The sequence below is a fragment of the Pacificispira sp. genome (genome assembly GCF_965228185.1).
GTDB lineage: Bacteria > Pseudomonadota > Alphaproteobacteria > UBA8366 > Aestuariispiraceae > Pacificispira.
This window is the reverse complement of the sequence record NZ_CBDDHE010000003.1, coordinates 629,735-1,005,539: the sequence shown is the minus strand read 5'-3', so window position 1 is coordinate 1,005,539 and position 375,805 is coordinate 629,735. Positions and strand designations below refer to the sequence as shown.

Sequence of the window (375,805 nt, the reverse complement as noted above, 5' to 3'; positions counted from 1 at the left end):
GTGGCGGTGACGACGACGGATGCCGATAGCGGCGATACGGCGACGGTCACCGAGACGCTGGCAGTCACGGTCGATGCCGTGGCGGACACGCCCTCCCTCACGGTCGATGCGGCTGCCGGGTCCGAGGACAGTGCGATTGCGCTCGACATCACCTCGGCGCTGACCGACCAGGATGGGTCGGAGACCCTCTCGATCACGATTACCGGTATTCCCGAGGGGGCAACCCTCTCGGCCGGTACGGTCAACGAAGACGGCAGCGTCACCCTGACGCCAGATCAGCTCGACGGTCTCACGATCACGCCGGCCGCCAACAGCGCGCACGATTTCACGCTGACGGTGACTGCGACCTCGACCGACGGTACCGACACGGCTACCCAGACTGCGGAACTGCCGGTCACCGTGACCGGTGTGGCGGATGAAGCCGACCTGGCCACCTCCGCCGCGTCCGGCGATGAAGACAGCGCCATCGCGCTCGACATCGATGTGTCGGGCGTCAACGCGGGCGATACGGCTTCCGTGACCATCTCCGGCATCCCCGCCGGTGCGGAACTCTCCGCCGGGACGGTGAACGAGGACGGCAGCGTCACCCTAACGGTGGACCAGCTCGAAGGTCTGACCATCACCCCTGCTTCGAACAGTGCAGATGACTTCACGCTGACGGTGGCGGTGACGACGACGGATGCCGACAGCGGCGACACGGCGACGGTCACCGAGACGCTCTCGGTCACGGTCGATGCCGTGGCGGACACGCCCTCCCTCACGGTCGATTCAGCTTCCGGATCCGAAGACAGTGCCATTGCCCTCGACATCACCTCGGCACTGACCGACCAGGACGGCTCGGAGACCCTCTCGATCACCATTACCGGTATTCCGGACGGGGCGACCCTCTCGGCCGGTACGGTGAATGAGGACGGCTCCGTCACCCTGACGCCGGATCCAGCTCGACGGTCTCACGATCACGCCGGCTGCCAACAGTGCGGATGACTTCACGCTGACGGTCACCGCGACCTCGACCGATGGCACGGATACCGCGACCCAGACCGCGGAGCTGCCGGTCACGGTGACCGGTGTGGCCGACGATGCCACCCTCGAGACCGCTGCTGCATCCGGCGATGAAGACAGCGCCATTGCCCTCGACATCGATGTGTCGGACGTCAACGCGGGCGATACGGCTTCCGTGACCATCTCGGGCATCCCCGCTGGTGCGGAACTCTCTGCCGGGACGGTGAACGAGGACGGCAGCGTCACCCTGACGGTGGATCAGCTCGAAGGGCTGACCATCACCCCGCCTGCGAACAGCGATGCGGACTTCACGCTGACGGTGGCAGTGACGACGACGGATGCGGATAGCGGCGACACGGCGACGGTCACCGAGACGCTCGCGGTCACGGTCGATGCCGTGGCGGACACGCCCTCCCTCACCGTTGATGCGGCCTCGGGCAGCGAGGACAGCGCAATCGCCCTCGACATCACCTCGGCACTGACCGACCAGGACGGGTCCGAGACCCTCTCGATCACCATTACCGGCATTCCGGAGGGTGCGACCCTCTCGGCCGGTACGGTCAACGAAGATGGATCCGTCACGCTGACGCCGGATCAGCTGGACGGGCTGACCATCACCCCGGCCGCCAATAGCGCGGACGACTTTACGCTGACGGTCACGGCGACCACGACCGACGGCACGGATACCGCGACCCAGACCGCGGAACTGCCGGTCACCGTGACTGGCGTCGCCGACGATGCCACCCTCGAGACCACCGCCGCGTCCGGCGATGAAGACAGCGCGATCGCGCTCAGCATTGACGTCTCCAATGTGGCGGACGGCGACACCGCCTCGGTCACGATCTCGGGTATTCCGGCGGGCGCGGAACTCTCCGCCGGGACGGTGAACGAGGATGGCAGTGTCACCCTGACGGTGGATCAGCTCGAAGGTCTGACCATCACGCCGCCTTCGAACAGCGATGCGGATTTCACGCTGACGGTGGCGGTGACGACGACGGATGCCGATAGCGGCGATACGGCGACGGTCACCGAGACGCTCGCGGTCACGGTCGATGCCGTGGCGGATACGCCTTCCCTCACGGTCGACGCGGCTTCCGGATCCGAAGACAGTGCGATTGCGCTCGACATCACCTCGGCACTGACCGACCAGGATGGGTCGGAGACCCTCTCGATCACCATTACCGGCATTCCGGACGGCGCGACCCTCTCTGCCGGTACGGTCAATGAGGACGGGTCCGTCACCCTGACGCCGGATCAGCTCGACGGTCTCACGATCACCCCGGCCACCAACAGCGCGGACGATTTCACGCTGACGGTCACGGCGACTTCAACGGACGGCACCGACACGGCGACGCAGACCGCGGAGCTGCCGGTCACGGTGACCGGTGTGGCCGACGATGCTGACCTGGCCACATCTGCTGCGTCCGGCGACGAAGACAGCGCCATTGCGCTGAGCATTGACGTCACCAATGTGGCGGATGGTGACAGCGCTTCTGTGACCATCTCGGGCATTCCCGCCGGCGCTGAACTCTCCGCCGGGACGGTGCATGAGGATGGATCCGTCACCCTGACGGTGGACCAGCTCGAAGGGCTGACCATCACCCCGCCTGCGAACAGCGATGCGGATTTCACGCTGACGGTGGCGGTCACCACGACGGATGCCGACAGCGGCGATACGGCGACGGTCACCGAGACGCTCGCAGTCACGGTCGATGCCGTGGCGGACACGCCTTCCCTCACGGTCGATGCGGCTTCCGGCAGCGAAGACAGTGCGATTGCGCTCGACATCACCTCGGCACTGACCGACCAGGACGGGTCCGAGACCCTCTCGATCACCATTACCGACATTCCGGACGGCGCGACCCTGTCTGCCGGGACGGTCAATGAAGACGGCTCCGTCACCCTGACGCCGGACCAGCTCGACGGCCTGACCATCACCCCGGCCGCCAACAGCGCGGACGACTTCACCCTAACGGTCACGGCCACATCGACGGACGGCACGGATACCGCGACGCAGACGGCGGAGCTGCCGGTGACGGTCACCGGCGTCGCCGACGATGCCACCCTCGAGACCGCTGCTGCATCCGGCGATGAAGACAGCGCCATTGCCCTCGACATCGATGTGTCGGGCGTCAACGCGGGCGACAGCGCGTCGGTCACGATCTCGGGTATTCCGACGGGTGCGGAACTTTCGGCCGGGACGGTAAACGAGGATGGCAGCGTCACCCTGAGTGTCGATCAGCTCGAAGGGCTGACCATCACGCCTGCTGCGAACAGCGATGCGGACTTCACGCTGACGGTGGCGGTGACGACGACGGATGCCGATAGCGGCGATACGGCGACGGTCACCGAGACGCTCGCGGTCACGGTCGATGCCGTGGCGGACACGCCCTCCCTCACGGTCGATGCGGCCTCGGGCAGCGAAGACAGTGCGATCGCGCTCGATATCACTTCGGCACTCACCGACCAGGACGGGTCCGAGACCCTCTCGATCACCATTACCGACATTCCGGACGGCGCGACCCTGTCTGCCGGGACGGTCAACGAAGACGGATCCGTCACGCTGACGCCGGATCAGCTGGACGGTCTCACGATCACGCCGGCCGCCAATAGCGCGGACGACTTCACGCTGACGGTGACGGCCACATCGACGGACGGCACGGATACCGCGACCCAGACGGCCGAACTGCCGGTCACCGTGACTGGCGTCGCCGACGATGCGACCCTCGAGACCGCTGCCGCGTCCGGCGATGAAGACAGCGCCATCGCACTCAGCATTGACGTCTCCAATGTGGCGGACGGCGACAGTGCCTCGGTCACGATCTCGGGCATCCCCGCCGGTGCGGAACTCTCCGCCGGGACGGTCAATGAAGACGGCAGCGTCACGCTGACGGTGGATCAGCTCGAAGGTCTGACGATCACCCCTGCTTCGAACAGCGATGCGGACTTCACGCTGACGGTGGCGGTGACGACGACGGATGCCGACAGCGGCGACACGGCGACGGTCACCGAGACGCTCGCGGTCACGGTCGATGCCGTGGCGGATACGCCGTCTCTCACGGTCGATGCGGCCTCGGGCAGCGAGGACAGCGCGATTGCGCTCGACATCACCTCGGCACTGACCGATCAGGATGGGTCCGAGACCCTCTCGATCACCATTACCGGTATTCCGGAGGGCGCGACCCTCTCGGCCGGGACTGTGAACGAGGACGGCTCCGTCACGCTGACGCCGGATCAGCTCGACGGTCTCACGATCACGCCGACCGCCAATAGCGCGGACGATTTCACGCTGACGGTCACGGCGACCTCGACCGACGGCACCGACACGGCGACGGAGACCGCCGAACTGCCGGTGACGGTCACGGGCGTCGCCGACGATGCCACCCTCGAGACCGCTGCCGCGTCCGGCGATGAAGACAGCGCCATCGCACTCAGCATTGACGTCACCAATGTGGCGGAAGGCGACAGCGCCTCGGTCACGATCTCCGGCATCCCCGCCGGTGCGGAACTCTCCGCCGGGACGGTGAATGAGGATGGATCCGTCACCCTGACGCCGGATCAGCTCGACGGCCTGACCATCACCCCTGCTTCGAACAGCGATGCGGACTTCACGCTGACGGTGGCGGTGACGACGACGGATGCCGATAGCGGCGACACGGCGACGGTCACCGAGACGCTCGCGGTTACGGTCGATGCCGTGGCGGACACGCCCTCCCTCACGGTCGATGCGGCTTCCGGATCCGAAGACAGTGCGATTGCGCTCGACATCACCTCGGCACTGACCGACCAGGATGGGTCGGAGACCCTCTCGATCACCATTACCGGCATTCCGGAGGGCGCGACCCTCTCTGCCGGTACGGTCAATGAGGACGGGTCCGTCACCCTGACGCCGGATCAGCTCGACGGTCTCACGATCACGCCGGCCGCCAATAGCGCGGATGACTTCACGCTGACGGTCACGGCGACCTCGACCGACGGCACCGATACCGAGACACAGACCGCGGAGCTGCCGGTCACGGTGACCGGTGTGGCCGACGATGCTGACCTGGCCACTTCCGCCGCGTCCGGCGATGAGGACAGCGCCATCGCGCTCAGCATTGACGTCACCAATGTGGCAGATGGCGACACCGCCTCGGTAACGATCTCGGGTATTCCGACGGGTGCCGAACTCTCCGCCGGGACGGTAAACGAGGACGGCAGCGTCACGCTGACGGTCGATCAGCTCGAAGGTCTGACGATCACGCCGCCTGCGAACAGCGATGCGGATTTCACGCTGACGGTGGCGGTGACGACGACGGATGCCGACAGCGGCGATACGGCGACGGTCACCGAGACGCTCTCGGTCACGGTCGATGCGGTGGCGGACACGCCCTCCCTCACGGTCGACGCGGCTACCGGTTCCGAGGACAGCGCCATTGCCCTCGACATCACCTCGGCGCTGACCGACCAGGATGGCTCGGAGACCCTCTCGATCACGATTACCGGTATTCCGGAGGGCGCGACCCTGTCTGCCGGGACGGTCAATGAGGACGGGTCCGTCACGCTGACGCCGGATCAGCTCGACGGGCTGACCGTCACCCCGGCGGCCAATAGCGCGGACGACTTCACGCTGACGGTGACGGCGACCTCGACCGACGGCACCGATACCGCGGCGCAGACGGCGGAACTGCCTGTGACGGTCACGGGCGTGGCCGACGATGCTGACCTGGCCACGTCTGCCGCATCGGGCGATGAGGACAGCGCCATTGCACTGAGCATCGATGTATCGGGCGTCAATGAAGGCGATACGGCTTCCGTGACCATCTCGGGCATTCCGACGGGTGCGGAACTTTCGGCCGGGACGGTGAACGAGGACGGCAGCGTCACGCTGACGGTGGATCAGCTCGAAGGTCTGACCATCACCCCTGCTTCGAACAGCGATGCGGATTTCACGCTGACGGTGGCGGTGACGACGACGGATGCCGATAGCGGCGATACGGCGACGGTCACCGAGACGCTGGCAGTCACGGTCGATGCCGTGGCGGACACGCCCTCCCTCACGGTCGATGCGGCTGCCGGGTCCGAGGACAGTGCGATTGCGCTCGACATCACCTCGGCGCTGACCGACCAGGATGGGTCGGAGACCCTCTCGATCACGATTACCGGTATTCCCGAGGGGGCAACCCTCTCGGCCGGTACGGTCAACGAAGACGGCAGCGTCACCCTGACGCCAGATCAGCTCGACGGTCTCACGATCACGCCGGCCGCCAACAGCGCGCACGATTTCACGCTGACGGTGACTGCGACCTCGACCGACGGTACCGACACGGCTACCCAGACTGCGGAACTGCCGGTCACCGTGACCGGTGTGGCGGATGAAGCCGACCTGGCCACCTCCGCCGCGTCCGGCGATGAAGACAGCGCCATCGCGCTCGACATCGATGTGTCGGGCGTCAACGCGGGCGATACGGCTTCCGTGACCATCTCCGGCATCCCCGCCGGTGCGGAACTCTCCGCCGGGACGGTGAACGAGGACGGCAGCGTCACCCTAACGGTGGACCAGCTCGAAGGTCTGACCATCACCCCTGCTTCGAACAGTGCAGATGACTTCACGCTGACGGTGGCGGTGACGACGACGGATGCCGACAGCGGCGACACGGCGACGGTCACCGAGACGCTCTCGGTCACGGTCGATGCCGTGGCGGACACGCCCTCCCTCACGGTCGATTCAGCTTCCGGATCCGAAGACAGTGCCATTGCCCTCGACATCACCTCGGCACTGACCGACCAGGACGGCTCGGAGACCCTCTCGATCACCATTACCGGTATTCCGGACGGGGCGACCCTCTCGGCCGGTACGGTGAATGAGGACGGCTCCGTCACCCTGACGCCGGATCAGCTCGACGGTCTCACGATCACGCCGGCTGCCAACAGTGCGGATGACTTCACGCTGACGGTCACCGCGACCTCGACCGATGGCACGGATACCGCGACCCAGACCGCGGAGCTGCCGGTCACGGTGACCGGTGTGGCCGACGATGCCACCCTCGAGACCGCTGCTGCATCCGGCGATGAAGACAGCGCCATTGCCCTCGACATCGATGTGTCGGACGTCAACGCGGGCGATACGGCTTCCGTGACCATCTCGGGCATCCCCGCTGGTGCGGAACTCTCTGCCGGGACGGTGAACGAGGACGGCAGCGTCACCCTGACGGTGGATCAGCTCGAAGGGCTGACCATCACCCCGCCTGCGAACAGCGATGCGGACTTCACGCTGACGGTGGCAGTGACGACGACGGATGCGGATAGCGGCGACACGGCGACGGTCACCGAGACGCTCGCGGTCACGGTCGATGCCGTGGCGGACACGCCCTCCCTCACCGTTGATGCGGCCTCGGGCAGCGAGGACAGCGCAATCGCCCTCGACATCACCTCGGCACTGACCGACCAGGACGGGTCCGAGACCCTCTCGATCACCATTACCGGCATTCCGGAGGGTGCGACCCTCTCGGCCGGTACGGTCAACGAAGATGGATCCGTCACGCTGACGCCGGATCAGCTGGACGGGCTGACCATCACCCCGGCCGCCAATAGCGCGGACGACTTTACGCTGACGGTCACGGCGACCACGACCGACGGCACGGATACCGCGACCCAGACCGCGGAACTGCCGGTCACCGTGACTGGCGTCGCCGACGATGCCACCCTCGAGACCACCGCCGCGTCCGGCGATGAAGACAGCGCGATCGCGCTCAGCATTGACGTCTCCAATGTGGCGGACGGCGACACCGCCTCGGTCACGATCTCGGGTATTCCGGCGGGCGCGGAACTCTCCGCCGGGACGGTGAACGAGGATGGCAGTGTCACCCTGACGGTGGATCAGCTCGAAGGTCTGACCATCACGCCGCCTTCGAACAGCGATGCGGATTTCACGCTGACGGTGGCGGTGACGACGACGGATGCCGATAGCGGCGATACGGCGACGGTCACCGAGACGCTCGCGGTCACGGTCGATGCCGTGGCGGATACGCCTTCCCTCACGGTCGACGCGGCTTCCGGATCCGAAGACAGTGCGATTGCGCTCGACATCACCTCGGCACTGACCGACCAGGATGGGTCGGAGACCCTCTCGATCACCATTACCGGCATTCCGGACGGCGCGACCCTCTCTGCCGGTACGGTCAATGAGGACGGGTCCGTCACCCTGACGCCGGATCAGCTCGACGGTCTCACGATCACCCCGGCCACCAACAGCGCGGACGATTTCACGCTGACGGTCACGGCGACTTCAACGGACGGCACCGACACGGCGACGCAGACCGCGGAGCTGCCGGTCACGGTGACCGGTGTGGCCGACGATGCTGACCTGGCCACATCTGCTGCGTCCGGCGACGAAGACAGCGCCATTGCGCTGAGCATTGACGTCACCAATGTGGCGGATGGTGACAGCGCTTCTGTGACCATCTCGGGCATTCCCGCCGGCGCTGAACTCTCCGCCGGGACGGTGCATGAGGATGGATCCGTCACCCTGACGGTGGACCAGCTCGAAGGGCTGACCATCACCCCGCCTGCGAACAGCGATGCGGATTTCACGCTGACGGTGGCGGTCACCACGACGGATGCCGACAGCGGCGATACGGCGACGGTCACCGAGACGCTCGCAGTCACGGTCGATGCCGTGGCGGACACGCCTTCCCTCACGGTCGATGCGGCTTCCGGCAGCGAAGACAGTGCGATTGCGCTCGACATCACCTCGGCACTGACCGACCAGGACGGGTCCGAGACCCTCTCGATCACCATTACCGACATTCCGGACGGCGCGACCCTGTCTGCCGGGACGGTCAATGAAGACGGCTCCGTCACCCTGACGCCGGACCAGCTCGACGGCCTGACCATCACCCCGGCCGCCAACAGCGCGGACGACTTCACCCTAACGGTCACGGCCACATCGACGGACGGCACGGATACCGCGACGCAGACGGCGGAGCTGCCGGTGACGGTCACCGGCGTCGCCGACGATGCCACCCTCGAGACCGCTGCTGCATCCGGCGATGAAGACAGCGCCATTGCCCTCGACATCGATGTGTCGGGCGTCAACGCGGGCGACAGCGCGTCGGTCACGATCTCGGGTATTCCGACGGGTGCGGAACTTTCGGCCGGGACGGTAAACGAGGATGGCAGCGTCACCCTGAGTGTCGATCAGCTCGAAGGGCTGACCATCACGCCTGCTGCGAACAGCGATGCGGACTTCACGCTGACGGTGGCGGTGACGACGACGGATGCCGATAGCGGCGATACGGCGACGGTCACCGAGACGCTCGCGGTCACGGTCGATGCCGTGGCGGACACGCCCTCCCTCACGGTCGATGCGGCCTCGGGCAGCGAAGACAGTGCGATCGCGCTCGATATCACTTCGGCACTCACCGACCAGGACGGGTCCGAGACCCTCTCGATCACCATTACCGACATTCCGGACGGCGCGACCCTGTCTGCCGGGACGGTCAACGAAGACGGATCCGTCACGCTGACGCCGGATCAGCTGGACGGTCTCACGATCACGCCGGCCGCCAATAGCGCGGACGACTTCACGCTGACGGTGACGGCCACATCGACGGACGGCACGGATACCGCGACCCAGACGGCCGAACTGCCGGTCACCGTGACTGGCGTCGCCGACGATGCGACCCTCGAGACCGCTGCCGCGTCCGGCGATGAAGACAGCGCCATCGCACTCAGCATTGACGTCTCCAATGTGGCGGACGGCGACAGTGCCTCGGTCACGATCTCGGGCATCCCCGCCGGTGCGGAACTCTCCGCCGGGACGGTCAATGAAGACGGCAGCGTCACGCTGACGGTGGATCAGCTCGAAGGTCTGACGATCACCCCTGCTTCGAACAGCGATGCGGACTTCACGCTGACGGTGGCGGTGACGACGACGGATGCCGACAGCGGCGACACGGCGACGGTCACCGAGACGCTCGCGGTCACGGTCGATGCCGTGGCGGATACGCCGTCTCTCACGGTCGATGCGGCCTCGGGCAGCGAGGACAGCGCGATTGCGCTCGACATCACCTCGGCACTGACCGATCAGGATGGGTCCGAGACCCTCTCGATCACCATTACCGGTATTCCGGAGGGCGCGACCCTCTCGGCCGGGACTGTGAACGAGGACGGCTCCGTCACGCTGACGCCGGATCAGCTCGACGGTCTCACGATCACGCCGACCGCCAATAGCGCGGACGATTTCACGCTGACGGTCACGGCGACCTCGACCGACGGCACCGACACGGCGACGGAGACCGCCGAACTGCCGGTGACGGTCACGGGCGTCGCCGACGATGCCACCCTCGAGACCGCTGCCGCGTCCGGCGATGAAGACAGCGCCATCGCACTCAGCATTGACGTCACCAATGTGGCGGAAGGCGACAGCGCCTCGGTCACGATCTCCGGCATCCCCGCCGGTGCGGAACTCTCCGCCGGGACGGTGAATGAGGATGGATCCGTCACCCTGACGCCGGATCAGCTCGACGGCCTGACCATCACCCCTGCTTCGAACAGCGATGCGGACTTCACGCTGACGGTGGCGGTGACGACGACGGATGCCGATAGCGGCGACACGGCGACGGTCACCGAGACGCTCGCGGTTACGGTCGATGCCGTGGCGGACACGCCCTCCCTCACGGTCGATGCGGCTTCCGGATCCGAAGACAGTGCGATTGCGCTCGACATCACCTCGGCACTGACCGACCAGGATGGGTCGGAGACCCTCTCGATCACCATTACCGGCATTCCGGAGGGCGCGACCCTCTCTGCCGGTACGGTCAATGAGGACGGGTCCGTCACCCTGACGCCGGATCAGCTCGACGGTCTCACGATCACGCCGGCCGCCAATAGCGCGGATGACTTCACGCTGACGGTCACGGCGACCTCGACCGACGGCACCGATACCGAGACACAGACCGCGGAGCTGCCGGTCACGGTGACCGGTGTGGCCGACGATGCTGACCTGGCCACTTCCGCCGCGTCCGGCGATGAGGACAGCGCCATCGCGCTCAGCATTGACGTCACCAATGTGGCAGATGGCGACACCGCCTCGGTAACGATCTCGGGTATTCCGACGGGTGCCGAACTCTCCGCCGGGACGGTAAACGAGGACGGCAGCGTCACGCTGACGGTCGATCAGCTCGAAGGTCTGACGATCACGCCGCCTGCGAACAGCGATGCGGATTTCACGCTGACGGTGGCGGTGACGACGACGGATGCCGACAGCGGCGATACGGCGACGGTCACCGAGACGCTCTCGGTCACGGTCGATGCGGTGGCGGACACGCCCTCCCTCACGGTCGACGCGGCTACCGGTTCCGAGGACAGCGCCATTGCCCTCGACATCACCTCGGCGCTGACCGACCAGGATGGCTCGGAGACCCTCTCGATCACGATTACCGGTATTCCGGAGGGCGCGACCCTGTCTGCCGGGACGGTCAATGAGGACGGGTCCGTCACGCTGACGCCGGATCAGCTCGACGGGCTGACCGTCACCCCGGCGGCCAATAGCGCGGACGACTTCACGCTGACGGTGACGGCGACCTCGACCGACGGCACCGATACCGCGGCGCAGACGGCGGAACTGCCTGTGACGGTCACGGGCGTGGCCGACGATGCTGACCTGGCCACGTCTGCCGCATCGGGCGATGAGGACAGCGCCATTGCACTGAGCATCGATGTATCGGGCGTCAATGAAGGCGATACGGCTTCCGTGACCATCTCGGGCATTCCGACGGGTGCGGAACTTTCGGCCGGGACGGTGAACGAGGACGGCAGCGTCACGCTGACGGTGGATCAGCTCGAAGGTCTGACCATCACCCCTGCTTCGAACAGCGATGCGGATTTCACGCTGACGGTGGCGGTGACGACGACGGATGCCGATAGCGGCGATACGGCGACGGTCACCGAGACGCTGGCAGTCACGGTCGATGCCGTGGCGGACACGCCCTCCCTCACGGTCGATGCGGCTGCCGGGTCCGAGGACAGTGCGATTGCGCTCGACATCACCTCGGCGCTGACCGACCAGGATGGGTCGGAGACCCTCTCGATCACGATTACCGGTATTCCCGAGGGGGCAACCCTCTCGGCCGGTACGGTCAACGAAGACGGCAGCGTCACCCTGACGCCAGATCAGCTCGACGGTCTCACGATCACGCCGGCCGCCAACAGCGCGCACGATTTCACGCTGACGGTGACTGCGACCTCGACCGACGGTACCGACACGGCTACCCAGACTGCGGAACTGCCGGTCACCGTGACCGGTGTGGCGGATGAAGCCGACCTGGCCACCTCCGCCGCGTCCGGCGATGAAGACAGCGCCATCGCGCTCGACATCGATGTGTCGGGCGTCAACGCGGGCGATACGGCTTCCGTGACCATCTCCGGCATCCCCGCCGGTGCGGAACTCTCCGCCGGGACGGTGAACGAGGACGGCAGCGTCACCCTAACGGTGGACCAGCTCGAAGGTCTGACCATCACCCCTGCTTCGAACAGTGCAGATGACTTCACGCTGACGGTGGCGGTGACGACGACGGATGCCGACAGCGGCGACACGGCGACGGTCACCGAGACGCTCTCGGTCACGGTCGATGCCGTGGCGGACACGCCCTCCCTCACGGTCGATTCAGCTTCCGGATCCGAAGACAGTGCCATTGCCCTCGACATCACCTCGGCACTGACCGACCAGGACGGCTCGGAGACCCTCTCGATCACCATTACCGGTATTCCGGACGGGGCGACCCTCTCGGCCGGTACGGTGAATGAGGACGGCTCCGTCACCCTGACGCCGGATCAGCTCGACGGTCTCACGATCACGCCGGCTGCCAACAGTGCGGATGACTTCACGCTGACGGTCACCGCGACCTCGACCGATGGCACGGATACCGCGACCCAGACCGCGGAGCTGCCGGTCACGGTGACCGGTGTGGCCGACGATGCCACCCTCGAGACCGCTGCTGCATCCGGCGATGAAGACAGCGCCATTGCCCTCGACATCGATGTGTCGGACGTCAACGCGGGCGATACGGCTTCCGTGACCATCTCCGGCATCCCCGCTGGTGCGGAACTCTCTGCCGGGACGGTGAACGAGGACGGCAGCGTCACGCTGTCGGTGGATCAGCTCGAAGGGCTGACCATCACCCCGCCTGCGAACAGCGATGCGGACTTCACACTGACGGTGGCAGTGACGACGACGGATGCCGACAGCGGCGACACGGCGACGGTCACCGAGACGCTCACGGTTACGGTCGATGCCGTGGCGGACACACCGTCCCTCACGGTCGAGGCGGCCTCGGGCAGCGAAGACAGCGCGATTGCCCTCGACATCACCTCGGCACTGACCGATCAGGATGGGTCCGAGATCCTCTCGATCACGATCACCGGTATTCCCGAGGGGGCAACCCTCTCTGCCGGAACGGTGAACGACGACGGCTCCGTCACTCTGACGCCGGATCAGCTCGACGGCCTGACCATCACCCCGGCCACCAATAGCGCGGATGACTTCACGCTGACGGTCACGGCGACCTCGACGGACGGTACCGATACCGCGAAGCAGACCGCCGAACTGCCGGTCACCGTGACCGGTGTGGCGGATGAAGCCGACCTGGCCACCTCCGCCGCGTCGGGTGATGAAGACAGCGCGATCGCGCTCAGCATTGACATCTCCAATGTGGCGGATGGCGACAGCGCCTCGGTCACGATCTCCGGCATCCCCGCCGGTGCGGAACTCTCCGCCGGGACGGTGAATGAAGACGGCAGCGTCACCCTGACGGTGGATCAGCTCGAAGGGCTGACCATCACCCCGCCTGCGAACAGCGATGCGGACTTCACGCTGACGGTGGCGGTGACGACGACGGATGCCGACAGCGGCGACACGGCGACGGTCACCGAGACGCTCGCAGTCACGGTCGATGCCGTGGCGGACACGCCCTCCCTCACCGTCGAGGCGGCCTCGGGCAGTGAGGACAGCGCGATCGCGCTCGACATCACCTCGGCCTTGCTCGACCAGGATGGGTCCGAGACACTCTCGATCACGATTACCGGTATTCCGGAAGGCGCGACCCTCTCTGCCGGAACGGTCAACGAAGACGGATCCGTCACGCTGACGCCGGACCAGCTCGACGGCCTGACGCTCACCCCGGCGGCCAATAGCGCGGACGACTTCACGCTGACGGTCACGGCGACCTCGACCGACGGCACGGATACCGCGACCCGGACGGCGGAACTGCCGGTCACTGTCACGGGCGTCGCCGACGATGCGACCCTCGAGACCGCTGCCGCGTCCGGCGATGAGGACAGCGGCATTACGCTCGACATCGATGTGTCGGGCGTCAACGAGGGCGATACGGCTTCCGTGACCATCTCCGGCATCCCCGCTGGTGCGGAACTCTCTGCCGGGACGGTGAACGAGGACGGCAGCGTCACGCTGACGGTGGACCAGCTCGAAGGGCTGGCCATCACCCCGCCTGCGAACAGCGATGCGGATTTCACGCTGACAGTGGCGGTAACGACGACGGATGCCGAAAGCGGCGATACGGCGACGGTCACCGAGACGCTCGCGGTCACGGTCGATGCCGTGGCGGACACGCCCTCCCTCACGGTCGATGCGGCTTCCGGGTCCGAGGACAGCGCGATTGCGCTCGACATCACCTCGGCGCTTACCGACCAGGATGGGTCGGAGACCCTCTCGATCACCATTACCGGCATCCCGGAGGGCGCGACCCTCTCTGCCGGGACGGTCAATGACGACGGCAGCGTCACGCTGACGCCGGATCAGCTCGACGGTTTGACGATCACCCCTGCTGCGAACAGTGCCGACGACTTCACGCTGACGGTCACAGCCACGTCCACCGACGGCACCGATACCGCGACCCAGACGGCGGAACTGCCCGTCACCGTGACCGGTGTGGCCGACGATGCGACCGTGGAGACGGCGGCTGCGTCCGGCGATGAGGACAGCGCAATCGCGCTGAGCATCGACGTCACCAATGTGGCGGATGGCGATAGCGCGTCGGTCACGATCTCGGGCATTCCGACGGGTGCGGAACTTTCGGCCGGGACGGTAAACGAGGATGGCAGCGTCACGCTGTCGGTGGATCAGCTCGAAGGGCTGACCATCACGCCTGCTTCGAACAGCGATGCGGACTTCACGCTGACGGTGGCAGTGACGACGACGGATGCCGACAGCGGCGACACGGCGACGGTCACCGAGACGCTCGCGGTCACGGTCGATGCCGTGGCGGACACACCGTCCCTCACGGTCGAGGCGGCCTCGGGCAGCGAAGACAGTGCGATAGCGCTCGACATCACCTCCGCGCTGACCGACCAGGACGGCTCGGAGACCCTCTCGATCACGATCACCGGCATTCCGGACGGCGCGACCCTCTCTGCCGGGACGGTCAATGAAGACGGCAGCGTCACCCTGACGCCGGATCAGCTGGACGGCCTGACCATCACCCCGGCCGCCAATAGCGCAGACGACTTCACGCTGACGGTCACGGCGACCTCGACCGACGGCACGGATACCGCGACGCAGACCGCCGAACTGCCGGTCACGGTCACGGGCGTCGCCGACGATGCGACCCTCGAGACCGCTGCCGCGTCCGGCGATGAGGACAGCGGCATTACGCTCGACATCGATGTGTCGGGCGTCAACGAGGGCGATACGGCTTCCGTGACCATCTCCGGCATTCCCGCCGGTGCCGAACTCTCCGCCGGGACGGTGAATGAAGACGGCAGTGTCACGCTGACGGTGGATCAGCTCGAAGGGCTGACGATCACCCCGCCTGCGAACAGCGATGCGGACTTCACGCTGACGGTGGCGGTGACGACGACGGATGCCGACAGCGGCGACACGGCGACGGTCACCGAGACGCTGGCAGTCACGGTCGATGCGGTAGCGGACACGCCCTCCCTCACCGTTGATGCGGCCTCGGGCAGCGAGGACAGCGCCATTGCGCTCGACATCACCTCGGCGCTGACCGACCAGGATGGGTCGGAGACCCTCTCGATCACCATTACCGGTATTCCCGAGGGGGCAACCCTTTCGGCCGGGACGGTCAATGAAGACGGCAGCGTCACCCTGACGCCGGATCAGCTCGACGGTCTCACGATCACGCCGGCCGCCAATAGCGCGGACGACTTCACGCTGACGGTGACTGCGACCTCGACCGACGGCACCGACACGGCGACACAGACCGCGGAACTGCCGGTGACGGTCACGGGCGTCGCCGACGATGCCACCCTCGAGACCGCCGCCGCGTCCGGCGACGAAGACAGCGCGATCGCGCTCAGCATTGACGTCACCAATGTGGCGGATGGCGACAGCGCGTCGGTCACGATCTCGGGCATTCCGACGGGTGCGGAACTCTCCGCCGGGACGGTGAACGAGGACGGCAGCGTCACCCTGACGGTGGACCAGCTCGAAGGCCTGACGATCACGCCTGCTTCGAACAGTGATGCGGATTTCACGCTGACGGTGGCCGTCACCACGACGGATGCGGATAGCGGCGATACGGCGACGGTCACCGAGACGCTCGCGGTCACGGTCGATGCCGTGGCGGACACGCCGTCCCTCACGGTCGATGCGGCTGCCGGCAGCGAGGATAGTGCGATTGCCCTCGACATCACCTCGGCGCTGACCGACCAGGACGGGTCCGAGACGCTCTCGATCACGATCACCGGGATCCCGGAGGGTGCGACCCTCTCGGCCGGGACGGTCAATGACGACGGCAGCGTCACCCTGACGCCGGATCAGCTCGAAGGGCTGACCATCACGCCGGCCGCAAACAGTGCCGACGACTTCACCCTGACGGTGACGGCGACCTCGACGGACGGTACCGATACAGCGACGCAGACCGCGGAACTGCCGGTGACGGTCACCGGCGTCGCCGACGATGCCACCCTCGAGACCGCTGCCGCGTCCGGCGACGAAGACAGCGCGATCGCACTCAGCATTGACGTCTCCAATGTGGCGGATGGCGACAGCGCCTCGGTCACGATCTCGGGCATTCCGGCGGGTGCCGAGCTTTCCGCTGGAACGGTCAATGATGATGGATCTGTCACGCTGACGGTGGACCAGCTCGAAGGCCTGACCATCACCCCGCCTGCGAACAGCGATGCGGACTTCACGCTGACGGTGGCCGTCACCACGACGGATGCCGACAGCGGCGACACGGCGACGGTCACCGAGACGCTCGCGGTCACGGTCGATGCGGTAGCGGACACGCCCTCCCTCACGGTCGATGCGGCTTCCGGCAGCGAAGACAGTGCGATTGCGCTCGACATCACCTCGGCGCTGACCGACCAGGACGGGTCCGAGGCCCTCTCGATCACGATTACCGGTATTCCGGACGGGGCAACCCTTTCGGCTGGTACGGTCAACGAAGACGGGTCCGTCACGCTGACGCCGGATCAGCTCGACGGCCTGACCATCACCCCGGCCGCCAATAGCGCGGATGACTTCACGCTGACGGTGACGGCCACATCGACGGACGGCACGGATACGGCGACCCAGACGGCGGAACTGCCGGTCACCGTAACCGGCGTCGCCGACGATGCGACCCTCGAGACCGCTGCCGCATCCGGCGATGAAGACAGCGCCATCGCGCTCGACATCGATGTGTCGGGCGTCAATGCGGGCGATACGGCTTCGGTGACCATCTCCGGCATCCCCGCTGGTGCGGAACTTTCGGCCGGGACGGTAAACGAGGACGGCAGCGTCACGCTGACGGTGGACCAGCTCGAAGGTCTGACGATCACCCCCGCTTCGAACAGCGATGCGGACTTCACGCTGACGGTGGCGGTGACGACGACGGATGCGGATAGCGGCGATACGGCGACGGTCACCGAGACGCTGGCGGTCACGGTCGATGCCGTGGCGGACACGCCCTCCCTCACGGTCGATGCGGCCTCGGGCAGCGAAGACAGCGCGATCGCGCTCGACATCACCTCGGCACTGACCGACCAGGATGGGTCCGAGACCCTCTCGATCACCATTACCGGTATTCCGGAGGGCGCGACCCTCTCGGCCGGTACCGTCAACGAAGACGGCAGCGTCACGCTGACGCCGGATCAGCTCGACGGTCTGACCATTACCCCGGCGGCCAACAGCGCGGACGACTTCACGCTGACGGTGACGGCGACCTCAACGGACGGGACCGATACCGCGACGCAGACCGCGGAACTGCCGGTCACCGTGACCGGTGTGGCCGACGATGCGACCCTCGAGACCGCTGCTGCGTCCGGTGACGAAGACAGCGCGATTGCGCTCAGCATTGACGTCTCCAATGTGGCGGACGGCGACAGCGCTTCCGTGACCATCTCGGGCATTCCGACGGGTGCGGAACTCTCCGCCGGGACGGTGAACGAGGATGGCAGCGTCACGCTGACGGTGGACCAGCTCGAAGGTCTGACCATTACCCCGGCGGCCAACAGCGCGGACGACTTCACGCTGACGGTGGCGGTGACGACGACGGATGCCGACAGCGGCGACACGGCGACGGTCACCGAGACGCTCGCAGTCACGGTCGATGCCGTGGCGGATACGCCCTCCCTCACGGTCGACGCGGCCTCGGGCAGCGAGGACAGTGCGATTGCGCTCGACATCACCTCGGCACTGACCGATCAGGATGGGTCCGAGACTCTCTCGATCACGATCACCGGTATTCCGGAGGGCGCAACCCTCTCTGCCGGTACGGTCAATGAAGACGGCAGCGTCACCCTGACGCCGGATCAGCTCGACGGCCTGACCATCACGCCGGCCGCCAATAGCGCGGACGACTTCACGCTGACGGTGACGGCGACCTCGACGGACGGGACCGATACCGCGACGCAAACCGCCGAACTGCCGGTCACGGTGACCGGTGTGGCCGACGATGCGACCCTCGAGACCGCTGCTGCGTCGGGCGATGAAGACAGCGCCATTGCGCTCAGCATTGACGTCACCAATGTAGCGGATGGCGACAGCGCGTCGGTCACGATCTCGGGTATTCCGACGGGTGCGGAACTTTCGGCCGGGACGGTAAACGAGGATGGCAGCGTCACCCTGAGTGTCGATCAGCTCGAAGGGCTGACCATCACGCCTGCTGCGAACAGCGATGCGGACTTCACGCTGACGGTGGCGGTGACGACGACGGATGCCGATAGCGGCGATACGGCGACGGTCACCGAGACGCTCGCGGTCACGGTCGATGCCGTGGCGGACACGCCCTCCCTCACGGTCGATGCGGCCTCGGGCAGCGAAGACAGTGCGATCGCGCTCGATATCACTTCGGCACTCACCGACCAGGACGGGTCCGAGACCCTCTCGATCACCATTACCGACATTCCGGACGGCGCGACCCTGTCTGCCGGGACGGTCAACGAAGACGGGTCCGTCACCCTGACGCCGGATCAGCTCGACGGCCTGACCATCACCCCGGCCGCCAACAGTGCAGACGACTTCACGCTGACGGTGACGGCGACTTCAACGGACGGCACGGATACCGCGACCCAGACCGCGGAACTGCCGGTCACCGTGACTGGCATCGCCGACGATGCCGACCTGGCCACCTCCGCCGCGTCGGGCGACGAAGACAGCGCGATCGCGCTCGACATCGATGTGTCGGGCGTCAACGCGGGCGACACGGCCTCCGTGACCATCTCGGGTATTCCCGCCGGTGCGGAACTCTCCGCCGGGACGGTGAACGAGGATGGCAGCGTCACGCTGACGGTGGATCAGCTCGAAGGTCTGACCATCACGCCTGCTTCGAACAGTGATGCGGATTTCACGCTGACGGTGGCAGTGACGACGACGGATGCGGATAGCGGCGACACGGCGACGGTCACCGAGACGCTCGCGGTCACGGTCGATGCCGTGGCGGATACGCCGTCCCTCACGGTCGATGCGGCTTCCGGATCCGAGGACAGTGCGATTGCGCTCGACATCACCTCAGCGCTCACCGACCAGGACGGGTCGGAGACGCTCTCGATCACCATTACCGGCATTCCGGAGGGCGCAACCCTCTCCGCCGGTACGGTCAACGAAGACGGCAGCGTCACCCTGACGCCGGATCAGCTCGACGGTCTCACGATCACCCCGGCCACGAACAGCGCGGACGACTTCACCCTAACGGTCACGGCCACATCGACGGACGGCACCGACACGGCGACGCAGACGGCCGAACTGCCGGTGACGGTCACGGGCGTCGCCGACGATGCGACACTTGAGACGGCCGCTGCGTCCGGCGACGAGGACAGCGCCATTGCGCTCGACATCGATGTGTCGGGCGTCAACGCGGGCGACAGCGCGTCGGTCACGATCTCGGGCATCCCCGCCGGCGCGGAACTCTCCGCCGGGACGGTAAACGAGGACGGCAGCGTCACGCTGTCGGTGGACCAGCTCGAAGGTCTGACCATCACCCCTGCTTCGAACAGCGATGCGGACTTCACGCTGACGGTGGCGGTCACCACGACGGATGCCGATAGCGGCGACACGGCGACGGTCACCGAGACGCTCGCGGTCACGGTCGATGCCGTGGCGGATACGCCGTCCCTCACGGTCGATGCGGCTTCCGGATCCGAGGACAGTGCGATTGCGCTCGACATCACCTCAGCGCTCACCGACCAGGACGGGTCGGAGACGCTCTCGATCACCATTACCGGCATTCCGGAGGGCGCAACCCTCTCCGCCGGTACGGTCAACGAAGACGGCAGCGTCACCCTGACGCCGGATCAGCTCGACGGTCTCACGATCACCCCGGCCACGAACAGCGCGGACGACTTCACCCTAACGGTCACGGCCACATCGACGGACGGCACCGACACGGCGACGCAGACGGCCGAACTGCCGGTGACGGTCACGGGCGTCGCCGACGATGCGACACTTGAGACGGCCGCTGCGTCCGGCGACGAGGACAGCGCCATTGCGCTCGACATCGATGTGTCGGGCGTCAACGCGGGCGACAGCGCGTCGGTCACGATCTCGGGCATCCCCGCCGGTGCGGAACTCTCCGCCGGGACGGTAAACGAGGACGGCAGCGTCACGCTGTCAGTCGATCAGCTCGAAGGTCTGACCATCACCCCGCCCGCGAACAGCGATGCGGATTTCACGCTGACGGTGGCGGTCACCACGACGGATGCCGATAGCGGCGATACGGCGACGGTTACCGAGACACTGGCGGTTACGGTCGATGCGGTAGCGGACACGCCCTCCCTCACGGTCGATGCGGCTTCCGGCACCGAAGACAGCGCGATTGCCCTCGACATCACCTCGGCACTGACCGATCAGGATGGCTCGGAGACCCTCTCGATCACCATTACCGGCATTCCGGAGGGTGCGACCCTATCGGCCGGGACGGTCAATGAAGACGGGTCCGTCACCCTGACGCCGGATCAGCTCGACGGTCTCACGATCACGCCGGCCGCCAATAGCGCAGACGATTTCACGCTGACGGTCACGGCGACTTCAACGGACGGCACCGACACGGCTACGCAGACCGCGGAACTGCCGGTCACGGTGACCGGTGTGGCCGACGATGCGACCCTCGAGACCGCTGCTGCGTCGGGCGATGAAGACAGCGCCATTGCGCTCAGCATTGACGTCACCAATGTAGCGGATGGCGACAGCGCGTCGGTCACGATCTCGGGTATTCCGACGGGTGCGGAACTTTCGGCCGGGACGGTAAACGAGGATGGCAGCGTCACCCTGAGTGTCGATCAGCTCGAAGGGCTGACCATCACGCCTGCTGCGAACAGCGATGCGGACTTCACGCTGACGGTGGCGGTGACGACGACGGATGCCGATAGCGGCGATACGGCGACGGTCACCGAGACGCTCGCGGTCACGGTCGATGCCGTGGCGGACACGCCCTCCCTCACGGTCGATGCGGCTTCCGGATCCGAGGACAGTGCGATTGCGCTCGACATCACCTCAGCGCTCACCGACCAGGACGGGTCGGAGACGCTCTCGATCACCATTACCGGCATTCCGGAGGGGGCAACCCTCTCCGCCGGTACGGTCAACGAAGACGGCAGCGTCACCCTGACGCCGGATCAGCTCGACGGTCTCACGATCACCCCGGCCACGAACAGCGCGGACGACTTCACGCTGACGGTCACGGCCACATCGACGGACGGCACCGACACGGCGACGCAGACCGCGGAACTGCCGGTCACGGTGACCGGTGTGGCCGACGATGCGACCCTCGAGACCGCTGCTGCGTCGGGCGATGAAGACAGCGCCATTGCGCTCAGCATTGACGTCACCAATGTAGCGGATGGCGACAGCGCGTCGGTCACGATCTCGGGTATTCCGACGGGTGCGGAACTTTCGGCCGGGACGGTAAACGAGGATGGCAGCGTCACCCTGAGTGTCGATCAGCTCGAAGGGCTGACCATCACGCCTGCTGCGAACAGCGATGCGGACTTCACGCTGACGGTGGCGGTGACGACGACGGATGCCGATAGCGGCGACACGGCGACGGTCACCGAGACGCTCTCGGTTACGGTCGATGCCGTGGCGGACACGCCCTCCCTCACGGTCGACGCGGCCTCGGGCAGCGAGGACAGCGCGATTGCGCTCGACATCACCTCGGCACTGACCGACCAGGACGGGTCGGAGACTCTCTCGATCACGATCACCGGTGTTCCCGAGGGGGCAACCCTCTCGGCCGGGACGGTGAACGAGGACGGCTCCGTCACGCTGACGCCGGATCAGCTCGACGGTCTCACGATCACGCCGGCCGCCATAGCGCGGATGACTTCACGCTGACGGTCACGGCGACCTCGACCGACGGCACCGATACCGAGACACAGACCGCGGAACTGCCGGTCACGGTGACCGGTGTGGCCGACGATGCTGACCTGGCCACTTCCGCCGCGTCCGGCGATGAGGACAGCGCCATCGCGCTCGACATCGATGTGTCGGGCGTCAACGCGGGCGATACGGCCTCCGTGACCATCTCGGGTATTCCCGCCGGCGCGGAACTTTCGGCCGGGACGGTAAACGAGGACGGCAGCGTCACGCTGACGGTGGACCAGCTCGAAGGGCTGACCATCACCCCGCCTGCGAACAGCGATGCGGATTTCACGCTGACGGTGGCGGTGACGACGACGGATGCCGACAGCGGCGACACGGCGACGGTTACCGAGACGCTCGCGATCACGGTCGATGCCGTGGCGGACACGCCTTCCCTCACGGTCGATGCGGCTTCCGGCACCGAGGACAGCGCGATCGCGCTCGACATCACCTCAGCGCTCACCGACCAGGACGGGTCGGAGACCCTCTCGATCACCATTACCGGCATTGCGGAGGGCGCAACCCTCTCCGCCGGTACGGTCAACGAAGACGGCAGCGTCACCCTGACGCCGGATCAGCTCGACGGTCTCACGATCACGCCGGCTGCCAACAGTGCGGATGACTTCACGCTAACGGTCACCGCGACCTCGACCGACGGCACGGATACCGCGACGCAGACGGCCGAACTGCCGGTGACGGTCACGGGCGTCGCCGACGATGCCACCCTCGAGACCGCTGCTGCATCCGGCGATGAAGACAGCGCCATTGCGCTCGACATCGATGTGTCGGGCGTCAACGCGGGCGATACGGCTTCCGTGACCATCTCTGGCATCCCCGCCGGTGCGGAACTTTCGGCCGGGACGGTGAACGAGGACGGCAGCGTCACGCTGGCGGTGGATCAGCTCGAAGGTCTGACCATCACGCCTGCTTCGAACAGTGATGCGGATTTCACGCTGACGGTGGCGGTGACGACGACGGATGCCGACAGCGGCGACACGGCGACGGTTACCGAGACGCTCGCGGTCACGGTCGATGCCGTGGCGGACACGCCGTCTCTCACGGTCGATGCGGCCTCGGGCAGCGAAGACAGTGCGATCGCGCTCGATATCACTTCGGCCTTGCTCGACCAGGACGGGTCGGAGACCCTCTCGATCACCATTACCGACATTCCGGACGGCGCGACCCTCTCTGCCGGGACGGTCAACGACGACGGGTCCGTCACGCTGACGCTGGATCAGCTCGACGGCCTGACCATCACCCCGGCGGCCAATAGCGCGGACGACTTCACGCTGACGGTCACGGCCACATCGACGGACGGCACCGACACGGCGACGCAGACCGCGGAACTGCCGGTCACGGTGACCGGTGTGGCCGACGATGCGACACTTGAGACGGCCGCTGCGTCCGGCGACGAGGACAGCGCCATTGCGCTCGACATCGATGTGTCGGGCGTCAACGCGGGCGATACGGCCTCGGTCACGATCTCCGGCATCCCCGCCGGCGCGGAACTCTCCGCCGGGACGGTGAATGAGGATGGCAGCGTCACCCTGACGGTGGATCAGCTCGAAGGTCTGACGATCACCCCGCCTGCGAACAGCGATGCGGACTTCACGCTGACGGTGGCAGTGACGACGACGGATGCCGATAGCGGCGATACGGCGACGGTAACCGAGACGCTGGCAGTCACGGTCGATGCCGTGGCGGACACGCCTTCCCTCACGGTCGAGGCGGCTTCCGGCAGCGAAGACAGCGCGATTGCCCTCGACATCACCTCGGCACTGACCGACCAGGACGGGTCGGAGACCCTCTCGATCACCATTACCGGCATTCCGGAGGGCGCGACCCTCTCTGCCGGGACGGTGAACGACGACGGATCTGTCACGCTGACGCCGGATCAGCTCGACGGCCTGACGATCACCCCGGCGGCGAACAGCGCAGACGACTTCACGCTTACGGTCACGGCCACATCGACGGACGGCACCGACACGGCGACGCAGACGGCGGAACTGCCGGTCACCGTGACCGGTGTGGCGGATGAAGCCGATCTGGCCACCTCCGCCGCGTCGGGCGACGAAGACAGCGCCATTGCGCTCAGCATTGACGTCTCCAATGTGGCGGACGGCGACAGCGCGTCGGTCACGATCTCGGGCATTCCGACGGGTGCGGAACTTTCGGCCGGGACGGTGAACGAGGACGGCAGCGTCACGCTGACGGTGGATCAGCTCGAAGGTCTGACCATCACGCCGCCCACGAACAGCGATGCGGATTTCACGCTGACGGTGGCGGTGACGACGACGGATGCGGATAGCGGCGACACGGCGACGGTTACCGAGACGCTCGCGGTCACGGTCGATGCCGTGGCGGATACGCCCTCCCTCACGGTCGATGCGGCCTCGGGCAGCGAGGACAGCGAAATCGCACTCGATATCACCTCGGCCTTGCTCGACCAAGATGGGTCGGAGACGCTGTCCGTTGAAATCGGCGGTATCCCGGCGGGGGCGGTCCTGACCGCGAATGGCCAGGCCGTGCTTGTGACCAATGGCACCGCGGTTCTGACGGCCGGTCAGTTGGACGACCTGACCATCACTCCGCCGCCGAACAGCAGCGACGATTTCACCCTGACGGTGACCGCAACCGCAACCGACGGCGACGACACGGCAACGACGGTCGGTACGATCCCCGTGACGGTCAGCGGTGAGGCGGATTCCCCGACACTTGAAACCTCCGCCGCATCGGGCGACGAAGACAGCACGATCGCACTCGACATCACCGCAGCACTGAGCGACGAGAGCGAGACCCTGTCCGTTGAAATCTCGAACATTCCCAATGGGGCGGTTCTGACCGCCAATGGCGTCGCCATCGCGGTGACCGGCGGGGTTGCGGTGCTGACGGCCGATCAGTTGGACGCCCTGGCCATCCAGCCGCCGCCCAACAGCAGCGACGATTTCACCCTGACCGTGACGGCGACCTCAACGGACGGCGAAGACACGGCAACGACCGTCGGTACCATCCCGGTAACCGTCGACGCGGTGGCCGACACGCCGACCTTGACCGCCGCGGATGCGTCCGGCGCCGAGGATGCGGTCATCGCGCTGAACATCCAGGCCAGCAGCCCGGATGCCGGTGAAGTCTTGACCATTCGGATCGACGGCATTCCGACCGGCGCGGTTCTGCAATCCGGGGAAACGGTGATCGATGTTTCCGGCGGCAGCGCCACACTGACGGCGGATCAGTTGGAAGACCTGACGATCAAACCGGCCACCAATGACGACAGCGATTTCGACCTGACCGTCACCGTCACAGCCACGGATGGCGACGTTTCGGCAACGCAATCGGGTACGCTGACCGTAACAGTCGATCCCGATGCCGACACTCCGACCCTGGAGTTGGACGCCGCGACCGCAAGCGTCAACACCGTCACCGTCCCGCTGTCCCTGTCCAGCGACCTGCAGGATGCCCTTGTCGACACGACCGAACCTTATGAATTGCCGGCCGGCGGCGGTTTGCAAGGCGAGATCTACGACACCAACAGTTCACTTGACGATCTGAACGACGCGGACTCCCTGATCGCAGCGGGCGGCGCAGATGTAACCTTCACCTCCACGACGGTCGACTATGATGGCGGATCGACGCTTGGCCAGTTCCTGGGCAGCGACGCAGCAAGCGCCAGCGGCACGACCGGCGCGTCGGCGGAGACCTTTGTGGTCAAACTGACGGGCTATGTCTTCATCGAAGCCGGATCGCATAACTTCCAGGTCACAACCGATGACGGGTTCCGCCTGAAAATCGGCGGACAAATGGTGACACAGTTCGATGGCAACCGTGCCTCCGACTCCAGTAGCGGAACATTCACGGCGGCGGAAGACGGCCTGTACCCGATCGAGGTCGTCTATTGGGAGAATGGAGGGGACCAGGATCTGTTCGTCAATATGGACGGCACGGCCCTGGGCGGCGACATTCTGTTCAGCAGTGTGCCGGACGGACTGACACTGAACGAGAACGGCTACTACAGCGTGCCGGAGACGATAGAAACCGTCACGACCTTGACGGTATCCGACCTTCCCGAAGGGGCCGTCCTGAGCGCGGGCACGCAAAACCCGGACGGTACCTGGACAGTCAGCGCCGACGATGCCGACTCCCTGACGGTGACATTCCCCAATGGCGGTGTTCACGCGATCACGGCGACGGTGAAAGATTCCGAAGGCAACGCCATCGCCGAAGAAACCGTATCGGCCGGCGAAGCGACAAGCTTTACCGCCAACTTGGATATCGAGGCCGCGCTGATCGATCTGGACGGTTCGGAAACGCTCTCCATCACGATCGACAATCTGCCGGAGGGCGCGACCCTGTCGGCAGGTACGGTCAACGCGGACGGGTCGGTTACCCTCACCCCCGTGCAGTTGGAAGGCCTCAGCATCGATCTGCCGAACGGCACGGACAGTTTCAATCTGACCGTGACCGCCACGTCGACCGATGGGACCGACACGGCCAGCATCACACAGACCCTATCGGTTACGGTGCCCGAGACAGCCGGCACGCCGACCCTGGAAGTCAGTGATATCTCCGGCAATGAAGACAGCGCCATCGCGTTGAACCTTTCGGCGACGGCAACGGATGCCGGGGATGTCATCACCGTTGAGATTTCCAATATTCCGTCCGGCGCCGTCATCTCGGTCGGCGGCGTCGCACAGGTCGCAACCGCCGGGGTCGTCACACTGACGGCGGATCAATTGGCATCCGCCACGGTCACTCCGCCACCGAACAGCCATGCCGATTTCGACCTGACGATCACCGCCAAGGCCACCGACGGCCAGTTCGAAATGAGCAGCACGGACACGATCACCGTATCCGTCGCAGCCGTCGCGGATGCCCCGACCGTCACCCTGTCCGTCGGCGCCGGCAGTGAAGTCGCCGTGAACGGCCAACTGGACCCCGATACGGCCTATCCGCTGACGATCAGCGCGCTTCTGGGCGACGGAGACGGATCGGAAACCTTGTCCATCGAGGTTGGGAACCTGCCCGAAGGCGCCTCCCTTACGTCAAACGGCGTCGCAATCACCGTCACGGACGGATCGGCGACGCTCACCTCCGACCAATTGTCGAACCTCGTGCTGCGTGTGCCGGCCGGGGCCGACGATTTTGACCTGTCCGTCACTGCGACGGCGACGGAAGCGAACGGATCCACCGCCAGCACCACCGAAACGGCGACGGTGGACGTGCCCGAGGTTGCGGGGCGTACCATCGACGGCGGCACCGGCAGCGACACGCTGCAAGGCGGGGCCGGCGACGACATTATCACCGGCGACAACCCGAGCGCGGGCGGCGGGGACGGCATCAACGCGGTCTACCATTTCAAGCTGGAAGACACGACCTGGAGCAGCAACGAGACGGTCACGGATTCCGTCAACGGCGTAACCGGAACAGCCAAAGGCGGTACCGGCAGCGGCACCTCTGCGAATGGCACGCAGGCCGCACAGTTCGACGGCAACGGGGATTATATCGAGGTTCCGCACAGCGCCGCGATGGAACTGTCCAGCGGGACATTCTCCGTCGATTTCCTGGCCTGGAACAACGGCACGATCGCCTCCAAGGACTCGTCCGGCTATGACGATGGCGGGCATTTCGACATGTCGATCAACAGCAGTCGACAGGTCGAGTTGCGCGTTCAGACGGGAGACGAATCCTTCTATTTGCGCGGCGGCAGCATCAACTACGAAGACACCTACAACGCCACCGTTACCTGGGACGGTTCCACGGTAACGCTCTATGTCAACGGCGCCGCCGTCGACAGCGTCCAGAGCGACTACACCATGGCACCCAACCAAAACCCCTGGACCTTCGGCGCGTCGCAGACAACCAGCGGCGACGATGTGGCAAGCAATCTACACACCTATCTCAATGGCCGGATCGACAATCCGACCTTGCTGGATGGGGCCCTGACATCAGACCAGGTCGCTACCATGGTATCGGGTGGCATCACCAACTATGTCGAGAACCATACCGGCACCGCAGAAACCACGATCTTCGAAACCGATTTCGAAGAAAGTGCCGCCGCCTTTGTCGATACGGCTGATGGCTGGTCCACGACCAGCGAGAAAATCGAGGTCTGGGGCGACACCGATACGGCCGCCGACGGCACCAAGTTCATCGAACTGAACACCGATCCGACGAACCAATTCGCCGATGCGGCCAACATCTATCGCGATGTCCAGACCGAAGCAGGCAAGATCTATAGCCTGACCTTCAACTATTCGGGACGACCCGGCTACGACGCCGCGGTCAACGCCATGAAGGTCTCGGTTGGCGGAGAAGTCCTCGGGGAATATTCCCACAATCTGAGCAGCGCGTCGGACCATGATTGGCAAGAGGTCACGATCCAGTTCGTCGGTGACGGCACTGTCAAACGCATCGAGTTCGCCGAGAACGGGACCGATCTAGACCACGGCCGCGGCATGCGTTTGGACGCGATCTCCCTGAAGGCCACCTCAAGCGGAGACAGCGATACGATCGACGGCGGGGCCGGCGACGACACGATCTACGCCGGTAATGGCGACGACGTTGTGTTCGGCGGCACCGGCAACGACGTAATCCATCTGGGCGGCGACAGCGAAACCACCGTCGCCAATAATGTCCCCATCAGTCATTGGAAACTGGACGAGACCAGCGGCGGAACGGTCTATGACAGCCGTGGCGACAATGACGGCACGGTCCAGGGCGGAACCGTCCTCGATTTCTCCGGCCGCCACGGCAGCGGGGCCGACATGGACGGCAGCAACGACTATATCCAGGTCGCCCATGACGACTCGATGGAACTGCCGAACGGGTCGCTGTCCTTCAATTTCAAAGGCTCGCAACAGCAGAACACGCTGGTGTCGAAAGGCGACAATGGCGACGGGCCCGGCCAGTTCCAAATTTCGACCAGAAACAGTGGCGCGATCCGCTTCGAATTTACCGACGACGACGGCGACAGCGTCTCCATCGAGGGTGGCAGCATAAACTGGAGCAATTGGAACAATGTCACTGTCACCTGGGGCGACGAAGGGCTGCAGCTTTATGTGAACGGCAGCCTCGCCGCCAGCAACAGCTCGATCAAAAACGGTATCGATACCAACACCGAAACGATGCGTTTCGGCGTGCGGGACGACATCGGCGACGATTTCGACGGGGCCTTCGACGACATCGCGCTGTATGACCAGCAATTGTCCTCGACCGACATCTCCTACCTGTCCAGCAATGGTGTCGACGCCTTGGTTACCAATTCGACCACGGTCGTTGCGGCCGGGGCCGACACGGTCGATGCCGGCAGCGGCGACGACACGGTCATCGGCGGCGAAGGTGCGGATACGATCGACGGCGGAGATGGCATCGACACGATCGACTATTCGGAAAGTGACGAGGCGGTCACCATCGATTTCGGTGCGGGAACCGTGTCCGGCGGGCACGCAGAAGGCGATCAGCTGTCGAATTTCGAGAATATCGTCGGCTCCGATCACGATGACATCCTGCGCGGCGACGATGGTGCCAACCGTCTGGATGGCGGTGCCGGCAGCGACGCGTTGACCGGTGGCGCCGGGGCGGATGTCTTCGTGCTGGGCAACCCTGGTCAGGGCATTGACACTATTACCGATTTCAATGCCGCCGAGGGGGACATGCTGGACATCTCCAGTGTCGTCAATATGGACGATATCGACGAGTTGCAGAACTATCTGCGCCTGGAAGAAGACGAGTCCGGCAATACGACCGTCAAGGTGAACACCAGCGGCGACGGCGACGACGACCATTTCCAAGCGGTCGCCACCCTGGAAGGCGTTACCGGTTTGGACGTCAATAGCATCATCCAGAATCAGGACGATGGTTCGGGCAATGTCTGACGAAAGGCGGCCGGGCGAAACCGTCCGGCCGCTTTCGTATCGCCAGATTTAAAGAGCGTTCAAGGGGCGGGCGGCCGGTTCACGACAGACAAGGCCGTCTGAACGGTTTCCAGCGCCTTTGCGATCTCGGATCGCGACGCGCCCCGCTCCACCGCCGACCGCGCTGCGTTCACGCCGGTCTGTGCCTCGGTAATCTTCGAATTGAACCATTCGCGCGGAACCTCGGCGACCGCCACCTCCGGTCCTGGTTCAGCAGCCAAGTCCGTCGTTTCCGCCTGCCCGGGGCGCAGCGAGGCCAAAGGCGGCGACTCGACCTTCTCATCGGCGCGCGTTTCGGTTTCAGCCAGGGCAAATCGCCGCAAAGCGTCCGTTAACGCCTGCACGCCGGCCCAGATCTGGGAATCCGGCGTGTCCGCCGCGCGCGTTCTGTCGATCAACTGCACGGTAAGTCCCTTCACGGACTCAAGCGCCTTGTCGCGCCCCTGCGCCCGGATATCCGGAGCGGCGGCCGTCATTGCGGCCACAAATAGTAAAGCCGTGAGCGCCAAACGCGCGGGCCGCAAACCAACCATACCCAATCCTTTCATTACGCGGACCGGCACCAGTCCCGAAGCAGATCGATCTGATGCGTGTCCATAAGCGCCGGCGCATGGCCGCATCCGGGAATCTCTATGACCTGCGCCTTGGGGCCGCGCCGTGTCATTTCCTCAGCGACGTCCGGCGTCAGCAAATCCGATTCCGCCCCGCGCATCACCATTATCGGTACCGATAAGACGTCCCAAAGCGCCCATAGATCCGCATCGCCGATTTCCGCTGCCTTGAACGGTTCGGCAATCCGAAGGTCATATGCGTTCACCCACCCGCCGCCATCATCCTTCGCCGTCGAAATTTCGGTCAGATAGCGCCAATCCTCATCGGAGGTCAGACCAAACGGCGCATAGGCCCGCTTAATGTGGTCGACGGCCTTGTCAAAACTGTCGAAGCGCCAGCCGGTCCCGACATATTCCCCGATCCGTTCCAGTGCCGCCTTCGGAATAAACGGTCCGACATCGTTTAGTACCATGCGGCGGATCGGCGTTTGCGGCAGCGCGGCCATCGCCATTCCGATCAGCCCCCCCATGGAGGTGCCGATCCAATCCACTTTGGTCACATTCTCCAGCGCCAACATGGCGGTGACATCGCCAATATATTGAGGAATCTCGTATGGCGCCCCTTCGGGTAGGCGATCGGACCGGCCACGCCCGACGATATCTGGGCACAGGACACGAAATCCATCCGCTTCCAGTGCGGCCGCAAGACGTTCGAAATCCCGTCCGTTTCGGGTCAGGCCATGCACACACAGGATCGTTCGCTCACTGTCCGCATCGCCCCAATCGGCATATGCCATATCGTGTTGCCCCAATGAGCTGGCACAGCGGACTGATTTCAAGATCTGCGGCAAATCCAAACTCCTTCCGGAAGACGTCGCGGCCACGATCCGGCCGACCTCGAACGGACCATGCCGAATGCCATGGCTGCATTCAATCGTGGCATGGTCTAAAACGATGCGGTCACACATACGTCACCGGCCGGAGCGGAACCTGTGCGCCTCGCCTTTAAAATTTTCCTCAGCCTTATCGCCCTTTGCGTCCTGACCGTGGGCTGTCTTATCTGGATACTAGGCACCGCGAGCGTCCCCGATTTGGCCGGCGATAGGAAACTCCCGGGCCTGTCCGACGATGTCGTAGTCGCTTTCGATGAAAGCGGCATTCCAACGATCCGCGCCGCCACAATGACCGACGCCTATCGCGCCCTGGGCTATCTTCATGCCCGCGACAGGCTCTGGCAGATGGAGACGACCCGTCGCATCGGTGCCGGGCGTATGGCGGAAATCGTCGGCTCCCCGATGTTGGGCTATGACCGAATGATGCGGGAACTCAGCCTTTACCGACAGGCGGAACAGCAGGTCAACGGGTTGGCGCCGGCAGAACGGCAGGATCTGCAGGCCTATGCGGATGGGGTGAACGTGTTTCTGGAGACGTCGAGCGAGCCCCTGCCCGTCGAGTTTCAACTGACGCTACACACGCCCGAGCCCTGGACGATCGCCGACAGCCTGGTCTGGGGACGATTGATGTCCCTGCAATTGTCCGGCAACGGCTTCTCGGAATCCCGCCGCGAAGCGCTGTTGAACCTGATTGGGCCGGAGCGGACTGCCGAGTTGCTGCCGAGAAACCTGCGCAGCCCGACAACGATGAATGACGCCAACCGCGACGCGTGGATCGGTGGTTATGACGCGTCCAACGCTTGGGTGCTGAGCGGACAGCGGACCGCTACCGGCAAGCCGATCCTGGCAAACGATCCCCATCTGGGATTGCGCATGCCCGGACAATGGTATCTGGCGCGGATCGAGACCCCCGGCCTGACCCTGGCCGGCGCCACCGCTCCCGGCGCGCCGTTCCATATTCTGGGTCATAACGGCACCATGGCCTGGGGTCTGACCACGACACACGCGGACAATCAGGACACCGTCCGCCTGGATCGTGCCGCACTAGACGCCGCCGAAACGCGGCAGGAGACCATTCGCGTCCGATTTGGCGCGGATGAGAATGTCACGGTCCGCCAGTCGGCCTTCGGACCGGTTCTGTCGCGTCTTGGCTCCGAACCGGTGGCGTTGCAGTGGACCGGCACGGAATCCCTGCCCCGTACCGTCAGCGCCCTGTACCGCCTGAACAGGGCGACGAGCTGGGACAAGTTTGTTCAAGCGCTTTCCCTGTTCGACGATCCCGTTCAGAACGTGTTCTACGCCGATACCGCCGGGCGGATCGGCATGAAAGTCGCCGGGCGGATTCCAATTCGAAAGGGTGCAGACGGCACCGTGCCACAGGCATCGGGCCAACCGGAGGCCGTTTGGTCCGGGATCGTGCCCTCGGAAGACCTACCGGGCCTGGTCGCCCCCGCCAATGGCTGGATCGCCAACGCCAACAACCGCATCGTTACCGCGGATTACCCTTATGAAATCTCGCATGATTTCGTCCCCGATTACCGTGCGGTCCGGATGCTTGAGGCCTTGGCGGAAACCGGAGAGGCTCATTCCTTGGAAGACAGCACACGCCTGCAGAACGATGTTCTGTCGGACGCCGCGCGCCGCCTGGTGCCGCATTTCCTGAAAGCCGAACCGACCACACCGCTCGCGCGGGACGGATTGGCATTGCTGCGTGCGTGGGATTTTCGAATGACCCGGGATTCGGCCGCGGCGGCGCTTTACATGACCTTTTTGAACGAGGCGGTCCGGCTATTGGCGGAGGACGATCTGGGGGTCGAGGCCTTCGAAAACTATTGGCAAGCCGACGCCCGCTTCGTCGAGAAGGCGCTGACCGAAGCACCGCATTGGTGCGACGACCTTCGGACGGAACCGAAAGAAAATTGCGATTGGCTGCTGACCTCAGCCTTGGATCGGGCGGTATTCGTCCTGAATGACCGGCAGGGCGGCACCGCGACCGACTGGCGATGGGGCGATCTTCACCGTGCCCCCATGGAACATTTGCTGCTGAACCTCATTCCCGGTCTGTCGCGCCTGGGAAATCGGCCGCTTGAGACGGATGGCGGCGACCACACCGTCAATCGCGGCCAAAGCCGGGGCGGCGAAGGACGGCACCCCTTCCGTCATATCCATGGCGCCGGGTACCGCGCAGTCTATGATTTGGCGGATCTGGACCGCAGCCTGTTCGCCCTGGCAGGGGGCCAGTCCGGCAACCCGTTCTCACCACATTACGACGATCTGTTGGAGCCTTGGCGGGACGGTCGCTATTTCAGGATTCCCGGGCGCGGCGGCGATATCGGCGCCGGGGCCGCCGCCGTATTGCATTTGCGTCCCTGATCGGACGGTTCATAGGGGGAGTTTCGCGTACCATGTTTCTCAGCGTTTTCGACCTGTTCAAGATCGGCATCGGCCCGTCCAGTTCCCATACGGTGGGACCGATGGTGGCGGCGGCCCGCTTCATCGAAACGCTGACCGGACGCAGCGTCTTCGACGCCGTCCAATCGGTGCGGTGCAGCCTTCACGGTTCCCTTGCCTGGACGGGAAAGGGCCATGCCAGCGACCGGGCCGTCATTCTGGGCCTGGCGGGCGCGCGGCCGGATTCGATCGACCCAGACGACGCGTTCAAACTGGTTCATCAGATCGATGCCGAGCTGGAAATCCCACTGGGCGGCACGCGGCGTATTCCGTTTCATCGGGACGATCATCTGATTTTCGACTTCGGTCCGCCGTTGCCGGGCCATGCCAACGGCATGATCTTCGCCGCCTTCGATGGTAATGGCGACATGCTGGCGGAACAGACCTTCTATTCCATCGGCGGCGGGTTCGTTGCGACCGCGGAGGAACTGGATAACAAGACCGGTGCCGGGTCGCTGCCGCAATCCGAAGTCCCCTACCCGTTCAACTCCGCCAAAGAGATGCTGGCCATGGGCGCGACGTCCGGCCTGACCATCGCGGATATGAAACTGGCGAATGAATGCGCGGTGCGCGAGCGCGGCGAGGTGATCGAGGGCCTGGACCGGCTTTGGAAGGTCATGCGGACCTGCATCACGCGCGGCCTGGGCCAGGACGGGCGCTTGCCGGGTGGTCTGGACGTCAAGCGGCGCGCCAAGGCAATCCTGCAGGAACTGGAAAAGAACCGGCAATCTAATCGGCGTTTCGACCATGACATCATGGATTGGATCAGCCTCTACGCGATCGCCGTGAACGAAGAGAATGCCGCCGGCGGCACTGTTGTGACCGCCCCGACCAATGGTGCTGCCGGGATCATTCCAGCGACCTTGCGCTACTACGAGGCCTTCATCCCCGAAGCCAACCAGGACGGCATCCGCACTTTCCTGCTGGCGGCATCGGCCATCGGCGGCATCATCAAGCACAATGCGTCGATTTCCGGCGCGGAAGTCGGTTGCCAGGGCGAGGTTGGATCAGCCTCTGCAATGGCGGCGGCCGGGCTGGCGGCGGCCCTGGGGGCAACTAACATGCAGGTGGAGAACGCAGCCGAAATCGCGCTGGAGCATCATCTCGGCATGACCTGCGATCCGATCGGCGGCCTGGTTCAGATCCCCTGCATCGAGCGCAACGCCATGGGCGCGGTGAAGGCCGTCAACGCCTGCTCGCTCGCTATGAAGGGTGACGGGACTCATTTCGTGCCCCTGGACGCCGCGATCAAGACGATGAAAAAGACCGGCGACGATATGCGTTCCGAATACAAGGAAACCAGCCAGGGTGGCCTAGCGGTCAACGTCGTCGAATGCTGATCGCCGTCAGGCCGCGCTCATCGGCGTGACGGTCGGGCAAGCCCTACGAAATCGTCGCGTATCCACCGGAGAAATAGAGCAACGGCCGCGCGGACGGGTCACTCGAAACGGCGGTATGCCGGACCCGGCCCAGCAGGATCGTGTGATCGCCGCCTGGGAATGTATTCTCCAGATCACAAATCAGATGCCCGAGCGCGCCGGACAGCAGCGGCGGGCGATCCGATTCACCGGTCTCAAGGGCGATTCCGCTAAATCGGTCATCGTCTTTGAAGAAGGAGAACCGGTCGGACAGCGCCTGTTGATCTTCCGCCAGGATATTCACCGCGAAACGCGGAGACCCGACGAATACACCGTGACTTGACGCGTTCTTGTCGATCGAAAACAAGACAAGCGGCGGGTCGAGGGATACAGAAGAAAACGAATTGACCGTCAGGCCCCAGCGACCGCCCTTGGCGTCGCAGGTCGTCGCCACGGCAACGCCGGTTGCGAACCGCCCGCACACGGTGCGAAACAATGCCGATGTCACCCCGTCGCCGCAATCCATCGACGTCCTGACCTCTGGTAAGTTGAGCCGCTGCGGGCATAACATGATGCGTATCCCAGGGAAAGCGAGAGGACAATGACACTGCGGGGACGAAAGCCGATGCTGATCGCCGCCGCGTCGCAGATCGCGGCGGTCCTTGCGGTGCTCGCGGTGGTTCAGATTCATTTTCGGGTCACCGGGGAGGATCTGCCCTTCTGGGGCAAGATCGTCCTTGCTTCAGGCACCGCGTCGGCGGTGGCGGCGCTGTTCCGCGCGGGTCTTGCCTGGATCGTGTTTATGGCCGCCCTTCCCGCCCTATTCGCCATGGCGGTCCGCGCCGACCTACCGCTATGGATTCCAGGGGGGATCCTGGTGCTTATGGCCCTGGCTCTTCGCAACGTCATCGGCGACAGGGTGCCGCTCTATCTCAGCAATCGCGAAACGATGGAGAAACTGGCGACCCTCTTGGGCCCGGACTCCGCGGCGGGCAATAGGCCTGTCAGGATACTCGATCTCGGTTGCGGCACCGGCAGCGTCCCCATGGCGATGGCGCGGATTCATTCCCATCCGGATAGCCGATTTGTCGGCGTCGAGAACGCGCCCATCCCCTTCCTGATCGCCCGGGCCCGGGCTGTCCTCTCCGGTGACCGGCGGGTCCTAATCCGCTGGCAATCGCTATGGGATGCCGATCTGGCGGGTTACGATCTGATCTATGCGTTCCTCAGCCCGCACCCCATGGCCGACCTATTCGAAAAGGTCCGGCGCGGAATGACACCGGGCGGAATTTTCGTCAGCAATTCCTTCGAGGTACCGGGGCACGAACCGGACCGGCGCATGCCGATCCAAAGCGGACGCGCAACGTCGCTGTTGATTTGGCAAATTCGCGGAGACGTCTAGCATGACTTCCGCACTGCGAAGATGGACAGCACTGATCGATTCCGACTACAGTTGCGCGGTTTCGGCGGTTACTGCCGGCGGGGATTCGAAGGCAGGTCGTCAATAGGCAGAAGGTCCAGCCCTTTCTATGTTCGTTATTATCGGAATTGTCGCGGTTATCGGGTGCGTCCTGGGTTCATATATGGCGATGGGCGGGAAGCTCGGCGTCTTGAACCAACCGTTTGAATTCACGCTGATTTTCGGCGCGGGCGCGTCGGCTTTCATCATTGCCAATCCGATGCGCATCGTGAAGGGATCGATCGGGCGCCTGGGCGGTATTTTCAAAGGACCGAAATACAAGAAGGCGGATTACCTGGAACTGCTGACGATGCAGTATCAGGTCTTCAAGCTGATCAAGCAGAAGGGCGCGCTCGCGGTCGAACAGCATGTTGAGAATCCCCATGATTCCAAACTGTTCGAGCCGTTTGAGAAGTTCCACAAAGACCATCACGCCATGGAGTTCTTCTGTGACTACCTGCGCCTGATGACCTTGGGGACGGACAATCCGCACGAAGTCGAAGCGCTGATCGATTCCGACCTGGAAACCCATCACCAGACCGACCACCAGATTGCCCATGCACTGACCGGCATGGCGGAGGGCTTCCCGGCGCTTGGCATCGTCGCGGCCGTTTTGGGCGTCATCAAAACAATGGGATCGATCAACGAACCGCCCGAAGTCCTGGGCCGCTTGATCGGTGGGGCCCTGGTCGGGACCTTCCTGGGCATTCTGTTGTGCTATGGTTTCTTCGCCCCCTTTGCCAGCAACGCCAAGGCGATCATGGAAGAGGAAGCGACCTATTTTAACTGCATGAAGGCCGGCATTCTGGCGCATCTCGCCGGATACGCCCCCGCGGTGTCGACCGAATTCGCCCGCAAGTCTCTGGCCCCGCATAACCGGCCCACTTTCGCCGAGGTGGAAAGCGCCGTGGAATCCTTGCCGCCGGTGAGCGGTTAAGCGGATCTGAAACCGGCGCCCCCTTGACCGGGCCTTAGGAGGACTGACGCCTAATGTCGGAAGGTCTCCAGGGTGAAGCGATTGAACCGCTGATCCTGAAAAAGAAGATCAAGATTCCGGCAGGCGCCCATGGCGGCGCCTGGAAGGTCGCCTATGCCGATTTCGTGACCGCCATGATGGCCTTCTTCTTGTTGCTGTGGCTGCTGAACGCCACGACGGAAGAACAGATGACCGGCCTCTCGGACTATTTCGCACCGCCCAGTGCAGCCGAGGATTCGCAAGGTATCGGCCAGGCCCTGTCCGGCGCGGTCGCCTCGCTGGAAGGCGCCATGCGTTCCGCCTCGTCGCCCCCCGTGACCAGCGTCGCCATCCCCAGCTATGGATCCGAGGAGTCGGGCAAGGAGACCGGGGAGGAACGCGACGACCCGGCCGAGGCCAATGTGAATGTCGGCGACGCCACGGCGGAACAGCAGGAACAGGAGATGCTTGACGACGCCTTGGCGAAGTTGAAGCAATCGATCGAGGACGATCCGACCGTCCGCGATCTGCAGGACAGCATCATCTATGAAGTCACCGATGAAGGTTTGATGATCCAATTGCTGGATTATCAGCGTCGGGAGATGTTCGAGCCGGGCACCGATCAGATGACCCGGCGGGCGGTCCGGCTGCTGGCCCTGATCAGCGGCATCATCGTCCAACTGCCCAATGACGTCGCGATTACCGGTCATACCGATTCCGCCGCCCAGCCCGGGGCAACCGCCGAATACGGCAACTGGGAACTATCCGGCGACCGCGCCGCCGCGAGCCGCAACTGGATGGAACGCAACGGTTTCCCGACGGGACGGTTAATCCGGGTCGAGGGCAAGGCTGATTCGGACCTGTTGGATCCAAGAGATCCGGAGAACGAGCGAAACCGGCGCATTTCAATCCTGCTGCTGCGGCAGAACCCGCCGGAGAAGGAAACGGCGGTCTTCGTGCCCGGCGTCGACGACGTTCCCGGCGGCGCGGCCGGGTCGTCCCCGGCCCGGGACACGACCGGCCTGGCCCCGCCGCCCCTTCCCGAGAACTGAGGCGCGACCATGGCGGATCTCGAACAGCAGATCATCGTGAAGAAGGTGAAGGTGCCAGAGGAAGGTGCCCATGGCGGTGCCTGGAAGGTCGCCTATGCCGATTTCGTGACCGCTATGATGGCGTTCTTCCTGCTGCTCTGGCTGCTGAATGCGACGGAACAGGAAGTTCTCGACGGCATCTCGAACTATTTCACACCGACGACCCGGACGACGTCGGCGGACAGCGGATCCAACAATGTCTTCGGCGGCATCACGCCGAACGAACCCGGTCCGACCGAGGACAAGCGGACGGAATCGCCGGACGCGACCGATGGATCGTCACAGGGGAAACTGAACTCCAGCGACGACGAATCCGGCAAGGACGACGTCTCCAGCACCGGCAGTGCCGGCGAGGTCAACGCGGACGAGGAAGAAAAGCGCTTCAATCAGGCCAAGCAGAATCTTGAAACGCAGATCAATGAACTGCCGCCGGAACTCGAAGATCTTAAAGAGACGATCAAGATCGACGTGACCGACGAGGGCTTGCGCATTCAGCTTGTGGACAGCCGCGACAAATCGAACTTCCAGCAAGGCTCTTCGCAGCTAACGGATCATGCACGGATCAGCCTGCAATTGCTGGCGGATATCGCGATCAATCTGCCGAACCCGATTTCAATCACCGGCCATACCGGCAGTGACGAAGGCGGCGGTCAGGCTTGGGATCTGTCGGTCGACCGGGCCAATTCAGTGCGTCGCGGCCTGCGCACCAACGGGCTGCCGGAAGTCCGGTTCGAAACCGTCATCGGCGTCGCGGACACGGATCCTTTGATCCCTGAAAATCCGGATTCGCCTCAGAACCGCCGGATGACCATCGTTCTCATCCGGCAGGCGCCTGCCCCGCGCTGACGGCCCAATGGCCAAATCGGCTTGAAGTCGTTCCGTTCCATTCACAAATCCTAAAGGAACGAAACGACGGAGCCGACGCCCATGACGCACCAGGAAAGCAAGTTTGACCCGGCATCGGCGGCACGCGGCAATTCCGGCAGCACCGACCTTTTCGTAGATCCGAGCTACTGGTCGGGCACTGTTTTCAAGCGCCTGATGAGTTACCTCGTCGACGTCGTCGTGTTGGCGGCAATCGGGGTTGCCTTGTGGGTGGTCACGGCGCTGACCCTGGGACTCCTAGCGCCTGTTACCGCGCTTCTCTGGGCCGTTGCACCCTTTGCCTATCACACCTTGATGGTGTCCGGTCGAGGGGCGACCGTGGGCCAGTCCGTTTTCGGCTTGCGTGTCGTCGACGCCACAACAGGCGCGCGCCCGACGGTACTCCAGGCGCTGATCCTGACCGTGCTCTTCTATGTCAGTGTCGCGATGGGTTTTGTGCCGCTGCTCTATGTGCTGTTCGATGATCGGAACCGCTTCTTGCACGACATTCTCAGCGACCTGCGTACAATCCAAAGCGCAAGCGCGCCCGGTTGACCCCTGACGCCGGCCCAAGCCTGTCCATCAATCGCTTTGCTGTTGTATTCCAACGATTACGCCTCATACTCATTATAATAATAATGTGATGAACGGGCCGGCTGTGGGGTCGGAACCAGGGACGACCGACCGGCATTCAAGACCGGTCGTTCGAGATAGCGACACGATGGGAGTTACCGAAAGCAAAGACACTCCGGTACCAGGTTACGACCCGACCGGATTTTTCTGCGAGATCATCTCCGCGGCGCAACGCGGCGTCATTCCGAAGGCCGTGGTCGACAGGCTGCGCAGTATCGAATCCAAGGAACTAAGCGAACGCGCGGAAGCCGCGGCTCGCGAATTGTACAATCTCGGCATCACGTTCACGGTCTATTCCGACCGGACTATGATCGACCGGATTCTGCCGTTCGACGTTCTGCCTCGTGTCATCGGCGCGTCCGAATGGGAAACGATCGAACGCGGCGTCCAGCAACGGGTGAAGACCCTTAACCTTTTCATCCAGGACATCTACCACGATCAGAAATGCTTGAAGGACGGTGTAATCCCGGCAGATCTGGTTCTCGGTAACAAGAACTACCGAAAGCAGATGGAAGGCCTGGACGTTCCCGGCGGCACCTATGTCCATGTGTGCGGCATCGATCTGGTGCGGGACGACGAAGGCAATTTCTGTGTGCTGGAAGACAATGCCCGCACGCCGTCGGGTGTCTCCTATGTCGTCGAAAACCGGCATATGATGCAACGCGCCTTCCCGGATCTGATGGACGATATCGGCATCCGACCCGTTGACGATTACGGTCCCAAATTGCTGCAGGCGATGCTTGATGTCGCCCCGGCCGGCCCGATGGACCCACAGGTCGCCCTGCTGTCCCCCGGCGCTTATAACTCGGCCTATTTCGAACATATCTTCCTGGCGCGGGAAATGGGCGTTCCGTTGGTCGAGGGCCGCGATCTTCTGGTCGAGGACGATCGCGTCTACATGCGCACGACCGAGGGCGTGGAAGAGGTTCACTGCATCTATCGGCGGATCGATGACGACTTCCTCGACCCCAAGGCCTTCCGCGAGGATAGCCTGCTGGGCGTACCGGGCATTTTCGACGCCTACCGGAAAGGCAATATCACCCTGGCGAACGCGATCGGCACAGGGGTCGCGGACGACAAGGCCGTTTATGCCTATATGCCGCGCCTGATCCAATACTATTTGGGCGAGGACGCAATCCTGGCCAACGTGCCGACGAATATCTGCCGGGAAGAGGAAGGGCTTTCCTACACCCTGGATAACCTCGAGAACCTGGTCGTCAAACCTGTCGGCGAGTCCGGCGGCTATGGCATCCTGATCGGCCCCCGATCGACCAAGGACGAACTGGCGGAGTTCCGGGCCAAGATCAAGGACGACCCGGCGAACTTCATCAGTCAGCCCATGATCAACCTGTCGGTCTGTCCCACACTGGTCGACGGCGCAGTAGAACCGAGGCATGTCGATCTACGCCCCTTTTGCGTGACGGGAAAGTCAAGCTGGGTCCTACCCGGCGGCCTCACCCGAGTCGCCCTTCGCAAGGGATCGCTGGTGGTTAATTCCAGCCAGGGCGGCGGATCCAAGGACACATGGGTTCTGACGGAATAACAAGAACAAGGGAAATACCGGAACCATGACGCAACTCAGCCTATTGGCCCGCTATGCCGAGGACATCTATTGGATGGCCCGGTATGTGGAACGCGCAAACAACCTGGCACGCCTCCTGGAGGTCAACGAGGTTTTCACCCGGGACCGGCGCGGCGCCCACAATTGGGACGCGATCATCGATTTGAATGCGGATCGGGACCGATTCCGGAAACTGCACGGCACCCCCTCCCCAACCAGCATTTCCTATTTCTACATGCTGGACCGGGAAAACCCGACATCGATCCTATCGTCATTCCGTGCGGCGCGGGAGAATGCCCGGACCCTGCGCCCGCTGATCTCCACCGAGATGTGGACCCATTTGAACGTCTTCTACAACGAATTGCTGGCAATTTCGGCCGGACCCTCGTCGGTACCGAATATCGCCCGCTTCTGCGACCGGGTCCGGACTGCGTGCCAAGCGCATTCCGGGATCACCGAAGGCACCTTCTATAGGGATCAGGGCTGGTACTTCTATCAGCTCGGCAAATATGTGGAACGGGCCGACCAAACCACGCGGCTGGTCGACGTGAAATACCACACGTTGCTGCCTGATGTCAGCGAGGTGGGATCTATCCTGGACTTGAGCCAATGGAATGCCCTGCTGCGCTCCGCGGCCGGATATCACGCCTACAGACGCGTTCACCCGCGTGGGATCGAACCCACAAAGGTCGCGGAGTTCCTGGTTCTCAACAATCGTTTCCCGCGATCCGTGCGCTATTGCATCGGCGAAATCTCGACCTTGCTGTCGCAGCTGATCTACACGTTCCAACTGACGCGGGGCGACCGTGTCGCGGCGGCTGTCGACGTTATTCATCGGCGCTTGGAGGACACGGACATCGATGCCATCATCTCCTATGGCATGCATGAGTTCCTGGATGCCGTTCAATTGGACTTGATCGAAGTGGCCAACGCCATGGCCGTCGCCTATTTCGGTCATGTCGAAGAAGAAGAGGATGCCGCCTGACTATGGACCTTTCGTACCGCATGACGGACTGACGGGGCAGCGTTCATGAGCCATCAACGTCCCCTCGCGCCGATTGTATTCCATCGTTCCGGTCCGATGTCCTGTCCGTACTTGGACGGGCTGGTCGAGCAGCAATTGTTCATGGAACTGGGCGGACCAAACGCCCAGGACACGTTCGAACATTTGAGCCAGTTCGGTTTCCGGCGATCGCATCATATCGTTTACCGGCCGACCTGTAGGGACTGTCAGGCCTGTATCCCCGTTCGCATCAGGGTTGCGGATTTCGAAAACAAGCGTCGGTACCGCAAGACCCGGAATCGCAATGACGACCTGTCCATGTCGGATGTCGGCCAGATGGCGACACAGGAACAGTACAGGCTGTTCAGCCGCTATGTCCGGTCGCGCCACGGCGACGGCGACATGGCGGGGATGACGATACGGGACTATTCGAACCTTGTTGTCGCCAGTCCGGTCGATACGCGCTTGCTGGAGTGGCGGCGGGACGACGGGAAACTGATGGCGACCTGCATCGCCGACAGATTGCGTGACGGATACTCCGCCGTTTACAGCTTCTTCGATCCGGACGAGGACCGGCGCAGCCTGGGCAACCATATGATTCTCAGCCTGGTCGATCTCGCAAAGCGCACCGGGAAGCCCTTTGTTTATTTGGGTTTTTGGGTACCTGGCAGCCCTAAAATGGATTACAAGGCGGGCTTTCGTCCTCTGGAAGGTTACACGCGCGGCGGCTGGCAAGAGATCGATGATCCGGCCCGATGGGCAGCAATTGTGCGGTGCAAGGCCGATTAACGCTGTTGCTGTTGCAGGCGACCAAATTTGCGTTATAACGTCAAGTTAAGCGGTTCTGGCGACAGGATCGAACAAAATGGCTGCTTCCGGAAAAAGGTTCCGTCAAAAAGGCTGAACCCGCACTGGAGTAGCTAGAACATCGCCTGCTTTGACCGCGACGCGAGGTCGCGGCCGGGCAAGGCGAACGGGACGTCACGAAGAGGGAGAATCATGAAACGTCGCGATTTCCTTAAAGCAGGTACGGTTGCCGCAGGCGCGGCCGCTGTTACCGCCGCATCGAATTTTGCCAAGCCGGCCATCGCGCAAGACCGTGTCGAGATGAACATCGTCTCGACCTGGCCGCGCGACTTCCCCGGTCTGGGTACCGGCGCGCAGCGTTTCGCGCAGCGCGTCTCGGACCTGTCCGAAGGCCGCATCCAGGTTCAGTACTTCGCTGCGGGTGAACGCGTCGGTGCGTTCGACGCCTTCGACGAAGTCGCCTCCGGCAACGCCCAAGCTTATCACGGCGCCGACTACTACTGGAAAGGCCGTCACCCGGGCTGGGCTTACTTCACCGCCGTTCCGTTCGGCCTGACCTACACCGAAATGAACGCCTGGGTCCGCTTTGCCGGCGGTCAGGAGCTGTGGGACGAGCTCGGTGCCGAATTCGGCATCAAAGGGCTGATGTGCGGCAGCACCGGCGTCCAGATGGGCGGCTGGTTCAACAAAGAGATCAACTCGGCCGACGACCTGAAGGGTCTGAAGATGCGTATGCCGGGCCTGGGTGGCGACGTTCTGGCCAAGCTGGGCGCCTCGCCGGTCTCCCTGCCGGGCGGTCAGATCTACGAAAACCTGGTTTCGGGCGCCATTGAGGCCACGGAATGGGTTGGTCCGTGGAACGATTACGCGATGAAGTTCTACGAAGCCGCCAAGTACTACTACTATCCGGGTTACCACGAGCCGGGTTCGATGCTGGCTTGCGGCGTGAACAAGGCCTGGTGGGACAGCCTGACCGATATCGATCGTCTGCTGATCGAATCGGCGGCCACCGTAGAAAACGACGTCATGATGTCCGAGTTCAACGCGAACAACGGTACCTATCTGCGCAAGCTCATTCAGGAGCAGGGCGTGCAGGTCCGTAAGTTCAACGACGACGTCTACGACTCCTTCGGCGAAGCCTCGGAAGAAGTCTTCGAAGAAGCGCGGGCGCACAGCGACCTGGCCAACCGAATCCACGAGAGCTTCGTTGCCGCTCGTTCCGATATCGGCGGCTGGGCGAACCTCGCGGACGCTGCCTATGTTCAGCAGCGCAACCGCGTGCTGGGCGTTTAATCCAGGAAATCTGCGGGATTGGACGGGGTCTTCGGACCCCGTCCTTCTTGCGGGCCTTGGACAATGTTGCCCGGCATATCCGCATCGGTAACGGCAATAGCCGCCGCTGCAGGGAGACGAGCGTCATAAGGCGTGAGAGTTGGGCACGCCGACGCGATCGGTAGGGGGCCGATCCTGTCCATTGCGACTCACACTATGGGGCGGGAATGACTACTTCATCAGAAACGACAGCCGATCTACATAACGGGATCGACGTCAGCGGCTCCAATGCCTGGCTGATGCGCGCATTCGGCTGGGCCATTGTGCTTTCCGTTTTCGTTTATGTCATAAACAACTACCTGAACGTCTGGTGGGACTGGCCCGGCGCCATGCCGTTTTTCGGTCTCATCGGCTTGGCGGACGGGGCCAAGAATGTCCCGACGGATGGGACTGGAATCACCCAGACTGTCGTCCAGTTTCTGGCTTACGCAGTGGTTTCCGTACTGGCCTTTGTGGCGTGTCTGAGAACGTCTGGTCGTGCCCTTCGGGCCGATGCCAACATGCTGTCGGGCATCACAAACTACATTATTCGCGCGGCATTCTGGTCCGTGCTACTGATCGGGCTAGCGGATGCATTCATCTCGTTTCTTCGAGTGGAAGGAATGCTGAGCGCGTTCGTTGGCGACGACATGACGACCGAACTGGGCCGATCCCGTTTTCGCGGTCCCTATGTGCATTTCCCGCTGATCATCGCCTCACTCATCATCGCGGCCAAGGTCAGGGATCTGGGCTTCCAGTGGCTGGGATTGCTGATCGTCGCCGCTGAATTGCTGATCGTCGTCACGCGCTTCGTTTTCTCCTACGAACAGGCTTATCAGGGCGACCTTGTTCGTTTCTGGTATGGTGCCCTCTTCCTCTTTGCGAGCGCTTACACCCTGTTCGACGACGGGCATGTGCGTGTCGATGTGTTCTATTCGGGATTCCCGGAACGCTTGAAGGGCATGGTCAATGCGGGCGGCGCCCTCTTCATGGGCATCGCGCTGTGCTGGACGATCCTGATCTTCGGCATGTGGGACAAGTCGAGCATCATCAACGCACCCTTGGCCAATTACGAAGTCTCCCAGTCCGGTTTCGGAATGTATGTGAAATTCTGGATGGCGGGCTTCCTTGGCATTTTCGCGGTTACGATGGCGGTGCAGTTCATCAGCCTGATGTTCGAGGGCCTGGCGGATTGGCGCGGCGATCCCGGCAAGCGCGAAGTCTCGCAAGCCGGCGCCCATTGACCGGTTCTCTCGGGAATCGGAACCGCCCTGGTGACAGCCGCCCGGACTTGGGATGGCGAACAATCCGCGGCAACGCGGTCAGATAAAGAGCTAAGCCTATGGAACTGTTTTTTCTTCTTCTCTTGATCGTGCTGATGGCAGGCGCATTGGCCTCCGGATTTCCGGTTGCCTTCTCCCTGCCCGGTTCGGCCATTCTGACCGTCGCGATTGCCGCCCTTACCGGCTATCTGCTCGAAGGCTCCCCGGACGTCTACTTCTATCAAGGCGGTGCCAGCAACTGGCTCAGCGCGGGGGTGACCAACTTCCGCGGCGTCTACTGGGAGGTCGAACGAGATACGCTGATCGCCATTCCCCTGTTCGTTTTCATGGGGATCATGCTTCAGCGTTCGAAGATCGCCGAGGATCTGCTGATCACAATGGCGCAGCTCTTCGGTCCGGTCCGTGGCGGGCTTGGCATCGCCGTGGTCTTTGTCGGGGCGCTGCTGGCCGCGACCACCGGGATCGTCGGTGCGACCGTCGTCGCAATGGGCTTGATCTCGCTACCCGCGATGATGCGGAACAACTACGCCAACTGGCTGTCCACCGGTACGATCGCGGCCTCCGGTACGCTGGGCCAAATCATCCCGCCGTCCATCGTCCTGATCATTCTGGCCGACCAGTTGTCGAACGCCGTCGACCAGGCCGGAACCGCGCGCCAGGCGATGTACAAGCAGGCGACCGGCGAATTCTCGATGCCCAGCGACTTCGGTGTCGTATCCACCAGTGCCGGCGACATGTTCATGGGCGCCATGCTGCCCGGTCTTGTCCTGGTCGCCGTCTACATGGTCTTCATCCTGGTCGTCGCGTTCCTCAAGAAGGACATCGCCCCGCCCGTTCCGTTCGAGGGTAAGTATGACCGGAAGTTCCTGGCGAAGATCCTGCTGGCCCTCGTGCCGCCGCTGACGCTGATTTTCGTCGTCCTGGGCTCCATCATCACCGGCATCGCGACGGTCAACCAGGCTGGCGCGGTCGGTGCGGTCGGCGCCATGGTCATGGCCGGTTATCGCCTTTATGAAGGCCGCCCGCGTGCTTACTGGCCGGCAATCCTCGCGTCGGTCTCCATCGCGGCCACGCTGGTCATCACCTCGGTTTTCCACGTCAATATCAAAGCCATCAACAGCAATGCCGACCTGATCGGGGTCATCCTTGCATCGATCACGACGGTGCTGTTCCTGATTGCCGTGGTATGGAGCGGTTGGCGCACCTTCAAGATCGATAACACGATGCGGGGTGTGCTGATCGAAACCGCCAAGACCACGTCGCTAGTTTTCATCATCCTACTGGGCGCCGCAATGCTGACCGCCGCCTTCCGGGGCTTCGGCGGCGAAGAACTGGTGAAGGAATTCTTGCACGGTCTGCCCGGCGGGTTCTGGACCCAGTTCATCATCGTCATGACGGTGATCTTCATCCTGGGCTTCTTCCTGGATTTCATCGAAATCGCCGTCGTCGTCGTGCCGATCGTTGCCCCGATCCTGCTGGCCGATCCGACCGCTAACGTCACGGCTGTTTGGCTTGGCGTCATGATCGGTCTGAACATTCAGACCAGCTTCCTGACCCCGCCCTTTGGCTTCGCACTGTTCTATCTGCGTGGCGTCGCGCCGGCTGTGGTCAAAACGGTGCAGATGTACAAGGGTGTCGTTCCCTTCATCGCGCTGCAGCTCTTGGCATTGATCATCGTCGGGGCCAACCCCGCGCTGGTCAACTACCTGCCGCTGCGGATGTCCCTTCTGTCCGAGACCGCCCCGCCTCCGGCCAACCCGCGCCTGCAGGCCTGTATAGAGGACTATATCTCGGAAGAATTTGCCGAGAACGGAGACGCAATCCAAAGCGCCATCGCCTCCGCCCAGAATTGGGACATGACGGGCGTTCCGAAGAATGTCGCAAAGAGTGTGCAGGATGCACTGAAACTGGCCGCCGAAGCACCGGCTGCGCTGGCCGAAGTTCGTACGGCTGCCCAAGCGATCGAAGCCGCTGCCCCCGCCTACCGCCCGCTGCAGCAGGAAGTTCGCGCGCTTGAGCGGCAGTTGGACGACAACACGGAAGCGACCGATTCGACCAAACAGCGCTTGTCGCGCCTGGAACGCAATTCGCCGGACGACGAATCTGGAATTGCCAAGGCGAAAGCTGATCTGGAAGAACTGGCGGCGGAGCGCGCAGCCCTCACCGCTGCCATCCCGGCGGAATGGAAAGACGCACAGGCGGCCTTCAAGAAGGTCCTGCTGGAAGAGAAGAAGGCGTCCGGTACCTACCGGCGGAATGTCGACAGTGCGTATGAGCCGATCGTCGTTTTCGCACGCATCCTGCGCGGAGGCGAACAACTGAGCGCCCTGCGCGGCGACGTCGCCGGTCTGGAGAACGTCATTCGCACGGCCGAACCCGAGCCGCTGGAAGAGGCGTTCAAGGACATCGAATCCCGTGTCGGAGAGGTCGAAAGCGCCGGTGACATCCGATCCGCCCTGTCCAAGGCGCGGCGCGCGATGCGATCCGGCGGATCGAACGTTCCCAATCCGGACGAGGCCATCCAACTCCTGCAGGAAGCTCTTCAGATCCTCGACCAGGAAGTCGCCTGGCGTACCGAAGCGGCAGGACGTCTCCTAGCGGATGTGGAGGCCTATCAGTCGGCCATTTCCAACACGATCGGGCTTCGTCAGCAGGAACGTCTGCCGCGGGATGTCGCGCTGTTTGTGGCGTCCTGTAACTCCGGACATCGGGATATCTCGTTGCACTTCTGATCCGGGATCACGCCCGGAAAGACGAGATCCCGCGCGATCCGCGTTCCCAAGGGAAATGCTTCCTAAGAACGCGGATCGCAGGCAGGGAGGCCGGTCTTGGCGGAATTCAGCGAATGGTTTGCCGGCACGGTGGATCGGTTGAATGAGGCCATTGGCGCCGCCGCCGCCTGGATGACGACTTTCATGGTCGCCATCCAGTTCGGGATCGTGGTCATGCGCTTTGCTTTCGGAGAGAACCTGATCCTGGTCCAGGACATGGTGCTCTATCTGCATGGCATGGTCTTCATGCTGGGCGCGGGCTATCTGGCGCTACGGAACGGTCATGTGCGCGTCGATTTGATTTACCGGGATCTGACCGAACGCCGACGGCACTGGATCGACCTTGCGGGCACCCTCCTCCTGATGCTGCCCTTCGCGACGGCCGTCCTGATCCTGTCCCTGCCCTATGCGTTGGACAGCTGGTGCATCCTGGAAGGATCCCGCGAGATTACCGGCCTGCCACTCGTCTTTCTGTTGAAAACGACTATCCCGCTCTTCGCTCTGCTCCTAATTCTGCAAGGTTTAGCCAACGCCATCCGTCTGGCGTTGCGCCTCAGGCAACGGGAACGGGTATAGTGGACCCCGCGACGTTCCTTGTCGCGGCCATGCTGGTTGCAACCTGTGCGGCCTTGATGGCCGGGTTTCCGGTCGCATTCACATTGGCGGGCGTGGCGCTGCTTTTCTCCGCTCTGGGCAGTTGGGTCGGGCTCGACGGTCTGATCGGAAATCTGCCGGCCCGGATTTTCGGCGGCGCGATTACAAACGATACCCTCCTGGCCGTTCCAATGTTCGTATATATGGGCGTGATGCTCGAACGCAGCCGCGTCGCCGAGAACCTTCTGCAGGCCTTGGGCGGACTGTTCGGCCGCCTGCCCGGCGGCTTGGCGATCTCGGTTGTCCTAGTCGGCACTCTCCTGGCCGCATCGACCGGGATCGTCGGCGCGACGGTGGTCGCCATGGGGGTGATTTCCCTGCCGACCATGCTGCGCACGGGATACGCCCCTTCCCTAGCCGCCGGAACGATCTGCGCCGCCGGAACGCTTGGACAAATCATCCCGCCGTCCATCGTTCTGGTGATCCTGGGGGATCAGATCTCCGCCGCCTATCAGGAGGCACAAAGCCATCTGCAGCAACAGGCCTGGGCCGCGGGAAACACGGACTTCACGCCCCAAGCGGTATCGGTCGGGGATCTGTTCGCCGGGGCGTTACTGCCGGGTTTGGTGCTGGTCGCACTCTTCGTCGTTTATCTGGTGGTTCAGGGGACAATGCGTCCCACTTCCGCCCCGCCGGTCCAGGATCGGGACAAGCAGGATGGCACGAAGGCACTGCTGGGCGCGCTGGCGGCCCCGGTTCTGCTGATTGTCGCCGTATTGGGGTCCATCCTGTTCGGAATCGCGCCTCCCGGCGAAGCAGCCTCCGTCGGTGCCATAGGCGCCACCCTTCTGGCCGCCCGAAACACGGAAGCGGCAACAGGGCGCGACGAGCTGCCCATCAAACGGTTCGAAGCGATCGGCTGGAGCCTCGGGGGGCTGTTGTCCGGCGCGATACTGGGCGCCGTTCTGTTTGCCGGGACCGAACACTTCCACCAGATGACCGCTCTCTTTGCCGCTCTGGGTATCCTCGCCGTCCCCCTAGCGGCCCGCACCGGTTTCTTGCGACGGACATCCTATCGGTTGGCGTGCCGTGGGAATCTTCCCATCAATGCAGCGGGTGCAGCCCTTATCGCCCTCGCCCTGATGACGTTATCGGTCGATTTCCGGTTGGGCAGAAGCGACCTGGGATCATTGGAACACGCGACCGCATGGCTGGCGGGCTTCTTCTGCCTGATCGCACTTTGGGGCATCGGGGTCGCCTTTTATCGCTGCCACGCTGCCGGCATCCTGTCTCATGTAAACCGGCGGACGGTGGAGATCACCGCGATGATTTTCACCATCCTGATCGCCGCGTCGCTCTACAGCCTCGTATTCCGGGGATTGGGCGGCGACGAGATCATCGCCGGCCTGTTGCACGCGCTGCCCGGCGACGGGTTCTGGGCACTTCTGGCGGTCATGGCCGTCATGTTCGTGCTGGGATTCTTTCTCGATTTCGTCGAAATCGCCTTGGTCGTCGTCCCGATCGTGGCGCCTATCCTCCTGTTGAGCGGTCAGATTGACCCGGTTTGGCTGGGCGTCCTGATGGCGCTGAACCTGCAGACCAGCTTTCTGACCCCGCCTTTCGGCTTCGCTCTGTTCTACCTGCGAGGCGTGGCGCCGGAAAGCGTGCGTACCCGTGACATCTATCGCGGCGTCCTGCCCTTCATCGCCCTTCAAATTGTCGCCATCGCCCTGATCTGGGCTTGGCCGGGTATCAGCACCTGGCTGCCCGGCATCGTCTTCGGGCAATAGAAAAGGCCCGGCGTCGCCGCCGGGCCTTTCCCAATTCCGCAATCAGAAGGCTCAGCGCAATTTGCCGAACGTCTTCCACGCCAGCGGCAGGACGATGGACGCCAGGGCGATCTTGGTGACCGCACCGATCAGGAACGGCGTCACGCCATTCGCGACAGCAACACCGAAGGCCTCCGCCAGCGTCTTGTCGCCGGACAGCGAGACCAGATAGGTCAGCCACGCCAAGCCGAAGACGAAAATCAAGAAGGTGCCGATCGTGTTTGCCGCGAAGGTGCCAATAGGCCCACGGTCCCAGCCGCGCTCGGCCAGGAAACCGACCGTGACGGCAGCCACGAAGAAACCAACCAAATAGCCACCCGTCGGGCCGGCCATGTAAAGCAGCCCGCCGCCGGATGCGAAGACCGGAAGGCCGATCGCGCCCTCGGCCAGATAGGCCAGCAGGGTCGCGCCGGCGAGACGCCAGCCATAGGCCATGGCGATGACCAGGACCGCGAAGGTCTGCATCGTCATCGGCACGGGGATCATCGGAACGTTGATCTTCGCGGCAATCGCCATCAGGGCGGAACCCGCGAGGATCAAAATTGCGTTGCGAACCCACCGGGCCTGGCCTTCGGCACGCCAGAGCGTGTCGGCCAAGGTCGGCATCGTTGCGATCGCATTGGACATATCTGCAACTCCCTTTGCTGCAATTAAGTCTATCGTTTAGTGGGGTCGGAGGCGCTTATAGCGGAAAAACCCCTACGCGTCATGTGTTTCGAACAGTGCGGGCGACGTGATCTCCAGAAGCTCGCAATCATCCGAACAGGACATCAGTTCATGCGCAATTCCCGGCGGTTGATGGACGCAGGCCCCTTTCTCCAACGTGACCTCTCCTTCGCCCTCATACCAGAATTTCACCCAGCCCTGCAGAACATAGACCATTTGGAAATCGAGCGTGTGCGTATGCCGGCCGGTCCCCTCGGTACAGGCTTCCGCCGCCCGGATGACCTGGGCATGGAACCGTCCGCCAGTCGCAGCATCGATGCCTAAATCCCTGTACTGAAAGAAGGATCTCAATCCCTTATCGTCGAAAACCCCGTCCTTGGCGTGCTGATAGGCGAATTTCATGTCCGTCCCTTTCTGTTTTGGGACGATACTAACCCAGGCGCCGGTAGCCCGTCACCATAGCGTAGTTCTTGCGCGGGCCTGTGACCCGCCAGGAGAGTTTGAACCGATCCGACCCCAGGGTTTTGAACCGCGCCAGATACCGGTCAGGAGCGCAAAGATGCGCATCTTCCGCCGTCCCCTGCGTCAGGTCGAGAACGACCAGCGGCGCACCGTCGGCATAGCGCAGATGCAGTGACTGCCCCTCGAGTTGCCAAAGCGAGTCGCGCCGGGCTTCAAATCCGTTGAAGATCAAGGTCTCTTGCAGCCGCCACAGCCCCGCCCCGTCCGCGGCCGCATGCATTTCGCCCGTACCGCGTAGAAACTTCCCCCCCGAGAGGTCGAAGACCAGTCTGGTGAGCCGCCAGCGACCTCCCGGATCGAAATTATGCGCGATTGGCGTCAATCGAACTTGTTGGATCGCGGGAAGCCTGCGGGTGGCATCCGACCGGCGGCGGCGCGTTTGCCGACCCATGTTGTCAGATCGGCCTCCGTACGCGTGCGCTCGCCGATCTGCCAAGTCAGGCCGTCAGCACGTGCGAAGGTCTTGATATCGCTCAAGCCGCCGTCCCGATACTTTTGCAGCATCACCCCGCGCCCCCGGCCCATTTCCGGCAATTCGTCGAGGCCGAAGACCAACAGTTTACGGTTCTTGCCGATCACGGCGACGCTGTCATCCGCACCGGCGACGGGACGGCAAATGGCCGCCTCGACCTTCCCACTGACATTCAGGACCTGTTTGCCGTTTCGGGTCTGGGCGACGACGTCCTTTTCCGCGACCAGGAAGCCCCGACCGTCGGAGGATGCGACCAACAGTTTGCGCTCCGGATCGTGCACCGTGATCGACACGATTTCATGATCGTTCGGAAGATCGATCATCAGGCGCAGCGGTTCGCCATTGCCCCGCCCGCCGGGTAGCTTGTCGGCGCCCAGCGTGTAGAACCGTCCATTGCTGCAGAAAACCAGCAGTTTGTCCGTGGTCTGGGCCGGCAGCACGAAACGCGCGCTGTCGCCCTCCTTGTATTTGATATCCGCATCCGGCCCCAGATGGCCTTTCATCGCGCGGATCCAGCCCTTTGCGGAACAAACGACCGTGACCGGTTCCTTCTCGATCATAGCCTCCAGTGGGACGACGACCCCGCTCGGCGCCTCGCCCATTTCGGTCCGGCGTCGGCCAAGCGCGCTGTCCGGGCCATAGGCCTTCTTCAAATCCTTGATCTCTTCCGCGATGCGCTTCCAGCGCAGGTCCGTGTCGCCCAGAAGGGTGATGATGCCGGCCAATTCCTCGGCAAGGGCTTCATGTTCCTTGCGGATTTCGAACTCTTCGAGCTTCCGCAGGCTGCGCAAACGCATGTTCAGGATCGATTCCGCCTGCAATTCCGTCAGGTCGAACCGTTCCATCATCACCTGTTTCGGGTGATCCTCTTCCCGAATGATCTGAATGACTTCGTCGAGATTCAGATAGCAGATGATATAGCCTTGCAGGATTTCCATCCGGCGTTCGATCTGATCCTTGCGGTGTTCCGACCGCCGGATCAGCACGTCATGGCGGTGATCGAGGAAAGCCTGAAGCGCCTCACGCAGATTGACGACCTTCGGAATTTTGCCGCCTTCGATCAGCACGTTCATGTTCAGCCCGAAACGCGTTTCCAGATCGGTCTGACGGAACAGGCTTTCCATCAGCATTTCAGGCTCGACATTGCGGGATTTCGGCTCGATGACGATCCGAACGTCCTCAGCGGATTCATCCCGGATGTCGCCCAGGATCGCGACCTTGCGCTCCTGAATAAGTTCCGCGATCCGCTCGATCAGGCGGGATTTCTGGACCTGATACGGGATTTCCGTGACGACGATCTGCCAAAGGCCGCCTTTCAGCTTCTCGACTTCCCAACGCGCCCGGATGCGGAAGGAACCCCGCCCCGTCGCATAGGCCTCCGTGATCGCCTCCGGACTTTCGGCCAGAATGCCGCCGGTCGGGAAGTCGGGGCCCGGCACGAATTCGGTCAGTTTTTGGATCGACGCATTCGGATGGCGGATCAGATGCCCCAGCGCATCGCAAAGTTCCGCAACATTGTGCGGCGGGATGGACGTCGCCATCCCGACTGCGATCCCGGCCGCGCCATTCGCCAGCAGGTTCGGAAAGGCGGAAGGCAGGACGATGGGCTCCTCGCCCTCGCCGTCATAAGTCGACCGGAAGTCGACGGCATTCTCGTCGATACCTGCCAACAGGCGGTTGGCGGTTTCGGTCAGCCGCGCCTCGGTATAGCGCATGGCCGCCGGGTTATCACCGTCGACATTGCCGAAATTGCCCTGACCGTCGACCAACGGATAACGCACCGCGAATTCCTGGGCCAGACGCACCATCGCGTCATAGATCGCCTGGTCGCCATGGGGGTGATATTTACCCATGACGTCACCGACGATACGCGCGCATTTCTTGAAGCCGGAATCCGGGTTCAGCTTCAATTCGCGCATGGCGTAAAGCAGTCGCCGATGCACCGGCTTCAGCCCGTCCCGCGCGTCCGGCAGAGACCGTGACGTGATCGTGGACATGGCATAGGCCAGATAGCGCGTGCTTAAAGCGTCCGCGAGCGCGGTCGGGCGGATATCCAGCGCGGCTGATTCTTCGGACATACCTTACTCTCCTCAGGCTTCACCGGATATTGTAGTCACCGGGCCCGGAAGCGCAAGATATCGTGGAACGATACGCTCCTATTCCGCTGCCACCGCGCGGCGGATACGGCCCTGAAGGATCATGATGCACAGCGCCGCAACCGTGACCGGCCCGGCGATGCTGATGAAAACCGTGGTCCAGCCGAAGATCTGCTGCAACGCACCCGCCAGAAGGCTGGCGACGGCGACCGAGCCGAAAACCAGGAAGTCGTTCAGCCCCTGCACCTTCGCCTTTTCCTGTGGCGAGGTGAAATCCGTCAGGACCGTCGTCGCGCCGACGAACATGAAGTTCCAGCCCACACCGACCAGGACCAGGGAAATGAAGAACTGTTCGATCTCCACCCCCATCGCGTTGACCCCGATGGAGAAAATATAGAGCAACGCACCGGTCAGAATGATGCGGTGCGCCCCGAAACGCTGAATCAGCGAGCCGGTGAACAGGCTCGGTGCGAACATCGCGATCACATGGCCGAAAATCACCACCGGAACGTCGGTCGACGCCAGACCGCAGGCAACCATCGCCAGGGGCGTCGCGGTCATCAGGAAGGACATGGTGGAATAGCCGACCATGCCTGCCAGCACGGCGACCAGAAATTGCGGATGGGTCAGCAGTTCCTTCGTCGTCCGACCGGTGTCATCCCCCTTTTTCCGACGGGGCGGCACAGGAATCCGGATGAACTGCAAAACGCCGATGGCGATGATGTTCAAGACGAAGATCGACGCATAGGCCCCTGCAAACAATGCGGGAGCCAAGACATTCATACTGATCTGGGCCAGACCGGGGCCGAATACGCCCGCGGCGATTGGGCCGAGCATGACGTAAGAGACCGCCTTTGCCCGGAAGCTGTCGGAGGCCGTATCCGCGACCGCGAACCGGTATTGCTGCCAGAACGCGTTATGGATGCCCAGCAATCCGCCGGCCGCGACGAAGGTCCAGAAGTTCTGATCATAGAGCGCGAATACGGCCAGAGCGGCGCCGAACGCACCGATGATCTGGCCCAGCGTGAACCCGACCTTGCGGCCATACCGCACCATGAACAGGGCGGCAGGAGGCGCCGAGGCCATCGTCGCCACGAATTGCAGCGACAAGGCCAAGGTCGACAGCGCCTTCTCGGGCACCACTCCGATAAACGGGATCGCATAGCTGACCCCTTCCCGAGCGAGGTACACCCCAGACAGCGCCGTGACCGTCATAACGACCACGGTGCCCGTATTGGACAGGGCCAACGCAATGCACAGCATCAAGACATTGCGCTTCGTAGGGTCCTGCCCCTGCACCGTTTCGGCGCCGGTTTGGCTACTCATCTGAGACGTCCTCTCACATTAGGATCGGCGCGCGGATGCCGGTTGAATTGGATGCACTTGATTACGCCCTCGAACCGGACCGGCCAAGCCTCCATACCGTCACAGGTTTTTGGGTCAGGAAGGCACTAAACCGTGCCAACCATCAATTCAGCGCCATCAATAGCCGATGGCACAGCCGTCCTTGCGCGGGTCCGACCCGGCGGTCAGAAGGTTGCGCTGCCAATCGATCTCGATCGCTTGCGACCCGCCAACCGGCGCACGCGGCTTGACCAGGCGATGGCCGCGCGCCCGCAAATCCTGCTGAATCGCGTCCGGAACGGTCGCCTCCATTTCGACCTCGCCATTGAACGGATCAGGCATGAAGCGCGGCGCGTCCATGGATTCCTGGATATCCAAGCCGTAATCGAAATGGCGGGACATGAACTGCGCCTGGCCCATGGCCTGATAATGGCCGCCCATGACACCGAAGGACAGGACCGCCTTGCCGTCCTTGGTCGCCATCCCCGGGATGATGGTGTGCAGCGGCCGCTTGCCGCCCTCGATCACATTGGGGTGCCCGTCTTCCAGGGTGAAGCCCATGCCCCGGTTCTGCAGCAGCACGCCGGATTTCGGTGCGGTCAGGCCGCTGCCGAAGCCGTAAAACAGCGTATTGATGAAGCTGCAGGCATTCCGGTCGCTGTCGACCACCGTGATATAGACCGTGTCCTTATGTTTAGGCAGGGCGATATCCTTCGGCGGGTCTCCGGCACGGGCCGGATCGATGGCATCCACGATGGATTGCGCATAGGCGTCGGACAGCAGCGCCTCTACCGGAACATCGGCGAAGGCGGGGTCCGCGAGATAGAGATTTCGTGCCCGATAGGCCATGCGGCAGGCTTCGATCTCGTAATGAATCCGGTCCGCAGTGATCGGCCCCTTGCCCAGATCCGCCCGGATGCGGGACATCGCCTTCATCAGCAGCAACGCGATGACGCCCTGGCCGTTCGGCGGACATTCCCAGACCGTCATGTCCCGGTATTCGGCCGAGATCGGGGTGACGTAATCCCCCTTCACCGCCGCGAAGTCTTCCGCCGTATGTAACCCGCCCTTGGATTGCAGATAGGACACCATATCGTCCGCGACGTCGCCGGCGTAGAAGCCGTCACGCCCATTCTCCGCAATCTTCTGAAGGGTTGCTGCCAGTTCCGGCAATGCCAGGCGTGCGCCGATCGCCGGCACGGCCCCATCGATCAGATAGGCGTCTGCTGTGGATTGTTCGGCGGAAATCAGGTCGAACTCAGCCGCGAAATCGCGGTGCACCCGCGAGGAGATCGGGAACCCGTCGCGGGCATAGCCGATCGCAGGGGCCAGAACTTCCGCCAGCGGCAGTTTGCCGTGGTCGGCGTGCAAGCGGCACCAGGCATCGACCGCGCCCGGCACCGTCACCGCATGCACATCGCGCGGAATTTCCGTATACCCCCGTTCGCGATACCAGGCCGCATTGGCGGCTTTCGGGGCTTTACCGGAGCCGTTGAAGGCAATGATCTCCGCCCCGCCCTGCGGCGCATAGAGACAGAAATTGTCGCCGCCGATCCCGGTGGAACCCGGCTCGACCACACACTGCACCGCGCAGGCCGCGATGGCCGCGTCCATCGCGTTGCCGCCGGCCATCAGGATGCGGATCGCCGCCTGGGTCGACAGGGGGTGCGACGTGGACGCCATGGCGTTGGGCGCGTGAACGGGCGAGCGGCCCGGAAGCTCGAGATCTCTCATCGGTAACGTGTCCCGGTTTTGCTGACATGTGAAGGATGTGCGACGGACCAGACAATAGCCCGTTCGCCCCGGATGGCTAGCGCAAATTGGTAGTACCGGCCACGAACGGCAGCGCGACTACCCCTTCTGCTTGAAGGCTTTCTGAATCAGCACCTCATTGACGGTGCCCGGTCCCAGAACGCGATTGCTGATGATCTGCAGCCGGCGTTTCAGGGCCTTGACCATCAGTCGGTCCTCGACCGAAACGGTCGCAAAATAGCCGTGCAGATCGGTCAAAAAGGCGTTGCGCAGGCGCGGCAGCAACGACTGGGTCAATTCTTCGTTGTCCGGCCCGACCGTCTCCAATGTCAGATGCAGTACGACATAGTTCACCACCACCCCGCCCCGCATGACCGGGATGCGCAGGGATTTCATTTCGACAAAGCGATTGTCCGGTGGCGGTGGAGGCGGCGGTTCGGCGGATTCATCCTGGGGCGCCAGCATGAAGAAATAGTAATAGGCGCCACCGCCGCCAAGGATCAGCAGCAAGAGCAGAATAAGGAGCAGTTTCTTCATAAACGCGGACCCGCGGGTGTGCTAGACGGCGGGAGTTTACGCGATGCGGCAAACTATTGAAATAAATAGCGTTCAGCCATGCCGAAAACCGGTCTTAACGAATTGCAGCACTTGACCGTCGCCGTCCAGAACCGAAACGCCCGCCCCGCTTCTGATGGCCCCGATGCGGGTCAGGCGTGTGCCCGACGACGCTGCAGCGGACAGGACCGCCTCTTCCGGTCCAGTCACCAGCAGTTCGTAATCGTCCCCGCCGGTCAGAATGTCGGGAAAAAGGTCCGGTGCACCGGCCAGCAATTCTGCCGCGGCCGACGATACGGGCACCGCCGGCGCATGGATATCGGCACCTACCCCGGACGCCACGCAGATATGGGTCAGATCCGCGACCAGCCCATCGGACACATCCATGGCCGAATGCGCGACGCCCGCCAGGCTGCGCCCCAGGGAAATGCGCGGATCCGGCAAGTTGTAGCGGCGGCGGACGGTGTCCGCTTCCGGTCCGTAAGGCAATTGCCCCCGGACCGCCAGCAAGCCCAGAAATCCGTCGCCAATGGTACCCGACACGAAGACGGCGTCTCCGGGCTTCGCCCCGGAACGGCGCAGCGCGCGGCCTTTCTCCACCAGGCCCATGGCGGTTACGGCGATGGAGATCGGCCCTGGCGTGGACGTGCTGTCGCCGCCCAGAAGATGCCAATCGAACTCGGCCTGATCCCGGCCCAGCCCCTGACAGAAGGCTGCCACCCAGGCATCGTCAATGCGGTTCGGCAGGCTGAGGGACAGGAAATAGCCATAGGGCTGCGCGCCCATCGCGGCGAGGTCCGACAGATTCACCCGCAGGCATTTCTGCGCCAATTCGTCGGCCGGTTCATCGCCGATGAAATGCACACTTTCCACAAGTGTGTCGGCGGTCACCGCCAGTTCCATCCCTGCCGGGACGGACAACAATGCGGCGTCGTCGGTCAGGCCCAGCGACGCATCGGCCCCCCGCGCCAATGGCGCGAAATAGGTCGCGATCCGGTGAAATTCGCCCGAGCCGCCCGCATCGTCCGACATGGCGGTCAGCCGTTATCCGCATCCGGCAATTCGTCGCCGCGCAGGACCTTGGCCAGGCGGTCGAGAATGCCGTTCACGAATCCGGTTTCGGCCGGATCGTAGAAGGCGGCGGTCACGGTCAGATACTCGCTGATGACAACCGGCGGATCGATGTCGTCGCGGCGGGACATTTCATAGGCCCCCGCCCGCAGGATCGCCCGCAACACGGTTTCCAGCGACGTTACCTTCCGGCTTGAATCGATGGCCGATCCGATCATGGCGTCCAGATCCGGGATCGACGCCGTCACACCGCGCACGATCTCGGTGAAAAATTCGCCATCCGCCAGAATCATCTCGCCATCCAGATCGGCCGTGCCGCCGCGCAGACGGAAACTGTCGATGACCTGAACCGCGTTATGCCCGGACACTTCCATATCGTACAGCGCCTGGACGGCGGCCAGTCTGGCGGCGCGACGACGCGTGGCGCGGCTGGGCTTCTTGTTCGTATTCTCGCTCATTTGCGCCACCGCCTAGATCGACAGGCCGAAATGACCGCGCAGCGCAATCATACGCAGGCAGGCCGCGGCCGCATCTCGGCCCTTGTTCTTGTCATCGACACGGGCGCGGGCCCAGGCCTGATCCTCGTTCTCAACCGTCAGAACGCCATAGCCGATCGCCAGATGGTCGCGCACGGACAGATCCATCAGCCCGCGCGCGCTTTCGTTGCAGACATAGTCGTAATGGGTCGTCTCCCCCCGGATCACGCAGCCCAGCGCCAGATAACCGTCGAATTTCGGCGATCCGTCGGCATTGCGCACGGTCTTCGCCATGGAGATGGCTGCGGGGATCTCAAACACGCCGAAAACGGTTTCCCGCTCATGGGTCGCGCCCTGAGCGTCCAGTTCCGCCAGCGCGCCGCGCGTCAGTTCTTCGGTAATGTCCGCGTAATACGGCGCTTCGACCACCAAAATGTGGGGCATGCTGTTGTCCTTTAAAACGCGATCAGTCGAGCGGCCGGCGGTCGACGATCTTCAAGCCATAGCCGTCCAGGCCGATCACGGTCTTTTCCGTGTTGGACAGCAAAATCATTTCACTGACGCCCAGATCCGTCAGGATCTGCGCACCGATCCCGTAGTCGCGCAATTCGGCGCCCCCGGAAACGGCCTTGTTCTCTCGCACCCGCACCCGGTCCGACAGGGATTTCGCATGCGGTTCGCGGATCAGCACGACGACACCGCGCCCGGCCTCGCCGATCCGGTCCATCGCCTTCTGCAGATCGCCCGCCTTACCGCTGTCCTTGTCCATCAGGACATCGTCCAGCACGTTCAGGGCATGCATGCGGACCAGAACCGGGCCGCCCTGTGTCGGATCGCCCTTTACCAGCGCCACATGCTCCGCATAGGAGATCTGGTTGACATAGACATGCATGTCAAAGGCGCCGCCGTGAACCGATTCCAGCGTCGTGGATTCCGTCCGTTCGACGATATGGTCATAGCGGCGGCGGTAGGCGATCAGATCGGCGATCGCGCCGATTTTCAATCCATGAAACTGCGCGAACTGAATCAGGTCCGGCAGCCGCGCCATTTCCCCATCATCATTCATGATCTCGCAGATCACACCGGACGGGTTCAACCCGGCCAGGCGGGAGAGATCGACCGCGGCCTCGGTATGGCCGGCGCGAACCAGGACGCCACCGTCGCGCGCCAGAAGCGGGAAGATGTGGCCCGGCGTCGTGATGTCTTCCGGCGACGCATTGGGCGCGATGGCGGCCGCGATGGTGCGCGCGCGGTCCGGGGCGGAAATTCCGGTCGTCACCCCTTCCCGTGCCTCGATCGAAATCGTGAAGGCCGTGCCGAAGCGGCTGGCATTCTTCTGCGGCATCAGTTCAAGGCCCAGGCGCGACACCTGTTCCCCGGGCAGCGCCAGGCAGATCAGGCCCCGGCCGAACTTTGCCATGAAGTTGATCGCTTCCGGCGTCGCCATTTGTGCCGGAATGACAAGATCGCCCTCATTCTCGCGGTCCTCGTCGTCGACCAGGATGAACATCCGGCCGTTACGGGCCTCTTCGATGATCTCCTCAATCGGCGACAGAAAGGCCAGATCGCCGGTTGCGCGGGCGATGTCCTGTTTGGAAACCGTGGCGAGTTCGTCTTTGCCCATAAGAGCGTTATCCTTCCTTGCCCAGAAGGCGCGCAACATATCGGGCGAGCGCGTCGACCTCAAGGTTAACGCGGTCGCCGGCTGCGGCGTCACCGAACCCGGTCACGGCGGCGGTATGCGGGATGATGTTGACGCCGAACGTGTCGCCATCGACTTCGTTCACGGTCAATGACACGCCATCCAGAACAACCGACCCTTTTGGCGCGATATATTTCATGAATGTCTGGGGCGGGCGGAAGGTGAAGCGGGTGCTGTCCCCCTCGCCGGTCCGGGACACGATCTCCGCGACGCCGTCGACATGGCCCAGCACAAAATGGCCGCCCAGCTCGTCGCCCAGGCGCAACGCGCGTTCCAGATTGATGCGCGTATCGGCCTGCCAGGCATCCAGCGTGGTCTTGGACAGCGTTTCCGCCGAGGCGTCGACCGCGAACCAGCCGAGCCCGTCGGCGTTCCGTCCCTTCTCCACGACGGTCAGGCAGCAGCCGGAACAGGAGATCGACGCGCCGAGATCGATCCCGTCGACATCGTAGGCGGTCTCCACCACGAAGCGCGTATCGCCGCCATCCTGCCGGGAGGCGATGCGTCCGCGATCGGTCACGATTCCGGTGAACATGGGCGGCCCCTTCCTTCTGTCCCGGTGCCAAATCGGGCGATGTATTACGCTTATCGCCCGATAAGGCAAACCCAGACTGCGACACCCTTTGGCGTCGTTACGGCGGGAACCGCAATGCGGATCAACGCAGATAGCCGCCGATTTCGTCCAGCAGCGCCAGACGCCGTTTCTTCAGATCCTCCAGGTGGAACTCGCCCATCGGCTCGACATCGGTCTCGCCGCGGTGAATTTCGCGGTTCAGGTCGTGATACTGATCGGCCAGCTTTCGGAAATGGCCGTCCTGCTCTTTCAGGGTGTGGATCCTGGCACCGCTTTCCGGAAACTCCTGATCCAGCTCATGGGGGGTATGGGTCATGCTCTCGTCTCCTTATCCAGATTTCGGACTCGATGACGTCGAGACTAGGACCTGGTGAGCCAAACCGCCTTGCGCCAGGTCAAATCGGGTTTAACCGCCAGGCAGAGAGATGCCCTTATAGCGTCCGCCCTTCCGCAATTGCGCGACCTCGCCGTCGGCGGTCCAAAAGCGTGTCGGAAAAGAGGCATAGAATTTGTCAGGGGCTGCCGACAGGGCGGAGACCTGGAAATGGAGGTGGGCGCGGGAAGAAAATCCGGTATCGCCGGAATAACCAATCAACGATCCCGCGGCGACCGATTGGCCAGGCTGTACCGTCACCCCGTTCTGTTGCAGGTGAAGATACCAAGCATAGGTCCCGTCCCCATGCCGGATGATCACATGATTGTCCCAGCCTCGGCCTTTCCGGTTCGACTCCCCCCTGGCAGAGACAACAATACCGTCCCGCGCGGCCAGAACCGCCGTTCCGACCGGCATGGCCCAATCAATCGAGTAGAAGTTGTCGCCGGTATGGCTGGTATTGCCGCCATAGCCCTGAATGACCTCATAGGTTTCACCGTCGCGATAGGGCAGCCGGTACAACACGCTGTCGTCATGGACGGCCGGTTCAACGCCGGGGTGATGGGAGAAACTCCATCGCCAATCCCAACTGCCCGTGGTTCCGGCCTTCACGTCGAGGATCGGAATCCGCCGGGGTTCCTGAAGGAAGAAGGTTTCGTTTTCCAGCCACGTGCCGTCCATCCCCGAAACGCTGGTGCGGACCTGAACGGCGAAAGGCTCGTAGGAGCCCTTGTAGTCGAGCACGATCTTCGCGGCCCGTTGATCCGCGGTCTTGGCCACGTCGAAACAAGTATGGACCCACCAGCATTGTTCGGATTCGGTCATCGGCCCGCTGACACCGCCGGACGATTGGCACGCCGCCAGTCCGAAGGCCGCCAGGATTACAGCGCCGCAGGTCCCCAGTCGCGCCATGCCGCGTAATCTCCCGTCTCAAAAACCTCTACCCGATCCCGCCCCAGGGCGCGGGAGGCGATAGGCAGAAACCGTTGCGCATCGGACAGGCGGTCAAGGCCGAACGGTGCGATGCCGTCCCGACCGTCGCCGCCCATTGCGAAGGCCGCACGGTACCAGACAATCCGATCCACCAGCCCCTCCCGCAAGAAGGAAGCGGCGACAGCCCCGCCGCCTTCCACCATCAGCCGGGTGATCCCTTTGCCGGCCAACGCGGCCAGGCACGCTTTCGGATCCAGACCGCCGCCCTGCCCACGGGCGACGACGATCCGCTCGACCCCGCTTGGCGCGTCTTCAGAGGCATCGGAGGAGACAAGTTGCAATGTGGGCCGCGCACCATCACAGAGCGCCGCGTCCGGCGGTAGGCGGCCCATGCTATCGAGAACGACCCGCCATCCTGCCCCAGGCACTCCCGGCAACCGGCAGGTCAGTGCCGGATCATCCGCCAGGGCCGTCCCAATGCCGACCAGCACGGCGTCGTGGGTCATGCGCAGCAAATGGGCATCCGCCCGTGCCTCCGACCCGGTGATCCACTGGCTTTCACCGGCCGCGGTTGCGATCTTGCCATCCAGCGTGGTGGCGAGCTTGAGGGTCACAATCGGCCGGCCGCGCAGGCGGTGGGACAGGAAGCCGGCATTAAGCCGCGCGGCCTCGTCCTCCAGAACGCCGGTCTCGACCGAGATTCCGGCCGACCGCATCCGCTCCAAGCCGCGGCCGGAGACCCGAACGTCCGGATCGGGCATTGCGACCACCGCACGGGTTATACCGGCCGCGATCAGGGCATCGGCGCAGGGTCCGGTTTCGCCATGATGGGAACACGGTTCCAGCGTGACATAGGCTGTCGCACCCCGGGCTGCCGCCCCGGCGCGCGCCAAAGCTTCGGTTTCGGCATGCGGCCGGCCGCCTGGCTGGGTCCAACCGCGTCCCACGACACGGCCGTCGCGCACCAGGACACAGCCGACAGCCGGGTTAGGCGCTACCCGGCCCACCCCCCGTCGGGCAAGCGACAGGGCCGCGCGCATCCAGCGCGCGTCGTCGGGATTGTCGGATGGCGGGGCCATGGCCCGGGATCAGAGGTCGTCTTCGAGCCGCGAGACGTCGCGCTGGACGAAGTCGGTGAAATCCTTGGCCTCGCGGAAGTTCCGGTAAACCGACGCGAAGCGGACATAGGCGACCTGGTCCAGTTGCAGCAGCGCTTCCATGACCATTTCACCGACCGTCGACACGGGGATTTCGTTCTCGCCGGAACTTTCCAGACGCCGGACGATGGAATTCACGATCCGCTCAATCCGGTCCAACTCGACATTGCGCTTGCGGCAGGCGATCTGCATCGACCGGATCAGCTTGTCGCGGTCGAACGGCTCGCGTTGGCCGTTCTTTTTGACGACGGTCAGTTCCCGCAATTGAACGCGTTCGAAAGTGGTGAAACGCGCCCCGCAGTTCAGGCACATCCGCCGGCGACGGATCGCGGAATTGTCTTCCGTCGGTCGGGAATCCTTAACCTGGGTGTCGTCGTGACCGCAGAACGGACATTTCATCGCTTCACCGCCCCTCGTGTAAGCGCCCGGGACGGGCCGGTCCCGTCCCGGGTCTCGTTAACAACCGCTACCGGTGCCTCAATAAGGCGCCGAATACAGCGGGAACCGTTCGCATAGGGCTTTCACCCGCGCATGCACGGCATTTTCGACTGCGCTATTGTCTTCCCGATTCTGGGCCAGTCCGTCCAGCACTTCGACGATCATCTGGCCGACTTCGTGGAATTCCGCCTCTCCGAAGCCCCGGGTCGTCGCCGCCGGCGTACCCAGGCGAATGCCACTGGTCACCATCGGCTTTTCCGGGTCAAACGGGATTCCGTTCTTGTTGCAGGTGATTCCGGCCCGCTCCAGGCTCTTTTCGGCGATGTTGCCGGTCAGGCCCTTCGGACGCAGGTCGACCAGCATCAGATGCGTGTCGGTCCCGCCGGAAACGATATCCAGCCCGCCTTCGATCAGGGTTCCGGCCAGAACCTTCGCGTTGCGCACGATGGCGCCTGTATAGGCCTTGTATTCCGGACGCAGTGCCTCACCGAAGCCGACCGCCTTGCCGGCGATGACATGCATCAGCGGACCGCCCTGCAAGCCCGGGAAAACGGCGGAGTTGAACTTCTTCGCCAGGGCTTCGTCATTGGTCAGGATAATGCCGCCGCGTGTGCAACGCAGCGTCTTATGCGTCGTCGACGTCGCGACATGGGCGTATTCTAGCGGGTTCGGGTGATGACCGCCCGCGACCAGACCGGCGAAATGCGCCATATCGACCATCAGATAGGCACCGACGGAATCGGCGATCTCGCGGAACCGCTTGAAGTCCAGAATGCGCGGATAGGCGGATCCGCCGGCCACGATCAGCTTGGGCTTGTGTTCTTTGGCCAGGCGCTCGACCTGATCGAAATCGATCAGGTGGTCATCGGCGCGAACGTCATACTGAACGGCATTGAACCATTTGCCCGACTGGTTCGGCGCGGCGCCATGGGTCAGGTGACCGCCGGACGCCAGCGACAGGCCCAGATAGGTGTCGCCCGGCTGCAGCAGCGCGAAGAAGACGGCCTGGTTCGCCTGGGCGCCGGAATGCGGCTGAACATTGGCGAATTGGCAGTTGAACAGCTTGCAGACACGCTCGATCGCGAGGTTCTCGACGACGTCGACATATTCGCAACCGCCATAGTAACGGCGGCCGGAATAGCCTTCAGCGTATTTGTTGGTGTTCACCGAGCCGACGGCCTGCAAAACGGCGCGGCTGACGATGTTTTCCGACGCGATCAACTCGATCCCGTCATTCTGGCGGTGTAATTCGTCCGTCAGCGCGGCATGCACAGCGGGATCGCTGTCTTCCAGGCTCGCGTCGAAGAAACCGGTGTAACCGTAAAGCTCTTGCTTCTCTGCAGCACTCATATCCTCAGGGTCCTTCCATGTTGCGGTCCGCCGCGCCCGAGGTCTACGCGGGACGGGCCATAGGCCTTTAGCGATCGCCGTATCAAGCGGAACCCGGCCGGCCGGGTGACATCTTCGAGACGCGGCGCTCGTGCCGCCCCCCTTCGAAACCCGTGGTCAGGAACGCCCTAACACACTCTTTCGCGACTTCATCGCCCATCGTGCGCGCGCCGAAAGCGATGACGTTTGCGTCATTATGCTGCCGCGACAGGCGCGCATCGGTCGAATTGTGGCACAAAGCCGCGCGGATATGGGCATGGCGGTTTGCCGCGATCGAGATACCGATCCCGCTGCCGCACACCAATATGCCCCGCTCAGCCCGGCCGTCGGCCAAGGCTTGCGCCAGTCGGTCGGCGAAATCTGGATAATCGACACTGTCGCTGGTATCGGTCCCGAGATCCAACGCCGCGACGCCCATCTCTTCAAGAACCGGCAGCAGCGCTCGTTTCATCTCCAGTCCCGCATGATCGCAGGCCAGGGCGACAATTTTCGATGAATCGGCTTGATCGGACACCCGAACGAACCCCTTTCGGCAGAGTGAGAAAGTGCGGTCACCGTTGGCGAGTGCGCGGATGTATCATAGGGCTCCGCAAATTTCCAGCGAAAGGAGGTGAAAACCGCGCCATCACAGGAAATGATGTAGTTTGCCGACCTGGCGCCCCCAAAACATTGTGTCGGCAATCTGCGGACAATGCGGTGATGTTCAGAATAGATACTTTACTAAAAGAAATATTTACAGTGCCTTAAACAGCATTTCTAATTCAAAACATAATTTAAAATCCATAAGGCTTTATTTCAATTCCTATAGAGGATCATTTCCCCGCCGTCCGTCTCTCGAAAGACAACGATCCCATCGCATGTCATGTCGTCAATCCGGAGGGCGTCGCACTGACCATCCGCGTCTGGATGCCGGCTCAATGAGATCGGATGTCGGCAAACCGCGTCCTGCAATGTCGGGTCAACCGGAAACACAAGAACGGTCTCCGTCTGGCTATGCTCTCCCTCCCTGCCGACAAGGGCGAAGGAGCCTTGAGGTGTTTCGGCCGATCCCGGCATCAGGGTTTCCGATGCACCATCGCAATCCAGATCGATGTCCAAAGCGCCGTCCCTGATCCAATCGATGGTCACAGCGCTGTCCATCCCGGCGATCAACGCATCGGTCTCGGTATCTTCAGCCAATAGCTTAGCCATCTGCGCCCGGCAGTTCGCGCCAACGACACGCCACATCGTCCCGTCCATCTCGCCATACCGGCCGCATCGAAGCTCGCTGTATCGTTCCCAACTGGAAAACCGGCTCATCAAAGCCTCGGCTTCAGATTCGGAGCGGCTTTTCAGGGTTTCCAGCAGGGACGGGTAAAGGGCTTGATGACGGGCCATCCAGAAATCGTGGCGCGCGGTTTCGCAAAGGACGGATGCATAGGTCGTCCAGCCGCCGTTACGCTGGACGCAGAATTCGATGAAATCCTGCTCGCACTGATCCTGATCCGTGACGCCACAAGCCAGGAGATCGCGCGCAAGCGCTTGCGCCTCCCAAGCGACGTCTTCCTCGAAATCACCCGCTGCCGCGTCACCGAGCACGGCGCGGAAGCCGAACAGCAAAAGGAACGGAATGCCCAACAGCCGACATCGCGCCACAGCAGACCTGCCAGGAAGGATCATACCCTTCCCACTAGTTGATCCGAGGAAACCATGCGAAAGATACCTTATATGGTGGCGCCCCCACCGTCTACTCCCAACAATTTGTGAAACTTCCTAAAATACTCGATTATTCTTTCAAGACTAAATAGGTCAGTACTGAATCTTTATTGATTCACTTCGGGTAGTTTGATTAAATTCCTTTGCTTGGCCTCGCCGTTACCAATATTTCGTCTGCGAGGCATTTGCGGAGCCTAGGCTTCAGGGGGAGCGTTGGGGATGAACGATAGAGAAGAATCAAGAGCGAAAGCGCCCGTCAGCCGCGGTGACTTGCTGCATATGACGGCAGAGGTCGTGTCCGCCTATGTTGGCAACAACAATGTCACGAAGGCGGATATCAGCGGCGTCATCGGCAGCGTGTTCGGTAAATTCTCGTCCCTCAACCAGGACCCGCCAAAGACCCCGTCCCGACCCTTGCGCGCCGCCCGGGCAACCACTCTTTCCATTCGCGATTCGGTTCAGCCCGACTATCTCGTATGCCTGGAAGACGGCCGGAAGCTCAAGATGCTGAAACGGCATCTCCGCACGGCCTATGGCATGACGCCGGAGCAATACCGTGCCAAATGGGGGCTGTCGCCTGACTACCCGATGGTCGCGCCCAACTACGCGGCGCAGCGGTCCAAATTCGCCAAGAAGATTGGTCTGGGCAAAACCACCGGTCGCGGTGGCCGCGGTTAAACCGCCTTTTCGTCTCCGTCCGACCCTATAGGTCCCATCCGCTCGGAAAATCCTGGCGACGTCCCCTCGGGACAGCGCGGTCCGCCTCCCTGCCCAGGGTTTCCTTGTCGTATTTCCGCTTGTAAACAATGCGTTCCAGCTTCCGAATGGCCTGCTGAATCAGCGCCTTTTCTCCGACTGCCGGGTCGCCGACGATCGAAACCTCGATATAGGTCACCGGATCGACCGCGGAGACCTTCACATAGGCTCCCTGACCGACAAATTCGATCAAGGCGCCTTGCGGCAGGACGGTGCGGTTATTGGGCGCTACGGGACGGCTCATCCAATTACATTACGGCGCGTCGCGGCGCTGTCCAAGCACTTGCATGGCGCCAAAATTATTTTAAGCTTAAACTAATTCTTTACAGGCGAGACGGACGGGCGTAGCACTGCGGACTGGCTAGACGTTCGACCCGAGAAAACATCGAGGAAACGACCATGAGCGACCGACAAACCCGCGCGCATTTCGAATGGCAGGACCCGTTCCTTCTGGAAGACCAGTTGACGGAAGAGGAGCGGATGATCCGCGACACCGCCCGCGACTATTGCCAGGACAAGCTGATGCCGCGGGTTCTGGAGGCCAACCGGCATGAGCGGTTCGACCGCGAAATCATGACCGAAATGGGCGCGCTGGGCCTTCTGGGCATGACGATCGACCCGGAATACGGCGGCGCGGGGGTAAACTACACCAGCTATGGCCTGGTGGCGCGCGAGGTCGAACGCGTCGACAGCGGCTATCGCTCGGCAATGTCGGTTCAGTCCTCCTTGGTCATGCACCCGATCAACGCCTACGGATCCGAAGAGCAGCGCCGGAAATATCTGCCGAAACTGGCCAGCGGTGAATGGGTCGGGTGTTTCGGCCTGACCGAGCCGGATCACGGCTCCGATCCCGGCTCCATGGTCACGCGCGCGAAGAAGGTCGACGGCGGTTACAAACTGTCCGGCTCCAAGAACTGGATCACCAATTCTCCGATCGCCGATGTCGCGGTCGTTTGGGCCAAGACGGAAGACGACGTTATTCGCGGTTTCGTGCTGGAACGCGGCATGAAAGGTTTCGAAACTCCGAAAATCGAAGGCAAGTTCTCGCTGCGCGCTTCGGTGACCGGCATGATCATGATGGACGAGGTCTTCGTCCCGGAAGAAAACCTGCTGCCGAATGTCAAAGGCCTGAAAGGCCCATTCGGCTGCTTGAACAACGCCCGCTACGGTATCGCCTGGGGCGCGCTGGGCGCGGCGGAGTTCTGCTGGATGCAGGCCCATTCCTACACCATGGACCGCAAACAGTTCGGCCGCCCGCTTGCCGCCAATCAGCTGATCCAGAAGAAGCTGGCCGACATGCAGACCGAAATCTCTCTCGGCCTGCAAGGCTGCCTGCGGGCCGGGCGCCTGAAGGACGAGGACCGCTGCCCGGTCGAATTGATCTCGCTGATCAAGCGGAACAGCTGCGGCAAGGCCTTGGATATCGCCCGAACCGCCCGCGACATGCATGGCGGAAATGGTGTGTCGGACGAATATCATGTCATCCGTCACGTCATGAACCTGGAAGCCGTCAATACCTATGAAGGCACCCATGACGTCCACGCTTTGATCCTGGGCCGCGCCCAGACCGGCATTCAGGCCTTCATGTGACACGGGCGGCGCTTCCGCCCCCTGCCCAGAAAACCGGCTCGGCGGAAAATTCCGCCGAGCCGGTCGCCGCGTCGGTACCCGTGGCGGCGTGGCTACTATTGCTTTGTCTGACATTCGCCTGGGGGTCCATGTGGCCCCTCTTGAAACTGGCGTTGACGGAAATCCCGCTGCTGACTTTCCGCGCCGGGTCGGCGGCCTGTGCCGGCATTATTATGTTCGGTGTCGCCGCCATTTCGGGCATTGCCTTGCGCCCGGCGGCCGGCGAGGCACGGAAGGTGGTGCTCTGCGCCGCCATTAACGTAACCCTGTGGTTCTTCCTGTCTGCGCTGGCGGTGACCTATTTGCCGGCAGGCCGAGCCGCCCTCCTCGCCTATACGATGCCGCTTTGGGCGCTCGTGGTGGGGGTTCTGTTCTTGAAGGAGCGGCTGACGCTTCGCCGCTGCCTTGGGGTCGCGGCCGGGATCGGCGCCGTTCTCGTCTTCGCCTGGGACGACCTCAGAACTGCGGGCGCCGCCGGGATCGGAATTGCCGCGATTCTGGCCGCCGCACTGACATGGAGCGTCGGATCGACCCTTCAAAAGCATTTCAACTTCAAGACACCGGTCAGCATTCTGGTGGCCTGGCAGTTTGTCCTCGGTTCCCTGCCTCTGATGGCGTTGGCACTCGGAACGGAAGAAACCTCCTGGATTGCGGATATATCGACACCTGTCATCGTATCCGCCGTCAGCGTTACACTGATCAGCCAGGCCTTCGGGCTATGGTGCTGGTCCATGATTCTGAAACTGACGGATATGGCCTTTGCGTCGATTGCCGTCCTCACCGTCCCGCTGATGAGCCAGGTCCTGAGCATTTTGTTCTTGGGGGAGCCGTTCGGCCCGGTGGAACTGGCTGGAATGCTGTTGATTACCTTCGGATTGGCAACAGTATTGCCCCTCGATCAAATGGTGCGACGCTTCAAACGGTGACATATTTGCAACCCATGCCGGATGTAGCGGCGGGTCAGGCATAAGCGCTATCTTGCTTCCGCATCTCGATATCCGTATGTAACTGACTGCCAGACTACCGTCCGGAGACGCCCGATGCCGCGTATGCTTGCCGCCATATTTGCCCTGTTTCTGTTGCCGGCGACGGTCTGGGCGCAAACGCCTCCGGACGAAGCCTCGGCTTTTATTGAAGGTTTGGGCGCGCGTGCCGTCGAGGTCCTGCAGGATCAAACGATCAGCCTGGAGGAGCGGGAAGCGAAACTGCGCGGCATCGTCGCCGAAAGCTTCGAAGTTCAGGAAATCGGACGTTTCGTATTGGACAAGGCCTGGGGCCGCGCCAATGAGGAAGAGCGTTCGGAATATCTCGACCTCTTCGCCGATTATGTCCTGCAGACCTACACGAAGCGCTTGGGCGGCTATTCGGGCCAGACCCTGAACATCCAGGATTCGAAGGTCTATCGCGAGCGGCTTGCCTTGGTTTCGACCACGATCGAGCAGCAGGGTGCGGAAGACACCAAAGTCGATTGGCTGGTCCGCAAGAAGGACGGCGCGATCAAGATCCTCGACGTCGTCATCGACGGCAAAAGCATGACCCTCACCCAGAAGCGCGAATTCGCGTCGATCATCGCCCGAGAGGATATTGGCGGCCTGCTGCAACTATTGCGGTTGAAGGTATCCAAATACTCCGCTCAAGGCTGATTGCCGCCGTTTCGCGGGCGTAGAACGTCTCCGCCTCTTGTCCAAAATCTCCAATCGGACCATACTGTCATAGTTGGTTGGAGGGAACATGCATGCCCAATGATACGAGCCTCTCACGTCGTATCCTGCTCGCCGCGGCATTCGTCGGCGGACTTTCGGCTGCGTCCCCTGCCCTGGCCCAGGACTTTTCCGCCGGCTGGCAAGCCTATCAGCGCGGCGAATTCATCAACGCCCTGAACATCTGGACGCCGCTGGCCGAGGCCGGCAGTTCCAAGGCGATGTTCAATATCGGCGCCCTGTACGATGAAGGCCGTGGCGTTCCGTCCGATCGAAAGAAGGCGATCGACTGGTGGAGCCGTGCCGCCGAGTCGGGGCACGCCCAGGCGATGCATAATCTGGCGCTGGCCTTTATCGAGGGCGATGGAGTCGAGCAGAACTACGACCGCGCTTATGGCTGGCTGGAACGCGCCGCCTATCACGGCCTCGTGCGTTCTCAATACTCGCTCGGCAAGATGTACGAGTACGGCTTGGGCGTGGATACCAATGAAATTCGCGCCGCGCTTTGGATTGAGCGCGCCGCAATCGCCGGGTTCGACCGGGCCCAGTACAATATGGGCAAGCGTTATCGCGACGGTAACGGGGTGGATCAAAATCTGGAAATGGCCGCGCGTTGGTTCCTGGCTGCCGCCCGGCAAGGCTATTCAAAGGCCCAAAATCACATCGGTACGCGCTACCTGCGCGGCGAAGGCATCGCCATGGACAAGGTCGAAGCCTTGAAATGGTTCACCCTTGCCGCGGAACAGGGCCATAGCGGGGCTGCCAAGAAGGCTGAGAAGCTGAAGGCGGAACTGTCGGCGGAACAGCTCGCAGAGGCTGTCACGCGGGCGGAGACCTTCGAACCGCGACGGGCCACCGTCTACTGATCCTGTCTGCCGATCCCCTTCCGGAACGCCATCGAAGTTTATGGAAGCCGAAGCTCAACCCCAGCTTTCGGTCGTACCCTTCCGCCGAGCCATGCGGCGCGCCGGGTGGATATCCGACGGCGGCGGAACACTCGGTTTCTGAGGTTTCGATCCTGGCAGCTCATTGAAGGACAATAGGTCGAACTTTTCACCGCCGACCGCGTCGAACCGTTCCATAGCCTGTTCGAAAAAGGCACCGAAGTCGTCGGTGTCGATAACGTCATTCACACTAAGCGCCGCGTGATTGACGTCCAGGTCGAGGGTCTCGTTCGTTTCGCGCGCGACCGCGGCGATGCGCTGCTTCAGGATTTCCGGATCGATCCCCTCGTCCAGCAGAAGGGAGTACTTCCCCTGCCCGACCTGACCGACGCCGCTGCCCCCGGATGCCCAAGCCCGCAGGGTCTGCACCAAAGTATCGTTCAACGCCTCGGCTGTCTTGGTGTCGACCTTGGATTCCACCTCGTTCCAGCCGACATCATACATCGCGAAGTTCAAATTCTCTCCGGCGTCCCGCGCCTCATTCGACAACAGGGCCGCATTGCTCGCGAAATCCAGCACGTCCATCGGACTGGACGGTGCCTGGGATTGGGCCGGACGCGACGCCAACGGCACCCGTTTGATTGCCAGATGGTGAATGCCCTTGCGTTGCGGACTGGACATTCCGGCGACACTGATCCGGATTCTCTTGCCATCCGCCTCGGCCGCAGCATGGATCAGTCGGTCCGTTGCCCGGCCTGTCGCGATGAGCTTCTTCAGGTATTCGCTCAACAAGACACGGTCGTCCTTGTCGGCAATCAGGGAAATATCACTGCCCATCAACCGGTCGACCGGTTGCCCGAGCAGGCTTTTGACCGAACCCGCAACGAAAACGATCTTCCCGTCGTCATCGACTTCGATCAAAACGTCGGAAGCCGCAAACGCGAAGGTCAGGAAGCGATCCCGCTGCTCCGCGATTGAAAGATCACCAGACACCGACCGATCTCCTCGTTACCATTAACCGTGTTTCCCGATCGCAGGCCAAGTGTCGCGCAACCGGGACCCGGTGTCGATGATCAGAATCAATTCAGAAACTGGGTTAAGCCCGTTCTTTGGTCTTGGAGAAGCGGATTTTGGGATTGTTCTGGACCTGATGGTTCAGTTCCCAGTAATTCCGCGCCAGAAAGACCGGAGCGCCGTCCCGGTCGACCGACATGGCGCTGCGGATGGCGGCCATGAACCGGTCCAGTTCCGCCGGATCGTCCGCCGCGACCCAACGCGCCGTTTCGAACGGTGCCTGTTCGAGGGTGACATTGATCCCGTACTCAGCCTCGATCCGGGTCTGCAGCACATCGAGCTGAAGCTGCCCCACGACGCCCACGATCCAGTTCGCGCCCAGTTCCGGCTTGAAGACCTGGGTCACGCCCTCCTCTGCCAGGCTTTCCAGCGCCTTCTTCAGGTGTTTGCCCTTCATCGGATCATCCAGGCGTACCCGGCGCAGAATTTCGGGCGCGAAATTCGGGATGCCGGTGAACCGGACCTCTTCCGCCTCGCTCAACGTATCGCCGACACGCAAGGTACCGTGGTTCGGCACGCCGATGATATCGCCCGGATAGGCTTCGTCCGCGATCTCCCGGTCCTGGGCGAAGAACATGATCGGATTGTAGATCGCCATCGGCTTGCCCGAGCGGACATGTTTTAGCTTCATCCCGCGTTTGAACTTGCCCGACACCAGCCGGACGAAGGCGATGCGGTCGCGGTGGTTCGGGTCCATATTGGCCTGAACCTTGAAGACGAAGCCCGTTACCTTTTCCTCATTCGGTTCGATTTCACGCTTGTCCGTCGGCAACGGACGCGGCGGCGGCGAATGAAGGCTGATCCCCGACAACAGATGACCGACGCCGAAGTTGCGCAGGGCACTACCGAAATAGACCGGCGTCATCGTCCCTTCCAGATAGGCCTGCAGATCGAATGTCGGGCAGGCTTCGCGCGCCAGTTCCGCTTCTTCGCGCAACTTGTCGAGCTGTTCCTCCGGGATCAGTTCGTCCAGCTTGGGATCGTCCAACCCGTCGACTTCGATGGATTCGGTTCTGTCCTCGCCCATCAACAGGACGCGGTCGTTCAACAGGTCGTAACAGCCCTTGAAGTCGCGCCCGGATCCGATCGGCCAGGCTACGGGCGATACATCCAACGCCAGTTCCTCGGCAATCTGATCCATCAATTCGAACGGATCGCGCGCCTCGCGATCCAGCTTGTTGATGAAGGTGGCGATCGGCATGTCGCGCAGGCGGCAGACTTCGAAGAGTTTGCGGGTCTGGGGCTCGATCCCCTTGGCGGCATCGATCACCATGACGGCGCTGTCGACGGCGGTCAGCGTCCGGTAAGTATCTTCCGAGAAGTCTTCGTGGCCCGGCGTATCGAGCAGATTGAAATACACCCCGTCGCGCACGAAGGTCATGACCGAGGTCGTGACCGAAATGCCGCGCTGCTGTTCGATCTTCATCCAGTCCGATCGGGCGCGGCGACGGTCGCCCTTCGCCTTCACTTCACCGGCCAGGTGAATGGCGCCACCGCGTAACAACAGCTTTTCCGTCAGCGTGGTCTTCCCGGCGTCGGGGTGGCTGATGATCGCGAATGTGCGACGGCTTGCGGCCTGCTCTGCAAGGGTGGCCATGGATTGGATACTTTCCGATAATCTGGGAACGGGTTGCGCGCCTTATCTAATCCCCGCGCCCAGGCGACGCAAGCAAGCCCGCAAAGATTGCCTCGGGGACACTTCCGGCGTATGGGCATTGCCATGTTCACGAAGCTCGACAATACCACCCGCGGCATCTTGATGCTGATCGGCGCGACATTCATCTTCGCCTGCCAGGACGCCATCACGAAGCATCTGGCCCAGACCTATGCCACGCCCCAGATCATCTGGGTGCGATACCTGTTCTTTGCCGTTTTTGCGATGGCGCTCAGCAGTTGGCACACCCCGTTGAAGACGGCGGTCCGGGCAAAGCGTCCCTGGCTTCAGATCGTACGTTCGCTGATCATCGTCGCCGAGATCGGGATCTTCGTCATGGCGGTGCGGGTGTTGAGCTTGGCGGAAACCCATGCGCTTTTCGCCAGTTTCCCGTTGATCGTCACAGCCATGTCGGCGGTTTTCCTGCGCGAGAAGGTGGGACTGCGCCGCTGGGGCGCGGTGATCGTCGGCTTTATCGGCGTCTTGATCATTCTGCGGCCCGGCACCGGCGTCTTCCAATTGGAATCGCTGATCGCCGTCGCCGCGGCAGTCATGTTCGCCTGCTACCATGTGATCACCCGCGTCACCAGCCGCGACGATGGTACGAACACATCGCTGCTCTATATGGCCGTCGTGGGTGCGGCGGTGTTGACGCTGATCGGCCCGTTCTACTGGCTGGAGCCGACGCCGGAGGCCTGGCGGTTCCTTGCCCTGCTCTCGGTGACCGGGGCAACCGGCCATCTGCTGTTGATCAAGGCCCTGGAATTGGCGCCCGCTTCGACCCTGCAGCCATTCAATTTCACCCTTCTGGTCTGGGCCACGATCATGGGCTACATCGCCTTCGGCAATCTGCCGGACATGTGGACCATCATCGGCGGCACGATCGTTGTCGGCAGCGGCCTATACACGATCTACCGCGAACGGGCGCGCAAGGTGCCGGATGCCCCGACCGAAGCGCAGCTCAAACCCTGACAGGGGCAGATCGCTTCGATATCATCCCGGTCCGCAGTTAACGAAGGGGAGCACCATGCCGGAAACCGTGAATCTCAGCCTGGACGAGGTCCGCGCACTGTCCCTCGCCGCGTTGGAAGCCCATGGCGCGAACCGGGCGAACGCCGACGCCGTTACGGATATCATGATCCGCGCGGAGCAGGATCGTTGCGCCAGTCACGGCCTGTTCCGACTGCAGGGCTATTGCGCATCGTTGCGCAGCGGCAAGGTCAATGGCGCCGCGTCGCCGAAACTGCGCGACATCGCGCCCGGCGTTCTGCGGGTCGATGGCGATGGCGGTTTCGCGCCGCTGGCCCTGGACACGGGTCTTCCCGCCCTCGCCGAACGCGCGCGCCAGCAAGGGATTGCGGCCCTGGGACTGGTCGATATCTACCATTTCGCGGCCCTGTGGCCGGAGGTTGAGACCTTGGCCGAGGCTGGATTGTCGGGCCTGGCTTTCACCCAGGCCTCGCCGATGGTCGCACCGGCCGGCGGTACGAAACCCTTCTTCGGGACGAATCCTATGGCATTTTCCTGGCCGCGCCCCGGCCAGGATCCCTATGTCTTCGACCAGGCCTCCGCTGCAATGGCACGGGGCGACGTGATGATCCACGCCCGGGACGGCAAGAAAGTCCCGATCGGCACCGGTATCGATCCGGACGGCAACCCGACGGACGACCCGAATGCGGTCCTGGCCGGCGCGCAACTGCCGTTCGGCGGATATAAGGGTTCCAACATCGCGATGATGGTCGAGTTGCTGGCCGGCGGCCTGATCGGATCCGTTTTCTCTTATGAAGCCGGGCGTTTGGACAACAAGGATGGGGGCCCACCCATCGGCGGTGAGATCGTCATCGCCATGGACCCGGCCCGCTTCGGCGACGCGGAGCATTGGGCGGACCATTGCGAGGCGCTGTTTGCGGAAGCGACCGCGATGGACGGCGTCCGACTGCCCGGCCAACGGCGGCGTCAGGCGCGGCTGGAAACGCCGGAGACAGGTATCGAACTGGCCAAGTCGCTCTATGAGACAGTGACGGAACTGGCAAACGGCTAGCTGGGATTGCGCCACGTTCCCGGAATGTTGCCGACCAGTATCCGTTCCACCTGCCCGCCTTTTCCCGCCAATGGCATCACCAGTCTGCGCCAGCTTGTGGCGGACACTTGCGGTGGGGCGGAATGCTCGGTCAGGATTGGTCGGCGTGTTTCGATCACGACCCGGTAACAAGCCAGGAACAAGGCCGTAACGCTTGGATGAGTCGGGATGTCGCTGGTGCGCTGGCCAACCATGTTCCGCCCGAACCGTTCGGCAATTTCCTGACCATAGATCAGGTACCGGTAGTCGTCGCCGGTCTCCAGCACCTCCAGTAGCATGACGATGCCAAGCGTGGACGTGATGTCGATCGGATCCAGATCCTCACAATTGGGCAGGTCTTTCACCTTTGGCATACCCCGCCAATAGCGCAGCAAGGTGACAAGGCGGCTTTCCCGCATATCGGATTCCGCCGGATCCACGACAATCAACGGATCCGGTGCACCCCAGGATCGAAACATGGCGTTCAGGGTCGGCGATCCGCCATCGCGAATTTCCGTCGCGACCCTTTCGGTCGGAACCGGTCTCATTTCACTGTTGTTCGCCGCGTCCATTCGCGCTTCCATCCGTACTGGCAAGTAGGCCTATAGCAGATTCAGGCGTATCGGGAGGATTAGCATGACAGAAGGTGTCGGCAAACCAGCGGCGCTTCCGATAAACGCGGAAAGGCTGTGGCACAGTCATATGGATATGGCACGCCATGGTGCGACGTCAAAAGGGGGCGTCAATCGTCAAGCACTGACCCAGGAAGACGCCGCCGCACGGGAATTGTTCATGGATTGGGCCCGGAACGCCGGCTGCACGGTTCAGATCGACGCGGTCGGCAACATTTTCGCCCGCCGGCCCGGACGTTACCACAATGCGCCATCCGTCTGCACCGGCAGCCATCTCGACACGCAGCCCACAGGCGGCAAGTTTGACGGTGCCTACGGCGTTCTTGCGGGATTGGAAGTCGTCCGCGCCCTGAACGACGCGGCCATCGAAACCCGCAGACCGATCGATATCGTCGCCTGGACCAATGAGGAAGGAACCCGCTTCGCACATAGCGGTTCGGCCGCCTTCGCCGGCTTGGTCGAGTTGAACCGCATCTATGACTGCACCGACCGGGCGGGAACCCGGTTTGAAGACGCATTGACCGCAATCGGCGCGAAAGGGGACCTCGCATGCGGCGACCGCGTCTTCGATAGCGTCTTCGAAGCGCATATCGAGCAAGGCCCATTGCTGGAACGCGACGGGCTTTCGGTCGGCATCGTGACCGGCGCGCGCGGCCAGGTCCGCTATGACGTCTCCGTGACCGGCATGGAAGGACACGCCGGCACCATGCCGATGGACATGCGGCGGGATGCCCTGACCGCCGCCGCACGTCTGGTCGTCCGCATGGAGGAAATCGGACGCCGGCACCCGCCCCAGGGGGTCTGTACGGTCGGCGCGCTTACGGTGGCGCCGAACTCCCGGAACACCATTCCCGGCTCCGTGCGCTTCTCCATCGATCTACGCCATCCAACCTCGGAGGGTTTGGCATCCATGGCCCAGGCGATTTCGGATGCCGTTCAGGAGGAACTGGCCCGCGGCCGCACCGCCATCGAATTGCACGTTCTGGATCGGGAAGAACCGATCCAATTCGATGACGCCTTGGTGCAGTTGCTAAGAGACTCCGCCGCAATCTGCGGCATCCCCTGCCGGGACATTTTCTCTATGGCGGGGCACGATTCCTGCTATCTGGCGTCGAAACAGCCCACCGCCATGGTCTTTGTGCCCTGCCGGGACGGGCTGAGCCACAACGAATTGGAATCCGCAACCGCGTCGGACCTGGCGGACGGCACCCGCGTTCTGGCCGCCGCAATGCTGGCGCGGGCGGAGAGAGTCTGATTCAGTCGCCTGAAATCACGTTTGGGTGGGAGGCGAAGAATGCGGATCGAATGGACAAATCAATCGGCACCGGAAGCCGACAGTGGCAACGGCACATTGATCCGGGCTGAAGGTCGTGCCGCCGCGCCAAACCTGAAGGACGCGTTCCTGGAGGCGGCCAAAGCCCTTGGGCGCAATCTGGCCGGACAGGGTGCGACGCCGGCAAATATTGAGTTTCTGACCATCAGCGTCCCCGACATGGCGGCTTTTCAGGCGGATCTCGCAAATTTCGATTTACTGTTTCGCGAAACATTAGGCGGCAACTCGGGAAGGGTCGCCCTAGTCCGATCAGAAAATGCCGTGCACCTAGAGGCCCAGGCCATCGTCCCACCCGCTTCCGACGAGATTGTCTTCGGCGGCTATACTAGGTCTCAACTGAACCGGGAGTACAGTCCCCGTGCCACGGTCCCGGAGGCGCCGGACATCATGGCACGCTGGCGCATAGACGGGACCGCGCACCAACCCAGCCGAAGCGCGGAGATATCTTACGGTAGCGATCCGGCACATGGCATCGATCTCTTCATGCCGTCCCACCCGTCACGCGGGGCCGTCCCCCCGCCCCTTCATGCCTATATCCATGGCGGCTATTGGCAGGCGCTGGATAAGCGGGACAATTGTCAGTTCGGTGTACCGATGGTCGAGGCCGGCATCGCCTTTGCCGCAATCAACTACCCGCTCTGTCCGCCCGCAACGGTCTCGGAAATCGTAACCGCCTGCCGTGCCGCACTTGCCTGTCTCTATCGCCGCGCGGCGGAGTTCGGTTACGACGCCGAGAGAATAACGATTTCCGGCCATTCCGCAGGCGGACACCTGGTCGGCATGCTCGCCGCCACGGATTGGCCTGCCTTAGACGACGGCCTTCCCGCGGACCTGATCAAGGGAACCATCGCGATTTCGGGCTTGTTTGAGGTCGAGCCCCTTGTGCATACCGGGCTGAACAAGGCTCTGGGATTGACCGTCGACGCGGCCAAAGAGGTCAGCCCGATCCTTTTGCCCACCCTGCCAAACGGACCGGTGATCGCCGCTGTGGGCGGTGCGGAAAGCGACGAGTTCCGACGCCAAAGCCGGGACTATGTCGATCTTCTGACACGAAACGGGGTCGACGCCGAATATTTGGAAATGCCCGGATTGAACCATTTCACGGCGGTCGAGGCACTGGCCGCCCCCCAAAGCGATCTTTACAAGAAAGTTGTGAAATTGGCTTTCCGCTGAATGGCGGCACTTCAGGCCTCGTAGAAGTCTCTGCCGATCGTCATCCAGGGCGTTCCCTGTTCCATTAATTGAACCTGGACCGGACAATCATCACGATGGGTGCCCGGCAGATAGCCGATCGACATCAGAAATTCACCGGTGATCTCCCCACCGGTGAATTTAAAGGTCTTCTTGAACAGTTTGATCCATTCCAGCTTGGTCAGGGGATGATGTGCGGCGATCCATGACGCAAAGCCGCCGTGGCTCTCGCGGATTCCCTGCAACACACGAGCATTGTGAATGACCGCATGGACTTTCAACCGGTTCCGGACAATGCCCTCGTCGGCCATCAACCGGGCGACGTCGTCGTCTCCATACGACGCCACCCTGTCGACATCGAAACCGTCAAAGGCGGCATTCAAGCTCGCACGCTTCCGCAGGACCAGGCCCCAGTTCAATCCCGCCTGCATGATTTCCATCGTCAGGCGTTCGAACAGACGGGCCTCGTCTTCTTCCGGAAAGCCGTATTCGGTATCGTGATAGGGGCCGTGAAGCGCATCCCCAATCGCATAGTCGCAATACCAGCCCATTCCTTCTTCCACTCCCCGACAGAAATGCATTTCGGTGAGTGTGAACCGATGGCACGAATTGAGAAAGGCCGGGAGAGCACTCCCTCCTGCCACCCTGCTGTCAGGAGGGCAACAGCTGGATGCCGACGATTTCGGCGAGGTACCAGTAGATTCCCGTCAAGGCGATGGCCGCGATTCCGGCCCATAGCATCTTCTTGCCGATCATATGGAATTTCGGCGCGCCGGGATCGTGCCCTTCTTCCGGCTTCTCGTTCTGGCGCACCCCGATCGGCAGCACCATGAAAAAGACCAGCCAGAAGGCGATGACATAGACCACGATGAAAGAGGCGATGCTCATGGCGGTCAGACCTGTTCCAGTTCCACCAGCGTGCCGCAGAAATCCTTGGGATGCAGGAACAAGACAGGCTTGCCATGTGCGCCGATCTTCGGATTGCCGTCGCCTAGCACCCGCGCCCCTTCGGATTGCAGCTTGTCGCGCGCCGCTAGGATGTCGTCCACCTCATAGCAGACATGATGCATGCCGCCGGACGGATTGTTTTCCAGAAATTTTGCGATGGGCGATCCGTCGCCATAGGGATGCAGCAATTCGATCTTCGTGTTCGGCAAGTTGACGAAAACCGTCGTCACGCCGTGCTCCGGCAGCGTATGCGGTTCGGACACATCCCCACCCAGCGTATCCCGGTAAACCTTGCTGGCCGCGGCCAGATCCGGCACGACGATGGCGACATGATTGAGTTTACCGATCATTTCTCATTTCCCTCTCAAGGCATTCTAAACACGAAGCAAATGCACTTCGACCTGCGGTCGCCGCCGGGTCATTTGTTGCAGTCGCCGGCGCACCGAAACCCGCACCGCCTCAATCACCGTTCCATCGTCCTGACGCTGCTTCTTGCTTAAGGATTCGACCGCGTCCTCGGCGATATCCAACAACTCGTCCCATTCCGGCCCGTCGGAATCCAGCAAGCCGGAAATACTGATCTGGGCCTCGTCGGCCAGTTTTCCAGACCCGTCCAGGGCAATCGACACGACCGCCGCACCGTTATAGGCCATGCGGCGGCGCTGCCGGATGGAACCGTGATCCAGCGGGATCAGCCTGTCGCCGTCGAGTGCCAATCGGCCGGCATAGACCTCGTCCAGGACATCGACGCCGTTCGGTGTCACATTCATCAGCATGCCGTTCTTGGAAACGATGCCATGCGGCACCTGGCAGCTTTGCGCCAACCGCGCATGGGCCAGGAGGTGCCGGTGCTCGCCATGGACCGGGATCGCGACCCGGGGCCGGATCCAGCCGTACATATCCGCCAGCTCGTCCCGGTTCGGGTGGCCGGATGTGTGAATTTCCGCGTCATTGGCGGTGATGATGGTACAGCCCAACTGCGTCAGGGCGTTCTGCAATTCGCCGATGGCAACCTCATTGCCGGGGATCTCGCGGCTGGAGAAGATGACCGTATCGCCCTCCCCCATCTCGATGAAGTTATGGTCGCCGCGCGCGATCCGGGCCAAGGCCGCTCGTGGCTCCCCCTGGCTGCCGGTGCAGATCAACAGCACCTTTTCCGGCGGCAGGCGCGATGCGGCCTCATCGGTCAAAAAATTCGGCAGGTCCTGCAAATAGCCGGTTTCCCGGGCGGCGTCGTTCATGCGCCACAAGGACCGGCCGACCAGGGCCGGCTGCCGACCGCAGGCGATGGCGGCCTTTGCCGCACTCTCCAGCCGCGCCACGTTCGAAGCGAAGCAGGCAACCGCCACAAGCCCGTCACATCCCTTCACCACTTCGGCAAGGTTTTCGCGGACGTCCCCTTCCGACCCGCTGCGGCCCGGCGACATGGCATTGGTCGAATCGCAGACCATGGCCAGGACACCTTCCTCGCCCAGGGCCATCAGGCGCCGCTCATCGGGCGACGGTCCGATCTGCGGGTCCGGATCCAGCTTCCAGTCGCCGGTATGCAGAATGGCCCCCATCGGCGTGCGGATCACCAGAGCATTCGGTTCCGGTATCGAATGGGTCAGCGTGATCAGTTCGATATTGAACGGGCCGACATCGAACCGACCGGACATTGGCACTTCAATGATCTCGACATCATTGCCGAAACTCGCCTCGACCAGCTTGCGGCGCAGAACGGCGGCCGTGAATGGCGTCGCATAGACCGGGCATTTGAACCGCTGCCACAGATACTGCACCGCGCCCAGATGGTCCTCATGGGCATGGGTCAGCACCAGGCCGCACAAATCCTCGATCCGCTCTTCGATAAAGGCAGGATCGGGCATGATCACGTCGATGCCCGGCGTCCGCTCATCACCGAAGGTGATCCCGCAGTCGACCATCAGCCATTTCTCGTCGTGGCCGTAGAGATTGAGGTTCATCCCAATCTCGCCGGTCCCGCCGAGCGGCAGAAACAGAAATTCCTCGGCTCCAGGCGTATCGGTTTCGCGAAAACCGATCATCGATTGCCCCGGTTCTTACGGTAGATGCCAATCAGGCCGCGCACTGTCAGGGAGCGGTCGGTGTGCTGAATGACCGACGTTTTCTCGGCGAAAAGGTCCGCGAGACCGCCGGTGGCGACAACTTTCATATCTTCTCCATATTCCAATCGAATGCGTTCGACCATGCCTTCGATCATGCTGACATAGCCCCAGAAAATGCCGGATTGCATGGCATGCTGCGTGGACTTTCCGATCACCGTCTTGGACGGCGCAATCTCCACAAGCGGAAGCTTGGCCGACGCCATATACAGTGCTTCCAAAGATAGATTGATCCCCGGCGCAATCACGCCCCCGCGATAGTTTCCGTCCCCGTCGACGACATCGAAGGTCGTCGCCGTTCCGAAATCGATACAGATCAGCGGGCCGCCATAGGTGACATGGGCTTCGCGCGCATTGACCAGACGGTCGGCGCCGGCCTGCTCCGGTCGGTCGATCAGCACCTCGATACCAAGTTCGACCCCGTCATCCCCGATCACCACGGGTTCGCCGTCGAAATAGCGCCGGCACAGGCTGATCAGGTTGAATTCCGTTTCCGGAACCACGCTGCCGATCACGGTTCCGGTAATGTCGTTGTAGTCCAGGCCGTTCAGCTTCATCAGCTCGCTGAGCCAGACGATGTATTCGTCCGCCGTGCGCTTCGGATCATTGGCACAGCGAAAGGCCTTAACGAAATCCACCCCGTCGAACACACCGAACACGACATTCGTGTTTCCTGAATCGATCGCAAGCAACATGGTTCCGTTCCTTCAGTCGAAGAAGACGTCGCCTGCCGCGATGGCATGGCGATTTTCGTCGTCGGTTCGCACGATCAATCTTCCGTCCCCGTCCAGGGCCTCGAAGACACCGTCCAATTGCCGTTCGCGCAGTCGCACGCGGATGCGCTCCCCCACGCCCTTGGCGCGGTCCAGCCAGGCGCGGTGCAGCGCCGTTGCGCCCTGCTTATGCCAAATCCCACGCCAATGGTCGATTCCCAGGGCGATTTCGCGGCACAGCGCATCCAGGTCGGTAGCGAGGCCTTCCGCCTCCAGCGACGTCGCCGCATAGGGCGTATCAACCGGGTGGTGGGCAACGTTGACCCCAATCCCGATCAGAATCCAGGGACGTGCAGCCTCGCCGCCCGCTTCAAGCAGGATCCCGGCCGTCTTACAGCCGCGGATCAGCACGTCGTTCGGCCATTTAAGACGGACCGTGTCGAGCGGGATGGCATCCGCCAGGGCCAGCGACGCGGCGAAGCTCAACTGCGCGCAATCGCTGAGCGGCCGGTTTTCCCGCAGGATGACGGTCAGGTAGAGATTGCCCGCTTCGGACGTCCAGGAGCGACCGTATCGTCCCCGGCCGCCGCTTTGCATATCCGCCCGGACCAGGATTCGGTCACCACCCCCGGATTCCGCCATATCGCGGGCGGCGTCCATCGTCGACCCCAGGCTGTCGAAACGATGTTCCGTCCAGCCGGCAGGCAGTTTCGATATCACCCCGAGAACAGGGCCGTGGCGGCATGCGCCGTATAATCGGCGATGGTCTGCGGCGCCAGGATGAAGACCAGAATGGCGATGGAGGTAACCAGCATGATCGCCTTCATCGACCGGCCTTCGACCGGGTCCAGAACCTCTTCACCTTCATCGAAATACATCACCTTGATGATGCGCAGGTAATAGAAGGCGCTGACCACGCTCGCCAGGGCGCCGATAACGGCCAGATAGATCAGGCCGGCTTCGATTGCCGCCGCGAAGACGAAGAACTTGCCGAAGAACCCTGCCAGCGGCGGGATACCCGCCATCGAGAACATGAAGAGCATCAGCGCGAGCGCCATGCCGGGCCGTGTCTTCGAAAGACCGGCGAGGTCGGAAATATTCTCGACCATGCGGTCCTTGACCTTCATCGACAGGATGCAGGCGAAGGTGCCGACATTCATGACGAGATAGATCGCCATATACAGCATCACGCCGCCTGCCCCGGCTTCGGTCCCGGCGGCCAGGCCCATCAGGGCATAGCCGACATGACCGATGGAGGAATAGGCCATCAGGCGCTTGATATTGGTCTGGGCGATGGCGGCGAGCGCGCCGAGGATCATCGAGGCGACGGAGATCAGCCAGATGATCTGACGCCATTCGTCGATCAACTCCCCGAACGGGCCAAGCATGACGCGCAGGATCAGGGCCATCGCCGCGATCTTGGGTGCCACCGCAAAGAAGGCGGTGACCGGCGTCGGCGCGCCTTCATAGACGTCCGGCGTCCACATATGGAACGGCACGGCGGAGATCTTGAACGCCAGACCGGCGGACAGGAAGACGAGGCCGACAATCAGACCCGTCGGCGCCTGGTCGACGGCGGCAAGTTGCGTGGCCAGACCGTCGAAGCTGGTCGTCCCGGCGAAGCCGTAGATCAGCGAACAGCCATAGAGCAGCAGCCCGGAGCTGAGCGCGCCCAGCACGAAATATTTCAGACCGGCCTCGGTCGAGCGCAACTGGTCGCGCTGGAAGGCGGCGACGACATAGAGCGACAGGCTTTGCAGTTCCAGGCCGATATAGAGCGACATCAGGTCGTTGGCCGAGATCATCAGCAACATGCCCAGTGTCGCGAAGCAGAGCAGGACCGGATACTCGAAGCGGCTCATCCCCTCGCGGCGGATATAACCATCGCTCATCACCAGGGCCAGCAGTGCCGCGACGATGACCAGAAGCTTCATGAAGAAGGCGAAGCTGTCGACGACGAACAGATCGCCGAGCGCCAGGCGATAATCGCCGCCGACAACGGCGATCAAGATGCCGGTGCCGACCAGGGCGATCACGGACAGGAAAGACACGCGGCCGAGCGCCGCCTTGGCGGGCGAGAACACGCCGACCATCATCAGGGCCATGATCGCGCAGGCCAATGCGATTTCAGGCAGCGCGGGGGCGAGCATGGAGGATTCGAACATCATAGGGGTCGGCCCCTCTCTTCCTTATTGATTGCCGGCCAGCGCGGATGCGCTGTCGCGCGCCGCGGCAATCGCCGCATCGTAATTCTGAACCAGGTTTATGACGGACGCCTCGATCGGGTCGATGAAGGTCGACGGATAGACGCCCATCCAGATCGTCAGGATGATCAACGGCGCAAAGATCGCGATCTCACGCGGGCTCATATCCATCATCGCCTTCACGTCGTCTTTCGTCAGTTCCCCGAAGATGACCCGGCGATAGAGGTAGAGCATGTACGCCGCCCCCAGGATCATGCCTGTCGCCAGGAAGGCCGCGACCCAGGTATTGTGCTCGAACGCCCCATAGAGGATCAGGAATTCACCGACGAAGCCGCTGGTGCCCGGCAGACCGACCGAGGCCATGGTGAACAACATGAAGACCAGGGCATAGCGCGGCATGTTGCTGGCCAGGCCGCCATAACGCGCGATCTCGCGGGTGTGCAGACGGTCATAGACGACGCCGACGCACAGGAACAACGCGCCCGACACCAGCCCGTGGCTGAGCATCTGGATGATCGACCCGGCGATGGCGGTCTCGTTGACCGAGAAGATGGCCGCCGTCACGAAGCCCATATGGGCAATCGAGGAATAGGCGATCAGCTTCTTCATATCTTCCTGAACCAAGGCCACCAGCGAGGTGTAAACCACCGCGACACAGGACAGCGCGAAGACGATCCAGGCGAAATCGGCCGATGCCAGCGGCATCATCGGGATTGAGAAACGCAGGAACCCGTAGCCGCCCATCTTCAACAGCACGCCGGCAAGGATCACCGAGCCCGCCGTCGGCGCTTCCACGTGGGCATCCGGCAGCCAGGTATGGACCGGCCACATCGGCACCTTGACCGCGAAGCTGGCGAAGAAGGCGAGCCAAATCAGCTTCTGCATGTCTTCGGGGAACTGCGTCGCCATGAGGGTCGGGATATCGGTCGTGCCGCCGGCGAAGTAGTACATCGCGATCAGTGCGACCAGCATCAGGATCGAGCCGAGCAGCGTATAGAGGAAGAACTTGAACGCCGCGTAGATCCGCCGCGCGCCGCCCCAAACCCCGATGATCAGGAACATCGGCAGCAGCACGCCTTCGAAGAAGATGTAGAACAGCAGCATGTCCAGCGCGCAGAACATGCCGACCATCATGGTTTCCAGAACCAGGAAGGCGATCATGTATTCGCGCACACGGGTCTGGATCGCGTTCCAGCTCGCCAGGATGCAGATCGGGGTCAGCAGGGTCGACAACAGGACGAACCAAACGGAAATCCCGTCGACACCCATCTTGTAGCCGATGCCGACGCTTTCCAGCCAGGGCTGATACTCGACCAATTGGAATTCGGCGGACGACCCGTCGAAGTTCGCCAGGATCAGCAGCGACAGCAGGAACACGAACAGCGACGTGAACAGCGCGACATACCGGGCGTTCCGCGCGGTTTCGGCTTCCGACTGCCCACGCGAGACCATCAGGAACAGGGCCCCGACCAGCGGCAGGAAGGTCGTCAGGCTTAGAAGAGGCATAGTGGTTTGCGACATCGTCCCTACGGGTCCCTTCTTAGCCTGCCAGGAGGTAGAAGCTGATCAGGACGACAACGCCGATCAGCATGGCAAACGCATAGTGATAAAGATATCCGCTCTGCAGCAGGCTGACGCGCCCCGCCGCCAGATTGGTGGATTTCGCGACCCCGTCCGGTCCCAGACCGTCGATGACCGTCCCGTCGCCGCGCTTCCAGAACAAGCGGCCGATGGCGAAGGACGGGCGTACGAACAGGAAGTCGTAGAGTTCGTCGAAATACCATTTGTTGAACGAGAACTGGTAGAACGGACCCCAGAACTGACCGATTGCGCGGCCCTTCTCCAGCCCCCGGCGATAGACATGGATCGCGCCCAGGATGCCGATGATGCCGACGACCAGCGGGATCCACTTGACCCATAGCGGGACATGATGGGCGTTTTCCAACGCCGCATGCTGTTCCAGGATCAGGATCGAGTCGCCCCAGAACGCCTGCCAGTTATGGCCGGTGAAGAACGGGTAGAAGGCCGCGCCCGCGAAAATCGCACCGAACGCCAGGATATAGAGCGGCACCAGCATGACATTGGGCGATTCATGGACATGGGCCATGACCCGCTCATCCGCGCGCGGCGGCGTGTGGAAGGTCATCCACAACAGGCGCCAGGAATAGAAGGCGGTCATGATGGCCGCGGCGACACCCAGCCAGAAGGCGAACATGCCGATCCCGGTATGCGCGCCATAGGCGGATTCCAGGATGATATCCTTCGAGAAGAAGCCGGCGAAGCCGATATAGGTACCCGGGATACCGATCCCGCCGAGCGCCAGGGAGCCGATCCACATCAAGACGCAGGTCTTCCAAATCGGTTTTGCCAGGCCGCCCATCTTGCGCATGTCCTGCTCGTCCGAAACGGCGTGGATCACCGCACCGGCACCGAGGAACAACAGCGCCTTGAAGAAGGCATGCGTGAACAGGTGGAACATCGCCGCCGGATAGGCGGAAACCCCCGCCGCGAAGAACATGTAGCCGAGCTGCGAGCAGGTCGAATAGGCGATCACCCGCTTGATGTCGTTCTGCGTCAGGCCGACCGTCGCCGCGAAGAAGGCGGTGCAGGCCCCAACGAAGGTCACGACCATCAGCGCCGTTTCGGAAAACTCGAACATCGGCGACAGGCGGCAGACCATGAACACGCCGGCGGTCACCATGGTGGCGGCGTGGATCAGCGCGGAAACCGGCGTCGGGCCTTCCATCGCGTCCGGCAGCCAGGTATGCAGACCCAGCTGAGCCGACTTGCCCATCGCGCCCATGAACAGCAGCAGACAGATCGCGGTGATGGATGCCTGAGCGTCGAGCGTCATGCCGAACAGCTCAAACCCTGTGAAGCTGGCGGTCCCGTCGATGATCATCGGGATTTCGGCGAAGATCTGGTCGAAGGCCAGAGCGCCGGTCATCACGAAAGTGCCGAAGATGCCGAGCGCGAAGCCGAAATCGCCGACGCGGTTGACGACGAAGGCCTTGATCGCCGCCGCATTGGCGGACGGCTTCTTGTACCAGAACCCGATCAGCAGATAGGACGCCAGGCCGACGCCTTCCCAGCCGAAGAACATCTGAACCAGGTTATCGGCCGTCACCAGCATCAGCATCATGAAGGTGAACAGGCTGAGATAGGCCTGGAAGCGCGGAATGCTGGGGTCGTGGTGCATGTAGCCGATGGAATAGATATGCACCAACGACGACACCGTGGTGACGACGACCAGCATCACGGCGGTCAGCGTGTCGATGCGCAGCGACCAGTCGAAAGCGAAATCGCCGACGACGACCCAGCGCAGCAGCTCGATCTTGTAGCCTTCCATGGCGTTACCGCCATTGAACAGGCCACCGACCTGAATGAAGGTGATCCAGGACAGGATCGCGGCCACGACCAGCAGGCCGGACGAAACCCACTGCGCGAAGACGTCGCCTTTATGCCCGCCGATGGCGCGGCCGCCGAATCCGGCGATCAGCGCCCCGATCAGCGGAAGGAATACGATCAGTGCTTCCATGGCTCTGTCTCTAGCCCTTCATATTGCTGACGTCGTCGACCGCGATGGAGGCGCGGTTGCGATAGAACACGACGAGGATGGCCAGACCGATCGCGGCTTCCGCCGCCGCCACGGTCAGGACGAACATGGCGAAGATCTGACCCGTCAGATCCTGCAGATAGGCCGAGAAGGCCACCAGATTGATGTTCACCGCCAGCAGCATCAGTTCCACCGACATCAGAATGACGATGACATTGCGGCGGTTCAGGAAGATGCCGAACAAGCCCAGCGTGAACAGGATCGCCGCGACCGTCAGGTAATGTTCGAGACCGATAATCATATCCCTCGCCCTTCCCTTACACGCCGCTGCCGGTCGGCACCTTGACCACGGTGACCTCGTCCTTGGACGACCGGTTCACCTGGTCGGCGATGACCTGTTTCTTAACGCCCGGGCGGCTGCGCAGCGTCAGGACGATCGCGCCCAGCATGGCGACCAGCAGGATCATGCCCGCGCCCTGGAACAGATAGATGTAGTCGGTATAGATCACCTGGCCGATGGCGCGCGTGTTGTGGACTTCGCCCGCGACCGGACCCAGCGTCAGCGTCGCGACATCGGGACCCAGCGTCCAGGACGTGGCCGCCAATGCCAGTTCGACGAACAGGACACCGCCCAGCGTCGCGCCGATATAGACATATTTCTTCACGCCCTTGCGCAGTGCGACGAAGTTTACGTCCAGCATCATCACCACGAACAGGAACAGGACCGCGACCGCGCCGACATAAACCACGACGAGGATCATCGCCAGGAACTCAGCCCCGATCAGGACGAAGAGCCCCGCGGCGTTGAAAAAGGCGAGGATCAGATAGAGCACCGAATGCACCGGATTGCGCGAGGTGATGACCATCACCCCGCACGCCACGGTGATCGCGGCGAAGATGTAGAACATGAACCCGGCGAATGCCATCGGTTCCCCCCTCGTAGTGTCGCCCGGCCTTACCGGTAGGGCGCGTCCAATTCAAGGTTGGAGGCGATTTCCGCCTCCCAACGCTCACCGTTCGCGAGCAGCTTGTCCTTGTTGTAGAACAGCTCTTCGCGGGTTTCGGTGGCGAATTCGAAATTCGGCCCCTCGACGATGGCATCGACCGGGCAGGCCTCCTGGCAATAGCCGCAGTAGATGCATTTCGTCATATCGATGTCGTAGCGCGTGGTCCGGCGGGATCCGTCGGCACGCGGCTCGGCCTCGATGGTGATGGCCTGGGCCGGGCACACCGCTTCGCACAGCTTGCAGGCGATGCAGCGCTCTTCCCCGTTGGGATAGCGGCGCAGCGCATGTTCACCGCGGAAGCGCGGGCTCAACGGTCCCTTCTCATAGGGATAGTTGATCGTGTGCTTCGGCTTGAACATGGTCTTGAAGGTCAAGGCCATGCCGCTAAGCAACTCGCTCAGCAGGAAGGATTTCGCGGTCCGGTCGAGGCTAGTCATGGTGAAGCTCTCCTCTGTCTCAATTGGCCGCGTTGGGCAGCAGGTCGAAGGCAACCAGGAAGCCGGCCGTCGCGATCACCCAGAACAGCGACAGCGGCAGGAAGACCTTCCAGCCCAGGCGCATCAGCTGGTCATAGCGGTAGCGCGGGAAAGTCGCGCGCACCCACAGGAAAATGAACAGCACGAAGCAGATCTTCAGCGCGAACCAGATCGGACCCGGCACCCAGGTGAAGGGCGCGATGTCGAACGGCGGCAGCCATCCGCCCAGGAACAGCACCGTGGTCATGCCGCTCATCAGGATCATGTTCGCGTATTCGCCCAGGAAGAACAGGGCAAAGGCCATGGCCGAATATTCGACGTTATAGCCCGACACCAGCTCGGCTTCTGCTTCCGGCAGGTCGAACGGCGCGCGGTTCGTTTCGGCCAGGGCCGAGATGACGAAGACGACGAACATCGGCAGCAACGGAAGGAAATACCAGTTCCAGAACCCGCCGCCCGCCTGGGCCCGGACGATATCGCTGAGATTGAGCGACCCGACACAGATCAGAACCGTGACGATGACGAAGCCGATGGAAACCTCATAGGAGACCATCTGCGCCGCCGAACGCAGCGCGCCCAGGAAGGCGTATTTCGAGTTGGACGCCCAACCGGCGATGATGATGCCGTAGACACCCAGCGACGAAATCGCGAAGAGATACAGAACCCCGACATTGATGTCGGCCAGCACCCAGCCCTCGTCGAAGGGTATGACCGCCCAGGCGATCAGGGCCAGAATGAAGGTCAGCATCGGCGCGATCAGGAACAGAACCGGGTTCGCGCCCGACGGGATGACCGTTTCCTTCAGCATCAGCTTCAGGCCGTCCGCCAAAGGCTGCAACAGCCCGAACGGTCCGACAACGTTCGGCCCTTTGCGCAGCTGCATCCAGCCGATGACCTTGCGTTCGGCCAGGGTCAGATAGGCCACGGCGATCAGAATCGGCACCATGATCGCGACGATCAGCAGGACCGTCAGGATGGTCGGCCAGACGTAGCCGCTCCACCAAATGCCGTCAAACAGCTCAGCCATTGGTGCCGGTCCCCTTTTCCTGACGGTCCAGCACGAAGACCTGCGTGCACTCCGCCATCGTCTCGGACGCCCGCGAAATCGGGTCCGTCATATAAAAGTTTTCGATCGGCGACTGGAAGGGCGCGGAGTCCATCGGACCCGCCGTGCCGAAATCGGCCCAGGTTGCGGCTTCCGCATCATCAATCCGCGCCAGATGCGGGAACTCGCCCCGCATGGACTGACGCAGCCCGTCGAAATCGATCCATGGCAGCGGCTTGCCCAGGGTTTCCGACAGGGCGCGCAGGATCGCCCAATCGTCCTTGGCCTCGCCCGGCGGGAAATTGGCACGCCGCGCCAACTGCACCCGCCCTTCGGTATTCACGAAGGTGCCGTTCTTTTCGGTATAGGTCGCGCCCGGCAGGATCACATCCGCCGCATGGGCCCCGGCATCGCCGTGATGCCCCTGGTAGACCACGAAGGCGCCGCTTTCCTTGACGGCGGTCAGATCCATCTCGTCCGCCCCCAGCAGGTAGACCAGCTTGATCTTGCCGGCCTTGGCGCCCGCCACGATCCCGGCGACGTCCGCCCCGCCCTCTTCCGGGGTGAAGCCCAGATCCAGCGCGCCGACGCGGCCGGCGGCCGTGTGCAGGACGTTGAAGCCGTTCCAGTCGTCTTTGATCAGGCCGCACATATCGGCGATCTTCTTCGCCGCCGCCAGCACCGCCGCACCGTCTTCGCGCGCCACGGCGCCCGGACCGACGATCAGCATCGGGCGTTCGGCATTTTTCAGGACTTCGGCGAAAGCATGCTTGCCGTCCGCCAGTTCCTTCAGCGTTTCCGGACCGGCGCCGAGCTGGTCGACGTCGTAGGTCGTCTGAACAGCCGGGCCGACGGATGCCACCTTCAGGTTGCCGTGCAGCCACCGCTTGCGGATACGGGCATTGATGATCGGCGCTTCCCAGCGCAGGTTCGCCCCGACGATCAACAGCGCATCGGCCTGTTCGATCCCGGCGATGGTCGTGTTGAACAAATAGCCGGCGCGGACACCGCTATCCAACTTCGCCCCGTCCTGACGACAGTCGGTGTTGGGCGATCCCAGCGCGGTCATCAGTTTCTTCAGCGAATAGACGCTTTCGGCGCAGGCCTGATCGCCGGAAATTGCGGCAATTTCAGTGCCTTTAAGGCCAGAAGCGGCCTTGGCAATCGCCGTCATGGCATCCGGCCAGGACGCCGGCTTCAGCTTCCCGTCCTCGCCGCGCACATAGGGCCGGTCCAGCCGCTGACGGCGCAGGCCGTCGCAGGCATAGCGCGACTTGTCGGAAATCCATTCCTCGTTCACGTCTTCATTGAGACGCGGCAGAACGCGCATCACTTCATTGCCGCGCGTATCGATGCGGATATTGGAGCCGACGGCGTCCATCACATCGATGCTTTCGGTCTTCTTCAATTCCCAGGGCCGTGCTTCGAAAGCATAAGGCTTCGACGTCAGCGCGCCGACCGGGCACAGGTCGATCACGTTGGCCGACAATTCGCTGTCGACCGCCTTTTCGAGGCTGGAAATCTCGGCGTTCTCGCCGCGGTTCAACAGGCCGATTTCTTCGACACCGGCGACTTCCGCAACAAAGCGGACACAGCGCGTGCAGTGAATGCAGCGGGTCATGATCGTGTTGATCAGCGGGCCCATATACTTGTCTTTGACCGCGCGCTTGTTCTCGTCATAGCGCGAGCCGCTGCGGCCATAGGCCATGGCCTGGTCCTGCAGGTCGCATTCGCCGCCCTGGTCACAGATCGGGCAATCCAGCGGATGGTTGATCAGCAGGAATTCCATGACGCCGTTGCGCGCCTTATGGACCATTTCAGTATCGGTGAAGATTTCCTGGTTCGGCGCGACCGGCAGGGCACAGGACGCCGCCGGCTTCGGCGGGCCGGGCTTCACTTCGACCAGGCACATGCGGCAGTTTCCGGCGATGGACAGCCGTTCGTGATAGCAGAAGCGCGGCACTTCCACGCCGGCCTTTTCACAGGCCTGCAGGACGGTCATGCCCTGTTCGACCTCGTGCTCTTCGCCGTTAATCTTGACCGTTATCGTCGCCATTTCGACTTCCCGTTCATCATCGCGATACTCTGGCCTAAACCCTGGATCGCTCTCTTAACCAGTGTCACCAAACCGCCAACGGTTTGAGTACTCGCCGCCAATGCCACGCCTGCCTACTTCATCCAACCAAACAAGACACGTCCTATAAACCGAGGCACCTCTACCAGAATCCAAATGATGAACTCGAAGCTCGTCATCCTCATCTCGAAGGTTTTCACGCGCGTCAAAAAGCCATTGTGCCTAAGCTCGTTTTCCTCAGTCGTTCTGGTCCTACTTGACTTCAGCTTGCCCTACTCCGCCGCCGCCGCGCCCGGCATCGCCACGCGCGTACGGTTCTTGATGCGGTCTTCAATCTCGTCGCGGAAGTGACGGACCAGGCCCTGGATCGGCCAGGCCGCCGCGTCGCCCAGGGCGCAGATCGTATGCCCCTCGACCTGCTTGGTGACTTCCAGCAGGGTGTCGATCTCTTCGATCTCCGCCTCGCCGCGCACCAGTCGTTCCATCACGCGCCACATCCAGCCGGTGCCTTCGCGGCACGGCGTGCACTGGCCGCAGCTTTCATGCTTGTAGAAGTAGCTCAGCCGGGCGATCGCCTTGATGACGTCGGTCGACTGATCCATCACGATCACCGCCGCCGTGCCCAGGCCGGACTTCACTTCCTTCAGCGCGTCGAAATCCATCAGGACGTCGTCGCAGATGTCTTTCGGCAGCAGCGGAACCGACGATCCGCCCGGAATGACGGCCTTCAGATTGTCCCAGCCGCCGCGCACGCCGCCGCAATGCCGTTCCAGCAGTTCCTTCAGCGGGATCGACATGGCTTCTTCGACGTTACAGGGCTTCTCCACGTGCCCGGACACGCAGAACAGCTTGGTACCGGCATTGTTCTCGCGCCCAAAGCCCAGGAACCATTCCGCCCCCCGGCGCAGAATCTCGCCGGTGACCGCGATGCTCTCGACATTGTTCACGGTGGTCGGACAGCCATAGAGGCCCGCCATGGCCGGGAAAGGCGGCTTCAGGCGCGGCTGGCCCTTCTTGCCTTCCAGGCTCTCCAGCAGCGCGGTTTCCTCGCCGCAGATATAGGCCCCGGCGCCATGGTGCATGTAGATGTCGAAATCGTAACCCGACCCGCAGGCATTCTTGCCGACCAGACCGGCCTCATAGGCCTCCGCGATCGCCTGCTCCATCACCCGGTACTCAAGGCGGTATTCGCCGCGGATGTAGATGTAGCAGGCATGCGAACCCATGCCGACCGACGCCAGCAGACAGCCTTCGATGAAGGTGTGCGGGTCGTTGCGCATGATTTCCCGGTCCTTGCAGGTCCCGGGTTCGGATTCATCCGCGTTCACCACCAGATAGGACGGCTTCTCCGGATTAGCGGGCGGCATGAAGGACCATTTCAGGCCCGTCGGGAACCCCGCGCCGCCGCGGCCGCGCAAGCCGGAGGCCTTGACGATCTCGCAGATCTTCTCGCGGCCCAGTTCGACCAGGGACTTCGTATCCTTCCAGGCGCCACGCTTCTTCGCCGCTTCCAGGTTCCACGGGTGATAGCCGTAGAGATTCTGGAAGATGCGATCTTCGTCCTTCAGCGGAGACCAATCCGGCATGGTTTCAGCCCCCTTCCGTCAGTTCTTGACCTGCGGCGCCGGGCCGGACTGCAGCGTCTGCGGTCCGCCTTCCGGCTCCGAACACATCCGGCCGTTCTGCGGCCCCGGCGTCACGGCATCGCCCTTGGCGAGCCGGTCGATCAGGTCCGTCATGATGGCGGGTGTCAGGTCTTCGAAATAATCGTCGTTGATCTGGACCATCGGCGCATTGCAGCACGCGCCCAGGCATTCCACCTCGGTCAGCGTGAACTTGCGGTCCTGCGTCGTCTGGCCGGCGTGAATGCCCAGCTTCGATTCGATGGCGGCCCGGATGTCCTCCGCCCCGCGCAGCATGCAGGGCGTGGTGCCGCAGAGCTGGATATGGAATTCGCCGACCGGCTCCAGATTGATCTGGGTGAAGAAACTGGCGACCTCCATCACGCGGATATAGGGCATATCCAGCATGTCGGAGATTTTCCGCATCGCCGCCTCGGTCACGTAATGACCGTTGGCGTGGTTCTGCTCCTGCGCCTCGAACAGCAGTGCCAGTACGGCGGATTGCTGGCGGCCTTGCGGGTATTTCGCAATGGCGCGCTCCGCTTCGGCGCGATGCTTGCCGGTAAATTCGAAATTCTCAGCCGTCATCTCGTAACCGCTTCCTTTGCTCGAACCGCCGCCTTAGCGGTCGATCTCGCCGAACACGACATCGAACCCGCCCAGAATGGCGACCGAGTCGGCCAGCATATGACCTTTGCAGACGTAATCCATCGCCTGCAGATGCGCGAATCCCGGCGCACGTATCTTGCAGCGATAGGGCTTGTTGGACCCGTCGGACACCAGATAGACGCCGAACTCGCCCTTCGGCGCCTCGACGGCCGTATAGGTCTCGCCTTCCGGAACATGGAACCCTTCGGTATAAAGCTTGAAGTGATGGATCAACGCCTCCATCGACTTCTTCATGTCACCCCGGCGCGGCGGCGCGACCTTGCTGTCGGTCGACAGGACCGGGCCGGCCGGCATTTCCGCCAGGCACTGCTTCACGATCTTCAGCGACTGGCGCATTTCCTCGACCCGGACCAGGTAACGGCTGTAGCAATCGCCGTTCTTGCCGACCGGAATGTCGAAATCCATTTTGTCGTAGACATCGTAAGGCTGCGACTTGCGCAGATCCCACGGAATGCCGGATCCGCGAATCACAGGGCCGCTCATGCCCCAGGCCATCGCGTCTTCCGGCGAAATGATGCCGATATCGACGGAGCGTTGCTTGAAGATCCGGTTCTCGGTCAGCAGGCTTTCCATGTCGTCGATGAATTTCGGGAAGCCGTCGGCCCATTCCTCGATCTTCGCCGCCATATCGGCCGGCATGTCCTGGTGGACGCCGCCGACACGATAGAAGGCCGCATGCAGACGCGCACCGCAGACGCCCTCGTAGAACTCCATCAGCTTCTCGCGCTCTTCGAAGGCCCAGAGCATCGGGGTCATCGCCCCGACATCCATGGCATAGGCCGGCACGTTCAGCAGGTGGTTCAGGATGCGGCTGATCTCGTCGAACAGGACGCGCATATACTGGCCGCGAATCGGCGGCTGGATGCCTAGCAGCTTCTCCGTCGCCAGGACGAAGGCATGCTCCTGTGCCATCGGCGCGACATAGTCCAAACGGTCGAAATACGGGATCGCCTGAAGGTAGGTCTTATACTCGATCAGCTTCTCGGTGCCGCGATGCAGCAGACCGATATGCGGGTCCAGGCGCTCGACGACCTCCCCGTCCATTTCCATAACCATGCGCAGCACACCGTGCGCCGCCGGGTGCTGCGGCCCGAAATTCATGGTCAGCGTCTTGATCGTCGGATCCTGGCTGGTTCCGCTGTAAGACTTGCCGTGTGCCTCCGCGACACTCATGCCTTGTCCCCTTCCTTCTGGGCCTCGGCCTTCTCATCTCCCGGCAGGGTCGGCGTCATGCCTTCCCACGGGCTCATGAAGTCGAAGCTGCGGAATTCCTGCGTCAGGCGGACCGGCTCGTAGACCACGCGGCGCTGTTCGTCGTCATAGCGCACCTCGACATAGCCGGTCAGCGGGAAGTCGCGGCGCTGCGGGTGCCCGTCGAAACCGTAATCGGTCAGGATGCGGCGCAGATCCGGATGGTCGGCGAAGAACACGCCATACATATCCCAAACCTCGCGCTCGAACCAATTGGCGGCGGGCCAAATCTTGACCACCGACGGGACGGCGGTGTCCTCATCGGCATTCACCTTCACCCGGCAGCGCAGATTGTGCTTGAAGCTGAGCAGGTTGTAGACGACTTCGAACCGCTTCTCGCGATCGGGATAGTCGACCCCACAGATATCGGACACCTGCTGGAACAGGCACTGCGCGTCGTCGCGCAGGAACTTGCAGAGCTTCAGCAGGTTCTGCGGACCGACGGTCACGACAAGCTGACCGTTGATCAGCTCGTGGCCGTCGATCTCGTCGCCGAACTTGGCGGCGATATAGGCGCCCAGATCCTTCAAGGCTTCCAGATTAGCGCTCATCAGACTGTCTCAGCCCCCTCTTGCGCCGCGATCAGCGGGCGATCGTCCCGGTGCGGCGAATTTTCTTCTGAAGCTGCAGCACGCCATAGACCAACGCTTCGGCGGTCGGCGGGCAACCCGGCACATAGATGTCGACCGGCACGATGCGGTCGCAGCCGCGCACGACGGAATAGCTGTAGTGATAGTAACCGCCGCCATTGGCGCAGGACCCCATGGAGATCACCCAGCGGGGCTCCGCCATTTGGTCATAGACCTTGCGCAGCGCCGGGGCCATCTTATTGGTCAGCGTGCCGGCGACGATCATCACATCCGACTGACGCGGGCTGGCGCGCACGACAACACCGAACCGGTCCAGGTCATAGCGCGGCATATAGGCGTGGATCATCTCCACCGCGCAACAGGCCAGGCCGAAGGTCATCGGCCACATCGACCCGGTGCGGGCCCAATTGACCAGCTTGTCCATATTGGCGACGACGAAGCCCTTGTCCTGCAGCTCGTCGGTGACGGCGCCGATCGCCCGGTCCTGCATCTCGCCCGGCGGAAGGACGGCGCCCTGCTGTGTGGTGGTCACTCCCATTCCAGTGCCCCTTTGCGCCATTCGTAGATAAACCCGATGGTCAGGATCCCGAGGAAGATCACCATCGACCAGAACCCGAACAGGCCGATATCGCCAAGCGCGACAGCCCAGGGGAACAGGAAGGCGACCTCCAGATCGAAGATGATGAAGAGAAGCGTGACCAGATAGAACCGGACATCGAAACGCGAACGCGCATCGTCGAAGGCCTCGAACCCGCATTCATAAGCGGACAGCTTTTCGGAATCCGGCGCCTGCCGTGCGATTAGCATGCTGGCGGCGATCATCAGGATCGCGATACCGATCGCGATGCCGAGGAACACCAGGATCGGAAAGTATTCGCTTAAAAGCTCTTCCATCGCGGTCCCCGTATCGAAACGCGGGATTCCGGCCGCCTGTACCGCGGGTCCGAAACACCCGGTAATTCCCTGACGCGAAAGCCGTTATGCCCGATACGGACATGGCCCCCGGCGCCCGTCATCTTGTCCGCGCCATGTTGCACGGACGGCCCCCCTGGTCAAGGCACCCGCGACCGCTTTACACGCCGTCACGGGATGCAAACCGTCATCATTATACTGGCAGGATATTGCAACATAAAGGGCGCATGCGACACCGAATGACGCAGTGCAGCATTCGCTGCCTGCGTATTCGATCGTGTCTACTTCTTCTGGAAGAAGTGGCGGGAGTGACGGGGCTCGAACCCGCGACCTCCGGCGTGACAGGCCGGCACTCTAACCAACTGAGCTACACCCCCGCACAGGGCCCGCGATGACGTTTCCGTCTGCGGTGAGCGGGGTGATATTGCACCCTGCCCACAGTGTCAAGCAGCCAACGCATCCGATGTTACGTTTTTTGGAAGAGGCCGTGAACCTCACCACTCCACGACCTTTCAAGCCTTGTGGAACCGCACGCGGTTTCATCGAACCGACGGGCCGGATTTCCCGCTATCGCCGACTCACGCGGGTGGCCGGGCCAGAGGCATCCCATGGGCGACGCCTCCAAAGTCTATTGACAAAGGGTTAATTTTTTAATGTTTTACATTAATTATTCATCGTGAGGTTAACATGACACCTATGCCCCGCCCTCTTCGGAACACCTGCCGCGTGCTCGCCGCTCTTTGTCTTGTCGCGATACCGGCGAACCTTTTTCTTCCGGCCCTTGTTTGGTTGTTTCCCGAACTATCCGTCGCGTTGATCGATTCCTTGCCTCCGGAACTGCCATCGGACCCCGCGGTTCTGAACGCCGTACCTCTTGCCGGGAAGTTGGGCGCCTATTCGGCCTTTGCCCTACCGGCCGCGATTCTCTGCTTTGGCTTCTGGCGGCTGGCGGCCATGTTCCAATCCTTTGCCCGCGGTGACGTTTTCAGCGACACCCCAATATCGAATCTACGGGCATTCGCCCTGACATTGCTGTTGCATTCCCTGTTGCAGCCGATTGCCGGTGCGGTCGCCTCTGTTTTTTCGACATTCCATTTGGGTGTCGGAAACCGCGCTTTGACCATTTCAGTCGGGTCCAGCGACATCCTTGCCCTCGGCCTCGGTGCCCTGTTTCTTGTCCTGAGTTGGGTTTTGCTCGAAGCGGTGCGAATCGCCCAAGAGAACCGGGAGTTTGTTTGATGTCTGGCATTGTCGTCCGGCTGGACGTCGTTCTCGCGCACAGAAAAATGAAATCCCGCGAGTTGGCCGCACGAATAGGGATCAGCGAACAGAACCTGTCCCTGTTGAAATCCGGCAAGGTGAAAGGGGTGCGATTCGAAACGCTTGCCGCGATCTGCCGGGAACTCGAATGCCAACCCGGAGATCTGCTGACTTACGAGACCGACTAGACACCCGATACCCCGAGCGTCATCCATGGCAGAAATGTCATGAGGGGAATGGTGGGCGGTGACGGGATCGAACCGCCGACCCTCTCGGTGTAAACGAGATGCTCTCCCAGCTGAGCTAACCGCCCTTTCCAAGGCGGTCTATACCCTGTGAGGTCCCGGCGTTCAAATCCGGATTTGCATCCTCCCGTTTCGCACAAAGAAAAACCGGCCGCCCTTGCGGACGGCCGGTTAAATTCCAAGGACTTGCAGGGTCTTAGTTGACCGCGTCCTTCAGCGCCTTACCGGCCTTGAACTTCGGCTGGTTGGACGCCGGGATCTGGATGGTCGCACCGGTCTGAGGATTCCGGCCCGTGGAGGCCGCGCGCTTGCTCACCGAGAAGGTGCCGAAACCGACGATGCGGACTTCGCCACCCGACTTCAGCTGACCGGTGATGGCTTCGAGGACGCCATCGACCGCTTTCGCGGCATCGGCTTTGGACAGGTCGGCGGAATCGGCGACGGCGGCGACGAGATCGTTCTTATTCACAGGAACCCCCCTAATGTTTCGGGATGATGTTGAGTTGGGCGGATAGAACTATCCGAACGCCGGGGAGTTTACGGGGATTTCGGGATGGGCGTCAACGCGAAACGCTTAATTTTCCCCGGTTTTCTGGGGGTTTTTAGCATTCTGCAACGGTATGTGGATAGTTTTGACCATCCCCGATAGCAATGACGCACCGGCGATGGTTCGCCGATGCGCCAATGCACCAGATTTTATAGAACAGAACGGAAATTCGCGCGTTAGTGTGTAACGACCCCGTCCAGATCTTCGCCCGATTCGCCTGCCGTGACAGGCACTTCGGCTTTCGCGTCCTCTTCCGGATCCCATTCGATCGGTACCAGGGGCGCGACCAGCGCATGCCCAAGGACTTCATCGACCGTTCGGACCGGAATGATTTCCAGGCCTTTTTTCACATTCTCGGGAATTTCCGCGAGATCCTTCTCGTTGTCGTGCGGGATCAGCACCGTCTTGATGCCGCCGCGCAACGCCGCCAGAAGTTTCTCCTTCAATCCGCCGATCGGCAAAACCCGGCCGCGCAGGGTGATTTCGCCGGTCATCGCGACTTCGCGGCGCACCGGAATGCCGGTCAGAATCGAAACGATCGACGTCACCATGGCGACACCGGCCGATGGTCCATCTTTCGGGGTCGCCCCTTCCGGCACATGAACGTGAATGTCGTTCTTGTCGAAAACGGTCGGTTTGATGCCGAAGGAAACCGCCCGGCTCTTGATCAGGTTTTCGGCGGCCTGAATCGATTCCTGCATGACATCGCCGAGTTTACCGGTCTTGGTAACCCGGCCCTTGCCCGGAACCAGCACGCCTTCGATCGACAGCAACTCGCCGCCGACTTCGGTCCAGGCCAAGCCGGTGACCACACCGACCATGTCCTGTTCCTCGATCTCGCCGAAACGATACTTCCGGACGCCGGCATACTTCCCGAGATTCTGGGTATTCACCGCGACGGACTCGCGCTCGCCCATCATGATCTCTTTGATCGCCTTGCGGGCCAGGTTGGCAATTTCGCGCTCCAGATTCCGGACCCCGGCCTCACGGGTGTAGTAACGAATCAGATCGCGCAGCGCATTGTCCGAAATCGACCATTCCTCTTCGGTCAGGCCGTTCTCTTCGCGCTGTTTCTGCAACAGGTGGCGCTTGGCGATTTCGACCTTCTCATCCTCGGTATAGCCGGGGATGCGAATGATCTCCATGCGGTCCATCAGCGGCTGCGGCATACGCAGCGTGTTCGCCGTGGTCACGAACATCACATCGGACAGGTCGTAATCGACCTCCAGATAATGGTCGTTGAAGGTCGAATTCTGTTCCGGATCCAGCACCTCCAGCAGCGCCGAAGACGGATCGCCGCGCCAATCGGCACCCAGCTTGTCGATTTCGTCCAGCAGGAAGAGCGGGTTCGACTTCTTCGCCTTCTTCATGCCCTGAATGATCTTGCCGGGCATGGACCCGATATAGGTCCGGCGATGGCCGCGGACTTCGGATTCGTCCCGCACACCGCCCAGGCTCATCCGGACGAACTGGCGCCCGGTCGACTTCGCAATCGATTTGCCAAGGGAGGTCTTCCCGACGCCAGGCGGGCCGACGAGGCAGAGGATCGGACCTTTGAGCTTCTTCTGGCGGGCCTGAACCGCGAGATATTCCAGAATGCGCTCTTTGACTTTTTCCAGACCGTAATGGTCGACGTCGAGAACGTCCTGCGCTTCCTTCAGGTCGGATTTGACCTTCGACCGCTTCTTCCACGGAATCGACAGCATCCAATCCAGATAGTTGCGCACGACGGTCGCCTCGGCCGACATCGGGCTCATCGACCGCAGCTTTTTCAGCTCGGCATAAGCCTTTTCCTTGGCTTCCTTGGAAAGGCGCGTTTTTTCGATCTGTTCTTCCAGCTCGGACAGTTCGTCCTTGCCGTCTTCGCCCTCGCCCAATTCCTTCTGAATGGCCTTCATCTGCTCATTCAGATAGTACTCGCGCTGGGTCTTCTCCATCTGGCGCTTCACGCGATTGCGGATGCGCTTTTCGACCTGAAGAACGCTGATCTCGCCTTCCATGAAGCCGAAAATCTTCTCCATCCGGCCGGACACCGTATCGATTTCCAGCAGGTCCTGCTTGTCGGAGATCTTCAGCGTCAAATGCTGCGCGACGGTATCGGCCAGACGCGACGGTTCTTCGATCTGATTGATCGAGATCATCACTTCGGCCGGAACCTTCTTGTTCAGCTTGATATACTGTTCGAACTGGCCGACGACCGCGCGGCTCAAAGCCTGTAGATCGGCCTCGGCTTCTTCCGGATCCTCGATCATATCGGCGCGCACCTGGAAAAAATCTTCCGTCGCGGTATAGGCCGAAATCTTCGCCCGCTGAACGCCCTCGACCAGCACTTTCACCGTGCCGTCGGGCAGTTTCAGAAGCTGCAGCACGGTCGCGACCGTCCCGATTTCGTAGATGTCTTCCGGCTTGGGATCGTCTTCGCCGGCGTTCTTCTGCGTCACCAGCAGGATCTGCTTGTCGTCCTGCATGACGTCTTCCAGGGCCCGGACCGATTTATCGCGTCCAACAAACAGCGGCACGATCATATGGGGGAATACGACGATATCCCGCAGCGGCAAAACCGGCAGTTCCACACCTGGATTCAACTCATACATCGGCAATCTCTCCAAAACGGGGGACCCGCATTCGCGTCCCGCGTACTCCGTTTATTGTCCGGGTTAGGACAATGGATTACGCGCCATTTCGTGCGCGCGTCCGAACCCGTTGCTACGGCGACCTTTCTCTAGGCCACCCGTGTCGGACCCACGCCAGTCGGGTCATCTTTATTGTGGTGCGCTTTGCGCCTCACTTCAAGCGAACCCTGGTCGAATCTCAGGGAAATTCGCGCTCTTGGGGGCCTAGATAAGAAAAGGCCGCCCGCGCAAAGACACGGACGGCCCTTTTTAACTTTCACGCGGCCTTAGGAGGCGTTGCTTTCGACCTCGTCACGGCGATCGGAATAGATGTAGAGCGGCTCGGCACGCCCTTCCACGACCTCCTTGTTGATGACGATTTCCTCGACCCCTTCCAGGCTCGGCAATTCGTACATCGTGTCCAACAGGATCGCTTCCATGATCGACCGAAGGCCCCGTGCGCCGGTCTTCCGCTCGATCGCCCGCTGGGCGATCGCGGAAAGCGCGTCGGTGGTGAATTCCAGACCGACGCCTTCCATTTCGAACAGCTTCGCATACTGCTTGACCAGCGCGTTGCGCGGCTTCGTCAGGATGTCGATCAGCGCGTCCTCGTCCAGATCCTCCAGGGTCGCGATCATCGGCACGCGGCCGACGAACTCGGGGATCAGGCCGAATTTCAGCATATCCTCCGGTTCGACCTCGCGCAGGATCGCGCCGACCTTGCGGTCGTCCTCGGCACGGACATCGGCCCCGAAACCAATGGACGATCCCTTGCCGCGCGATGCGATGATCTTCTCCAGCCCCGCGAAGGCACCGCCGCAGATAAACAGAATGTTCGTCGTGTCGACCTGCAGGAATTCCTGCTGCGGATGCTTGCGCCCCCCTTGCGGCGGGACGGATGCGACCGTCCCTTCCATGATTTTCAGAAGGGCCTGCTGCACGCCTTCACCCGACACGTCGCGCGTGATCGAAGGGTTGTCGGACTTGCGGCTGATCTTGTCGACCTCATCGATATAGACGATACCGCGCTGGGCACGTTCGACATTGTAGTCGGCAGCCTGCAGCAGTTTCAGGATGATGTTCTCGACATCCTCGCCGACATAGCCCGCTTCGGTCAGGGTCGTCGCGTCGGCCATCGTGAACGGCACGTCCAGGATGCGCGCCAGCGTCTGTGCCAGCAGCGTCTTACCGCAACCGGTCGGGCCGACCAGCAGGATGTTCGACTTCTGCAGTTCGACGTCGTTCTGCTTCTGGCCGTGCGCCAGGCGCTTGTAATGATTGTGGACCGCCACGGACAGCACCCGCTTGGCATAGTCCTGACCGATCACATAATCGTCCAGAACCTGACGGATCTCTTGCGGCGTCGGTACGCCGTCCGACGTCTTGGAGACGCTGGATTTGTGATCCTCGCGGATGATATCCATGCACAGCTCGACGCATTCATCGCAGATGAACACGGTCGGGCCGGCGATCAGCTTCCGCACCTCGTGCTGGCTCTTGCCGCAGAAGGAGCAGTAGAGCGTGTTCTTTCCGTCGCTGCCGCTGGATTTGGTCATCGTATCTTCGGATCCTTCTTCGATCGTTTCCGATCTTTTCCGTTTTCCGCCCGATGCAGGGCACCGGATGCCAACCGTCTATTATGGTAGACGGAGCGACCGCCCCCCTCAAACGGAAAATCGCAGATTTCCAAGGCCTGTCGCATATCCGTCACGCACCACCGGAAGTGGCGCATTGCGCCGCTTCCAGTGTATGTCGCAACCGGATTTCGAGGGCCGACAGGCCCGAAAACGGTCTTAGGGCCAATCGTGGAACGATCAGCTTTCCGCCTCTCCGTCAGGCTTCGGGCGGCTGTCGACGACCTCGTCGATCAACCCGAATTCCTTGGCTTCGGTCGCACTCATGAACTTGTCGCGATCCATGGCCTTTTCAATCTCTTCCAAGGGTCGGCCGGTATGGCGGACATAGATGCCGTTCAGCATCTCGCGCATACGCAGGATTTCGCGCGCCTGGATTTCGATGTCCGTCGCCTGCCCCTGGGCCCCGCCGGACGGCTGATGCACCATGATTCGGCTATAGGGCAGTGCGAATCGCTTGCCGGCCGCCCCGGCGGTCAGCAGCAACGACCCCATCGACGCGGCCTGGCCCAGGCAAACGGTCGACACTTGCGGACGGATATACTGCATCGTGTCATAGATCGACATGCCCGAGGTTACGACACCGCCCGGCGAATTGATGTAGAAGGCGATGTCCTTGCTGGGGTTTTCCGATTCCAGGAACAGCAACTGCGCGCAGATCAGGCTGGCGACGTGATCGTCGACCCCGCCCGTCAAAAAGATGATGCGTTCCTTGAGGAGGCGGGAATAGATGTCGTAAGCGCGCTCGCCGCGATTGGTCTGTTCGACGACCATCGGCACCAGCGTGTTCATATACAGATCGACTGGATCCCGCATGTCTCAACAAAGCTCCCTGATTCCCCGGGGGTGATCGTGGTTCCGCGGGCGCCCCGAGCCGCACCGCGAATGGCAGAGTTAAGTGCGCCGTCCGGGATGTAAAGACCCCGATCGGCGAAAAGACGCCCTTCCCGCGTCGCAGACGAAAAACGGCTGCCGGACAGTCAAGTCCGACAGCCGTTCCGTTCCGTCATGCGGAAATCAGTCGTCGGACTTCTTCGCCGCGGCTTTCTTGGCGGAGGCCTTCTTCGCAGCGGATTTCTTCGCCGCCTTCTTGGCCTTGCCCTTGTCGGCCGAAGCGCCCTCGTCCGAATCGTCGGTTTCCAGCAACTTGTCGACCGGCAGCGACACGTCGGTCACCTGCGCCAGTTCAAGGATGTAGTCGACGGTCTTCTCTTCGAAGATCGGCGCGCGGAGGCTGGCCATCATTTCCGGGTTCTTCGTGAAATGCTCGAAGACCTGCTGTTCCTGGCCGGGATAGCGGCGGGCCTGTTCGAAGACCGCGCGCTGCAGCTCCTCCTGCGTGACCTGCACGTTGGCGGTGTCGCCGACATGGCTCAGCAGCAGCCCCAGCAGGACCCGGCGCTTGGCGATGTCGCGATATTCGGACTTCAGGACCTCTTCGTCCTTTTCCTTGTCGTCCTCGTCGACATTGCCCTCTTCGCGCGCCTTGGCGAACTGTTCCCAGATCTGTTCGAATTCGCTGTCGACCATGCCGGCCGGCACTTCGAAATCATGCTTCTCGAACAGGACGTCCAGCAGCTCGCGCTTGGTCCGCGCGCGGGCCAGTTCGGCGTATTCGCCTTCGATCCGGCTGCGCATCTGGCCGCGCAGATCGTCCAGCGACTCCAGCCCCAGCTCCTTGGCGAACTCATCGTCCAGCTGGCGTTCGGTGTATTCGTGGATCTCGCTGATCTTGCACTCGAAGACCGCATCCTTACCGGCCAGATTGGCGGCGCCGTATTCGTCCGGGAACTTGACCTGGACCTTGATGTCTTCGCCGGCGGCCTGACCGATCAACTGGTCTTCGAAGCCCGGGATGAACTGGCCGCTGCCCAGTTCCAGACGGAAGTCGCTGGCCTCGCCGCCCTGGAAGGCTTCGCCGTCGACAAAGCCCTTGAAGTCCATGACGACCACGTCGCCGGACTGGGTCTTGCGGTCTTTCTCGATCTTCTGGGTGGCGCGGTTGTTCTTCGCCAGTTCGCCCAGCGCGTTCTCGACTTCCTCGTCGGCGATCTCCGGCTTGTAGCGGGTCAGCGTCAGGGTGGAGAAGTCGACCGGCTCGATTTCCGGCATGATCTCGACGCCCATCGTATAGACGAGGTCGGCGCCCGGATCGAAGCTGGAGATTTCGATTTTCGGCTGCATGGCCGGCTTCAGCGCGCGCTCGGTCAGGACCGACTGGCTGGTCTCGCCGACGGCGGCTTCCAGCACTTCGCCCAGAACGGCATTGCCGAAGCGCTGCCGCAGGATCTTCATCGGCACTTTGCCGGGACGAAAGCCGGGGAGTTTCATGGTCTGACCGACTTCGACCAGCTTCGCTTCGACCTTCTGATCGATCTCATCCGCACCGACCGTCACGGTGAATTCGCGGCTCAGACCTTCGTTTTTCGTTTCGCTTACCTGCATAGGAGATTGGGCCCCGGCTCGACGTTTCTAGAATATGAATCGCGTCCCCGTTTCGGGATCGGATCGTGCCGAAATCGCCTGTATGGAATACGGCGTCTGGTGCGGGCGGAGGGACTCGAACCCCCACGGGTTGCCCCACCAGAACCTAAATCTGGCGCGTCTACCAATTTCGCCACGCCCGCACGGTTCGGATATCCGACAACACCCTTCAACGGATCGCGCGCCCCGACTTTCATCGAAGCGCGCGCGTCATAGCAAACGCGTCACCCCGCGTCAAAGCGTCAATTCCGGTCTTTTGCGCGGAATCTCGCCGGATCGGTGGCTAGAGCGGTATGCGTTCAGACGGAACCGCCTGAGACGCTGTCTTCGGTTTCCTGGTTAGGAGCGTCGGCGCAGGCGATGCGGGGCATCGTCCAGCCGTCGCGACGACACCGACGGCCCGCCATACCGATCTCAGGTCATTCCAGCTGATCACTTACCGCTCTAGGCGTATGACTCTGGATAGGTCACGGAAAACTGCGACAGGGACAGAACTTTCGTTCCGGCGGGATAGACACCGCGCGAAGACGGCCTTTCGACGGTCAGTTCGTACCGGACATGGGGAATCCCGAACCCGTCGGGCGAAATCCCCAGAACCTGAGCGACCTCAATGGCATCATCCCTGCGCCGACGGCTGAAAGAGCGACCGATCGCGACCCTGTCGACGGGCAAACTGCGTCTAAAGAACATGGCATGTACCCCATTCTTGCCAGTAACGAATCCGCCAGGACCCGTTCAACCCCTTGCATTCCCGACCGAATCGGGAATCCCCAAAATAACCACACAGCAAGACACGTTATAGGTCAATCCTTTACAAAAGGTAATTAAACGCAATTCGGCGAAATTGCCGTCAAATGCCGGAACCGGAATGCGTCTGTCCGATAACTTCGGGAAGACGATCGGGTAGATCGCTCGCAATCAGACCGCCCGGCGACAGGCTCGCCGCCGCACCATGGAGGAAGACCGCTGCCGACGCCGCCGCGAAAGACGGCATCCCCCCGGCCAGGAATGCCGCGACGATGCCGCAGAGCACATCGCCTGCCCCGGCCGTCGCCAGTTCGGGCGGTGCATTGGTGTTGATTACCGCGTGCCCGGACGGTTCGGCGATGACCGTGTCATAGCCCTTCAGGACGATCACTGCGCCGCTGCGGGCGGCGGCGGCGCGCGCGCGGGCAAGCTTGTCCGGCACGCCCGCAAGATCCGGGAATAGCCGCGCGAACTCGCCGTCATGCGGGGTCAGAACCGTCGGCGCGACGATTTCCGAGAACAGGGCGTCCGGCGCATCGGCGAACAAGGTCAGCGCATCCGCATCAAGAACTGCCGGGCAGCGGCGGCGCAGAACGGCCAGAACCTTTTCATGCCCACCGGGACTTGAAAGTCCAAGTCCCGGCCCGACGACCGACGCGCCAATCCGCCGATCCTCGAGAATCTCGATATAGGCCCGTGTGTCCTTCACCGTCCGGATGACGGCGCTTTCCAGGGCCAGCTTGTAAAGCGGCGCCTGCTGCAGGGGCGCCGCGACCGAGACGATGCCCGCGCCCGAGCGTTGTGCCGCGCGTGCCGCCAGGCAGGCCGCGCCGATCATATCCGCCCCGCCGGCAATCAGGACGAAGCCCCGACCGTATTTATGCGAAAACGGGGTCGCGACCGGAAGGGACGACCGCCAAAGACCGGGGTGGTTTTCGGCCGCTTGCGGAACGATCGAGGACAGTACAGCGTCCGGCAGACCAATCTCAGCCAGGATCAGATCACCGCAGGATACCCTGCCCGGCAGCAAGAGATGCCCGGGCTTCTTGCGAAAAAATGTGACCGTTAGATCGGCCTGAACCAAGTCCGTTCCAAAACCCGCCCCATCGAGACCGGACAGGCCGCTCGGCGTATCGATCGCAATGACCGGCAGGCCCGTTGCCGCCCGCAAAGTCTCCAGCGCCGCCCCCGATACGGCGCGGTTCAGTCCCGCACCGAACAGCGCGTCGACAACAAGGTCGGCGCCTTCGAAAAGGGCCGGCGAAAGCGATTCGACCGGCCCCGTATAATCGGCAGCCGCACATGCCGCATCGCCTGAAAGTGCCGCGCGCTCTCCCAACAGCCCCAAGCGGACATTCCAACCGGATTGCCGCAGCAGTTCCGCGACGACAAAGCCGTCACCACCATTGTTCCCGGGACCGCAAAGCACCGCCACAGCCCCCCTATCGTACCGCGCGGCGATCGCGTCGGCGACGGCTTGGCCCGCGTTGCGCATCAAGGCATAGCCGTCGGTTCCAGCCTCTATCGCCAGCCGGTCGGCCATTGCCATCTCGGACGGCGTGAGTAAGGCGTGCCGGTTCCATGCTGCCGCATCGATACCAGGGGGAAGGCCATTCAATTCTAGGAGATCGTCGCTCATACGATCAGTCTTTCCCATTCCGCGTCGGATTGAAATCCCCTCGACCGCCCGCCACAGTATCAATTCGCTGCCCCGATACGGAGACCGATATGCGCAAGCCCTTCACCGCCCTCGCCACCCTGGTAATGAGCGCCGCGATGCTTGTAGCGGCCTGTGACGAGGCCGGTCCCCGGACACAGGTCACCTATATCGGTGCCTATGGCAGCATGAGGGCCCTTGGCGCCGAGGCGCGCGCCGGTCGGCCGGTTCCGGTCCATGCGGTCAACAACCCCTTCGGCGGTGATATGGACATGGCCGGATTCGTCGCGGATACCCTTTCGGCACGGGATCAGTACATGCGCTTCACGCCCGCCGGGGGCGGCATTCCGGAAGGCGGCGGCGGCCCTCGCGTTCTGGTGCTGGTCGACACGCCGACAGCCTATACCGGCATTTCCGCCTGCCAGGGAAAACCCTACATTCCCGAATCCCGGACCGAACGCATCATCCTGCACGTCATGGTTTGCGACGAGATCCAGCGCCTCGTCGAGGTTATGGGGGTCCTGCCCCGCGCCTCCAGGCCGCTGGAAACAGAGTTCGAGGCCTTGTTGACTCAGGCTGCGGGAGAATTGCTCGTCGGAGAGGACAAGAGTCCGAAATAGGGTAACGGAAGAAACACGGTCCGGTAAATTTCCTGTAACATGACGCACTTACGGTCTGCGCATCGACCAACCGCCCAAACCCCGGCTTCACGGGATGAGGGCTCCCTGGCGACGCACGACGACGGCCGATGAGATTAAGAGTAGGCCCCTTCGTGTCGTCGCTTTTCTTTTGCCCGCATGCCGCCCGTTGGGCATATCCTCGGCGATCATGACGGGGTCTTCCGAAGACAACAGGCTGGAATGGCTCGGGACGGTTCCCTATGCGGCGCGGTTCGGGGACGTCTACTATTCGGTCGACGATCCGCAAGGGGAGGTTCGCCACACCTTCCTGGACGGAACCGGCTTTACGGACCTGTGCCATAAAGACCGCCTCTGCGTCGCCGAAACAGGGTTCGGGACCGGCCTGAACTTTCTGGAGGCCTGGGAAACATGGTCGCGGAATGCCGGCCCCGACGCGTATATGACCTTCCTATCCGTCGAGGCCTTTCCGCTGTCGCGCGCGGATCTACGGCGCGCCCATGACGCTTTTCCGGATCACCGGCAACGGTCGGAGGAACTGATTGCCGCATGGCCCGGAGCGGTTCCCGGCATTCATCGGATTCGACTGGCGCAGGGACGGATCCGTCTGATTCTGTTGATCGGCGACGCCGCCGCCATGTTGGCCGCCATGTCGTTCCAGGCCGATGCCTGGTTCCTGGATGGGTTCGCCCCGTCGCGCAACCCGGATATGTGGCGACCGGAGGTTCTGGCGCAGGTCGCCCGGAACAGCGCACCCGGCGCCCGACTGGCGTCTTTCACTGCCGCCGGTGAGGTTCGTCGCGGGCTGTCCGCTCAAGGTTTTGTGGTTGAGAAGCGGCCCGGATTCGGGCGGAAACGGGACTGCATCACCGCGGTTTTTACCGGGACGCCGCATCGTAACGAACCTGGATGGTGCCAGCGACCGAACGCCCTGCCCCGCGATGCCAGGATCGCCGTTATCGGCGATGGAATCGCGGGCCGGGCCATGTGCCGGGCCTTGCGCGACGCGGGCCGGTCACCGACGCAGATCGCAGGAGCCGACAGCCGCGCCTATGCCGCCAGCACCCTGCCCCGCGCCTTGATCGCCCCGAAACTGATCCGCGGAGATCAACCCTTTGCAACCTTCTGGCGTCAGGCTTTCTGGGATGCCGTCCGGGAACTGGACAACCTGGAGAACGGGGCCGCCTGGATTGGGCCGAGAGGCCTTCGAATTGCCGAAGACGGGCCGGAAGGCGCGGCCAAACTGCACCGTCTCAAAGAATGGCTGGCGTGGCCGGAAGACTGTCTGAGTACCGTCGCACGGAATGATGCTATGCCGGACGGGCTATTTCTGCCCCATGCGGGATCGGTCGATCCCGACACGCTGCTGTCACTCTTGGGGCCCCCCGCCGATATCCAGGCCGATATTGCCGCTCTGCGCAGGGACGGGACAACTTGGGTATTGGTCGGCAACGAGGATCGGATCCACTTCCAGGCGGATGCGGTCATTCTGGCCTGCGGACCGGGTGCCTTTCCGCTTCTTCCCCCCACACCGGGAGGATTCGGCATGCGCATCGGATCGGGGCAATGCATCATGATGCGGGGGCTGGGGGGGCCGGACACTGCGGTCCTAGAGAACGGGTATGTTACCTCGGCGGATCGCGTTGGGCGATTTACAATTGGGGCAACGGCCGCGCCGCGGGCCAAGCTGGCGCCGGTCGACATTCGGGATGATTGGACCGCCGATCTCATGGACAGGCATAGACGGTCCTTGGAAGCCTCCAAGGCGGTCGTCGAGACGGTCTGGACCGGCTTACGGTGCGACACCGGGGATCATTTGCCACTGGCAGGGCCGATACAGGACCCTGTCAAATTCGGCAGGGATTTTGCCGGGCTCGCCGACGGGAAACTGCCGAACGAAATGCCGGACGCGGGGTATCTTCCCGGGCTCTATGCGACGACGGCGCTGGGTGCGCGCGGCTTTCAAGCGGCCCTGTTGCTGGCGGATCTGGTCGCGTCGCTGGTAGACGGTGATGCGGTGCCGGTCTCAGATCAAGTCCTGGCGGCCCTGGCACCATCCCGATTTCAACTGCGCCATATCAAGCGGGGACGATAAGGCGGGATCACTCAATCAGGGACGGATAGTCGTCCAAGTTTTCCCCCGCCGCCGACAAAATCTGACGCAGGTCTGAACGTGCGGCATGCGCCTCGTGGGCATCAGGATTGATCATCCAGGTCAGGATGATCGTCAACCGACGATCAACGGAAATTCGACTGCCGAAATGGAAGCATTGCGCGGTGTCGATCAAAAAGCCCGTCCCTGCGGGACCGCTTACCTGACGTATATCATCCCAACCAATGCCGATTTCGCCGCCGATCCGAAGGAAATCGCTATCCTGTATCGCATTTCCCAAATAGCCGCTACGGTCACTGAAGCGGCGGGATAGAGACCTCGGCAAAAAGGAGAACGCACCGTTCTGCGGGCCGACTTCGTTCAAATAAATGTAAAGCCGAATGATCTTCTCGCCACCGCTGTCCAAATGCAGCAGGGGCGACCCACTCTTTCCGCCATTCGATAAACCGACCCAGGCGTCGAAACTGTGAAACAGCGGTCGCGCGCGGAAATACCCGCGCAAGCAGTCATTCAGTTCCCGATTGCGAAGCAAGGCGTGCAGGCCGGGCTCCGCCAGCCGGACGCTCTGAGGGATTGGCGAGACAGGACATTCGTTGCCGAGTTCGGCAATCTTGTCATTCAGCTTGCCGCCGACGCTTTGGACGAGTTCCGGAATGCCTTCCAGCGCCATTTCCGGGTACCGCAAGAACCCGTCGCGACGCAGGGCACGCACGTCGTCCTGTCCGGCTACACCGAAACTGGCGACAAACTCTTTGAATGCCGTGGTATCCTTAAGGAAATACGAGGCGCGCGCGATCTGGCGCCTGCGCTCCAAGGGAAGAAACCGCTTCGCGCCACTTTGCATCCGTGTATGCAGTGTTTCAGAATTTTCGAACATTTCTCGCCCGCCCAGCCCCATTTGGTCGCAACTTTAGACAGCGCGATTTATGGTTTCAATCCGGCTTCTTGAAAAACCGACATATCGAAAGTTTGATTCCGGGAAAGCTGGGGTGGCTGATGGGACTTGAACCCACGACCTCCGGAATCACAATCCGGCGTTCTAACCAACTGAACTACAGCCACCATGGGACGGCGCGAACGAGCGTCCTTAGCGGCGGCGCTTTTACGCCGTGGGCGCCCCCCCGTCAAGTGAAGGGTTGGCCATTCGGCACGGTCGAGTTTTCGTCCCGTTTGGGGATGGTTAATGACAGTACTACTAGATATAGAAAAAACATTTAATCTTTTCGGAATGATTCCGAATATCTGTTTACAGCGTTGATTGTTTGAATCATTTTTCGTCGTCCCGATTATAGTTCGGTTCCATTTCCTAAAGCGTTAGTCGGGACCGGGTCTGGCAGGGCCCGTTCTGGCGGCAGAAGGCCGTCACCATCCACTTTGCGGAAGAACGCCGCGAGTGAGGGAGGGGACAATGCGGGAGACGTCGGATTCCGCCGGGAGGAGTCCGTCCAATGTGACGGCGATTTCTGGCAGTGGGATGGCATCGGGCAACGCGACAGCAGAGCGCGTCTTGCGCCATCTGTCGGTCGAGGACCTGTCCACCCCCGCCTATCTGATCAATCACAAATTTCAGGTGGAATGGGCGAACGACTACGCCCTGAAAGACCTGTTCGGGCGAGAAAACGGCCTGCCGCCGGCAATCGAGGATTCCAGCCTATTCAATCTGCTGCTTTCCAGTCCGATCGCGCGCAAGGCGGACGGTCTTCCGGAACTGCTGAAATTCCATCTGACAATCGCGAAGCGGCGGGCGTCGAAGGCCTTTCTGTTCCTGAGCAACCCCAATCTGGATTCGCGCGAAGCCGAACTTCTTGGCCAACTCTATGACCGGGTTCAGGCTGTACCGACGCATCAGATGACCAGCGACGCCGAGGTCAATCTGGCGGCACGCGACGAGCCGCAGAAATGGCATAAGCTCTATGCCACATTCTTCCGCGAAGGCATCTTCTTCACCGTAGCGCCGGAAGAGCGCGAGCAGGAAAGCTTCCTGACCTGGCTCAGCCGCCGCGACATCGTCATTCGCGACCTGTTGAGAGTTCGGCGCCCCTATGTCACGTCCCTCGCCGTCCTGGTCGCGGATCTGCAAAGTTCCATGCGCATCTGCGCCGAACTGCCGCCGGAGCAGTATTTCGAGCTGATCAACTCGATCTGGACGACGATGCAGCCCTATCTGCGGAAGTATTACGCCACCTATGGCAAACATGCCGGGGACGGCATGCTGTACTATTTCCTGCCGCAGCCGGACTCCAACTACATCATGAACGCCATTCAATGTTCGTTCGAGATGCGGGCGGCCATGCGCAAGGTGAACCGCGAATGGCAGAGCCGGAAGAACTGGGGCACGACGCTGCATCTGAATTTCGGACTGGAACAGGGCGAGGAATGGTTCGGGACCTTCGAAGGGCCGACCTTCATCGAATTCACCGCCCTCGGGGATACGATCAACCGGGCGTCACGGCTCAGCGATTTCTCCCGGGACGGATCGATCTGGATCACCAAGAGCATGTTGAGCCGCCTGAGCGACAAGGAACGCCGTAACATCCGCTACGGCATCCGCCAGACACTTGCCAATGGCAGCGAGGCGCATATCCCTGAAATGTATTCGCGCATCTCCAATATGATCGACCCGGAGGATCCGCGGAATCACAAGCTCCTGGATATCTCCACCCTGGCCGCGACGGAACTGTTCGATATCGGCGTAGACGACGACGAGGTTTAGCGCGGAAGCTCTGTCTCCGCCGGATTCACCTACTCCGCCACTCAATACCTTGCCGTCCTGACTGGGATCACCCTAGTCTTGCCCGTCATTTCGCCCCTTCCCCGTTGTTTTAGGAGATCGCCCCGATGCCGACCCTCGCCGCCCGGATGGACCGACTTGGAACGGAAACCGCCTTCGACGTTCTGGCCAAGGCGAACAAGCTGGCTGCCGGCGGTGCGGACATGATCAATCTGGGTATCGGACAGCCCGACTTTCCGACACCGCCCCATATTGTGGAGGCCGCCGCCAAAGCGCTGAAAGACGGACATCACGGCTATACCGCGGCGAATGGCATTCCGGCCTTGCGGCAGGCAGTCAGCGCCGATCTGGCACGCCGCCACGGGGTCGAGGTCGATCCCGACCGGGTCGTGGTCGTACCGGGCGGCAAGGTTACGATGTTCTTCGCCATGCTGATGTTCGGGGAGCCGGGCGCGGAAATCATCTATCCGGACCCCGGCTTCCCGATCTACCGTTCCTCCATCGAATTCAGCGGCGCAACGGCGGTCCCGCTTCCCCTGCGCGAGGAGAACGGGTTTGCCTTTTCCGCCGAGGAATTGCTGTCGCTGATCACGCCGAGAACGCGGCTGATCATCGTCAACAGTCCGGCCAATCCGACCGGCGGCGTCACGCCGGTCGAGGAAATGGACAAACTGGCTGCCGGGCTGGCGAACCATCCCGATGTCGCGATCCTGTCGGACGAGATCTATTCCTGCATGCTGTATGGCGGACGGCAGCATCGGTCGATCCTGCAATATCCCCATCTGGCCGACCGGGCCATCATGCTGGACGGCTGGTCCAAGACTTACGCGATGACCGGATGGCGGCTGGGCTATGCCGTCTGGCCGGAAAGCCTGGTCGAGAAGGCAACGCGGCTTGCTATCAATGACCATTCCTGCGTCAACGCCGCCGCTCAATTTGCCGGGATTGCAGCCTTGGAAGGACCGCAGGACGCCGCGCTGGATATGGTCGCGGCCTTCGACGAGCGACGCCAGGCGACTGTCGTCGCCCTGAACGGCCTGCCCGGCGTGCGCTGTGTCGATCCCGGCGGCGCGTTTTACGCCTTTCCGAACATTTCCGGTACCGGCCTCGATGCACGCACCCTGCAGGACCGGCTGCTGAACGAGGCCCATGTCGCCGCCATCGCCGGCACCAGCTTCGGCGTTCATGGCGAAGGCTATCTGCGGATTTCCTACGCCAACTCGAAAGAAAACATCCTGCGCGCCATCGACCGGATCGGATCGGTCCTCGCAGGGTAAATCTTCCGAAAATCGTCTCTGGACCTTCGATGGAGCCTTGAGACATCATCTGTCATCTCCTTCCGACGCGCGAAAGGAATTCACGGATGCGATTTCTCGGTTCCCTTCTGGCCTCCGTCCTGTTGGCGGGCATGGCCAGCGGACAAGCCTTGGCGCAGATGGCGCCGGCCCCTTTCGCCCTGGCGCCGCCGGGGACGGAGTTTCACTGGAAGAACGTTCTGGAACCCGGAACGACGTCGCAGGTCGTGGTCGGACAAGCGGAAGGCTATATGGCCAACTGGACGACCAATGGCGAGGACCGCAACGGCTATCTGATGTGTTCGCACTGTTCCGGTCGCGCCCCGGTCGATGAACAGGATTATGCCCGCCTGTGGCCGCTGGAAGTCGGCAAACGGATCGAATTTCTGCGGCGCCGGGGCAACCGTAGCTGGGGCAACAGCATCGAGGTTATTGGGACAGAAACCCTGACGTTGGATGAAATCGGGCAGGTTGAAACCTATGTCGTGGTTAACGAGAGCAGCCGGATCGGAGGATCCTGGAAGGGCGCGCAGACAATCCATTTCTCCCCGTCCCTGGGTTGGACGGTAAAGTTCGACTATACCGACACGGAAGGCGAAAACGTCTCATGGGAAATGACCGCCCATAAGCCGGTACAATAACGCGCGCGAAAAAGACCCTCGACTACCGCGCCCCGGCCCCGCTTTCGTCCTGACGAATATCGGTCACGAACCGTTCCAGTTCCCGCGCCAGGTCGCCCGTACTTTGCCTGACCTCCCCGACTCCACGGACCAGGGCGTCGGATGCCGTCTGCACCTGTTCCGACGCTTCCATGATGGTGCCGACCTGTCCATTCACGGATTCAATCTCCTGCGAAGTCGACTGCATCGTTTCGTGAATGGCGGCGGTGGCATCCGTCTGCCGCTGTGTCGCATCCGCGATTTCGGAGACCACCCGGTCGACATTCCCGATCCCGTCGGTGACCAGCTTCGTCGTATCCGCGGCCTCGCGCACCGCCGATTTGATCGCATCGACCTGAGCGACAATATCGCCGGTGGCGGAGGCCGTTTGATTGGCGAGGCTCTTCACCTCATTGGCGACAACCGCGAAGCCCTTGCCCGCCTCCCCGGCCCGCGCGGCCTCGATGGTCGCGTTCAGAGCCAGCAGATTGGTCTGCTCCGCAATGTCGGAGATCAAGGCGACCACATCGCCGATGCGCGACGCCGCCTCGGACAGAGATTCAACCGCCGTATCGGTGCGTTCCGCGTCCTGGGTCACGGCGCCGGAAATCCGCGAGGCCTCACTGGTCCGGGCACTCATGTCCCGCATGGAATAGGACAGTTCCTGGGAGGTCTGGGAGACCGTCCCAATCCGGTCCGCGGCCGTCTGTGCCGATAGCGATGCGGCGCGGGCCTGTTCGGCCGACCGGGTCGTATCCTGCGCCATCCCGTTGACGGCATCGGTCAGGCCGGAAACGGCGACATCGACGCTCTGGACAATGGCGGAAACGCGGCTGTTGAAGTCATCGGCCAAGCGGTTCAGGGCAGCGCGGCGTTCGCGTTCGGCATTGCGGTCGGCGACTTCCTTTTCCGCGCGCATGCTCTCCACCTTGCGGGAATTCTCGCGCAGCGTCACCAGGGCCCGGCTCATACTGCCGATCTCGTCGCTCTGGCCCGTGTCGATTTCCGATTCCAGATCGCCGCCGGCGATCCGATCCATCGCGCCGGACAGGTTCAGCAATCGGCCGACAACCATGCGCCCGACATAGAAATAGCCGATGCCAAACGCCAGAAGGATGGACAGGGCGCTGATCGCGACCAGCCAGAGTGCGGAGCGTTGGAGGGTTTCCTCGACGAGGCCGATCGACTCTCGGCCGCTTTCCGCTGCGTCACTTGCGGCCTCGACGGTGAATTGTTCCAGACTTTCCACCAGTTGCCGGTTCGCGGTTAGCAGAGAATCCAACTCGGTCTGAAGGGTGAAGACCTGGGCCCGGTGGAAGGCCAAACCTTCTTCTTTTCCCAAAACCTCGAAGAAGGTTTTCAGCAAGTCGGCGACGGCGCGGCCGGAATCGGTGAAATCGGCGTTCAAGGCGGAACGCGTGTCGGACGCCCAGCGCAGCAATTCCTGAACTTCACCATCGGCTTCGCGCATTCGGTCTTCCGTCGGGGCAGTCGCGACCGTCACCACATGGGTCATGACCTGGTCGGAAAACGCCTGAACCGACTGAAGGACCTGCACTTTCCCGTAAGACCCGAACAGCGGGAACAAGAACTCCATCATCTTGTCCGGCTGCGTCATCATATTGTTGAAATTGTCACCGACGGAGCCGCTTAATTCTTCGATATAGGGCCCCAACCGATCGTTAAGCGCCTTGCGGGATGCAGCGATTTCTTCAAATGCCGTGGCGACGTCCAATTCCTGCTGAGTTCGACGGCCGACCGCGGCGTTGATGGATCGGAGATTGTCCGCAAGCGCCTCGATCGTCGCCTGTATCTCGGCATCGGCCGCCTCGGCGCCTGACAATTGCTGCACGACGCTTCGCAGTTCGGCGATATCCTGCTCCAATCTCTGGAACCTCTGTACACGCTCCTCTTCATTGGGGGACGCGATCAGGTTCGCCGCCCCGGCCCCGACGCTGGGCCCCAGGGCGCTGACGCGCTGCGCCGCTTCCAGATCGGACAAGGTCCGCGTACTGAAAAGGGTCATCTGATCGGAAATGCGGTCGAAGGACAGACCGCTGATTCCAGCCGAAATGACGGTCGTCGCGGCGATCACCCCCATGGCGACCAGCAATTTCACCTTCAAACCGAACCGAGCCGATGCAATCCCCGTCCCGGGCGATTCGATCTCGCCTTCCGACACCCCGTCTGCCATCGCCATGTTGCAAGTCCCCCAAATTTTTGCACTGCGAAAAGTCACCGATCTACAGATTGCCGAAAATAGCCAAGATTTGGTTAAGGAATATTCCATTCAGGCGACGCGCTTTTGCGAATTCTTGCCGCGCGTGCACCGGCTTGGATCGGGGAAGCCGGGAATGACAACAGATGTCAGCATTTCCTGGGGATAACTGGGTAAGGCACCGCATCCGGACTCGAAGTTCACGGAATGGTCCCCTATATTCTCTTGCTCCGAAAATTCTCAGCACTCACCGGTGGGGTCCATGGTCAACGACACGATATCCGTTCGCGGCGCGCGTGAGCATAATTTGAAGAATGTCGATGTCGACTTGCCCCGGGACAAGCTGGTGGTAATCACGGGTCTCAGCGGTTCGGGAAAGTCCTCTCTCGCCTTCGATACGATCTATGCCGACGGACAACGGCGCTATGTCGAAAGCCTATCGGCCTATGCCCGGCAATTTCTGGAGATGATGCAAAAGCCGGATGTTGATCTTATCGAGGGTCTGTCGCCGGCGATTTCCATCGAACAGAAGACAACCTCCCGCAACCCCCGCTCCACCGTCGGGACGGTGACGGAAATCTACGATTACATGCGCCTGCTCTGGGCGCGCGTCGGGGTGCCCTATTCCCCCGCGACCGGCCTGCCGATCGAAAGCCAGACGGTAACCCAGATGGTCGACCGGATCATGGGGATGGAAGTCGGCACGCGCCTCTACCTGCTCGCCCCCATGGTGCGCGGACGCAAGGGCGAATATCGCAAGGAATTCGGCGAACTGCAGAAACGCGGATTCCAGCGGGTGAAGGTCGACGGCAAGTTCTATGAAATAGAAGACGTGCCAGCGCTGGACAAGAAGCTGAAACACACGATTGACGTCGTCGTCGACCGTATCGTGGTCCGCGAAGGTTTGGAACAACGCTTGGCGGATTCCATCGAGACCGCGCTGCAGATTTCCGACGGATTGCTGTTCGCGGAGAATGCCGATGGCGGCGAGCAGACAATCTTTTCCGCCAAGTTCGCCTGTCCGGTATCGGGCTTCACGATCGAAGAGATCGAACCCCGCCTGTTCAGCTTCAACAATCCGTTCGGCGCCTGCCCGACCTGTGACGGGTTGGGAACGGATATGGAGTTCGACATCGAACTGATTGTCCCGGACAAGACCAAGTCTCTGTGGCAGGGCGCCATCGCCCCCTGGTCGAATTCCTCCTCCCCCTATTACAAGCAGACCCTGGAGGCCATCGCCCGGCATTACGGCGCCTCTCTGAAAGCGCCCTTCGCCGAACTCGATGAGCGGGTCCGGGACTGCATCCTGCACGGCAGCGGGGAAGAAGCGATCGAGTTCCGCTACGATGACGGGCTGCGCTCCTACAAGACGTCGAAACCGTTCGAAGGCGTCATTCCCAACATGGAACGCCGCTATCGCGAGACGGAATCGAGTTGGTCGCGCGAGGAACTGGCCAAGTATCAGACCGTTACCCCCTGCCCCGCTTGCGGCGGCCACCGCCTGAAGCCCGAGGCCTTGGCCGTGAAAGTCGGCGGCCGGCATATCGGCGAAGTCGGCCAGATGTCCATCGCGGAGGCCGGCGCCTGGTTCGAGGATCTGGATGCGCATCTCAGCGCCAAGCAGAAGGAAATCGCCTACCGCATTCTGAAAGAAATCAACGAGCGGCTGGGTTTCCTCAACAATGTCGGTCTGGACTATCTGACACTCAGCCGGAATTCCGGCACGTTGAGTGGCGGTGAAAGCCAACGTATCCGGCTAGCCTCGCAGATCGGATCGGGCCTGACCGGGGTGCTCTACGTTTTGGACGAGCCGTCCATCGGCCTGCATCAGCGCGACAATGACCGCCTGCTGGATACGCTGCGGCGGCTGCGCGATCTCGGCAACACCGTCATCGTCGTCGAACATGACGAGGACGCCATCCGCGCCGCGGACTATCTGGTCGATATGGGCCCCGGCGCCGGCGTGCATGGCGGCGAAGTCGTCGCGGCCGGATTGCCGGCGGAGGTGATGCAGAATCCCCGCTCCCTGACCGCGCAATACCTGACCGGGATGAAGCAGATCGAAATCCCGAAGAAGCGCCGCAAGGGGCATAAGGGCCAGTTGCTGAAGGTCATCGGGGCGCGCGAGAACAATCTGCGCAATGTCGACGCGACAATCCCGCTGGGGACACTGACCGTCGTTACGGGCGTCAGCGGATCGGGGAAGTCGACGCTGATCATCGAAACCATGCAGCGCGCCCTGTCCCGTACATTGATGGGCAGCCGCGACCATCCGGGCCATCACGACAAGATCGAGGGCACCAATTTCCTCGACAAGATCATCGATATCGATCAGTCGCCCATCGGCCGGACACCGCGTTCGAACCCCGCGACCTATACCGGCGCCTTCACCCCGATCCGCGACTGGTTCGCCGGGTTGCCGGAGGCGAAGGCACGCGGTTACCAGCCGGGCCGTTTCAGCTTCAACGTCAAGGGCGGACGCTGTGAAGCCTGCCAGGGCGACGGCGTGATCAAGATCGAAATGCACTTTCTGCCGGACGTGTATGTCCAATGCGACCAATGTCACGGCCACCGCTATAATCGCGAAACGCTGGAAATCCACTATCGCGACAAGTCCATCGCCGATGTGCTGGACATGACGGTCGATGAAGGGGCGGAATTCTTCAAGGCCGTGCCGTCGATCCGCGACAAGCTGGTGACGCTGCAGCGGGTCGGCCTGGGCTATATCAAGGTCGGACAGCAGGCCACGACCCTGTCGGGCGGCGAGGCCCAGCGCGTAAAGCTGGCCAAGGAATTGTCCAAGAAAGCGACGGGCCGGACCCTTTATGTGCTGGATGAGCCGACGACGGGCCTGCACTTCCACGATGTCAGCAAGTTGCTGGAAGTCCTTCAAACGCTTGTTGATTCCGGCAATACCGTTGTCGTGATCGAGCACAATCTGGAGGTCATCAAAACCGCCGATTGGATCATCGATCTGGGACCGGACGGCGGCACGCGCGGCGGTGAGATCGTCGCCCAAGGCACGCCGGAGGAGATCGTGAAATCCGAACGTTCGCATACCGGCCGCTATCTCGCCCCCTATCTGGGCAAGCAGGCGCAGAAAAAGGCGGGATGAACGAATGCGGATGACCGGGCGTTGCCATTGCGGCGGGATCGAATACGAAGCCGACATCGACCCGCAGGATGTGATCGTCTGTCACTGCACCGATTGTCAGACCCTGTCCGGCAGCGCCTATCGCACCGTTGCCTTCACCGCCCCGGACGGGCTGACGCTGTTGAAGGGGGAACCGACGGTCTATGTGAAGACCGCCGACAGCGGCCGCGAACGGCAGCAAAGCTTCTGCCCGACCTGCGGGGCGCCGATCTACTCCGCGCCGAACACCGGCGGTCCGAAAGTCTACGGCATCCGCGTTGGCACGTTGGACAACCGGCGGGATCTCGTACCGTCGAAACAGTTTTACTGCGGCAGCCGGCTGGATTGGTTGCCGCTGATGCAGGCCGAGGATATCGGCGGCGACGTCTAGTGCGGTACCGTCACCGTCATTTCCACCCCGCCCCATTCGTGGACGCTGTCATGGGCGCGCACCGTGACTTCATCGATCTCTTCCGGGATCACCACCCCTGACAGAGAGCGGGTGAAGGGCTGTTCGTCGACATGGGGATGAAGCAGCTTGCGGTATCCAAGCGGCGTGCCATCAGGCGCCAGCACTTCCCAACCGTCGGCGTAGTGGTCCCAGCCTTCATCCGCGTGCCGGACGGTCACATCAAAGCGATAGGTCCCGTCTCCCTGCGCAGACACGGTCACCGCAACCACATCCGCCTCGCCGGCCGCCAGCGGCGCGGCGGTACAGAGGATCAGGATCGCGGCGGATAGCAGGCTGCGCATTGGGTATCTCCATTCAGGACTCGATCGGCCTGGGTTTCCGGTCGCTTCCGATCGCGACATAGGTGTAGACGCCTTCGGTGACCAGGCATCGTTCCGTCGAATGGGCGCGCAGGGCCCAGGCCTGGACATTCACCGCGATGGATGTCCTTCCGATCCGCACAATATCGCCATAGCAGCAGACGATATCGCCGACGAAAACCGGCAGATAGAAGGTCATGCCGTCGACCGCGACCGTTGCGACCCTTCCTTTCGCCTTGGTGGCGGCGAGGATGCCGCCGGCGACGTCCATCTGGGACAGGACCCAACCGCCAAAAATATCACCGGACGGGTTGGTATCTGCCGGCATGGCCAAGGTGCGGATCTGCAGTTCTCCGCGCGGATCACTCTGGGACGACTCACTCATGACGCGCATCCTATATCTAGTATCGCCGGCCTCTCCCCTATACCTTATAGGCTTGATAGAGTCGGGTCTGACCGTATAATGCCGATATGAGCGATCTTTTCCAGAACTCCGGCGCCAAGGGTGCCGACTATTCCGCCAAAGACATTGAGGTCCTTGAGGGCCTGGAGCCCGTGCGCCGCCGCCCCGGCATGTATATCGGCGGCACGGATGAGCGCGCGTTCCACCATCTCGTCGCCGAAGTCCTGGACAATTCCATGGACGAGGCTGTGGCCGGCCATGCGAGCCGGATCGAGCTTGAACTGGACGAGGACGGTACCTGCACGGTGCGCGACAATGGGCGCGGCATCCCGATCGACCCGCATCCGAAATACAAGGACAAGTCCGCTCTGGAAGTGATCCTGACCACCCTCCATTCCGGCGGCAAATTCTCGGGCAAGGCCTATGCAACCTCCGGCGGGTTGCACGGTGTCGGGATTTCCGTGGTCAACGCCCTGTCGGAAGTGCTGACGGTCGAAGTGGCGCGGGATCGCACCCTGTTCCGTCAGACATTCTCGCGCGGTCTGCCCCAAGACAAACTGCGCAAGGTCGGCGATGCGCCGAACCGGCGCGGTACATCCGTTACCTTCAAGCCCGATGCCGAGATTTTCGGCGACAAGATCCGCTTCGAACCGGAGCGCCTCTACAAGATGGCGCGTTCCAAGGCCTATCTTTTCAAGGGCGTGGAAATCCGATGGAGTTGTGCACCGTCCCTGCTGCCCGCCGGCAGCGAGGTGCCGCAAAAGGGCGTTCTGCATTTCCCGGGCGGTTTGAGGGACTATCTGACCTTCACCCTGGGTGCGCGCGCGACCATTACGCCCCGCCCGTTCGCCGCCGGTTGGAAGGCGCAGGACGGCGTCGGCCAGATGGAATGGGCCATCCATTGGCCCGCCGATGGCGACGGGTTCTGCCACACCTACTGCAACACCGTGCCGACGCCGCAGGGCGGCACCCATGAAAGCGCAATGCGCTCCGCCCTGGCCAAGTCGATCCGTGCCTATGGCGAATTGGTCGGCAACAAGAAGGCGGCACAGATCACCGGCGACGATGTGACCGGCGAGGCCAGCATCATGCTGTCGGTCTTCATCCCGGACCCGCAATTCCAGGGCCAGACCAAGGAAAAGCTGGTTTCCGTCGACGCCGGCAAGATGGTCGAAAGCGCCCTGAAGGACCGGTTCGATCACTGGCTGGCGGAAGACCCCGCCTCCGCCAACGATCTGCTGGAACGCATTCTGGAGCGCGTGGACGAGCGACAGCGCCGCAAACAGCAGAAAGAGCAACGCCGCAAGACGCCGACCCGCAAGTTGCGCCTGCCCGGCAAGCTGGCCGATTGTTCGGACGAAAGCGCCGAGGGCACCGAAATTTTCCTGGTCGAGGGCGACAGTGCCGGCGGCAGCGCCAAGCAGGCCCGGGATCGGAAGACCCAGGCGATCCTGCCGATGAAGGGCAAGATCCTGAACGTCGCGTCCGCTTCCGCCGACAAGCTGAAGCAGAACCAGGAATTGAAGGACATCATCCAGGCTCTCGGCTGCGGCACACGGGCCGATTTCCGCCTGGACAAGCTGCGCTATGAACGGGTCATCATCATGACCGACGCCGATGTCGACGGCGCCCACATTGCGTCGCTGCTGATGACCTTCTTCTATCGCGAAATGCCGGGACTGGTGGAGTCCGGGCGGCTCTTCCTGGCACAGCCGCCGCTGTATCGCCTGACGCATGGCGGAAAGTCGGTCTATGTAATGGACGACGCCGCGAAGGACGCGGCGTTGAAATCCGAATTCAAGGCGAATGCCAAAGTCGACATCAGCCGCTTCAAGGGCCTGGGCGAAATGCCGCCGCCGCAATTGCGCGAAACGACGATGGATCCGGCCAAGCGCACCCTGCTGCGCGTCGAACTGCCGGACCGAAGCCGTGAGGAGGAGCTGGAAGAAAGCCGCCGCACCGCCCGGATCGTCGAGACCCTGATGGGCAAGAAGCCGGAATTGCGCTTCCAGTACATCCAGGACAATGCCCAGTTTATCGAGGATTTGGACGTCTGATCCGCCACTTTGATTTTCGATCCTGCCGCCCCATATCCTGATCATGGGGGCGGATCGAACGCGGAGACATCCAATGGGACGTCCCTTGAAGCGGGTTATTCCAGCCGCAATGCTGCTGCTCTCGGCCTGTTCGGGCGGGACGCTCTACAATCAGCATTTCGCGAATTCCTATGAGTTTCTGGAACTGATGGCCTTTCACGGCGGGAACGACATGCGTCTTGTCGTATCCGGCGATCCCTATTCGATCGATGACGGCGCATTGAACCGCGCCGTCGGCACAGCGATGAGCGGACGGAACGAAGGTCTGCCGATAACCTTTACCGAAACGCCACAGGTTGAAACCGGGCCCGGCCGGATCGAGATCCTGTTCCAGCCGCCGGCCAACGCGATCGGTGCCCGGTTGTGCCGGGGCGAGACCAAACCGGATCCGAATGGCGGGACCGCAGACCGGGCGTTGATCGTCTATTGCAAACGGGACCGGGATCTCAGTTCGCTTTGGCTGAAACTCCCGGAAGGCGCGGCCCCGGGCAATCAAGCATTCAACGACGCCTTCGCCCTGGCGATCCGGGAATTGCTGCCCAGCGATCCGCCCTTGGACCGCGGCGAAAGGTGCCTCAACTGCCTTGTCGAATTGCCGAACCGGATCAGGTGATCAGGCCCCGCAGATCCTTGAATGCGGGCGTCGCGGCCTGGTGAAGCCATTCGAACAGGGTCATTTCCAGCGTCACGACCGAAATGCCGGCGGCCAGGAACCGATCCTTCGCGACCAGAACGCTGTCCGGCGCACGGCTTGAGACCGCATCCAGAACGACAAAGACATCATAGCCCGCTTCCTTGAAGCCGAACGCCGATTGAAGAACACAGACATGCGCCTCGACGCCGCATAGGATCAATTGCCGTCGGCCGGACTGGGCCACCGCCTTTGCAATGCCAGGGTCCGCAGCGCAGGAGAAATGCACCTTGGGCAGGATTTCTCCTTCCTCCAACACGGCGGACAAATCCGCGACGCTCGGCCCCAGGCCTCTTGGATACTGCTCGCTGCACAGCACGGGAACATCGAGACGCCGCGCTGCCTGGATCAGTTTCAATGTGTTGGTCAGGACACGGTCCCCGTCGTGAATCGCCGGCAGCAATCGCTCTTGAATGTCGATGGTCAGCAGCAAGGATCGGGTCGCGTCGATTAACATAAGTCACCTTTGGGCCAATTCCGGGCATGTCAGAACCGGAAGACCGTAGCCGTATGGCAACAGTTGGGCAATCGCATGTCCTTGAGTCGGCTCGGTTTACGGCGCGTCGTTGACAGGAAAGGCGCGCGGCCTATAGTCCGCCGCAATTGAAGACGCCGGATTTGGTCGATTCTGACGCAATCCACCGGCGAGAAGGAACGCATGGCGACGACTTTTGCCGATCTCGGTCTCAGTGACCCCATCCTGCGCGCGATCAGCGACGCAGGCTATGAAACCCCGACCCCGATCCAAGAAAAAGCGATTCCCTATGTCCTGATGAACCGGGACATTCTGGGCTGCGCGCAGACCGGGACGGGCAAGACCGCGTCCTTCACCCTTCCGATGATCGATATCCTGTCCCAGGGTCGTGGCCGGGCGCGTATGCCGCGCACGGTGATCCTGGAGCCGACGCGCGAATTGGCCGCGCAGGTCGCCGACAATTTCGAGACCTATGGGAAGTACAACAAGCTGAACATGGCCCTTTTGATCGGCGGCGTCTCCTTCTCGGAGCAAGAGGCCAAGATCAACCGGGGTGTCGACGTCCTGATCGCGACGCCGGGCCGTCTGCTGGACCATTGCGAACGCGGCAAGGTCATCCTGACCGACGTGAAGGTTCTGGTGATCGACGAAGGCGACCGGATGCTGGACATGGGTTTCATCCCCGATGTCGAGAAACTGGTCTCGCTGATGCCGCCGCTGCGTCAGACGCTGATGTTCTCGGCCACGATGCCGCCGGAAATCCGCAAGCTGGCATCGAAGTTCCTCAGCAATCCGAAGGAAATCACCGTCGCGCCGCCGGCCAGCACCGCCGACACGATCGAACAACGCCTGATGAAGGTCGACGGTCGCCAGAAGCGCAGGACGCTGGATCGCCTGCTGAAGGACGATACGATCAAGAACGCGCTGGTCTTCTGTAACCGCAAGCGCGATGTCGCGTCGCTGTACCGGGCGCTGGAACAATCCGGCTTCTCGGCAGGCGCCCTGCATGGCGACATGGATCAGTACAAGCGGCTGGAATGGCTGGATAAGTTCAAGAAGAACGAGATCAATATCCTGGTCTGTTCCGATGTCGCGGCGCGCGGCCTCGATATCCCTTCGGTCAGTCACGTCTTCAATTACGACGTCCCGACCCATTCGGAAGACTACGTGCACCGGATCGGCCGAACGGGCCGCGCCGGCCGCAGCGGCGTATCGATCACCTTCGCGTCGGACAATGACCGCAAATATCTCGACGCCATCGAAAAGCTGATCGGGAAGAAGATTCCGCTCGTCGAATCCGGCACAGCGTCGGCATCGAATGACGCCGACGATGCGGTCGACACGACCGAAGAGACCCGCGCCGAAGAACCCAAATCCGAAGCCCGGGAAAGCCGCGGCTCTCGGTCGCGCGGCAAGAGCGCGCCGAAGAAGGAAGAGTCCCGCGAAGGACGCAATCGCCGCGGCGGTCGGGAACGTAGCCCGGCGGCGGAAGCGAATGACGACCCTCTGCCGGATATCTCCGATGTGCCTTATGGCAAGACGGAACAGGTTCCGGCCTTCCTGTTGCGCGCACGGTAAGCCTTTTATCCACCGGGTTTTTCTTGCGCCTTTCCGGTCGCGCGGGGCATTCTCCACTCGTCTGCACAGGTTGCCGGGAGGTCCGATCCGTCATGCGCACGTTATTCGTTCAGGTGAAATGCGACCTGGGGGAAGCCTATACGACTGCCGCCGAGGCGGTGGAATCCGTTGAGCACGTGTCGGAAGTCTATTCGACATCCGGGCAATACGATCTGCTGATGAAATGCTATCTGCCGGAAGACCTGGATGTCGGCCGTTTCGTAACCGACCACATCCAGAAACTGCCGGGCGTGCGGGATACATTCACGATACTTGCGTTCAAGGCGTTCTAAGGGGGAAATCAGATGGCGGATCGGGCGGTTAACGACAGGCAGCTAAAATCCGAAGTCGTCAGTCTGGTGCAATACATCAAGCGATTCCGCGAAGAGATCGCCCAGATGGTCGCGGCCGATGGCAAGCAGACCCGGTTCGAGACCATGTCGGATCAGTTGGACGCGATCGTGGGCGCGACCGAGGATGCCACCCAATCCATCCTGGAGCATATGGAAACCGTGGATGAGTTGGTTGAAAAGTTGCGCGGTGCCGAGAAAGCGGAAGATCGTGAAGGCCTGTGCGATCAGATCAACGAAAAGACCATGGCGGCCATCGAGGCCTGTACCTTCCAGGACATTACCGGCCAGCGCGTGACGAAGATCGTCCGGTCCATGAAGTTCGTCGAAGAGCGAGTGAACGTCATGATCGACCTTTGGGGACATGACGAGATCAATCGCCTCGCCTCAGAATTTGCCGAAGACACCAAGCCGGAAGGGGACGCGGCGCTGCTGAATGGGCCCGCCCTGAAGAAGGAAGCGTCGATTTCCCAAGACGAAATCGACAAGCTGTTCGATTGAGCGCCCTGGACCGACGTCTCAACGCCTACCGCCCGGATCTTGCCGCAAGGTCCCTTGAGGGACGCGTCGACGCCGCCCGCTTTGTCGACGGCGAGCCGGCCCATGTCGTCGCGCCGGTCCTGCCCGTTCGACCGGCCCCGGAAGCGGACCGCCCCCGTGATACGGAGTTTCTGTTCGGCGAGGCGGTAACTGTCTATGACACGGCGGACGGTTGGTCTTGGGTCCAGTCGGACCGGGACGGTTACGTCGGTTATGTCGATGCCGCCGCGCTGTCTTACTCGCAGCCCGCGCCCACCCACAAAATCTCCGCGATCCGAACGCATCTCTATCCCGCCCCGGAACTGAAGCGCTTTGCGGTTTCGGCCCTGCCCCACGGGGCCAGCGTTCATGTCGTCGACACCAATGGTCGCTGGTCCCAGATTGCGGACGGACAATGGCTGTACAGTGCCCATCTGGCGCCGCTGGATCACCGCGAGTCCGATCCGGTCAATGTCGCCGAACGGTTCCTGGAAACGCCCTATCTTTGGGGGGGGCGATCCAGCGAGGGTATGGACTGTTCCGCCTTGATACAGTTCGCGTTGACGGCCTGCGGCATTCCCTGCCCGCGCGATTCCGATATGCAGGAGAAGCAGGTCGGGCACCCCGTCGACCTGGACTCGGGCGATTTCCGGCGCGGCGACCTGGCCTTCTGGCCCGGCCATGTCGGCATCCTATGCGAGCCGGACCGCATCCTTCACTGCAACGCCACGGATATGTCGACACGGGTCTGGACCTTGACGGACTTGCGGGCGCATATTCGCCGGGTCGAAGGCACTGAATTGAGAACGCTCCGTCGACTCTGACGGAGTGTCATTCCCGGGAAAGGACGCATGCCCCGTTTCGCGGCCAACCTGTCCATGCTGTTCACCGAAGTACCGTTTCTGGAACGGTTCGCGGCGGCGCGGGACGCTGGATTCAAGGGCGTCGAATTCCAGTTCCCCTATGAATTTCTGAAAGAGGACATCGCCAAAGCGCGCGAAGACGCGGGCGTCGATATCGTCCTGTTCAACACGCCCGCCGGCGACTGGTCCCGGGGGGACAGGGGCATCGGCGCCCTGCCCGGTCGGGAAGCCGAGTTCGAACGGGGTTTCAGGACCGCCATGGACTATGCGGCCGCCCTGGATTGCCCGCGACTTCACGTCATGGCGGGCATCGCCCCGGTCACCCTGGACGAGCGGGTTCACCATTCCGCCCTGGAGGGCAACCTTCGGCGCATCGCCCCCCATGCCGAACGCGGCGGCGTCACATTGATGGTGGAGCCGATCAACACCCGGGACATGCCGGGATATGTCGTCAATCGAACGGAACAGGCGATCCGCATCATGGACAATGTCCAGGCCAATAACCTGGCGCTGCAACTGGACATTTATCACCGGCAGATCATGCAGGGCGATCTGATGGCCACCATCGAACGGCATATCGGCGTGATCGGCCATATTCAGATCGCCGGCGTTCCCGGCCGGAACGAACCCGATACCGGTGAAGTGAACTATCACGCCCTGTTCGATCGCCTCGACCGTCTTGGTTACGATGGCTGGGTCGGATGCGAGTATCTGCCGCGCGACGACACCTGGTCCGGTCTCGACTGGATGAAGTCCTATCTGAAATGACCGGCGGTTCCGAACCCAAACGGGCCTGGCAGCGCATGCTGAGCGGCCGGCGGCTGGATCTGTTGAACCCCAGCCCTGTCGATATCGAAATCGAAGACATCGCCCACGGCCTGTCGCGGGTCGCCCGCTGGAACGGTCAGACCACCGGCGACTGGGCATTTTCCGTGGCTCAGCACTGCGTGATGGTCGAAGCCTTGGCGGTGGAATTGAGCCCTGGCCTCACCGCCGCGCAACGCCTGATAGCGCTGCTGCACGACGCATCGGAATATGTCGTGGGGGATATGATTTCCCCCTTCAAGACGGCAATCGGCATCGATTATCGCGCGTTGGAAGATCGGCTTCAGTCGGCGATCCACATTCGCTTCGGCCTGCCGCCCCAAACGCCGGTACCCCTCAAGAAACTGATCAAGAAGGCCGATCTTCAGGCTGCACGGATCGAAGCCACCGGCATTGCTGGATTTACGGAGGACGAAGCGCGCAAACTCTGGGGCAAATCACCGGCGGTCCCAAACAGTGGCGCGTTCGATCCAACGCCGCTGCGACCCGATGAGGCGAAGGCACGGATGATCACGCGATACCGTCATTTGTCTGCAGCCATGCAAGCCTGATTGGCAATGACTTCTCGTTTCATTAGTTGTTGCGAGTGATTATTATTATCTTGACCGCCTAAACCTACCGTGAAATGACTTTCGAATGGAACGCCGCAAAACGCGGCCTCCTCCACCTGAACTTCGCGGAATAGCCAGGGACCGAAATACGGCGTTGCCAGCCAGTGCCCCAGCACAGTTCCGGTCTTATGAAATCGTCGGTTAGGAGTAATCATGCGCAAGTCTTGGCTCACCGCCGGAACAATTCTGGCCGGGTTCATGGCGTCCCTGCCCGCCCATGCCCAGAACATGGAGATGACCTTCTCCGGTTCGCTCGACTATCAATTCCAGTTCGCCGACCAGGATCAGCCTTCGGCCGGTACCGGGGTCAATCTATCCGCGGTTGCCGATCAGTCGGAACTGATCTGGGACGCCCGCGCCACTGCCGATAACGGCCTGCAATACGGGGCGTCGATCGAATGGCGTTTCGCCAGCAATGGCGGCAATGGCGGCGGCACCTTCGACGAAGCCTACCTGATGTTCGGCGGCGGCTGGGGCACCCTGCAGGTCGGGTCGGTTGACGATCCGGTCGATGAAATGGCCACCGGCGGCCACGACGTCCAGGCCCATAGCGAAGGGTTCGACGGCGAATTCGGCAATGTTTATACCCAGATCGGCGATGCCGGATTCCTGGGCACCGAAGCCAGTTCGGACGACGCGAACAAGATCGCTTACTACACCCCGAATTTCGGCGGCTTCGAGGCAGGCTTCGCGTTCACACCGGAAAGCAATGTGTCGCTGCAGAGCCAGGGCACGGACACCAGCACCGCCACCAACATCCTGGAATCGTCCTTGGCCTACGGCGTCGAACTCGGGGATGTTGCCGTAACTGCCTCGCTTGGCTACCGGCATGCCGATGCCGACGACAACACTTCCGGATCGGATGTCGAGGACGTCAATGCCTGGCGCACAGGCGTGAAGGTCGGCTTCGGTCCGATCGAGCTGGGCGCGGGCTACGGCTACAACGGAGATTCCGCCTGCCAAAAGGGTACTCAGTGCGATGCGGGCGAGAACGTCCAACTGGGCCTCGGCTGGGACTACGGCGCCGGGCGCTTCGCAGTCGGATACGCCACCGGTTGGGAAACCAACAATGACGGCACGGAAGACTCCATCGACGTTTACAATATCTCGATGGACTACACGGTCACCGAAGGCCTGATCGCCTATGGCGATCTGGTCCATGCCCACAGCGACAACGGCACCGCCGGCGCGGCGAACGAGAACGAAGGCACCGTTCTGCTGGTCGGAACCGCCGTCTTCTTCTGACAGCCAAAGGATATCGTTAATCGATCGGGCGGGACGGCTTTGACTGTCCCGCCCTGCCCCTTGACGGGTTGACTCGCCTCACAGCAAATGCGAGTGACTCGCATTAATAACTTCTCATTCTGGAGGACTCCCGTGACCCCAGCAAAAAAAGCCATGATCGCCGCGGCATTCGCAGCGGTCCCGATGGTATCCGCTCAGGCGGCCGACAAAGGCGCGGTGCTTGATACCTATTCCGACATCGCCCACGCCGCCTATGAGGATTCCCTGATCACGGCCCGTGGCCTGGCCAGTGCGATCGACGCCCTGATCGCGGCGCCCAGTGACGCCACGCTGCAAGCGGCGCGCGCCGCCTGGATTGCGGCCCGCGAGCCCTATCAACAGACGGAGGCCTACCGGTTCGGCAACGCCATCGTCGACGATTGGGAAGGCCGCGTGAACGCCTGGCCTCTGGATGAGGGGCTGATCGATTATGTCGCCTCCTCCTACGGCACGGAATCCGACGCCAACGCGCTTTACACCGTCAACGTCATCGCGAATCCCAAATTGACGGTAAACGGTACCGAGGTCGATGCGACGGACATCACGCCGACGCTGATTGCTGAGACCTTGCACGAGGCCGAGGAAGTCGAAGCCAATGTGGCGAGCGGCTATCACGCCATCGAATTCCTCCTATGGGGCCAGGATCTGAACGGCAGCGATGCCGGCGCCGGCAACCGTCCGGCGACGGATTTCGACACCCAGAACTGCACCAACGGCCATTGCGACCGCCGTGCCGCCTATTTGAAGGCCGCATCGACGCTGCTGATCGCCGACCTGGAGGAAATGGTCGCGAACTGGACCGCCGATGGCGCGGCGCGCGCTGCCCTGATGGAGAATACGGATCAGGGCGTTAGCGCCATCCTGACCGGCATGGGTTCCCTCTCCTATGGCGAATTGGCCGGTGAGCGGATCAAGCTGGGCCTCATGCTGCACGATCCGGAAGAAGAGCATGACTGCTTCTCCGACAATACGCACGATTCCCACTATTTCGATCAGATCGGCATCCGCAACGTCTATACCGGAACCTACCGGCGCATCGACGGATCGGTCGTCGCCGGACCGTCGGTATCCGATCTCGTTCGCGATCAGGACGCCGCGTTGGATGATGAGCTTCGGACCAAGCTCGACGCCGCCGTCACGGCGCTGGCTGTCTTGCGGGCCCGGGCCGAATCCATCGAAGCCTATGACCAGATGATCGGCGAAGGAAACGAAGCCGGCAATGCGGTCGTTCAGGACGTCGTCGACGCCTTGGTAGATCAAACCCGTTCGATTGAGCGTGCGGTTGCGACACTTGGCCTTTCGGCAATCGAGTTCGAAGGCTCGGACAGCCTCGACAATCCGAACGCCGTGTTCCAGTAATCCTTTACCCGTAACGGTTCGAAGGCCGGGCGGGAGAAATTCCGTCCGGCTTTCTGTTTCAGCCCCTTCTTTCGGGCGTTGATTAGAGGCATCCATGGTTTCAAAGCCACGCCCTCGAAAGGGACTGGCGAGCCTAATGGCGTTCGCCCTTCTCGCCACCGGCATGTCCGCATCGCACCTGGCCGCCGGGGGACAGGGCCGCACGGATCTTTCAGCCAAAGATCGCGCCCGCGTTTCCGACGTCATTGCGCCGACAATAGAATTCGATACGCCGGAACGGTTCGAAACCATGTCCGCCGGTGCCGCAACATCGACCGCCACACCGGACGGCAATGCCTTCTCTCACCCGTCCGCCAATCTGGATTTCGAGGGCGAGGAACGGTTCAAGCTGGGGAACGGCCTGTTCAAAAAGGTTTGGGTCGCCTCCCCGTCCTCCACGAGGGCCTCGGATGGGCTGGGTCCCCTGTTCAACGCCCGCTCCTGTCAGCGCTGTCATTTGAAGGACGGCCGCGGGCATCCGCCGAGCGGGCCCGAGGACTCGGCAGTATCCATGTTTCTGCGGCTGTCGATTCCGCCGCAATCGGACGAAGACAAGGCCCTGATCGACAGTGGCCGCCTCGCGCGCATCCCGGAACCGACCTATGGCGGTCAGCTGCAGGATTTCGCTGTCCCAGGTCTTCCCGCCGAAGGGCGGATGCGGATCGAGTATGAGGAACTAGCGGTGGAACTGAAGGGCGAAGCCCCTGCGATCCTGCGCAAGCCGGCCTATTCCATCGACGATCTGGGATACGGGCCGATGCATCCGGAAACATTGATGTCGCCGCGCATCGCCTCACCGATGATCGGGCTGGGTTTGCTGGAGGCGATCCATCCCGACGACATCCTGCGCCAAGCCGACCCGGAGGATTCAAATGCGGACGGAATTTCCGGGCGTGCGAGCTACTATTACGACCCCGCCACAGATGCGATGGTCCTGGCCAGGTTCGGCTGGAAAGCGTCGATGCCGACCGTCGAGATACAATCGGCCCACGCCTTTTCTGGGGATATCGGCCTGTCCACGCCGCTGGTACCGGAGCCTTGGGGCGACTGCACCGAGGGGCAGCCGGAATGCCGCCGTATGCCGCATGGTGTACAGGAGAAATTGGGCGATTCAGAAGCCCCGCCCCCCGTCCTGGACCTGGTTTCCCACTATGCCCGGAACCTGGCGGTCCCGGCCCGGCGGAACGTCGATGATCCGGCCGTCCTGAGGGGCAAGGCGCATTTTTATCAGGCCGGTTGCGCCGCCTGTCATACGCCGAAATATGTGACCAGCCGCGATGCCGGCCATGCGGAACACCGGTTCCAGTTGATCTGGCCCTATACCGATCTGCTGCTGCACGATATGGGTGAAGGCCTGGCGGATGGGCGACCGGTCGGCAGCGCATCAGGCCGAGAATGGCGCACCCCACCGCTTTGGGGGATCGGACTGACCGAGACCGTGAATGGTCACACATTCTTCCTTCATGACGGCCGCGCCAGAAGCCTGCTGGAGGCAATTCTGTGGCATGGCGGCGAAGCCCAGGCGGCCCGGGACACGGTCACGCAAATGTCGCCGGCGGCCCGGCGTGATCTGATCCGGTTCTTGGAGTCCCTGTGATGAAAACGACGAGCGCGCCCATCCTGGCGATTGTGTTCGGACTGTCCGTCGGCCTGCACCCCGACCCGGCACCGGCGGACACGGTGCCCCTGTCAGGGGCTGTTTCCAATGCCATAGAGCAGGTCATCATTCCGGATTATGAAGCCCTGGTTGCGACGTCGGAGACTGCGGTTAAGGCAATGTCCGCCCTTTGCGAGGAACCAGATTCGGTCGGCCTGACCCGCGCGCGGGAAGCATTCGCGCCACTGGCTATAGCGTTTTCTGCGGTTGAGCCCTATCGCTTCGGGCCGTCGCGGGCAGAGAACCGCTTTGAGCGGCTGTTCTTCTGGCCGGATTCACGAGGCCGGGGTCTGCGGCAGGTTCAAGGCATTCTGGCGGAAAAGGACGATACCGCCATCGACCGGGAGAGCCTGCAGCAAAAAAGCGTCGCGGTGCAGGGACTCCCGGCCCTGGAATTCCTTCTGTTTGGGACGGACAGCGATGCTATCGCGAGGGGTGAGGACACGTTTCGTTGCCGTTATGCCCAGGCAACCGCCGAAGCGATCTCGGATGTCTCTCGGCAATTGCTAAACGCCTGGAACGCCGAGGACGGCATCGCGGCCCGACTTCGCAATCCGGCGGATGACAATCCGGTCTACCGTACTTCAGAAGAAGCCATGCAGGAGCTGCTGAAGGCAGTCCGACAGCAACTTCAGGCAACGGCGGAGTTGAAGCTCGAGGTCGCCCTGGGAGACGCTCCGGACCGGTCCAAGCCGAAGACACTTCCCTTCTGGCGCTCCGGCCTGGCGCTCAAGGCCGTCGATGCCAATCTGGAAGCCGTTGCACGCTTGATTGACGCCTGGAACCTTCCGGCAATTCTGGACGAAGAAACGGCCTTGATCGCCCAGCAGCTCGATTACGAACTGAAAACCGCGCAGGATGCCGTCACCCGTGCCAACGCGATCGATCCGGACATTCAAGCGGTCGTGAAAAGCCAGGAGGGCCATAGCCAGTTGGCCTATTCGCGCATTCCCATGAAGAGTGTAATCGCCCTTCTGTCGGAGGACATTGCACATGCGCTCGGATTGACGGTCGGCTTCAATGCGCTCGACGGCGATTGATCCAAACCGCCGTACGGCCCTTGCCCTTCTGGCGGTGGGTAGCACATTCCCGCTGACCGTTCGCAGCGCATCTGGCGGCCCTGATCGCAACATGGTCTACCTGTCGTCCAGGCGATTGCCGGATGGCGGGGACGCAGGAACTCTGCTCGACGGCGACGGCCGCATTCTGGCCGAATTCCCGCTCGCAGGCCGCGGGCATGGCGGCGCGGTTTCCCCGGACGGGCGGTTCTGTGTGCTGTTCGCCCGCCGTCCCGGCACCAGCGCCCTTGTCATCGACCGGGTCCAGGGAAGCCTGGCACAGATTATTCGCGCCCGCCGCGACCGCCATTTCTATGGCCATGGTTTCTTTAGCGCGGACGGCAGGCTTCTCTTTGCCACCGAGAACGACTTCGACGGTGTGCGGGGCGTTCTGGGCATCTACGACGCCACGGATTCCTACCGCAGGGTCGGAGAGTTCGATACGGGCGGCATCGGCCCTCATCAATGTTTATCGACCGCCGACGGGCGGATGGCGGTCATCGCCAATGGCGGTATCGAAACCCATCCGGACTTTCCGCGCCGGAAGCTCAATCTGGCCACCATGGCACCAAATGTTACGCGTATCGATCTGCGGACCGGCGCGTGTCTCGACCGACAGGCCCTGCCGGACGCGCTGCGGCAATTGTCGCTGCGCCATATCGTGGAAGCCCCGGATGGCGCAATCTGGATCGGCGGCCAGTATCAGGGACCGGACCAGGACAATGTCCCGATCCTGGCGGTCGCCCGGCCCGGCGGCGGGACCCTGACCACATTGGATACGCTGGGAGAGGACGGCGCGCGGGCCCGTCATTACATCGGATCCGTCGCGTCGAACCCGCGAACCGGGCAGATTGCGGTCACTGCGCCACGCGGCGGGTTTGCCCATGTTCTCGACGGCCGGACGGGCCAAAGTCTGCGCCGGCTGGAAATCGCCGATGTCTGCGGCGTCGCCCCTCTGGCCGCTGGCTTTCTGTTCAGCGATGGCCAAGGCGGGTTGTGGCGTGACGGCGAAGCGTTAACGCGCCTGCCGGGAACGGCCTGGGACAATCACCTGACGGTTCTGACCGCCGTTTAGCGGGATCGTTTTGCCCCAGGCCGACCTGCCCGACAATGCAAGGACCCTAATACTCGTCGTTACGCCGCATCCATGGACCGGTTTCATTGCGCCCCAGCGGCGCGCGGTCCAGCCAGGCATAAACACCCCACACCCCGTCCACGCCTCGCGAGTAAGCGGAATAGGTGTGATAGATCACCCCGTCCCGGCGTATGAAGGCGCTGATCCCGGGCCGGTCCCTGCCGAAGGTCAGGCCGTCCGTACCGCAATCGGCGGCCATCTCTTCGACAGGTTCTGGAATCGGCCGCATATCCATCGCGTGGCCGCCGAGGCGGTAATTGTAGTCCACCTGGCCCTCCCGCTGTTCTTCCTCGGTGAAGGACACGTTGAAATCGAAGTTGAACGTATCGTCGCCGCTGGAATACCAGGGGAAGGACCAGCCCATTCGATCCCGATAGCCCAGCAGGGTTTCAATCGGCGCCCGCGAGACGGCGGCGAAGGTTACGTCATGGGCGTTCAGATGAACGACGCTTCCCTCGACACCATCGGCAATGGACGAACAGGACGGACAGCCTGCCGAGAAATCGGGTCCAAACATGAAATGCTACACCAGCAATTGCGAGCGCCCTTCGAACAGATCCGAGAAACCGACCGGGCCGTTCGCCGATTGAAACCGGTAATCCCGATCGATCCGCACCCAGGGCAGGTCCTGGCGCATTCTGGCCAGCCGATCCCCCATTTTGGTGTGGTCCTTTTCCGCCGTCAGAAGTTCTTTTCGGGCGGTAATCCATTCCTCACGCGTGCCGACAACAGGGTGATGTGTCATCACAGTATTCCTTACTTAATCCATTGGGTTTAAGCGGGAATACGCCGTTCGTATTCCGATCGCAGCCGAACCCAGCCGTCCCAAAACGGTTCGGGCGTTTCGCCGGACAGTTTCGAACGCAAGACGTCCAGATGGATATGCCAGCCAGGCCCGACCATGAGCGTCATGTTGCGATCCGGGAGTCCGCGGTGAATGACCGTCAGCAAGACACCCTGCCCCGCCTCTTTCAAAAGGAAGGTGACTTCGCCGCTGTCACCCCAGGTGAATGTCAGCTTGTGGGGCGGTTCGAACTCGACGATCCGGCTCGCCATGCTGTGATCATCGGAGAATCCGTCGGGGCGCGCGCCCGGAGGATCCGTCAGTTCGTCATTGCGCCATGTCAGCGTGAACGCCGTACCGGCCTTCGGTTCCATGACGCCGGCAGCCAGCCATTTGCTGCGCTTCTCGCCATCGACCAGATAGGACCAGACCCGGTCGATCGGCCCCGGCAGACGCCGCTGAATTTCCAAGGTCTTCTCGTCGGTCAGAATGCCGTAATCGGCACTCGCGGTGATAACGCTCATTTGTCATTTCCTTCACTGGATTGGGATTGTTCAGACACTCGGGCCGCTTCTTCATCCTCCTCCCGCAGCAACCGCTCGAGGGTATCGAGCCGCCCGGTCCAGAAGCGTTCGTAGAAGCTCAACCATTCATGCGCGTCGGCGAGCGGTGCGGGATCCAGTCGGCAGACATGCGTGCGCCCCTGGATTTCCCGTCTGATCAGACCCGCCTTTTCCAACGCCTTGATGTGTTTCGATGCCGCCGCCAGCGACATTTCATAGGGTTCCGCCAACTGGCTGACGGTCCGATCGCCGCCTGCCAGATCGCTCAGCATCCGGCGGCGCGTGGCGTCGCCGAGTGCGTGAAAGACCGTGTTGAGGTCCATGACTTGATAATCAACCATGAGGTTGAATATAGGTGGAGCACAAAAATAGTCAACCAGTTAGTTTAATATTCATCACCCGGCTGACTGGACCGTCCCACCTATGCGATGCTATCGGTCCTGCGCCCTCTTTCCGCGACGGGAACTGCCATGGCCGGATATCCGCCTCTCAAGAGCCTCGAAGCCTTCGACGCCGCCGCCCGCCATCTCAGCTTTCAGCGGGCGGCAGAGGAACTGAACATCACGCCGACCGCCGTCAGTCACCGGATCCGGACTCTGGAAGATCACCTGGGGCGAAAGCTGTTTCACCGCCTGCCAAGGGCGCTTCGGCTGACACCGGAGGGCGCCGCCTATGCCCCCTGGATACGACAGGCTTTCCAGTCATTTCGTCAGGCAGGCACCGCCCTGGAGGACGCCTCCGCCCGGGGGGAGTTGGTCGTCACCGCAACCATGTCCTTCGCGACCAATTGGCTCGCCCCGAGACTCCATCGCTTTTCCAGTCAATATCCGGACATTGCGGTTCGTCTGGTCGCGACGGACGATGTCCTGGATTTCGCCCGCCATGGCATTGATGTCGCGATCCGATACGGCCGGGGTGAGGTCGGCGACCTGTTCGCGGCCTGGGTTCTGACCGATGCCGCCATTCCGGTCTGCTCACCCACCCGACTGACCGAAATGGGACAGACCCTGACTGCCGATGAGTTAAGGCGCCTGCCCTTGATCCAATACGAATGGCAAGGTTACAAGCCGGGCGACCCGGGTTGGGTACCTTGGTGGGACTCGGTCGATCCCGCCCGTCCCGCACCAGCCAATGCCGCGGTCTTCGGGGACGAACATATGTGTATCCAGGCGGCGATTGACGGGCATGGCGTCGCGCTGGTCGGTCTCCTGGCTGCAGCGCGGGAGATCGAATCGGGCCGCCTTGCCGTCGCCCATCCGCAGAGCCTGCCCAGCAAGAGCTGCTATTTCACCTGTGCGCCGCAGAACGCGGATCTGCCGAAATTCGCTGCGTTCCGGGATTGGTTGTTGGCAGAGGCGGATGACTTTCGCGACGGCCCTGTCGGCGCCATGCTGGACGGCATCGCCTGATCGCAATGCCCCGATAGGGATGAAATCACTTCATCCATGGCATGCCCTATCCTCGTTTGTCGTTGCGCGTAGCCAGCCCGACATTCCCGTGGCCAACCAAACAAGGAGCCACGCGATGACGACGCTTTTGCATATCGACGCCAGTCCCCGGGCCGAAAGATCCTTAACCCGGACGCTTTCCGCCTCCTTCATCGATTCCTGGCAGCGCATTCATCCCGACGATCAAGTCATTCGGCGCGATATCGGCCTGCAGCCGCCCCCGGCACTGACGGAAGCCTGGATCGCCGCCGCCTTCACCGCACCGGAGGCAAGGACCCCAGCGCAGCACGATATCCTGGGTCTGTCGGACACATTGATCTCGGAATTGGAACGCGCGGATGTCGTCGTGATCGGTACGCCCATGCATAATTACGGCATGCCGACGGCACTGAAAGCCTGGGTCGATCACGTGATCCGAATCGGACGGACTTTCTCCTTTGATTTGGAGCGGGGTGACTTCCCTCTGAGGCCGATCCTCTCGGGCAAGCACCTGGCGCTTCTGACGTCCGCCGGCGAGTTCGGATTCGAACCGGGCGGCGCCCGCGAATCCATGAACCATCTCGACACCCATATCCGGGCAATCCAGCACTATCTGGGTATCGCCCAAACCCACCACGTGGCGATCGAGTATCAGGAATTCGGCGATCAGCGTCACAAGCAATCCGTCGACGACGCCCTGGCGGCCATCGACCCGACGGTCCGAACGATCACATCGCAGTTAAGCCTCGCCGCCTGACCGTATCCGAACCGGACACAACAAAAAGTCGCCACCTCAAACGAGCGTGGCGACTTTTTTATGATGGCTCCGCGGGTAGGATTCGAACCTACAGCCGATCGGTTAACAGCCGATTGCTCTACCATTGAGCTACCGCGGATCAGTCTGTTCAACGGGGGTTGTCGGCGTCACAATTTCGTCACCGCCCCGTTGCGAGACGGGCTTATAGCAATCGTTCCCGGCCTTGCCAAGACGGGAAAACGCCACGAAGGGACAGAAATTTTTCCAACGGCGGTTAGGCTTCGTTAACGAATTGGGACTATAGTACCGCGAGACGACGGGGGCGTCTTCAGGCATGCTGGAACGGTCCCAAAACCCGTGTTTTAATCGAGCCCTGACAAGAGATCTTTTATGCCCCATCCGTCATCGAGAAAGCCTTTCTCCGTAGAACGGCGCGGTCGATCTGCAGCCGTTTCCGTTGCCGCAAACGGCGCGCTGCCCGACGTAGAGCCCGGCGCGCTGGCTGAGGAGATCGCCGCTCTGCGCGCCGAGATGAGCGAAATGCGCGGTTTACTGAAGGACGTCCTGCCGAAGCAGGCCTCCGATCCAATCGGCGGCCACGAACGGGACGATATCAAGGCGGTTCAGGTCGAAATCGCGCAGTTGGTCAAATCCATCGCCAAGGCGAAGGCGGAGATCGCCGCGATCAAGCATCCGATGGCGGAAGACGACCGCCTGCTGGCGGCATCAAATGAGCTGGACGCCATCGTTCGGTCGACCGAACTGGCCACCCACGACATTCTAGAGGCTGCGGAGCAGATCGAAGTCGAGGCCGCCAACCTGGCCGGTCTATGCCATGACGATCAAGATGTGGTCCACGCGACGGAACGGATCGTCGCCCAGGTTGTCCGTGTGCTGGAAGCCAGCAACTTCCAGGACATTACCGGTCAGCGCATCACGAAGGTCGTGGAAACCGTCCGCTTCATCGAACAACGCGTCATCGCCATGATCGACATCTGGGGTGTTCAGGCGTTCGAAGACCTGCCCCTGCCCAACCGTGAGAGCTTCGACGAGGACGAGGATCTGCTGAACGGTCCGCAATTGGAAAATCAGGGCATTTCCCAGGCCGATATCGACGCCTTGTTCGACTAAGCGATTAAGGTTCGTTGGCCGCGCGGGATTACAGCGCGTCCAGCTGCGCTTCCAGATCGTCCATCAGCAGCGTCAGTTCATGGACCTTGAGCCGGATCGATTCCAGTTGAGCCCGCGCGGCCACCGCTGGGTCGCCCCCATTCGCGGGCGGCGCGAAATCGGCACTGCCATCCAAAAGCCAATGGGCGCTGACGCCCAGGACACCCGCCAAGGTCACGATCCGGTTGGATCGCGGATCACGGTCGGATTGTTCCCATTCGACGACGGTTTCCGGAGTGACGCCCAGCCGATGCGCGAGATCCTCTTCGGACCATTCCAAGGTTTCGCGGGCCTGCCGAATTCTTTGGCCAATGCCCGTGTCCATGTCGTTTCCGGCCGAAGCCGGCTGCGCGCTGCTCATAGTTACCTCTCGATTTTTTTTGTCGATGCGATCCGCCTAATGCGGACCCATTCTCAACGCCGGTCTTCCGACGCATCCGCCGGATCGTCGTCGAACAGGATGCGGTGCGCGGCACCATCCAAATCGTCGAATTGACCGGACCGCATCGCCCATAGAAACGCCCCGAGACCGCAGACACCGAGGAAAAGGGCGATGGGGATCAAATAGAGCAATCCCGTCATTTTATACCCTTCCCCGTTTCGCCGTCCGTTGTGGCGATGCCGGATTTGACGCTGGGCACCCTAACGGAGCGGCCGGACCCAGTCCACCCCAACCTCAGCGCGTTCAGGATAACCACCAAGGATGACGAGGACATGGCAATCGCGGCGATCAGCGGGGTCACGAACCCGCAAACCGCCAGCGGCACGGTGATCAAATTGTAGAGGAAGGCCATGGCGAAGTTCTGACGGACCAAGGCTTCGGATCGGATTGCCACCAGATGCGATTCCCATACCCCGCCCAAGCGGTTGCTCTGAAAGACGATATCGGCGGCGTTCCGGCTGATATCCGCGCCGCTGGATGGGGACAGCGAAACCAGAGCCGCCGCCAGTGCGGGCGCATCGTTCAATCCGTCGCCGACCATGGCGGGATGCCGGCCCGCAGCGCGCAAGTCTTCCAAATAGCGCAGCTTGTCATTCGGCGTGACACGACCCGCCCATTCGTCAATCCCCAGCCGGTGCGCCATCGCCTCCACGACCGGCTCGCGGTCCCCGGATAACAGTCGCACGTCCAGCCCCGCCTTTTTGAAGGCACCGATTACCCTTGCCGCATCGGGGCGGGGGGCGTCGTCGAACAGAAAGCGGACGGGATTCCAGCCGGGGCGGCCATACCAGATTTCGGGACCACCGGTTTCCGGTTCCCCGGCCGCCGACTCCGGCACCCCCAGGAACTCACGGCTGCCGAGCCGATGTTCGCCGTCCCTGCCCTGCCAGATCAGGCCGGCGCCCGGAACCTCGGTCACATTATCGACGGCCACGATCTTCTCCCCCGCCGCGGCGACCAGCGCCTTGGCCAGGGGATGGGCACTGGTGGCCGCGATCGACGCCGCCGCCCTCAGGGTCTCGGTATCGATAGCGGCGACACCCCTCAATTCGGGGCGCCCCAAGGTCAGTGTGCCGGTCTTGTCGAACACGATCGTATCGACTCGCGCCAGCCGTTCCAGAGCAGACCCGTTCTTCAGCAGGACGCCCCCCCGCATCAGACGTGCGCAGGCAATGACCTGTACGACAGGCACGGCAAGGCCCAGGGCACAGGGGCACGTCACAATCAGGACCGCAATTGCGATCATGAGACTGTCCTGCCATCCCGCACCGGCAAGCAGAAACCAACCGCAGAATGCCGCCAAGGCCATCGCATGAACGACCGGCGCATACCAGCGCGACACGGCATCCGCCAATCCGACATAGCGCGCCCGGCGCTGTTCGGCGGCATCCATCAGACGGGTAATCTCGGCCAGAAGCGTCCCCTCGCCCGCCGCCGTTACCGTCAGTTTCAGCGGGGCCGCGAGATTGACCGCGCCCGCAAAGACCGCATCCCCCTCGCCCACCGCCTCAGGTAAGGTTTCTCCGGTGATCAACTGAGTGTCGATGTCCGATCTGCCCTGCGCCACGACACCGTCCACGGGAATGCGCTCGCCGGCGGTGACCAGCACGGTCATTCCCGCCTCGACCGAGGCCGGTGCGCAGGCATGCAGGCATCCATCGGAAGACACGACCGTTACGGCGACGGCGTTCAGACCGGCCAACTGTTCGGCGGCCGACCGCGCCTTACCCCGTGCCCGCCGGTCGAGATAGCGGCCGATCAGCAGGAAGAACAAGAGCGAGATCGCGGAGTCGAAATAGGCGTGCTCGGCACCGCTCAGGGTCTGAAGGAGGCTCATCCCCGTCGCCAGGACTACGGCCAGAGAGATCGGCACATCCATATTCGTCCGCCCCGACCGTATCGCGGCCAGCGCGCTGTCGAAAAAGGGGCGCCCGGCGTAGAACACCGCCGGCACCGTCAGCAGCGCCGAAATCCAATGCAGCAAGGTCCGGGTTGCGGGCCCCATATCCTGGACGTTTCCGGCCCAGACCGAAACCGACAGCAACATGACATTCGCCGCCGCGAACCCGGCCACCGCCATGGCGCGCAGCAATCGCCGTTCCTCCATATCGCGCCCGGCATGCAACGCCACCGGGTCATAGGGAACGGCGCGGTAGCCCTGCGAATCCAAGGCCGCAATCAGATGTTCCGGCGTCACCGCGACGGGATCGAAGACCACCCGCAAACGGCTGCTGGACAGGTTTACCCGGGCCGCTGAAACTCCCCCGATCGCCATCAGCGTCCGTTCGATCGTCGAAATGCAGCCGCCGCAGCTCATGCCCTCCACCATCAAGTGGATTTCGGCGGCATCCGCCCCAACGGAATGGATGTAAGGATCCAAAGCCCCCAGCCGGTCCCTGACCGCCGCCTCGCCATCCGCGCTGGGTTGGGTCAGAACCGGTACGCAACAATCCCCCGCGAATAGCTGCGTCATTCAAACACCTCAAGCGGCAGGAATACGCGTTCCACGGTCTGGTGGGTCCCGCCGCCCGACCAAACCAACCGGCGCAGGTTCCACTGCCCGGCCACCGGGACATCGACCTGCGCGGCATAGCGGCCAGGTGCGGTTTCTGTCAGGGTGGCCCGGACATCGATGCCGTGATGGGTCGGCCGTTCCAGCCTAACCTCCACTTGCGCCCCGGAGATTGCGCTATCCGCACGATCCGTCAGGACCAGTACCACGTCAAACCGGCCTGGCGGGCCATCGGGAGCGACAACGGGGGCGATGTTGGATTGCACGGTCCAGCCCAAGGCTTCCTGAGTCCGGACGTCCTGGAGCGTCTGATTGTAGTCGACGCCCTTCAGGTAATGATTCTTGGTTTCAAGCCCCGTCCAGCTGCTCAAGGCGATCCAGATCATGATTCCGTTCGCCGTCAGCACGACCGCGAAGAAGGCGAAAAACAAGAGCGGGATGCGGCTTTTCTTGGCAGGAGCCCCGGAAACATTGGCAATGTCGATCATGTCGGCACTCATTGGCTGGGTCCTCTGAAGCGGGTGTCGAATTCGGATTGAACGGGATGGCTGAGGATGGAGTCTTCGTCGGCCACGTTTTCGATCAGGACAAAGCTGAAATCCATCGTCTCGCCCTCAAGGACCGTGGGGGGAACCGTGATGAAGGCCTTTACCGTCCGCACACTGTCCGGGGCAACCGACAGCAAGGTCGCCTGATCCTCCTGATCCCGTCCTTGAAGGGACAGTTGGAATTCCGACAGGCCATGGGCGGTGAGAACGAAGGTGCGCTGACGCAGGGTCTTGTTGAGAACACGCAGGGTGAAGCCATTGCGGATCGACCCGTCCTTCAGGGTTACATAGATCGGGTTCCGGTCCGGTATGACGCTGACATCCAGATGCGACCGGGTCAGCAGCGCGAACAGGAAAATGCCGCCAACCAGCGCGATCATCCCGGCATAGATGATTGTGCGCGGTCGCACAAACCGTCGCTTGGCGGGCAGTCCCCGGGCCCGGGCGTTTTGCCGATTGACCGAGTCATAGGTGATCAGGTCACGCGGCAGCCCGATCCGATCCATGACATTGTTGCAGGCGTCGATGCAAAGGGCGCAGCCGATGCATTCCAACTGATTGCCGTCCCGGATGTCGATGCCGGTCGGGCAAACAGCGACGCATTGCCCGCAATCGATGCAGTGGCCGCGGCCTTCGTAATTGCCGTCCTTGGCCGGCTTGCCGCGCGGCTCGCCCCGCCAAGGCTCGTAGCTGACGATCAGCGTGTCCTCGTCCAGCATCGACGCCTGGAAGCGCGGCCACGGGCACATATAGGTGCAGACCTGCTCGCGCGAGTATCCCGCCAGCAGATAGGTCGTCAGGGTGAACAGCCCAATGAAGAACAGTTGGTTTCCGGTCAGGTTAAACGCGGCGACATCGGATACGAAGGTCGGCGCGTCGTTGAAATACATCACCCAGGCGCCGCCGGTCAGCAATGATATGACAAGCCAGGACAGATGTTTCGCCGACCGTTTCCACAGCTTCCCGAGGGAGAAGCGCGCCTTGTCGAGGCGAATGCGCGCACCGCGATCGCCTTCGATCCAGCGCTCGACCAACATGAACAGATCGGTCCAAACCGTTTGCGGGCAGGCAAACCCGCACCAGACCCGCCCCAGTAGCGCCGTTGCGAAGAAGAGGCCGACCGCCCCCAGGATCAGCAAGCCGGCGATGTAGTAGATTTCTTGCGGCCAGATCTCGACCCACAGGAAATAGGCGCGGCGATTGGGCATATCGATCAGGAAGGCCTGGTCCGGCGCGCCCGGTCCCCGATCCCACCGCAGCCACGGCGCGATGTAGTAGATTGCCAATAGGACAATCAGCGCCGCCCATTTCAGCTTCCGAAAATATCCTGCGACCGTCTTCGGATGGACCTTCCGCCGCGCTGCATAGAGCGGCTGAGTCTCCGGATCCGGATCGGGGGCGACCGGTCCTGGATTCCGCACGATCAGATCGTCGGCTGTACCCGCCATGAACTGTGTTCCCATCGCATAAAAACCACCATTGGGGCGCCGATGGCGGCGCCCGATGGTGTCTTAACGCCTTTGGGAACAAGCGGCATTGCGCTGGATCAACACGCAGCAACAGCCAGTTTGGCGGCCACCGGTTAGGCGGCCGCCGGCTGCATCAGGTCATGACTTCGAATGAAGCCTGCGCATCGGACTGCAGCTTGTTGACGATCTCTTCGCTTCCGGGACTGGGGGAGGCCAAATCGCCGATGCCTTCACAGGTGTAGCCAAGGCGAACGATATCGCGCGCATAAATCACATCGGTGCGCCCACGATCTTCGCGCTCGTCCCGCAAGACATAGCGCCGGAGATAGATGTCGGTGGAAAGCTCATGGCCAAGATCGAAGAGGCTCTGCACGATCGGCAGCAGTTCCGGCGGAATTTCGCCCTTGGTCAGATCCAGGCAATAGGTCTGCGCGGTATAGTTTGTACGCGACAGTTTCACCAGCTGGCCGGTTGCTTCCTTGTATTCCTCGGCACGGGTCAACAAATGTATACCGACGAACTGCTCCGGATCGGCGGCGGTCCGCTCCTCGTACCACCACAATGTCCCGTCATAGATGCCGGGGGCTTCGGTCTCGAACCCCTTCTCCCAGGCTTCGACAAATTCATAGGAGATGTTGATTCTTTCCGCGACCGGCAGGGTCACCGCCAAATCGTTGTGAAGATCGAAGGTATTGCCGCCGATCTTTGGAATGTATTCGGGTTCCTTGGGGTTGATCTTGAACCCGCACCCCGCCACGGCCAGCCCACCGGCCATTGCCAATGCCAGAACCGCTTTCCCGTGTCGCATCTTCCCTACCGTCCTATGTCGCATACCTAGTTGACGGAACCGTATGCCGATTTGCCCACAGCCGCTAGCGCATTCGCCAGCTCTTGAACACAACATAGGCCCCTTGAACAGCCAGCCGTGAGACAACCGAAAGGCCGACAATGTCCCGAAAGACCTTAAATCTCGATTCGACCCTCTATGACTACTTGATTTCGAATTCGTTGCGCGAAACGCCGATCCAGGCGCGCCTGAGGGAGGAGACCGCCGCACTGGGCGGCCCCGCAGGCATGCAGGTGTCCCCGGAACAGGGGCAACTTCTGGCCTTTCTGGCGTCGCTGATCGGCGCGAAACGTATCGTCGAAGTTGGTACATTCACCGGTTACAGTTCGCTTGCCGTCGCCTTGGCGCTTCCGGCGGATGGGCGCATAACCTGTTGCGATGTCAGTGAAGAATGGACCGCCATCGCGCAACGTTATTGGGACCAGGCGGGCGTTGCGGGCAAGATCGAGCTCAGGCTGGCCCCCGCCTCGGAAACCTTGGACGCGTTGGTGTCGGAAGAAGGAGTGGACAAGGTCGACATGGCTTTCATCGACGCCGATAAAGGGAACTACGACGGCTATTACGAAGCCTGTCTGACGCTGGTCCGGCCAGGCGGCCTGATCGCCATAGACAATGTCCTTTGGGGCGGTTCGGTGGCAGACCCTTCCAACAAATCCGCGGATACCGAGGCGATCCGGGCGCTGAACGCAAAATTGAAAGAGGACCGACGGATTGATCTGTCGCTGCTGCCGATCGGCGATGGCCTGACGCTGTGCCGGAAACGCTAGATCAGTTGCCTTCGAAAATGGCGTGACGGACCTTATCGCCCGGAGCGAGGCCCAGACGGTCAACAGTGCCGCCGGCCAGTTCCAGAACGCCCAGAACCCGTCCCTTCGACCCAATCGCTTCCAGCGAATGCGGGATCGTGCGTTCCCGGATGTTGGCGATCGTGCCGTCGGCGCGAATGAACAGCATGTCCAGCGGGATCAGCGTATTTTTCATCCACATGCTGACCCGGCGTTCGCGGCCGTAATCGAACAGCATGCCCTTGTCCCGGTCCAAAGCCGTTCGGTACATCAGGCCCTGGGCTCGCTGCTCCGGGGTCGCGGCGACTTCGACGGTGAAGACATGTGCTGCGCCCGCGGCCGTCACGACGGTGAGTTCGCTGGTTTCAAAGTTCAAATTCGGCACGGTTTGCGCCTGAACCGGACCATTGAGGCCAACTAGGGCGATAAGCGCCAGGAGGATCGTTCGTATCGTCATGACCATGCCCATAGCCCGAAAGCGTGTCCGAATAAAGGCCGCTCGGCTCAGCGGCGCATTGCCCGGCGAACAACGTCCCGAACCTCGTCGCGGATCGGACCGGCATTTGGCGGATCCGCCAATGTAGCGAACCAACGCTCGGGCGCCGACCGCGCCAGACTGTGCCGCCAGTCGATTGCGGTAAGGACTGCTGACGCCTCCGGCGGGAGCCTGTCCGGCACATCGTGCCCGTCGATGACCGCCCAGATACCGGCCCAGGCCCGGGCCACGGCATAAGGATTGTATCCGCCGCCGCCCAGAACGATACGACGCGGGGCTAGAGCCAAAAGTTGCCCGACCGCATGCCAGTAGACCGTGTTCGACAAGCCAAGTTTCGACATGGGGTCGTCGGCCAGCCCGTCGACACCGCCCTGGATAACAATGGCCGCCGGGCCGACAGACGCCACCGTCGGCAGGATTGCGGATTCCAGGACGAACAGGAACTCATCGTCGTTGAACCCTGCCGGGACAGGCAGGTTCAGAACGGCCGGACCTAGCCCGTGATCGGCTTTCCCGGTTCTGGGCCAGCGGTTCGCCTCATGGACGGAGATCGTGGTCACCCGCGGATCATTCTGGAACGCGGCCTCGACCCCATCGCCGTGATGCGCGTCCAAATCGACATAGGCGACCGGTTCGATACCCAGATCGAGCAGCTTCAGAATGCCCAGGACCGGATCGTTCAGGAAACAGAAGCCGCTCGCCCTGTCCTGCCGACCGTGATGGGTGCCGCCCGCGGGGCTATAGACCGTCCCGCCCGCCGCGACCAACTCCGCCGCCAGGATTGACGAGCCCGCCGCGGTGGCCGGCCGCCGGAACACTTCCGGATAGATCGGATTCCCATTCCGGCCGATGTTCCAGCGGTCGCGTTCCGCCTCGCTCAACCCGTCTCGCTCCGCACGCATCAGGGCATCGACATAGTCCGGCAGATGGAAGCGGATAAGCTGCTGGGAAGTGGCAACAGGCCCGTCGATATAGCGGCTCTCGTCCAGCCAACCCAGGGTGCGGATCAGGTCGAGTGCGACCGAAACGCGCGGTATCGATAGCGGATGCTTCGCGCCGTAACGCGATTTGCGATATATTTCGGATGCGATCAGCCGGGGTGCCGTTTCCATGGCCCTGAAGCTATCGCGCCGGGCGGGGTGGTCAACGGTATCTGACTACTTGCATTTGATGCCCTCGTCGTTAACTAGGGTATCGTGAGGGTCAATAAGACGGCTATCTCGGGACATCGCTCTCGAGCCGGCGCAACGAAACTGAGGGGTAAATCCAATGACACTGACTATCGGCTCGCTGGCGCCGAACTTCCGCGCCAACACCACCCAGGGCGAAATCGACTTCCACGAATGGATCGGCGATTCCTGGTGCATCCTGTTCTCGCACCCGAAAGATTTCACGCCGGTCTGCACGACGGAACTCGGCTATATGGCGCGGCTTGAGCCGGAATTCGCCAAGCGGAACGTGAAAATCATCGGTCTGTCCGTCGACCCGGTGGATCAACACTCGAAATGGGCCGACGATATCGAGGAAACCCAGGGTTTCCGCCCGAACTATCCGATGATCGGCGATACCGATCTGAACGTCTCCAAGCTCTACAACATGCTGCCGGTCGCGACCGAAGGCACGTCGGACGGCCGGACGGCCATGGACAACAAGACTGTCCGCAACGTCTTCGTGCTGGGTCCGGACAAGACCGTGCGCCTGATCCTGGTCTATCCGATGACGACGGGCCGGAACTTCGACGAAATCCTGCGTGTCGTGGATTCGATGCAGTTGACGGCGGAACACCAGGTGGCGACGCCGGTTAACTGGAAGAAGGGCGACGAGGTCATCATCGTTCCTGCCGTGTCGGACGCCGATGCCGAAAAGAAGTACCCGCAAGGCTTCCGGAAGCTGAAACCCTATCTGCGCTATGTGACGGATCCGACGCAGTAACGCGCTGCCAAGATGCGATCCGAAAGCGCCCGGCCGGTCCATCCGGCCGGGCGTTCTCTTTCAGGCTCGGGTTGAACGCCACGGGCCGAGAGACTAGAGGGGTAGGCGTTAAAATGGAAGCGCCTGAGATCGGCATGGCGGGCCGTCGGTGCCGTCTTCGGCTCCCTGGACCGCGTCTCAGGCGCTTCCATTTTAACGCCTACCCCACTAGAACGTACCCCCACGCTTATCGGACGGAATGAGAGCTATGAGCAACAAAGACGCGAAGGTTCTGGTTATCGGCGGCGGACTTGCCGGCAGCGAAGCCGCCTGGCAGGTCGCGCAACGCGGCATCGCGGTGACCTTGTGCGAAATGCGGCCCGTCCAAAAGACCGACGCGCATCATACGGACGGCTTCGCGGAGCTGGTCTGTTCCAATTCCTTCCGGTCCGACGATCCGGCCGGAAACGCCGTCGGCCTGCTGCATGAGGAAATGCGGCGCGCGGGATCTCTTATCCTGACCATGGGCGATCGGGCGAAGGTTCCCGCCGGCGGCGCCCTGGCGGTCGATCGCGACGAGTTTTCGCGCTTGGTAACGGAAGCGCTTGAGAACCACCCGAACGTCACCATTCAACGCGGCGAGGTGACCGCCCTGCCCGCGCCCGAGGAATGGGACAGCGTTATTGCCGCGACGGGGCCGCTCACTTCCGCCACGCTGACCCAGTCCATTCTGGAAACGACGGACGAGGCGCAACTGGCCTTCTTCGACGCCATCGCCCCGATCGTTCACCGCGACAGCATCGATTTCGACAAGGCCTGGTTTCAGTCCCGGTACGACAAATCGACCGATGGCGGCGACGGCAAGGACTATATCAATTGCCCGATGACCGAGGCGGAATACGAAGCCTTCATCGACGCCCTGATCGCGGGTGAGAAAACCGTCTTCAAGGAATGGGAGAAGGACACGCCCTATTTCGAGGGATGCCTGCCCATCGAGGTCATGGCGGAACGTGGCCGGGAAACGCTGCGCTTCGGCCCGATGAAGCCGGTCGGACTGACCGATCCGCGCACCGAAAGCCGGCCCCACGCCGTCGTCCAGCTGCGCCAGGACAACAAACTCGGCACGCTCTACAACATCGTCGGCTTTCAAACGAAGCTGAAATACGGCGCCCAGACCGAGATCTTCCGGATGATCCCGGGCCTTGAGAAGGCGGAGTTCGCGCGGCTGGGCGGCATTCACCGCAATACGTTTCTGAACAGTCCGCGCCTCCTGGACCAGGTCCTGCGTCTGAAAGCACGCCCGAATGTCCGCTTCGCAGGCCAGGTCACCGGCGTCGAAGGCTACGTGGAATCGGCCGCTATCGGTCTGTTGGCCGGGCGCTTTGCAGCGGAAGAAAAATTGGGGGCCACTCCCGCCCGCCCGCCGGAGACAACGGCACTGGGGGCGCTTCTGGCCCATATCACCGGCGGGGCCGAAGCGGAGACCTTTCAGCCGATGAATGTCAATTTCGGCCTGTTCCCGCCCCTGCCGGGCGACGACAAAAAGAAAACCCGGAAACGCGGCCGGGATCGCAAGGCTGCGATATCCGCCCGTGCCTTGGAAGATCTGGCGGGCTGGGTCGGTCCTGTGGACGATTTGCGGGCCGCCGAATAGGCGTCAGACGACGCGCCCCAGCATCGAGACCCCGGCAAGGGCCAGGGCCCGCCGGGCCTGTCCCATCGTATTTCTTTCCGGCTGAAACGGATCAAAACCACCCCGCTCCAATCTGCCGGCATAGATCGACGCGAGTCGGGCCTGCGCCAGTACCGGTCGGGCTCCGCGGTCTTTGGCGGCTTCCCGCACGATGGCCAGGTCCTGCTTTGCTTGATCGACCAACCAGCGGACCCAGTCGCGCACCGCGGGCGACATCTCGGCCCGCTCGATAGCCAAATCAAGTTCGGGCGAGGCTTTGAGGATCGATGTCGGCACGGTCCGCCGGCCCAAGATCCGATGCGGATGCAATCCACGGGCAAGACCGATCCAGGCCCAGGCACGCCCGGCCGCCCTACCCGCCGCCCAATCCTTCGGTCCATCGCCGGCAGGCAATACGCAGCGCAGCGCAATCTCCCCGATCGCGCCGCCGCTTGCCTCCACATAGCGCTGCAAGGCGGTCTCGTTGGCCGGCGGCAGATCGTCTAGATCCGCGGAGCGGATATCGATAGCCTCCAGAAGAAGCGCCTGTGGCAAACCGGCGGCCTGAAGTGTCACCGCCAACGGGTGAACGACCTGATGACGCCGCGGCGTCCCCGCCACGCATTCGGCGACCGCGTCGCGCCACCATTGCAGCCGGATCTCACCCAGCATCGCCTCGCGAACCGTTTCCCGCAGTTTCGAGATTTCCAAGTTGAACGCATAGATGCTGATCAAATAGGCGCGCTGCGGCATCGGGGCCAGCATGGCGGCGGCGAAACGATCCGGATCGCCTTCCCGCACCAGACCGGCGCAGTATTCCAGATCGTCCTCGTTGAACGACAGGGTCACGGCAGCGCCAATCCCAACTGACAGGCCAAGGTAGCCCGCAGATTTTCGGTCAGCGAAGCCCGGTCCCGCGACGGCGACGGATCGACTTTCAAACTGTCATGCATCCGTTCATAGATGGTCAGTAACGCATTCAGAATGCGGCCTTCTATCGATCCCAGGGCCGGGATCAGACCATCCGCCATGGCGCGAGCGGCAATCCGGCGGCGATCGGCCCTCTCGGACAGGTCCTTCAAGAGCTCCAGGGTGCGACCGGAATCCACCGTCACGGTTTCCCGGTCGATTCCATGGGTCTCGAAGCATACCCTTGGGATCGTGATCAACTGCCCGCCCCGCGCTGCATCCTTGGCGAAATCCCGCATGATATGGACCAGATAACAGAAATTCGCCATGTCCCGCGCCTGTGTCGCCAGGCTTTTCGCGGAACGGGCCGCACACAGGCCCTCATCGCCTGACCGCTGTGCCTGCAATACGTACAGAAACACGGTCGCGGGCGCGACGGTGGCACCTTCGCAGTACCGATCAAAATCCGCCCATGTTTCCAGGGGCCCTTCTCTTACGTCGAAGGCCATCGCCTCTGCCAGGCGCTGCCACGGATCTGGCGGAACATCACTGCCACGCGCCGACAGCCGCAGCGCTTCCAGGACGGCATGGTCGCGCTCGTTCAATCCGACGCGCGGCGCGCATCCGGCAAGTGCGTCCATGGCGGCATCGCGCCAAGTTTCGACATAGGTCAAAGCAGTCGACCGCCGGGTTTCCCGATCCGCCTCGTTCAACGACAGGAAATCGTCGTCCACGAAATCGTCAATCACCCGCATGCTGGCATAGGAGGCTTCGAACAACCGCCGCTTCCGGGCGTCGAGCGCCTGGCCCACGAACCACAGGTTGGAGGCGCTTTCCCGCGTGATGCGCGCGGCGAGCTGCGAGGGATCGATGGTCTGGTCGGGCGCGCGTTTCATCGCCGCAATGAACGCGATAAGCTTACAATTGGCAAGGTTCCGGATTGCAGTTACTACTATGCGGCCTTCGTAAACGGAGGCAGAACGGCTGGGGGGCCGTGCCGGGGGAATGAGCGTTCATGAGTGAGGGAAAATCCAAGGACGAAACCACCGTTTCGCGCGATCCCCCCGCCTATCGCAACCTGCGGCATATGATCGATCTGGCGGGTGTCGGATTGTTTGAAACCTCCCTGGACGGCCATTACCGCTTCGTCAATTTGTCCCTGGTTCAAATGCTGGGCTATGATTCGGCTGTCCAATTGCTGACGGAAGGCCGCACAGCCGACAGTTTCTATCACGACCCGATGGACCGCGACCGGTTCCAGAGACGAATTGCCAAGACCGGCACAGTCCGGGCGTTCATCAGTCGCGCCGTACGCCGCGACGGGTCGCTGTTCTGGGTCAGCGAGAACGCGTCTGAGCTGCGCGATGCGCAAGGCGACCTGATCGGCTATGTCGGGTCAATGACCGATGTGACGGAGTTGCTGGAAACCCAGGCGAAACTGTCTGAGACCGAAGCGGATTACCAACGCATCTTCGAACGCGCGACCGAGGGCATCTATCGCTCGTCCTTGGACGGCAAGCAGTTGCGATCAAACCCGGCGCTCTATCGACTTAATGGCTATGACAGCGAGGAAGACCTACTTCGCGCCGTTCAGGACATCGCAACGGAATGGTATGTGGACCCAAGCCGTCGTGCCGAATTCAGCCGCCAAATGGATGAGTTCGGATCGGTCAAGGACTTCGAGTCCGAAGTCTACCGCCACAAGACTCGAGAACGCATCTGGATCTCGGAAAATGCGCATCTGGTTAGGGACGAGGACGGACAGCCGTTGTTCTATGAGGGCACGGTGCAGGAAATCACCGACCGCAAGGCCGCCGAGCTGGAACTACATAAGACCAAAGACGCCGCCGAGGCGGCCAACCGGGCGAAATCACGCTTCCTGGCAAATATGAGCCACGAACTTCGCACCCCGCTGAACAGCATCATCGGCTTCACGGAGCTGATCCAGATGGAGCCGCATGGGCCGATCGGCTCGCCCACCTATTTCGACTATCTTGGTGATGTTCGGAAGAGTGCGGTGATGCTGCTTCAGTTGATCGACGACATTCTGGACATCGCCAAACTGGACGCCGGAAAGCTGAACATCGCCCGCGCACCGATGGACCTGGCCGAGATCATTCAGGATACGGTCGCCATCATGGCGCCCAGGGCGACCAAGGCCGCGCTGGCCATTACCACGCAGGTCGCGAAGGATTTGCCGCCGCTGATCGGCGACGCGCGCCGGGTTCGGCAGATCCTTCTGAATCTGGTTTCCAATTCTCTGAAATACACAGATCCCGGCGGCTCGGTCGAAATCATCGCGCGTCGCGAAAGACCCTGGATCATCCTTCAGGTGCGCGACACCGGCGTCGGCATTCCCGAACCGGATCTGGCCCGCGTATTCGTCCCCTTCGAACAGTCGCGTTATGCCATCGGCAAGGCGAAGGACGGTACCGGTCTTGGACTTCCCCTCGCCCGCGAACTGGTCCACCAGCATGGCGGCACGATTGACCTGGAAAGCACGGTCGATGTCGGGACGACGGTCACGGTCAAGCTACCGGACATCGCGGAAACGTTCGAGGGCTAGAGCGGTACGCGTTCAGATGGAACGGCCTGGGACGCCGTCATCGGTTTCCTGGTTAGGAGCGGAGCGCGTGGCGATGCGGGGCATCGTCCAGCCGACGCGACGAAGCAGACGGCCCGCCAAACCGACCTCAGGCGGTTCCATCTGAACGAATATCGCTCTCGAGTGCGATCAGCGCAGCGGCGGCGCGGCGGCCTTCGACCATCAAGACGTTGAACGTCCGGCAGGCTGCGCCGGTATCCATGATATCCATGGAGATTCCGGCAGCCCGGATTTCCTTGCGCAGCGCCGAAGGCACCAGTGCCATCTTCTCGCCTGTGCCGAGCAGAAGAATGTCCAGTGGCGGCGAGGCGTCGCGGATAGCGGTAAGGGACTCCAGCGTCAGGTCCGATACCGAAGACACCGGCCATTCCAGAACCGCACCCGGCATCACGATCAACGACCCGGTATGGGCCTTGCCACGGACCTGAAACCGGCCCGGACCATAGGAATCGATCATCATGCGGCTGTCAGGGACAGCGGGCGTAATATCCATCGCCTCGTCTCCTTACGGAATTGAGGGAGTCGGATCAGGCCGTCTGTTCTGCGTCGCCCGACCCGGCTTCTTCGCCGCGATGCGGCTCCAGCGTCAGCAGCATCGGCACCGCCACCAGGATCGACGAATAGGTGCCGATCACCACGCCCCAGATCAGCGCGATCGAGAAGTCGCGGATCACCTCGCCGCCGAAGATCGACAGGGCCACCAGGGCAACCAATGTCGTCACTGAGGTCATCAGGGTTCGCGACAGCGTCTGATTGATTGCCAGATTGGTCAGGCCCGCGAAGGGCATGGTCTTGTACTTGCGAATATTCTCGCGCACCCGGTCGAAGACGACGACGGTATCGTTGATCGAATAGCCCGCGATGGTCAGGACCGCCGCAACGGTTGCCAGATTGAATTCCAACTGCAACAGCGCAAACAATCCGACCGTGGTGATCACGTCATGGATCAGCGCGACAATCGCGCACACGCTGAACTGCCATTCGAAGCGGAACCAGATATAGATCAGGATCGCCCCCAGCGCGAAACAGATGGCGTAGATCGCCGCTTCCTGCAGCTCGCTGCCGACGGTCGGACCGACAACTTCGACGCGGCGATACTCGACCACCATTCCGTCGATAGCCTGTTTCGCGGTGGCCAATGCAGCCTGTTGTGCGACATCGTCGCCGGGCTGACGCTGGATGCGGATCAGCAAATCGTCGGCCGCGCCGAACTCTTGGATCTGGACATCGCCAAGGCCTAGATCCGACATGACCGCGCGGAACTCCTCAACACCCTGGCCCTGCTCCGTCTTGACCTCGATCATCGTGCCGCCCAGGAAGTCGATGCCCAGATTCAGGCCACGTGAGCCAAAAAGCGCGATGGAACCGACAACCAGCAGCAGCGAGAACGCGAAGGCGATCTTGCGGCCGGCCATGAAGTTGACGTTCACATCTTCGGGAAGCAGTCGTAGCAACATGGCTCAGGCCTCCTCGGCCTTGACGATACGCGGCGCGATCGGCAGAGCCGACGGGCGTTTGACACGTACGTAATGAACAACGAAGAACCGGGTTACCATGATCGCGGTGAACATGGAGGTGACGAGACCGATGGCCAGCGTGATGGCAAAGCCTCGGATCGGCCCGGCGCCAAACGCGAACAGCAGGACCGCCGCGATCAGCGTCGTCAGGTTGGCGTCGATGATGGTTGTGAGGGCCCGCTTGTAACCGGCTTCGACCGCATTCATCACAGTCCGGCCCAGCCCGGCCTCTTCGCGGATACGCTCGAAGATCAGCACATTGGCGTCGACCGCCATGCCAACCGTCAGGACGATCCCTGCGATACCCGGCAGGGTCAGCGTCGCGCCCAAGGCCGACAGTATACCGATGATGAGGACGAGGTTGAGGACCAGCGCGATATTGGCATAGACCCCGAACCGACCGTAGCTGGCCGTCATATAGACGATCACCAGGACCAAACCGACAATCGCTGCCAAACTGCCGGCGTCAATTGAATCCTGACCCAGGCCCGGACCGACGGTGCGTTCCTCGACCGGATCCATCTTGGCCGGCAGCGCCCCCGCCCGCAGCAGCAGTGACAGATCCTGCGCCCCCTGCAGGGTAAAGTTTCCGGTAATGACGCCACTGCCGCCCAGGATTGCGGTGCGGATCTGCGGGGCACTGATCACTTCGTCATCGAGGACGATGGCCAGGAACCCACCGACATTCTCCTGCGTCACGCGGCCGAACCGCTGACCGCCCGATGCGTCGAAGGTGAAAGACACGACGGGCTGGCCGTCCTGGAAAGTCGCCTGGGCATTGTCCAGGTTCTCTCCGGAAACATAGGATTGCTTGGTCACCAGGTACATCTGTGCCGGGCTGCCATCGGCCGCCTTCTGCTGCGATGGCACCAGGATGTAGCCGGGCGGCGGGCGGCCGGACTGCACCGCCGACGGCATCCGTTCGAAGTCGGCCAGATGGAAGCTCAGCTTCGCCTGGGCGTTCAGAATGGCCTTCAACTGCTCCGTATCGGACAGACCCGGGACCTGGATCAGAATCCGGTCCTGACCCTGCCGCTGGATCGTCGGCTCGGTCAGGCCCAACGCGTTGACACGCCGCGTCACGACCTCGAGAGACTGCGACATCGTACGCTGATTGATCGCCTGAACTTCGGATTCCGGCAAGGTCAGTCGGAATTGCTTGTCGCCGACAAGCGACAGTTCGTATGTCGGCGCGTTCTCCGAAATCACCTGACGCGCGGCATCGAGATCCGCCGCATCGCGCAGACCGAAGGTGATCGCCAGGCCTTGCTGGTTCTGCGTGAAATTGGTCGTCCGGATACGGGCTTCACGGAAGCCGATCCGCAAGGATTCCTCCGTGGATTCCATGCTCTCCCAAACGACCGATTCCGTCTCGACCTCGACCAGGATATGGGCGCCGCCCTTCAAATCCAGGCCCAGGCTCATCGGTTTACCGGGCGCCCAGGTCGGGTATCCGTCGAACTGCCACGGGCCGGTCGCGTTCGGCGCGGCATAGAGGATGCCCAACAGGGACAGAATGGCGATCAGGGCCTTTTTCCAGGCGGGGAACTGCAACATGCGGAAGGTCCGTCAGTCTGTGAATGGAATACCGGTTCGGGGAACCGGGATTACTTCTTCTTGCCGAACAGCGTTCCGATCAGGCTTTTCTTCTCTTCGCCGGATTCATTGGCCGGTTGCGGCGGCGCATCCTTCGCGGGCTCGGTTTTCGAGACGACGTCCATCAGCGTGTGCTTCAGGACCTTCACCTCGACATTCTCGGCGATCTTCACGAGGATTTCGTTCTCGTCCTGAACCTTCGTCACCGTGCCCAATATGCCGGCGCCCAGAACGACCTTGTCGCCACGACGAGCCGCCGCCAGTTTCGCCTGATGCGCTTTCTGGCGCTTCTGCTGCGGACGGATCAGCAGGAAATAGAAGATCGCAAAAATCAGGATGAGCGGCAGGAACATACCCAAAAGGCCATCACCGGCGGCGCCCGCTGCCTGTTCCTGTGCATAAGCGGTCGAAATGAACATGAATACGCTCCCAATCGTCGAGGAAATCACCGGGATGCCCCGGCAAGCAAGTCGCCGGGGACTATACGGACAGTTGGCGAAAGTGCAATGCCGCGAAACGACCCGAGCGCCGGTTTTCCGCGCGATTGACCGCACAAGGGGACGGCGATAGGCTCGCCGCCCTTCCCGCCCGAACCTGCAACGGCGACACAACCGGATACATCCCATGACCGACCGCGAAACGACGGACCTCCTGAAACGCATCGCCGACGCGCTCGACCGCATCGCGCCTGAGGCCAGACCGCCCTTCGCGGTGGCTGCGGATTCGGATGCCTTCGTCTGGAATGCGGAGACGGAACGGCTGGATCCCGTCGCCAAAGTCAACCGCGTGGATATCGCCCTGCTGCAAGGGGTTAACCTGCAGCGGGATCAGATACTGGAGAACACTAGGCGCTTCGCGAAGAAACTCCCGGCAAACAACGCCTTGCTATGGGGCGCGCGCGGTGCCGGGAAGAGTTCTTTGGTCAAGGCTGCCCATGCCGCGGTGAACAAGGAGGTTGGGGGCGCCCTCGCCCTAATCGAACTGCACCGTGAAGACATACCCAGCCTGCCGAAACTTCTCAGCCTGCTGCGCGGCAGCGACCGCCGTTTCATTCTCTTCTGCGACGACCTGTCTTTCGACGGACAGGACGCGGCCTATAAATCCCTGAAGGCAGTGCTCGAAGGCGGTGTCGAGGGCCGGCCCGAGAATGTCCTGTTCTACGCCACGTCGAACCGCCGCCACCTGATGCCGCGGGACATGATCGAAAACGAGCGGTCGACGGCCGTGAACCCGTCCGAGGCGGTCGAGGAGAAAGTGTCCCTGTCCGACCGGTTCGGCCTGTGGCTGGGCTTTCATTCCTGCGACCAGCAGACCTATTTCAGCATGATCCGGGGTTATGTAGAGGCCTATGACCTGCCCATCGCGGAAGAGGAATGGCGGCCGATGGCGGTAGAATGGACCGTTACGCGCGGCGCACGTTCCGGCCGGGTCGCCTGGCAATTCATCCAGGATCTGGCAGGACGGTTGGGCGTAGCGCTCTGACTGCCGCCGCATCGCGCCTGCATACTTGCCCAATTCCTGCGGCTTCCCTTACGATACCGGTTGAGGGGGCAGCAACGGCAGGAACAATGACGCAACCCAAGGTCATATCGCTGAAAGATGTGAAGCCGACAGCCATTCGCGGTGGTGCCAGGCCGACCAAGGTGCAGTTGGCCTATCTGCGGCGCGGATTGCGGCAGCCCGGCGGCAAGCTGCCCCTATTCGATAATGAAGGGCAGCAGATCAGCGACCGAACCGTAAGAAGCTGTATCGAGCAGGGTTGGGCGGAACCCTGGTTCAACAATCCTCTGAAGCCCGACTGGCTGGTCTGCAAACTGACCGATATCGGGCGCGACCTCGCAACACCGGACCAGAATGACGCGTAAAACCGGTTCCTTCACAAGCTTGTTCCGCGCAGCCATAGGGGTGGCGGCGGTGGGCGGCGTGACCGTATTGGGCGGTGTCGTTCTGGCCGCGCTGTTCGGCGATCCGTCGGACCGGACCGCGACCAGCCCCATGGCTATCTCGCCTATCCCCTCCTCCCCAGCCCGAAGCCCCGCCTCCGCCGAAGGGGTCGCACCGGAAGCGTCCAGCGGACAGACGTCGAAGAGCGCTGTCTATGCGGAAGATTTCATGATGGTCGCGGCCCATCCGGCCGCAGCCCAGGTCGGCGCCGCGATTCTGGCGGATGGCGGCACGGCCGCCGACGCCATCATCGCCGCGCAGATGGTTTTGAACTTGGTCGAACCGCAGAGTTCCGGCATCGGCGGGGGCGGCTTTCTGCTGTATTGGGATGCGGAACGGGACGACCTCTATTCCTATGACGGGCGCGAAACCGCTCCATCTCAAGGCACTGACGACTATTTGCGCAATGCGGATGGCGGGTTCAAATCCTTCTCCGAAGCGCTAACCGGCGGCGCATCGGTCGGCGTCCCGGGCCTGTTACGAATGCTGGAAATGGCGCATCGGGACCATGGCGCCCTACCCTGGAGCGGATTGTTTCAACCCGCTATCGATCTTGCCGAATCCGGATTCCCGGTCAGCCCACGCCTGAACGCATTGATTCAGGAATCCGCCCTTCTGGGGGAAATGGAACCGGCGGCGTCCTATTTTTTCGCCCCCGAGAGCCGGGAGGCCCTAGAGGTCGGCACGGTACGGCGCAATCCTGAATTGGCTCAAACCTTTCGGGCGATCGCGGAGGGCGGCGCGGACGCGTTCTATTCAGGGCCGATCGCGGAAGCGATGGTGTCCGCCGTCCAAGGCGCAGCACGCAATCCGGGCGCGTTGAGCCTGCAGGATCTGGCCACCTACAAGGCGATGCGCCGGGAGAATCTGTGCCTTCACTACCGTATCTATCGGGTCTGTGGCATGGCGCCCCCGTCTTCGGGCGGATCGACCGTTCTGCAGATCTTGGGATTGTTGGAATACTCCCCCCGGGACATTCGGCAACAGGCCGGCGTTTCGGCGGACGGGATCCAGACATTTGCCGAAGCGATGCGGCTGGCCTTCGCCGACCGGAATCAGTACCTGGCGGACAGCGATTTCGTCGATGTGCCGCTGTCCGAGATGCTGGCTGTGCCATACCTGTCTCAACGCGCGGCAACCATGGATTTCGGAAACAGCCCCAAAACGGAACGGGCGCCGGGCGATCCCGTCGGCGACCGGGCCCTGTTGCAACGACTGTCCCCGGACGACAGCGCGGAACTGCCCTCAACCACCCATTTGGTGGCGGTCGATCGCAACGGTTCCGTCGCATCCATGACCAGTTCCATCGAAAACGGATTTGGGTCCCGCGTCATGGTCGGCGGCTTCTTGCTGAACAATCAACTGACCGATTTCGCCTGGCGCCCTGAAAAGGACGGAAAGCCTGTCGCCAACCGGTATGAGCCCAACAAGCGACCGCGCAGTTCCATGGCCCCGATCCTGGTCTTCGGCCCCGGTGGCGCGCCGCGTCTGGCGATCGGCTCTCCTGGCGGCAGCCGGATTATCGGCTATGTCGCCAAGACCTTGGTCGGCGTATTGGATTGGGAACTATCGATCCAGGAAGCCATCGAGACCCCGCATTTTCTCAATCGAAATGGCGATATGGAGTTGGAAGAGGGCCCCGATCTGGATGCCGCTGCGGTCCTGTTGGAGAAACGAGGTTACAGCGTTTCCCGCCGCGCCATGGCGAGTGGCCTTCACGGTATCGAGTTTTCCGGTGGGGTTCTGGTAGGGGGCGCGGACCCTCGGCGCGAAGGCATGGCGGTCGGGGAACGCAACTTGGAGCGCGACCTCGGAAAGGTCTTCGACACCCTCCTGAACGGTTCCTAAAGCCTATCGTGAGGCAGGCCGGACAGGGCTTGCAGCAAAGGTTCGGGATCTTTCTCCTCCGGGATCGCCAGACGTAAATCGACCCGGAAATAATCCCCGACCGTACACTCCTCTGCCGCATATCCGTTCCCAACGCCGGCGGCCAATTCCTCGCGCATCTCGCTCGGCGAAAACGCGCGGCGATAGCGAATGCCCGGAACAGCGGTCTTCATTGCATAGCCATGCTCTGCCAACGCCGCCCGCAATGGCGCCAGATCGACCCGCGGGCGTGGACTGAGAAGCAGGATAGGCCGGTTCGGTGCGGCGGCGGCCAGCAAGGCCGACATGGCCGTCGAAACGTGATCCCCGATCGCCCCGCATTCATAGACCAGATCTGCCGATCTCAAGGCATCACTTAGTGCCGGTCCTGGCGGCGCCATGACCAGATTATCGGTATGCGCGACATCAATGGCCCCGCAGGTCCTGGCATAATCCAGCGCCCTGTCCGCGATATCGATCGCGTCAATCTGGTGCGCCGCCGCCCCGCCTCCCTTGGCACGCATGTCTGCAAACCGGCCGGCATCTTCGATTGCGGAGGCGTCGGTCCGGAAGTAGTCATAAAGCCCAGCCATGGATTGGCCGGTGCGCAGACACAGGCCGACCGCACCATAGCCGGCGGCGAAATCGATCAGCTTCACCGGCCCGGCCCCGCCCGCCGCAAGCACAGGGATCAGGCGGCGCAGTGCCAATGCCATGACGCCCGGCATGCGGTAATCCCCGGTCTCGACCCCGCGAAAATAGGGCCTCGGATCCGGCAGATTGTATAGCTTGTCGAAATCGGTCCAATGCGTCGGTGTTGTCGTCATTTTGCCCCCTATCGGGAACAACCTAACATGCCGCCAACACGAGGCCAGGGGCCAAAATGGTCCGACCCCGCGAACAGACGGTTCGGCGGGGCCGGTGGGGATCCCGAGCGGCGTCCAGTGCTTCCCGGTTACCGCGCGCTATTTGCCGGACTCCGGTGACGAGATTTGGACCCGCAGATGAATTTAAAGTGACGCGTGCAGGTTATGCGTCGGGATCATCCGGCCGAGGACCATGACGCGGCAAGGACCGATTGCAGATTGTCTTCGGTCTCTTGCGGCAGGGTCAGGTCGCTATCGCCCGGTCTGGTTTCCGCCGCCATGGCCTGAACCAGTTGCAGGACATTGGCCGACGACAATTCCATACCGTCGCCCGCAACGATGTTCTCCACCTGGGCCGCATCACTCGCAAACCAGTCGGATATGGTGGCGCTTCCGGAGTTGCCGATGATCGAAACGCGAAGATCGTCGCCGCTGCGTTCGAACCACAACTGGTCGTGATTGACCGTGTCGCCAAAAACCAGGCTATCCTCGGTGCCGCCCGCGTCATAGATCGTGTTATCGCCGCCGTCGCGGCCGATCTCGTACCGGTCATCGCCGGTTCCCCCGGACAGGATGTCGTCGCCTGCGCCCGCCACGAGAACGTCGGCACCTCCGGCATGATAAACGCCGGACCGGGTCGTGCCGGTATAGTCGGACGCGATGCCTCCGCGCTCCACCTGCATGCCGGACAGCAAGACGCTGCCGGTCGCATCGCCGTCATAGAAATGCGTCGCACCGTTATGCAGATACATGTTCACGTAGCTTTGGCCGACCGCCATCTCCATGCGCGCGGAGACCCGGTACCAGCCGTCACCGACATCTTCGATATCGGCGCCCAAAAGGGCATGTGTCGTACCGTCGACGCTGCCCTCGGACAGGTCGTACACGGCGGTCCCGTAATGGGCGAAGCTTGCGCCGTCCCAACCGCTCGCCAGTTCAAACCGCAAATGGTCGATATCCTCGGCCCTGGCATAGACGGAAGCGACATAAATGCCGGCCTCCGTGACGTTCACAGCACGCCCGATACGATGATTGGCGGTGGCGTCGTTCTCCAGGACACGATCTGCATACATGCCGGCTTCCGGACCGTCCGCGACATTGGCGACGACCGAAACGCCGTCCTTGTAGTAAGCCGCGTTGTCGAATGCGTCCGACCAATTTGCCAAATTTTCCTGCCCGTCACCGATCAGGACATCCCCGGCCGCGGCCTGACGCACGGGGCCGGTGGTCGTTTCGACATAGGTTCCGGCCGCCGTGCCGCTCTCAAACTGTGCGCCTGAGATCAACAGACTTTCCGCCCCGCTGCCGGCGAAGAAATGGGTGCCCTGGTTCATCATATACACATTCAGATGCGACGTTCCCGCCGCATGAGACATGGTTGCCGTGACGCGGTACCAGCCGCCGCCGACATTTTCGATCGTCGCGTTTGCGATGCCGTGGGCCGATCCCAGGACCCGGCCACCGGCAAGGTCAAAATCGGCGGTCCCATAGTGATCGAACCCGCTGCCATTCCAGCCGCTCGCCATCTCAAAACGCAATCCGGCGAGTGATTCCGCTTTTGCGTAGATCGAGGTCGTATAGGTACCCGCCTCGGCGACAGAGATGTTCCGGTTCATCCGATGGAAACCGGTTCCGGCATTGGCGGTAAGGCGGGAGACGGACGCACCGCTGACCGGGCTGTCGGACGCAACCGCAACCGCCCGGGTACCGTCCTTCAAATAGTTGCCACGGCTGAAGGCCGCGGACCAGGTCATCAGGTTTTCGCGCCGCGCTGCACTGGACGCCTCGCCTTCCGTGCCGGCGACGAGACGGTCCCCACCGCCGCCGCCAATCAACCGGTTGATCGCCGCCGTACCGGTAATCACATCATTGCCGGTCCCGCCGACAGCGTTCTCAATGCCGCTGAACCGGTCCGACCCGGCGGCACTGCCCGTCGCGGTACCGTTCACGAGATCCACCGTGACCCCGGCTGCGTCGTCGCGATAATCCAATGTATCGATCCCGGCGCCACCAAAGATCGCATCGTCCCCTGCGCCTGCCAGAATGCGGTCGTCTCCGGCGCCGTCGACGGCATTCCGGCTGCCCTGGGTCACGTGATAGGACGATGCCGCCGCACCGGCCTCAAGCTGCAGTCCGGTGAAATAAAGGCCCGATGTCCCGTCGCCGGCAAAGACATGCGACGTGCCGTCATGCAGATAGGTGTTCACATAGGACGTACCGGCCGCAAACGGCATCGTCGCCTCGACGCGATACCAACCCTCTCCCACATCGGTTACCGATGCGGAATGCAGGGCACCATGGCTGTGGTGAACTCGGCCTGTCGCTGCGTCGAACACGACCGAGCCATAATGGTCGAACACGCCATTATTCAGGCCGCTGGCCAGTTCAAACCGCAAATGCGCAAGCTGGTCCGCCCGCACATAGGCGGAAACGGTGTGCAAGCCGCTTGTTGCGACGGTCACGGCGCGGTTCATGCGGTGCATCGCATTGCCGGCACTACCGACCAGACGTGTTGCCGACATGCCGAAGCCGAGCGCGTCGCCCGACGCGGTTTCTAGACCGATACCGTCCTTGTGGTAGGCGGCGTTCGTGAAGTCTTCCGACCAGGTGATCTGGTTCTGGGTTCCGTCACCGATCAGGATGTCGTTGCCGGCACCGCCTACGATCAGATCGTCGCCCCCCGCGCCTTCGATGATGTTGGCGTCTTCTGTGCCGCTTAACCGGTCATCGCCGGCCCCGCCGACCACGTTCTCAATACCAGACAAGGTGTCGAAGTCGATATCCGCGCCGCGGCCATAGCCTTCGTCCAAGTCGACATCGATCCGTGCCTCGGCGCTGGAATAGATAATCGTATCCTGGCCCGACCCGCCGCTGTAGACATCATTGCCGCGACCGGACCCGCCCACGATCGTATCCGCCCCCGCACCGCCGAAGACGCGGTCATCGCCGTCGCCGCCGACCAGATAGTCGCTGCCATCCTCGCCACCAAGAATGGCGCTGTCGGACGTCGCCAAATAGGCACCGACCGAATTCCCGGATTCCAACTGCGCACCGGCGATATAAAGGCCGCGCCCCTCGCCGTTCGAGAAGCCGTAATAGTTGCCGTCGTGTAGATAGACGTTGAAATACGACAGCCCCGGGTCGAAGGCCATTTGCGCCGAAACTCTCGACCATCCGTTACCGACGGATTCGACCACGGCCCCACGAATGGCGGTACTGCGGCTTTCCGCGCGGCCTTCCGTCAGGTCGAATACAACAGTCCCGTAATGGGCGAAGTTTGCGCCGTCCCAGCCACTGGCCAGTTCGAAACGCAGATGGTCGAGGTCGTCCGTCCGGACATAAAGCGACGCGGTGTGAATGCCGGACTCGTCGACCCTCACTTCACGGCTCATCCGATGGAAGCCATCCACATTTGTCGCCGACAGACGATATCCGTCGACACCGGTCAACGGACCGTCGATTTCAGCTTCGGTTACAACGGTGCCGTCTTTCAGATACGCGCGATGATCGAAATCGCCGGACCAGGTCATCTGATTTTCCGCCGAACCGCCGATCAGAACATCATTACCGGCACCGCCCGAGAGGGAATCGTTACCACCGCCGCCTTCCAGATGATCGTCGCCATCCGGCTCGAGGGTCGCGACAGCCCGGGTCGAAACATACTCACCGGCGGTCTCGCCCCGTTCCAACTGCAGGCCCGAAAGATACAGTCCACCACCTTCGGATTCGCGGCTGAAAACATCGGCGCCGGCATTGCGGACGTTCAAATTCACATAGGACGTGCCTGTCACGAACTCCATCTGCGCGGAGACGCGATACCATCCGCCCCCGATATCTTCGACCTCCGCCCCCAACACATCGCGGTTGGTGCCGGACACCGACCCGCCCTCGATATCGAAGGCAGCCGTGCCGTAATGCGCGAATGCCGCGCCGTCCCAGCCGCTGGCCATTTCCAAACGCAAGCCGTCCAACTCGTCCGCCATGGCATAGACAGAGACGGTATGGATACCGGCCTCGACTACCTCTACCGCTCGGATCAGGCGATGCATGCCTGGGCCGGTGCCAGGGACCAAACGGGTGACTTGGGCCCCCTCTACCGGACTGTCGACCTCGCCATCGGCGATCACGACATCGTCCTTGTAGTACGCATCCCGGCCGTAATGTTCGGACCAAGAAACGAGGTTGCTCGCCCCGCCGCCGTCCAGTCTGTCATTGCCGCCGCCGGCGATCAGGACATCGTTCCCGGTGCCGCCACTCAGCGTGTCGTCATTGTCGCCCGTCACCAAACGATCCGCCCCGCCGCGGCCGAACAGCGAAACCGCCGCCTCGGTCCAGGTGAAGTCTTCATCGCCGCTGCCGCCGAAACGGGACAGCATATCGGACGCGCTCAGCGTCACGCCGGGCTGATCGTCGAAGGTGAAGCCTTCGATGCGGGCGTCGCTATCCAGCCAGTTGCGCAAGCGCAGCACGTCGCTGGACGCTGCGAGTTGGAGATCCCCGTCATCGATGAACCGCAGTACCAGATCGCGGCCTTCGATATGTGCTTCCATCTGGCCCGCCGCGATGCCCGAGCCGAAGCGCAGCGTGTCACTGCCCCCGCCGCCCGGAACGCCGGTTTCGTCCAGAATGTCCGCCCCATCGCCGATCCGGTAGACGTAAGTATCGTCCCCAGCGCCGCCGATCAGGACGTCGTCACCCTTGCGACCCATAAGAATGTCGCTGCCATCCCCACCGGACAGGGTGTCATGCGCCGAACCACCCCGCATGTCGTCGCTACCGGCACTGCCTTCCGCGACAATGGTCTGGGCCGAGATATCGATATCCACGGTGATCGTGGAGGTTGCGCCATGACTGTCCTGCAGGACGTAGTCGAACGTGGCGAGACCTGTGAACTCCTCGTCCGGGGTGAAGACAATCTGCCCGTCATTCAGGGAGACCGTCCCGCCGGTCGGATTCTCGACATTGGTCAGCGAGAAGTCATCGCCATCCTGATCGCTGTCATTTGCCAGAAGATCGGCAACCGAAATGGAAACGTCGGTTTCCTCAAAGCCACTGAACTGATCCGCCCCACTGATTGGGGCGTCGTTCTCGTCCGTAACGGTAAGGGTCGAAGAGCCGACAGAGGACAATCCACCCGAATCCGTTGCGCGGATCTGGAGGACCGGAGCCGCGTCCGTCTCGTAGTCTAGGCTACCGGCAACGGTGATGACACCGCTATCCGCATCGATGGCGAAGGCACCGCCATGATCGTCGACCAGGGAGTAGCTGACACTGTCACCGACGTCTTGGTCCGTAGCGCTTGCCGTGCCGACAACCGCGCCGATCGTGGCGTGCTCGCCAATCGAGGGCACCAGCGACACCGTTGGCGTATCCGGCGCGTCATTCGCATCCGTTACCGCAATGGATACCTGCCACTCGTTGCTCAAGCCGCCGGTATCGGTGCCGCGAACGGTCAGGACATGAGCGGGTGCGGTCTCGAAATCGAGACCGGCGGCAACGCGGATCACGCCCGTTTCCGCATCGATGGAGAACAGCCCATCCGCATCATCGAGCAAGACGAAGCTATGGCTGTCATTTGCATCGGGATCGTTGACGGAAAGGGTCGCCAGAGCCGCACCGACAGCTGCGTTCTCCGCCACGGAGAAAGAGGTCAGTGCCAGGTCTTCCGGCGCCTCATTGACGTCATTGACCGACACGGTGACGGTTGTGGTCTCGCTGGACCCCTGATCGCCGCTGGCCAGGACTGTCAGTTCATAAGACGCCGCGCTCTCAAAATCCAAGTCGCTACGCGTCGTGATCTCCCCGGTGGCGGCGTCGATGGCGAACAAGCCCCCGAAATCGTCCTGCAAGGTCAGGGCAAACGTTTCCGCGCCCAGGGCGAACATTGTCACTTGGCCGACTGTCAGGCCCGCGCCCGCATTCTCATCCGCCGCGCCATTGGCGGGAAGCAAAAGAACGCCATTGCCCGAGCCCACGGTTCGGTCCGCAAATTCCAGGGACTCGACACCGCTGACGCGGTCCGTGCCATCCCTTCCGGCGACAAGGTCGTCAATAACGAGGACGCCATTGTCGACGGTCAGCGCGTATTCAGAAAAGTCACCGGTCAATGTCAGCGTATCGGTGCCCGCACCGCCATGGATCGTGTCATCACGGTCGGAACCGGCGAAACGGTCATCGAAATTTGACCCGCGCACATGCGTGACATCCTGGAAGACGTCGCCCTCCGCATGGCCGCCGCTGGCGCTGCCCTGGCCCATATCGAGAGTGATGGCCGCGTCGGAACCGGAATAATCCACCAGATTGCCATTGGTCTGGACCAAGAAATCGGCGGCGGCTGTGGCCGTGATGGTCCCGTCTTGCGCAACGGAATAGGCGACGGTCTCAATATTCTGGAATGTGATCGTGCCGATTTCCGCGCCGCTGACGACGCCATTGTCGAAATCGACCGAAACGTCGCCGGACAGATAGCCGAGATCCAACGTATCGACGCCAGCCCCGCCATTCACACTGTCCCCGTCACCGGCGAAGATGAGATCCGCGCCATCCCCGCCATAGAGACTGTCCGCGCCGCGCCCACCGACAATCGTATCGTCGCCGTCCATGCCGAATAGCGTATCGGCCCCGTCACCGCCCAGGATCGTGTCGTTTCCGCTCTCGCCGAAGAGCTGGTTCGCCGCGTCGTCGCCAATCAGCAGATCGGCGCCGCTGCCGCCAATTACGCCTTCGATGCCGCTATAGACATCGCCGGCCGCAGCCCCGGTCTTGGTACCGTCCAGCAACGATACGGTGATGCCCGCGCTATCGGACGAGTAGTCGGCGAGGTCCAAACCTTCGCCGCCGACCAGCGTGTCCGCCCCGGCACCACCGCTCAATTCGTCATCGCCGGCGCCGCCTATCAGGACATCGTCACCGTTGGACCCTGCCAGCGTGTCGTTGAAGGCGCTGCCTTCCAGAATTTCGACCTGATAGAATGCATCGCCACCGCCGGAATTGCCGGCCAAGCTGGCCTGCACGCCCGCTGTGGCGTCAGCAAAGCTGACCGTATCGATGCCGTCCCCGCCGTAAATTGTATCGTCCCCGGCGCCCCCCATCAGGTAATCGTCGCCGCTGCCGCCCGCCAGATAATCGTCGCCAGCGCCCCCGGTCAGGGTATCGCTGTTCGAGCCCCCAAACATCGCCTCGTCGGACGCCGTGCCGGTCAGAGTCACGCCGTCAGTGTCGGTGACGCGCGTAACCCTCATATTCTGGGACGTCGCGTTACCGGCGGAATCTCGCGCCGTGACGGTGAAGTTGTCGACATAGGCGCCTGCGGCCGCGCTATAGAGGAAACTTTGGCTGTAGACGTTGAAACTGATGCCGCCGTAATCCAGCCCGCTGACAGACATAGTGACCGGGTCACCGGAATTGTCGGTCGCAGTGAACCCAAGCCCCAATGTCGTAATGTCGTCCGACATCATCAAATCACGGACGGACAGAATCGGGGGTGTGTCGTCTCCGGAAACCGTTCCCAAAGCCGCTGCGACATTCAACCGGCCGCCCGATGTCGACCGACCGTTCAGGCTCGAAACCCGGTCGACATTGTCGAGAATGGCGTCGATCGCCTGGCTGTAGGTCATCGACGGATCTTCGGACAGCAACAGCGCGATTGCCCCTGTCACATGGGGCGTCGCCATGGAGGTGCCCGACAGCGAACGATAACCGCCGCCTGTATAGGTCGAATAGATCGACGAGCCGGGCGCGCCGAGATCCACCGAATAACGTCCATAATTCGAGAAGGACGACAGGGAATCCGAGCTGGTCGTCGACGCGACAGCAACGACGTTGGACTGCGTGAAACTGGACGGATAGTGGCTGAAGTAGCTGTAGCTGTAGTTGTTGTAGGTATCGTTATCGAAGGAGTCGTTGCCAGCGGCCGCAACAAAAATGGAGCCTGCGGTTCTTGCCTCGTTGATGGCGGAGGAAATCGACGAGTAGCTTCCGCGATACCCGTATCCGCCATAGGAATTGTTACTGACCCGCGCCTCCATCATCGTGGCATAACGAATGCCTTCGACGATATCTGCGATTGTGCCGTCACCATTCTGGTCCAGCACCTTCACCGCCATCAAGCTGGCGTTCCAGGCGACGCCGCTGATCCCTACCCCGTTATTGCCCTGGGCAGCGATCGTACCGGCGACATGGGTTCCGTGACCGTTATCGTCGTCCCGCGCATAGCCGGGTCCGATTCCCCGGTTGTTTACGAAATCATAGCCATTGTAGTCGTCGATATAGCCGTTGCCGTCATTATCGATCCCGTCGCCCCAGATCTCACCTTCATTGACCCACAGATTGTCACGCAGATCTTCATGATCGATATCGATCCCGGAATCGATCACGGCGACGACGACGTCCTCGCTGCCGGTCTGACGATCCCAGGCGTCGTAGGCACCGATCTTGTTCAAGCCATAGAGCGAACCGATTGACGGGTCGTTCGGCGCCGTGGCCGACGTCTCGAATTCCTGACCGGACAATTCTTCCGACAATTGATCCGAGGACAGAATGTCGGACTCGAACTGGAAATCGACGCTGAGCTGCCCGTCGAGCTCGGCAAATCCGGCCGTCTCCAGTTCGGCGAACAGATCAAGGCCCGCCGCAGCGTCGCCTTCGATATCCCAGAACTGAATGGCGCCGCCGTCGCCATAGAGAACTTTCGCCCCCAGATCTTCACGGGCCTGCAACAGGGCCGCACGGGAATAGCCATGCGACAGGTCGACGATCAGGTCGACGGCATCGGCATCGACACTATCCGAGGTGTCGCCTACGGATCCGGTACTGAACTCCACCCGCTCGATGTTCGAAATTTCCGTAGACCCGATTACGTTCGCGACGGCCGTCACAGTCCCACCCACGGACCTCATCCGCAAAACATCGTAGCCTGCGCCGCCGTCGGCGGATACGTCGTCAAGTCCGGCAATCAGCACATCGTCGCCGTCGCCACCAGAAAATTGATCGGCGCCGGTGTCACCGGTCAGAACGTCGTCTCCAGCGCCACCGACCAGCTGATCGGCTCCCTCGCCGCCTATAAGCGTATCGTTCCCCGTCCCGCCGAAGAGGGTGTCGTCGCCGGCGCCGCCGCGCGCCATAAAATGTGTTGAGCCCAGGAAAATGACGTCGCTGCTATCACCACCGTCAATAATGCCATTTTCGGACACCACAACGCGGCGAACCATACTTCCGTAGGGTTCGGTCGTACTAAGCCAATTGATAATCAGTCCGCCGGCGCCGTTCTCGGCAATATCCAAACCGTTCAGCCGCACATCGACCGGTGTGACCACAAGAGGCTCGTCTACCGTCTGCTCTTCGACGTCCACAATGCTGATATAGCCGGTGGCGAGGCCCGCATTGGCCCATTCCATCCAGGAAACCGCATATCGGGAGCCGTTGAGCGCAACCAACTCGGCTTCGTGCCGAACTTCATCCTCGCCTTGAAGGGTGACCATTTTGGTAGGACCGAAGGCTTGGATTCCATTGGAGGTCCAAGTCGACGTCCATACTGACATTTCGTCGGAAGAGTAGCTCTGCCCGTTCCAGACGAAGGCCAGGTCGCCGTTCTCAAGTTCCACAACGTTGGGACTTGTGAAGCCGACCGAAGCTCCGGCCGCAATGGTGAGTTCATCCGTCGTGGGTTGTCCATCGGCACCGAAGACGCGTGCTCGAACCTCGACGTCGCTCGAGTCGTATGTACGATGCTCCCAAGTCATGACGAAACCGCCGCCATCCAAGGCAGCGACTCGGGGCTGATATCGAATGGCCGTGGTGTCCTCCACCGGACTGCTTTGGAAAGGCCCGACAGACTGCATGTTCTGGTCGTATCTGCGGAAGAACACGCCATTCCCATAGTTCCAGGCCATCACGAAGCCACCGTCGGCAGTGCCTATCGTGGACAAATCCGAAATCAGGGCCGGGCTTGTGCTCAGATACTGGACTGTACCTCCGACCGGCGAACCGTTCTCGTCAACCAATTGACCGCGAACGTTCATTACCGAATGGTTCGAACTTAGGCTCACCCAGGTGAGCAGGGCACCACCGCCTATCAGGTGGGAAACGTGAAATTGGCTTTTGCCGTCGGAGCTCGTATTGACCGTAACGACCGGACCGGACGGGTTCCCATCGCCGTCAACCGCACGGCTAAAGACCGTCTCGGAGGCACCGTCGACCCAGAACGAGACGATCTTGTTGTCGTCGGTTCGGGACAGAATGTTGGCGTGTATGGAGGCATCTGTGGTGCCGGATACTTCCTGAGCGGATCCGATCTCGCCGAAGGCTGTCTCCGATCCATCCAGCACCGAAACTTCGATTGTCACTGTCCTGGTGCCGCCACTCGGATCTGACACGCTTACTTGGAACCAATCGTCCCCGACAAAATCAGCATTCGGCACATATCGTACCGATCCGTCCGGATTGACTGTCGCGGTACCGCTAGATGCCTCGGAATGCATCGCGTATGTGAGGGGTTCGCCTTCCGCATCGTGACCGGAAAGGACCCAGTCGGCCGGACCTGAATCCGATGACATCCGAAGGTGCAAGTCCACAATTTCCGGCGCCTCGTTTACGTCGGTTACCGACACGGTCACCGTGCCAGTCGATGCTTGCCCTAGGGTATCGGTTGCCTGATATGTCAGCACGTGTTCGCTGGCGATTTCATAGTCAATGTCGCCGGCAACCCGAATTTCTCCGGTTTCGCTATCGATCGCGAACAAACCGTCGGCATCGTCGATCAGGCTGAACGTTAGTATGTCCCCGGCATCCGGGTCCGATGCGGGAGCCGTTCCGATCACCGTCCCGAATGCACTATGCTCGGCAACCGTTACGGAAACATCCGCCGTTTCAGGCACCTCATTCAGGTCGCGTACCGACACAGTCACCGTGTGCTCGTCGGACGTTCCCAGATTGCCGGATGCCTGGACCGTCAAGGCATACTGGCTTTGCGACTCGAAATCGAAACTGCCATTGCTTGCGATCGCGCCCGAACTAGGATCGATTGTGAACCGACCGCCAATGTCATCGGCCAAACTGAACGTAAAGGTTTCGCCCGTGATCGCGTGATATGCGACAGTACCGACCGTTTGAGAAGCGGCCTCATTCTCGTCGATCGGCGCCAAATCCGTAGTCCAGACAAACCCGTCGCTGACTGAAATCGAGAGATCGCTGAACACCAAGCCGTCGATACCGGTCAGCGTGTCGGTGCCATCGCGGGACTCGGTTCGGTCCGTCACGTAGACGGTACCGTCCGAGACCGTAACATCGTAGTCCTGCAAATTGCCGGTGAAGACCGCGACATCCGCGCCGTCGCCGCCGACCAGGGTATCGTCCCCCTCGCCGCCGATGAGCGTATCGTCCCCGGCCCCGCCAAACAGCAGATCGCTACCGCCATGGCCGAAAACCACGCCGTCCGTATCGCTCAGCGCGAGGATATTGTTGCTCTCGTCTCCCTGAAGGCCCCCGTCCGACAAGGTGTAACGGCGGTGATGATGGTGGCCGCGGTAATCGTCCAAATTGGTCAGCTTCCAATGGACCAATATGGACCCGTCCGTCAGAGCCGTGACCCCGTTTTGGCCCGCCAGACGGCCGATATCACCATCGCTGACCAATTGCTCGGCTCCCAAGGCCGTGCCATCGGACGCAAAGGCGCGTGCCCGTACCTCATCGGAATTCAACACATACCAACTCGCCACGAAGCCGCCATTCGGCGTTGCGGCCAGATAGGGTGTGCCCTCCGAGCCCTCCACATCTTCGTGAATGATAAAACTGTCGGTAACAGGCTGCGCATCGGAATCGAAAATCCGTGCGTATATATCCCAGGCGTTGCCCCCGGATGCCTCTCCGCCCGCCGTCCAGGCCAATGCGAAACCGCCACCATCCAGCGCAACCAGCCTGTGATATGCCAGCCCTCGAATACTGTAACCGCTCTCTATCGTGAACGGCGCGGAATCAAGCGTCCCATTGGCATCCAGATAGCGACCCTGAATGGAATAGGTCCTGGCGTCTGCGTCATATTCAAGCCAATGCGCCAGAAGCCGCCCATCAGCCAGTTCGTCGGTACCAAATGTGCGGCGCAGATCTGTCGCGCTTACATCAAGCCGGGTCGTGGGACCCATCGCGCCGTTACTGGCGACCTGACGACCGTAAACGGCATCCGCCCCAGCCGCACCGCTCGGATTGTCGGTGCGCCAGGTAACGTAGTAAGCTCCATCGGAACGGGTCTCGATCGTGTCGGGATGGTCCGTACTGCTTGTATTCTCCACAATAACGGAAGTTTCAATCGGCACGCCGCCGGCATCGAAGCGCTTGACGACGAAATCGGTCGAACCGTCTTCATTAACCCGTTCATAATACGCAAGAAAACCACCGTCGAGAGTCCCAGCGATCGGGTCGCGCGTACCATTGCCATTGATATTGTCCCCAAGGCTAATCGGTTCTCCGACCTGTTCGTCGTTGCTGTCATATATACGGAAGGTATGAGACCGATAGGACGGGTCATCGAGTATATAAAACTCGTTACTAACCACGTACCCGCCGCTGGAGAGCGCCGCTACTCTCGGATAGGAAATGACCTCTTCGGACTCTCCAAACAGGTCGATGGACTCCGCAGCGGCCCGCAGCCCCGAAACACCAGGTGCAACTTGATCCTCGGCAACGACTTCTACCGAGACATCGACATCCCGGGACGCCCCTCCTTCATAGGATATTCGGACGGAGAATGTGTCCGTGCCGGTGAAGCCGGCATCTGCGACGTAGCTGTAGGCGCCGTCGGTCGAGAGCTGGAGCGTGCCGTTCGATACATCCGACAGAAGCTCGTAACTGATCGCTTCGCCTTCCGGATCGACACTTATCAGATCGGCGGATAGCTCCGCCCCGGCGACCATTCGTGCGTCGCCACGCCATAACTCCGGCGCCCTATTGGCATCATTCGATGTCGCGGTAACCGTCGTGGTCGCGCTCAGACCTTCATCGTCTTCGACCCGCACGATCAAGTCATGCGATGCCGGATCCTCGAATTCCAGATTGGTCGCTACGGAGATGACACCCGTCGACGCGTCGATTGCAAAACGGCCACCAGCATCGTCGACAAGGCTGAAGGTAAGAACATCCCCCACATCTTCGTCAGATGCCTGCACTGTGCCGACTGCCGAGCCGACCGTTACCGTCTTATCGAAATCGAACGACGACACCTCGACGACCGGCGCATCGTTGAGGTCGGCGACCGCAACAACGATTTCCCGGCTATCCGATCCGCCCTGATCGCCCGTCGCGACAACGGTCAAGGTGTAACTGGCCTGATCCTCGTAATTCAACGCGCGCGTTGTTGATATCTGCCCGGTTACCGAATTGAAGGAGAAACGACCGTCAAAATCGTCCGCCAGGGACAGGGAAAAAGACTCGTCGCCGAAAGTTACGACCGAAACGGATGCTGCCTGCTGGGCTGACGCCTCATTCTCATCCACGGATTGTGAAGCGATTTCCCAATTCAAAGCTGAGCCAAGCATTAACGTTCTGTCAGCGAATTCGACGAATTCGACCCCTGACAACACATTAGTGCCGTCTCGCCCGGCCGTATGATCTGAGAATGTGACCGTGCCGGACGCCTCCGAAATGTCGTACTCCGAGTAATTCCCCGTCAGGACGACCGTGTCCATTCCGCCCCCGCCAGCGACCGTCTGGTCGCCCTTGGAGAGATAGAAGGTATCATCGAAATCGGTACCGCGAAGGCTGATATCCCCGACAAGGATATCACCTTCCGCCAGACCACCCGACCCGGACGCCGTTCGCAAATCGATCGTGATCGCTTCTCCGGAAGCGCTGTAATCGATGACGGTCGCATAGGTATCGACAAAGATTTCCGTGTCTTCGGTCGCGGAAACCGATCCGCTGGCCGCATCCACATAGACGATGGATTCGATCCCGGTGAAAGTGACGGTCCCGAATTCCGCCCCCGTCGCGATGCCGTTCGCCATATCGATATCGACCGACCCAGCCAGATAGCCGAGATGCAGCGTATCCGACCCCGCGCCGCCGAAAACGGTGTCCGACCCACGGCCCGCGAATATCAGGTCGTCCCCATCGCCGCCATAGATCGTGTCGTCGCCGTCCTGACCGATCAGCGTATCGTTGCCGTCGTCGCCGGACAGGAAATCCGTGTCGGACAATGTGTCGAACTGGTGGCCGGACGATCCGATAAGGATGTCATCCCCGTCCTCGCCGAAGAGCGAGATCGTCCCGCTCCAGTTCAGGATACGGTCATTGCCCTGCCCGCCGATGATCCCTTCCATGTTGAGGTAGAGATCGCCCTCGGCATCGCCGGTCCCGATGCCGTGCGGCATGGAAATGGTCAGGCCCTCGGCCGTGGTTTCGTAGGACGCATAGTCCGTACCGTCGAGCCCGATAAGCGTATCGGCACCCGCGCCGCCGATCAGCGTGTCGTTACCTTGGCCGCCGACAAGCACGTTCGCGTCGTCATTGCCGGTCAGTTTGTCCGCCTGGTTCGACCCGATCAGATTTTCCACATTGACGATGGTATCGCCCGTCGAGGACGGACTGCCGTCCAGGGCGACCGTTACACCAGTTGCGAAACTGGAATAATCGGCCGTGTCGACGCCGGCACCGCCATCCAGGGTATCGGCACCGGCACCGCCAATCAGCGTGTCGTCTCCGTCTCCGCCGCGAATGATGTCATTCCCACCGCCTCCGGACAGCAATTCGTCAGCCGAGCCGCCAATAATAAGGTCTGCGGAATCCGCCCCGGTGATCGTGGTACTGCCTGCGGCCATCTGATTGATGAAGAACGTCGCCACGGACGAAGACCCTTCGGCATTCGTCACCCGCAGGTCGACGCGCTCGCCGTAATTGCCGGCGCCGGGCGTATAGTCGAATGTCCCAGGCTCGTCCTCGACCAGAGAGAGCGAACCGATTGCAGGTGCCGTCTGGACGCTAACCGACACGCCCGTCGGATTAATAATGTTTATGGCATGTCGGAACGACCCGACGCCTTCCGCCAAAAAGATGTTATGCGCGGTGACGATCGGGCCTTCGCCGTCCTGAACCGCCAGGAGCGCGGCCTCCAGGTTCAGGCGTCCGCCGGATGCGGTGGTTCCGGTCATGCTGGAAATGCTATCGACGCTGTTCAGCAGGGCGTCGATGATCTCACTGTAGGACAGGGATGGGTTCTCGGCCTTCATCAATGCGATGGCGCCGGTCACATGCGGCGTTGCCATCGACGTTCCGTTCAACGTGGCATAAGTGCTGTTTTTATAGGTGCTGTAAATTCCTGTGCCCGGCGCCCCCAGATCGACCGTGGTTGCGCCGTAGTTCGAGAAACTGGAAAGCCTATCGAAACTATCCGTCGAAGCGACGGCGACAATGTTGTCCAGATTGTAGCTGGACGGATAATGCGGACTGACATCATTGTTGACGCCGTCATCGTTACCGGCGGCGGCGACAAAAATGCTGTCTGCCGCCTGAGCCGCTTCAATGGCCGATAGGATCGATGTGTTGTAAGCGCCGCCGCCCCAGGAATTGTTGGTAACCTGGGCGCCCATCATGGTCGCGTATTGAATCCCGGCGATGATCGCGGCCGTGTTGGTCGTGCCCGCGTCGCTGAAAATCTTCACCGCCATCAGGCTGGCGTTCCAGGCCACGCCGGACACGCCGATGCCGTTATTCCCCTCGGCAGCGATGGTTCCGGCAACATGCGTGCCATGGCCGTGGCCGTCGCTGTTCGAGCCGGGCCCTATGCCCCGGTCATTGAAGAAGTCGTAGCCGTTGTAATCGTCGATATAGCCGTTGCCGTCATTGTCGATCCCATCACCCCAAATTTCACCCTCGTTGACCCAAAGATTGTTCACGAGGTCCGGATGATCGACATCGATCCCGGTGTCGATAACGCCGATCACGACACTGGACGCGTCGGAACGGATTTCCCAAGCATCGGGCGCGGAGATATACCGCAGACCATAGAGCGACCCATAGGAGGGATCGTTCGGCGTCACCGCGTCGGCGGAGAAATCGCCCTCTGCCTGCGCCAACAACTCCGCCGCGACGGATTCCGTGTGGACGACTTCCGGCGCATTCATTTCGAATGTCAGTTCGGCGTTCAGATCGACGTGATGGGCGAAGGAAAACTCGGCGAGCACGGCGTCGATATCGACGGCGTCGTTCATCACGTTCCAGAACTGAAGCGTGCTGTCCGCGCCATAGGTCACGACCGCGCCCAACGCTTCCTTCACCGCCGTCAGGGCCTCACGCGAATAGCCGTCCGACAGATCGACGATCAGGTCCGCATTGGCTGTAACGCTAAGTTCCATTCCGCTTAACCCGCCGATGATGTTCTCAAAATAACCTGGATCTGCCCCATCAAATTGAACCGCAGAACCCGCGTCATGAACTGTTGGAGATGCAGTGTTCAGGGCATCCATCCCATCAAAAACGAATTCGACTTTATCGAGTCCCTCTCCGTGCACGGCGATGGTTCCATCAATGGAGATCGTTCCGGATTCCGCATGTATGGCCGATGCGCCGTCCAGCCCCACAAGCCTAACAGTATCGCGACCCGCTCCGCCTATCGCCTGAACATTGGTGACGTCGTCGACGTTCAGGACAAAGGTATCGTTCCCATCGCCTCCGTCTAGGACGTCTTCGCCGGCATCCGACACAATGAAATCATCTCCGCCGCCGCCGGTCAGCGTGTCGTTACCGGATCCGCCCACAATAAAGTCGTCCCCATCACCCCCCAAAAGGGTGTCAGCCCCCGATCCGCCAAAGATCGTGTCATTACCGGCACCCCCAACAACTATATCGTTGCCCGTGCTGCCCCCCACGTCGTCACCAAGATCGCCCAGAAAAATGTGGTCGTCATGACTTGTGCCCAAATTTGCGGCGAGGCTGAGAATTCGGCGTTTTGCATAATCATAGTACGTTCTTTCACTATCAAACTGGCTTGACGCAGCTAGTATTCGACCATCGGAAAGAACCGAATAATCGGCAAAAACGGTCTCTCCTCCGGTAAGCGCATCCAAATCGATTAGCGCACCAACTGGGGTGCCGTCCGGGTCAAACCGTTGAATAAATTCTCTAAAGTTTTCCGGTTGGTTCCATTCACCCTCGACCCAGTTCACCGCAAGATTGCCATCTGGCATCAGCATAAGGCTGGTTGAATGGATTTTTAAGTCGCCGCCCGTTAGCTCCCGCACCAAGTTTGGACCGCTGATGAGTTCTCCTCGGTCGGATATATGCGAAAGAACGACACTGCTCCTAATCGGATTCTCCGGCCTACTGGGATCCCCCATTTTTTGGGTCCAAAGTGCCGCAATCGAGCCATCTGCCAACTTTTCCAAATGAACCGGATGTCCGATGTTGGGACCATCAAGAACGAATGGCCCGTTCGGTTCGGGGACACCCTCCCGGTCAAGAAACTGAATTAAAACTTGGTTGTTCAATAAGTATTCGCTTTCCCGGTCGATTTCCGTCCAGACGACCGCGACCCGGCCTTCGTCCAACGCAACCAATTGACCTACTAAGTTGTCGCTATTACCTCTTCCGTCCGCGACAACTGTTCGCTCGCCGACAAGTTCAAAGTCGGCCGATATCTTACGGGAAACTACTTGCCGCCAATTTGACGGCCCCGGTTTCGATCCGACAAAATTTCCCCAGAAGGCCGAAAACTCGCCGTCGGACGTCTCAACGACACCGGCCAAATCAAGCATCCAGTTACCGGAATGAACTTCATCGAGTATCAGAGGCTCACTGATCGCCTGCCCATCAGAACCGACGCGTTGCGCATAAATCCGCCAACCGAAGTCAGTTCTGGTAACCCAGGAAAGGATCGCACCGCCTCTGGAATCCGGATTAACAGAAAATCTGGCGATACCGCTTTCCTCGGAACGCGGCGTGAAATCCGCCAGAACACTCTGCTCACCAACCGGTTCGTCATTTGAATCGTAGACTTGACCGCGAAAAGCACCGCCGTTTTCGGTTCGGGTCCACAACACCATATATTTGCCGTCAGCGAGCGCGACTGATTTCGTGTAGTAAACATTGCCGGCTTTTGGGTTGTCGACATCCTCCCTATCGGACGATGTCGTCCTTATCGATCCTTTCTCCCGTATTTCAAACTGCAATTCGATTTGACTACTGACCCCATCAGTATCCGTGGTTTCGACAATAATGGAATCGGTACCTACAAAATCCGCGTTTGGCACATAGCGAAATCCGCCATCCGAGTTAAGGGTCAGAACACCGTTCTCTTCGCCTTTGAGGACAACAATAGAAGATATGTTTCCTGGATCATCCAATCGCAGAGAGGAATCGACTTGGGTTCCCTGTTCCAGGAACAAGGACAACATTTCGGGCTCTTGCACATCGGCAACATCGACGGAAATCGTCTTCACGTCCGAAAGGCCGGCTGCGTCCGTTGCCGACACGACGAGCTGATGCTGATCAGTGGTTTCAAAGTCCAACTCTCCGACCAGTGACAACACGCCCGACGCGGCGTCGATACTGAAGAGCCCACGCGCATCGTCCACAAGGCTGTATGTGAGGCTGTCCCCGCCATCAGGATCGGTCGCGGACAAGGTCCCGAACGCCGTCCCGATCGTCGCGTTTTCCGCGACCGAGAAGGTACCGTCCGCCAGGACCGGCGCTTCGCCTTGGTCCTCGATATCGACCGTCATCGTCGCCGTGCTGGACAGTCCGCCCTGATCCGTGGCCCGCACCACGACACCGTGCTGTGCCGCCGTCTCGTAATCCAAGGTACCGGCAACGGAGATCACGCCCGACGCGGCGTCGATGCTGAAGAGTCCTCCCGCATCGTCCACCAGGCTGTAGGTGAGTCTGTCCCCACCATCAGGATCTGTCGCCGACAAGGTTCCGAACGCCGTCCCGATCGTCGCATTCTCCCAGATCGATAAAGCGCCATCCGCCAGGACCGGCGCTTCGTTTTGGTCCCCGACGGACACGACGAACGACTTGGTAAAACTGGACCCGGAATCGCCAGCCGCCTGAACGGTAAGCGAATATGCCGATTGCGCCTCGTAATCGAACGGCGCCGTTGCTGATATCACACCGGTCGCGGGGTCCAGAACGAAGAGCCCGTCGACGTCGTCCGCGAGGGACAGTTCGAAACTCTCTGAACTGAGCGCGTTTGTGGAAACCGTTCCGACGGATTGAGGGCCGGAATTCTCAACGACCGCTTCTTCCGTTGCGGCCCATTGCACCTCGTCCCCCAGGACCACCGTGCGGTCACTGAACTCCAAGACCTCGGCGCCGCTTAATGTGGTCGTCCCATCTCGGCCGCTTTCGGAATCCGTCACCGTCAATGTTCCGGAAACACTGACGAAGGAATAGCTGTCGAAATCGCCGCTGAACCGGACCGTGTCGGTACCGGCGCCGCCGATCAGAACATCGTCGCCGGCCGCGCCGATCAGCGTGTCGTCGCCATCCCCGCCGTCCAACGTGTCATTGCCGGCCTGGCCCAACAGGGTGTCGGCGCCATCGCCGCCGAACACCGTATCGTCGCCGCCCCCGGCATCCATCAAATTGGAACGACTATTTCCAACCAGCACGTCCGCTTCGCCCGTACCGAAACCAGACTGGGCCTCGAAGTATCGGAACATGGGGCCCCAGCCCACGACGAACCCGCCATCCGCGGTCGGCGTCAAATCCGTGAAGAGGTATTGCCCCGACAAGCTGACGGTGAGAAGGAACGGCTCCTCAATGGCGGCAGCATTGGAATCGAACCGCTGCATGAAGTTTACTTTGAATTCATCCCCTGTATCGGAATGCGTCACGTCCGTTGCCCAGCGAAATCCGAAGCCCCCTTCGGGAAGACGAATCGCGTCGAAAGACGTCACGCCCTCAGCATCGCCCAGCAACGTGATTGGGCCACCGACAAGTGTGCCGTCCGACGCCACGCGCCGACCAAGGATTTGGTACCCGTCATTGCTGTTGCCGACTTTCCAAAAGGCGAGATATCCGCCGTCCCCTAAGGCGCAGACGTCGATGGAGCCGACGCCCTCGTCATCGGTCAGCGTGATCTGGTCCGTTACAGGCAGGCCGTCACTGCCGTAAATTCGGGTACGCGCGCCGTCCTTTTGCCACGTCACGGCAAAATCGGAATCCTCGAGCGCGACCACAACCGGAAACATTTCAAACCAGTCTTCATTGGTCACAGCCACGCGGCCGGTGCGCGCCGTACCGTCGGATTCGAAGATCTGCAGCGCGACGTCCATTCCGGTGTCGGCATTGCGGTCCGACCAAGCCGCCACATAACTGCCGTCGGACAGAACAGCGAAGCTATCTTTGAATCCAAAGGCGCTGATGCTTTCTTCGATATGACTTGTGTCATGGTCCATACGAAGTGCGATGGGAGCCGCGTCGGTCAGGCCGTTCTCGTCCACCTCCTGAACGTAGTGGAAATAACCAAGTAAGTTCTCGCCATCATATGAATTCACCGCCCAATTCAAAACCGCCCCCCCGGACGGTGTTCGATAGAGCCTAACCTCCTCAATGCTAGAATGCTCTATGTCAAAATCCCAGGGCGGCAGGACATTCAGATCGCCGATGGGTTGGCCGTCTATCCCGAAAATGCGTGTCGTAACGCCGTCGCCGTAATCGGATGTGGCAACCAGTAAGTTGCCATTGTCCAGACCGAGATATGCAAAGTCTTCAATTGAGAAGTACTGGCCATTGACGCTATGGGAGAATGGCTCCCAGTTCGCTTCAACTTCATCGGCGTCGAACACTGCGATGGGTATGTCCTGTTCCAGGCTATTCCCGGATGCATCCTGGACCAGGACTCGGAAGGAATCCTGTCCGGTGAATCTTACATTCGGTGTATAGGTGAAGCTGCCATCGGCGTTAACAACGGCCGCCCCGGATGTGGCTTGCTGGATCAACGAATAGGTAAGTTCGCCGCCATCTTGCGCGACCGCCTGGAACCGGAGCTGCGCGACGGCGCCCTCCAAAAGCTTCAGGGTCGGCGGCTCGAATTCGATCGCGTCCGCATCGTCCTGGGCAGCGTCGCCCGAATCCAAATCCAACGAGAATTCGCGCTGGATGACGCCGCGGCGTTCGACGTCATGGGCGTATGGCGGGTCGCCCCAATAGAGCAGGACGGTCCCGTCCTCTTTTACGAGGATATCGTGGAAAAGCCGCTCGCCCTCCTCGAGTCCGTCCAGCATTTGTGTCTCGCCGACCTGGGCGCCGTCGGCATCGAAATGCGCGACGAAAGTGTCATAGATTGTCGGGTCCGAATTGGAGGCGCTTCGACGCGACGCATGCCAGGCGGCAATGAAGCCACCGTCGGGCAGCGCTTCGACCTGAACTTGCCCCTGAGAGCTATAGTCCTCGCCATAAAAACTTTCGATGGTAATGCGCGGGCCGGTCTCTGCGCCGTCCGCGCCGATCTTCTGGACCTTGATATTCAGAGAATCGGCACGATCGCGCCAAACGATGATGGCGCCTCCCCCCTCCAAGGCGGTGACGTCCGGATAATACCCCAATTCGCTGCCGGTATTACCGATGAAGGCCTCGCCGGCGAGCGTGGTCCCGTCCGCCGCGAAACGCTGATACGCAACGGCGTCGGGGAACTCGTGCTCCTCGGCGGTCATATACGCGATGAGGACGGACCCGTCCTCCAGCAAGTCCGCCCGGGGAAATCTATGGAAGTTGGCGTCCGTTTCCCCCAACTTCTGCCGCGACAGAACCGTACCATCCGCACTGACAAATGACGCGAAAAGCCCGGCGTCGTTGAACCCGGTCTGATCTTCGAGAATGACGTATCCGTCGCCGGTGGAGACAACTCTCTCGATATATCTGGGCTCGCCATTATCGGGACCGACGAGGACGGGACTTCCTACGGCCACGCCGTCAGAATCGAACCGTTGGGCATGGGAGGTATATCGGTGCTGGACACCCTCGACACTTTCAGACCATACGGCGACAAATCCACCCCCGCCCAGAGCGGCAATGTGGCCTGCACCGAAGAGATTACCGCCTGAATCCGGCATCGCCATTTCCGGCCCAAAGGGCGAACCGTCCGCGTCAAACATCCGGAACTTATTGTCGGCAGGCCCACCGACGTTCTGGTCTTCGGTAGACCAGCCAACAACGTATTTCCCGTCCGCAAGCCTTACGGCTGACACGCCTCTCTGGGCCCCGACGGTGTCGGTGTTCACCTGAGTGGCGTCACCGTCTTCGATGACTTCGGCAAGTCCCATTTCGTTCTGAACATCAGGCAAGGACCCGCACCTCCCTACAGAGGCGCAGAACACCCAACGGAAAATCCGTCATGGCATGTCTAAACGCTAGACTGGCCTTCTCAGGCCAACGCCAAGCGACCATGTCCCAACTCGCCGCTTCGGATCCTGTCCCGGAAACTCCCCTTGCTTCCGGCACGGCGATCCGCTCCTCCCATTCATATATCGTAATTTTAGTTCTGGACCACAATGTCTTCAACTAAAAAGGGATTACGTTTCAGCGAAATTGAAACCGGATCAGCCTAGAATCAAACCACCATAACCTTTTGTTTTAACACGTTTTATTTTGGATCGGACGCAATTCGCCATTCATTGGGTAGTCAGGTACCGCCTCGGGATCCGCGACCAACCCAGGATTTTGGGCGTCACCGCTACCAAATAGAGAAGACATGATCAGCCAATCAACGGTTGGGCGGCATACCGAGCCCCCGACATTGACGCCCGTGGAACCTGAGCCACCAGCATACCCTAAAGACGGAAATTTGTCGCACGAGCCACTTTGCCCGCGGCACGTTCTTCAAAGGCCATGTTGAGATAGAAGAAATCCGCCCCCACCCCACGCCTTCGCGCAAGGCCCAGAACCGATCCCAAACCGTCCTCAGAAAGAAACAGGGGGCAGCCGATTGTGTCGGCTGCCCCCTGTATTCGTTGGTCGGAGCGGCAGGATTTGAACCTACGACCCCCACACCCCCAGTATGGTGCGCTACCAGGCTGCGCTACGCTCCGCCAATGTGGGTCGGCACTAAATAGAGGCTAACGCCCCCCGTTGCAATTCCCTATTCGGCCAAAGACGGATCGATTGGCGCGTCGAGAATGTCGCGTACGGCCTGAAGTTCCTGCCGCAGCGCGCGCAGGGCGTTCGGGTCGATCGCGGGGGTCGGTTTGGACGGCACATCGGGCTCCGGCGCCGGGACCGGAACGCCGTCCTCTCCCCAATCCAGGACGGTCTTGACCCCATTCTCGCGCAGCAGTTTCTGCACGCCGCGAATGGTGAAGCCTTCCTGGTGCAGCAGGCGCCGGATCACCTCCAGCAGTTTCACATCCTCAGGCCTGTAGTAGCGGCGCCCACCGGCCCGCTTCATCGGCTTGATCTGCGTGAATTTTGTTTCCCAGAAACGCAGGACGTGCTGCTGAACGTCCAGCAGGTCCGCAACTTCGGTAATCGTACGGAACGCGTCCGCGGATTTCTCGGAACGGGAATGCTCGGAAGGGTCGCTCATCTCTACTGCCTGACCGCTGCCCCGGCGACGCCCGCGGGGCGTGCCGTCATTGGTTGATCCGGTCCTTCAGCACATGGCTGGGCCGGAATACCAGTACCCGGCGCGGCAGGATCGGCACCTCTTCGCCCGTCTTCGGGTTACGGCCGATGCGCTCCCCCTTCTGACGGACGGAAAAGCTTCCGAAGGACGAAATCTTAACCGGCTCTCCCGATACCAGCGCGTCCGCCATCTCCGCCAGAATCGCCTCTACGAGAGCAGCCGATTCGATACGGGACAGTCCGACCTCCTGGTACACCGCCTCAGCCAGCTCCGCGCGGGTAACGGTTTTGCCCGCCATGGCCTAACTCCCCCAAGCATTTCAAAGTTTTATACCAGGGCACACTAGCCCCGTCTCAAAAGCGCGTCAACAAAGCTGCGGTATTTGGAATCGCGAATCGCGCAATGGTCGCCGGATCACCAGCGGATCAGCGCTGCGCCCCAGGTGAAACCACCGCCCATCGCAGTCAGACCGAGCAGATCGCCGGGCTTGAACAACTGTCGCTCGACGGCATGGTTCATCGCCAGCGGTATGGTTGCGGCCGAGGTATTGGCATGCTCCTCGACAGAGATGATGACCTTCTCAGGTGCCACGTTAAGTTTTTCACCGACCTTATTGATAATACGGACATTGGCCTGGTGCGGGACCAGCCAGTTCAGGTCGTCCGTGGTCAGCCCCTGGTCTTCGAGCAAGCCGGCGACAAGGGAGGACATGCGCTCCACGGCGTGTTTGAAAACTTCCTTGCCCTGCATGCGCACAAAGCCGGCTGTCCCGGTCGTCGCCGGCCCACCGTCGACATAGAGGCTGTCGTAATAGCGGCCGTCCGCGCCCAGAGTTGTGGACAGCACACCGCGTCCCGCTTCCGCTCCATTGCCGTTTTCGGCCTTCAGAACCACTGCGCCGGCACCGTCCCCGAACAGGACGCAGGTACCGCGATCTTCCCAGTCCAGAATTCGGCTGTAGATCTCGGCCCCGATGACCAGCGCGCATTTGGCCTGACCGAGACGGATCATATTGTCGGCTTGCGTCAGCGCGTAGATGAAGCCTGTGCAGACAGCCTGAATATCGAAAGCCGGACCGGCGGTGATGCCCAAACGGGCCTGGACCCGCGTTGCGGTGGCCGGGAAGGTATTGTCGGGCGTGGTCGTGGCCAAAATGACCAGATCGATCTCGTCGACCGAAATGCCGGCATGCTCCAGGGCCCGCAGCGCGGCGGAACAGGCCAGATCGGTGGTCGTTTCGTTGGCGGCGGCGATATGGCGGCGCGCGATGCCCGTGCGCTGCCGGATCCATTCGTCGGACGTGTCCACGGTTTTGGACAGTTCGTCGTTGCTCAAAACCCTTTCGGGGAGATAGGCGCCCACACCCCGGATAACGCTGCGAATATTCAAGATACCTTTACCGCCGCGCCTTCCGGCACCGGGGGCCCTTCTCTGTCCAAGGTTTCGAAATCCGCTTTCATCTTTTCGATAAAGCCGTGCGTAAACATGTCTGCGGCCACGCCAATCGCATTGGCAAAGCCAAGTGCGTCCGTACCGCCGTGACTCTTTACCGCGATTCCATTCAACCCAAGCAATACGGCGCCGTTGTACCGGCGCGGGTCGACCCGATAGCGCAATTTCGCCATGGCCCGGCGTGCGATCAGATAGCCGATCTTGGCCACCGTGCTGGATTGAAACGCCTCACGCAAGAACGCACTGATCAGGCGCGACGTGCCCTCGGCGGTCTTCAGGGCGACATTGCCGGTAAACCCGTCCGTCACGACGACATCCACCGTTCCGGCCGCGATATCGTCGCCTTCGACAAAGCCGGAGAAATGGATCGGAAGCGGCGACTCGCGCAGCATGGCGGCGGCCTGCTTTATCTCGTCCCGGCCCTTCAGATCCTCGGTGCCAATATTCAGCAGCCCGACACTGGGCTTGGCGATCCCCATGACCGTACGGGCGAAAACCTCGCCCATCACCGCGAATTGCACCAGATGCTGGGCGCTGCATTCGACATTGGCGCCGAGATCCAGCATGCAGGTTTCGCCCTTCTGTGTAGGAAAGAAGGAGCAGATGGCCGGACGGCTGACACCGGACAGGGTCCGCAGGCCGAACATCGCCAGCGCCATCAAGGCACCGGTGTTGCCGGCCGAGACGCAGCAATCCGCGTCCCCCGCATGCACGGCGTCGATCGCCTTGCGCATGCTCGATTCTTTCAGATTTCGAAGGGCGTAGGACGGTTTGTCGTGGTTGCTGACAACTTGGTCGGTATGGCGAATTTCGACGCAGCCTTCCAAGAGAGGCTCTTTCGCCACAAGCGGTTCCAGCAAGTCGGACTTTCCGAAAATCAGGAACTCGACTTTCTGCAGCCGCTCCTTGGCAAGGGCCGCGCCGCGCACGACGATTTCGGGCGCGCCATCGCCACCCATACCGTCCAACGCGATCACCAAGGGCTTCACCACCGCAACGTCCCCTCAAGCGGGCGGTTCGGCATGTTTTGTCTGCCGTTTGCCGCAGGCCCGGCCCGGCCCCGTATCGGGCCGTTCCGCCGCGCCGGGAACAGCCGCACGCCTGCCCCGACAACACCAATCGGGCCCAAAGGGGCCCGATCCGTTTCGTGCAATACTAGATCGGAAACCGGCGTCGGTCCAATATAGGACCGACACCGCCGGCAACGATCAGAAACCGCTCTTCGGCTCGATGACCTGACGGCCGCGATACATGCCGGTCTTCAGATCGACATGGTGCGGGCGCACCATTTCACCGGTCGTCTGGTCTTCCCGATAGGTCGGGTTGGTCAGGGCGTCATGCGAACGGCGATTGCCGCGACGCGATTTCGTTACTTTTCTCTTCGGAACCGCCATCTTCTCGACTTTCGTATTCGTGGGGTGTCTGTCAAAGCGGCGCGTTACATAACTGTTTTGCCGCGCCGCCGCAACCCGGATTTACCGGCTTTCGTCCTCGCCGGGCGCGGATTTGTCCTTCAAAGCCGCCAGCTTGGCAAAGGGGTTGTCTGCGGAGCTGTCTGCCGGCCCGGCCTGAACGCCGGATTTGCGCCCATCCGGCAGGGTGTCGATCACCGCATCCAGTTGGGCGCCGTCGGCCCTCGGATAGGGATCCAACGCCAGGATCAGCTGTTGCGCGGCCAGTTCCCCCAGGTCAATGACCCCCGCCTCGATCGGTTCCGGCGGATCGGCATCCGCCAACGTAAACTCCTGATTCTCCTCGATCATTCCCGGCGGGGCAAAAAACACGGAAACGACCTGATCCAGGTTCGAACGAATCGGTGCGCCGCTGACGACACAGGATTGGGTGACGTCCGCCGTCACCCGCCCTTCGACGCGGATCATCGGCCCGCCGGCCAAGGGCTTCAATTCGAACGCGGCGTCCAACGATTCAAGCGCCAGCAGGTCGAAGCGGGCCGCAAGGGCAGCCCGAGCCTCCTCGTCGGCAGAGATCTTGCGGCGCAGTCCCTTTGTCGGGATTTCATCCACTTCAATCGGGACGGAAAACTCGATCATGTCGCTCATTGGTCTATGCCCCCGGTTCGGCCGCACGCGGCAGGCCGGAGAAATCAGGGTCCGGGTCGCTAAACTCGATCCGGCCCTTCAGGATATTGGCCGCGTCCTGACCGAACAGATGCGTCGACTGTTGGTCAAAGTAATCGACCATCGCTGCGACTTGCGCCTCGGTTACCGGCTTGCCCAGAAAGAGACCCCGTCGCAGGACGTCGGGCAGGTCGTCCGCCCCATCGGCCCCGTTGACCGCCCCCCAATAGCCGTCGAACCGACTGAAGAAGGCTTGCGCCAGTTTTTTGACCTTCTTGCCGATGGACATGTCGCCGACACCCATTTCCCGCAGGGAACGGTCGAAATCGGCCACGATCTCATCCGACAGCGCGCCGCCCACGGCATCCCATCCGGGCTGTCCAGTCATCCGACGGAACACCAGAAAGGCGTGCAGCGCGATACATTCGACGCGGCCGTCCAAACTGTCCGGCACGCCGCCGCGTTCGTAGAGCACCGGCTTGCGCGCGGCTGCCACGATTCGTTCGTACAACAGCAGGGCAACCTGCTGTTCGCGTGACAGTTTGGTGCTGAAAAATCCTCGTATCATGTCCAACATGGCGGCCTTCGGTTCTCATGCCCGGAATGCTGCGACTTAGCGCCCGCGAGCCATTTCGGCAAGGCGACTTGAAAAAAAGGGCGGCGCGGCTCAGATTGGGGCGGAATCCAACGTGGCTCGAATAGGATAATGGCGCGCATGTCGGCACGGCAATATTTCAGACTGGCGGCTCTCGCAGGCGGCGCGATCCTCGCGCTGGCGGCCTGTGAGCCGAAAGTGGCCCTGCGCGGCAATGATCCGCTGGAAAGCCGGCTGGAACAGATCGCGGTCGGGCAATCGACAAAGCGCGACGTCGCCAGCGCCATCGGCACCCCGTCCATGGTCGGCACGTTCGACGACAGCGTCTGGTATTATATGAGCCAGCGCAAGGAAACCTGGGCCTTCTATAATCCGGAAGTGGTCGAGCATAAGGTTCTCGCCTTCCATTTCAGCGCCGACGGTGTGCTGCAGGAAGTCCAGACCTATGACGAAGAATCGCTGAAAGAGATCAGCTATCGCGACAAGGAAACGCCGACCTCCGGCCGCACGATGTCCCTGTTCGAGCAATTGTTCGGTAACTTCGGCAAGGTCGGCAGCTAAAGCGCCGCGTGCCGAATCCCCTCGCCCGATCGCAGGGCCCAGAAATCAGAAACCCCGGCGCCGCAACGCCGGGGTTTCCGCTTTTCGATCGAAGACCGATATCAGTGGGCCAGGGCCGCCAGCAGCAGCAGAGCCACGATATTGGTGATCTTGATCATCGGGTTGACGGCAGGACCGGCCGTATCCTTGTAGGGATCGCCGACCGTATCGCCCGTCACCGCGGCCTTGTGGGCTTCGGAGCCCTTGCCGCCGTGATTGCCGTCTTCGATGTACTTCTTGGCATTGTCCCAGGCACCACCGCCCGCGGTCATGGAGATCGCGACGAACAGGCCCGTGACAATCACGCCCAACAGCATCGCCCCGACGGCCGCGAAGGCATTCGCCTGCGTGGTGACGGCGTTGACGATTAAGTAAAGCACGATCGGGCTCAGCACCGGCAGCATCGACGGGATGATCATTTCCTTGATCGCCCGTTTGGTCAGCATGTCGACGCAGCGGCCGTATTCCGGCTTGGTCGTGCCTTCCATGATACCCGGCAGCTCCTTGAACTGACGCCGCACTTCGACGACGACCGCCGCACCGGCGCGGCCGACCGCGGTCATGCCCATGGCGCCGAACAGGTAAGGCAGAAGCCCACCCAGCAGCAGCCCGACCACGACGAACGGGTTCGACAGCGAGAAGTTCACCGTCAGATCCGAGAAGTAGCGCTCGAGATCCGCCGTATAGGCCGAGAACAGCACCAGAGCGCCGAGACCGGCCGAACCGATCGCATAGCCCTTGGTGACGGCCTTGGTTGTGTTGCCGACCGCGTCCAGTGCGTCCGTGGTGTTGCGCACGCTGTCGTCCAGCTCCGCCATTTCCGCGATGCCGCCCGCATTGTCCGTCACCGGACCATAGGCGTCCAACGCGACGACCATGCCGGCAAGCGCCAGCATCGTGGTGACCGCGATGGCGATGCCGAACAGGCCGGCCAGCGCGTAGGTCACGACAATCGCGATACAGATCAGGATCGCCGGAACCGCGGTCGCTTCCATGGAGATCGCCAGGCCTTGAATGACGTTGGTCGCATGGCCCGTTTCGGAGGCATGGGCGACCGACTTCACCGGGCGGAAGCTGGTGGAGGTGTAGTATTCCGTCACCCACACGATCAACGCCGTCAGAACCAGGCCGACGATCCCGCACAGGAACAGGTCCTGGCCGGTGAAGACGCGGCCGTTGACGGTCATTTCGGTGCCCATCCCCAGGACATAGTCCGTAATCGGATAGATCAGGATGGCAGAAATGACGGCGGAGCCGAAGAAGCCCTTATACAAGGCTCCCATGATATTGCCGCTGCTGCCGACACGCACGAAATAGGTCGCGACGATGGAGGCGACGAGGCAGACACCGCAGATCGCCATCGGATACAGCAGGAAGTCGGCCATTTCGACGCCGGACACGCCGTAGATCAGCGCCAGGACCATGGTGGCCCCGACGGTCACGACATAGGTCTCGAACAGGTCGGCGGCCATACCGGCGCAGTCGCCGACATTGTCGCCCACATTGTCCGCGATGACGCCCGGGTTGCGGGGGTCATCCTCGGGAATACCGGCTTCGACCTTACCGACCAGATCCGCGCCGACATCGGCGCCCTTGGTGAAGATCCCTCCACCGAGACGCGCGAAGATCGAAATCAGCGACGACCCGAAGGCCAGACCGACCAGACCGTTGATAACGTCCTTGGATTGCGCCGGATCGGCCACATCGAACTGGGCCGACAGGACGACGTAGTAGCCCGCGATGGCCAGCAGCGCGAGGCCCGCGACAAGCATGCCGGTGACCGCACCCGCCTTGAACGAGACGGAAAGACCTGCGGCGAGGCTTTGACGGGCGGCTTCCGTCGTTCGGACGTTGGATCGGACCGAGATATTCATTCCGATATAGCCCGCCGCACCGGACAGGATGGCGCCGATCAGGAACCCGATCGCGCTGACCATGTCCAGGGCAACGCCCAGGATGACGGCGACACCGATGCCGACGATGCCGATCGTCGCGTATTGGCGGTTCAGATAGGCGGTGGCGCCTTCCTGAATGGCACCCGCGATCTGCTGCATCCTCTCATTGCCGGCACTTAAGCTCAGGATGCTTTTCGACGTGATGGCGCCATATAGGACCGCCAGGACGCCGCATCCGATAACTGCGTATTCCATTGGACGTTTCGTTCCCTTTTGCTGCGTCCCCCCTGTCCTTTTTTTCTTATGCGGTCGCCCTCGGCAGGACCCGGAGCGACCCGGTACTTCGTTTTTCACTTAATCGGGAAGACGTGTGTTGTGTGTTTTACTTGCTTGTTTGCACCCGTATTCGGTACAGGGGCCTGCCGCTTTGGAGGACTTTCCCGACCGAACCGTTTCAGCCGATCGGATCGTCTCCCCCCTCGGGCCCCCATCCCGAAAACCGCGAAAACCCTAGGCGAGTCCCCTCTTCGTGTAAACTGAATACGCTTGCGCAACGAACGTCCGACGGGGCTTTGCGACATTTCGTTACAGACTTGGCCTTGATTGGGACACATTCCGCATTAGACTTGCGAATAGGCGAAACTGATGAAAGGAGGTGATCCCGTGTCTAAGAGCATGAAAATCCTCGCGGCTGCTTCGGTTCTGGCGTTTGGAACCGCGGTGTCGGGTGCGGCCCTTGCCGAATGTACGGGGTCCCATGCGGCCAAGAGCGACCAGATGACGTCTGTCACGAAGACCGGCGCTCAGAGCCAGCAAAGCGAAAGCTGATACGCGGCGGATTTCCGCTTAGGGAAGGCCGTCCCCGGATTGCGGGGGCGGCCTTTTCTGTTTGCTAGAGGGGCAGTCGCCTAGAACCCGCGCTGCAAGGCGCCTGCGAGGAGCAGCAATCCGATCAGGCAAACCGCGACGGATCCGAGGATCGATAAGGCGCGCGGCACTGCCGCCAGGAGCCCCACCCCGCCGCCGAGACCGGACAGTCTGACGATTCCGCGGCGGGCCAGGATCGCGGCAATTCCGACGCCGGACACGGTCAGCGCAACGCCGACGCCCATCGCAACGGCCGACAGGGCACCGATGAGGAAAATCCCGTTCGCCAGCGCGAACAGCAGAACAATCAGCGCGCCGGTGCAGGGCCGTATGCCGGAAACGATCGCGGCGCCCCAGAACTCGGCCCGGCTCGTCCGGTGGTCGTCAGCCGCCTGAGCCAGTTTATGCCCGTGATCGTGCCCGCAAGTCCCATGATGGCCGTGATCGTGATGATGGCTGTGGCTGTGCTCATGATCATGCCCGGCGCCGCCATGGTCGTGGCCGCAATCCCGCCCGGTCAGGGCGGCCCATGTCATACCGATGCCCAAGACGACGATCAGGCCATAAGAAGCCGCCTCTACGACGGGCATGCTGTCCAGCAAGGACAGGCGACTGAAATTCAGCACCCAGCCCAATATGCCGACGACAAATATGGCAACCGCCGCCTGAATCCCGGCGATCAGCCAGCCCATTGTCAACCCGCGCCGGATCTGACTTTCCCGCGCCATGAAATAGCTGGTGACCACGGCCTTGCCATGGCCCGGCCCAACCGCATGAAAAACGCCATAGGCAAAGGACATTCCGATCAAGGTCAGCGCGGGGGCTAAAGTATCCCCGTCGCGGTAGGCGGTAACGGCGTCACGCAGGGCGGCGGCGAACCAGGTCTGTTGGGTGACGATCCACCGCAACGCTTCCTGCGCCGGTCCCGGCAGCCAGGATGTCCAATCCTCCGCCGGGGGGGCACCGCGATCCCCCAGCAATCCGGCGGCGAATGAAATCTCTGTTTGAAGCAACCAAACGGCCAAGCTCAATCCGGCCACGGAAACGAACCGCATCATGCCCCTTTTCCTGAACAAGAAAGAACGGCGCGCCACGGAAACACCGCGCCGAAATAGATCGGATTGTCTGCCGCCTCTTCGAACTCGTATGTGCAGGCAACGCCGTCATTCCCCCGGAACCGCAACGGCCGATCCTCAATGAAGTCGACGGCGACATAAAAATCTGGGTCGTACAGCGATATCGTCACGGCTTGTTGGACCGGATCGACCGGTTCCGGCAGCGTCAGGGTGAAACTGTAAGATACGACACTGCCATCCTCAGAAACGGCGATCCCGAAATCCTCCGCGCCGTTCCAGGCGACCCGAGCATTGTCGATCCGTAGGTCGGTGAAGAATCCGACTTCCCCCAAGCCGGTAAACGCGCCCTCGCGCATCGCATCGATTTCTGCTTCTTCGAAGATACCGTTCTGGTTTCGGTCGAAATCCTCGTAGAGGACCAGACTGAAGAACTCGTCGAAGGCCCATTGCACCCGCAATTTGGTCAGCTTGCCGTCTTCGAATCCCAAAAAGGCCAAGGCAGAGACCCATACATGAGGATGCGCCGATAGCGGCGCCGGACTACCCGTCATCAGCGACACCATAAGGAGAGCCAAACCGAAGGCGGTCGCGCGTCTGACGCCCTGCCGCAGGTGCTTCATGCTGGCCCCCTCGCCGTCCGAAACCGGTCCAGAAGCCGCGCACGCGCATCCGGGATCGGACGCCCCATCACGTCGAAAACATGACGATCCAGGAAGTATCCGGTCATGACCAAGGCCTCGGTCAGCGCGTTCGGGCCGGCATTGCCGCGCCCGGTCAGAAAGCTCGGCAAGGTCAGGAGCTTATCCCGATACGGTTCGCCTGCCTCACCGGAGACGGCGCGACCGGTCTTGGGACTGACATAGCGCAGATCGTCGGTAACGCCCGTCGCGGCGCAGGACGTCAGATCCAACCCAAATCCCAACTCCGCCAACAATCCAACCTCCCATCGCGCGTAAGTCTCCGCCCATGTGGGGCCGTCCAGTGCGACCATCAATGCGTCCAGACTGTCAAAAAGTTCCGGATGAGGCTCCCGCTCCGGCAGGGCCGCCTCGGTCAGCGCCAGGGCCGCGCCCATCGCCAGCAGTTTGCCCGGATGATCCATCAGCAGCGCCGCGTAGCCATGAACCGGCTCCACGGTCATCGTTCCCAACTGGTCCTCCAGTCGGGCGCGCCAATTCACCGCGATTCGATTGCCGGTTTGAAGCGCTCCCTTCAATTTTCGCGACTGTCCGCCGCGCACCAATCCGGCATGCCGTCCCCGGTCGCGGGTCAGGACGGTCAGGACCAGCGCGTTCTCGCCATGCCGCCGGGTCGAGAGCAAGATCGCCTCGTCACGCCATTCGATCATGCCGGCAGCCTAACTCGTCGCGGAAATCGCGCGCTTGATGGCCCGCTGTAGATCGGGGGTCGCGGGCCGCATACGGTCCGCCAGCGGGTCGACGCCGGTCCGTACATGCATGACACGACGATAGATTTCCTGATCCAGGGAATCGTCCATCCAGGAATGCATTTCCTTCACGATTCGGCCACGCATGCTCATCGGATTATGTCCGCCGAACTTCCGCTCGACGAAGTCGTCCAATTCCTGTGGCGGGGCCGGCATCTGACGCAGGATGAAGGTCAGAACCGCATTTCGGGCCGGCACATCGTCCTCGCCGACGCTAAGCCAGCGCGTGGCATGTCCCGCCCATCCGTCCAAGGCAAAGGAAATCTTGATCCGTTCGTCGCGGATCAGTTTCAGCAACCCTTCATACTTCTTGTCGTTCAGATAATAGCGATCATCCAACACCGCGGCCTTGATCGTATGGGCTCGTTCCATCGTGTATTCGATGAAAGTATCCAGGTTGAAGACGACGACGCGCCCGGCCTCCATCACCTCTTCGATCCGCTGCACGCTGCAATATTCGGCCACGCCCTCGCGCAATTGTTCCAGAAGACGCATCTGTCGGCTGAGAAACCCGACGGACCGGGTCGAATCCTCAGTGACCAGCGAACAGATCGGCGCGGCGTAGTCGGCCAGGGTATCGAGGCGCCCCTGCAACTCGTCCCGGCTGATGGACGCACCGGAAACCACCGCGCCGACGATAATTCGCACCAGATGCAGCATGTCGGCCGGATTGCTGTCCGAAAGCGACATCAGGACCTGGCGATTGACCGAACGAAGCTGCGATTCGCCTTTGATCTCGGCGTATTTGCGCCCGAACATGGCGAGGATTTCCAGAAACGCGTTCTGAATATCGATCCGCGTGATGCTGATCTCGTTTTCCGCCAGTCGCTTGTCCCGTTCGTCGCCGGCCTCCAGATCCGCCTGCAGGCGCATGTCGCGAATGGTGATCGGGTCCAAATGGCCCTGGCGCTCGGAATAGGAATAGGAAACCCGCTCGTGCAAAAGCTTGTCCCGGCCGATCAGATCGGACCAGTTCGGCACGTCCCGGAAGGGCATGACCAGATCGTTCGAGACACGCCCCATATCGGTCCCGCCGAAATTCGGAACAATCGCTTCGAAATCCCCGAATTCGGGGTCGCGCGGCGACCGGCAGCGCAGCATCTCCACCGCGCGTCCCTGAAATCCGATGTAAACGCCGCGATCGCGGAAACTTTTATACTGGACGGCCATGGCCGGACGTCCCTCCTTGGGGATCGATCACAGTCTCGGACGACTAACTACACCGTTAACCATAGCATAGAAACCATTCCGTCCGGGATGGCGTTACGCTCTGGACCCGGCAAAATCGGGCGGGTCGAATGCGCGGACCGACGGGACCGCCCCATTCGCGGGCGCAACTTCCACCAGGCAGGTATGGGCGCTGGGCCCCTGTGCCAGACGGGACGTCCCGCGATCCGCCGTCAGAACGTTCGGATTGCCGTGCCTGTCGAGGCTGTCCGGCTGGTCCGGCGCGTCCGGATCATACCAGGCCCCGGTCGCCAATTGGACGACGCCCGGCATGACGCCGTCATCCAGCGCAACCCCGGCCAGACAGGCACCGCGGTCGTTATAGACCCGCACCACATCGCCATCTGAGATGCCGCGCTTTGCGGCGTCGGCCGGGTTCATCCGCATCGGCTCGCGCCCACCGATCTTGGTGCGGCGGCTGCCGGCCCCGGCATCGAGTTGGCTGTGCAGCCGCGATTTCGGCTGGTTCGAGATCAGATGCAGCGGATAGGTCGCCGTCGTCTCACCGCCCAGCCATTCATAGGGCGCCTGCCAGGTCGGATGACCGGCAATCTCTTCGTAGCCGAAACCGGCAATGGTTTCGGAATAGATTTCGATCTTGCCGGATGGAGTCTTCAGGCGATTGCGGTCGGGATCGTCGCGAAACTCGCCGAGGAAGCGGCGAATATGGGGACCGCCGGACAGTTTGTGGCTGCCCTTTTCCCAAAACTCGTCGAAGGACGGCAGTTCCTGGCCGACGCGCCCCGCTTCCTGACGGCTGCGGTCCCAGATGTCGCGCAACCAATCCTCCTCGCCACGGCCTTCGGTAAAGGCGTCTTCGAAGCCCAGGCGCGCCGCCGCGCCGCGCAAGATATCATGGTCGTTGCGCGCCTCGCCGACCGGTTCGATCAGCTTCTTCATCGCGACGGCCCAGGCGTCCATCTGGGTCACCGCGATGTCGTTGCGCTCCAGCGGCGTCGTGACCGGCAGGACAATATCGGCGTGACGGGCGATCGGATTCCAGAAGATCTCCTGCACCACGACCGTATCCGGCTTTGCCCAGGCCTGCCGCAACCGGTTGAGGTCCTGATGATGGTGAAACGGATTGCCGCCCGCCCAATGAACCATCTTGATGTCAGGATAGGTGATGGTGCGACCGTTATAGTCGCAGGTTCCGCCTGGATTCAGCAACATGTCGGCGATCCGCGCCACCGGGATGAACGCATCGACCGGGTTGCGGCCGGTCGGCACCGCGGCCCAGCGCAGCTGGGTTTCGGGATTGCCGTTGCCATGTTCGGCCGCAAGACCGATCGCGATCCCGCCCCCGGGCAGGCCGATCTGACCCAGCATGGCGGCCAGGACGACCCCCATCCAATAGGGCTGTTCGCCCCGGTCCGACCGCTGCAGCGACCAGGACAGCGAGATCATCACCCGGCCGCCGGAAAGCGCCTGCGCCAGATCGTTGATCGTATCGACAGACATGCCCGTGATTTCGGCCGCCCAGGCCGGCGACTTCGGAATACCATCCGTTTCGCCCAGCAGATAGGGCCGGAACGTGTCATAGCCGGTGCAGTACCGCTCCAGAAACGCATGATCCGCGCGGCCGGTGGTCTCCAGGCAATAGGCCAGCGCCAGCATCAGCGCCAAGTCGGTGTTGGGACGAATCGGGACCCATTCCGCACCCAGCTCCGCCGCCATGTCGTCGCGCACCGGCGAGATGCCGATAAACCGGCCGGACCCCTGGCCCATTTTGCTCATCCAGTCGCGCGCCGTATGAATGCCGACGCCGCCGTTCTGGATTTGCGCGTTCTTCAGCGGCAGGCCGCCGAAGGCCAGCATGACGTCGGTGTGTTCCGCGATCTCGTGCCAGCTCGGCGCCTGGACCATGGTGTGGCGCAGATTGGTGATGACATGCGGCAGGATCACTTCCGCCGCCGCATAGGAATAGGCATTCACCGATTTCACATAGCCGCCGGCCATGTTGTAGAAACGGTGGATCTGGCTCTGGGCATGGTGGAACCGACCGGCGCTGGCCCAACCATAGGAGCCGGCAAAGATCGCCTCATTCCCGAAATCCTTACGGATTCGGTCGACCTCTCCAGCGAAGAAATCCAGCGCGGTGTCCCAATCGACCTCGACAAACGGGTCCGCACCGCGCAGATGACCGGCCGTCCCAGGGCCGCCCTCCAGCCAGCTTTTCCGGATTGCCGGGCGCTTGATTCGGGCCGGGCAATCCAACGTGTCGAGGATCGAAGCCGACATATCCGAGACGTCGTCGGCGTCCAGCAGCGGTTTCAGCTCCTGGACATTTCCGTCCCGCACGATCGCCCTATAACTGCCCCAATGATTGGCTGTTGTGAGTTCAGACATAACCTTGCATATCTCTTGCATGGACTTACCTAAGCGAAGGCCATACTAGGGGCCGCGCAACCAAGTCGGAAAGCAGTTTCATGAAGCCCGGTTCCAAAACGCTTGGCCTACTCGCCGCCGGCCTGATCGGGGTCGCGGCATCCGGATCGGGGGCCGCTTATGCCGACGAAGCGCCCGACGACCGCGGAACCTTCAGCTTCATGATCGAAAACGATCTGTTCGGATCCGGCACGGACCGGCATTTCACCCATGGCACCAAGGTCACTTATACGACCCGTGAATATGTGCCCGAAAGCGACGATCCGGTCGGTGTCATCGCCGGCCTGATCCCCTTCTGGCCGGAAGACGCCCGGGCGCGGGCGACCTATAGCCTGGGGCAGAACATCTACACGCCGGACAATATCAGCGATCCCAATCCGCGTCCCGACGACCGGCCCTATGCCGGTTGGCTCTATCTCAGCGGCGGTTTGATCGCGGTCTCCCCCGACGCCAAGCAGAGCGACGCGGTCGTCCTTGAGATCGGCGTTGTCGGCCCGGCGTCCGGTGCCGAATGGACCCAGGAGAACTGGCACGACACATTCGGGTTGGAAGACCCGAGGGGCTGGGACCATCAATTGGAGAACGAGCCCGGCTTCGCCCTGATCTATGAACATGCGAGGCAGGTCTGGGACGCCGATCTGGGCGGCGGCCTATCGGCCGATTTCGTGCCCAATGCCGGCTTCGCGCTGGGCAATGTCGCGACCTATCTATCCGGCGGCGCGACCCTGCGCATCGGCGGCGACCTGACGACCGATCTCGGTCCGCCGCGCATCCGCCCCAGCCTGCCCGGCAGCGCCTATGTCCGCGCGTCCGACGGCTTCAACTGGTACACTTTCGCCAGCGTCGGCGGCCGCATTGTGGGCCGGAACATCTTCCTGGACGGCAACACGTTCGCGGACAGCCAAAGCGTCGACAAGAAAGTCTTCGTCGCCGATTTCCAGACCGGGATCGCCATTCAGTACAACGACCTTCGCCTCACCTATACCTATGTGATCCGCAGCAAGGAATTCGACACCCAGGACCGTATCGACAAGTTCGGTGCGTTGAGCCTGTCCTACCGGTATTGAGGCTTCGCACCGCCGATTTCGCGCTCCTGCGACAGACGGCGAGTTATCCGCGGGAACACGGAACATCAACAATTGCATCATTCCGGCGAAGGCCGGAATCCAGGGTTGCCGGCAGATTCCGTGCCCTATTCCCTGGACCTCGGCCTGCGCCGGGGTGGCGCATTTAACTGTTGGCTCCTTCGTTTACCGTCCCAGACGAAGCCGCTACTTCCGCGCATACGCGAAGGCCGAGTTAATACCGTCCTAGCCGGATTTCCCCTTCGGCGATCTCATCGTAGTCGTCGCCGTCCTTGATCACGGCGAAGACTTCCGCCTCGTAGGTGTTGCCCTGGCCACCGGAGCAGGGCGGCAGATAGCCGTCTGAATACCACGCACCGGTCGCGCGGTTCTTTTTCTCGAGCCAGACACCGTCGGGCATGGCGTCGGTGCCGCCCGGAACCGCCGGCAACATCGCCTCGCCCTTGCCCGGTTCAATCATGAAGCCGATTTTCCCGTGGCCGCCGTCATACGAGAGCTTCTGGAAACTGCGGTCATTGAACTCGACCACGATCGCATTCGCCTCGGCCGGAATGCCGGAAATTTTCAACGGCGGCGTCGCCCCGCTGCCGCCGAATTTCTTGCAATGCTGGCCATCCGGGATGCGGTCCCCGGTCCAGGCAGAATCGGCGAATTCCACCGTCAGATCGTCGGCCAACGCCGGTGCGGACAACCCCAGCGACAGGGTCGCCACCAACACACAAAGACCGGATTTCTTGTTCATCCCATGTCTCCCATTTCAGAAAAGGTTGCGTCTCAGTACCGCCCCAATTGCAGATATCCCTCGGCTAGGATCTCGTATTGCTCCTCGTTCAGATACCGCACGGCCAGGATTTGAACGGAATAGAGATTGCCCTCGCCACCCGAGCAGGGCGCCAGATATCCGACCTCTCCGATATCGTCGCGGTTTTCCGCCTCCAGCCAAATACCCTCCGGCATGTCGGTGGTGCCGCCCGGCACGGCGGGCAGCTGAGTCGCGCCATTCACGGGTTCGATTTCGAACCCGATAATCCCATGCCCGCCATCGGTCGACAGCGGCTCATAATCCTCATCGTTGAAGAGAAGCAGCACGGCATTGGTGCCATCCGGCAGGCCGGACAAGTGCAAGGGCGGCGTTGCCCCCTGCCCGTCGAATTCCTGGCATTGCTGACCTTCGGGGATGACCTTCCCGTCCCAAGACGGATCCGCAAACTCGGCGGTCAGTTCCGCCGCGAATGCTGCCGAAGAGAAAACGGCAGCGCCGGTCAATACCGTCAATACACACATCAATTTTCGACAGAACATGACCTTCCCCGCCAAGAATAAGGAGAAGCGTAAGCCAGCCTGCAACCGCCGGTCAAATGTCAGCACAATGACAATTGCGCTTCGAGGCCGCCAGTCGATCTATTTGCTCTCCCATTGGTCCAGGTTTACCCGGAGATATCCAGCCAAGTCTTTATAGTGAACGGCTTGATCGAATGCGACCGGCTGGAACCCAATGTTCGTAAGCTGACGCCGTTCTACGCTGTAAAAACCGTTCAATGCATTGGTAGTGTGGGAATCGAAATTATCCGCGAGACCGGAAACGAAGGCCGGAACGTCAAACGCCCGATCTCCATCAATTTTCAGAAATGAGCTGAGGATGTAATAGTGGTTCCTCAACTCATTCTCGAACTTAGTATCGAAAAGAACGCCCCATTTATTTGAGTTCGACAGGAACACGGAAAGCGCTTTCCGAAACTCGAGCTTCCGTTTCTCAAGTTCCAGCAAGGTATGGGCGGTTGGGTCATCTCGGTACCCGCCCGACGCCTTCCAGAATTCGAACAGATTTTCCAGACAGGCGTTATAGTCCACACGCAAATCGATCATCGCGGTGAGACGTTTGTCCCAGAGGGCCCGGTCATGCGCGAGTTCCGACTTATGGTCTTCCAAGGCGACATTCAAATACAAGGCGGCGACCAGAACGATGACGCCAATCAGCAACTTGTCGACCAAAGATCGATAAATCTCATGCCGGGTTTCGAGCCATTTCGCGCTCATATCCTTCTCCACGAGAAGCATAGCATCGAAAGGACAATCGACACACTTTTTAAGTGTGATCAGGCTCGGATTTGTACCAGTGCCGCTGACTTAGGATCCGCAGTGCCGCGGAATTGCTAGGCGTGACCGCATCGCGCTGCGACCCAGCGTGGCAAAAGTCAGCGCCAGGTATCAGCCAAGCGCCGCTTCGACCGCGCCGACCGCGTTGGCGGCCTGGCTGCCGTCCGGGGCACCGCCCTGGGCCATGTCGGGTCGGCCGCCGCCGCCCTTGCCGCCCATGGCTTCCGCCGCGGTACGGACAAGCTGGACCGCATCGAAACGCCCGGTCAGATCGTCGGTCACGCCGACCACGACCGACGCCTTGCCGTCATTGACGGCAATAACGGTCACGACGCCGGAGCCGATCTGGCTTTTCAATTGATCGGCCAGGGGTTTCAGCTCTTTCGGGTTCACCCCGTCCAACACGCGGCTGGCGAATTTGATCCCCGCGATGTCCTTGGCTTCCGGTGCGGTGGATGCCCCACCGCCGCCGCCCGCGGCCAGTTTCCGGGTCAGTTCGGAGACCTCACGCTGCAGCGCCTTGCGTTGCTGCATCAGGGTTTCCACCTGCTCTTCCAGATCGACCGGGCGCACCTTCAGGGCCGCCGCCGCCGCGCGCACGCGATTGTCCTGACCGCTCAGGTAATCCAACGCCGCCTGCCCGGTCAGGCATTCGACCCGGCGCACCCCGGCCGCCACCGCACCTTCGCTGACGATCTTGAACAGTCCGATATCGCCGGTGCGGCGCACATGGGTGCCGCCGCACAATTCCGTCGAATAGACATGGCCCAGATCGCCTTCCGGACCGCCCATCGACACAACGCGGACTTCCTCGCCATACTTCTCGCCGAACAGCGCCAGTGCCCCGGCCTTGATCGCCTCATCCGGCGTCATCAGGCGCGTCACGACAGGCTCGTTCATCCGGATCTGGGCATTCACCAACCGCTCAACCTGATCGATTTCCGAATCGGACATCGCCTTGGGATGGGCAAAGTCGAAGCGCATGCTGTCGGCCCCGACCTGGGACCCCTTCTGGGTCACGTGATCGCCCAGAACGCGGCGCAGCGCCTCATGGGCCAAGTGCGTGACCGAGTGATTGGCGCGCAGGCGGGTGCGCCGGTCGCCGTCGACCAGCATCTCCAGCGCCTCGCCGATCTTCAAGCTACCCTTTTCCAGCGTGCCGATATGCAAGTGCATGTCGCCCAGCTTCTTCTGAGTATCGGTGACGGTGAACACAGCGCCATCCGCCGTCGTCAGCGTGCCGTGATCCCCCATCTGACCGCCGCTTTCGCCATAGAACGGCGTCTGGTTCGCGATCAGGATCGCGCTGTCGCCCTCGGACAGGCTGTCGACCGGCTTGCCGTCCTTGACCAGCGCCGCAACGACACCCTCGGCCTTTTCTGTCTCGTAACCGAAGAATTCGGTCGCACCGACCTTCTCCTTCAGGTCGAACCAGACGGTTTCCGTCGCCGCCTCGCCGGATCCGGCCCAGGCCTTGCGCGCCTTGGCCTTCTGTTCGGCCATGGCTTCGTCATATCCGGCCTCGTCCACGGTGCGGCCCTGACCGCGCAGGATGTCGCGCGTCAGGTCCAACGGGAAGCCGTAGGTATCGTACAGCGTGAACGCGACACGCCCGGACAGCTCGCCCCCCTCGGGCAGGCCCGCCGTCTCGTCGTCCAGCAGTTTCAGGCCGCGATCCAGGGTCGTCTTGAAGCGGGTTTCTTCCAGCTTCAGCGTCTCGGTGATCAGCGCCTCCGCCCGGCGCAATTCTTCGAAATGGCCGCCCATCTGCTTGACCAGGACCGGCACCAGGCGGTGCATCAGCGGGTCTTTCGCGCCCAGCATATGGGCATGGCGCATGGCCCGCCGCATGATGCGGCGCAGGACATAACCGCGCCCCTCGTTCGACGGCAGCACGCCGTCCGCGATCAGGAAGGAGGACGCGCGCAGATGGTCGGCAATGACCTTGTGGCTCGCCGATTGCGCGCCGTCCGGATCGATGCTGGTCAGATCCGCCGACGCCTCGATGATCGCGCGCATCGTGTCGATGTCGTAGTTGTTGTGCTTGCCCTGCAGCACGGCGGAAATCCGCTCCAGCCCCATACCGGTGTCGATCGACGGCTTCGGCAGGTTGATCCGATTGCCCGGCTCGATCTGCTCGAACTGCATGAAGACCAGGTTCCAGATTTCGATGAACCGGTCGCCATCCTCGTCCGGACTGCCCGGGGGACCGCCGGGAATCTTGTCGCCGTGATCGAAGAAGATTTCCGAGCACGGGCCGCACGGACCGGTATCGCCCATCTGCCAGAAATTGTCCGAGGTCGGGATGCGGATGATCTTGCTTTCCGGCAGGCCGGCGATCTTCTTCCACAGATCGAAGGCCTCGTCGTCCTCCGAGAAGACGGTGACCAGCAGCTTGTCCTTCGGCAGGCCGTATTCCTTGGTGACCAGGTTCCAGGCCAGCTCGATCGCCAGATCCTTGAAATAGTCGCCGAAGGAGAAATTCCCCAGCATTTCAAAGAAGGTATGGTGCCGCGCCGTATAGCCGACATTTTCCAGATCGTTGTGCTTACCCCCGGCGCGCACGCATTTCTGGGACGTGGCGGCGCGGTTGTAGTCGCGGTGTTCCTGACCGGTGAACACGTTCTTGAACTGAACCATCCCGGCATTGGTGAACATCAATGTCGGGTCGTTGCGCGGCACCAGCGGGGAACTGTCGACCACCCGGTGGCCGTTCTGCGCGAAATAGTCCAGGAATTTGGCGCGGATGTCGTTGGCGCTCGCCATGTTTCTCGGTCCTTACATACCTTCAATTCGCTCCGGCGGAGCGGAAGAGGTTAGTTAGCGACGATGCCGGTTCTTGTCCAGACGCGAGGCGGGACGGTCGAATCCAGCAGCGCCTTGCCGACCGGAGCCCGACCAGAATGGAACATCGCAATAGTGACCCGGTACTGCCGGACGGAAGGAATTGGTACAGTTTCGTCGACACTGACCTGATTGCGCTAGCCAAACCGGTTCCGAACACGATAAGGCCGCCCCTCGAAATCGAAAGGCGGCCGCCGTCAATTTGCCTGAGCCGATCAGAGAGCCGATTTGTGCAGGTGATGCGACACGCTGCCGACATGGCGGTGATCCGTTCCGCAACAACCGCCGACCACGCGCAATTTCGGTAGGACCGCCGCGATGCCATTGTGCAACTCGCCGAACTCCTCCGGATTGCCCTGGTCCAGTTGTTCCGACCCATCCAGTTCGGCATGGCTGAGTCGCGACGCATTGGCTCGGATACCGCCGATGCGCGACGTCCAATCCCTGCCGTCGGCGAGGACGTCGCTGAAATGATCGGGATGGGCGCAGTTCACCATGTAATAGAGCGGCGTGCCTTCGGTCGCCATGTCCACTTCGGCGATGGCGTCCTTTAGGGTCAGTCCCGTCGGTAACCGGCCGTCCGTTTCGACCGTGAAGGAAATTACGACCGGCAGCGAATGGTTCCTGGCCGCGTTTGAAATTCCTATCGCCTCTGCCACATTGGTCATTGTGATGGCAGAAACCATATCGACGCCTTCTTCCTTGAAGACGGCGATCTGCGTCCGATGTATCCACTCCGCTTCCTGGACCGTCGGCACGCGTTCGGGCGCATAACCATCACCAGCCGGCCCAACCACGCCGTTCAGGATCACAGGCGCGACCTTTTCGGACCAGGTGTCACGCATCTCGCGGGCAAAACGAACCGCCGCGCGGTTCAGCGCGATCATATCCGAATCCGTCCGACCGACCTTTTCGGCCCAATGCAGGCCGCCACGCCACGTGTTAGTATCCAGGATATAGCCGGTCCCCGCCGCTTCCGCCATGCCGAGGAAACGGTCGAAATACCGGCGCATATCGGCCACCGCCTTGTCGTCCTCCATCAACAACATTGCGGCAAACTCAGGCGCGCTGTGGCCCTGCTGAAAGAAAAGCCAAGTCTCAAAACCACCATCAGTCAGAAAAGGGCGATCGGTGTTCAACAAAGCATCGATGTGAGGCATATCTGGTCTCCTTGAATGCGTTTCTCGATGCGGCAGACCTTTAGAGCCTCGGTCAGAATTCAGTAAGTCGACTGGTGGTACATATTCAAAACTCTCATTTGTTTATATATTTCAGAAACTTATTACTCCGAATCACTACGCCTGCGCCATCGAGTTGAAAAAAACTGTACCGTCGGTATTGTCCCGCCGGTTCGACATCAGGGAAATCCGGCCGTGGCGCGCGGAAAAAACACCAAAGAGCGCATCATGGACATCGCCCAGGACGCGGTTCTGGCGAAAGGGTTCGACGCGACCTCAATCGAAGAAATCGTCACGGCGGCCGAAATAACCAAAAGCGGCTTCTTCTATCATTTTCCGGATAAGAACGCTTTGGCACGGGCCTTGATCGAACGACATATCGAGATCGAAGGTCAGTTGTTCGACGGCATAATGGATCGCGCCCGGGAACTTTCGGACGACCCACTCCAGGCGGCGCTGATCGGATTAAAACTGCTGGCGGAAATGCTGGACGACGTCCCGTACGGCCATCCCGGCTGCATCGTCGCCTCCGCGACTTATCAGGACAGACTGTTCGACCGTAGCGTACGCGAAGCCAACCAGCGTGCTGTGCTTGGCTGGCGCCAACGTTTTCTGACGATGTTCGAAGAAATCGCCGCACGCTACCCACTGCGCGACGATGTCGGTCTGACAGACCTTGCCGACATGGTCAGTTCGGTGATTGAAGGCGGTCTCGTCATCTCACGGGCAATCGGTGAACCGCGAATTACCAGCCGCCAGGTGCTGCTGCTCCGCTCCTATATAAAGTTGCTGTTCTTACCATCCCCTCACTGAGGTTTATTTAAACACTCATTCAAATAAATATTGCACTACCCTCTGCCGGACGGGGATACTGCCGCACGTTCAGAGAAGGCAGGCAAACCCCTATGCGCGACGCCCGTTACGACATTCTGTTCGACCCGATCCGGATCGGACCCGTCACCGCGAAGAACCGGTTCTACCAGGTGCCGCATTGCACCGGGATGGGGTGGCTGAGGCCCAATATGCTGGCCGCGATGCGGGGGGTGAAGGCAGAGGGCGGCTGGGGCGTGGTCTGTACGGAGTATTGCTCCGTCCACGACAGTTCGGACGATGGGTCCTATCCCTATGCCCGGCTTTGGAACGCCGACGATATCCGCGCCAATGCCCTGATGACCGACGCCGTGCACGAACATGGAGCACTGGCCGGGGCGGAGCTGTGGATCGGCGGCAACTATATCGGCAACATGGCCAGCCGCCAGCCCACACTGGGTCTGCGCAGCCGGCCGCCGACCAATACGGACCAACTGCATCCGTTCCAGTGCCGGCCGTTGGATAAGGAAGATATCCGAGACGTCCTGAAATGGCAGCGCGACGCCGCCCAGCGCGCGGTCGAGGCCGGGTTCGACATCGTCTATGTCTATGCGACACACGGCTATCTGCTGTCGGAATTCCTCGATCCCGAAACCAATACGCGGACCGACGAATACGGCGGGTCCCTGGAAAACCGCCTGCGCATCGTACGGGAACTGATTGCCGAGACGCGCGACGCAATCGGGGACAAGGCGGCGCTGGCGGTCCGGTTCACGGCGGATCTGTCCGATCCGGAAAGTTTAGACGCCTTCGGCCTGATGGCGGAGGACCCGGACCTCTGGGATCTGACCGTCCACGATTACGGTATCGAGATGGGCGCATCGCGTTTCGTCCGGGAAAGCGCCCTGGAAGACAGCATCGCCCGCGCCAAGGCGTTGACGACCAAACCGGTCGCGGCGGTGGGGCGCTTTACGTCCCCCGATACAATGGCGCGTTTAGTGCGGTCCGGCGTTCAGGACATGATCGGCGCCGCCCGCCCCTCCATCGCCGATCCGTTCCTGCCCCGGAAGATCGAGGAAGGACGGGTCGAGGACATCCGCGAATGCATCGGCTGCAATGTCTGCTATGCCCATAACACGCTGGGCGTTCCCATCCGCTGCACCCAGAACCCGACCATGGGCGAGGAATACCGGCGCGGCTGGCATCCGGAGCGCGTCGTCCCCGCCCGGAAACCTGAAAAGGTGCTGATTGTCGGCGCGGGGCCGGCGGGATTGGAGGCGGCGCGGGTCCTCGGGCAGCGCGGTCACAACGTCATGCTGGCCGAGGCCGGGCGCGATCTGGGCGGCCGGGTTACCCTGGAAAGCCGCCTGCCCGGCCTGTCCGAATGGGCCCGTGTCCGCGATTGGCGCCTGGGGCAGATCGACAAACTGCCCAATGTCGAGATCTTCCGTGAAAGCCGCCTGTCAGTGGACGATGTTCTGGCCGTCGGCGCCGATCGTGTGCTGACCGCGACCGGCGCGCAATGGGCGACGGACGGGATCAGCCGTCACCGCAACACCCCGGTTCCGGCCGCGCCGGGGGCGACGGTCCTTACCGCGGATACCATCCTGCGCGGCGAAGCGATCCCGGACGGGCCGGTCCTGATTTATGACGACGACCACTATTATCTGGGTTCCGTCCTGGCCCTGTTGCTGCGATCCAGGGGGCATGATGTGACTTTGGTGACGCCCGCCGGCCGTCCGGCAGGCTGGGGTGCCTATACCAACGAACAGTTCCAGTCCGCCGCGGCCTTGATCGATGCGGGGGTCGAGATTGTGACCAACCGGACCCTGGAGCGCATCGAAGCGGACCATTGCGCTACCGCTTGCATCTTCAGCGGACAGGAAGGTGAGATCGCCGCCGATTGGGTCCTGCCCCTGACCCGTCGGGAGCCCTGCGACACCCTTTATCGCGCGCTCAAGAAGGCCATCGCCGATGGAGCCGAAGGCGCCCCGAAAAGCGTCGCCCGGATCGGCGATTGCGACGCACCCGGCATTATCGCGACGGCGGTCTATAGCGGCTACAAGGCGGCGGTGGAACTCGGCGCCGAACAATGAGCCGGATCAGGCGACCTCGCCGCACGCATGGCCGGACGCCCAGGCCCATTGGAAATTGAATCCGCCCAGATGGCCGGTCACGTCCACCGCTTCACCGATGAAGTAGAGGCCGGGGACGGATTTCGCCTCCATTGTCTTCGAGGACAGGAAATCGGTGTCGACCCCGCCCAGAGTGACCTCCGCCTTCTTCAGGCCCAGTGAGCCGCTGGGGGTTACCTGCCAGGCATTGATGCGATCCGCCGCGCGCCGCAGGTCCTTGTCCGGCAGTTCCGCCATACGGCCCTGCAGGCCGGTAATCTCGGCGATCCGCTGGGCCAGGCGCTTGGGCAGAAGCTCCCCCAGCACGGTTTGAATCTCGCGCTTTGAGACGGACTGCTTGGCCTCCTTCAACAGCGCGAAAGCGTCGCCGCCCGGCAGCATGTCGATGGTCAGCGTATCCCCTTCCCGCCAATAGGACGAAATCTGCAAGATCACCGGGCCGCTGAACCCCTGATGGGTGAACAGCAGCGCCTCGTCGAACCGGGTCCTGCCCAGAACGGCCGACGCGTCGACCGCGACGCCGGACAGGCCTTCCAGGTCCTGAAGTGTCTGGTCATCGAAAGTCAGCGGCACCAGACCGGCACGCGGCTCGACGATTCCGATCCCGAACTGCGCGGCGACCTCATAGGCGAAGCCGCTCGCGCCCATCTGCGGGATGGCCGGTCCGCCGGTCGCGACGACCAGGGATTCGGCTTCGAAATCCCCGTCCGCCGTCTCGACCCGAAAGGCGCGTACGGCCGGATCCGGTTTCGCAACGGCGCGAATGGCGGTCCGGGTCCGGACCTCCGCGCCCTCTGCCTCGGCCAACAGCATGGCGACGATGTCCTTCGCCGAGTGGTCGCAGAACAGCTGCCCCAGATCCTTTTCGTGATAGGCGATGCCATACTTCTCGACGAGGTCGATGAAATCGTACTGCGTATAGCGTTTCAGCGCCGATTTGCAGAAATGCGGATTGCGCGACAGGAAATTGGCCGGTGTCGTGTGCAAGTTGGTAAAATTGCAGCGCCCGCCGCCGGAGATCAGGATCTTTTCGCCCGGCTTCTTGGCGTGATCCAGCACCAGAACACGACGGCCGCGCTTGACCGCCCCGGCGGCGCACATCAGCCCGGCCGCCCCGGCGCCCAGCACGATCACATCATAGGATTTCATTCCGCACCCGAATTGCGTGGCCCAGCCACTAGATACAGCCTCTAGATACAGCAAATGCGCCGTCGTGAAACGGCGCATCCGGTCTGGCAGTCGATAATCGCCGGGGCGGCAGAGCGCGATGCGCCCGCTCCGGATGGATCAGACGATACGGATAGAGGAATCCGCGCCATACATCTCGGTGATGAGACAGGCTGCGTGATTGATCATCTTGTGGCTTTCCGTTCCATCGATCGCGAAATGGCATCCCGTGCCGGATTCCGCGAAACGAACGAAATTCTGCAAACCATATCGCAACAAAAACTGTGCTTCCGTACTCATAACGCACTCAACTTTCTCTTTGATACTTTAGCCGGTCCGAACGACCGGCAGATTGGGGTGGCCGGGGCGGCCAGACAGCCGCCCCATCCGGTCAATCCGCAATAGCCAGATTTTCCGCCGCCATTTTGCCGTTCCGGCCGGCGATCAGTTCGAACTTCACGCGCTGACCTTCGACCAGGTCGCTCAGACCCGAACGCTCGACGGCGCTGATGTGAACGAAGGCGTCGTTCGAACCGTCTTCCGGCTGAATGAAACCGAAGCCTTTGGTGGCGTTAAACCATTTAACAGTACCCGTGGTCATGACTATTCCTTTCACGACAGATGGATTGGCCCGCGCCGAATGCGGCGGACCTGAACACGCTCGAATTGTCGGAGAAGGAAACTTGGTCGTCCGGCTAGGCGGATAATCACGATCACTAAAGCGACTTCAAAACGTGGCCTAGAAATAGGGGCTAGCTACAAAATATTCAAGGAAAATCCGTTAAATAGAACTGAAGGGGCGATTTTCGAGACGGTTAGTAATGCAAACCGGCCCCCTCCAAAAACTCCCCTTATGAAGGAGCGTATCCGGAAACCCAGGCGGTTCCCCGAAGAACCTCACCCGTGACCTACGGATCAAATGGTACCCGGACCTGCCACGGCGGCTAGTAGCCAATCCCGGAACCGGCGGACATAGTCGAGATGCCGCGCCCGTTCGGGGATCACGGCATAATACCCCTCTTCGGCGTCGATCGTTCGATCGAATGGGGAAACCAGATCCCCCCGCGCCAGCAAATCCCGGATCAGCATCCCATGTCCCATGGCAACACCGGACCCGGCCCGGGCGGCGTCGATGGCCATGCTGTAATGGGTATAGAACTGACTGTCCCGCCCCGCGCACTCCGCCGCCGACGCCGCGGTCAACCAGCGGGTCCAGTCGGCCCGCCAATAGGTGTCGTGCAGCAACCGGCATTTGTTCAGGTCGCCGGGCGCGCGCAGATCCATTGCATCGCGGTAGGACGGCGCGCAAACCGGGAACAACGTGTCCTTACCCAGCGAAGCACGCTCCAACCCCGCCAGGTCGGGACCACCGTAGCGAATGCCAATCTGGGCGTCCGACCGGTTGAAATCGACGATTTCCGCGTCGGCGGAGATTTCGATATCCAGATGGGGATACAATTTCTGAAACGCGTCCAGCCTGGGAACCAGCCAGACCGAGGCGAAGGCGGGCAAGGCGGTGATCCTAAGGGTCGATCGTTTCCGTGCCCCAACCGTCCGCTCCGTTTCCGCCTCCAGGATGTTCAGCGCGTTGCGCACCGCCGAATGATAGCGCCGCCCGGCATCGGTCAAAGCGACCTTGCGGCCGGATTTTCTAAACAACCGGACACCCAGATAGGTTTCCAGATGACGGACCTGCTGACTGATGGACCCTTTCGAGACCGCCAGATCCTCGGCCGCGGCGGTAAAACTCTCCCGTTCCGCGGCGCGTTCAAAATACTGAACCGCCCGCAGCGGCGGCAAGGCTCGTTTCATCGTATAGTTTTTCCAAACAATTGGTCAGATAATACTCATTGTCCGCAATCGGCTTCGCGTCAATCATTGCGATATCGGAACACGAAACGGGGACTGGAAAAATGACGCTTTCCACCGACCAATTGGCGCAGCTCGACCGCGATGGGTTCTTAATCCTGCCGGAGGTTTTCTCGCCGGCGGAAGTGGCCGCCATTCAGTCGCGGCTGCCTGCCCTGTTCTCCGACAAGTCCGATGCCAACGTCATCGAACGCGGATCGGGCGCGGTTCGCACAGCGATGGGCCTGCATCTGCGTGATCCGCTGTTCGCCGCTCTGGTCCGGCATCCGCGTCTGATCGAACCGGCGCGCCAGATCCTGGACGAGCCGTTCTACATTCAGCAGGTGAAAGTCAATGTGAAGGCCGCCTTCTCCGGCGAAATCTGGCAGTGGCACACCGATTTCGCGACCCATCACGGCGAAGACGGCGTGCCGCGCCCGGAGGCGATCAACCTGCATATCCTGTTGGACGAGGTGAACGAGTTCAACGGCCCGCTCTATTTCGTCCCCGGCTCCCATAAAGGCCCGGAACACAAGGCCTGGCTGGACGACCAGACGACCAGCTATCCGCTCTGGGTGACGGAGATCGACCGAGTCCGCGAGACGATCTCTAGCTCCACCATCGTTTCGGCCAAGGGTGTGCCGGGCACGGTCCTGATCTTTCATGACACGCTGATCCACGGCTCCCCCAACAACATGTCCCCCTGGGACCGCGGAATCTTCTCCCTGATCGTCAACCCGGTCTCGAACGCGCTGACCTCGGACAAACGCCCCGACTACAAACATCACCGCGACCTGACGCCGGTGTCGCCGGTGGGGGATGATTGTCTGGCGAAATACGAGGGCGAAGCGCTGAAAGCGGCGGTCTGAATTGGCCGCCGGACCGTCAGTTTCAGGGAGGTAGACCGCTCAACGCGCGTAACGTATCCGTGAATCCAATCACTGGCTCAGCTACCTCACGCCACCTAGTCACAGGTACTGGCAGCATGTAATATCATTCCCGATGCATATTATTCGTAGATTGATTCATCGCTTCATGCCGGGTGAAGAAATGAGCGATCATGTTGGCTCCGGGGTCAATGAGTTCGTACGCAAACGCTTCCTCGTCCAACCTCTGCTTATATGCGTAGTAATTTTCGCCATTGCACTTGGTTCCATCGCATACGTAACACTGTTCAGCGCCCGGAAACTGGACGAGTCGGCTCAGAAAGTTTCTCAACAACTCCTGGCAACAGCTTTGCAGGCCCTGTCACAGGACTTGGCCGGACGGACGCTCGATTATGCGGGGCGGGACGATCTGAATAAGATGGTGCACACGGGCATCGACACCAATTGGGCGGGCCAAGCACTTGGGAAGCACCTTCGGACCGAATACGGTCATTCTGGTACATATGTTCTGGATTCAGATCTTCGCACAGTGTTTGTCTACAATGCCGACAAGCGCCTCCCCACAGACGCGCAATCCTTTTTGGGCAAGCATTCCAAATCGATAGTGGACCAGATTCAATCCGCGCCCACAGACTACCGGGGGACGGTCACCTCATTCATTAGTTTTGGTGATCGCGTGTTTTTGATTTCCGCCACGGCAATCGTACCGTCCAAGCCCGCACCGCAAGAGATCGCCGAAGCGGCCCGACCAATCCTGTTGTTCCATCGAGAGTTGGACCGGGCAATTGAGCGCGGGCTAGCCGGACTATACGATCTAGGGGAGCTCAAATTCCAAACACAGACGCCCAACCTTGAAGCGTTTCCTATTCCGACACTAGACGGATCCGCTGTCGCCTGGGCAACGTGGGAACATCCCCGGCCAGGCGATGCCTTGATATACCAATTGTTGCCTGCCGTGGTCATAGCAACGGCCGTCATGCTGCTCGCCTCGGGCACGGTTTATACGATGTGGTTCCGGTCTGCGCTGGCAGCCAATACCGCCAAATCTGCATTTTTCGCGAAGATGACCCACGAGCTCCGAACCCCATTGAACGCGATCATTGGGTTCTCAGAGATAATGTCGAAGGAGATGCTGGGATCGCTTTCTGTTCGATACCGCCAATACGCCGAGGATATTTTCGGCAGCGGCCAGCATCTGCGGCAGTTGATCGAGGACATTCTCGACGTGTCGAAAATGGAGGCCGGCAGCATTGAATTGCGGGAGTCGGAAGTGGACATTGTACAAGTGCTGGATGATGTCTCCCAACTCTCCCTGTCGGATATGGGGGTACCATCAACCAATGCCGGCCAGTTGAAACTCAAGCTTCGCAGAGAGATCGAACCGGACCTGCCAAAATTGAAAGCGGATGGCTTTCGGCTGCGGCAAGTGTTGATAAACCTTCTGTCGAATGCGGCTAAGCACTCCGACGGAGGAGAGATCACGGTTCGCGTCCTTCAGGAAAGCTCCGGCGGCATTCGAATTGACGTCGCGGACAAGGGGCGCGGCATTCCCGCCGAAGACCTGGACCGGGTTTTCTCTCCCTTCTTTCAATCCGGGCACAATGACATGAAGACCTCTCGCCCGGGTACCGGGCTTGGTCTTAGCATTGCCCGCGATCTGATGCGACTACATGACGGGTCATTGACGCTAGCCAGTGAATTGGGCGTTGGCACCACGGCAAGCATGCATTTCCCAAAAGAACGCACAATTAAACAGCATTAACGAGTGAATGCCTTTACCCACTTCATTGGGTTGCGATCTAGGATTCGATGGAGTCCGTGAGCAGACTGGCCTGATCCAACGGCACGCTAGATGATGACCGACGATAGATGCCGAACCGATATCGGCAATTCGTCTGCCGCCTTCACCCCCCCATTCCGGGCGGAAGCTGCATATCGGCCACATTGTCCGTCGTCTCGAGATTTCGCATGGCCCCGCAAAGCAGGTCGTGGAACGCCAGGGCGAGCTGCGAGGCGGGCCGGTGGGCCGGACGCAGGATCGAAATCCTGGACGCAATCGACGGCCTGAAATCCCGGAACACGATATCGCTGCCGCTATAGGTCGCGACGGTGATCCGATCGACAATGGACGCGCATAGGCCCCCGGCAACGAGATCGAGCGTTGGCAGCAGGGTGCGCAAACAGAAGCGGCGATTCACCCGCGCGCCAGCTTGACGGAAGGCGTCGCGCAGGTCGCGGGTCATGCTGTGCTCGTCAAACAGCATGGCCAAAGGTTTTCCGTCCAGATCCCGCGGCGTTATCACAGGCAGCGCGGCCAGCGGATCGTGACGCGACAGAGCAACGACGCAGCTCAGTTCGAACGATTCAATCTGCATCGACGGGCGCGGAGACGGCGTTTCGGCAAGACCGATATCGTATTCCTGAGAGGCGATCAGATCCTCCACGACCAGCGAGGACCTCATCATCAGATCCGCCTTCACCTTGGGCCGGTCACGCAGGAACTCGACCAGCAGTCTCGGCAGGAAAAAGCCCGATGCCGCCGGATAACAAGCGATCCGGACAGCGCCCCGCTGATGCCCGGACAATTCAGCCATGGCGTGTTGCGCCCGTTCCAGGCGTGTCAGAATTTCCGAAGCCTCTTCCAGAAAGTAATGCGCCTCGGGACAGGGCGTCAGGCGCCCGCGATCTCTGACAAACAAGGGAAATCCAAGCTCTCCCTCCAGCGCCGCGATCACGCTCGACACCGCCGGCTGGGTTCGGCCAAGCGCCCGCCCCGCCTCGGAAATCGACCCGGTCCGCATCACTTCACGGAAAGTCTGCAATTGCCGGATGGTGAGATTCGGAGTGTAAGCCATAAGATCGATTTATAGGATCAGCGATATTTCGAATTTGAACTTGTGCACGTGGTTGGCGTTAGTTCAAGCACTTCCGTGGGGGACCCGAATGAACCGTTTTGCATCCATCCTGCTGACATCGTTGATCTGCATCGTGGCCCTTGGCCAGTTCGTGCAGGTCATTACGCGATACGTCCTGGAAGTCCCGGTCATGGGGCTTGAGGAAACCATGATGTATCCCACCGTCTGGCTTTACATCCTGGGCGCTGTGAATGCGTCGCGCGAGAATTCGCATATTCGCGCGAACGTGCTGGAAATCTTCCTGAAGTCCGATCGCGGCCACACGATCCTGGCGATCGTCGGCGAGGTGATCAGCCTAATTGTCGGTCTCTGGCTGCTGGGCTGGGCCTGGCAGTTCACGCAATACGCCTGGAAGGTCTGGCGCGAGAGCCCGACGCTCTACATCCCGACCTTCTATTTCGACGTCGCGCTGGTCGTCGGCCTGGCTCTGATGATGGTCTACACCGCGCTGCATCTGATCCGACATATCCGCGACCTTCGGACGGGAGCCGCCCAATGATTGAAGTCGCTCTTCTCGCCATCGGCGTCCTTGTCATAACGCTGACGCTCGGTGTGCCGCTCCCCTACTGTTTCGGCGGCGCCCTGATGGTCATGTATTTCATCGGCGACGTCACCATGAAGGGCATGATGCTCTGGGGCGTTCAGCAATTGTCGAACCCGATCCTGCTGGCGATCCCGCTTTTCGTTCTGGCCGGGACCATCATGTCTCAAAGCGGGATAGCGGCCTCGCTGTTACGCTTCGTGAACGTCTTCGTCGGCCATGTGCGCGGCGGCCTGGGCGTCGTGGCCGCGGTGAGCTGCGCCATTATCGGCGCGATCTCGGGCTCCGGATTGACCGGCATTGCGGCGATCGGTCCATTGCTGATCCCGGAGATGGAAAAACGCGGCTATCCGCGGGCCTATGCCACCGCTCTGGTCGCCAACTCCTCCATCCTCGGCCTGTTGATCCCGCCCTCCGTCACCATGATCCTTTATGGCTGGGTCACCGACACATCGATCGCCGCCTGTTTCCTGGCGACGCTGGGGCCAGGCCTCCTGATCATGGCGTCCTTCTCGATCATGAACCTGTGGATGAGCCGCAAGTTCCCGCTGATCCTCGACGAGACCCCCAGCTTCGGAAAGCTAGCCGGCGAAGCCAGCCGACGCGGCGCCCGCGCGCTGCCGGCCCTGCTGCTGCCGGTCATCATTCTCGGCGGGATCTATGGCGGCGTCATGACACCGACCGAGGCGGCTGCCGTCGCCGTGATCTACTCGATTCCAGTCGGTTTCCTGATCTATCGCGGGTTGAAGCTGCCGAATTTCCTGTCGGCGGGCCGCGAGGCGGCGACGGCCGTCGGGACGATCATGGTCATGATCCTGTTCTCGATGATCCTCAGCCAGATGTTCGTCTATGAGAGCATCCCGCAACAGATGGTCTCCGCCATCTTTTCGGTCACCGAGAACAAGATCCTGCTGTTGATCTTCATCAACATCCTGCTGTTCCTGGTCGGCATGGTGGTCAACGACGCGACCGCGATCATCCTGATCGCGCCGCTGTTGCTGCCGCTGATGACGGCGCTTGGGATCAGCCCTGTCCAGTTCGCGGCGATCATGGGGGTCAACACCGCCATGGGAGGGGTGACGCCGCCCTATGCCTCCATTCTCTATCTCGGTGCCCGTGTCGGGAATGTGAAGGTTACCAAGATGATCCCACCGGCCATGTTCCTGATCGTCACCGGCTATGTCCCGGTGGTGTTCCTGACATCCTTCTGGCCGGACCTCTCATTGTTCCTGCCAAGGCTCTTCGGATACTGAGCCGCGGCCAAGTTTCAACCAACCTCCAGAAAACAGGGAGAAATCGATGAAAGCGAAACTGTTAGCGACGGCGCTTGCCGCCCTGGTCACCGCCTCCCCGGCCTTGGCCGAAACCTTCAAGATGAGCCATGTCCGCCCGCAGGGTGCGACCATCGACGTCGAATTGCGTGCCTTTGCCGATGCCGTGGAGAAGGCGACCGACGGCGATGTAAAAATCCAGATCTTCCCGGCCTCCGCGCTGGGCGACTACACGACGGTGCAGGAACGGATCAGCGTCGGCGCCATCGACATGGCGACCCAGCCGGCCGGAACCGCCGCCGATCGGCGCATGCAGATCGCCTCCTTCCCCTATCTCGCCGGCAACTGGGACGAGGCACAGGCCATTTACGGGCCGGGCGGCGCCGTCCGCGAGACGATGGTGGACCTGTTCCAGGAACAGAACATCACGGTTCTGGCCGCTTATCCGGTCTACTTTGGCGGCATCTCGCTGAATGTCGACAATCCGAAGGCCGGCAGCACCGAACCGAACGGCATCAAGGTACGCGTTCCGGGGATCAAGAGCTTCCAGCTGACCGGTGAAGCGCTGGGCTACATCCCGTCGCCGATTCCTTTCGCCGAAGCCTTCACGGCGGTTCAGACCGGCGTCGTGGACGGTGTCATCGGGTCGGGTGCGGAAGGCTATTACGCCTCGTTCCGGGACGTGACCAAGACCTACATCCCGGCCAATACCCATTTCGAAGTCTGGTTCATGATGCTGTCCAATGACAGCCTGTCGGAACTTTCGGACGAAAGCCTGGCCGCCTTGAAGAAGGAAGCCGAGGCATTTGAAGCCACGCGCTGGGAGGTGGCGGAAGCCGACCAGGGCCGCAACGAGAAACGGCTTGCCGACGAACTCGGCACCACGCTCGTGACGCTGACCGACGACCAGATCGCCGCCATGGCCGCCAAGGTCCGTGCCGAAGTCTGGCCGGTGGTGCTCGAGGATGTCGGCGCCGAATGGGGTCAGGCCATCCTGGACCGTGCCCAGTCGGCCACCAACTAAGTCGGATACCGGGCGGGCGGCAATCAGGTCGCCCGCCCGCTCCTCTTTCCGGAGAATTCGAATGGAATCGGACTACGCCATAATCGGTGGCGGGGTGGTGGGCCTGTCTGTCGCCTGGGGGCTGCTGAAGCGCGGCCTTTCGGTGACGGTCCTCGACGGGGATGACGGCTCCTTCCGGGCCAGCCGGGGCAATTTCGGTCTGGTCTGGGTTCAGTCCAAGGGCATGAACCAGCCGCGCTATGCCCGTTGGTCGCAGCAATCGGCAGGCGCCTGGGCGGCGTATGCGGCGGAACTTGCCGACGCGACGGGCCAGGACATCGGTCTGCGGCAGGAGGGCGGTTACGACCTTCATTTCTCCGAAGAGGAACTGCAAAACACCGTCGCGAAGTATGAAGAGCTCAAACGGAAGCTCGGCGGCGATTATCCGTATGAAATTTTGGGCAGCAACGCCCTGCGCCGGGAGGAACCGAATATCGGCCCCTCCGTCGTCGGCGCGATCCTGCATCATCAGGACGGTCACGCGAATCCGCTGCGCCTGCTGCGCGCCCTGGCCCAGGATGTCCGGACGCTGGGCGGGACGGTTCTGACCGGCAAGCATGTCACGAATGTCGACCGGAAAGACCTGTTCCGCATCACCTGTTCGGACGGGACGGAAATCCGCTCCCGCAAGACAGTCCTGTCGGCGGGGCTGGGTGCGATCGAACTGGGGCCGCTCATGGGCTTCAAGGCGTCGGTCCGCCCCCAACGCGGTCAGGTCCTGATCACAGAGAAGATGCCGAAGATCATGAACCGCCCCTCCCTGATCGCGCGTCAAGTCGACGAGGGCGGCATTCAGATCGGCGCCACAAATGAAGAGGTCGGACTCGATAATGGCGTCACGCCAGCCGGCCTGTCTCGATTGGCCGCGGAGGCCGTCCGGGCCTATCCGATCCTGGCCCGCGCCAATCTGGTGCGGTCCTGGGGGGCGCTGCGCATCCTGTCGCCCGACGGATTGCCGATCTACCAGGAAAGTCCGGAAATGCCGGACGCCTTTCTCGTCACTTGCCACAGCGGCATCACGCTGTCCGCGGCCCATGCGCGTTTCCTGCCCGATTGGCTGGAAAAGACATCGGCCGCCCCGGATCTGGAGGTTTTCGGTGAAGACCGCTTTTCGTAGCCTCAACACGGATGACAGGCGCGTCCACGTCGTCTTTGACGGACAAGACCTGTCGCTGCCCGATGGCGAGAATCTGGCCGCGTCGCTTCTGGCCGCCGGAATTCACCGCTTTCGCGAAACCCCTGCCTCCGGCGCGCCGCGAGCCCCGTACTGCATGATGGGCGCCTGCTACGATTGCCTGGTCGAAATCGACGGGATCGTGCGGCAGGCATGCCTCGTCACGGTGCAAGAAGGCATGACCATTCGCAAACCGCATGAGCCGCAAGATGAATGACCTGATCGTGATCGGCGCGGGTCCGGCCGGCATGGCTACGGCCCGCACGGCGGCCGACAAGGGACTGTCGGTGACCGTACTCGACGAGCAGATCCGTGCAGGCGGCCAGATCTACCGCGATGTCGAACGGGCCTCATCACGGCGCGGCGACATCCTCGGCCCCGACTATGCCGAAGGCCTCCCTCTAGCGCGCGGGCTGGATCATCCATCAATCGCCCATATCCCTGGGGCGACCGTCTGGCAGATCGAAAACGGCCCGCGCGTATTTTTTTCCGTGGATGGTCAGGCGCGCAGCGTCGAAGGCAAAAGATTGCTGATCGCGACCGGCGCGCTGGAACGGCCGATGCCAATTCCGGGTTGGACGCTGCCCGGCGTGATGACCGCCGGGGCGGCGCAGATCCTCCTCAAGCAGTCCGGTATCGTGGCGGAACGGGCGGTCATCGCCGGGTCCGGCCCCCTGCTCTACCTTATCGCAGCGCAGATGGTGCGGGCGGGGACCCCGCCCTTGGCGCTGGTCGAGACCCAGACGCGGGGCGACTTTCTGCGTGCGCTCAGGCAACTGCCCGGGGCCCTTTCCGGATGGCGCTACCTACGCAAGGGCGCACAGATGCTGCGGGAGATCCAGCGCGCCGGGGTGCCACGCCATACCGGTGCCACGGGGCTAGCCATCGAAGGTACCGGCCGGGCCGAGGCCATTCGCTTCAAGACCGATGGCCGGGAACACCGCATTGAAACCGATACGATCCTACTGCATCACGGTGTCGTCCCGCATGTCCAGGCCGCGCGGTCGCTGAACATTCCGCATCGTTGGGATCCGTCGCAGCATTGCTTCGTGCCGGAGACCGGGCCGGGCGGCCGGACGGCCATGGAAACCGTCTTCGTGGCGGGCGACGGTGCCGGCATCGGCGGCGCGAAGGCCGCCGCACTGGCCGGACGGATCGCCGCCTTGCATATCGCCCGAGATGTCGGCGCGTCGACGGATGCCGGTATTGCTGGTGAACTGGCTCCGCTAACACGGGCCTTGGACAAGGAACTGGCGGTTCGGCCGTTTCTCGATGCCGCCTATCCGCCCTATCGTGAGGCCCTGTCGCCGACGGATTCCACCATCGTCTGCCGCTGCGAGGAAGTGACTGCCGGCGACATCCGGCGCTACGCCGGACTTGGATGTCTCGGCCCCAACCAGACCAAGGCCTTCGGGCGGCCCGGCATGGGCCCCTGTCAGGGCCGGTATTGCGGTCTGACCGTGACAGCGTTGCTGAGCGAGGCAAACGGCGTCTCTCCGGAAACTACCGGCTACTACCGCATCCGACCGCCGATCAAGCCCGTCACCCTGGGAGAGATCGCAAGCCTTAACGACCAACAGGAGATTGAAGAGTGATCGAACGTATCGAAACCGGCAAACGCATGTCCCGTATCGTGAAGCATAACGGGGTTGTTTATCTGTGCGGTCAGGTCGGCGACGGAGCGACCGTCGCGGACCAGACCCGCGACTGTCTGGGTCGGATCAAGACGCTGCTTGAAAAGGCCGGCTCCTCGCCCGACCGCATCCTGCAGGCGATTGTTTGGCTGTCGGACATATCCGACTTCGATGAGATGAACCAAGTCTGGGACGCCTGGGTTCCGGAAGGCCACGCCCCGGCCCGCGCGTGCGGCGAATCGCGACTGGCGCGCGATGACCTGAAAGTCGAGATCATCATCACTGCGGCCGCCGACTGAATCGTCTTCGCGTCGGGCAGTCGCGCCATTCAGGCGCGGCTGCCTGCCCAGTTCTCCAATATATCAGATGCCAACGTCATCGAACGCCGACCACGCGCGTTGCAGACAGCGACGGAATGACGGCGGCTTGCGTTAGCCGCCAAACCGCCCATTTCAGACCGTATGGCGATTTGACTTCCATTTTCGCGGAAGCCCCGGACAGAGGCCCATCAAATCGTTCCGTTAGAGGCGGGTCGGATTTGGGGCGTCGCCATAGACCTGCTCAGGGTCGAAGGTCTTCCCGGACTCGGTGAACAATAGGCTATTTGCTTTGCTTCGCTCCAATCCGACGGGAATTCGCCGATAGAAGCAGGACCTGTAACCGACATGGCAACTTGCACCGTTGCCCGCGACACTTACGCGTAGCCATACGGCATCTTGATCGTCATCGATACGCATTTCTTCGACATGTTGTACGAGGCCGCTGGTTGCCCCCTTGCGCCATAAGGTCTGGCGCGACCGGCTCCAATAATGGGCCTCGCCGGTCTGGATGGTTTTCTCCAAGGCATCCCGGTTCATGTAGCCAACCATCAGGACTGTGTCCGTTGTTGCATCGGTGGTGACGCAAGCGATCAAACCGTGTTCGTCGAATTTGGGGGCCAATTCGTTCCCTTCTTCCACCTGCTCGACGGTTTGCCTCGGAAGCAGCGTCACTCGCCGGACAGGTCCATCCGGTTGAGGCGTTTCTGTCTCTTGCTTCACCGGATTTGCTCCTCAAAAGTCATGCTGGTTGCGCCAGTGGCGGCTCGAGAAAGCGCAAGGGCTGCCCGATCGGTGTCCCGACCAGGGCTTCGTCGCGCAGGACGATATTGCCTCGAATGATGGTGTGGATCGGCCACCCGTAGACGGCCAAGCCATCATACGGAGTCCATCCGCTGCGGCTCGCGATCCAATCGTTTGCGATCACGCGGTGGGCCTCCAGATCGACCAAACTAAGATCCGCATCGAATCCGAGAGCGATGCGGCCCTTGCTCTCGAGACCGAAAATGCGGGCCGGTCCGGCACTGGTCAGATCCACGAGGCGCTGCAGGGTCAACCGTCCGGCCCTGACATGATCGAGCATGACCGGAAGAAGTGTTTGTACGCCGGTCATACCGCTGGGCGACTGCGGGTAGGATCGGGTCTTTTCTTCCAGCGTATGTGGCGCGTGGTCGCTGCCGATAACATCGACGATGCCGTTGCGAATGGCTTGCCACAGTCCATCCTGGTGATGCCGGTCGCGCACCGGCGGATTCATCTGCGCGAGACTGCCCAGGCGTTCGTAGCATTCCGGTGCCTGCAGGGTCAGGTGATGCGGGGTGACCTCCACCGTCACGCGCTGTTTGTGTCCGGCCAGGAAGGCCATTTCATCGGCCGTCGACACATGCAGGACATGCAGCCGCCGCCCGGTCTCGGCAGCCAGCCGGACAATGCGTTGGGTTGCCAGGAGCGCGCTCAACTCGTCCCGCCAGACCGGGTGCTGAACCACGTCACCGCTTTCCTCGACCAAGGGTTTGCGCTCTCGCAGACGCGCCTCGTCCTCGGCATGGACCGCCAGCCGCCGGCGACCGTGGCGCAGGATATTGCGCAGGACTTCCTCATCGTCGGCCAACAGATCGCCGAAGGAGCTTCCCATGAAAACCTTAACACCCGCGCAACCAGGCAGGAGCTCCAGCTCCCCCAGCATTTCCGCATTGACGGCCGAGCCGCCGATGTAGAAGGCATGATCGCACCAGGCACGGCCTTGGGCCGCCTCCAACTTCGCCTTAAGGTCGAGGGCACTGAGGGTGAGAGGCTGGGTATTCGGCATTTCAAAGACGGCCGTTACACCTCCCAAGACTGCGCCTCGCGTGCCGGCTTCCAGGTCTTCTTTATGAGTCAGCCCCGGTTCCCGGAAATGCACCTGGCTGTCGATCACGCCAGGCAGGATATGCAGGCCTGACGCGTTGAGAACAGTCTCGGCGCTCCAAATTCGTTCCAGATCGCCCAGCGCGACAATCATGCCCGACCGGCAGGCAATGTCGATGCACTCTACCCCATTGGGCGTAATCGCCATGCCCCTCCGAACCAGCAGATCGGCGTGGCGCCGCGCCAGCCGTTGAGCAGTGTCCGTATTCATTACGTGCCTCTACAGGAGGACGACTCGTTGGGCAGCGGCGATTCCAGACGGCGACGAAGGGCTTCCCGTTCGACTTCTTGCGCCGCCAGGTCCGGTGGCTGTGCCTCCGTGGTCAGAAGCTGCCGTGCCTGTTCCAGTGTCAGGACGCCCAGATCCGTCCCGTCCCGGCGGCGCATCGCGACCTGACCGGACGCCGCTTCCTTGGCACCAACGACCAGCAGAACGGGGATGTGCCTCAGGGTCTGCTCGCGGATCTTGTAGCCGATCTTCTGGTTGCGAATGTCCGCTTCGACACGCAACCCCGAATCCCGCAGATACTGCGCGACATCCTGAGCATAGGCGGCATGGTCGCCCGTAATCGACAGGACCATCGCCTGAACCGGCGCCAGCCAGGCTGGGAGGTTTCCCGCGTGATGTTCGATCAAGATGCCGGTGAAGCGTTCCAGAGAGCCAAACAAGGCGCGATGTAGCATGACCGGTCGTTTCCGCTGCCCGTCCGCATCCATGTAATCGACGCTGAACCGTTCTGGCAGGTTCATATCGACCTGCAGGGTGCCGCATTGCCAGTCCCGGCCAATCGCATCGCGCAATACGAATTCCAGCTTGGGGCCATAGAAGGCGCCGTCGCCAGGGTTAAGCTGATATTCAAGCCCCAGGACATCCAGCGAGCGGATGAGCGCGCCTTCGAGCTGGTCCCAAACAGCGTCGCTACCCATTCGTTTTTCAGGGCGGGTCGACAATTTGATCCGGACATCCTCAAACCCGAACTGTCGGTAGATGTCCAGGACAAGCGCCACCACATCGCGGCACTCATCGTCCATCTGTTCCGGCGTGCAGTAGACATGCGCATCGTCCTGGGTGAAATGGCGTACGCGCAACAGGCCGTGCAGCGCCCCTGACGGTTCATATCGGTGTACCTTACCGAACTCGCTCATGCGGATCGGCAGATCGCGGTAACTCTTCAGGCCATGACGGTACAGCAGGACGCTGCCCGGGCAGTTCATCGGCTTGAGCGCCAGCGACCGGCCATCTTCCGTCTTGGTGGTGAACATGTGATCGCGGTAGTTCTGCCAGTGGCCGGAAATCTCCCACAGGCTGCGGTCCATCACATCCGGGGTGTTGACCTCGATGTAACCGGCCCGTTGCTGCCGACGGCGCATATAGGCGATCAACTCCTGGAACACGATCCATCCGCGCGGGTGCCAGAATACTGCGCCGGGGGCATCCTCCTGAAAATGGAACAGGTCCAACTCGCGGCCAAGCTTGCGGTGATCCCGCTTCTCGGCCTCTTCCAGGCGCAGTAGATAGGCCTGCAGGCTAGATTTGTCCGCCCAGGCGGTGCCGTAGAGCCGTTGCAGCTGTTCGTTCTTCGAATTGCCGCGCCAATAGGCACCCGAAACCTTGGTCAATTTGAAGTGTTTCAGGAAGCGTGTATTCGGCACATGCGGGCCGCGGCACATATCCACGTATTCCTCGTGGTGGTACAGCGCCATCGCCGTTTCATTCGGCATGTCCTCGATCAGCCGCAGCTTGTAATCCTCACCGCGCTGCCGGAACTCGGCGATGACCTTCTCACGCGGCGTGACCGATTTGACGACGTCATAGTTCTTGGCGATCAGCTCGCGCATGCGCTGCTCGATGGCGGCAACGTCTTCGGGCGTAAAAGGCCGGTGGAAGGCGATGTCGTAATAGAATCCGTCGTCGATGACCGGACCGATCACCATCCGCGCCTCGGGATAGAGTTGCTTGACCGCGTGGCCGATCAAATGGGCGCAGGAATGCCGAATGATCTCTAGCCCCTCCTGGTCCTTCGGCGTGATAATCTGCACCGTTGCATCGCGGGACACGACATCGCAGGCATCCGCCAACCGGCCGTCGATCTTGCCCGCCAGGGTGTTCTTGGCCAGGCCCGGCCCGATCTCCGCGGCGATCTCGGCGATGGTGACGGGGTGGCTGAAAATTCGCTGGGATCCGTCCGGCAGGGCTACGGCGATGGGTTTCTTGGCTTGGATTGCGGTCATGTTTTAGAACTCGTTCTGAATGCTTTTGTAGCCCAGCACCAATTCATTGTTGGTCCGGGCTACGTCTTCGGAAAACTCGCTGGCATCGACGGACACTTTGGGCAGGGTGGCCAGATCGGTGGACCTTCCGATGCGCATAGTCGATGGCACATGAAACCCTGACGGAAGGTGACATCCGTCGACGACCGCATTGAACCGTACGACGCAGCCATCTTCGATGCGGCAGTCGAACAGCACGCTGTTGAAACCGATGAAGACGCCGTCGCCGATGGAACAAGGGCCGTGAACGAAAGCCCGATGGGCGATCGAGGTGCGTTCGCCGATGGTGACGGGCGCGCCGGACTTGGAGTGAATAACCACACCGTCCTGAATGTTGGAATGTGCACCGATCACGATTGGCGCCATATCGCCGCTTTCATCGACCTCGTCGGCGCGGATGACGGCATAGGGTCCGATAAAAACCCTCTCTTCCACGACGACCTTGCCGCAAAGAATGGCAGTCGGATCTACAAATGCGCTGGAGTGGACTATCGGCAGATCGCCACGGGGATTCTTGCGGATCATATGGGCACTTCTATCGAACTCTTTGGGGTTGTAGAGGCACGCTCCAAAGGCGGAACAACGATAAGCATCAGCTGAGATGTAGAAGTATATGTTATGATATAAAGTAACAAGCCTTGATTGGGCCCGGGTCGACATCTGTTACGGGCCCTCTTCAGAACCCACCGGTCGATTCCCTCCCCGATCCTCACCCTTGATAAAGGGGCCAGCCCACGACCGGCGTCATTCAATTCAGGTTGTTCGGATCGCAAACCGGGCTAAATTTCCGGTGATGAATTGCAGCGGATCTCATTGGCGCCAACCCGCTGTTTCCCCAGCCGATCAGACAAGATCACAGCTGAATTCCGTCATGTAGCGCACGGTGCCCAAAATGCGGATGTGAATGAAAAGACCGTTCAGGGAAACGTCCGCAACGGACTGACCATAGTCGTCCCGGTTCAACGCCAATCTGTCAGATTGTCCTGAACCAGCAAAATCCGGCATTTCAATCTCGCACGCCCCTGCATGGGAAACGTTCGATAAGGAATCGTACGCCCCTTACTCAATCTCTCCGTCCACATAAACCCAGCCCTGCCCTTCTCGCCGGAAGCGGCTGGTTTCGGTCAGGCGGCCCGTCTTTGTCCCCTGACGCCAGCGGGCGGTGAAGCGGACGGTGGCGGTGTCGGGGCCGGTCGCTTCGTGGCGGTGGATGGTGAGGCCGGTCCAGTGCTGGGATGCGTCGAGGGCGAGCGGTGCGGGCCGGGTTTCCGGGGCCCAGCTTTTGAGCAGGTAGGGCACATTGCCCCGGCTGTAGGCGGTGTAGCGCGACCGCATGAGTTCTTCGGCATCGCGTGCCGGGGTGCCGGAATGCAGGCGGCCGCAGCAGCCGATATAGGTTTCGCCGCTTCCGCAATCGCAGGGTTCGAACATCCTCGCCTCCTTGGCCGTGCCCGCCCAAAAAGAAACGGCGCCTCCGGTCGGAGGCGCCGCTCTTGAACTCGACGGATAAAGTCCGCTTAGCGCTTCGAGAACTGGAAGCTGCGGCGGGCTTTCGCGCGGCCGTACTTCTTACGCTCGACCTTACGGCTGTCGCGGGTCAGGAAGCCGGCCGACTTCAGCGCGCCGCGCAGGCCCGGCTCGAAGTTGACCAGGGCGCGGCTGATGCCGTGGCGCAGCGCGCCGGCCTGACCGGAGAGACCACCGCCGGTGACCGTGCACAGGACGTCGAACTGGTCGACGCGGCCGGCCTCTTCGAACGGCTGGCGCAAGATCATGCGCAGAACCGGACGACCGAAATAGGTTTCCTGGTCCTTGCCGTTGATCGTGACCTTGCCCGAGCCCGGCTTGATCCAGACGCGCGCGATGGCGTTCTTGCGGCGGCCCGTGGCATAGGCGCGGCCCAGTTCGTCCTTCTTCGGCTCAACCGGAGCGGCAGCGGTCGCGGTCGCGACGGCGCCGGTGGCTTCGCCCAGCTTGGACAGATCGTTCAGGGTTTGCTGTTCTTCGGCCATGATTAGCGGCTCCGCTTATTCTTCGGGTTGCGCGCGGCGAGGTCCAGCGCGACGGGCTGCTGCGCCTCGTGCGGATGGTCCGTGCCGGCATAGACGCGCAGGTTCTTCATCTGCTGGCGACCCAGGGGACCGCGCGGAACCATGCGTTCCACGGCCTTTTCGACGACCCGCTCCGGGAAGCGACCGGTCAGGATCTGGCCGGCGGTGCGGCTCTTGATGCCGCCCGGATAGCCGGTGTGCCAGTAGTAGTTCTTGTCGGTCAGCTTGCGGCCGGTCAGCTTGACCTTGTCCGCGTTGACGACGATGACGTTGTCGCCGCAATCGACATGGGGGGTGAAGCCCGCCTTGTGCTTGCCGCGCAGGATTTTCGCGATTTCCGAAGCCATGCGGCCCAGGACCAGGTCCTCGGCATCGACGATGTACCAGGTCTTTTCGACCTCCGCCGGCTTCATCGAATAGGTTTTCATCATATCAGCCTGCCATTTTCAGGGCGCTCACGCCGGATCACCGCCGCTCGCTGTTGTCCTTTCATCCGGCAATCGCCGGAGACAGCGGGGTAATATATCGCCGTTCGGGCGCCGTCAACGCCTGTTTTCCGGACAAACTTGCAAAACAGTCAAACAAATCAATATGTTACAATTTGGGTATTATAATACCGCACAAAAAGCGTCTGAAATCGTGCAAAAAAAGCGGGCTGACCGGCCAAACGGTCGGATCAGGGTGGATCAGCGGTTGCGGTATTCGGGGTGAAAGACCAGGACGAAACGGTCGACGGTCCAGCCGTCGGATGCCAGGGGAAAACTGGCGCGGCTGTATTCCAGGATATGTTCATGGCGCCAGGGCAGACGGACATTTTCGCTGAAATCCGGCCGTCTGGTTTCGGCCATGGTCTCATAGAACGAATTGAAATGCGTCAGCGCCTCACCCGAATAAATCTCTTCGAAATAGGTGCCGGTTGGGTCGCGCCGATAGAACTGCCCGGTCACCGTCCCGACCAGGCGGTAGCGAAACCGCATCGGCCCGACGGCCGGCCGTTCTGCGTCAATCTGCATCAATACGGGCAGCAGGCTGGGCGGCATTTCTGTCGGATCGAAATCGGCACGGCCCGGCAATCTTCCGTGCGCCACCGCGAAGTCGCGCCAGAACTTGTGAAACCAACGCTGCTCGTCCGACCGAAGCGCGTCGGCCGGGAAGAGATCCTCCAGAATGTTCCGCAATGCCTGCGGGTCAACAATCGTCATACGGGAACCTATAGACGGTCTGGTACGCCTGACCTAACGGAATTCGCTCACCTGGACGCTCTTAGCGGGGCGGAATGGAATAGGTTCCGGTAACATGGGCGCAGAGGTCCCGGTCGCCTTCGGCCCGAATATCGATCCGCCCGACGGCAAGGCGCTTACCCAGTTTGAGAAGCTGGACTTCGGCGATCAGATCCGCATCCGCCGGTTTGCGCAGGAAGTCGATCGACATATTGGTCGTCACCGCCAGAGCCTGGGGACCGATTGCCCCCATCACAGCGATATACATGGCGAAATCCGCCAGCGCGAACATGGACGGGCCGCTGATCGTGCCACCCGGCCGGATATGCCGATCATCATAGGGCAGTCGGACGCGCGCCGTACCGGCCGAATAATCCTCCACGACGAAGCCGTAATGCGCCGAAAACGGCGCCTCGGTGGCCAAAATTCGGTCCAGTTCCTCGCGCGGCAATAGTTCGGACGGCATGGATCGTGTCGCTCCCCAGAAGTCGATACATTCTTGCTAGCAACCGGGCACGCCTTGAACAAGCACCGCATTTCAGGGATGATTCCGGCGATCATTATTCGGGAGATTTCGAATGTCCGCCATCGCCGACGCTCATACAGATGTCCAGGAACCGGTGGTTCTGCGCCGGACCGACGGTGCGGTCGCGACACTGACCCTGAACCGGCCAAAGGCTTATAACGCCCTGTCCATCGGCCTGATGGAAGCCTTGCTGGAGGAATTGGCCGCACTGGACCGCGACCCGTCGGTTGCCGTCGTGGTGATCGAAGGCTCGGGGCGCGGCTTCTGCGCCGGTCACGATCTGAAGGAAGTCCAGGCCAACCCCGATACGGCCTTCCGGGAACGGACCTTCAAGACCTGTTCCGCCCTGATGCTGGGCGTCGCGCGCCTGCGCCAGCCGGTCATCGCCAAGGTGCACGGCATCGCCACAGCGGCGGGGTGCCAGTTGGTCGCGACTTGCGATTTGGCGATTGCCGCGGACACGGCCCGGTTCGGGACCCCCGGCGTGAATATCGGGCTGTTCTGTTCGACCCCCATGGTCGCCCTGAGCCGCGCCGTCCATCGCAAACAGGCGATGGAGATGCTGCTGACCGGAGAACTGATTTCCGCGTCGAAGGCGGTAGACACCGGCCTGATCAACCGCGCCGTACCGGAAGGCGACCTGGACCGGGAAACCAAGGGTCTGGCGGATTTGATCGCGTCCAAATCCCACAAGGTTCTGAAAACCGGCAAGGAAGCCTTTCACCGCCAGATCGACATGACCCTGGAAGACGCCTATGCCTATGCGGGCGGCGTCATGGTCGACAATCTGGGCTATGCCGATTCCAAGGAAGGGATCGCGGCCTTCATCGACAAGCGTCCGCCGATCTGGAAACACGAATAGGGTCCGAACGCCCATGAACGCCGCGCATGCCGATTTCGATCATTCGGCCGATTTCTACACCGACGCCTATATCCGGGACATCCTGCGCGAATGCCGCGTCTTCGGCATGGTCGGGGCCAGCACGAACTGGAACCGCCCAAGCTATTTTGCGATGAAATACATGATCCAGAAGGGTTATCGCGTGATTCCGATCAACCCGCGGGCGGCGGGTGAAGAACTGATCGGCGAAACCGTCGTGGCCAGCCTGTCCGACCTGCCTGTGCCGGTCGATCTGGTACAGGTCTTCCGGCGCCCGGACCAGGTCGGTCCCGTGGTCGATGAGGCTTTGTCCCTTGCAGTCCCCCCGAAGGTGATCTGGATGCAGTTGGGCGTGATCAACCACGAGGCCGCAACCAAGGCCGAGGCGGCGGGCTTGCGCGTCGTCATGAACCGCTGTCCCAAGATCGAATATGCCCGCCTGTCCGGCGAATTGGGCTGGAACGGTTTCAACACCCGGGTCGTGACCGCCAAGAAGCGCGCGATCTAGTCGATCAGGCAGAGCAGCGCATAGCAACTGTCGAAGCCGAAGCGGAAGACCGCATAGAACAGGACGTCCAGCAGGACCATGGCGAGCAGGAACAGAATGACGCCCCGGGCGGTGATCCTGAACCCGCCGATGGCACGGCCGCGAACCGGCGCGCCGTCATACCCCGATTGTTTGCGGCGTTTGCTTTCGCCCATCGCCCTGCCCCATTCCCGGTTTCGAAGTCGCGCGTAAATGAGCACGATCCAACTGGATTGGGAAAGCCCCCGCGAGGAGGAATGGCGCCGCCGTCTGGAAAAATGCGGGCGCAGCACGGCGTTCCAGAGCTGGTCCTGGGGTGCGGCCAGTGCTGCGGTCGACGGCACAGGCGTGCGCCGCGCCTATATCCTGAAGAACGGCCGACCCGTCGGCCTGATGCAGATCTTCGAGGAGCGCAAGCTGGGCGCCTTCACCCTGGGTAAGCTGATCCGCGGACCGTTGTTCCACCAGCCCGTCATGCCGGAGGACCGGCTGGCGGCGATGGTGCTGGCCTCGCGCGACTACCCGCTGAAGCGGCTGCGGCGCTACTCCTTCCTGCCGGAGCTGCCGGATGGGCCGGCCGCGCAAGGATTGATGCGGCAGGCCGGTTTCCACCCCGCCATGGCTCCCTATCACACCGCATGGCTCGATCTGACTCAGCCGCTCACGACCATCCGCGCGGGGATGCGCCAAAACTTTCGAAATCAGCTGTGCCGGGCGGAAAGATCCGGGCTGGCCGTCCGAAAAGTGGAAGACCCCCGCCCCTTGCTGGCCCGATACGACCAACACCGCAAGCAGCGCCGATACAGCGGCCCGTCCGGGACAATGCTGGCTGCGATCCGCGAAGAGGACCTTCTCTGTCTGCAGGCGTATTCGATGTCCGGCGACAGCGTGGCCGGCGTGTTATTCGTGCTGCATGGCCGCGCGGCAACCTATCAGGTCGGCTGGACCAGCGCGGAGGGCCGCCGGACACACGCTCACAATCTGTTGCTCTGGAATGGGTTAGAGGCACTCCAGGAATCAAAACTTGAACATCTGGACCTGGGCGGGATCGACTGGACCCGCGCGCCCGGGGTTGCGCATTTTAAATCCGGCTTACCCGCGGAGCCCTTTTCCCTGCCCGGCACTTTCGTGTAAGACGCTTCTCCCGACGAGCCGGAGAGACCTTATGCCCCCGACCGATAGAAAGACACTGACGGATAGAACGACCCTGAGCCGCGACGAGATCGAAACCGGCACCCAACTGGCGCCGAAATTCGATGCGGACGGGTTGGTACCCGCCATCGCAACGGATGCCGACAGCGGTGAGGTTCTGATGCTCGCCTATATGAACGCGGAGGCCCTGGAACGGACCCTCGCCACCGGCGAGGCGCATTATTGGTCGCGCAGCCGGGGCGAGCTTTGGCACAAGGGGGCGACGTCCGGTCAGGTTCAGAAGATTGTCGAACTGCGCGTCGATTGTGATCAGGACACGATCCTGATCCGCGTCCGGCCGCAAGGCGACGGCGGCTGCTGCCATGTCGGCTTCCGCACCTGCTTCTTCCGCGTCGCCGACGGGGAAGGCGCCCTGACGCGCGATCAGGATCCGCTGTAGGACGAAATCTCGATCAGATTGCCGTCCGGATCCCGGAAGTAGACCGAGCGGATCGGCCCCAACGCGCCGGTCCGCATGACCGGTTCGGGGTCCAACGGGGTTATGCCGCATGCCTGCAGATGTGCGATCACATCCGCCGGATCGTCATCGGCGACAAAGCACAAATCTTCCGTTCCCGGTTGAGCGATCCGGGCCAAATAGCCGATATCGTTTCCCATTTCCGGATGAAGGTTGATCTTCTGATCGCCGAATTTCAGGGAAACACGTCGATTGTCTGGCCCAAAGGTTTCCCGCGTCATGCCCAGCACCGTCTCGTAGAAACGGCAGGTCGCTTCCACATCGCGAACGGTCATCACCAGATGATCCAGGCGCTTGACGGACACCACGGCCCTATTCCGCCGCCGCCGGTTGGACCGGCGCGGCATAGTCGCGACTGCGCGGCAGGGCCAGGGTCACAAAGACGACCGCCGCGGCCGCAACGGCATAGGCGATCAGAAGCTGCGTGAATTCCCCTGTCGCCGACCGGGTTTCGGTGATCAGGAACAGGCCCAAGGGCGCGGCCCCGAAGGACACCACGAATTTGATGCCGAAAATGACACCCTGGTGTTCCGCGGGGGCGAAGCGCGACAGCATCAGGTTCTCCGTCGGAAGGATCGCCGTTCCCGCCATGGCGAGACCGACCGCAGCCAAGCCCAGCGGCAGGCCGCCGAATTCCGCCAGAACGAACAGCAGCGGTGCCTGCAACAGCCACAGCCCGACATAGATGGTCTTCAGCCGGTACCGGTCGGCCAGATAGCCACCGACCAGCTGCATCACCGCGCCGATTGCATAGACGGCGCCGACGGCGGTCCCGACCAAGCCGATTTCCCCACCCAACAGGTCGACCATGCGCTCTTCGAACAATTTCGGCATAGCGTTCTGGACGGTGTTGTAGATCAGCCCCAGCATGAACATCGGGATCAGCATGACCGCCACGGCCTTCAGGTTGCCCCCTGCCCCGGCGCTGCCCTTGCGGTCGCTGGCGACCTTGGCCCCCTCGGCGATCCGGCCCGTCATCAGGGCGAACAGCATCGCGACACCCAATGCGGTACAGATCACGCCCGGGATTGCGAACGCTCCGCGCCAACCGAACAATTCGATCAGCCAACCGGTACACATTGCGGCCCCGGCCGCGCCCAGGCCGCCAAAGATGCCATTCACCGCCAGCCGCATGCCGGTCTTGCCCTGGCTGGTCTTGATCACCCAGGGAATGCCCACCGGGTGATAGATGGCCCCGAACAGTCCCAGACCGGCAAGGAAGATCATCAATCCGGTGCTGGAATCGACAAAGCCACAGGCGAAGGTCGCAATCCCCATGCCGATGAACATGACGATCAGCATGCCCGGGCTGGACCACCGGTCGGCCAAGCGTCCGGCCGGCAGTGCGGCCAGTCCGATCAGCAGCGACGCCGGGAACCACAGTTCCATCAGGACTTCGTAGGTCTGACTCCAATCCCGCTCGATCGCCAGGACGATGGTGAAATACATCGCCGCGAAATAATGGAACAGAAAATGACCCGCATTCGAGAAGCTTGCGGCCAGGGTCGCAGACGGCTGTCGCATGGTATTTGTCACCTGTTAGCGCGCGGTTCCGCACATTCGCACTGGGCGGGAACACCCACAAGCCGGATGCCGGATTAGATGTTTTGCCGCCCCGTCATTCGCGGCACGTTTATTCGCGACTCATTCACTCGCCGAGATCGAGTGGCCCCCAATCGGGATAGGCCTCGCCCGGCCCGGGATTGTCCTTCGGCGCCTCGCCGCCCAGATGGGTCATCACGCCCCAGACCGCGTTCAGCGCCGTCTGCACCGCGCCCTCGGCCCAGGCCGGGGTCCAGCTGATATCGTCACCGGCCAGGAATATCCCGCGCTCGTCCGGCGGCAGATCCCGTTGCATGAAATGGCCGTACATGCGGTGATTATAGCGGTAATGCCCAGGCAGCGCGCCCTTGAATGCCCCCAGGAAATTGGGATCGTCTTCCCAACTGACCGTGATCGGATCGCCGATGATATGCGACGGCAGGTCCAGCTTCGGATAGACCTTTTCCAGGGCCGACAGGGCCAGTTCGACGCGCCGTTCGACCGGCAGCGGCAGCATCTTCAGCGCATCCGACATCCAGGAATAGGTCAGGCAGATCACGCCCGGCTTGTCGGGCCCGTTGTCGAACAGATAGGTGCCGCGCGTCAGCCGGTCTGTCAGGGTCATCGACATGACCTGCCGCCCGGTTTCGGGGTCGCGATCGTTCCAGAACGGCCGGTCGACCATGACGAATGTCTTCGACGACTGCATGTAGCGGGTCCGGTCCAGAGCCATCCAGAGCTTCTGGCTGAACAGCCGCTCCTCGGTCTCGATGGCGGTGGTCAGAAGCCAGCTCTGGCAGGTCGCGACCACGGCGTCGAAGGCTTCCTCCCGACCCCAGCGATCAGTCACGGCCAGTTTGCCGTCCGCCAACCGCCGGATCCGGGTCGCGCCAGGGCGCGGTGCCCCGGCGTTCAGGGATTGCAGGCTGGTTCCCGCGGGCCAGTGGATCCCGGAATCGCTGGCACGCCGCCACAGGCCCTGCGGCAGTCGCTCTACACCGCCCACAAAGAAACGCTGATGGGAATCGCAGTCGGTGACATTGACCCGCAGGATTTCCAGCATGGAGTTCGGGAAGTCCGAATCCCATCCTCCGGTGCCGAATCCGACCTGTCCGAAGACCTCACGGTGGCGGAAACTCAGTTTCTGAAAGGCCGGGGAGGACGCGACGAAATCATAAAAAGTCCGCTCGTCCCAATCCCGGACAAGCGGGTCCCAGATCTCCTTGATCCGGGCCTTGTCCCGCGCCTTGATCGCATCCTTGAGGGCCGTGAAATTGGCACCCTCTTCCAGCGCCGCGTCATAGGCGGCGGCGACCTCGCGGAACAGATCCGGCAGGTCGGCAAGGCTCTCTGCGTAATGGGTCTCGCCCTCCAGATCGATCACCGTCGATCCCGACGCCGGCGTCAGCGGGTTCGGGAAAGGCCGGCTCTCCAAGCCCAACATATCGGCATAGTGATAGAAGCCCGTGCCGGATACCGGGAACCGCATGCCGCCTAGTTCGGCGACGATGTCGTCCGCGCCTTCGAAGGGCTGCGACCGCAGGCGGCCGCCCAGCTGCCCGCTTTCGAACAGGATCGGATGCGCGCCCATGCGCATCAGCTCGTATCCCGCGACCAGCCCGGACAGGCCCGCGCCGATAATGGCCACCTTGGCGCCATGCTTTTCGGCCGGCAGGCGCCCCAGCCCCGACGGATGCTTGGCCCAATCGTCGAACTCGAAGGGGAAGTCGGGGCCGAAAATGGTTACCGGGGCATCGGTCATGATGGCGTGTCCTAATAGAGGTCGGACCGCCGGTCGCGCAAATGGGTGGCTGCGCGCCGGACGCGGTCCAGATGGTTTCGGTCAAGGTCGGCCAGCAGGGTCTCTGCCCCCTTTCCAGCCCGGGCAACATCGTTGCCATCCGGGCCGACGAGGCAGGACAGGCCGCAGTAAGTCAGTCCGTTTTCCGGCCCGGCCTGGTTGATATAGGCGACAAAGACCGCGTTCTCCTCCGCCCGGGCGGGGACCAGTCTCGTGCAGACGGTCTCGAAAGGTTCCATATTCGCCGTCGGAACAAGGATCGCCTCCGCGCCCGCCAAGGCGAGATGCCGGGCGACTTCCGGGAATTCGATGTCGTAACAGATCGCGAAGCCGACCTTCCAACCGGCAAGATTCACGATTGGCGACAGGTCTTGGCCGGCAGAAAACTGATCGCGGTCCAAGTCACCGAAAAGATGGGTCTTGCGATAGCAGGCGGCAATGTCGCCCGTCGCGTCGATCAACAGACAGGAATTGTAGATGGCGTCCCCGTCAATTTCCGGCAAACCGACCAGGAAAGCGACCTTGTTGCGGCGGGCGATGTCAGACAGGCGCGCCCGATCGACCTGTTCCGCGGCCTGCCGGACTGCCGCCGCCCCGATATTGTAGCCACTGAGAAACATCTCCGGCGTGATCAGCAGATCGGCGCCACTGCCGGACGCCGTCGCGGCTTCTTCCGCCAATCGCGCGTAGCCTTCGGCCAGACCGCTAACGGGCGCGCTCTGCATCAGGGCCAACCGCATGGTGTCAGTTCCTCAGCAACCGGTGTTCGGCCAGCCGTTCATAGGCGGGCCGGCAGGCATCGGCGACGGCGCGCAATTCAGGCGGCAACTGCACCGGAACCGGATCATAGGGCAGAAATCCGGTCGACGCCTCGACGCTGGCATACCATACATCGGCCCAGATGCCGTCGCTATCCCGGCGGCCAGGCGGCCATGCCAGCATGGCATCGTCGAAGGGAATTCCGACAGCGTCGCATAGGGCCGTCAGGGCGCGGCGCGGATCGCGCAATACATCGGCCGCGTCCAGCACCGGCGGAACCGCCCCCTTGCGGTTGGCAACCTGATCGAACAATTCGCCCAGGCGGTCGAAACCGAAATCCGACGCCACGGGGGTCTCGCGCTTCTTCGCATAGGATGCGACCATCGCGTCCGGCTGCCGGATCAGGAAGCAATGCGCCATTCCGTCGGACCAGGACAGATCGTCATTGGGCAGCATATGGTGGCTCATATGCTTCTGATACCAGACCGCCGCCCCGCCGGGGGCCGGTCCCTTCAGCGCCCGCGCGACGCTATCGAAATCGCAATCCATATCGTCGATGATCCGGTCCGCCATCGGATGGTCGATCCCGGTCCGCTTCAGATAGCAGCCATAGAAGGGCTCGTCGCTGACCGCGCAATCCGGACGGTTCTCGAAGGCGCGCATCATGGCGGTCGAGATGTTGCGCGGACCCGACCACATGGCGATCCGGACGGGATCGGTCATACCGGCACCGATTTCGGCGGACAGGACCGCTCGACCAGCCGGTAATAGGCCTCGCGCAGCCGCAGCGTGACCGGGCCCGGGGTATCGCCGCCGATACGCCGACCATCGACTTCTCGCACCGGGATCAATCCCGCGAAGGTGCCGGTCACGAAGGCTTCATCGGCGGAATAGACCTTGGTCAGCGGGAAGGTCGTCTCATGGGCCGGGATGCCGATCTCCCGCGCGGCTGCCAGGACATTGCCCCGGGTGATCCCGGCCAGGCAGTAGAGCCCGGACGAGGTAAAGACCTCCCCCTTGCGGACGATGAAGAAATGCGTCGAATTGCAGGTCGCGACGAAGCCTTGCGGATCCAGCATCAACGCCTCGTCCGCGCCGGCCTTTTCCGCCTGGATGCAGGCGGAAATGCAGTTCAGCTTGCTAAGCGAATTCCAGGCCGGGTCCTGCACGTCCGGCGCACCGCGATGCACATGAACGGTGTGCAACCGCAGACCGGTCGTCAGAACCGCCGGATTCGGTGCCTTCCATTCCGGAATGATCACCACCGTCGCGCTGCCGATATTGGCCCGCGGACTTTGATAGGGCGTCGTCTTCATGCCCCGGCTGACCACCAGCCGGATATGCACGCCGCTGTCCATGTCATTGGCGCGGCAGGTATCCAGGATGGCCTGATGCAGCGCCTCCGGTGTCATGCCGACATCCAGATCGATCGCCTTCGCACCCTCGTACAGGCGCTCCAAATGGCGGTCGATAAAGGCCAGCGCACCATTATGCAGCCGGATGCCTTCCCAAACGCCATCGCCAAGCAGGAAGCCGGAATCGAACACCGATACGACCGCCTCGGCGCGCGGAACGATCCGGCCGTTGACGTAGATTTTCACCGTTTCGTTGCGCGGATCGGCTCCGTGGGCGTGACTTCCGCTTTCCATGAACGGGTCCTCTTTTCGTGTCGGGATGGAACCGGTAACGTCTTGCCTCCTATCACCAAGGCCACAGCAGAGCAACATGACCGACCATAGCCCGGCCCAACCCGGCGAAACTCTCTTGATCCTGGGCGCAGGCCTAGTCGGCTCCGCCGCCGCCGTCACTTTCGCGCGGCGCGGTTTCAAGGTAACGCTGATGGACCGGGATCTGCCGGGCTCCGGCGCCAGCCATGGCAATGCGGGCGGGATCGTGCCGTCCGCCTCCCCGCTGGCGCAGCCAGGTCTGCCCTTCGACGTTCCGAAGATGCTGTTCGATCCCCTGGGACCGCTGTCCCTGAAACCGGTCCAGGCAATCAAAAGCTTTCCCTGGTTCCTGCGGTTTCTGAAGGAATGTTCCGCCGCCCGCGCCGAAGACAATTCGATTGCGCTCTATGCCCTGACCCGGGACGCCGCGCCGGCCTGGAAAGAGCTGGTGCGCGGTACGCCGGCGGAATCTCTGCTGCGCGATGTCGGTTGGCTGAAAGTCTATTCCAGCGATGAGGGCTTTCGGAATCATGCGCCGGAGCGCGATTTCCTGAAACGGCGCGGTGCGCCGCTCGAACTTTTGTCCCAGGACGAGTTGCGGCGGATGGAGCCGAACCTCGCCAAGTTCTTCGTCCGCGCCATGTGGCAGCCGGACGGCCTTTTCGTGCGGAACCCGCGCCGACTGTGCGAAATAATGGCCGAAACCGCACGTGAACTGGGTGCGGCCATTCTGCAGGAACAGGCGACCGACCTGGCCGTTCAACCCGACGGCCGGGTGGTCGTGACAACCGACCGGGCCATCCACCGGCCGGACCGGGTCATGATCTGCGCCGGGGCCTATTCGAAGCGGTTCGCAAAGCAATTGGGCGCAGCCCCCATGCTGGTCGCCGAACGTGGCTATCACGCCATGTTCGATGTGCCGGAGAAAGGCTTGGAACGGCCGGTCTTCTGGGTCGAGAACAGCATGGTCCTTTGTCCCATGGAACACGGCATGCGGCTGACCACCCAATCGGAATTCACCGATATCGACGCGCCGCCCGATTTCCGGCGTCTGGAGCGCCTGGTCGCAGAGGCCGGCCGGATGCTGCCCGGGCTGGACACGACAATTCGGGACAGGTGGATGGGCCGCCGCCCGTCGACGCCGGATTCCCTTCCCTATCTGGGTCCGGCCCCGGCCACGCCGCGCGCCTTCTTCAATTTTGGCCACAATCACCTTGGATTGACGCTTTCGGCGGTTTCCGCCCGACGAGCGGCGGACGCTTGGATGGATGCCTGGACTGGGCGCAACGATCATTCGTCTCATGACTTATCGAAGTATCGAGCCTTGCGATAGCATTTTGAAATTATTGATTTTTGAATGTTTTCAATCGTGTGAACTTTTTGCGGCCAAGCCATTTGGTAAGTAACTGTTTAGGATTTCCGGCTATCGTCTGACCACGCGAAACCGCAAGGGTTATGTTAGGCGATGTCGACTTTCGAATCGAAGTCACGCAGTTCCGCATTTTTGGAAGCGATCGAACGCGCGGCCACCTTCGCCTTTCAGCCGATCGTCAACATTCATACCGGCCATTGCTTCGGTTTCGAGGCACTGATCCGCAATGTCGACAAGCTGGGCTTCAACAGCATCCCCGACTTCTTCGATTATGCCTGGAACGCCGGCATTCTGCACCGCGTCGACATGGTCCTGCGCCAGATCGCAATTTCGCAATTCGCGCACAGCGAGGCCTGTCGGGGATCGAAGCTGTTCTACAACATCGACGGGCGCATTTTCGAAAGCCAGGACTACCACCCGCATCAGACCGGCAAGATTTTGAATCACTACAAGCTGCCGCCGGAAAGCCTTGTCCTGGAACTGTCCGAAAAATACGACAACGCCTCGGCGCGCCATCTGTCCGATACGCTGAGGACCTGCCGCGACCACAATTACCAGCTCGCGATCGACGATTTCGGCCGCGGTTTCTCCGAAATGCAGATGCTGTACGAGCATCAGCCGGATTACATCAAGATCGACCGGTTCTTCATCAACGGCATCGCCGACGATTCCAAGAAGCGCCTATTTGTCTCCTCCATCGTGAACCTCGCCCATGTTCTGGGCATCACGGTCCTGGCGGAAGGTGTGGAGACGGAACGTGAGTTCCTGGCCTGCAAGGGCATCGGGTGCGACCTTGTCCAAGGCTTCTATGTCGCGCGGCCGACGACGGAACATTCCAGCCTGTCGACGCTGTATGAGATTGTGCCGGAAACGAACAGCCGCGACCGGCGCCAGCGGGATACCGACAAATTCCTCATACGCGACTTCATCGAACCCTTGGTCGCTGTATCCATCACCGATCCGATGTCGACGGTTTTCGAGGCGTTCCGCATCCACAAGAACCAGTCGGTCTTCCCGATCCTGGGTGAAGATGGACGGCCGCAGGGCCTTGTCCGCGAAGGCGACCTGAAAGACTTCATCTATCTGCAATACGGCCGCGATCTGCTGCAGAACAAGGCCTTCGGTAAGACGCTGAAGGACTTCCTGTCCCGCTGCCCCATCACCGATATCAATACCGAGGCGGAGAAAATCCTGGAGACCTACGCGATCGGGAATCACAATGATGGAATTCTGATCACCGAGAACTTCCAGTATGTCGGCTTCCTGACCGCCGATGCCCTGCTGCGCATCATCAACGAGAAGAACCTGAAACAGGCGCGCGACCAGAATCCGCTCAGCAAACTGCCCGGCAACAATTCGGTCGTCGACTACATCGCCGCCGGCTTAGAACAGCGCAGCGGTGCCTGGAGCGTCGTCTATTTCGACTTCAACGATTTCAAACCGTTCAACGATACCTACGGCTTCCGGCAGGGCGACCGGGCCATCACCCTGTTCGCGGATCTGCTTCGCGACGAGACGCGCACCGTGCCGGGGACGTTCCTGGGCCACATCGGCGGAGACGATTTCTTCGCCGGGTTCCGCGACCTGGATGAGTCCACCGTCACGCAGTTGATCGACCGCATCCTGGCGCGGTTCAGGCATGATGTGGAAAGCTTCTATTCGCCGGAGCATCGCGAGACAGGCGCCATCGAGGCGCGCGACCGCCACGGGCAATGGCGTCGCTATGGACTATTGAGCTGCTGCGCGGCCATCGTCCATCTGTCAGACGAGGTCACGGAAGTCACATCGGACACGATGATCGAGACGATCGCAAAGGCGAAGAAAGGGGCGAAACAGGCGGAAAGCCAGATTGAGGTGCATCGCATCGCCCCGGAGACAACCAATGTCCTTCGGCTCGCGAATTCCTGATCCTACGGCCTAGCTGGATCCGGCCGGTCTTCCGCGCTGCGGGCGCTGGCGAAGATCAGGGCGACCAGTACCGCGGCGACCCCGCCATACTGGACCGGTGTCAGCCAGTCGCCCAGCAGCAAGGCCGAGACCACAATGATCACCACCGGCTCGAAATTGTAGAGCATGGCCGCCTTGACCGATCCTGTCCGGCCGATTGCCGGGAAGGTCAGCCCCAGCCCCGCCGCATAAGCCGCCGCCGCTAGAAGGAAAGCTGTCCATCCCGCCTCTCCGGTCGGCAGGCCCGCACCACCGATCAAGATGGGCGGAAGGAACAGGACGGCCACAATCAGGTTCGACCATGCCAGCATGGCATAAGACGTGATAACCGCCGATGCGGCCGGCACGAATGTAAAATAGACCGTGGCGCCTAGTGCCGCCAGCAGCCCCATGGCGACGCCGATCCCATCCAAGTCCTGGAAGGACGGCCCGAAGACGAAGCCCAAACCGAGAAAGGCAAGCAGCAATATTCCGGTCCGGCGCGGTCCGGGCATGCGCCGTTCCTGCGCGGCCCCTGCCAGCAGCACGAAGAGCGGATAGAGGTAGAAGACCATGGCCGCCAGACTGGCCGGAATCCTGTCGATCGCCCCGAGATACCCATAGGAGATCGCCGTCGTCCCGGCAGTGATGATGGCAACCATTGGCAGCGCCCGGCGCGGCAAGGCCAGGGACACGCCCTGAAGCCGCGCCAAGGCGATAAATAGGCCCGAAATCACAATGGAACGAGCAAAAGCGAACAGGAACGCGTCGGCACCGGCATTGTAGGACAGTTTGGCAAGCGGGATCTGCAGTCCAAGCAAACCGGCGGAGAGCAGGCAAAGAACGACACCGTACATGGCCCCTCCCCCGATACGCCTCGACAATCAGCCTTCGCGGCGCAGGATCGCTGCCTTGCGGCGGTCCCAATCCCGTTTCTTGATATCCTGCCGCTTATCGACCTGTCGCTTGCCGCGTCCCAGCCCCAGGGCGAGTTTCGCAATACCGCGATTGTTGAAATACATCCGCATCGGCACGAGGGTCAGCCCGTCGCGCTGCACGGCGCCGGTCAGACGCGCGATCTCCCGCTTGTGCAACAGAAGCGGACGAATGCGTTTCGGTTCATGCTGGGCGCGCGGCGGGGCGTGCGGATATTCACCGATATACAGATTGTGCAGCAAAACCTTGTCGCCTTTGGGCGCGGCATAGGAATCCGACAGGTTCACCGTCCCCATGCGCAAGGATTTCACCTCCGTCCCCGTCAGGACGATCCCGGCTTCGAACTCTTCCTCTATGGCATAGTCATGACGCGCGCGCCGGTTCACCGCGATGGTGCCGGTCGACATCATGGTCTTTTTCTTGTCCTTCGCCATAAGAGTACCGTCGCATCGGTTCGCGCCCGCCCTTAGATCAGGCCGGCGCTTTCCATTGCCTTCCTAACTTGTGCCTTCGTGTCGTCCGTGGCGGAGACCAGCGGCAGACGCACCGTTTCGCCACTCAGGCCCAACAGACCTGCACCGAATTTCGCCGGCGCGGGCGAGGCCTGACAGAACATCGCCGTGTGAATCGGCGCCAGCGTATCGCGCGCCTTTTCGAACGAGTCCCAATCCTTCTGCTGCCACGCGTCGTGCAACTGCGCGCACAGCTTCGGCGCCACATTGGAGGACACCGAAATGCAGCCATGACCGCCCTGCCCCAGGAAGGCCGCGATGGTGGCGTCCTCTCCGGAAAGCTGGCTGAAGTCCTCGCCGATCGCGACACGGGTCAGCAGCGGGCGCGCCAGATCGTTGGACGCGTCCTTGACCCCGACGATCGTGTCGAAATCCTTTGCCAGACGGGCCATGGTGGCCACGGACATGTCGATCACGCTGCGGCCCGGGATATTGTAGATCACGATCGGGATATCAACCGCGGACGCGATGGCCGCGTAATGGGCATACAGCCCATCCTGGGTCGGCTTGTTGTAATAGGGCGTAACGACCAGCGCCGCATCCGCCCCGGCTTCCTTGGCGTGACGGGTCAGGCTGATGGCTTCCTGGGTATTGTTGGACCCGGTGCCGGCAATCACGGGAACGACGCCTTTTGCGACCTCGATGGTCATGTCGATCACACGCTCATGCTCGGCATGGGACAAGGTCGGCGACTCGCCGGTCGTGCCGACCGGAACCACGCCGTCCGTCCCCTCGTCGATCTGCCACTGCACGAATTTCTGGAAAGCGGCTTCGTCGACCGATCCGTCATCATGCATCGGCGTGATCAGCGCCGTCATCGATCCGCGAAACATCGCAGGCATTTCCATACTCTCCCACAGCAATCGAAATTGGGGCGCGAAATGCGCAATCCCTAAGCGAGCGGCGGTGTTACCACAGGCTCGCGTCCCGCAACAAGCGAGAAACCGGGCAAAAGTGTTATGTTCCCCTGTTGCGCGCGATAGCGAACCACACGATACTGATCCCGGTCCCAAAAGGGGGGGCGATCCGCGTGACAAAGCGCCGACCGCCGATCGCGGGGCCTACGGTCCGGCGCAACGACCGACGCCCTGCGCGTAAACGGAGCGAGCGAGAATGACGACCCTGCGCCCAGCGCGACGCGGATGCGGCCTGTTTGCGGCCGCGATTATGTTTGTTGCCGGGATTACCGCGACGCCAGTGGAGTCGCATTCCGCGCCACTGTCACCGCAAGACCTCAAGGAATATGAGATCGCGTTCCGCGCGGTGGACCGGGGACGCTGGGACATTGCGCTGAAACATGCCGACAGGCCCAAGGACCGCCTGCCCGCCAAGGCGATCCGATGGCTGTATCTACAGAGCGATGACTCCTCCGCCAGCTTTGAGGAAATCGTCGAATTCATCGCCGAGAACCCGAATTGGCCGCGGCAGGAACGCCTGGAACTGCGTGCCGAACAGGCGATGGACGGGCGTTTGTCCGATGCGGTGATCCTGAGTTGGTTCCGCGACCACCCTCCCAGTACCGGCAAGGGTTTCATGCTCTATGCCGCCGCGCTGAAACGCGCCGGCCTTGAGGCGCAATTGGCGGCGGAGGCCATCCGCGCCTGGCGCGAGATCGACATGAATGCCGCCGAAGAAAACGCCTTCCGCACCGACTATCGCAAGCTGGTGCCGATGGAGGACGAAATCCGGCGCCTGGACAAGCTGATCTGGGAAAGAAAATATTCGGCGGCGGAGCGACAGGCACGCCGTGTTCCGGACGCCTATCGCCAATTGGCCGACGCGCGCATCCGGCTGGCGCAGCAGGCCGGGGGCGTCGACGCCGCTGTAAACCGGGTCCCGCCGACCCTGCAGGCGGATCCCGGACTGATTTTCGAACGCATGCGCTGGCGCCGTTTGAAGGGGCGTGACGAAGACGCGATCGAGCTCTTGGCCTGGCCGGACATGCAGCAATCCTATCCGGAGCGCTGGTGGAACGAACGCGCCATCCTGGCGCGCGACCTGCTGGAATCCGGGCAGCCTCAGCGCGCCTATGACATGGCCAGCCAGCACCGCGTCCCCGACGGGGCGGATTTCGCCGAGGCGGAATGGTTCGCCGGCTGGGTCGCCCTGAGGCATTTGAACGATCCCGAAAAGGCCTTTCCGCATTTCCGCGACATGTACGGCAATGTCGGCTATCCGGTCAGCCGGTCGCGCGCCGCCTATTGGGCCGGCCGCGCCGCCGAGGCCGCCGGAAAGGCCGAGATCGCACAGCAATGGTACGCCGTCGCCGCGCATCACACTTCCAGCTTTTATGGCCAGCTCGCCGCGATGAAGCTGCCGGTCGGCCTGCGCCCGACCCTGCCGAACGAGCCCTTCATTACCCCGGTCGAGCGCGACACCTTCCAGTCGTCGGAACTGGCGCAGATCATCCGAGATCTGGCCCAGATCGGTGCGGACGACACCGTCCGGGCCCTGGTCTGGCATTTGTCGCGGAACTACCGCGACCAGACGCAGTTCCGACTGCTGGCCGAGTTGTGCACGGAAATCGGCCGGCTTGACCTTGCGGTCTTCACGTCCCGCCAGGCGATCAAGAGCGAAGTCGTCACGCTGGGCGGCTATCCGAACCTGCCGGTCACAGACAGCCGGATTGCCGATCTGACCATCGTCCATGGCTTGATCCGGCAGGAAAGCGGCTTCGACATCGGCGCGATCAGCCGTGCCGGCGCGCGCGGGCTGATGCAGCTTATGCCCGCCACAGCCAGGGCCGTATCGGGTTGGGAGAAGATCAGTTATCGGTCGGACGCCCTGACCACGGATATCAACTACAATGTTCGGCTGGGCAGTGCCTATCTGAAAGACTTGCTGGAGAAGTTCGACGGCGTATTGCCCATGGCCCTGGCCGGGTACAATGCCGGCCCACACCGGGTCACGACCTGGGTCAAACGTTTCGGCGACCCGCGCACGATGAGCTTCGAAGAAACCATCGATTGGATGGAATCCATTCCTTTCAGCGAGACCCGCAACTACGTTCAGCGCGTCATCGAAAACATCAATGTCTATCGGCAGCGCGAGACGGGCCAATCCACCCCCATCACCTTCCGCGCCGAAATCGGCTGACCGGACCGGTCGCCAACCCGAAAGGAACAGTATGACGAAGTTTACCGGCATACAGGTATGTGCCTTCGATGCGTACGGCACCCTGTTCGACGTACATGCGGCCGCCGCCGCGCTGAAAGGCGAGATCGGGCCCGAAGCCGACCGGATGTCTGCAATCTGGCGCCAGAAGCAGTTGGAGTACACTTGGCTGCGCAGCCTGATCCCCAGTTACAAATCCTTCTGGGACGTCACCCAGGACGGATTGGATTTTGCCATGGAAGAATGCGGCCTGTCGGGCCGGAAGGATCTGCGCCAGAAGCTGTTGGATCTTTACTTCAAGCTGGCCGCCTATCCCGAAGTGCCCGCGATGCTGAAACGGCTCAAAGACGCTGGCCTAAAGACCGCGATCCTGTCGAACGGGTCGATGGACATGCTGGACGGCGCGGTCGACAGCGCCGGGATCCGCGATGTCCTGGACGCGGTACTGTCGGTCGAGGATATCGGCATCTTCAAGCCCGATCCCCGCATCTACAAGATGGTCACCGACCGGTTTGGGCTGGAGGACCGCGGCGCGGTCGCTTTCATGTCGTCGAACGGGTGGGATGCGTTCAGCGCCGCGCATTACGGGTTCCAGGTGGCCTGGATCAACCGCTTCGAACGGCCCGTGGAGCGCCTTCCGGGCAAGCCGGCGGCGGTCTTGCGGGACCTGACCACTTTGCCCGACATCGTCGGCGCATGAGCTATGTGACGGCGCGGGATGGGACGCGCCTGCATGTCGCGGAGTATCGACCCAGAGCCGGCGCGCCGAAACGCCCGACGATCCTATGCCTTTCCGGGGTCACGCGGACATCCCGCGACTTCTCGCGGCTGGCCCCGGACCTGGCCGAGGCCGGTCACCGCGTCCTTGCCCTGGACTATCGCGGACGCGGACGGTCGGGCCGCGCCCTGGACCCGGACAGTTATGCGCCGACGGTGTATCTGGACGATATCCGTCAGGTCCTTTTTGCCTTCAACATCCATAGGGTCGTCGTCATCGGCACGTCATTGGGCGGGTTCCTGACGATGGGGATGGCGGTCGCAATGCCGACCGTGCTGGCGGGCGCCGTCTTGAACGATTGCGGGCCCGATCTGCCGAAAGACGGTGTCGCCCGTATCGCGGACTACATCGCGGATGCCCGAACCTATCCGGATTGGTCGGCGGCGATCGACGCGGTCAAAGCCATGCTGCCCGACCTTAACCTCGACGAAGATGGCTGGCGGCTGGCGGCGGAAGGATGCTTTCACGAGGAGGCTGACGGCAGGGTCCACGCCGACTGGGATCCCCGGATCGCCGCCCCGATGCGCCGCCCTGCCGCCCTGCCCGATCTGTGGCCGATGTTCAAAGCATTGCGTCCCATTCCCTGTCTTGCCTTTCGCGGCGAACTGTCGTCCCTGCTGAGTGACGACTGCTTCCGCAAAATGAGGGATGCCAATCCCGATTTGCGCCAGACAGTCATCGCGAACAGGGGCCACGCCCCGACCCTGGACGAACCGGAAGCCCGGAGTGCCATCCATGCCTTTCTCGCCTCCCTCTCCTGACGACGCGCCTGTTTTCGACGACATTTTGAAGGCGGCGGAACGCTTGGAGGGCATCGCGGTTCGCACGCCCCTGCTGGAATCGCCGCTGCTGAACGAACGGGCCGGCCGGCGGATTTTCGTGAAGCCGGAATGTCTGCAGCGTACCGGCTCCTTCAAGTTCCGGGGTGCCAGCAACAAGATTCGCAGCCTTACGGACGGCGAACGCAAGGGCGGTGTCGTTGCATACTCCAGCGGCAATCACGCCCAGGGCGTTGCCGCCGCCGCGCGCTATGCCGGTATCCCCGCACTGATCGTCATGCCGTCCGACGCACCGGCCATCAAGCGCGCGAATACCGAAGCCTGGGGGGCGGAAATCCGTCCATACGACCGTTTCAACGAAGATCGGATGGCCATCGCCGAAGCCATCGCGGCGGAGCGTGGGGCGACCCTGGTCCGCCCCTATGACGATCCGTTCGTCATCGCCGGTCAGGGAACCATCGGATTGGAAATCACCGATCAACTCGCCGAACTGGACGTCACGGCGGATGCGGTCGTTTGCCCCTGCGGCGGCGGCGGGCTGTCATCCGGAACAGCGCTTGCCATCAAGACGCGCCTGCCGGGGGTTCCCTTCTATGCGGCGGAACCGGCCGGATTCGACGATACGGCACGATCCCTGGCCGCCGGTTCGCCGCAAAAGGCCGATCCCTCGGCGCGGTCGATCTGCGACGCCCTGCTGGCAGACACGCCGGGGACGATCACCTTCGCCTTGAACCGGCGTCTGTTGGACGGCGGTCTGGTCGTCACGGACACGGAAGTCAGATCGGCCATGAAAGCGGCATTCCTGGACCTGAAGATCGTCGCCGAACCGGGCGGCACGGTCGCCCTGGCGGCTGTCCTGAACGGCAAGTTGCCAGCGGGTGACGGTCCGGTGGTCGTGATCATTTCCGGCGGCAATGTCGATCCGGCGCTGTTCCAGGAAGCGCTAGCGGGCTAAGCGCCGGGCATCCAACGCGCCCTGCAGGATGAAGGCGGCGGCCATCTTGTCGACGACATCCCCGCGCCGCGCCCGGGTCATGTCGGCCTGATCGATCAGAATCCGCTCCACCGCCGTGGTAGACAGCCGTTCGTCCCAGAAGGCGATGGGCAGTGCGAAGCCACGCAAGGACACCATGTTGCGTGCGAACTGACGCGACGACTGGCAACGCGGCCCTTCGCTGCCGTCCATATTGACCGGTAGGCCGATCACCAGCCCGCCGATCCGGCGGTCCGCCACGATCTCCTCGATCCGTTCCGCGTCTTTGGTGAATTTGGCACGACGGATGGTTTCCAGGGGCGACGCGATGCTGCCGGCCGGGTCGCCGATGGCGACGCCGATCGTCTTTTCCCCCAGGTCGAGGCCCAGCAATGCGACGCCGGGCGGAAGGTCGTGAACGGTCTCAAGGATCATCGCTTCCTCTTAGGACCGCACAGGACGGCACGCAAGGCGGAACAGTGGCGACCCGGCTTGCGGCGCGGCGGAGCGGGTGATAGCTTCCGCGCCGATTCAGCCCAAATCTCGCCGGGAGCCGCAGACCATGGCATTGGACCCGAAAACCGTCGCGAAAGTCGCCCATCTGGCCCGCATCAAGGTGGGCGAGAACCGACTTGCCCCGCTGGCCCAGGAACTGGACGCAATCGTCGCCTGGGTGGAACAATTGGGCGAGGTCGACACGGACGGTGTGACGCCCATGTCCTCGGCCGTGGAAATGGCCGCGCAGTGGCGCGAGGACGCGGTCACGGATGGCGGCTATCCGGACAAGGTCGTCGCCAATGCGCCGGAGCCGCAGGGCGATTTCTATACCGTTCCCAAAGTCGTCGAATAAGGACAACAAGGCGATGACCGATCTCCTCGACCTTACGCTCAGTGAGGCCCGCGACGGGCTGCGCGCCAAGGATTTCTCCGCCGTCGAACTGACCGATGCCTATATCGGGGCGATGGACCGGACCCGGTCGCTGAACGCCTATATCACCGAGACGACCGACAAGGCCCGCGCCATGGCATCCGACAGCGATGCACGCCTTGCCAAGGGCGAGCCAGGCGCGCTGGAAGGCATTCCGGTTGGCGTGAAGGATCTGTATTGCACCGAGGGCGTCCTGACGACGGCCGCGTCGCATATCCTGGACGGGTTCAAACCGACCTATGAATCGACCGTGTCCGGCAAATTGTGGAGTGCCGGCGGGGTCATGCTGGGCAAGATGAACCTGGACGAATTCGCGATGGGATCGTCCAACACGACCAGTTTCTATGGCCCGGCGATCAATCCGTGGCAGGAAGACGGCAATCCCGGCAAGCGCCTGGTTCCCGGCGGATCGTCCGGCGGCTCCGCCGCAGCGGTCGCGGCGCGATCGGCGCTGGCAACGGTCGGGACGGATACCGGCGGATCGATCCGCCAGCCCGCCGCGCTGACCGGGACCGTCGGCATCAAGCCGACCTATGGCCGCTGCAGCCGCTGGGGCATCATCGCTTTCGCCAGCTCGCTGGATCAGGCCGGCCCCTTCACCCGCACGGTGCGGGACGCATCGATCATGCTGGGCGTCATGGCAGGTCACGATCCGAAGGATTCGACCAGCGCCAGGGTCGAAGTACCCAATTTCGAGGCCGCCCTGACCGGCGATATCCGGGGGCTGCGCGTCGGCGTCCCGAAGGAATACCGGATCGACGGCATGCCGACGGAAATCGAAGGCCTGTGGATGCAGGGTATCGCCTGGATGAAAGAGGCAGGCGCCGAGATCGTCGAAGTCAGCCTGCCCCATACACGCTATGCCCTGCCCGCCTATTACATCGTTGCACCGGCGGAGGCGTCGTCCAACCTCGCGCGTTATGACGGCGTGCGGTACGGCCTGCGCGTTCCTGGCGACAGCCTGGACGAGATGTATGCGAATACACGGGGCGAAGGCTTCGGCGAAGAGGTTCAGCGACGTGTCCTGATCGGCACCTATGTCCTGTCGGCAGGATATTACGACGCCTATTACCTGAAGGCGCAGAAGGTCCGGACCCGCATCGCCGAGGATTTCCGCAAGGCCTGGGATAGCTGTGACGTGCTGCTGACCCCGGCGACGCCATCCGCGGCGTTCGGTGTCGACGAGCGCCAGGAAGACCCGATCCAGATGTATCTGAACGATGTCTTCACGGTCCCGGCCAACCTGGCCGGTATTCCGGGCATCTCCGTCCCGGCCGGCTTCGACGCGAACGGGCTGCCGCTGGGGCTGCAGATCCTGGGCCGCGCCTTCGACGAGGAAACCGTTCTGCGCGCAGCCGATGTGCTGGAACGGGCCGCCTCTTTCGACGCTGCGCCGGCTCTGCGGGCCTGAGCCTAACGCGGGATTTCCTGATCGACGTCCTCTTCGGTGACCGGCGCGTACAGTTCCGGCGCATAGGCGGCCTGCGCCGCGCGCGGTTCGTAGGCCTCCTGCGCTTCCACGGGCACGCCTTCGCGCCGCGTCATACGGTAGGCGACGAACAGGCCATAGACCAAGGCGATCACCATGGCGACATACATGAAGGCCTTGGCCCCAAAGATGTCCGTCAGAAATGACGCTGCGCCGGGCAGGACAAAGCCCGACAGCGACCAGGCAAACAGCATCGTCATGGACAACGCGACATAGTATTGCGGTTCCGCCCGGTCGTTGGCATGGGCATTCGCCACGGCATAGATCGTTTCCGTCGCCCCGGCCCAGACCCCGAATAGGGCGATCATGACCCACAGACCGATCTCGCCGCCGACCTGAGACGTGATCCCGGCGAATATGAGCACCAGCACACAGGCCATGATCAGGACCTTGCGTCGGTCCATACGGTCGCTCAACGCGCCCAACGGCATCTGCACCGCGATCATCCCGAACTGCATCAGGAACAGCATCAAGCCGATCTCGTCCTTGGAATATCCGATGGCGTTGGCATAGATCGGCGCGAAGCCTTGAACCAGCATCGACAGCCCACCAACGGCCAGCAGCCCCGCCAGCCCGACGGGCGAGATACGCCAGACGCCGCGGAAAGAGACCGTGACATATTCAGGCGGCAAAGGCGCTTTCAGATTGGTCAGGCCGACCGGCAGGATCGCCAAGGTCACGAAGAAGATGGCCAGTTGCGGGGCCACCCCGCTTTCGATGTCGACGAAGGTGATCAGAAAGCCGCCCAGGCCGATGCACAGAACATAGGCCATATAGAAAATCGCCATGACCCGGCCGCGCCATTCATTGGGGCAAGCATCGTTCAGCCAGCTCTGCGAAATGATGAACAACCCGGTCGCGGCGAGGCCATATCCTGCCCGCGCGCCCATCCACAGCATCGGATCGACGGTCAGCGCCAGCGTCAGGTGGCTTAGGATAAGGATGGCGGCCAAAGTCATGTAGGCGCGCGCGTGACCGACACGCTTCACCATCGGCCCCGTGCCCAAACAGCCGACGAAGCCCCCTGCCGCCATGGATGTCAGGATCCACCCCGCCGAAGATGGGCTGAAGCCCAGCGAGCCGAGACGGATCGGGATATAGGCGAAGATCAGCCCGCCGCCGACGGCAATCAGGGCCATGGACAGGATCAAGCCGGAAACGGCGATCGGCGGCGCGGTGCGCGGCAACACATATCCGTTCGCGGCCACCGGGGCCGGCTTCGCCGAAGTATCCGTCATGAAAGAACCTCAATCCGTAACGCTCAGATCTCTCCTTTCACCCGCAAATCCTGCCTCGTCAATGCCAGTTGGATGAAAGTTTTCGATGCTACGAACGGATTTGGGGCTGCCCGACCTTACCCATTGCCGAACCCAAACGGGGGCTTGGGCGGGCGGGGGCCGCCGGGCGGTGGCGGTCTTCCTCCAGGCGGTGGCGGACGGCCGCCCATTCCTCCGCCCTGCCCGCCAGGCGGGCCATGGCGGAAGGACGGGTCGGGCGTACCGGCGAAGCTGCGCGGAATGAAAGGAAAGGCATCCGTCAGGAAATAGGCATAGGTGCCGTCCGGAAAATCCGGGGTCCGTGTCACCCGTCCATTGTTGGCGTCCAGATCGCCTCCATCGGCGAACTCAAAATCCTCCACGAAGGTACCGTCAAAGGCCCCGCCAGGGCCGCCCGGTCGGGTGCCGCGCCTCAATCGCCAACCCGACCGCATCGGCCGAACCGGATCCCCGAGCTGGCCTGTTGCATAGCCGTATAGGGCGTAGATCGGGAATCCGTCGGCGGCAAATCCGATCAATCCCGAATGGCGGTCGGGGCTCCAACTGCGGATCAGGCCGTTCGGCAATCCGTGATAGTGATAGGCGCCGTTCGGCTGGACATGGGCGTTGCTGCTATCCAATCCCAGATCGACACGGCCGCCCATGGCCTCGTAACGCCATCCCGATCGCCGGTCCCGGTTCCAGAATTCGGCCGTGAAGGGATCAAAGGGAATGCCGTTCAGCGCCACACCGAAATTGCCATGGCTCAACGCGGTCGGCCTCGCGGCGGCTTTCGGCATCGCCGGGACGCGAAACTCGTGCGACTGGGCGGAAATCCGATTGGGATTGCGGCGGTTCGGAAAGGTGCCGGTTTCATGATTCGGGATGCCGTTTGAGCGGATGATCCGGTAACCGCCTTCCAGAGAAATCGTCACCCGATTGTCCACTGACCAGGCCATTCCCGGTAGGGCCAGGGCGGCGGGAACTAGACCCAACGCCGCCAGGACACTGCGTCGGCCGCTCTTCGCATGCCCGTCGGTCAATCCGGCCTCCTGATTGCTTGATCCGGGTTGGCGGCCACCCTACTCTTCTGCTCTTCCAATCATAGTAGCAGTCCAAAGACAGGCGAAAGATCATCATGCGTTTTTCCGGTACGTCGAACTATGTCGCTTCCGAAGATCTGGCCGTCGCGGTCAACGCCGCGGTCGCCCTGGAACGCCCGCTTCTGGTCAAGGGGGAGCCGGGAACCGGCAAGACGCAGTTGGCACGCGAGATTGCGGAAAGCCTGGGCCGGCCCTTCATCGAATGGCACATCAAATCGACCACGAAGGCGCAGCAGGGTCTCTACGAGTATGACGCCGTCAGCCGCCTGCGCGACAGCCAGTTGGGAGACGAACGCGTCCACGACATCCGCAACTACATCGTGCGCGGTAAGCTGTGGGAGGCCTTCACGACCGATCCCGCGCCGGTCCTGCTGATCGATGAAATCGACAAGGCGGATATCGAATTCCCGAACGACCTGCTGTTGGAATTGGACCGGATGGAGTTCCACGTCTATGAGACGAAGGAAATCATCCGCGCCGAAAAGCGCCCGATCGTCATCATCACGTCGAACAATGAGAAAGAACTGCCGGACGCGTTTCTGCGCCGCTGCTTCTTCCATTTCATCCGGTTTCCGGATCCGGAGACCATGGAACAGATCGTCCAGGTGCACTTCCCGGACATCAAAAAACGCCTGTTGAGCGAGGCGCTGACCCTGTTCTTCCAGATCCGGGAGGTGCCGGGCCTCAAGAAGCGGCCTTCGACCTCCGAACTGCTGGACTGGATCAAACTGCTGCTGGTCGAGGAAATCGACCCGGAAATCCTGCGGGAGACCGATCCGGGCAAGGCGATCCCGCCGCTGCACGGCGCGCTGCTGAAGAACGAACAGGATGTTCACCTGTTCGAACGCCTAGCCTTCCTGGCACGGCGAGAAGGCGCGCGGGGTTAAGACCCGCGCGCTAGCGCCGCTTCAAATGAACAGGGTGTCCCAGGACGGTCAGCGGACCGGGCCGTAGCCGTAGGTGTGCAGCAGGAAGCGTTCGATCCGGTTCAGGACCGTGGCGGTGAACTGCAGCTGCTCGGCATTGATGCCGGTCTCGCCCAGCTTCGCCTGCTGCTCGTTGATGACGTCGTTCACCTTGTTGCGGACGTCCATCCCTTTTTCCGACAGGCGGACCCGGATGGAGCGGCGGTCATGGGTGGAGCGTTCCTGGATCAGATAGCCGTTTTCGACCATCTTCCGCACGTTGTAGGAGACGTTCGAGCCGAGGTAATAGCCCCGGTGCGTCAACTCACCCACGGTCAACTCGTCCTCACCGATATTGTAGAGGATAAGCGCCTGGATGTTGTTGATGTCCCGAATGCCCAGCCGGTCGATCTCACCCTTCACCACTTCCAGAAACTGGCGGTGCAGGCGTTCGATCAATCGGATGACGCTGAGATATTCCTCCTTCACCGACACATCTCTTTACTTGTTCGTCCTGTGGTGAGAGCGGCCCGTATTCCCCGGCCGCCAATGCGACATCGGTGTTACACCGAATTCTCCCTATCGCCTAGCCGGAAACTTAGTCGACCGGCTAAAGCTTTGTCCAGTATCGTTTTTCCGCGTTAACCATCCCGCACCATTTTGATGATGCCGGAGAAATCGACGCCGCCGTTCCCCGAATCGGTAAACTGCTGATACATCTCCATCGCGCGTTGCCCCAGCGCGGTTTTCGCCTGGAAGGTTTCCGCAGCGCCCTGGCTCAACTTCAGATCCTTGACCATCATGGCCGAGGCGAAGCCCGGCTGGTAGTCGCGGTTGGCCGGAGAGGTCGGAACCGGACCCGGAACCGGGCAATAGGTCGTCAGCGACCAGCATTGTCCGGATGCCTTGGACGACACGTCGAACAGCTTCTGGTGGTCCAGGCCCAATTTTTCGGCCAGAACGAATGCCTCGGCGACGGAGATCATCTGGATGCCCAGCATCATGTTGTTACAGATCTTCGCCGCCTGGCCGTTACCGGCGCCACCGCAATGGACAATGGTCTTGCCCATCTTCTCCAGAACCGGCTTGGCCGCGCCGAACGCGTCGTCGGGGCCGCCGACCATGAAGGTCAGGGTACCCGCCTCCGCCCCGCCGACGCCGCCGGAAACCGGCGCATCGACCATGGCGAAGCCCTTACCGACCGCCAGATCCGCGACCGCACGAGCGGTTTCGACATCGATGGTCGAACAATCGATCAGCACCGCACCCGCTTTCGCATTCGGAAGTACGGCGTTCTCATAAACATCGCGGACATGCGGGCCGGCGGGCAGCATGGTCACAACCGCATCCGCCCCGGCGACGGCCGCGGCCGCACTGTCCGCGCCTTTCGCCCCGGCCTGGGTCACGCTGGCCACATGGGCCGGGTCCAAATCGAAAACCGTCACGGCATGCCCGGCGGAAACCAAGTTCCGCGCCATCGGGCCACCCATATTGCCCACTCCGATAAACCCGATCTTCATTGTTCCGGTCTCCCTATCGCTTTGTCTTTTTTGCTGTCTTTACTTCTGGTCCAGGACCAGGTCGCCTTCCGGCGGCGCCTCGAAATAGGAATGGATGTCCGCGTCTTCCACGTCCGAAAGCCGCGCCGGATTCCATTTCGGGGCCTTGTCCTTGTCGATCAACAAGGCCCGGACCCCTTCGTGGAAATCCGCACCCGGCTGCAGCGCGCGACGGACGATGCGGTATTCCATGACCATATTGGCATCGAAATCCTGCATCGCGCCCAGACGGAGCTGTTTCAGAGACACTTTCAACATGGTCGGCGACTTGCCGTCCAACAGGGCTGCCGCCTTCGCCGCGACATCGCCCGGGTCGGCCGCCAGGCGCGCCGTAATCTCTTCCAGGTCATCGCCCGCGAACAGCCGATCCAGTTCGTCCCGGATAGTCGTGATGGCCGCGTCGCCGGCAGGGGTCGCGAAGTCCTGGGTGATCGCCGAAACAATCTCGTCGGCCGAGCCACCGCCCCAATCGGCGTTTTCCAGGGCCGCGAAATAGGCATCCCGCGACGCCGAAGGCATATGCGAATCCGCCAGACCGATGGCCAGCATGTCCGCCGGTCCCAACCGCGCCCCAGTCAGCCCCAGATAGGTGCCGATCTCTCCCGGGCAGCGGGACAGGAAATGACTGCCGCCGACATCCGGAAACAGGCCGATCCCGGTCTCAGGCATGGCGAACAGGGTCTTTTCCGTCACGATGCGATGATTGCCATGGACGGAAAGACCGACCCCGCCGCCCATCGTGATGCCGTCCAGGAAGGCGATATAGGGCTTGTCGAACAGATGGATCGCCCGGTTCAGGCGGTATTCGGCCTGAAAGAAATCGCGGCAGAGCGGTGACTGCTCCTGCCCGGCGTGGCTGACCGCGATGACGTCGCCACCGGCGCAGAAAGCGCGGTCGCCCGCCCCTTCGATGATCACGGCGCGAACCGAATCGTCCTCGGTCCATTCCGCCAGCGCGTCGGCGACGCCAGCAACCATTTCGAAGGTGATGGCGTTCAGCGCTTTCGGCCTGTTCAAAAGGATATGTCCGATCGGACCGCGCCGGGTCAGGATCACCGTGTCGCCGTCTGTCATGCCGCCTCTCGTCCTTCGTGAAATCGGTGCGCGCCAATACAGCCAAACGCCGGGCGTAAGTCAACTTCACCGCCGGACGGTCGCGAGGGTCTTGTCTGTTGTGGCAAATCGGAACAAGTGAGGTCATCGTCATTCGTCCCGCCCGCAGGTAGTGTCTAGAGCGGGATCACACACCCAAACCGTCGAGCAGGATCATGTCGCTGACACTTTACTACTACCCGGACAACGCCTCCCTCGCCCCGCATATCTGTCTGCGCAAGGCTGGGGTGGACTTCACCCTGTCGCTGGTGGAACGCAATCGCGGCGGCCTGACGGATCCCGCCTATCTGGCACTGAACCCCCATGCCCGTATCCCCACCCTGGCGGTGGGCGATCCGGACCGAGGTGGCTTCGTCATTCGCGAGTCCGCCGCCATTTGCCACTACATTGCCGAAACCTATCCGGAATCGGGATTGCTGCCCGCACTCGGAACCGTGGAGCGGGCCCGTACGCTGGACTGGCTGTACTTCGCCACCAACACGATTCAGGCCGATCTGATGGTGTCCGCCTATGCCCGCCGCTATGGCGAGACATCCGAGCAGATCGCCGCCGTCAAGGCGCGCGCGGCGGACCGGGTCGGCGGGCATCTGGCCATCGTGAACCGGGAGTTGGAGAAAACCGGCGACTGGCTGGTCGGGGACCGCCCGACCTGTGCCGACTACTTCCTGTTCATGCTGGCGGGTTGGGCAGAGCAGTTCAAAATCCCCGATCCGCCCTCGATCCGTCCGCACCTGCTGGCGCATGCCCGGCGCTGCCAGGCATTGCCAGAGGTGATCGACACATTCGCCGCCGAAGGCATCAACTTCTTTATCTCGTGACGATGGAGGCGGGATTGATATGACCGCATTACTGCGCAATCCCGCCACTCTCGGCATTCTCTGCGTCGTCGCAGCCGGGGTTACCTTTTCGACCGCCGACATGATGATCAAGGCACTGAGCGACGGGTATCCGCTGCATCAGATCGTATTCACGCGCGCCTGCGTCGCCTTGACCGTCATCCTGCTGATCTTCGTCCCCTTGGAAGGCGGATACCGGAACCTGCTGAGCAAGCGCATGCCGTTGCACCTTCTGCGCGGCCTCTGCGTCTTCATCGCGAATATGGCCTTCTTCACCGGCATCGCGACCATGTCCCTGGGCGAAGCGACGGCGATCTTCTTCGTCGCCCCGCTTTTCATCACCGCCCTGTCGGTGCCCTTCCTGGGCGAGAAAGTCGGCTTGCGCCGCTGGATGGCCGTCTTTGCCGGGCTGATCGGCGTGGTGATCATCATTCGGCCTGGAACGGCCGCCTTCCAGTATGCCGCCCTGGCCCCGATCGTCGCCGCCCTCGCCTATGCCAGCATGCAGATCATCGCCCGCAAGCTTGGCGTGACGGAGAAAGCGTCGACCATGGCCTTCTACATTCAGGCGACCTTCCTGGTTGTCTGCAGCACGATCGGCCTCAGCATTGGGGACGGCCGCCTCGCGGAAGGGGTCGAGGATCCCAGCCTGATATTCCTGCTGCGAGCCTGGACCTGGCCGGTCGGCAATGACATGTGGATCATGCTGGCGGTCGGATCGCTCAGCGCCTGTGGCGCCTACCTGATCTCGCAAGGCTACCGCTTGGCAGAGGCCACCGCCGCCGCCCCGTTCGAATATGTCGCGCTGCCCCTGGCGATCTTCTGGAGCATCGTCGTTTTCGGCGACTGGCCCGACCTTCAGGCCGTATTGGGCATCATGCTGATTCTGGGAAGCGGTCTTTATGCCTTCTGGCGCGAGAATATCCGGGGCACCGACATCGCCGCGAAACACCCCCTGCCCCGAAACCGATAAGGCCCAATCTCTAGCGATCCAGGCGCAGTTTCATGCCGTCGTGGGACGCTGAGAAGCCAAGGCTCTCATAGAATTTCCGGGCCCGTCCGTCACGGCTGCGGTCCGTCGTCAGTTGAACGAGAATACAGGCTTTTTCCCGGGCGTAGTCTTCCGCCCAACGCATCATGAGCCTTCCAATTCCCGCACTTCGGCAATCCGACCGAACGCGCACCGCCTCGACCTGAAGGCGCCTTCCCGCTTTCAGGCTGACGCCCGGTATGACAGTCAGATGAAAGGTGCCGATGATCTCGCCCGCCCGCTCGACAACAATCAAACGGTTGTTCGGGTCGGCGTCGATTTCCGCCAGGGCAGCGATATGCCTGGGGTCGGACGGGTCCGGCGGCGCGATACGGGGCGCATTGGATGTATCGTCGGCCAAAAGAAAAAGGACGGCGGCCAGATCTTCCGGCCGCGCGTCCCTAAACGTCAGTTCGTCCTGAACGGACATAAAGAACCGCTTACCAGCGGTCCATTGCGCCCTTCAGGTTCTCGTCGATCTTGTCGAGGAACTGGGTGGTGGTCAGCCATTTCTGGTTCTCACCGATCAGCAGCGCCAGATCCTTGGTCATGTGACCGCTCTCGACCGTTTCGATGCACACCGTTTCCAGCGTCTCGGCGAAGCGGATCACGTCCGGCGTATCGTCGAACTTGCCACGATATTTCAGGCCGCGGGTCCAGGCGAAGATCGACGCGATCGGGTTCGTCGACGTTTCCTTGCCCTGTTGATGCTGGCGGAAGTGACGCGTCACCGTGCCGTGGGCCGCTTCGGCCTCGACCGTGTTGCCGTCCGGCGTCATCAGGACCGAGGTCATCAGGCCCAGCGAGCCGAAGCCCTGCGCGACCGAGTCGGACTGGACGTCGCCGTCATAGTTCTTGGCGGCCCAGACGAAATCACCCGACGACTTCATCGCGAAAGCGACCATATCGTCGATCAGGCGGTGTTCGTACCAGATACCGGCCTTCTTGAAGGTCTCTTCGAATTCGGCCTCATAGACCTCCTGGAAGAGATCCTTAAAGCGGCCGTCATAGGCCTTCAGGATCGTGTTCTTGGTCGACAGATAGACCGGATAATTGCGCAGCAGGCCGTAATTCATGCAGGCCCGGGCAAAACCGCGGATCGAATCGTCCAGGTTATACATGCCCATGGCGATCCCGGCGCCTTCGAACTTGAAGACCTGGTGGCGGATGGTTTCGCCATCCGGGTCTTCCGGCGTGAAGGTGATCGACAGCAGGCCCGCGCCGGGGATCAGGAAGTCCGTCGCGCGGTACTGGTCGCCGAAGGCATGGCGGGCGACGACGATTGGCTTCGACCAGTTCGTCACCAGGCGCGGCACGTTCTTGCAGACGATCGGCTCACGGAAGACGGTGCCGTCCAGGATGTTGCGGATCGTGCCGTTCGGCGACCGCCACATCTTCTTCAGGCCGAATTCCTCGACCCGCGCTTCGTCCGGCGTGATCGTCGCGCATTTCACGCCGACGCGGTGTTCCTTGATCGCGTTGGCGGCGTCGATCGTGATCTGATCGTCCGTCTCATCGCGCTTTTCGACCCCGAGATCGTAATACTTCAGATCGATGTCCAGATAGGGCAGGATCAGTTTGGTCTTGATGAAATCCCAGATGATGCGGGTCATCTCATCGCCGTCGAGTTCGACGACCGGATTGGCGACCTTAATCTTCGACATGGGTTCGGGGCTCCCCTTTTCGTCAGGTGTAGTGGTCCGGCGACGGCGCGCAAGGTGGGATGAAAGCGCCCGCGACGGCCCCAGGGTTCATTCGGCGCGGACAATACAAGACACCTACCAAACCCGCAATCCACACGCGGCGACTTGGCACGGCTCTTTTCGGGCGCTTCTGCGGTGTCAGTCGAACAGGGCGTCGATGGACGACTGGTCCATGACCGTGGCGGCCGTTTCCGAAGGACCCTCCGCCTGCAGGCGCGCCTGATATCCCTCGGAATCTAGCGCCCCGTTGATCAGGGCGCTCATCGTGTCGATCCAGCCGCGCAGGCGTCCGGTCAGTGCCGAGGCTTCCGCCTTCAGGCGATCCTCGTTCCCGGCATCCGCCAGGACACGCAGTTCGGGCAGCCCGGTCGAGATATCCGCATCCATCCGCGCGATGCAATCGTCCATCGGTTCGCGGTACTCGTCCGGTGCATGCTCATAGGCCCAGACAGCGAGTTCCTTGTGCTGAAATGCGCTGTCGCGGAAGTGCTGCTGATAGGTTTTGGGCTGCCAGGTCTCGACTTCCTCCAACATGTCAGGCATGTCGGAGACCATCTCAAGCATCATCACCAACTCATTATAATGGTTAAGATAATCGGTCGACAGCAACGTTGTGTCGTTGATCGTCGTGTTCTTAACCAGCTTGCGGTATGTCCCGGTAAGTTTCACGCAACAACGCCTTTCAGGCCGAAATCACACTAACGCTGTGGCCATTATCACGATTCATCATACCAGACAGCCGTTTCGCGTTTCTTAAAATCCCGACATCAGGCCCGGTCCAGGCGGTCCGACATGTCCGCTGCCGCTGCCGCATCCTCCAGCAGGGCCGGCACGACTTCTTCCACCGTATCGACGATGCGGAAGAATTGCAGGTAGCGTTCGCGCACGAAGCCCTCTCGAACCTGATGCTCCACCAGATGAACGAAATGGTCCCAATAGCCCTCCACATTCACCAGAACGATCGGCTTGTTGTGCAGTTGCAATTGCTTCCAGGTCAGGATTTCGAATGTCTCGTCCAAGGTACCCAATCCGCCCGGCAGGACGACGAAACCATCCGACCGTTCCGCCATGATCGCCTTGCGGTCATGCATGGTCTCGGTCTTGATCAATTCGGTCAGGTTGGTCTTGCCGACCTCCGCCCGGTCCAGGAAATCGGGAATGATCCCTGTGACCTGGCCGCCGGAATCCAGCACGGATTGGGCGACGACCCCCATCAGGCCGACAGCGCCGCCGCCATAGACCAGTCGGATACCCGCCTCCGCCAATTGCGCACCCAACCGGGTCGCGGCGTCGCTAAAGGATGGGCGGACGCCATGACTGGATCCGCAATAGACGCAAACCGATCGTACCCGGGAATGCACCGCTGACTGACTCCTTGAAATAAAATGTCCGACGGACGAACCGCCATTTAAGGCGGAGCATAGGTTTTGACACCCCGGGGCGAAAGGCGAATTTCGGCAAATCCAACCCGAAATCGGTCCAATCCCCGGAATTTCTTGATGGAATTGCACCAGGGCCTTGCGACAAGTAAAGTCCGGTCGAGGAGTTGCTCAGGGATGGGGCAATGGATAAGCGGGGGCGAGCGTGAACCGGACAATCTGGATCGGAATCATCGGGGGTGTGTTGCTGCTCTTGGCCCTTCTGTTGAATTGGCTGAGCAACCCCGAACCTATGCCGGAACCGGTGGAAAGCGCTCCCCAGAGCCAGACCGAAGAAGCGGCTCCGCCCGCCGGTGCCGGAACGGCAGACGCGGTGCAGTCGGAACCGGCCCAATCACAAACCGGGGATTCCCAACCGGCTTCGTCCGATTCGACCGCACAGACCGATACCTCCGTGCAACCTGAAGCGCCGGCAGCGGTCGGACCGTCCACAGGTGCCGGCGAAGGAACGCAAAGCGCAGCGACCGACGCGCAGCAGCAGCCTGCCGCACCGACCCTGACCCCACCGACCTTCGATGTGGTTCGAATCGATCCGAATGGCGACGCCGTGATCGCGGGCCGCGCCGACCCGGGCGCGACGGTCACGGTTCTGGACGGCGGCGCGGATTTGGGATCGGTCGAAGCAGACGACCGCGGTGAATGGGTCTATCTGCCCAGCAGCCCCCTGCCCCCGGGGCCGCATGAACTGAAACTGCGCGCGGATATGCCCGACGGCTCCAGTATTCTGGGCAAGGGAACGGTGGTTCTTGTCGTCCCGAAGCCGGGCCACGACGTCGCCGGCCGCGAGACGCAAAGCGAAACGCCGCAGCAGCCGCTGGTCGTTCTGATCCCCGACGAAACGCCCGGCGCAGAATTGATCCAGGCACCGCCCGCCGACGGCGTGCCGGCCGGCGAGACAACGACATCGGACGCGGCGCCGTCCAAAGCGCCCGCACCGGGCAGTACGACAGCCGAGCCTTCCGGCGTGAAATCCGCCGATGGCGCGCTCAGCGTGGAGACGATCGACTACGATCCGTCCGGCAATATCTCGATTGCCGGCAAGGGACCGAAATCCAGCCTGGTGATTGCCTATCTGAACAACAGCCCGATAGGATCCGGCCCGGTCGAGGAGAACGGCACGTGGCGGATCAATCCGGAAAAGGAAGTCGCACCCGGCGTCTATTCGATGCGCCTGGACGCCGTCCGGGATTCCGGTGTCGTCGCCCGTCTGGAAATTCCATTCAGCCGCGCCGCGCCGCTGACGGATCTAAGCGGCGACGCCTTCATCGTGGTTCAGCCCGGAAACAGCCTATGGCGCATCGCCAGGCGGACACTGGGCGAGGGCTTGGCCTATACGGTGATCTATGACGCGAATAGCGACCAGATCCGGGACCCGGATTTGATCTATCCCGGTCAGGTATTCGAAATTCCGAAACAATAGGCGTGGCATTCTGGGCTATGATTGCCCAGGTTTGTCGGGGTAGCGCCGCAGGTCGAGACCGTGTAGGACAGCGCCAGGAACGCACCCGTCGCTCTGGACGATTGAGGAACCGGTTATGAAGAACGCTTTGGACACCGTCTTGGTCCCGATTCATCGGGAAGGCTATCCCTTCGTTACGCTGTGCGCCCTTCTCGGTTTCGGCATCGGCTTCCTTTGGAGCCCCCTTTGGTTCGTCGGCATTCTGCTGACAGCGTGGTGCGTCTATTTCTTCCGCGATCCGCCGCGTGTAACGCCGACACGCCAGGGTCTGGTCATCAGCCCAGCAGATGGACTGGTGCAAAGCGTGTCGAAGGCCGAACCGCCGCCCGAATTGGACATGCCTGCGAAGCCGGTCTGGCGCGTCTGCGTCTTCATGAACGTGTTCGACGTCCATGTGAACCGAGCACCGGTGGACGGAACGATCACCAAGATGGAATACCGACCGGGCAAGTTCCTGAACGCTTCGCTGGACAAGGCGAGCAGCGACAATGAACGCCAATCCTTCCGGATCGAGGCGGAAGGCGGCAAGGAACTGGCCGTCGTTCAGATTGCCGGCTTGGTTGCGCGCCGTATCCTGGCAGATGTCGAAACCGGTGACGATGTGCAGGCCGGTCAGCGCATCGGGATGATTCGCTTTGGCAGCCGGGTTGACGTATATCTGCCTCCCAATGTTGTCCCGATGGCCGTCGAAGGGCAGCGCGCCGTTGCCGGCGAAACGGTTCTGGCGGATATGGGCGGCCCGAAGGGCAAGGAAGGTCCGCGCGACGGCGCGACCCGCTGACCCGACAAAAATCTGGAGTAGCCCGTCATGCTGAAGCGCCGCCGCAAATCCGGCCGCCCGTCCCGTCTGAAGGGCACGACAATTGCGCGCCTGATTCCGAACATGATCACCGTCGCCTCGACCTGCGCCGGTTTGACGGGCGTCCGCTATGCGTTGGAGGCCCGCTGGGAATTCGCCGTCGCCGCCATTCTGGTGGCGGCCATCCTGGATGCGCTGGACGGCCGCATGGCGCGCCTGCTTCGGGCGACCAGCGATTTCGGCGCCCAGTTGGACTCACTCAGCGATTTCGTGGCCTTCGGCGTGTCGCCGGCCCTCATTCTCTGGCTTTGGGGCCTCAGTGAGCTCGGCGGGCCCGGCTGGGGGATCGCCTTGTTCTTTGCGGTCTGCTGCGGGCTACGCCTGGCGCGGTTCAACAGCCGCCTGGATAAGCTCCCGCCCTATGCCTACAACTATTTCCAGGGTATTCCTGCGCCCGCCGGGGCGGCGATCGGCTTGTTGCCGCTGACGCTGGGATTTGTGCTGGGCGATGCCGCGCTTATTCCGCCCTGGGCTGCGGGGCTCTGGATGGTGGGGGTCGCGCTGCTGATGGTCAGCGAAGTACCGACCTTCTCGTTCAAGAAGTTCAAGCTGGCCCCGCGCTGGGTCCTGCCCTTCATGGTGCTTGTCGGCATATTCGCGGCCGGCCTGGCTAGCGCGCCGTGGGAGACGCTTACAATCGTCGGCGCCGCCTATCTGGGGACAATCCCGGTTTCGCTGCAAAGCTACGCCCGACTGCGCCGCGAGGCCGACCGGCTGCAAGCCGCCGAGGGCGGAGCGGAAGACGCGGCGGCGGCGTCAGAGGATGAGACATCCAAGGCCGAGACGCCCAAGGAAGGGGCATCCGTGCATACGCTGCGGGGCCAATAGCGGCGTCGTGCCACTCAGCCGCCGAGGCAGCGATAGGTCACCCGGTTCTTCTTGCTGATCGGGCAATCGTTCCAGAACGTGTCATGGTCCCAGACCTCGAGCCCTGTCGTCCCTGCCGGGCAATGGCTCAGCGCCATATCCGCCAAGGCGTCGCGGGTCGTGGTCTGCCCCGAATAGCAGATCGACACGACAGGCGATTGGGTCTTTTCGGTCGCTGTCGGTTCGGTCACGGACGGCGGATCGGCACAGGCCGACAGCAACAATACGGACACGGACAGAATTGAGGCGAAGCGGAGCGATCTCATAGCCGCTATATGGCACGTTTCATCGAGGCGGGCCAAGCGTCAACTGGCTCAACTCAGGCATCGCATCGCGTCGTCCAGGCCCTGAACGGTCATTGGGAACATACGACCTTCCATCTGGTCCCGGATCAAATGGATCGACTGGTGATATCCCCAACTCTTCTCCGGCTGCGGATTGAGCCAGACTGATCGATCGAAATGATCCAGCAGGCGCTGTAGCCAGACCTTCCCGGCCTCCTCGTTCCAATGTTCGACGCTGCCGCCCGGATAGACGATCTCATAGGGCGACATGGTCGCGTCGCCGACAAGGATCAGCCGATAGTCCTTTGAATAGGTTCGCAGTACATCCCAGGTCGACCGGCGATGCTGATAGCGATTGCGCATGTCGGAATACAAATTCTCGTAGACGCAATTGTGAAAATACATCGAAATCAGATGCTTGAACTCGGTTTCCATCGCATCGAACAGCTTTTTGCTCTGCAGGATGTGGTCGTCCATGCTGCCGCCGACATCGTAGAGCGCCAGGATTTTAACCGAATTGTGCTTCTCGCGCTGCCATCGGATATCGACATAGCCGCCGTTATCCGCCGTCTGACGGATCGTACCGTCCAAATCCAATTCGAATTGCGACCCAGTCCGGGCGAACCGGCGCAGGCGGCGAAGCGCGACCTTCATGTTGCGGTTCGACAAGGGCTCGTCGGTATCCAGGTTCCGGAACTCGCGCTTGTCCCAAACCTTGACCGCGCGGCGGTGGCGGCTTTCCTCCTGCCCGATCCTGACGCCTTCCGGATTGTAGCCATAGGCACCGAACGGGCTGGTTCCGGCAGTACCGATCCACTTGCTGCCGCCCTGATGCCTCTTTTCCTGCTCCTCCAGGCGTTTCTTCAGCGTCTCCATGAGCTTGTCGAATCCGCCCAGCGCCTCGACCATCGCCTTCTCTTCGTCGGTCAGGTGCTTCTCTGCCAGTTTCATGAGCCATTCCGTGGGCAGGTCCACGGATTCCGTACCGCCTTCCGACAGAACCCCTCGGAACACCTCCGAAAACACCCGATCGAAACGATCCAGATAGCGTTCATCCTTCACCAAAGCGGCGCGCGAAAAGTAATAAAACTGCTCCGGATCGCGCCCGCAAACATCCTTCTCCAGCCCTTCCATGAGACTGAGATACTCGCGTAAGCTGACCGGTAGGCCCGCAGCCTTCAGTTTGAAGAACAGTGTCGGAAACATAACGTCACTCCCTCGCCTCGGGCAGACTCTATTCCGCGCCAAGGCCAGATAAAAGGGAAAGCGACTATTCCATAACATTACTTAGCGTGCAGAAAGCATCGCCGAAATATCCGCTAAATTATCCTCCTTGCTCGCAGAATCGCGTTATCCTATCATACCGCTCGCCGTATGGTGGGGTGGGCGGCGAGACGCGCGGGGTACGCGCAATGGGGTGATGGAACGCCTTTTCCAAGCGGAAGAACCCGCAGGAAAGACGCCCGCCTCAACGAGGTGCGGAATGAGAAACATTCCGGTTGAACATCTGGTAGACGTCGCACGAAGTTCGCGGCGCGAGGATCGTTCGGCGCTTGCCGAGGCGATTGGGGAATTGTGCCTGAAAACCGGGCGCGATCTATCCAACAAGGAAAAGTCTCTCGCCTATGACATCATCTCGGCGCTGATCCGCGATGTCGAAACCCAGGTCCGCGCCGCTCTATCCAACCGCTTGGCCGACCAGCGCGACGCACCGCATGACCTGATCGTCCGTCTGGCCAATGACGTGATCGAAGTTGCCCGCCCCGTTATCGTCCGCAGCGTCGTGCTGCAGGATGACGACCTGATCAACATGATCATCAACAAGGCGGAATCGCACCAGATTGCCATCGCTGAGCGCGAAGTTATTCCACCGAAGGTTACGGAGACCTTGGTCCGGACTGAGAACTCGTCCGTCATCGCCGCGGCACTCAGCAATCATGGCGCCCAGTTCTCCGAACGCACGATGGAAGATGTCGTGAACCTGTCCAAGGAGGACGAGGCCCTGCAAGCGCCCCTGGACCAACGCCGGGATTTGAGCGCCGCGCAAGCGCGCAAAATGTACGAATTCGTCGGTTTCACCATGCGCAAGGCGCTGGAAGAAAAGATTACGGCAAGCGGCGAAGCCTTCGATCTGGATATGGAATCCGTCGTCGACCAAGCCGTCGCGGAGGCGCTGGAACAGGATGATTTCTACTCTCCCCTGGAGCAGCCGGACGGCTTCGGGTCCGGGGGTGGGCTTGGGTTCAAACCGCATCCCCGACTGCTGGTCGGTGCACTGGAACAGAACGACCTGTTCCGTTTCGAGGAATTGTTTCAGGAGGTCACCGACCTGACGGAACAGGGTGCGACGCGCGTTCTGTACGATTCCGGACCGGAAGCCATTGCCATCGCCTGCAAGGCGGTCGGATTCGACCGCAAGAATTTCGGCGATCTGCTCGCTTTTCTGCAGGGCGGCGGGGAACCGGAGAAATACCGGCAGACCTCCGCTTACATCAAGATCATGGATTATTTCGAGCGGATCGACCGAACCGGCGCCGACCGCGTTCTTTCCGCCTGGCGCCGTGCGCCAGATGACAGCTGGACGCGATAAACGCGCCATACGCCGAAATTGGTAGGATTTCCGGCCCCGTCAGGCGACCGGTTTCGTTCGTCCGTTGCCGGCTTTCGGATTGGCGGCATTGTCCGGAATGGCGGGAACTTCCTCGCCGTCACGCTTGCAGAGGCCCTGCAGAAAGGCCCCGGCTTCGATCGACAGGGTCTTGTGATGGATGTCGCCGATCACCCGGGCGGTATCGGCCAGAATGACGCTGCCGCCCCGGATTTCGCCGTTAACCGTTCCCGCGATGCGAATCGTTTCGCCATAGATCGCGCCGTTGACCGTCGCGCCCTGCCCGATCGTCACCGTCCGCGTCCGCAGATCCCCGTCGACCCGGCCGTCGATCTGAACGTCGCCTTCCGACTCCAGATCCCCCAGAACGCGCATGTCGGACGCTATGATGGACGGCGGGCCCGACCGCCCAGGCTTTCCAGCGATTGGCGCGCCGCCAGACGATGTCGACACGGGAGACTTAGATTTTGTGAACATGCCGGCCTGCTTCGATGAACTTTTCCGGATCCACTTCCTTGCCATCGACGATGATCTCGAAATGAACATGGGGCCCGGTGCTGCGCCCGGTACTGCCCAGGGTTCCGACCACCATGCGATGTTCGACCGTATCGCCCTTCTTGACCTTCACGCGCTTGAGATGGGCGTAGACCGTCTTGATGCCGCAGCCATGGTCGATCTCGACCATGTAGCCATAGCCGCCGTTGCGCCCTGCAAAAGTGACCACACCAGGCGCCGACGCATGAACCTTGATACCGGCCCAACCGCCGATATCGATCCCCTTATGCATCGCTGTTTGTCCGGTGATCGGATCTTTGCGCGGCCCAAAGGGCGACGTCATCTGGAAATTGTCCACCGGTGAGATCAGAGGCACACAGCGCATCAGCTCGTTTAGGGCCGCCATCCGCGACAAGCGGCTTTCCAGGATTTCGATATCGCCGGCCAGTACGCTGGCGCCCGACAAGGGTTGTACCGGGCCCGCGGCCGGAGCGATGTCTTCCGGCATGACTTCCAGCGGTCCGCCCACACCGGCTTCGTAACCCGACAGCCGCAGCAGGGTGTCGACATCCATGCCCGCCATTTTCAGGATCGATTCATTGCGGCTGATACCGCCATCGGCCTCTTCGGTCAGGCGCAGGATCAATTCGTGCTGATCCTCCTGGACGCTGGCTACCGCGTTCAGCAATTCATGGGTCAGGGACACCTTGGCTTCCGGCGCCTCCACCAGATCCAGGCGCGTCGGCGAATCGCCGGCGACGCGGGCCAGGCCGACCACCACGTCGCCAATCGCGGTTTCCATATCCGCAGCGTTGTTCCGTGCCGTGCGCAGTTCCGCCGCCAGGTCGCCGATCTGTACTTCCAATGCCTGCAGCGCACCGCTGACATCGTTTTCGACACCGACTTCGCCGTCGGTCAGGTCAGCCAGCTGGACGATCACCGCTTCCAGGCGCTCGCGCGACCGCTCGGTCGCCGTCTGGTGCAGACTCAACTCGGCCTCCACGATCGCCAGGTCGGAGGTCAGCGATTCGCGTTCCCCCGCCATCGCTACGCGTTCGCTTTCCAGCGCCTTCAGGTTCTCCGTCAGTTGCGCAACATTGGACGCCAAGCGTTCGCCGCGCACTTCCGCCATGCTGAGTCCGGATTCCAGCGAATCGACCTGGCGCGTCAGGCGCGTCCGAATGTCCGCCAAATCTTCGACCCGGGACCGTTCCTCCGTCAGCGCGGCGACGGTCAGTTCCAACTCGCTCTCGAGGCTGGCGATCTGATTGCGCGCGGAAGCCAGATCGGAATCCAGCGATTTCGCCTTGCCGCGCCAGTCGTCGCGGCTGTCGGTCAAAGCCTCGATCTCCGCCCGCTCAACCTCCAACTGACGGTCTCGCCGGACGACGTCGGTCTGCAGGCTTGCGACACGCAGCCGTGCCTCGGTCAGCGCCGTTTCCAGCTCGGCGATCCGATCATGCAGCGAATCGCGGCTTTGGATGATACGGCGGCGGTCGGCTTCGGTCAGGTCCAGGTCGCGGTTGATCCGATCGAAGGCCCCTTCGATTCCAGCGGTAACCGCGGTCAACTCGTCCAGATTGACGCCGCCCGTGGCCGGGTCGTCATTGCCGCTATGGGCCAGAATGTCCTTCGCCAGACTGGCGATGCGATCTTGATAGGTCGACAGTTCGCCGCGCAGTCGCTCATAGGCGACGCGCGCTTCGGTGATCTCCGCCTCCTTGCGTTCGATCCGCATTTCCTGGATCCAGGCGACGCCGTTCGCGCCCGCCAGCCACAGCGACAGCGTCAGGGCGGTACCGGCCATGAGCATCTGAGGAATCGGTTTCAGCCGCAGATAACGAACTTTTCCTTCCGATCGGAGGATCAGTTCGCGCTCGCGGAAAAGGCGCATAAGTTTTTTCTTAAGGCCGGAACGCGCACGCGCCCCCGTCTTGAAACCCGTCATCCGTATCCAGTGTCTGCCCCCGCGACTCGGCGTTCGCCGTGCCCCGACCGAAGCCCCTCTATCCGATGGTTGTTCGAATTCTCTCTCTTCAGCCCTTCTGAGCGACTCTTTAATAACGGATCAAAAGCCCGCACGCGAGTCCGGATTTTCGCTGACGGCGCTACTCAAACCCCGACCCGTCGGGTTCGTTGCCCACTGTCTCAAGAAGCCAGTTCCGAAACTTCACGATCCGCGGTTCGTTGCGCCTTTCCTTGGCACAGACCAGATACCAGGGAGCCCGGCTGTCGACCTTCAAATCGAAGGGAATGACAAGGCGGCCGCGCGCCAGATCGTCCGCGACGAAGGCCTGGGTCGTCAGCGACACACCCCCACCCGCCGCCGCCTCTTCCAATGCCAGAAGATAGCTGTCGAAGCGCGGCCCCGCGAGATCAGGCTCCAAATCGGTCACCCCGGCCGCCGCCAGCCAATCCGGCCAATCGTGTTTGGCGGGATAGACGTTCAACAACCTATGAGCGCGCAAATCGGCAGGTTCCCGCAAGCGTGGACCATTTTCCAGGAGAGACGGCGCACAGACCGGAAACAAGCGCGCCTTGCCCAGCGGGGTATAGTCCAGATCGGCGTGACGATGTTCGACGAACAGAATCGCGGCGTCGACCTCGCCGCGCGCGAAATCCCAATCGGTATAGGATGTCGCCAGCGCGACTTGCACCTCATTATGGGCCTTCGCAAATCCATGCAGACGCGGCAAAAGCCAGCGGACGGCCAAGGTCACATAGACCTGGACCGTCAGCGTCCCGCCGCTCTGCCGCCGGCGCAGCAGATCCGTCCCTGCGACAATGCCGTCGAACGCCTCACGTAGGACCGGGAACAGAATGCGCCCCTCTTCGGTCAATCGGACCGCCCGGCCGCCTCGGGAGAATAGAGGCACGCCCAGATTCTCCTCCAGCGCCTTCACCTGATGGCTGATCGCAGAATGAGTGACGTTCAGTTCGTCCGCCGCCGAACGAAAACTGCCGTGACGGGCGGCTGCTTCGAAAGCCCGCAACGCACTGAGCGACGGCATGCGTCGCCGCCATTGAATGCTATCTTGAGTCTCACTCAACAGACACCTGCCCCGAACACTTGCAATTTCAATGAGTTTCCCCCGGAAATCTTGCACCGCAACATAACTGAAGCGATACCAAAAAATCCACTCAAGTGAGTTCAATTGACCGATATTTGAAAATATCGCGTTTGTCGAGCCGTAGGGCGCGCCCCTAATCTGATCGTCCAGAAAAGCGGCCAGAGAAAAGGAGCCCGCCCATGTCGTCCACGGCCCAACCCTCGGCGCAGCCCCCGGTCAGCGACGCGGCGCAATCGGATCAAGGTGCCGGCCGACGGCGCGGCGGACGTTTGGCGCGCCAGGCTCTGCGGGCGGCCCCTCTGGCAGAAGACATCCGCCCTGTCCGTCCGGGTATGGAAAGCGGCCGGTATCGTGTCCTCAACGACGAGGATATCCTGCGTATTCACCACGCGGCGCTGGATATCCTGGAAACGGTCGGCCTCGCCGACGCCATTCCGACCTGTATCGAGGCGGTCACGGCGCGCGGCGGCTATCTGAACGATCATGGGCGCCTGTGCATCCCGCGCGCGCTGGTGGAAGACACGCTGTCGATCGCCGCGCGGCGCTTCGTCCTGCACGGCCAGGACCCGCGACACGATATGGAACCCTGGGGTCAGAAGGTCTATTTCGGAACCGCCGGCGCCGCCGTCCATATGGTCGACCCGATCACCGGCAAGTACCGCGACTCGACCACCGCCGACCTCTACAACATCGCCCGTGTCGTGGACCGGATGGATCATATCCATTTTTATCAACGCTCTATCGTCTGCCGGGACCTGCCCGATCCGTTCGAGATGGATTTCAACACCTGCTATGCCTCTGTTTCTGGAACTTCGAAACACGTCGGCAGCAGTTGGGTCCTGCCCGAGCATTTCGAGGCATCTCTGCAGGCGCTTCATCTGATCGCAGGCGGTGAGGAGAAATGGCGTGCCCGCCCCTTCGTCAGCATGTCGAACTGTTTCGTCGTCCCGCCGATGAAGTTTGCCGAAGACGCCTGCCGCTGCCTGGAGGCTGCCGTTCATGGCGGCATGCCGATCCTGCTATTGGCCGCGGGTCAGGCCGGCGCGACCAGCCCGGCCTCGCTGGCCGGGGCGGTGGTGCAGGAAGTCGCGGAGGTTCTGGCCGGCCTCGTCTATGTCAATTCGATCAAGCCGGGCCATCCATGCATATTCGGAACCTGGCCTTTCGTGTCGGACTTGCGCACCGGCGCGATGTCCGGCGGCAGCGGCGAACAGGCCCTGCTGATGTCGGCCTGCGCCCAGATGGCCAATTTCTATGATCTGACGGGCGGCGTTTGCGCCGGGATGGCGGATTCGAAAATTCCGGACGCCCAGTCAGGCTATGAAAAAGGCTATAACTACGCGCTGGTCGGCAATTCCGGCGCCAATCTGGTCTACGAATCGGCCGGCATGCATGCCAGCCTGTTGGGCTTCTGTCTGGAAAGTGTGGTCATCGACAACGACGCAATCGGCGCATCGCTGCGGACCGTACGCGGCATCGAAACCGACGAGGCGTCCCTGTCGGTCGAAGCGATCCGGCAGGTCTGCCTGAAAGGTCCAGGGCACTATCTGGGCCACGATCAGACCATCGACCGCATGCAGCGGGACTATGTCTATCCGACGGTCGGCGACCGGACGAGCCCGAAGGAATGGGTGGAACAGGGTTCGCCCAGCGTCGTCCAAAGGGCGGTCAAGAAGACGGCGGAGATCCTGGCCCAGCACAAGCCGGACCATATTCCGGCCGATGTCGATGCCCAGATTCGGGCGCGCTTCCCCGTCCGGTTCGAGCGCGTCTAATCCCGCTTGCGATCAGCGGACGGCACCGCCGACGATGAATGCGCCATAGACGGAGGGGGGATAGCCCTCGTCCCGCAGCCGCGCGGTCGCATCCGCCCAGGCCAACACAGGGTCATTGGAATACCTGACATGCCTGTAGAATGCCGTCATGAACTCCCGCGTTCCTTCGTCGGAAATCGGCCATAGCGAATAAAGGACCGTGTCGGCGCCGCCCAGATAGAAGCTGCGAGCAAGCCCCAGGAAATCGTCACCGGCCACCGCTTCACCCAGACCGGTCTCGCAGGCGGAAAGAACGACCAGTTCGGCCGGGAGCGGGTCTTCGAAAATATCGGCCGCCGTCAGTGGATCGGGACCGGCACCGTCCGACAGATACAGGGCCGACTTGAGCGGCGAATTGGCATCGAAGGTCCCGTGCGTCGCGAAATGCAAGACCTTGGCGCGATCTCCGATCGCCTGCCGAAGGCCCGATACAGTCGCTGCGGCACCGATCATCGGCTTTGTGTTGAACATGGATGCCAGTGTTTCGACCTCTTGCCGCGCGCCATCGAGTTGCGGCAACGCACCGCCGAACTGAGGGTCGCCGACCAGCCCGACTTGCCCCCCTTTGACGCTCTGCATTCCGTCCCGCAACAGCCAGCCGCCGTTCGGAATAACCGCGACCCGCCCCAGATCCGGCAGCGCGCCCCAGGGGATGAAATACATGTCGCCGCTGGGCACGACATAGAGCCGCTTGTAGATGCGCCATTGCCCAAGCTGAAGTTGCCTCTGCAACTGGGCCAGCAGTCTGCGCTGCATCGGCGCGCGGCCCAGCTGTACCGCCTCGCGGAACTGGATCAGCGTTTCCCGGATCTCACCCGCCGTCGCACCGCTCTGCATCAATCTAGCGCCAGCGGAATCGACGGCAAGGAACTTGATCGTCTCATCCATTTTGACCGGCAGCGTATAGAGCAACGCCCCCTCCTCGCCGAGGCGGGAGCGAATATCCGCCAGGCTGGCGGCACGCACCGCATGAACATCGGCCAGGTCGGGGTCCGTCTGCCGAAGGCGATCCACGGTATCGCGGCGTTCTGCCATGAGCCGTTCAATTTCACTTTCCAAGCCATCGCCCGCGCCGCGCGGCGCCAAGGCACGAATGCGCGCCTGCCGGATCGCGTCGTCCAAATCACGGATGGTATCCACCAGCGCGCCGCCACGTCCCCGTGCGACCGGACGGTCTGCCAGCATGTCGACGAAGGCGCGCGCCCGCGCCCGCTCCAGATCCGTGAACAAGCGATCCATGTTGCCGGCCCGCGCATCGAACCAGGCCAGTCGACGAATGATCGTCTCCTTACCGACGCCGAATCGCAGCTTCGCGCGGTCGGTGGCAAGGGCCCCCGTCACCAGATCGACGGAAGCGTCGGCCCGGCGGAAGGCGGTTTCGGCATCGGCTAAACGGCCCTGATCGAGCAGAATTTCGCCGCGCAAGGTCGATATGCGCCAAATGAAATCCGGAAAGCCGGAATCGGCTGCCAGTTGAACGGCCTCCTCCGACACCGCCAAGGCACGGTCCCGATCCTGATCCAACACGTATAGCGCCCAGGATTCGAGGGCGGCGACGGACACGCTGCCCGCCCGGTAACCGATCGCATCGAAGTAGCGGCGCGCGGCGCTGAAATTCTCTGCGCCGGCCGCGAAATCCCCGGCGGTCAGCGCACTCGCCGCGCCGCGGAACAGCATGTTGAAGGCCCGGCCGTAATAGCTTTCGGGATAGGACTTGAAGTAGATCCCATAGAGGGAGTCCGCCGCCACGGTGTGGACGGTATTGTAGCCGCGCTCCGCAGCCTCCGCCCACGGCAGCGCCTTATCGCCCTCGTTCCGCAAGACATATAGCCCGGACAGAACCGTGTAGGCCCTTAGCTGGGCCGTGGTCAGCAGCACGATTTCCGCCATATTCGTAGGCGGTCCGCCGAAACTGTGCGGCAGCACCCAGTTCTGCAGCGCCGCCGCCACGGCCAAGGCATCCGCCTCCGCCGCGTCGTAATCGCCCAGCCAGAGCCGTGCTTCGGCTCTAAGGGCCAGGGCATTCACCTCGGTCCCAAGGACCGCGCGCTCCAGCAGCGCCGTGTTGGCGGCTTCGGTTTCCGCCTCCGCCGCCCGGCCCATCATGATCAACGTCCGGACTTTCTGAGCCGATAAATGGAACCGCTTCAGCGGTGATTCGACGCTCGCCGTCGCCAACGCGGAAAGGGCCGCCTCTCCTTCTCCGGCGAAATAGGCCCGATAGGCCTCCGCCAGAGAAGCGTCTACCGGCAATTCCAAGGCATTTGTATCGCCCGCCTGGAAAAGCCTCTGTCGATCGGCCGGCAGAGGGAGCGTCGGCAGTGTGTCGGGATAGGCCGCGGGGCGCGCCACATCGTCAATCTCTGACGCCCTCGCCGATGTGTCCGCGATCGACACAGTACCGACAGGCGGTGTCGCAACTTGTTGCGCACAGGCTGAAAGTGACAGCGCCAGGACAGAAGCCATAACGGTGAGTTTTCCGCGCCCCATTAGGAGTCTCCCCAATTTCCTTGCGACTTTATCTCAATGCCGGTCAGGCGTTCCTGACCGCAAGTGTCCATAAATTTTGACCAATTAGGGCTACCGATGCCCTGTTTCATGTCCTACACTGAATGTCACAGCGGGACGCAAAGTAGTTGTTGTCAGGGGGAGCGTACCTGTGGGGGAAAGTGCCGCCAAGTTTGAAGTCGCCATCGTTGGATCCGGTCCGGCGGGGCTGAGTGCGGGTTGCCGGGCCGCGGCGAACGGCATGTCGCATATCGTCCTGGAAAAGGCCGACCATGCGTCGGATACAATCTTCAAGTTCCAGAAAGGCAAGCACGTCATGGCGACGCCGGACGTGTTGCCATTGCGTGCCGAAGTCGCGTTCTCGATGGGCAGCCGCGAAGAGGTCCTTGAGACCTGGAATGCGGGATTGCAGCAGCACAATGTCAACATCCGCTACAATGCCGAAGTCAGTGCCATCACCGGAGAACGGGGCGGATTCGACCTGACCCTGACCGACGGCACCTTGATCCAGGCGGACAATGTCGTTCTGGCGATCGGGCTGCAGGGAAACCTGAACACATTGCGCATTCCGGGTTCCGAAACGGCAACCCATCTGCAGTACCAGTTAGACGACCCGGACGAATACGAACACGAAACCATCATCGTGATCGGCGCCGGCGATGCAGCGATTGAAAACGCCCTGGGGCTGTGCGGTCACAACACCGTCTATATCGCCAATCGCGGCGATGAATTCTCGCGCGCCAAGGAAGCCAACGAATCCGCGATCCTGGCGGAAATCGAGCGTGGCCGCATTCTGCCGATCTACAATTCGGACTCGGTGCGCTGCGCGCCCGGTAATCTGACATTCGACACGCCGGATGGCGAAATCACTGTCGATTGCGACCGCGTCATCGCGCGGCTGGGCGCATCGCCGCCCCGGCGCTTCGTCGAAGCCTGCGGTGTCTCTTTTCCGTCGGATGCCCGCAATGCTCTGCCGGAGGTCAGCAAGACCTACGAATCCAACGTACCGGGACTTTATATCGTCGGCGCGCTGGGCGGATATCCGCTGATCAAGCAGGCGATCAACCAGGGTTACGAGGTCATCGAATATATTCGCGGCAATGTGCTGGACCCGGCCGACGAACCGTTGATCCACGAACGCCTGAAACCGGTCCAAGGGTTCGATACCGACACCTTCCTGGCCGAGACGCGGGCCCGCCTGCCGATCTTCGCGGAACTGAACCCTCTGATGCTGCGCGAGATGATCGTCGAATCTGCCGTGACGGCGCCGAAGACCGGAGAAACGGTCTTCGAACGCGGCGACTATTCCAACAGCGTCTTCACGATCTTCCAGGGTTCCGTCCGCATCCATATCGACGAAAAGAATCCCGACAATTACGTGGTGCTGGAACAGGGCGCCTTTTTCGGGGAGATGGGGCTGATCGCGGGCCGGCCGCGTTCCGCGACGATCACGTCGAATTCCGACGACACGATCCTGATCGAAACACCGCGCCGTACCATGCTGAAGCTGCGCGCGTCGGTCCCCAGCCTGCGCCAGACAATGGACCAGGAAGCGGTTGTCCGTCAGATCCAGGCCTATATCGCCAGTTCCCTGGACCGGGATTCCATTCGAGAGCTCGCCAAATCCGCGACACTGGAATCCTATAAGAAAGGGCAGACCCTTTTCGAGGAAGGCGATGAAGGCGACGCCATCCATCTGATCCGCAAAGGCTCCGTTCTGGTGTCGAAGCGGATTGCGGGGCGCGAGGTCGCGCTGGCCTATCGCGCGGCCGGAAACTACGTCGGCGAAATGGCGCTTATGTCGAACATGCCACGTATCGCCAGCATCAAGGCCGCTGTCGATTGTGAGACGATCAAGATCGACGGCGAGGCCTTCCGCAAGCTGATGGCGGACCATCCCGCGCTGAAGGCCGAGGTTCAGGACCGATATGGCGAGCGCGTCGTCGAAACCGAAAAGATGCTGGAGAAGCCGGAGGCCGGCAGCATCATCGAGTTCCTGATGGGCGAAGGCATCGGCGAGGCGACGGATGTCCTGTTGATCGACGAATCGCTGTGCGTCGGCTGCGACAATTGCGAGAAGGCCTGCGCCGAAACCCATGGCGGCGTCTCCCGCCTGGACCGCGAGGCCGGACCGACTTTTGCCCATGTCCATGTGCCGACCAGTTGCCGCCATTGCGAACATCCGCACTGCATGTCCGACTGCCCGCCCGACGCCGTGAAACGCGACAAGGAAGGTGAGGTCTATATCACCGACGATTGCATCGGATGCGGCAATTGCCAGCGCTACTGCCCCTATGACGTCATCCAGATGGCGCCGGAGCCTCCCCGAAAACCGGGGCTGTTATCCTGGCTGCTTTTCGGTGCCGGGCCGGGACCGGGCGAAGACAAGTCCTACCGCGCCAGCGCCCCCAAGGACGCCCGTAAGACGGCGGTGAAATGCGATATGTGTAAGGACATATCCGGCGGCGCGGCCTGTGTCAGGGCCTGTCCCACCGGCGCAGCGGTCCGTGTGAAGCCTGCGGATTTCATGAGTTTCGTGATGGAGCACCGGGGGGAGCTGGACCGATGAGCGACCCGGCAGTGCATGAAAGCTTCCTGGTCCATCGCGGCCTGAAATACTTCAAACTGGCCCTGCTGATCGTGGTCGCCGCCGTCGTCGCCTATATCTGGCACCGGCCGCTGGGAGCCCCGAATGGCGGTACCTGGCTGGGATATACTCTCGGCGGCCTATCCGCCGCGATCGTCCTATGGCTGACCTGGTTCGGCGTCCGCAAGCGGCAATATGCGCTGGGCGCGACCCGGTTGAAGGCCTGGCTGTCCGCCCATGTCTATCTGGGTATGGCCCTGGTCGTCCTGACGACCCTGCACACCGGTTTCCAGGTTGGTTGGAATATCCACACCGCGGCCTATGCCCTGGTGCTCCTGACCGTCGCCAGCGGCATATTCGGAATTTACGTCTATGCCCGCTATCCCCGCCTGATGACCGCCAACCGGGCGGGACTGACCCTGAACGGCATGATGACCCAGATCGCCGAACTGGATCAGGAAATCCGGGAGTCCAGCAAGCATCTGCCGCAGGAAGTCAGCGAGGCTCTGCTGCGCGCCGCGCAGGAAACCTGCATCGGCGGCGGCATTTTCCGCAAGCTTTCCGGCCGGGACCCGGCCTGCCCGACCGGCAAGGCACAGCGGCTGATGGAAACGAAATACGCCGAAACCGGCATCGACGACCCAAATATCGGCAAGGTCATCGCGCTGCTGGTGCGAAAATCGAACCTGCTGCGCCGGGCCCGGCGGGATGTGCAGATCCAGGCTATTCTGCGGATCTGGCTGTTTTTCCACGTCCCCTTGGCTGTCGGGCTTCTTGGTACGCTCTGCGCCCATGTCCTCGCCGTTTTCTTTTACTGGTAAGGAGCGGAGATCGACATGAAGGTCCTCGTTCGTCATATGCTGAAAAAGACCCGTTCGGGCGGCTACGCCCAACGGGACGAGATCGTCGAAGCGCCCAGCATCCGGTTCGGCCGCGGCGCCGATTGCGAAATCCATCTGGCCGACCCCCGCATTCTTCTGCACCACGTGGAAATGACGGAACGGCCCGGTGGCCTGTTCCTGGAATCGCTGGGCAGCATCGACTTCCAGGCCAATGAAAAACTGACCTCCGCCGCGTCATTGAAGCCCGGCGATTCCATTCATTTGGGCCCGTACGACCTGATCGTCCTCGAACCCGAGGACGGCGTGGACGGCGCCTTCTCCCTGGAATATGCGCGGCCACTCGGCGACGACCTCGCCGCCCTACAGGCCCGGTCCAATGTCGATACCAGCCGCATCGGTATCGGCATCAGGGGATGGGCATGGCTCATGTTCCTGGTCGCGGTCGGGATCGGCATTGCGGCGCCCGTGGCATCCCATTTCAGCAAGACCGGCGGCATCGACCCAATGGCTTCAGAAACCCGCAACGGGGGAATGGAAACACTGCTGGCGCGGGCGGATGAGGTCTGGCTGTCCGGTCCGGTATCCGGCGTGCATGCCCATTTCGGCGGACAATGCGAAACCTGCCATGTGAACGCGTTCGAACAGGTCGCCAACACGGTTTGCACGGCCTGTCACGACGATGCCGGCCATCACGCGGAACCGGACCTCTTCCCGGTAGCGTCGCTGGAAGGGCAGCGCTGCGGCAGTTGCCACAAGGAACATACCGACGGGAACGATCTCACCATTTCCGGCGAAACCTTCTGCACCGATTGCCACAACGAATTGTCGACCGTGGCGGCAGATAGCCGGCTGAAAGATGTCGGCGGCTTCGAGTCCCATCCCGAATTCCATCCGACCGTCGTCAAATCGCATGATCCGATGGTGTTCGAACGCCTTGAAATCGGGGCTCAGCCAGGGCCGGTCGACCGGTCGAACCTGAAGTTCCCGCACAGCAAACATCTGACCGAGAAAGGCATGCGCAGCCCCAGCGGCGAAGGACGCGTGCAATTGGTCTGCGGTGATTGCCATCAGCCGGAAACCGGTGGTGTCGCCATGTTGCCGGTGCGGTTCGAGACGGCCTGCGCCAGTTGTCACCGCCTGCAGTTCGAGCCCAGTGCGCCGGAACGCGTGATGCCTCATGGGGATGTCGCTGCGGCCAAACTGTTTGTCGAAGATACTTACGCCGCCCTGGCGCTGCGCGGCGGGTTCAAAGCCGAAGAAACAGATGCGCCCGCAGTGGTTCGTCGCATCGTCGGCACCGCGCTCACCGAAGATCAGCGCCAAGAAGCGCTCGACTGGGCGGATTCGAAGGCAGCGGAAGTTCTGGACGGCCGCTATGGACGCGGCCTGTGCGGCCAATGCCATGAAATCGACAATGGGGACGGTCTGCGCGACTGGTCCGTCGCCCCGGTTCATTTGACAACCCGCTGGCTTCCGAAGGGCTATTTCACCCACCGGGCCCATAAGGACCGCACCTGCACCACCTGCCATGCGGCACCGAACAGCGACAATTCACGGGACGTCCTAATGCCGTCCGTCGCGGTTTGCCAGGATTGCCACGGCGGCGAGTTCGCCAGCGGCAAGACGCGGACGGCCTGCACCGATTGTCATGGGTTCCACCGCGAAGATCTGGTACCGGCCCAACCGTCCAGTAGCGCGGCGCTGCGGTGGGAGTAACGGGGGCGAGTTAAGCCGATTCCGCCACGTCCAGTGTTTCCGGTATGGATAGGGAAACGCGCATAATTGTACCGGAACCGCGACGGCTCTCCGCCGCAATCGTGCCCCCCATCATGGTCACCAACGATTTGCTGATCGCCAGGCCCAGCCCCGTCCCTTCCTGCGCGATACGCGGATCGTTCGCGATCGTGCTGAACGGTTCGAACAGGTTCGGCAGCATGGAATCGTGGATACCGCAGCCCGTGTCCTGAACCGTGATTTCGGCCATGCCTGAACCAATATGGGACAGGGCAACTGTGACACTGCCGCCGCGTGGCGTGAACTTGATGGCGTTCGACAACAGGTTCAAAAGCACCTGCATCAAGGCACGCCGGTCGGCGCGTACGGCCACCGGCAATTCCGCCCCATGCAACGAACAGATTATCCCGCACTGCGCCGCCTTTGCCCGCATCATTTCCAGGCATTCGCTTGCAACGCCGCCGGCTTCAATGGTCGTCAGATCGACTTGATAGGCACCGCTTTCGATCTTGGAGATGTCCAGAAGATCGTTGATCAGGTCCAATAGAAAGCGGCCGCTGGTCGAGATGTCGGCAATGTATTCGGCGTATTTCGGATTGCCGATCGGTCCCAGAAACTCGCTGTTGATGACCTCGGCAAATCCCAGAATGGCATTCAGGGGCGTCCGCAATTCGTGGCTCATTGCCGCCAGGAAACTGGTCTTGCTGCGGTTCGCCATTTCCGCCTGCGCCAAGGCGCGAGACAGGTTCTGTTCCAGCGCCTTCCTCTGGTCGATGTCGCAGACTATGCCCTCAATCCCAATGACCTCACCATCCCCCCCAAGGCGATAGCGCGCACTGACACTGCACCAGATCGTCCGGTCATCCTTGTGGCGCAATTGCATCTCATAGCCGGAGACCGTGCCGCCCTGGCGCCGAAGCTCCTCGATAAACCGATCTTCGTCCTGATGTTCGGCATAGAGGAGCCGGCATTCCATTTCGAGCAACTCCTCATTGGAATAGCCCAGCAATTCAGTCGCCGAGGCGGAAACAAGCTCGATCCGCCCATCCGCGCCCGTGCGATAGTATACGTCCTTCAGATTATCCAGTATGTCCTTGGCGTCGCGTTCGCTTTCTTCAAGCGCATCCGTCTGGCGGAACAGATCCAGCTTCGCACCGACCAGCGCCGCGACCGTTTCCAACAATTCCAGATGGGACGGTCCGAAGGCACGTGTCCGCGGATCACGGCATATGACGGCCCCAAGTATGGAAGCCCCGGACCGGATCGGCACACAGATAGCCGACTGCATGGCGACGCCATCGGACAGATAGTCGGGGTCGCGGCTCAGATCGCCAATGATCACCGGGCGGCCCGTCAGAACAACGCGCCCGACCACGCCGCGCCCGTACGGAATGTCACTCACGGCCCGGGCCGATGCAGGCGGCGATCCGGCCGCACGGCGGCTGAAGGCAACCTGTTTCAACGACGTGCCGCGGGCATTGAGAAAATAGAAGGCGCAATCTTCGAAGCCCAGGGCCGAAACGACCTCGCAGGCCGCGTGGCGGGCCAATTCGCGTTCGCTGGGGATACGGATCAATTCGACCGCGAACGCGTTCAGGATTCGCAGTTCCCGCCGTTCGACATCGACCGGATTCTGGTCAAATTCATTCAACAATTTCCGCCCCCCCAGAGGTCAACGGGGCGATTCTATGCGGCTGAGTTTAATATTCCGTTACCTTAAACTGAAACGACCCGATCAAAATTTGCGGCGCAATTCCAGTCGTACACCGAACAGGTCTTCGTCATTGTCCAGCCACCCCCGGATCGCATCGGTTCGAACAAGCCATCGGTCGTCCAGATTGTGCTGATACCGAACGCTGGCAGCATATTGGTCGCCCGCGATTGTATCCGATTGCCCGCCGAAGGGCTGTACCGTCGCCGCTTCGACCACGAACTGGCGTGACAGATCGAACAGATATTCGATGCCAACCGCGCCGCCGAATGCATCCTGGGCGGTCGAATCCAGCTTGGGGAAGCCCGTCAGGGCATCGGTCTCAAAGGCGATGCCGGTATTTTTCAACAATCCGTCATTGGCCCGTGCCAAGGGTTGGGGCCGATCGACGCCGACGAAAAAGTTGCCGTAGGGGACCAGGGTCGACGGCTTATGCGTGATCAGAGAATTCTCAATCAGGAAGGCGAAACCGTCGGCGGTCTGAGTCAGGTTATTGACCGGATCCTGTCCAAAGTTCCAGTACCCGCGGACGGAGTTCGACAGCCATCCGCCATAGCGCTTCGTCCAAGCGGCGGTTGCGCTGTAGAAGTCGAAATTGCTGAGTGTCGGGCTGTCGCGCTGATCGTCGACATAGCCCAGCCCCGCTTCAAGATAGCCTTCGCGGGTTTCGATGAAGGTCGCCGCGCCATAAACCCGACCGGCGTGATCCGCCAAGGCGCCGTCCGCATCCTGAAGGCCGGCGGTCGATACCTTGTCGAACCCTGCGAAGAAGCTGAAGTCCATGTTGGAAATATCCAGCATGGGCGAGTTCTTGGCCGGTATGGCGAAGGCAGCGCCCGTGAAGGCGTCATCCACCCAGATGCCGTTCTGGTAAAACAGCGGCATCAATCCAAAGCTGAACGGCAGGTCGTAGCTGGACCATTCATCCGTCAGACCACCCTGGATCGCGCCCCAATCGCCCTCGAAGAACAGGGTCTCGATGTTGCCGTCGACAACAAGGTCGGCTTCCTGATGGTCGTCCCCGAAAAATTCGTGCCGGCTGAACTTCCCGCCCTGATCCAGCGGCCGCAGGAACATGTGAATGCGTTCCGTGGCTGTGATCTTCAGATCGACGTCCAGGTTCAATCGGGTCGCGATCTGGCCGATTTCCGTATTGCCGTTGTCGTTGAAGGCAACCGCCGTCCGCCAATCGCCATAGACCAGCAATTGCGGCCGCACGAGGTTCTTCCGGCCGACGACATTGTGGCCGGACCCGAACACACCTTCGGAATACTGCGGGAACCCCAGTTCCAATACCGGTCTGGGACTGTCGAATGCCGTCTTCCCGCCATAGATCTTGATCTGCTCTTCGACGTCGTAATCCACATCGGGATAACTGGGATCCGGGCCGAACTGATCGCGGTCGAACTCTGCCTTCCGGACGGAGGAGTCCATTTCCGGCGGGGCTTGGTGCCCCTTATGTTTTGGGCTGCCGTCGCGTTCTTCCAGAACCGTCTCAGGCGGTGCGGTGTCCCGGCGCAGCACTTGCGCCTGCGCGGCGGTGCTCAGCATCGCGGCGACGGTCCCCAGAACCGTGATCAGGAATGAGGCGCGCATCATCTCATTCCACCTCGAACTCGACCGCGTAGGGATGAATGTCGATCATCCACGCATTGATGTTTTGTTCCATATCGATCGTCGCACCGACGAACTTCATGAAATAGATCGGTTCGGCACGGCTGCGCATCCGGACCTGCAGCTTGTAAGTACCGGGTTTGGTCATCAACTCGGACGGCACCGTATACTCTGCATCGCGATAGCCCAGCGGCGGAATGGAACGCCCTTCCATGCGCACGAAGGGCGGATGGTTCAGGACCGTCGTCGGTACATTCGCCGGCCGTAGGAAGGGAAGCTGGTCGACATCGAAATTGACCGGCAGATACATTTCCCGGTCGGTTCCCTTCACATTCGTCGTCAGGAACTTGGTCTGCAGATTGAACAGCTGGTCGTCATGTTCAATCGTGCCTTCCGCCAGTTCCAGTGAATGCAGATCGACCATATCGCCATACTTGTCGATATATCCGGATTCAAAAACGCGCTCGCCGTCGGGTCCGATCAGGACGACGTTCAGCCAGATTTCCGGCTGTGCACCCAAAGATCCGGACGGCAGATTGTGCCCCAGGTCGACATTGGTAACACGGTAGCGGAAGGAGAAATCTTCGCCCGTCCGCGGCGGCCCGTCGTCAAAGAACGGCCCGTCGATACGGCTGCCGTTTTCCATCACCGCCAAACGGTCCAGCTTCTTGTCTTCCAGCAGGTTCTCGTTCTGACCGATGATGTAGCGGGCCTCTTCGCGGTTTTCCCTCGACGCCCAAACGTCGGGGAAATCCGGCGCCGCGATTTCACCTGACGCCAGCTTGTCTTCCCATGCGGGCTCGCCCCAAGGCGCGCGGTAATCGAAGGTCAGCCATTCCTTGATCGACCATTTCAGGCTGCGCGGGTTGAAGGGGAAAATTCCCGGATGCGCGATCGGATAGCCGGGACCGTAGAAGGCATGGTTCGAATGGCGCCGGTCCGGATCGCCGACGACACGGCCGTTCACAATCGCGACCGGCCAGGTGTCATAACCCTTCGCCTCGCCCGGGATCTTGCCCATATGGCATTCCTGACAGGTGATCCCCTGATCGTGGGCCGGGCTGTCGCGGTATTGATCCCAGACGACCTCAAGCTTGATCCCCAGATTGACCGTCACCTGGTGGCAGGAAACGCAGAACTCGGACTCGCCGATCGTCTCGAAGACTTCGGACGCGACATGGATGGGATAACCTTCCTGCTCAGGATCCGTCGCCACCTTGTAATAGTCGGTGTCGCCCAGGACCTCGGCCAGGCCCGGTGCGCCGCCGGAATTGTAAACTGGCTCGAAAATCGTTCCGGGTTGAATGTGGCGCTCGCCATTGACCTTCCCGAAGGCGTCGTTGACCCGGTGACAGGTGATGCAGGTAATCCCTTCACGCGCGACGAGAGACCGTTCCCACAGAGGCAGTTCGCGCGGCTCGCCCTGCTGTGTGCCGACCTGTTGGTGACAGCGGACGCAGAAGCTGCCGATCGTGCCGGAGCTCAACAGATTGATCGCCTGTTCGAATTTGTGGAACATCGGCGAAATCGACGCATAGGCGTGGTTCGAGGACGCCCATTCGGTGAAAATACGCGGATGACAGCGCCCGCACAGCGCGGCGGAGGGAAATGGCGATTCCTTCAGGACGTCGATATGCGGGTCGGCAGCGCCGCCCTCGCCCAGCATCATTTGGTCCCATTGCGTGCGATAGGCATCGGGTACGTCCGACCCGTCGAACTTCGGCGCGAATCTGGCATAGTATTCGTAATTGGGCAGGTCGCTGGCCAGGATAGGGGCCACGTCCGCCGTTTGAACCGAATTGCCGGGCTCCTCGGCCTGCGCCAGTGATGTTGCGCCGAATCCTAGGCACGCGGCCGTAGCCGCCCCTAAAAGCACCCTGCCGACGAAGGGTCCGAACAATCCCATTGGCATTCACCTACTTCCCCCGGGGACCGGTCGACGCCTGCCCGTCTCGCCACCGTCCCCGCAACGCTTACGATGCCCCGCTCCACCCGCCCTGCTATCGAAGGCTCAGCGGAACTTTGTCAAAAATGCGCCAATCTCCCCAAGATCGGCCCTTTCTAGCCTATTGAACCGCGGAGCGCACGCTTTCGATGGCCGTCAGGTAATCGGACGGCTTGAAGCTTTCGTCATTCTCCACGGCCTTATAGGCGCCATCCAACGCGGTATTCGCCCGGGCCAGGGCATCCCCCTTCAATTGACCGGACGCTTCCAACGCGGCGATAACAGTCCCGATCGCATAGGTCGCCTGCTCCGCCGCGATATAGTCCACGAATTCTCCCTCAAGGCCGACACCGATAAGGGCGTTCAGGACGCGTTCCATCTGATCGCCGCCGAAGCCGTGACCGGAAACTTTCTGGATCAGGCCATCCATTGTGCCCTTCAATTCGTCGGCGGCGGCCAGCGTCGCCTCGTGTCCCTTGGTCGAGGCCTGATGCAGCGCCAGGGTCTGGGCTTCGATCTTCGCCCCAAGATCGGCATCGATGACACCGGCGACGACCCGAAGCATGATCAGATTGCCGTCATTCAGGCGCGGAATGCCGGGACCGAGCCCGACGCTCTCACGCGGCTGCCAGCGCAGATTCGACATCGGGTGATGGCAGGCATGGCAATCGAAGAATACCAGTTCAGGGAAGATCCCGTCCTGATTCCGTCCCGGATCGGTCAACGCGGTCAGGATCTCCTGCACCGCCACGGCCTGACCGATCGCCCAGGTTTTCACGCCGTTCGTCCAGCTCTTACGCTGACGATAGTCGGTATCGACCCGGAAATGCGCGGGTTGGGCGAAGGTGTAGGTGTCCAGTTCAAACGACAGACGCGGATGGCCTGCGCCCATGATCCGGTGCGTGACGAACTTGTCCTTGGTCCCGTAATGACAGCTCAGACAGAGCTTCGCCCGCGCCACCGGCTGATCGGTGGGATACATGCCCGCCGCCAGATTGTCCGCATGCCCGCCGACACCGGCGATATGGGTCCCAAGCCAGTTCTCCGCACCGCCATGGCAGGCCTCGCAGGTGATCCCGTCCGACAGGACGAAATTCTTCGCGCGTTTGGATTGGGGAACGTTGTTGGTGTGACAGTCGAGACAGATTTTCGCCTGCTGCGCGTCGCCGATGCCAAGATTGGCGGCAATACGCTTTGCACGTTCGCCCGCCAGCGTGTCGTAGGCACCGGCATGCGGGTCGTGCTTGGCCCATGTCACCGCCTCGTTCTGCAAAACCGAGGAGTTGGGCCAGGGCTGGACCGCGCCATGGCATGTGGACCCGGCGCAGGTCTGCACCCCAAGATGACTGGAGTCGGAAAATTGCGGCAAAGTCTGCGCCTGCGCCGTGGCGGCGGAAAACGCCAAACCGACCGCGACTCCCAGTCCCGCGACAAATCCACTGAGCTTGTCCATTACCACTCCCCCAAGCGCTCTTTTCAAGCATTCGGGTCAGTATTGCGCGCCTTTCCTTTCGAATCAATGAATCGAAGTCAGAAGTTTTTGAGAAACCCACACCCAACCTATGGACAAAGCACCGAAATTCGGTGCTGATGGTCGCGATTTTCTGACCATATTCCAGCGTTTCCAAGGACCGGGATTCAGCAATGTCATACGCCCGATATGCGATTTACTTCGGCCCCAGGCCAGGAAGCGAATTGCACAATTTTGGACTCGAGTGGCTGGGGACCGATCCGGAAACCGGACGGGATACGAATTGGCGCCCGCTGCCCGGATTCACCCCGGAAACGCACAGCGACCTCGTATCCGCGCCGCGCCGCTATGCCCTGCATGGAACGCTGAAGCCGCCTTTTCGGTTGGCCGACGGACGTGACATTGACGGTCTTCGGCGCGCGACCGAGCTTCTTTCGGGGCGGAGCCGAGCCATCGTCCTGCCGCCCCCCGTCCTGAAGCGATTGGGCGGATTCATGGCGCTTTGCCCGGCAGAACCTTCCCAAACCCTGGCACAATTGGCGGCCGCCTGTGTCATGGAATTGGACGATTTTCGCGCGCCGGCCCCGGCGGCGGAACTGGACCGGCGGCGCGCGTCGGGCCTGACCGCCAGACAGGACGGTTACCTGACGGAATGGGGCTATCCCTATGTCCTGGAGGACTTCCGGTTTCACGTTACCCTGACACGCCGCCTGGATCGTCAGGAGGCGGACCGAATCGAACCGGCGCTGCGAGAGAGGCTTCGGCCGGTTCTGGAACAACCGCTGCAAATTGACGATCTATGCATTTATGGCGAGCCCCCGGACGGGGCGCCGTTTCGAATTGTCGACCGGTTCGCTCTTCAAAGCGCGGCGTAGAGGGCTGCGCGAAAATCCCGTTCCGCCTCAATCAAGGCGCCGTTGTTTCTGACAATCGTCACATCCGGGCCGTCGGGCATCTCATAAGGCGCCCGCGCCAGGCGTTCTGAAATTTCCGCTGCGCTTTCCCGACCACGACAGGCCAGGCGTTCTGCCAGAATCGACGGATCGGCGGTCACGACGATAATGCGACGGCGTTCAAAACGCTGACGGACAGTGTCTATTACGCCCCGCGAAAGGTTGGCGAGAACCGCACGCCCTTCAGACAAGGTCTCGCCGATATCGGCTGGAATTCCATAGCGCAATCCGTGAGCGGCCCAGTCGAGCGCGAAAGCGCCCTGCGCCTGAAGACGGACGAATGTTTCGTCGTCCACCGCCAGATGATCTTCGCCCCCCGCCTCGGCCGGACGCGTGATGCAGCGCCGGACGAAACGGATCGGTCCGTCGGGCCCGAAATGCGCCCGCGCGGCGTCGATCAGACTGTCCTTTCCCGCGCCGGACGGGCCGACGACCCCGATGAAACAGCCCGGCACGGGATCAGGCGACCCGCACGCCGGCGCGCCAGACACCGCGCAGGATCGGATGACGATCGGTCTTCGAGACCCGAACCAGATCCGCAATCTTGCCTGTCGCGATGACGCCACGGTCGTCCAGACCGGCGGCCTTTGCGGGATTCGCCGTCACCGTCGCGACGGCGCCGGGCAGGTCGATCCCGTCGATCGTATCCGCCAGCAGAAAGGCGGCGTGGATCAGGCTCGCCGGCGCATAGTCGCTGGACACCACGTCCAACAGACCGAGCGACGCCAATTCGGCGGCCGCGACATTGCCCGAATGGGACCCGCCGCGCACCAGGTTCGGCGCGCCCATCAGCACCGCCAATCCCTGGTCATGTGACGCGCGGGCCGCGGCAACGGTCGTCGGGAATTCGGCGATGGTCATGCCGTCGCGGACGGCCTCCGCGACATGATCCGCCGTCGCGTCGTCATGGCTCGCCAAGGCATGGCCGTATTCCTGCGCGAGGTTCACGACAAAGCGGCGGTTGCGGTCGCTATGCCGCACCTGATCGCGCTTCCGGTCGACGATGTATTGGGCCATCTCCGCATCGGTGAAACCATGCTTGCCCTGATAGTATTGGACGTATTTGGCCTCATCGACGAACTGCCTCTGCCCCGGTGTGTGATCCATGACCGACAACAGCCCGACCAGCGGACGGCCGATCAGCGGCGGCAGCAAGTCCTCCAACCCGTCGAAAGCGACTTCGCACCGCAGATGCAGCAGATGGCGGGCCTTGAACAGTGCATGGCGCTCACCCTCCTCCAGCGCCTCGCAGATGGATTGCAGCGCACGGAGGCGCAGCCCCGCCTCGTCGAACGCACCGACCGCGACGCTGTCATAGACCGTCGTGATCCCCGCCGCGACGACCTGCATATCATGGGCAATCGCGGCCGGAAGCGCCGGCCACAGCGCGCCGGGCCGCGGCAGCATGTGCTTTTCGATATTGTCGGTATGAAGTTCGACCATGCCCGGCATCAGGTAGTCGCCGTCGCAATCTATGACCGACGCACCGGCCGCGCGCGGGACGGCATCCCCTTCTGCAATCTCGGCGATCTGTCCATCATGGACAGTCACACAGCCCGTCTGAACCCGGTCGGCCAGGATCACTCTGGCATTGGCGAAGACCGTCTCGGCGCCGGTTGTTTGCTCTTCCCGGCACGCGTCCTCGGTTCGCTCACTGACTTCGTATACATCGTCCATTGGCATGATAGGGGGATGTCTCCTCAGGCAGCGACGGCATAGCTGGCGATTTCGAATTCCCGGTCACATACGGCATTTCGTGTTTCAGCATCGTGAAAAATGCCGATCAGCGCGACGCCCCTTGCCTTGGCGTCCCGGATCAGGTCCAGAACCGCCTCACGGTTCGTCTTGTCCAAAGACGCGGTGGGCTCGTCCAGCAGCATCACGGGAAACGGCGCGACGAAGCCACGCGCAATGTTTACGCGCTGCTGCTCTCCACCGGAGAAGGTGGCGGGCGCGAGATGCCAAAGCGATTCCGGCAGGTTCAGACGGGTCAGTATCGCGGCCGCCTTTTCCTGTGCCTCTTCAGGCGGAACGCCCCGTGACACCAATGGCTCGGCGACGACGTCCAGCGTGGAAACGCGCGGCACCACCCGCAGGAACTGGCTGATGTAGCCCAGCGTCCATCGCCGAAGATCCAGGATACTGCGCGGATCGGCGCCAGCCACATCGGTCCAGCCGTCCTTGTGCCGAATCTCGATGGACCCGGCCGGGCAAAGGTAATTGCCGTACAGCATCCGCATCAGGGTCGACTTGCCCTTGCCCGACGGACCGGCCAAGGCAACGCACTCCCCGGCAGCCACCGACATGGAAAGGCCGGCGAAGACAGGCAACGTCGCGCCATCTTGGTTGTGCAGGGTGAAGGACTTGGCGACATCGGTCAGCCGGATCATTTCTTGCGACATCGTCGAGTGCTCCTATGGCTGCAGAACCGAGGAAACCAGCAACTGGGTGTAAGCGTGCTGCGGGTCGTCCAGCACCTGATCGGTGAGCCCCTGTTCCACGACATGGCCGCGCCGCATGACCATCAGGCGGTGCGACAGCAGCCGCGCCACCGCGAGGTCGTGGGTCACGATGATCGCGCCCAGCCCCATTTCGGCCACCAACCGCCGCAGCAGGTCCAACAGCCGTGCCTGGACCGAGACGTCCAGGCCGCCCGTCGGTTCATCCATGAAGACCAGACGCGGCCCGGTCACCAGATTCCGGGCGATCTGAAGCCGCTGCTGCATGCCGCCGGAAAACGTGTCGGGACGGTCGTCGACGCGGCCGATATCGACCTCCGTCTTGTCCAGCCAGTCGATCGCCTGGGATCGGATATCGCCATAGTGGCGGGCACCGACGGCCATAAGGCGTTCTCCGACATTGCCGCCCGCACTGACCGCCATGCGCAACCCGTCGCGTGGATTCTGATGCACGAAGGCCCAATCGGTGCGCATCAGGAAGCGCCGCCGGGATTCCGACATGGCATGGACGTCCATCGCATCGCCCATACGGTCGGTGTATAGAACCCGCCCCTCATCCGGCGCCAAGCGACCGGCCAGGCAATTCAACAGGGTCGTCTTGCCGGAACCGGATTCGCCGACGATCCCGACGACTTCCCCGGGATGCAGATCGAACGACACATCCGCACAGCCCAGATGCGCGCCGTAATGCTTCGTCAGGCCGGTTACCGACAGCAGGGTCGGGGTCGCGCTCATTCCGCTGCCTCCTGTGCCGGGCCGACATGTCCTTCGCCGCGCCGTTTCTCACAGTGATCGGTATCGGAACACACGAACATGCGCGTGCCTTGATCGTCCATGATGACCTCGTCCAGGAAGCTTTCCGTCGCCCCGCACAAGGCGCAGGGCCGGTCCCATTTCTGGACCTCGAACGGATGGTCCTCGAAATCCAGGCTGACCACTTCCGTGTAGGGCGGGATGGCATAGATCCGCTTTTCGCGGCCCGCGCCGAACAACTGCAAGGCGGGCGTCCGGTTCATTTTCGGATTGTCGAATTTCGGCGTCGGCGACGGATCCATGATATAGCGCCCTGCGACCTTGACCGGATAGGCATAGGTCGTGGCGATATGGCCATGCCGTGCGATATCCTCATACAGCTTCACATGCATCAGGCCGTATTCCTCCAGCGCATGCATCTTGCGGGTTTCGGTCTCGCGCGGTTCCAGAAAACGCAGGGGCTCCGGAATCGGCACCTGGAAGACGATGATCTGACCATCTTCCAGCGGTGTTTCCGGGATGCGGTGCCGGGTCTGAATGATCGTCGCCTCGCGGGTCTTCTCGGTCGTTGCGATCCCGGCAACGCGTTTGAAGAATTTGCGGATCGACACGGCATTTGTCGTGTCATCGGCGCCCTGATCGATCACCTTCAACGTGTCGTCGCGGCGCAGGATCGCGGCGGTGACCTGTATCCCGCCGGTGCCCCAACCATAGGGCATGGGCATTTCGCGTCCGGCGAAGGGTACCTGATATCCCGGGATTGCCACCGCCTTCAACAGCGCGCGGCGGATCATTCTTTTGGTCTGTTCGTCCAGATAAGCGAAATTGTATTGCTGATCGGTTTCGGATTCGGGCGTCATTCCGCCGCCTCCCCGCGCATGCGCCGCACCAGTTCCAGTTCCGACTGGAAATCGACATAATGCGGCAGTTTCAAATGTTCCACGAAGCCCGTCGCCTGGACGTTGTCGCAATGCGACAGCACGAATTCCTGGTCCTGGGCTGGGGCCGTGATTTCCTCGCCCAATTCTTCGGAGCGCAAGCTGCGGTCAACCAGCGCCATCGCCATGGCCTTGCGCTCGCCATGTCCGAAAGCGACGCCATAGCCCCGTGTGAATTGCGGCGGCATCGCCTTGGAACCCTTGAATTGGTTGATCATGTTGCATTCGGTCAGTTCGATCTCGCCGATCTCGACCGGAAATCCCAGTTCCTCCGGCATGAACTCGACCGAAACCCGGCCCAGCCGGATCTCGCCGGCAAAGGGATGGGTGCGCCCATAGCCGCGCTGTGTGGAATAGGCGAGCGCCAGCAGATAGCCCTCGTCCCCGCGCGCCAGGCTTTGCAGGCGCGCCTCCCGGTCCATGGGATATTCGGGGGCCTCTCGTGTGATGTCGGCCGGCGCCGCATCGTTATTGGCCATGCCGGGGGTTTCAACCAGCCCCTCGGCAGCCAGAAGGTCCAGGACATGGGGCGCCGTTTCCCCGTCTGCATCCATCGGAAGCGCCATCGGCGCCTCCCCACCCTCTGCCGCCAGTTTGAAGTCCAACAACCTGTGGGTGTAGTCGAAGGTGGGCCCCAGAACCTGACCGCCGGGAATGTCCTTGAACGCCGCCGAGATGCGGCGGTCGATCTTCATTCTGCCCGTGTCCACCGGCAGGCTGGCCCCGAAACGGGTCAAGGTCGTGCGATAGGCCCGGATCAGGAATGCCGCCTCGATCAGATCTCCGCGCGCCTGCTTGATGGCGAGCGCCGCCAGATCACGGTCGAAGACCGACCCCTCGGTCATGACCCGGTCGACCGCCAGTTTCATCTGCTCCCGGATCTGGGCGACGGTCAGTTCCGCCACCTCGGGGTCGCCCCGGCGATCCTCGGCCATCAGGCCATGGGCGTTATCGATAGCGCGTTCGCCCCCTTTTACGGCGACATACATGGCTCAATTCTCCTCCGCCGAAATTCGGATGCTGCGCGGCAACGCCGCGATCTGACCCTGCGAGACGAAAATCGTATCGATTCCCAAGGGAAACAGGACTTGATTGCGCGTCAGGCTCTCCCAGCCCTGACCGGTCATACCTTTCGGCGCCAGATGGGCGACATCCTGAATACCCGGTCCGCGCAGGGCACGCCGAACGCCACCGGTCAGCCCGTCGCACAACACGATGGCTGTGGCAGAGCGGTCGGGATAATCGGGGTCGCCGATGGGCAGGTCTTCGACAAGCGCGGCGAACGCTTCAGCGCCCACGAAAGCGAAACGGCACCGATCGGTCCGGTCGACGATCGGACAGCCGGCATGAAACCGCAGATAGCCATCCAATGCCGCGTTGCGCAGCCCCGGATCGATCCAGACCGGCGTGTCGTCGTCCAACAGGCTGAGCGCCAGCACCGCCGCGGCGGCATCGAAACCCTTTGGCGGCTCTGGAAGCGCAGGCAGATCGACGATCCGCCCCGGCCGTGCCATCGCGTCCAGAATGGCGCGAAACGCATTGGCCGAATCATGGACGGGATCCGAGAAACCGGGTGTGAGTTCGGTGACAGCCATCTCCTCAATCCTCCCCGCGTACCATGGTGAAGAAATCCACCTTCGTGGCCGCTACCTTGGCAGCGCGCGACCGGTCACGTGCCTCGCGCTCGTCCAGCAGTGGCTGAATGATTTGTTCTTGGATGGCCGCCGCTGTTTCGGACCGTTGCAACAGGGCGTCCAGAACCGCCGCACGTTCCGCCTGCGCCTTGTCCCGGCCCGCCAGATAGGCGTGCCCCACGGTCCCATCCGCCAAACGTACAGAGCATCGAGTGACCGTCATTTCGCCGATATTGAACGCCGCGCCGGTGCCGCCGACCCTGCCGCGTGTCATGATCAGCCCGGTTTCCGGCGCCCGAAGCATCTGATAGGGCGGAATGCCGTCCAATGCATCCCACATCGCCTTCAACCTGGAACCGGGCGCGGTCGCCAGCGCGCCCATCCAGCGCTGTCGCGCGACGTTCGCCGGGTCGCCCTGTGTGTTTGACATGGACCTTTCGCCTCCCGTCCAAAACCGCCGATCCGTGACAATCGACAAACTTCCCAAAGGTCTAGACTCGCGCCATAAATTCATATAGACGTCTAGATGAACAGACATTGCAGAATTTGATGACGCGGCGCAAGCCGGTAGTTCAAACCGTGCGGTTAATTAATTGTGACGCCGCTTCGACCGGGAGGTTCAAACGTGTATTCGACCGATGGCGAACCAGTATGGCGTCAAATCGCCGGAACGCTTGAATCCGAGATTGACCAAGGCATCTACGAACCGGGCGACCGGCTGCCGACGGAAAACGAACTGTCACGGCGTTTCGCGGTCAATCGTCATACCGTTCGGCGTTCCATGTCCTTTTTACAGGAAATGGGCAAAGTTCGAATTGAACAGGGGCGCGGCACATTCGTTCAAAGCGACCTTGTCGAATATCCGATCGGGGAGCGCACCCGATTCACGCAGAATGTCACGGAATCGAACCGTCTTCCCAGCAAGACGCTGCTGCGGGCCGAACAGGTTCGCGCCGACGCCGCGGTAGCGCGCAATCTGGGTGTGCGCAAAGGCGCGCCGGTCGTGCTGATCGAGGCGGTCAGCGAAGCCGACGGTCGCCCGATCAGCGTCGCCATCCATTATTTCCCAGCCAAGCGTTTTGCGGACATCATTCCGGTCTTCCGCAAGACGCTGTCCATCACCGAGTCTTTGAGAGCCTGTGGCGTTTTGGACTATAAGCGGTTCTCCACCCGGATCACCGCAACCATGCCGACCCGCCAACTCGCCGCGCATCTTCACCAACCGCCGACCCGGCCGGTCCTTCAGACGGAAAGCATCAATGTCGACATGGACGGTCGGGCCATCGAATACGGCATTTCGCATTTCGCCAGCGACCGCACGCAGTTGATCGTTGAGAGCGAGCCCCTGGACTCCCACGCTGTCATCAAACGTCCACCAAATATTCAAGATCTTCCGGTAGAGGTTTAGCCATTCGGTTTCTATCAACCCGCTTCGACTAGGATACCTGCGAAGCGCGGTTAAACATGACATCCCAAGACGAGTTCCGGCGTGCCTTGGACTATATCAAGGCAGGACAGTTCAAGCGTGCCGACAAGGCCTTATCCCGGACCTCTCGTTCCGCACCGCAGACGCCCGAGCCCCATTTTCTACTGGGCCTCTCCGCCTACCATCAAGGCAAGGCGAAACTGGCCGAACGTCATGTAAGGCGCGCCGTCGACCTTGCCCCGGACCGCACCGACCTGCGCCAGCGGCTCGCGGAACTGCTGCTAGAAAACGGTGACGCGGATGCGGCGCTGGATCACGTTTCGGCAATGCTGACGTACATGCCTGAGAATGTCGCGGCATTGCGCATGGCGGCGAAAGCCCAGGCCATTCTCGGACGTTTTGATGAAGCCGCTGCCCTGCTGACTCGGGCATTGGCAGTTGGGCCGGATGACGGCGCGCTGCATTACGAATTGGGTATCGCCCTAACCCGGCTTGGTGACGACGAGGGCGCGGCGCAAAGTTTCGCGCGGGCGGCCGACAAATCGCCAGACAACGCCGCCGCCTTGTCGCAGCGCGGATCGAGTTTGATCCGGCTCGGCCGCCTTGTGGAGGCCGAGACCACGTTTGCCCGCGCCGCCCGCGCAGCGTCCGATCCCAATCGGCCGGGTGGCATCGAACTCTCGCCCGCCGTTCTGCGCCATGAGGCGGAGCAGATCGATTACCTGGAGCGCATCGGCATCGCCCGGCCCGACGATCTCGCCTATCGCGATAAGGTACGGTCACTACTGGATGACCCGTCCCGTCAGTCCGCGATCGACAGCGCCTTCATTGAACAATATGTGGCCATCGACCATCGCGGGTTCGGCAAGGTGCCGGACGGCGATTTTCTGAATCCCGATATCGATCCCGAACGGGTGCAGGCGGATTATTTCGCCGGCGCACGGTCCTGCATCGAGCTGGACGATGTCCTCGCCCCGGCGGCCCTGTCGGCCTTGAGGCAGTTCTGCCTGGGCGCGCGGATCTGGAAGAAGCCCTATGTTGCCGGATATCTGGGCGCGGGGCTTGGCGAAGGCTTCGGCTGCGAACTGGTGTTGCACCTGTCGGAAACGCTGCGCACCGGGTTTCCCAAGATTTTCCGCGATCACCGCCTGCGGCAGGCCTGGGGCTTCAAGTATGACAATGTCGGCAAGGGCGTGAACGTCCATGCGGATATCGGCGTGGTGAATGTCAATTTCTGGATCACACCCAGCGAAGCCAACAAGGATCCGGACGGTGGCGGTCTGACCGTTTTCGACGCCCCGGCGCCCCAGGACTGGCAATTCGCCGATTACAACACCGATGTGCAGAAAATCAGGCGACACCTGAAGAACAGCAACGCCAAGGCCATCCGAATTCCCCATCGCGGCAATCGCGCCGCGATCTTCGACTCGACCCTGTTTCACGAGACGCATGATATCGATTTCCACCCCGGCTATGAGAACCGGCGGGTCAATGTGACCTTCGTCTTCGGCCGCGGAATGCCGAAATAGCTGCCATCGACCGGGGCCCGTAGAACGGGGCCGGTGACAGCATCAAAAGGCTTGGCTAGTCTTCCCGAGGGAGAGGCACGTCGACGACGTGCGCGAGGGATGACAGTGCGGATAGACTTGCGGACATCGGGTCATTGTGCGCGCGGCCTATGGGCTATTCTGGCCCTTGCCGCTGTGCTGTCCCATGCGCCCAGCACGGCGGCGCAGGAAGCCGTCACGATCCAACTGCGCTGGAAGCACCAGTTTCAGTTCGCCGGCTATTATACGGCTTTGGAAAAGGGGTTCTACGACGAGGCCGGCCTGTCGGTGGAAATCATTGAGGGCGGCCCGGCAAACAACTCACCGATTTCGGCAGTCCTGAACCGTCAGGTCGATTTCGGCGTGTCCGGACCGGGCCTCGCGATCGAGCGCCTTAAGGGACGCCCGCTCTTGGCCGTTGCGGCGATCTTTCAATCTTCGCCGATTGTCTGGATGGTGCGGGACGGGTCCGGCATCGAGCGCCCCCATGATCTGGTGGGCCGGTCCGCAATGCTGATGCCGGCGCCGGAAAGTGCGGAACTGCTGGCCATGCTGCACCTGGAGGGCATCTCTGCGGATGCGGTGGATCTGCGTCAGACGACCTACGATCCGGACGATCTGTTCAGCGGCGCGGTCGATGCCTATGACGCCTATATCACCAACGAACCCTTCGTTGCCGCGCAGCAGGGCCATTCCGTGCGCACGATCAGCCCACGCACATACGGCGTCGACTTCTACAGCGACATCCTGTTCACGTCCGAGGCCTTTGCCGATGAAAATCCCGACACCGTGCGGGCGTTTCGCGAGGCCAGCATTCGCGGCTGGGACTATGCGTTGCGCCATCAGTCGGAAATCGTCGATCTGATCCTGGCGAAGTACCAGCCCGAGAAAGGGCGGGACGCGCTGCTATATGAAGCCGAGACGATGTACAAGTTGATCAACCCCGACATCGTCGCCATCGGTCATATGAACCCCCGCCGCTGGGACGTCATCACCCAGACCTTTAAGGAATTGGGAATGATCGACGGAGATGCCGATCTGAACGGTTTCCTGTTCGATCCGAATGTTCAGGCCGATCTGCGCCCCTATTACCGGGCGATCGCCCTGTCGCTGGCGGCGGCCCTTCTGCTGGCCCTCGCCCTGTTCTGGTATATCCGTCTGACGCGGCGTCTGCGGCGCGAGGTTGCCGAACGGATCAAGGCGGAGACGGAAGCGCGGCGTCTGGCGATGACCGACCCCCTGACCGGAATCGCAAATCGGGCGCTGTTCCGGGACCGGTTGGCGGAAATGCTGTCCCCCGATCACCGCGAACCGGTACTGGCCGCCCTCGCTCTTGTCGATCTGAATGCGTTCAAGTCGGTGAACGATACGCTCGGTCACGCCGTCGGCGATGCCGTGCTGCGCGCGGTCGCGGACCGTTTGACCTCGTCCTGCCGGGCGACCGACATCGTGGCACGGATCGGCGGCGACGAGTTCGCGGTATTGATCGCGCGCCGGGCGGGCGGGCGGGAGCCGGTGGGCCTGATGCAGCGCGTCCTGACGGGGCTGAGCGAGCCGCTCGATCATCGCGGGACGATGGTGAATGTCGGCTGCAGCATCGGCATCGCGCTGTGCCCCGAACATGCGACGGAACCGCATGACCTTTTCGAACTGGCTGACGCGGCGCTCTATGCCGCGAAAGCAGAAGGCGGCAACAGTCTTGCCGTCTACGATCCGCAGCGGCCACAGACATCGCGACAATCCGTGACGGCCTAGCTCTGGTTCGGTCAGTTGGGTTCCAAGACTGGGGAAATTTATTCGCTCACACCCGGAAGCGTCCCATGATTAACCTAAGAAAATCGCCAACCCCAACCACCGTCCAACCGTGTAAGGCATAGCCGATGAGCCTGCAGCAGAAACCGCCCCCGCCCAACCGCCGGGTCCTGTCCGGAACGGAAGATTTCGATGGGCTGCGTGAAGCTCACCCGACCCTGTCCGGCCCTTCCTACTGGGATCCGGAAGTCTACCGGATGGAGTTGGAACGGATCTTCTACCGGCATTGGATTTTCCTGTGCCACAGCGATTCCGTGGCCGAGACCCGCGCCTTCCGAAGGTTCACCATCGGCAATCAGGGAATCTTCCTGGTCCGGGATGAAGACGGCACATTGCGCGGCTTCCACAATACCTGTCGGCATCGCGGCTCCACTCTTTGCGTCGAGGAACAGGGGCGCCTGACCGGCCGTGCCATCCGCTGCCCCTATCACCAATGGGCCTACGGTTTGGACGGGCGGCTGGTGGCGACCACGTCCCATGCCGTGGCACCGGATTTCGACAAGGCGGATTACCCGCTCTACCCCGTTGCCGTGCGCGAATGGCGCGGCTGCGTCTTCGCCTGCTTGTCCGACGATGCGCCGGATCTGGAAGAAGGGTTCGAACGCGGCAGCGACCGGATCGAACATTGGCCGTTGGAAGACCTGAAGATCGGACATGTCTGGCGCAAGGTAATGGACTGCAACTGGAAAGTCTTCTGGGAGAACTTCAACGAGTGCCTGCACTGTCCCAACATCCATCCGGAACTGTGCGATCTGGTGCCGATTTACGGCAGGCGCATCTCCTCCGTCCGCGACGCCGCGGATTGGCAGGACCACCTGGACGATATGCATCCGCGCTATGCCGGCGGTCTCCGCGAGGGCGGGGAGAGTTGGACGATGGACGGCCGGCCCGTCGGTGCCAAATTCGACCAACTGACCGAAGCGGAACTGCAACGCGGCCAGAGCTATTTTGTCAGCATGCCGTCGGTCTTCATCGCAGCGCATCGCGATTACATGCGCACCGTCCGGGTGCTGCCCCTAGGTCCCGAGCAGACGGAAATCGTCGCCGAATGGCTGTTCCCGCAGGCCACTTTGGACGCGATGACGCCCGAAGACCTGAAACGCGTGACCGATTTCGGCATTCTGGTGATGCAACAGGATGGTGACGCCTCGGCCCTGAACCAACAGGGCCTGCGGTCACACAAATACGAACATGGCGTCCTGATGCCGGAGGAACACTGGGTGAAGGGCTTTCACGACTGGGTGCGCGAGGCGCTGGCGGACTGATCTCAACCCGCGCGCAGACCTTTGACGAATTCGCCAAGGCCGACCTGGCGTTTCCGTTTCAGCCGCTCTGACGTCAGGATCGACCGGACGTTCTCGACGCTCTCGTCGATATCGCGATTGACGATGACCCAGTCGTATTCGGTGTAATGGCTCATCTCGTCGGCGGCCTTCGCCATGCGGCTGGCGATCACCTCCGCCGAATCTTGGGCGCGCTTGGTCAGGCGGCGTTCCAGCTCATGGGACGAGGGCGGCAGGATGAAAACCCGCACCAGATCCTCCAGCGCGCTTTCCTCCAATTGCTGGGTGCCCTGCCAATCGATGTCGAACAGAACGTCGCGGCCTTCTTGAAGGGCTGCCATCACCGGGCCACGCGGCGTGCCATAGTAATTGTCGAAGACCTTGGCATGTTCCAGCAACTGGCCGCGATTGACCATCAGGTCGAACTCGGTCTTGTCGATGAAGTGATAGTGCTTGCCTTCGATTTCGCCCGGCCGTTTGGGACGCGTCGTGACGGAGACCGACATGGCGATATCCGGGTCGCTCTCCAGGATGGCGCGCGAGATCGTCGACTTGCCCGCCCCGGATGGGGAGGACAGGACCAGCATGAGGCCGCGCCGCCGAATGGGATAGATGTCGTCGGAAGATCCGCCTAATGCCATGTTTTCACTCGAGATTCTGGACCTGCTCACGCAGGCGGTCGATACAGGCTTTGAGGTTTAGTCCGATTCGGGTCAGGTCCAGCGCTGCGGATTTCGACGCGAGGGTGTTGGCTTCGCGATTGAACTCCTGACACAGAAAGTCGAAGCGCCGACCGATGCCCGTTCCCTCGCGCAGCAGATCGCGCGCGCCCTCGATATGAGCCTTTAACCGGTCCAGCTCCTCGCGGACATCCGCCTTGACCGCCAGGACGGCGGCTTCCTGCGCCAGGCGCTCCGATGCCAAGGCACCGTCCTTCGGCAGCAGCTCGTCCAACTGTGCCATGATGCGGTTCCGGATCGCCTCCGGCATCGCGTCGGCGCAGGTTTCGGCTTCCTCCACCAGGGTCTCGATTTCGCCCAGATGGTCGCGCAGCACGCTCGCGATACGCCCGCCCTCATCCGACCGCGCCTCGGCCAGTCGGGCGAGCGTATCTGTCAGGGTGGATTCGATTGCCGCGATCCGCTCATCGTCACCGGACAGGTCGCCGTCATCTTCCTCGGCAGCCTCGACCACGCCTCGCACGGTCAGCAATGTATCCAGGCGCGGGCGTTCGCCAAAGGCCTCACAGCGGGCGACAAGCTCGTCCAGCAGGCCTTCGTTGATCCGAACCACCCCCTTACCGCCGATCGGACGGATATCGAGATTGATCGTGAAGTTGCCGCGCTTGAAGCCATCCTGAAGGGACTTGCGGACAATGGGGTCCAGGCGTTCCCATCCCGACGGAATCCGTAACCGCGCGTCCAGGGACTTGCCGTTGACGCTTCGCGCCTCCCAGGTCCAGCGGATGCGGTCATCGCTCCCCTCGCCCCGGGCAAAGCCGGTCATGCTGCAGGCGGTCATGTCAAATCCCCCAATTCGTTGCGCCCTATTTCGCATGACGGACCCGAATTGGGAAGTCTTGCCGCCTGCGACGCAGACCCGCATTCTGCGGCGATGAGAACGATCCTGATCACCGGCGCGTCCAGCGGCATCGGCGCGGCCCTCGCCCGGGAATATGCCGCGCCGGATGTCCGGCTGGTTCTGAGCGGCCGGGACGAAGGCCGTCTGAATGTGGTTGCGGTTGCTTGTCGCAAAGCGGGCGCAGACGTCGAAACCGCCGTTTTGGACGTCACCGACACGTCGGCCATGCGCGCCTGGATCGAGGCCGCGGACGAAAGAGGCGCCATCGATATCGCCATTGCCAATGCCGGGATTTCCGGCGGCGGCGGCGAAGAGGCGGATCGGCGCATCTTCGACATCAATCTGGGCGGCGTTCTGAACACGGTCCACCCGGTTCTGGATCGCATGACCGTGCGAAAATCCGGCACACTGGCCCTAGTCAGTTCCATCGCCGGCAATCGTGGATTCCCCAGCGCACCGGCCTATTCCGCGTCCAAGGCGGCGGTGCTGGCCTATGGGGAAGCGCTGCGCGGCCGATTGCGCGGCAGCGGCGTCACAGTCTGCGTGATATGCCCCGGATTCGTGCGCAGCCGTATCACGGACAAGAACGACTTCAGAATGCCCTTCTTCATGGAGGCGGACCGCGCCGCGCGGATCATCCGGCGCGGACTGTCGGCAAAACAGGCGAAGATTTCCTTCCCCTGGCCGATGCGCTTGGTCGGCTGGGTCAGCCGCGCCCTGCCCAGCGGCCTGGGCACATGGTTGATGTCGGGATTGCCGGAGAAGCGACCGGACTAAATGTAATCTCTCTATAGGATGCCCATTCGGTCACAGCCGGAAACGCTGAGCAGACCGCCGTCCAGGCCACAACACATACCGTGTTCCCGCGAAAGCAGGAACCATCGAGCAACCGTATACTCAAGGGCCGCTTTGCGAAGGCCCCTGCTTTCGCAGGACTACGGTGACGAGAGCTGCAACCAGAGCCCGTCTAATTCAGACCCAGTCCATACCCCGGATTTCGGGGGCTCCGCTGCCGTCGATGGGCACATGCCAGGCGGTTTCGCCAACCTCTCCGAAGCCGAACCGCTTCACAGTGCCGTCCGGGAAAAGATAAAGCGCCGTCCCGGCGATTGGGTCGTAGACGGCGGTATAGATCGTCCCAAACCCGCTGGAATAGGCATTGGTGTAAAGCGGCTGGCGGCGGAAGGCCTCGACCAGCTTGGGGAAAGTCAGGCTGTCGTCTTCCAGGCGGAAGCGCAGAAACTGTTCACGCTCCAAGGTCGCGGTCGCCCGGGCATGGTCGTGCCATTCGATCCGGCCCTGATGGTTCGTCGCATAGGGTACGGATTTGATGATCGGGCGACTGCCCGGCGACAGATAGGCGGTGCGGAAACGCCCGCTGCGATCGACGGCGGTGACGTTATAGGCCATATGCGTCGGAATCTCGGCCAGCATCTCGCCGGCCTCCTCCGCCGTTTCGCAGAATTCCAGAATGTTGCGCAGGATGACCGGAATCCCGAATCCCTCGCCCACCGTGCGCCGGCCGCCAAAGGTCAGGCTGACCGCCAGCCCCTTCTCGTTGACGCCGTCCAGCACGCCCCAGAGGCAATCCGTCATCGCAATGACGCGGGTGCCGTTCCACGCGCTTTCCATGATGACGCCGTCCATCAGCGCCGGGCTGTAGTCATAGTTGCGGATCAGTTTCGGCCCATCGCCCAGCCAGACAACCTGGCTGCAGCCGGAGATATAGGCCGGCGGTTTCCACAAGGACAGGAAGCGCGACGGCAGGTCCTTGCCGCCCGCAAGATCGCAAAGCGCATCGTAAGTCGGCATCAGGCGCGGCATGTAGGTTTCCAGCGCCTCTTTACAGGCCAGCCACGTCGCCCGCTGTTCCAGACCGTCGGACAGGTACCAGGCGCGATAGGCCGGCCAATACTTCTGGAACAACGCCTGCCATTTCGGGCCCGGCGCCGCTTCCGAAAAGGATTGGAATGTCAGGTCCATCTGCGTCCCGTCCAACGCCCCATCGGCCGTCGCGCGATAGGGGCCGTCCTCCTGCGGCAAGGGCAGGAAGACGGCACCGAGATCGCGGCTTACAGGATCTTGTACGCCCCAGCCTGCGGAACCGGCTGAAGGCTCCGGCCGATAAATTTCGCGCGCATCCCATCGATCCATTTCTTGGCCCGTTTATTGAGCTTGAAATTGTCCGTCATCAACCGACCGCGCGTCACCAGGATGCCAAGATCCGCGCCCTCATACCGGTAATCTCCCTGTCCGGAAATCCGCAGGAAGAAGGCCTCGTTCTCGCTGGCCACCGCACGTCGGTGATAGTCGAAGCGGCTGTATTCGATACTGCCGTCCGGGTTCATGTGGTAGATGCCACTTTCGGGGGCTTCGGTAATGATGTCCACCGAATCCTCGGTGTGTTTCATGACATATTGGGACCAACTGTCGATATTGTCGGGATCAGCCCAGCGGTCGTTCAACGCCTGGATGTCCAGCTCGAACGGAACCCCGGAAAACTCGAGCAAATGGAACAGGAACAGCGGCGCGTCGGCATGGGCAAATGCCGCGTGGTTGGTCATGGACGACGCCCCGGTAATGCGCGGGTTCAGCTCGCCCAGATACATCTCGTTCGAGTCCATATCGATCAGGAAATCCAGCTCGAAATAGCCGCGATACCCTTCCTTCCGCAGCTGCTCGCCGAATTTGAACGTATAGTCGCGGGCCTTCTGGCGAATCTCCGGCGTGAAGCTTTCGTCGAAGATCTCGTTGCCGCACCAGCCGCCCTTATACGGCGTCAGCTCCTTGAAGCCGACCAGTTCGGTCATCAGCGGGCCGACGATGGTGCCCTGCTTGGTCGTGCAGGCTTCGATCGCGGAACCGCGGCAGTTGATCCGCTTCATCACCTTGATCTCGCCCTGGCCGACGATCTCAGCCTCGTGCTTCTTAAAATCCTTCTCGTTCGAAATGAAGAAGGTCGTATGTCCGGAATCGCCGAAGGCCGATTGCAGCACCAGATCGGTGCCCAGGCCCTTCGCGACCTCGCGCAACTGATCGTAGCCGGTGATCTCCGACAGGACGTTCGGAACCGAGGGCACGCCAGCCTTGTCGCCGATGCGCACGGTTTCGATCTTGTTGTCGACCCGGGTACGCAGGCTGGCCTTCGGGAACCAGACGTCCATATTGGCCTTCTTGGCCAGTTTCTCCGTCTCTTCGTCGAACATCAGGAAGACCGATTTCGGATGCTTCCCCATCGCCTTGACGGTATCCAGCACTTCCTTGTGCTGCAGCAGGTAATTGTTGATGTCCTCGATCGACTGGAATTCCGCATGCGGCGCCTCGGACGGGACGAAAACATTGGGGTGACGTCCGTCGAAACAGTCGATGTAGTTGATATATTTGAAGTTCCGGACCCATTCATCCATGCCCAACAGATTGAAGTTCGTAGCGCTGATGAAAACGATGGGCATTTCGTTGCGGTGGAAGAAGCGCCGGATGTCGGACATGCCGCGCAGCACCTTCTGCTTGCCGGCCTTTTTCGCGGCGACTTTTCGTGCGGGCGCCTTCTTCGCAGTGACTTTCTTGGGTGCGGCTTTCTTCGCAGCGACCTTGGCCTTCACCGGTTTGGCAGCAGCCTTCTTGGCGGCGGTCTTTTTCGCGGCGGTCTTTTTCGCGGCGGTTTTCGTGACGGCCTGCTTGGCGCTCGCCGCCTTCGCGACGGCCTTCTTGGGTTCCTTAGCGGCCTTCTTCGTGGCCTTACGCGACGCGGCTTTCTTTGCCATGATTTTTACCCCCTGTTCTTCGGTCCTGTTCACTTCTTCGCGGCGGTTTTCAACGCCTTCTCGGTAAAGACACGCAGACCCAATTCCGGCCGGAATCCGTGGATTTCCTTGACGTCCAGCGCCCGCATGAATTTCAGGATTTCAGCGCTGACGACCTGACCCGGCACCAGAATCGGGAAGCCGGGCGGATAGGGAATGATGAAGGTGGAGGATACGACTTCCCGCCCCTTCGCCATCTCTGCGTCCAGGGACCCGTCGTCGAGCCCCAGATACTCGCAATTCTCGTCGTCATAGGCGAGGAAATAGGCCGTCCGGATGTCGCCTTCGGGCGTGTCGCCCCCCTGCCCTTTCTGCGTCCCCTTGGCGCGGAAGGCATCGTGAAAGCGGCTGAAGTCCGGCTGCGGCGGCAGGTCCTCCAGAAGCGACGTCACCTGCTTCTCGTGCAACTTGCGTTCGACCGGTGAGGAATCGTCCATGCGCTCGTCCAGATCGGTCGCGATCTTGACCAGCACCTCGATCAGATAGGCGACGGACGAACGGGTCGTACCGATATTGGTCATGAACAAGACGGTGTTGCGGGACGTCTTGTTGATCTGGATCCCGTATTTGTCCATCAACTCCTTGTTCTTGAACGTGTCGCCGTCCAACCCGGTCTTGCCGATCAGCAAGGTGATCCGGGTCGCGTCCAGGGCGAACTCATCCCGGGCCCAGGCCTCCCAGATATCGTTCCAGCCCTTGCCGGCCTCGTAATAGGCCTCGATCCCGCTTTCGCGATAGGTATCCGGGATCATGTCGTGCGGCGTCAGCACGCGGAAATACTTGCTGAGCAGCGGATGGGTCGCGACTTTCTCGCGCAGGACCATCGCCATCTCGACCTGTTTCTGGACAAGCTCGAAGCCTTCCAGTTCGACCTGCCGACGGCCGACATCCAAGGACGCGACGATCTGGTAGTTCGGCGAGGTCGAAGTATGGGTCATGTAGGCTTCGTGGAAGGCTTCCTCCACCTTCGCCTTATAATCCTGATCGTGGATATGGATCATCGACCCCTGACGCAGACTGGTAAGCGTCTTGTGGGTCGATTGGCAGGCATAGACCCGCACCCGCGCCTTATCGGGATCCGGCATCAGACGCCGGTCTAGCCAGGTTGAATCCTTATCGGGATCCGCCTTGTCGAACTCTTTTTTCCAGGCCTCGTATTCGGCGCGGTACTCGCCTGTCTGATAGCGTTCGCGCAGCATGCCGGCATTGTGCATGGCGGTGCGCAGGCGATAGGTCGGACCGAAGCGCGCGAAGCCGAACCAGGCTTCGTCCCACAGGAAGACCAGATCTGGCTTGATCGCCAGGCATTCTTCCATCACCCGTTCGACATTGTAGACGATGCCGTCGAAGGTGCAGTTGGTCAGCAACAGCATCTTCACCCGGTCCAATTTCCCGGCCCGCTTCAGGTTCAAGAGCTGATGCTTGATCTCGCGCAGCGGCACCGCGCCATACATCGAGAATTCGTTCAGCGGATAGCTGTCCAGATAGACGACCTGCGCGCCCGCAAGGACCATGCCGTAATGGTGCGATTTGTGGCAGTCGCGGTCGACCAGCACGATATCGTCCGGCTTCACCAGCGCCTGCACGACGATCTTGTTGCAGGTCGACGTGCCGTTGGTCGCGAAGAAGGTGTGCCGCGCGCCGAAGGCCCTGGCCGCCACTTCCTGCGCCTGCTTGATCGGCCCATGCGGGTCCAGTAGCGAATCCAGCCCGCCCGACGTCGCCGAAGTCTCGGCCAGAAAGATGTTCATGCCGTAGAAGTCGCCCATATCCTTGATCCAGTGGGATTTGGCGATCGACTTGCCGCGACTGATCGGCATGGCATGGAACACGCCGGTCGGTTGCTTCGAATATTCCTTGAGCGCGGTAAAGAACGGCGTCTTGTAGCGCGAATTGACGCCCCTGAGGATGTTCAGGTGCAGCTCCATATAGTCTTCCTGATTGTAGAAGACCCTACGGCAATTATCGCAGACCCGGCCGGCGATATCCTCCACCGACTGATCCGTGACCATGTAGATATCCAGTTCCGGCCGCAGCTTGCCGATGGCATAGGCCAGGGAGACGCCATACTCCTCCGGGGGCAGATCCTCGAAGCTTTCGTCCCCCAACCGGTTCAGGTACCGGGTCAGCATCGGCAGGCCATGCCGCGATGTGTAGGGGAAGCCGTAGCGGATCACCACGGCCTGGATGTTGTAGTTGAACAGGACGCCGATCAGCGCGTCTTCGAAACTGCCCACCACGACGCTTTCATAGACGAAGGAGTCTTCCGCCCGGCGTTTGTCCCGCAGGGAGCGTTTCAGCGTGTATTCCTGATGCGGGGACAGATCGTCGACGATCATGACTTCGAAATAGGGCCGCGCCCGGGCCCGTTCGTCGGCGGTGTCGGACCGGTCCTCGTCGTCCTCCTCGTCTTCGGTCGGCAGGACATGGACATGACGGCTGCGGTAGCTGTCGGACATCAGCGCCCGGGTCGTCCGTGCGACCGTATGGGCCAGGGAGGTGAACTCCCCTTCGTCGAACATGCTTTTCAGCCGCTCGAAGGTGATCCGCCCGGGAAAAGCCCAATAGCTTTCGATGGGCTCAAGACGCGCCAGCAGATCTTCGACGACCCTGTGCATCGGATCGCCGGGCGCCCGCCTCTCCGCCATGGCCAGCCGGGCGGATGCGTTCTTCAATTTGCTCCAGCTATCGTTTCTTAGCTGCGAGGCGGAATAATGAGCTGTTAGGTCGCCCTTTTCACCGCCTTTTCCCTGTTCGCCGCCCGGAGTGGGCTTTTTCTTATTTTGGCTCATGTTGTCCCGGTTCTGTTTACTCCATGAATCAGGTCCACCGAATGCAGGCGGGGACCGCCGGCCCCCGTGGCTTCGCCATAGGCCTGCGTGGCGGGCGTCTCCAATGTGCCGGGGCGGACATCCAGACCGGCGCGGGATCCGCGCTGCGGCATTTCAAGCGGCCCCAGACTGTTCAGATAAGCGTTGGCCGGGTTGGCCCGGTCGTAAATTCCGAACTCTACATCCCGGTCGCGGAAACTCTTCAGGGTTTGCCCGAGGCCTTTCAGACCGGTCTCGCGCTGACGCCGGACCAAGTCCAGATCGACCTCGATCGGAATGATCTCCTCCTGCCCGGCAGCCTGATACAGGACCAGCCCGGACGGATCGACCACGCAGGATCGTCCGCAGCCGCCTGCCCCCAAACCGTTGATGTCGAAGATATAGCATTGGAACATTGCGGCGGAGGCGCGCGCGATGGAAAGCTCGACATCCCGGTCGACGGTTCCGGTCAGCACCGGATGCAACAGCACCTCCACCCCCTGGGCGGTCAGCGTCCGCGTCGTTTCCGGGAACCAGATATCGTAACAGATCGACAGGCCGAACCGCCCGACATTGGGGACGTCGAAAATCAGGAACTCGGTCCCCGCCTCGACCCCGTCCTCATAGGGCCGGAAGGGAAACATCTTTCGGTAACGGCCGACCACTTCGCCGTCCGGATTGATGACGATAGCCGTGTTGTAGATCTTGTCGCCGACCCGCTCGAAGACGGAACCGGGGATCAACCAGACTCCGTGCGCGCGCGCCATTTCCTGAAATGCCTCTTCGGTCGGACCGGGCAAATCCTGGGCGTGCTGGGGCAGCGGCCCATAGGGCGCCAGCTCCGAGAACAGGACCATTTGGACCCAGGGGAAACGGGCGACCGTCAAATCGAGGCGTTGGCGGATGGCGGAAACGTTCTCGGTATAAGCGCCGACATGCATTTGAACGCCGGCGATTGCAAAGGGCTGCATACGGGGTGTGGTCCATCCTTCGTTTTCTTTGAATAACAAGGACAACACAGGGCGGGTGATCTGTAAACAAAGCGATTTCCCGCACCGCGTCATCCCGCGCCACCGCCCAATGACACGACGACGATGCCGCTGAGCGCCCCCAGGATGACCAGTCCCAGCACGACCCGACGGAACAGACCTTCCGATATCAACCCGAACGCCTTCCGGCCGATCAGGACGCCGCCAAGGTAGAGGGGCAGTAGACTGGCCCCGAACCACAGCACTTCCACCGTGAACAGCCCGGATATCCACAACATCGGGACGACAAGCGCGTCAATCAGCGCGAAATAGGCAATGATATTGGCGCGCAAGGCCGGGCCGGGAATCTGTGCCGCGACCCATCCCAGAATGATCGGCGGCCCGGGCAGTGCCGCCGCCCCCTGCAGAACGCCCGATAGGCCCCCGGTTGTCAGGCTTCTCGCCAAGGAGAGCGCGCCGCGCAGGCGCAGTCCGGCCAGCAGCGCGACGGCCGTCGCCAGGGCGACGGCGTTGGCGCAGACCGCTACCGTGCCCGCCTCGACATAAGTCAGGATCCATATCCCCGCAGGCATGCAGACAGCGGCCGCAGATGCCAGTATCAGGACGTCTCGCTTATCGATTCGCTTCCAGGCCTCGGCCAGCAGGAAGACCGACGCAGGGCTGTCCAGGATCGAAAGCACCGGCACCATGAAAGCCGGCGTCAGCAACGCGCCGCCGATCGGCATCATGATCAACCCGATGCCGAACCCGGACAGACCGCGCGCGACACCGGCGATGGCGGCCAGGATGGCGACGACCCACCAGTCAAAGGTCAGCAGAAGGTCCACGATCCTTGCCTGTGCGGCCGCTCAGCCGGCCTTGCGATGGGCGACCTTTTCGGCCATCAGGCACAGGATTTCCCACATGATCGTGACCCCCGCCAGCGCGGTCGCGCCGGACGGGTCGAAGGGCGGTGCGACCTCGACGACATCCGCCCCGACAATATCCAGGCCGCGCAGTCCCCGCACCATGCGCTGCGCTTCATGAGTGGAATAGCCGCCGATCTCCGGCGTGCCCGTGCCGGGCGCGTAAACCGGATCCATCCCGTCGACATCGAAGGAGATATAGGCCGGACCGCCGCCGACAATTTCCCGCGCCAGTTCCGCGACCTTGTCGGGTCCCAGGTCGAAATATTCCTCGATCTCGACGACGCGGATACCCTGCGCCAATCCCCATTCCTTGTCCTTGGGGTGATACAGGCCGCCGCGGATACCGATCTGGATCGTGCGTTTCGGGTCCAGCAGCCCTTCCTCGATGGCGCGACGGAAGGGCGTGCCGTGCGTATACATCGCCCCACCGAAATAGCGGTCCCAGGTATCCGTATGGGCATCGAAATGAACCATGCCCAGCGGGTTCGATGTGTCCGCAATGGCGCGCATGATCGGCAGCGAGATCAGATGGTCGCCGCCCGCCGTCAGCGGCAGAATGCCTTTCGCATGAATCTTTCGGAAATGCCCTTCGACCCGTTCCAGCGTGTCTTCCAATTGGATCGGATTGACCGGGCTGTCCCCCAGATCGGCGCAGTTCGCCAGGTCGAAAGGCATGATGCCGGTGACGTGATGGCAATTGCGCATCATGGTCGACATGTCGCGCATCTGACGCGGCCCGTGCCGGGCGCCCGCCCGATTCGTCGTCCCGCCATCCCAGGGGACGCCCGTGATGCCGATATCGACCGCATCCGCTTTCTCCGGCGCCAGATGGGGCAGCCGCATGAAGGTCGGTATACCGGCAAAGCGCGGCAGAACGGTTCCGGATACGGGTTTGAAATCGATCTCGTCGGACATGCGGGACACTCCTGGCAAACCGGGCTTGGCCCGGAAGCTTGGCGCAGGAGTCGGAGGGCCGCAAGCGGCCCCCGGCATTCCCCTGTCAGGGTACTGACATTCCCTTCGCCACCGCCGCGCGCTGCCCCAGTTCCGAGAACCAGCGCCAGACATTGGGCAGGGATTTCAGATCAATCTGATGCCATTCCCAGCGCGCGACCCACGGATAGATCGCGATATCGGCGACGCTATAGGCATCGCCCGCGATGAACGGGACTTCGCCCAGGCGCTTATCCAGGACACCGTAGAGCCGGTGCGCTTCCGTGCGATAGCGCTGTTCGGCATAGTCGGACTTGCCCGGATTGAAATGCAGGAAATGATTGGCCTGCCCGAACATCGGTCCGACGCCGCCCATCTGGAACATCAGCCATTCATTGACCTTGGTGCGCCGACGAAAATCGGACGGCCAGAGTTCACTGCCCGTCTTTTCGGCCAGATAGGTGAGAATCGCCCCAGTCTCGAATACCGAGATCGGCTCACCGCCCGGCCCATCCGGATCGACGATGGCCGGGATCTTGTTGTTCGGACTGATCTTCAGGAAATCCGGCGCGAATTGTTCGTCCTTGCCGATATTGACCGGATGAACGGAGTAAGGCAGCCCCAGCTCCTCGAGCATGATCGAGACCTTACGGCCGTTCGGCGTGCCCCAGGTATAGAGTTCGATTGTCATCGTACGCCCCTGCCCCTCACGAATTTCATTGCCGGTAAGGAGAGAGTAAGCGCGGCCGTCGCAAACGCCAAATATGGCGCAAAGGATTAGTGGTCGCTCTCTTCCAGGAATTGCTTGCCGAGGCCCGTGTCGTAGGCCTGACCCTCCGGCGTCAGGGCGATGTCGTGCAGTTGGGGACTGCGGACCAGGCCCTTGCGCGCCAATGCGACCCAGACAGCGGGATTGGAGAAGCCGCTGGCGTCCCGCGCCGACACCACAAAGGGGCCGACATGGACATGATCGCCATGGGCATGCGGTATCCGGGCCAGCCGGATGTCCCCAGTCGCCGGATCGGCAATGCCGCCATCGGGTTGGCGCGCGATGACCTGTGCCAGCGCAAGGGTCCGCGCCTGCAGTTTGTTCAGCTTCAATGGGTTGGGTTTCTGCATAACGATTTCCCTTACAGAACTCCGCGCATGGCCGCAACAGCGCAATAGACCTTCGGTAAACCCTTTCACAAATCTGAAACCGGTTTTGCACGCTGCTGCAATGCGAGGCGGGTAATCAGTAACCACACGACGGGTAGTTGGCCGCCGTGATGGGGGAACCTCCGCAAAGCCAAGCAAGGTCGACCGTACCGGATCGGCTGATTTTCGCATATCCGGTCACGAGGATATAATGCTCGAAATTCAATCACTTACAAAACAGTTCGGCACGGTCAAAGCAGTCAATTCGGTCAATCTGCAGATCGAAGAAGGCGCGATGGTCGGCATTATCGGGCGATCCGGCGCCGGGAAATCCACGGTGCTGCGCCTGATCAACCGTCTCGCGACGCCCAGCCAGGGCAAAATCCTGTTCAACGGCAAGGAAGTCAGCAACCTGTCCGGCAAGCCCCTGCGCGACTGGCAGGCCAATTGCGCCATGATTTTCCAGCAGTTCAATCTGGTGCCACGGCTGGACGTTTTGACCAACGTCATGTTGGGCCGCCTGAACCATGTCGGGACCCTGCGCAGCGTCTTCAAACTGTTCAGCGACAGAGAGCGCCTGGAAGCGCTGCTGGCGCTCGAGCGCCTGGGCATCGAGCAGACCGCTCTGCAACAGGCCGGGACGCTGTCCGGCGGCCAGCAGCAGCGCGTCGCCATTGCCCGCGCCCTGGTCCAGAAGCCGAAACTGATCCTAGCGGACGAGCCCATCGCGTCGCTGGATCCATTGAACGCGAAACTGGTCATGGATGCGCTGAAGCGGATCAACGAGGAGGACGGCATCACCGTCGTCTGCAACCTGCACACGCTCGACACCGCGCGGACCTATTGCGAGCGCATCGTCGGGATGAGCCAGGGAAAGATCGTTTTCGACGGTGGCCCGGACGACCTGACCACCGATCAAGCGCGCGAAATCTACGGTGCCGGCGAAGAGTTCAATGAGGCCGCCACCTCCACCTCGATCCGGTCCGAGGCGGACAAAAAGTCACCTGCTGCCGATGACGACGAGCCGGCGGCGGCGGGGAATGTCGTCAATCTCTGAGCATCAGCCGGAGAGATGACGGGCTCGTGTAAGCGGGGCGGCGGGGGGTCCTCCGCCCATTCGATCACATGTCAGAATTGGAAGGGTAGACCATGAAACTCAACACGATCGCGGCCGCAGTCACGACTGCCGCCGTCATGACCCTGGCCGGCGGTGCCGGTGCCCAGGAAATCTCCGAACTCCGCATCGGGATCCTGGGCGGCGAGAACGCCAATGACCGCCTGAAAGCCTATTCCTGCCTGGAAGAAAAAGTCGAAGACCTGCTGGGCGTCGAAGCCTCCGTCTTCGCCCCGGCCGACTATTCGGGCGTCATCGAAGGCCTGCTGGGCGGCAACCTGGACCTGGCCTGGCTGGGCGCGTCGGGCTACGCCGCTGTCTACCTGTCGAACCCGGACGCGGTTGAGCCGATCCTGGTCAAGGTCAACACCGATGGGTCCTACGGCTATTTTTCGATCGGCTTCGCGCGTATCGACAGCGGTATCTCCAACCTGGATGACATGAAGGGCAAGGTCTTTGCGTTCGGCGATCCGAACTCGACGTCCGGCTACCTGATCCCGTCCATCGAAATCCCGACCAAAGGCTATTCGATGAAGCCGGGCGAGTACTTCGGCGATGTCAAATTCGCCGGCGGTCACGAACAGACCATCGTTGGTGTCTTCAACGGTGACTTCGATGCCGGTGTGACCTGGGCCGACGGCTTGGGTGCCTGGGAAGAAGGCTTCAACTCCGGCGCGCTGCGCAAGGCGACCGATGCCGGCCTGGTCGACATGACCGAAATCCGCGAAATCTGGCGTTCGGACGTCATTCCGGAAGGCCCGTTCGTCGTCCGCAAGGATCTGCCGGAAGACGTGAAGGTCAAACTGACCGGCCTGTTGGCCAGCCTGCCGTCGATGGATCCGGATTGCGCCTATGGCGTCCTGGCCGGCGACGCGAAGGGCCTCGCCCCGATCACGCACAAAGCCTACGTTTCGGTTATCGAAGCCCGCAAAGCGAAGATCGATAACTAAGCATTTGCAGAATGCGCGCGGCGTCGCCGGACCACCCGGCGGCGCCGCCGCTCTTTAGTTAGTCGGTTTTCTTTGACGGATATGCGGCGATGAGCGATCAGGCCCTCAGCATCGGTGAGCTTCAAACCCACTTCTCGGAGATGGAGCACAAGCGGCGCCTCTACACGGCGCTGTTTCTCGGCGCCTCTCTTGTCGTCTTTTTCGGCGGCTTCTATATCGCCGATGACCTCAATTCCGGCGGGTTCTGGCAAGGCCTGGCCAAATTCTTCGATTATCCCTTTGAAATTGTCGTCGAGTCCATTGAGGCGGATCGCTGGGCCGGTTTGCTGGTCGATTATTTCCCAGCCCTGATCGAAACCGTCAACATGGCCGGGGTATCGACCTTGGTCGGCGCGTTGCTGGCCATGATCCTGGCGTTCTGTTCGTCGCGCAATTTGGGAATCTTCGCCCCGTTGGTGCCCATCGCGCGCCGAGCGATGGATATCACCCGCGCCTTTCCCGAACTGATCCTGGCCCTGTTTCTGATCTTCCTGTTGGGCGCGTCTCCCATCCCCGCGATGATCGCCGTCACGTTCCACACGGCCGGCGCACTGGGGAAACTCTTCTCGGAAGTGAATGAGAATATCGATTCCAAACCGCTGGAGGGGCTGCAGGCAACCGGCGCGACCTGGCTGCAACGCATGCGCTTCGGGGTCTTGCCGCAGGTCCTGCCCAACTATTGCAGCTATGCGCTGCTGCGCTTCGAAATCAACATCCGCGCATCGGCCATTCTGGGCTTCGTCGGCGCGGGCGGTATCGGGCAAGAGTTCAAAACCGCGATCTCCTGGGGCGCAGGCGCGGATATATCGGCGCTGTTCACGCTGCTTTTCATCACCATCGTTGTGATCGACCAGATCTCCAGCCGCATTCGACGAAACCTCGTCGGCGGCACGTTCCAAATGGCCTAAGAGGGCACGCCTCATGTCGATCAGCACTGCCGATACCACCCGCCTGTCCGCCGCATTCGGTGACGTCCTGAAAGTGTCGCGACGCGCCTCCCTGTTGCCGCTCGGCATGCTGGCGGTCGCCCTGCTCTATCTGGTCTATACTTGGTTCGCCTTCGACATGGGCAAGGTGTTCGGGGCCGCGGAAGCGGAGCGCAGCGTGATCCTGTCGCGCGACAGCTTCCACTACAAATATCAGTTGGAACACTCTCAGCGCCGGGACAACTTCTCGATCACCGTGGAAGGCAATCGCGAGACCGAGATCGCCGGGACAGAGAACGTCCCCGCCTGGGTCACACGCCAGAACAACGAGACCCGCGTCGATCTGGGCGACGGCCATGTCGCGCATTTCGGCAATGGCTTCATGGACTACACCGCCCCGGACGGATCGGTGTACCAGGTAAGAACGACCGATGAGGGCGTCACCGTAAATGGGTACCGGTCAATCCTGGTGGATGATCGCTATTACCGGTTCCTGCCGATCGGGGCCGACCCGGCCGCGGGCCTCCTCAACCTGGAAGAGCTTGCGGAACTGGGCATCATTCCCCAGGGCGCGTCCTTCGCGACGACCAAGTTCGAATACGCTCCGGATTTCTATAAGCGCCTGCGCGTCACGCGGTCCCAGGTCCTGGTGGAGCGATATTTCTTCGGCTGGGAATTCTTCTGGTTCGGCCCGAAATCGCCGCTCGCAGGCATGGGGCTGGGGGAAGTCTGGGAGGTCGCAACCTCCGACCAACGCATCGACCCCGAACTGGCAAACTATGAATACGTGTTCCTACAATTCTGGCGGAACCCGGACTGGCAGCATAACGAGATGTTCATCGCGCTGCTGGAAACCTTGCTGATGGCGCTGCTGGGGACTTTCGTCGCGGCGGGTGTGGGTCTGCCCTTGGGCTTCTTGGCCGCAGCTAACTTCAACCCCTTCTTCGCCGGACGGATGGCGCTGCGGCGGCTGTTCGATTTCCTGCGCGGTATCGATCAAATCATCTGGTCGCTGATCTTCATTCGCGCATTCGGCCTCGGCCCGCTGACCGGCTCCATGGCCATCGCCTTCACCGATACCGGCACATTGGGGAAGCTGTTCTCGGAAGCGATCGAGAATATCGACAACAAGCAGGTCGAGGGGGTTCGCTCGACCGGGGCCGCCGCCATCCAGCGTTATCGCTTCGGTGTCATTCCTCAGATCCTGCCGGTCTTCGTTTCCCAGACCCTGTACTATCTGGAATCCAACATTCGCTCCGCAACGGTGATCGGCGCCCTGGGTGCCGGCGGGATCGGCCTGAAACTGGTTCAGGCGATGCAGACGCACAAGGATTGGGAAAACGTGATGTATCTGATCATCATGACCCTGATCGTGGTCATCGCCATGGACATGGGGTCGGGATGGCTGCGCCGCAAACTGACGGGGCCCGAGGCTGCCAAGGCCTGACCCCCGCGCCGGTGGCCGCTCAGTCAGCCGCGTCGGCCAGGGCCCGCCAATAGGCGGTGCGCGCGGCCGTCGCACGGCCTTGCAATATGCCGACCGCGACTTCGAAGGGCAGACAAGCCCGGACGTCGCGCGCCATCTCCTCCGGCGGGTAGTCGTCTATGCCGGCGGCCGCGAGCCCGTCCCGGTAGGCGGGCAGCACATCCTGCAAGGACAATCCGCCGGACGTGTTGTCCATCAGCAGGCGGGCGATGTCCCCGGCCCACAGATCGACCCGCCAGTCGTCCCAATCCGTCAATCGGGTCCGATCGGCGGCCGGATCCTTTGGATGCCATAATATCCCGAGCGACGGCGTGCCGTGGACCCGTGTCACCGGCGCGCCGGCCATCCATCGCGATTGCTTTGCCGCGACGGCCCCATCCAATTGCATCTCCACCCAGTCGACCATGTCCCGATTCAGATGGCCCATCCGGGACAGCAGATCGGCTGCGCGGGTCACGACCGCCCTGTCCCGCTGAACCAGCGCTCCCATCCCGAAAGGCGAGCGGCCGCCGCCCCGCAACCCCTGGGCCGGCCACCACGCTGCATGAACCCGGCCCAAGATCCGCGCCAATTCACGCCAGTCGGCCGCCGTGTCGGCGGCCATATCCCATGCCCGCCGATGGCTGGCGCGGAGATCGGCCAGCACAACACAGGCACGGCCCGCGTGGCGATCACGAAAAACCGCCCGAACTGCTGGAGCCGGAAAATCACGATTGGGTAAGGTTTCGAAGAATGCCGCCTCGCCCGGCCATTCCTTCGCAACCGCGTTTGCGCCGGACATGAACCGAACGACCAACCCATCCGACGGCGCCGCCTTGGCAATGGTGTCCGGCACCTTCAGGAAAAACGTCTTCGTATCGGGCCCGGCGGCACTGAGCAGATCCGTCGGGTTCTGCAACAGGCCGGCGTCCATGAGATTGTCGGCCAACCAGGCCATATGGGGGTGCAGCGACAAGGCGGGCGCACTTTGAGTGCCGTCGTTCAGCATCGGGCCTCTCCCTGAGAACGGAAAAAACGAACACTTCCCCCGAGGGGATAAATTGATGCGGCGGGTGCGATCTGCAATAGTTTAAATGCGGTGTCGGCGTATCGCCCGAACCAAGGACCGAAGCGAAGCACACGAAAAGGCGCGGCACCCGGTCCGAACCGAAGACCCGAAAGGTCGAAATTTCCATGAAGCTGAATGCCACCCAGCTGGCTGCCGTGAAGAGGCAGACCGGCGCCGATCCCGTTGAGGACGGCAGCGACACCCACGGCCAATTGTCCGAGGCCTTTGGCGACCACACCTTCTATGTCAGCGAGGTGGGGCTGCTGGTTCCGGAAGCCGTCGAGGCGGAAGGGGCCGATCCGGTGGAACTGATCCTGGTCGCACAATGGACCGACGATAAACGCGAGGCGATGGAACGCATTCCGCCCAAACAGACGGGATACGTTCTCGACGCCGGGGCGGCCGAGGCCTGACCCGGCGGCTGGCCGGACCCTAACCAAGGAAAGGCTGCCCGGCGAGCGCCTGCAGGAATGTCGCGATCACCAACACCATGCCCAGCACGGCGGTCCCAGCGACCGCCGTGACCGGGCGATGTGTCCAGCGATCGGCCGCCCAACCAACGACCGGCAGACCCTGCATCAGATGCGTTGCGAAGAAATGCGGGACTCTCAGGTCTCCACCGTCCCGCGCCCATCCGACGATAGGCAGGCCCCCGGCATCGGTCGGGCTGCCCCCAACCCAATGCCCGCCGACACCGCTCATATAGCCGGCAACGATCAGGGTCGCCGCGAAACCGAGGATCAGACCAAGTCCGGCCCCCCAACGCAGCCCCTGCCCCAGCCCAGGACGGGGCCGCAGCAAGACTAGAAGGCCGATTACCGCGCCCGCACCGATCAAGATGACCGCCCCGATCCCCATGGCACCATAGAGCACCTGTTCCACCACCGTCTGGTCGTTGAAATGGGAATGGCGGCCGCGCCCCGCCTGCAGCGTGATGTAGACGACCTCGAACACCGCCGAAATGGCGCAGGCCCAGACGACCGCTCGCAGCCACCAGTGTTCCAGAGCCGCCGGTGCGACGAGACGCAACAGAACCGCCAATGTCGCAATGTGTAGAACGACCGATATCTGGAATTTCAATGGCTTGACCCAAAGATTGATGCCGTTGAGCAGCCTGACCTCGCCGCTCATCGCAACAAGGGTTATCGGCACCAGCACAAGCATCCCGATCGCCGACTGCCAAAAGATCTGTTGCGTGGATAGGCCGTTACGGGCCGCGGGCCCCGCATCGATTGTCATATCGGTCATGGATCAGGCCTTCGCGTAGGTCGTGGTGCCGCGCAGGCGCGTGATGCATTGTTCGGTTGCCAGATAGACCAGCAGGCCGAGCGGCCCAAGCATGAAAGTCGCGAACAGGATCGGGGCCTGCAGAATCCTGTGCAGCCCGATGGCATCCGCCCGCCGCGCGATCCAGGCGCCGACGAACAGATCGAACGCCAGATAGTGGATCCATCCGGCCAGCAGCAGCGGCATCGTTTCGAATAGAGCCGCGACCGCCGCCAGCGTTCCGAAGCCGCCTTCGCCTTGGCCAAAGTAGAGCAGGATCAAGGTGCTGTATCCAACGCTCAGAATCGCCGGAAGAATATAGGCCGGGACGACGTTCAGAACCGCCCAACGGCGCGGCGCCAGAATGAGGATAAGCCAGCCCAAAGCCGCCAGGTTGCCGCCGATCGAGAACCAACCTTCCCAATCCAGCCCAAACAATCCATCCGCAATCATGGTGCCCTCGGTCATCGTGTCCTCCTCGGTCAGCAGGTCGAAAACGCCTAATCTTGACAGTGTCAGGTTCATATATCTCTTGTTTCTTGACGGTGTCAAGTTAAGATCCAGGCATGACAGGGAAACGGGACTATCATCACGGAAACTTGAAGGAAGCATTGATCGACGCCGGGATCGAGATCCTGGACGAGGTCGGCTGGGATGCATTGAGCCTAAGGGCCTGCGCCGCCCGGGCGGGGGTCTCACATGCCGCGCCGGCGCATCACTTCGGCAATGTGAAAGGTCTGCAGACCGCGCTGGCGGCAGTAGGCTTCACACGGTTCCGGGAAACCCTGTCGGAATTCCAGGACGCTGCCGAGCCGGACCCAAAAATCCGGCTACAGGCGGCCGGGGCCGGATATGTCACCTTCGCCCTGCGCCATCCGGGTCTGTTCAAACTGATGTTCGGCGGCGCGGATCTGGATTATGAGAATGAAGACTACCGCGAGGCCAGTCAGGGCGCCTTCGCCCAATTGGGGGAAATCGCCGCCCCCTTCCTGGCCCCTGAATCAGGGCCGGAGGAAGACTATCGATTGAGGGTTACGATCTGGTCCGCGGTGCATGGCTATACCCATCTCCTGCTCGCCGGAAAGCTTTGGGAAATGAGCGTGTCCGATGACGGCCTGAGCCATCTGCCGGACCTAACAAAGCTGGTGTCTTAGGAAGTAACGCCGCTACTCGGCGGCGTCCGAAGACGCGGCTGGCAATGGCCCGCCGCCGATCCGCTCGAACCGGTCGCCCAGATTTCCGATGCAGCAATTGCGGCCGCTGCGCTTGGCCTCGTAAAGGGCCTGGTCGGCCTTGTGCACGACGCTGTCCACCGTATCGGCGTCGAAATCGAACATGGCGACGCCGACGGAAATGGATACGCCCAGGCCCGCTTCCGGCCCGTCGCGTGTCTGGACCGGGCTGACGCAAATGCTCTTGCGCAGACGTTCGGCGACGACGCTCGCGACCTGATAATCCGCATCCGGCATGACAACGACAAACTCCTCGCCGCCGAAGCGGGCGATCGTGTCGATGGAGCGGACATTCTGGCCGATACGGCGGCTGAGTTCGATCAGGACCTCGTCCCCGGCGGCATGGCCATAGGTGTCGTTGACCTGTTTGAAATAGTCGATGTCGAACATCATGATGGCCAACGGCTTGCCGCTGGCCCGCACCCGGTCGACGAGGCCGCCCAAATGCGCCGTCAGGTACCGACGGTTATAAAGACCCGTCAGGCTGTCGGTCAGGGCCATGGCCAAGCTGCGCTCGTAATTGTCGCGCAGGCGTTCCTGATAGCGCTGGCGACGGATCTGCGTGCGCACGCGGGCCAGCAATTCCTGCTTCTCGATCGGCTTGATCAGATAATCGTTGATGCCAATATCCAGCGCCTTGGCGAGACGCTCGGTATCGTCCTCTTCCACCGTCAGCAACAGCGGCGTATGACGGTTGGCATCGCTGGCACGGACATGGCTGCAATACCGCAGCGCGTCGCCGGATTTCAGGCGCAGACTGACGACGACCAGTTCGTAGCTGCCCATCCGCAGGCGCTCATTGGCCTCTTCCACCGTCGCGGCGATGTCGGTCGACGCGTTGTCGCGCGCCAAGGCGTCGACAACTTTCTGCGCGTCGATCCGATTGTCTTCGACCACCAGGACACGGGCATTCGTCGCATCCACCTTATGGATCGGCTTTTCGTCGCGCATGACGCCCAGCTGACCGGATGTCTGTTCGCGCATGCGCCATTCGTCCATCAGCATCTTCAGACGGACGAGCGAGCGGACCCGCGCGAACAGCGCGCCGTCATTTACGGGCTTGGTCAGAAAATCGTCGGCGCCCGCTTCCAATCCACGCACGCGGTCGGCGGAATCGGAAAGGGCCGTCACCATGACCACCGGGATATGCATGGTGGTCGGGTCTTGTTTCAGGCGTTCGCACACCTCAAACCCGTCCATGCCGGGCATCATCACGTCCAGCAGGATGATATCCGGCTGATCGTGCTTCGCCATTTCCAGGGCGGTCTGGCCTTCGCGTGCGGTGATGACCTCGAAATACTCACTGGTCAGCTTCGCCTCCAACAGTTTCACGTTGGGGCGTAGATCATCGACCACGAGTACGCGAGCGGTCATACTCTGCTAGTCCTTCCAGAAGTCCGGCACGGTCCTAAGACAGGAATTTTTCCACCGTGGACAAGAAATTTGCCACCGAAATCGGCTTGGCGATATACGCCTCGCAGCCGCCTTCGAGGATCTTTTCCTCATCGCCCTTCATCGCGAACGCCGTGACGGCGATCACCGGAATATGCCGAAGGTCGTCATCTTCCTTGATCCACTTTGTCACTTCCAGCCCTGAAACTTCCGGCAATTGGATATCCATCAGAATCAGATCCGGTTTGTCGCTGCGCGCGATTTTCAGGGCTTCCATACCATCCCGCGTCTGCAGAATCTCGTAGCCCTTCGAATCCAGCAAATCATGAAACAGCTTCATGTTGAGTTCGTTGTCCTCAACGATCAAAACCGTCTTCGCCATTTGGCCCCCTATGCCGGTACCTACTCACTTGCGTTACGGTGCCATGTCGCACCGCGAATCCGATAAAAGCACCGGCCCGCCGAAAACGACAAATCGGCAAAGACGCGGCGCTCGCTTCGTTCTATATCATAATGACAGGGGTGGCGACGGTTTTCAAGCCCCAAGATGGCGAGGAGAACGGCGTGCGCATCGGTATCGACCTGGGCGGGACGAAGATTTCCGGCGTTGTGCTGGACGATGCGGGCGCGGTGCAAATTCATCTGAAACGGCCTAGCCCGCGCGGCGACTATGGAACCACGTTGAATGCGATTCGCGATCTGGCCAACGAACTGGCCGGACCCGACCGGCCTGACATACCCCTGGGCATCGGCATCCCGGGGACGGTGTCCAGGCGTACCGGCTTGGTAAAGAACGCCAATTCCACGTGGTTGATCGGCAAGCCGTTGGACCGGGATATCGAAACCCTGACCGGCCGAAAGGTCCGAGTCGCCAACGACGCCGATTGTTTCACCCTGTCGGAAGCGACCGACGGCGCCGGGCAAGGCTACCGCACTGTGTTCGGCGTGATCTTAGGAACCGGCGTCGGCGGCGGCCTTTCAGTGGAAGGCACGTTAATTTCGGGGCCAAATGGAATCGCCGGCGAATGGGGCCACAATCCTTTGCCGTGGACCGATCCGGTTACGGATCCGACATTTGCCTGTTATTGCGGCAAGACCGGCTGCATCGAAACCTTCCTCAGCGGCCCGGCACTCAGCGCGCATCATGCCCATGATGCGGGGGAAGAGATCGACGCGGAAATGATCGCGGCCGGTGACCTGCCAGGGCGCACCGCGTCCCTGGCACGTTATGCGGACCGGCTGGCCCGCGCGTTGTCCCATGTCATCAATCTTTTCGACCCGGACGCCATCGTTCTGGGCGGCGGCCTGTCACAGATCCAGGGTCTTTATCAGTCCGTTCCCGCCCGCTGGGGGCGATATGTCTTTTCCGACAGTGTCGAGACCCCGCTGCTGCAGAACCGGCACGGATCGGACAGCGGCGTCAGGGGGGCGGCGTGGCTGTGGCCGGCCGCCGCGTCCGAAATATGACCGACCGCGTTCAACTCTGCCGTGATTGCCAGAAATCCAGTGTGATCGGGGAGGGCCGCCCCCTGCCCGTGCGCTGCTCCACCTGTCGGTCGACGCGGCTGATCGATCATCCCGAACTGGACAGCCTGTCGATCGCGCATATCGATTGCGACGCTTTCTATGCGTCTGTCGAAAAGCGCGACGACCCGAGCTTGGCGGACAAACCGGTGATAGTCGGCGGGGGTACGCGGGGCGTGGTCTCGGCGGCATGCTACGTCGCGCGGATCTACGGCGTGCGATCCGCCATGCCGATGTTCAAGGCGTTGAAAGCCTGCCCCAACGCCGTGGTCATCAAACCGAACATGGAGAAATACGCCGCCGCCGGCCGCGAGGTCCGCGCACTGATGCTAGAAGCGACACCCATGGTCGAACCGCTGTCCATCGACGAGGCGTTTCTGGATCTGACGGGCACGGCGCGGCTGCACGGCCGGTCCCCGGCAGCAACGCTGGCCTGGCTGGTCGGCCGGATCGAACGGGAAGTCGGGGTCACCGCATCAATCGGGCTCAGCTATAACAAGTCCCTGGCGAAGATTGCGTCCGACCTGGATAAGCCGCGCGGTTTCGCGGTGATCGGCCGGGCGGAGGCGGTATCGTTCCTGACCGAACAGCCGGTCGGCCTGATCTGGGGCGTCGGCAAGTCCTTGCGCGCCAAGCTGGAAGCGGATGGCATTCAGACCATCGGCGACCTTCATAAGTTCGAGAAGATCGATCTGATGGCACGCTATGGTGCCATGGGGAAGCGCCTGTATCATTTCGCGCGCGGCGAGGACGACCGGACGGTGTCGCCAGACGGTGAGACGAAATCCATCTCCTCCGAGACGACGTTCAACACGGATATCGACGATGCCGAAACGCTGAAAGCGGAACTGTGGCCGCTGTGCGAGAAGGTATCCCGTCGACTGAAGGCCAAGGAGTTCGCGGGCCGTACGGTCACTCTGAAGCTCAAGACCAAGGATTTCCGCACCGTCACCCGGTCGCGTACCCTGCCAGATCCAACCCAGTTGGCGGAAACGCTTTACCGGACCGCCGCACCGCTGTTGGAAAAGGAAGCCAACGGCCGGGCTTTCCGTCTGATCGGTATCGGCGCGTCGGAACTGACCGATCCCGCCCAGGCAGACCCGCTCGACCTCGCCGATCCGGATTCGGGCAAACGGGCGAAGGTCGAACGCGCCATCGACGCCGTCCGTGCCAAGCTGGGCAAGGACATCCTGAAAAAGGGGCGCGGCTGGCACTGATGGCCCGCCGCGCCGCAATCCGTCAAAAGGCGAGGCGCGCCAGAATGCCCAGCACGGAACACAATCCCAGAAGCGTCACCACCCCCACCTTGCCGCTATAGAGCAGCGCAACGGCGACCGCGACGATCGCCGCCGCGGCGGGGTCGACGCTGCTGAGAACCGGAAGTTCCAACGCCGGCGGTGCCCAGGCGGGAACCGTCAACTCCCCGAAACAGACCCGCAAGCCGAACCAGAGCGCCATATTCGCGACAACGCCGACCACCGCCGCCGTGATCCCGGCCAGCGCCCCGGCCAGGCGCGGCTTCTTTTGAATCCGTTCGATATGCGGTGCGCCCAGAAACACAAAGGCAAAACAGGGCGCGAATGTCACCCACAGGGTCAGGAGGGCCGCCAGCACCGCCCCTGCCAATCCATGCGTCCCGTAGCCGGCCAGGAAGCCGACAAATTCAAGAACGAGGATCAGCGGGCCCGGGGTTGTTTCCGCCAGCCCCAGGCCGGACAGCATTTCGTCGGCCGTGAGCCAGGCATAGTTCTCCACTGCCTGCTGGGCGACATAGGACAGAACCGCGTACGCGCCACCGAAGGTGACGACGGCCATCTTCGAAAAGAACACCGCCACATCCGAGAACAATCCCCCGACCGGCAACAGCAGCAAGACCGGCACGGCCCAAAGAACCAATGCCAGTATTCCGGATTTGCGTGCCGAGGCCGCGTGACGCGCGGCGCGGCCGGGATCGATCCGGCTCAGCTTGTCCAGCAGGCTTTCGCTTTCATCCTGAGCCTTGCCGTGACTGCCCGCAGCAAAGACGCCCGGGATGGCCAGGCCCAGAAGGCCCGCCGCCAGGACGACGACCGGAAACGGCACGCCGAATACGAACAAGGCAACGAAGGCCGCCGCCGCCGCTAGCCAGGGGACCGGTCCGACAAGGGCCTTCTTGGCGATGCGCAAGACCGCATGGGCGACCACGGCCACCACGGCGCAGGTCAGACCGAAGAACAGCGCCGACACCACACCGACATCGCCGAACTGTACGAAGATCAGCGACAGGACCAGCATCACCGCCGCGCCGGGTAGAATGAAGGCGAGGCCCGCGACCCAGCCCCCTTTCGCGCCATGAATCAGCCAACCCAGATAGGTCGCCAATTGCTGAGCTTCCGGCCCCGGCAACAGAGAACAGAAGTTCAAAGCGTGCAGAAACCGTCGCTCATCGACCCAATGCCTGGTCTCCACGACTTCCCGGTGCATCAGGGCAATCTGCCCGGCCGGCCCGCCGAAGGACAAGAGGCCGATCTTGAACCACATCCGCACGGCATCGGCAAAGCGCGGCTCACCGGCATTCTGGACCTCATCGCGCCCGTTCATTGCGGTATCGGTCATTTGCCCCCTCCCGATTGTACCGGCCAGTCATGGGCCTCTTCCGTGGCGTCCCGGCACCAACGGTAGAATGCGTCGTATACCCCCAACGCCGCGTCCAATTGCTGAAGGTCGTCGCGATACATGCGCGACAACCCGAGCGATGCCGCAAGCAGGCCCGCGCATTCCGGCGCAAGATCGGGCCGGGCGGTGTCCGCACCGCGCACGATGACGGATAAATGCCGCAGCGCCGGCTGGTCCAGTTCGAATTCCCGCAGCATGGTATCGAAGGTACATTCCTCCCCACGGTGGCTCCAAAAGGCCCCTTCCAGATCAAAGGGTTCGGCGCCGAAGCGATCCGCAACATCCATCACTTCGGACGGTGAAACGAACAGGAATACCGCATTGGGATCGACAAACCGCCGGATCAGCCAGGGACAGGCGACACGGTCCACCTTCGGCCGTGCCCGCGTCACCCACAAAGTCCGGCCCTTCCCGTCCGGGGCAGGCAGGCGGGCCGGGTTCACCGTGGGCAGGCCGGCCTGCGCCCAGGCGACGAATCCGCCCTCCAGCGTTTCCGCCTCGACCCCCTCGGCGCGCATCAGGGCCGCGACGCCCTGACTTAACTTCTTGCCCTTATGGCAGATGACCACGGCCTTCTGACCGGCATAGTGGGACAGCCAAGTTTGCAGGTCGGTATGCCGCCTGCGCCGCGCGCCGGGAATGAAGCGCGGGTCCGCATCGAAGTCCTCGTCGATACGGATATCGATCAGTGCCGGGCAGTTCGGCAGACCGATCAGTTTTGACAATTGCTGTACGGTGATTTCAGTCGGAGACGCCATAACACGTCCTCCCTTCATCTCAGGGTTTAAAGGACGCGACTCTTGGGCTGACGCCTCACGGGGCGATCGCATGCCCCAGCGCGAAAAAGATACGAAGCCGCTTCACCGCAGTCAATATGTTGGCATTCCTGTCGCTGCCGTACATGTTCCGGGGCCGCGCGCCATCCTATTCTGCGCGCCATTGTTAGATCGCAAGGGGGAGTTACCCGATGACCGACCGTCCGAAAGTGCTGGCCACCCGTCTGATGCCGGAAGCCGTGGAAACCCGCTTCCACAGCGAATTCGCCGCCATTTCCAATCCGGACGACCGCCCCCTGGACAGCGATGCCGTCGTCGCGGGCGCAGAGGGATGCCGGGGCATCATTTGCAGCCCGACGGAGAAGATGGACGCCGACACCATCGCCCGCCTGCCGGACAGCGTCGAAATCCTGGCGACCTTCTCCGTCGGCTGCGATCATATCGACCTGAACGCGGCGAAGGCGCGCGGGCTGATCGTGACCAACACGCCGGACGTCCTGACCGACGCGACGGCGGATACGACGATCCTCTGCCTGTTGGGGGCGGCGCGCATGGCCCAGGATTCCGAACGCATTCTGCGCGAGGGAAAGTGGGGCCGCTGGGCACCGCGCGACATGCTGGGCGTGCACATGTCCGGCAAGCGCCTGGGCATTGTCGGCATGGGCCGGATCGGTCAGGCCGTCGCCCGACGCGCCCAAGGGTTCGGCATGACGGTTCTCTATCACAATCGCCGTCCGCTAAACGCCCCGGACGATCAAGGGGCGACCTTCTATGCCGATGCGGCGGATATGCTGCCGCTTTGCGATTTCCTGGCACTGACCTGCCCGCTGACGCCGGAGACGCACCATTGGCTGAACGCTGAGCGGATTGCACTGCTGCCGGACGGGGCGGTCGTCGCCAATACGGCGCGCGGCCCGGTCCTGGTCGACGATGCCCTGATCGACGCCTTGAAATCCGGCAAGGTTTTTGCCGCCGGCCTGGACGTCTTCACCGGCGAACCGAAGCTGGACCCGCGCTATCTGGACCTGCCGAACGTCTTCCTGCTGCCGCATATCGGCTCGGCGACAGTGGAGACGCGCAACGATATGGGGTTCCGCTGCCTGGACAATCTGGCCGCCCATTTCGCGGGCCGCCCCTTGCCCAGCCGGGTCGTCTGAGGCGGGGGGCGCAAAAATCGACAATGGTGCCCGAATTTCGTCGGACGGTCGGCGCAGCGCGATTAGGATGCGGGCATGCTCTTCGACCTGCCCAACCACGACCTACTGTATCAGGCCCTGATCGATCAGGATTCGCGCTATGACGGCCGGGTCTTCGTCGCCGTCCGGACGACGGGGATCTTCTGCAGACTGTCCTGTCCGGCGCGCAAGCCCAAGAGCGAGAATTGCAATTTTTATGACACGGTCGCCGCCTGTGTCGAAGCCGGCTACCGGCCGTGCAAGCGCTGCCGCCCGCTGGCGACGGCATCGGATCACGATCCGACCGTCGCCGCCCTGACAACCGCGCTGGAGGCCGATCCTGCGCGCCGGTGGCAGGAGCGTGACATCGCCGCGATGGGATTCGACCCCTCGACCGTCCGCCGCGTATTCAAACGCTATTTCGGGATCACCTTTCTGGACATGGCCCGCACCGCACGTCTGCGCAGCGGCTTTCAGACATTGTCCCGGGGCGGGCGCGTCATTGACGCCCAGTTGGAAGCCGGTTTCGATTCCGGTAGTGGCTTCCGCACCGCCTTCGCAAAACTGCTTGGTCAGTCCCCATCCCGATTTACGGGCGAAGAGATCCTGCGCGCGGATTGGATCGACACCCCGATCGGGCCGATGATCGCCGTCTGCGACAGAACCAATCTGCATTTGCTGGAGTTCGCCGACCGCAAAGCCCTTCCGACAGAATTGAAGCGGCTTCAGGCGAACGCCAAGGGCGGGATCGGTGTCGGACGCTATGATGCGACGGATCGCATCGCAAAAGAGCTGGATGAGTATTTCAACGGACTACGGCCGGAATTCGAGACGCCGCTGGCCTATCACGGCTCTCCATTCGCGAAATCCGTCTGGCATGCCCTGCGCCGCATTCCGCCGGGTGCAACGCGCAGTTACAGCGATATTGCCCGCCAGATCGGCCGGCCGGACGCGGTTCGCGCCGTGGCCCGCGCCAATGGGGCAAACCAGATCGCCATCGTCGTCCCCTGCCACCGCGTCCTGGGCGCGGACGGGTCGCTGACAGGATATGGCGGCGGGCTATGGCGCAAACAGCGCCTGATCGATCTTGAAGGGCAATATGCCCGCCAAAGCCAAGCCGGAAAGGACACACGCCATGCCGCAAGCGGATAAGGCGCAGCATTTCAATACGCTTCACGTGAAGGGAAAGCCCGTCGTTCTCTATAACATCTGGGACGCCGGCAGCGCGAAGGCCCTGGCAGAGGCGGGGGCGCCGGCGGTCGCAACCGGTAGCTGGTCCGTCGCGGCGGCACAGGGATACCCGGACGGGGAAGCCCTGCCCCGCGACGTCCTGACGGATATTGCGCGCCGGATCGCGGGAGCCGTCGATGTTCCGGTGACGATCGACTTCGAAGGGGGATATGCGGTCGATCCGGCCGATGTCGCAGCGAATTTTGCCGCGCTGCTGGATACCGGAATCGTCGGTGTGAATTTTGAGGATGGCGTGGTCGGCGGCGACGGGCTGCACCCCATCGCGGCACAGGCCGACCGCATCTCGGCCCTGCGCCGCGCGGCGGATGCCAAGGGGGTTCCCGCCTTCCTGAACGCACGGACCGATCTGTTCCTGCGCGAAAAGGACAAAACCCGACACGCCGACCTGATCCCGGAAGCGTTGGAGCGCGCAAAAGCCTACGCGGCGGCCGGGGCCAGCGGTTTCTTCGTTCCCGGCTTGACCGACGTGCAAGGCATCAGCGAAATCTGCGCGGCCAGCCCCCTGCCGGTCAATGTGATGAAAATGGGCGACGCACCGGACATACCCGCTTTGTCGGCCCTTGGCGTTGGGCGGGTCAGCTTCGGTCCCGCGCCCTATATCCGGGCCATGGCCGATCTGGCAGACCGCTTCCGCACCGAAACCGGGACCCAACCGCATTGAGAACCCTTGCGTCCGGGCGCAATCACCCCAGCTAAGGAAAGACCCATCCCCGGCGCGAAAGGAAGCCCGACATGTCCGAAGCCAAGGAAACCGCCCTGATCATCGGCGCCGGTGCGGGGCTCAGCGCCTCATTGGCGCGTCTTTGCGCGGCGGAGGGCATGGATGTGCATCTTGCTGCGCGCAATCCCGGCAAGTTGACAGCGCTATGTCAGGAAACCGGAGCGCAGGCCCATTCCTGCGACGCATCCGATCCGCCGGCGGTCGAAGCCCTGTTCGACGCCCTGCCCCAGGTTCCGGATCTGGTCGTATTCAATCCGTCCAAACGGGTGCGCGGCGGTGTTCATGAACTGGACCCTGCCGCCGTCAAGGAAGCCATTGAAATCACCTGTTTCGGCGGTTTCGTGGTCGGCCGGGAAGCAGCACGGCGCATGCTGCCGCGCGGCAGCGGGTCGATCCTGTTTACCGGCGCGTCGGCCAGCGTGAAGGGCTATGCCAACTCGTCGACCTTTGCGATGGGCAAGTTCGGCTTGCGTGGGCTGTGCCAGTCCATGGCGCGCGAGCTGCAGCCGAAAGGCATCCATGTCGGGCATTTCGTCATCGACGGCGGGATCGCCAGCGACAGCCGGACTTCCGACGACGACCGGTTCCTGTCGCCCGACGCCATTGCCCGGTCCTATCTGGACCTGCACCGGCAGCATCGCAGCGCCTGGACCTGGGAAGTCGAGTTGCGGCCCTGGGTCGAGAATTTCTGACCTTCCGCGTCAGCCCCCCGTCGTCCGATTGCGCGCGTTGTAGGTCCGCTTTTTTGCCCTGTTCCCGCACCGGGTCATACTGCACCAGCGGCGTTTTCCCGGACGGGAATAGTCGACGAACAGAACGGAACAGTCTTCGGCCTCGCAGCGTTTCACCCGGGCGAAATCTGGTCCGCTCAACAGGTCTATCGCATCCCGCGCCACCTCGCCCAATATCGCGTCCAAGGGCCAGTCATCGGACTGCGAGACGCCCCGTCCGTCCGGCGTCAGGCGCGGCGGCGGCGGAAAGATCGCCGCATAACGATTGATCCGATCGACATCCTCCGCATCGGGCATTTCGCCGTCATACAGGCTGTCCGCGATCCGCCCGATACTGTCCCGCAGGGCGCGCGCTTCATCTAGCTCCGGCTGGGTAACGGGTCGTCCCAACGGTTTTCCCGCGACCGATGCGAACCAGTCCTCCAGCGCCGCCGGGTCGGGAAGCCGTTCCAAGGGCGAACCAAATCTGTCCCCCAAGGTCGCCGCCAAATCCAGGCAGGGCCGACCCGTGTCGGTATGGAAATCCATCTCGGAAATCATGGCAGAACCTTCACGTCATTTTGGCACTAGTATAACCAGTTCCATCCTGATAGTCTACGGCACCATTTAAACTGGTGCCAACGGAGTACATCATGAACGGAACGATTGCTTGGGACGATTTTCAGCGGGAGATGATCGAAACGGCCCATGGACCGCTCTTGGTTCGCAGCGCCGGTGCCGGCCGTCCCCTCCTCATGCTGCACGGCTTTCCACAGACCGGTCATACCTTTCGCCTGACCGCCCCGGCATTGACCGACCAGTATCGCGTCATCGTGCCGGACCTGCCCGGCTATGGCGCTTCTCCGGGGCCGGCGGCGGCCGATAACGGCGCCCCTTTCGACCGACGCTGTGTGGCGCATAGTTTGGCGGCAATGATGACCGCGCTCGGCCATGAGCGGTTTCTGCTGGTCGGCCATGACCGGGGCGCGCGGGCAGCCTACCGTCTGGCCCTGGACTTTCCGGAAAAGGTCGCGGGCCTCGTCTCCATCGACACGGTGCCGACGGTGGCGGTCTGGGAGGCGATGACCTACCGGTCCGCCAACCACGCCTTTCACTGGCCGCTTCTGGCACAACCGGCGCCCCTGGTCGAAGCGATCCTGCGCCAGGCATCCGACGACCTGATCGGGCATCTTCTGGAGCGGTGGGCCGGAACGCCGCTGACCGAGGACGCGACCCGCCGCTATCTGGAAGCCTATCGACAGCCCTCCGTCCAGGCGGGCGCCGCTGCGGACTACCGCGCCGGCGCGGGGCTGGACCTGGAAGTCGACCGCGCGGACCGCGCGGCGAACCGGAAGCTGGCCTGCCCGCTGCTGGTACCCTATGGAACCGGCTACACGACAACCGACCCGGAACCCGATTGGCGCATCTTCGCGGACGACATCCGTACGATCCCCATCGATTGCGGCCATTTCGTTCAGGAAGAGGCGCCGGAAGCGTTGATCCCGGTGCTGCGGACCTTCTTGCAATCCGTGTAGCGATACTAGGAATCCGATTCCGACTCCGCGGCAGAATATCCCTGGTTAACAATCGGTTAACGACCCGTTAACTGAAAGAATCCGCAAGACTCCGGGATTCCCGGTATTGGCATGGGGTTTGAACCTTCGACCGTCGAAACGACACCGCGTGACGGGAGAGGGTTTGGCTATGACCGAGATTCTGAACAAGGGCGACCTCGTAGCTGCGAGCGGCGGAATTGTGCCGGCCGCGGTCCTGGTAGAGGAACTGACCAGCGATCTGCCGGACGATCTGGCCGAGGCACGCAGCTATCGCCGCCTTCTGGAAGACGCGCTGAGCATGGCGATGGAGGCCCGCGCGGAACTGGCCGATGCCCAGCGCCGTGTCGCGGTTCTGGAACATCAGGCGCGCACGGATGAGGTGACCGGCCTGCTGAACCGGCGTGGCTTCGAAGCGGCGATGGAAGGCGCCCTGGCCCGGACCCGCCGTTTCGGCGAGAAAGGGGTCCTGGTCATTGTCGATCTGGACGGTTTCAAGACCGTCAACGACACCCATGGCCACGCGGCCGGCGACTTGGTGCTGTCCGCCGTCGGTACCATCCTGTCCCGCCATACCCGCGATACGGACTCGGTCGCCCGTATCGGCGGCGACGAATTCGCGATCATCCTGACCGAAGCGACCCTGGACGGGGCGCGCAAACGGGTACGGTGCCTGGACCAATTGCTGAACTATGCCACCGTGCCCTGGCATGGAGTCCAGATTCCGATCCGTGCGTCCTTCGGCACCGTCCCCTACGGACCGAAAGATCAGGCAGAGACCCTGTTCAGCCGTGCGGACGAGGCGATGTACGCCCGTAAGCGCAGCCGCGCATCCTGAAGGTTCCCCAATGACTGCGCCCCGCAAGTCCTTTTCAGCGCATTTACGTCGCTAACGGGAGACCACGCGGCCCATGAATGCCGAAATCTGGATGGAACAGCCATCCGGCATGACGCATCTGGGGAGGACACGCGATGGGGTTGAATTCACGGTTCGGCGCGGGACGTCAGGCCCGTCAGCACGGCGCGATGGAGTTTTCGGAGGCGCCGGTCGACCTGGACATCGTCCGTGCCTATCGCCTGGAGCGGTTGCGGGAGAAGCTGCGCGAGGGTGACTTCGCGGGCGGCCTGTTCTTCAACCAATTAAACACGCGCTATGCGACCGACGCGACCAACATGCAGGTCTGGTGCGCGCATTACGAAACCCGCTGCGTCTTTGTCTGTACCGACGGTCCGGTCGTCCTGTTCGACTATGCCAACCACCCGTATCTGGCGGAAGACCTGCCCGGCGTCGACGAATACCGGACCATACCATCGTTCTATTTCTTCACCGTCGCCCATCGCGGCCCGGACCGCGCCCGAATTTTCGCCGACCAGATCGCCGACCTGGTTCAGAAACACGGTGGCGGCAACCGCCGCATCGCGATCGACCATCTGTCCATGATGCCGACCGAGGCATTGCGCGACAAACAGTTGAGCCTGCATGAGGGCGAAGGCCTGGCGGAATTGGCGCGCTGCGTGAAATCGCCGGAAGAGCTGGTCCTGATGCGAAAATCGATGGACGCCTGCGAACAGGGCATCCGGGAGATGCATGACATCCTGGAACCGGGCATCACCGAAAATGCGCTGTGGGCGAAGTTGCACGAGGTCAACATCCGGATGGGGGGCGAATGGATCGAAACCCGGCTTCTGTCCTCCGGCCCGCGCACTAATCCCTGGTTTCGGGAATGCTCCATGCGCCCGATCGAAGCCGGCGACATGGTCAGCTTCGACACCGATCTTGTCGGTCCCTACGGCTATTGTTCGGATATCTCGCGGGCTTGGATCTGCGGCGCAAAGCCAACGGACGAACAGCGGCGGCTCTATGCCAAAGCCTTTGAGCAGATCGAGCACAATATCGGTATCCTCGGCCCGGGCCGCAGTTTCCGGGACGTCACCATGGAAGCCTGGGCCATTCCGGAAGAGTTCCTGTCCAACCGCTATGCCAGTTGCATGCACGGTGTCGGGCTGGCCGATGAGTATCCGTCGATCAAGCACCGCGCCGATTTCGACGCGAAGGGCTATGACGGGGTATTCGAACCCGGCATGGTCGTCTGCGTCGAAAGCTTCATCGGGGCGGAAGGCGGCCGCGAGGGCGTCAAGCTGGAGGAACAGGTGATCATCACCGAAACCGGCGTGGAGCGCATGTCCTCTTATCCGTTCGAGACCGACTGGCTGTAGCCGATCGGGGCGCCGCCTTACCGGGAAGACCGGCTTTCGGGGAAACGAATCGACACCGTTGTGCCGACTCCCTTGTCGGACCGGATGGCCAAATGACCGCCGTGAATACGCATCATGGACTTGGCCAGAGGCAGGCCCAGGCCGGTTCCGGCATGGCTTTTGGAATAGGCGTTGTCGATCTGGGTGAAGGGCTGCAGCGCCAAGTCGATTTCATCCTCTGACATGCCGATGCCGTTGTCGGTCACGGATATCTCGACACGCATTGTGTCGTCGAGCCGCGCGGTGACCGTCACCGACCCGTTCGGCCCGGTGAATTTGATCGCGTTCGAGATCAGATTCAGCAGGATTTGCCGCAACAGACGCTCGTCCGCGATCAGATAGGGCACCCCGTCGACCTCTTCCAGATGAAGCCGGACCTGTTTGGCAGCGGCGGTGTCATGCGTGAACCGAATGACCGAGTTCAGTAGCGCGCCGACATCGATCTTGCTTTCGCGCAGTTCCTGTTTCCCGGCCTCAATCCGCGAATGCTCCAACAAATCGTTAACCAGAGACAGAAGGTGCGATCCGGCCTCGCGGATGGTGACGGCATAATCCTTGTATCGGTTGTCCGACCCCAACGGACCGAAGGTTTCGGCGCACATGATCTCGGAAAATCCGATGATCGCGTTCAGCGGCGTACGCAGTTCGTGGCTCATATTCGCCAGGAAGGCCGATTTCGATCGGTTCGCGCTTTCCGCCCCGGCCTTGGCCTCGTTCAATTGAGCGAAGGCACGCTGGAGACGTTCGCTGTCATCCCGAAGCCGCGCCACGACACGATTGTACTGGGCGGCGATTGGTTCGACCTCTGATCCCAATTCGACGCGGACATCCTGTGTGATGTCACCCGTTGCCTGATGGGCCTGCATGTCCTCGACCAAATCCGCGATCGGTGTCGACTCGCTATGTTCGACCACGTTCAGGCCCAGATGTTCGGCCTCAGCCGACACCCGGAACGGCACTACCCGGTTGACGATGAACAACACCGCATAGGAGACGATGAAGGTCGCTGCGCCGATGGATCCGATTCCCAGCACCTGTACTGCAATCTGCTGCATCAGCGGGTGCGACATGGTCCCGGCCTCCGCGAAGAAGGGGACCGCCAGCGTCCCGGCAATGCCGGCAAAGAGATGCACCGGCACGGCGCCGACGGCATCGTCGATGCGCATCTTCTCCAGAACCGCATTGCCCAGATAGACGGCCGCCGCGCCGATCACGCCGACAATCGCGGCGGCGTGCTCACCATACACGTCGGCGCCGGCGGTAACCGCCACCAATCCGCCCAGCGCCCCGAACAACAGCATGTCGATGCGCGTCGGGCGGCGGCCGACCATGGCAACCACTAGCGCGCAAAGACCGCCCGAGAAGCCGGCGATCAGCGTGTTCAGCAGGATCGGTGCGACCCGCGCCTCGAATGCCAGGGTCGAGCCGCCATTGAAGCCCATCCATCCCAGCCACATCAGCAAAACGCCCAGCCCGGCCAAGGGCATGTTGCTGGGTTGCGGTTTGCGACCGTCTGGCCCGAACCGGCCCAGGCGCGGGCCGATGATGAACAACAACGCGAGCGCGACCCATCCGCCGATGGAATGCACCACGGTCGATCCGGCGAAATCGTGGAAACCGCGCGCCTCCAGCCAGCCGGGCGCACCGCCGTCTATTCCCTGCCAGGCCCATCCGCCGAAGACCGGATAGACGAAGGCCGCGACCAGGGTGACGACCAGGGCATAGCTGCTGAACCGCATCCGCTCGGCCACCGCGCCGGAAATGATCGTCGTTGCCGTGCCGCAGAACATGATCTGGAAAATCAGGACCGTGACGCCCCAGCCCTGGGCCACGGTAAGGTTAGCGTCGCCCGCCGCACCACGGACCGCGATGGCCCCATCCGCGAACATCAGATGCGCGCCGATCAGCCAGAAGGCGAAACCGGCGATGCACAGGTCCACGAAATTCTTTGCGACGACATTGATGCTGTTGCGGGAACGGACCAGGCCGGCTTCCAGCGCACAGAACCCCAATTGCATGAGAAAGACCAGACAGGCGGCGGTGATAACCCACAGCATGTCGGCTGACGACACGGACAGCGTCCCCAAAGTTTAACCCCCAAACCCTCGGCCGGACGAATTATTCTCGTCTGGATAGACGATCCGATTCCTGATTACCCGTCGACGGTTAAATGCCCCGCTAACGGGCGGGTCAGCACCCGTCTGTCGGCGCCACTCCGTCCAGCAATGTTGCCGCCTTGAATGGCGTTTCCTCCCCCGGCGAGACAGTTACCCGTACCGCGTCAATGACAGCATAATCCCCAGCACCGTTCAGACGCCAGAGATTTGGCGCGGCATCGCCCCCAAACGTCCTGTCCAGGCAATAGGGGTCGGTATCGCCATGGATATACAATACGGGCATTCCGAAAGTTGCCGCCGCGTGCACCAACCTGTCCCGGATCTCGGCAAAGGCGTCGCATTCCTGGCGCTTCGTGGCGGTACAGGGACCGCTGCCCCACGGTTCGGTCAGGTCGGCCTGGGCCGCAACGATCATGGCCCGCGCATTCCGCGCCAACGCCTCGGCGACCGCTGCATCGAGCCATTGCTCATTCGCAGCATCGCGGGCGTCGACCCGGGCGAGCGCATCGTCGACATCGTCCATCAGAATCTGCCGGCGGCCGTTATTGGTGCCGACGATATGCAGGGTCAGAAACAGCGACTCGCCGTCCCACCAACGGGCATTCTCCGGATACCCCTCCTGTCGCACGACCGAAAGGGCTTGCGGCGGTTCCGGCGCCGGGTCAAAAAACAGGGTCCGCAACCGGTCCAACCGGTCGTATTCGCGCATCGCCAGACCGGACGAATCCCGGTCGCAATCGGTCCATTCATTGTCCCCCGGCGTATAGAAGACCCGTCCCGGCTTCAGCGCGTAAATCGCGTCCCGTCGCTCGATCAACAGGGCATCGGAGCAGACTTCCTTGCTGCCCTTGATGTCGCCGGCATGGATGACGAAGGGCACATCCGCCGCGACGATCGCGGGCGCGATCGCATCCCGGAAGGTCACCTCCTGTGCGGAGTTATAGGGTAAGTCGCCGACGACGATGAACTCCCCGGCGGCGGCGGTGGGGGCGGCGGCGAACAGCATCGCCGTCAAGAAAAGACCGTGTTTCACCGGGCGCATCCTTCCCTTGGGGCAGTGTCGGCTCAATGGTATTGGCCGAACGTTACACTGCGATGTGGGTGGCGGGACTACGGTTCAATTCCGGTAGAGATAGGCCCGGCTGCGTGGAACGGTATCGATCTTGCGCGCCAGTTGGATCTGAAAGACGCAAAGCTCCTGGATACGGAACCCCATCTCGCACCCCAGAAGATACATTTCCCACATCCGGCAGAATTTCTCGTCATAGAGCGCCCGGACCTTGCCGCGGTTTGCCATGAACCTTTCGTGCCAACGCAAAAGCGTATCGGCGTAATGTTCGCGCCAGACCTCGAAATCGGTGAGCCAGAGCCACTGCTTCTCGATCGGCCGGGTGATTTCGGTCAGAGTCGGCAGGTAGGCGCCGGGGAAAATGTACTTCCGCATCCACGGGCTGATCGGCTCCGGCGTTCCCATCCGGCCGATCGTGTGGATCATCGCGATACCGTCATCCTTCAGAAGGTCTTTCACCTTGGCGAAGAACTCGTCGTAGTGGCGGGGGCCGACATGTTCGAACATGCCGACGGACACGATCCGGTCGAAGCACTGGTCGAGATGTCGGTAATCCTTCAGTTCGAAACGCACACGATCGTCGATACCGGCGTCCCTCGCCCGCTGGTTCGACACTTTGTGCTGTTCGACGGACAAGGTGACCCCGGTCACGTCGCAATCGTAATTCTGGGCGAGATAGAGCCCGAGACCGCCCCAGCCCGATCCGATATCCAGGACCTTCATTCCCGGCTCGATCCGCAGCTTCTTCGCCACATGCGCTTTCTTGGCGACCTGGGCGGTTTCCAGATCCGTGTCCGGGGTCTCGAAATAGGCGCAGGAATACTGTTTGTCGGAATCCAGGAACAGTTCGAAGAACTCGCCATTCAGATCGTAATGATGGGCGACGTTTTTCTGCGCCTTGCCGACCGGGTTATAGGTTGCGGCGAGATTGACCACATTCTGAAACCGCCGGCCGATCCGCTGCAGCACGCCATCCTGCTGAACAACCAGGTTGTGACCGACGACATAGAGGAAATCCTTCAAGGTCCCCTTTTCAATGGTCATCGTGCCGTCGACATAGGCCTCCCCAATACGCAACCTGGGGAAAAACGCTGCCCGGTTCATCGCCACCGCGTCGTGGAACTTGATACGAACCGTTGCCCCGGTACCATCGCCGTATCGGTGTACCGAACCGTCGGGACACTCCAATTCCAGAGATCCCGAGCGTACCAGGTATTTCAACAGAAGATGTAGCAGCACGCCGCTGTTCTCCTTCCGAAGACCGCACCCGCGCCGCGAACAAGAAGTGCAGCGCTGAATTGCACCCTGTTTACACAAGGCAATTCAAGCAAGTAGCTGAAATTATGGCAAGGGGTTATGCCCGCCGTTCGGCGTCGATACCCTTTTGACGATAAGGAATAGAGGTGTATGCGTTCAGATGGAACCGCCTGAACACTTACGCCTCTAGTCGGTCTGGCTGCGGATTTTGCGCCATTTGGCGACGTTGCGATTGTGCTGCGCCAGGGTTTCCGCAAAGGCGTGGCCGCCGGTGCCGTCGGCCACGAAGTAAAGTTCCTTGGTCTCCGCCGGGTTCAGGGTCGCCTGCAAGGTCAACCGGCCGGGATTCGCGATTGGCCCCGGCGGAAGCCCGTCGATCCGATAGTATTGTAGGGATTGTCGACCTTCCAATCCTGGCGGGTCAGGGCGCGCCCCAGGGGCGCCTGACCGCCGGTCAGGGCATAAACGACGGTCGGATCGGATTGCAGCCGCATGCCGCGCCGCAGCCGGTTCACGAAGACCGCCGCGACCCGGGCCCGTTCGGCGGCGACCCCGGTTTCCTTCTCGACGATGGAGGCCAGGATTAGCGCTTCGCGCGGCGTCGAAACCGGCAGATTCTCCGCCCGGCCTTCCCAGAGGTCCATGAGTGCCGCATCCATCGACGCCTGCATACGGCCCAAGACATCGGCCCGCGTGTCGCCCCGGCGGTACTGATAGGTCTCCGGCAGCAGGCTGCCTTCTTCCGGCGGTGCCGGCATCTCGCCGGTCAGCCCATCGGCGGCCGCGACGATCTCCAGCACTTCCGCAACCGTCAGCCCTTCAGGGACCGTGAGGAAATGCACCAGAACGTCGTGTTCAATCAGTTTGCCCGCCACGTCGGCCTGGGAAAGACCGGCCTCGAAACGGTACTCGCCCGCCTTAAGTCGCGTGTGGTCACCGGAGTAGCGCAACATCGCAATGAAGACTGCCGGGTGATCGATCACCCCGGATTCCGCTAGATTCCTGGCAATACGCTGCAGTCCGGAACCGGGCTCGATCACAACGGTGGTATCGGCCGTCAGCGGACCGGCCTGACGATGGACGGTTTGGGCCCAGTGGAACAGCCATGCCGCGCCGCCCCCGGTCAGCAGGATCAAGAATAGAAACGAGATCAGGGCACGGCGCAGAATTCGCGCCGCAGGGCGCCTACGCGGCGGCGGGGTCTCTGCCTCCCCGCCTGCCGCGGCGTCTTCGGTCTGATCGGAATTACGCTCGGTCACGGTCTCGTGCGTCCGCCTAGGGTTTTCGCAAGGCAGGCGCCCCGCCGGGTCACGACGGGGACGGGCCGAAAATCACACTAGCATTTGTACCGCCGAAGCCGAAACTGTTCGACAGCGCATAATTTACTTCGCGCGCCTGGGACTTATGCGCCACCAGGTTCAGATCGCAGCCCTCGGACGGGTTGTCGAGGTTCAGCGTCGGCGGAATGTTGCCCGTCTGGATCGTCTTGACCGAGAAGATCGCTTCCACCGCACCCGCCGCGCCGAGCAGATGGCCGATCGCCGATTTGGTCGACGACATGGCGAGCTTGTAGGCGTGGTCGCCGAACAGGCGCTTGACCGCGCCCAGTTCGATCTCGTCGCCCAGCGGCGTCGAGGTGCCGTGCGCGTTGACGTAATCGATCTGTTCCCGGGCGATCCCGGCATTGCGAAAGGCGTTCTCCATGGCGCGGTATCCGCCGGACCCGTCCTCGGACGGCGCCGTCATGTGATAGGCGTCGCCGGACAGGCCATAGCCGAGGACTTCAGCATATATTTTCGCGCCGCGGGCCTTGGCATGTTCAAGTTCTTCCAGAACGACGATGCCCGCGCCTTCGCCCATGACGAAGCCGTCGCGGTCCTTATCCCACGGGCGGGATGCGCGTTCCGGCGTCTCGTTGAAACTGGTCGACAGCGCGCGCGCCGCGGCGAAGCCCGCGACCCCGATGCGGCAAACCGCCGATTCGGTACCGCCGGCGACCATCACGTCGGCATCGCCGAACATGATCAGGCGCGCGGCATCGCCGATGGCGTGAGTGCCGGTCGCACAGGCCGTGACAACGGCATGGTTCGGACCGCGGAAACCGTGGATGATCGACACATAGCCGCTGGCCAGGTTGATCAGGTTCGCGGGGATGAAGAAGGGGCTCAAACGGCGCGGGCCGCGTTCGTCCAGGATCTTGCTGCCGTCGGCGATCCCGCCCAGACCGCCGATACCGGACCCGATCATGACGCCCGTGCGATCCAGCTCGTTCTGATCCTTGGAGGTCAGGCCCGCATCGTCCACCGCCTGCTGGGACGCGGCCAGCGCGTAGGCGATGAAGGTATCCATCTTTTTCAGGTCTTTTTTCTCGACCCATTCCTCGGCGTCGAAAGCGCCATCGGCCTTGCTGCCCTTCGGGATCTCACCGGCAATCTTGGCCGGCAGGTCGGACACGTCGAAGCTTTCGATGGCGCGAATGCCGGATTTACCGGCGATCAGCCGGTCCCAAACCGTGTCGACCCCGACACCCAGCGGCGTCACAGCGCCCAGACCCGTTACGACTACGCGTCTCATGATCGTCCCATCCTCACACTGTCGGTCCAACACCGATAAACGGACACAAAAATGCCCGCAAGACGTCGCGACCCCGGTCAGACCGCCTTCAAAAGAAGGCGACCGCCTGGGGGCCGTGCCGCAGCGGGCATTGCGCCGACACGCGGCGCGGCAGATACGCGTCGAGCGGCCCTTACCGGGCCGCCCGATCCGCGCACAGAATTACTTGTTCGCGGCGATGAAATCGATCGCATCCTTGACGGTCGCGATCTTTTCGGCCGCGTCGTCCGGGATTTCGCAGTTGAATTCTTCTTCGAACGCCATCACGAGCTCGACCGTGTCGAGGCTGTCCGCGCCCAGATCGTCGATGAAGCTGGCATTGTCGGTAACCTTTTCGGCATCAACGCCCAGGTGCTCGACCACAATGCTTTTCACACGCTCCGCAACGTCGCTCATATCTGTCTTTCCCTTGTCTGCCGCGGCCAGGAGAACCCGGCCGACCTCAGTTTCAAACCCGAATTATGCGCCGGTCTCCAGCGCGACGGCGCCTGCCTATCACACTTCATCTGGAGAGACCAGCCTATCGTTTCACTTAAATGACCGCCCGTTTTGTCCCGGAATTCCGGGCTGGGCGACCAAATCAGATCATTGCCATACCGCCGTTCACGTGCAGCGTTTGGCCAGTGATATAAGCCGATTCAGGCGCTGCCAAGAAGAGGGTCGCAGCCGCAATCTCTTCCGGGGTCCCCATCCGCCCGGCCGGAATCGCGGATAACAGCGATTCCTTTTGCTTGTCCGCCAATGCGTCGGTCATCGCGGTTTCGATAAAACCGGGCGCCACGCAGTTGACGGTAATGCCGCGGCTGGCAACTTCCTGCGCCAGGGATTTCGACATGCCGATCATGCCCGCCTTCGACGCCGCATAATTCGCCTGCCCCGGATTGCCGGTGACGCCGACGATCGACGTGATACCGATGATCCGGCCCCAGCGCTTCTTCATCATCCCGCGCAGGCAGGCACGGGACAAACGGAAAGAGGCGGTCAGGTTGACCGCAATGACCTGATCCCACTCGTCGTCCTTCATACGCATGGCCAGATTGTCGCGCGTCAGGCCAGCATTGTTGACCACGATGTCGATGGCGCCCATGGCCTCTTCCGCGGCTTTGGCCAGCGCGTCCGGACCATCCGGGTCGGACAGATTGGCCGGCAGCACATGGGCCCGGTCGCCCAGTTCGGACGCAACGGCCTCAAGGCGTTCCGCGCGTGTACCGCTCAGGCCGACCGTCGCCCCGGCGGCGTGCAGCGCCTTGGCGATTTCACCACCGATCCCGCCGGTCGCCCCGGTCACCAGGGCGCATTTTCCCGTCAAATCGAACATGTATCTCTCTCCCTAAAAGTCACTGAGCGGCTTAGCACCGTGCCGTCACAAGGATGCCAGGAAGGTCTCGACGTCGGCGGGACCGTTAATGGCGACCCCGCTGAGATCGCGGTCGATGCGCTTCGCCAGACCGGAAAGGACCTTGCCGGCGCCGACTTCGACCAGGGTGTCGATGCCCAGATCCTTCATCACCAGCACGCTCTCGCGCCAGCGCACCCGGCCGCAGACCTGCTCCACCAGCTGACGGCGGATCATATCCGGATCGACCGTGCGGGCGGCGGTGACATTGGCGATCAGCGGCACGGCGGGCGGCTGAATGACGGTTTCGGCCAGAGCGCGCCCCATCTTGTCCGCCGCGGGGGCCATCAGTTCGCAATGGAACGGTGCCGATACCGGCAGCAGCACGGCGCGCTTGGCGCCTTTCTCTTTCGCGATCACGAGCGCGCGCTCGACGGCGCTGGCCGCACCGGAGATCACGACCTGGCCCGGCGCGTTGTCGTTCGCGGCGGCGCAGATCTCCCCCTGGGCGGCCTCGGCCGCGACCGCTTCGGCCTGTTCCAGATCAAGACCCAGCAGCGCCGCCATGGCGCCCTCGCCCACCGGAACCGCGGCCTGCATCGCCTGACCGCGCAGTTTCAACAGCCGCGCGGTATCGGCCAGTTCCAGCGCGCGGGACGCCGCCAGCGCGGAGTATTCGCCCAGGCTGTGACCGGCGACGCAATCCGCCATATCGCTGATCGGTTTGCCGCCTTCGCTTTCCAGTACGCGGATCACGGCCAGGCTCACGGCCATCAGCGCGGGTTGGGCATTCTCCGTCAGCGTCAGATCGCTATCGGGCCCTTCCTGCATCAGTTTGAAAAGATGCTGCCCCAGCGCGTCGTCGACTTCCTCGAAGACTTCCCGCGCGACAACGAAGGCGTCGGCAAGTTCGCCGCCCATGCCTATCGCCTGGCTGCCCTGCCCCGGAAAAACAAATGCTCGGCTCATTGGCGTCTCCCTTCCCCGAATTTCGCGACTGGCCCATTCGGGTCCGCTTGTGTCTCGGCGAAGTCATAGTCGGCATTGAACCGGTGTCAAGCGGCGGGCCATGCCACAACGCCGCTCCATCGCGTGCCGTTAACCAAACCTTCAGATCATTTGACCTAATATGGCACCATAATCACTTGTCGGGACGAAACCGTGGCTGACCTACCAACAACCTACGAACAACGCGGCGTCTGGGCGGGATTTAAGACGGCGAACATGAATTTCGGTCGGATTCGGCTCGACAACGGATCTTCGGATCCGAAAGACTGGATGCTGCTGATTCCTGGGTTTTCCGGCAAGAAGGAAGCCTCCATGGTCTTGCCGTTAACCCAGGTCAAGAGCGCCTTCGGCAACCTGGCAGACGACGATATCGAATTCGTCGACGATATTGTTCAGGCACCGGTCTGCGACCTGAAACCGCTGATCAGCCCGGCGGAAATCCGCGCCAGCCTACTCAAACGCATTCCACGCTTCGGGCAGTCGCTGGCCCAGAGACGCCGGGACGATCACCCGATCGAGGCAGAAATCGACAAGACGGTTGAGGCACAGACATATCTGCGCCTCGTTGTGCAACTGATGCGTCTGACCGGTGAGGCCTATGGGCAGGCACAGCTTAAGAAGATGTCGGTCAACACCTACCGGCTGCTGATGAACGCCTCCAGAAGCGACCCGGAAACGGCGGCGATCCAGAACAAGTTCAACAAGGTGATGTTCGAACATCTGGCGTCGGTTCTGGAATGCGACGTCGAAGAGGCCATGAACCGTTTGGAGAGATTCGCTGTCGCCATTGCTCCGGCCGTTCAGGTCGATTCCGCCGATGACAGCCTGCAGGGTTGGCTGATCCGTCAGCGCAACCGCCTAGGCAATGTCCTGAGCGACCTTGAAGACCGGCAGGACGAACTGCCCGATCTTTTTAAGACCGTCCTGGGCGACCTGATCTTCCCCTTCCAACAGTTTCTGGGCATTGCGGCGAAAGAGTTGGCCCGCGTCGAACGGCGCGCGAACAACCTTCAATCCAGCCTGAAGCGACTCGATAAGGCTCTGGCGGAATGTGAGGAAGCCAAACTGAACGCGTCCCTGGCTCTCGACGGCTGGCAGCCGATCTGTTCGCTGTTCGAGGCCGCTTTGGCGGCCAAGTCCAATGAGGAACTGTTCAAAGCCATCGACACCGCCTTGAAGAATACGCCCCTGGTCCCGCGCGAAGTCGTGGAGGATCTGGAAAATGAACTGACCAACTGGCGTGCCTTCAGTTCGCGTCAGCGCAAGCTGGTCGAGGCCCTGGAAGACTGGCGGACCGGCAAAATCGATCAGGAAATGGCATCGCGGATGTAATCGACATCACGCCCGGATGCGGGATTCCGGCAGATAGACGGTCGCCACAGTACCCTTGCCTGGGGCCGAGGTCAGATCAAACGTCCCGCCATGCAATTCAACCAATTGTTTGACGAGGGGGAGGCCCAGACCGGCCCCTTGCCGTTTTCGTTCCAACCCGGATTCTGCCTGAACGAAAGGTTCCATGACCCGAGCGATATCACGCGGATTGATGCCGATCCCGTTATCGATGACCTTGATAACAAGGCCTCCGTCCTGCCGGGCAACAGCCACATGGACAACGCTGTGAGGTTCCGAGAATTTCAACGCGTTTGTTAGCAGATTGGTGACGATCTGGCGCAGCCGCATCTTGTCTGCAACAAGGGGGGGGACGTCCGGGGGCATTTGGATCTCGATCCTACGGTCATGATCCGAATGGGCGGACAAGGCGTCCCGGACGGAATCGGCGATGACCGCCCCCACGTCGACTGTCTCGGTTTCCAAATTGATCGCGCCCTGGGAAATCCGCGAGATGTCCAGCAGATCGCTCAACATGCTCAGCAGATGTTCCCCGCTGCGGCGGACAATTCCGGCGTATTCTACATAAGTCGCGTTCATCACGCCGAACATTTGGCGTTCCATCGCCTCAGAGAAGCCGATCACGGCGTTTAGCGGCGTCCTCAACTCATGGCTCATATTCGCCAAGAACATCGTTTTGGCCTGATTTGCGTCATTGGCCGCAACGGCGGCGCGCAGGATCGCGTGCTCCGCCTCAACCTGCTGCGTCACATCCGTGCCGGTGCCGCGGAACCCAATGAACAGGCCCCCCTCATCGAAGACCGGCTTACCGCGTAACGCAAAATGCCGCGGCCCGCCTTCTGACCGATCCCGGACCAGCTTCAAATCGCGGAACGCCTCACGTTTGGCAAAAGCATCTCGCAGCGCGGCAAGTCCGTCGGCTAGGTCTCCCCCTTGCGGAATGGCGTCTCGATCGACATTCAACAATCGTTCGGCGTTGCGGGATAAATAGGTGAACCGGCCTTCCGCATCGGTTTCCCAAATCCAGTCGGCCGCGGTGTCGGCAATGTCCTGAAACCGCGCCTGACTGCGGATCAGCGCGGTTTCGTTCCGATCGGCATGGGCGGCAATTCGAAGTCCGGCGGCAATCGCCACCCCCCAGAGAACCGTCGAAAGTGCGGCAATAACGACAAAAGACAGTGTCTTGATCTGAATGGCGATCGCTCCGATGGCCGCCGCGAAATCGAATTCCAGCTCGGTCAGACGCGCGTCCAGGATATGGATTCTGCTCAGTACATCATCGATCACAGCATCGCTTCGACCGGCTTCGATCGCGGTGCGAAGCTGTTCGCCGGTCACCGCCAATTCGGCTATCAACGTATCGGCTTCGCGCCAGATTTCCGTTGCCGGGCGCATCAGGGCGGTATCACCCGCCAACCGATACATCAGGATCATGAAAGGAATGTCGGAATCGAGATTGCGGCCGCGCCGCAATCCGTCACGCGCGGCGTCCCAATCCAAAACGTCCATGCGCATCCTGGTATGCGCGGCACCATCCCCTTGCGGAATATCCAGGAACTCTTTGAAGCGTGCAAAATCGGCCGGGTCTTCCGTCTTGGAATAGCGCATCAGAGAATAGGCGGCCGTTTTCTGACCAATGACATAGTATTCGCTGCCCGCCGTATAGGCGCGGGTACCGTCGATCACGATCAATGTCACTGCGAACACGGCCAGTAGAACGATCTGAATGGACAGAAAGACTGCAATCAGCTTGATGATCAGCGATTTCTGCGTTTGTCCCGCTGCGCCCTTATTGTCAGAAGCCCGCATAAGTCTCCGTTTCCGTCATGCGCCCAGGCCCGCCTGAATAGGCTCGAAATTCCTTCCGTCCGGTTAACGGACAAAAAATTTCGACAGGCCTGCGCCCATTCTACGAATTTCGGAAACCTTTGCCACTGCAGGAAAACCGACGCCCCGGCCGATTTCTCGATCCGGGGCGCCAATCCCTCGCCAGGGTGAAACTGTTTGGAGCGGAGGCTTACTCTGCCGCAGCTGCTGCCGGCAGGTCCCGATAAGGCCGGGCGTCGTCGTTCACGCCGCCTTTCAGAACGGCCGACTGGACCCAACGATCTTCGGCGACATATTGCGGGAACTCGTCCCAGAAGCCGTCGAAATCGCCGACCTGACCATGGACGAACCGTCCGTCACGAACTTGGATCAGAACCTTCTTCGCGCTGAAGGCGTCGCCATCGCGGCGGCAAATGTACCAGAGCGCGACACCTTCGAATTGGAAGGACACATCCAAATCAATGTCGCCGCCAATCTCGGCGCGGTCGTTCAGAACATAATCCACCGGATCGTCGGGCTGATCCGGGTCGTAGAGCGTGTAGACCACGAGATCTGCCAATTTCGAGAGCCGTTTCAGCTCCCGGGCGATCAGGTCGGCCATCACCGCCTTCATTTCGTTCGGATCGTTCATCGCGTCATCTCCTTGTTAAGTATGAGAATCGGGCGATTCGCGAATCGGTTCAAATAAAAAATTAACTATAGACTCAGTTTTATCTATTTTGTTTTTGCCTCCAATAAATACACACCGGCCAATTGTTGATTTATATGCGCGCCCCGAGAATTTTACATCAGCCCACTGCGAATCGCTGATTCTCCCTGCATCATCCAAAAGAACGATTTTCCGCAGAAAAGCGCTGTATTCGGCTTGCATCGCAATCGGGCATCCCCTATAAGCCGCCCGTCTCGAGCCGGGTTACCTGGCTAGGGGCGATACTCCTTGCCGATATCTCCGCCGCTCACAAGGTGCCGGAACAAGAGATCGGCTAGGGCCGGGCGGCAGAGCCGATCCTGGATTTTCCAGGAGAAAGCCACTGCGCCGGACCGTGAAACAGCCAGAGGGAGTGACATCGATGGCGAACTACGAAACCGTGCTGATCGCACGGCAGGATGTCTCTGCGACGCAGGTCGAGAGCATCACCGACCTGGCTCAGGAAATCCTGACCGAAGACGGCGGCCGCATCGCCCGCCGGGAATACTGGGGCCTGCGTGGCCTGGCCTTCCGGATCAAGAAGAACCGCAAAGGCCATTACGTTCTGCTGAACTACGAAGCCAAGGCGGAAGCGGTCCATGAAATGGAACGCCGCATGCGCCTGCACGACGACGTGCTGCGCTACATGACGGTCCGCACCGAGGACCTGCCGGAAGAACCGTCCGTGGTTCTGGCACGCCGTGACGAGCGTGACCGGGATCGGGGTGGCCGAGGCCGGGACCGGGACGACCGGGGTCCGCGCGAAGATCGCGGTCCGCGTGGCGACCGTGGCCCGCGTGGCGATCGCCCGTTCCGCGACAACGACAGTTCGGAGGACTAATCCATGGCTATGCGACCTGCCCGGCGGCCCTTCTTCCGCCGCAAGAAAACCTGCCCGTTCTCCGGTCCGAATGCGCCCGAGATCGACTACAAGGACATCAAGACCCTGCAGCGTTTCGTTTCCGAACGCGGCAAGATCGTCCCGTCGCGCATCACCGCGGTGAGCGCCAAGAAACAGCGCGCCCTGGCCCGGGCCATCAAACGCGCCCGTTTCCTGGGTCTCATCCCCTACGTGATCCGCTAAGGGAGGGCTCTGATCATGCAAATCATTCTTCTCGAACGGGTCGAAAAACTGGGCCAGATGGGCGACGAAGTCTCCGTCAAGCCGGGTTATGCCCGTAACTTCCTGCTGCCGCAGAACAAAGCGGTCCGCGCCACCGAGGCCAATCGCCGCCGGTTCGAAGCGCAGCGTGCGGAACTGGAAGCCCGCAACCTGGAGCGCAAGTCCGAAGCCGAACGCGTCGCCCAGGATCTGGAAGGCCTGTCGGTCGTCCTGATCCGCGCCGCGTCCGACACGGGCCAGCTTTACGGTTCGGTCAACGCCCGCGACATTTCCGACGCGGTTTCCGCCAAGGGCGTGAAAATCGGCCGCGGTCAGGTGATGATGGAGCGTCCGGTCAAGACGATCGGCATTTTCGACTTCCGCGTCCAACTGCACCCGGAAGTGATCGTCACGGTTCACATCAACGTCGCCCAGTCGCAGGAAGAAGCCGAGGCCCAGGCCGAACGCCACGCCCGCGGCGAATCCGTCGTCGTGACCGAAGCCGAACGCGCGGCGCAGGACATGGCCGAAGAAGCCGAACGCCAGGCGGCGGAAGTCGCTGCGGCGGCGGCCGAACTGGTCGACGAGCAAACCGCCGAGCGTATCCTCGAAGACGCTGCCGATACCGAGGAAGACAAGGCGTAAAGCCTCGCTCTCGCCTTACGGCACCAAGCGTTACGAAAGGGCGCGGAGCGATCTCCGCGCCCTTTCCTTATGCGGCCCCGGGATTCCAGTTAAATCAGATTGCCCCGTGCTTCTTCGCCACCCGGCGGAACCGCAAATATTCCATATCGAGACGCCGTGCGGCCTCCGCCTGGTTACCCTCGGCGGCGGTCAAGGCATCCCGGATAAGGCGCCGCTCCACAGTTTCGATCTCGCTGTCAAACGCTGGAAGAGGACGCGGTCCCGGCGCGGGCGTTTCGCCCTCCGCCGCCGGGAATACATCAATCACGATCCGGTCGATGGCGGTTTCAGGGTCGCCGTGCCGGAATACGGATCTTTCCACCACATTGCGCATTTCGCGAATATTGCCGGGCCAATCATAAGATTCCAGAACCTTCTCCGCCGCGCGCGTGAACCCCGGATAGGTCGGCCAAGCCAAGTCACGGGCCATGCCGCGCGCGAAGTATTCGGCCAGGATCGGAATATCGAGCGGCCGGTGGCGCAGCGGCGGGACGGCAACGACCTCGAAAGACAATCGGTCCAGCAGATCCGCCCGGAAATCGCCCTTCTCCACCGCCAGCCGCAGATCCTCATTGGTGGCACCGATGAACCGGATATCGGCCGATAAGGTTCTGGTCCCACCGAGGCGTTCGAACTCGCCATACTCAACCGCACGCAGCAGCTTTTCCTGAACCGCCTGCCCGGCCAGACCGATCTCGTCCAATAGGAGGGAGCCCCCCTCGGCCCGCTCCAACAGGCCCGCCCGCATTCGCTGCGCTCCGGTGAAAGCGCCGGCTTCATGCCCGAACAGCTCGCTTTCAAGCAGGCTTTCAGTGAAGGCGGCGCAGTTTGCCCGGATATAGGGGCCGTCCCAGCGCCGCGACAGATAATGCAGGCGTGCCGCGATGAGTTCCTTGCCCGAACCGCGCTCCCCCATGACCAGAACCGGCCGGTTCAGCTTGGCGAGGTCGGACACATGATCCAGAACCGCGACGAAGGCCGGGTCCGCCCCGATGATCGTGTCTGAAAGTTCCATTTATTAAATCGCCATATTTGTTGCTTATATATATGTATAACCGATATCTCGGATCAACTGAAAATCCCTAAATAACTGTTTTCATTGAGTTTTTAAGTTGGCACAGCACTTGCCAATATACGGTCAGTTCCCGGCGGCATGGCCGTTGGGGTTCTACGACAGCCAAGGAGTTCGCCCCGATGGGTATCTTTTCCCGTATGACCGACATTCTGAACGCCAACATCAACACGCTGCTGGATCGGGCCGAAGACCCGGAGAAAATGGCGCGGCTGATGATCCAGGAAATGGAGGACACGCTGGTCGAAGTGCGGTCCAGCGCCGTTCGGATGATCGCCGACAAGAAGACCATCGTCCGCCGTCTGGACGAGGCCGAAACCGACATGGAGGATTGGGGCAAGAAGGCGGAATACGCACTGAGCCGCGGCCGGGAGGATCTGGCGAAGGCGGCTTTGCTTGCAAAGAAGCGCCTGGGCGACCATGTCGACCAGTTGAAGCGCGAATTGAAATCCGTCGAGGAAAGCCTGGAGAAATATGACGACGATTTGGCCCGCCTGCAGGCGAAGCTGGACGAAGCAAAGGCCCGACGGAAGTCCATTGAAATCCGCCATACCTCGGCCCGCAACAGGGTTCAGATGCGCCGCACGCTCTATGACGGCCGTGTCGACGACGCCCTGGCCCGGTATGAAAGCCTGGAACGCCGGATCGACGATATCGAAGGCGAGGCCGAAGGGTTCGACCTGGGCCGGCGTGAAAACCTGAATAGCGCCTTCGCCGATCTGGAGGCCGAACAGGAAATCGAAGACGAATTGGAGACGTTGAAGGCCAATATGAAAAAGAAGGGATAAGGCGCTCTTCAAACTGCGGGACGGTTTGGCATAATCACGACGCCCGGCAACCAATGCTCAACGACACTCGACAGGACCTGACCCTTCGCCATGGATATCTGGATCGTCTTCTTCGTACCGACCGTCTTGTTGATTGGCGTGGTACTGCCCATGTGGCTGGTATTCCACTATGTCACCAAATGGCGGGAACAGAAGCGGCGGCACACCGCCTCGGAAGAGGAGTTTCAGGCGCTATGGCGATTGGCCAGCCGGCTGGAGGAGCGGATGGACACGCTGGAACATGTCGTCGACGACGCCGACCGCCCGCGCCCGGGACGCGCCCAAAACTGACGAGACCAGGGTTTAGGCCGCCCGATGCCCCCTCCCCGCCGTTTGACTGATTTGAACCGACCGCGACGAGACGAGACAAAGACATGAGCTGCCCCTACCGCAATTCCCGCACCCGAGAAAATGGCGACGCCGGGTCTTCCCGCCAACCGCGCGGCGGCTTCGGCCGCAAGCTGCACGACAAGTTACAAGCCCTGCATCGGGATCCCGAATACGGCAAGATCGCCGGGGTTTGCGCCGGCCTTGCCCATACTTTCGGCCTGCGTCCCATTACGATCCGCGTGGCGGCCGTCATCTTCCTGTTCATGAACCCGCCGGCCGCGGTCGTCCTGTACGGCTTGGGTGTCCTGCTGCTGAAGCGAAAACAGGATATGCCGGTCGCGACGGCCGAAACGCCCCGCTCGGAGCCCCCCCAGACTGCGGAGCCGGCCGCGCAGGACGAGGGCCTGCCCGAAAGCCTGAAATTCGAGGCACTGCGCAAGAAATTCCGTGATTTGGAGCGGCGCGCGGCGGATCTTGAACGGACGGTAACGTCCGAGGATTACGATCTGAAGCGTCAATTCCGGGAAATCTGAATGCCGCCATTGTCGGCCTGTCCCTGGACGGGCCGACAATGGGTGGGTCACGCCCCCTGCAGGGCGACCTCGAAATCCTGTTTGCGGTACGGTTTCTCGATCCCTGTCAGAACGCGGATGCCATTGCCTTCCGCCACCTGCACAAGCGATTCGATGTAGTTCCTGGCATTGGCGGACGCAACGATCAGCGCGCCATGAAAATCATGCTCCGTCAGCGCCTTGACTACCTCGAACCCGTCGATCGATTCGCTGAGGATGATATCCAGAACGACAATATCCGCTGACGCGCATTCCGCCACTTGCTGATAAAATGCCGGCCCTTCATGCGGGGCTCGCGTCACGCCATAGCCAAGACCTTCCAGTATCGCCTTGAGAAGTTCGAAACTTTCGTCATTGTCCTCGACCACGACCGCCGTTTTGCCCACGCCACCATTCATTGCAAGTCACCTTAAAATCTGTTCGATGATGTCTGCACGCCCTTGCCTTGCCCCCAAAATGGCCGCGCTTCGCGACATTATTTAGAGCGCGAAACACAAAATGGTCAAACCCCTGAATGCAAAGTATAATTTGTAACAAAATTGCCCGGCGTTGAATTTATCGATTGTTAATGTTTCCAGGCTAGTGTGGTGGTGTATCGGGTGGTTTGTACAATGCTGGAGTTACATATCAATGGTAGTCTCGCGCACCCCTTCCCGACTTTTCCATTTTCACGCCGCGGTCATGATCGCCGCAATTTTTCTGTCCGGCGCCTCTCCCGTGTCGGCGGAGCCGGTGCGCATCGGGACGTCCAAGACGGGCATGCTGATCTGGCTGGCCGACGCCAATGGGTATCTGGACGGATTGGATATCGTTCTGGAAGAAGTCGGATCGGGCGTTGTCGCGGCAAACCGGGTCGCAGAGGGTAGCCTGACTTTCGGCACCAGTTCGGAGTTCGCTTTCATCAGCAAGACGCTCACCGCCCCCACATTGTGCATCTATGCCACCATCTCGGCGTCCCGCACCACGCGACTGATTGCGCGAGGTGACCGGATCGGACCCGCCCCGGAGGACCTGGCAGGACGGCGGATCGCCGTTACGCCGAACGGGATCGGTCAATACTTCCTGTCGCAGTATCTCGCCCTTTCCGGTCTCGACATCGAGACCGTGACATTGGTCAACGCCCGGCCGGATGAGATCGTGCGACTGATCAGTGAGGGGGAAGTGGACGCGGCCATGACCTGGGAGCCCCATGTCAGCCATATCCGGAAAGCCCTGGGCGACCTAGCCATCGATTATCCCGACCAGGCCGATCAATATTACTATTTCGTTCTGCACGGGCGATGCGATCTTTCGGAGGACGCGGCAGCGACCCTGCCGGCTTTCCTGAACGCCTTGCATCGCGCGGAACTGTTCGCACAAGACAATCCCGATGAAGCCAAACGTATTCTCGCCAACCGGCTATCGATCGATTTCACCGCACTCGAAGAAATATGGCCGCAGCATTCTTTCGCCGTCGTCTTGCCGCAGGACCTGATCAACGCGATCGAGGCGGAGGCCGATTGGCGAATTGAAAACGGGCTGGCCGAAGGTCCGACGCCGAACGTACTTGATTTTGTTCGGCCCGGCCCCCTGAACAGCGTGGCGCCGCAAGCCGTTCGCATGGTTTACTGACCAGGTTCGGGGAGGACCTGCCAATATGAAAATTCGAACACGGGCGGTGATACTGGGATGGGTCGCAATGGCTGCCATCACCACCCTTGTCGTTGTCAATGCAGTGGCCCTGTTGCGCCAGGTCGACATTGACGAGCGTCTGGTCGGCATCAACGACACCCTGTCCGACCTCCGGTTTGCGGACGAACTGGCAACGGAGATACTCCACACCCCCAATGAGCGCGCGGCGGCACAGTGGAACATCTTGATCGATCGGTTGGATGACCGCCTGCAGCACTTGTTCCAGCAACTAGATATCAGCGAAGGGTTTCAAGGCGAGATTCGCGGTCGGTTGAGCGCAATCGACCGCGCGGTCGACCGGCTGAACGACGCCGAGAAGCCGGTCAACGCCGCGGCCAAGAAAGCGCTGGCCGGGCGGCTCAGCGCCAACCGCAATGCCCTGTTTACCCAGATCGAAAGGCTTCAATCCGAACTGGCGCAGAGTCGGACGCGGCTGATCGAGACGACGGCGCTGATCGTTGCGGTCAGCGTCTTGATCGTCGCGGCGGTGGTTTTGGCGTCGTCGATTATCCTGCGGCGGACGGTACTGGCGGCGGTCGACGAAATCGGCACGGCGGTCGAAAGGTTGAAACCCGGTGAGAAGGAAGAGATTCGAACGACACGCTCAGATGAGATCGGCGACATGCTCCGCGGCCTGGAATCCGCGCGCCTCCAGCTTCAGCACGCTTTCGAGCTTGAAGCGACGTCCCGGCAGGAAGCGGAGGAGCTCAGCAAGGCGAAATCCTCCTTCATCGCCACGACCAGCCATGAATTGCGCACTCCGCTGAACGGTCTCCTGGGCAGCCTGACATTTCTGTCCGAAACCAAACTGGACGCCGATCAGCAGCGCTATACGCAGATGGCACGCCGGTCCGGGGACGCTTTGCTGTCGGTGATCAATGACGTGCTCGACTTCTCGCGCATTGACGGCGGCGGCATGCAGTTCGAGAACGTCGCCTTTCTGCCCGCGCTGATCCTGAAAGACACCGTATCCATTCACGCGCCGGTCGCTGAGCAGAAGAACCTCGCTTATCGTCTGGAAGTCGACCTCGACGACGACCTGGCCCTGTTCGGCGATGCAGACCGGATTCGGCAAATCCTCAACAACCTGATCGGCAACGCTCTGAAATTCACGGATAAGGGCGGCGTCACCGTTCACGCGTGGTTGGACAAGGCACGGCTCGGTGCGACCAAGGACCTGATCATCGATGTATCGGACACGGGTATCGGCATCCAACCGGACAAGATGCACGCGATCTTCGAACCATTTGCCCAGGCGGACGGATCGACCGCGCGACGCTTCGGCGGCTCCGGGCTCGGCCTGGCGATCAGCGCCAAATTGGCCAAGGCGATGGGCGGCGATCTCACGGCCAAGAGCGAAGTCGGCGTGGGATCGACCTTCCGCCTGACGCTGTCGCTGAAGAGTGCGAAGCGCGAAGACGTCCTCTCGGTCGCGGACGCAATCAACGCCGATACGGAGGCGAATGCCCTGAAAGGCCTTCATGTCCTTGTCGTGGACGACGTCGAAATCAACCGGGTGATTGCCACCGACATGCTGCGCAAGTGGGGGTGCCTGGTCAGCGAGGCTTATGATGGCCGCAACGCCTTGGAAGCAATCGATCAATACAGTTACAACATCGTCCTGATGGACGTTCAGATGCCCGAGATGGATGGCCTGACCGCGACCCGGCGGGCGCGCGCGAAGGGCCACACGCTGCCTATTGTCGGCATGACGGCCAACGCTTTCAGAGAGCAGCGCGAAGAGTACACAGCCGGTGGCATGGACGACGTGATCTCGAAACCGGTCGATTGGCTGAAACTGCATGAATGCCTGACCCGGCTCTGCGCCGGGGCGGTCCGAGGGGGGCAGAATGCCGGGCCAAGCCCCACGCCAAGTCCCGCGCCGCCACCGTCGGACATTACAATCGATGCCACGCCCCCGGCCGCCCCTCAGGAGCCGGGACCCGAACAAGCCCCCGCCGCGCCGGCCCTGGACGCCACGACGATCCAGTCACTGCAATCGATCATGGAGCGGGACAAACTTAGGCTTCTGGCAAAGAAGGCCGTCGACCAAGTCTACGATTCCATTGAGACCCTGCGCGCGCCGCACAGCACGGAGGAGCGCCGCCATATCGCCCATACCATCAAGGGCATGTGTGGAAACCTGGGATTCGCCGAACTGGCCGATGTATCCCGGGATCTGGAATACGAAGACGACGGCGACAATGTCCCCGGACATCTGGACCGCCTGAACCATGCGGTCGAGCGCACGCGCGCCGAGTTCGACGCCCTGATCCAATAGACCCGGATCGTAAGACGGCCCCCGATATCCCCCTTATTCACAGGCCCGGTTCGCACCCGTTCTCCGTGCCAAGGGGAACGACTCGGCGTATGGTTCCGGGATGACAATCGATCCCGCCGAGAGCCCCAGCGGCTCAAACAATGTCCGTTCGCTGCATGGCGACCGCGCCAATTCGGAAAGCCCGCAGAAGGCCTTCCGCCAGCCGCCGTTCAACGCGGAGGTGGAGCAGGCGCTGTTGGGCGCGATCCTGCGCAACAACAGGGCCTATGAGCCTGCGGCGGACCTGTTGCGCGCGGTTCATTTCTATGTCCCGGAACACCAGCGCCTGTATGAGCATATCAAGAAGCTGATCGACCGGGGCCAGGTCGCAAGCCCCGCGACCCTGAGCCATATCGCGGATACCGACGAAATACTGCGCGAGGCCGGCGGCACCGAATATCTGTACGAACTGGCGACCAATGTCGTTACCGTCCTGAACGCGGCGGAATACGCCAAGACAATCCACGACCTGCATTTGAAGCGGGAGTTGATCGGCCTGGGCGAAGACGTCGTCAACGACGCCTATGACAACAGCGACATCGATTTCACCGCCAACAAGCAGATCGAGAAAGCCGAACAGCGGCTCTACGACCTGGCCTCTACCGGCGAAGTCGACCGGTCCGTCGTCAGTATGGACGTCGCCGCCAAGCGCGCCCTGGAAATGGCCGAACAGGCCTTCAAGCGCGACAGCCATATCGTCGGGATCACCACCGGCCTGCGCGATGTCGACGAACGCCTGGGCGGTCTGCACAAGTCCGACTTGTTGATCCTGGCCGGACGCCCGGCCATGGGGAAGACGGCCCTGGCGACCAACATCGCGTACAATGCCGCCTCCGCCTATAAGAAGATCGTGACCGAGGACGGCCGCGAGATCGAAGAAGGCGGCGTCGTCCTGTTCTTCTCACTGGAAATGAGCGCCGAACAGCTCGCCGGGCGATTGATTTCCACCTGCGCCGGGGTCCCGTCCGACAAGATCCGGCGCGGCGACATCCAGCAGGAAGAGTTCGAACGCGTCGTCGTCGCCAGTCAGGAGCTGGGCCGCATCCCGCTCTTTATCGACGATACGCCGGCCCTTTCGATCACCGGCCTGCGCCAGCGGGCACGCCGCGTGAAGCGCCAGCACGGCCTGCATCTCGTCGTCGTCGATTACCTGCAGCTCCTCCAAGGGCCGCCGGACAAGCGCATGGACAACCGCGTGCAGGAGGTCTCGGAAATCACCCGGGGCCTGAAGACCCTGGCCAAAGATCTGGAAGTCCCCGTCCTCGCCCTGTCGCAGCTGTCGCGTCAGGTCGAAAACCGCGAAGACAAACGTCCCCAGCTCGCCGACTTGCGCGAATCGGGCTCGATCGAACAGGACGCCGACGTCGTCAGCTTCGTCTACCGCCCGGAATACTATCTGGAAAAGGAACATCCGGAGCAGCGCCCGAACGAGGCCCCGGAAAAGTTCGAAGAACGTCGCCTGCGCCACGAACAGATGCTGGTCGAAAAGCGCAACATCGCCGAACTGGTCATCGCCAAACAGCGTCACGGGCCGGTCGGCATCGTGGAACTGTTCTTTAACGGCGAATTGACCCTATTCGACGATTTGGACAGGGCGCACGAAGGCGGATACTGACGCCTTAAAATTCCAGTTCTTTATTGGATTGTGCCCAGATGCGTGCGGTTTCGCGGGCTTCCTCGTCCGGCATGCCGGTGAAGGCACTTAGGACCATGCTGGCGGCGACGACGCCTTCTCGCAGCGCCTGAAGGCGCGAGCCGGAACGGGCCCGCGTTTCCTGCGCCGTTTCGATGAAAGCTTCGACCATCATACAGGACGTCGAAGCGTCAATTTCCTGAAGTGTCATGGGGCCCGCTCCAAAGCATGCATCGTTGTGTGCAAGCTAGGATTGGAACGGTTGATAACCGGTAAACGCTGGCCCTCATTCCGATGAAATTTTTGTGGCACTGAACGATGTGTCGGACGGGGCTTCCGCCAGGCTGGCGCCCAGCACTTCGCGGATCAGTTTCCGGCGCATCGCCTCGGCATAATCCTCATATCCATGGGCGATCTCGATAAAGGAACCGGGGCCGTACTGGACCTGTTCGCGATAGAAGGATTCGGGATCGGGATCGGCGCCCTTGATGACCAGGCCGTTCACCGTCACATCTCGGAAATCGAAGGCATTGTAGGCGTTGGATGGCGCGAACCCCTCATTGTTGACCCCATCCCCGGCAACATCGATGACCCGGCGCAGGCAGCCCGGCGGCGACTTTTTCAGATAGACGGAGGCGAAGCCGAGCGCATAGCCGAGCGCGGTCGGGAATTCGTTCGTGCTACGTGGCGCATCCCGCAGGCGCGCCGCCGCCTGGCCGATCACCCGCAGCGAATTCAAATGCGTCCAGTCGATCAGGATGCGCTGATTGCGGCGACCGGACCATTCGAAGGCGGCCAGCCAGATTCCGCCCTGGGACAGGATCGATTCCATCACCGCAGGGTCGGTCAATGCCCGCGCCAGTCCTTCGGATTGCAGCCGGTGTTCCCCATCGTCGACGCTGGAAGACACGTCCAGCGCCAGGACCAGCGCCAATGGACAGGCGGATACCGGGGCAGCGAAGGCCAGCGATAGCATTGTCAGGCCGGCGGCGAGTCTACGGATCATCCTGTCTCCCCCAATGCGCGATTACAGGAAGACTAGGGCTCGATCCTTCCGGGGGCAACGCAGCTAGGGGCGATGGCGAAGCGAAACCAAGGACAGGACAAGGGCCAGGGCGGCGATTCCGGCCATGGCGGTCCCCAGCCATTCCGGCCCGAACTTCGATAGAACCCATCCCCCGATTGGCGCGCCGATCCCGATCCCGACATTGCAGACCGAGATGTTCAGGGACCCTGCGAAGGCCGCCGCCTCAGGGGCCAGCATCATGACCCGGACCTGACAGGCGACGAAGGCTGCGGCATGGGCCACGCCCCAAACCGCAATGATCGGACCGTCCAGCATCCAATGCCAACCCAGGACCGGCAGCATCAAACCGACGGCGGCCAGCGCGGCGGCGACCAGGGCGGTTGTTCGGTTGGGATCCCGATCGGCCATCGCCGACGCGATCGCATTGCCGATCAAACCCGCTACACCGAAACCGATCAGGATCAGGGCCGCATCCGCCGCCGTGACCTGCAGCGCATCGAGCAGGATCACCGCAACATAACCGTATGAAGCGAACATGGCCGCGAACAGCGTCAGGGACAGGGCGAGATGCTGGAGCATCCGCCGACTTCCCAGGATCGCGGCCTGACCCATCATCGTCGACGGCGCTAAAATCAGCCCCCGCGGCAGGCTTCCCCGCGTCACGACGGCGGCGATCAAGGCCAGCCCGCCGAGACAGGCATAGAGCCGATCCCATCCGAGCACGTCGGCGCCCCAGAGCCCTAATGGCGACGCTGCTATCGCGCCCAGGATGGTGCCAACATTGACCTGCCCGACCGCCCGGGCGGCGCGGTCCGGGGTGGTCAAGGCCATCGCTGCGTGGCTGGCGACGCTGATGAAGTATGTAAGGAGCGCGCCTTGAACGATCCGAACCGCCAACAGCACCCAGAAATCCGGCATCATGGCCGCGGCGATCCCTGCCCCACCATAAATCGCGAGGGCGGCCGGCAGTCCGTCCTTCGGATCGATCCGACCGGCCAACAGCGTCAGGCAGGGCCCCACAATCGCGGCGGAAAGGGCGAAGGCGGAGACCGTCCAACCCGCACGATCCAACGTGACCGCGAGGTCGCGCGACAAGGCAGGCAGCAGCCCTACAACGATGAATTCCACCAGGACCACGACAGAGGCGGCAGCGGCGAATGCCGCCACCGCCAGCCCGCCCCGCCCCACGGCCGAGCCGGAAATGAGGGGGCTTTCCGACGTCATGCGTTGACGCCGCTGTCGATGGTGAATTCCGATCCGGTGACGGTCCCGGCATCCGGCCCCGTCAGCCAGGCCACCAGACTGGCGACGTCAGCCGGATTATTGAAACGCGGGATCGACATGATGGACCGTTGCGGCTCCGCGTATTCTCCGTTGGCCGGGTTCATATCGGTGTCGGTCGATCCCGGATGCACGACATTGATCGTGATCCCACGCGGTCCGAAATCGCGGGACAGGCCCTTCGCCAGCCCGATCAGCGCCGCCTTGCTCATCGCATAAAGGCCGATGCCCGGTCCCGGCACATGCTTGGCCAGATTGCTGCCGATCAGGACGATCCGACCGCCCTCCGCCAGAAGTCGGTCGGCGGCCAATAGGGCCACATAGACCGCCCGGACATTGACGGACATGGTGCTGTCATAGCCCTGCAACCCGAGTTCCGAAAGTGGTCCGACTTCGAAGACACCCGCATTGCAGACCAGGATATCCAGGCCGCCGAATTCCTCCGCCGCGCGCTCCACAGCGCCCGTCACCGACAGATCCTCACGATTGTCGGCGTAGATCGCCCGCGCCTCCCCACCGGTATCCGTGATCGATTTGACCACGGCGTCGGCGGCATCCGGCGACTGGGCATAGGTCAGGGCCACCCGGGCGCCCTCCGCCGCCAGCTTCCGCGCGATCGCGGCCCCGATACCCCGGCTTCCGCCTGTTACCAGTGCGCGTTTTCCCGTCAGGTTGGCCATGGCTTGAACTCCTTTCTGTAATGATCGTTACAGTTCTTCTGGATCGCTTGCATCCTCTTGTCAACGGATTTATTTATTGATCGTTACAAAAGGAATTCGCATGAACGGAAAAGGCCGCCCGAGAGGGTTCGACAAGACCGAAGCGTTGCGGCGCGCGATGGAGGTATTCTGGACGCGCGGCTTTCAAGGCGCATCCATGGCCGAACTGACAGCCGCCATGGGGCTCAATGCGCCGAGCGTCTACGCCGCCTTCGGCGATAAGGTCGCGCTGTTTCGGGCCGCGATGGCGCTCTACCACGAAACCGAGGGCGCCGGGATCTGGGACGGCATAGAAACCGCCCCCACAGCCCGCGACGCGGTGGCCGGGATGCTGCGCGCATCAGCCGAAGCCTTCACCTGCGGAGAGGCGCCGCGCGGCTGCATGGTCGTCCTGTCCGCCTTGCAGAGCGAAAGTCCGCACCCGGAGATATGCGACGATCTGAAGGCGATGCGCCTCAGGAACATCGATTTGCTGGAACGCCGGTTCGAACGGGCGCGGGACGACGGCGAATTGCCGGCCGGTTCCGATTGCCGCGCCATCGCGGTTTATGTCACCACCCTACAGCACGGCATGTCGATTCAGGCACGCGACGGTGCGAATCGGGAGACGCTAAGTGCCGTCGTCGATTGCGCCATGGCGGGCTGGGATGCGATGATTGCCGCGTCCCAACTCGGCGCGGGCGACTGACGGCGACAATGACACTTGCACCGGCGGGCCGGAATCGCCAAGAACGCGGCAAGTAAGTCCGCAGACCAATTCAGGATCGCCGCATGACGCCCCCAACCGGCTTTACCTACAGTCCGACCACGCTGACCGTCGACCTGGACGCGATCGCCGACAATTGGCGGATTCTGCGCGACCGGACGGCGCATAAGCGCGCGGCCGCCGTGGTCAAGGCCGATGGCTATGGGCTGGGTCTCGCGCCGGTGGCCCGGACGCTGGCGGCGGCGGGCTGCGACACATTCTTTGTCGCCCATCTGGACGCCGGGCTGGAACTGGCGGAGATATTCGCCGACCGGGCCCCCCGTCCCCGGATCTGCGTGATGAACGGCCTGATGCCCGGGCATGAGCCCGTTTATGCCGAACACGATCTGTGGCCCAGCCTGAACGATCTGGGACAGATCGACCTGTGGCGGACCTATTGCCGGCAGGTGGACCGCAAACTGCCCGCCGCCCTGCATTGCGACACGGGCATGAGCCGCACCGGGCTGGATCGGACAGAGGCGGAGACGGTGATCGGCGAGCCGGAACGGCTGACCGGCATCGACTTGCGGTTCCTGATGTCGCACATGGCCTGCGCCGACACCCCGTCTCACAAGATGAACCGGGAACAGCAGCAGCGCTTCGCAGACTTGTCCGCCCGCCTGCCCAAACCGGCGGAAGGCGCGATGCTGGCTGCGTCGAGCGCGACCTTCCTGGGACCGGATTGGCACTTCGACTGGATCCGCCCCGGCGTCTGTCTGTACGGGGTGCGCCCCAATGCGGACGGCCCGAATCCGATGCGGCCGGTGGTCTCGCTGGAGTCGAAAATCCTGCAGGTCCGTCAGATTGACGCTCCAGAGACCGTCGGATACGGTGCCTCGCATCGGGTCGAAGGGCCGACGCGCATCGCCACTCTTGCGGTAGGCTACGCCGACGGATACCTGCGCTCCCTCAGCAACACGGCCAAAGCCTTTGTGGGAGAGGCGGAAGTGCCGGTGGTCGGTAGGGTTTCCATGGATCTCATCACGGTGGATGTATCGGGCCTGCCCCAGATTGGGCCGGGCGACAGCGTCTCTCTGATCGGCCCGCATCAGGATGTCGACGCGGTCGCGGACCAGGCAGGCACGATCGGCTATGAGATCCTGACCTCCCTGGGGGCGCGCTATGCCCGGCGCTATGTCGGGGGCGCCGCGTGAACCCGTTACGGGCGATCGGTGCCGCCAGCCTGCGGTTCCTGGCAGCGACCGGGCGGCTGACCGTCTTCGCGCTGAGTGGCGTCGGCCATTGCGTCCGACCGCCGATCTACCCGCGCCTGATCCTGCGCCAAATGGTCGATATCGGCTATTACTCCCTGCCCGTGGTCGGTCTGACGACGCTCTTCGCGGGCATGGTTCTGGCGCTGCAAAGCTATACCGGTTTCGCCCGCTTTTCGGCCGAAGGCGCGATCCCGTCGGTCGTCGTCCTGTCGATTTGTCGGGAACTCTCGCCGGTTCTGGCCGGGCTGATGATCGCCGGACGCATCGGTGCCGCCATGGCCGCCGAACTGGGCACGATGCGGGTGACGGAGCAGGTCGACGCGTTGGAAACCCTGTCGACCAATCCAATGAAATACCTGATCGCGCCGCGCCTGCTGGCCGGGGTCACCATGCTGCCCTTCCTGGTGCTGATCGGCGACATCATGGGCGTCTTCGGCGGTTTCGTCGTCAGCGTCTATAAGCTGGGCTTCAACGAACAGACCTATCTGATCAACACCTGGAACTTCCTGGAAGCGCAGGATGTGATTTCCGGCCTGGTCAAGGCGTCGGTCTTCGGCTTCCTGGTGGCGCTGATGGGCTGCTATCACGGGTTCCACAGCCGCGGCGGTGCCCAGGGCGTGGGCGCGGCGACGACCAATGCGGTGGTCAGCGCGTCGATCCTGATCCTGATCGCCAACTATCTGATCACCGAGATGTTCTTCGCGACATGACCGACGCCACCGCCCAAACCCCGAAGATCCGACTGACGAATGTGCATAAGCGCTTCGGCACGAAGCATGTCCTTCAGGGCTTCACGTTGGACGTCATGCCCCAGGAATCCGTCGTCATCATCGGCGGGTCCGGGACCGGCAAGTCGGTCATGCTGAAATGCATCCTGGGCCTGCTGACACCGGACGAGGGCGAGATCGAAATCGACGGACAGCCGACGGTCCATCTGTCGAATTCGGACCGCGAGGCGGTCAATGCCAAGATCGGCATGCTGTTCCAGAACGCCGCCCTGTTCGACAGCCTGTCGGTCTGGGAAAACGTCGCCTTCGGCCTGATCCAGGGCAAGCGCATGAAGCGCAAGGCGGCGAAGGAAATCGCCATCGAGAAGCTCGCCCAGGTCGGTCTCGGCGCGGATGTCGGTGCCCTGTCCCCGGCGGAACTGTCCGGCGGCATGCGCAAGCGCGTCGGCCTGGCCCGCGCCATTGCCGGCAATCCGGACATTATCTTCTTCGACGAGCCGACGACGGGCCTGGATCCGATCATGGGCCATGTGATCGACGATCTGATCGTCAAATGCGTGAAGGAAGTCGGCGCAACCGCGATTTCCATCACCCATGACATGCCCAGCGCGCGCCGCATCGCCGACCGCATGGCCATGCTCTACAAGGGCGCCGTGATCTGGAACGGTCCGGTCGCGGAGATCGATCACAGCGGCAATGCCTATGTCGATCAGTTCATCAACGGATCCGCCGACGGTCCGATCCAGATGGAACTGCGAAAGCTTTGAACCGCGGTTGACAATCGAACCGGTTCTCCGCGATAACCCGCGTCGGGTCGAGGCCCCTGCCGCTCGCGGGCAAAAGCCATGGTGAAGCCTCGAAATTCATTCGTTTGACCGCAATCCGACGTTTCGCGGCAAGACGGCAATGCGAGCCCCGTTCGATATCCGCGGAATGCAACGACGGAGGCAAACGAATGCCCGCTCCCCAATTGCCGGCTATCCACGACCTGAAAAGCCAGGCCAAACGCCTGCGCACGGTCCTGAACGAATGGCACCAACCGGCTTCACACAGCGCGGCCCTTGAACTTATGGCGGCCCAATACGGGTATCGCGACTGGAACAGCCTGCACGCGGCCGCTGGAAAGTCCGAACCGCCCGCCTGCCCCTATCAGGTCGGCGACCGGGTGACAGGCCGGTATCTCGGACAATCGTTCCGGGCCACAATTCTGACCGTCCAGACCCGGTCGGACCCGACGCTGTTCCGCGTGACCTTCGACCTCGAAGAACCCGTGGATGTCGTCCGGTTCGACAGTTTCTCGGCCTATCGCAAGCGAATATCGCTGACCTTGCGAAAGGACGGGACGACGATGGAGAAGACGTCAGACGGACAACCCCATATGGTTCTGGATTTGATCAAGGTGTAGTCAGGTTCGCGGGCGGCGGCGTCATCGGTGGCGTCGCCGCCGCGCTTACGCCGATGACGCGGACAGAGGTCAACCGACCTCGATCCGCGCCAGGAACTCCGCCATGTCGCCGTCGAAATGCTGTTTGCCGAGACGCACGATGGAAATGCCCTCCGGCAGATCGCGTAAGGCGGCGTGATCCAACGAAAAACTGGTCAGGACGCCGACTGGCACATCGGCCGTCGCCGACATGGCGCGAAAGGCCCGCGCCAGATCCGCCCCGGACAACTCGTCCAAGGTCATGGCGAACAGCATGGCATCCGGTCGCGCCCGGACAGTCATGGTGAAACAGTCGATCATCGTCGAGGCCCGAACGACACGGAACCCGCAATTCTGCAACACATCGCGGACGATCTTCGCGGTCAGCTTGGACGGAACGCCGATCAGCACCTCGACATCGACCGCAGTAACGGTGATATCCGGCGGAGGACGCCTGGCCGGCAGGGACCGCAACAGCTCCGCGGCGGCGTCTTCGGTCGGCTCGCTGCCCGCTCGGGCGATCTCGCGAATCCGGTCGGTGAATTTGCCCACTGACCGGGCGATATCTGCCGTCAGTTCGGTTTCCTCGTCGAGATAATCCTCAAGACGATGCGCGATGGCACTGGACAGTTTGAACCCGAAGGACGCCGAGAGACCTTTAATCGAATGAACCTGCCGCCGCACCACGTGCAGCGCGGCTTTCGGATCGCCGCCGCCCCGCACCGCGCCGTCGACAGCGGCTTCCAACTGATCCAACGCGTCATCGGTCGCGTCGAGAAACTCCGTCTGAAGCTGCTGAAGCAGCTCGTCGTCCAACATCGCCATATCCTGTTCCCACACCCGTAACTTTCTTATGGTCCGACCGTACATCGAAAGCCTTTCCGGAGTCTTAAGGTTAATTTTTCCGGAAACGCCCCCTTTTCCCGCCGTCATTCCTTCCCCTCCGAACCCGAATCGCACAACCGTCGTTGCAAGCATGGGGACTGTGGGATAAGTCCGCACCATGAACCCGACATGTCTCTGAGGATTGCCCGGTCGAACATGGCCCGCACCAAGTCGTCTTTCGTCTGCCAGTCCTGCGGCGCGGTCTATCCCCGCTGGACCGGCAAGTGCGAGGCCTGCGACGCCTGGAACTCGATCGTCGAGGAGACGGTAGAGGCCGCGCCGATCGGCGGCGGCAAGCGATCCGGTGGCGGCGGATCGGGCAAGGCCCTGGATTTCGTTAGCCTGAAAGGCACATCGGAGGAGCGGCCGCGCCTGACCTCCGGTATCGCGGAACTGGATCGTGTTCTGGGCGGCGGGCTGGTCGACGGCTCTGCCACCTTGATCGGTGGTGATCCCGGTATCGGCAAATCGACCCTGTTGCTTCAGGCCGCCGCCGCCCTTTCGGCACAGGCCCGTGTCGCCTATATCTCCGGCGAGGAAGCGATCGACCAGATACGCATGCGCGCCTCGCGTCTCGCCGTCTCGGATGCCGGTGTCGACCTGGCGTCGGCCACATCGGTGCGCGACATATTGGCATCGCTGGATCGGCCGGACGGCCCGCGGATCGCGATCATCGATTCCATCCAGACCATGTATGTCGATCTGATCGATTCCGCGCCAGGTACGGTCGGTCAGGTCCGCGCCTCGGCCCAGGAACTGATCCGGGTCGCCAAGCGGCGCGGCATCGCCTTGCTGCTGGTCGGTCATGTCACCAAGGAAGGCGCCATCGCCGGTCCGCGCGTCCTGGAACACATGGTCGACACGGTCCTGTATTTCGAAGGCGAGCGCGGCCATCCCTTCCGCATTCTGCGTGGGGTGAAGAACCGTTTCGGCCCGACGGACGAAATCGGCGTCTTCGACATGACCGAGCGCGGACTGGAAGAGGTGAAGAATCCGTCCGCCCTGTTTCTGGCCGACCGTCAGGACGGCGTCGCCGGCGCGGCCGTCTTCGCCGGGATCGAGGGATCCCGCCCGATGCTGGTCGAAATTCAGGCGCTGGTCGCGCCCTCCGCCTATGGGACGCCGCGCCGGGCCGTGGTCGGGTGGGACAGCAACCGGCTGGCAATGTTGCTGGCTGTACTGGAAGCGCGCGGGGGGCTGGATTTATCCGGTCGCGATGTGTATCTGAACGTCGCGGGCGGCCTGCGCATCGGGGAGCCTGCGGCGGATTTAGCGGTGGCTGCGGCAATCGTATCGTCCCTGACCGGGGTACCGGTGACCGGATCGACGGTTCTGTTCGGCGAAGTCGGCCTGTCCGGCGAGGTTCGGGCTGTCGGCCGGCCGGACGCGCGGCTGAAGGAAGCGGCCAAACTGGGCTTTCATCACGCGATCGCCCCGAAAGGGCGCGGCGCGAAGGACGCCCGGAACGGATCGGAAATGACCGTGACGGCGGTCGCGGATGTCGGCGCGCTTATCCGCAGATTGGAAGCCGCCGCGGATGGCCCGATCCGCATACTCGACGCGGACGCCCGGCGTTAATGGGTGCCCCGGCGCAGGTTGATAGGACGAAACCCGGTTCCCGGACCGCGATGCCAAGGGCGTCGGCCCGGCGGAGGCCCTGAATGGAAGATCTTCCCTTTACGGTGACGGATATTGTCGTCCTGGGCGGTATCGCCCTGTTCGGCTTGCTGGCCGCCTTCTGGGGATTTGTCGGCTTGGTCACCGGGATCGGCGCCTGGGTTGGCGCGCTGGCGGTGACCATCCTGGGCTATCCGCATGCCCAGGCCTTCGCCCGCGAACAGATCGAACAGGAATTGTTCGCCGATATCGCGGCGGGCGCAGGCCTGTTTGCCGGGTCCCTGGTTCTGTTGATGATCGTCAGCTCCGTCCTGTCCCATGTCGCCAAGGAAAGCCCCCTCGGCTCCGTAAACCGGGCGCTGGGTTTCGTGGCGGGACTTGGCGTAGGCTATCTGGTCTGCTGCGCGGTGCTGGTCGGTTCGGTCCTGATCTTCGACGAGGGTTCGATCCCCGACAGTGTCCGGGACAGCCGCAGCTATACCCTGGTCCGCGCCGGCGGCGTGCAGATTCTGGAAGCCCTTCCGCCGGATGTTGGCGGCTATATCCTGCAGAAGCTGGAAAAGGGCCGTCAGACGGTCAATACGATCGAAGGGCTAAAGGACGTGATGCAGCCGCCCGTCGAAAGTGGTACATCAGGCGGCGACGCCGGATATTCCCCTGAGACCAACCAGGGCATTCAGCAAGTGATCGACAGCTCGGATAACCAATAGGAACCGATGACGATGGCGACAAACTTCGGCACCAACCCGTTCGACGACGACAAGCTGCACGAGGAATGCGCGATCTTCGGCATCTACGGAACGGAAGACGCCTCTAAGCACACCGCGCTGGGGCTGCACGCCCTGCAGCACCGCGGACAGGAGGCGACCGGGATCGTCTGCTACGACGGCAAGGAATTCAACGCGCACCGCGAGCTGGGTCACGTCGGGGATGTCTTCGACAAGGACCGCGGGATCGTCGAGAAGCTGCACGGTTTCGCCGCCATCGGGCATAACCGCTATTCCACGACCGGCGACCCGATGGTCCGGAATATCCAGCCCCTCTTCGCGGATTTCGAATTCGGCGGCCTGGCCGTCGCCCATAACGGAAACCTGACCAACGCGCTGAATTTGCGCAAGGAACTGGTCCAGAACGGCGCGATCTTCCAGTCGACGACGGACACCGAAACGCTGATCCATCTGATGGCCCATGTTCAAGGATCGCTGACCGAGCGCCTG

313 protein-coding genes, 6 tRNA genes and 4 pseudogenes (1 of these 323 only partly in view) are annotated in these 375,805 nt (G+C 62.0%); 136 read left to right on the top strand and 187 right to left on the bottom strand.

The annotated features are described in order from the left end of the window. From ACO06O_RS08225 to ACO06O_RS08215, 3 genes are all read left to right on the top strand, one after another. Window positions 1-984, top strand: a 984-nt coding sequence (locus tag ACO06O_RS08225) for a hypothetical protein (protein ID WP_421878127.1), incomplete at its 5' end; no start/stop codon positions are given. Window positions 985-1,069: 85 nt separating this feature from the next. Next, window positions 1,070-22,774, top strand: coding sequence for a hypothetical protein (locus ACO06O_RS08220; RefSeq protein ID WP_421878125.1), 21,705 nt, complete (start codon window positions 1,070-1,072; stop codon window positions 22,772-22,774). A 74-nt stretch (window positions 22,775-22,848) separates the two neighbouring features. After that, window positions 22,849-30,672, top strand: coding sequence for a beta strand repeat-containing protein (locus tag ACO06O_RS08215; RefSeq protein WP_421878123.1), 7,824 nt, complete (start codon window positions 22,849-22,851; stop codon window positions 30,670-30,672). A 59-nt stretch (window positions 30,673-30,731) separates the two neighbouring features. On the opposite strand, the gene ACO06O_RS08210 is transcribed toward ACO06O_RS08215, so the two are convergent. Both ACO06O_RS08210 and ACO06O_RS08205 read right to left on the bottom strand, forming a co-directional pair. Beyond that, complete coding sequence (locus tag ACO06O_RS08210; protein WP_421878121.1) at window positions 30,732-31,187, bottom strand: hypothetical protein; 456 nt, start codon at window positions 31,185-31,187, stop codon at window positions 30,732-30,734. Window positions 31,188-31,258: 71 nt separating this feature from the next. Beyond that, a complete protein-coding gene (locus ACO06O_RS08205) occupies window positions 31,259-32,059 on the bottom strand; it encodes an alpha/beta fold hydrolase (RefSeq protein WP_421878119.1) in 801 nt (266 codons plus the stop codon). Window positions 32,060-32,254: 195 nt separating this feature from the next. Here ACO06O_RS08205 and ACO06O_RS08200 point away from each other — a divergent pair, with 195 nt between their 5' ends. Together ACO06O_RS08200 and ACO06O_RS08195 are read left to right on the top strand one after the other, a co-directional pair. After that, a complete protein-coding gene (locus tag ACO06O_RS08200; protein WP_421878117.1) occupies window positions 32,255-34,528 on the top strand; it encodes a penicillin acylase family protein in 2,274 nt (757 codons plus the stop codon). Between the two features lie 32 nt (window positions 34,529-34,560). Continuing rightward, window positions 34,561-35,946, top strand: a complete 1,386-nt coding sequence (locus ACO06O_RS08195; RefSeq protein WP_421878115.1) for an L-serine ammonia-lyase — start codon at window positions 34,561-34,563, stop codon at window positions 35,944-35,946. A 43-nt stretch (window positions 35,947-35,989) separates the two neighbouring features. On the opposite strand, the gene ACO06O_RS08190 is transcribed toward ACO06O_RS08195, so the two are convergent. Continuing rightward, on the bottom strand, window positions 35,990-36,490 hold the full coding sequence (locus ACO06O_RS08190; protein WP_421878113.1) for a flavin reductase family protein: 501 nt from the start codon (window positions 36,488-36,490) through the stop codon (window positions 35,990-35,992). Window positions 36,491-36,565: 75 nt separating this feature from the next. On the opposite strand from ACO06O_RS08190, the gene ACO06O_RS08185 reads away from it, so the two are divergent. The 13 genes from ACO06O_RS08185 to ACO06O_RS08125 all read left to right on the top strand — a co-directional run bounded on the left by ACO06O_RS08185 (window position 36,566) and on the right by ACO06O_RS08125 (window position 52,086). Then, entirely contained in the window at window positions 36,566-37,366 is an 801-nt protein-coding gene (locus ACO06O_RS08185; protein ID WP_421878111.1) for a class I SAM-dependent methyltransferase, read from the top strand. 127 nt (window positions 37,367-37,493) lie between these two features. Next, window positions 37,494-38,360, top strand: a complete 867-nt coding sequence (gene motA, locus ACO06O_RS08180; RefSeq protein WP_420416839.1) for a flagellar motor stator protein MotA — start codon at window positions 37,494-37,496, stop codon at window positions 38,358-38,360. Between the two features lie 53 nt (window positions 38,361-38,413). Then, window positions 38,414-39,430 carry a flagellar motor protein MotB gene (locus tag ACO06O_RS08175; protein WP_421878109.1) on the top strand — a complete coding sequence of 339 codons (1,017 nt, stop codon included), beginning with the start codon at window positions 38,414-38,416 and terminating at the stop codon, window positions 39,428-39,430. 9 nt (window positions 39,431-39,439) lie between these two features. Next, a complete protein-coding gene (locus tag ACO06O_RS08170) occupies window positions 39,440-40,315 on the top strand; it encodes a flagellar motor protein MotB (protein WP_421878107.1) in 876 nt (291 codons plus the stop codon). An 81-nt stretch (window positions 40,316-40,396) separates the two neighbouring features. Then, window positions 40,397-40,888, top strand: coding sequence for an RDD family protein (locus tag ACO06O_RS08165; protein WP_421878105.1), 492 nt, complete (start codon window positions 40,397-40,399; stop codon window positions 40,886-40,888). A 166-nt stretch (window positions 40,889-41,054) separates the two neighbouring features. Next, window positions 41,055-42,509: a circularly permuted type 2 ATP-grasp protein gene (locus tag ACO06O_RS08160; protein WP_421878103.1), complete on the top strand. Its 1,455-nt coding sequence runs from the start codon at window positions 41,055-41,057 to the stop codon at window positions 42,507-42,509. Window positions 42,510-42,534: 25 nt separating this feature from the next. Continuing rightward, window positions 42,535-43,512 carry an alpha-E domain-containing protein gene (locus ACO06O_RS08155; protein WP_421878101.1) on the top strand — a complete coding sequence of 326 codons (978 nt, stop codon included), beginning with the start codon at window positions 42,535-42,537 and terminating at the stop codon, window positions 43,510-43,512. A 45-nt stretch (window positions 43,513-43,557) separates the two neighbouring features. After that, window positions 43,558-44,319: an arginyltransferase gene (locus tag ACO06O_RS08150; RefSeq protein WP_421878099.1), complete on the top strand. Its 762-nt coding sequence runs from the start codon at window positions 43,558-43,560 to the stop codon at window positions 44,317-44,319. A gap of 210 nt (window positions 44,320-44,529) precedes the next feature. Further along, window positions 44,530-45,630, top strand: a complete 1,101-nt coding sequence (locus tag ACO06O_RS08145; protein ID WP_421878097.1) for a TRAP transporter substrate-binding protein — start codon at window positions 44,530-44,532, stop codon at window positions 45,628-45,630. 206 nt (window positions 45,631-45,836) lie between these two features. Further along, complete coding sequence (locus tag ACO06O_RS08140; protein ID WP_421878095.1) at window positions 45,837-46,892, top strand: TRAP transporter small permease subunit; 1,056 nt, start codon at window positions 45,837-45,839, stop codon at window positions 46,890-46,892. A gap of 98 nt (window positions 46,893-46,990) precedes the next feature. Continuing rightward, window positions 46,991-49,663 (top strand): TRAP transporter large permease subunit, encoded by a 2,673-nt coding sequence (locus tag ACO06O_RS08135; RefSeq protein ID WP_421878093.1) that lies wholly within the window; start codon window positions 46,991-46,993, stop codon window positions 49,661-49,663. A 96-nt stretch (window positions 49,664-49,759) separates the two neighbouring features. Then, a complete protein-coding gene (locus ACO06O_RS08130; protein ID WP_421878091.1) occupies window positions 49,760-50,278 on the top strand; it encodes a TRAP transporter small permease subunit in 519 nt (172 codons plus the stop codon). Continuing rightward, window positions 50,278-52,086, top strand: a complete 1,809-nt coding sequence (locus tag ACO06O_RS08125; RefSeq protein WP_421878089.1) for a TRAP transporter large permease — start codon at window positions 50,278-50,280, stop codon at window positions 52,084-52,086. Before ACO06O_RS08130 ends, ACO06O_RS08125 begins: the two co-directional genes overlap by 1 nt. A gap of 51 nt (window positions 52,087-52,137) precedes the next feature. Here ACO06O_RS08125 and ACO06O_RS08120 read toward each other — a convergent pair whose 3' ends face one another. From ACO06O_RS08120 to ACO06O_RS08030, 19 genes are all read right to left on the bottom strand, one after another. Beyond that, complete coding sequence (locus tag ACO06O_RS08120; protein ID WP_421878087.1) at window positions 52,138-52,752, bottom strand: biotin transporter BioY; 615 nt, start codon at window positions 52,750-52,752, stop codon at window positions 52,138-52,140. Window positions 52,753-52,824: 72 nt separating this feature from the next. Beyond that, complete coding sequence (locus ACO06O_RS08115) at window positions 52,825-53,193, bottom strand: cupin domain-containing protein (RefSeq protein WP_421878085.1); 369 nt, start codon at window positions 53,191-53,193, stop codon at window positions 52,825-52,827. 28 nt (window positions 53,194-53,221) lie between these two features. Continuing rightward, window positions 53,222-53,704: a DUF6314 family protein gene (locus tag ACO06O_RS08110; RefSeq protein ID WP_421878083.1), complete on the bottom strand. Its 483-nt coding sequence runs from the start codon at window positions 53,702-53,704 to the stop codon at window positions 53,222-53,224. Continuing rightward, a complete protein-coding gene (gene parC / locus ACO06O_RS08105; protein ID WP_421878081.1) occupies window positions 53,632-55,863 on the bottom strand; it encodes a DNA topoisomerase IV subunit A in 2,232 nt (743 codons plus the stop codon). Before parC ends, ACO06O_RS08110 begins: the two co-directional genes overlap by 73 nt. A gap of 78 nt (window positions 55,864-55,941) precedes the next feature. Then, entirely contained in the window at window positions 55,942-57,207 is a 1,266-nt protein-coding gene (locus tag ACO06O_RS08100; protein WP_421878079.1) for an MFS transporter, read from the bottom strand. Between the two features lie 156 nt (window positions 57,208-57,363). After that, complete coding sequence (gene ggt, locus ACO06O_RS08095) at window positions 57,364-58,959, bottom strand: gamma-glutamyltransferase (protein ID WP_421878077.1); 1,596 nt, start codon at window positions 58,957-58,959, stop codon at window positions 57,364-57,366. 117 nt (window positions 58,960-59,076) lie between these two features. Next, on the bottom strand, window positions 59,077-59,514 hold the full coding sequence (locus ACO06O_RS08090) for a hypothetical protein (protein WP_421878075.1): 438 nt from the start codon (window positions 59,512-59,514) through the stop codon (window positions 59,077-59,079). 72 nt (window positions 59,515-59,586) lie between these two features. Then, window positions 59,587-60,564, bottom strand: a complete 978-nt coding sequence (gene thiL / locus ACO06O_RS08085) for a thiamine-phosphate kinase (RefSeq protein WP_421878073.1) — start codon at window positions 60,562-60,564, stop codon at window positions 59,587-59,589. A gap of 5 nt (window positions 60,565-60,569) precedes the next feature. After that, window positions 60,570-61,061: a transcription antitermination factor NusB gene (gene nusB / locus ACO06O_RS08080; RefSeq protein WP_420416860.1), complete on the bottom strand. Its 492-nt coding sequence runs from the start codon at window positions 61,059-61,061 to the stop codon at window positions 60,570-60,572. A 12-nt stretch (window positions 61,062-61,073) separates the two neighbouring features. Further along, window positions 61,074-61,523, bottom strand: a complete 450-nt coding sequence (gene ribH / locus ACO06O_RS08075) for a 6,7-dimethyl-8-ribityllumazine synthase (protein WP_420416861.1) — start codon at window positions 61,521-61,523, stop codon at window positions 61,074-61,076. A 22-nt stretch (window positions 61,524-61,545) separates the two neighbouring features. Then, entirely contained in the window at window positions 61,546-62,703 is a 1,158-nt protein-coding gene (gene ribB / locus ACO06O_RS08070; protein ID WP_421878070.1) for a 3,4-dihydroxy-2-butanone-4-phosphate synthase, read from the bottom strand. 7 nt (window positions 62,704-62,710) lie between these two features. Beyond that, the gene (locus ACO06O_RS08065) at window positions 62,711-63,316 is read right to left on the bottom strand and encodes a riboflavin synthase (RefSeq protein WP_421878068.1); all 606 of its coding nucleotides are present in this window, start codon (window positions 63,314-63,316) and stop codon (window positions 62,711-62,713) included. Window positions 63,317-63,437: 121 nt separating this feature from the next. Beyond that, the gene (locus ACO06O_RS08060) at window positions 63,438-63,671 is read right to left on the bottom strand and encodes a YdcH family protein (RefSeq protein WP_420416864.1); all 234 of its coding nucleotides are present in this window, start codon (window positions 63,669-63,671) and stop codon (window positions 63,438-63,440) included. Window positions 63,672-63,761: 90 nt separating this feature from the next. Then, window positions 63,762-64,640 (bottom strand): M23 family metallopeptidase, encoded by an 879-nt coding sequence (locus ACO06O_RS08055; RefSeq protein WP_421878066.1) that lies wholly within the window; start codon window positions 64,638-64,640, stop codon window positions 63,762-63,764. Next, complete coding sequence (gene ribD, locus ACO06O_RS08050) at window positions 64,610-65,740, bottom strand: bifunctional diaminohydroxyphosphoribosylaminopyrimidine deaminase/5-amino-6-(5-phosphoribosylamino)uracil reductase RibD (RefSeq protein ID WP_421878064.1); 1,131 nt, start codon at window positions 65,738-65,740, stop codon at window positions 64,610-64,612. The genes ACO06O_RS08055 and ribD overlap by 31 nt, the downstream gene beginning before the upstream one ends. Before the next feature lie 9 nt (window positions 65,741-65,749). After that, window positions 65,750-66,217, bottom strand: coding sequence for a transcriptional regulator NrdR (gene nrdR / locus ACO06O_RS08045; protein WP_420416867.1), 468 nt, complete (start codon window positions 66,215-66,217; stop codon window positions 65,750-65,752). 78 nt (window positions 66,218-66,295) lie between these two features. Next, window positions 66,296-67,606: a serine hydroxymethyltransferase gene (gene glyA / locus ACO06O_RS08040; RefSeq protein WP_421878062.1), complete on the bottom strand. Its 1,311-nt coding sequence runs from the start codon at window positions 67,604-67,606 to the stop codon at window positions 66,296-66,298. Between the two features lie 82 nt (window positions 67,607-67,688). Beyond that, the gene (rpiB, locus tag ACO06O_RS08035; protein WP_421878060.1) at window positions 67,689-68,159 is read right to left on the bottom strand and encodes a ribose 5-phosphate isomerase B; all 471 of its coding nucleotides are present in this window, start codon (window positions 68,157-68,159) and stop codon (window positions 67,689-67,691) included. Window positions 68,160-68,440: 281 nt separating this feature from the next. Beyond that, the gene (locus ACO06O_RS08030; RefSeq protein ID WP_421878058.1) at window positions 68,441-69,280 is read right to left on the bottom strand and encodes a hypothetical protein; all 840 of its coding nucleotides are present in this window, start codon (window positions 69,278-69,280) and stop codon (window positions 68,441-68,443) included. Window positions 69,281-69,559: 279 nt separating this feature from the next. On the opposite strand from ACO06O_RS08030, the gene ACO06O_RS08025 reads away from it, so the two are divergent. Beyond that, window positions 69,560-70,018 (top strand): MucR family transcriptional regulator, encoded by a 459-nt coding sequence (locus ACO06O_RS08025; protein WP_421878056.1) that lies wholly within the window; start codon window positions 69,560-69,562, stop codon window positions 70,016-70,018. Window positions 70,019-70,043: 25 nt separating this feature from the next. On the opposite strand, the gene ACO06O_RS08020 is transcribed toward ACO06O_RS08025, so the two are convergent. After that, on the bottom strand, window positions 70,044-70,340 hold the full coding sequence (locus ACO06O_RS08020) for a DUF6898 family protein (protein ID WP_421878054.1): 297 nt from the start codon (window positions 70,338-70,340) through the stop codon (window positions 70,044-70,046). A gap of 155 nt (window positions 70,341-70,495) precedes the next feature. Here ACO06O_RS08020 and ACO06O_RS08015 point away from each other — a divergent pair, with 155 nt between their 5' ends. From ACO06O_RS08015 to ACO06O_RS08000, 4 genes are all read left to right on the top strand, one after another. Further along, window positions 70,496-71,686 (top strand): acyl-CoA dehydrogenase, encoded by a 1,191-nt coding sequence (locus ACO06O_RS08015; protein ID WP_420416873.1) that lies wholly within the window; start codon window positions 70,496-70,498, stop codon window positions 71,684-71,686. Next, a complete protein-coding gene (locus tag ACO06O_RS08010) occupies window positions 71,683-72,651 on the top strand; it encodes a DMT family transporter (RefSeq protein ID WP_421878051.1) in 969 nt (322 codons plus the stop codon). Before ACO06O_RS08015 ends, ACO06O_RS08010 begins: the two co-directional genes overlap by 4 nt. 114 nt (window positions 72,652-72,765) lie before the next feature. After that, window positions 72,766-73,368, top strand: coding sequence for an MlaC/ttg2D family ABC transporter substrate-binding protein (locus tag ACO06O_RS08005; RefSeq protein WP_421878049.1), 603 nt, complete (start codon window positions 72,766-72,768; stop codon window positions 73,366-73,368). A 92-nt stretch (window positions 73,369-73,460) separates the two neighbouring features. Next, window positions 73,461-74,291, top strand: coding sequence for a tetratricopeptide repeat protein (locus tag ACO06O_RS08000; RefSeq protein WP_421878047.1), 831 nt, complete (start codon window positions 73,461-73,463; stop codon window positions 74,289-74,291). Between the two features lie 54 nt (window positions 74,292-74,345). On the opposite strand, the gene ACO06O_RS07995 is transcribed toward ACO06O_RS08000, so the two are convergent. Beyond that, entirely contained in the window at window positions 74,346-75,302 is a 957-nt protein-coding gene (locus ACO06O_RS07995; RefSeq protein WP_421878045.1) for a PAS domain S-box protein, read from the bottom strand. 103 nt (window positions 75,303-75,405) lie between these two features. After that, window positions 75,406-76,980, bottom strand: coding sequence for a peptide chain release factor 3 (locus ACO06O_RS07990; RefSeq protein WP_421878043.1), 1,575 nt, complete (start codon window positions 76,978-76,980; stop codon window positions 75,406-75,408). A gap of 123 nt (window positions 76,981-77,103) precedes the next feature. Here ACO06O_RS07990 and ACO06O_RS07985 point away from each other — a divergent pair, with 123 nt between their 5' ends. After that, complete coding sequence (locus ACO06O_RS07985) at window positions 77,104-78,009, top strand: DMT family transporter (protein WP_421878041.1); 906 nt, start codon at window positions 77,104-77,106, stop codon at window positions 78,007-78,009. A gap of 55 nt (window positions 78,010-78,064) precedes the next feature. After that, window positions 78,065-79,078: an Ldh family oxidoreductase gene (locus ACO06O_RS07980; protein ID WP_421878039.1), complete on the top strand. Its 1,014-nt coding sequence runs from the start codon at window positions 78,065-78,067 to the stop codon at window positions 79,076-79,078. Here ACO06O_RS07980 and ACO06O_RS07975 read toward each other — a convergent pair. Then, a complete protein-coding gene (locus ACO06O_RS07975; protein ID WP_421878037.1) occupies window positions 79,075-79,668 on the bottom strand; it encodes a PAS domain-containing protein in 594 nt (197 codons plus the stop codon). The two genes, ACO06O_RS07980 and ACO06O_RS07975, sit on opposite strands and share 4 nt — an antisense overlap. Window positions 79,669-79,732: 64 nt before the next feature. Between ACO06O_RS07975 and ACO06O_RS07970 the strand changes: the two genes are divergently transcribed. Further along, window positions 79,733-80,983, top strand: coding sequence for a Zn-dependent hydrolase (locus tag ACO06O_RS07970; protein ID WP_421878035.1), 1,251 nt, complete (start codon window positions 79,733-79,735; stop codon window positions 80,981-80,983). Window positions 80,984-81,022: 39 nt separating this feature from the next. Further along, window positions 81,023-82,234 carry an alpha/beta hydrolase gene (locus ACO06O_RS07965; protein WP_421878033.1) on the top strand — a complete coding sequence of 404 codons (1,212 nt, stop codon included), beginning with the start codon at window positions 81,023-81,025 and terminating at the stop codon, window positions 82,232-82,234. Window positions 82,235-82,245: 11 nt separating this feature from the next. Here the strand turns inward: ACO06O_RS07965 and ACO06O_RS07960 are convergent, their stop codons facing one another. From ACO06O_RS07960 to ACO06O_RS07860, 21 genes are all read right to left on the bottom strand, one after another. Continuing rightward, window positions 82,246-82,803 carry a DNA-3-methyladenine glycosylase I gene (locus tag ACO06O_RS07960; protein WP_421878031.1) on the bottom strand — a complete coding sequence of 186 codons (558 nt, stop codon included), beginning with the start codon at window positions 82,801-82,803 and terminating at the stop codon, window positions 82,246-82,248. A 100-nt stretch (window positions 82,804-82,903) separates the two neighbouring features. Next, window positions 82,904-83,140 carry a DUF1467 family protein gene (locus ACO06O_RS07955; protein ID WP_421878029.1) on the bottom strand — a complete coding sequence of 79 codons (237 nt, stop codon included), beginning with the start codon at window positions 83,138-83,140 and terminating at the stop codon, window positions 82,904-82,906. A 5-nt stretch (window positions 83,141-83,145) separates the two neighbouring features. Next, on the bottom strand, window positions 83,146-83,550 hold the full coding sequence (gene mce, locus ACO06O_RS07950) for a methylmalonyl-CoA epimerase (protein ID WP_421878027.1): 405 nt from the start codon (window positions 83,548-83,550) through the stop codon (window positions 83,146-83,148). A gap of 24 nt (window positions 83,551-83,574) precedes the next feature. Further along, a complete protein-coding gene (locus ACO06O_RS07945; protein WP_421878025.1) occupies window positions 83,575-85,245 on the bottom strand; it encodes a ribonuclease J in 1,671 nt (556 codons plus the stop codon). Then, window positions 85,242-86,018 (bottom strand): type III pantothenate kinase, encoded by a 777-nt coding sequence (locus ACO06O_RS07940; protein ID WP_421878023.1) that lies wholly within the window; start codon window positions 86,016-86,018, stop codon window positions 85,242-85,244. Before ACO06O_RS07940 ends, ACO06O_RS07945 begins: the two co-directional genes overlap by 4 nt. Window positions 86,019-86,030: 12 nt before the next feature. Then, entirely contained in the window at window positions 86,031-86,756 is a 726-nt protein-coding gene (locus ACO06O_RS07935; protein WP_421878021.1) for a biotin--[acetyl-CoA-carboxylase] ligase, read from the bottom strand. Continuing rightward, a complete protein-coding gene (gene nuoN, locus ACO06O_RS07930; RefSeq protein ID WP_421878019.1) occupies window positions 86,753-88,204 on the bottom strand; it encodes an NADH-quinone oxidoreductase subunit NuoN in 1,452 nt (483 codons plus the stop codon). The genes ACO06O_RS07935 and nuoN overlap by 4 nt, the downstream gene beginning before the upstream one ends. A gap of 21 nt (window positions 88,205-88,225) precedes the next feature. Then, the gene (locus ACO06O_RS07925) at window positions 88,226-89,761 is read right to left on the bottom strand and encodes an NADH-quinone oxidoreductase subunit M (protein WP_421878017.1); all 1,536 of its coding nucleotides are present in this window, start codon (window positions 89,759-89,761) and stop codon (window positions 88,226-88,228) included. A 19-nt stretch (window positions 89,762-89,780) separates the two neighbouring features. Continuing rightward, the gene (nuoL, locus tag ACO06O_RS07920) at window positions 89,781-91,778 is read right to left on the bottom strand and encodes an NADH-quinone oxidoreductase subunit L (protein ID WP_421878015.1); all 1,998 of its coding nucleotides are present in this window, start codon (window positions 91,776-91,778) and stop codon (window positions 89,781-89,783) included. 10 nt (window positions 91,779-91,788) lie between these two features. Continuing rightward, window positions 91,789-92,097 (bottom strand): NADH-quinone oxidoreductase subunit NuoK, encoded by a 309-nt coding sequence (nuoK, locus tag ACO06O_RS07915; RefSeq protein WP_421878013.1) that lies wholly within the window; start codon window positions 92,095-92,097, stop codon window positions 91,789-91,791. 16 nt (window positions 92,098-92,113) lie between these two features. Then, window positions 92,114-92,722 (bottom strand): NADH-quinone oxidoreductase subunit J, encoded by a 609-nt coding sequence (locus ACO06O_RS07910; RefSeq protein WP_421878011.1) that lies wholly within the window; start codon window positions 92,720-92,722, stop codon window positions 92,114-92,116. 29 nt (window positions 92,723-92,751) lie between these two features. Continuing rightward, window positions 92,752-93,240: an NADH-quinone oxidoreductase subunit NuoI gene (nuoI, locus tag ACO06O_RS07905; protein WP_420416895.1), complete on the bottom strand. Its 489-nt coding sequence runs from the start codon at window positions 93,238-93,240 to the stop codon at window positions 92,752-92,754. A gap of 19 nt (window positions 93,241-93,259) precedes the next feature. Continuing rightward, on the bottom strand, window positions 93,260-94,306 hold the full coding sequence (nuoH, locus tag ACO06O_RS07900) for an NADH-quinone oxidoreductase subunit NuoH (RefSeq protein WP_421878009.1): 1,047 nt from the start codon (window positions 94,304-94,306) through the stop codon (window positions 93,260-93,262). Further along, window positions 94,299-96,380, bottom strand: a complete 2,082-nt coding sequence (gene nuoG, locus ACO06O_RS07895) for an NADH-quinone oxidoreductase subunit NuoG (protein WP_421878007.1) — start codon at window positions 96,378-96,380, stop codon at window positions 94,299-94,301. The genes nuoH and nuoG overlap by 8 nt, the downstream gene beginning before the upstream one ends. Window positions 96,381-96,670: 290 nt before the next feature. Continuing rightward, on the bottom strand, window positions 96,671-97,984 hold the full coding sequence (gene nuoF / locus ACO06O_RS07890; protein WP_421878005.1) for an NADH-quinone oxidoreductase subunit NuoF: 1,314 nt from the start codon (window positions 97,982-97,984) through the stop codon (window positions 96,671-96,673). 18 nt (window positions 97,985-98,002) lie between these two features. Next, window positions 98,003-98,608: an NADH-quinone oxidoreductase subunit NuoE gene (nuoE, locus tag ACO06O_RS07885; RefSeq protein ID WP_421878003.1), complete on the bottom strand. Its 606-nt coding sequence runs from the start codon at window positions 98,606-98,608 to the stop codon at window positions 98,003-98,005. Between the two features lie 33 nt (window positions 98,609-98,641). After that, the gene (locus ACO06O_RS07880) at window positions 98,642-99,862 is read right to left on the bottom strand and encodes an NADH-quinone oxidoreductase subunit D (protein ID WP_421878001.1); all 1,221 of its coding nucleotides are present in this window, start codon (window positions 99,860-99,862) and stop codon (window positions 98,642-98,644) included. Beyond that, complete coding sequence (locus tag ACO06O_RS07875; RefSeq protein WP_420416901.1) at window positions 99,859-100,491, bottom strand: NADH-quinone oxidoreductase subunit C; 633 nt, start codon at window positions 100,489-100,491, stop codon at window positions 99,859-99,861. Before ACO06O_RS07875 ends, ACO06O_RS07880 begins: the two co-directional genes overlap by 4 nt. Before the next feature lie 31 nt (window positions 100,492-100,522). Further along, the gene (locus ACO06O_RS07870) at window positions 100,523-101,068 is read right to left on the bottom strand and encodes a NuoB/complex I 20 kDa subunit family protein (RefSeq protein WP_420416902.1); all 546 of its coding nucleotides are present in this window, start codon (window positions 101,066-101,068) and stop codon (window positions 100,523-100,525) included. Then, window positions 101,059-101,424: an NADH-quinone oxidoreductase subunit A gene (locus ACO06O_RS07865; RefSeq protein ID WP_420416903.1), complete on the bottom strand. Its 366-nt coding sequence runs from the start codon at window positions 101,422-101,424 to the stop codon at window positions 101,059-101,061. The genes ACO06O_RS07870 and ACO06O_RS07865 overlap by 10 nt, the downstream gene beginning before the upstream one ends. 318 nt (window positions 101,425-101,742) lie before the next feature. After that, window positions 101,743-101,819, bottom strand: a tRNA-Asp gene (locus ACO06O_RS07860). A 349-nt stretch (window positions 101,820-102,168) separates the two neighbouring features. On the opposite strand from ACO06O_RS07860, the gene ACO06O_RS07855 reads away from it, so the two are divergent. Together ACO06O_RS07855 and ACO06O_RS07850 are read left to right on the top strand one after the other, a co-directional pair. Beyond that, window positions 102,169-102,681, top strand: coding sequence for a DUF2975 domain-containing protein (locus ACO06O_RS07855; protein WP_421877998.1), 513 nt, complete (start codon window positions 102,169-102,171; stop codon window positions 102,679-102,681). Beyond that, window positions 102,681-102,890 (top strand): helix-turn-helix domain-containing protein, encoded by a 210-nt coding sequence (locus ACO06O_RS07850; protein ID WP_421877996.1) that lies wholly within the window; start codon window positions 102,681-102,683, stop codon window positions 102,888-102,890. Before ACO06O_RS07855 ends, ACO06O_RS07850 begins: the two co-directional genes overlap by 1 nt. A gap of 49 nt (window positions 102,891-102,939) precedes the next feature. Here ACO06O_RS07850 and ACO06O_RS07845 read toward each other — a convergent pair. The 9 genes from ACO06O_RS07845 to ACO06O_RS07805 form a co-directional block, all read right to left on the bottom strand. Further along, a tRNA-Val gene (locus tag ACO06O_RS07845) sits at window positions 102,940-103,015 on the bottom strand. Between the two features lie 128 nt (window positions 103,016-103,143). Further along, window positions 103,144-103,431, bottom strand: a complete 288-nt coding sequence (locus tag ACO06O_RS07840) for an HU family DNA-binding protein (protein ID WP_420416935.1) — start codon at window positions 103,429-103,431, stop codon at window positions 103,144-103,146. 239 nt (window positions 103,432-103,670) lie between these two features. After that, window positions 103,671-106,088: an endopeptidase La gene (lon, locus tag ACO06O_RS07835; RefSeq protein ID WP_421877994.1), complete on the bottom strand. Its 2,418-nt coding sequence runs from the start codon at window positions 106,086-106,088 to the stop codon at window positions 103,671-103,673. Between the two features lie 305 nt (window positions 106,089-106,393). After that, on the bottom strand, window positions 106,394-107,662 hold the full coding sequence (gene clpX / locus ACO06O_RS07830) for an ATP-dependent Clp protease ATP-binding subunit ClpX (protein WP_421877992.1): 1,269 nt from the start codon (window positions 107,660-107,662) through the stop codon (window positions 106,394-106,396). 258 nt (window positions 107,663-107,920) lie between these two features. After that, a complete protein-coding gene (gene clpP / locus ACO06O_RS07825) occupies window positions 107,921-108,556 on the bottom strand; it encodes an ATP-dependent Clp endopeptidase proteolytic subunit ClpP (protein WP_421877990.1) in 636 nt (211 codons plus the stop codon). 201 nt (window positions 108,557-108,757) lie between these two features. Further along, a complete protein-coding gene (gene tig, locus ACO06O_RS07820; protein WP_421877988.1) occupies window positions 108,758-110,185 on the bottom strand; it encodes a trigger factor in 1,428 nt (475 codons plus the stop codon). A gap of 97 nt (window positions 110,186-110,282) precedes the next feature. After that, window positions 110,283-110,367: transfer RNA gene (locus ACO06O_RS07815), tRNA-Leu, on the bottom strand. A gap of 301 nt (window positions 110,368-110,668) precedes the next feature. Then, window positions 110,669-110,914 carry a hypothetical protein gene (locus ACO06O_RS07810; RefSeq protein ID WP_421877986.1) on the bottom strand — a complete coding sequence of 82 codons (246 nt, stop codon included), beginning with the start codon at window positions 110,912-110,914 and terminating at the stop codon, window positions 110,669-110,671. A gap of 160 nt (window positions 110,915-111,074) precedes the next feature. After that, window positions 111,075-112,610: an NAD(P)H-hydrate dehydratase gene (locus tag ACO06O_RS07805; RefSeq protein WP_421877984.1), complete on the bottom strand. Its 1,536-nt coding sequence runs from the start codon at window positions 112,608-112,610 to the stop codon at window positions 111,075-111,077. A gap of 89 nt (window positions 112,611-112,699) precedes the next feature. On the opposite strand from ACO06O_RS07805, the gene ACO06O_RS07800 reads away from it, so the two are divergent. Continuing rightward, on the top strand, window positions 112,700-113,248 hold the full coding sequence (locus ACO06O_RS07800) for a hypothetical protein (RefSeq protein WP_421877982.1): 549 nt from the start codon (window positions 112,700-112,702) through the stop codon (window positions 113,246-113,248). Window positions 113,249-113,456: 208 nt separating this feature from the next. Beyond that, entirely contained in the window at window positions 113,457-115,361 is a 1,905-nt protein-coding gene (gene mnmD / locus ACO06O_RS07795; RefSeq protein WP_421877980.1) for a tRNA (5-methylaminomethyl-2-thiouridine)(34)-methyltransferase MnmD, read from the top strand. Window positions 115,362-115,368: 7 nt separating this feature from the next. Here the strand turns inward: mnmD and ACO06O_RS07790 are convergent, their stop codons facing one another. Both ACO06O_RS07790 and ACO06O_RS07785 read right to left on the bottom strand, forming a co-directional pair. Further along, complete coding sequence (locus ACO06O_RS07790; protein WP_421877978.1) at window positions 115,369-116,256, bottom strand: hypothetical protein; 888 nt, start codon at window positions 116,254-116,256, stop codon at window positions 115,369-115,371. A gap of 108 nt (window positions 116,257-116,364) precedes the next feature. Further along, window positions 116,365-116,441, bottom strand: a tRNA-His gene (locus tag ACO06O_RS07785). Between the two features lie 346 nt (window positions 116,442-116,787). Here ACO06O_RS07785 and ACO06O_RS07780 point away from each other — a divergent pair. The 3 genes from ACO06O_RS07780 (at window position 116,788) to ACO06O_RS07770 (ending at window position 120,046) form a co-directional block, all read left to right on the top strand. Continuing rightward, entirely contained in the window at window positions 116,788-118,092 is a 1,305-nt protein-coding gene (locus tag ACO06O_RS07780) for an adenylate/guanylate cyclase domain-containing protein (RefSeq protein WP_421877976.1), read from the top strand. Window positions 118,093-118,217: 125 nt separating this feature from the next. Next, a complete protein-coding gene (locus ACO06O_RS07775) occupies window positions 118,218-119,387 on the top strand; it encodes a pyridoxal phosphate-dependent aminotransferase (RefSeq protein WP_421877974.1) in 1,170 nt (389 codons plus the stop codon). Window positions 119,388-119,473: 86 nt separating this feature from the next. Beyond that, complete coding sequence (locus ACO06O_RS07770) at window positions 119,474-120,046, top strand: hypothetical protein (RefSeq protein ID WP_421877972.1); 573 nt, start codon at window positions 119,474-119,476, stop codon at window positions 120,044-120,046. A 22-nt stretch (window positions 120,047-120,068) separates the two neighbouring features. On the opposite strand, the gene ACO06O_RS07765 is transcribed toward ACO06O_RS07770, so the two are convergent. After that, on the bottom strand, window positions 120,069-122,264 hold the full coding sequence (locus tag ACO06O_RS07765) for a methyl-accepting chemotaxis protein (RefSeq protein ID WP_421877970.1): 2,196 nt from the start codon (window positions 122,262-122,264) through the stop codon (window positions 120,069-120,071). A 280-nt stretch (window positions 122,265-122,544) separates the two neighbouring features. Between ACO06O_RS07765 and uvrA the strand changes: the two genes are divergently transcribed. Together uvrA and ACO06O_RS07755 are read left to right on the top strand one after the other, a co-directional pair. Beyond that, entirely contained in the window at window positions 122,545-125,397 is a 2,853-nt protein-coding gene (gene uvrA, locus ACO06O_RS07760) for an excinuclease ABC subunit UvrA (RefSeq protein WP_421877968.1), read from the top strand. Between the two features lie 10 nt (window positions 125,398-125,407). Continuing rightward, a complete protein-coding gene (locus ACO06O_RS07755) occupies window positions 125,408-125,806 on the top strand; it encodes a GFA family protein (protein WP_421877966.1) in 399 nt (132 codons plus the stop codon). Here the strand turns inward: ACO06O_RS07755 and ACO06O_RS07750 are convergent. Both ACO06O_RS07750 and ACO06O_RS07745 read right to left on the bottom strand, forming a co-directional pair. Continuing rightward, window positions 125,803-126,168: a hypothetical protein gene (locus tag ACO06O_RS07750; protein ID WP_421877964.1), complete on the bottom strand. Its 366-nt coding sequence runs from the start codon at window positions 126,166-126,168 to the stop codon at window positions 125,803-125,805. The genes ACO06O_RS07755 and ACO06O_RS07750 overlap by 4 nt on opposite strands. 13 nt (window positions 126,169-126,181) lie before the next feature. Continuing rightward, complete coding sequence (locus ACO06O_RS07745; RefSeq protein WP_421877962.1) at window positions 126,182-126,571, bottom strand: acyl-CoA thioesterase; 390 nt, start codon at window positions 126,569-126,571, stop codon at window positions 126,182-126,184. A gap of 86 nt (window positions 126,572-126,657) precedes the next feature. On the opposite strand from ACO06O_RS07745, the gene parE reads away from it, so the two are divergent. Both parE and ACO06O_RS07735 read left to right on the top strand, forming a co-directional pair. Continuing rightward, window positions 126,658-128,646, top strand: coding sequence for a DNA topoisomerase IV subunit B (gene parE / locus ACO06O_RS07740; RefSeq protein ID WP_421877960.1), 1,989 nt, complete (start codon window positions 126,658-126,660; stop codon window positions 128,644-128,646). A 73-nt stretch (window positions 128,647-128,719) separates the two neighbouring features. After that, window positions 128,720-129,298, top strand: a complete 579-nt coding sequence (locus ACO06O_RS07735) for a hypothetical protein (RefSeq protein WP_421877958.1) — start codon at window positions 128,720-128,722, stop codon at window positions 129,296-129,298. Here the strand turns inward: ACO06O_RS07735 and ACO06O_RS07730 are convergent. Continuing rightward, window positions 129,291-129,833, bottom strand: coding sequence for a hydrolase (locus ACO06O_RS07730; RefSeq protein WP_421877956.1), 543 nt, complete (start codon window positions 129,831-129,833; stop codon window positions 129,291-129,293). The genes ACO06O_RS07735 and ACO06O_RS07730 overlap by 8 nt on opposite strands. Window positions 129,834-130,034: 201 nt before the next feature. Between ACO06O_RS07730 and ACO06O_RS07725 the strand changes: the two genes are divergently transcribed. From ACO06O_RS07725 to ACO06O_RS07675, 11 genes are all read left to right on the top strand, one after another. Then, window positions 130,035-131,429 (top strand): DEAD/DEAH box helicase, encoded by a 1,395-nt coding sequence (locus ACO06O_RS07725; protein WP_421877954.1) that lies wholly within the window; start codon window positions 130,035-130,037, stop codon window positions 131,427-131,429. A 92-nt stretch (window positions 131,430-131,521) separates the two neighbouring features. Then, window positions 131,522-131,761, top strand: a complete 240-nt coding sequence (locus ACO06O_RS07720; RefSeq protein ID WP_420416953.1) for an Lrp/AsnC ligand binding domain-containing protein — start codon at window positions 131,522-131,524, stop codon at window positions 131,759-131,761. Between the two features lie 12 nt (window positions 131,762-131,773). Next, complete coding sequence (locus tag ACO06O_RS07715; protein ID WP_421877952.1) at window positions 131,774-132,319, top strand: protein phosphatase CheZ; 546 nt, start codon at window positions 131,774-131,776, stop codon at window positions 132,317-132,319. Then, window positions 132,316-133,161 (top strand): C40 family peptidase, encoded by an 846-nt coding sequence (locus ACO06O_RS07710; protein WP_421877950.1) that lies wholly within the window; start codon window positions 132,316-132,318, stop codon window positions 133,159-133,161. The genes ACO06O_RS07715 and ACO06O_RS07710 overlap by 4 nt, the downstream gene beginning before the upstream one ends. Window positions 133,162-133,188: 27 nt before the next feature. After that, the gene (gene otnI, locus ACO06O_RS07705) at window positions 133,189-133,968 is read left to right on the top strand and encodes a 2-oxo-tetronate isomerase (protein ID WP_421877948.1); all 780 of its coding nucleotides are present in this window, start codon (window positions 133,189-133,191) and stop codon (window positions 133,966-133,968) included. Continuing rightward, entirely contained in the window at window positions 133,965-134,576 is a 612-nt protein-coding gene (locus ACO06O_RS07700; RefSeq protein ID WP_421877946.1) for a hypothetical protein, read from the top strand. Before otnI ends, ACO06O_RS07700 begins: the two co-directional genes overlap by 4 nt. 213 nt (window positions 134,577-134,789) lie before the next feature. Then, complete coding sequence (locus ACO06O_RS07695) at window positions 134,790-135,881, top strand: porin (RefSeq protein ID WP_421877944.1); 1,092 nt, start codon at window positions 134,790-134,792, stop codon at window positions 135,879-135,881. A gap of 183 nt (window positions 135,882-136,064) precedes the next feature. Continuing rightward, window positions 136,065-137,279 carry an imelysin family protein gene (locus ACO06O_RS07690; RefSeq protein WP_421878145.1) on the top strand — a complete coding sequence of 405 codons (1,215 nt, stop codon included), beginning with the start codon at window positions 136,065-136,067 and terminating at the stop codon, window positions 137,277-137,279. 136 nt (window positions 137,280-137,415) lie between these two features. After that, window positions 137,416-138,915, top strand: a complete 1,500-nt coding sequence (locus ACO06O_RS07685) for a di-heme oxidoredictase family protein (RefSeq protein ID WP_421877942.1) — start codon at window positions 137,416-137,418, stop codon at window positions 138,913-138,915. Further along, window positions 138,915-140,015, top strand: coding sequence for an imelysin family protein (locus tag ACO06O_RS07680; protein WP_421877940.1), 1,101 nt, complete (start codon window positions 138,915-138,917; stop codon window positions 140,013-140,015). The genes ACO06O_RS07685 and ACO06O_RS07680 overlap by 1 nt, the downstream gene beginning before the upstream one ends. A 91-nt stretch (window positions 140,016-140,106) precedes the next feature. Continuing rightward, window positions 140,107-141,108, top strand: coding sequence for a DUF1513 domain-containing protein (locus tag ACO06O_RS07675; protein WP_421877938.1), 1,002 nt, complete (start codon window positions 140,107-140,109; stop codon window positions 141,106-141,108). 46 nt (window positions 141,109-141,154) lie between these two features. Here the strand turns inward: ACO06O_RS07675 and ACO06O_RS07670 are convergent. From ACO06O_RS07670 to ACO06O_RS07660, 3 genes and pseudogenes are all read right to left on the bottom strand, one after another. Beyond that, window positions 141,155-141,913 (bottom strand): annotated as a pseudogene (locus ACO06O_RS07670) (DUF899 domain-containing protein). Window positions 141,914-141,942: 29 nt separating this feature from the next. After that, a complete protein-coding gene (locus ACO06O_RS07665; protein WP_421877936.1) occupies window positions 141,943-142,476 on the bottom strand; it encodes an SRPBCC family protein in 534 nt (177 codons plus the stop codon). Then, window positions 142,473-142,838, bottom strand: coding sequence for an ArsR/SmtB family transcription factor (locus ACO06O_RS07660; RefSeq protein WP_421877934.1), 366 nt, complete (start codon window positions 142,836-142,838; stop codon window positions 142,473-142,475). The genes ACO06O_RS07665 and ACO06O_RS07660 overlap by 4 nt, the downstream gene beginning before the upstream one ends. A gap of 147 nt (window positions 142,839-142,985) precedes the next feature. Between ACO06O_RS07660 and gcvA (ACO06O_RS07655) the strand changes: the two genes are divergently transcribed. After that, window positions 142,986-143,924 carry a transcriptional regulator GcvA gene (gene gcvA / locus ACO06O_RS07655; protein ID WP_421877932.1) on the top strand — a complete coding sequence of 313 codons (939 nt, stop codon included), beginning with the start codon at window positions 142,986-142,988 and terminating at the stop codon, window positions 143,922-143,924. 115 nt (window positions 143,925-144,039) lie between these two features. Further along, window positions 144,040-144,699 carry an FMN-dependent NADH-azoreductase gene (locus ACO06O_RS07650; RefSeq protein WP_421877930.1) on the top strand — a complete coding sequence of 220 codons (660 nt, stop codon included), beginning with the start codon at window positions 144,040-144,042 and terminating at the stop codon, window positions 144,697-144,699. Between the two features lie 64 nt (window positions 144,700-144,763). On the opposite strand, the gene ACO06O_RS07645 is transcribed toward ACO06O_RS07650, so the two are convergent. Then, window positions 144,764-144,838, bottom strand: a tRNA-Asn gene (locus ACO06O_RS07645). A 251-nt stretch (window positions 144,839-145,089) separates the two neighbouring features. Here ACO06O_RS07645 and ACO06O_RS07640 point away from each other — a divergent pair. Further along, complete coding sequence (locus ACO06O_RS07640; RefSeq protein WP_421877928.1) at window positions 145,090-145,830, top strand: protein phosphatase CheZ; 741 nt, start codon at window positions 145,090-145,092, stop codon at window positions 145,828-145,830. 28 nt (window positions 145,831-145,858) lie between these two features. On the opposite strand, the gene ACO06O_RS07635 is transcribed toward ACO06O_RS07640, so the two are convergent. The 6 genes from ACO06O_RS07635 to ACO06O_RS07610 all read right to left on the bottom strand — a co-directional run bounded on the left by ACO06O_RS07635 (window position 145,859) and on the right by ACO06O_RS07610 (window position 151,648). After that, entirely contained in the window at window positions 145,859-146,230 is a 372-nt protein-coding gene (locus ACO06O_RS07635) for a helix-turn-helix domain-containing protein (RefSeq protein ID WP_421877926.1), read from the bottom strand. Between the two features lie 53 nt (window positions 146,231-146,283). Continuing rightward, window positions 146,284-146,451, bottom strand: coding sequence for a cbb3-type cytochrome oxidase assembly protein CcoS (gene ccoS, locus ACO06O_RS07630; protein WP_420416969.1), 168 nt, complete (start codon window positions 146,449-146,451; stop codon window positions 146,284-146,286). After that, window positions 146,448-148,784: a heavy metal translocating P-type ATPase gene (locus ACO06O_RS07625; RefSeq protein ID WP_421877924.1), complete on the bottom strand. Its 2,337-nt coding sequence runs from the start codon at window positions 148,782-148,784 to the stop codon at window positions 146,448-146,450. Before ACO06O_RS07625 ends, ccoS begins: the two co-directional genes overlap by 4 nt. Continuing rightward, window positions 148,781-149,323, bottom strand: coding sequence for a FixH family protein (locus ACO06O_RS07620; protein WP_421877922.1), 543 nt, complete (start codon window positions 149,321-149,323; stop codon window positions 148,781-148,783). Before ACO06O_RS07620 ends, ACO06O_RS07625 begins: the two co-directional genes overlap by 4 nt. Next, a complete protein-coding gene (ccoG, locus tag ACO06O_RS07615; protein WP_421877920.1) occupies window positions 149,320-150,819 on the bottom strand; it encodes a cytochrome c oxidase accessory protein CcoG in 1,500 nt (499 codons plus the stop codon). The genes ACO06O_RS07620 and ccoG overlap by 4 nt, the downstream gene beginning before the upstream one ends. Before the next feature lie 154 nt (window positions 150,820-150,973). Continuing rightward, window positions 150,974-151,648 (bottom strand): hypothetical protein, encoded by a 675-nt coding sequence (locus ACO06O_RS07610; protein ID WP_421877918.1) that lies wholly within the window; start codon window positions 151,646-151,648, stop codon window positions 150,974-150,976. Between the two features lie 140 nt (window positions 151,649-151,788). Here ACO06O_RS07610 and ACO06O_RS07605 point away from each other — a divergent pair, with 140 nt between their 5' ends. Beyond that, window positions 151,789-152,454: an O-methyltransferase gene (locus ACO06O_RS07605; protein ID WP_421877916.1), complete on the top strand. Its 666-nt coding sequence runs from the start codon at window positions 151,789-151,791 to the stop codon at window positions 152,452-152,454. 1 nt (window position 152,455) lies between these two features. Here ACO06O_RS07605 and ACO06O_RS07600 read toward each other — a convergent pair whose 3' ends face one another. Both ACO06O_RS07600 and ACO06O_RS07595 read right to left on the bottom strand, forming a co-directional pair. After that, complete coding sequence (locus tag ACO06O_RS07600; protein ID WP_421877914.1) at window positions 152,456-152,929, bottom strand: DUF192 domain-containing protein; 474 nt, start codon at window positions 152,927-152,929, stop codon at window positions 152,456-152,458. 47 nt (window positions 152,930-152,976) lie between these two features. Next, on the bottom strand, window positions 152,977-154,080 hold the full coding sequence (locus ACO06O_RS07595) for an acetoin utilization protein AcuC (RefSeq protein WP_421877912.1): 1,104 nt from the start codon (window positions 154,078-154,080) through the stop codon (window positions 152,977-152,979). Window positions 154,081-154,237: 157 nt separating this feature from the next. Here ACO06O_RS07595 and ACO06O_RS07590 point away from each other — a divergent pair, with 157 nt between their 5' ends. Together ACO06O_RS07590 and trmFO are read left to right on the top strand one after the other, a co-directional pair. After that, on the top strand, window positions 154,238-154,900 hold the full coding sequence (locus ACO06O_RS07590; RefSeq protein WP_420416977.1) for a peroxiredoxin: 663 nt from the start codon (window positions 154,238-154,240) through the stop codon (window positions 154,898-154,900). Between the two features lie 247 nt (window positions 154,901-155,147). Further along, a complete protein-coding gene (gene trmFO / locus ACO06O_RS07585) occupies window positions 155,148-156,533 on the top strand; it encodes a methylenetetrahydrofolate--tRNA-(uracil(54)-C(5))-methyltransferase (FADH(2)-oxidizing) TrmFO (RefSeq protein ID WP_421877910.1) in 1,386 nt (461 codons plus the stop codon). A gap of 3 nt (window positions 156,534-156,536) precedes the next feature. Here the strand turns inward: trmFO and ACO06O_RS07580 are convergent, their stop codons facing one another. Next, the gene (locus ACO06O_RS07580) at window positions 156,537-157,400 is read right to left on the bottom strand and encodes a phytoene/squalene synthase family protein (protein ID WP_421877908.1); all 864 of its coding nucleotides are present in this window, start codon (window positions 157,398-157,400) and stop codon (window positions 156,537-156,539) included. Then, the gene (locus ACO06O_RS07575) at window positions 157,397-158,356 is read right to left on the bottom strand and encodes a squalene/phytoene synthase family protein (RefSeq protein WP_421877906.1); all 960 of its coding nucleotides are present in this window, start codon (window positions 158,354-158,356) and stop codon (window positions 157,397-157,399) included. The genes ACO06O_RS07580 and ACO06O_RS07575 overlap by 4 nt, the downstream gene beginning before the upstream one ends. A 119-nt stretch (window positions 158,357-158,475) precedes the next feature. Here ACO06O_RS07575 and ACO06O_RS07570 point away from each other — a divergent pair, with 119 nt between their 5' ends. Continuing rightward, window positions 158,476-160,026, top strand: a complete 1,551-nt coding sequence (locus ACO06O_RS07570; RefSeq protein WP_421877904.1) for a PAS domain-containing sensor histidine kinase — start codon at window positions 158,476-158,478, stop codon at window positions 160,024-160,026. Window positions 160,027-160,153: 127 nt separating this feature from the next. On the opposite strand, the gene ACO06O_RS07565 is transcribed toward ACO06O_RS07570, so the two are convergent. From ACO06O_RS07565 to yajC, 4 genes are read right to left on the bottom strand one after another with little or no spacing between them, the layout of a single operon-like run. Further along, complete coding sequence (locus tag ACO06O_RS07565; RefSeq protein ID WP_421877902.1) at window positions 160,154-160,558, bottom strand: Mth938-like domain-containing protein; 405 nt, start codon at window positions 160,556-160,558, stop codon at window positions 160,154-160,156. Window positions 160,559-160,592: 34 nt separating this feature from the next. Then, window positions 160,593-161,522: a protein translocase subunit SecF gene (gene secF / locus ACO06O_RS07560; RefSeq protein ID WP_421877900.1), complete on the bottom strand. Its 930-nt coding sequence runs from the start codon at window positions 161,520-161,522 to the stop codon at window positions 160,593-160,595. Between the two features lie 3 nt (window positions 161,523-161,525). Beyond that, window positions 161,526-163,139, bottom strand: a complete 1,614-nt coding sequence (secD, locus tag ACO06O_RS07555; protein ID WP_421877898.1) for a protein translocase subunit SecD — start codon at window positions 163,137-163,139, stop codon at window positions 161,526-161,528. A 50-nt stretch (window positions 163,140-163,189) separates the two neighbouring features. Next, entirely contained in the window at window positions 163,190-163,597 is a 408-nt protein-coding gene (gene yajC / locus ACO06O_RS07550; protein WP_421877896.1) for a preprotein translocase subunit YajC, read from the bottom strand. Window positions 163,598-163,802: 205 nt separating this feature from the next. Between yajC and ACO06O_RS07545 the strand changes: the two genes are divergently transcribed. From ACO06O_RS07545 to ggt (ACO06O_RS07535), 3 genes are all read left to right on the top strand, one after another. Then, window positions 163,803-164,660 carry an ATP-binding protein gene (locus tag ACO06O_RS07545; protein WP_421877894.1) on the top strand — a complete coding sequence of 286 codons (858 nt, stop codon included), beginning with the start codon at window positions 163,803-163,805 and terminating at the stop codon, window positions 164,658-164,660. Window positions 164,661-164,746: 86 nt separating this feature from the next. After that, window positions 164,747-165,043, top strand: a complete 297-nt coding sequence (locus tag ACO06O_RS07540) for a hypothetical protein (RefSeq protein ID WP_421877892.1) — start codon at window positions 164,747-164,749, stop codon at window positions 165,041-165,043. Beyond that, complete coding sequence (gene ggt / locus ACO06O_RS07535; protein ID WP_421877890.1) at window positions 165,033-166,970, top strand: gamma-glutamyltransferase; 1,938 nt, start codon at window positions 165,033-165,035, stop codon at window positions 166,968-166,970. The genes ACO06O_RS07540 and ggt (ACO06O_RS07535) overlap by 11 nt, the downstream gene beginning before the upstream one ends. Here the strand turns inward: ggt (ACO06O_RS07535) and ACO06O_RS07530 are convergent. The 10 genes from ACO06O_RS07530 to ACO06O_RS07485 form a co-directional block, all read right to left on the bottom strand. Further along, window positions 166,967-167,815 (bottom strand): hypothetical protein, encoded by an 849-nt coding sequence (locus ACO06O_RS07530; RefSeq protein ID WP_421877888.1) that lies wholly within the window; start codon window positions 167,813-167,815, stop codon window positions 166,967-166,969. The genes ggt (ACO06O_RS07535) and ACO06O_RS07530 overlap by 4 nt on opposite strands. 215 nt (window positions 167,816-168,030) lie before the next feature. Next, complete coding sequence (locus ACO06O_RS07525; RefSeq protein WP_421877886.1) at window positions 168,031-190,125, bottom strand: cadherin domain-containing protein; 22,095 nt, start codon at window positions 190,123-190,125, stop codon at window positions 168,031-168,033. 667 nt (window positions 190,126-190,792) lie between these two features. Next, window positions 190,793-190,869: transfer RNA gene (locus ACO06O_RS07520), tRNA-Pro, on the bottom strand. A gap of 50 nt (window positions 190,870-190,919) precedes the next feature. Continuing rightward, window positions 190,920-191,363 (bottom strand): MerR family transcriptional regulator, encoded by a 444-nt coding sequence (locus tag ACO06O_RS07515; protein WP_421877884.1) that lies wholly within the window; start codon window positions 191,361-191,363, stop codon window positions 190,920-190,922. 46 nt (window positions 191,364-191,409) lie between these two features. Continuing rightward, on the bottom strand, window positions 191,410-191,700 hold the full coding sequence (locus ACO06O_RS07510) for an integration host factor subunit alpha (RefSeq protein ID WP_420416992.1): 291 nt from the start codon (window positions 191,698-191,700) through the stop codon (window positions 191,410-191,412). A gap of 116 nt (window positions 191,701-191,816) precedes the next feature. After that, entirely contained in the window at window positions 191,817-192,791 is a 975-nt protein-coding gene (locus tag ACO06O_RS07505; RefSeq protein ID WP_421877882.1) for a beta-ketoacyl-ACP synthase III, read from the bottom strand. Continuing rightward, complete coding sequence (gene plsX, locus ACO06O_RS07500) at window positions 192,788-193,846, bottom strand: phosphate acyltransferase PlsX (protein ID WP_421877880.1); 1,059 nt, start codon at window positions 193,844-193,846, stop codon at window positions 192,788-192,790. Before plsX ends, ACO06O_RS07505 begins: the two co-directional genes overlap by 4 nt. Before the next feature lie 216 nt (window positions 193,847-194,062). Beyond that, window positions 194,063-194,248 carry a 50S ribosomal protein L32 gene (rpmF, locus tag ACO06O_RS07495; protein ID WP_420416995.1) on the bottom strand — a complete coding sequence of 62 codons (186 nt, stop codon included), beginning with the start codon at window positions 194,246-194,248 and terminating at the stop codon, window positions 194,063-194,065. An 81-nt stretch (window positions 194,249-194,329) separates the two neighbouring features. Further along, on the bottom strand, window positions 194,330-194,914 hold the full coding sequence (locus ACO06O_RS07490) for a YceD family protein (RefSeq protein WP_421877878.1): 585 nt from the start codon (window positions 194,912-194,914) through the stop codon (window positions 194,330-194,332). A gap of 4 nt (window positions 194,915-194,918) precedes the next feature. Beyond that, complete coding sequence (locus ACO06O_RS07485; protein ID WP_421877876.1) at window positions 194,919-195,509, bottom strand: ubiquinol-cytochrome C chaperone family protein; 591 nt, start codon at window positions 195,507-195,509, stop codon at window positions 194,919-194,921. Between the two features lie 138 nt (window positions 195,510-195,647). On the opposite strand from ACO06O_RS07485, the gene ACO06O_RS07480 reads away from it, so the two are divergent. Continuing rightward, on the top strand, window positions 195,648-196,088 hold the full coding sequence (locus tag ACO06O_RS07480; RefSeq protein ID WP_421877874.1) for an outer membrane protein assembly factor BamE: 441 nt from the start codon (window positions 195,648-195,650) through the stop codon (window positions 196,086-196,088). A 101-nt stretch (window positions 196,089-196,189) separates the two neighbouring features. Here ACO06O_RS07480 and ACO06O_RS07475 read toward each other — a convergent pair whose 3' ends face one another. Continuing rightward, on the bottom strand, window positions 196,190-198,277 hold the full coding sequence (locus ACO06O_RS07475; protein ID WP_421877872.1) for a sodium-translocating pyrophosphatase: 2,088 nt from the start codon (window positions 198,275-198,277) through the stop codon (window positions 196,190-196,192). Window positions 198,278-198,685: 408 nt separating this feature from the next. Between ACO06O_RS07475 and ACO06O_RS07470 the strand changes: the two genes are divergently transcribed. Then, entirely contained in the window at window positions 198,686-198,850 is a 165-nt protein-coding gene (locus tag ACO06O_RS07470; protein WP_421877870.1) for a hypothetical protein, read from the top strand. An 80-nt stretch (window positions 198,851-198,930) separates the two neighbouring features. Here ACO06O_RS07470 and ACO06O_RS07465 read toward each other — a convergent pair whose 3' ends face one another. From ACO06O_RS07465 to ACO06O_RS07445, 5 genes are all read right to left on the bottom strand, one after another. Continuing rightward, window positions 198,931-199,947, bottom strand: a complete 1,017-nt coding sequence (locus ACO06O_RS07465) for a nickel/cobalt transporter (protein WP_421877868.1) — start codon at window positions 199,945-199,947, stop codon at window positions 198,931-198,933. Next, the gene (locus tag ACO06O_RS07460) at window positions 199,944-200,585 is read right to left on the bottom strand and encodes a DUF1007 family protein (RefSeq protein ID WP_421877866.1); all 642 of its coding nucleotides are present in this window, start codon (window positions 200,583-200,585) and stop codon (window positions 199,944-199,946) included. Before ACO06O_RS07460 ends, ACO06O_RS07465 begins: the two co-directional genes overlap by 4 nt. Further along, window positions 200,582-201,313: a DNA repair protein RecO gene (recO, locus tag ACO06O_RS07455; protein WP_421877864.1), complete on the bottom strand. Its 732-nt coding sequence runs from the start codon at window positions 201,311-201,313 to the stop codon at window positions 200,582-200,584. The genes ACO06O_RS07460 and recO overlap by 4 nt, the downstream gene beginning before the upstream one ends. A 9-nt stretch (window positions 201,314-201,322) precedes the next feature. Beyond that, complete coding sequence (locus ACO06O_RS07450) at window positions 201,323-202,582, bottom strand: hypothetical protein (RefSeq protein WP_420417004.1); 1,260 nt, start codon at window positions 202,580-202,582, stop codon at window positions 201,323-201,325. 93 nt (window positions 202,583-202,675) lie between these two features. Beyond that, window positions 202,676-204,988 carry a molybdopterin-dependent oxidoreductase gene (locus ACO06O_RS07445; protein WP_421877862.1) on the bottom strand — a complete coding sequence of 771 codons (2,313 nt, stop codon included), beginning with the start codon at window positions 204,986-204,988 and terminating at the stop codon, window positions 202,676-202,678. Window positions 204,989-205,068: 80 nt separating this feature from the next. Between ACO06O_RS07445 and ACO06O_RS07440 the strand changes: the two genes are divergently transcribed. Continuing rightward, the gene (locus tag ACO06O_RS07440) at window positions 205,069-206,094 is read left to right on the top strand and encodes a lipid A deacylase LpxR family protein (protein WP_421877860.1); all 1,026 of its coding nucleotides are present in this window, start codon (window positions 205,069-205,071) and stop codon (window positions 206,092-206,094) included. Between the two features lie 232 nt (window positions 206,095-206,326). Here ACO06O_RS07440 and ACO06O_RS07435 read toward each other — a convergent pair whose 3' ends face one another. From ACO06O_RS07435 to ACO06O_RS07415, 5 genes are all read right to left on the bottom strand, one after another. Further along, on the bottom strand, window positions 206,327-206,854 hold the full coding sequence (locus ACO06O_RS07435; protein ID WP_421877858.1) for a hypothetical protein: 528 nt from the start codon (window positions 206,852-206,854) through the stop codon (window positions 206,327-206,329). A 32-nt stretch (window positions 206,855-206,886) separates the two neighbouring features. Then, window positions 206,887-207,387, bottom strand: coding sequence for a hypothetical protein (locus ACO06O_RS07430; protein ID WP_421877856.1), 501 nt, complete (start codon window positions 207,385-207,387; stop codon window positions 206,887-206,889). A 126-nt stretch (window positions 207,388-207,513) separates the two neighbouring features. Then, window positions 207,514-208,149, bottom strand: a complete 636-nt coding sequence (locus ACO06O_RS07425) for a hypothetical protein (protein WP_421877854.1) — start codon at window positions 208,147-208,149, stop codon at window positions 207,514-207,516. 171 nt (window positions 208,150-208,320) lie between these two features. After that, the gene (gene alaS / locus ACO06O_RS07420) at window positions 208,321-210,975 is read right to left on the bottom strand and encodes an alanine--tRNA ligase (RefSeq protein ID WP_421877852.1); all 2,655 of its coding nucleotides are present in this window, start codon (window positions 210,973-210,975) and stop codon (window positions 208,321-208,323) included. 293 nt (window positions 210,976-211,268) lie between these two features. Continuing rightward, a complete protein-coding gene (locus ACO06O_RS07415; protein WP_421877850.1) occupies window positions 211,269-212,213 on the bottom strand; it encodes a homocysteine S-methyltransferase family protein in 945 nt (314 codons plus the stop codon). Window positions 212,214-212,426: 213 nt separating this feature from the next. Between ACO06O_RS07415 and ACO06O_RS07410 the strand changes: the two genes are divergently transcribed. Both ACO06O_RS07410 and ACO06O_RS07405 read left to right on the top strand, forming a co-directional pair. Next, complete coding sequence (locus tag ACO06O_RS07410; RefSeq protein ID WP_421877848.1) at window positions 212,427-213,044, top strand: TetR/AcrR family transcriptional regulator; 618 nt, start codon at window positions 212,427-212,429, stop codon at window positions 213,042-213,044. Window positions 213,045-213,136: 92 nt separating this feature from the next. Beyond that, the gene (locus tag ACO06O_RS07405) at window positions 213,137-215,137 is read left to right on the top strand and encodes an FAD-dependent oxidoreductase (RefSeq protein ID WP_421877846.1); all 2,001 of its coding nucleotides are present in this window, start codon (window positions 213,137-213,139) and stop codon (window positions 215,135-215,137) included. Between the two features lie 6 nt (window positions 215,138-215,143). Here ACO06O_RS07405 and ACO06O_RS07400 read toward each other — a convergent pair whose 3' ends face one another. After that, window positions 215,144-216,325: an NAD(P)/FAD-dependent oxidoreductase gene (locus ACO06O_RS07400; protein WP_421877844.1), complete on the bottom strand. Its 1,182-nt coding sequence runs from the start codon at window positions 216,323-216,325 to the stop codon at window positions 215,144-215,146. A gap of 54 nt (window positions 216,326-216,379) precedes the next feature. On the opposite strand from ACO06O_RS07400, the gene ACO06O_RS07395 reads away from it, so the two are divergent. Further along, complete coding sequence (locus tag ACO06O_RS07395) at window positions 216,380-216,748, top strand: hypothetical protein (protein ID WP_421877842.1); 369 nt, start codon at window positions 216,380-216,382, stop codon at window positions 216,746-216,748. Here the strand turns inward: ACO06O_RS07395 and ACO06O_RS07390 are convergent. Further along, entirely contained in the window at window positions 216,735-216,944 is a 210-nt protein-coding gene (locus tag ACO06O_RS07390) for a cold-shock protein (protein ID WP_421877840.1), read from the bottom strand. The two genes, ACO06O_RS07395 and ACO06O_RS07390, sit on opposite strands and share 14 nt — an antisense overlap. A 314-nt stretch (window positions 216,945-217,258) precedes the next feature. After that, window positions 217,259-218,155 (bottom strand): LysR substrate-binding domain-containing protein, encoded by an 897-nt coding sequence (locus ACO06O_RS07385; protein WP_421877838.1) that lies wholly within the window; start codon window positions 218,153-218,155, stop codon window positions 217,259-217,261. A 101-nt stretch (window positions 218,156-218,256) separates the two neighbouring features. Between ACO06O_RS07385 and ACO06O_RS07380 the strand changes: the two genes are divergently transcribed. Both ACO06O_RS07380 and ACO06O_RS07375 read left to right on the top strand, forming a co-directional pair. Beyond that, on the top strand, window positions 218,257-219,060 hold the full coding sequence (locus ACO06O_RS07380) for a phytanoyl-CoA dioxygenase family protein (protein ID WP_421877836.1): 804 nt from the start codon (window positions 218,257-218,259) through the stop codon (window positions 219,058-219,060). 181 nt (window positions 219,061-219,241) lie between these two features. Beyond that, complete coding sequence (locus tag ACO06O_RS07375; protein ID WP_421877834.1) at window positions 219,242-220,840, top strand: ATP-binding protein; 1,599 nt, start codon at window positions 219,242-219,244, stop codon at window positions 220,838-220,840. Between the two features lie 142 nt (window positions 220,841-220,982). Here the strand turns inward: ACO06O_RS07375 and ACO06O_RS07370 are convergent, their stop codons facing one another. After that, window positions 220,983-221,933, bottom strand: a complete 951-nt coding sequence (locus ACO06O_RS07370; RefSeq protein ID WP_421877832.1) for a LysR family transcriptional regulator — start codon at window positions 221,931-221,933, stop codon at window positions 220,983-220,985. An 88-nt stretch (window positions 221,934-222,021) separates the two neighbouring features. Between ACO06O_RS07370 and ACO06O_RS07365 the strand changes: the two genes are divergently transcribed. From ACO06O_RS07365 to ACO06O_RS07335, 7 genes are all read left to right on the top strand, one after another. Beyond that, the gene (locus ACO06O_RS07365) at window positions 222,022-222,492 is read left to right on the top strand and encodes a TRAP transporter small permease (RefSeq protein WP_421877830.1); all 471 of its coding nucleotides are present in this window, start codon (window positions 222,022-222,024) and stop codon (window positions 222,490-222,492) included. Beyond that, a complete protein-coding gene (locus ACO06O_RS07360; RefSeq protein WP_421877828.1) occupies window positions 222,489-223,787 on the top strand; it encodes a TRAP transporter large permease in 1,299 nt (432 codons plus the stop codon). Before ACO06O_RS07365 ends, ACO06O_RS07360 begins: the two co-directional genes overlap by 4 nt. Window positions 223,788-223,833: 46 nt before the next feature. Then, window positions 223,834-224,829: a TRAP transporter substrate-binding protein DctP gene (gene dctP, locus ACO06O_RS07355; protein ID WP_421877826.1), complete on the top strand. Its 996-nt coding sequence runs from the start codon at window positions 223,834-223,836 to the stop codon at window positions 224,827-224,829. 61 nt (window positions 224,830-224,890) lie between these two features. Beyond that, on the top strand, window positions 224,891-225,985 hold the full coding sequence (locus ACO06O_RS07350) for an NAD(P)/FAD-dependent oxidoreductase (protein WP_421877824.1): 1,095 nt from the start codon (window positions 224,891-224,893) through the stop codon (window positions 225,983-225,985). Then, window positions 225,966-226,259, top strand: a complete 294-nt coding sequence (locus ACO06O_RS07345; protein ID WP_421877822.1) for a (2Fe-2S)-binding protein — start codon at window positions 225,966-225,968, stop codon at window positions 226,257-226,259. Before ACO06O_RS07350 ends, ACO06O_RS07345 begins: the two co-directional genes overlap by 20 nt. Beyond that, complete coding sequence (locus ACO06O_RS07340; protein WP_421877820.1) at window positions 226,252-227,637, top strand: FAD-dependent oxidoreductase; 1,386 nt, start codon at window positions 226,252-226,254, stop codon at window positions 227,635-227,637. Before ACO06O_RS07345 ends, ACO06O_RS07340 begins: the two co-directional genes overlap by 8 nt. Beyond that, on the top strand, window positions 227,634-227,975 hold the full coding sequence (locus ACO06O_RS07335; RefSeq protein WP_421877818.1) for a RidA family protein: 342 nt from the start codon (window positions 227,634-227,636) through the stop codon (window positions 227,973-227,975). Before ACO06O_RS07340 ends, ACO06O_RS07335 begins: the two co-directional genes overlap by 4 nt. A gap of 222 nt (window positions 227,976-228,197) precedes the next feature. Here the strand turns inward: ACO06O_RS07335 and hisI (ACO06O_RS07330) are convergent, their stop codons facing one another. The 9 genes and pseudogenes from hisI (ACO06O_RS07330) to ACO06O_RS07290 all read right to left on the bottom strand — a co-directional run bounded on the left by hisI (ACO06O_RS07330) (window position 228,198) and on the right by ACO06O_RS07290 (window position 235,909). Next, window positions 228,198-228,668 (bottom strand): phosphoribosyl-AMP cyclohydrolase, encoded by a 471-nt coding sequence (hisI, locus tag ACO06O_RS07330; RefSeq protein WP_421877816.1) that lies wholly within the window; start codon window positions 228,666-228,668, stop codon window positions 228,198-228,200. A 67-nt stretch (window positions 228,669-228,735) separates the two neighbouring features. Further along, on the bottom strand, window positions 228,736-230,112 hold the full coding sequence (locus ACO06O_RS07325) for a dihydroorotase (RefSeq protein ID WP_421877814.1): 1,377 nt from the start codon (window positions 230,110-230,112) through the stop codon (window positions 228,736-228,738). A 113-nt stretch (window positions 230,113-230,225) separates the two neighbouring features. Further along, window positions 230,226-232,133 (bottom strand): annotated as a pseudogene (gene thrS, locus ACO06O_RS07320) (threonine--tRNA ligase); the annotation flags it as partial. A 3-nt stretch (window positions 232,134-232,136) separates the two neighbouring features. Further along, window positions 232,137-232,697: a hypothetical protein gene (locus ACO06O_RS07315; protein WP_421877812.1), complete on the bottom strand. Its 561-nt coding sequence runs from the start codon at window positions 232,695-232,697 to the stop codon at window positions 232,137-232,139. A 534-nt stretch (window positions 232,698-233,231) separates the two neighbouring features. After that, entirely contained in the window at window positions 233,232-233,603 is a 372-nt protein-coding gene (locus ACO06O_RS07310) for a YchJ family protein (RefSeq protein WP_421877810.1), read from the bottom strand. An 86-nt stretch (window positions 233,604-233,689) separates the two neighbouring features. Continuing rightward, entirely contained in the window at window positions 233,690-234,184 is a 495-nt protein-coding gene (gene rpsI / locus ACO06O_RS07305) for a 30S ribosomal protein S9 (protein WP_420417047.1), read from the bottom strand. Between the two features lie 2 nt (window positions 234,185-234,186). Then, window positions 234,187-234,651, bottom strand: coding sequence for a 50S ribosomal protein L13 (gene rplM, locus ACO06O_RS07300; RefSeq protein WP_421878143.1), 465 nt, complete (start codon window positions 234,649-234,651; stop codon window positions 234,187-234,189). A 258-nt stretch (window positions 234,652-234,909) separates the two neighbouring features. Continuing rightward, window positions 234,910-235,425, bottom strand: coding sequence for a hypothetical protein (locus ACO06O_RS07295; protein ID WP_421877808.1), 516 nt, complete (start codon window positions 235,423-235,425; stop codon window positions 234,910-234,912). 61 nt (window positions 235,426-235,486) lie between these two features. Then, window positions 235,487-235,909 carry a PaaI family thioesterase gene (locus ACO06O_RS07290; protein ID WP_420417049.1) on the bottom strand — a complete coding sequence of 141 codons (423 nt, stop codon included), beginning with the start codon at window positions 235,907-235,909 and terminating at the stop codon, window positions 235,487-235,489. 112 nt (window positions 235,910-236,021) lie between these two features. Here ACO06O_RS07290 and ACO06O_RS07285 point away from each other — a divergent pair, with 112 nt between their 5' ends. Together ACO06O_RS07285 and ACO06O_RS07280 are read left to right on the top strand one after the other, a co-directional pair. Then, window positions 236,022-236,831: an enoyl-CoA hydratase gene (locus tag ACO06O_RS07285; RefSeq protein WP_421877806.1), complete on the top strand. Its 810-nt coding sequence runs from the start codon at window positions 236,022-236,024 to the stop codon at window positions 236,829-236,831. Between the two features lie 13 nt (window positions 236,832-236,844). After that, window positions 236,845-237,357 (top strand): CoA-binding protein, encoded by a 513-nt coding sequence (locus ACO06O_RS07280; protein WP_421877804.1) that lies wholly within the window; start codon window positions 236,845-236,847, stop codon window positions 237,355-237,357. Here ACO06O_RS07280 and ACO06O_RS07275 read toward each other — a convergent pair. Then, entirely contained in the window at window positions 237,354-237,551 is a 198-nt protein-coding gene (locus tag ACO06O_RS07275) for a hypothetical protein (protein ID WP_420417052.1), read from the bottom strand. The two genes, ACO06O_RS07280 and ACO06O_RS07275, sit on opposite strands and share 4 nt — an antisense overlap. A gap of 37 nt (window positions 237,552-237,588) precedes the next feature. On the opposite strand from ACO06O_RS07275, the gene ACO06O_RS07270 reads away from it, so the two are divergent. Both ACO06O_RS07270 and hisI (ACO06O_RS07265) read left to right on the top strand, forming a co-directional pair. After that, window positions 237,589-238,509 carry a GNAT family N-acetyltransferase gene (locus ACO06O_RS07270; protein WP_421877802.1) on the top strand — a complete coding sequence of 307 codons (921 nt, stop codon included), beginning with the start codon at window positions 237,589-237,591 and terminating at the stop codon, window positions 238,507-238,509. A 31-nt stretch (window positions 238,510-238,540) separates the two neighbouring features. Beyond that, window positions 238,541-238,966, top strand: a complete 426-nt coding sequence (gene hisI, locus ACO06O_RS07265) for a phosphoribosyl-AMP cyclohydrolase (RefSeq protein ID WP_421877800.1) — start codon at window positions 238,541-238,543, stop codon at window positions 238,964-238,966. Here the strand turns inward: hisI (ACO06O_RS07265) and ACO06O_RS07260 are convergent. From ACO06O_RS07260 to ACO06O_RS07235, 6 genes are all read right to left on the bottom strand, one after another. Then, window positions 238,951-239,352 carry a VOC family protein gene (locus ACO06O_RS07260; protein WP_421877798.1) on the bottom strand — a complete coding sequence of 134 codons (402 nt, stop codon included), beginning with the start codon at window positions 239,350-239,352 and terminating at the stop codon, window positions 238,951-238,953. The genes hisI (ACO06O_RS07265) and ACO06O_RS07260 overlap by 16 nt on opposite strands. A gap of 4 nt (window positions 239,353-239,356) precedes the next feature. Beyond that, window positions 239,357-240,568: an MFS transporter gene (locus ACO06O_RS07255; protein ID WP_420417056.1), complete on the bottom strand. Its 1,212-nt coding sequence runs from the start codon at window positions 240,566-240,568 to the stop codon at window positions 239,357-239,359. A gap of 124 nt (window positions 240,569-240,692) precedes the next feature. Next, window positions 240,693-242,348, bottom strand: coding sequence for a flavin monoamine oxidase family protein (locus tag ACO06O_RS07250; RefSeq protein WP_421877796.1), 1,656 nt, complete (start codon window positions 242,346-242,348; stop codon window positions 240,693-240,695). Window positions 242,349-242,359: 11 nt separating this feature from the next. Then, complete coding sequence (locus ACO06O_RS07245; RefSeq protein WP_421877794.1) at window positions 242,360-243,127, bottom strand: carbon-nitrogen hydrolase family protein; 768 nt, start codon at window positions 243,125-243,127, stop codon at window positions 242,360-242,362. Window positions 243,128-243,131: 4 nt separating this feature from the next. After that, a complete protein-coding gene (locus tag ACO06O_RS07240; protein WP_421877792.1) occupies window positions 243,132-243,869 on the bottom strand; it encodes a hypothetical protein in 738 nt (245 codons plus the stop codon). After that, a complete protein-coding gene (locus ACO06O_RS07235) occupies window positions 243,866-244,795 on the bottom strand; it encodes an aminotransferase class IV (RefSeq protein WP_421877790.1) in 930 nt (309 codons plus the stop codon). Before ACO06O_RS07235 ends, ACO06O_RS07240 begins: the two co-directional genes overlap by 4 nt. Before the next feature lie 76 nt (window positions 244,796-244,871). Between ACO06O_RS07235 and ACO06O_RS07230 the strand changes: the two genes are divergently transcribed. After that, window positions 244,872-246,146 carry an NAD(P)/FAD-dependent oxidoreductase gene (locus ACO06O_RS07230; protein WP_421877788.1) on the top strand — a complete coding sequence of 425 codons (1,275 nt, stop codon included), beginning with the start codon at window positions 244,872-244,874 and terminating at the stop codon, window positions 246,144-246,146. Window positions 246,147-246,278: 132 nt separating this feature from the next. Continuing rightward, entirely contained in the window at window positions 246,279-248,093 is a 1,815-nt protein-coding gene (locus tag ACO06O_RS07225) for an EAL domain-containing protein (RefSeq protein WP_421877786.1), read from the top strand. A gap of 2 nt (window positions 248,094-248,095) precedes the next feature. On the opposite strand, the gene ACO06O_RS07220 is transcribed toward ACO06O_RS07225, so the two are convergent. The 3 genes from ACO06O_RS07220 to dapA are packed head-to-tail and all read right to left on the bottom strand — an operon-like array spanning window position 248,096 to window position 250,392. Further along, entirely contained in the window at window positions 248,096-248,968 is an 873-nt protein-coding gene (locus ACO06O_RS07220; RefSeq protein WP_421877784.1) for a DMT family transporter, read from the bottom strand. Between the two features lie 27 nt (window positions 248,969-248,995). Next, window positions 248,996-249,481: an SsrA-binding protein SmpB gene (gene smpB / locus ACO06O_RS07215; RefSeq protein WP_420417064.1), complete on the bottom strand. Its 486-nt coding sequence runs from the start codon at window positions 249,479-249,481 to the stop codon at window positions 248,996-248,998. Between the two features lie 32 nt (window positions 249,482-249,513). After that, complete coding sequence (dapA, locus tag ACO06O_RS07210; RefSeq protein ID WP_421878141.1) at window positions 249,514-250,392, bottom strand: 4-hydroxy-tetrahydrodipicolinate synthase; 879 nt, start codon at window positions 250,390-250,392, stop codon at window positions 249,514-249,516. Between the two features lie 280 nt (window positions 250,393-250,672). Between dapA and ACO06O_RS07205 the strand changes: the two genes are divergently transcribed. From ACO06O_RS07205 to ACO06O_RS07190, 4 genes are read left to right on the top strand one after another with little or no spacing between them, the layout of a single operon-like run. Continuing rightward, window positions 250,673-252,655 carry a lytic transglycosylase domain-containing protein gene (locus tag ACO06O_RS07205; RefSeq protein ID WP_421877782.1) on the top strand — a complete coding sequence of 661 codons (1,983 nt, stop codon included), beginning with the start codon at window positions 250,673-250,675 and terminating at the stop codon, window positions 252,653-252,655. A 31-nt stretch (window positions 252,656-252,686) separates the two neighbouring features. Next, window positions 252,687-253,373 (top strand): haloacid dehalogenase type II, encoded by a 687-nt coding sequence (locus ACO06O_RS07200; protein ID WP_421877780.1) that lies wholly within the window; start codon window positions 252,687-252,689, stop codon window positions 253,371-253,373. After that, window positions 253,370-254,212, top strand: coding sequence for an alpha/beta fold hydrolase (locus ACO06O_RS07195; protein ID WP_421877778.1), 843 nt, complete (start codon window positions 253,370-253,372; stop codon window positions 254,210-254,212). The genes ACO06O_RS07200 and ACO06O_RS07195 overlap by 4 nt, the downstream gene beginning before the upstream one ends. After that, window positions 254,187-255,185, top strand: coding sequence for a threonine ammonia-lyase (locus ACO06O_RS07190; RefSeq protein WP_421877776.1), 999 nt, complete (start codon window positions 254,187-254,189; stop codon window positions 255,183-255,185). Before ACO06O_RS07195 ends, ACO06O_RS07190 begins: the two co-directional genes overlap by 26 nt. Here the strand turns inward: ACO06O_RS07190 and ruvX are convergent. After that, window positions 255,174-255,638 (bottom strand): Holliday junction resolvase RuvX, encoded by a 465-nt coding sequence (gene ruvX, locus ACO06O_RS07185; RefSeq protein WP_421877774.1) that lies wholly within the window; start codon window positions 255,636-255,638, stop codon window positions 255,174-255,176. The two genes, ACO06O_RS07190 and ruvX, sit on opposite strands and share 12 nt — an antisense overlap. Window positions 255,639-255,765: 127 nt before the next feature. Here ruvX and gatC point away from each other — a divergent pair, with 127 nt between their 5' ends. Then, complete coding sequence (gene gatC, locus ACO06O_RS07180) at window positions 255,766-256,053, top strand: Asp-tRNA(Asn)/Glu-tRNA(Gln) amidotransferase subunit GatC (protein WP_421877772.1); 288 nt, start codon at window positions 255,766-255,768, stop codon at window positions 256,051-256,053. 13 nt (window positions 256,054-256,066) lie between these two features. After that, on the top strand, window positions 256,067-257,542 hold the full coding sequence (gene gatA / locus ACO06O_RS07175) for an Asp-tRNA(Asn)/Glu-tRNA(Gln) amidotransferase subunit GatA (protein WP_421877770.1): 1,476 nt from the start codon (window positions 256,067-256,069) through the stop codon (window positions 257,540-257,542). A 2-nt stretch (window positions 257,543-257,544) separates the two neighbouring features. Here the strand turns inward: gatA and ACO06O_RS07170 are convergent, their stop codons facing one another. Beyond that, window positions 257,545-258,858 carry an MFS transporter gene (locus ACO06O_RS07170; RefSeq protein WP_421877768.1) on the bottom strand — a complete coding sequence of 438 codons (1,314 nt, stop codon included), beginning with the start codon at window positions 258,856-258,858 and terminating at the stop codon, window positions 257,545-257,547. A gap of 116 nt (window positions 258,859-258,974) precedes the next feature. Next, entirely contained in the window at window positions 258,975-259,919 is a 945-nt protein-coding gene (locus ACO06O_RS07165; RefSeq protein ID WP_421877766.1) for a YHYH protein, read from the bottom strand. A 95-nt stretch (window positions 259,920-260,014) separates the two neighbouring features. Between ACO06O_RS07165 and ACO06O_RS07160 the strand changes: the two genes are divergently transcribed. Beyond that, entirely contained in the window at window positions 260,015-260,866 is an 852-nt protein-coding gene (locus ACO06O_RS07160; protein WP_420417074.1) for an AAA family ATPase, read from the top strand. A 48-nt stretch (window positions 260,867-260,914) separates the two neighbouring features. On the opposite strand, the gene ACO06O_RS07155 is transcribed toward ACO06O_RS07160, so the two are convergent. From ACO06O_RS07155 to ACO06O_RS07145, 3 genes and pseudogenes are all read right to left on the bottom strand, one after another. Continuing rightward, complete coding sequence (locus tag ACO06O_RS07155) at window positions 260,915-261,373, bottom strand: MarR family winged helix-turn-helix transcriptional regulator (RefSeq protein WP_420417075.1); 459 nt, start codon at window positions 261,371-261,373, stop codon at window positions 260,915-260,917. Between the two features lie 152 nt (window positions 261,374-261,525). Beyond that, window positions 261,526-262,425 (bottom strand): annotated as a pseudogene (gene mmsB / locus ACO06O_RS07150) (3-hydroxyisobutyrate dehydrogenase); the annotation flags it as partial. An 18-nt stretch (window positions 262,426-262,443) separates the two neighbouring features. Further along, a complete protein-coding gene (locus ACO06O_RS07145; protein ID WP_421877763.1) occupies window positions 262,444-263,517 on the bottom strand; it encodes an enoyl-CoA hydratase/isomerase family protein in 1,074 nt (357 codons plus the stop codon). A gap of 194 nt (window positions 263,518-263,711) precedes the next feature. Here ACO06O_RS07145 and ACO06O_RS07140 point away from each other — a divergent pair, with 194 nt between their 5' ends. Together ACO06O_RS07140 and ACO06O_RS07135 are read left to right on the top strand one after the other, a co-directional pair. After that, window positions 263,712-264,374, top strand: a complete 663-nt coding sequence (locus ACO06O_RS07140; protein ID WP_421877761.1) for a glutathione S-transferase family protein — start codon at window positions 263,712-263,714, stop codon at window positions 264,372-264,374. A gap of 19 nt (window positions 264,375-264,393) precedes the next feature. Further along, window positions 264,394-265,365: a DMT family transporter gene (locus ACO06O_RS07135; RefSeq protein ID WP_421877759.1), complete on the top strand. Its 972-nt coding sequence runs from the start codon at window positions 264,394-264,396 to the stop codon at window positions 265,363-265,365. A gap of 10 nt (window positions 265,366-265,375) precedes the next feature. Here ACO06O_RS07135 and ACO06O_RS07130 read toward each other — a convergent pair whose 3' ends face one another. The 4 genes from ACO06O_RS07130 to ACO06O_RS07115 form a co-directional block, all read right to left on the bottom strand. Next, window positions 265,376-265,852 (bottom strand): GNAT family N-acetyltransferase, encoded by a 477-nt coding sequence (locus ACO06O_RS07130; protein ID WP_421877757.1) that lies wholly within the window; start codon window positions 265,850-265,852, stop codon window positions 265,376-265,378. 10 nt (window positions 265,853-265,862) lie between these two features. Further along, the gene (locus ACO06O_RS07125) at window positions 265,863-267,086 is read right to left on the bottom strand and encodes an NADP-dependent isocitrate dehydrogenase (RefSeq protein ID WP_421877755.1); all 1,224 of its coding nucleotides are present in this window, start codon (window positions 267,084-267,086) and stop codon (window positions 265,863-265,865) included. 177 nt (window positions 267,087-267,263) lie between these two features. Beyond that, a complete protein-coding gene (locus ACO06O_RS07120) occupies window positions 267,264-267,794 on the bottom strand; it encodes a hypothetical protein (protein ID WP_420417081.1) in 531 nt (176 codons plus the stop codon). A gap of 98 nt (window positions 267,795-267,892) precedes the next feature. Continuing rightward, complete coding sequence (locus tag ACO06O_RS07115) at window positions 267,893-268,486, bottom strand: TIGR00730 family Rossman fold protein (RefSeq protein ID WP_420417082.1); 594 nt, start codon at window positions 268,484-268,486, stop codon at window positions 267,893-267,895. A gap of 223 nt (window positions 268,487-268,709) precedes the next feature. On the opposite strand from ACO06O_RS07115, the gene ACO06O_RS07110 reads away from it, so the two are divergent. The 3 genes from ACO06O_RS07110 to ACO06O_RS07100 all read left to right on the top strand — a co-directional run bounded on the left by ACO06O_RS07110 (window position 268,710) and on the right by ACO06O_RS07100 (window position 271,710). Beyond that, entirely contained in the window at window positions 268,710-269,984 is a 1,275-nt protein-coding gene (locus ACO06O_RS07110; RefSeq protein WP_421877753.1) for a LysM peptidoglycan-binding domain-containing protein, read from the top strand. A gap of 115 nt (window positions 269,985-270,099) precedes the next feature. Continuing rightward, window positions 270,100-270,804 (top strand): phosphatidylserine decarboxylase, encoded by a 705-nt coding sequence (locus ACO06O_RS07105; RefSeq protein ID WP_421877751.1) that lies wholly within the window; start codon window positions 270,100-270,102, stop codon window positions 270,802-270,804. Window positions 270,805-270,831: 27 nt separating this feature from the next. Then, a complete protein-coding gene (locus ACO06O_RS07100; RefSeq protein WP_421877749.1) occupies window positions 270,832-271,710 on the top strand; it encodes a CDP-alcohol phosphatidyltransferase family protein in 879 nt (292 codons plus the stop codon). 14 nt (window positions 271,711-271,724) lie between these two features. Here ACO06O_RS07100 and ACO06O_RS07095 read toward each other — a convergent pair whose 3' ends face one another. Further along, the gene (locus ACO06O_RS07095; RefSeq protein WP_421877747.1) at window positions 271,725-271,982 is read right to left on the bottom strand and encodes a hypothetical protein; all 258 of its coding nucleotides are present in this window, start codon (window positions 271,980-271,982) and stop codon (window positions 271,725-271,727) included. A gap of 81 nt (window positions 271,983-272,063) precedes the next feature. After that, window positions 272,064-273,239, bottom strand: coding sequence for a vWA domain-containing protein (locus ACO06O_RS07090; RefSeq protein ID WP_421877745.1), 1,176 nt, complete (start codon window positions 273,237-273,239; stop codon window positions 272,064-272,066). 277 nt (window positions 273,240-273,516) lie between these two features. Here ACO06O_RS07090 and ACO06O_RS07085 point away from each other — a divergent pair, with 277 nt between their 5' ends. After that, entirely contained in the window at window positions 273,517-274,623 is a 1,107-nt protein-coding gene (locus tag ACO06O_RS07085; protein WP_421877743.1) for a DUF2336 domain-containing protein, read from the top strand. Window positions 274,624-274,662: 39 nt separating this feature from the next. Here the strand turns inward: ACO06O_RS07085 and ACO06O_RS07080 are convergent, their stop codons facing one another. The 3 genes from ACO06O_RS07080 to gcvA (ACO06O_RS07070) form a co-directional block, all read right to left on the bottom strand. Further along, complete coding sequence (locus ACO06O_RS07080) at window positions 274,663-275,118, bottom strand: bactofilin family protein (RefSeq protein ID WP_421877741.1); 456 nt, start codon at window positions 275,116-275,118, stop codon at window positions 274,663-274,665. Continuing rightward, complete coding sequence (locus ACO06O_RS07075) at window positions 275,102-277,030, bottom strand: peptidoglycan DD-metalloendopeptidase family protein (RefSeq protein WP_421877739.1); 1,929 nt, start codon at window positions 277,028-277,030, stop codon at window positions 275,102-275,104. The genes ACO06O_RS07080 and ACO06O_RS07075 overlap by 17 nt, the downstream gene beginning before the upstream one ends. 214 nt (window positions 277,031-277,244) lie before the next feature. Next, entirely contained in the window at window positions 277,245-278,147 is a 903-nt protein-coding gene (gcvA, locus tag ACO06O_RS07070) for a transcriptional regulator GcvA (protein ID WP_421877737.1), read from the bottom strand. Between the two features lie 239 nt (window positions 278,148-278,386). On the opposite strand from gcvA (ACO06O_RS07070), the gene ACO06O_RS07065 reads away from it, so the two are divergent. Beyond that, the gene (locus ACO06O_RS07065) at window positions 278,387-279,982 is read left to right on the top strand and encodes a trimethylamine methyltransferase family protein (RefSeq protein WP_421877735.1); all 1,596 of its coding nucleotides are present in this window, start codon (window positions 278,387-278,389) and stop codon (window positions 279,980-279,982) included. Between the two features lie 12 nt (window positions 279,983-279,994). On the opposite strand, the gene ACO06O_RS07060 is transcribed toward ACO06O_RS07065, so the two are convergent. Further along, window positions 279,995-282,373, bottom strand: a complete 2,379-nt coding sequence (locus ACO06O_RS07060) for a CHAT domain-containing protein (RefSeq protein WP_421877733.1) — start codon at window positions 282,371-282,373, stop codon at window positions 279,995-279,997. Window positions 282,374-282,680: 307 nt separating this feature from the next. Here ACO06O_RS07060 and ACO06O_RS07055 point away from each other — a divergent pair, with 307 nt between their 5' ends. From ACO06O_RS07055 to ACO06O_RS07045, 3 genes are read left to right on the top strand one after another with little or no spacing between them, the layout of a single operon-like run. Next, on the top strand, window positions 282,681-285,098 hold the full coding sequence (locus tag ACO06O_RS07055) for a cyclic nucleotide-binding domain-containing protein (RefSeq protein WP_421877731.1): 2,418 nt from the start codon (window positions 282,681-282,683) through the stop codon (window positions 285,096-285,098). Beyond that, entirely contained in the window at window positions 285,095-285,937 is an 843-nt protein-coding gene (locus ACO06O_RS07050; protein WP_421877729.1) for a hypothetical protein, read from the top strand. The genes ACO06O_RS07055 and ACO06O_RS07050 overlap by 4 nt, the downstream gene beginning before the upstream one ends. Window positions 285,938-285,952: 15 nt before the next feature. Next, window positions 285,953-287,674, top strand: a complete 1,722-nt coding sequence (locus tag ACO06O_RS07045; RefSeq protein ID WP_421877727.1) for a cytochrome c3 family protein — start codon at window positions 285,953-285,955, stop codon at window positions 287,672-287,674. A 10-nt stretch (window positions 287,675-287,684) separates the two neighbouring features. On the opposite strand, the gene ACO06O_RS07040 is transcribed toward ACO06O_RS07045, so the two are convergent. The 4 genes from ACO06O_RS07040 to ACO06O_RS07025 form a co-directional block, all read right to left on the bottom strand. Further along, window positions 287,685-289,346 carry an ATP-binding protein gene (locus ACO06O_RS07040; RefSeq protein WP_421877725.1) on the bottom strand — a complete coding sequence of 554 codons (1,662 nt, stop codon included), beginning with the start codon at window positions 289,344-289,346 and terminating at the stop codon, window positions 287,685-287,687. Window positions 289,347-289,427: 81 nt separating this feature from the next. Then, on the bottom strand, window positions 289,428-291,002 hold the full coding sequence (locus ACO06O_RS07035; RefSeq protein ID WP_421877723.1) for a hypothetical protein: 1,575 nt from the start codon (window positions 291,000-291,002) through the stop codon (window positions 289,428-289,430). Between the two features lies 1 nt (window position 291,003). Then, complete coding sequence (locus ACO06O_RS07030; RefSeq protein WP_421877721.1) at window positions 291,004-292,923, bottom strand: multiheme c-type cytochrome; 1,920 nt, start codon at window positions 292,921-292,923, stop codon at window positions 291,004-291,006. A 160-nt stretch (window positions 292,924-293,083) separates the two neighbouring features. Further along, window positions 293,084-294,415: a multiheme c-type cytochrome gene (locus ACO06O_RS07025; RefSeq protein WP_421877719.1), complete on the bottom strand. Its 1,332-nt coding sequence runs from the start codon at window positions 294,413-294,415 to the stop codon at window positions 293,084-293,086. A 191-nt stretch (window positions 294,416-294,606) separates the two neighbouring features. On the opposite strand from ACO06O_RS07025, the gene ACO06O_RS07020 reads away from it, so the two are divergent. Continuing rightward, window positions 294,607-295,308 (top strand): DUF1045 domain-containing protein, encoded by a 702-nt coding sequence (locus ACO06O_RS07020; RefSeq protein WP_421877717.1) that lies wholly within the window; start codon window positions 294,607-294,609, stop codon window positions 295,306-295,308. Here the strand turns inward: ACO06O_RS07020 and phnN are convergent. From phnN to phnG, 8 genes are read right to left on the bottom strand one after another with little or no spacing between them, the layout of a single operon-like run. After that, entirely contained in the window at window positions 295,293-295,841 is a 549-nt protein-coding gene (gene phnN, locus ACO06O_RS07015; protein ID WP_421877715.1) for a phosphonate metabolism protein/1,5-bisphosphokinase (PRPP-forming) PhnN, read from the bottom strand. The two genes, ACO06O_RS07020 and phnN, sit on opposite strands and share 16 nt — an antisense overlap. A 4-nt stretch (window positions 295,842-295,845) precedes the next feature. Further along, window positions 295,846-297,069: an alpha-D-ribose 1-methylphosphonate 5-triphosphate diphosphatase gene (locus tag ACO06O_RS07010; protein ID WP_421877713.1), complete on the bottom strand. Its 1,224-nt coding sequence runs from the start codon at window positions 297,067-297,069 to the stop codon at window positions 295,846-295,848. A gap of 17 nt (window positions 297,070-297,086) precedes the next feature. Further along, entirely contained in the window at window positions 297,087-297,788 is a 702-nt protein-coding gene (gene phnL / locus ACO06O_RS07005) for a phosphonate C-P lyase system protein PhnL (protein ID WP_421877711.1), read from the bottom strand. Window positions 297,789-297,800: 12 nt separating this feature from the next. Further along, window positions 297,801-298,580: a phosphonate C-P lyase system protein PhnK gene (gene phnK, locus ACO06O_RS07000; protein WP_421877709.1), complete on the bottom strand. Its 780-nt coding sequence runs from the start codon at window positions 298,578-298,580 to the stop codon at window positions 297,801-297,803. Further along, entirely contained in the window at window positions 298,577-299,458 is an 882-nt protein-coding gene (locus ACO06O_RS06995) for an alpha-D-ribose 1-methylphosphonate 5-phosphate C-P-lyase PhnJ (protein WP_420417107.1), read from the bottom strand. The genes phnK and ACO06O_RS06995 overlap by 4 nt, the downstream gene beginning before the upstream one ends. Next, on the bottom strand, window positions 299,455-300,525 hold the full coding sequence (locus ACO06O_RS06990; RefSeq protein WP_421877707.1) for a carbon-phosphorus lyase complex subunit PhnI: 1,071 nt from the start codon (window positions 300,523-300,525) through the stop codon (window positions 299,455-299,457). Before ACO06O_RS06990 ends, ACO06O_RS06995 begins: the two co-directional genes overlap by 4 nt. Window positions 300,526-300,528: 3 nt before the next feature. Further along, window positions 300,529-301,131: a phosphonate C-P lyase system protein PhnH gene (phnH, locus tag ACO06O_RS06985; RefSeq protein ID WP_421877705.1), complete on the bottom strand. Its 603-nt coding sequence runs from the start codon at window positions 301,129-301,131 to the stop codon at window positions 300,529-300,531. Window positions 301,132-301,135: 4 nt separating this feature from the next. Next, window positions 301,136-301,600, bottom strand: coding sequence for a phosphonate C-P lyase system protein PhnG (gene phnG, locus ACO06O_RS06980; RefSeq protein ID WP_421877703.1), 465 nt, complete (start codon window positions 301,598-301,600; stop codon window positions 301,136-301,138). A 195-nt stretch (window positions 301,601-301,795) separates the two neighbouring features. Here phnG and phnF point away from each other — a divergent pair, with 195 nt between their 5' ends. The 4 genes from phnF to ACO06O_RS06960 all read left to right on the top strand — a co-directional run bounded on the left by phnF (window position 301,796) and on the right by ACO06O_RS06960 (window position 307,220). Beyond that, window positions 301,796-302,578 carry a phosphonate metabolism transcriptional regulator PhnF gene (gene phnF / locus ACO06O_RS06975; protein WP_421877701.1) on the top strand — a complete coding sequence of 261 codons (783 nt, stop codon included), beginning with the start codon at window positions 301,796-301,798 and terminating at the stop codon, window positions 302,576-302,578. A 56-nt stretch (window positions 302,579-302,634) separates the two neighbouring features. After that, a complete protein-coding gene (locus ACO06O_RS06970) occupies window positions 302,635-304,125 on the top strand; it encodes a tetratricopeptide repeat protein (RefSeq protein WP_421877699.1) in 1,491 nt (496 codons plus the stop codon). Between the two features lie 99 nt (window positions 304,126-304,224). After that, window positions 304,225-305,898, top strand: a complete 1,674-nt coding sequence (locus ACO06O_RS06965) for an ABC transporter substrate-binding protein (RefSeq protein WP_421877697.1) — start codon at window positions 304,225-304,227, stop codon at window positions 305,896-305,898. Between the two features lie 125 nt (window positions 305,899-306,023). Continuing rightward, on the top strand, window positions 306,024-307,220 hold the full coding sequence (locus tag ACO06O_RS06960; RefSeq protein ID WP_421877695.1) for an aromatic ring-hydroxylating oxygenase subunit alpha: 1,197 nt from the start codon (window positions 306,024-306,026) through the stop codon (window positions 307,218-307,220). 2 nt (window positions 307,221-307,222) lie between these two features. On the opposite strand, the gene gmk is transcribed toward ACO06O_RS06960, so the two are convergent. After that, window positions 307,223-307,879, bottom strand: coding sequence for a guanylate kinase (gene gmk / locus ACO06O_RS06955; protein WP_421877693.1), 657 nt, complete (start codon window positions 307,877-307,879; stop codon window positions 307,223-307,225). 4 nt (window positions 307,880-307,883) lie between these two features. Beyond that, window positions 307,884-308,759, bottom strand: coding sequence for a YicC/YloC family endoribonuclease (locus tag ACO06O_RS06950; protein WP_421877691.1), 876 nt, complete (start codon window positions 308,757-308,759; stop codon window positions 307,884-307,886). Between the two features lie 93 nt (window positions 308,760-308,852). On the opposite strand from ACO06O_RS06950, the gene ACO06O_RS06945 reads away from it, so the two are divergent. After that, on the top strand, window positions 308,853-309,596 hold the full coding sequence (locus ACO06O_RS06945; protein ID WP_421877689.1) for an SDR family NAD(P)-dependent oxidoreductase: 744 nt from the start codon (window positions 308,853-308,855) through the stop codon (window positions 309,594-309,596). A 195-nt stretch (window positions 309,597-309,791) separates the two neighbouring features. On the opposite strand, the gene ACO06O_RS06940 is transcribed toward ACO06O_RS06945, so the two are convergent. The 8 genes from ACO06O_RS06940 to ACO06O_RS06905 form a co-directional block, all read right to left on the bottom strand. After that, window positions 309,792-310,973: a C45 family autoproteolytic acyltransferase/hydolase gene (locus ACO06O_RS06940; protein ID WP_421877687.1), complete on the bottom strand. Its 1,182-nt coding sequence runs from the start codon at window positions 310,971-310,973 to the stop codon at window positions 309,792-309,794. Continuing rightward, window positions 310,892-312,583 (bottom strand): biotin carboxylase, encoded by a 1,692-nt coding sequence (locus tag ACO06O_RS06935; RefSeq protein ID WP_421877685.1) that lies wholly within the window; start codon window positions 312,581-312,583, stop codon window positions 310,892-310,894. Before ACO06O_RS06935 ends, ACO06O_RS06940 begins: the two co-directional genes overlap by 82 nt. A 29-nt stretch (window positions 312,584-312,612) precedes the next feature. Continuing rightward, window positions 312,613-315,297 (bottom strand): aminotransferase class I/II-fold pyridoxal phosphate-dependent enzyme, encoded by a 2,685-nt coding sequence (locus ACO06O_RS06930; RefSeq protein ID WP_421877683.1) that lies wholly within the window; start codon window positions 315,295-315,297, stop codon window positions 312,613-312,615. Between the two features lie 113 nt (window positions 315,298-315,410). After that, window positions 315,411-316,403: a carbon-nitrogen hydrolase family protein gene (locus tag ACO06O_RS06925; RefSeq protein ID WP_421877681.1), complete on the bottom strand. Its 993-nt coding sequence runs from the start codon at window positions 316,401-316,403 to the stop codon at window positions 315,411-315,413. Window positions 316,404-316,492: 89 nt separating this feature from the next. Beyond that, complete coding sequence (locus tag ACO06O_RS06920; protein WP_421877679.1) at window positions 316,493-317,248, bottom strand: sulfite exporter TauE/SafE family protein; 756 nt, start codon at window positions 317,246-317,248, stop codon at window positions 316,493-316,495. 21 nt (window positions 317,249-317,269) lie between these two features. Next, window positions 317,270-318,244 (bottom strand): agmatinase, encoded by a 975-nt coding sequence (gene speB / locus ACO06O_RS06915; protein WP_420417123.1) that lies wholly within the window; start codon window positions 318,242-318,244, stop codon window positions 317,270-317,272. Window positions 318,245-318,329: 85 nt separating this feature from the next. Beyond that, on the bottom strand, window positions 318,330-318,953 hold the full coding sequence (locus ACO06O_RS06910) for a glutathione S-transferase family protein (protein WP_421877677.1): 624 nt from the start codon (window positions 318,951-318,953) through the stop codon (window positions 318,330-318,332). Window positions 318,954-319,039: 86 nt separating this feature from the next. Further along, on the bottom strand, window positions 319,040-319,381 hold the full coding sequence (locus tag ACO06O_RS06905; protein ID WP_421877675.1) for a hypothetical protein: 342 nt from the start codon (window positions 319,379-319,381) through the stop codon (window positions 319,040-319,042). Between the two features lie 229 nt (window positions 319,382-319,610). Here ACO06O_RS06905 and phnC point away from each other — a divergent pair, with 229 nt between their 5' ends. The 4 genes from phnC (at window position 319,611) to phnE (ACO06O_RS06885) (ending at window position 323,875) form a co-directional block, all read left to right on the top strand. After that, window positions 319,611-320,456, top strand: coding sequence for a phosphonate ABC transporter ATP-binding protein (phnC, locus tag ACO06O_RS06900; protein WP_420417131.1), 846 nt, complete (start codon window positions 319,611-319,613; stop codon window positions 320,454-320,456). 92 nt (window positions 320,457-320,548) lie between these two features. Beyond that, window positions 320,549-321,463: a phosphonate ABC transporter substrate-binding protein gene (gene phnD, locus ACO06O_RS06895; RefSeq protein ID WP_421877673.1), complete on the top strand. Its 915-nt coding sequence runs from the start codon at window positions 320,549-320,551 to the stop codon at window positions 321,461-321,463. Between the two features lie 89 nt (window positions 321,464-321,552). Continuing rightward, window positions 321,553-322,410, top strand: a complete 858-nt coding sequence (gene phnE / locus ACO06O_RS06890; protein ID WP_421877671.1) for a phosphonate ABC transporter, permease protein PhnE — start codon at window positions 321,553-321,555, stop codon at window positions 322,408-322,410. 13 nt (window positions 322,411-322,423) lie between these two features. Then, a complete protein-coding gene (phnE, locus tag ACO06O_RS06885; RefSeq protein WP_421877669.1) occupies window positions 322,424-323,875 on the top strand; it encodes a phosphonate ABC transporter, permease protein PhnE in 1,452 nt (483 codons plus the stop codon). A gap of 19 nt (window positions 323,876-323,894) precedes the next feature. Here the strand turns inward: phnE (ACO06O_RS06885) and ACO06O_RS06880 are convergent, their stop codons facing one another. Beyond that, window positions 323,895-324,902 (bottom strand): hypothetical protein, encoded by a 1,008-nt coding sequence (locus ACO06O_RS06880; protein ID WP_421877667.1) that lies wholly within the window; start codon window positions 324,900-324,902, stop codon window positions 323,895-323,897. 185 nt (window positions 324,903-325,087) lie between these two features. Between ACO06O_RS06880 and ACO06O_RS06875 the strand changes: the two genes are divergently transcribed. Then, window positions 325,088-325,375 carry a hypothetical protein gene (locus ACO06O_RS06875; RefSeq protein WP_421877665.1) on the top strand — a complete coding sequence of 96 codons (288 nt, stop codon included), beginning with the start codon at window positions 325,088-325,090 and terminating at the stop codon, window positions 325,373-325,375. A 19-nt stretch (window positions 325,376-325,394) separates the two neighbouring features. On the opposite strand, the gene ACO06O_RS06870 is transcribed toward ACO06O_RS06875, so the two are convergent. After that, window positions 325,395-326,210, bottom strand: coding sequence for a hypothetical protein (locus tag ACO06O_RS06870; protein ID WP_421877663.1), 816 nt, complete (start codon window positions 326,208-326,210; stop codon window positions 325,395-325,397). A gap of 3 nt (window positions 326,211-326,213) precedes the next feature. Continuing rightward, entirely contained in the window at window positions 326,214-326,753 is a 540-nt protein-coding gene (locus ACO06O_RS06865; protein WP_421877661.1) for an ABA4-like family protein, read from the bottom strand. A gap of 41 nt (window positions 326,754-326,794) precedes the next feature. Here ACO06O_RS06865 and ACO06O_RS06860 point away from each other — a divergent pair, with 41 nt between their 5' ends. Continuing rightward, the gene (locus ACO06O_RS06860) at window positions 326,795-327,382 is read left to right on the top strand and encodes a TetR/AcrR family transcriptional regulator (protein WP_421877659.1); all 588 of its coding nucleotides are present in this window, start codon (window positions 326,795-326,797) and stop codon (window positions 327,380-327,382) included. Window positions 327,383-327,394: 12 nt separating this feature from the next. Here ACO06O_RS06860 and ACO06O_RS06855 read toward each other — a convergent pair whose 3' ends face one another. Next, on the bottom strand, window positions 327,395-328,834 hold the full coding sequence (locus tag ACO06O_RS06855) for a PleD family two-component system response regulator (protein ID WP_421877657.1): 1,440 nt from the start codon (window positions 328,832-328,834) through the stop codon (window positions 327,395-327,397). A gap of 34 nt (window positions 328,835-328,868) precedes the next feature. Then, window positions 328,869-329,234: a response regulator gene (locus ACO06O_RS06850; RefSeq protein ID WP_421877655.1), complete on the bottom strand. Its 366-nt coding sequence runs from the start codon at window positions 329,232-329,234 to the stop codon at window positions 328,869-328,871. Between the two features lie 182 nt (window positions 329,235-329,416). On the opposite strand from ACO06O_RS06850, the gene ACO06O_RS06845 reads away from it, so the two are divergent. After that, on the top strand, window positions 329,417-330,319 hold the full coding sequence (locus ACO06O_RS06845) for an ROK family protein (RefSeq protein ID WP_421877653.1): 903 nt from the start codon (window positions 329,417-329,419) through the stop codon (window positions 330,317-330,319). Further along, complete coding sequence (locus ACO06O_RS06840; RefSeq protein WP_421877651.1) at window positions 330,316-331,593, top strand: DNA polymerase IV; 1,278 nt, start codon at window positions 330,316-330,318, stop codon at window positions 331,591-331,593. The genes ACO06O_RS06845 and ACO06O_RS06840 overlap by 4 nt, the downstream gene beginning before the upstream one ends. A gap of 22 nt (window positions 331,594-331,615) precedes the next feature. On the opposite strand, the gene chrA is transcribed toward ACO06O_RS06840, so the two are convergent. Together chrA and ACO06O_RS06830 are read right to left on the bottom strand one after the other, a co-directional pair. After that, window positions 331,616-332,971 carry a chromate efflux transporter gene (gene chrA, locus ACO06O_RS06835; protein WP_421877649.1) on the bottom strand — a complete coding sequence of 452 codons (1,356 nt, stop codon included), beginning with the start codon at window positions 332,969-332,971 and terminating at the stop codon, window positions 331,616-331,618. After that, on the bottom strand, window positions 332,968-333,789 hold the full coding sequence (locus ACO06O_RS06830; protein ID WP_421877647.1) for a chromate resistance protein ChrB domain-containing protein: 822 nt from the start codon (window positions 333,787-333,789) through the stop codon (window positions 332,968-332,970). Before ACO06O_RS06830 ends, chrA begins: the two co-directional genes overlap by 4 nt. A 209-nt stretch (window positions 333,790-333,998) precedes the next feature. Here ACO06O_RS06830 and ACO06O_RS06825 point away from each other — a divergent pair, with 209 nt between their 5' ends. From ACO06O_RS06825 to ACO06O_RS06810, 4 genes are all read left to right on the top strand, one after another. Further along, window positions 333,999-334,964 (top strand): 2-hydroxyacid dehydrogenase, encoded by a 966-nt coding sequence (locus ACO06O_RS06825; RefSeq protein WP_421877645.1) that lies wholly within the window; start codon window positions 333,999-334,001, stop codon window positions 334,962-334,964. Between the two features lie 75 nt (window positions 334,965-335,039). Continuing rightward, window positions 335,040-336,134 (top strand): bifunctional transcriptional activator/DNA repair enzyme AdaA, encoded by a 1,095-nt coding sequence (locus tag ACO06O_RS06820; protein WP_421877643.1) that lies wholly within the window; start codon window positions 335,040-335,042, stop codon window positions 336,132-336,134. Next, window positions 336,118-336,894 carry an isocitrate lyase/PEP mutase family protein gene (locus tag ACO06O_RS06815; protein ID WP_421877641.1) on the top strand — a complete coding sequence of 259 codons (777 nt, stop codon included), beginning with the start codon at window positions 336,118-336,120 and terminating at the stop codon, window positions 336,892-336,894. Before ACO06O_RS06820 ends, ACO06O_RS06815 begins: the two co-directional genes overlap by 17 nt. 71 nt (window positions 336,895-336,965) lie before the next feature. Beyond that, the gene (locus ACO06O_RS06810) at window positions 336,966-337,646 is read left to right on the top strand and encodes an SDR family NAD(P)-dependent oxidoreductase (protein WP_421877639.1); all 681 of its coding nucleotides are present in this window, start codon (window positions 336,966-336,968) and stop codon (window positions 337,644-337,646) included. A gap of 9 nt (window positions 337,647-337,655) precedes the next feature. On the opposite strand, the gene ACO06O_RS06805 is transcribed toward ACO06O_RS06810, so the two are convergent. Further along, window positions 337,656-338,225, bottom strand: a complete 570-nt coding sequence (locus tag ACO06O_RS06805) for a CGNR zinc finger domain-containing protein (protein WP_421877637.1) — start codon at window positions 338,223-338,225, stop codon at window positions 337,656-337,658. Window positions 338,226-338,317: 92 nt separating this feature from the next. On the opposite strand from ACO06O_RS06805, the gene ACO06O_RS06800 reads away from it, so the two are divergent. The 3 genes from ACO06O_RS06800 (at window position 338,318) to ACO06O_RS06790 (ending at window position 341,434) form a co-directional block, all read left to right on the top strand. Beyond that, the gene (locus ACO06O_RS06800) at window positions 338,318-339,199 is read left to right on the top strand and encodes an alpha/beta fold hydrolase (protein WP_421877635.1); all 882 of its coding nucleotides are present in this window, start codon (window positions 338,318-338,320) and stop codon (window positions 339,197-339,199) included. A gap of 169 nt (window positions 339,200-339,368) precedes the next feature. Then, complete coding sequence (locus tag ACO06O_RS06795; RefSeq protein WP_421877633.1) at window positions 339,369-340,055, top strand: GGDEF domain-containing protein; 687 nt, start codon at window positions 339,369-339,371, stop codon at window positions 340,053-340,055. Between the two features lie 134 nt (window positions 340,056-340,189). After that, window positions 340,190-341,434, top strand: a complete 1,245-nt coding sequence (locus tag ACO06O_RS06790; RefSeq protein ID WP_421877631.1) for a M24 family metallopeptidase — start codon at window positions 340,190-340,192, stop codon at window positions 341,432-341,434. A gap of 17 nt (window positions 341,435-341,451) precedes the next feature. On the opposite strand, the gene ACO06O_RS06785 is transcribed toward ACO06O_RS06790, so the two are convergent. The 8 genes and pseudogenes from ACO06O_RS06785 to fabD form a co-directional block, all read right to left on the bottom strand. Continuing rightward, window positions 341,452-343,545, bottom strand: a complete 2,094-nt coding sequence (locus tag ACO06O_RS06785; protein WP_421877629.1) for an ATP-binding protein — start codon at window positions 343,543-343,545, stop codon at window positions 341,452-341,454. A 118-nt stretch (window positions 343,546-343,663) separates the two neighbouring features. Further along, window positions 343,664-344,623 carry a hypothetical protein gene (locus tag ACO06O_RS06780; protein WP_421877627.1) on the bottom strand — a complete coding sequence of 320 codons (960 nt, stop codon included), beginning with the start codon at window positions 344,621-344,623 and terminating at the stop codon, window positions 343,664-343,666. An 84-nt stretch (window positions 344,624-344,707) separates the two neighbouring features. Further along, on the bottom strand, window positions 344,708-345,898 hold the full coding sequence (locus tag ACO06O_RS06775) for a class I SAM-dependent methyltransferase (protein WP_421877625.1): 1,191 nt from the start codon (window positions 345,896-345,898) through the stop codon (window positions 344,708-344,710). 204 nt (window positions 345,899-346,102) lie between these two features. Continuing rightward, window positions 346,103-346,899 (bottom strand): annotated as a pseudogene (mltG, locus tag ACO06O_RS06770) (endolytic transglycosylase MltG). Between the two features lie 325 nt (window positions 346,900-347,224). Then, window positions 347,225-348,490 (bottom strand): beta-ketoacyl-ACP synthase II, encoded by a 1,266-nt coding sequence (gene fabF, locus ACO06O_RS06765; protein ID WP_421877623.1) that lies wholly within the window; start codon window positions 348,488-348,490, stop codon window positions 347,225-347,227. 201 nt (window positions 348,491-348,691) lie between these two features. Next, on the bottom strand, window positions 348,692-348,925 hold the full coding sequence (locus ACO06O_RS06760; protein WP_420417159.1) for an acyl carrier protein: 234 nt from the start codon (window positions 348,923-348,925) through the stop codon (window positions 348,692-348,694). Between the two features lie 184 nt (window positions 348,926-349,109). After that, window positions 349,110-349,847: a 3-oxoacyl-[acyl-carrier-protein] reductase gene (gene fabG, locus ACO06O_RS06755; RefSeq protein ID WP_421877621.1), complete on the bottom strand. Its 738-nt coding sequence runs from the start codon at window positions 349,845-349,847 to the stop codon at window positions 349,110-349,112. A gap of 45 nt (window positions 349,848-349,892) precedes the next feature. Beyond that, a complete protein-coding gene (gene fabD, locus ACO06O_RS06750) occupies window positions 349,893-350,834 on the bottom strand; it encodes an ACP S-malonyltransferase (RefSeq protein ID WP_421877619.1) in 942 nt (313 codons plus the stop codon). Window positions 350,835-351,143: 309 nt separating this feature from the next. Here fabD and ACO06O_RS06745 point away from each other — a divergent pair, with 309 nt between their 5' ends. After that, window positions 351,144-352,205 (top strand): hypothetical protein, encoded by a 1,062-nt coding sequence (locus tag ACO06O_RS06745; RefSeq protein WP_421877617.1) that lies wholly within the window; start codon window positions 351,144-351,146, stop codon window positions 352,203-352,205. Window positions 352,206-352,211: 6 nt separating this feature from the next. Here ACO06O_RS06745 and ACO06O_RS06740 read toward each other — a convergent pair whose 3' ends face one another. Both ACO06O_RS06740 and ACO06O_RS06735 read right to left on the bottom strand, forming a co-directional pair. Next, on the bottom strand, window positions 352,212-354,032 hold the full coding sequence (locus tag ACO06O_RS06740) for a PAS domain-containing sensor histidine kinase (RefSeq protein WP_421877615.1): 1,821 nt from the start codon (window positions 354,030-354,032) through the stop codon (window positions 352,212-352,214). A 208-nt stretch (window positions 354,033-354,240) separates the two neighbouring features. After that, complete coding sequence (locus tag ACO06O_RS06735) at window positions 354,241-354,681, bottom strand: hypothetical protein (RefSeq protein ID WP_421877613.1); 441 nt, start codon at window positions 354,679-354,681, stop codon at window positions 354,241-354,243. 439 nt (window positions 354,682-355,120) lie between these two features. On the opposite strand from ACO06O_RS06735, the gene rpsF reads away from it, so the two are divergent. Genes rpsF through rplI form a run of 3 tightly spaced genes read left to right on the top strand, consistent with a single transcriptional unit; the run spans window position 355,121 to window position 356,485 of the window. Continuing rightward, a complete protein-coding gene (gene rpsF / locus ACO06O_RS06730; protein ID WP_421877611.1) occupies window positions 355,121-355,579 on the top strand; it encodes a 30S ribosomal protein S6 in 459 nt (152 codons plus the stop codon). 3 nt (window positions 355,580-355,582) lie between these two features. Further along, window positions 355,583-355,822: a 30S ribosomal protein S18 gene (rpsR, locus tag ACO06O_RS06725; protein ID WP_420417166.1), complete on the top strand. Its 240-nt coding sequence runs from the start codon at window positions 355,583-355,585 to the stop codon at window positions 355,820-355,822. Window positions 355,823-355,837: 15 nt separating this feature from the next. Next, window positions 355,838-356,485: a 50S ribosomal protein L9 gene (gene rplI / locus ACO06O_RS06720; protein ID WP_421877609.1), complete on the top strand. Its 648-nt coding sequence runs from the start codon at window positions 355,838-355,840 to the stop codon at window positions 356,483-356,485. Window positions 356,486-356,579: 94 nt separating this feature from the next. Here rplI and ACO06O_RS06715 read toward each other — a convergent pair whose 3' ends face one another. Beyond that, window positions 356,580-357,539, bottom strand: a complete 960-nt coding sequence (locus ACO06O_RS06715; protein ID WP_421877607.1) for a sigma 54-interacting transcriptional regulator — start codon at window positions 357,537-357,539, stop codon at window positions 356,580-356,582. 179 nt (window positions 357,540-357,718) lie between these two features. On the opposite strand from ACO06O_RS06715, the gene pspA reads away from it, so the two are divergent. The 3 genes from pspA to ACO06O_RS06700 all read left to right on the top strand — a co-directional run bounded on the left by pspA (window position 357,719) and on the right by ACO06O_RS06700 (window position 359,286). Continuing rightward, window positions 357,719-358,384 carry a phage shock protein PspA gene (gene pspA / locus ACO06O_RS06710; RefSeq protein ID WP_420417169.1) on the top strand — a complete coding sequence of 222 codons (666 nt, stop codon included), beginning with the start codon at window positions 357,719-357,721 and terminating at the stop codon, window positions 358,382-358,384. 90 nt (window positions 358,385-358,474) lie between these two features. Continuing rightward, complete coding sequence (gene pspB, locus ACO06O_RS06705) at window positions 358,475-358,714, top strand: envelope stress response membrane protein PspB (protein WP_421877605.1); 240 nt, start codon at window positions 358,475-358,477, stop codon at window positions 358,712-358,714. 83 nt (window positions 358,715-358,797) lie between these two features. Further along, a complete protein-coding gene (locus ACO06O_RS06700; RefSeq protein ID WP_421877603.1) occupies window positions 358,798-359,286 on the top strand; it encodes a PspC domain-containing protein in 489 nt (162 codons plus the stop codon). Between the two features lie 47 nt (window positions 359,287-359,333). Here ACO06O_RS06700 and ACO06O_RS06695 read toward each other — a convergent pair whose 3' ends face one another. Then, window positions 359,334-359,723 (bottom strand): response regulator, encoded by a 390-nt coding sequence (locus ACO06O_RS06695; protein WP_421877601.1) that lies wholly within the window; start codon window positions 359,721-359,723, stop codon window positions 359,334-359,336. Window positions 359,724-360,006: 283 nt separating this feature from the next. Here ACO06O_RS06695 and ACO06O_RS06690 point away from each other — a divergent pair, with 283 nt between their 5' ends. The 3 genes from ACO06O_RS06690 (at window position 360,007) to ACO06O_RS06680 (ending at window position 364,931) form a co-directional block, all read left to right on the top strand. Then, window positions 360,007-360,936, top strand: coding sequence for an ABC transporter substrate-binding protein (locus ACO06O_RS06690; RefSeq protein ID WP_421877599.1), 930 nt, complete (start codon window positions 360,007-360,009; stop codon window positions 360,934-360,936). Window positions 360,937-361,003: 67 nt separating this feature from the next. Beyond that, a complete protein-coding gene (locus ACO06O_RS06685; RefSeq protein WP_421877597.1) occupies window positions 361,004-363,277 on the top strand; it encodes an ATP-binding protein in 2,274 nt (757 codons plus the stop codon). A gap of 100 nt (window positions 363,278-363,377) precedes the next feature. Further along, window positions 363,378-364,931, top strand: a complete 1,554-nt coding sequence (locus tag ACO06O_RS06680) for a replicative DNA helicase (RefSeq protein WP_421877595.1) — start codon at window positions 363,378-363,380, stop codon at window positions 364,929-364,931. 4 nt (window positions 364,932-364,935) lie between these two features. Here the strand turns inward: ACO06O_RS06680 and ACO06O_RS06675 are convergent, their stop codons facing one another. From ACO06O_RS06675 to ACO06O_RS06660, 4 genes are all read right to left on the bottom strand, one after another. Continuing rightward, on the bottom strand, window positions 364,936-365,160 hold the full coding sequence (locus ACO06O_RS06675) for a hypothetical protein (protein ID WP_421877593.1): 225 nt from the start codon (window positions 365,158-365,160) through the stop codon (window positions 364,936-364,938). Window positions 365,161-365,235: 75 nt separating this feature from the next. Further along, on the bottom strand, window positions 365,236-365,955 hold the full coding sequence (locus ACO06O_RS06670) for a DUF1194 domain-containing protein (protein ID WP_421877591.1): 720 nt from the start codon (window positions 365,953-365,955) through the stop codon (window positions 365,236-365,238). Window positions 365,956-366,018: 63 nt separating this feature from the next. Continuing rightward, window positions 366,019-367,200, bottom strand: coding sequence for an MFS transporter (locus tag ACO06O_RS06665; protein ID WP_421877589.1), 1,182 nt, complete (start codon window positions 367,198-367,200; stop codon window positions 366,019-366,021). Beyond that, window positions 367,197-367,937, bottom strand: coding sequence for an SDR family NAD(P)-dependent oxidoreductase (locus ACO06O_RS06660; protein ID WP_421877587.1), 741 nt, complete (start codon window positions 367,935-367,937; stop codon window positions 367,197-367,199). The genes ACO06O_RS06665 and ACO06O_RS06660 overlap by 4 nt, the downstream gene beginning before the upstream one ends. 100 nt (window positions 367,938-368,037) lie before the next feature. On the opposite strand from ACO06O_RS06660, the gene ACO06O_RS06655 reads away from it, so the two are divergent. From ACO06O_RS06655 to ACO06O_RS06635, 5 genes are all read left to right on the top strand, one after another. Further along, entirely contained in the window at window positions 368,038-368,664 is a 627-nt protein-coding gene (locus ACO06O_RS06655) for a TetR/AcrR family transcriptional regulator (RefSeq protein WP_421877585.1), read from the top strand. 83 nt (window positions 368,665-368,747) lie between these two features. Then, window positions 368,748-369,875, top strand: coding sequence for an alanine racemase (gene alr, locus ACO06O_RS06650; protein ID WP_421877583.1), 1,128 nt, complete (start codon window positions 368,748-368,750; stop codon window positions 369,873-369,875). Beyond that, entirely contained in the window at window positions 369,872-370,645 is a 774-nt protein-coding gene (locus ACO06O_RS06645) for an MlaE family ABC transporter permease (protein WP_420417182.1), read from the top strand. The genes alr and ACO06O_RS06645 overlap by 4 nt, the downstream gene beginning before the upstream one ends. Then, window positions 370,642-371,430 carry an ABC transporter ATP-binding protein gene (locus ACO06O_RS06640; protein WP_421877581.1) on the top strand — a complete coding sequence of 263 codons (789 nt, stop codon included), beginning with the start codon at window positions 370,642-370,644 and terminating at the stop codon, window positions 371,428-371,430. Before ACO06O_RS06645 ends, ACO06O_RS06640 begins: the two co-directional genes overlap by 4 nt. A gap of 188 nt (window positions 371,431-371,618) precedes the next feature. Next, a complete protein-coding gene (locus tag ACO06O_RS06635) occupies window positions 371,619-372,068 on the top strand; it encodes a glyoxalase superfamily protein (protein WP_421877579.1) in 450 nt (149 codons plus the stop codon). Between the two features lie 69 nt (window positions 372,069-372,137). Here the strand turns inward: ACO06O_RS06635 and ACO06O_RS06630 are convergent, their stop codons facing one another. After that, on the bottom strand, window positions 372,138-372,911 hold the full coding sequence (locus tag ACO06O_RS06630; RefSeq protein ID WP_421877577.1) for an Hpt domain-containing protein: 774 nt from the start codon (window positions 372,909-372,911) through the stop codon (window positions 372,138-372,140). 216 nt (window positions 372,912-373,127) lie between these two features. On the opposite strand from ACO06O_RS06630, the gene radA reads away from it, so the two are divergent. The 3 genes from radA to purF all read left to right on the top strand — a co-directional run. Continuing rightward, a complete protein-coding gene (gene radA, locus ACO06O_RS06625; RefSeq protein ID WP_421878139.1) occupies window positions 373,128-374,549 on the top strand; it encodes a DNA repair protein RadA in 1,422 nt (473 codons plus the stop codon). Between the two features lie 83 nt (window positions 374,550-374,632). Continuing rightward, window positions 374,633-375,298, top strand: a complete 666-nt coding sequence (locus tag ACO06O_RS06620) for a CvpA family protein (protein ID WP_421877575.1) — start codon at window positions 374,633-374,635, stop codon at window positions 375,296-375,298. Window positions 375,299-375,310: 12 nt separating this feature from the next. Next, window positions 375,311-375,805 carry the 5' portion of an amidophosphoribosyltransferase gene (gene purF / locus ACO06O_RS06615; RefSeq protein ID WP_421877573.1) on the top strand. Its footprint extends 996 nt past the window's final position, so the window shows 495 of its 1,491 coding nt (coding positions 1-495); its start codon is at window positions 375,311-375,313; its stop codon lies beyond the right edge, outside the window.

Coding starts and splice junctions, on each gene's coding strand:
- ACO06O_RS08210 (WP_421878121.1), bottom strand. CDS start 31,187: ATGACGGCCGCCGCTCCGGATATCCGGGCGCAGGGGCGCGACAAGGCG.
- ACO06O_RS08205 (WP_421878119.1), bottom strand. CDS start 32,059: ATGGCATATGCCGATTGGGGCGATGCGGACAGTGAGCGAACGATCCTG.
- ACO06O_RS08195 (WP_421878115.1), top strand. CDS start 34,561: ATGTTTCTCAGCGTTTTCGACCTGTTCAAGATCGGCATCGGCCCGTCC.
- ACO06O_RS08190 (WP_421878113.1), bottom strand. CDS start 36,490: ATGGATTGCGGCGACGGGGTGACATCGGCATTGTTTCGCACCGTGTGC.
- ACO06O_RS08185 (WP_421878111.1), top strand. CDS start 36,566: ATGACACTGCGGGGACGAAAGCCGATGCTGATCGCCGCCGCGTCGCAG.
- motA (WP_420416839.1), top strand. CDS start 37,494: ATGTTCGTTATTATCGGAATTGTCGCGGTTATCGGGTGCGTCCTGGGT.
- ACO06O_RS08175 (WP_421878109.1), top strand. CDS start 38,414: ATGTCGGAAGGTCTCCAGGGTGAAGCGATTGAACCGCTGATCCTGAAA.
- ACO06O_RS08170 (WP_421878107.1), top strand. CDS start 39,440: ATGGCGGATCTCGAACAGCAGATCATCGTGAAGAAGGTGAAGGTGCCA.
- ACO06O_RS08165 (WP_421878105.1), top strand. CDS start 40,397: ATGACGCACCAGGAAAGCAAGTTTGACCCGGCATCGGCGGCACGCGGC.
- ACO06O_RS08160 (WP_421878103.1), top strand. CDS start 41,055: ATGGGAGTTACCGAAAGCAAAGACACTCCGGTACCAGGTTACGACCCG.
- ACO06O_RS08155 (WP_421878101.1), top strand. CDS start 42,535: ATGACGCAACTCAGCCTATTGGCCCGCTATGCCGAGGACATCTATTGG.
- ACO06O_RS08150 (WP_421878099.1), top strand. CDS start 43,558: ATGAGCCATCAACGTCCCCTCGCGCCGATTGTATTCCATCGTTCCGGT.
- ACO06O_RS08145 (WP_421878097.1), top strand. CDS start 44,530: ATGAAACGTCGCGATTTCCTTAAAGCAGGTACGGTTGCCGCAGGCGCG.
- ACO06O_RS08140 (WP_421878095.1), top strand. CDS start 45,837: ATGACTACTTCATCAGAAACGACAGCCGATCTACATAACGGGATCGAC.
- ACO06O_RS08135 (WP_421878093.1), top strand. CDS start 46,991: ATGGAACTGTTTTTTCTTCTTCTCTTGATCGTGCTGATGGCAGGCGCA.
- ACO06O_RS08120 (WP_421878087.1), bottom strand. CDS start 52,752: ATGTCCAATGCGATCGCAACGATGCCGACCTTGGCCGACACGCTCTGG.
- ACO06O_RS08115 (WP_421878085.1), bottom strand. CDS start 53,193: ATGAAATTCGCCTATCAGCACGCCAAGGACGGGGTTTTCGACGATAAG.
- ACO06O_RS08110 (WP_421878083.1), bottom strand. CDS start 53,704: ATGGGTCGGCAAACGCGCCGCCGCCGGTCGGATGCCACCCGCAGGCTT.
- parC (WP_421878081.1), bottom strand. CDS start 55,863: ATGTCCGAAGAATCAGCCGCGCTGGATATCCGCCCGACCGCGCTCGCG.
- ACO06O_RS08100 (WP_421878079.1), bottom strand. CDS start 57,207: ATGAGTAGCCAAACCGGCGCCGAAACGGTGCAGGGGCAGGACCCTACG.
- ggt (WP_421878077.1), bottom strand. CDS start 58,959: ATGAGAGATCTCGAGCTTCCGGGCCGCTCGCCCGTTCACGCGCCCAAC.
- ACO06O_RS08090 (WP_421878075.1), bottom strand. CDS start 59,514: ATGAAGAAACTGCTCCTTATTCTGCTCTTGCTGCTGATCCTTGGCGGC.
- thiL (WP_421878073.1), bottom strand. CDS start 60,564: ATGTCGGACGATGCGGGCGGCTCGGGCGAATTTCACCGGATCGCGACC.
- nusB (WP_420416860.1), bottom strand. CDS start 61,061: ATGAGCGAGAATACGAACAAGAAGCCCAGCCGCGCCACGCGTCGTCGC.
- ribH (WP_420416861.1), bottom strand. CDS start 61,523: ATGCCCCACATTTTGGTGGTCGAAGCGCCGTATTACGCGGACATTACC.
- ribB (WP_421878070.1), bottom strand. CDS start 62,703: ATGGGCAAAGACGAACTCGCCACGGTTTCCAAACAGGACATCGCCCGC.
- ACO06O_RS08065 (WP_421878068.1), bottom strand. CDS start 63,316: ATGTTCACCGGAATCGTGACCGATCGCGGACGCATCGCCTCCCGGCAG.
- ACO06O_RS08060 (WP_420416864.1), bottom strand. CDS start 63,671: ATGACCCATACCCCCCATGAGCTGGATCAGGAGTTTCCGGAAAGCGGT.
- ACO06O_RS08055 (WP_421878066.1), bottom strand. CDS start 64,640: ATGGCGCGACTGGGGACCTGCGGCGCTGTAATCCTGGCGGCCTTCGGA.
- ribD (WP_421878064.1), bottom strand. CDS start 65,740: ATGGCCCCGCCATCCGACAATCCCGACGACGCGCGCTGGATGCGCGCG.
- nrdR (WP_420416867.1), bottom strand. CDS start 66,217: ATGAAATGTCCGTTCTGCGGTCACGACGACACCCAGGTTAAGGATTCC.
- glyA (WP_421878062.1), bottom strand. CDS start 67,606: ATGAGTGCTGCAGAGAAGCAAGAGCTTTACGGTTACACCGGTTTCTTC.
- ACO06O_RS08025 (WP_421878056.1), top strand. CDS start 69,560: ATGAACGATAGAGAAGAATCAAGAGCGAAAGCGCCCGTCAGCCGCGGT.
- ACO06O_RS08020 (WP_421878054.1), bottom strand. CDS start 70,340: ATGAGCCGTCCCGTAGCGCCCAATAACCGCACCGTCCTGCCGCAAGGC.
- ACO06O_RS08015 (WP_420416873.1), top strand. CDS start 70,496: ATGAGCGACCGACAAACCCGCGCGCATTTCGAATGGCAGGACCCGTTC.
- ACO06O_RS08005 (WP_421878049.1), top strand. CDS start 72,766: ATGCCGCGTATGCTTGCCGCCATATTTGCCCTGTTTCTGTTGCCGGCG.
- ACO06O_RS08000 (WP_421878047.1), top strand. CDS start 73,461: ATGCCCAATGATACGAGCCTCTCACGTCGTATCCTGCTCGCCGCGGCA.
- ACO06O_RS07990 (WP_421878043.1), bottom strand. CDS start 76,980: ATGGCCACCCTTGCAGAGCAGGCCGCAAGCCGTCGCACATTCGCGATC.
- ACO06O_RS07985 (WP_421878041.1), top strand. CDS start 77,104: ATGTTCACGAAGCTCGACAATACCACCCGCGGCATCTTGATGCTGATC.
- ACO06O_RS07980 (WP_421878039.1), top strand. CDS start 78,065: ATGCCGGAAACCGTGAATCTCAGCCTGGACGAGGTCCGCGCACTGTCC.
- ACO06O_RS07975 (WP_421878037.1), bottom strand. CDS start 79,668: ATGGACGCGGCGAACAACAGTGAAATGAGACCGGTTCCGACCGAAAGG.
- ACO06O_RS07970 (WP_421878035.1), top strand. CDS start 79,733: ATGACAGAAGGTGTCGGCAAACCAGCGGCGCTTCCGATAAACGCGGAA.
- ACO06O_RS07965 (WP_421878033.1), top strand. CDS start 81,023: ATGCGGATCGAATGGACAAATCAATCGGCACCGGAAGCCGACAGTGGC.
- ACO06O_RS07960 (WP_421878031.1), bottom strand. CDS start 82,803: ATGGGCTGGTATTGCGACTATGCGATTGGGGATGCGCTTCACGGCCCC.
- ACO06O_RS07955 (WP_421878029.1), bottom strand. CDS start 83,140: ATGAGCATCGCCTCTTTCATCGTGGTCTATGTCATCGCCTTCTGGCTG.
- mce (WP_421878027.1), bottom strand. CDS start 83,550: ATGATCGGTAAACTCAATCATGTCGCCATCGTCGTGCCGGATCTGGCC.
- ACO06O_RS07945 (WP_421878025.1), bottom strand. CDS start 85,245: ATGATCGGTTTTCGCGAAACCGATACGCCTGGAGCCGAGGAATTTCTG.
- ACO06O_RS07940 (WP_421878023.1), bottom strand. CDS start 86,018: ATGTTGCTTGCGATCGATTCAGGAAACACGAATGTCGTGTTCGGTGTG.
- nuoN (WP_421878019.1), bottom strand. CDS start 88,204: ATGATGTTCGAATCCTCCATGCTCGCCCCCGCGCTGCCTGAAATCGCA.
- ACO06O_RS07925 (WP_421878017.1), bottom strand. CDS start 89,761: ATGTCGCAAACCACTATGCCTCTTCTAAGCCTGACGACCTTCCTGCCG.
- nuoL (WP_421878015.1), bottom strand. CDS start 91,778: ATGGAAGCACTGATCGTATTCCTTCCGCTGATCGGGGCGCTGATCGCC.
- nuoK (WP_421878013.1), bottom strand. CDS start 92,097: ATGATTATCGGTCTCGAACATTACCTGACGGTCGCGGCGATCCTGTTC.
- ACO06O_RS07910 (WP_421878011.1), bottom strand. CDS start 92,722: ATGGCATTCGCCGGGTTCATGTTCTACATCTTCGCCGCGATCACCGTG.
- nuoI (WP_420416895.1), bottom strand. CDS start 93,240: ATGACTAGCCTCGACCGGACCGCGAAATCCTTCCTGCTGAGCGAGTTG.
- nuoH (WP_421878009.1), bottom strand. CDS start 94,306: ATGGCTGAGCTGTTTGACGGCATTTGGTGGAGCGGCTACGTCTGGCCG.
- nuoG (WP_421878007.1), bottom strand. CDS start 96,380: ATGGCGACGATAACGGTCAAGATTAACGGCGAAGAGCACGAGGTCGAA.
- nuoF (WP_421878005.1), bottom strand. CDS start 97,984: ATGCCGGATTGGTCTCCGCTGAAGGACGAAGATCGCATCTTCCAGAAT.
- nuoE (WP_421878003.1), bottom strand. CDS start 98,608: ATGACGGCTGAGAATTTCGAATTTACCGGCAAGCATCGCGCCGAAGCG.
- ACO06O_RS07880 (WP_421878001.1), bottom strand. CDS start 99,862: ATGAGTGTCGCGGAGGCACACGGCAAGTCTTACAGCGGAACCAGCCAG.
- ACO06O_RS07875 (WP_420416901.1), bottom strand. CDS start 100,491: ATGAGCGCTAATCTGGAAGCCTTGAAGGATCTGGGCGCCTATATCGCC.
- ACO06O_RS07870 (WP_420416902.1), bottom strand. CDS start 101,068: ATGGGAGTGACCACCACACAGCAGGGCGCCGTCCTTCCGCCGGGCGAG.
- ACO06O_RS07865 (WP_420416903.1), bottom strand. CDS start 101,424: ATGGAAGAGCTTTTAAGCGAATACTTTCCGATCCTGGTGTTCCTCGGC.
- ACO06O_RS07850 (WP_421877996.1), top strand. CDS start 102,681: ATGTCTGGCATTGTCGTCCGGCTGGACGTCGTTCTCGCGCACAGAAAA.
- lon (WP_421877994.1), bottom strand. CDS start 106,088: ATGTATGAGTTGAATCCAGGTGTGGAACTGCCGGTTTTGCCGCTGCGG.
- clpX (WP_421877992.1), bottom strand. CDS start 107,662: ATGACCAAATCCAGCGGCAGCGACGGAAAGAACACGCTCTACTGCTCC.
- clpP (WP_421877990.1), bottom strand. CDS start 108,556: ATGCGGGATCCAGTCGATCTGTATATGAACACGCTGGTGCCGATGGTC.
- tig (WP_421877988.1), bottom strand. CDS start 110,185: ATGCAGGTAAGCGAAACGAAAAACGAAGGTCTGAGCCGCGAATTCACC.
- ACO06O_RS07810 (WP_421877986.1), bottom strand. CDS start 110,914: ATGTTCTTTAGACGCAGTTTGCCCGTCGACAGGGTCGCGATCGGTCGC.
- ACO06O_RS07805 (WP_421877984.1), bottom strand. CDS start 112,610: ATGAGCGACGATCTCCTAGAATTGAATGGCCTTCCCCCTGGTATCGAT.
- ACO06O_RS07800 (WP_421877982.1), top strand. CDS start 112,700: ATGCGCAAGCCCTTCACCGCCCTCGCCACCCTGGTAATGAGCGCCGCG.
- mnmD (WP_421877980.1), top strand. CDS start 113,457: ATGACGGGGTCTTCCGAAGACAACAGGCTGGAATGGCTCGGGACGGTT.
- ACO06O_RS07790 (WP_421877978.1), bottom strand. CDS start 116,256: ATGTTCGAAAATTCTGAAACACTGCATACACGGATGCAAAGTGGCGCG.
- ACO06O_RS07780 (WP_421877976.1), top strand. CDS start 116,788: ATGCGGGAGACGTCGGATTCCGCCGGGAGGAGTCCGTCCAATGTGACG.
- ACO06O_RS07775 (WP_421877974.1), top strand. CDS start 118,218: ATGCCGACCCTCGCCGCCCGGATGGACCGACTTGGAACGGAAACCGCC.
- ACO06O_RS07770 (WP_421877972.1), top strand. CDS start 119,474: ATGCGATTTCTCGGTTCCCTTCTGGCCTCCGTCCTGTTGGCGGGCATG.
- ACO06O_RS07765 (WP_421877970.1), bottom strand. CDS start 122,264: ATGGCGATGGCAGACGGGGTGTCGGAAGGCGAGATCGAATCGCCCGGG.
- uvrA (WP_421877968.1), top strand. CDS start 122,545: ATGGTCAACGACACGATATCCGTTCGCGGCGCGCGTGAGCATAATTTG.
- ACO06O_RS07755 (WP_421877966.1), top strand. CDS start 125,408: ATGACCGGGCGTTGCCATTGCGGCGGGATCGAATACGAAGCCGACATC.
- ACO06O_RS07750 (WP_421877964.1), bottom strand. CDS start 126,168: ATGCGCAGCCTGCTATCCGCCGCGATCCTGATCCTCTGTACCGCCGCG.
- ACO06O_RS07745 (WP_421877962.1), bottom strand. CDS start 126,571: ATGAGTGAGTCGTCCCAGAGTGATCCGCGCGGAGAACTGCAGATCCGC.
- parE (WP_421877960.1), top strand. CDS start 126,658: ATGAGCGATCTTTTCCAGAACTCCGGCGCCAAGGGTGCCGACTATTCC.
- ACO06O_RS07735 (WP_421877958.1), top strand. CDS start 128,720: ATGGGACGTCCCTTGAAGCGGGTTATTCCAGCCGCAATGCTGCTGCTC.
- ACO06O_RS07730 (WP_421877956.1), bottom strand. CDS start 129,833: ATGTTAATCGACGCGACCCGATCCTTGCTGCTGACCATCGACATTCAA.
- ACO06O_RS07725 (WP_421877954.1), top strand. CDS start 130,035: ATGGCGACGACTTTTGCCGATCTCGGTCTCAGTGACCCCATCCTGCGC.
- ACO06O_RS07720 (WP_420416953.1), top strand. CDS start 131,522: ATGCGCACGTTATTCGTTCAGGTGAAATGCGACCTGGGGGAAGCCTAT.
- ACO06O_RS07715 (WP_421877952.1), top strand. CDS start 131,774: ATGGCGGATCGGGCGGTTAACGACAGGCAGCTAAAATCCGAAGTCGTC.
- otnI (WP_421877948.1), top strand. CDS start 133,189: ATGCCCCGTTTCGCGGCCAACCTGTCCATGCTGTTCACCGAAGTACCG.
- ACO06O_RS07700 (WP_421877946.1), top strand. CDS start 133,965: ATGACCGGCGGTTCCGAACCCAAACGGGCCTGGCAGCGCATGCTGAGC.
- ACO06O_RS07695 (WP_421877944.1), top strand. CDS start 134,790: ATGCGCAAGTCTTGGCTCACCGCCGGAACAATTCTGGCCGGGTTCATG.
- ACO06O_RS07690 (WP_421878145.1), top strand. CDS start 136,065: ATGGTATCCGCTCAGGCGGCCGACAAAGGCGCGGTGCTTGATACCTAT.
- ACO06O_RS07685 (WP_421877942.1), top strand. CDS start 137,416: ATGGCGTTCGCCCTTCTCGCCACCGGCATGTCCGCATCGCACCTGGCC.
- ACO06O_RS07680 (WP_421877940.1), top strand. CDS start 138,915: ATGAAAACGACGAGCGCGCCCATCCTGGCGATTGTGTTCGGACTGTCC.
- ACO06O_RS07675 (WP_421877938.1), top strand. CDS start 140,107: ATGGTCTACCTGTCGTCCAGGCGATTGCCGGATGGCGGGGACGCAGGA.
- ACO06O_RS07665 (WP_421877936.1), bottom strand. CDS start 142,476: ATGAGCGTTATCACCGCGAGTGCCGATTACGGCATTCTGACCGACGAG.
- ACO06O_RS07660 (WP_421877934.1), bottom strand. CDS start 142,838: ATGGACCTCAACACGGTCTTTCACGCACTCGGCGACGCCACGCGCCGC.
- gcvA (WP_421877932.1), top strand. CDS start 142,986: ATGGCCGGATATCCGCCTCTCAAGAGCCTCGAAGCCTTCGACGCCGCC.
- ACO06O_RS07650 (WP_421877930.1), top strand. CDS start 144,040: ATGACGACGCTTTTGCATATCGACGCCAGTCCCCGGGCCGAAAGATCC.
- ACO06O_RS07640 (WP_421877928.1), top strand. CDS start 145,090: ATGCCCCATCCGTCATCGAGAAAGCCTTTCTCCGTAGAACGGCGCGGT.
- ACO06O_RS07635 (WP_421877926.1), bottom strand. CDS start 146,230: ATGAGCAGCGCGCAGCCGGCTTCGGCCGGAAACGACATGGACACGGGC.
- ccoS (WP_420416969.1), bottom strand. CDS start 146,451: ATGACGGGATTGCTCTATTTGATCCCCATCGCCCTTTTCCTCGGTGTC.
- ACO06O_RS07625 (WP_421877924.1), bottom strand. CDS start 148,784: ATGACGCAGCTATTCGCGGGGGATTGTTGCGTACCGGTTCTGACCCAA.
- ACO06O_RS07620 (WP_421877922.1), bottom strand. CDS start 149,323: ATGAGTGCCGACATGATCGACATTGCCAATGTTTCCGGGGCTCCTGCC.
- ccoG (WP_421877920.1), bottom strand. CDS start 150,819: ATGGCGGGTACAGCCGACGATCTGATCGTGCGGAATCCAGGACCGGTC.
- ACO06O_RS07610 (WP_421877918.1), bottom strand. CDS start 151,648: ATGCGACACGGGAAAGCGGTTCTGGCATTGGCAATGGCCGGTGGGCTG.
- ACO06O_RS07605 (WP_421877916.1), top strand. CDS start 151,789: ATGTCCCGAAAGACCTTAAATCTCGATTCGACCCTCTATGACTACTTG.
- ACO06O_RS07600 (WP_421877914.1), bottom strand. CDS start 152,929: ATGACGATACGAACGATCCTCCTGGCGCTTATCGCCCTAGTTGGCCTC.
- ACO06O_RS07595 (WP_421877912.1), bottom strand. CDS start 154,080: ATGGAAACGGCACCCCGGCTGATCGCATCCGAAATATATCGCAAATCG.
- ACO06O_RS07590 (WP_420416977.1), top strand. CDS start 154,238: ATGACACTGACTATCGGCTCGCTGGCGCCGAACTTCCGCGCCAACACC.
- trmFO (WP_421877910.1), top strand. CDS start 155,148: ATGAGCAACAAAGACGCGAAGGTTCTGGTTATCGGCGGCGGACTTGCC.
- ACO06O_RS07575 (WP_421877906.1), bottom strand. CDS start 158,356: ATGAAACGCGCGCCCGACCAGACCATCGATCCCTCGCAGCTCGCCGCG.
- ACO06O_RS07570 (WP_421877904.1), top strand. CDS start 158,476: ATGAGTGAGGGAAAATCCAAGGACGAAACCACCGTTTCGCGCGATCCC.
- ACO06O_RS07565 (WP_421877902.1), bottom strand. CDS start 160,558: ATGGATATTACGCCCGCTGTCCCTGACAGCCGCATGATGATCGATTCC.
- secF (WP_421877900.1), bottom strand. CDS start 161,522: ATGTTGCTACGACTGCTTCCCGAAGATGTGAACGTCAACTTCATGGCC.
- secD (WP_421877898.1), bottom strand. CDS start 163,139: ATGTTGCAGTTCCCCGCCTGGAAAAAGGCCCTGATCGCCATTCTGTCC.
- yajC (WP_421877896.1), bottom strand. CDS start 163,597: ATGTTCATTTCGACCGCTTATGCACAGGAACAGGCAGCGGGCGCCGCC.
- ACO06O_RS07545 (WP_421877894.1), top strand. CDS start 163,803: ATGACCGACCGCGAAACGACGGACCTCCTGAAACGCATCGCCGACGCG.
- ACO06O_RS07540 (WP_421877892.1), top strand. CDS start 164,747: ATGACGCAACCCAAGGTCATATCGCTGAAAGATGTGAAGCCGACAGCC.
- ggt (WP_421877890.1), top strand. CDS start 165,033: ATGACGCGTAAAACCGGTTCCTTCACAAGCTTGTTCCGCGCAGCCATA.
- ACO06O_RS07530 (WP_421877888.1), bottom strand. CDS start 167,815: ATGACGACAACACCGACGCATTGGACCGATTTCGACAAGCTATACAAT.
- ACO06O_RS07515 (WP_421877884.1), bottom strand. CDS start 191,363: ATGAGCGACCCTTCCGAGCATTCCCGTTCCGAGAAATCCGCGGACGCG.
- ACO06O_RS07510 (WP_420416992.1), bottom strand. CDS start 191,700: ATGGCGGGCAAAACCGTTACCCGCGCGGAGCTGGCTGAGGCGGTGTAC.
- rpmF (WP_420416995.1), bottom strand. CDS start 194,248: ATGGCGGTTCCGAAGAGAAAAGTAACGAAATCGCGTCGCGGCAATCGC.
- ACO06O_RS07490 (WP_421877878.1), bottom strand. CDS start 194,914: ATGAGCGACATGATCGAGTTTTCCGTCCCGATTGAAGTGGATGAAATC.
- ACO06O_RS07485 (WP_421877876.1), bottom strand. CDS start 195,509: ATGTTGGACATGATACGAGGATTTTTCAGCACCAAACTGTCACGCGAA.
- ACO06O_RS07480 (WP_421877874.1), top strand. CDS start 195,648: ATGTCGGCACGGCAATATTTCAGACTGGCGGCTCTCGCAGGCGGCGCG.
- ACO06O_RS07475 (WP_421877872.1), bottom strand. CDS start 198,277: ATGGAATACGCAGTTATCGGATGCGGCGTCCTGGCGGTCCTATATGGC.
- ACO06O_RS07465 (WP_421877868.1), bottom strand. CDS start 199,947: ATGATGCGGTTCGTTTCCGTGGCCGGATTGAGCTTGGCCGTTTGGTTG.
- ACO06O_RS07460 (WP_421877866.1), bottom strand. CDS start 200,585: ATGAAGCACCTGCGGCAGGGCGTCAGACGCGCGACCGCCTTCGGTTTG.
- recO (WP_421877864.1), bottom strand. CDS start 201,313: ATGATCGAATGGCGTGACGAGGCGATCTTGCTCTCGACCCGGCGGCAT.
- ACO06O_RS07450 (WP_420417004.1), bottom strand. CDS start 202,582: ATGGCCGTCCAGTATAAAAGTTTCCGCGATCGCGGCGTTTACATCGGA.
- ACO06O_RS07445 (WP_421877862.1), bottom strand. CDS start 204,988: ATGTCTGAACTCACAACAGCCAATCATTGGGGCAGTTATAGGGCGATC.
- ACO06O_RS07440 (WP_421877860.1), top strand. CDS start 205,069: ATGAAGCCCGGTTCCAAAACGCTTGGCCTACTCGCCGCCGGCCTGATC.
- ACO06O_RS07435 (WP_421877858.1), bottom strand. CDS start 206,854: ATGAACAAGAAATCCGGTCTTTGTGTGTTGGTGGCGACCCTGTCGCTG.
- ACO06O_RS07425 (WP_421877854.1), bottom strand. CDS start 208,149: ATGAGCGCGAAATGGCTCGAAACCCGGCATGAGATTTATCGATCTTTG.
- alaS (WP_421877852.1), bottom strand. CDS start 210,975: ATGGCGAGCGCCAACGACATCCGCGCCAAATTCCTGGACTATTTCGCG.
- ACO06O_RS07415 (WP_421877850.1), bottom strand. CDS start 212,213: ATGCCTCACATCGATGCTTTGTTGAACACCGATCGCCCTTTTCTGACT.
- ACO06O_RS07405 (WP_421877846.1), top strand. CDS start 213,137: ATGCGCGACGCCCGTTACGACATTCTGTTCGACCCGATCCGGATCGGA.
- ACO06O_RS07400 (WP_421877844.1), bottom strand. CDS start 216,325: ATGAAATCCTATGATGTGATCGTGCTGGGCGCCGGGGCGGCCGGGCTG.
- ACO06O_RS07395 (WP_421877842.1), top strand. CDS start 216,380: ATGCGCCGTCGTGAAACGGCGCATCCGGTCTGGCAGTCGATAATCGCC.
- ACO06O_RS07390 (WP_421877840.1), bottom strand. CDS start 216,944: ATGACCACGGGTACTGTTAAATGGTTTAACGCCACCAAAGGCTTCGGT.
- ACO06O_RS07385 (WP_421877838.1), bottom strand. CDS start 218,155: ATGAAACGAGCCTTGCCGCCGCTGCGGGCGGTTCAGTATTTTGAACGC.
- ACO06O_RS07380 (WP_421877836.1), top strand. CDS start 218,257: ATGACGCTTTCCACCGACCAATTGGCGCAGCTCGACCGCGATGGGTTC.
- ACO06O_RS07375 (WP_421877834.1), top strand. CDS start 219,242: ATGAGCGATCATGTTGGCTCCGGGGTCAATGAGTTCGTACGCAAACGC.
- ACO06O_RS07370 (WP_421877832.1), bottom strand. CDS start 221,933: ATGGCTTACACTCCGAATCTCACCATCCGGCAATTGCAGACTTTCCGT.
- ACO06O_RS07365 (WP_421877830.1), top strand. CDS start 222,022: ATGAACCGTTTTGCATCCATCCTGCTGACATCGTTGATCTGCATCGTG.
- ACO06O_RS07360 (WP_421877828.1), top strand. CDS start 222,489: ATGATTGAAGTCGCTCTTCTCGCCATCGGCGTCCTTGTCATAACGCTG.
- dctP (WP_421877826.1), top strand. CDS start 223,834: ATGAAAGCGAAACTGTTAGCGACGGCGCTTGCCGCCCTGGTCACCGCC.
- ACO06O_RS07350 (WP_421877824.1), top strand. CDS start 224,891: ATGGAATCGGACTACGCCATAATCGGTGGCGGGGTGGTGGGCCTGTCT.
- ACO06O_RS07340 (WP_421877820.1), top strand. CDS start 226,252: ATGAATGACCTGATCGTGATCGGCGCGGGTCCGGCCGGCATGGCTACG.
- ACO06O_RS07325 (WP_421877814.1), bottom strand. CDS start 230,112: ATGAATACGGACACTGCTCAACGGCTGGCGCGGCGCCACGCCGATCTG.
- ACO06O_RS07315 (WP_421877812.1), bottom strand. CDS start 232,697: ATGATCCGCAAGAATCCCCGTGGCGATCTGCCGATAGTCCACTCCAGC.
- ACO06O_RS07310 (WP_421877810.1), bottom strand. CDS start 233,603: ATGTTCGAACCCTGCGATTGCGGAAGCGGCGAAACCTATATCGGCTGC.
- rpsI (WP_420417047.1), bottom strand. CDS start 234,184: ATGGCCGAAGAACAGCAAACCCTGAACGATCTGTCCAAGCTGGGCGAA.
- rplM (WP_421878143.1), bottom strand. CDS start 234,651: ATGAAAACCTATTCGATGAAGCCGGCGGAGGTCGAAAAGACCTGGTAC.
- ACO06O_RS07295 (WP_421877808.1), bottom strand. CDS start 235,425: ATGACGATTGTTGACCCGCAGGCATTGCGGAACATTCTGGAGGATCTC.
- ACO06O_RS07290 (WP_420417049.1), bottom strand. CDS start 235,909: ATGCCGTCCGAACTATTGCCGCGCGAGGAACTGGACCGAATTTTGGCC.
- ACO06O_RS07285 (WP_421877806.1), top strand. CDS start 236,022: ATGTCCGCCATCGCCGACGCTCATACAGATGTCCAGGAACCGGTGGTT.
- ACO06O_RS07280 (WP_421877804.1), top strand. CDS start 236,845: ATGAACGCCGCGCATGCCGATTTCGATCATTCGGCCGATTTCTACACC.
- ACO06O_RS07275 (WP_420417052.1), bottom strand. CDS start 237,551: ATGGGCGAAAGCAAACGCCGCAAACAATCGGGGTATGACGGCGCGCCG.
- ACO06O_RS07270 (WP_421877802.1), top strand. CDS start 237,589: ATGAGCACGATCCAACTGGATTGGGAAAGCCCCCGCGAGGAGGAATGG.
- hisI (WP_421877800.1), top strand. CDS start 238,541: ATGCCCCCGACCGATAGAAAGACACTGACGGATAGAACGACCCTGAGC.
- ACO06O_RS07255 (WP_420417056.1), bottom strand. CDS start 240,568: ATGCGACAGCCGTCTGCGACCCTGGCCGCAAGCTTCTCGAATGCGGGT.
- ACO06O_RS07250 (WP_421877796.1), bottom strand. CDS start 242,348: ATGACCGATGCCCCGGTAACCATTTTCGGCCCCGACTTCCCCTTCGAG.
- ACO06O_RS07245 (WP_421877794.1), bottom strand. CDS start 243,127: ATGCGGTTGGCCCTGATGCAGAGCGCGCCCGTTAGCGGTCTGGCCGAA.
- ACO06O_RS07240 (WP_421877792.1), bottom strand. CDS start 243,869: ATGACCGATCCCGTCCGGATCGCCATGTGGTCGGGTCCGCGCAACATC.
- ACO06O_RS07235 (WP_421877790.1), bottom strand. CDS start 244,795: ATGGAAAGCGGAAGTCACGCCCACGGAGCCGATCCGCGCAACGAAACG.
- ACO06O_RS07230 (WP_421877788.1), top strand. CDS start 244,872: ATGACCGACCATAGCCCGGCCCAACCCGGCGAAACTCTCTTGATCCTG.
- ACO06O_RS07225 (WP_421877786.1), top strand. CDS start 246,279: ATGTCGACTTTCGAATCGAAGTCACGCAGTTCCGCATTTTTGGAAGCG.
- ACO06O_RS07220 (WP_421877784.1), bottom strand. CDS start 248,968: ATGTACGGTGTCGTTCTTTGCCTGCTCTCCGCCGGTTTGCTTGGACTG.
- smpB (WP_420417064.1), bottom strand. CDS start 249,481: ATGGCGAAGGACAAGAAAAAGACCATGATGTCGACCGGCACCATCGCG.
- dapA (WP_421878141.1), bottom strand. CDS start 250,392: ATGTTTCGCGGATCGATGACGGCGCTGATCACGCCGATGCATGATGAC.
- ACO06O_RS07205 (WP_421877782.1), top strand. CDS start 250,673: ATGACGACCCTGCGCCCAGCGCGACGCGGATGCGGCCTGTTTGCGGCC.
- ACO06O_RS07200 (WP_421877780.1), top strand. CDS start 252,687: ATGACGAAGTTTACCGGCATACAGGTATGTGCCTTCGATGCGTACGGC.
- ACO06O_RS07195 (WP_421877778.1), top strand. CDS start 253,370: ATGAGCTATGTGACGGCGCGGGATGGGACGCGCCTGCATGTCGCGGAG.
- ACO06O_RS07190 (WP_421877776.1), top strand. CDS start 254,187: ATGCCTTTCTCGCCTCCCTCTCCTGACGACGCGCCTGTTTTCGACGAC.
- ruvX (WP_421877774.1), bottom strand. CDS start 255,638: ATGATCCTTGAGACCGTTCACGACCTTCCGCCCGGCGTCGCATTGCTG.
- gatC (WP_421877772.1), top strand. CDS start 255,766: ATGGCATTGGACCCGAAAACCGTCGCGAAAGTCGCCCATCTGGCCCGC.
- gatA (WP_421877770.1), top strand. CDS start 256,067: ATGACCGATCTCCTCGACCTTACGCTCAGTGAGGCCCGCGACGGGCTG.
- ACO06O_RS07170 (WP_421877768.1), bottom strand. CDS start 258,858: ATGACGGATACTTCGGCGAAGCCGGCCCCGGTGGCCGCGAACGGATAT.
- ACO06O_RS07160 (WP_420417074.1), top strand. CDS start 260,015: ATGCGTTTTTCCGGTACGTCGAACTATGTCGCTTCCGAAGATCTGGCC.
- ACO06O_RS07145 (WP_421877763.1), bottom strand. CDS start 263,517: ATGACAGACGGCGACACGGTGATCCTGACCCGGCGCGGTCCGATCGGA.
- ACO06O_RS07140 (WP_421877761.1), top strand. CDS start 263,712: ATGTCGCTGACACTTTACTACTACCCGGACAACGCCTCCCTCGCCCCG.
- ACO06O_RS07135 (WP_421877759.1), top strand. CDS start 264,394: ATGACCGCATTACTGCGCAATCCCGCCACTCTCGGCATTCTCTGCGTC.
- ACO06O_RS07130 (WP_421877757.1), bottom strand. CDS start 265,852: ATGTCCGTTCAGGACGAACTGACGTTTAGGGACGCGCGGCCGGAAGAT.
- ACO06O_RS07125 (WP_421877755.1), bottom strand. CDS start 267,086: ATGTCGAAGATTAAGGTCGCCAATCCGGTCGTCGAACTCGACGGCGAT.
- ACO06O_RS07105 (WP_421877751.1), top strand. CDS start 270,100: ATGAAGAACGCTTTGGACACCGTCTTGGTCCCGATTCATCGGGAAGGC.
- ACO06O_RS07100 (WP_421877749.1), top strand. CDS start 270,832: ATGCTGAAGCGCCGCCGCAAATCCGGCCGCCCGTCCCGTCTGAAGGGC.
- ACO06O_RS07090 (WP_421877745.1), bottom strand. CDS start 273,239: ATGTTTCCGACACTGTTCTTCAAACTGAAGGCTGCGGGCCTACCGGTC.
- ACO06O_RS07085 (WP_421877743.1), top strand. CDS start 273,517: ATGAGAAACATTCCGGTTGAACATCTGGTAGACGTCGCACGAAGTTCG.
- ACO06O_RS07080 (WP_421877741.1), bottom strand. CDS start 275,118: ATGTTCACAAAATCTAAGTCTCCCGTGTCGACATCGTCTGGCGGCGCG.
- ACO06O_RS07075 (WP_421877739.1), bottom strand. CDS start 277,030: ATGCGCCTTTTCCGCGAGCGCGAACTGATCCTCCGATCGGAAGGAAAA.
- gcvA (WP_421877737.1), bottom strand. CDS start 278,147: ATGCCGTCGCTCAGTGCGTTGCGGGCTTTCGAAGCAGCCGCCCGTCAC.
- ACO06O_RS07065 (WP_421877735.1), top strand. CDS start 278,387: ATGTCGTCCACGGCCCAACCCTCGGCGCAGCCCCCGGTCAGCGACGCG.
- ACO06O_RS07050 (WP_421877729.1), top strand. CDS start 285,095: ATGAGCGACCCGGCAGTGCATGAAAGCTTCCTGGTCCATCGCGGCCTG.
- ACO06O_RS07045 (WP_421877727.1), top strand. CDS start 285,953: ATGAAGGTCCTCGTTCGTCATATGCTGAAAAAGACCCGTTCGGGCGGC.
- ACO06O_RS07035 (WP_421877723.1), bottom strand. CDS start 291,002: ATGATGCGCGCCTCATTCCTGATCACGGTTCTGGGGACCGTCGCCGCG.
- ACO06O_RS07030 (WP_421877721.1), bottom strand. CDS start 292,923: ATGGGATTGTTCGGACCCTTCGTCGGCAGGGTGCTTTTAGGGGCGGCT.
- ACO06O_RS07025 (WP_421877719.1), bottom strand. CDS start 294,415: ATGGACAAGCTCAGTGGATTTGTCGCGGGACTGGGAGTCGCGGTCGGT.
- ACO06O_RS07020 (WP_421877717.1), top strand. CDS start 294,607: ATGTCATACGCCCGATATGCGATTTACTTCGGCCCCAGGCCAGGAAGC.
- ACO06O_RS07010 (WP_421877713.1), bottom strand. CDS start 297,069: ATGCCAATGGACGATGTATACGAAGTCAGTGAGCGAACCGAGGACGCG.
- phnL (WP_421877711.1), bottom strand. CDS start 297,788: ATGTCGCAAGAAATGATCCGGCTGACCGATGTCGCCAAGTCCTTCACC.
- phnK (WP_421877709.1), bottom strand. CDS start 298,580: ATGAGCGCGACCCCGACCCTGCTGTCGGTAACCGGCCTGACGAAGCAT.
- ACO06O_RS06995 (WP_420417107.1), bottom strand. CDS start 299,458: ATGACGCCCGAATCCGAAACCGATCAGCAATACAATTTCGCTTATCTG.
- ACO06O_RS06990 (WP_421877707.1), bottom strand. CDS start 300,525: ATGTATGTCGCCGTAAAAGGGGGCGAACGCGCTATCGATAACGCCCAT.
- phnH (WP_421877705.1), bottom strand. CDS start 301,131: ATGGCTGTCACCGAACTCACACCCGGTTTCTCGGATCCCGTCCATGAT.
- phnG (WP_421877703.1), bottom strand. CDS start 301,600: ATGTCAAACACACAGGGCGACCCGGCGAACGTCGCGCGACAGCGCTGG.
- ACO06O_RS06970 (WP_421877699.1), top strand. CDS start 302,635: ATGACATCCCAAGACGAGTTCCGGCGTGCCTTGGACTATATCAAGGCA.
- ACO06O_RS06965 (WP_421877697.1), top strand. CDS start 304,225: ATGACAGTGCGGATAGACTTGCGGACATCGGGTCATTGTGCGCGCGGC.
- ACO06O_RS06960 (WP_421877695.1), top strand. CDS start 306,024: ATGAGCCTGCAGCAGAAACCGCCCCCGCCCAACCGCCGGGTCCTGTCC.
- gmk (WP_421877693.1), bottom strand. CDS start 307,879: ATGGCATTAGGCGGATCTTCCGACGACATCTATCCCATTCGGCGGCGC.
- ACO06O_RS06950 (WP_421877691.1), bottom strand. CDS start 308,759: ATGACCGCCTGCAGCATGACCGGCTTTGCCCGGGGCGAGGGGAGCGAT.
- ACO06O_RS06945 (WP_421877689.1), top strand. CDS start 308,853: ATGAGAACGATCCTGATCACCGGCGCGTCCAGCGGCATCGGCGCGGCC.
- ACO06O_RS06940 (WP_421877687.1), bottom strand. CDS start 310,973: ATGGATCGATGGGATGCGCGCGAAATTTATCGGCCGGAGCCTTCAGCC.
- ACO06O_RS06935 (WP_421877685.1), bottom strand. CDS start 312,583: ATGGCAAAGAAAGCCGCGTCGCGTAAGGCCACGAAGAAGGCCGCTAAG.
- ACO06O_RS06925 (WP_421877681.1), bottom strand. CDS start 316,403: ATGCAGCCCTTTGCAATCGCCGGCGTTCAAATGCATGTCGGCGCTTAT.
- speB (WP_420417123.1), bottom strand. CDS start 318,244: ATGTCCGACGAGATCGATTTCAAACCCGTATCCGGAACCGTTCTGCCG.
- ACO06O_RS06910 (WP_421877677.1), bottom strand. CDS start 318,953: ATGACAATCGAACTCTATACCTGGGGCACGCCGAACGGCCGTAAGGTC.
- ACO06O_RS06905 (WP_421877675.1), bottom strand. CDS start 319,381: ATGCAGAAACCCAACCCATTGAAGCTGAACAAACTGCAGGCGCGGACC.
- phnC (WP_420417131.1), top strand. CDS start 319,611: ATGCTCGAAATTCAATCACTTACAAAACAGTTCGGCACGGTCAAAGCA.
- phnD (WP_421877673.1), top strand. CDS start 320,549: ATGAAACTCAACACGATCGCGGCCGCAGTCACGACTGCCGCCGTCATG.
- phnE (WP_421877671.1), top strand. CDS start 321,553: ATGAGCGATCAGGCCCTCAGCATCGGTGAGCTTCAAACCCACTTCTCG.
- phnE (WP_421877669.1), top strand. CDS start 322,424: ATGTCGATCAGCACTGCCGATACCACCCGCCTGTCCGCCGCATTCGGT.
- ACO06O_RS06880 (WP_421877667.1), bottom strand. CDS start 324,902: ATGCTGAACGACGGCACTCAAAGTGCGCCCGCCTTGTCGCTGCACCCC.
- ACO06O_RS06875 (WP_421877665.1), top strand. CDS start 325,088: ATGAAGCTGAATGCCACCCAGCTGGCTGCCGTGAAGAGGCAGACCGGC.
- ACO06O_RS06870 (WP_421877663.1), bottom strand. CDS start 326,210: ATGACCGATATGACAATCGATGCGGGGCCCGCGGCCCGTAACGGCCTA.
- ACO06O_RS06865 (WP_421877661.1), bottom strand. CDS start 326,753: ATGAACCTGACACTGTCAAGATTAGGCGTTTTCGACCTGCTGACCGAG.
- ACO06O_RS06860 (WP_421877659.1), top strand. CDS start 326,795: ATGACAGGGAAACGGGACTATCATCACGGAAACTTGAAGGAAGCATTG.
- ACO06O_RS06855 (WP_421877657.1), bottom strand. CDS start 328,834: ATGACCGCTCGCGTACTCGTGGTCGATGATCTACGCCCCAACGTGAAA.
- ACO06O_RS06850 (WP_421877655.1), bottom strand. CDS start 329,234: ATGGCGAAGACGGTTTTGATCGTTGAGGACAACGAACTCAACATGAAG.
- ACO06O_RS06840 (WP_421877651.1), top strand. CDS start 330,316: ATGACCGACCGCGTTCAACTCTGCCGTGATTGCCAGAAATCCAGTGTG.
- chrA (WP_421877649.1), bottom strand. CDS start 332,971: ATGACCGATACCGCAATGAACGGGCGCGATGAGGTCCAGAATGCCGGT.
- ACO06O_RS06830 (WP_421877647.1), bottom strand. CDS start 333,789: ATGGCGTCTCCGACTGAAATCACCGTACAGCAATTGTCAAAACTGATC.
- ACO06O_RS06825 (WP_421877645.1), top strand. CDS start 333,999: ATGACCGACCGTCCGAAAGTGCTGGCCACCCGTCTGATGCCGGAAGCC.
- ACO06O_RS06820 (WP_421877643.1), top strand. CDS start 335,040: ATGCTCTTCGACCTGCCCAACCACGACCTACTGTATCAGGCCCTGATC.
- ACO06O_RS06815 (WP_421877641.1), top strand. CDS start 336,118: ATGCCGCAAGCGGATAAGGCGCAGCATTTCAATACGCTTCACGTGAAG.
- ACO06O_RS06810 (WP_421877639.1), top strand. CDS start 336,966: ATGTCCGAAGCCAAGGAAACCGCCCTGATCATCGGCGCCGGTGCGGGG.
- ACO06O_RS06805 (WP_421877637.1), bottom strand. CDS start 338,225: ATGATTTCCGAGATGGATTTCCATACCGACACGGGTCGGCCCTGCCTG.
- ACO06O_RS06800 (WP_421877635.1), top strand. CDS start 338,318: ATGAACGGAACGATTGCTTGGGACGATTTTCAGCGGGAGATGATCGAA.
- ACO06O_RS06795 (WP_421877633.1), top strand. CDS start 339,369: ATGACCGAGATTCTGAACAAGGGCGACCTCGTAGCTGCGAGCGGCGGA.
- ACO06O_RS06790 (WP_421877631.1), top strand. CDS start 340,190: ATGGGGTTGAATTCACGGTTCGGCGCGGGACGTCAGGCCCGTCAGCAC.
- fabF (WP_421877623.1), bottom strand. CDS start 348,490: ATGAGACGCGTAGTCGTAACGGGTCTGGGCGCTGTGACGCCGCTGGGT.
- ACO06O_RS06760 (WP_420417159.1), bottom strand. CDS start 348,925: ATGAGCGACGTTGCGGAGCGTGTGAAAAGCATTGTGGTCGAGCACCTG.
- fabG (WP_421877621.1), bottom strand. CDS start 349,847: ATGTTCGATTTGACGGGAAAATGCGCCCTGGTGACCGGGGCGACCGGC.
- fabD (WP_421877619.1), bottom strand. CDS start 350,834: ATGAGCCGAGCATTTGTTTTTCCGGGGCAGGGCAGCCAGGCGATAGGC.
- ACO06O_RS06745 (WP_421877617.1), top strand. CDS start 351,144: ATGCTGCTGATTCCTGGGTTTTCCGGCAAGAAGGAAGCCTCCATGGTC.
- ACO06O_RS06740 (WP_421877615.1), bottom strand. CDS start 354,032: ATGCGGGCTTCTGACAATAAGGGCGCAGCGGGACAAACGCAGAAATCG.
- ACO06O_RS06735 (WP_421877613.1), bottom strand. CDS start 354,681: ATGAACGATCCGAACGAAATGAAGGCGGTGATGGCCGACCTGATCGCC.
- rpsF (WP_421877611.1), top strand. CDS start 355,121: ATGGCGAACTACGAAACCGTGCTGATCGCACGGCAGGATGTCTCTGCG.
- rpsR (WP_420417166.1), top strand. CDS start 355,583: ATGGCTATGCGACCTGCCCGGCGGCCCTTCTTCCGCCGCAAGAAAACC.
- rplI (WP_421877609.1), top strand. CDS start 355,838: ATGCAAATCATTCTTCTCGAACGGGTCGAAAAACTGGGCCAGATGGGC.
- ACO06O_RS06715 (WP_421877607.1), bottom strand. CDS start 357,539: ATGGAACTTTCAGACACGATCATCGGGGCGGACCCGGCCTTCGTCGCG.
- pspA (WP_420417169.1), top strand. CDS start 357,719: ATGGGTATCTTTTCCCGTATGACCGACATTCTGAACGCCAACATCAAC.
- pspB (WP_421877605.1), top strand. CDS start 358,475: ATGGATATCTGGATCGTCTTCTTCGTACCGACCGTCTTGTTGATTGGC.
- ACO06O_RS06700 (WP_421877603.1), top strand. CDS start 358,798: ATGAGCTGCCCCTACCGCAATTCCCGCACCCGAGAAAATGGCGACGCC.
- ACO06O_RS06695 (WP_421877601.1), bottom strand. CDS start 359,723: ATGAATGGTGGCGTGGGCAAAACGGCGGTCGTGGTCGAGGACAATGAC.
- ACO06O_RS06690 (WP_421877599.1), top strand. CDS start 360,007: ATGATCGCCGCAATTTTTCTGTCCGGCGCCTCTCCCGTGTCGGCGGAG.
- ACO06O_RS06685 (WP_421877597.1), top strand. CDS start 361,004: ATGGCTGCCATCACCACCCTTGTCGTTGTCAATGCAGTGGCCCTGTTG.
- ACO06O_RS06680 (WP_421877595.1), top strand. CDS start 363,378: ATGACAATCGATCCCGCCGAGAGCCCCAGCGGCTCAAACAATGTCCGT.
- ACO06O_RS06675 (WP_421877593.1), bottom strand. CDS start 365,160: ATGACACTTCAGGAAATTGACGCTTCGACGTCCTGTATGATGGTCGAA.
- ACO06O_RS06670 (WP_421877591.1), bottom strand. CDS start 365,955: ATGATCCGTAGACTCGCCGCCGGCCTGACAATGCTATCGCTGGCCTTC.
- ACO06O_RS06665 (WP_421877589.1), bottom strand. CDS start 367,200: ATGACGTCGGAAAGCCCCCTCATTTCCGGCTCGGCCGTGGGGCGGGGC.
- ACO06O_RS06660 (WP_421877587.1), bottom strand. CDS start 367,937: ATGGCCAACCTGACGGGAAAACGCGCACTGGTAACAGGCGGAAGCCGG.
- ACO06O_RS06655 (WP_421877585.1), top strand. CDS start 368,038: ATGAACGGAAAAGGCCGCCCGAGAGGGTTCGACAAGACCGAAGCGTTG.
- alr (WP_421877583.1), top strand. CDS start 368,748: ATGACGCCCCCAACCGGCTTTACCTACAGTCCGACCACGCTGACCGTC.
- ACO06O_RS06640 (WP_421877581.1), top strand. CDS start 370,642: ATGACCGACGCCACCGCCCAAACCCCGAAGATCCGACTGACGAATGTG.
- ACO06O_RS06635 (WP_421877579.1), top strand. CDS start 371,619: ATGCCCGCTCCCCAATTGCCGGCTATCCACGACCTGAAAAGCCAGGCC.
- ACO06O_RS06630 (WP_421877577.1), bottom strand. CDS start 372,911: ATGGCGATGTTGGACGACGAGCTGCTTCAGCAGCTTCAGACGGAGTTT.
- radA (WP_421878139.1), top strand. CDS start 373,128: ATGGCCCGCACCAAGTCGTCTTTCGTCTGCCAGTCCTGCGGCGCGGTC.
- ACO06O_RS06620 (WP_421877575.1), top strand. CDS start 374,633: ATGGAAGATCTTCCCTTTACGGTGACGGATATTGTCGTCCTGGGCGGT.